General features: G+C 53.2%; 351 protein-coding genes, 1 tRNA gene, 8 pseudogenes, 1 riboswitch and 1 other annotated feature (1 of these 362 only partly in view). Of the genes and pseudogenes, 147 read left to right on the forward strand and 213 right to left on the reverse strand.

Going from position 1 to position 398,237, the window contains the following annotated elements; genetic code table 11:
* Together QHL1GM_RS10570 and QHL1GM_RS10575 are read left to right on the forward strand one after the other, a co-directional pair.
* A protein-coding gene (locus tag QHL1GM_RS10570) for an isovaleryl-CoA dehydrogenase (protein WP_071694445.1) crosses the window boundary here: on the forward strand, nucleotides 1-273 show its final stretch. It extends 1,401 nt beyond the left edge of the window; 273 of the gene's 1,674 nt are visible here — the last part of the coding sequence; its start codon lies off the left edge, out of view; the stop codon is at nucleotides 271-273.
* A gap of 88 nt (nucleotides 274-361) precedes the next feature.
* Nucleotides 362-463, forward strand: a riboswitch (glycine riboswitch).
* A gap of 166 nt (nucleotides 464-629) precedes the next feature.
* Nucleotides 630-1,904 (forward strand): D-amino acid dehydrogenase, encoded by a 1,275-nt coding sequence (locus tag QHL1GM_RS10575; protein WP_071694446.1) that lies wholly within the window; start codon nucleotides 630-632, stop codon nucleotides 1,902-1,904.
* On the opposite strand, the gene QHL1GM_RS10580 is transcribed toward QHL1GM_RS10575, so the two are convergent.
* From QHL1GM_RS10580 to QHL1GM_RS10605, 6 genes are all read right to left on the reverse strand, one after another.
* A complete protein-coding gene (locus tag QHL1GM_RS10580; RefSeq protein ID WP_071694447.1) occupies nucleotides 1,870-2,145 on the reverse strand; it encodes a type II toxin-antitoxin system RelE/ParE family toxin in 276 nt (91 codons plus the stop codon). The genes QHL1GM_RS10575 and QHL1GM_RS10580 overlap by 35 nt on opposite strands.
* Nucleotides 2,132-2,317 carry an antitoxin gene (locus tag QHL1GM_RS10585; RefSeq protein ID WP_071694448.1) on the reverse strand — a complete coding sequence of 62 codons (186 nt, stop codon included), beginning with the start codon at nucleotides 2,315-2,317 and terminating at the stop codon, nucleotides 2,132-2,134. The genes QHL1GM_RS10580 and QHL1GM_RS10585 overlap by 14 nt, the downstream gene beginning before the upstream one ends.
* A gap of 155 nt (nucleotides 2,318-2,472) precedes the next feature.
* Nucleotides 2,473-3,240, reverse strand: coding sequence for an amino acid ABC transporter ATP-binding protein (locus tag QHL1GM_RS10590; protein WP_071694449.1), 768 nt, complete (start codon nucleotides 3,238-3,240; stop codon nucleotides 2,473-2,475).
* A complete protein-coding gene (locus tag QHL1GM_RS10595) occupies nucleotides 3,233-3,898 on the reverse strand; it encodes an amino acid ABC transporter permease (protein ID WP_071694450.1) in 666 nt (221 codons plus the stop codon). Before QHL1GM_RS10595 ends, QHL1GM_RS10590 begins: the two co-directional genes overlap by 8 nt.
* Before the next feature lie 21 nt (nucleotides 3,899-3,919).
* Nucleotides 3,920-4,561 (reverse strand): amino acid ABC transporter permease, encoded by a 642-nt coding sequence (locus QHL1GM_RS10600; RefSeq protein ID WP_071694451.1) that lies wholly within the window; start codon nucleotides 4,559-4,561, stop codon nucleotides 3,920-3,922.
* A 65-nt stretch (nucleotides 4,562-4,626) separates the two neighbouring features.
* Entirely contained in the window at nucleotides 4,627-5,484 is an 858-nt protein-coding gene (locus QHL1GM_RS10605) for a transporter substrate-binding domain-containing protein (RefSeq protein ID WP_071694452.1), read from the reverse strand.
* A gap of 196 nt (nucleotides 5,485-5,680) precedes the next feature.
* Here QHL1GM_RS10605 and QHL1GM_RS10610 point away from each other — a divergent pair, with 196 nt between their 5' ends.
* A complete protein-coding gene (locus QHL1GM_RS10610) occupies nucleotides 5,681-7,168 on the forward strand; it encodes a PLP-dependent aminotransferase family protein (RefSeq protein WP_071694453.1) in 1,488 nt (495 codons plus the stop codon).
* 8 nt (nucleotides 7,169-7,176) lie between these two features.
* On the opposite strand, the gene QHL1GM_RS10615 is transcribed toward QHL1GM_RS10610, so the two are convergent.
* Entirely contained in the window at nucleotides 7,177-8,523 is a 1,347-nt protein-coding gene (locus QHL1GM_RS10615; protein WP_083571003.1) for an aspartate aminotransferase family protein, read from the reverse strand.
* Between the two features lie 247 nt (nucleotides 8,524-8,770).
* Between QHL1GM_RS10615 and QHL1GM_RS10620 the strand changes: the two genes are divergently transcribed.
* Nucleotides 8,771-9,532, forward strand: coding sequence for an SDR family NAD(P)-dependent oxidoreductase (locus QHL1GM_RS10620; protein ID WP_071694454.1), 762 nt, complete (start codon nucleotides 8,771-8,773; stop codon nucleotides 9,530-9,532).
* On the opposite strand, the gene QHL1GM_RS10625 is transcribed toward QHL1GM_RS10620, so the two are convergent.
* The 3 genes from QHL1GM_RS10625 to QHL1GM_RS10635 all read right to left on the reverse strand — a co-directional run bounded on the left by QHL1GM_RS10625 (nucleotide 9,529) and on the right by QHL1GM_RS10635 (nucleotide 14,887).
* Nucleotides 9,529-10,458, reverse strand: coding sequence for a sensor domain-containing diguanylate cyclase (locus QHL1GM_RS10625; RefSeq protein ID WP_071694455.1), 930 nt, complete (start codon nucleotides 10,456-10,458; stop codon nucleotides 9,529-9,531). The genes QHL1GM_RS10620 and QHL1GM_RS10625 overlap by 4 nt on opposite strands.
* Before the next feature lie 207 nt (nucleotides 10,459-10,665).
* The gene (locus QHL1GM_RS10630) at nucleotides 10,666-13,740 is read right to left on the reverse strand and encodes an efflux RND transporter permease subunit (RefSeq protein ID WP_071694456.1); all 3,075 of its coding nucleotides are present in this window, start codon (nucleotides 13,738-13,740) and stop codon (nucleotides 10,666-10,668) included.
* Complete coding sequence (locus QHL1GM_RS10635; protein ID WP_071694457.1) at nucleotides 13,727-14,887, reverse strand: efflux RND transporter periplasmic adaptor subunit; 1,161 nt, start codon at nucleotides 14,885-14,887, stop codon at nucleotides 13,727-13,729. Before QHL1GM_RS10635 ends, QHL1GM_RS10630 begins: the two co-directional genes overlap by 14 nt.
* Nucleotides 14,888-14,988: 101 nt before the next feature.
* Here QHL1GM_RS10635 and QHL1GM_RS10640 point away from each other — a divergent pair, with 101 nt between their 5' ends.
* Complete coding sequence (locus tag QHL1GM_RS10640) at nucleotides 14,989-15,660, forward strand: TetR/AcrR family transcriptional regulator (RefSeq protein ID WP_071694458.1); 672 nt, start codon at nucleotides 14,989-14,991, stop codon at nucleotides 15,658-15,660.
* A gap of 72 nt (nucleotides 15,661-15,732) precedes the next feature.
* Here QHL1GM_RS10640 and QHL1GM_RS10645 read toward each other — a convergent pair whose 3' ends face one another.
* A complete protein-coding gene (locus QHL1GM_RS10645; RefSeq protein ID WP_071694459.1) occupies nucleotides 15,733-16,626 on the reverse strand; it encodes a LysR substrate-binding domain-containing protein in 894 nt (297 codons plus the stop codon).
* A gap of 185 nt (nucleotides 16,627-16,811) precedes the next feature.
* Between QHL1GM_RS10645 and QHL1GM_RS10650 the strand changes: the two genes are divergently transcribed.
* Nucleotides 16,812-17,147, forward strand: coding sequence for a hypothetical protein (locus QHL1GM_RS10650; RefSeq protein WP_071694460.1), 336 nt, complete (start codon nucleotides 16,812-16,814; stop codon nucleotides 17,145-17,147).
* Nucleotides 17,148-17,216: 69 nt separating this feature from the next.
* Here the strand turns inward: QHL1GM_RS10650 and QHL1GM_RS10655 are convergent, their stop codons facing one another.
* Nucleotides 17,217-19,352, reverse strand: coding sequence for a PhoX family phosphatase (locus QHL1GM_RS10655; protein ID WP_071694461.1), 2,136 nt, complete (start codon nucleotides 19,350-19,352; stop codon nucleotides 17,217-17,219).
* Between the two features lie 270 nt (nucleotides 19,353-19,622).
* Here QHL1GM_RS10655 and QHL1GM_RS10660 point away from each other — a divergent pair, with 270 nt between their 5' ends.
* The 7 genes from QHL1GM_RS10660 (at nucleotide 19,623) to QHL1GM_RS10695 (ending at nucleotide 26,406) form a co-directional block, all read left to right on the forward strand.
* On the forward strand, nucleotides 19,623-19,997 hold the full coding sequence (locus QHL1GM_RS10660; RefSeq protein ID WP_071694462.1) for a YbaN family protein: 375 nt from the start codon (nucleotides 19,623-19,625) through the stop codon (nucleotides 19,995-19,997).
* A gap of 277 nt (nucleotides 19,998-20,274) precedes the next feature.
* Entirely contained in the window at nucleotides 20,275-21,114 is an 840-nt protein-coding gene (locus tag QHL1GM_RS10665; protein ID WP_139245606.1) for an SH3 domain-containing protein, read from the forward strand.
* A 28-nt stretch (nucleotides 21,115-21,142) separates the two neighbouring features.
* A complete protein-coding gene (locus QHL1GM_RS10670; RefSeq protein ID WP_139245607.1) occupies nucleotides 21,143-21,811 on the forward strand; it encodes a hypothetical protein in 669 nt (222 codons plus the stop codon).
* Nucleotides 21,808-22,527, forward strand: a complete 720-nt coding sequence (locus QHL1GM_RS10675) for a hypothetical protein (protein WP_071694465.1) — start codon at nucleotides 21,808-21,810, stop codon at nucleotides 22,525-22,527. The genes QHL1GM_RS10670 and QHL1GM_RS10675 overlap by 4 nt, the downstream gene beginning before the upstream one ends.
* A 179-nt stretch (nucleotides 22,528-22,706) precedes the next feature.
* Entirely contained in the window at nucleotides 22,707-23,666 is a 960-nt protein-coding gene (locus QHL1GM_RS10680) for a hypothetical protein (RefSeq protein ID WP_139245608.1), read from the forward strand.
* 511 nt (nucleotides 23,667-24,177) lie between these two features.
* A complete protein-coding gene (gene mgtE, locus QHL1GM_RS10690) occupies nucleotides 24,178-25,533 on the forward strand; it encodes a magnesium transporter (RefSeq protein WP_071694467.1) in 1,356 nt (451 codons plus the stop codon).
* Nucleotides 25,534-25,617: 84 nt separating this feature from the next.
* On the forward strand, nucleotides 25,618-26,406 hold the full coding sequence (locus QHL1GM_RS10695) for a sulfite exporter TauE/SafE family protein (protein ID WP_254795288.1): 789 nt from the start codon (nucleotides 25,618-25,620) through the stop codon (nucleotides 26,404-26,406).
* Here the strand turns inward: QHL1GM_RS10695 and QHL1GM_RS10700 are convergent.
* The 5 genes from QHL1GM_RS10700 to QHL1GM_RS10720 form a co-directional block, all read right to left on the reverse strand.
* The gene (locus tag QHL1GM_RS10700; RefSeq protein WP_071694468.1) at nucleotides 26,399-27,115 is read right to left on the reverse strand and encodes an HAD family phosphatase; all 717 of its coding nucleotides are present in this window, start codon (nucleotides 27,113-27,115) and stop codon (nucleotides 26,399-26,401) included. The genes QHL1GM_RS10695 and QHL1GM_RS10700 overlap by 8 nt on opposite strands.
* 80 nt (nucleotides 27,116-27,195) lie before the next feature.
* Nucleotides 27,196-29,871: a GGDEF domain-containing phosphodiesterase gene (locus tag QHL1GM_RS10705; RefSeq protein WP_071694469.1), complete on the reverse strand. Its 2,676-nt coding sequence runs from the start codon at nucleotides 29,869-29,871 to the stop codon at nucleotides 27,196-27,198.
* Nucleotides 29,872-30,128: 257 nt separating this feature from the next.
* Nucleotides 30,129-31,433: a TRAP transporter large permease gene (locus QHL1GM_RS10710; protein ID WP_071694470.1), complete on the reverse strand. Its 1,305-nt coding sequence runs from the start codon at nucleotides 31,431-31,433 to the stop codon at nucleotides 30,129-30,131.
* A 122-nt stretch (nucleotides 31,434-31,555) separates the two neighbouring features.
* On the reverse strand, nucleotides 31,556-32,119 hold the full coding sequence (locus tag QHL1GM_RS10715) for a TRAP transporter small permease (RefSeq protein WP_071695975.1): 564 nt from the start codon (nucleotides 32,117-32,119) through the stop codon (nucleotides 31,556-31,558).
* Nucleotides 32,120-32,226: 107 nt separating this feature from the next.
* Nucleotides 32,227-33,210, reverse strand: a complete 984-nt coding sequence (locus tag QHL1GM_RS10720; protein WP_071694471.1) for a TRAP transporter substrate-binding protein — start codon at nucleotides 33,208-33,210, stop codon at nucleotides 32,227-32,229.
* A gap of 358 nt (nucleotides 33,211-33,568) precedes the next feature.
* On the opposite strand from QHL1GM_RS10720, the gene QHL1GM_RS10725 reads away from it, so the two are divergent.
* From QHL1GM_RS10725 to QHL1GM_RS10735, 3 genes are read left to right on the forward strand one after another with little or no spacing between them, the layout of a single operon-like run.
* Nucleotides 33,569-34,321 (forward strand): 5-oxoprolinase subunit PxpA, encoded by a 753-nt coding sequence (locus QHL1GM_RS10725; RefSeq protein ID WP_071694472.1) that lies wholly within the window; start codon nucleotides 33,569-33,571, stop codon nucleotides 34,319-34,321.
* Complete coding sequence (gene pxpB, locus QHL1GM_RS10730; protein ID WP_071694473.1) at nucleotides 34,318-35,046, forward strand: 5-oxoprolinase subunit PxpB; 729 nt, start codon at nucleotides 34,318-34,320, stop codon at nucleotides 35,044-35,046. The genes QHL1GM_RS10725 and pxpB overlap by 4 nt, the downstream gene beginning before the upstream one ends.
* The gene (locus QHL1GM_RS10735) at nucleotides 35,043-35,993 is read left to right on the forward strand and encodes a biotin-dependent carboxyltransferase family protein (protein WP_071694474.1); all 951 of its coding nucleotides are present in this window, start codon (nucleotides 35,043-35,045) and stop codon (nucleotides 35,991-35,993) included. The genes pxpB and QHL1GM_RS10735 overlap by 4 nt, the downstream gene beginning before the upstream one ends.
* Nucleotides 35,994-36,068: 75 nt before the next feature.
* On the opposite strand, the gene QHL1GM_RS10740 is transcribed toward QHL1GM_RS10735, so the two are convergent.
* The 8 genes from QHL1GM_RS10740 to QHL1GM_RS10775 form a co-directional block, all read right to left on the reverse strand.
* Nucleotides 36,069-37,553, reverse strand: coding sequence for a sodium:solute symporter family protein (locus tag QHL1GM_RS10740; RefSeq protein WP_071694475.1), 1,485 nt, complete (start codon nucleotides 37,551-37,553; stop codon nucleotides 36,069-36,071).
* Complete coding sequence (locus QHL1GM_RS10745; RefSeq protein ID WP_071694476.1) at nucleotides 37,546-37,734, reverse strand: hypothetical protein; 189 nt, start codon at nucleotides 37,732-37,734, stop codon at nucleotides 37,546-37,548. Before QHL1GM_RS10745 ends, QHL1GM_RS10740 begins: the two co-directional genes overlap by 8 nt.
* Nucleotides 37,735-37,874: 140 nt before the next feature.
* A complete protein-coding gene (katG, locus tag QHL1GM_RS10750; protein ID WP_071694477.1) occupies nucleotides 37,875-40,028 on the reverse strand; it encodes a catalase/peroxidase HPI in 2,154 nt (717 codons plus the stop codon).
* A gap of 235 nt (nucleotides 40,029-40,263) precedes the next feature.
* Nucleotides 40,264-41,268, reverse strand: a complete 1,005-nt coding sequence (locus tag QHL1GM_RS10755) for an aldo/keto reductase (protein ID WP_071694478.1) — start codon at nucleotides 41,266-41,268, stop codon at nucleotides 40,264-40,266.
* 27 nt (nucleotides 41,269-41,295) lie between these two features.
* Nucleotides 41,296-43,062 (reverse strand): ABC transporter transmembrane domain-containing protein, encoded by a 1,767-nt coding sequence (locus QHL1GM_RS10760; protein ID WP_071694479.1) that lies wholly within the window; start codon nucleotides 43,060-43,062, stop codon nucleotides 41,296-41,298.
* 163 nt (nucleotides 43,063-43,225) lie between these two features.
* Complete coding sequence (locus QHL1GM_RS10765; protein ID WP_071694480.1) at nucleotides 43,226-44,668, reverse strand: NAD(P)(+) transhydrogenase (Re/Si-specific) subunit beta; 1,443 nt, start codon at nucleotides 44,666-44,668, stop codon at nucleotides 43,226-43,228.
* A 16-nt stretch (nucleotides 44,669-44,684) separates the two neighbouring features.
* Nucleotides 44,685-46,256 carry a Re/Si-specific NAD(P)(+) transhydrogenase subunit alpha gene (locus QHL1GM_RS10770; RefSeq protein ID WP_071694481.1) on the reverse strand — a complete coding sequence of 524 codons (1,572 nt, stop codon included), beginning with the start codon at nucleotides 46,254-46,256 and terminating at the stop codon, nucleotides 44,685-44,687.
* 188 nt (nucleotides 46,257-46,444) lie between these two features.
* Nucleotides 46,445-47,368 (reverse strand): LysR family transcriptional regulator, encoded by a 924-nt coding sequence (locus QHL1GM_RS10775; protein WP_071694482.1) that lies wholly within the window; start codon nucleotides 47,366-47,368, stop codon nucleotides 46,445-46,447.
* A 141-nt stretch (nucleotides 47,369-47,509) separates the two neighbouring features.
* Between QHL1GM_RS10775 and speB the strand changes: the two genes are divergently transcribed.
* Complete coding sequence (speB, locus tag QHL1GM_RS10780) at nucleotides 47,510-48,436, forward strand: agmatinase (protein WP_254795289.1); 927 nt, start codon at nucleotides 47,510-47,512, stop codon at nucleotides 48,434-48,436.
* 59 nt (nucleotides 48,437-48,495) lie between these two features.
* Here the strand turns inward: speB and QHL1GM_RS10785 are convergent, their stop codons facing one another.
* Together QHL1GM_RS10785 and QHL1GM_RS10790 are read right to left on the reverse strand one after the other, a co-directional pair.
* Nucleotides 48,496-49,770 carry an O-acetylhomoserine aminocarboxypropyltransferase/cysteine synthase family protein gene (locus QHL1GM_RS10785; RefSeq protein WP_071694484.1) on the reverse strand — a complete coding sequence of 425 codons (1,275 nt, stop codon included), beginning with the start codon at nucleotides 49,768-49,770 and terminating at the stop codon, nucleotides 48,496-48,498.
* Between the two features lie 316 nt (nucleotides 49,771-50,086).
* The gene (locus QHL1GM_RS10790; protein ID WP_071694485.1) at nucleotides 50,087-50,731 is read right to left on the reverse strand and encodes a hypothetical protein; all 645 of its coding nucleotides are present in this window, start codon (nucleotides 50,729-50,731) and stop codon (nucleotides 50,087-50,089) included.
* A 678-nt stretch (nucleotides 50,732-51,409) separates the two neighbouring features.
* Here QHL1GM_RS10790 and QHL1GM_RS19180 point away from each other — a divergent pair.
* From QHL1GM_RS19180 to QHL1GM_RS10845, 12 genes are read left to right on the forward strand one after another with little or no spacing between them, the layout of a single operon-like run.
* Entirely contained in the window at nucleotides 51,410-51,664 is a 255-nt protein-coding gene (locus tag QHL1GM_RS19180) for a hypothetical protein (protein WP_139245609.1), read from the forward strand.
* Between the two features lie 32 nt (nucleotides 51,665-51,696).
* Entirely contained in the window at nucleotides 51,697-52,842 is a 1,146-nt protein-coding gene (locus tag QHL1GM_RS19685; protein WP_302847895.1) for an SrfA family protein, read from the forward strand.
* A gap of 15 nt (nucleotides 52,843-52,857) precedes the next feature.
* Nucleotides 52,858-55,911: a virulence factor SrfB gene (locus QHL1GM_RS10800; RefSeq protein ID WP_071694486.1), complete on the forward strand. Its 3,054-nt coding sequence runs from the start codon at nucleotides 52,858-52,860 to the stop codon at nucleotides 55,909-55,911.
* On the forward strand, nucleotides 55,908-58,646 hold the full coding sequence (locus QHL1GM_RS10805) for a putative virulence factor (RefSeq protein ID WP_071694487.1): 2,739 nt from the start codon (nucleotides 55,908-55,910) through the stop codon (nucleotides 58,644-58,646). The genes QHL1GM_RS10800 and QHL1GM_RS10805 overlap by 4 nt, the downstream gene beginning before the upstream one ends.
* Complete coding sequence (locus QHL1GM_RS19340; RefSeq protein ID WP_071694488.1) at nucleotides 58,639-59,760, forward strand: hypothetical protein; 1,122 nt, start codon at nucleotides 58,639-58,641, stop codon at nucleotides 59,758-59,760. The genes QHL1GM_RS10805 and QHL1GM_RS19340 overlap by 8 nt, the downstream gene beginning before the upstream one ends.
* Complete coding sequence (locus tag QHL1GM_RS10815; protein ID WP_071694489.1) at nucleotides 59,760-61,724, forward strand: vWA domain-containing protein; 1,965 nt, start codon at nucleotides 59,760-59,762, stop codon at nucleotides 61,722-61,724. The genes QHL1GM_RS19340 and QHL1GM_RS10815 overlap by 1 nt, the downstream gene beginning before the upstream one ends.
* 8 nt (nucleotides 61,725-61,732) lie before the next feature.
* The gene (locus QHL1GM_RS10820) at nucleotides 61,733-62,431 is read left to right on the forward strand and encodes an ABC transporter ATP-binding protein (RefSeq protein ID WP_071694490.1); all 699 of its coding nucleotides are present in this window, start codon (nucleotides 61,733-61,735) and stop codon (nucleotides 62,429-62,431) included.
* Between the two features lie 28 nt (nucleotides 62,432-62,459).
* Nucleotides 62,460-63,638, forward strand: a complete 1,179-nt coding sequence (locus QHL1GM_RS10825) for an ABC transporter permease (protein ID WP_254795290.1) — start codon at nucleotides 62,460-62,462, stop codon at nucleotides 63,636-63,638.
* On the forward strand, nucleotides 63,628-65,175 hold the full coding sequence (locus tag QHL1GM_RS10830) for an SUMF1/EgtB/PvdO family nonheme iron enzyme (protein ID WP_254795291.1): 1,548 nt from the start codon (nucleotides 63,628-63,630) through the stop codon (nucleotides 65,173-65,175). Before QHL1GM_RS10825 ends, QHL1GM_RS10830 begins: the two co-directional genes overlap by 11 nt.
* A 30-nt stretch (nucleotides 65,176-65,205) precedes the next feature.
* Nucleotides 65,206-65,949: a hypothetical protein gene (locus QHL1GM_RS10835; protein WP_071694493.1), complete on the forward strand. Its 744-nt coding sequence runs from the start codon at nucleotides 65,206-65,208 to the stop codon at nucleotides 65,947-65,949.
* 9 nt (nucleotides 65,950-65,958) lie between these two features.
* The gene (locus QHL1GM_RS10840) at nucleotides 65,959-66,456 is read left to right on the forward strand and encodes a hypothetical protein (RefSeq protein WP_071694494.1); all 498 of its coding nucleotides are present in this window, start codon (nucleotides 65,959-65,961) and stop codon (nucleotides 66,454-66,456) included.
* Nucleotides 66,457-66,492: 36 nt separating this feature from the next.
* Nucleotides 66,493-67,782, forward strand: a complete 1,290-nt coding sequence (locus QHL1GM_RS10845) for a VWA domain-containing protein (RefSeq protein WP_071694495.1) — start codon at nucleotides 66,493-66,495, stop codon at nucleotides 67,780-67,782.
* Between the two features lie 146 nt (nucleotides 67,783-67,928).
* On the opposite strand, the gene QHL1GM_RS10850 is transcribed toward QHL1GM_RS10845, so the two are convergent.
* Nucleotides 67,929-69,677 (reverse strand): bifunctional diguanylate cyclase/phosphodiesterase, encoded by a 1,749-nt coding sequence (locus QHL1GM_RS10850; RefSeq protein ID WP_071694496.1) that lies wholly within the window; start codon nucleotides 69,675-69,677, stop codon nucleotides 67,929-67,931.
* Between the two features lie 313 nt (nucleotides 69,678-69,990).
* Here QHL1GM_RS10850 and QHL1GM_RS10855 point away from each other — a divergent pair, with 313 nt between their 5' ends.
* The 3 genes from QHL1GM_RS10855 (at nucleotide 69,991) to rnk (QHL1GM_RS10865) (ending at nucleotide 72,672) form a co-directional block, all read left to right on the forward strand.
* Nucleotides 69,991-70,467, forward strand: a complete 477-nt coding sequence (locus QHL1GM_RS10855) for an NYN domain-containing protein (protein ID WP_071694497.1) — start codon at nucleotides 69,991-69,993, stop codon at nucleotides 70,465-70,467.
* A gap of 328 nt (nucleotides 70,468-70,795) precedes the next feature.
* Nucleotides 70,796-72,148 carry an NADP-specific glutamate dehydrogenase gene (gene gdhA, locus QHL1GM_RS10860; RefSeq protein WP_071694498.1) on the forward strand — a complete coding sequence of 451 codons (1,353 nt, stop codon included), beginning with the start codon at nucleotides 70,796-70,798 and terminating at the stop codon, nucleotides 72,146-72,148.
* Nucleotides 72,149-72,258: 110 nt separating this feature from the next.
* Nucleotides 72,259-72,672 carry a nucleoside diphosphate kinase regulator gene (gene rnk, locus QHL1GM_RS10865; protein ID WP_071694499.1) on the forward strand — a complete coding sequence of 138 codons (414 nt, stop codon included), beginning with the start codon at nucleotides 72,259-72,261 and terminating at the stop codon, nucleotides 72,670-72,672.
* Nucleotides 72,673-72,881: 209 nt separating this feature from the next.
* On the opposite strand, the gene QHL1GM_RS10870 is transcribed toward rnk (QHL1GM_RS10865), so the two are convergent.
* Together QHL1GM_RS10870 and QHL1GM_RS10875 are read right to left on the reverse strand one after the other, a co-directional pair.
* Nucleotides 72,882-73,775 (reverse strand): homocysteine S-methyltransferase family protein, encoded by an 894-nt coding sequence (locus tag QHL1GM_RS10870; protein ID WP_071694500.1) that lies wholly within the window; start codon nucleotides 73,773-73,775, stop codon nucleotides 72,882-72,884.
* Between the two features lie 150 nt (nucleotides 73,776-73,925).
* Nucleotides 73,926-75,212: an MFS transporter gene (locus QHL1GM_RS10875; RefSeq protein WP_071694501.1), complete on the reverse strand. Its 1,287-nt coding sequence runs from the start codon at nucleotides 75,210-75,212 to the stop codon at nucleotides 73,926-73,928.
* Between the two features lie 474 nt (nucleotides 75,213-75,686).
* Between QHL1GM_RS10875 and QHL1GM_RS10880 the strand changes: the two genes are divergently transcribed.
* Nucleotides 75,687-76,442 (forward strand): phasin family protein, encoded by a 756-nt coding sequence (locus QHL1GM_RS10880; RefSeq protein ID WP_071694502.1) that lies wholly within the window; start codon nucleotides 75,687-75,689, stop codon nucleotides 76,440-76,442.
* Between the two features lie 224 nt (nucleotides 76,443-76,666).
* On the opposite strand, the gene QHL1GM_RS10885 is transcribed toward QHL1GM_RS10880, so the two are convergent.
* Entirely contained in the window at nucleotides 76,667-79,162 is a 2,496-nt protein-coding gene (locus QHL1GM_RS10885; RefSeq protein ID WP_071694503.1) for an EAL domain-containing protein, read from the reverse strand.
* 250 nt (nucleotides 79,163-79,412) lie between these two features.
* On the opposite strand from QHL1GM_RS10885, the gene QHL1GM_RS10890 reads away from it, so the two are divergent.
* Entirely contained in the window at nucleotides 79,413-79,679 is a 267-nt protein-coding gene (locus tag QHL1GM_RS10890; protein WP_071694504.1) for a hypothetical protein, read from the forward strand.
* 1,184 nt (nucleotides 79,680-80,863) lie between these two features.
* Here QHL1GM_RS10890 and QHL1GM_RS10895 read toward each other — a convergent pair.
* From QHL1GM_RS10895 to QHL1GM_RS10950, 12 genes are all read right to left on the reverse strand, one after another.
* Nucleotides 80,864-81,301 (reverse strand): hypothetical protein, encoded by a 438-nt coding sequence (locus tag QHL1GM_RS10895; RefSeq protein ID WP_071694505.1) that lies wholly within the window; start codon nucleotides 81,299-81,301, stop codon nucleotides 80,864-80,866.
* A 114-nt stretch (nucleotides 81,302-81,415) separates the two neighbouring features.
* Complete coding sequence (locus QHL1GM_RS10900; RefSeq protein ID WP_071694506.1) at nucleotides 81,416-82,714, reverse strand: VWA domain-containing protein; 1,299 nt, start codon at nucleotides 82,712-82,714, stop codon at nucleotides 81,416-81,418.
* 15 nt (nucleotides 82,715-82,729) lie between these two features.
* Nucleotides 82,730-83,224 carry a hypothetical protein gene (locus QHL1GM_RS10905; protein ID WP_254795292.1) on the reverse strand — a complete coding sequence of 165 codons (495 nt, stop codon included), beginning with the start codon at nucleotides 83,222-83,224 and terminating at the stop codon, nucleotides 82,730-82,732.
* Nucleotides 83,225-83,255: 31 nt separating this feature from the next.
* Nucleotides 83,256-83,996, reverse strand: coding sequence for a hypothetical protein (locus QHL1GM_RS10910; protein WP_071695977.1), 741 nt, complete (start codon nucleotides 83,994-83,996; stop codon nucleotides 83,256-83,258).
* Nucleotides 83,997-84,040: 44 nt separating this feature from the next.
* On the reverse strand, nucleotides 84,041-85,492 hold the full coding sequence (locus QHL1GM_RS10915) for an SUMF1/EgtB/PvdO family nonheme iron enzyme (RefSeq protein WP_083571007.1): 1,452 nt from the start codon (nucleotides 85,490-85,492) through the stop codon (nucleotides 84,041-84,043).
* A gap of 109 nt (nucleotides 85,493-85,601) precedes the next feature.
* Nucleotides 85,602-86,831, reverse strand: a complete 1,230-nt coding sequence (locus tag QHL1GM_RS10920; protein WP_071694508.1) for an ABC transporter permease — start codon at nucleotides 86,829-86,831, stop codon at nucleotides 85,602-85,604.
* Complete coding sequence (locus tag QHL1GM_RS10925; protein ID WP_071694509.1) at nucleotides 86,815-87,513, reverse strand: ABC transporter ATP-binding protein; 699 nt, start codon at nucleotides 87,511-87,513, stop codon at nucleotides 86,815-86,817. Before QHL1GM_RS10925 ends, QHL1GM_RS10920 begins: the two co-directional genes overlap by 17 nt.
* A 35-nt stretch (nucleotides 87,514-87,548) precedes the next feature.
* Nucleotides 87,549-89,555: a vWA domain-containing protein gene (locus QHL1GM_RS10930; protein ID WP_071694510.1), complete on the reverse strand. Its 2,007-nt coding sequence runs from the start codon at nucleotides 89,553-89,555 to the stop codon at nucleotides 87,549-87,551.
* Nucleotides 89,552-90,691 carry a hypothetical protein gene (locus tag QHL1GM_RS10935; RefSeq protein WP_071694511.1) on the reverse strand — a complete coding sequence of 380 codons (1,140 nt, stop codon included), beginning with the start codon at nucleotides 90,689-90,691 and terminating at the stop codon, nucleotides 89,552-89,554. The genes QHL1GM_RS10930 and QHL1GM_RS10935 overlap by 4 nt, the downstream gene beginning before the upstream one ends.
* The gene (locus QHL1GM_RS10940) at nucleotides 90,681-93,419 is read right to left on the reverse strand and encodes a putative virulence factor (RefSeq protein ID WP_071694512.1); all 2,739 of its coding nucleotides are present in this window, start codon (nucleotides 93,417-93,419) and stop codon (nucleotides 90,681-90,683) included. Before QHL1GM_RS10940 ends, QHL1GM_RS10935 begins: the two co-directional genes overlap by 11 nt.
* Nucleotides 93,416-96,496: a virulence factor SrfB gene (locus QHL1GM_RS10945; protein ID WP_071694513.1), complete on the reverse strand. Its 3,081-nt coding sequence runs from the start codon at nucleotides 96,494-96,496 to the stop codon at nucleotides 93,416-93,418. The genes QHL1GM_RS10940 and QHL1GM_RS10945 overlap by 4 nt, the downstream gene beginning before the upstream one ends.
* Nucleotides 96,497-96,526: 30 nt before the next feature.
* Nucleotides 96,527-98,029 carry an SrfA family protein gene (locus tag QHL1GM_RS10950; RefSeq protein ID WP_071694514.1) on the reverse strand — a complete coding sequence of 501 codons (1,503 nt, stop codon included), beginning with the start codon at nucleotides 98,027-98,029 and terminating at the stop codon, nucleotides 96,527-96,529.
* 1,323 nt (nucleotides 98,030-99,352) lie between these two features.
* On the opposite strand from QHL1GM_RS10950, the pseudogene gdhA (QHL1GM_RS10965) reads away from it, so the two are divergent.
* Nucleotides 99,353-100,694 (forward strand): annotated as a pseudogene (gene gdhA / locus QHL1GM_RS10965) (NADP-specific glutamate dehydrogenase).
* 110 nt (nucleotides 100,695-100,804) lie between these two features.
* Nucleotides 100,805-101,218, forward strand: coding sequence for a nucleoside diphosphate kinase regulator (rnk, locus tag QHL1GM_RS10970; protein WP_007112484.1), 414 nt, complete (start codon nucleotides 100,805-100,807; stop codon nucleotides 101,216-101,218).
* 61 nt (nucleotides 101,219-101,279) lie between these two features.
* Here the strand turns inward: rnk (QHL1GM_RS10970) and QHL1GM_RS10975 are convergent, their stop codons facing one another.
* Nucleotides 101,280-101,609, reverse strand: a complete 330-nt coding sequence (locus QHL1GM_RS10975; RefSeq protein ID WP_071694517.1) for a universal stress protein — start codon at nucleotides 101,607-101,609, stop codon at nucleotides 101,280-101,282.
* A gap of 9 nt (nucleotides 101,610-101,618) precedes the next feature.
* Here QHL1GM_RS10975 and QHL1GM_RS10980 point away from each other — a divergent pair, with 9 nt between their 5' ends.
* On the forward strand, nucleotides 101,619-102,896 hold the full coding sequence (locus QHL1GM_RS10980; protein WP_071694518.1) for an ISL3 family transposase: 1,278 nt from the start codon (nucleotides 101,619-101,621) through the stop codon (nucleotides 102,894-102,896).
* 112 nt (nucleotides 102,897-103,008) lie between these two features.
* Here QHL1GM_RS10980 and QHL1GM_RS10985 read toward each other — a convergent pair whose 3' ends face one another.
* The 3 genes from QHL1GM_RS10985 to QHL1GM_RS10995 are packed head-to-tail and all read right to left on the reverse strand — an operon-like array spanning nucleotide 103,009 to nucleotide 108,792.
* Nucleotides 103,009-104,370, reverse strand: coding sequence for a VOC family protein (locus tag QHL1GM_RS10985; RefSeq protein ID WP_071694519.1), 1,362 nt, complete (start codon nucleotides 104,368-104,370; stop codon nucleotides 103,009-103,011).
* Nucleotides 104,339-107,542, reverse strand: coding sequence for an FAD-binding and (Fe-S)-binding domain-containing protein (locus tag QHL1GM_RS10990; protein WP_254795293.1), 3,204 nt, complete (start codon nucleotides 107,540-107,542; stop codon nucleotides 104,339-104,341). Before QHL1GM_RS10990 ends, QHL1GM_RS10985 begins: the two co-directional genes overlap by 32 nt.
* Nucleotides 107,539-108,792, reverse strand: a complete 1,254-nt coding sequence (locus tag QHL1GM_RS10995; protein ID WP_071694520.1) for an aspartate aminotransferase family protein — start codon at nucleotides 108,790-108,792, stop codon at nucleotides 107,539-107,541. The genes QHL1GM_RS10990 and QHL1GM_RS10995 overlap by 4 nt, the downstream gene beginning before the upstream one ends.
* Nucleotides 108,793-109,243: 451 nt before the next feature.
* Here QHL1GM_RS10995 and QHL1GM_RS11000 point away from each other — a divergent pair, with 451 nt between their 5' ends.
* The 3 genes from QHL1GM_RS11000 to QHL1GM_RS11010 all read left to right on the forward strand — a co-directional run bounded on the left by QHL1GM_RS11000 (nucleotide 109,244) and on the right by QHL1GM_RS11010 (nucleotide 113,214).
* On the forward strand, nucleotides 109,244-110,239 hold the full coding sequence (locus tag QHL1GM_RS11000) for a TAXI family TRAP transporter solute-binding subunit (protein WP_071694521.1): 996 nt from the start codon (nucleotides 109,244-109,246) through the stop codon (nucleotides 110,237-110,239).
* A gap of 156 nt (nucleotides 110,240-110,395) precedes the next feature.
* The gene (locus tag QHL1GM_RS11005; protein ID WP_083571009.1) at nucleotides 110,396-112,249 is read left to right on the forward strand and encodes a TRAP transporter permease; all 1,854 of its coding nucleotides are present in this window, start codon (nucleotides 110,396-110,398) and stop codon (nucleotides 112,247-112,249) included.
* Between the two features lie 77 nt (nucleotides 112,250-112,326).
* On the forward strand, nucleotides 112,327-113,214 hold the full coding sequence (locus QHL1GM_RS11010) for a LysR substrate-binding domain-containing protein (protein ID WP_071694523.1): 888 nt from the start codon (nucleotides 112,327-112,329) through the stop codon (nucleotides 113,212-113,214).
* A gap of 67 nt (nucleotides 113,215-113,281) precedes the next feature.
* On the opposite strand, the gene QHL1GM_RS11015 is transcribed toward QHL1GM_RS11010, so the two are convergent.
* The 3 genes from QHL1GM_RS11015 to QHL1GM_RS11025 are packed head-to-tail and all read right to left on the reverse strand — an operon-like array spanning nucleotide 113,282 to nucleotide 116,829.
* Nucleotides 113,282-114,688 (reverse strand): Na+/H+ antiporter NhaC family protein, encoded by a 1,407-nt coding sequence (locus QHL1GM_RS11015; protein ID WP_071694524.1) that lies wholly within the window; start codon nucleotides 114,686-114,688, stop codon nucleotides 113,282-113,284.
* Between the two features lie 35 nt (nucleotides 114,689-114,723).
* Nucleotides 114,724-116,013, reverse strand: coding sequence for an FAD-binding oxidoreductase (locus tag QHL1GM_RS11020; protein WP_071694525.1), 1,290 nt, complete (start codon nucleotides 116,011-116,013; stop codon nucleotides 114,724-114,726).
* A gap of 6 nt (nucleotides 116,014-116,019) precedes the next feature.
* Nucleotides 116,020-116,829: an IclR family transcriptional regulator gene (locus QHL1GM_RS11025; protein WP_139245611.1), complete on the reverse strand. Its 810-nt coding sequence runs from the start codon at nucleotides 116,827-116,829 to the stop codon at nucleotides 116,020-116,022.
* 304 nt (nucleotides 116,830-117,133) lie between these two features.
* Here QHL1GM_RS11025 and QHL1GM_RS11030 point away from each other — a divergent pair, with 304 nt between their 5' ends.
* Nucleotides 117,134-118,408 (forward strand): O-acetylhomoserine aminocarboxypropyltransferase/cysteine synthase family protein, encoded by a 1,275-nt coding sequence (locus QHL1GM_RS11030; RefSeq protein WP_071694527.1) that lies wholly within the window; start codon nucleotides 117,134-117,136, stop codon nucleotides 118,406-118,408.
* Nucleotides 118,409-118,512: 104 nt separating this feature from the next.
* On the opposite strand, the gene QHL1GM_RS11035 is transcribed toward QHL1GM_RS11030, so the two are convergent.
* Nucleotides 118,513-119,577: a GlxA family transcriptional regulator gene (locus QHL1GM_RS11035; protein ID WP_083571010.1), complete on the reverse strand. Its 1,065-nt coding sequence runs from the start codon at nucleotides 119,575-119,577 to the stop codon at nucleotides 118,513-118,515.
* A 39-nt stretch (nucleotides 119,578-119,616) separates the two neighbouring features.
* Here QHL1GM_RS11035 and QHL1GM_RS11040 point away from each other — a divergent pair, with 39 nt between their 5' ends.
* The 12 genes from QHL1GM_RS11040 (at nucleotide 119,617) to QHL1GM_RS11095 (ending at nucleotide 132,285) form a co-directional block, all read left to right on the forward strand.
* Nucleotides 119,617-120,735 (forward strand): TauD/TfdA family dioxygenase, encoded by a 1,119-nt coding sequence (locus QHL1GM_RS11040; RefSeq protein ID WP_071694528.1) that lies wholly within the window; start codon nucleotides 119,617-119,619, stop codon nucleotides 120,733-120,735.
* Nucleotides 120,732-121,319 carry an HD domain-containing protein gene (locus tag QHL1GM_RS11045; RefSeq protein ID WP_008957169.1) on the forward strand — a complete coding sequence of 196 codons (588 nt, stop codon included), beginning with the start codon at nucleotides 120,732-120,734 and terminating at the stop codon, nucleotides 121,317-121,319. The genes QHL1GM_RS11040 and QHL1GM_RS11045 overlap by 4 nt, the downstream gene beginning before the upstream one ends.
* Complete coding sequence (locus QHL1GM_RS11050; RefSeq protein WP_071694529.1) at nucleotides 121,316-122,920, forward strand: 5-guanidino-2-oxopentanoate decarboxylase; 1,605 nt, start codon at nucleotides 121,316-121,318, stop codon at nucleotides 122,918-122,920. The genes QHL1GM_RS11045 and QHL1GM_RS11050 overlap by 4 nt, the downstream gene beginning before the upstream one ends.
* 42 nt (nucleotides 122,921-122,962) lie before the next feature.
* Nucleotides 122,963-123,904 (forward strand): glycine betaine ABC transporter substrate-binding protein, encoded by a 942-nt coding sequence (locus QHL1GM_RS11055; protein ID WP_071694530.1) that lies wholly within the window; start codon nucleotides 122,963-122,965, stop codon nucleotides 123,902-123,904.
* Nucleotides 123,905-123,964: 60 nt separating this feature from the next.
* Nucleotides 123,965-125,176: a pyridoxal phosphate-dependent aminotransferase gene (locus QHL1GM_RS11060; RefSeq protein WP_071694531.1), complete on the forward strand. Its 1,212-nt coding sequence runs from the start codon at nucleotides 123,965-123,967 to the stop codon at nucleotides 125,174-125,176.
* The gene (locus QHL1GM_RS11065; protein WP_071694532.1) at nucleotides 125,173-125,970 is read left to right on the forward strand and encodes an ABC transporter ATP-binding protein; all 798 of its coding nucleotides are present in this window, start codon (nucleotides 125,173-125,175) and stop codon (nucleotides 125,968-125,970) included. The genes QHL1GM_RS11060 and QHL1GM_RS11065 overlap by 4 nt, the downstream gene beginning before the upstream one ends.
* 33 nt (nucleotides 125,971-126,003) lie before the next feature.
* Nucleotides 126,004-126,777 carry a transporter substrate-binding domain-containing protein gene (locus QHL1GM_RS11070; RefSeq protein WP_071694533.1) on the forward strand — a complete coding sequence of 258 codons (774 nt, stop codon included), beginning with the start codon at nucleotides 126,004-126,006 and terminating at the stop codon, nucleotides 126,775-126,777.
* A gap of 78 nt (nucleotides 126,778-126,855) precedes the next feature.
* Complete coding sequence (locus QHL1GM_RS11075; RefSeq protein WP_071694534.1) at nucleotides 126,856-127,563, forward strand: ABC transporter permease; 708 nt, start codon at nucleotides 126,856-126,858, stop codon at nucleotides 127,561-127,563.
* 1 nt (nucleotide 127,564) lies between these two features.
* Nucleotides 127,565-128,290, forward strand: a complete 726-nt coding sequence (locus QHL1GM_RS11080; RefSeq protein ID WP_071694535.1) for an ABC transporter permease — start codon at nucleotides 127,565-127,567, stop codon at nucleotides 128,288-128,290.
* A 15-nt stretch (nucleotides 128,291-128,305) separates the two neighbouring features.
* Nucleotides 128,306-129,763, forward strand: a complete 1,458-nt coding sequence (locus QHL1GM_RS11085; RefSeq protein WP_071694536.1) for an aldehyde dehydrogenase family protein — start codon at nucleotides 128,306-128,308, stop codon at nucleotides 129,761-129,763.
* Nucleotides 129,764-130,004: 241 nt separating this feature from the next.
* Complete coding sequence (locus tag QHL1GM_RS11090) at nucleotides 130,005-130,973, forward strand: GlxA family transcriptional regulator (protein ID WP_071694537.1); 969 nt, start codon at nucleotides 130,005-130,007, stop codon at nucleotides 130,971-130,973.
* Nucleotides 130,974-131,052: 79 nt separating this feature from the next.
* On the forward strand, nucleotides 131,053-132,285 hold the full coding sequence (locus tag QHL1GM_RS11095) for a TauD/TfdA family dioxygenase (protein ID WP_071694538.1): 1,233 nt from the start codon (nucleotides 131,053-131,055) through the stop codon (nucleotides 132,283-132,285).
* A gap of 175 nt (nucleotides 132,286-132,460) precedes the next feature.
* On the opposite strand, the pseudogene QHL1GM_RS19690 reads toward QHL1GM_RS11095, so the two are convergent.
* Nucleotides 132,461-132,607, reverse strand: a pseudogene (locus QHL1GM_RS19690) (IS30 family transposase); the annotation flags it as partial.
* Between the two features lie 385 nt (nucleotides 132,608-132,992).
* Between QHL1GM_RS19690 and QHL1GM_RS11100 the strand changes: the two are divergent.
* Together QHL1GM_RS11100 and QHL1GM_RS11105 are read left to right on the forward strand one after the other, a co-directional pair.
* Nucleotides 132,993-133,253 (forward strand): type II toxin-antitoxin system HicA family toxin, encoded by a 261-nt coding sequence (locus QHL1GM_RS11100; RefSeq protein WP_254795294.1) that lies wholly within the window; start codon nucleotides 132,993-132,995, stop codon nucleotides 133,251-133,253.
* Nucleotides 133,250-133,585: a type II toxin-antitoxin system HicB family antitoxin gene (locus QHL1GM_RS11105; RefSeq protein ID WP_071694539.1), complete on the forward strand. Its 336-nt coding sequence runs from the start codon at nucleotides 133,250-133,252 to the stop codon at nucleotides 133,583-133,585. Before QHL1GM_RS11100 ends, QHL1GM_RS11105 begins: the two co-directional genes overlap by 4 nt.
* A gap of 248 nt (nucleotides 133,586-133,833) precedes the next feature.
* Here QHL1GM_RS11105 and QHL1GM_RS11110 read toward each other — a convergent pair whose 3' ends face one another.
* On the reverse strand, nucleotides 133,834-134,028 hold the full coding sequence (locus QHL1GM_RS11110) for a hypothetical protein (protein WP_071694540.1): 195 nt from the start codon (nucleotides 134,026-134,028) through the stop codon (nucleotides 133,834-133,836).
* A gap of 592 nt (nucleotides 134,029-134,620) precedes the next feature.
* Between QHL1GM_RS11110 and QHL1GM_RS19200 the strand changes: the two genes are divergently transcribed.
* The 3 genes and pseudogenes from QHL1GM_RS19200 to QHL1GM_RS19695 all read left to right on the forward strand — a co-directional run.
* Nucleotides 134,621-134,851, forward strand: coding sequence for a transposase (locus QHL1GM_RS19200; protein ID WP_139245612.1), 231 nt, complete (start codon nucleotides 134,621-134,623; stop codon nucleotides 134,849-134,851).
* 44 nt (nucleotides 134,852-134,895) lie between these two features.
* Nucleotides 134,896-135,012 (forward strand) — a sequence feature (AL1L pseudoknot).
* A gap of 86 nt (nucleotides 135,013-135,098) precedes the next feature.
* Nucleotides 135,099-135,197, forward strand: a pseudogene (locus QHL1GM_RS19915) (IS3 family transposase); the annotation flags it as partial.
* Nucleotides 135,198-135,237: 40 nt separating this feature from the next.
* Nucleotides 135,238-135,333: pseudogene (locus QHL1GM_RS19695) on the forward strand (IS30 family transposase); the annotation flags it as partial.
* A 49-nt stretch (nucleotides 135,334-135,382) separates the two neighbouring features.
* On the opposite strand, the gene aldA reads toward QHL1GM_RS19695, so the two are convergent.
* The 6 genes from aldA to rhmD form a co-directional block, all read right to left on the reverse strand.
* Nucleotides 135,383-136,819 (reverse strand): aldehyde dehydrogenase, encoded by a 1,437-nt coding sequence (gene aldA / locus QHL1GM_RS11125; protein ID WP_071694541.1) that lies wholly within the window; start codon nucleotides 136,817-136,819, stop codon nucleotides 135,383-135,385.
* A 36-nt stretch (nucleotides 136,820-136,855) separates the two neighbouring features.
* Nucleotides 136,856-137,656, reverse strand: a complete 801-nt coding sequence (locus tag QHL1GM_RS11130) for an HpcH/HpaI aldolase/citrate lyase family protein (RefSeq protein ID WP_071694542.1) — start codon at nucleotides 137,654-137,656, stop codon at nucleotides 136,856-136,858.
* A gap of 24 nt (nucleotides 137,657-137,680) precedes the next feature.
* Entirely contained in the window at nucleotides 137,681-138,964 is a 1,284-nt protein-coding gene (locus QHL1GM_RS11135; protein ID WP_083571013.1) for a TRAP transporter large permease, read from the reverse strand.
* Complete coding sequence (locus tag QHL1GM_RS11140) at nucleotides 138,961-139,440, reverse strand: TRAP transporter small permease (protein ID WP_071694543.1); 480 nt, start codon at nucleotides 139,438-139,440, stop codon at nucleotides 138,961-138,963. The genes QHL1GM_RS11135 and QHL1GM_RS11140 overlap by 4 nt, the downstream gene beginning before the upstream one ends.
* 19 nt (nucleotides 139,441-139,459) lie before the next feature.
* On the reverse strand, nucleotides 139,460-140,464 hold the full coding sequence (locus tag QHL1GM_RS11145; protein WP_071694544.1) for a TRAP transporter substrate-binding protein: 1,005 nt from the start codon (nucleotides 140,462-140,464) through the stop codon (nucleotides 139,460-139,462).
* A gap of 67 nt (nucleotides 140,465-140,531) precedes the next feature.
* Complete coding sequence (gene rhmD / locus QHL1GM_RS11150; RefSeq protein ID WP_071694545.1) at nucleotides 140,532-141,716, reverse strand: L-rhamnonate dehydratase; 1,185 nt, start codon at nucleotides 141,714-141,716, stop codon at nucleotides 140,532-140,534.
* A 182-nt stretch (nucleotides 141,717-141,898) separates the two neighbouring features.
* Here rhmD and QHL1GM_RS11155 point away from each other — a divergent pair, with 182 nt between their 5' ends.
* The gene (locus QHL1GM_RS11155; protein ID WP_254795295.1) at nucleotides 141,899-142,897 is read left to right on the forward strand and encodes a LysR family transcriptional regulator; all 999 of its coding nucleotides are present in this window, start codon (nucleotides 141,899-141,901) and stop codon (nucleotides 142,895-142,897) included.
* An 87-nt stretch (nucleotides 142,898-142,984) separates the two neighbouring features.
* On the opposite strand, the gene QHL1GM_RS11160 is transcribed toward QHL1GM_RS11155, so the two are convergent.
* The 7 genes from QHL1GM_RS11160 to QHL1GM_RS11190 form a co-directional block, all read right to left on the reverse strand.
* The gene (locus QHL1GM_RS11160; RefSeq protein ID WP_071694546.1) at nucleotides 142,985-144,559 is read right to left on the reverse strand and encodes an aldehyde dehydrogenase (NADP(+)); all 1,575 of its coding nucleotides are present in this window, start codon (nucleotides 144,557-144,559) and stop codon (nucleotides 142,985-142,987) included.
* Nucleotides 144,560-144,587: 28 nt separating this feature from the next.
* Nucleotides 144,588-145,574: an AraD1 family protein gene (gene araD1 / locus QHL1GM_RS11165; RefSeq protein WP_071694547.1), complete on the reverse strand. Its 987-nt coding sequence runs from the start codon at nucleotides 145,572-145,574 to the stop codon at nucleotides 144,588-144,590.
* A gap of 8 nt (nucleotides 145,575-145,582) precedes the next feature.
* Entirely contained in the window at nucleotides 145,583-146,755 is a 1,173-nt protein-coding gene (locus tag QHL1GM_RS11170; protein ID WP_071694548.1) for an L-rhamnonate dehydratase, read from the reverse strand.
* A 32-nt stretch (nucleotides 146,756-146,787) separates the two neighbouring features.
* Nucleotides 146,788-147,819, reverse strand: coding sequence for a 4-hydroxythreonine-4-phosphate dehydrogenase PdxA (locus QHL1GM_RS11175; protein ID WP_071694549.1), 1,032 nt, complete (start codon nucleotides 147,817-147,819; stop codon nucleotides 146,788-146,790).
* 13 nt (nucleotides 147,820-147,832) lie between these two features.
* Complete coding sequence (locus QHL1GM_RS11180; RefSeq protein ID WP_071694550.1) at nucleotides 147,833-149,113, reverse strand: TRAP transporter large permease; 1,281 nt, start codon at nucleotides 149,111-149,113, stop codon at nucleotides 147,833-147,835.
* Nucleotides 149,110-149,664 carry a TRAP transporter small permease gene (locus tag QHL1GM_RS11185; protein ID WP_071694551.1) on the reverse strand — a complete coding sequence of 185 codons (555 nt, stop codon included), beginning with the start codon at nucleotides 149,662-149,664 and terminating at the stop codon, nucleotides 149,110-149,112. Before QHL1GM_RS11185 ends, QHL1GM_RS11180 begins: the two co-directional genes overlap by 4 nt.
* A gap of 69 nt (nucleotides 149,665-149,733) precedes the next feature.
* A complete protein-coding gene (locus QHL1GM_RS11190; protein WP_071694552.1) occupies nucleotides 149,734-150,708 on the reverse strand; it encodes a TRAP transporter substrate-binding protein in 975 nt (324 codons plus the stop codon).
* A gap of 207 nt (nucleotides 150,709-150,915) precedes the next feature.
* Between QHL1GM_RS11190 and QHL1GM_RS19830 the strand changes: the two genes are divergently transcribed.
* Nucleotides 150,916-151,653: a FadR/GntR family transcriptional regulator gene (locus QHL1GM_RS19830; protein WP_071694553.1), complete on the forward strand. Its 738-nt coding sequence runs from the start codon at nucleotides 150,916-150,918 to the stop codon at nucleotides 151,651-151,653.
* A 372-nt stretch (nucleotides 151,654-152,025) separates the two neighbouring features.
* On the opposite strand, the gene QHL1GM_RS11200 is transcribed toward QHL1GM_RS19830, so the two are convergent.
* A complete protein-coding gene (locus tag QHL1GM_RS11200; RefSeq protein WP_071694554.1) occupies nucleotides 152,026-152,409 on the reverse strand; it encodes a histone-like nucleoid-structuring protein, MvaT/MvaU family in 384 nt (127 codons plus the stop codon).
* A 128-nt stretch (nucleotides 152,410-152,537) separates the two neighbouring features.
* Nucleotides 152,538-153,055, reverse strand: a pseudogene (locus tag QHL1GM_RS11205) (IS30 family transposase); the annotation flags it as partial.
* Nucleotides 153,056-153,645: 590 nt separating this feature from the next.
* Between QHL1GM_RS11205 and QHL1GM_RS19555 the strand changes: the two are divergent.
* From QHL1GM_RS19555 to QHL1GM_RS19350, 5 genes are all read left to right on the forward strand, one after another.
* Nucleotides 153,646-153,969 (forward strand): hypothetical protein, encoded by a 324-nt coding sequence (locus tag QHL1GM_RS19555; protein WP_217648539.1) that lies wholly within the window; start codon nucleotides 153,646-153,648, stop codon nucleotides 153,967-153,969.
* 805 nt (nucleotides 153,970-154,774) lie between these two features.
* Nucleotides 154,775-155,164, forward strand: a complete 390-nt coding sequence (locus tag QHL1GM_RS19210) for a hypothetical protein (RefSeq protein ID WP_139245613.1) — start codon at nucleotides 154,775-154,777, stop codon at nucleotides 155,162-155,164.
* Nucleotides 155,165-155,177: 13 nt separating this feature from the next.
* Nucleotides 155,178-157,562 (forward strand): hypothetical protein, encoded by a 2,385-nt coding sequence (locus QHL1GM_RS11215; RefSeq protein ID WP_071694555.1) that lies wholly within the window; start codon nucleotides 155,178-155,180, stop codon nucleotides 157,560-157,562.
* Complete coding sequence (locus QHL1GM_RS19345) at nucleotides 157,559-158,680, forward strand: hypothetical protein (RefSeq protein WP_071694556.1); 1,122 nt, start codon at nucleotides 157,559-157,561, stop codon at nucleotides 158,678-158,680. The genes QHL1GM_RS11215 and QHL1GM_RS19345 overlap by 4 nt, the downstream gene beginning before the upstream one ends.
* A gap of 116 nt (nucleotides 158,681-158,796) precedes the next feature.
* Nucleotides 158,797-160,953 carry a site-specific integrase gene (locus tag QHL1GM_RS19350; protein WP_071694557.1) on the forward strand — a complete coding sequence of 719 codons (2,157 nt, stop codon included), beginning with the start codon at nucleotides 158,797-158,799 and terminating at the stop codon, nucleotides 160,951-160,953.
* A gap of 67 nt (nucleotides 160,954-161,020) precedes the next feature.
* Here QHL1GM_RS19350 and QHL1GM_RS11230 read toward each other — a convergent pair whose 3' ends face one another.
* Genes QHL1GM_RS11230 through QHL1GM_RS11245 form a run of 4 tightly spaced genes read right to left on the reverse strand, consistent with a single transcriptional unit; the run spans nucleotide 161,021 to nucleotide 163,018 of the window.
* A complete protein-coding gene (locus QHL1GM_RS11230; protein WP_071694558.1) occupies nucleotides 161,021-161,305 on the reverse strand; it encodes a hypothetical protein in 285 nt (94 codons plus the stop codon).
* Entirely contained in the window at nucleotides 161,296-161,616 is a 321-nt protein-coding gene (locus tag QHL1GM_RS11235; protein WP_083571014.1) for a hypothetical protein, read from the reverse strand. Before QHL1GM_RS11235 ends, QHL1GM_RS11230 begins: the two co-directional genes overlap by 10 nt.
* Nucleotides 161,617-161,625: 9 nt before the next feature.
* Nucleotides 161,626-162,789, reverse strand: a complete 1,164-nt coding sequence (locus tag QHL1GM_RS11240) for a site-specific integrase (protein WP_071694559.1) — start codon at nucleotides 162,787-162,789, stop codon at nucleotides 161,626-161,628.
* Nucleotides 162,782-163,018, reverse strand: a complete 237-nt coding sequence (locus QHL1GM_RS11245) for a hypothetical protein (protein ID WP_071694560.1) — start codon at nucleotides 163,016-163,018, stop codon at nucleotides 162,782-162,784. Before QHL1GM_RS11245 ends, QHL1GM_RS11240 begins: the two co-directional genes overlap by 8 nt.
* Before the next feature lie 148 nt (nucleotides 163,019-163,166).
* On the opposite strand from QHL1GM_RS11245, the gene QHL1GM_RS11250 reads away from it, so the two are divergent.
* Both QHL1GM_RS11250 and QHL1GM_RS11255 read left to right on the forward strand, forming a co-directional pair.
* Nucleotides 163,167-163,379, forward strand: a complete 213-nt coding sequence (locus QHL1GM_RS11250; RefSeq protein WP_071694561.1) for a helix-turn-helix transcriptional regulator — start codon at nucleotides 163,167-163,169, stop codon at nucleotides 163,377-163,379.
* 158 nt (nucleotides 163,380-163,537) lie between these two features.
* Complete coding sequence (locus QHL1GM_RS11255) at nucleotides 163,538-163,867, forward strand: hypothetical protein (RefSeq protein ID WP_071694562.1); 330 nt, start codon at nucleotides 163,538-163,540, stop codon at nucleotides 163,865-163,867.
* Between the two features lie 262 nt (nucleotides 163,868-164,129).
* Here QHL1GM_RS11255 and QHL1GM_RS11260 read toward each other — a convergent pair whose 3' ends face one another.
* The 10 genes from QHL1GM_RS11260 to QHL1GM_RS11320 form a co-directional block, all read right to left on the reverse strand.
* The gene (locus tag QHL1GM_RS11260; protein WP_071694563.1) at nucleotides 164,130-164,747 is read right to left on the reverse strand and encodes a biliverdin-producing heme oxygenase; all 618 of its coding nucleotides are present in this window, start codon (nucleotides 164,745-164,747) and stop codon (nucleotides 164,130-164,132) included.
* Nucleotides 164,748-164,914: 167 nt separating this feature from the next.
* A complete protein-coding gene (locus tag QHL1GM_RS11265; RefSeq protein ID WP_071694564.1) occupies nucleotides 164,915-167,005 on the reverse strand; it encodes a sensor domain-containing diguanylate cyclase in 2,091 nt (696 codons plus the stop codon).
* A gap of 298 nt (nucleotides 167,006-167,303) precedes the next feature.
* Nucleotides 167,304-169,037, reverse strand: a complete 1,734-nt coding sequence (locus QHL1GM_RS11270) for a PilZ domain-containing protein (RefSeq protein WP_071694565.1) — start codon at nucleotides 169,035-169,037, stop codon at nucleotides 167,304-167,306.
* A 177-nt stretch (nucleotides 169,038-169,214) separates the two neighbouring features.
* Entirely contained in the window at nucleotides 169,215-171,023 is a 1,809-nt protein-coding gene (locus QHL1GM_RS11275) for a GGDEF domain-containing protein (protein ID WP_254795296.1), read from the reverse strand.
* A gap of 146 nt (nucleotides 171,024-171,169) precedes the next feature.
* Nucleotides 171,170-172,323 (reverse strand): IS3 family transposase gene (locus QHL1GM_RS11280; RefSeq protein WP_139245614.1). Its coding sequence is split into 2 segments (ribosomal slippage): nucleotides 171,170-172,080 and nucleotides 172,080-172,323, totalling 1,155 coding nucleotides; the frame shifts between segments, so codons are not numbered across the junction.
* 977 nt (nucleotides 172,324-173,300) lie between these two features.
* The gene (locus QHL1GM_RS11295; protein ID WP_083571017.1) at nucleotides 173,301-176,087 is read right to left on the reverse strand and encodes a bifunctional diguanylate cyclase/phosphodiesterase; all 2,787 of its coding nucleotides are present in this window, start codon (nucleotides 176,085-176,087) and stop codon (nucleotides 173,301-173,303) included.
* Between the two features lie 790 nt (nucleotides 176,088-176,877).
* Nucleotides 176,878-177,168 carry a hypothetical protein gene (locus tag QHL1GM_RS19355; RefSeq protein WP_175540375.1) on the reverse strand — a complete coding sequence of 97 codons (291 nt, stop codon included), beginning with the start codon at nucleotides 177,166-177,168 and terminating at the stop codon, nucleotides 176,878-176,880.
* A 183-nt stretch (nucleotides 177,169-177,351) separates the two neighbouring features.
* Nucleotides 177,352-178,626, reverse strand: a complete 1,275-nt coding sequence (locus tag QHL1GM_RS11310; RefSeq protein WP_071694571.1) for a Y-family DNA polymerase — start codon at nucleotides 178,624-178,626, stop codon at nucleotides 177,352-177,354.
* The gene (locus tag QHL1GM_RS11315; protein WP_071694572.1) at nucleotides 178,623-179,072 is read right to left on the reverse strand and encodes a LexA family transcriptional regulator; all 450 of its coding nucleotides are present in this window, start codon (nucleotides 179,070-179,072) and stop codon (nucleotides 178,623-178,625) included. Before QHL1GM_RS11315 ends, QHL1GM_RS11310 begins: the two co-directional genes overlap by 4 nt.
* Entirely contained in the window at nucleotides 179,069-179,302 is a 234-nt protein-coding gene (locus tag QHL1GM_RS11320; protein ID WP_071694573.1) for a DUF1654 domain-containing protein, read from the reverse strand. The genes QHL1GM_RS11315 and QHL1GM_RS11320 overlap by 4 nt, the downstream gene beginning before the upstream one ends.
* 129 nt (nucleotides 179,303-179,431) lie before the next feature.
* Here QHL1GM_RS11320 and QHL1GM_RS11325 point away from each other — a divergent pair, with 129 nt between their 5' ends.
* Nucleotides 179,432-180,088 (forward strand): SOS response-associated peptidase, encoded by a 657-nt coding sequence (locus QHL1GM_RS11325; protein ID WP_071694574.1) that lies wholly within the window; start codon nucleotides 179,432-179,434, stop codon nucleotides 180,086-180,088.
* A 10-nt stretch (nucleotides 180,089-180,098) separates the two neighbouring features.
* Here QHL1GM_RS11325 and QHL1GM_RS19710 read toward each other — a convergent pair whose 3' ends face one another.
* Together QHL1GM_RS19710 and QHL1GM_RS19715 are read right to left on the reverse strand one after the other, a co-directional pair.
* Nucleotides 180,099-180,653, reverse strand: a complete 555-nt coding sequence (locus QHL1GM_RS19710; protein WP_071694575.1) for an endonuclease — start codon at nucleotides 180,651-180,653, stop codon at nucleotides 180,099-180,101.
* A gap of 28 nt (nucleotides 180,654-180,681) precedes the next feature.
* Nucleotides 180,682-180,978, reverse strand: a complete 297-nt coding sequence (locus QHL1GM_RS19715) for a hypothetical protein (protein ID WP_071694576.1) — start codon at nucleotides 180,976-180,978, stop codon at nucleotides 180,682-180,684.
* A gap of 202 nt (nucleotides 180,979-181,180) precedes the next feature.
* Here QHL1GM_RS19715 and QHL1GM_RS19920 point away from each other — a divergent pair, with 202 nt between their 5' ends.
* Nucleotides 181,181-181,312 carry a YHYH domain-containing protein gene (locus tag QHL1GM_RS19920; RefSeq protein ID WP_139245649.1) on the forward strand — a complete coding sequence of 44 codons (132 nt, stop codon included), beginning with the start codon at nucleotides 181,181-181,183 and terminating at the stop codon, nucleotides 181,310-181,312.
* Nucleotides 181,313-181,701: 389 nt separating this feature from the next.
* On the opposite strand, the gene QHL1GM_RS19925 is transcribed toward QHL1GM_RS19920, so the two are convergent.
* Nucleotides 181,702-181,947 (reverse strand): PepSY domain-containing protein, encoded by a 246-nt coding sequence (locus tag QHL1GM_RS19925; RefSeq protein ID WP_071694577.1) that lies wholly within the window; start codon nucleotides 181,945-181,947, stop codon nucleotides 181,702-181,704.
* A gap of 488 nt (nucleotides 181,948-182,435) precedes the next feature.
* On the opposite strand from QHL1GM_RS19925, the gene QHL1GM_RS11345 reads away from it, so the two are divergent.
* Nucleotides 182,436-183,827: a rhodanese-like domain-containing protein gene (locus tag QHL1GM_RS11345; RefSeq protein WP_071695985.1), complete on the forward strand. Its 1,392-nt coding sequence runs from the start codon at nucleotides 182,436-182,438 to the stop codon at nucleotides 183,825-183,827.
* A 109-nt stretch (nucleotides 183,828-183,936) separates the two neighbouring features.
* A complete protein-coding gene (locus tag QHL1GM_RS11350) occupies nucleotides 183,937-184,392 on the forward strand; it encodes a DUF305 domain-containing protein (protein WP_071694578.1) in 456 nt (151 codons plus the stop codon).
* 72 nt (nucleotides 184,393-184,464) lie between these two features.
* Here the strand turns inward: QHL1GM_RS11350 and QHL1GM_RS19720 are convergent, their stop codons facing one another.
* Together QHL1GM_RS19720 and QHL1GM_RS19725 are read right to left on the reverse strand one after the other, a co-directional pair.
* Complete coding sequence (locus QHL1GM_RS19720; RefSeq protein ID WP_302847859.1) at nucleotides 184,465-184,683, reverse strand: tyrosine-type recombinase/integrase; 219 nt, start codon at nucleotides 184,681-184,683, stop codon at nucleotides 184,465-184,467.
* A gap of 33 nt (nucleotides 184,684-184,716) precedes the next feature.
* A complete protein-coding gene (locus tag QHL1GM_RS19725; protein ID WP_254795299.1) occupies nucleotides 184,717-185,103 on the reverse strand; it encodes a hypothetical protein in 387 nt (128 codons plus the stop codon).
* Nucleotides 185,104-185,314: 211 nt separating this feature from the next.
* Here QHL1GM_RS19725 and QHL1GM_RS11360 point away from each other — a divergent pair, with 211 nt between their 5' ends.
* The 5 genes from QHL1GM_RS11360 (at nucleotide 185,315) to QHL1GM_RS11385 (ending at nucleotide 189,910) form a co-directional block, all read left to right on the forward strand.
* Nucleotides 185,315-186,691, forward strand: coding sequence for an NAD-dependent succinate-semialdehyde dehydrogenase (locus QHL1GM_RS11360; protein WP_071694579.1), 1,377 nt, complete (start codon nucleotides 185,315-185,317; stop codon nucleotides 186,689-186,691).
* A 63-nt stretch (nucleotides 186,692-186,754) separates the two neighbouring features.
* Nucleotides 186,755-187,033 carry an NAD(P)H-binding protein gene (locus QHL1GM_RS19565; RefSeq protein ID WP_217648541.1) on the forward strand — a complete coding sequence of 93 codons (279 nt, stop codon included), beginning with the start codon at nucleotides 186,755-186,757 and terminating at the stop codon, nucleotides 187,031-187,033.
* Nucleotides 187,006-187,356 (forward strand): NAD(P)H-binding protein, encoded by a 351-nt coding sequence (locus tag QHL1GM_RS19570; protein WP_217648542.1) that lies wholly within the window; start codon nucleotides 187,006-187,008, stop codon nucleotides 187,354-187,356. Before QHL1GM_RS19565 ends, QHL1GM_RS19570 begins: the two co-directional genes overlap by 28 nt.
* A gap of 82 nt (nucleotides 187,357-187,438) precedes the next feature.
* Nucleotides 187,439-188,176 (forward strand): SDR family oxidoreductase, encoded by a 738-nt coding sequence (locus tag QHL1GM_RS11370; RefSeq protein WP_083571018.1) that lies wholly within the window; start codon nucleotides 187,439-187,441, stop codon nucleotides 188,174-188,176.
* A gap of 912 nt (nucleotides 188,177-189,088) precedes the next feature.
* Nucleotides 189,089-189,910, forward strand: a complete 822-nt coding sequence (locus QHL1GM_RS11385) for a bifunctional 2-polyprenyl-6-hydroxyphenol methylase/3-demethylubiquinol 3-O-methyltransferase UbiG (protein ID WP_254795300.1) — start codon at nucleotides 189,089-189,091, stop codon at nucleotides 189,908-189,910.
* A 114-nt stretch (nucleotides 189,911-190,024) separates the two neighbouring features.
* Here the strand turns inward: QHL1GM_RS11385 and QHL1GM_RS11390 are convergent, their stop codons facing one another.
* Nucleotides 190,025-191,326, reverse strand: a complete 1,302-nt coding sequence (locus QHL1GM_RS11390) for an IS1380 family transposase (protein ID WP_071694582.1) — start codon at nucleotides 191,324-191,326, stop codon at nucleotides 190,025-190,027.
* 283 nt (nucleotides 191,327-191,609) lie between these two features.
* On the opposite strand from QHL1GM_RS11390, the gene QHL1GM_RS11395 reads away from it, so the two are divergent.
* On the forward strand, nucleotides 191,610-192,362 hold the full coding sequence (locus tag QHL1GM_RS11395; RefSeq protein ID WP_254795301.1) for an HNH endonuclease domain-containing protein: 753 nt from the start codon (nucleotides 191,610-191,612) through the stop codon (nucleotides 192,360-192,362).
* Nucleotides 192,363-192,516: 154 nt separating this feature from the next.
* Here QHL1GM_RS11395 and QHL1GM_RS11400 read toward each other — a convergent pair.
* Nucleotides 192,517-192,593: transfer RNA gene (locus QHL1GM_RS11400), tRNA-Arg, on the reverse strand.
* A 145-nt stretch (nucleotides 192,594-192,738) separates the two neighbouring features.
* Between QHL1GM_RS11400 and QHL1GM_RS11405 the strand changes: the two genes are divergently transcribed.
* Genes QHL1GM_RS11405 through QHL1GM_RS11415 form a run of 3 tightly spaced genes read left to right on the forward strand, consistent with a single transcriptional unit; the run spans nucleotide 192,739 to nucleotide 195,518 of the window.
* Nucleotides 192,739-193,734 carry a TRAP transporter substrate-binding protein gene (locus tag QHL1GM_RS11405; RefSeq protein WP_071694583.1) on the forward strand — a complete coding sequence of 332 codons (996 nt, stop codon included), beginning with the start codon at nucleotides 192,739-192,741 and terminating at the stop codon, nucleotides 193,732-193,734.
* Nucleotides 193,735-194,259 carry a TRAP transporter small permease gene (locus tag QHL1GM_RS11410; protein WP_071694584.1) on the forward strand — a complete coding sequence of 175 codons (525 nt, stop codon included), beginning with the start codon at nucleotides 193,735-193,737 and terminating at the stop codon, nucleotides 194,257-194,259. It abuts the gene before it with no gap.
* A complete protein-coding gene (locus QHL1GM_RS11415) occupies nucleotides 194,256-195,518 on the forward strand; it encodes a TRAP transporter large permease (protein WP_071694585.1) in 1,263 nt (420 codons plus the stop codon). The genes QHL1GM_RS11410 and QHL1GM_RS11415 overlap by 4 nt, the downstream gene beginning before the upstream one ends.
* A gap of 120 nt (nucleotides 195,519-195,638) precedes the next feature.
* Here QHL1GM_RS11415 and QHL1GM_RS11420 read toward each other — a convergent pair whose 3' ends face one another.
* Nucleotides 195,639-197,414: a methyl-accepting chemotaxis protein gene (locus QHL1GM_RS11420; protein ID WP_071694586.1), complete on the reverse strand. Its 1,776-nt coding sequence runs from the start codon at nucleotides 197,412-197,414 to the stop codon at nucleotides 195,639-195,641.
* 433 nt (nucleotides 197,415-197,847) lie between these two features.
* Between QHL1GM_RS11420 and QHL1GM_RS11425 the strand changes: the two genes are divergently transcribed.
* Nucleotides 197,848-198,774, forward strand: coding sequence for a YihY/virulence factor BrkB family protein (locus QHL1GM_RS11425; RefSeq protein ID WP_071694587.1), 927 nt, complete (start codon nucleotides 197,848-197,850; stop codon nucleotides 198,772-198,774).
* Between the two features lie 56 nt (nucleotides 198,775-198,830).
* Here QHL1GM_RS11425 and QHL1GM_RS11430 read toward each other — a convergent pair whose 3' ends face one another.
* Nucleotides 198,831-199,538: a GntR family transcriptional regulator gene (locus QHL1GM_RS11430; protein ID WP_175540376.1), complete on the reverse strand. Its 708-nt coding sequence runs from the start codon at nucleotides 199,536-199,538 to the stop codon at nucleotides 198,831-198,833.
* Between the two features lie 325 nt (nucleotides 199,539-199,863).
* On the opposite strand from QHL1GM_RS11430, the gene QHL1GM_RS11435 reads away from it, so the two are divergent.
* The 3 genes from QHL1GM_RS11435 to QHL1GM_RS11445 all read left to right on the forward strand — a co-directional run bounded on the left by QHL1GM_RS11435 (nucleotide 199,864) and on the right by QHL1GM_RS11445 (nucleotide 203,651).
* Nucleotides 199,864-200,628, forward strand: coding sequence for an SDR family oxidoreductase (locus QHL1GM_RS11435; RefSeq protein ID WP_071694588.1), 765 nt, complete (start codon nucleotides 199,864-199,866; stop codon nucleotides 200,626-200,628).
* An 83-nt stretch (nucleotides 200,629-200,711) separates the two neighbouring features.
* Complete coding sequence (locus tag QHL1GM_RS11440; RefSeq protein ID WP_071694589.1) at nucleotides 200,712-201,704, forward strand: TRAP transporter substrate-binding protein; 993 nt, start codon at nucleotides 200,712-200,714, stop codon at nucleotides 201,702-201,704.
* Nucleotides 201,705-201,785: 81 nt separating this feature from the next.
* Nucleotides 201,786-203,651 carry a TRAP transporter large permease subunit gene (locus QHL1GM_RS11445; protein WP_071694590.1) on the forward strand — a complete coding sequence of 622 codons (1,866 nt, stop codon included), beginning with the start codon at nucleotides 201,786-201,788 and terminating at the stop codon, nucleotides 203,649-203,651.
* Between the two features lie 60 nt (nucleotides 203,652-203,711).
* Here the strand turns inward: QHL1GM_RS11445 and ureG are convergent, their stop codons facing one another.
* The 7 genes from ureG to QHL1GM_RS11480 form a co-directional block, all read right to left on the reverse strand.
* The gene (ureG, locus tag QHL1GM_RS11450) at nucleotides 203,712-204,368 is read right to left on the reverse strand and encodes an urease accessory protein UreG (RefSeq protein ID WP_071694591.1); all 657 of its coding nucleotides are present in this window, start codon (nucleotides 204,366-204,368) and stop codon (nucleotides 203,712-203,714) included.
* Between the two features lie 57 nt (nucleotides 204,369-204,425).
* A complete protein-coding gene (locus QHL1GM_RS11455; protein ID WP_254795302.1) occupies nucleotides 204,426-205,181 on the reverse strand; it encodes an urease accessory protein UreF in 756 nt (251 codons plus the stop codon).
* Entirely contained in the window at nucleotides 205,159-205,728 is a 570-nt protein-coding gene (locus tag QHL1GM_RS11460; RefSeq protein ID WP_071694593.1) for an urease accessory protein UreE, read from the reverse strand. The genes QHL1GM_RS11455 and QHL1GM_RS11460 overlap by 23 nt, the downstream gene beginning before the upstream one ends.
* Nucleotides 205,729-205,876: 148 nt before the next feature.
* Entirely contained in the window at nucleotides 205,877-207,592 is a 1,716-nt protein-coding gene (gene ureC, locus QHL1GM_RS11465; protein ID WP_071694594.1) for an urease subunit alpha, read from the reverse strand.
* The gene (locus QHL1GM_RS11470; RefSeq protein WP_071694595.1) at nucleotides 207,589-207,909 is read right to left on the reverse strand and encodes an urease subunit beta; all 321 of its coding nucleotides are present in this window, start codon (nucleotides 207,907-207,909) and stop codon (nucleotides 207,589-207,591) included. Before QHL1GM_RS11470 ends, ureC begins: the two co-directional genes overlap by 4 nt.
* 24 nt (nucleotides 207,910-207,933) lie before the next feature.
* On the reverse strand, nucleotides 207,934-208,236 hold the full coding sequence (locus tag QHL1GM_RS11475) for an urease subunit gamma (protein ID WP_071694596.1): 303 nt from the start codon (nucleotides 208,234-208,236) through the stop codon (nucleotides 207,934-207,936).
* A 37-nt stretch (nucleotides 208,237-208,273) separates the two neighbouring features.
* Nucleotides 208,274-209,158: an urease accessory protein UreD gene (locus QHL1GM_RS11480; RefSeq protein WP_071694597.1), complete on the reverse strand. Its 885-nt coding sequence runs from the start codon at nucleotides 209,156-209,158 to the stop codon at nucleotides 208,274-208,276.
* A 313-nt stretch (nucleotides 209,159-209,471) separates the two neighbouring features.
* Between QHL1GM_RS11480 and QHL1GM_RS11485 the strand changes: the two genes are divergently transcribed.
* Nucleotides 209,472-209,921 (forward strand): antitoxin Xre/MbcA/ParS toxin-binding domain-containing protein, encoded by a 450-nt coding sequence (locus tag QHL1GM_RS11485; RefSeq protein WP_071694598.1) that lies wholly within the window; start codon nucleotides 209,472-209,474, stop codon nucleotides 209,919-209,921.
* On the forward strand, nucleotides 209,918-210,382 hold the full coding sequence (locus tag QHL1GM_RS11490) for an RES family NAD+ phosphorylase (RefSeq protein ID WP_071694599.1): 465 nt from the start codon (nucleotides 209,918-209,920) through the stop codon (nucleotides 210,380-210,382). Before QHL1GM_RS11485 ends, QHL1GM_RS11490 begins: the two co-directional genes overlap by 4 nt.
* Nucleotides 210,383-210,398: 16 nt before the next feature.
* Here QHL1GM_RS11490 and urtE read toward each other — a convergent pair whose 3' ends face one another.
* From urtE to QHL1GM_RS11540, 10 genes are all read right to left on the reverse strand, one after another.
* Complete coding sequence (gene urtE / locus QHL1GM_RS11495) at nucleotides 210,399-211,106, reverse strand: urea ABC transporter ATP-binding subunit UrtE (RefSeq protein ID WP_071694600.1); 708 nt, start codon at nucleotides 211,104-211,106, stop codon at nucleotides 210,399-210,401.
* Complete coding sequence (gene urtD, locus QHL1GM_RS11500) at nucleotides 211,106-211,942, reverse strand: urea ABC transporter ATP-binding protein UrtD (RefSeq protein WP_071694601.1); 837 nt, start codon at nucleotides 211,940-211,942, stop codon at nucleotides 211,106-211,108. Before urtD ends, urtE begins: the two co-directional genes overlap by 1 nt.
* Nucleotides 211,939-213,108: an urea ABC transporter permease subunit UrtC gene (gene urtC / locus QHL1GM_RS11505; protein WP_071694602.1), complete on the reverse strand. Its 1,170-nt coding sequence runs from the start codon at nucleotides 213,106-213,108 to the stop codon at nucleotides 211,939-211,941. Before urtC ends, urtD begins: the two co-directional genes overlap by 4 nt.
* Nucleotides 213,109-213,111: 3 nt before the next feature.
* Nucleotides 213,112-214,728: an urea ABC transporter permease subunit UrtB gene (gene urtB / locus QHL1GM_RS11510; protein WP_071694603.1), complete on the reverse strand. Its 1,617-nt coding sequence runs from the start codon at nucleotides 214,726-214,728 to the stop codon at nucleotides 213,112-213,114.
* Nucleotides 214,729-214,836: 108 nt separating this feature from the next.
* Complete coding sequence (gene urtA, locus QHL1GM_RS11515; protein ID WP_071694604.1) at nucleotides 214,837-216,198, reverse strand: urea ABC transporter substrate-binding protein; 1,362 nt, start codon at nucleotides 216,196-216,198, stop codon at nucleotides 214,837-214,839.
* A 430-nt stretch (nucleotides 216,199-216,628) separates the two neighbouring features.
* Nucleotides 216,629-218,131, reverse strand: coding sequence for a tripartite tricarboxylate transporter permease (locus tag QHL1GM_RS11520; RefSeq protein WP_071694605.1), 1,503 nt, complete (start codon nucleotides 218,129-218,131; stop codon nucleotides 216,629-216,631).
* 54 nt (nucleotides 218,132-218,185) lie between these two features.
* Entirely contained in the window at nucleotides 218,186-218,668 is a 483-nt protein-coding gene (locus QHL1GM_RS11525) for a tripartite tricarboxylate transporter TctB family protein (protein ID WP_071694606.1), read from the reverse strand.
* Nucleotides 218,669-218,816: 148 nt separating this feature from the next.
* Nucleotides 218,817-219,815 carry a tripartite tricarboxylate transporter substrate binding protein gene (locus QHL1GM_RS11530; protein WP_071694607.1) on the reverse strand — a complete coding sequence of 333 codons (999 nt, stop codon included), beginning with the start codon at nucleotides 219,813-219,815 and terminating at the stop codon, nucleotides 218,817-218,819.
* 176 nt (nucleotides 219,816-219,991) lie between these two features.
* Entirely contained in the window at nucleotides 219,992-220,723 is a 732-nt protein-coding gene (locus QHL1GM_RS11535; RefSeq protein WP_071694608.1) for a response regulator, read from the reverse strand.
* Between the two features lie 10 nt (nucleotides 220,724-220,733).
* Nucleotides 220,734-222,482, reverse strand: a complete 1,749-nt coding sequence (locus QHL1GM_RS11540; protein WP_254795303.1) for a sensor histidine kinase — start codon at nucleotides 222,480-222,482, stop codon at nucleotides 220,734-220,736.
* Nucleotides 222,483-222,646: 164 nt separating this feature from the next.
* Here QHL1GM_RS11540 and QHL1GM_RS11545 point away from each other — a divergent pair, with 164 nt between their 5' ends.
* Nucleotides 222,647-223,366 carry a YdiY family protein gene (locus QHL1GM_RS11545; RefSeq protein WP_071694609.1) on the forward strand — a complete coding sequence of 240 codons (720 nt, stop codon included), beginning with the start codon at nucleotides 222,647-222,649 and terminating at the stop codon, nucleotides 223,364-223,366.
* Nucleotides 223,367-223,637: 271 nt separating this feature from the next.
* A complete protein-coding gene (locus QHL1GM_RS11550) occupies nucleotides 223,638-225,191 on the forward strand; it encodes a BCCT family transporter (protein ID WP_071695987.1) in 1,554 nt (517 codons plus the stop codon).
* Between the two features lie 22 nt (nucleotides 225,192-225,213).
* Here QHL1GM_RS11550 and QHL1GM_RS11555 read toward each other — a convergent pair whose 3' ends face one another.
* Both QHL1GM_RS11555 and folK read right to left on the reverse strand, forming a co-directional pair.
* The gene (locus tag QHL1GM_RS11555) at nucleotides 225,214-226,035 is read right to left on the reverse strand and encodes a flagellin (RefSeq protein ID WP_083571021.1); all 822 of its coding nucleotides are present in this window, start codon (nucleotides 226,033-226,035) and stop codon (nucleotides 225,214-225,216) included.
* Between the two features lie 77 nt (nucleotides 226,036-226,112).
* Nucleotides 226,113-226,556 carry a 2-amino-4-hydroxy-6-hydroxymethyldihydropteridine diphosphokinase gene (gene folK / locus QHL1GM_RS11560; RefSeq protein ID WP_071694610.1) on the reverse strand — a complete coding sequence of 148 codons (444 nt, stop codon included), beginning with the start codon at nucleotides 226,554-226,556 and terminating at the stop codon, nucleotides 226,113-226,115.
* Between the two features lie 167 nt (nucleotides 226,557-226,723).
* On the opposite strand from folK, the gene QHL1GM_RS11565 reads away from it, so the two are divergent.
* Nucleotides 226,724-227,470 carry an SDR family NAD(P)-dependent oxidoreductase gene (locus QHL1GM_RS11565; protein ID WP_071694611.1) on the forward strand — a complete coding sequence of 249 codons (747 nt, stop codon included), beginning with the start codon at nucleotides 226,724-226,726 and terminating at the stop codon, nucleotides 227,468-227,470.
* An 84-nt stretch (nucleotides 227,471-227,554) separates the two neighbouring features.
* On the opposite strand, the gene ybiO is transcribed toward QHL1GM_RS11565, so the two are convergent.
* From ybiO to QHL1GM_RS11590, 5 genes are all read right to left on the reverse strand, one after another.
* Nucleotides 227,555-229,942, reverse strand: coding sequence for a mechanosensitive channel protein (gene ybiO, locus QHL1GM_RS11570; RefSeq protein ID WP_071694612.1), 2,388 nt, complete (start codon nucleotides 229,940-229,942; stop codon nucleotides 227,555-227,557).
* 158 nt (nucleotides 229,943-230,100) lie between these two features.
* Nucleotides 230,101-230,532 carry a YqaA family protein gene (locus QHL1GM_RS11575; protein WP_071694613.1) on the reverse strand — a complete coding sequence of 144 codons (432 nt, stop codon included), beginning with the start codon at nucleotides 230,530-230,532 and terminating at the stop codon, nucleotides 230,101-230,103.
* A 17-nt stretch (nucleotides 230,533-230,549) separates the two neighbouring features.
* Entirely contained in the window at nucleotides 230,550-231,371 is an 822-nt protein-coding gene (locus tag QHL1GM_RS11580) for an IclR family transcriptional regulator (RefSeq protein WP_071694614.1), read from the reverse strand.
* A 178-nt stretch (nucleotides 231,372-231,549) separates the two neighbouring features.
* Entirely contained in the window at nucleotides 231,550-232,356 is an 807-nt protein-coding gene (locus QHL1GM_RS11585; protein WP_071694615.1) for an enoyl-CoA hydratase, read from the reverse strand.
* A gap of 59 nt (nucleotides 232,357-232,415) precedes the next feature.
* The gene (locus QHL1GM_RS11590; protein ID WP_071694616.1) at nucleotides 232,416-233,381 is read right to left on the reverse strand and encodes a rhodanese-related sulfurtransferase; all 966 of its coding nucleotides are present in this window, start codon (nucleotides 233,379-233,381) and stop codon (nucleotides 232,416-232,418) included.
* 210 nt (nucleotides 233,382-233,591) lie between these two features.
* On the opposite strand from QHL1GM_RS11590, the gene QHL1GM_RS11595 reads away from it, so the two are divergent.
* On the forward strand, nucleotides 233,592-234,281 hold the full coding sequence (locus QHL1GM_RS11595; RefSeq protein WP_071694617.1) for a pirin family protein: 690 nt from the start codon (nucleotides 233,592-233,594) through the stop codon (nucleotides 234,279-234,281).
* Nucleotides 234,282-234,367: 86 nt separating this feature from the next.
* On the opposite strand, the gene serA is transcribed toward QHL1GM_RS11595, so the two are convergent.
* Entirely contained in the window at nucleotides 234,368-235,612 is a 1,245-nt protein-coding gene (gene serA / locus QHL1GM_RS11600) for a phosphoglycerate dehydrogenase (RefSeq protein ID WP_071694618.1), read from the reverse strand.
* Nucleotides 235,613-235,861: 249 nt separating this feature from the next.
* On the opposite strand from serA, the gene QHL1GM_RS11605 reads away from it, so the two are divergent.
* The 5 genes from QHL1GM_RS11605 (at nucleotide 235,862) to QHL1GM_RS11625 (ending at nucleotide 240,470) form a co-directional block, all read left to right on the forward strand.
* Nucleotides 235,862-236,152 (forward strand): exodeoxyribonuclease VII small subunit, encoded by a 291-nt coding sequence (locus tag QHL1GM_RS11605; RefSeq protein WP_071694619.1) that lies wholly within the window; start codon nucleotides 235,862-235,864, stop codon nucleotides 236,150-236,152.
* Nucleotides 236,146-237,039 carry a (2E,6E)-farnesyl diphosphate synthase gene (gene ispA, locus QHL1GM_RS11610; protein ID WP_071694620.1) on the forward strand — a complete coding sequence of 298 codons (894 nt, stop codon included), beginning with the start codon at nucleotides 236,146-236,148 and terminating at the stop codon, nucleotides 237,037-237,039. Before QHL1GM_RS11605 ends, ispA begins: the two co-directional genes overlap by 7 nt.
* A gap of 2 nt (nucleotides 237,040-237,041) precedes the next feature.
* Entirely contained in the window at nucleotides 237,042-238,967 is a 1,926-nt protein-coding gene (dxs, locus tag QHL1GM_RS11615; RefSeq protein ID WP_071694621.1) for a 1-deoxy-D-xylulose-5-phosphate synthase, read from the forward strand.
* A gap of 32 nt (nucleotides 238,968-238,999) precedes the next feature.
* Nucleotides 239,000-239,764, forward strand: coding sequence for a co-chaperone DjlA (gene djlA / locus QHL1GM_RS11620; protein ID WP_071694622.1), 765 nt, complete (start codon nucleotides 239,000-239,002; stop codon nucleotides 239,762-239,764).
* 82 nt (nucleotides 239,765-239,846) lie between these two features.
* Nucleotides 239,847-240,470 carry a glutathione S-transferase family protein gene (locus QHL1GM_RS11625; RefSeq protein ID WP_071694623.1) on the forward strand — a complete coding sequence of 208 codons (624 nt, stop codon included), beginning with the start codon at nucleotides 239,847-239,849 and terminating at the stop codon, nucleotides 240,468-240,470.
* A gap of 38 nt (nucleotides 240,471-240,508) precedes the next feature.
* Here QHL1GM_RS11625 and cheZ read toward each other — a convergent pair whose 3' ends face one another.
* The 6 genes and pseudogenes from cheZ to ribA form a co-directional block, all read right to left on the reverse strand.
* A complete protein-coding gene (gene cheZ, locus QHL1GM_RS11630; protein WP_071694624.1) occupies nucleotides 240,509-241,195 on the reverse strand; it encodes a protein phosphatase CheZ in 687 nt (228 codons plus the stop codon).
* Between the two features lie 224 nt (nucleotides 241,196-241,419).
* Entirely contained in the window at nucleotides 241,420-242,100 is a 681-nt protein-coding gene (locus QHL1GM_RS11635; protein WP_071694625.1) for a hemolysin III family protein, read from the reverse strand.
* Nucleotides 242,101-242,295: 195 nt separating this feature from the next.
* Entirely contained in the window at nucleotides 242,296-242,820 is a 525-nt protein-coding gene (locus tag QHL1GM_RS11640; RefSeq protein WP_071694626.1) for a hypothetical protein, read from the reverse strand.
* A gap of 23 nt (nucleotides 242,821-242,843) precedes the next feature.
* A complete protein-coding gene (locus QHL1GM_RS19730; RefSeq protein WP_368087070.1) occupies nucleotides 242,844-243,524 on the reverse strand; it encodes a zinc-binding dehydrogenase in 681 nt (226 codons plus the stop codon).
* Between the two features lie 57 nt (nucleotides 243,525-243,581).
* A pseudogene (locus QHL1GM_RS19735) lies at nucleotides 243,582-244,013 on the reverse strand (alcohol dehydrogenase catalytic domain-containing protein); the annotation flags it as partial.
* Nucleotides 244,014-244,142: 129 nt separating this feature from the next.
* Nucleotides 244,143-244,778 carry a GTP cyclohydrolase II gene (gene ribA / locus QHL1GM_RS11650; protein WP_071694627.1) on the reverse strand — a complete coding sequence of 212 codons (636 nt, stop codon included), beginning with the start codon at nucleotides 244,776-244,778 and terminating at the stop codon, nucleotides 244,143-244,145.
* A 274-nt stretch (nucleotides 244,779-245,052) separates the two neighbouring features.
* On the opposite strand from ribA, the gene hemE reads away from it, so the two are divergent.
* From hemE to QHL1GM_RS11685, 7 genes are all read left to right on the forward strand, one after another.
* The gene (hemE, locus tag QHL1GM_RS11655; RefSeq protein WP_071694628.1) at nucleotides 245,053-246,165 is read left to right on the forward strand and encodes a uroporphyrinogen decarboxylase; all 1,113 of its coding nucleotides are present in this window, start codon (nucleotides 245,053-245,055) and stop codon (nucleotides 246,163-246,165) included.
* On the forward strand, nucleotides 246,165-247,031 hold the full coding sequence (gene speE, locus QHL1GM_RS11660) for a polyamine aminopropyltransferase (protein WP_071694629.1): 867 nt from the start codon (nucleotides 246,165-246,167) through the stop codon (nucleotides 247,029-247,031). The genes hemE and speE overlap by 1 nt, the downstream gene beginning before the upstream one ends.
* 243 nt (nucleotides 247,032-247,274) lie before the next feature.
* Complete coding sequence (locus QHL1GM_RS11665; RefSeq protein ID WP_071694630.1) at nucleotides 247,275-248,300, forward strand: amino acid ABC transporter substrate-binding protein; 1,026 nt, start codon at nucleotides 247,275-247,277, stop codon at nucleotides 248,298-248,300.
* An 87-nt stretch (nucleotides 248,301-248,387) separates the two neighbouring features.
* Complete coding sequence (locus QHL1GM_RS11670) at nucleotides 248,388-249,578, forward strand: amino acid ABC transporter permease (protein ID WP_071694631.1); 1,191 nt, start codon at nucleotides 248,388-248,390, stop codon at nucleotides 249,576-249,578.
* A 15-nt stretch (nucleotides 249,579-249,593) separates the two neighbouring features.
* On the forward strand, nucleotides 249,594-250,694 hold the full coding sequence (locus QHL1GM_RS11675) for an amino acid ABC transporter permease (protein WP_071694632.1): 1,101 nt from the start codon (nucleotides 249,594-249,596) through the stop codon (nucleotides 250,692-250,694).
* Between the two features lie 48 nt (nucleotides 250,695-250,742).
* Complete coding sequence (locus tag QHL1GM_RS11680) at nucleotides 250,743-251,519, forward strand: amino acid ABC transporter ATP-binding protein (RefSeq protein WP_302847861.1); 777 nt, start codon at nucleotides 250,743-250,745, stop codon at nucleotides 251,517-251,519.
* 204 nt (nucleotides 251,520-251,723) lie between these two features.
* Nucleotides 251,724-252,116 (forward strand): RidA family protein, encoded by a 393-nt coding sequence (locus tag QHL1GM_RS11685; RefSeq protein ID WP_022521312.1) that lies wholly within the window; start codon nucleotides 251,724-251,726, stop codon nucleotides 252,114-252,116.
* Between the two features lie 19 nt (nucleotides 252,117-252,135).
* Here QHL1GM_RS11685 and QHL1GM_RS11690 read toward each other — a convergent pair whose 3' ends face one another.
* Together QHL1GM_RS11690 and QHL1GM_RS11695 are read right to left on the reverse strand one after the other, a co-directional pair.
* Nucleotides 252,136-253,599, reverse strand: coding sequence for a sensor domain-containing diguanylate cyclase (locus QHL1GM_RS11690; protein ID WP_071694633.1), 1,464 nt, complete (start codon nucleotides 253,597-253,599; stop codon nucleotides 252,136-252,138).
* A 50-nt stretch (nucleotides 253,600-253,649) separates the two neighbouring features.
* Complete coding sequence (locus QHL1GM_RS11695) at nucleotides 253,650-254,249, reverse strand: histidine phosphatase family protein (RefSeq protein ID WP_071694634.1); 600 nt, start codon at nucleotides 254,247-254,249, stop codon at nucleotides 253,650-253,652.
* Between the two features lie 173 nt (nucleotides 254,250-254,422).
* On the opposite strand from QHL1GM_RS11695, the gene phnD reads away from it, so the two are divergent.
* The 6 genes from phnD (at nucleotide 254,423) to QHL1GM_RS11725 (ending at nucleotide 260,375) form a co-directional block, all read left to right on the forward strand.
* Nucleotides 254,423-255,415, forward strand: a complete 993-nt coding sequence (gene phnD / locus QHL1GM_RS11700; protein ID WP_071694635.1) for a phosphate/phosphite/phosphonate ABC transporter substrate-binding protein — start codon at nucleotides 254,423-254,425, stop codon at nucleotides 255,413-255,415.
* A 56-nt stretch (nucleotides 255,416-255,471) separates the two neighbouring features.
* Complete coding sequence (phnC, locus tag QHL1GM_RS11705) at nucleotides 255,472-256,269, forward strand: phosphonate ABC transporter ATP-binding protein (RefSeq protein WP_071694636.1); 798 nt, start codon at nucleotides 255,472-255,474, stop codon at nucleotides 256,267-256,269.
* On the forward strand, nucleotides 256,256-257,068 hold the full coding sequence (gene phnE / locus QHL1GM_RS11710; RefSeq protein WP_071694637.1) for a phosphonate ABC transporter, permease protein PhnE: 813 nt from the start codon (nucleotides 256,256-256,258) through the stop codon (nucleotides 257,066-257,068). Before phnC ends, phnE (QHL1GM_RS11710) begins: the two co-directional genes overlap by 14 nt.
* A complete protein-coding gene (gene phnE / locus QHL1GM_RS11715; RefSeq protein WP_071694638.1) occupies nucleotides 257,062-257,871 on the forward strand; it encodes a phosphonate ABC transporter, permease protein PhnE in 810 nt (269 codons plus the stop codon). The genes phnE (QHL1GM_RS11710) and phnE (QHL1GM_RS11715) overlap by 7 nt, the downstream gene beginning before the upstream one ends.
* A gap of 92 nt (nucleotides 257,872-257,963) precedes the next feature.
* Nucleotides 257,964-258,392, forward strand: a complete 429-nt coding sequence (locus tag QHL1GM_RS11720) for a host attachment protein (protein ID WP_071694639.1) — start codon at nucleotides 257,964-257,966, stop codon at nucleotides 258,390-258,392.
* Between the two features lie 123 nt (nucleotides 258,393-258,515).
* Entirely contained in the window at nucleotides 258,516-260,375 is a 1,860-nt protein-coding gene (locus QHL1GM_RS11725; RefSeq protein WP_071694640.1) for a methyl-accepting chemotaxis protein, read from the forward strand.
* 4 nt (nucleotides 260,376-260,379) lie between these two features.
* On the opposite strand, the gene QHL1GM_RS11730 is transcribed toward QHL1GM_RS11725, so the two are convergent.
* A complete protein-coding gene (locus QHL1GM_RS11730) occupies nucleotides 260,380-261,306 on the reverse strand; it encodes a LysR family transcriptional regulator (protein WP_071694641.1) in 927 nt (308 codons plus the stop codon).
* 180 nt (nucleotides 261,307-261,486) lie between these two features.
* Between QHL1GM_RS11730 and QHL1GM_RS11735 the strand changes: the two genes are divergently transcribed.
* Nucleotides 261,487-262,263, forward strand: a complete 777-nt coding sequence (locus QHL1GM_RS11735; RefSeq protein WP_071694642.1) for a ferredoxin--NADP reductase — start codon at nucleotides 261,487-261,489, stop codon at nucleotides 262,261-262,263.
* 90 nt (nucleotides 262,264-262,353) lie between these two features.
* Here QHL1GM_RS11735 and glnK read toward each other — a convergent pair whose 3' ends face one another.
* The 3 genes from glnK to QHL1GM_RS11750 all read right to left on the reverse strand — a co-directional run bounded on the left by glnK (nucleotide 262,354) and on the right by QHL1GM_RS11750 (nucleotide 264,577).
* Complete coding sequence (gene glnK / locus QHL1GM_RS11740) at nucleotides 262,354-262,692, reverse strand: P-II family nitrogen regulator (protein WP_071695990.1); 339 nt, start codon at nucleotides 262,690-262,692, stop codon at nucleotides 262,354-262,356.
* 191 nt (nucleotides 262,693-262,883) lie between these two features.
* Nucleotides 262,884-264,131, reverse strand: coding sequence for an ammonium transporter (locus QHL1GM_RS11745; protein WP_071694643.1), 1,248 nt, complete (start codon nucleotides 264,129-264,131; stop codon nucleotides 262,884-262,886).
* A gap of 107 nt (nucleotides 264,132-264,238) precedes the next feature.
* On the reverse strand, nucleotides 264,239-264,577 hold the full coding sequence (locus QHL1GM_RS11750) for a P-II family nitrogen regulator (RefSeq protein ID WP_007112359.1): 339 nt from the start codon (nucleotides 264,575-264,577) through the stop codon (nucleotides 264,239-264,241).
* Nucleotides 264,578-264,934: 357 nt separating this feature from the next.
* Here QHL1GM_RS11750 and QHL1GM_RS11755 point away from each other — a divergent pair, with 357 nt between their 5' ends.
* From QHL1GM_RS11755 to QHL1GM_RS11780, 6 genes and pseudogenes are all read left to right on the forward strand, one after another.
* Nucleotides 264,935-265,276: an accessory factor UbiK family protein gene (locus QHL1GM_RS11755; protein WP_071694644.1), complete on the forward strand. Its 342-nt coding sequence runs from the start codon at nucleotides 264,935-264,937 to the stop codon at nucleotides 265,274-265,276.
* Nucleotides 265,277-265,658: 382 nt separating this feature from the next.
* On the forward strand, nucleotides 265,659-266,630 hold the full coding sequence (locus QHL1GM_RS11760) for a helix-turn-helix transcriptional regulator (RefSeq protein ID WP_071694645.1): 972 nt from the start codon (nucleotides 265,659-265,661) through the stop codon (nucleotides 266,628-266,630).
* A gap of 158 nt (nucleotides 266,631-266,788) precedes the next feature.
* A complete protein-coding gene (locus tag QHL1GM_RS11765; protein ID WP_071694646.1) occupies nucleotides 266,789-268,912 on the forward strand; it encodes a TonB-dependent siderophore receptor in 2,124 nt (707 codons plus the stop codon).
* Between the two features lie 143 nt (nucleotides 268,913-269,055).
* Nucleotides 269,056-269,943, forward strand: coding sequence for an ABC transporter substrate-binding protein (locus tag QHL1GM_RS11770; protein ID WP_071694647.1), 888 nt, complete (start codon nucleotides 269,056-269,058; stop codon nucleotides 269,941-269,943).
* 125 nt (nucleotides 269,944-270,068) lie between these two features.
* Nucleotides 270,069-271,028: pseudogene (locus QHL1GM_RS11775) on the forward strand (YifB family Mg chelatase-like AAA ATPase); the annotation flags it as partial.
* Nucleotides 271,029-271,084: 56 nt separating this feature from the next.
* A complete protein-coding gene (locus tag QHL1GM_RS11780) occupies nucleotides 271,085-272,788 on the forward strand; it encodes a recombinase family protein (protein WP_071694648.1) in 1,704 nt (567 codons plus the stop codon).
* Between the two features lie 32 nt (nucleotides 272,789-272,820).
* Here the strand turns inward: QHL1GM_RS11780 and QHL1GM_RS11785 are convergent, their stop codons facing one another.
* The gene (locus QHL1GM_RS11785; RefSeq protein ID WP_071694649.1) at nucleotides 272,821-273,399 is read right to left on the reverse strand and encodes a DNA-binding protein; all 579 of its coding nucleotides are present in this window, start codon (nucleotides 273,397-273,399) and stop codon (nucleotides 272,821-272,823) included.
* A gap of 389 nt (nucleotides 273,400-273,788) precedes the next feature.
* Here QHL1GM_RS11785 and mobC point away from each other — a divergent pair, with 389 nt between their 5' ends.
* The 3 genes from mobC to QHL1GM_RS11800 all read left to right on the forward strand — a co-directional run bounded on the left by mobC (nucleotide 273,789) and on the right by QHL1GM_RS11800 (nucleotide 276,214).
* A complete protein-coding gene (gene mobC, locus QHL1GM_RS11790; protein WP_071694650.1) occupies nucleotides 273,789-274,148 on the forward strand; it encodes a plasmid mobilization relaxosome protein MobC in 360 nt (119 codons plus the stop codon).
* A complete protein-coding gene (locus QHL1GM_RS11795) occupies nucleotides 274,129-275,538 on the forward strand; it encodes a relaxase/mobilization nuclease domain-containing protein (RefSeq protein WP_071694651.1) in 1,410 nt (469 codons plus the stop codon). The genes mobC and QHL1GM_RS11795 overlap by 20 nt, the downstream gene beginning before the upstream one ends.
* Nucleotides 275,539-275,662: 124 nt before the next feature.
* Nucleotides 275,663-276,214, forward strand: coding sequence for a hypothetical protein (locus QHL1GM_RS11800; protein ID WP_071694652.1), 552 nt, complete (start codon nucleotides 275,663-275,665; stop codon nucleotides 276,212-276,214).
* A gap of 68 nt (nucleotides 276,215-276,282) precedes the next feature.
* Here QHL1GM_RS11800 and QHL1GM_RS11805 read toward each other — a convergent pair whose 3' ends face one another.
* Nucleotides 276,283-276,849 (reverse strand): replication/maintenance protein RepL, encoded by a 567-nt coding sequence (locus QHL1GM_RS11805; protein WP_071694653.1) that lies wholly within the window; start codon nucleotides 276,847-276,849, stop codon nucleotides 276,283-276,285.
* A 723-nt stretch (nucleotides 276,850-277,572) separates the two neighbouring features.
* On the opposite strand from QHL1GM_RS11805, the pseudogene QHL1GM_RS11810 reads away from it, so the two are divergent.
* Nucleotides 277,573-278,124: pseudogene (locus tag QHL1GM_RS11810) on the forward strand (ATP-binding protein); the annotation flags it as partial.
* A 4-nt stretch (nucleotides 278,125-278,128) separates the two neighbouring features.
* Here QHL1GM_RS11810 and QHL1GM_RS11815 read toward each other — a convergent pair.
* From QHL1GM_RS11815 to QHL1GM_RS11825, 3 genes are read right to left on the reverse strand one after another with little or no spacing between them, the layout of a single operon-like run.
* Entirely contained in the window at nucleotides 278,129-279,442 is a 1,314-nt protein-coding gene (locus QHL1GM_RS11815) for an O-antigen ligase (RefSeq protein ID WP_083571024.1), read from the reverse strand.
* Nucleotides 279,443-281,263, reverse strand: coding sequence for an ABC transporter ATP-binding protein (locus QHL1GM_RS11820; RefSeq protein ID WP_071694654.1), 1,821 nt, complete (start codon nucleotides 281,261-281,263; stop codon nucleotides 279,443-279,445).
* A gap of 18 nt (nucleotides 281,264-281,281) precedes the next feature.
* Nucleotides 281,282-282,478 carry a nucleotidyltransferase family protein gene (locus QHL1GM_RS11825; RefSeq protein WP_071694655.1) on the reverse strand — a complete coding sequence of 399 codons (1,197 nt, stop codon included), beginning with the start codon at nucleotides 282,476-282,478 and terminating at the stop codon, nucleotides 281,282-281,284.
* Nucleotides 282,479-282,910: 432 nt separating this feature from the next.
* Here QHL1GM_RS11825 and QHL1GM_RS11830 point away from each other — a divergent pair, with 432 nt between their 5' ends.
* The 6 genes from QHL1GM_RS11830 (at nucleotide 282,911) to QHL1GM_RS19930 (ending at nucleotide 289,088) form a co-directional block, all read left to right on the forward strand.
* Nucleotides 282,911-283,846, forward strand: a complete 936-nt coding sequence (locus QHL1GM_RS11830) for a MoxR family ATPase (protein ID WP_071694656.1) — start codon at nucleotides 282,911-282,913, stop codon at nucleotides 283,844-283,846.
* 9 nt (nucleotides 283,847-283,855) lie between these two features.
* Nucleotides 283,856-285,520 carry a hypothetical protein gene (locus QHL1GM_RS11835; RefSeq protein ID WP_071694657.1) on the forward strand — a complete coding sequence of 555 codons (1,665 nt, stop codon included), beginning with the start codon at nucleotides 283,856-283,858 and terminating at the stop codon, nucleotides 285,518-285,520.
* Nucleotides 285,517-287,460, forward strand: a complete 1,944-nt coding sequence (locus QHL1GM_RS11840) for an asparagine synthetase B (RefSeq protein ID WP_071694658.1) — start codon at nucleotides 285,517-285,519, stop codon at nucleotides 287,458-287,460. The genes QHL1GM_RS11835 and QHL1GM_RS11840 overlap by 4 nt, the downstream gene beginning before the upstream one ends.
* 98 nt (nucleotides 287,461-287,558) lie before the next feature.
* Nucleotides 287,559-287,702: a hypothetical protein gene (locus tag QHL1GM_RS19365; RefSeq protein WP_175540377.1), complete on the forward strand. Its 144-nt coding sequence runs from the start codon at nucleotides 287,559-287,561 to the stop codon at nucleotides 287,700-287,702.
* 590 nt (nucleotides 287,703-288,292) lie between these two features.
* Nucleotides 288,293-288,607: a PqqD family peptide modification chaperone gene (locus QHL1GM_RS11845; protein ID WP_083571026.1), complete on the forward strand. Its 315-nt coding sequence runs from the start codon at nucleotides 288,293-288,295 to the stop codon at nucleotides 288,605-288,607.
* 7 nt (nucleotides 288,608-288,614) lie between these two features.
* Entirely contained in the window at nucleotides 288,615-289,088 is a 474-nt protein-coding gene (locus tag QHL1GM_RS19930) for a lasso peptide biosynthesis B2 protein (protein WP_071694660.1), read from the forward strand.
* A 111-nt stretch (nucleotides 289,089-289,199) separates the two neighbouring features.
* On the opposite strand, the gene QHL1GM_RS11855 is transcribed toward QHL1GM_RS19930, so the two are convergent.
* The 22 genes from QHL1GM_RS11855 to QHL1GM_RS11960 form a co-directional block, all read right to left on the reverse strand.
* Nucleotides 289,200-290,288, reverse strand: a complete 1,089-nt coding sequence (locus QHL1GM_RS11855; RefSeq protein WP_139245615.1) for a hypothetical protein — start codon at nucleotides 290,286-290,288, stop codon at nucleotides 289,200-289,202.
* 138 nt (nucleotides 290,289-290,426) lie between these two features.
* Complete coding sequence (tviB, locus tag QHL1GM_RS11860) at nucleotides 290,427-291,704, reverse strand: Vi polysaccharide biosynthesis UDP-N-acetylglucosamine C-6 dehydrogenase TviB (protein WP_071694662.1); 1,278 nt, start codon at nucleotides 291,702-291,704, stop codon at nucleotides 290,427-290,429.
* A gap of 47 nt (nucleotides 291,705-291,751) precedes the next feature.
* Nucleotides 291,752-292,792: a UDP-glucose 4-epimerase GalE gene (gene galE, locus QHL1GM_RS11865; RefSeq protein ID WP_071694663.1), complete on the reverse strand. Its 1,041-nt coding sequence runs from the start codon at nucleotides 292,790-292,792 to the stop codon at nucleotides 291,752-291,754.
* On the reverse strand, nucleotides 292,779-293,762 hold the full coding sequence (locus QHL1GM_RS11870; RefSeq protein ID WP_217648544.1) for a D-2-hydroxyacid dehydrogenase: 984 nt from the start codon (nucleotides 293,760-293,762) through the stop codon (nucleotides 292,779-292,781). Before QHL1GM_RS11870 ends, galE begins: the two co-directional genes overlap by 14 nt.
* The gene (locus QHL1GM_RS11875; RefSeq protein ID WP_083571027.1) at nucleotides 293,746-294,597 is read right to left on the reverse strand and encodes an aldolase/citrate lyase family protein; all 852 of its coding nucleotides are present in this window, start codon (nucleotides 294,595-294,597) and stop codon (nucleotides 293,746-293,748) included. Before QHL1GM_RS11875 ends, QHL1GM_RS11870 begins: the two co-directional genes overlap by 17 nt.
* The gene (locus tag QHL1GM_RS11880; RefSeq protein WP_071694664.1) at nucleotides 294,594-295,262 is read right to left on the reverse strand and encodes a sugar transferase; all 669 of its coding nucleotides are present in this window, start codon (nucleotides 295,260-295,262) and stop codon (nucleotides 294,594-294,596) included. The genes QHL1GM_RS11875 and QHL1GM_RS11880 overlap by 4 nt, the downstream gene beginning before the upstream one ends.
* A complete protein-coding gene (locus QHL1GM_RS11885; protein ID WP_071694665.1) occupies nucleotides 295,259-296,371 on the reverse strand; it encodes a glycosyltransferase family 4 protein in 1,113 nt (370 codons plus the stop codon). Before QHL1GM_RS11885 ends, QHL1GM_RS11880 begins: the two co-directional genes overlap by 4 nt.
* A 3-nt stretch (nucleotides 296,372-296,374) precedes the next feature.
* Nucleotides 296,375-297,487 carry a glycosyltransferase family 39 protein gene (locus QHL1GM_RS11890; protein WP_175540378.1) on the reverse strand — a complete coding sequence of 371 codons (1,113 nt, stop codon included), beginning with the start codon at nucleotides 297,485-297,487 and terminating at the stop codon, nucleotides 296,375-296,377.
* Nucleotides 297,488-297,638: 151 nt separating this feature from the next.
* Complete coding sequence (locus QHL1GM_RS11895; protein WP_071694667.1) at nucleotides 297,639-298,721, reverse strand: glycosyltransferase; 1,083 nt, start codon at nucleotides 298,719-298,721, stop codon at nucleotides 297,639-297,641.
* A 3-nt stretch (nucleotides 298,722-298,724) separates the two neighbouring features.
* Complete coding sequence (locus tag QHL1GM_RS11900; protein ID WP_071694668.1) at nucleotides 298,725-299,369, reverse strand: sulfotransferase family 2 domain-containing protein; 645 nt, start codon at nucleotides 299,367-299,369, stop codon at nucleotides 298,725-298,727.
* Nucleotides 299,359-300,504 (reverse strand): glycosyltransferase, encoded by a 1,146-nt coding sequence (locus QHL1GM_RS11905; RefSeq protein WP_071694669.1) that lies wholly within the window; start codon nucleotides 300,502-300,504, stop codon nucleotides 299,359-299,361. The genes QHL1GM_RS11900 and QHL1GM_RS11905 overlap by 11 nt, the downstream gene beginning before the upstream one ends.
* Nucleotides 300,501-301,421 carry a glycosyltransferase family A protein gene (locus QHL1GM_RS11910; protein WP_071694670.1) on the reverse strand — a complete coding sequence of 307 codons (921 nt, stop codon included), beginning with the start codon at nucleotides 301,419-301,421 and terminating at the stop codon, nucleotides 300,501-300,503. Before QHL1GM_RS11910 ends, QHL1GM_RS11905 begins: the two co-directional genes overlap by 4 nt.
* Nucleotides 301,422-301,596: 175 nt before the next feature.
* Entirely contained in the window at nucleotides 301,597-302,793 is a 1,197-nt protein-coding gene (locus tag QHL1GM_RS11915; RefSeq protein ID WP_175540379.1) for a glycosyltransferase, read from the reverse strand.
* 199 nt (nucleotides 302,794-302,992) lie between these two features.
* A complete protein-coding gene (locus QHL1GM_RS11920) occupies nucleotides 302,993-304,972 on the reverse strand; it encodes a glycosyltransferase (RefSeq protein ID WP_071694672.1) in 1,980 nt (659 codons plus the stop codon).
* 298 nt (nucleotides 304,973-305,270) lie between these two features.
* Nucleotides 305,271-307,067, reverse strand: coding sequence for an ABC transporter ATP-binding protein (locus tag QHL1GM_RS11925; RefSeq protein ID WP_071694673.1), 1,797 nt, complete (start codon nucleotides 307,065-307,067; stop codon nucleotides 305,271-305,273).
* A gap of 98 nt (nucleotides 307,068-307,165) precedes the next feature.
* Nucleotides 307,166-308,503: a UDP-glucose/GDP-mannose dehydrogenase family protein gene (locus QHL1GM_RS11930; protein ID WP_071694674.1), complete on the reverse strand. Its 1,338-nt coding sequence runs from the start codon at nucleotides 308,501-308,503 to the stop codon at nucleotides 307,166-307,168.
* A 62-nt stretch (nucleotides 308,504-308,565) separates the two neighbouring features.
* Complete coding sequence (locus QHL1GM_RS11935) at nucleotides 308,566-309,588, reverse strand: NAD-dependent epimerase (RefSeq protein ID WP_071694675.1); 1,023 nt, start codon at nucleotides 309,586-309,588, stop codon at nucleotides 308,566-308,568.
* A 29-nt stretch (nucleotides 309,589-309,617) separates the two neighbouring features.
* Nucleotides 309,618-311,819: a polysaccharide biosynthesis tyrosine autokinase gene (locus QHL1GM_RS11940; RefSeq protein ID WP_071694676.1), complete on the reverse strand. Its 2,202-nt coding sequence runs from the start codon at nucleotides 311,817-311,819 to the stop codon at nucleotides 309,618-309,620.
* A gap of 78 nt (nucleotides 311,820-311,897) precedes the next feature.
* A complete protein-coding gene (locus QHL1GM_RS11945) occupies nucleotides 311,898-312,365 on the reverse strand; it encodes a low molecular weight protein-tyrosine-phosphatase (protein WP_071694677.1) in 468 nt (155 codons plus the stop codon).
* 1 nt (nucleotide 312,366) lies between these two features.
* Nucleotides 312,367-313,485, reverse strand: a complete 1,119-nt coding sequence (locus QHL1GM_RS11950) for a polysaccharide export protein (protein ID WP_071694678.1) — start codon at nucleotides 313,483-313,485, stop codon at nucleotides 312,367-312,369.
* A 351-nt stretch (nucleotides 313,486-313,836) separates the two neighbouring features.
* Complete coding sequence (locus QHL1GM_RS11955) at nucleotides 313,837-315,891, reverse strand: nucleoside-diphosphate sugar epimerase/dehydratase (protein WP_071694679.1); 2,055 nt, start codon at nucleotides 315,889-315,891, stop codon at nucleotides 313,837-313,839.
* A gap of 657 nt (nucleotides 315,892-316,548) precedes the next feature.
* Nucleotides 316,549-317,535 (reverse strand): alpha/beta hydrolase, encoded by a 987-nt coding sequence (locus QHL1GM_RS11960; RefSeq protein WP_071694680.1) that lies wholly within the window; start codon nucleotides 317,533-317,535, stop codon nucleotides 316,549-316,551.
* Between the two features lie 216 nt (nucleotides 317,536-317,751).
* Between QHL1GM_RS11960 and QHL1GM_RS11965 the strand changes: the two genes are divergently transcribed.
* The 3 genes from QHL1GM_RS11965 (at nucleotide 317,752) to QHL1GM_RS11975 (ending at nucleotide 322,193) form a co-directional block, all read left to right on the forward strand.
* The gene (locus QHL1GM_RS11965; RefSeq protein ID WP_071694681.1) at nucleotides 317,752-319,926 is read left to right on the forward strand and encodes a malate synthase G; all 2,175 of its coding nucleotides are present in this window, start codon (nucleotides 317,752-317,754) and stop codon (nucleotides 319,924-319,926) included.
* A gap of 67 nt (nucleotides 319,927-319,993) precedes the next feature.
* A complete protein-coding gene (locus QHL1GM_RS11970; protein ID WP_071694682.1) occupies nucleotides 319,994-320,410 on the forward strand; it encodes a PaaI family thioesterase in 417 nt (138 codons plus the stop codon).
* Nucleotides 320,411-320,690: 280 nt separating this feature from the next.
* On the forward strand, nucleotides 320,691-322,193 hold the full coding sequence (locus QHL1GM_RS11975; RefSeq protein WP_071694683.1) for a methyl-accepting chemotaxis protein: 1,503 nt from the start codon (nucleotides 320,691-320,693) through the stop codon (nucleotides 322,191-322,193).
* A gap of 84 nt (nucleotides 322,194-322,277) precedes the next feature.
* Here the strand turns inward: QHL1GM_RS11975 and paoC are convergent, their stop codons facing one another.
* From paoC to paoA, 3 genes are read right to left on the reverse strand one after another with little or no spacing between them, the layout of a single operon-like run.
* A complete protein-coding gene (gene paoC, locus QHL1GM_RS11980) occupies nucleotides 322,278-324,473 on the reverse strand; it encodes an aldehyde oxidoreductase molybdenum-binding subunit PaoC (protein WP_071694684.1) in 2,196 nt (731 codons plus the stop codon).
* Between the two features lie 3 nt (nucleotides 324,474-324,476).
* On the reverse strand, nucleotides 324,477-325,427 hold the full coding sequence (locus QHL1GM_RS11985; protein ID WP_071694685.1) for a xanthine dehydrogenase family protein subunit M: 951 nt from the start codon (nucleotides 325,425-325,427) through the stop codon (nucleotides 324,477-324,479).
* Complete coding sequence (gene paoA / locus QHL1GM_RS11990) at nucleotides 325,424-325,990, reverse strand: aldehyde dehydrogenase iron-sulfur subunit PaoA (RefSeq protein ID WP_071694686.1); 567 nt, start codon at nucleotides 325,988-325,990, stop codon at nucleotides 325,424-325,426. The genes QHL1GM_RS11985 and paoA overlap by 4 nt, the downstream gene beginning before the upstream one ends.
* Nucleotides 325,991-326,209: 219 nt before the next feature.
* Here paoA and QHL1GM_RS11995 point away from each other — a divergent pair, with 219 nt between their 5' ends.
* Together QHL1GM_RS11995 and QHL1GM_RS12000 are read left to right on the forward strand one after the other, a co-directional pair.
* On the forward strand, nucleotides 326,210-327,226 hold the full coding sequence (locus QHL1GM_RS11995) for an XdhC family protein (RefSeq protein WP_071694687.1): 1,017 nt from the start codon (nucleotides 326,210-326,212) through the stop codon (nucleotides 327,224-327,226).
* 22 nt (nucleotides 327,227-327,248) lie between these two features.
* Nucleotides 327,249-327,854: a nucleotidyltransferase family protein gene (locus QHL1GM_RS12000; RefSeq protein WP_071694688.1), complete on the forward strand. Its 606-nt coding sequence runs from the start codon at nucleotides 327,249-327,251 to the stop codon at nucleotides 327,852-327,854.
* On the opposite strand, the gene QHL1GM_RS12005 is transcribed toward QHL1GM_RS12000, so the two are convergent.
* Nucleotides 327,835-328,281 (reverse strand): DUF411 domain-containing protein, encoded by a 447-nt coding sequence (locus tag QHL1GM_RS12005; protein WP_071694689.1) that lies wholly within the window; start codon nucleotides 328,279-328,281, stop codon nucleotides 327,835-327,837. The two genes, QHL1GM_RS12000 and QHL1GM_RS12005, sit on opposite strands and share 20 nt — an antisense overlap.
* A gap of 517 nt (nucleotides 328,282-328,798) precedes the next feature.
* Here QHL1GM_RS12005 and QHL1GM_RS12010 point away from each other — a divergent pair.
* The 4 genes from QHL1GM_RS12010 (at nucleotide 328,799) to QHL1GM_RS12025 (ending at nucleotide 333,756) form a co-directional block, all read left to right on the forward strand.
* On the forward strand, nucleotides 328,799-329,554 hold the full coding sequence (locus QHL1GM_RS12010) for a glutaredoxin (RefSeq protein ID WP_217648545.1): 756 nt from the start codon (nucleotides 328,799-328,801) through the stop codon (nucleotides 329,552-329,554).
* Between the two features lie 73 nt (nucleotides 329,555-329,627).
* Nucleotides 329,628-330,965: an APC family permease gene (locus tag QHL1GM_RS12015; protein ID WP_071694691.1), complete on the forward strand. Its 1,338-nt coding sequence runs from the start codon at nucleotides 329,628-329,630 to the stop codon at nucleotides 330,963-330,965.
* A 27-nt stretch (nucleotides 330,966-330,992) separates the two neighbouring features.
* A complete protein-coding gene (locus QHL1GM_RS12020) occupies nucleotides 330,993-331,451 on the forward strand; it encodes an ATPase (RefSeq protein ID WP_071694692.1) in 459 nt (152 codons plus the stop codon).
* Entirely contained in the window at nucleotides 331,444-333,756 is a 2,313-nt protein-coding gene (locus QHL1GM_RS12025) for a heavy metal translocating P-type ATPase (protein WP_071694693.1), read from the forward strand. The genes QHL1GM_RS12020 and QHL1GM_RS12025 overlap by 8 nt, the downstream gene beginning before the upstream one ends.
* On the opposite strand, the gene QHL1GM_RS12030 is transcribed toward QHL1GM_RS12025, so the two are convergent.
* The gene (locus QHL1GM_RS12030; RefSeq protein ID WP_071694694.1) at nucleotides 333,733-334,122 is read right to left on the reverse strand and encodes a DUF423 domain-containing protein; all 390 of its coding nucleotides are present in this window, start codon (nucleotides 334,120-334,122) and stop codon (nucleotides 333,733-333,735) included. The two genes, QHL1GM_RS12025 and QHL1GM_RS12030, sit on opposite strands and share 24 nt — an antisense overlap.
* Nucleotides 334,123-334,259: 137 nt before the next feature.
* On the opposite strand from QHL1GM_RS12030, the gene thiS reads away from it, so the two are divergent.
* Genes thiS through trmB form a run of 3 tightly spaced genes read left to right on the forward strand, consistent with a single transcriptional unit; the run spans nucleotide 334,260 to nucleotide 336,072 of the window.
* Nucleotides 334,260-334,466, forward strand: a complete 207-nt coding sequence (thiS, locus tag QHL1GM_RS12035) for a sulfur carrier protein ThiS (RefSeq protein WP_022521266.1) — start codon at nucleotides 334,260-334,262, stop codon at nucleotides 334,464-334,466.
* A 10-nt stretch (nucleotides 334,467-334,476) separates the two neighbouring features.
* Nucleotides 334,477-335,286 carry a thiazole synthase gene (locus tag QHL1GM_RS12040; protein ID WP_071694695.1) on the forward strand — a complete coding sequence of 270 codons (810 nt, stop codon included), beginning with the start codon at nucleotides 334,477-334,479 and terminating at the stop codon, nucleotides 335,284-335,286.
* Nucleotides 335,287-335,301: 15 nt separating this feature from the next.
* Nucleotides 335,302-336,072 carry a tRNA (guanosine(46)-N7)-methyltransferase TrmB gene (trmB, locus tag QHL1GM_RS12045; RefSeq protein ID WP_071694696.1) on the forward strand — a complete coding sequence of 257 codons (771 nt, stop codon included), beginning with the start codon at nucleotides 335,302-335,304 and terminating at the stop codon, nucleotides 336,070-336,072.
* Nucleotides 336,073-336,136: 64 nt separating this feature from the next.
* On the opposite strand, the gene QHL1GM_RS12050 is transcribed toward trmB, so the two are convergent.
* The 3 genes from QHL1GM_RS12050 to QHL1GM_RS12060 all read right to left on the reverse strand — a co-directional run bounded on the left by QHL1GM_RS12050 (nucleotide 336,137) and on the right by QHL1GM_RS12060 (nucleotide 339,025).
* Nucleotides 336,137-336,739 (reverse strand): glutathione S-transferase N-terminal domain-containing protein, encoded by a 603-nt coding sequence (locus QHL1GM_RS12050; protein ID WP_071694697.1) that lies wholly within the window; start codon nucleotides 336,737-336,739, stop codon nucleotides 336,137-336,139.
* A 54-nt stretch (nucleotides 336,740-336,793) separates the two neighbouring features.
* Nucleotides 336,794-337,789, reverse strand: a complete 996-nt coding sequence (locus QHL1GM_RS12055) for a 2-hydroxyacid dehydrogenase (protein WP_071694698.1) — start codon at nucleotides 337,787-337,789, stop codon at nucleotides 336,794-336,796.
* 321 nt (nucleotides 337,790-338,110) lie between these two features.
* Nucleotides 338,111-339,025, reverse strand: a complete 915-nt coding sequence (locus QHL1GM_RS12060; protein ID WP_071694699.1) for an AEC family transporter — start codon at nucleotides 339,023-339,025, stop codon at nucleotides 338,111-338,113.
* A gap of 106 nt (nucleotides 339,026-339,131) precedes the next feature.
* Here QHL1GM_RS12060 and QHL1GM_RS12065 point away from each other — a divergent pair, with 106 nt between their 5' ends.
* Both QHL1GM_RS12065 and QHL1GM_RS12070 read left to right on the forward strand, forming a co-directional pair.
* Nucleotides 339,132-339,635 carry a hypothetical protein gene (locus tag QHL1GM_RS12065; RefSeq protein WP_071694700.1) on the forward strand — a complete coding sequence of 168 codons (504 nt, stop codon included), beginning with the start codon at nucleotides 339,132-339,134 and terminating at the stop codon, nucleotides 339,633-339,635.
* Between the two features lie 5 nt (nucleotides 339,636-339,640).
* Nucleotides 339,641-340,234: an SCO family protein gene (locus tag QHL1GM_RS12070; protein ID WP_071694701.1), complete on the forward strand. Its 594-nt coding sequence runs from the start codon at nucleotides 339,641-339,643 to the stop codon at nucleotides 340,232-340,234.
* Between the two features lie 13 nt (nucleotides 340,235-340,247).
* On the opposite strand, the gene QHL1GM_RS12075 is transcribed toward QHL1GM_RS12070, so the two are convergent.
* The 7 genes from QHL1GM_RS12075 to QHL1GM_RS12105 all read right to left on the reverse strand — a co-directional run bounded on the left by QHL1GM_RS12075 (nucleotide 340,248) and on the right by QHL1GM_RS12105 (nucleotide 346,645).
* Nucleotides 340,248-341,342, reverse strand: a complete 1,095-nt coding sequence (locus QHL1GM_RS12075; protein WP_071694702.1) for a PHB depolymerase family esterase — start codon at nucleotides 341,340-341,342, stop codon at nucleotides 340,248-340,250.
* A gap of 3 nt (nucleotides 341,343-341,345) precedes the next feature.
* Nucleotides 341,346-342,026, reverse strand: coding sequence for an FKBP-type peptidyl-prolyl cis-trans isomerase (locus QHL1GM_RS12080; RefSeq protein WP_071694703.1), 681 nt, complete (start codon nucleotides 342,024-342,026; stop codon nucleotides 341,346-341,348).
* Nucleotides 342,027-342,158: 132 nt separating this feature from the next.
* Nucleotides 342,159-342,602 (reverse strand): universal stress protein, encoded by a 444-nt coding sequence (locus QHL1GM_RS12085; protein WP_022521256.1) that lies wholly within the window; start codon nucleotides 342,600-342,602, stop codon nucleotides 342,159-342,161.
* Nucleotides 342,603-342,623: 21 nt separating this feature from the next.
* Complete coding sequence (locus QHL1GM_RS12090) at nucleotides 342,624-343,907, reverse strand: TRAP transporter large permease (protein ID WP_071694704.1); 1,284 nt, start codon at nucleotides 343,905-343,907, stop codon at nucleotides 342,624-342,626.
* A gap of 30 nt (nucleotides 343,908-343,937) precedes the next feature.
* A complete protein-coding gene (locus QHL1GM_RS12095) occupies nucleotides 343,938-344,516 on the reverse strand; it encodes a TRAP transporter small permease (protein ID WP_071694705.1) in 579 nt (192 codons plus the stop codon).
* Nucleotides 344,517-344,825: 309 nt separating this feature from the next.
* Nucleotides 344,826-345,872 carry a TRAP transporter substrate-binding protein DctP gene (gene dctP / locus QHL1GM_RS12100; protein ID WP_071694706.1) on the reverse strand — a complete coding sequence of 349 codons (1,047 nt, stop codon included), beginning with the start codon at nucleotides 345,870-345,872 and terminating at the stop codon, nucleotides 344,826-344,828.
* Nucleotides 345,873-346,057: 185 nt separating this feature from the next.
* The gene (locus QHL1GM_RS12105; protein ID WP_071694707.1) at nucleotides 346,058-346,645 is read right to left on the reverse strand and encodes a TIGR02444 family protein; all 588 of its coding nucleotides are present in this window, start codon (nucleotides 346,643-346,645) and stop codon (nucleotides 346,058-346,060) included.
* A 29-nt stretch (nucleotides 346,646-346,674) separates the two neighbouring features.
* Here QHL1GM_RS12105 and QHL1GM_RS12110 point away from each other — a divergent pair, with 29 nt between their 5' ends.
* Nucleotides 346,675-348,651 (forward strand): ATP-binding cassette domain-containing protein, encoded by a 1,977-nt coding sequence (locus QHL1GM_RS12110; RefSeq protein ID WP_071694708.1) that lies wholly within the window; start codon nucleotides 346,675-346,677, stop codon nucleotides 348,649-348,651.
* 25 nt (nucleotides 348,652-348,676) lie between these two features.
* Here the strand turns inward: QHL1GM_RS12110 and dtd are convergent, their stop codons facing one another.
* The 10 genes from dtd to QHL1GM_RS12160 all read right to left on the reverse strand — a co-directional run bounded on the left by dtd (nucleotide 348,677) and on the right by QHL1GM_RS12160 (nucleotide 357,413).
* A complete protein-coding gene (gene dtd, locus QHL1GM_RS12115) occupies nucleotides 348,677-349,114 on the reverse strand; it encodes a D-aminoacyl-tRNA deacylase (protein ID WP_071694709.1) in 438 nt (145 codons plus the stop codon).
* 44 nt (nucleotides 349,115-349,158) lie between these two features.
* The gene (locus QHL1GM_RS12120) at nucleotides 349,159-349,743 is read right to left on the reverse strand and encodes a chalcone isomerase family protein (RefSeq protein ID WP_071694710.1); all 585 of its coding nucleotides are present in this window, start codon (nucleotides 349,741-349,743) and stop codon (nucleotides 349,159-349,161) included.
* Nucleotides 349,744-349,869: 126 nt separating this feature from the next.
* Nucleotides 349,870-350,715, reverse strand: coding sequence for a universal stress protein (locus QHL1GM_RS12125; protein WP_071694711.1), 846 nt, complete (start codon nucleotides 350,713-350,715; stop codon nucleotides 349,870-349,872).
* 128 nt (nucleotides 350,716-350,843) lie between these two features.
* On the reverse strand, nucleotides 350,844-351,674 hold the full coding sequence (thiD, locus tag QHL1GM_RS12130; RefSeq protein ID WP_071694712.1) for a bifunctional hydroxymethylpyrimidine kinase/phosphomethylpyrimidine kinase: 831 nt from the start codon (nucleotides 351,672-351,674) through the stop codon (nucleotides 350,844-350,846).
* Between the two features lie 136 nt (nucleotides 351,675-351,810).
* Nucleotides 351,811-352,923, reverse strand: coding sequence for a TRAP transporter substrate-binding protein (locus tag QHL1GM_RS12135; protein WP_071694713.1), 1,113 nt, complete (start codon nucleotides 352,921-352,923; stop codon nucleotides 351,811-351,813).
* Between the two features lie 168 nt (nucleotides 352,924-353,091).
* Nucleotides 353,092-354,498 (reverse strand): TRAP transporter large permease subunit, encoded by a 1,407-nt coding sequence (locus QHL1GM_RS12140; protein ID WP_071694714.1) that lies wholly within the window; start codon nucleotides 354,496-354,498, stop codon nucleotides 353,092-353,094.
* Nucleotides 354,498-355,058 carry a TRAP transporter small permease subunit gene (locus QHL1GM_RS12145; protein ID WP_071694715.1) on the reverse strand — a complete coding sequence of 187 codons (561 nt, stop codon included), beginning with the start codon at nucleotides 355,056-355,058 and terminating at the stop codon, nucleotides 354,498-354,500. Before QHL1GM_RS12145 ends, QHL1GM_RS12140 begins: the two co-directional genes overlap by 1 nt.
* Nucleotides 355,059-355,160: 102 nt before the next feature.
* Nucleotides 355,161-355,997, reverse strand: a complete 837-nt coding sequence (locus QHL1GM_RS12150; RefSeq protein ID WP_071694716.1) for an endonuclease/exonuclease/phosphatase family protein — start codon at nucleotides 355,995-355,997, stop codon at nucleotides 355,161-355,163.
* Nucleotides 355,998-355,999: 2 nt separating this feature from the next.
* On the reverse strand, nucleotides 356,000-356,632 hold the full coding sequence (locus QHL1GM_RS12155; protein ID WP_071694717.1) for a thiol:disulfide interchange protein DsbA/DsbL: 633 nt from the start codon (nucleotides 356,630-356,632) through the stop codon (nucleotides 356,000-356,002).
* Between the two features lie 151 nt (nucleotides 356,633-356,783).
* Nucleotides 356,784-357,413 carry a cytochrome c gene (locus QHL1GM_RS12160; protein WP_071694718.1) on the reverse strand — a complete coding sequence of 210 codons (630 nt, stop codon included), beginning with the start codon at nucleotides 357,411-357,413 and terminating at the stop codon, nucleotides 356,784-356,786.
* Nucleotides 357,414-357,770: 357 nt separating this feature from the next.
* On the opposite strand from QHL1GM_RS12160, the gene yihA reads away from it, so the two are divergent.
* Nucleotides 357,771-358,409: a ribosome biogenesis GTP-binding protein YihA/YsxC gene (gene yihA, locus QHL1GM_RS12165; protein WP_035582043.1), complete on the forward strand. Its 639-nt coding sequence runs from the start codon at nucleotides 357,771-357,773 to the stop codon at nucleotides 358,407-358,409.
* Here the strand turns inward: yihA and QHL1GM_RS12170 are convergent.
* The 8 genes from QHL1GM_RS12170 to QHL1GM_RS12205 form a co-directional block, all read right to left on the reverse strand.
* The gene (locus tag QHL1GM_RS12170; protein WP_071694719.1) at nucleotides 358,382-359,140 is read right to left on the reverse strand and encodes an HAD-IA family hydrolase; all 759 of its coding nucleotides are present in this window, start codon (nucleotides 359,138-359,140) and stop codon (nucleotides 358,382-358,384) included. The genes yihA and QHL1GM_RS12170 overlap by 28 nt on opposite strands.
* Nucleotides 359,137-360,081 (reverse strand): tyrosine recombinase XerC, encoded by a 945-nt coding sequence (locus QHL1GM_RS12175; protein ID WP_071694720.1) that lies wholly within the window; start codon nucleotides 360,079-360,081, stop codon nucleotides 359,137-359,139. The genes QHL1GM_RS12170 and QHL1GM_RS12175 overlap by 4 nt, the downstream gene beginning before the upstream one ends.
* Nucleotides 360,074-360,784, reverse strand: coding sequence for a DUF484 family protein (locus QHL1GM_RS12180; protein WP_071694721.1), 711 nt, complete (start codon nucleotides 360,782-360,784; stop codon nucleotides 360,074-360,076). The genes QHL1GM_RS12175 and QHL1GM_RS12180 overlap by 8 nt, the downstream gene beginning before the upstream one ends.
* 16 nt (nucleotides 360,785-360,800) lie before the next feature.
* Nucleotides 360,801-361,634: a diaminopimelate epimerase gene (gene dapF / locus QHL1GM_RS12185; RefSeq protein ID WP_071694722.1), complete on the reverse strand. Its 834-nt coding sequence runs from the start codon at nucleotides 361,632-361,634 to the stop codon at nucleotides 360,801-360,803.
* Complete coding sequence (lysA, locus tag QHL1GM_RS12190; RefSeq protein WP_071694723.1) at nucleotides 361,634-362,905, reverse strand: diaminopimelate decarboxylase; 1,272 nt, start codon at nucleotides 362,903-362,905, stop codon at nucleotides 361,634-361,636. The genes dapF and lysA overlap by 1 nt, the downstream gene beginning before the upstream one ends.
* A 46-nt stretch (nucleotides 362,906-362,951) precedes the next feature.
* Nucleotides 362,952-363,083 (reverse strand): lipoprotein, encoded by a 132-nt coding sequence (locus QHL1GM_RS12195; RefSeq protein ID WP_071694724.1) that lies wholly within the window; start codon nucleotides 363,081-363,083, stop codon nucleotides 362,952-362,954.
* Entirely contained in the window at nucleotides 363,080-364,483 is a 1,404-nt protein-coding gene (gene argH, locus QHL1GM_RS12200) for an argininosuccinate lyase (RefSeq protein ID WP_071694725.1), read from the reverse strand. The genes QHL1GM_RS12195 and argH overlap by 4 nt, the downstream gene beginning before the upstream one ends.
* 98 nt (nucleotides 364,484-364,581) lie before the next feature.
* Nucleotides 364,582-367,371 (reverse strand): EAL domain-containing protein, encoded by a 2,790-nt coding sequence (locus QHL1GM_RS12205; RefSeq protein WP_071694726.1) that lies wholly within the window; start codon nucleotides 367,369-367,371, stop codon nucleotides 364,582-364,584.
* A 135-nt stretch (nucleotides 367,372-367,506) separates the two neighbouring features.
* On the opposite strand from QHL1GM_RS12205, the gene hemC reads away from it, so the two are divergent.
* Complete coding sequence (gene hemC / locus QHL1GM_RS12210) at nucleotides 367,507-368,451, forward strand: hydroxymethylbilane synthase (RefSeq protein WP_071694727.1); 945 nt, start codon at nucleotides 367,507-367,509, stop codon at nucleotides 368,449-368,451.
* Complete coding sequence (locus tag QHL1GM_RS12215; RefSeq protein WP_071694728.1) at nucleotides 368,448-369,227, forward strand: uroporphyrinogen-III synthase; 780 nt, start codon at nucleotides 368,448-368,450, stop codon at nucleotides 369,225-369,227. Before hemC ends, QHL1GM_RS12215 begins: the two co-directional genes overlap by 4 nt.
* A 165-nt stretch (nucleotides 369,228-369,392) precedes the next feature.
* Here the strand turns inward: QHL1GM_RS12215 and QHL1GM_RS19370 are convergent, their stop codons facing one another.
* A complete protein-coding gene (locus tag QHL1GM_RS19370; protein ID WP_175540380.1) occupies nucleotides 369,393-369,554 on the reverse strand; it encodes a hypothetical protein in 162 nt (53 codons plus the stop codon).
* Between the two features lie 24 nt (nucleotides 369,555-369,578).
* The gene (locus tag QHL1GM_RS19375) at nucleotides 369,579-369,740 is read right to left on the reverse strand and encodes a hypothetical protein (RefSeq protein ID WP_175540381.1); all 162 of its coding nucleotides are present in this window, start codon (nucleotides 369,738-369,740) and stop codon (nucleotides 369,579-369,581) included.
* Nucleotides 369,741-369,765: 25 nt separating this feature from the next.
* Here QHL1GM_RS19375 and QHL1GM_RS12220 point away from each other — a divergent pair, with 25 nt between their 5' ends.
* A complete protein-coding gene (locus QHL1GM_RS12220; RefSeq protein WP_175540382.1) occupies nucleotides 369,766-370,770 on the forward strand; it encodes a uroporphyrinogen-III C-methyltransferase in 1,005 nt (334 codons plus the stop codon).
* A complete protein-coding gene (locus tag QHL1GM_RS12225; RefSeq protein ID WP_071694730.1) occupies nucleotides 370,767-372,044 on the forward strand; it encodes a heme biosynthesis HemY N-terminal domain-containing protein in 1,278 nt (425 codons plus the stop codon). Before QHL1GM_RS12220 ends, QHL1GM_RS12225 begins: the two co-directional genes overlap by 4 nt.
* Nucleotides 372,045-372,104: 60 nt before the next feature.
* Here QHL1GM_RS12225 and mscL read toward each other — a convergent pair whose 3' ends face one another.
* Together mscL and QHL1GM_RS12235 are read right to left on the reverse strand one after the other, a co-directional pair.
* Entirely contained in the window at nucleotides 372,105-372,632 is a 528-nt protein-coding gene (gene mscL / locus QHL1GM_RS12230; protein WP_071694731.1) for a large-conductance mechanosensitive channel protein MscL, read from the reverse strand.
* 149 nt (nucleotides 372,633-372,781) lie between these two features.
* Nucleotides 372,782-373,225: a universal stress protein gene (locus QHL1GM_RS12235; RefSeq protein ID WP_071694732.1), complete on the reverse strand. Its 444-nt coding sequence runs from the start codon at nucleotides 373,223-373,225 to the stop codon at nucleotides 372,782-372,784.
* A gap of 209 nt (nucleotides 373,226-373,434) precedes the next feature.
* Here QHL1GM_RS12235 and QHL1GM_RS12240 point away from each other — a divergent pair, with 209 nt between their 5' ends.
* The gene (locus tag QHL1GM_RS12240) at nucleotides 373,435-374,337 is read left to right on the forward strand and encodes a LysR family transcriptional regulator (RefSeq protein ID WP_071694733.1); all 903 of its coding nucleotides are present in this window, start codon (nucleotides 373,435-373,437) and stop codon (nucleotides 374,335-374,337) included.
* An 11-nt stretch (nucleotides 374,338-374,348) separates the two neighbouring features.
* Here the strand turns inward: QHL1GM_RS12240 and QHL1GM_RS12245 are convergent, their stop codons facing one another.
* The 17 genes from QHL1GM_RS12245 to mdlC form a co-directional block, all read right to left on the reverse strand.
* The gene (locus tag QHL1GM_RS12245; RefSeq protein WP_071694734.1) at nucleotides 374,349-375,152 is read right to left on the reverse strand and encodes a universal stress protein; all 804 of its coding nucleotides are present in this window, start codon (nucleotides 375,150-375,152) and stop codon (nucleotides 374,349-374,351) included.
* A gap of 40 nt (nucleotides 375,153-375,192) precedes the next feature.
* Nucleotides 375,193-376,389: a benzoate/H(+) symporter BenE family transporter gene (locus QHL1GM_RS12250; protein WP_368087064.1), complete on the reverse strand. Its 1,197-nt coding sequence runs from the start codon at nucleotides 376,387-376,389 to the stop codon at nucleotides 375,193-375,195.
* A gap of 80 nt (nucleotides 376,390-376,469) precedes the next feature.
* Nucleotides 376,470-377,201: an ABC transporter ATP-binding protein gene (locus QHL1GM_RS12255; protein WP_071694736.1), complete on the reverse strand. Its 732-nt coding sequence runs from the start codon at nucleotides 377,199-377,201 to the stop codon at nucleotides 376,470-376,472.
* A complete protein-coding gene (locus tag QHL1GM_RS12260; protein ID WP_071694737.1) occupies nucleotides 377,198-377,965 on the reverse strand; it encodes an ABC transporter ATP-binding protein in 768 nt (255 codons plus the stop codon). Before QHL1GM_RS12260 ends, QHL1GM_RS12255 begins: the two co-directional genes overlap by 4 nt.
* Before the next feature lie 3 nt (nucleotides 377,966-377,968).
* Nucleotides 377,969-379,036: a branched-chain amino acid ABC transporter permease gene (locus QHL1GM_RS12265; protein WP_071694738.1), complete on the reverse strand. Its 1,068-nt coding sequence runs from the start codon at nucleotides 379,034-379,036 to the stop codon at nucleotides 377,969-377,971.
* Between the two features lie 12 nt (nucleotides 379,037-379,048).
* Nucleotides 379,049-379,909, reverse strand: coding sequence for a branched-chain amino acid ABC transporter permease (locus tag QHL1GM_RS12270; RefSeq protein ID WP_071694739.1), 861 nt, complete (start codon nucleotides 379,907-379,909; stop codon nucleotides 379,049-379,051).
* A gap of 65 nt (nucleotides 379,910-379,974) precedes the next feature.
* Complete coding sequence (locus QHL1GM_RS12275) at nucleotides 379,975-381,147, reverse strand: ABC transporter substrate-binding protein (protein WP_071694740.1); 1,173 nt, start codon at nucleotides 381,145-381,147, stop codon at nucleotides 379,975-379,977.
* An 88-nt stretch (nucleotides 381,148-381,235) separates the two neighbouring features.
* On the reverse strand, nucleotides 381,236-381,724 hold the full coding sequence (gene benB, locus QHL1GM_RS12280) for a benzoate 1,2-dioxygenase small subunit (protein WP_071694741.1): 489 nt from the start codon (nucleotides 381,722-381,724) through the stop codon (nucleotides 381,236-381,238).
* A 33-nt stretch (nucleotides 381,725-381,757) separates the two neighbouring features.
* Nucleotides 381,758-383,125 carry a Rieske 2Fe-2S domain-containing protein gene (locus QHL1GM_RS12285; protein ID WP_071694742.1) on the reverse strand — a complete coding sequence of 456 codons (1,368 nt, stop codon included), beginning with the start codon at nucleotides 383,123-383,125 and terminating at the stop codon, nucleotides 381,758-381,760.
* A gap of 99 nt (nucleotides 383,126-383,224) precedes the next feature.
* Nucleotides 383,225-384,199, reverse strand: coding sequence for a catechol 1,2-dioxygenase (gene catA, locus QHL1GM_RS12290; protein ID WP_071694743.1), 975 nt, complete (start codon nucleotides 384,197-384,199; stop codon nucleotides 383,225-383,227).
* Between the two features lie 817 nt (nucleotides 384,200-385,016).
* Nucleotides 385,017-386,543 carry a benzaldehyde dehydrogenase gene (locus tag QHL1GM_RS12295; protein WP_254795304.1) on the reverse strand — a complete coding sequence of 509 codons (1,527 nt, stop codon included), beginning with the start codon at nucleotides 386,541-386,543 and terminating at the stop codon, nucleotides 385,017-385,019.
* Entirely contained in the window at nucleotides 386,515-387,993 is a 1,479-nt protein-coding gene (locus tag QHL1GM_RS12300; protein ID WP_071694745.1) for a tripartite tricarboxylate transporter permease, read from the reverse strand. Before QHL1GM_RS12300 ends, QHL1GM_RS12295 begins: the two co-directional genes overlap by 29 nt.
* Nucleotides 387,994-388,016: 23 nt before the next feature.
* Nucleotides 388,017-388,490, reverse strand: coding sequence for a tripartite tricarboxylate transporter TctB family protein (locus QHL1GM_RS19935; protein ID WP_071694746.1), 474 nt, complete (start codon nucleotides 388,488-388,490; stop codon nucleotides 388,017-388,019).
* A gap of 72 nt (nucleotides 388,491-388,562) precedes the next feature.
* Nucleotides 388,563-389,522 (reverse strand): tripartite tricarboxylate transporter substrate binding protein, encoded by a 960-nt coding sequence (locus QHL1GM_RS12310; protein WP_071694747.1) that lies wholly within the window; start codon nucleotides 389,520-389,522, stop codon nucleotides 388,563-388,565.
* Nucleotides 389,523-389,578: 56 nt separating this feature from the next.
* Complete coding sequence (locus tag QHL1GM_RS12315) at nucleotides 389,579-390,730, reverse strand: mandelate racemase/muconate lactonizing enzyme family protein (protein WP_071694748.1); 1,152 nt, start codon at nucleotides 390,728-390,730, stop codon at nucleotides 389,579-389,581.
* A gap of 3 nt (nucleotides 390,731-390,733) precedes the next feature.
* Nucleotides 390,734-391,894, reverse strand: a complete 1,161-nt coding sequence (locus QHL1GM_RS12320; RefSeq protein ID WP_071694749.1) for an alpha-hydroxy-acid oxidizing protein — start codon at nucleotides 391,892-391,894, stop codon at nucleotides 390,734-390,736.
* A gap of 2 nt (nucleotides 391,895-391,896) precedes the next feature.
* Entirely contained in the window at nucleotides 391,897-393,492 is a 1,596-nt protein-coding gene (gene mdlC / locus QHL1GM_RS12325; RefSeq protein WP_217648546.1) for a benzoylformate decarboxylase, read from the reverse strand.
* 116 nt (nucleotides 393,493-393,608) lie between these two features.
* Between mdlC and QHL1GM_RS12330 the strand changes: the two genes are divergently transcribed.
* On the forward strand, nucleotides 393,609-394,508 hold the full coding sequence (locus QHL1GM_RS12330) for a LysR family transcriptional regulator (RefSeq protein ID WP_071694751.1): 900 nt from the start codon (nucleotides 393,609-393,611) through the stop codon (nucleotides 394,506-394,508).
* A gap of 193 nt (nucleotides 394,509-394,701) precedes the next feature.
* Here QHL1GM_RS12330 and QHL1GM_RS12335 read toward each other — a convergent pair whose 3' ends face one another.
* The 4 genes from QHL1GM_RS12335 to QHL1GM_RS12350 all read right to left on the reverse strand — a co-directional run.
* Complete coding sequence (locus QHL1GM_RS12335; protein ID WP_071694752.1) at nucleotides 394,702-395,946, reverse strand: benzoate/H(+) symporter BenE family transporter; 1,245 nt, start codon at nucleotides 395,944-395,946, stop codon at nucleotides 394,702-394,704.
* 74 nt (nucleotides 395,947-396,020) lie between these two features.
* Nucleotides 396,021-396,821, reverse strand: a complete 801-nt coding sequence (gene benD, locus QHL1GM_RS12340; protein ID WP_071694753.1) for a benzoate diol dehydrogenase BenD — start codon at nucleotides 396,819-396,821, stop codon at nucleotides 396,021-396,023.
* Nucleotides 396,818-397,843 carry a benzoate 1,2-dioxygenase electron transfer component BenC gene (gene benC / locus QHL1GM_RS12345; RefSeq protein WP_071694754.1) on the reverse strand — a complete coding sequence of 342 codons (1,026 nt, stop codon included), beginning with the start codon at nucleotides 397,841-397,843 and terminating at the stop codon, nucleotides 396,818-396,820. Before benC ends, benD begins: the two co-directional genes overlap by 4 nt.
* Nucleotides 397,844-397,869: 26 nt before the next feature.
* Nucleotides 397,870-398,237: aromatic-ring-hydroxylating dioxygenase subunit beta (locus QHL1GM_RS12350; RefSeq protein WP_071695994.1), on the reverse strand; the 368-nt coding region annotated here is incomplete at its 5' end.

Raw genomic sequence — 398,237 nt, forward strand, 5'->3', positions numbered from 1 at the left:
GCGCAAGGCGCTGATACGTATCTTGACCGTTTTATTCAGCAATTACAGCGGCAGATGCAGGATACCCAAGCGCTCCAATACCGCGCTCGCCAGTTGGCGGACGGCATGGCCCTGGCGTTACAGGGCGCCCTGCTGGTCCAACACGCACCCGCCTATGTGGCCGACGCATTCTGCGCTGGTCGGCTTACCGACCGCAGTGGCCTCAATACAGGCACGTTGCCCACCGGGCTGGATTGCGCGGCAATTATCGAGCGTGCTCAGCCCTTGGAATGAGCCCCGTGGAATAAGCGTTCACGACCATGGTCGACTTCCATGCTAAAACTGATCGCGTTAGAACTAATGCTGTAAAACAATAAGCAGCAACGTGATAGCGGGAGAGCTTGGCGCATCAACACACAATGACGCCAGCGCCGAAGGAGCAACAGCCCCGGAAACTCTCAGGCAACCGGACCGCTATTACCATCACTTTCCGAAGAGCGGCTGATGACTGCGTCACTCAGCCCACCGAAGGAGCAAGCGCACCCAACGGATGCGTGAATCTCTCAGGTTCCATGACGGAAGGGGTACGCCCAGCAGCAGCTACGCCGTTAGGCGGGATTCCCCGACGCTCATACAATCTGGAGAGAGTTATGCAACGCATTGCCGTTATCGGTGGTGGTATCACCGGCATTACCAGCGCCTACGCCCTAGCTAAACGTGGTTATGATGTCACCGTGTTTGAAAAGCATCGCTATGCGGCGATGGAGACGTCGTTTGCCAACGGCGGCCAGCTCTCTGCGTCAAATGCGGAAGTGTGGAACCACTGGCCGACCGTGATCAAAGGCCTGCGCTGGATGCTTAGAAACGATGCCCCACTGCTGGTCAATCCCCGTCCAAGCTGGCACAAGCTCAGTTGGTTTGGCGAATTTATCGCCTCAATCCCCCGCTACTCTGCCAACACCACTGAAACAGCGCGACTAGCCATTGCGGCGCGCGAGCACCTGTTTCAGTGGGCAAAAGACGAGCAGATCGACTTTGACCTCAAGCAGAAAGGCATTCTGCATATTTACCGCGACAAAGCGGGCTATGACCATGCTGCCAAGGTGTCTCAACTGCTCAGCAAAGGCGGCCTGGAGCGCCGGGCGGTCACTCCCGACGAGATGCGCACCATCGAACCCACCCTGGCGGGCAACTACTACGGCGGTTTCTTTACCGAAAGCGATGCCACCGGCGATATTCATAAGTTTACCCATGGCCTGGCACAAGCCGCCGAGCGCCGCGGCGTAACGCTTAAATATGGCCACAGCGTGCAGGATATCGGCGCCGATCAACAGCACGCCTGGATCACCGCCACGCTTGAAGGCGAGGCTAACGCTGAACCGGTGCGCGAAACCTTTGATAGCGTGGTGGTATGCGCAGGCGTAGGCAGCCGCGCTCTGGCCGCCAAGCTAGGCGACCGAGTCAATATCTACCCGGTCAAAGGCTATTCGATTACCGTGCAGCTCGATGACGCCGCCTCCCAACAAGCTGCCCCTACCGTCAGCCTGCTCGATGATGAAACCAAACTGGTGACCAGCCGCCTGGGCGATGACCGCTTCCGGATCGCTGGCACCGCCGAGTTTAACGGCTTTAACCGTGATATCCGCGACAACCGCATCCGCCCGCTAATTCGCTGGGTCGAAGAGTGCTTCCCAGGTGTTAGCACCCGCCGCGTGGTGCCCTGGGCGGGCCTGCGCCCGATGCTGCCTAACATGCTACCCAAAGTCGGCCGCGGTAAACTGCCCACGGTTTTCTATAATACCGGCCACGGCCACCTGGGCTGGACGCTCTCTGCGATTACCGCTGATATGCTGGCGGATGCGGTTCAAGCGTCTACTAAAGAGGAACGAGCTAGGGATATTCCTGGCGTGCGTGCAGGACGTTAACGATTTCAATACAGCCCGATGCTAAACGGTAAACCACGATATAGTTGGGGTGGACCACGGCTTCACGCGTACCGACAACGCGACCTGGGCGGTACAAATAGGGATGCTGTGGTAGCGCCTCGGTCGCTTCTTCAATGGCTTGATAAAGTGCTTCGGCGGCGTAGGGGTTACGTTTGCTGAGATAGTCGAGGATCGCCCACAGCGATTCGCGGGCTTGGGGGCGCCACTCAACTAGGAGCATCGCGACGTTTAGCGATCAGTTCACGCATTTCACCCATCACGTCATCGTGGGGAATTGAAGGCCTGGGATCATCCAGGCTGGCTTGTACGCGCTCGCGGAACCAGCGTTGATAGCTGTCAGACTGCTCCTGCGTCTCAAATTCGCTGATGATCGGATCCAGTGGGGTGCTCATAAAGCGCCTCCTGTGTGTGTTTGAGTTAGTCTAGTGCAACGCAGCCCTCGCTGTCAGCCTAGATACCCAGTTAGCGATGTAAAACAGGCATCGAAACCAGGCCCTGATTTAAGTGATATCTAAGTAGACTCAACTGGGAACAATACTTTACTTACTCACACAGCTGGCACTTCAAGTTCCAGGAAGCGCCGTACCCGGTCGGTTTTAGGGTTCTCGAAGAACTCACTGGGGTGAGATTTTTCAATAATGATGCCTTTATCCAGGAAGACCACTTGATCGGAGACCGCCCGAGCAAACTCCATTTCGTGGGTCACCAGCACCATGGTGTAGCCCTCTTTGGAGAGGTCTTTGATCACCCCAAGCACTTCCCCCACCAACTCGGGGTCGAGGGCTGAAGTGGGCTCATCGAACAGCATCACCTTGGGCTGCATGGCGAGAGCCCGCGCAATCGCCACCCGCTGCTTTTGCCCGCCGGAAAGCGTGTAGGGGTACTGTTCGCGTTTGTCGGCCATACCGACTTTTTCGAGCAGCGCCATGGCCCGCTCATCGGCCTCGGTTTTGCTTAGCCCCTGAACATGAATAGGCGCCTCGGTGACATTGCGCAGCACGCTTAAATGAGGCCATAGGTTAAAGCCCTGGAACACCATGCCCAAGCGCGCGCGCATGCCTGCCAGCTCACGACGCGACATTGGTTTTCCTGTATCACTCACGCCGATACGGTCTCCGTCGATACGGATGTCGCCCCGGTCGGGTTGCTCAAGCCAGTTAATGCAGCGTAGCAGGGTAGATTTACCCGAACCCGATGAGCCCAAAATACTCACCACTTCGCCGGACTGCACTTCTAGCGACACATCCCGCAGCACTTCGGTGCCATCGAAGCTTTTGGAAAGATTACGAATACTAACAGCGGCGGTCTCAGGCATTTTCGAATCCTCGCTTGGCGCCAAAACGGCCAATCATTTTGATAAACAGTTCTAAACCAATACTGATCAGCCAGTAGAAGCCGATCACCACGATGAACGCTTCCATGGGAATGAAGTAGGTGCTCGACAGGCTGCTCGCCGCCGCTGTGAGTTCGCGCACGGTGATAATCACCAGAAAGGCAGTGTCTTTGAGCAGGATAATCAGTTGATTGCCCAGCAAGCCGCGGGTTTTCAAAATCAGCTGCGGCAAGATAATGCGCATAAACATTTGGGGCTGCGAAAATCCTTGGGCGATGGCTGCCTCTACCTGCCCTTGGGCGAAGGTAGCCCGGCAGCCGCGCAGAATTTCCGCGAAGTATGCACCGTGGTACATCACCAGGGCGATAATCCCGGCCGTCCAGGCACTCATGCGGATGCCTGCACTGGGCAGGCCGTAATACAGCAGGTAGGCCAGGATCAAAAATGGCAGCATGCGCATGCCATCGATAAAAATCCGCAGCGGAATCTTTAACCGTGGGCGAGAACCCTCCAATAAAAACACCATGGCGCTACCCATTAGAAAAGCCAGCACAGCGGATAAACCAAATAGCTTTAAGGTGTTATAAAAACCGCTTAAAAATACGTCATAAGACGACCAAAGAATGTCCCAATTACTCATAAAGGCTCCCTAATGGCCGGGTTAGACGGCCAATCGACTGGCTTTGCGCTCAGCCAGGCGTTGAAGCCAGACCAGCAGGCTGATGATCAGCATATACAGCACCGCGGCCGCTAAAATCGGCGGCAGAGGGTCGTAGGTCACCGCTGAAATGCGGTTGGTCACGCGGGTCAGGTCGACAACACCGATGACCGCAATGGCGGGGCTGCCTTTGATTAGAAACGACATCTCATTGACTAAGCCCGGCAGGCTGGTAATGGTGATTTGCGGCAGCATAATGCGGCGAAAATAGACCCACGGCGTCATGCCAATGGCCAGGGCCGCCTCACGCTGCTCTTTGGAGAAGTTGTTAAAGGCAGAGCGCCAAATTTCGGCGTTAAAGGCGGTGGTATTGAGGGTTAGCGCAATAATACCGGCCACATTGCGGTTGAGATTAATGCCCATGGTCGGTGCGGTTAGGAAGATAAACAGCACCAGCGTTACCAGCGGCGTGGCCCTTGCTAAGCTAATATAAACGCCTAGCAGCTGATGCAGAACGGGGATTTTGGCCACTCTTAACAAGGCAATCAGCAACCCCATTACCACACCGATGGCAATGGATATGCCGGATATCCAAAGCGTTGTCCAGGCGCCCTGGATGAGAAGCCCCCATGCGCTACTGTCCATGCTCACCCCCTAATTCGCGATAAGAAAACCGCCGCCCAGGCTGGGCGGCAGGCGAATGTGATGGCTTACATTTCGGCCATTTCGTGGAACTCTTCCACTGAGGTGATAGGTGTTACCGGCAGGTCATCAAATGACTCGCCAAACCACTTTTCCTGCAGCTCGGCTAGACGGCCAGAATCACGCAGGTGGCTCATAAAGTCGGTGATATAGGTCAGCAGCTCGGGGCTGTCTTTAGGCATTGGCCAGGCCACGAAGCCTGGGCCGGAAACGGCTTGGCCCGCCTCAAAGACGTCAGAGCGCTCACGGATCAGGTCGTTAACCGGCACGATTGAGTTAATCACGTAATCGACACGGCCGTTGGCGAGATCCGCATAGATTTCTGGATAGGCCTCATACTCCATTACGTCGCCCAGCTCGCCACCGCTCTCTTCCAGCATGACCTCGAGTTCTGGCAGGCGCGATAGCAGTGCACTGCCCGCCTGAACGCCCAACGTCATGCCGCTTAAATCTTCAATGCTGTTGATACGATCATCGCCCGCCCGTTTGATGTAGAAGTGCTGGGCAGAGGCGAACGGCGGTGCGTAGTTAAAGACACGCAGGCGTTCATCGGTCACCGAGGCGCCGGTAAGTGCCATATCGTACTGGCCCGATGAAACCGACGCCAAGAGCCCTGTCCACGGCAGAATATCCTGGCGGACTTCAAAGTCAGCGTAGTCTTCCAGCTCAATCAATATATCTTTGATAAAGCCATCAGGGTCGCTACCACTCATAAAGTTGAACGGCGCGTAGTTATCTTCGGTGGCCACGCTCATGTAGCCACGGCTCTCTATTTCTTCTAAGTCCGCAGCAGACACGGCTAATGACACGCCTAAAGCAAGGACACCAACGCTTAGCGCGGAGGTTAAAACAGCTACTTTTTTCATCGCCTTATACCCCTAGAGTGGACAATCATCGCTAACAAAACGGTTACAAGTTGAAAGTGACTTCACCCTAGTTTTTTATCCTCCTCTCGATTAGAGCCAGTTGGCGTAAAGTGAAAGGACAGTTGGTTATCACAAAGCTGGCACGAAAGATGCTTAGGTTTAAGAAAGAGAGGGTTTGTTTGAGAGGGAGGAGTGCATGACAACGCTGTGCCTTGAGGTCGATCCTAATGCTTCCACCTGCCTGCAAGAACAGCTGCGCGAAACGCTGTTAGAAGCGATTCGTATGGGGAGTTTACCCAGCGAGGACGCGCTGCCCTCATGCCGCAAGCTGTCGCAACAGCTGGGGATTTCGCGTAATACGGTGGCGATTGTTTACGAAAAGCTGGTCGAGGATGGCTATTTAATAAGTCGTCCCCGTAGCGGCTACTATTTGCACCCTGATTATAACGAGCCTCACTCAACGCTTAATTCATCACTAACAGCGTTAACCGAGCACAATAAAGACGCCATAAGCGCACCAAACTGGCACAAACGGATTACTCAACGCCCTACTAACTACCAAGGAATTCTCAAACCCGGTAATTGGTCGGAATATGCCTATCCGTTTATTTATGGCCAGTTAGATACGCGACTTTTTCCGTTAGCCCAGTGGCGCGATGTTTCTCGGCGCTTATTGAGTTCGCAACGCGATAAACCCTGGCTGCGGGATCGTGTTGACCAGGACGACCCGCTCCTGATTGAGCAATTGCGCAAACGTATTTTGCCGCGCCGGGGAATTTTTGCTCGCTCAGAAGAGATTCTGATCACCATGGGAACGCAAAATGCGCTCTATCTGATCGCGCAACTGCTCTGCCATCGGGGCACCCGCGTAGCCCTGGAATCCCCCGGTTACCGCGAGGCAATGAATGTGTTTGCTCAGCGCGGCGCCAGCCTGCAGTACCAAACCGTGGATACGCAAGGAATGTGTCTTGAGGGGTCTCAGCAGTGTGACTATCTGTATGTCATGCCCAGTCATCAGGTGCCCACCGGGGTGACCATGAGCCGCGAGCGGCGCGAGGCTTTGCTGGCCCAGCTACCCCATCGCGACCAAATCGTGATTGAGGATGACTACGACGCCGAGATTCATGGCGACCAGTTCGCGCTGCCAGCGCTCAAAGCCAGCGCGCAGAGCGCCCGAATCATCTACATGGGCAGCTTATCCAAAGCGCTCTCGCCGGGGCTGCGCATGGGTTATGTAGTAGCCGATGCCGAAGTGATCGACGAGCTGCGAGCGCTGCGACGCATGATGTACCGGCACCCTCCCGCGGCGTTGCAACACCAGCTGGCCCAGTTTATTTCTCAAGGCTATTACGAGCGCTACCTCAAACTTCACGTAGAGGAAATCGACCGGCGGCGGGACGCGATGCGCATTGCCATTGATCAGGCCTTGCCCGGCTGCCTCAGCCATAGCAGCAATCGCTCCAGCGCCTTCTGGATGGAAGCGGATGCTAGCATCGATACTCAGCGGCTAGCCTGGCATGCCGCACAGCGGGGTGTGCTGATTGAATCCGGCTTCCAGCACTTCTTCGATGCCGCCCCGCCACGGCGCTTTTTCCGCTTAGGGTTTGGCGCCATCGAGAGTGAGCGTATCGACCCAGGCATACAGCGCCTGGGCCTCGCCTACGATAACGCCCTGAGTACTTAACCTATCATCTAGCGTGATGCCGTATAGTTTTTCAACACGCGATCCAGGATGGCTAAACCTTCCTCTACTTCAGCGGCCGTCACGATACACGGCGGTACCACATGGATGCGGTTCTCAACGGTAAAGACCAGCAGGCCGTTTTCCATCAATTGCTGCTTGAGTTTCAACACCTCCGCCCCTGGCAGTGGCGTTTTGTAAACCGGATCGCTGACGAGTTCCAAAGCATGAAACACACCAACACCCCGCCAATCACCGATGATGGCATAGCGCTCGGCAAGCTGTTGCAACCCTGCGGCCAACGGCCCATTACCCATCGCGTCAGCGTTTTCAACCACGCCCTCAGCTTCCATCGCATCCAGGGTCGCAACTATCGCCGCCATTGCCAGCGGGTGACCGGAATACGTTAGGCCGCCGACAAAAAAGTGGTCATCGAAATAGCGTGAGATGGGTTCAGAAATAATCACGCCCCCGGCAGGCACATAGCCCGAGTTCACCCCTTTGGCGAAGACGATTAAGTCCGGTGCCATGTCGTAATGCTCAAAGGCGAACCAGCGCCCAGTGCGACCGAAGCCAGCCATTACTTCATCGAGAATCAGCACAATGCCGAACTCATCGGCGAGTTTTCTAACGCCCTGAAGATACGCTTTCGGAGGTAACAGCACGCCAGCAGTACCGGGAATGGTCTCCAGCAGGATGGCCGCCACCGCGTTCGCACCTTCGCACTCAATCACCCGGCGCAGGTGTTGCAGCGCCCGCTCACACTCCTCCTCTTCATTGCGCGCCCAAAACTCGCTGCGATAGAGGTAAGGGTTGAAGAAGTGCACGTGGCCACTGGCATACTCGTTGGGCACCCGCCGCCAGTCACCGGTGGCGGCAATCGCTGAACCGGTATTGCCGTGATAAGAGCGGTAGGCGGATAGTATTTTGCTTCGCCCGGTATAAAGGCGCGCCATACGGATGGCGTTCTCGTTGGCATCGGCCCCCGCATTGGTGAAAAACACCTTACTAAAGCCAGCGGGCGCTTTGGCGATAATACGCTTGGCCGCCTCACCCCGGGCTAAGTTGGCATGGGCTGGGGCGATGGTACACAGGCTCGCGGCCTGGGCTTGAATCGCGCTTACCACCTTGGGATGCTGATGGCCGATATTGGTATTGACTAACTGGCTACTAAAATCCAGATACGAGCGCCCCACATAGTCCCACACGCGACACCCTTCAGCCCCTGCAATCACCATGGGGTCTAAACTGCCTTGCTGCGCCCAGGAGTGGAACACATACTGGCGGTCTAAGGTGTGTACATAAGTATTATCCACACCGCTTTCGGGTGGATGTGAAGCGGCAATATTGGTATTCATAGCAAGTACCCTAATTAATCCGTTAACAAAAAGCGTGCTTGCCAGCCTAGTGAGTCCGCCGGTTAGGCTGTAGGGCCAGTCGTTACGAGCCAACGGGACAGGCGTAGTGGAAAACAGCGATGTCACAATGGCAGCCGCTAACTGGCTCTAAAGGCTTGAACCAGCGTTGCTTACAGTGATGTAAGAACGCGCCCATCGCCTTTAATTATTTGCCTTTAAATAGCTTGAATAACGTGGAGATACTGCAATGCCTAGCGTACTTATTACCGGAGCGACGTCAGGGTTTGGCAAAGCGGCTGCCCAGCGCTTTGCCAAAGCGGGCTGGTCGCTGATATTAACCGGACGACGCGTAGAGCGCCTAAAAGCACTCGAGGAGGAGCTTTCCAAGCAGGTGCCAGTGCTAACACTGGCGCTGGATGTCCGCGACAATGACGCGGTAACAGCGGCGATTAGTGGCCTGCCAGAGGAGTTTCTGCCACTCACCTGTTTAATCAACAATGCGGGCTTGGCACTAGCACCGCAACCGGCGCAAAAGGTGGCGCTGGAGGATTGGCACACCATGATCGACACCAATATCACCGGGTTGGTCAATGTGACACACGCGGCGCTGCCGCTGCTGCTGAAAACCGGTAAAGGCGCGAGTATTCTCAATCTCGGCTCGGTGGCGGGTCAGTGGCCGTATCCAGGCGGGCATGTGTATGGCGCGTCGAAAGCCTTTGTTCAACAGTTCAGCTATAACCTGCGCTGCGATCTGTTAGGTACTGGCGTGCGGGTCACTGATCTAGCGCCCGGCATGGCGGAAACTGAGTTTACGCTGGTCAGAACTAAAGGCGACCAGGCCGCTTCGGATGCACTTTACCGGGGTACGACGCCACTCCAAGCGGAAGATATTGCCGAGCAGCTTTACTACTTGGCCACACTGCCCGCCCATATCAACATCAACCGTTTGGAAATTATGACCGTTCGTCAGGCATGGTCAGCGTTTGCGATTGATCGCGACCCGGCTTAAGCCTGCTTCGCCGGTTTTAATAAGCCACCCGTTGAAACGCGATCGCGCCCTTTCTCTTTGGCTAGATAAAGGGCGTTATCCACTCGTTTCATTACGCTTTTGACCGGCTCTTGCGAATGAACTTCGACGACACCAAAACTTGCCGTGACGCTGCCTTGAATAGGAAAGTCGGTGTGCTTGATCGCGCCTCGAATTTTCTCAGCAAGCCGCACAGCCTGTTCAAGAGAGGTTTCAGGGGCTAATAGCATAAACTCTTCACCACCCCACCGTACGCAACAATCCGCTTTACGTAGATTGCACTTAAGCAAATCGGCAAGCGCTACCAACACCTGGTCACCCACATCGTGGCCGTAGCTATCATTGATCTGTTTAAAATAATCGAGATCCAGCATGATCAAAGAGAGGGGTCGAGCGTAGCGGTGTTGACGGTTGACTTCGCTTTTCAGTACCGCATCAAACTGCGATCTATTAACCAGTCCGGTTAACATATCCGTCGTGGCAAGCCGCTTAAGCTGGGCCTCTTTTTCCATCTGCTCGGTCACATCGCGCTGAGTTAACACCAGCGTCGTGGCGCTGTTATAGCGCGGCCCCATCGCGGTAATTCGCCACTCGATATGCCGCCGTGAGCCATCATGACGGCGGGAAACTTCACGACCGCTGATGCCTTCAAAGCCACCATTAGCATTGGCATTTATCTCATCGCCCAGTTGGGCAACAATCTGTTGATTGGCCGCCTCTTGCTCAACCACAATGGGGGCTGCGCCCAACCAATCTTCACGGCTGCCGCCCCACAAGCGCTGATAGTCAGTGTTGACGTCCACGATGTGAATGCCAGGTACACTTGCCTGCATACTGAGAATCGCCACCGCGTGTCCTGGCCGCTCCTCATCAGGTTCCGACCCTGGCTGTCCATAGTGTTGATACATGCTATTTACTCATCCTTGTAAAATAGTCGTGCGGTCTTGGTGCTAAATGTCAGTGGGCATATTGAAAGGCCCACCTTTGCCACCACGAGATAATACGCCACAACCCTCTCATAAATTACTAAAATAGTAATATTAATTACAGATCGTTAACATAACGCGGACTATCCCGCTTAAAATATTTTGGCGAAGTATCTTGTGCTGCACTTTTCATGAGCCAACAGGCTTCGATACCCATAGCCGATAAAGCGCAGGGGTAAAGAAAAACGACACCAGCGTCGCTAAGAGTAGTCCAAAACCCACGGTTTGCGCGAACGGTGGCCATAGCCCGCCGGTGGCCAACATCAACGGAATTAAGCCTGCAAAGGTAGTGATCGTGGTCGAAACGATATGCCGGCTGGTGGGGCCACTGATCACCGCCAGCATGGCGTCGATATCGCCTTGGCGGGCGGCTGCGTCGTCATCAAAGGCGGCGATAATAATAATGGTGGCATTAATCGCTACCCCCACCAGCCCCATAATACCGACGATAATTACAAAACCGAACGCATGTCCGCTTAGCAGCAGCGCCACAATGCCCATGCCCATTGCCTGGGCCCCGGCAATAAACACGATGGCGGCCCGCCGGAAAGAGTTAAACGCCAATACCACGGTGGCCACCATGGCTATAACCAGCAGCACCACCGAGGCAAGTAGCTGGCCCACGGCTTCATCGCGCTCGGCGGCTTCACCACCGGTTTCGATCCGGTAACCAGGGGGCAATTGAAACGCCCCCGACGCCAACGCTGCCTGAAGCTTGGCATCCAGCTGGGCCATAGAGACAGCCGGAAGAGCGTCGGCCACCAGATACCCTTGCACCAACTGCACCCGTTCCGCGTTACGGCGGGTAATCACGCTCCAGGCAGGCATGAGTGATACCTCTGCCACCGCCGCCAGTGGCAGGCCCTCTGCCACTTGATCGCTGGCCAAGCGCAGCGACGCCAGTTGTTCTGTGTTAGTGCGCCACTCATCGGCGTAGCGTACCCGCACAGGCAGTTGCTGGGTGTCCTCCAGCAGCATGCCTGCTAATTGCCCCGAGAGCGCGGCCCCCGCTTGTTCCGCTAGACGCTGCGGCGTTAGCCCCACATCACTCAGTGCAGTGTGATCGATATCCAGGGTTAACCTGGGCAAGTCACGCTGCATGCCAGCGCGCACATGGGTAACCTGAGGCAGTTGATGCATTAGGCCCGCTAGTTCAAGTCCCAGCGATGACAGCACCGCTAGATCATCACCATAGACACGTAGCTCAATCGGGGCTTTAAACGGCGGACCCTGTTCATACTTGCGCACCACGCTTTGGGCCTGGGGGAAGCGCCGATCGAGCGCCTGCTGTAAGGCGGGCACCCGTTCGTTAGTGATTTTTAAAGACGCCGTGTCTACCACTAAGTGCAAAAATGCCGGGTTGTTATCCTCATTGGTGAGCACGTTGTAGTACATCATTGGCGCGCTTTCCCCCACAAACGCCGAGACGCGGGTAATGCCCGGCAGCTCACGAATCATGGCCTCGACCTCCTGGGCCAGTGCTTCGGTGTTGGCCATACTGCTGGCGGGGGGCAAGCGCACCTCAATGTGAAACTGGTCGCGGTCTGCGGGTGGGAAAAACGCCACATCCAGCGTGGGCATCAACGCCATACCGCCCACCGGCACGCACAGGGTGATAATCATGGCGGCCCACGGGTGACGCAGCGCGCTGCGTACAGTACGGCGAAAGCCGCGCTTGACCATACCGCTGACGCCGTTATCTCGAGGCGGTGGAGGGTGATCGGCAACCTTGGCTAACAGCATGGGCGACAACGCCGGCACCAGCAGCAACGAGACCAGATAAGAACTTACCAGCGCGACCATCACCGCCATGGCCAGGGGCCCCACGAACTCCCCCGCAGGGCCTGGCATCAACACAATCGGCATAAACGCCAATATGGTGGTTAAGGTGCTGGCCAGCAGCGGCACCGCTAAGTGGCGCAGCGTGTCCCGGGTAGCGGCAAGCGCTGAATCGCCTTTCAAAAAGCGCTCGCGCAGGGCGTTGGTCATCACAATGGCATTGTCGACCATCAGCCCCAGCGCCACGATAATGCCAGTAATGCTCATCTGGTGGATATCGATACCCAGCGGCTTAAAAAGAGCCAGAGTCAGCAGAGCCGTGGCGGGAATCGCCAACCCCACTGTCACCGCCGAGCGCCAGCCCATGGTGAGGAACAGGATCGCCACTACCAGCACTAGCCCCATCAGTAGGCTGCCTGCCACATCACTTAAGCGCTGGTGGGTGTAACTGGCCTGCTCAAAAACCTCCTCAACTTCTATACCGACAGGCAACTCATCGGCGAATGCCGCTAACTGCTGCTGTGCTTTTTCCACCCAGCTATCAATTCGCTGGCCGGGTGCCATGCGTGCGCCAACATATACCGCTCGTTCGCCGTTAAGCAGCGCCACCGCGGCTGGCGGGTCTTGCACGCCGCGGCGTAGCTCAGCTAACTCGCCAAGTCTTACGGTTTGCCCCTGCCGAGTCGCGACTTCTATCTCACCTAGCCTATCGAGCGCATCGAACTCACCGCTTAACCCCACCGTCAGGCGGTGGCCGTCGGTGACCACTTCACCTGCGGCACGTCGTCCATCGCTTGCCTTAATCGTGGCCGCTAACTGCCCGACGGAAAGCCCCAGGGCGTTCAGTTCAAGCGGGTTAACGATCACCTCTACCTGCTCCCCCGCCACGCCGAAGCGGTGGGTATACTCCGTGCCAGCGACGTTTCTAAACGCTGCTTCCAAGCGCTCGGCGTAGCGCTCCATCAGTTGGACATTGGGTGGCGAATCCAGCGTCCAGCGCAGTGCGGCCACCATGCTAAACGCGTAGCCCCGATCATCCAGCAGCTCCGGCGTTTGAACGCCGTCAGGCAGCGTAGGGGCAACATCGGCCAGCTTGTCTCGCACGCGACTCCACACCGGCGTTACGTTGGTCACAGCGTCCTCAAGCTCAAGGCTAATCACCGCAATGCCCTGGCGTGAGGTGGATTCCAGCACGCTAATCTCAGCGATGGTGCGTAGTTCATCCTCAATGGGACGCGCCACTAAAGCTTCAACCTGCTCAGGAGTGGCGCCCGGAAAAGGCGCTAATACGGTGGCCATGCGCGCCACCAAGTGAGGGTCTTCCGCGCGTGGCAGCGTTTGAATGGCCGACAGCCCAGCGACGACAAGAAGACCCAGGGCGAGCGCTAACAATCGCCGGTTAAATAACCACTCAAGACGCTTCATGGGCCACTTCCTCGCTTAGCGTGACCCGCTGTCCCGGCGTGATCCGATGAGTGCCGCTGGTAATCAGCCGCATGCCCGGCGCTAGCGTGCCGCGCACAAAGGCTTGGTCGCCTTCGCTATGCAGTAGCTCCACGCTGGCCTGGGCCGCACGGTAGTGATCATTCTCTAACGGCTCGGCCACCAATACGTTCCACAGGCCACGGTCAGCGGCTTGCAGGGAATCCAACGGCACCCAGTATCCGCTTGCGGGCTCTGTGATCGTGTAGCGCAGCTCTGCCAGATCGCCGGGCACGGCGTGGTCTGAAGCTTCCAGCGATACCACCAGCGTCTGGGTGCGGCTATCACTATCAACCTGAGGGAGCCGGGCACGTAACTCTCCGTGGACTTCCTCGCCATTCACCGTCAGCTCAACGGCTTCATTTGGAGCAAACGTCGCGGCCAGCGCGGCGGGTAAGCCAAGATGCGCTTCTAACTGCTCGACATCGATAAGATCGAAAGCAGTAGTGCCGCTACTCACCAAGCTGCCGACACTAATATGGCGCTCGATCACTCGTCCCGCAAAGGGCGCTTTTAACGTGCTGTCATCTAGATCGGCGGTAAGGCTATCGCGCTCGGCTGCCAGCGCCGCAAGACGAGCCTGAAGGGTCAATCGATCTGTCCGGGCCTGATCCAGCGCGGTGCGGCTGGCAAAATTATTCTGGTTTAGCTGCGCTTCACGCTCCTCCTGGCGCTGAGCCAGGGCGAGGCTGGCGCGGGCTTCTTCGCTGCGCGCGGCGACCTCCGCTAAGCGGCTTTCCAATCGGCGGGTATCCAGTGTGGCAAGCACATCCCCCTGTTCAACCGCATCGCCTCTGTCTGCTGACACAGCACTGACCCGCCCCGCAGGTTCGAACGCCAGCGATACCGACTGGCGCGCCACCACACGTCCGGTTAAGCGCACATCACGCTGCAGCTGTTCGGCTTGTTCCAGGGCCTTGGTCGCCACCTGTAGCAGGGCGTTATCAACGCCTTGCTGGCGGGCCTGCTGAGCACTGCTGTGCTGGCTAGAAAGGAAAAACACCGCCGCCAGTGTGGCACCTACCATCAGCAGCGCCGCCAGCGTGCCGCGAATCCGGTGGTTCCAGGAAGTTTTTAGAGGAGTGCCCATGTTGGCCCCGAAATGGTTTATTCTTGAACGATACCGTTCACTATAATATTTGTACGCGTACGTTCAATATTTATTTACACGATGGGCACGGATTGCACCGCATGACAGATTCTCAACATACATCGCATGAACCAAAACGCCGCGCTGGCCGACCAAAGGATATGGCTAAACGGGATGCCATGATGGATGCAGCAGCGTGTCTTTTTTTTCGCCACGGCTTAGAGGGCGTAACGATGGAAGCCGTTGCCCGAGAAGCAGGCGTTTCCAAAGTCACAGTGTATGGTCACTTTGTGACTAAAGAGGCGCTGTTTGGCAGTGTGATCCGTCGTGAAACCGCCACCATCCGCCGTGGGTTAGATAACCTGCCCGACACCCACGAGGCGGTGCGCCAATCGCTGATCGAGGTCGGCTTGAGCCTTGTGCGTTTTTTATTAGAACCCCATGTACTGGCCGTTGAGCGCGTGATGAATACTCAGGGAGAGCAGTATCCTGAGCTACTACAGGCTTTTTTCGAGGCAGGTCCTTGGGCCACTAAGCAGTGGTTGCAGGAGAAACTGGAGGGGTTAGCCCAAACCGGTCATTTAACGCTTGGCGCGACCACGCTCGCCGCCAACCAGCTGTGCAGTATGTGGCAAGGTATGCTGGTCACAGAAGTCCGCATGGGCGTTCGTCACCCTCCCAGCGTTGAAGAGCTGCATCATCAGATCAGTAGCGCTGTGGATGTGTTTTTGGCGGCGTATGGGAAGCCCAATCAAGGTAGCGTCCTTAGATAATCTGTCCACGGGAGGGCAGGACGATACGTTACTGACCGATAGCAAAGTCAATGGCTGGCTTTCCTTATGAATTCACCCCTCTCGAAATGCCTCTACCACCCGCTCTGCCAATACCTCGCTGGCATCACCACTACCTGCACGCTTCACCAGCGCCACTTGATAATCCCCTAGTGGCGGAAGTGATTCGTTGTTGAGCCGTTTGAGCGGCGGTCGAACCAAGCTTTTCGGAAAAGCCGTCACGGCTAGGTCGGCCAGCATGGCGGCTTCCTGTCCTGCGCAGTGGTCGCAGGAGTAAGCGATCCGGTAATTAATTCCGGCATGATTAAGGGCGTTGAGCGCGATCCTACGCCACGCACACCCCTGCTGGGCCAAGGTCACCGGTAATGGCGTTCGCTGAACGGCAACACCATCCTCACGGCCCGCCCATACTAATGGTTCGCTATGGACGACGTCGCCGCGCGCCGCCTGACCAGGCTCCAAGCTCATCACCAGTGCCAGATCCAGCTCCCCCTCATCCAACTGGGCGAGCAAATCTTTGCTGCGCCCAACCACGACATCGACCTGCACCGCTGGATGCGAGCGGGCGAATTGAGCTAACACCGTGGGCAGAATACGCCCTACCACGTCGTCCGTTACCCCCAGCCCCACGCGCCCTTCTATGGTGGGGGCTAAGAATTGGGTAACGGCTTCCGCATTGAGTTTAAGCAGTCGCCGTCCATAGCCCAGGAGGACTTCACCTTCGGTAGTCAAGCGTACGTAACGTGCCTCGCGCACAAACAGCGTTTGCCCGAGCGTTTCTTCCAGACGTTTGATCTGCATGCTCAGCGCAGAAGGGGTGCGAAATAGCTGCTGGGCAGCGCGGGTGAAACTGCCACTCTCCGCAATCGTCACAAAGGTGCGCAGCACCTCGCTATCCAGTAGCGGTAAGGCAGCCCGGTTGGGAGCCATGGTCGATAGTTGATTCATCACGCCCACCTTTCAGAAAATCTTAACACTCAGTGTAGATCTTTTCGTTTGATTGATCCAAAGCTAAGCGCCAAGCTGATAATCAGAGGTCGCGACCCTCCCACTTATTAATCACAGAACACAGCTGCCCAGTTGGTGTCCTGGCGCCGTTGACTGCACAGCTGCTGTGAAAATGGAGGTGCGCAATGAAGTATGAAGCTCCAACCCAACATGCCCATCACGCCTGGGAAAAAGCTAGCCGTTTGGCGCCGCCACCCAAGCCACCACAACTGCATTTTTGCATGCCTGCTATGCCGTCTATGAGGCTAATTCGTGCGCTCGATATGGGCTGGTGGCATTTCCAGCGGCGTAGGCTTTTCCGCCGCCACATACTGCCGCTACTGGACTGCGACGACCAATTACTGCGGGATATGGGTCATAGCCGCGAAGATATTCTCTGGGCTAGCCAGCTGCCATTAAGGGTCGATGCCATTCAGGCGCTAGAAGCCCGGCAGAAAAAGCGTCAGGCTCAGCCAGCCTAGAATAAAAAAGCTTCGAACCCGAGAGAGGTTCGAAGCTTTTAATGAAGCCTTTAATAACGCTTGGTTTTTTTAAACCCCAATCGGGCCACCGTCACGTTTCTGAATCACCACGGTCGATGCCCGAGGACGTACTTGGCCATTGGCTGCAACGGTGGCGTCTTGCACCAGCTCGCTACCATCGGCGGGCCAGTTACCGGGGTGCTGAATGTTGATAAACAGCGCGGTTTTATCCGGCGTGGCAAAAATACCGGTGACTTCGCAGCCGTTCGGCCCTACCGCAAAGCGCTTTAGTTGCTGCTGGTTGCTACTGTTAATCACCGGGCCGGTTCCCTGGATGTCGTCTAGCCCATTAGGTACCACGGCAAGCAACTGATCGTTGGTGTACTCGGTTATCCCATCATAACCGTTATCGGTCTGGATCCAGAGGATACCCTGACCGTCCTCTCGCTCGTCGAACCAGAGCCCGTCGGGGCTGGCGAACTGATTCATTTCTGTCAGGCCCGAGTGATTATCGGCATCGTCAGCGGCGGCGCCAAACACAAACACTTCCCAAGTAAAGGCGTTGGGCAACCGGCTTTCGCGCCAGCGAATAATATGCCCCGCTTCGTTATTGGCGCGAGGGTTGGCAGCATTGGTGGGCGCTAAATCGTAACCAACACCCACCTGTTCCAGACGCTCACCGTCATTAGTGTAGGTTGGGGATGTATCTTCAGCGGTACGCTGCGTGTTATTGGTGAGGGTGAGATACACCTCACCGGATGCCGGATCGACGGAAGCCCACTCAGGACGATCCATTGGCGTGGCGCCCAACAAATCCGCTGCATCGCAGGTGTTGATGATGATACCTGCCGCATCGTCGTCGGCTAGCCCCAACGCCGCCGCCAGTGTGCGACCATCGCGCGTTTGGATGCTAGGCGTTAGCGGCAGCCATTCGCCGCTGCCGTCAGCATGGAAACGGGCCACATAGAGGGTGCCGTTATCCAAATATTTGTTGCCAATGGCAAGACGATCGTACTCTTCACCTGGGCGGTTGGCATCGGCGGGATCCCAGGCAGCGTTGGAGACGTATTTGTATACATACTCGTTGCGGGCATCGTGCCCCGAGTAGTAAACCACTGGCTGACCGGCTTCCAGCTTGCCTAACCAACACCCTTCATGGCGGAAACGCCCAAGTGCCGTACGCTTAACCGCCAATGCATCACTATAGGGATCCACTTCCACCTGGTAGCCGAACGTGCGTGCTTCGTTGCGGTAGTCATCTTCAGCACGCTCGCCGCGCGGGGCAATATCGAAGCGAGCAAATTCGTCATTCTGTTCAGAGGCATCACCTGCCGAAGTATCCCAACCATAGCGGCTTTTATCGGTGGGAATACCAATCCGGGCATCGTCCTGAAACCGTTCGCCGCGGTTCACAAAGATATCGGGCCAGTTCTCTTCACAGGCAATATAGGTGCCCCAGGGCGTTACCCCGTTACCACAGTTATTGTTGGTACCACGGGTTTGAGTGCCCTCAGGCGAAAAGCGTGTTTTGACGTAGTCACTGCCCGCGACTGGTCCAGAAAGCTCCATCACCGTCGCACTGGTGAGGCGGCGGTTATAGCGCGAGCCCGGCACGTGCGCCCATTGGCCGCTGGCGTCCTTTTCGACCTCGACAAGGGTGACACCGTGAGCGTTGATTTCGGTGCGCGACTCCTCTGCTGGGCGCTGGCCCTTATCGGCATTAGTGGGGCCACCTTGGGGCGCCCATAGCGCGTCTTGGTCGATATACTCATTGTTGAGCGCCAGCACAAAACGGCGTGAGGCGTTGTCGGTATCCAGAGCAAAACCGGCCATGCCATCATGGTGCATGCCCACACTCTCTGCTTGACGTTCAGCGGTCATCGGCTGTTCGGGCTGCCAGGTAACACTTTGCTTCAGCGGTGCCCCCCACGGCACCAAGACTTGGGCAACGTAGCCTTCCGGCACCACCACGGCATCGGTGCGGGACCCTTGAACCGCCTCAAACGCCAGCGTCAGGGGTGTTTTTTGCGTCCTGTTTGAGGCAAGCGCTTGAGCAGCACCACCAAAACTGAGCATCGAGGCAGCCGCCATGCTCAAACCACCACGCATTACATCACGCCGAGATACATGGCGCGCCAATACTGCCGCGAAAGGTTGGTTGCCACTGCGGTTAAACAGGCGATGATCTTCGATCTCTTTACTCATTTTGGTCTCCCCCTGATCGTTTGTAGGTCAACGATTGAACGTTAGGAGACACTAAAGAAGCTAAATGACAGCACGATGACGGCCTGCCTGCATTTAGATGAAGAACGTTCAGAGTGCTAAGCACTTACTCCCCTAAACCCAATTGAGGAATCCCTAGGACTTTGCCAACGAGTCCTATCCCGGTGAGTGGCAAAGCCATAATATAAGTCCATACTTATCCATACGTAACGGACAATGTATGCGTCACCGCGTGCCAATTTGGGAGCAAGAATGAGACTGATCAGCCTCATGTGGGTAGTGCTGGCAGGGGTGAGTTTTAGCATCGGTGTACTAGGGGTTTTTCTGCCCCTGCTGCCTACCACCGTGTTTATGCTAATGGCTGTTTACTGTGCCTCCAAAGGCTCACCGCGATTTGAAGCCTGGATCCGCTCCCGTCACTATGTCGGCCCGCTACTGGTAACCTGGGAACACGAACGCGCCATACCCCGACGTGCTAAGTTAGCGGCCGTTAGCATGATAGCGTTGAGCGCACTGATCACTGCTTGGTCACTCGGCCCCGGCTGGATACGCTGGGGGGTGATCGCCCTACTGATGCTGATTGCCGTTTGGCTGGCCACCCGGCCAGAGCCCTCCTCTTCGCCTTAAGTTTACGGCTGGCTGACTCAACAAGTTCAACTTGTGCACGTGGTGAATTGGGCTTTCTGCCGAAATTCACCGGCACTGGCCGGTGCATCCAATATTTGGCGCTTTCACTTACTACTACTCATCCAGACATTGATGAACCCACGCTTCGATGCTAAATTGAAATAAAAGTTAACATAAAATTACATCCTCGCACACAGTGTCAAATTACTAATATTAAGAAAAATTCACACTGCGCGGCCGAGCTAAGGTTATAAAGGCTCAGTAGGGAGAAATGGTAGTGGCTCGAATGCGTGCGATGGTGGAATGGCTTGTGGCCGGTTATCTATTGTTAGCAACTGGGCTAGTAGCTTCTGCAGCCCCAGTTTTGGTTCAAGGTGAAGAGATAGGACAAGGCGTACTCCGTGTGCGTAGTGGAGAATGCTTTGCCATCGTACCCGAGCATGTCATCGGTTTTGGCCTGGGGCTCAAAGTGATGTCGGCAGGCCGCGTCTGGGCACCGGCGTCGATTGAAACCACCTTCGGCGACGACATCTCAGTAATACGAGTAGCATCGCAAGGCAAAATCACTTGCGGCATGGGCTGGCCGGTAATCAATAACCTTGATGAAATCCTGACCGAAGCCGTATCACGTAGCCTACAGGGGTCAATATTACGAGTCCGAGAGACAGGCGGTGTCGTTGTTTACCCAGTGCACTTCATGGGAATGGATGACCGCTATGTGGAGGTAAGAACGGTCGATCAAGTGGACGAGGCCTTCAAAGGTGTCAGTGGGTCGCAATTGCTATTGGATGGCCAACCGGTCGGCATGGTGCTGTCCACCGAGAACGGCCTGGTCAAGGCTTATCGTCATGATGCCCTCAGCCATATTGTGGCGCGCTTCTTCCACACACCTGGCCCGGGGCAACTTCCGCCATCTCATTTGCCTGTTGAATCGCACAGCAGCGTAGCCATTGTTACAACTCGCACTGCGATTCGCGAGGACCCCAGCCCGTGGTCACCTGTGGTGCGCTGGCTGAGTGTAGGTCAGAGCGTTGAGGTGATTGGCAAGGTAACAGGGCTGCCATGGTGGCAAACCCGAGATGGCTACGTGCGCGTTCGCAACACCACCGAGCGCTGACAATAACAAACCTGCGGGAGAGGTTCTGATGAAATATGTTCGCGTTTGTTGGATATGCTTAGTGCTAGCCCTAAGCAGTACTCCGCTGATGGCACTGGATCTCGCTAGCCTTGAGGCCGCCCAGGAACGGGCCGGGATCATTGATCGGGTACGCAACCTACTTGCCGACGATAGTGCCGCGGTACGCTTGGCAGTATTTGAAGAAGTGATGAAAGGTGAGGATCCGCTACTAAACAGCATGGCCATAGAGACAGCACTAAGTAGCGATGACGTGCGACTAAAAACAGCAGGCCTGCGTCATTTGATTAACAGTCGAGACTTTATAGTGGTGGAAGTGGTGGAGCCAAATCAAGCCAACCAAGCCCAAGCCTATACGTACAGTTTATGGCGCGAACTGACGCTCGATGAGTTAAAAATCAACCCTGCTAACGACCAGATTACCGGGAGCTTTCGAGCAGCTGCCATTCGCGATAGTGACTTCGTGGGCCAACTAGACCGCGGTGGTTTACGACTTGAGCTAAAAGCTTATAGAGATAGTTACGGCAGATATGGGTACACCTGCGCTTTAGCATTGAGTGAACTGTCAGGTGCTGAACTCGCTGGTGTGCTGGATTGTTACATAGGTGCTCCGCATAGAGGTGAGGACAATGCTAACGACAACAGTGCCAGCCTGCCGGCCAGAGTCCGTTTATCATGACGGCATGGTGGGGCCTTGGGTTAGGCTTACTGCTTAGCAGCCTAGCCAGCGCCCAGGCGCTCCCCGAGCGGGAGGTCGCTGCCTGGGTGATGGATGAGGGATTTTCTTCCACTGTGCCGATTTCGGGAAGGCCCCTCGCTGGTGCAATGTTTGAGCATCCCGGCAAACCCAGCGGCAAAGAACTCTTTATAATGGTGCCACCAGACCTGGATATCCAGGAAGCAGAAATATGCCTATCACTGTTGGCAAGAGATGGGCGCTATACTGGGCTGTTGCGAGCGCCTTTGGAAGCGGGTGAAACTCCATTTCTACTGCGGGTGACGTTCGAGAGCCGCGAACCTACTTTCTATGCAGAAGATCGCTCGAACGTGCTAACGGCTCTGGCCGAAGTAAAACGCAGCTGCGATCCCGGGCAACCAACTCAGCATATCTTGCTCGTTTCCTGGGAGCGCCCCAAGGAAGCTCAGCGATTGGCCGTAATGATCAACAGCAGCCGTATGCAGGCCTTTCTAGTCGTTCCTTACGAGAGCAAACCGCCGCAAGCGGTTGAATGTGAAATTATTCCTGATCCTCAGCGTATCGCCTTTGACCGTCAGTGCATGATCGATCTTGCTGAACTTAGTGGTCAAGGTGTACCGCTATTCGGTCAGACCGTGCTGGTTCGCCTTCAGGGCCCGAACCGTGCCCCCCCGATACCCTTCCCATTAGCACCATGAAATGGTTTCTGTGGTTCCTTTGCGCGCATTTTTGGATTGCAAAGGGGAAGGAGAAAAAGAGTTCCGAAGAACTATTTCGGTGGCGCCCTTTGGAGCGCTGCTCGATTGATAGGGAGAAGGAGAAAAAAATTTCAGTAAAGCGGATTAGGTGGCGCCCAGCCGCTGGATTGGTTCTTTCTTTGGTGTTGCTTCCTTTTGTGGTCTATTTGCTGTTTGAGATACTACGCAAACCCAGCACCTTCCATATCGTCGCAGATACCGAAGTTCTGGATATGGTCACGACAGGGGTAAGTGCGACCCGTTGGTACGCTCAACAGGTGGATGCAATGTTGGGGGATGCAGACCCCCTAGATGAGATCCCCGTGGATTCTTTTTCATTCAGCGGTCTGCTAGAGATTGGTCCCCGCACGAATGTGCGTATGGTGCGCTACGGGAACGGGGCGCTGCAAATAACACTCCAGGCGCATGAATCGGGTGAGCCCACATCCTATGGGGCATTATTCGACGCGCAGAATGAAGCACAGCAGGAGGAAGAAGCGCCAGGAGAGAATAAAGAGTCGTCTCGTGCCATTCCTGTGGTAACCCTGGAAAATTTGGTAAACGAAGATATTACTTGGCACTGGGCAGATTCTGCTTCACTTCAGGTGCACATAGGAGAATTTCCCTTTAATGGCAGCCTACTGGCGGTCGGTGCCATTGGTAGCGAGACCTACGCGGCTTCCATAGGAGAGCCTCCCCCAGTACTGCGAGCTGGCCATGTGGTAGTGATGGAGAAACGCTTGTTCTCGGATCTGCGTTATCCCGTAATGGAGCTAGATCTACAGCTTGGCGATGAGGTCTGGGTAACAGATGCCACTGGCAGTCCGGCGGATACGGCCTGCGTATTCTCCGCAGCTGGACAAGAGGTGGCGGGCATTACAGTGGCTTGCCATGCCACCGGCAAAACGTTAAAGGTCAGCCGCTTTGGTGGCCATCTCCTAGAAATGGAGCCGGGACCGTGGGATATGTTTTTTGCGGAGCCTACGCTTCAAATAGTGGTACCAGTGCTGCTCTCGATGATTTATTTGCTGCTTCAATGGATTCTGAGGTTTATTTTTCCTCGGCGTAATGTCCACCTGCCTACATCGTCACAACAGTAGCGGGAGGCAATCACGACTCAGAAACACCTATTAAATCGACACCTAATGGGTCGAGACCACCTGACGCAGTCCCATAAACGGATTTTTACTAATGGGGATACGTCATGCCTTCCACACTTCCCCCTCTCCTCATCGTTGACGATCTTGCTCCATGATCCGTATCGCTGCCCGACGCAGAGGTACCCGGGCTTGATACATTGCTCGCCTGCATCATGGTAACGCCTTCAGCTTGCTCACCGACCAGCATGGCGAAACGCAACGCTTTACCGGCACCCAGTGGATTATCCGCGCCCTAGCGCCGCAGGGTTTCATATAAGTTACGCTTACCCGGCCGACACTGCCGATGAAATGATTGGCACAGGTGCTCTGCCTGTTTCAGCCCAGCAGCGTATAGCCTATGGTAATCACGTGGCTTTTAACTAAGCCTGTCTATAAAATCAACAAAGCGAGCCGGCCAAGAGTTTGCAGTTTTATTGCCTTCAACACCTAGTTTCCAAAAAGGACGGACGCTATGCGCGATGATGAAAAATATACCAATAACGAAGAGCTGCTACTCTATCTGCAAAAGCTTTTAGACACCCCAGACACAGCGGCCCTACAAGAGTTTTTCTCTGAACTCGATATTTTAGACATCGCGCGAACACTTGAATCCTTCCCGGCCAAAACACGAGATTTCCTTTGGGAATATGTGCCCGACGATTTAGTCGGCGAGGTTCTTGCAGAAGTTGACGAAGACATCCGTGCCGATTACATCGAGGACTTATCGGCCAGCGACGTAGAACAAATTGTTAAAGGCCTGGATGCTCAAGAAGTTGCGGAAGTACTGGATGTGGCTGACGAGGCCATAAAAACCAGCGTTTACGCCAGCTTAGACCAAGATATTCGCGCCCAGGTAGAGAATCTTCATGCCTATGAGGACGACGTGGTGGGTCGTTACATGGACCCCGAAACGGTTAATGTAAAACAAGGCGTGTCGTTGGAGGCCGTGCAGCGCTATATCCGCATCCATCACCTGCTCGACGATGAGTCGCAGCAAATCATGATTACGGATAAGGATAAACGCCTACTCGGCACCTTGACCCTGATTGATTTAATCAAACAACCACAAGACGCCGTGGTTGATGATTATATGGATGATTTTTTTACCCTAAATGATCAAATGAAAGTCAGTGATGCCGCAGCTTTGCTGCGTTCTAAAGAGCTTCACTTTGTGCCCGTCTGCGACAGCGATGGGTTATTGGTAGGACAGCTAAACTCTGCCGACGTCTTAGAAATCACTCAAGAAGACGCTGATATGACGTTAAAACATATGTCAGGCGTCAGTAATGAAGAGGAAGTATTTACCCCAATTACCCGCAGCGCAAAAAGTCGCGGCATTTGGCTGGGCATTAATCTGTTAACGGCTTTTTTAGCGGCCTTCGTTATTGGCCAATTCGAAGCGGCATTGGATCAAATTGTGGCGCTGGCCATTTTGATGCCGGTGGTGGCAAGCATGGGCGGTATTGCAGGCAGTCAAACCCTCACCGTCGTCATACGCGGTTTGGCACTGGGCCAGCTCGCGGGTAACAATATAAAATGGCTTTATAACAAAGAGATGTGGGTAGGGATGAGCAACGGCTTGGTGTGGGCATTAGTGGTCGGCTTAATTTCCCATATCTGGTTTGGCGACGCCATGATCACGCTGGTGATCACCCTGGCCATCTTTATCAATATGAGTCTCGCCAACTTATCCGGCGTACTGATTCCCATGGTGTTGAAAAAGCTGCAGATTGACCCCGCGCTATCCGGTGCAGTTATTTTGACGACCGTTACTGATGTGGTTGGCTTTTTGTCATTCTTAGGGCTCGCGACGCTGATTATTTTGTGATCAAGGCCACTCAATGATGCACGCGACTCGCCACTCTATTCGCCCGCTAACGTTTATCTAATGCTATGCTAACGAGCCCCGCTAATGCGGGGCTTTTTTGTGGTTCATTTTTTTGCATATCCAGAGGCCTCAATGCTCCCCGACTACTCCGTCATCGCCTGGTTGTTAATTGCGTTTTCCGTTTACCTGACCGGCGTTTCAAAAGGCGGGTTCGCGGGCGGTTTCGGCACGCTGTCGGTACCGCTAATGGCGCTAGCGATCAGCCCCGCCCAGGCAGCGGGCTTGTTGCTGCCGCTATTGCTAGTGATGGATGTATTTGCGGTGAAGGCGTGGTGGGGTAAGCAGGCCGCCGCCGAGGTCTGGCGCTTTGTACCAGGGCTGTTTATCGGCGTGGCGGTGGGTACACTGCTATTTGACAGTTTGAGCGAACAGGGCTTGCGCCTGGTGCTGGGCGTTATCACGCTGCTGTTCGCGGCCTACATGCTGCTGAAGCCCGTTGCCAAGAAGCCCATCTCCACTCGCTGGGCGCTGCCCGCGGCTAGCGTGTGCGGCTTTACCAGCTTTATGGCCCATGCGGGCGCGCCGCCGCTAAACGTCTACCTGCTGCCGCGCAAACTGTCTAAAGAGACCTTTATTGCCACCTGCGCAGTGTCTTTTGCGGTGGTCAACGTGATTAAGCTAGCGCCATATATGTGGCTTGGCGAAATCAACGTCACCAGCGCCTGGGCCTCACTGCTGCTGGTGCCCATCGCCTGGATCGGTGTGCGCAACGGGCTCTGGCTGCAAAGCCGCGTCAACGAAATGCTGTTCTACCGACTGGTGATTTTAGCGATGTTTTTAGTCGGTTTTAATCTGATTTATCAGGCTATTTAGTGAATGCCTGAGAGAGACGACTTGGTTGCTGGTTTTTCGCACGCCAATCTAAACGTCGCCAACCTTCAACGCTAGCCACCTCAGAGAGTACTGGGTCGGGATTAACCGCTACAGGGCAATCGACGTACTGCAGCAGCGGGAGGTCGTTGCGGGAGTCTGAGTAGAAGGTAGTGTGGCTAGGGGTGATCTGCTGTTCGGTCAGCCACTGTTTTAAGCGCAGCACCTTGCCGCCGCGATACGAAAAAATACCCTCGTTGCCGCCTGTATAGCGCGCGTCTTCATTGAGGCCGTGCTCCACGCTTAGTTCTACCGCCAGCACGTGTTCAATGCCCAGGGTGGTCGCTATCGGCTCGACCAGATGACGTGACGAGGCGGAAATCAGTAGCAGTGTATCGCCAGCCTTACGATGCGCTTCCAGGCAGGCCCAGGCTTGTTCAAAAATACGCGGTTGCAGGTGTGTGGCGACAAAGCGCTCGACCTCTTTTTGCACATCTAGCACACGACGCCCCCGCAGTGGCGCGAGCGTCATGGCTAAATACTCTTCAAGCTTTAACTTCCCCGCGTGATAGGCCTGGTGCATTTGCTCCGCCCGCGCCATAAAGGCTTCGGCATCGCTGATCCAACCTTGCTCTATCATCCATAAATTCCAGCGGTCGCTGCAGTCTCCATCCAGGAGGGTATCGTCAAGATCAAACAGGGCCAGGCGCATGGGGGCACTCCTTTCATCGCGGGTTGGCGGCGCGTAGGGTATGCCACAGGTGATGACAGGACGATGACGCTAAGAGAAGGCTAAGTATTAAGCCACTGCGCCGCAAACTTATCCGCCGGTAGCGGGCGGCCAAACCAATACCCCTGGGCTTCATTACAGCCCATTTCGGCAAGCAAACTCGCTTGATCGCGGGTTTCAACGCCTTCGGCCACGGTTTTCATTTCTAGCGCTTTTGCCATGGCGATGATGGTCTGCACGATGGTGCGGTCATGGTGGTTATCGAGCATTTCACGCACAAAGGAGATATCAATTTTCAGTGCGTCGGCGGCGAAGCGCCGTAAGTAGGAAAGCGATGAGTAGCCGGTGCCAAAATCGTCGATAGAGAGTGCATAGCCCGCTTGGCGCATGGTGTGGGTGATCTCAACGGCCTGATCCGGGTCGCGCATAAAATCACTTTCGGTGAGCTCCAGGGAGATAGCGCTCGGCGAAACACCGGCGGTGAGTTGCGCAATGTGGCGGGTAAGCTCTGGGTCGGCAAACTGTTGGGCGGAAATATTGATCGATAGCCTCCCTGGCAACCCTCCCCCATATTGGTTACGCCATACCAGTAACTGCCTAGCAGACTCCTTTATTACCCAGTCCCCCAGGACGCGGATCAAACCGCGCTCTTCGGCCAGGGGAATAAACTCACTGGGGCTTACCCAGCCCCACTCGGCGTCGTACCAGCGGCACAGGGCTTCTGCACCGGTCAACCGACCACTGGTAAGGCTCACCTGGGGCTGAAAGTAGAGTTCTAACTGATGTTCAGTGATTGCCGCGCTGAGTCGCTCGGTCATCCGCTGGCGTCGCTGCAGTGCGTGACGCATCGTTTGGGTGTAGGAACAGATACTTTTTTCGCGCCGCTTGGCATGGTGGAGGGCGATACTGGCGGCGTTAAATAGCTCGCCCGATTCGCTCACATCCTGCGGGTAATGAGCAAAACCGATGCTGACATCAAGGTGAAAAACACGCCGCTCAAGATGAAGCGGCGGCTTTACTGCTAGGCGTAACTGCTCGACAAGGTTGCCTATGTCACTGTAGGCGGTATCGGGCACCAGCAGGGCAAACTCATCCCCAGCTAAACGCGCCAGCGAACCATATGAGCGGCTAATCTGCGCTAAACGATCGGCCACTGTCACCAGCAGTTGATCGCCTACCTGGTGGCCGTGCAGGTCATTGACCTCTTTAAAACGGCGGATATCCAATAACAGCAGCGAAAGCCCGCGTTCGCCTTGCTGGGCCACTTGCCACATCTGCGCTAGCAACTCCATAAAACGGACGCGGTTCGGTAAACCGGTGGTACTGTCGGTATAGGCCAGTTGGTGCATATGACGATGGTCGCGACGACGCTCAAGCTCTGCCGCAGCACCGGTCGAGAGGATTTGCAGCACAGAAGTGGCGAACGCATTGGTGGTCAGCGGCTGGCGGTAAAACACCATCATCACGCCGATGGCCTCGCCGTTGGCATTATCCAAACGCCGCCCAATCCATGCTCTTGTAGGTAGCAGTGTGCCTGGTAACAACAGCGGCGGGCCGTCATGCATGACCGCTTCACGCGCCAGCACCACCTGCTCGCTGGGCGAGCCTCGCAGCGCAAAGGTGTGCTGTTCACGCTGCGCCCCTTCAACCACCATGCTGACAGTCGTTGCCTGCCCATAGACGTTTTCATCGCCCTGGGGCGAGGTATGCAGCAGTGCAATAAAACCGGCGTCGGCTTCCAGCACCTTAACCAAGGTAGCAATCAACTGTTGAAAATAACCGTCCCCAACCTGGGTAGTGACCGTAGAAGCCACTTGAACCACGGCGTTTTGCACCCGCTGCGACTCTTGCTGGTCGGTCACATCAGAGATAAAGCCTTCAAGACAGACGATGCCACCCGCCTCATCCATGACGGCTTGACCCTGCTCCCACATCCAGCGGTAGCCACCGTCGCGATGGCGCAGTTGGTAGGTCACACGGTAAGGCCGCTTGTTGTCTATTGCAGACTGCACTTCGCGAAAGATCTTGTCATGATAGTCAGGATGCATCAGGGCAGCGAAGCTGGTTAGCCGATTATCTTGCAACTCGTCGGGCCGATACCCAGTTAACGTTTCGGCCCCCTGACTCACCAGTTGCATAGTCCAATTGCGGTCATTCAGACAGCGATAAGCCATTCCCGGCAGGTGGTTGAGTAGCGTATCCAAGCGGCGCTCGCTTTCCCGCGCGATCTCCTCGCTCTCTCTTAATGCCTGTTCCACCTTTTGTCGGCCTAGCTCCGCCCCCGCCTGGGCGGCAGCGATTTGCAGTATTTCATTGGCTAATTCCCCCAACTGCATGGGGGAGTTTTTGAGCACCGCTAACAGGCCAATTAGCGCGCCATCAGGCGCATAGAGCGCCCGCCCTAAATAGCTCTCGGCACCTAGTTCATAAAGCAGTTTATCGTCAGGAAAGTGTGCCTGAACATCACACGTATAAATGCAGCTCTCGCGGCCCAACATGGTCTCGCAAGGGGTGCCAGTCAGCGAATACGTTATATTGCCGAGTAACCCCCCATTTGACCAGACGGCCAACGTTTCAGCTTGGTGCAGTTGAGTAATATCGGCTACTAGCACATGATCAACGCCGAGTATCGACGCTAAGCGCTCCACCAGCGTTGCATAAAAGCGAGGGCTCCCAATGTGCCCTACACCCTCTGCCAACTGGCGAAATATATCGGCCGCGTCGCTCTTTGTGTGCATTGTTGCACTCACTTTTCTAATTCTGGGGCAGTGGGGTATTCGTCACTGATCTGTATAAAGCACTTCGACTTACACAGTACTCACAGCTAGCGTAAACACTTAAACGTTCCATCTATGACAATGCCTACACTAACTAGGTATTTAGTAAAGTCCATAACTTCCGTCATGATGGCTGGTCAGAACATGCATGCCATCAAGCGCTCCGGACAGCGCGTTTTCTCTAGTTCATGCTTAACACTTCTCCTTTTAAGAGCGCCTCACCGAGTCATTGCTTCAGGTAGATAGAGAGCAATACCCGGAAAGATATGCATTAAAGCAATCGCTACCAGCATTAGTAGAAAGAACGGCAACGTGGCTTTGGTAATGGTCAGAATATCTTTACCGGTTAGCCCCTGAATCACAAACAGGTTGAAGCCCACCGGCGGGGTAATCTGCGACATTTCGACCACAACGACCAGATAAATACCGAACCAGATCAGATCGAACCCGGCGGCACTCACCAACGGCATAATGATCGCGGTGACTAGCAGGATCAGCGAAATGCCATCAAGAAAACAGCCCATCACCAGCAGCAGTAAGGTAAGCGCAATCAGCAGCATGGTGGGTGAAAGCCCCATTTCACCAATCGCCTGTGCCAGCTTCATCGGCACCTGGGTAAAGCCCATGGCCGAGGTCAAAAACGACGCACCGGCAATAATAAAAGCGATCATGCAGGCGGTACGCACGGCGGCAAACAGCGAGCTTTTAAAAATGTCGCGATCAAAGTGACCATTAAAGCGTGCAATCACAATCGACAGCACCACACCGACCGCTGCGGCCTCGGTGGGCGACGCTAACCCACCATAGATTGAAAAGATAATACCGCCGATCAACAGCAGAATAGGCACCAGTGACCAGGTATTGCGCAGTTTTTCAACAAAGCTCATGCCGGATTCATCCCCGCCGGTAAGTCCTTCGCGGTTGCCCTTGAGCAATGCCCACAAAATGAGGTAGCTCATAAACATCGCCAGAATCATCAGTCCCGGGCCAATACCGGCCATAAACAGCCTGGAGATCGACTGTTCGGTGACCACGCCGTAGACGATCAGTACGATTGAAGGCGGAATCAAAAGCCCCAGAGTAGAGGCGCTGGCCAAGGTGCCAATCGCCATATTGCTGTCGTAGCCCCGCCGCTCAAGTTCCGGCAGGGTCATTTTACCCACCGTGGCACAGGTGGCGGCAGAAGAACCGCATACCGCTGCAAACATGCCGCTGCCAATAATATTGGTATGCAGTAAACGCCCCGGCAGGCGGTTTAGCCAGGGTGACAGGCCACGAAACATATTGTCCGCAAGCCCGGAGCGAAACAGAATTTCCCCCATCCAGATAAACATGGGTAGCGCGGTAAGATCCCAACCGTAGCTGGCACCCCAAAAATCTGAGGCCAAAATAGAGCCTGGCGAGAATGAGCTAAAGAACTCTAGCGCTATCCAGGCAGTGCCGATCAGGGCAAAGGCGATCCACACCCCGCTACCTAGCAGAATCACTAGGGTGAATATGGTGGCGAGACTTAGTAGCAGCACGAGGATCTCTCCAGTTTAAAAGGTAGAGGCAGTGTTAACAGTGGCCCCGTTAATAATGCATTAGCTAACCGGGGCGTACTCAACCAAGACGACGTACTCAACAACATAGCTAACGTCGCCATTTAGGGGCCCTCGCTTTCATCTGGGGCCGTTGCTTCACGAAAGCTCGCCGGATCGCGAATGGCAATCCGCAGCGCCATAAACAGAGCTTCTGCCAGCGCCAAACACAACAGCCCTACGCTGGTCGCGAGCACAAGCTGGGGGATCCAGAGCGGGATCGATACGAATCCTGAAGATACATCGTTGTATTGCAGGCTCTCTCTCGCCAGCCCAATTAGGCCGTAACTGAGCATTAGGCTGATCGCCAGGGCAATGACGAGGCAAAACACTTCAAACCACACACGGATAGCCGACGGCAGTCGGGTTATCAACAGCGTCACGCGAATGTGGGCGTGATGCACAAAGGTGTAGGCCAGCCCCAGAAAGGTCGCCCCCACCAATAGATAAGAAGCAATTTCCGAAACGCCGGTAATACTCAGACCCAGGCGGCTCAGCCCGACCAGCACCAGCAGCGCATCTAGCAAGCGGAAGGTCACCTGAAGCGCGATCAGTGCGCAAATGGCGACCATGCAGGTCGCCGCACCCCAAGCACCCAGCCGATAGAGCTTGTCGAATTTAAACCTCATGGTCGCAGCCTCACGAAGTACGCGGGAAAAAGCACTTAGGAAAAAGCACGCGGGAAAAGGCAGCGGAGGCGTTGCCACCCCCGCTGCAAGAGACATTAAAACAGCACTTAACTGTCGCGCTGCTCGCGGTAGGATTCCAGCGCCTGTTTGGCTTCGTCGTCAGCACGCGACTGCCAGTCTTCAAAAAGTTGGTCGCCAGCTGCTTGGAGCGCCTCTGAAACGGCTTCGTTTGGCTCGGAAACCGAGATACCGTTCTCTTGCAAAACGGTCAAGCTGGCTTCGTTATCTTCGCGGCTCATCTCCCAACCACGCTCTTCAGCACGCTCGGCGGCTTCCATTAGAGCCTCTTGCGTCGCTTCATCTAGGCCATCGAAACTACGTTGGCTAATGAAGACAATATTTTTTGGCAGCCACAGGTTAGCGTCGGTGTAATCGGTGACGTAGTCCCACGCCGCCATAGAGTTACCCGTAGAGCTTGAGGTGATCATGGCATCCACACGCCCGGTACTAAATGCAGTGGGAATATCAGACTCTTCGGTTTCGGTGGGGCTGCCGCCCAGGTTATCGACAAAACGCTGGGTATTGATGTTGGGTGCACGGACGCGTAAGCCTTCAAACTGCTCGGGGTCAGTAAGGGGTTCAGAGGTATAGATACCTTGTGCAGGCCAAGCGACCGCGTAGAGCGGAATCAGCCCTTCATCGGCAAAAAGTTCAGTGATCATCGGCTTGGTGGCTTCCCACAGTGCGTAGGCTTCATCGTAGCTGCCCGCTACCCCCGGCAGAGTATCCACTTCAAAAATAGGGTCATCATTGGAAAGAACGGAGAGGAATACCTCACCCGCATCAATGGTGCCACGGCGAACCGACGGTTTAATTTCCCCGTGTGCTACTAGCGCGCCGCTGCTATGCACGGTAATGGTTAACTCGCCGTCGGTAGCTTCAGCAACATCTTCGGCAAACTGTTTGGTGTTTTGGGTATGAAAGCTGGCATCCCCATAGGGCGTGGCCATGGTCCATTCCGCGGCGTGTGCCGTCGCCGTTAAACCGCAGGCCGTGGCCAGTAACAGTGTGGACGTTAATGTTTTGCGCATCGTGAGTACCCTCTTGTTCATTTTAGTAGTGTGTTACTTCGGCGGTATGGGGATAGGTTTGGCAGCGACTTTACGACCACAAACCTGGAACTCGTACCAATCCAGTGAACCATGGCATAGATCGAATCACATACCATCATGCGACATTGAGACCCTCCCCAGCAGTGCCCCTTAACCAACGCTGTTATCACGCCGACGAGTAAAGTGATAAGTGCGTCGTTTACAGGTGTCAACAGACCCTAGTGATTATTTCCCCAAACGGTTGGCACTGGGCAAGCCATGTTTATATATTGGGGGTGGATTACAATTCAACACCAGCCAAGTAAACGCACCCTCTGCATCAACGACAGGAGTCGCTATGGCCATCCCCTTGCTTAATTGCGATATGGGCGAAAGTTTCGGCAACTGGACTATCGGCTTAGATGCCGATGCGATGCCTTTCGTCGACTGTGCCAACATCGCCTGTGGCTTCCATGCCTCCGACCCCCATGTGATGCGCCGCACCGTCAAGCTAGCGGTACAAAATGGCGTTCAAATTGGCGCACATCCTGGTTACCCGGATTTGATGGGCTTTGGGCGACGCTCCATGGCCTGCTCGCCGGAAGAAGCGGAGGATATGGTGCTTTATCAAGTGGGTGCGTTAGCGGGCATATGCCAAGCGGAAGGCACCCGGCTGAGCTATATCAAGCCCCACGGTGCGCTGTACAACGACATGGCCGCCAATCCCGCGCTGCTCGAAGGCGTCATGCGCGCGGTACGTGCTTACGATTCCAGCCTGCCACTGATGATTATGTCCACCGCCGACCCCGAGCCGCACCGTGAGTTAGCCGCCAAACTGGGCGTTACCCTGTGGTTCGAGACCTTTGCCGATCGCGCTTATGACGCTAACGGCCACTTGGCCTCACGTCGACTGCCCAACGCCGTGCACCACGACCAGAACACCATCGTCAATCAAGCAGTGATGTTAGCCAAAGGCGAGCCTCTCACCGCGCTTGATGGCACGTCGCTACAGTTAGCATGCGACACGCTGTGTGTTCACGGCGATAACCCAGAATCAGTGGCTGCCGTGCGCGCCATTCGTGAGGCCTTTCAGGCGCTGGAGCAGGCGTGAATCCCATTACTGAAAGAAGAGCTGAAAGACGTATTGAAACCGCCGCCATGGACGCCCTGATGGTGCGCCTGTTCGACGCCATCGACGAAGCCAATATGGCCTGGGTGATTGCCGCCGACCAAGCGTTGCGCAGCGCCTTTGGTCCAGCGTTAATTGATCTGGTGCCCTCTTACACCACGCTACTGCTGCACTACGACTGCCAGCAAATGAATCACTCCGAGGCTTTCACGCTGATCAACCAGGCGCTTTCCGGCCTCAAACCCGTCGACACGCAGGCGGGGGAGCTGCACGACATCCCCGTGTGGTACGACGAAAGCGTGGGCCCTGAGCTGCCTCTGGTCGCCAAACGCGCGGGTCTGAGCGTCAATGAGCTTATCGAGCAGCACTGCAACCACGATTACTGCGTATTCGCGCTGGGTTTTGCTCCTGGCTATGGATTTATGGGTTTGGTAGATGAGGCGCTGGCAACACCGCGTCTGAAAACCCCGCGCCGCAAAGTCGCTGCGGGCAGTGTAGGCATTGCCGACCGACAAACCGCGATTTATCCGCTGCTCTCGCCGGGTGGCTGGAATATTCTGGGTCGCACCAATGTGCCGCTCTTCGAGCACGCCAAACGCGGCGAGCCACTGTTTCGCCCCGGCGACAAGGTGCGCTTTAGAGCGATCTCCCGGGCAGAATTTGCAGCAGACGGCGGCGATACCACGCCCATGGAGGAGCGCTCATGAGCCAAGTTGCTACGCATCAAAGGCAAAAAGGGCTGGTGGTTAAACAGGCGGGGCCACTGGCGCTGATTCAAGATGCCGGGCGATTTGGCGTCGGCCATCTAGGCGTGACCCAGGGCGGCGCTGCCGACTGGATTTCCTTTCGATGGGCCAACTGGCTGCTGGGCAACGCCTTAAAAAGCGCCGCGCTGGAAATTGTCATGGGCGGTGGCTTAAGCTTTGAAACCGAAAGCGAGGTGCGCCTAGCGCTGACCGGCGCTGACCTTGATGCCCAACTGGATGGCAAGCCGCTCGCTCCCAACACCAGCTTTAAGCTACTACCCGGCCAGCGCCTGGTGTTTCGCCAGCCGCGCCAAGGCCTGCGCGCCTATCTCGCTTTTCCCGGTGGGCTAAACGCGCCCGAGGTGCTGGGCAGCCGCGCCTGTACTGCCCGCGAGCAACTGGGGGGCCTGCATGAAGACGGCAAGCCGCTGAAAGCGGGCGACCGGCTAACCTGGAAAGGCGCTGCCCCGGCGATGCGCCGTCTCCCCGAGGGCCAAGGCCCGCATATGCCAGCGTCAGGCTGCCGCTTACCCATCGTTCTCGGCTCGCAAATCGCCTCGTTTAACGGTCGCGCGCTTTTCCAAGCGTTCAACCAACCCTGGAAAGTAGACAACCGCGCCGACCGGATGGGCGTGCGGCTCACCGGTCCTGCGCTACACGGCTCACTCACGGGCATTATTTCCGAAGGCATCCCGCTGGGGGCAGTCCAAGTCCCGCCGGACGGCCAGCCTATCGTGCTAATGAATGACCGCCAGACAATTGGCGGCTACCCGCGCCTAGGGGCTCTCACCCCTATCGCCTGCACGACTCTCTCCCAGTGCCTGCCCGGCACCGAGGTGTGGTTAACCCCTGCCAGCGCCAGCCAAGCGCAGGATGATTACCGAAAGCAGCTGACGGTTTGGGATTGAGGCGCCTTGCCTTTTAAGACATAGCTCTTTAGGACATACCCTTTTAGGAACCTAGCCTTTTAAGAACATAGCCCTTTAGGAAATGGGCTTAGGGCGCTTTTTAGCCAGCTCTTCAGCGATGGCGGTAAAGAAGGCATCCCTGGATGCCTGATGAGGTTTCGTCACCAGACTAGCGCCGATAAACAGCAAACTTGCTACCACAATGCCCCATACGCCAGCAGGTAAACCCAGCAACGAGTTGCCGGTGGCGTACATCAGCAGCACAAAAGCACTGGTGCCCACCACACTGCTCAGCGCACCGGTAGCGGTGCCATGTTTCCAGTAAAAAGCGCCAATAATGGCGGGCACCATAGCCACCAACCCGGAAGATGCCGCCACCGAAAGCACCGCGATCAGATCCAACTGCAGCTCGGCAAACCCCAGTGCCATCAGTGCAATCACCGGCACAACACATTTACCCATCAGCAGTTGGTGCTTTTCACTGGCATTCGTTTTTAAATTGGCATAAACGTCCCGAGACAGCATGGAAGCCAACGTCAGCATAATGGAATCAATGGTGGAAATTGCCGCCGCCATAATGCCGATCATCACGATAACACCCAGCACTGGCGGTACATGCGTTGAGGCCAGCAGCGTGGGAGTGGCCAAATCCGCGCTTTCAAGACTTGGAAAGGCGACCAGGGCAGAGAAGCCCCACAGCACGGAGACCAGGGTGTAAATAAAGCCAAACACTAAAAAACCAATCAGCATGTGGCGCATTGAGCGAAGCGAAGAGGGCATAAACAGGCGCTGGCTGACTTGCGGATTAGACAGGCTAAAGAAGAACCATGGAATGGTGAGCCCCAGGAAAGTGACAAAGCTGAACAGCCCCGAACCAGGCACCGTGAGCGACTGGGGGTGCTCTGTTGCCAGCGTATCGAACAGCGCGCCGAAACCACCCAAACCCTGAATGACCAAGAGAGCCACCAGGGTTGAGGCGACAATCATCATGATGGCCTGAAGCGAATCGGTCCACATGACCGAACGAATTCCCGCAATATAGGAGAAAAAGATAGCGATCACCGTGGCCATCACCACCCCGGCGGTAAAGGGAATCGCTCCCTCTGTAATCCCTTGTAGCAGGTAACCCACTCCAGCGAGCTGAACGGCCGAGTAGGGAATCAGGAAGATGCAGCTGGAAATTGAGACAGCCATGGCAACATGCTTGCTGTTGTAGCGATGGCCCAACATTTCACTTGGGGTCACAAAGCCAAACTTCTTGCCCACTGCCCAAAACTTGGGTCCAAAGATAGCCACTAGCGAAACACCGGCAAAATAGATAATTTCAAAGCCTAGCGCGCCAACGCCTCCCGCGTAGGTAAGGCCTGCCAAACCCACCATCATAAAAGCACTGTAGGTAGTGGCACTGTAACTCAGCGCAGAGACAAAGCCGTTCATTTGTCGGTTACCCAAAAAGTAACCCGACATGCTTTCAGCAGGGCCTTGGCGCGACAGAATGGCAATGCCTATAGCAACCAATAAGTAGATAGCAATGGACCACCAAATTAGTGATTCAGTCATCGCTGTGTTCCTTGAAATCTTTGGTGATAAACACGTTCAGAGCAATGATGACTAACCCGGCACATGCCCAAAACAGAAAGCTGCCGTACCATTGCGATACATGGCCCAACAAGGTGTAAGGCACTACATAGCAAAGCAAGACGACTGCCCATACTAGCCATATCCATTTACTGCGTTTCATAAAGCGTCTCGTGTTGTTACGGCAAAATAACCAGGGAGCCTCTGATTAACGTTCATTCCTGCGTTGAGCATATAAACACGCAATAAAAAAACCCGCATCCTGGGATGCGGGTTATTTGTTAGCACTAACGTGTTTAGTGCTTACGCGACGTCAAAGCGATCCGCGTTCATCACTTTCGTCCAGGCAGCGACGAAGTCTTTAACAAACTTCTCGTCGTTGTCGTCCTGGGCGTAGACTTCCGCGTAGGAGCGCAGCAGCGAGTTAGAGCCAAACACCAGGTCAACGCGGGAAGCGGTCCACTTAACGGCGTCCGTTTGACGATCACGGATCTCGTAGGTGTTTTTACTCACCGGCTTCCAGGTGTTGCCCATATCGGTCAGGTTGACGAAGAAGTCGTTGGTCAACTGGCCTTCACGGTCAGTGAAGACGCCATGCTTGGTACCGCCATAGTTGGTGCCCAGCACACGCATGCCGCCGAGTAACACGACCATTTCCGGCCCTGTCAGCCCCATCAACTGCGCGCGATCCAGCAGCAGCTCTTCCGGCTTCACGACGTAATCTTTCTTCTGCCAGTTGCGGAAACCGTCAGCCAGCGGCTCTAGTGGCTCGAAGGATTCACCGTCGGTCATCTCGGCAGAAGCGTCGCCACGGCCTTTCAGGAAAGGTACGCGAACGTCATAGTCTGCGGCTTTAGCGGCTTTTTCGATCGCTACGCTGCCGGCCAGAACGATTACGTCGGCAAGGCTAGCGCCGGTGTCGGCAGAAATCTTCTCGTACACGGCTAATACGCTGGCGAGACGCGCAGGCTCGTTGCCTTCCCAATCTTTCTGCGGCGCCAAGCGAATGCGTGCACCGTTGGCACCGCCGCGCATGTCAGAGCCGCGGTAAGTGCGAGCGCTGTCCCACGCGGTGCTGACCATGTCGCTGATGCTCAGGCCGGCTTCAGCGATTTTCTGCTTAACGACTTCTTCGCTGTAGTCGGTGCTGCCAGCCGGAATAGGATCCTGCCAGATCAAGTCTTCAGCGGGCACTTCCGGGCCGATGTAGCGCGCTTTCGGGCCGAGGTCACGGTGGGTCAGTTTGAACCACGCCTTGGCGAACGTTTGCTTGAAGTACTCAGGATCCGCCATGAATTTTTCACAAATGGCGCGGTAGGTCGGATCCATCTTCATGGCCATATCCGCATCGGTCATGATCGGATTGTGGCGAATAGAGGGGTCGCTGGCGTCAACCGGCTTATCCTCTTCCTTGATGTTCACCGGCTCCCACTGGTGAGCGCCTGCGGGGCTCTTACGCAGCTCCCACTCGTGCCCGAACAGCAGGTCGAAATAGCCCATGTCGAACTTGGTGGGGTGAGTGGTCCAGGCGCCTTCGATGCCAGATGTGACCGCATTGCTCGCCTTGCCACCCATGGTCGGGTTGCCCCAGCCAAAGCCCTGGTTCTCAACGTCAGAAGCTTCTGGCTCAGCCGCCAGCGCTGCCGCGTCGCCGTTACCGTGGCACTTACCTACGGTGTGGCCACCGGCAGTAAGGGCAGCGGTCTCTTCGTCGTTCATCGCCATGCGGGCGAAGGTTTCGCGAATCTGCTGACCGGTCTTCAGCGGGTCGGGCACGCCGTTAACGCCTTCAGGGTTAACGTAGATAAGCCCCATCTGAACCGCAGCGAGCGGGTTTTCCATGGTTTCTGGCTTTTCAACGTCGCCATAGCGCTCGTCGGAAGGCGCCAGCCACTCTTTCTCATCGCCCCAGTAGATGTCTTTTTCGGGTTCCCAGATATCCTCACGGCCAAATGAGAATCCGTAGGCAGGAAGCCCCATAGATTCATAGGCAACGGTGCCGGCCAGAATCATCAAGTCCGCCCAGCTAATTTTGTTGCCGTACTTCTTCTTGATCGGCCAAAGTAGACGACGCGCCTTATCAAGGCTGACGTTATCCGGCCAGGAGTTGAGTGGTGCAAAACGCTGGCTACCAGTACCGCCGCCGCCACGACCGTCAGCAAGACGATAGGTACCCGCAGAGTGCCACGCCATGCGGATCATTAGGCCGCCGTAATGACCCCAATCAGCTGGCCACCAGGACTGGCTGTCCGTCATCAGCGCGTGTACATCTTGCTTAAGCGCGTCAAAATCGAGCTTTCTGACCTCTTCCCGATAGTCAAAATCTGCACCCATCGGGTTTGATTTGCGGTCTTGCTGGTGCAAGATATCCAGGTTAATCCCTTCCGGCCACCAGTCTTTATTAGACGTGCCTGTGGAGGTATTACCACCATGCATTACAGGACATTTACCACTCATAGCTCTCTCCCCTTATTGCTTTTGTCTTGGTTGCATTTATCTTAGCAGCTACCAAGTCAACTGACGGTCAGCGCCCTTAACATGGTGCTATTGCTCTGCCTGCTATGCAGGAAAAGGACGCTTCACTCACTTGGTACTGTTTTAAAGCAGATCCGTCATAGGCACAATTTGCTTTTTGTGACCGCTCTAATAGTTTTTACCCATCACCCCTGTTAATACCCACTGCTTATCGCTGCTAACGGGTGAACTCCTCTGTGTCGATATCCGCCTGCTGCGTCTCACTGTAGCGCGCCCCCGCGACCTGCTCTGGCGTCATCATGGCATCTAACTGCTGCATTGTGGTGACATCAAGGCGCAGCGTTTCCGTGGCTAAATTTTCGCGCATGTGGTCAACGGAGCGAGTGCCGGGAATAGGGATAATATCGTCGCCTTTGGCCTTCAGCCATGCCAGTGCCAGCTGCCCCGGCGTCACGCTTAAGGCCCGCGCCAGCGTCGCAAGGCGTTCAAATAGTTTTATATTATGCGGGTAGTTTTCGGCGCTGAAGCGCGGCATGTTACGGCGCATATCGCCCTCTTCAAGACGCGCGGGATCTTGAATGGCACCGGTTAAGAAGCCTCGCCCCAGAGGGCTAAACGCGACCATGGCCGCGCCCACCTCTCGGCACGCATCAATCAGGGCGATTTCAGGGTTGCGCGTCCACAGCGAGTATTCCGACTGCACCGCTGCGATAGGATATTCAGTTGCCGCACGCCGCAACGTTAGCGCAGATATTTCCGACAACCCCACGCCACCAATTTTGCCCTCTTCCATCAAACGCCCTAGCGCGCCGACGCTCTCTTCGATGGGGACTTGGCGATCCAAGCGGTGCAGGTAGTAGAGATCCAAATGGTCGGTACGCAGGCGAGCAAGACTCTCTTCACACTGCTTGCGCAGGGTTGCCGGACGGCCATCAATCACCCGCTTGCCTGACTCTGGGTCCATCGCCATACCACATTTGCTGGCTAGAAAAAGCTGGTGCCGCTTGCCCTCCAGGGCGCGCCCGACCACTTTCTCATTGGCCGTGGCACCGTACAGGGTGGCGGTATCAAAGTGGCGATAGCCCATATCAAAGGCCTCATCCAGCGCCCGTAACGCCGCGCTTTCAGGCACTATGCTGCCGTAACCGTGGGAGAGGTTCATACAACCCAGACCAATCGAAGGGGCATTAACAGCGTTCAGGCGTTGGAAAAAATTCGACATAGAAACTCCCGTCTTTAAAGATCCGTTTTATAACGTTTCACCGCCAAACTGCAACGCGGCTAAATGACGATAAAGTTCGCTGGTGTTGATCAATTCAGCGTGGGTACCCGCTGCAATTAGCTTTCCACCATCAAGCACTAGCAAACGGTCAGCGGCGATGACGGTGGCGAGCCGGTGGGCAATCACGATGCTGGTACGCCCGACCATCAACCGATCCAGCGCCTGCTGAACCAGCCGCTCGCTCTCCGCATCCAGCGCGCTGGTCGCTTCGTCCAATAACAACACTGTGGGATTTTTAAGCAGCGCACGGGCAATAGCGAGCCGCTGGCGCTGGCCACCAGAGAGCTGCACCCCACCGGGGCCAAGGGGCGTATCAAAGCCCTGGGGGAGCGCTTCTATGAAGTCGAGGGCGCTGGCGTCCTGGGCGGCACGGCGCAGCCTATCTATATCAGCCGCGGGGGCTCCGTAGCGCAGGTTCTCGGCCACCGAGCCGCTAAACAGCACTGGCTCCTGCGACACCAACCCCATGGCACCGCGCAATGCCGTAAGGTCTAAGGTGCGTACATCACTACCATCAAGGGTGATACGCCCCTGACTAGGATCATAAAAGCGCAGCAGCAGCGCCAAGAGGGTGCTTTTACCCGCCCCCGAAGGCCCGACGATAGCGACCCGCTCCCCTGGCTGAATATGCAGATCAAACCCTTCAAGCGCTGGGGTTTCCCGGCCGGGGTAGGTGAAAGTGACGTTATCTAGCACAATTTCACCCTGCGAAGGTATCGGTAGGTGATGGGGATTCGCGGGCGATTGGATAACGGGCTGAGTATCGAGCAGCTCCAATAAGCGCTCCGCCGCGCCTGCGGCGCGCTGCACATCCCCCGCCACTTCAGCCAGTGTCGCAATAGCCCCCGCTGCCAGCACGGCATAGAAAATAAACGCTGATAGCTCACCCGCACTCATGGTGCCGTCTAGCACCGCCTGACCGCCCTGCCAGAGCATTAAGCCCACGGCGGTAAACACCACCAGCATGGCAATACCGGTTAACCAGGCGCGCTGCTGGGTGCGCTCCACGGCGCTGCCGAACGCCTGCTCCACGCGCTGACCATAGTGGGTTTTATCCACCGCCTCGTGGGTAAATGCCTGGAGCGTTTTAATACCGCTCAGCGCCTCCTCTGCATAGCGACCTAGCTCCGCGACGCGATCCTGACTGGTGCGCGAAAGCCGCCGCACCCGGCGGCCATACCACACGATGGGCAGAAGAGTGGCAGGGATACCTATCAACACCATTGCCGAGAGCCACGGCTGGGTGACCAGCATGAGCACCACGGCGCCTACCAGCATGACTAGGTTGCGCAGCGCCAGCGAGACCGAAGAGCCAAACAGGCTCTGTAGCACGCTGGTGTCCGCGGTCAGCCGAGAGGCGATCTCCCCCGCAGCACGGCCGTCGCTGGCGCTCTCGAAAAAACTCGGTTCTAAAGTAAGCAAATGATCAAACACACGCTGGCGCAAGTCCGCAGCTAGGCGCTCGCCAATCCAGGTCACTTGGTAGTATCGCAGTGCAGAAGCAAGCGCCAGCACCGTCACCACCGCTAGCATTAAGCCCAGCGTTTGGGCCAGCGCCTGCTGATCCGCGGCGAGAAAACCGCGGTCAATAACTAAGCGCAACCCATTCCCCAGCAACAGCACACTGCCCGACGCCAGCAGCAACGCTAAGCCCGCCAAGGCTAAACGCATGCGGTAGGGGCGCAGTAGACCCAACAAACGCAGCAATACTCGGGGGTTGGGGCGTTGATTCATAGTAGCGAATGCTCAATAGACAAGGCGGTGTCCGACCATAGCAGGAGTGTTGGCGGCATGCACAGAAACAAAAAAGCCCGCGATCTCTCGCGGGCTCAATACTTAATGGCACTTAATCACTTAGCTTTTAGCTACGTTGCCTAGGCAGCTACGTTGCATAGAACTAGTCAAGCAAAGGCAGCAGCGTATTCAAGCTATCCCGGGCATCGCCGTAGAACATGCGCGTGTTGTCTTTGAAGAACAGCGGGTTTTCGATACCCGAGTAGCCGGTACCCTGGCCGCGCTTACTGACAAACACCTGCTTGGCCTCCCACACCTTCAACACCGGCATACCGGCGATGGGGCTATTGGGGTCTTCCTCGGCCGCGGGGTTCACGATGTCGTTGGAACCAATCACGATCACCACATCGGTGGTGGCGAAATCGTCGTTGATTTCGTCCATTTCCAGCACGATGTCGTAAGGCACCTTGGCCTCGGCCAGCAGTACGTTCATATGCCCTGGCAAGCGACCCGCGACCGGGTGAATACCAAAGCGTACGGTTTTACCCGCTGCGCGCAGCTTGCGCACCAAGTCGCTCACCGCGCTTTGCGCCTGGGCCACCGCCATGCCGTAGCCCGGCACGATGATCACGCTATCAGCATCGTTCAGAGCGCTCGCTACGCCACCGGCGTCGATGGCCACCTGCTCGCCTTCAATCTCTGCCGCAGGCCCTTGGCTGCCGCCAAAGCCGCCTAGAATCACATTGACGAAGTTACGGTTCATCGCCTTACACATGATGTAAGAGAGAATTGCGCCGGACGAGCCCACCAGCGCGCCGGTGACAATCAGCAGATCGTTGGAGAGCGTGAAGCCGATAGCGGCCGCTGCCCAGCCGGAGTAGCTGTTGAGCATTGAGACCACCACGGGCATATCGGCACCGCCGATGCCCATAATCAGGTGGTAACCGATAAAGAACGACAGGGCTGCGAGCACAATCAGCGTCCAGAAACCTGCGCCGTTAAGGTACAAAATCGCTAACAGCAGCGACAGCACCGCCGCCCCGGCGTTAAGCATATGCCCACCGGGCAGCTGGCGAGGTTTGCCATCCACTTTGCCGGCCAACTTACCAAACGCCACCACCGAACCAGTGAAGGTCACTGCACCGATAAAGATAGCGAACACTACCTCTATCTGCAGAAAGGTGAGCTCGTCAGGCGCCTTGGAGGCTACCAGCGCGGCAAAGGCGGAAAACTCCTGCATAACGCCATCGACCGTTTGTGCCGCCAGCACACGGCGACGCTCTAAATCGGCACTCCAGGCGACAAACACCGCTGCCAAGCCGACAAAACTGTGCAGCGCTGCCACGAGTTGCGGCATTTCGGTCATTTCGACCTTTCCCGCCACGTAGACCCCGATGCCAGCACCAATCACCATCATCGGAATTAACCACCAGTAGCCGCCAATACCCGGCCCTAAGGAGGTAAAAAATACTGCCAGCGCCATACCCACGATGCCGTACCACACGGCCCGCTTGGCTTTTTCCTGGTTACTCAAGCCGCCTAGCGACAGAATAAACAGTACGCTTGCCGCGATCGCCGCGGCAGATACGAATCCTTGACCTAACATATCGTCTCTCCGCCGCTTAGGATTTTTGGAACATGGCCAGCATCCGGCGTGTCACCAGGAAGCCACCCACGATATTGATTGATGCGATAAGCACCGAGATCGCCGCCAGTACGCCTACCACGGCGCTGCCGGAGCCAATCTGCAAAATCGCCCCCAAAATAATGATGCCCGAGATCGCGTTGGTCACCGCCATAAGCGGTGTATGCAGCGAGTGGCTTACGTTCCAGATCACCTGGAAGCCGATAAAGCAGGCCAACACGAAGACAATAAAGTGCTGCATAAACGACACCGGTGCCACTTGCCCCAACAGCAGCATCAACGCGCCACCGACGGCCAATAACCCCACTTGGCGTTTGGTTTGCGCTTTGAAGGTGGCCAGCTCAGTGGCTTTCTTCTCCTCTGGCGTGGGCGCCTTCTCTTTCTTCTTCGGCTTAGCGGCAGCAATCGCTTTGACTTTGGGCGGCGGTGGCGGGAAGGTTATTTCGCCTGCGTGAGTCACCGTGGCGCCACGAATCACGTCGTCTTCCATATTGTGATTGATCACGCCCTCTTTCTCGGGGGTGAGATCGGTCAGCATATGGCGAATATTGGTGGCGTAAAGCAGCGACGCCTGGGTGGCCATGCGCGAAGGGAAGTCGGTGTAGCCGATGACCACTACGCCGTTATCCGATACTACTCGCTCGTCAGGCTTGGTCAGGTCGCAGTTGCCGCCCTTCTCGGCGGCTAAGTCGATAACCACCGAACCCGGCTTCATGGTCGCGACCATATCTTCCAGCCACAGCTTGGGCGCAGGCTTGCCAGGAATCAGCGCAGTGGTAATCACGATATCCACATCGGCTGCCTGCTCGCGGAAGCACTCCAGCTGTTTCTCGCGGAACTCCGGGCTTGAGGGCGAGGCATAGCCACCGCTTTCGGAACCGTCCTGGCTATCTTCAAAATCGAGGAACAGGAACTCAGCGCCCATGGACTCGATCTGTTCAGAGACCTCGGGCCGTACGTCAAAGGCGCGTACCACGGCGCCCAGGCTGGTGGCGGTACCGATCGCGGCTAATCCTGCCACGCCAGCGCCAATCACCAGTACCTTGGCAGGGGGCACTTTACCTGCTGCCGTTACCTGGCCGGTAAAGAAGCGGCCAAAATTGTTGCCCGCCTCAATCACCGCACGATAGCCGGCAATATTGGCCATGGAGGAGAGCGCGTCCATCTTCTGTGCCCGGGAAATACGCGGCACCATATCCATGGCAATAACGGTAGCGCCCTGGGCCTTACACTTCTCCAGCAGCGCTTCGTTTTGCGCAGGCCAGAAGAAAGCGATCAATGTTTGCCCTTTGCGCAGCCGCTCGGCCTCTTCATCCGAGGGCTCGCGGACTTTAATGACAACATCAGCGTCGTTCCAGAGCGCGTCGGCTCCTTCCACCACGGTAACGCCCGCATCACGATAAGTGTCGTCATTAAAGCCCGCCGCAAGGCCAGCGCCGCTTTCTACTAAGCACTCGTGGCCTAACTTCTGAATTTGCTTGGCGCTCTCGGGGGTTAGCGCGACACGCGCTTCCCCCCGGGCACTCTCTTTCGGGGCACCTATTTTCACTCGCGTTCTCCCTTAATTAATCAGTCTGCCTCGCCGGTGCCAAATTGTGGACACGGCACATTTTACGACGCCACTCATAACGCCTTTTAGCAGTCTAGGATCTAACGGGGTGGCTGCCAGATACTATTCAACCTTTGATACAACAGAGTTGTTTTATTACAACATAGGTAGTGTGCATGATGGCTAACCTAACGTCTAAACTCGTTAGCAAACTCAGTAAGCACCTGATAGAGCCACACGTTGGCAGGATCGTTGACATACAGCCCATGCTGAATCAACGTCATTTTTAGTGCGGAGAGCTCCTTGGGTGGCTCCACCAAGCGTACAGGTAGCATCGCAACGAATCGCTCAGCCATTTGGCGTGGGAGCGTCATGATCGCTTCCGTTAGCGACACTACCCGCGCTGCGGCGATGTAGTTGAGATTTTTGGAGATTACCCGGCGGGTTAAGCCATGCTGCACCAGGCAGCTATCAATATTGCTGGGCCGTAGGCCGCTGATGTCAGCCAGCTCCACATGGATCTCTTGAGCGAACTGCGCAATATCAATCGCATCGCCCACGCGGTCATTGTGGGTAGCGGCTAAGCAGACCAACTCTTCATCCATCCACGGGGTCTGAATCACGCCGCTGGGCAGCGTGCTTTGGCTATCCAACCCCACCACCATATCGATTTGGCGCTGTTCCAGTCCCTCAGTCAGCACATCCGGGGTAATCAGCTCAATTGAGAAGCTAATGCCCGGTGCATAGGCCAACAGCTGGCTTAAAAAGAGCGGGTACATGACCTCTTCAAAGTAGTCGGTGGTCGCTAACGTAAAGCGGCGCGTGCTAGTAGCAGGCGAAAACATCGCCGGTGGAGCGAGCCCCTCTCGTAACTGGGCCAGCGCTTGCTGTACCACGGGCAGTAGCGCCAGCGCACGGGGCGTCGGCTGCATACCGTTTTCGGTGCGCACTAGCAGTGGATCATCCAGCGATTCCCGCAGCCGTTTTAAGGCGTGGCTCAAAGCAGGTTGACTTAAATGCAGCGTTTCTGCCGCGCGAGTGACATGGCGCTCGCGCATCAGCGCCTCAAATACCAGCAGCAAGTTCAGGTCGAAATGGCGTAGCGAGCGCATAGATTCTCTATCATTAATAATACGAATGATTAAATTCTAAACATTCATTTAATTTATCACCAGTAATTGCTTATTGTCTGCCGCTCATTCGCCCACTAGCGACTATCAGCGATAAGCCAGTACGCAAGGAGAAGCACACCGGTGACCCACCCACTAACTCAAACCATGCCCAGCCTTTATGGCGATATGATTTCTACCTTTATGGGCGTAGCAAAAGCAACGGATCCCAAGGCAACCGACGCCGACGTTGTGGTGAGTGGCGCCCCCTTCGACTTAGCTTGTTCTGGCCGTGCAGGCACCCGCATGGGGCCTAATGCTATTCGTCAAAGTACCGCTAACTTGATCTGGGAAGGCAAGCGCTGGCCCTGGGACTTCGCCTTGGAAGATCGCCTCAAAGTTTGCGATGCGGGCAACGTTGATTATGCCTATGGCGAGCCCGAAAGCCTGGTCGATAACCTGGAAACCCACGCCAACCGTTGGTTAAGCGCGGGTAAAAAGATGCTTACCCTGGGCGGCGACCACTACATTAGCCTGCCGCTGCTGCGTGCTCACGCCCGAGAGCACGGCCCACTGGCACTGATCCATTTTGACGCCCACACCGACACTTATGAGCAAGGCACCCGCTTTGACCACGGCACCATTTTTCACCATGCTTTAAAAGAAGGCTTAGTGGTGCCAGAGCATTCGCTGCAAATTGGCATTCGCACCAGCTACGACCGCCACAACCACCCTTACGAGGTGTTGGATGCGGACTGGGTCAACGACCACGGTGCAGCTGCTGTATTGGAGCGTATTCGTGCCAAAGTGGGTCATCATCCCGCTTACGTCAGCCTGGACATCGATGGCCTCGACCCCGCCTACGCCCCAGGCACCGGCACACCGGTCTGCGGCGGCATGTCTACCGATCTGATGCTAAAAATCATTCGCGGCATGGTGGGCATGGAGTTAGTTGGCATGGACGTGGTGGAAGTAAACCCCGCCTATGACCACGGCGACATTACCTCGCTTGCCGCCGCAACGCTGGGGCTTGAGTTTTTGTATACGCTGGCAGCGTCCAAAGGCGTTTGATAGTTAGCCCCCGCCGTCTCTTGGCTTTTACGGCATTGAGATGGCGGAGGCAAAACAGGCTACCCTTGAGAAGCAGCCAGCGCTTGATCAATATCCGCCAACAGATCGTCGATATGCTCAATGCCGATCGACAGGCGCACCATATCCGGCGTGACGCCAGCGGCTTTTAGCTCCTGCTCGTTGAGTTGCCGGTGCGTGGTAGAGGCGGGAATGGAAGAGCAGCTTTTGGCATCGCCGATATTCACCAGGCGGAGAATCAGCGCCAGCGCATCGTAGAAGCGCTCACCAGCGGCCTGCCCACCTTCAATGCCAAAACTAAGAATTCCCGAGGCATAGCCGTTCATATAACGCTGGGCCAGCGCATGATCAGGGTGGTTTTCCAAGCCAGCATAATGCACCCAGGTGACCAACGGATGGCTTTCCAGATGCTTGGCAACCGCTAAAGCATTGGCACAGATACGCTCGATCCGTAGTGACAGCGTTTCCAATCCCTGGAGCAGGTTCCAGGCCGCTTGAGCAGAAAGCGCCGCGCCCATATTACGTAGCGGCACCACCCGGGCGCGGGCAATAAAGGCCGCATCGCCCACATCACGGGTATAGCTCACACCGTGATAGGAGACATCAGGCTCGTTGAGTAGCGGAAAGCGGCTGGCATTCTCGGCCCAGGGAAAGGTGCCCGAATCAACGATCACACCGCCCACCGTGGTGCCGTGGCCGCCGATATATTTGGTCGCTGAGTGGACAACGATATCCGCCCCGTGCTCAATCGGCCGACATAAAAACGGCGTCGCCGTGGTGTTATCGACAATCACCGGCACTCCATGACGATGCGCCGCTTCGGCCAGCTTTGTTAGGTCGACCACCCCACCTGAGGGGTTACCAATGCTTTCGCAGAAAACCGCTTTGGTACGCTCATCGATCAGCGCTTCGATGCCCTCAATATCATCTTTATCGGCAAAACGCACCTGAATGCCTTGGCGCGGCAAGGTGTGGGCAAACAGATTGTAGGTACCGCCATACAGCTCGCTGATCGAGACAATGTTATCGCCCGCTTCGGCAATGGTCTGGATCGCATAGGTAATCGCCGCCATTCCCGACGCCACCGCTAGCCCCGCGATACCGCCTTCCAACGCGGCTACCCGCTGCTCCAACACGGCGCAGGTTGGGTTCATAATGCGCGAGTAAATGTTTCCTTCGACTTTAAGATCAAACAGATCCGCCGCGTGCTGCGCATTATCGAATGAAAACGACGTGGTTTGATGAATTGGCACCGCCACGGCGTTTTGTGAATCCGGCGAATAGCCATGGTGGAGGGCAATGGTTTCTGGCTTCATGAGACGGCTCGCTATTTTGTTATTAAGGTTCGCTATTGATCCTAAACAAGCGCTGCGAGGAAGGCCAACAATCGTTCGCTTCGCTATTTACCTGAATGGAAGGACGGGGCTGGAGGCGCTGGCGCAACAAGCGCCAGCTTTGGGTCACGATCGTCGCCAGGGTGCACAGCGGCTAGCGTGACAATCGTCGGCTTATATCGGCGTCATGGATCCCTTGGGCGTGGGTCTAACGCTGGATGCTGGCCTTTACGATGCGCTACTGGAACAGCTGGCTGATGAGATTGCGCGTTGCACCGATGCCTAAACAGCGTCTTTCTTAAACAGCTTTTTTATTAAATAGCTTTCCAAGTTGATAAAGGTCGTGCATATACCTATCAAACTTTGAAACAAGCAGTGACATGAAGATAAAGGCATAAATAACCAGCATGACGATCAAGGGTTCGTTTAGCCAGGCCAGCAAAGGCGTCGATATCGGATAGCTAATCGTGTAGATAGTCATGGCCGCTAATAGCTGAACCAGGAAACAATTAACAATCACCAGGGCAATCAACGCTGCGCGTATATTCACATTCGGCAGCGTTGTTTTCCAAAACGGCAAATGACGGACTGTTATGCGGCTTCTCTTCGCCCCCTCTGTATCACCGTTAAAACTCAATCTCCTTTTACGCCGCAGTAAAGGAATTGCATAGCTGCCTGCTTCCTCTTCAGCAAACGCCACCAACGCGATATCCCGATTGAAGTCAGGGCCCAAGGCAGTGGTCGCCATTTGATCGAAATCTGCCCATGCATGGTTTTGTTGGGCGGTTTTAGCTTGGTCAGAAAGCGTTTTTAAGCGGCCTTTATCGGCCTTCGACAGCTTCTTATCATTGCCGACGTTGATATTGTAATGAATTTCATACACCTGATACAAAGCAACGGTCACACCCACAAAAATCATCAAAAAAACAATATATATCAACATATTAACAGTCATCTCCTGAACGGTACTTATTCAGCCAACCAAAATTAATTTTATTAGCCTTCAAACTAATATAACACAGGGCCCTAAAAAGCGTATTTCACTGATGTTCGTTATGGAAGGATCATCTAATGCTATTAAGCGGCAGCTCACGGTCGATACAGTCGCCGGTTAGAGTTGCCTCAGCGCCCTTTTGAGGATGGCGGCGCGGCTCACCCCTCGCGCCAGTTAAAGCCTTTGATGACGACGGGCAATCTAGTGGATATACCTACCCACTATTTAGTTAAAGGCAGTGGCTGTCATCGGAGGCGCCCTACCATCTACAGGGCTGATCACGCCACCCTTCAGCCCGTGGCGGTATCGGGTCAATAAGCCTTGTCAGGGGGCAGATTTTTGCTGACACGTTGGGCGTTCTTGCTAGCTGCCTGATGGCACGAAATGTTCCCCCTTAAAAAATCACTTCGATTTAAAACCCTAACTAATCTTTTTTTACTAAATCAACCTTGCTAAGATGCTTAGAAAACTAATCATACCAATTAAAATTTGCTAGGGAACGCTAGACTTGAACACATTCCAACTCGCGTGCAACGCACGTCCTGCCCTTGCTTTGTCGAAATTGCTGTATTGACACTGGCTCACATGAGCCAGTTAAAAATGGTTCTATCGAAGTAAGGTTCAGATATGTCATCCCTTTTGTTGCACAGCGGGAAGACTGAACAGTATCGCGCACTAGGCGAAACTGGTCAGCCCGTCTATTACTCTGCTCTACAGCTACGTAAGGCAATTGCTCGACGACTGAAAGGTCGAGAGCGACATCTCGCCATTCCACAGCGTGATCAACAAGGCGAGGGCGTGGACTGGTATAGCGGTATAGAGGGCGATGTAGTGCCTTGGAGAAGCGCTACTGAAGGCGAACGTGAAGATGCACCCAGCTAGCGGCCTTCCAAAAAGAGATCCTAGCCGTCGAAATACCTGATGAAGGAAACGGCGGGGATCATGAAGTCTTTGCTCGTTTGCTCAAGTGGGTGTGCCATTTTCCAGATGAAAACTTTGTTTATCTGGTTGATGGCACGCCTGTTCTGACCTTCTGGGGGTTTACGCACCCAGAAACCGACCGACACGCCAATCCTCTTCAGTGCCTTTACCCTGAGGCCGAACCTGAATTATCCCCCACTGCCCCACCTATAACTACTACTCCGGCGTCACTAGCTGCTGCAGCGCCTCTCGCTGAACCGACTATTGCTGAAGAGCCAACGCGCTCGTGGTGGCGTCGCCTTTGGTGGCTACTGCCTCTAGCGCTGCTTCTAATACTGCTTTTGCTTTTAGGGCTAAGAAGTTGCTCCACACCAAGTATCGGACCCGATACCGGAATAAATGTGCCATCGATCGAGTTCTCTTCTCCTCAGCCGCTTTGGAAGGGATGGGACGTATGGCCGTTCAAGGCAGAGACCAGGGATATTGCTTTGCCAAGCGGAACAGCGGGACTAAATGGTGACATTGCTCTGCCTACTTTCGGAAACAGGGCGGGAGCGCTCGACTGGGCTCTCCCCACTACCGGGCTTTCCAATGTGGGGTTGCCTGACACTACTACTTCTTTGGCACCAGCTGAGACGACACTACCAGCGGGTGAGTTATCCGCCGAGCCCGTACCACCGCAAGGCGCAGCGTCATCCGAACTAGCAGAAGTGAGCGCAGGCCTTCCTGATGCTATTACGCCACCCGAGCTTGGCGCAGTGCCAGAGCCACTGAGCCTGCCCGCCAATACTCCAGATGGTACCGCAGCATTTCTCAACGGTAATTGGCGCGGCGCTGGGGTAATGGATAGCCAAAGCGGCCGTCCGCTTCAGGTGAGGTATGCATTTGATCAGGGTGAAGGCGAGATGCAGATACGCCGCGGTGGCGCTGATGGCATGACCTGCACTGGGCCTGTGGCCGCCATCATGCAAGACGGTGAACTGCAGGTTGAGGCTCAAGAACACGCTCGCTGTGAGGACGGTAGCAACTACGAAATGCCACGCGTGGAATGCCGTCAAGCCGATGGCGAAATAGCGGACTGTGCAGCCAGCTACGATGACGAGCCTTTCCCCATGCAGCTGCAGAAAGCCAGCGAATAGGACGGTAAATTTACTATGTTGCCTGAGATAATTAATTTCGAAGAAGTGGCCACACTAGTCAGCCACTCCGGTGTTCAGTTCATGGACTTTGGCTTAACGCTGGAGCCACGTAAGCATCCGGCTGGGGAGTTTATGTACCTGTCCACCGCTGACAAGATGCTGACTCGCCTACTCGTTAATGAGGAGGACGGTTCCCTTTTTCACGAAATAGAACCTGGCAAGTTTGAGACCGTCAAACGACCACAATTCGACATGGCCATGGCTACCAGCCTTGAGCAGCTGAACGCTGCCTGGCTTCCGCTGCCATTTTTCCGTTTTCGGCCACCGCGCAAATTTGATGAAGGGCCAGCTAACTGGGCACGTATGCGCCTTACCGAACTCGATGAGGCGGATATCGACGGCCATACCCACCGCCTGACGTTGGCTTTTGATACACAAACACTACCGCGTCGCGACAACACGGCTTACCTGTGCCCTACTAATGACGATGTAAACTCTGGCGCTAACTTTCGCTTAGCTACCAGCACATCACACATGCGCTGGTTTCTTGACCAGACCTGGGTTAGGGAGTGGCTTGAGGAGCTTTTCCGCGAAGCCAACCCCAAGCTTGATAGCCAGGAAATGCGTGAAGGCCTAGAGGAGTGCCAACACCTAGCGCACTACCTTAACGTGCTCAGCTTGCTGCGACGACCGATTGAAGAAGAGCATAGCAAGCAGGACCCTTATGTTGAGATCCCTGATATTAAAGTGATTTCTCAGCAGGAAGGGGTGATTCCCGTTGACTTGGTACTCGACGTCGGAAATTCGCGTACATGCGGCATCCTAATTGAAGATCACGGCCAATCAGGCATGGGCCTGAAGCACAACTATGTGCTGGAGTTGCGCGACCTTGTTGATCCTGAGCGAGTCTATCGCGAGCCCTTTGAAAGCCGTATTGAGTTTTCACAAACCTTTTTTGGCAAAGATCACCTGTCTGTCAAAAGTGGTCGCCACGATGCATTCCTATGGCCAACCATTGCACGAGTTGGTGTTGAGGCAGGTCGTTTAGCGGGACGCAGGCGAGGCACCGAAGGTTCCACGGGGCTCTCAAGCCCCAAACGCTACCTGTGGGACGATGATACCTACCGCCATGGCTGGCGTTTCAACAGCGCCTATGTGCGTACGGATACCGAACCTCACGCTACAGCAGCGCCATTTTCACACTTAATTAATGAGCTAGGGGACGCCCTTTATACGCTAGACGAAGAAGATCAATTACCGGTCTTCAAGCCGCACTATTCACGCAGCTCATTGATGACGTTTATGTTGGCAGAGGTGCTGGCTCAAGCGCTGATGCAAATGAATAGCCCTGCTCAGCGTGTTCGTCAAGGACACACTAACCGCCCTCGACACCTACGCTCGATTACGCTCACGGTACCGCCAGCCTTGCCTCAAGCAGAGCGCAGCCTATTTGTATCGCGCCTTGAGCAAGCGGTAGCACTGATCTGGAAAAGCCTGGGCTGGCATGACGGTGAAGAAGAGAGCAATCCCTTTGAGGCTAGCGATGACGGTACCCTGCGCGTGCCAATGCCACGTTTACGCGTGGAGTGGGATGAAGCCTCCTGCGGGCAGTTGGTATACCTCTACACCGAGATAAAAGAGAACTTTGCTGGTCACCCAGAAGAGTTTTTCGCGACGCTGGCACGCCCCGACAAGGCAGATCGCGAGCGTATCAGCCTAGCGACTATCGATATTGGCGGCGGCACCACCGATTTAGTAATTACCGACTACCATCTCGATCGTAATGGCTCTGCTAGCGGAGGCAGCAATGTCTTCGTGGTACCAGAGCAGCGATTTCGCGACGGCTTCCGTGTAGCCGGTGATGACATTCTACTGGATGTTATTCAGCTGTTTATACTTCCAAGTCTAGAGGCGGCACTCAAGGAAGCAGGGGTGGCTTCACCTGATGCCATGATGTCACGGCTATGTGGCCAGGAAGGAGCAAATGCTCAGGATCAAGTGCTTCGCCAACAGCTCAATTTGCAGGTTTTCACTCCTCTCGGCCTAGCACTGCTTGAATCCTATGAAGCGTTCGACCCTGAACAGCCTACGGGGCCAGAGACCCTCACCTACGGCGAACGCCTAGGCGAACAAGCGGTGAGTGATTCGGTGCACCGCTACGTGGAAAATGCGCTACGCCGTGAGCTAGGTCTTGATTGCAACTTTAGCTTGATGAGCATTCCTCTCACCTTCAATTTGCTGGAAGTTCACCGCGCCTTCCTTAAAGATCGTTTCAATATCTGTAAAACACTGGCGTCGCTATGCGAAGTAATCTTCCAATATCAGTGCGACAATCTTTTGCTCACCGGACGCCCATCGCGCCTACCTGGTGTCCAGGCTTACCTGCGCAAGATGTTGCCACTACCGCCAGGACGTATTTTACCAATGCAGGGTTATCGCACTGGCAGTTGGTACCCTTTTCATCGTAATGGGCGCATAGACGACCCTAAGAGTACCGCTTCCGTAGGCGCCATGCTGTGCCTGCTATGCGCGCAGCGCAGTCTCTCCAACTTCTTTTTCAATGCTGCAGCTTTACGGCCTTACTCAACTATTCGTCATATCGGTCTGATCGATAACAACAACACGATTCCAGACGCTGATGTGACTTACCGCGACATAACCACTACCGAAAATGGCACCACTATTCAGTTGGATAATGAGGGTATGGATGAGCCCCCTGTTATCGAAATGCGAGGACCGTTAAGGATTGGTTTCCGTCAGCTAAGTGCACAGCGCTGGGCTGCCTCGCCCCTCTACACACTGGATTTTACCCCCTCCGGCGCCGAGAAGCTGGCTAAAGCCGAAGCCAATGGTGGCCAAGCTCCTGTGTTGAAAGTGCGGCTAGGTGTAGATGAACGCGCTGGCAAGGGAAGCTTAATAAGCGACCGCCTAAAAGTCGTCAGCGTTGAGACCGACGGTGAAAGCAGCTTTAGCACACGGGATCTGAAGCTACAGCTCAATACCCTTAATGATGCCGGACTAGGTGATACCAACTACTGGCTGGATAGCGGGAGCGTGAAGCGCATATGAACCAGTTGAAACCAGAACAGTTGACGCCAGAACAACAGCGACTCAGTGAAGGCTGGCAGGCTTTCCACGCGGGAGCGGGCGCAGCCCTTGAGTGGATTGAAGAGGTGCGTGATAGCGCACCAAGCCTTGACAGTGAAGCCGATAATCTTGGGCTGGCTTTCTATCGCTCTCGCAACCTTGCAAAAAGCTTGTCACACGCGGCGACCACGCCGATGACAGTGGGCTTTTTTGGCCTCTCCCAGGCGGGCAAGTCCTATCTCATTTCAGCGTTAGCGGCGGGCGAAAACGGTAAGCTAGAAACCTGCTATGGCACGGCGCGCCTGGATTTTATTGAGCATGTTAACCCCGTCGGTGGGGGCAAAGAGGCAACGGGACTGGTCACGCGCTTTAGTCGTGCATCCAATTCAATATCCGGCGAGTTCCCGGTTGAGCTCAAGCTATTCAATGAAATAGAAGTGGCGAAAGTACTGGCGAATGCTTGGTTCAACGACTTCGATCACGAGCGGGAAGACGTTTATGAAATTGATGAAGGTAAGGTAGCCAACATATTGGCACCCCATGAGGGAGAGCTGGGTAAGGAACTTCAACCCGGCGTAACGCCGGAAAACGTAGTAGAGCTTTGGGACTACCTGCAAGCGAGTTTTCCCAAATCAGTCAGCAAACTCAATGCCCGTTACTGGCCCCTGGTGGTGAGACTCGCACCGCGTCTTAGCAGCCAAAAACGGGCAGAGCTGTTCTCAATTTTATGGGGTGAACAGCCCGAACTTACTAATCTCTACCGCCAGTTAGCCCAGACACTTGGCTCCCTTGGGCATGCAACTCGGGTTTATGCGCCTCTCCGCTGCCTCGTTGTCCGTGATGGCGATGGTTATAGCCAGCGCGACAGCATTATGAATGTCGACATCCTTGAGCGTCTAGGAACAGCACAGGACCAACCGCTTGACGTGTGTCCAGCTACAGGCGATTCGCTCGGCGCGCCGGTCAACTTGCCCGTAGCTCAGCTTGCAGCGCTAACGGCGGAGCTAACGTTTCCTCTGGTTGAACCCACCCGAGATCCGCGAGTGGAAAAGGTTGATCTACTTGACTTCCCCGGTTATCGAGGTCGACTTAGCCTGCGTAAGATCGGTGAGGCGGGAAGCCAGGAGGGGCTCTCCCAACTACTCCTGCGCGGCAAAGTCGCCTATCTATTTGAGCGTTACACCGACAGCCAAGAAATGAACGGCCTGGTCGTGTGCACTAGCTCGGATAAGCAGAGCGATGTGACGAGTGTCGGGCCGGTTCTAACCCGCTGGATAGAAAAAACCCAAGGCAGCACCGCAGCAGAGCGTGGTCAGCGTGATCCAGGGCTAATCTGGACTCTCACCATGTTTGATAAGCGCATCTCAGGCGCCTTACAACAAACCGAAAGCCAGCTACGTGAAGGGTGGGAAGGCCTGGTCAAAATGACCATGCTGGAACGCTTCGGAAGCTTTGAATGGATGCAGGAGTGGGCTCCCGGCCAGGCCTTTGACAATACGTTTTTGGTTCGCAAGCCGCGCCTTCCCGTTCCCTTTTTAGTCAGTGAAGAGGGTCGTGAGGTTGCCATCAATGAAAGCGCGCGCGATGCATTAACGAGCATGCAAAGCACCTTCATTGCTAGCCAAACGGTGCAGCAGCACGTTAACCAACCGTCCGCCGCATGGGAGGCCATGCTCGCTTTAGATGATGGCGGTATGGCTCGCATTGGCGACTACCTAGGCCGTATCGCAGGCCTTGAGTACAAGTTGGGCCGCATTGAAAGTCAGCTTAAAGAAAACTATCGCGCCCTGATAACAGACCGCTTAGCCCGATGGTATTTTGATGACACCGGTGGAGAAGTGGCAGAGAAACGCGACATTGCGAGCCGTTTCTGGAAGGAACTTCAGGCGCGTTTGCCATCGCTGGGGGAACTGCAACATAACCTTGAGCTTCCAGATGAGGTAGTGCGAGACCTCTACCTAAGCGACAGCGAAGACAGTTTGTCACTCGAGTCAAACGAAGAAACCGACATAACTGCCGATGATGGCGGGTTATATGGCAGCAGTGGCTTTGGGCTAGAAAGCGGTTTTGGTGAGCTGCCCTTCGGCGATAGCCAAAGCGTGACATCAGAAGCGCCTAGCGGTCCTTCACAAACGCATGTTCTGCAAAGCGCCGATCACCGTTTTGCCCGAGCCATCTATAACGCTTGGGTTGGTCACGTGCGTGAACTGCCCCAACGCCAGGGATTGCTGCGCATGCTCGGCCTCGACCGCGAGCTGGTTAAGCTGCTGGCTGACGAACTGATCACAGGCGCCAGCCGACTAAAAGTCCAAGAGAAACTGCAAGAAGCGTTATTACAACGTGGCCAAAGTGGTGCACGCCGAGATCGTCTGGTGGCACGACAAGCGCTGGCTGCGCAGCTGGTCCTCCGCGACTTTATTGCCTGGCTTGGTTTCCACTACATTCCTGTAGAACAGCGCCCGCCCAGCTTCGTTGGCGCCAAAACGCATCTCTTTGGTTACGAGCACAACCCAATCCCAAAGGGCTCACTTCCCCTGCTACCTGAACAACCGATCAACCAAGCCATGGTGTACCTCGGCGACTGGTTATCTGGACTTTGTCTCATGACTCAAGAGAATGCTGGCCACAGCGGCGGGCGTGAAATCACTATCGAACAGAACGAGCGTCTCGGTGAGGTGTTGGAGCTGTTCTCTGCTAAGGAGAAGGCCCATGCGTAAAATCGAGCTCCGCCCACTTTCCGATCCCAAACCAGGTTACGGACAGCTAGTCATTATTGGTGGAAATGTGACCGGCGAAGGGATGTCGGTAGACATCCAGCGCAACCAGGATGAGCATTTTTTACAAGATAATGGCCAGTGGGGAAGTCACCCCTTCACGTTCCAGCTGCCGGAGTTACAAACCGACAGCGAAGGCAACCAAACGGCTATCGTGGACAGGCAGATAGTCGACCCGCTGCTGGAAAACCCACATGCCACTAATATGGCCAGGTTTTATGGCCCGGATGGCGCTGAACTGGGCAGAGCGCGCATTAAGCTCGCTCGCGACCTGATCTCATTTGGTGCGAGGGGTAGTACGCCATCACTGGCGGCCAGTGCTGCCGTAAAATCTCCTGAACCTCCACCGGCTCCCATTCCTCCTGAGCCAGTACCAGAGCCTACCCCGGTCGAACCTGAACCCGAACCTGAAATAATACCAGCGGTGGAAACAGAACCGCCTCAGCAAACGGAAAAGGGTAGCCGACGTTGGCTTTGGGTAGCGTTGGTTACTTTACTGCTGCTAATAATTTTAGCCGCTGCCGCATGGTTCGGTTTGTCAATGCGTGACGACGAGCCTGTGGATAGCGAAACAGCACAAGAAGAGATCCAGCAAGAGGAAGAGGCTTCCGAACCAGAACCAGAAGAGGAAGCCGAAAATGAGACCTCTATTGAGAACAATAGCCCCCAGCCTGCTGAGCCCAACGCTGGTGAAAACACGGCAGCCTTAGCCGCTGCACCATGCTCATTGCAACGCATGGATGAGCAAGGCGAGCTGGAGTTCATCCAAGGCTGCACCGCTGCCGAAAGCGAGACATCATCGATGATAGACGTGATCGATGAAGCCCTCACCAACGAGCACTGTGGTATTGCACGGCGCCTCTATGCTCACGAGGCACTCAACGGTGATATCGAAGCAGCCCTTGGCTATGCCCGTCAATTTGATCCCGAGCAGCACTCACCGAGTGCCTGCTTCCCCGAACCGGATGCCGAAACAGCTATTTTTTGGTACGAGACGGCACAGGGTATCGATGCTGATAACGCTGAAGCCAGCCAGCGGCTGGAGGTGCTTCAGTAATGATATTACGCGCGGCATTATTAACCCTGACGGTAAGCCTGCCTCTGGTTGCAGCAGCACCCGCTCTCGCTGACCCACGCCCTTTAATACAAGAGGGAAAAGAAACCCTCTATCAGCGGGTACTGACCACACCTGGCTGTCAGCTTACCCAAGAAGCTGGTGCCAATGGGGGGGATATCCAACCCGCCTTTAGCCGTTTTTATGTCTACCAACGTAGCCAGGAAAACGGTGATGACTGGTTAGAAGTAGGGCCCGATAGCTACGGCAGCGCCATCGGCTGGCTACCCGAGACCTGTACCGTCGATTGGAAAATGCAGCTTACGCTGTCATTCACCAATCCAGCTAACCGTGAGCGCCTCATGTTCTTCAAAGAACGCGATGGTTTGATGAAGATCTTTGATGACTTCGAGCCTTCCGGTCAAGTGGCGCCCATGCGCGCCCAACTACGCAAAGATGGAGAGGCCCCCGGTATTGTGGCGCAGGAGCCAGAATACTTTGTTGACCTTCACGAGCAGTTTTACTTGCTGCCAATTCTCGAAGGCGAAGAGATCATGACAGAGGCCGGCTTCATGACTCGCTTGCTGCGTGTCGCATCGGTTAGCGAGGCCACTGAAGAAGAAGAGCAGGAAGCGCAGCAGGATCTTTCAGCCCAACTACGCGAGTTTAATGCGGGCGTTGTCTTTGTGATTGATTCAACTTCCTCAATGGGCCCCTACATCGAGAGAACGCGAGAAGCCGTTGAACGTATTTACCAACGGATTGAAGAGCAGCAGCTAACCGACCAGGTGAAGTTCGGCCTGGTTTCATACCGCGATAGCGTAGAAGCAGCACCGGGGGTCGAGTATGTCACTCGTATGTTTGCTGATCCTACTAACATCGAGAATGGCAGCGACTTTATGGCCCGCGTCGCCGACCTCCGTGAAGCACAGACGTCTACTATTGGCTGGGAAGAAGATGCGTATGCTGGCGTCATGCAAGCGGTAGAAGAGATAGAGTGGAGCAACTTTGGAGCGCGCTATATCGTATTGATCACCGATGCCAGTGCAATCGAAGGTGACGGAGAGCGTTCTTCTACGGGCTTTAATGCTGACCAAGTTCGACTAGAGGCCGCCCGCCACGGCATCGCTGTCTATACATTACATTTAAAGACACCCGCCGGTGAGAATAATGGTGACCATGCTAAAGCCGAAGCTCAGTACAGCAACCTCTCTACTTTCGCGGGAACCGGTACCTCTCTGTACTATCCGGTGAATACCGGTGATGTGGCACTGTTCGGTCAGCGCGTTGATGCGTTGGCCACGGCGATTACCGACCAGGTTCAAGCGGCCTATTTGGGTGATGAGGCTATCGGCAGTGCTTTAAATGCAGATGAGCCGGATGATCCAGGTGAGCAACGCTTAGTTAACGATCTAGAAGTGATTGGTCATGCCATGCGTCTGGCCTATCTTGGCCAGGTAACCGGTAGCCAAGCCCCTCCGGTGTTTGAAGCCTGGATCAGCGACCGCGATCTTATTGCCCAGAATATACCAACCACCGAAGTACGTGTGCTGCTAACAAAAGGGGAGCTCAGTGATCTTAGCGACGTGGTTAGTGAGATTCTTAATTCCGCAAACGCAGGGCTTATTTCCCCCACCGATATGTTCGAGCGGCTACGCTCTGTTGCCGCCGCTATGGGGGCTGACCCCAGCCAAGTGCAGCAAAGTGAAGGACAACACCTAGGCGAACTGGGGCTGATGGGTGAATACCTCGAAGACTTGCCCTATCAAAGCGAGGTACTCAATCTCGACGAGGAGACTTGGCTGAGCTGGGACGGTTTACAGCAGGAGCGCTTTATAAGGCGCTTGGCAACCAAGCTACGCCACTATCAGCGTTATAACGAAGACGTAGACCGCTGGGTCTCGTTGGCTGAAGGCGCTGACCCACGCGATGATGTCTACCCTATTCCTCTTGAAATGATGCCTTGAGCCCCGCCATGCTGAGTTTAAATGAGTTACGCGTGGCGCGGGGAGAGGGTCATGAACGGCATGAGGTTCATCTGCCAGAGCTGACGCTTGCTGCAGGTCAAGTGGCGGCGATTGTCGGCCCGAGTGGCTGTGGGAAAAGCACGCTGCTTGAAGTAATTGGGCTTTTGCTGGCCCCAAGTACGCTCAACAGTTTTAGGCTTGGACCATCACAAACAGACGTAGCCGCATTGCTGCGTGTAGGCGATGAACATGCTCTCGCTGAAATCCGTTCTACGGATATTGGTTTTCTGCTACAAAGCGGCGGCCTCCTACCGTTCTTGAGCGTACGCGACAATATTGCTCTCCCCCGGCTTTTGCTGGGACTTCCACAGCACAGTGAACGCGTTCTGCATGCCTGTGCAACGCTCGGTTTAGAACCACTGCTCGATAAGCGTCCGGGGGCACTTTCCATTGGGGAGCGTCAGCGTACTGCTTTCGTCCGCGCGATGGCACATGAGCCGCGCCTACTCCTCGCCGATGAGCCAACGGCAGCGCTTGATCCGAACTCCGGCGAGCGATTATTCGGCCTTATTGTTTCGCTCGTGAAGGAGCTCGATATGGCGGCGCTGGTGGTATCTCATGATTCTACGTTGGTGGCTCAGTTCAAACTGCCACGGTTGGCTGCCTCCCTGACGCCGGGAGGTTGTCGTTTTGCCTTCGCACAGTAAACGCTTCGTTTTAATAGCCCGCTTAGGTTTGCAAGACCTCTGGCACGATCGCCAAGTTTCATTATGTATTGCCGCCGCTTTGGTAGCCGTTATTGCCCCATTACTGCTGCTTTTTGGGCTCAAGCACGGCGTTATCACTCAACTTCAGCGGGAGTTGCTGGACGACCCACGCAATCTCGAAGTACGCATGCTCACTAGCGGCAGCTATGACAATGCCTGGCTAAACGATCTTAGTGAACGCCAAGAGATAGGTTTCGTCATTGGGCAAACGCGCTCACTTAATACCCAAGCCGATCTACTCAATGATTCACAGCGCTTCGTAGAGGGCGCTGAATTGATTCCCTCAGCACCTGGCGACCCGTTATTAGCTAGCCTGGATCGCTACCCCGAAGGTACCAGTGTGATTCTTAGTGAACCGGCCGCTAGACGTCTTGAGGTGGCAGAAGGCGACCTCTTAACGTTAGCCGTCAGCCGTCGGCTTGACGGCCAGCTAGAACGAGGCCGCCTGGAAGTGGAAGTAGCTGGTGTGCTAAAAGCTGCCCGTTTTCCACGTCCGGCGGCATTTATAGATCTCCCTCTATTAATCGAGTTAGAGCGTTTCCGCGATGGTCACGCGAGCCCACAGCTTGGAGTAGAGAACGGCTTAGCGCGAGGAGATTACCCATTGCGCTTCGCTCGCGCACGCATCTATGCCAAGGATGGAGACGCAGTACAAGGCTTGGTGAAATGGCTGGAAGAGCAGCGCATCGACACCTCCAGTCGCCTTGCTGAAATCGAGAACGTACGCGCTATCAACAAAGTACTAGAGCTCGTTTTCGGTGTCATTGCAGCGACCGCACTGGCGGGTTGTATGGCCTCAATGAGTGGTGCCTTCTTAGCCAATATTGACCGCAAACGACGTGAATATGCCGTTCTACGCTTACTCGGTTTCCAACGGTCGGCTATAGCAACCTTTTTAGCCGTTCAGGTTGGTGTATTAACACTGCTTGCCTTTGTCGTGGGGCTTGGCCTATTTGCGCTAGGTTCTGCCGTCTTTAATCGAGCTTTGGCCACTAGCTATATGGCAGCAGGGGTCGTCAGCCACATAACCTTCATCCATGCAGTAATCGCTCTGATGCTTACGCTAAGCGTCGGTTTACTGGTGGTTGTAGTGGGCGTTGCCCGTGCCTATGGAATTCAGCCATCGGAGAGTCTACGTGAAGCTTGAACGCCGTCTTATTGCTCTTATTGCAGGTGTAGGAGTTTCGTTTACTGCTCACGCCCAGCCCGAGTGGGATGAGCGACTCTATAACCCGGCTCCCTTAAATGATGATGTCGTACTGCCCATGCCATGCGGTGGTGCAATGACGTTTCGTCAAGTGCATGTACCGGTAAACAAACCGCTGGATGATTTCCCGGTCCAGATAGGACAAGACGGCACGGGATGGGGGTACGTCGAACAGAGTCGCCCTGCTTTTATTTCCGGCAGCTTTGCGGATGAAGAAGCGGCTTCCTCACGCCACTATCTGTTGGCTAAGTACGAGTTAACTGAGCTGCAGTATGAAGCGTTAATGGAAGAAACTTGCCCGGAACCCTCCAACCGTAAGCGCTTCCCAAAAATAGAGCTGAGCTGGTTTGATGCACTGCAATTCAGTGATGCTTATAACCTGTGGTTACGCGATAACTCGCCAGAATCACTGCCTCAAGAGGACGGTGCACTGGGTTTCATGCGGCTACCCACTGAAATTGAGTGGGAGTTTGCCGTACGCGGAGGTCTTGAAGTCAGTACCGCGGAGTATCGTGATTCACGTTATCCCATGCCGGAGGGGATTAACGCTTATGAGTGGTTTTCTGGCGCCCAGTCTTCAAACGGACGTCTACAATTGGCAGGGCTGCTAGCGCCAAATCCACTTGGCTTTCACGACATGCTGGGTAACGCCAGCGAAATGATGTTTGAGCCCTTCCGTCTTAACAAGCTCGACCGCCAGCACGGTCAAGCGGGTGGCTTCATCGTGCGTGGCGGCAACTATTTGAGCCCGCTTGAAGATATTCGCACAGCACTGCGCGGGGAAGAGCCTTATTACGGCAACCAAGAGCAAACGCGTGGCCGAGCTAATGGAATGCGTCTAGCGCTGGTGGCACCGACACTCACTTCTCGCGAACGCGTTTCTGCCATAGAAGCTCAGTGGGAAGCGTTAGGATTAGGAGAAGATGAGGAAGATGGCTCCCCAGGTGCCGCGGTACAACTGGCTGCGTTAGCCTCTGAGATAGAAGATAACACCTTACAAGAGGAGCTTCAGTCACTGGAGCGCCAATTACGCGCCAGCAACCAACGTCAGGAAGAAGCACGTAACCAAGCGATTCGCGCCAGCCTTAATCTTGGTGCCTTCTTATGTACCAAGTTAGAGGATGATGGCGTCTTTTTTGACTTCCTCGCCGATAACTATCGTGTCAATTGTGAAGGTGACAGCCCCGACGCCAGCTGCGAGATGCGCCAGTCGCGCCTGTCGGAGCAAGAGCAGCGTATTCAAGGACTTAGCCGCTATTATGCCAGCAGCTTAGTTGAATCAGCGACCCTTTACGGCTCTGCTCCTATTGAGGAGCAGGTGCAAGTCTTTAGCGAGATACTTTCTCGCAATCCCCAGTTGAGCGGATTAGAACCCTATCTTCAAACTTATTGGCAGCAACAGCGCCAGTATTTAGATGATCAGCGCATCAACACCGAAGCATGGCTCGAAAGCTGCAAAGCCATGGCAGAAAAATAACGACCACTAACTAACACAAGGGAATATTTCATGACGATTCGTGCACCTTCTTTTAAGCAACTTCTCCTTAGCACTGCTGTAGCAAGTGCTCTGTTTATATCTGGCTGTGCTAGCACGGGGAGCAGCTTACTTAATGGCAATAATAGCGGCAGCCAAACCGCAGACCCACGTTTAACCCAAGGTAATGATGCCGAATTTTTCAATAAATCGGGCTTACAAGCATGTGCAGCTGGTGCGGCTGTTGGCGTAATGAGCTGCATGCTCAGTGGCACTAGTAATCGCACTCAATGCGCCATTATTGCAGGCGTTAGCGCTTGTGGTGTAGCGATGGGTGCCAACTACTACCTGGATCAGCGTCGTAGCGAATATGCTTCTAGCGCTGAACGCCTCGCAGTAATGAGCCAAGATATTCAAGAAGATACTCAAAAGGTCATTGCGCGCACGGAAACTGCTCGCCAAGTGATGTCCGAAGACCGTCAGCGGATTGAACGTATCGAACAGGAAATTGCCGAGCAACGTGTCGACCAAGAGACGGCACAGCGCGAATTAGCGGGTATTGACAGTAATATTGATATCCTGCGCCGCGATCTTAGCAACATGCAGAAATCTGTCACTGAATATGAGGAAGTTGCCCAGCTTGAGCGTCAGGAAGCCACCCCGGCTGAAGTGCAGCAAGTAGAGCAAGAAATTGAAGTGATGAACCAGCAAGTACTCGCCCTTCAGCAAGAAGTAGACGATCTCTACAGCATGCGTTCTGCGATTACTCTTGGTTAAGGGAACACTATGAAGCTTCAACTTATTCTCGCTGCCAGTGCCCTGGCGATACTCAGCGGTTGCGCAACGACACCCAAAACCTGTGATCCTAGTCAGGAGGCAAGCCTAATCGCCAAGCTCTCTTGTGATGCTGGAGGTGGCTACCGGGCACGTCTTGATGCAGGTGAAGACCAGGTTCACCTTGACCAAGAAGAGAACGCACTATTTCGTGACATTCAACGCCAGATAATGGAACAGCAGCGAGCCACACGAAATGAGTTGCGGGTCACTAACCAACAGCAATACGAACTTGAACGCTCGATTGAACAGCTCGTTGCCCAACTGCAGAGCCGCACTCAGGATCAACTGGGGTTGCAGCACCAGTTGAATGAGGTAGAGCAACAGATGCAAGCAGGCACTTCTTCGCAGAGTGCTGAAGCTGAAACCTTCGCAGAGCGGCAAGCGCGGCTAAATGTTCTACAAGAGCAAGTGGACCGGCTTCAGCAAAGCCTGGGATACACGCCTTGATGCCCCTACTACCAACCAATTTCATGGAGGGCCGTCATGCAGCGTGTCCTGCGTGAGGAGGGCTTGTCGCTAGCAGAGCCTCAGCAGCCAGAGCGGTTGCAGAGGCTCGTCTATCGTTTTTGTCCACCGAGTATTGGCAATTTATTCGCTCTACCCCGAGTAGGAAATTCAGGTGCTTTGGAGTGGTGGACGGAGCTATCTGGCCAACCTCGCCACTTAAACGAGCTACCAGTTGATGAACAGGAGGCGCTACTTCAGCGCCTCAATCAGCGTTTATCCGCGTTAGGCAACTTGATCGCTGAACTTGAAAAGCGTGGTGAGCCCGCTGCTTCTGATTTGCGGAAACTCCCCAATAGTCCAGATACCAATAACCTCTACTCGGTAAATGGTGAGCCGCTTTTGATACGCTGGGTGCCCATGCTGTCAACATCGGCTCCTTCCAACGCAATATCTCCAAATGCTACGCTTGGCCCTCAGTCTGCTTCAGTAAGCTCAGCTTCTTCAGCGCCTGCTAAACCCCAACGACGTTGGGTAATCCCATTGCTATTGCCACTATTAGCAGGGTTGGCACTGCTGGGTTTATGGCTGGCTTTCACACACTGGGACCGCTTTTCGCTTCCTTGGCCACGCAGCGAAAGCGAAACGCTACCTATTGCCTGCCGTAACGACGATACACCAACACCGGAATTCGTCACTATCTTTGATACCTCTGGCTCAATGAACCTTAACATTCAGACATCTATGGAAGATGAACAGTGGTTCTTCAACATGCCAGACTTTTTACGAGAGTTAAGAGTCAACGATCCACGCATGCAACGGCTTATGAGCGGTCCATCACGCCTCACTATCGCCCAACATGCATTTAGTGACCTAGTCCAGGCTATCGACCCTAGCGTCGATATTGGGTTAGTGACCTATCAAGGTTGTGAATCAACGGTCGTGCATGGCATTTTCTCTGCAGAGCAACGCCCAGAGCTCTTAGAGGGAGTGCATAGGCTTGCCGCCGACGATGGTACACCGTTAGCAGCAAGTCTAATTCGAGCAGCGGGCATGGTTGATGGTAAAGAGCGCGATGCCGTGATTCTCGCCTTTGTTGACGGTGCTGATGGCTGCGCCCAGAACCAGTGCGCGATTGCTCAAGATATTGCCCGTCGACAACCCAGGCTTCGGGTTAACGTCGTTGATATTTCCAATAGCGGTCTTTCTAACTGTATTGCCGAACAAACCGGTGGACGTGTATTTGGATCTCAAGATGCCGAGCTTATTAGCACAATGCTGATAGACGCCGGAAGGGATGCGCTTAGTGAAGATTACTGTAATGACTAAGGCTTCATATTGAATAACGCCTTTTCATCCAGCGTTAGCTTGTGCGATTAGGTTAATTATTCGTTTGGTTCAGGGTTAGAAAGCACTTTCAAAACATCAAGCCCTCAATCTTAAGAGTAAAGCTGTCCCCCAGCTAAACCATCAGGCTACTCTGGATGCAGCCACTTCTCGAACGCCGCTGGCGATAGCGGCTTGGCGATGAGGTACCCCTGGGCTTCGTCACAACCCAACTGAACAAGTCGGCGGTAGACGGTATCGCTCTCTACCCCTTCAGCCACCACGCGGTAGGCCAGGTTATGAGCCATTGAAATCATTGAGTCGACCAGCGTCGCGGCGCGCTCATCATGGTCTAGGTGGGTGATGAAGCGGCGATCAATTTTCACGGTATGGGCGGGAATCTCATGCAGGTAGGAGAGGCTGCTGTAACCGGTTCCGAAATCATCGATGGCGACCCGCAGCCCAGCCGCTATCAGCGCCTTGAGCTGTTCAATCGCCACCTCTCCCTGGCCAACTAGCGCGCTTTCAGTCAGTTCCACCTCCAGGTTGGCTTTCGGTAGTGCCATATGCGCCATCTCACCCAGTAGCCGCAGGGCAAAATGCTCTTCCTCAAGATTGATTGCCGACACATTAACCGAAATCCTCAGTGTTTCGCCTTGTCGATGCCACGCCGCCGCCTGATGAATGGTATGACGCAACACCCATTGCGTGAGTGGTTTAGCCATCGGCGTATGTTCAATCAATGGGATAAACTCGTCAGGCGATAACTCACCCAAGATTGGGTGGTGCCAGCGCAACAACGCTTCCGCTCCCGAACATACGCCGCTATCAAGGCTGAGACGCGGTTGAAAGACCAGGTAAAGCTCATCCTCGCTTTCCAGCGCGCGACCAATGTCGTTCAGCAGCATATAACGTCGTTGGTAATGGGCATCTAGTTCCGAGGAGAAGAGCCCCGCCCCCTTTCTCGCCTGGCGAGCATCCAGGCAAGCGGCGTAGGCGCTTCGCAAAATATCTGCAGCCGCGACCTCGCCCAGACAGAATGGTGCGATACCTACGGTGGGGCTAACCAATACCGGCACTGCGCGAGCAGATTCAAGCGCGAGCAGCGCCTGACGAAGCCGCAGTGCCTCATTCACCAGATATGCATCGCACGCGTGGTTCACAAGATGTACGAATTGGCACCCATCCAAATGATAAAGCTTCGTTCCCAAGCCGATGGTCTCTTGCAAGCAACGGGCAGCAACCTTCACTAGTTCGTCAAAGTAAGCGGGGCCCAAGGTTCGATGAAGCGCGCTTATCCCGCTGACATCGACCACCTCGGTCAACAGCGCTACTCTCCGTTCACTTGGCGAATCTCGCTGCATATTCTGCAAGTCTTCAGCAAACTGGTTACGGTTAGGAAGGCCTGTTAACGGGTCAACCCTGCCAAAAGCATGCTGCAGTTCAATCTGTGCCATGACAATGGCAGCTAGATCGCGGAGCATTGCCTGCTCCTGCTCTGAGAGCTCACGTGGCTGGGTGTCCAACACGCACATCGCCCCAAGGGTATGGCCTTCTCGCGTTATCAGCGGTGCGCCCGCATAAAAACGGATACCTATCTTTGCCAGGTAGCTATTTCGATAGCAGTCAGAGGCGATAAGGTCGGGTATGACCAGGATTTGCGAGGCGTCGCAGACCTCCCTGCAGGGAGCCGTTTCTCGGGGGATCTCCCGACGATCGAACCCCACTCTGGATTTGAACCACTGGCGGTTTTCGTCAGTGAATGAAACGGCGGCAATCGGCAAACCAAATAGCTGGCTAGCCATTCGCGTTATTCGATCAAAACCTTCACTTGGGGAGGTATCCAGCAAATTTAGCTGGCGGAGCGCGAACAGACGATCCTGTTCCTGGGTATTCATGAATATAACCCTGCACTGATAAGAACCCGGATCTTTACTAATATATATCAGCTTCATAAAAAAATGGCATCGGATATACTCTTTTTTCTAGTGCTAATTTTTGTTTAATCATAATCAGGGTGCTACCGGCATTGATACTCTGATGAAGTATTTGTAGAAATTGTGATAGGAAAAAAAACCAAAAACTCATCAAAAGCTACCATTTATTGCAACACTTGGAACAGCAGTAATGTGGTGTTTTACAACGAAGCGAGGTACGTTTACCCACTCAAACCATTTAACCTAATAACTAATGCAAAAGGTTGCTTAATCAATGACAAAAGTTGCCATATTTGTTGATATCCAAAATGTTTATTACACCGTGCGTGAAGCCTATGGTCGCAATTTTGATTACAACAAGTTTTGGGCCCAAGCAACCGCCAACAGAGAGGTCGTGAAAGCTGTTTGCTATGCCATAGACAGAGGTGACCAAAAGCAGCGAGAGTTTCAAAATATACTCAGAGCGATCGGTTTTGATGTAAAGCTAAAGCCTTTTATTCAGCGTTCAGATGGCTCAGCAAAAGGTGATTGGGATGTTGGCATCGCGCTTGACGCTATAGAGTACGCTGAACAGGCCGATGTTATCGTTCTGGTGTCGGGCGATGGAGATTTCGATCTGCTAGTCGAAAAAATCCGTGTTAAACATGGCAAAAAAGTCGAAGTTTATGGTGTTCGCCAACTGACGGCAGCGTCGCTGATAAATGCGGCCAGTGAGTTTATAGCGATAGATAAAGCGCTTCTGTTAAGTTAATTAACATTCAAAATTATCTACGCTGTTGTTGATCGATATTGAGATAGCAGGCTGCCGCGGAGAAATTGGGATGGATGAGGATTTTGGCTGGTAGCGCATCTAGGCGCTGTAAAAATCTTACCTGACGCACAATCGTTTATTCATCGTTTACTTGGTTATGGAAAAGAAGCGAACCAAACTTCCCTGCTGCATACTTTAGTCTAAATTCACCGGCATATTTACCCATACCGAACCTGCATAGGCTATGCACAGAAGCATGCTGCCAGTTAAATATTCTAACGCTCTGGCCAGCCCATACTCTGTTGAATAACTATGATGATATGCCCCGATGCCCTACGTTCACGATACGCTGACACGACTTAATAAAAGCAGCCCTGCACAGTCAGAATTTTATCAAGCCACCGAAGAAGTGCTCGAATGCCTGCGTCCGCTAATCGAGCAGAGTGATTACTATCACCAACACAGCATTATTGAGCGAATAGTCGAGCCCGAACGGCAAATTATGTTCCGGATAAGCTGGGTAGATGATACGGGGAAAGTACGGGTCAACAAAGGCTATCGCGTACAGTTCAACTCGGCCCTTGGCCCTTACAAGGGCGGCTTACGTTTCCACCCCAGCGTTACCTCGGGCACTATAAAATTTCTCGGCTTTGAACAGATTTTTAAAAATGCGTTAACCGGTTTGCCAATCGGCGGCGGGAAAGGCGGCTCCGATTTTGACCCCAAGGGAAAATCAGATAACGAGATCATGCGCTTTTGTCAGGCGTTCATGAGCGAGCTATACCGTCATATTGGCCCCCACTGCGATGTACCAGCTGGTGATATCGGGGTCGGTACGCGTGAAATTGGCTATCTCTTTGGTCAGTACAAACGGCTCACCGGCCACTATGAAGGCGTGCTAACCGGCAAAGGTCTTAACTGGGGAGGCTCGCTAGGCCGTAAAGAGGCCACCGGCTACGGTGCGGTGTACTTTGCACAAAACATGCTGGCTGCCCGCGGAGAAGAGCTGCGCGACAAGACTTGCCTCGTTTCCGGCGCTGGCAATGTAGCCATCTATACCATTGAGAAGCTATACGAACTGGGCGCTAAACCGATCACTTGCAGCGATTCGCGGGGCACCGTTCACGATAAAAACGGCATTGATTTAGGCTTACTCAAACAGCTCAAAGAAGTGCAGCGCACCTCGTTAGAAGCCTACTTACATGAGCACCCCGAGGCGCACTACATTTCTGCACGTGACTACCCCCAAGGTGGGAATGCCGTATGGCGTATTCATGCCGATGCGGCCTTCCCCTGCGCGACGCAGAATGAGCTGACCGCAAGCGATGCGGAAATCCTACTCGCTAATGGCATAACGTGTATTAGTGAAGGGGCCAACATGCCTTCTACCAAAGAGGCCGTCGACCTGTTTCTAGACGCTAAAATTGCCTATGGGCCCGGCAAGGCGGCCAATGCAGGTGGCGTTGCTACCAGTCAGTTAGAAATGGCGCAAAATAGCAGCATGGAGCAGTGGTCGATGGAAAAAGTCGACCAGAAATTAAAACAGATTATGGCTAATATTCACCGCCAGTGTGCCGACACCGCCGAAGAGTTTGGGGATAAAACCAATTTGGTACTAGGCGCTAACATTGCAGGCTTCAGAAAGGTGGCTGACGCTATGATTGAACAAGGTGTCACCTGATCGTCTTTATTTTATAAATCGCTTATACTTTAAAAGCACGCAGTCCTTCCTTTATTGGGAAGGGCTGTTTTTTATTGGTTTAAACTAATTACTTTCTAGGGAGCATCATCATGGGACAACGTCCTGCCATTATTATTAATCGTCTCGATGCGGAGCGTCTCCAGCGCTTGATTGACAATGCATCCGCTAAAGACATGGCCGTGGCTCAGTTACTTGAGGAAGAGCTATCAAGAGGCGAAGTCTGCGACCCTGAGGATATTCCGGATGACGTGGTCAGTATGAATAGCCAGGTTCGCTTCACCGACCTCACCCGCGGACTTAAGATGATTCGAACCTTGGTCTATCCGCACTCCCTGGAAAGCGTAGCGGATGGCATTTCGGTCATGGCGCCCATTGGCGCGGCACTGATCGGCCTCAAAGTGGGCGACATCATTGAATGGCCGCTACCTAACAATACCAAAACACGGCTGCGTATCGACGCTATTTATTGGCAGCCCGAGCGCGAAAAGCAGTTTCACCGTTAAGCTGCGTAAGGGAGTGAGCGGACATCGGATAAAGAAGACTTCATGCTTTGAATCAAAAATTATAAAGTATGGAAAATGGAAGTTTGTGGCATCACTACTACGTGATGCCAATGGGTTTATAGAAAAAGATAGAACATCTTTACTTGGTTAAATCAAAATCAATAAACTTAAATAAACATACTAAAACGTTGATTAGCGGCTGCTAGTCGTTACCCTCTTTCGCTCAAGCGCTTGGCCAAAGCGGCAATATGGGCGGGCCCCACTTCGCAGCAGCCGCCAATAGCCGTTGCCCCCTGCTCAACCCATTTTATTGCATGCTCGGCGTAGGCAGCAGGATCAAGATCCGTGCGCGACGCTAGCTTATCGACGGTGCCACCGGGTTGGAGCGGCGCCACGGAGATAAAGCCGTTCGCGTAGCCGCCGAACGGCACGTTGAGCGTAGCAAGTTCACCCATGGCAGTCGTCACCGCTTCGGGCACTGAACAATTGACCATTATTCGCTCGGCGCCAAGGACCGCGACCTCGCGTGCCGCATCGGCTAACGATTCCCCCGAGCGCAAGCGCGCACCATCGCTGTCATCCACAGCGAAAGCCACCCATACCGGGCGCTGGCTCTCCATCGCTGCGATGGTCGCGGCACGTGCCTCACGGATAAGCGACATCGTTTCGCACACAAAAAGATCGACCCCATCTACCTGGCGCTCCACGATACGTCGGTAATCACGCAGGCAGGTGGCGTCGTCCGGCACGCTATCTGCGTGATAACTCGCGACCAATGGCGGCAGGCAGCCCGCAATGCGCACCGCCCGATCGCTTTCCTCACGCGCCTGATGGGCAGCGCCAAGCGCCGCAGCATACAACGGCTCGAACATGCTGGGGTCGCCGTCACGGGCCAAGCGGATCGGTGTGGCACTGTAAGTGTTGAGCTTAATCACCTGCGCACACGCCTCGATGAAATCACGGTGGGCAGCGGTGACCAAGTGGGGCTCGTCGAGCATGACCTGAGCAGACCACAGCGGTGAAACGGGTCGGCTGCTGCGTTTTCTAAGCTCCTGTCCCATTCCCCCATCGAGCAGTACTACGTTTTCTCTATCAGACATCATCAAGTCACTATCCTTCTCTGGGTTGCCGCCAGTATGACGTACACAGACAACACGCTGACGCCACGTTATGGGTGCATCTTTATCCGATGGCAATACCACTCGCTACTTTTTGTCATACGGCCCCTTGTAATACAGCCCTAATCACAACGATTAGGCCGTACCGGTTTCTTCTGAAACGGGCTCAATGGGTTCGCCATCTTCGTCCAGCAGCTGATGGTCGTAGGCTGCCTGAAGGCCGGTATCTTCAGCCGGTAGCGGCTGTGGCTCTTCTTCCTCTGCCCAATAGTCTATATGGCCTGGATAGATGGGCGATAAAACCGCGACCAGGATGCCGATCACGGAGAAGATCGCAAAGGCATCCGCATACCCAAATCCATCGACCAGCACACCGACCACCGGAGAGCCCACGGCCTGACCCAGCGCACAGGCCATAAAAGGTAGCACCGGCCCCATGGATAGCCGCCCCGGCAGTAGCCGAATGCCGGTCATCAAGTACAGCCCCGTTAGGCTCATATAGGCAAGCCCAAAGACCATCGCAGAAAACATCGCCAGCACTAGCTGGCTTGGGCTAGCGGCCAGCAATACCAGGCTTGAAGAGAGCATCATCAACATCAATGCCTGGGTAATAGGAGGGTTATTGCGGTCGGCTAAATCACTCGCCACGGCACCGCCAAGCCCCGCGATACCGACCGCGAACCATAGCCAGCCGGTTTGGCCAGGGGGAAGCCCCCCAAGGGTAACCACTAGGTCGGGAGCGAAAAGCCAGTAAGGGGAAGAAACAAACCCCATGGCGAAGGCGAACAGCGCAAGACGAATGAGCCGCGACCACTGCAACCGAGTAATCGGCGGCGGCGGTGCCGCATTGGCTGGAATGACTCGAGATACCGAAGGAATGAAGTACCATGCCGCTATGACTCCCATAGCGGTCAGAACGGCAAAGATCGTATAGGTCAGGCGCCATGCATCAGAGAGAAACACAACCGTCGGCACCGCCACAATAATACCGACGCTGGTACCTGCGTTCATGATGGAGCTGACTCGCCCGTGCATCGTCCGGCTCACCAGCGCCTGCATAGCAGCGGTTAGCGCGGGCATCATCAACCCGGTGCAGATCCCGCAGATAAACACCCCCACCCCGAGCGATAGTGGGTCCGAGGCCTGACTGATCAGCCCCAAGCCAGCAACGCCGAACCCACCCGAGAGCACCGCCAGGTTACGCGCCCCGAGACGATGCGCAGCTAGCGGCGCTACCAGTGTAGCCAGCACGAAACTGATAAACGGAAGTGCCCCGATGACCCCGATAAGATAGGGCGTGAGTGCCAGCTCGGCGCTGATGGAAGGTACAAACAGACCAAATGCAAAACGCGCCAGCCCGTAACTAATGGCAACCAGCGCGGCACCGAAGATGGCAAACCCCATGTTCGACAAGGTCTTCATACTGACACCTCCACAGCCGCTTGCTGCATGAATAGAAGTCCGCTTAGCTAATTGTCGTAGCAACCTTCGTGATGAGCAATGCAGATGGGCGGTCATTTACCGAAGTATTTTTCGAGATAATGGCTTACGCTACCTCAGCGGTTAAATAGGTATCTTTATGTGATGATGAATCAACTAGCGAAATCAGTAGCCTGTAATCAATTTCATCAGATTGAGGCGCGCCTCGCCCTAGCGATTCGCGCTACGGATAATAGTCTCTGCTTTTAAATAGGTGTGCTGCCGCACGGAACTATTTGCCGTTTTGGCCTAATCTTGAATTGATCATTTGAAAGTGACGTAACGAAAGGGAAGCTCTCTGAATTTTAGGGTAACGGAGCTTTCTCCTGATCTTGCTGATGAAGACAAAACTATGTTTTAGCAGGGCAATGTTCATCAGTAAGCGAATATTTCTGTTTCATAACACGGAGGTGTCAGATGAGCTCTGAAAAGTCTAGGAATAGCAGTGATCATTCTGCTAAACAATCAACTAATAGCGCCAAGGAACAGGTTGATAGCTCACCCGATAAGCCGTTACGTGCCTATGGGTCACTAACGACTGATTATTATGAACAACTGTTCTCGACTCAGTTCGATGCTGTTCGTGATTTTGCTGAAAAAAGCTTGGCTCAGTCCCGCTCTTGGCTTGAAGTTAGGGACTCCGACAGCTTTCAAAAGGTGGTAGAAGAGCAACAAAATGCCATTCGCGAAATGAGTGAGCGTTTGATGGAAGACACCAAAAAAATTAACGCTCTGAGTCAGGAATATCTAAAAGAAAGCCAGCAACTGGCGATGGAGAGCATGCAGGTAGGCCGCATGCAGCTCGAAGAAAACATGCAGCAGGGTAAGGAGCAGGTTGAAGCTAACATGCAGCAGGGCAAGGAGCGGTTTAAGGACAACATGCAGCAGGGTAAGGAGCAAGTTGAGGCTAACATACAGCAGGGCAAGGAGCAGTTTAAGGACAACATGCAGCAGGGCAAGGAGCAGTTTAAGGACAACACGCAGCAGGGCAAAGAGCAGGTTAAGGACAACACGCAGCAAGGCAAAGAGCAGGTTAAGGACAACACGCAGCAAGGCAAAGAGCAGGTTAAGGGCAGCACGCAGCAAGGCAAAGAGCAGGTTAAGGGCAACATGCATAAAGGTCAGCACCAAGCTGACAATAGCAATAAATCGACCAGTAAACCCAATAATTAAAGCTACTATTATTACTGTAAGCGGTATCTATAGGGGTCTTTTCCCAAAGAGAATAGGCCCCTTTTTATATGTGAGATAGCTTTTATGTATCAACTTCTAGGGGGCCTCTACACCAGGCATGTGCACCGCAGCGGACACTGTTATTTACATCCTCAATTTTACGTAAAGGCCATGCGAGTATTTTCGCCCTTATGCTTCTGCGCAAAAGACGCTTGAGCAACACACTAATCCAATGAGCGGGTTAGCTGTCGCGACAAACTGCCTGTAAATGCATTCACAGGCATGGGGCGGCCAAATAGAAAACCTTGATAAATACCGCACCCCAAATTGGCGAGTACTAAACGCTGATCTTCTGTTTCTACTCCTTCGGCAATCACGCCCAACCCTAGGCTTTCTGCAAGGGCAATGATCGTCCCGGCAATTGGCCGCGCCTGCATATCGAGCGTTAAATCCCTGACAAAGGCGATATCGATTTTTAGAGTATCCAGCGGCAATAGTTTCAGATATGAGAGCGACGAGTAACCCGTACCGAAGTCATCTAATGCAAAGCTGACGCCCAGATGCTGTAGCTGCTGCATTTTTTTGATAGTTCCCTCCGGATCGCTTAGCAGTAGCGACTCAGTTAGCTCCAGCGTCAATCGATCTGGCGGCGCATCGTATTGTTTGATCACAGACAACACCTGATCGGTAAAGTCGGGCTGCTGAAATTGGCGCACGCTGACATTAAGAGAAAGCTTCAAATGCTTGAGCTGCGCATCTTTTTGCCATTCACCTAACAAACGACAGCCCTCCTTCAACACCCACTCACCCAGCGGTAAAATAAGCCCGGTTTCCTCGGCCAAAGTGATAAAATGACCGGGTGATACCATGCCCCGCTTCGGGTGTTGCCAGCGCACCAGGGCTTCGGCCCCAATGACTTGCCGTTTATCATTCACCTGGGGCTGTAGATAAAGGCATAACTCATCGTGGTCAATGGCGATACGTAGCTCACGCTCCATCAGAAGGCGCTCTTCAAGCTCACGCTCCTGCTCCTCCCGAAAGAACTGTGGCTGACCATCACGAAGGCGCTTGGCTACCAGCAGTGCCAAATCCGCTCGCTTAAACAGTGGTGCGCTACCTTCACGCTTAGAGGGGTTAAAAATCAGCACGCCCACATTAAGCTTGCAAGGATAGGTATGGCCCTGAAGCTCGTAGGCGGCAGTCAGTGAAGCCCGGATCCTATCAATTAGAGAGAAGACTTCGTCCTGGGCACTGGAATTTTCTATGGATGAAAACTCGCCCACCAAGGCGAATTCATTGCCATCTAGCCTTGCGGCGTATAGTCCGGCCTCTACCCAATGCTGAAGTCGCCCGCTCAATTGGCGCAGCAACTCATCGCCAATATCTTGGCCTAAGCTATCGTTCAGCAGTTTGAAGCGGTCAATATCGAGCAGGGCCAAAAAGGCGCACTTATGAACCGACTTTTCAGCGTTACTAACGTCTGCTAAGCGCTCCTGTAAGGCTCGCCGATTGGGGAGCTCTGTTAGCATGTCGTGGTAGGCAAGATAGCGAATACGCTGCTGGGCCTGCTGCTCTTCTGAACGATCACTGAGTAGCGCGACATAGTCACGTTCGTCACTATCAGCGTAGTTAACGCGACTCACGCTTAACCATGCGGGGAACGCCTTACCATTAGCGCGTAAGGCGCTAATCATGCCACTCCACTCTCCGCGTTCATCAAGCGCTTGGCGAATATGCCTATTAAGCGTTTGGTTATCTTCAGCATAGGCAAGGTGCGAAATTGACTTACCTAACAAGTGTTCATTATCGCTCCCCACCAATCGCTTGAATGCCGCATTACAGAGGCGGATTCTTGCCCGGTTATCGAGCAAGACCACACTATCTTGAAGGGCAGATATGACCTCTAACAGCCGCGTTTGGGTCATATTTTCATGGCGCTGGCTGGCATGCAGGCGCCTCTGAACCCCCGTTGCCACTAGGGTGATCAGTGCGGTTAATACAGCAGCGATACCGATAAGATAGATGAGCCACCGAGAGCGCGAAGACACTAGTGGCATCAAACCGCTGGCATCTGGTGAAAACCAGGCGGCTTGCATGGCCACATAATGCATTCCACTCACCGCGATGGAGACACACAGCGCTGCGATGAACGCGCAGCGCTTTGAACGCTGTAAGCCCCACTCCTGTTGGCAGAGCCTATATACATAGACGCTCGCCACACCCAAAACCACCGCAACAAGTAGCGATATGAGAAAGAGACTCTGAGAGTGGTACAGCTCGGCAGGCATACGCATCGCTGCCATCCCACTGTAATGCATAGCGCCAATACCAGCCCCCAGACCAACCCCCGCCAACAGTAAAGCGTGATGAGAAGGGCTATTGCGAGAGAGAACCACCATAGCACTCAGGCTGCCCAGGATAGCGGGCACGATGGATAGAAGAGTAGCAACCGGTGCATGAGTAACTGGAAAATCAAGCTGATAGGCATGCATACCTATAAAGTGCATGCTCCAAACCCCAAGCCCCATGGCGCTGGCTCCAGCAAGAAGCCATAAGGCTCGCCATAGTGAATTGGACACCTTGCGTACTAATTTGATGATATCCAAACCCGCATAAGACGCCGCCAGCGCAACCAGCCACGAGATAAAGACGAGTGGAATATCATGTTTGCCCTGAACGGCATCTAGCGCTTGAGGGTCAGACAAAAAATTAAGTTGCATGAATAAGCTAGTAACCCGTTTATTTTAATAACAATAGAAAATATCAACGCGGCTAACCCTATTCATCCCTAATAAGCGGCGTGAACGCTGATCGCTATAAAATTTAGCCCTCTTTAATGCCCCCTATCACTAGAAATAGGGAGAAATGACACTACCATGAATTAGGCTCCAACGAAGCGTACAAAAATGCATCGTCGGCCAGACCCGGTAGCCAGGTTTTTATAAACCCTCCACTCTTATCGAGAATACTATGGCCAGCCAAGGCGATTCGAAACCGACCAAAACCAGCGGCACGTCATTGTCGGCTCCACCATGCGAAGGCTCGGGAAAGGTTTGCTCGCACAACCGCCCCGCCGAAGAGACCCATAACACTTCTAAAGAGGCTCATAAGCATTTTCTGAATCATAGAGAGGCACAGGCTGGTGGCCCCGCAGACAGCGCCGCTTGCGGTGAGGAAGACCCAGGAGCGGCTTTGGAAATGCTGGTGGAAAACACCGACGAGAAAAATAGGCAATAAGTGTTTAGTTAGAAATTATTGTGTACTAACTTTATCAGGATTTCTGACACGAATGGCCCCACGGTTAGGCGGTCAGCCTTTCTCAGGGTAAATGAAAAGCCCCCTTCTTGGCCGATTGCAGCTAAAAAAGGGGCCTGCGATTTCTCGCAGGCCCCTTTTTTTGCAATTTGGCGCGCCCGGCAGGATTTGAACCTGCGACCCTCGGCTTCGGAGGCTAATTTTAAACCTTTATGATGTGTTTAGCTCACTGAACATCTTATCAAAAAATATTAAATTAATTATTTAAAATCAATTAGTTATTAAAAAACAAGACACTAATAGCTCTTCCCACTTTATCCCGATTCACACCGACCATTGCCCATCATCACCATCAAGGTGGACACATAGCGTGATTTTAAAGTGTCCGTTTTTCGGACCATTCTGACCTTTGGCGGCAGTGCCTTACCTGTGCTTCACATCCTATTATGATTACCTTTGGCGATTGCACTCGCTTCCCCAGTTTAGCATCACGATAAAATCCCAAAATGCCCGTACAGGCTAATCATCGGAGGATATGTCATCCACTTATCACCGTGAACTCTCAATTGAGATTCAGACTTTCTGACACCCGTGAAGGCGATTACTAAGACAAAAAGTTGCCCAATAGTGAGTGCCTTATCAACCAAGGTAAGTGCAACTTTCTTTCGTACCCAAGGCGTATTTGTAAGTACTTGATGCTGGATATTCTGCTCTGCCTGTTCGAAGGCCGCCAAGAGTTGAGTCGTGGGAATATATATCCACGATAAGTGGATTAGCAGAAAATATACCCCATTATCCGATTAAGCTATGGAATGGTGTGATACAAAGTCGAGAAGCGAAAGATATTCGTATTAGTGAACAGCTGCATATCGAGCGTGAGCGCCTCGTTTTTTTCATTAGACTAGCGGATCAATATCCCTGGAGAATTTTAGATATTGTTTTCGGAAGCCACCGACTCTTTTAGCCAACGCGCTGTTATCCCGATCGATGAATGCGACAAGACTATGCTAGTCGGTGGATGCATTCTAAGTGCAACACTACTTAATGGTTGGCGGCTGGACTTTCTTAATGCTTTGCCATTAAGAAAGTCCAGCACTTCAATTAGGCACCTGAAGTGCTCCCCGCCCAATGTGTAACATTGGGCGGGATAAGTGCCAGAAGCACTATTAACTTTTATTGACCAAACGCTCCATGTTTAGCGCAATTGATAACACCAAAATCAAACCTTCTTTTAACAACGACATACCTATTACGGCGAAGTAAAAATACACCAGTACGGTAACCCCTGCAGCAATACCTTGCATAAGACCTCCAAACCCCATGCTGCCGCCAATCAGTGCCACAACGCTGACTAGGATGCCAATAAACCACGAAAGAAAAATAGCCCCGTCCCAAGCGGCTCTGAACCAATCAAACACAGGAAATTCAGATTTGCTAGAAGCTACCTTTTCTTCATCACTACTTTGACGCATCGCCGCCAGGCGTAAGGCAGCCCCTTTCCAGATTGACCAGGGAATCGTAAAAAAGCGGACAACACATACAATAAGCGCCTGGATAACCGCGGGCACAATGGCATTGCCCACTTGTTTTTTTAGATCATTCATTTATCTTTCCCTTTGATTTAATTTTTCTTTATGGCAGAGGCATAAACGCCTCTTTCGAAATCTGCCTGTTGAGCACAAGCAGAAAAACCAACCCTCAGGGTTGGTTAATAACGCTTACTCACAATGGCTAGCATTCAGTATCTGTGAGCTGGCCTGCTCTAGCATGCTGGTTATCTCAACAGCATCCTGTGAGCTAAACACTTGGCCACCCGTGTGTTTTGCCAAGCAGTTAGAGCGTCCGCCTGTCGTAACGTCAACGACATTGATCGTAAGCCGTGGCTGGTTTTGGGCTATCTCTGCAGCTATCTGGCATTGGTCTTGTTCACAACCATCTGCCCCATCGACAAAGGCAATAATGATTGCATCGCGTTCCCGACCATCAACCAATTCGGCTGCAGCCACCAAACTTTCAGCCAGCGGCGTTCCATCATTGGCATTTAATGCCTGAATGCCGTCGACCAATTGCTCCCGCTGCGACGCATTGAATACGCCTTGTGTGACTGGAGAGCCACACCCGGCGTAGGTAACAAGCCCGGCATCAATATCAGGATGAAGCTGATTGATGATACGAGACACAGAATCCTTGGCCACTTCCAACCGAGACGTTCCTGTCTCCAATGCCAGAAGGCGTTCATTACCCATGTTACGTAGCATCATCAGGCGAAACTCGTTCATGCCGAAATACCACTCTTCGTCTTCTTGAGTGGCCGCAATATTGATATTCATCGACCCAGAGGTATCAAAGATCAGCACAAACTCGGGTGGCAAACGCTTCTCTTCTTCCAGGCAGGCGTAAGGCACTTCGTCACCAGACACGTTTTTAAACCAGTTGAACCAATAACGATCCAGAGGCCAAAGCAGGTACAGCAACACCCCCAAAGTAAGGAACAGCAAGAGCAGCAGTGGCAATAACCACGTAAGCGTTCTGAGCTTGCTACGCGAGGAAGACGCCACAACAGGTGCTGCGGATGGCGCCATTGGCGTAGGCTGAGGTGTAACGCTGGGAGCCGTGGCGTCTACCATGTCGCCTCCCCAACGAATCACCACGGGCTCACCATTCAAGCTATAGAGATGTTGTGTTTCAGCGGGGCCAATCAAGGTTTTTAAGCTTTCCCCGCCTTCACTGTCCCCACGCCTTACAAGCTCATCGGCCAAGCGCTCAAGGCTCTGCTGGCGTTGCTGATAACGCTCTAGTAAAGCCGCCTGCTGCTCTCCCGCCAAGGCATCAAAACGTGTCGGCTGACCTGGCAGTTCCGTCCACCATTCCAAAGTATCTGCACGCCCATTACGCGGCGTCGCAAACATAGTGCCGATACTAGGCGGAAAGTGGCGATGAATGAGCGCGACCTTGGCCTGATAGCTCTCGAAGGTACCGCCCAGCATCGCCTGGGTATCGCGCAGAATCCGTTGCATGGTCAGCCTTCCGCCTTATTCATAGCCTAGACTTTGGTGAAGACGGCTTACCTGTTGCTCAAGCTCAGCTAGCTGGGCCTTCTGCGCGGCCATATCGGCTTCGTTTTGGGCGGGCTCTTGGTTGGCTTGCAGCTGCTGTTCAAGATCATTGAGGCGATGCTGCAGGCCTAGCTCCTCTCCGGTACGTGCCTTTAAGCGCGTCAGCAGGGTTTGCAGAGATTCGTTCAGTGCCTGCTGTTTTTCTTGCTGAGTGTGCAGGTCTGCGCGGGTTGCCAGCTGCTGAGCCTTAATATCCGCATACACCTGGTGAAACAGAGCGTTCTCTTCTTGATCCAAGCGTAACTGCTGCTCATGCTGCACGACTTGGGTGCGGTAGGCCCCCGACGTGTCGCAGGAGAATTTGGCCAACAGGCTCGCGTCTCGATTATGGGGGTCGCACTGTTCCGGTGTCGTAGCACAACCGGCCAGCAGAACCACGCTGATGCCCATCAGTATGATTTTATTCATCATGGCGTATTTCATAGCTATATCGGCCTGTTTCTTAGCCCAAAGTAATGGCGGAGCGCATGTTGTAGAGATCGTCTACCTCTTGCTGCAACGCCAGCACCTGCTGGTTCATCACGTCGATATCCTGCTCAATACGCGCCATTTCCTCTGGGCTTGCTTCCCCCTGTTCTGCAACGGCAACGGCCTGGTACTCGTCTGATTTCTTGTTCATATTGACTAAATCGCGACGCAAAATTTCAATATTGCTATCGATCGCAGCCAATTCGCTCTTAGCGGCCTCTTCGTCTAATTGCTGCGTTTCCATCTCATTCTGGATACGCTGAAGACGCGACTTGTCTTCCTGCATTACTTCCTGCGCGGTTTCAGTTCGCGCGATGACTTTGCGGGTATCTTCCTGAATATCCGCACTCATCGCTGCCAGCCGTTCAGTGGTATTGGCATATTCACTGCGACGTTGATCCAAATAGAAATTGGCGCCCATGGCAACGCCACAGGCACCAAGACCTGCCACGATCATGCACTGTGTCTTGTTATCTGGATTGGTGAGGGCGCAACCTATCAAGCCTGTCGCGGCGCCTGCGGCGCAGGCTTGATAACCTGAACGACTGAAGAACTTAGCTTCACTGCCTTGCGTTAAGCGCGGATCAGCAGCGGTTCCATCGCTGTTACCGGATAGGAACGAACTGCCGGTGGCGGCACAGCCGCTAAGCGCTATCAAGCTGCCAGCCACGGCAACCATCATCTGTACTTTTTTCCAGCTCAACGTGCTTGTCATGAATGAAATATGTTTGCTTTGCATAGTAAGTTCCCTTGCGTTTTTTAATTGGCCATGGCTTTACAATTTTCCAGCCAGGCAGTGGTGGAAATGTGTTGCTGTTGCAGGTAATCACGCTGGTTTTCCCAGTGTGTGTGGAGATAGGGTTTGAGTTGGGTCAGTTGACGATTACGGGTGATAATTTCCTCAAACACTTCCACTTGCTCTTCGAGCAAATCTTCACCGTACAAAGTGGCGGACTCGACCAAACTACTGGCGTAATAGCGACTCAATCCCTCTAACCTGGCATCTTGCTCTTCCATGCGTTGTTGGCGCATGTCACAACTCGTGTCGGTACTGTCAGCCCCGCAGTTAATGGCATAGTTATCGTGGAGAAAATCGAGAAAAACGCCGTCATCCTCAAGCTTGGTACAGAGAAAACTGCCTAGATTGAGACTGGCACGCACGGCTAAATTGCGTGCTTCTTGTTGACGCTGATTGCTCGCCCTTAGCTGGTTTTCCATATCACGTAGCTGTTCTTGCAACGCGCTGTCTTCGAGTTCCGCCGCCAGACTGCTCAGCTGCTCAACGGTTCCAGGCGCCTCTTGAGGGGACTCTTGCGTTTCTAAATCTGCACCCAGCGCTTGCCAGCTTGCTTCGATAGCCGCCACCCGCTCTCGCGATGTCAACGTGGTGGCGACCAGTGACAAACGAAAGCCTACTTGGCCGCTTTCGGCCTGCCCGTTTTCCCGGTAATACGGCTCTTCACCGCGTAGCGCCGTGCGGATATCACTTTGGGGTGTTAAGTAACTGCCCCCACGCACCACAAAACCGCCTGCTTGGCCATGCTGGCGATCCAGCTTATTGAGGCGAAATGGCTCAAACATCATCTCGGCCACGTTGCCCAGAAGATCATGCAGCCCCAATGGATTGGGTTTAAGTAACCCTGCCAGCTGCAATTGACCGTTAGCGGACTGCGGTCCGGCGAACCATTCATGACCGTTCAAGCCTTCTGGCATGGGGTAGCGGCCGTCGCGGAACTCGGCAGTGCCAGCCTGCAGGCCACCACGCGCGGCGTATTCCCACTCAATTTCGGTTGGTAGGCGTACAAATCCCAGCGACCCATCTTCCTGAGGCAAGGACTGCTCGGCGTTTTGACGCAACCACAAGTTATAACGATCAGCCGCCGCCGTTGCATCGAACCAACTCACCGATACCACCGGTAAACGCAAGCGCGTCGAGGGTGACGGGCATTCGTCAGCCATCAAAGCCGCATATTGCAACTGGGTCGTTTCATACTTGGCCAGCAGGTAGTAGCGCGAGACACCCTCGCTCTCACTGAAGTTGCCGGAAACATAGGAGGGGCGACGCTGTTCTACATAGCCCCAGCCGGTGCCATCCTGGCCAATATTAATGGGATAATCGTCGAGCGGCCCGGCCGCGGGAATATGAACCTTACGAAACGCCATGGCTCCATCGCAAGGCATCGGCAGAATGACATCGTCATCCTGTGGCATGGGATTATAAAGCCGTTCATCCCACTCGGCCGAGGCAGTTCCCACCTGCAAAAGTAAAACAGCAGCCCACCCGGCAAGACACCAGTGACGGGGGAAACATCGAAAAGATTTACAATTCACGCAGACTCTCCGCAGGTTCGATACTAAAGGCGCGCAGCACACCGATCACCGCCACCATGAGCGCAACCAGCAAAGCCAATAAAAGTGCAATCACGCCGTGCATGAAGGTGAGGCGACAGACAACACTTCCAGTTGTCGCGCTAGATGCTAACGCCTGGTTGAATACCTGGCTTCCCAATCCATAAAGGCCAAGTCCTACTACATAGGCGGCCAGCGTCAAGGTACCTGCCTGTAACACGATATACCCCGCTATTGCCGGACGATCGAACCCCAGCAAACGCAGCACCGCCAGATCCTTGCGCTTGCGATCAATATTAGCTAGAAAAGCCCCCAACATTGAGGCCAGACAGCCCACCAGCGCGGTACTCGCAATCACGCCAAACACTAACCCCAGAACATGGTTGATCGCCTTGACGTTCTCGATCTCGGCCAGGCGGCTGGTCGTGTCGATATGCTGGGCATTGAGCCACTGCTCCAGCTCCGCCACCCGATCAATATCGGCGGCATACAGGCGGGCACGGGCAAAGTGCGTTTCCATTTCGCCTCGCACTTCGCCAGTGCTCACGCCAAGCGAATCGATGCGGTAGCCATCACGAAAATCTTCAAGCTCGATCAGCAGCGGCAACGCGACAAAGGCGGCCGGACGAGGAAAGACCTCAGGTGGCAAAATGCCTGCCACGGTAATAGATTGCCGGCCACGTTCGGCACGGCCATCGAGACGACGGCTGACGAACAGGCTTAGCTGATCATTGACGACGGCATTCAAGCGCCGCGCAGCCGACTCACTTAGCACCACGGTTGAACCGTTAAGCGGTTTGGTAAGCGACAGTGACGCCAGTAATGGATCCCCTTCTGCCGTGGGGATGACTTCAGTGTTATCCACAAAGTGCCGATGGTCGGCGACCAAATCTGCCTGGGTATTGAGTGAACGTGTCATGCCAATGGCAAAACCGACATCACGTCGGCTACGCAAGCGTTCGATCCAGGCAGCGTCATACCGGCCACTGGATACCATGCGAATTTCGACGTTCCGTGGATCCTCTAGAAGCTCGGACTGTAATTGGCTGACGACCCCATACTTGAGGCCAAACAGCAGTAACAAGGGCGCAATCACGGCAATCAGGGCCGCGGCAATACACATTGATACCTTACGGTCGTGCCAGAGATCCTGCAGCGCTAACGATACCAGTAGGCGCAAACGCTTAAGGGCGAGGTTCAAAGACGGTCTCCCCTTTTACCGTGACGGCATCGAAACGCGGCACTCCAAATGTTTCGACGAGAGCCCAATCGTGGGAAACCACCAACGCGGCGAGCTGTAGCTCTTCGACTACTTCCATAAACAGCGCAAAAAGCCCATGCGCACTGTGGGGGTCAAGGGCGGCCGTGGGCTCATCGGCCAGCAGCAATTTTGGTTCATGGGCCAGGGCGCGTACGAAGGCGACCCGCTGGCGCTCCCCGATAGAAAGCATTGCCGGTCTCTTTTCCATCAGCGGCATCAACCCCAAGCGATTGACCGCTTGCCTGACACGGTCACTCTTTATGGGCAGGCCCTGTAGGCGACGCGGCAAGGCGATATTATCGGCCACACTCAAGAAGGGCAGGAGCCCCCCGCTTTGCAGCACGAACCCCAAATCGCGCGCGCGTAGACTGGCCAGCTCGCTTTGGTGCTGGGTACGCCACATGGTTGCTACATCCTGTTGCGGGTTTCCCAGCATGAACCCTTCAAGCTCGCTTGGTGCTAACAGCAGCCCGACCGTCTCTAGCAACGTGCTCTTGCCACACCCGCTAGGGCCGGTAATCGCCAAGCATTGGCCCGGCGCCAGTGATAGTTCGGGTAGTCGAATCCGGTGTGCGCGGGCACCCTGACCACGCTGAACCATCATGCCCTGTATCGCTAACATCCCTGCTTTCCTCTATTGTTTGAGACGTCGGTGTTTCACGGCATCATTTCAAGAGGAACCGGATAGACGTCGTCCCTTGGGTCACTGCCTTCGGCAAGTGAGACCCAGCGATCGACATCCTCGTTATAGCGCTGATAGTGGCGCAGCTTAATGCTCAGATTACGAATGAACCGCTCCTGAGAAAGACCATCCCAGCTCTTCCAGGTGGCTTCATCCAAATTGAGCACTTCACTCTGATAAGGCAGATCTTCCAGATACTCCCCCATCAGCCCCAGTTCGGCTAACTGAGTGGTTTCATTTTGCTGTAGCTGGTTGGGGTCGGTGCCCATGGCCGCAGCCACCGAACGCAAACGATCAAACATATCGGTGGGCGAGATCAGGCCTTGATTGGCGGCATCCAGAATCTGTGCCACCACGTCATTCAGGTCACTCAACTGAGATTTGGTCAGCAGCACCCGAACGTCCGTACTGGGGCGGTTCTGCTGCACCAAATCGCGGTCGCTGATCCAGGCTTGAAATACCGGCGGTGCTTTGCTGCCAGCTTGCTGCCCCAGGTAGGCCAGCTGCATGGCGTGGCCGATAAGATCCGCATCTTCCAGCAGCTGTTGTTGGTTTGGATCAACCTCATCAGGGTCAGGCTGTTGCGCATTCAAGGCACTGCCGATAGCCCCGTCGCCGATATAAGCAGCACGCACCTGAGAAGTGATCGCCTCGGCCAGGGCATCCACCTTGGCGCCGAATGCCTCCACATCCCCGGCTTCCACCGGGTAATACAGCGACGTATTGGTGCCGGCATAAGTGGAAAGGTTGGCGTATTGCGCCGCTGCCTTAGCATGGTCGTTGAAGCGCTCTCCACTCTCGGTTTCGAGATGTAGGGTATAAATCGCCACGCCCGGGTTGGCCGCTTCCAGGCGCACCTGATCGGCACTCAAGCCTGTCGAGGAGCGTTCATTATCGCCATCGATGGCGCTGGCATCGGTAATTAGTACGATATAGCGGGCACCATATTGGCTCCATTCCACTTCATCGATTGCCTGCATCACCCCGGCGTAAGCATCTTCTTCGAACCCTGGCGTGGATACCGGGGCTTCATGGAGTTCGTCCATGCGCGCCATCAAGTCTTGCCTGCCTTGCACTTCCATCGGGTTGGCGTACATGCGACTGATGTATTCGAGCTCAGGTACTTTTTCCACGCTGTCGCGATAAGAGACCAGGCCGAACTTGACCTGCTCCTCCAGGTTTTCCGCCTCGATTCGATCAAGTATCTTGCTCACCGCCTCGCGGGTACGCTCGATATACGGGCCCATGGAAATCGTCGAGTCGATCACGAAGACAACACCGGCATTGAACTCACGCAATTGACTGGCTGGTGTGTCATCTTCAGTTTCAGGATCTGTTTCAGTGCCAGCAGGGTCAGGTTCGCCGGCCTTGCTTACTGACGCCACGTTCAGCAGCCGTGCGCGAAAGCCGGCTTCGGTGAATACCTCTTCGCCTTCGAGTATCGGTAACAAATAGAACTGTTCTTGAAGATCGACAAAGTATTCAGGTTCCCGTGCCAGCACATTGGGCACCTCTTCCTCACGATCCAGGGCGGCGTGCAAAGGAACAACGCGACTGGAAGGCTCGAATTCATCGAGAATATCTTGAAGCGCGTCTCGTTCACGGAAGAACAACAGACGCTGGCGGTTAGCCGGATTAGTGAATGCCAACGTAAGTTGCATCTTCCACGCCACGCTACAATCCGCCGGCAGCCAGCCGCTGGTGGTGCCGTAGCTATCCGGCCCGACTTTCAACCATTCGCGCCCGTCCACCTCGCTGCGCTCATACACATAGAAACGAGTGAACGCAGGCTGCAATTCACCACTGCTTCCCACTGTCTCCGTTAGCTCGCACCCAGGCGTGGTCAGGACACGTTGATGTAAGGTTTGCTTGCCTTCCTGCAGTAAGGGGCGAGGCTCAGCCAGCGCTGCAGTGGCGCCCAGTCCCATAAAGGATAAAGCCACAGACGAGACTACCCAGGTCGCGAGCGTGTTGCGCATCATTCGCCCAGCTCCTCAAAACGTGCTTGTGCTTCGCTATTGTCAGGGTCGGTGTCCAATACGATCTGGTACCAATAGCTGGCGGTTTCGGCATCGGCTGCGGTAAAGCAGGTACTCGCCTGGTGATAAGCGGGATCGTATTCGCGGGCATAGGCCAGCGCGATAGTGGCATCGCCTGCGATAGCACGGTTGGCATAAAGCCGTCGCGCTATCCCACAGTGCTCTGCATCACGCGCAGCTTCGATCACCGACAGCAGCGCTTCGGGGGCAACATCAGCCTTGGAACATCCTTGCACGAACGCCAGTTCCTCCTGCTCTTCAAGGGCTGCAATCGAACAGACCGGGGCCGGACCAGCAGAAGAGGCGGCCACCTCTTCTTCTGAGGCTTCCTCGGTGCGGAGGTCAGCGTCTTCCTCTACTGGGCTTCCCTCCGCTTCGTTACTATCTTCTTCACTCTCTTCTTCCTCGACGTTTTCTTGTTCAACCGGATCGGCGCCCGCATTACCAGTGTTATTGCTGAACCAGTACCAAGCGCCGAAAGCCACGGCTGCCAGCAGCAAAAGCCCTAGCAATAGAAATAGCCATGGGCCGCGCTTACTCGCCTTACTGGCAGGCGCGGGCGGCACTTCCACTTCCGGCACCTGCGCAGGTTCGGGTCCAACTTCGGGTTCGGCTTCTGGCTCAGGCTCCACTTTTAGTTCCGGTTCAGGCGTCGGTTCGGGCGCTTTTTCCGCAACCGGTGGTGAATGCAGGGCACTGCTACCCCCTGCAGAAGGTGCCGAGCCCGCCGCACTGGAGGGCATCAAATCGCGTGAAAGCCGTATTACACCTTTGGCTTGCGTGCCTTGGGTATCCTGCAATGCCAGCAAATATTGGGTAGAGCCGGGAAGCTCCAACAGGGGATCAATAATAGTGCTGTCGAGTACTACCTGGAGACGCTGGTCATCGGTCTCCTCCAGGCTAGCCAATTCAAACGAGTGGGCCTTGGTACTCCACGTTTTTTCCGGATGCAGAAACTGTTGATCCTGGCTCTCTTGAATCGACAGTTGCAACGATGTGGTTTCCCCTTTCCACCCCTTGAGCAGTAAGCGGCCTTCACCCGGTGTTCCGGACTCCAGCGGACGCAGTTCAACCCGCATGGGTCACCTCCCGCTGGCGAAAGGATGTCAGTACTGCGCCCAGGCGCTCATTCTGTTCCATGGTAATTTCCCGTCCGGCGGTGTGCCCTGCATTTTCCTGCGTCACGATACAAACCCCTGAAAGCCAATCGGCAAGATAAAGAACAGCTTGATTGACGGGTTGAGGCGCAAGACTGGGGAGCTCACCCGATAAAATCGGAGTGCTCGGCAAAAACAGCTTGTCCTTCTTGCCCGCCAGGCTGTTCGGCCGCTCGTCAATCGGCATTTCTTGATAGCCAAGCCAGGCAATAAAATCGCGCAGCACTAACTGGGCGGCCAATACTTGACGCTCCACCAGCTGGTCACGTTTGGCGCTACTTTGGGCGCGGCCCAGAAGTGCTTGATCTAGGCGTTGTTGCAGTGCCATGCGATTGGCTGCCGTGATCAATTCATCTGTCAAGGACTCAACGACTGCCTTTTCCAGCCCCAGCAGTTGAAGCAAAGATTGGCGTCCGGGTATTTCACGTAAATGGGCGACCCATGCCTGAAAGACCTTGCGAGCAAAACGATGATCCGCTCCTTGTAACACCGGCTCGGTTTTAGCGGCCGGTGCGGTGGCGGTTTCATCGCCAAAGGGCATGCTACTCGCGAAAGGATCATCGCTCAGGTTAAAACCGCTGTTGCAATAAAGACTATCGGCGCCCGCCGGTTCGTTATCTGCATCGCCTTCAGTCGCTGTTGCCTCGTCTTCTTCGCTGTCGCTCAAGTAAAGATCGCGTACCGTCTGCTGGGGAAGTTCCAGTTGGTGCTGCAGTTCACCCAGGGTTGCCAGGCGTTGTTGCAGGCTTTGCCACAACAGCTTGGCGGCCTCACGCTTTTTAGCCACTTCACCGCTGCCATCTGTGTGGTGAAGGGGCGCTAGGCGCTTTTCTACCAATGAGCTGAGTGTGTCCTTCAGCTGCTTTTCGATACTGGCCAGCTTGAATTCCAGGGTAGCGATACGGCCAAGATACTGACTGATACGCTTGATGCCGCCATCGTTAAGTGCCAGCATCGCCTCCCAGGCCTCGGCGGGCGCCTGCACATGCTTTTGCACACTGGCATGCTCGGCAAAGGTGGCTGCCATACGTTCAAGCGGCGCTTCGTAGTCGTCATTGATACCGAGTTCTTCGTTATCACGGCTATTCAGAAACGAAACGGGCAGGCGTGGCTTGCGTACCAGGAAGGTATTATTAAATGGCTGCCCTGGGGCCCATTGGCTCATCCAGTCGTACTGACCGAAACGCTCCAACAAGGTCATTTTGATCAACCCTTCCCAGCCTTCGCGCAGCTGGCTTTCCGTCAAGTTAAGCGCACCGTTGATGCGCTTATCGAACATGGTAAGCGTCCAGATCAACCCTGGCGCCTTGCCCACACGGTCTTGACTGGTCGGCCCTTGCGTCTTTTCAATCCAGCGTGTCAGTACCGGACCAACAGAGGTCACGTCACTCTGCTTATCCGAACTTGTACACACCACCAAGGCGTTCATCTCCTGGCTGTCGGTATACCGTTCGAACAGGTACGCCACCTTGCCGCGCAATATCAATTGCGAAACGGGGTTGCCCCCTTGGCTACTCGCTTGACTGGCAGCTTCACTGACACTTTTAAGGCTTAGACGTCCGCGATAACCGGGGAAATCCAGCAGATCCACTTTTTCAACTTGAGGATCCTGTGTCGGCTCGATCAGCGGGAACGTGAGCTCGGCCGTCAACGCAGCCAGCTGAGCCACTGATACAGTAATGGCATTGCCGGGCGTGTCTTGCTCTACAGGTCGCACGTCCAGGCTGTGATCATCGACGCTGCCAAGGCGCTCGAGAATGTCCACATTCATGATGCTGTCGCGCTGGCTGTACCCGTCGCCTTCGGGCGTGACAAGACAAGTCAGCGGCGCATAAACGGTGGGGGCATTGCCAAGGCGGCGTAGGGTGGACGCCAGTTGCACATAAAGGCGAGTGAGCTCTTCTTGCTCGCCCCACAACAGAGAAAACAGTTCAGCGCGCTGTTCGCATGAGAGACGCGGCGCCAGCTTGAGAACCCGCGGCCAGTAGCGCGCTTCCAGCTTACTGATTGATTTCTTGAAGCTGCCAGTGAGGTAGTCCCATAAAGAGACCACGTCATCACCGCTTAGTCCTGGCTGTGTCTCTGCCGTAATGGCAACGCCTTCAAACGGTTTGAGAATACGCTCAATGCGGACTTCATCTAACTCATAGTGTAACTGTTCATGGTCGAAGTCGTTGAACCAGGCGTTGGCCAGTATCTTGGCAATCTCAACTTCACTGAACAGGCGTAGTTCAACAGGGGTATCCGCTGGCCCGCTGTTGGCCGTGCGGCTGAAGCGCGTCACCAACCCGGTGGCTTCTTTGCCCCCACCAACGGGGTTTACGTGCTCGATGAAATCAAGGCGCTTGCCACCGTAATTGGTTTCCAGCTTACCGTTTTGGCCTGCGGCCAGCGCCGAAATCAAGTAGGATTTCCCCGCTTGAGACAACCCGAAAAAGCCGATTGTCATCGGGGTACCCGCGGCACGCCCCAAGCTCGACGCCAGATTGCGCGCTTTGTGTAATTCCAGGATCAAATTGTCCGCTTCACTATCCAGGCGCGGGGCATTGTTGCGAACGTCTTCGATCCACTCGATAGCCTGGCCGGCACCAGCGTGCACAGCGCCCCAGCCTTGGCCCAGTTGGTGTTGTTTATCCGTGAGGTTGCTCATTTGCGCTTCACGCTCCCACTGTCCAGCCAGTAATTGGAATCGCCCAGTCCCGCATCGATCATGGTATTGAGCTGAAGATTGACGTCTGCTTTGCCAAATGACTTGTTGGTGTTGTCACTGACGCGACTGACTTTCAGTTCATCACTGATCAAGCCGCCCTTGGTGTTGTTTTCGACCACCTTGAGTTCCACCTCGACCACCGGCTGGCTGCCGTTTCCATCGCTTACTACCGCCTGCTTGTATTTCGTCTTGCCCGACTCGGTCAGTTCCAGGGTATAGAGTGGCGAGGCCACCCAACGCTCGGCATCCAACTGACGATACCCGATGCGCACAATGCCCCCGCGTACCTGCACCTTGGGCTCATCTTCTTCCGGCAGCTCAATCCCCGTGCCATTGTCATTGGCCTTGATGTCGCGATAGACCACGTCATCGCTTTTCATGACGTTGTTGTTGTCAATCGAGCCCAGATGACGAATCAACGAGTAAGGCTTCAGTGCTTGGGTACGGAAATAGAAGCTGGGCAAATCCAACTGATCGCATAGCAGACATAACATGGCACCGACTGCCGCGGTGCTTTTGGGATCGTCGATCTCGCCATTGCTATGGAAGGGGTACCAATTACCGGTGCGGTAATTCTGCATCGGTAAAATGCGCCCTGGAGGCAACGGCAACATCTTGCGCAAAAAGGCCTGAATCCCCGGCAACCGTGAGGGACGGCCGGTCAGCAGCAACATATCGCAGCCGTACTGATGGATCACCTCGCATAGGGCGCCTAGTGTCTTGCCGATGTTGATACCATCGCCCAAGAAGGCCCGATGTACCTGAGGCAGGTTGAAGGTGATCGGGATATCCATCAGTTCAAACGACGTGGTGCCATTAGTTTTCACTTCACGCCGCACGGCACCGTGCACATATTCTCTAACCGCGTCGCTGGCTGCGTGATCCCCCAGCAGCTCGCGATACGTGGCGGTAATAATGTGAGGGTTCTCCTCGCTTTCCTTTTCCTGAGGATCAAACCCCTCGTAGTAACTAAGAAGCTTCAACCCTAAAGGAGTGAAAACTTGTAAATTGAGCTGCTGGCGCAATACCTGATCCTGTGCGCTCAGGCTCTCTCCACCCAACAGGCGTGACATCATGGCATCCGGGGAGGACACGCCAGCTTGCTGCAGGGATTCTTCAAAACTTTTCAGCACGAAGGTCTGAATGACATCAAGCAGGATGTCATCCCCGGCAATACGAAAGCCATCACGGAAGCGCTGCTCGGGGACGATATGCACATTGCTGCTGTTACCGCCGCCTTCTCCACTTTCAACGCGGTAGTCGGTAATGACCAGGTCAGTCGTGCCCCCGCCGATATCGATACTGGCAAGCGTGATACGGTCACGCTGTTGCTTTTCTGGGCGCGCCAATGTGTCAAAAAACTCTTCAGGATGGCCGGCAAAATTCTCATTGATCTCGGTGTACAGATACACCAATTGGCCGCAAGTGGCTTCGTCCCACTCGACACGGATCTCTGGTAAAGGGGGTGACGGCGCGTCGGCGTCTTCCGGATCATAGGGGTCATCCTCGCCTTGATACCAGCCCATCCCCTGCCAGATCAGCCCCGCCGCCTCGCGCATGCGCTGATCCAGAATACTGCGCTCTGCCAGCGGCATGGCCGGGGGCACTGTCAGAATGATCGAGCGTAGGCGACGCGGTATATCCATATTGCCCTGACGGGAACGCTGGGCCGGGCTATTGATCTGCATCAATGCCTGAGCCAATACTTCCGAGAGCATGAAGGTCATCAAAGAACTACGTGAATAGTGCGGTTTGAAGACGGGAAGATCATCGTCTTCATCATCACGCATGACGGCGTAGATCGCCTTGCCACGCTCATTGATCAGATTGGAGAAAGGCGCGGCCGTGGCAAAAGGTTCTTTGTCTGCCTTGACGTAGGCGCTATTGAAACGCCAACCATGCGTGTAGCGGCTTACGTCCCACAGATAGCGCTTGGGACTAGAGAGACCGGTAGACCCTTCGGTGCCCCGACGACGACTTGCAAGACGGTTGGCTTCCCCACCTACACGAGCAATCGTGGGCCATCGAAAAGCATCATGTCGACCGCTCTTGACCGAGAGATGATCTTTACCAAAGAACGTCTGAGAAAACTCGACGCGGCTCTCAAAGGGCTCGGCATAGACGCATTCTGGGTCGACCAGGTCACGTAATTCCAGCACATAATTCTGTTTGAGACCTGAGCCTGATTGCGCATGGTGTTCAATCAAAATACCGCAGGTACGTGAGTTGCCCACATCGAGGACAAGATCGACAGAAATCGGGGTTTTTTGACTAGCATCCTTACCCGCCAGACGAACCTCGGGTACTCGTACCTTGGGCTTTCGCTGCGTACGCTCAGCGGGAATCGGTTTCCACAACAGGCTGAGCAGGTTCAAATAATGTGCCTGTGGATGTAACGCCTTGATGTCGTCATCCAGCTCATTTTGATCCATTTCCGGATGACCTTCCCGGTATAGATCATTGAGCCATTCTTTTACCCATGCCAAGTCCATGAACCAGCCCATTTCATGGGGGGTCAAGGCAAGCTTGAACGTCTCTCCTGAGCGTACATCTTCTTCGTTAGGCGCCAGGTAAGCCGTGCCCTCGCGCTTGGGCATGCTACGGGTATCAAACGCCAGTGTCAGTCGATGGGTGTGACCATCAATATCCGGTGTATCCAGTTCCACCAGGCGCATGCGCGACCAGTTGCTGGGGCCTTCATCGAAACGATGCGGCGGCATGTGCCGGAAAAACGGTATCGGCACCCATTGACGATCCAGCAGCGCTAGGCTCGATTGCATATCCATATCGAGATACGGCTTACTCACCCGCTCGACCTTGTTGGGTTCGGGCTCATAAAAAGTGGTGCCATCTTCTTCATTGGTGAGCAGGCGTACTAGGAGATCATCTGCTAACTTGGCAAACTCACCGCCGGTTTCCTTACGCGGGTCGAGCGTCAAGGCAAAATCTAGAAACTGGACACCGGTGTCGTTGACCAACGGGACAACGTCTTGGAACTGAGTGACTTCAGGCAACATTTCGCAACTCTTCTCTCAACTATTCCGCAGTTATTCGTTGTCTTTCCACATTTGCATGGGAAAGGTCTCGTTGGCGTAGCTGACAGCGCAGTCGGCCATATCGGTAGCGCCCTGCTCACACAGCACTTCGGGCATATCGTAAAGGCTGCCATCTTCACAACTGGCCTGCCCTTGGCTTTGTATCGAAAGCGAGCCGTCTTGCATTGCCGCCTCTATCGGGCCGGTGCAGGTAACGCCACCCTGGTCACCAGCATGGCGCAGCTGTACTTGCCCCTTGCCCTGCTCAAATGCGTAGGAAACGCGCAACGGCCGCCCCGTCTCGCTATCCATGACGCCTGCCGCACGCCAGTTACCGTTCATGAAAGTGGCTGGACCATCCTCAGTCTGGGGGGGAATATTAAGTGGCTCGAATGTTGTTGAAGGTGATGCCTCGGCATTCGCTGGCAACGTCTCTTGCCCCAGTTCGGGCGGTGCCACCGGCGCCTCAGCCAGGTTTCCCTCGATCGGTAGTTCGGAAGGAGCTATATCCGCTGGCAATTCACTTGCCGGATCACCGATTTCAGGCAACGCAGGTATTCCTTCAGGCAAGCCCGTCTTCGGCATGCCAAGATCTGGCGCTCCGCCATCAAGTGCCATCCCACTGCTTGCAGCGCCGCCCCACCAATGCGGATTGGAAAGATCCGGTAAGGAGGTAGCAGGGAAATTCAGAGTCGGTAACGTAGGCATGCGCAGGTTGTTCAGGCTTACCTCAGGCACCTGGAAATCAGGAGCTTGAAAATTGCCAGACCCAACCACAGGCAGGTTGGCTTGTGGCGCGCAACTGCGCAGACCAAAAAAGGCCAACAAGAGCAGCAACAATAACAACAGGAGGGCTAGTGGCCACCAGCGTCGCCACCAGGGGCGGCGTTCCTCCAATACGGATTCCGGTTCGATGACGGGTCCAACCGGGGTGGCTTCTGCAAGCGGCATTGCCGACTTCGGGACTGGCGCTGGCACTGGTTCGGCAGCTGGATCTTGCGGATAAAGGAAATGTAAGGGGTCGGTAGTACGCTTGGCATCGGGATGCTCAAACCCCCAAAAGGTAAGCACTGGCGTGCCATTGACGAGATAAACATAATCCTGGTCGGGAATTCGAATGACTTGCTTAAGTAATTTGGCCAGTACGCCCCGGTCATTATGAGCCCCCTCTGCTTTGGCCAACGAAGAATCGCTGAAGCTATCAAGAAAGGTTTCAAAGTGACGCAACTCCTGCCGAGCGGGCGCTCGTTCTTCTTCACTAGCGGCACTCCAGGGAATGACATCGCCTTCCATTCCGCTATACCAGTCCAGTAGCTCGCCCTGCTGATCGCTCTGGGGAATCGCTAGATGCCGCTCCATACGCGGGAAGTCAGGTTCTTGCGTCTGGCGCCGCTTACGCGCTTCACGACGAATGGATTCACGAAGCTGAAGAGCCGAACGAAAAACTGGCTGCCCGGTCTCCCCCAATGCTGAAAACTGCTCACTCTTACCGCTGCGTAGCAATGCGCCCTGCATGCCTGTTCCCTAGATTTTTTATCATTCAGCACTTTTTGGCACTGATGATTAGAATAGGATATGTATCTTTCAGAAATAGATTGGCTAAGCGATGCCTTTTTAAGACACTCTTTTCAAATAGCCCAACAGATTTTTATAATTTTCACCCTTTACAAACTCTATATTTTTAACCTTCAAGACGTAATTTATTGGAACGCTGCAATATTTGTCAGAACAGCTCTCTACTGCCTAAGACTTTTTTATGAATCGCCAATATATTACCTAATCCTATTTAGTAAATAAACAGTCTTTTTTAGAAGTTTTCTAATCCAACAAAATAGGGGGAAGCAAAGTACCCACCGAAGGGGCCTATGGGGTCACATGCGTACATCTAGAGCGTCTTCATCATCGATCAAGAGCATTATGATTGTTTCACACATATCTAATTCGAAACTGTGGGCATCGAAGGAGCTAGCTTGGGCTAGCAATACGCCAAGCAATAAAAAACATTCAAATATACACAAAAAAACAAAATACTTACATGAAAACACAAACATTTTATCGAAACAGCCTACCTTTTATGCGTCAATTTATTTATGTTCATCTATAAATATTATATTATTTACTTTATAAATTTAAGAATACCTAGGAAAAATTCAGAGAATTAAATGCCGCTACTCGCTTAACTCACCATCGCTTGCTGCGATCGATTATCATTTCATGCACTACTGCCGTTCTTAAAGACTGTGTTACGTTGCCCGGTTTTGGCGACTCAATAGGAAATCAGAAAACGCTATGAGCTCGTAATCAATCATCTTTCCACCACATGTTTATTGCAAATGGACATGTGGTGGAAAGATGAATCGCCACCGCATTTCTATGTAGCAGTTAATACGCACTGCTTCAGAAGACTCTACGTTACTAAATAGCTCTTAGCTGGAAAAATCGCTTTTAATGGCTGAAGTTTTTAGCCTATTTGTTAAAATTATCTTCTAGCTTATTCTTCCTAATAATTTCATACTATCTTTCTTGAATGTGATCAAAATATTCATTAATTTTACTAAACAATAATTACATTAGAAATTAAACAGTTTTACATTTAAATAAATTACCTAACGATTAATATTGAAACCACCAACTAATAGCTACCGTTTATTAACCGTTTACTTCTTTTCTAAAAATTCAAAATAAAAGTAGGCAGGAGTAATGCTTTAGTCTAAATTTTCCATCATATTTATCCATACCGAACCTGCATAGGCTATGCACAGAAGCATGCTGCCAGTTAAATATTCCAACGCTCTGGCCAGCCAATACTCTGTTGAATAACTATGATGATATGCTCCGATGCCCTACGTTCACGATACCCTGACACGACTTAATAAAAGCAGCCCTGCACAGTCAGAATTTTATCAAGCCACCGAAGAAGTGCTCGAATGCCTGCGCCCGCTAATCGAGCAGAGTGATTACTATCACCAACACAGCATTATTGAGCGAATAGTCGAGCCCGAACGGCAAATTATGTTCCGGATAAGCTGGGTAGATGATACTGGGAAAGTACGGGTCAACAAAGGTTATCGCGTACAGTTCAACTCGGCCCTTGGCCCTTACAAGGGCGGCTTACGTTTCCACCCCAGCGTTACCTCGGGCACTATAAAATTTCTCGGCTTTGAACAGATTTTTAAAAATGCGTTAACCGGTTTGCCAATCGGGGGCGGGAAAGGCGGCTCCGATTTTGACCCCAAGGGAAAATCAGATAACGAGATCATGCGCTTTTGTCAGGCGTTCATGAGCGAGCTATACCGTCATATTGGCCCCCACTGCGATGTACCAGCTGGTGATATCGGGGTCGGTACGCGTGCTCTTTGGTCAGTACAAACGGCTTACCGGCCACTATGAAGGCGTGCTAACCGGCAAAGGTCTTAACTGGGGAGGCTCGCTAGGCCGTAAAGAGGCCACCGGCTACGGTGCGGTGTACTTTGCACAAAACATGCTGGCTGCCCGCGGAGAAGAGCTGCGCGACAAGACTTGCCTCGTTTCCGGCGCTGGCAATGTAGCCATCTATACCATTGAGAAGCTATACGAACTGGGCGCTAAACCGATCACTTGCAGCGATTCGCGGGGCACCGTTCACGATAAAAACGGCATTGATTTAGGCTTACTCAAACAGCTCAAAGAAGTGCAGCGCACCTCGTTAGAAGCCTACTTACATGAGCACCCCGAGGCGCACTACATTTCTGCACGTGACTACCCCCAAGCTGGGCATGCCGTATGGCGTATTCATGCCGATGCGGCCTTCCCCTGCGCGACGCAGAATGAGCTGACCGCAAGCGATGCGGAAATCCTACTCGCTAATGGCATAACGTGTATTAGTGAAGGGGCCAACATGCCTTCTACCAAAGAGGCCGTCGACCTGTTTCTAGACGCTAAAATTGCCTATGGGCCCGGCAAGGCGGCCAATGCAGGTGGCGTTGCTACCAGTCAGTTAGAAATGGCGCAAAATAGCAGCATGGAGCAGTGGTCGATGGAAAAAGTCGACCAGAAATTAAAACAGATTATGGCTAATATTCACCGCCAGTGTGCCGACACCGCCGAAGAGTTTGGGGATAAAACCAATTTGGTACTAGGCGCTAACATTGCAGGCTTCAGAAAGGTGGCTGACGCTATGATTGAACAAGGTGTCACCTGATCGTCTTTATTTTATAAATCGCTTATACTTTAAAAGCACGCAGTCCTTCCTTTATTGGAAAGGGCTGTTTTTTATTGGTTTAAACTAATTACTTACTAGGGAGCATCATTATGGGACAACGTCCTGCCATTATTATTAATCGTCTCGATGCCGAGCGTCTCCAGCGCTTGATTGACAATGCATCCGCTAAAGACATGGCCGTGGCTCAGTTACTTGAGGAAGAGCTATCAAGAGGCGAAGTTTGCGACCCCGAGGATATTCCGGATGACGTGGTCAGTATGAATAGCCAGGTTCGCTTCACCGACCTCACCCGCGGACTTAAGATGATTCGAACCTTGGTCTATCCGCACTCCCTGGAAAGCGTAGCGGATGGCATTTCGGTCATGGCGCCCATTGGCGCGGCACTGATCGGCCTCAAAGTGGGCGACATCATCGAATGGCCGCTGCCGAATAATACCGAAACACGGCTGCGTATCGACGCTATTTATTGGCAGCCCGAGCGCGAAAAGCAGTTTCACCGATAGGTTGCGGTAGAGAGAGCTGGCTCCGCTAGCTCATGATGAACAGCAAATACTGCTTGGGTTACTAACTCACCGTAATGACGCGGCACTTCGCTGAATAGCTCACCTTGTGCGAGACGCTACCAATCACAACACCAGCCAAGTCACTTAAACCTCGACTTCCCATCACAATAGTATCAACGTTATAGGTATTAGCGGTGTCTAAAATGACACGAACCGGATCACCTTGAGTAAGCAGCTTTTCAGTATGCTGAACGCCTTCTTCTTGCGCTGAACTAAACGCCTGTACCAGCAATTGCTCGCCCGATTTCTCTCGCTCAGCGAGGTTAGCGCTGGCATCAATAGCACCAATGCCCCATACCAGCGTGGTCGTATAGGCAAGCGTTTCTGGCACATGTAAAAGATGGCTCTTCGACGTTGGGTGTGGAATGGCACCCAGATTCTAACGCTCGGCCTGGGCTTGGAAGCGCCCTGGATCCTCAAGGACCAGCACCTGGATACCGCCGTGTCGCCCCACCGCCTGGATCTCTATGTCGAGGCGGAGCGCGGCAGTCTCTATCCCTGCCCGGAATGTGGTAAGGCCTGCCAAGCTCATGACTTTGCCGACAAAACCTGGCGGCATCTGAACTTCTTTCAGCATCACTGTTATCTGCATGCTCGCGTGCCGCGCACGAAGTGTCCTGAACATGGCATCAAACGCATAGAGGTGCCCTGGGCGCGGCCGCGCAGCGACTTCACGCTGCTGTTCGAGCAAGCGGCCATGTCACTGGTCAAGGAGATGCCGGTGCTGGCCGTCTCCCGGCTGCTGGAGATTTCCGACAAACGACTATGGCGCATCGTGCATCACTACGTGGGCCGCATGCTGGGGGAACTGGACGTGTCCAATGTGGCGACTGTCGGCGTGGATGAAACCGCGTCCCGGCGCGGTCATCGCTACGTCACGGTGTTCCTCGATATGCAGCGCAAGCGGGAACCGGTTATCTTTGCCGTGCCAGGCTGCGGCAAGGACGCCATCAAGGCTTTCAGCGCCTTCCTGGCGGCCCATGGCGGCGATACGGACAATGTGGTCGAGGTCGTCTGTGACATGTCGCCAGCCTTCCTCAGCGGCGTGACCGAGTACCTTCCCAAGGCCGAGGTAACGGTCGACTGGTTCCATATCGTGCAGACCTTCACCAAGCGGCTGGACGAGGCACGCAAGAAAGAGCGCCGCGAGCAGGGACACCCCAAGTCGCTACGCTGGGCACTGATGAAGAACCTGGACAACGAGAACCTGACACCCAAACAGCTGGTGGCGCTCCAGGAGCTGGTGGCCGATCAGAGCGCCACTGCCGATGCCTGGGTAATAAAGGAGAAGCTACGCTGGATCCAGAAAGCACCGACGCCCAGAGCGGCTCGATGGCGCATCACGAATTACCTCAAGGTCATGCAGGCGGCGGTTTCTGAAAAGCCACTACTGAAGCCGATGGGGAAGGCCCTGGCAACGCTTGAGCGGCACGCCGACGCAGTGATCAGACGCTGGCACTCGGAACTGACGAACGCAAGACTGGAAGGGATGAACGGCCTGTTTCAGGCGGCACGGTCACGCGCACGTGGCTATCGGAACGAGGCTAACTTCATCGCCATGATCTACCTGATTGGCAGCCCGGTGGGCCGCCTGTTCGATCAGGCCAAATCCACATGAAGTGACGAAGAACCTTTTTTTATGATTCAATTCATCGTCGGAACTCAATCATCTGAATTTAAATACAATATGCAACACAAGAATGTGCTGCATATTGATTATAAATGAAGGATTAGCCGTTTAAACTTATTAACACCTTCGCTTTAGAGGCGTTTTCTCGTTCTGCATAGAGCGATAGTTCATCTGTTACTTGAGCACCCAGCGCTTCTTCAAAGGCATCGCGATTAGCATTCCCGGCATAAGTTTCGCTCTCCGAGCCACCCAGGTTCGACTGGAAAATACCCGCCGCACTGACTGGTAAAAAGTCTTCATAAGTAATCGGCTGTGCTTCCACCAGGCCCTGTGCGATTAACGCATTAATATCGGCACTACCATCACCTTTAGCGACCTGCCCTTTCTCAGTCAGATGATAGTGAAAATACGCTAACGCCTCACAGCGCATTGCCTCGTCGTTATCCGGGAACTTGGCAAATACGTTTTTCATAACCGTTTGGTGGGCGTCGTTATCCAGTCCTGCAGTTTGCTTGCGACCTTCATTAAGCAACTGGTCGTAAAGCGCACGACCTTTCGGCGTTAGCGCTACACCACGCTGCTCAATTTCACCAAAACGAGCGGTGTGGGTGCCTTGCGCATCACCGGCAAAGCGAATTGATTCTTCTAATGCTTTAAAGCTGGTTTGGCGGAGCAAAATGGGGCACTCACGGCGCGGCGGCCCTTCAATGACGGCTTTAGGGTTCATGCCCATATCCGGCATGCGGCGCTGTACTTCATCAATATCCAGGGTGCGCGGTGTCAAGTGATTAATATGCGGCCCACGGAAGCAGACCACATCAGCAATCAAACGGTGCTCATCATGAAGCGCATGATAAGTATTCAAATCGACCGTCGCATCCTGGTGCCAACGGAAGGTTTCCAGGGCTTCTTTTACGAACTGGTCGGCCTCTTCGCTGGTTAATCCACCCTGAGTTTCATGACGCTCGATAAGCTCGCGCGCCCCTGGGGTAAAAATATCGCGCTTCGACAGAATTTCTTCTGAACGCTGGCGCAGTGCATCGCTTTCAATGAGTTCTAAACGCAGTAGCGAGGTAAAAACTCGAAAAGGGTTCATCGCCAGCGCGTCATCTTCGATGGGCCGAAAGGCGGTTGAGTGAACCGGCACTCCCGCTTCAGAAAGATCGTAATAACCGACCGGGTACATACCCATGACGGCAAACAGGCGGCGCAACATGGAAAGCTCTGCAGCGGTTCCCACGCGTATGGCCCCGTGGCGCTCTACACTCAAACGAGCCAATTCACCCTGCGCTTCCAGGCGGCGATGCAGTTCAGGCTGCCGGCTAAGCATTTCTTGGTTAACGCGCTCGACAAGTTCAAGCAGCGTGCCGTACTGCGGCACTTCGGCTTGATACATGGCCGACATAGCTTTAGAGAAACGGTCGCGAACATCATTGGTTGAAAGCTGGTTCGGTTGGGTCATTTCGTTGCCCTCTCTTACATATATTGTTGGGATAAGGATGAGATACCGACTTCAATAGCGCCAATAGCGCTTGAATAGGATGGGCCAGAGCTTCCGCTGAGTAGCGCTTTACCTGGCTGCGGCAGGAATAGCCCGTGGCTAGCAACTTGCCTGCGTTCTCCTCTGCCTCCACCTGGGGCTGCCACGACTGGGCGTAGATAGTTTTGGACGTGGCGGCGTTGCGGGTTTCGTGGCCATAGGTACCTGACATACCACAGCAGCCGGTGGCCATCAGCTCAAGCTCTAACCCAAACGCCGCAAACACCTGCTGCCATGCTTTAGGGCTACCTGGTGCGTTGGTTTTCTCGGTGCAATGGGAGAGCAGCTTAAAGCCTGGGTCGGTAAGCTTAAGCTGGTTGGGCGCTAGCGTGTTAATACGGGTCGCCAGCCACTCCTGCAGCATCAGCACCTCCGGCACCGCCTCATTGCCTAACGCTTTGATGTACTCCTGGCGATAGGTGAGCGTCATCGCCGGGTCGATGCCCACCATGGGGATATCAAAACGGGCCAGCGTGCGAAGACGCTCGGCCTGCTTGGCGGCGGTGCGTTCAAAGGCGCCTAAGAAGCCCTGCACCTGGAGGGGTTTGCCGTTCGCCGAATAGGGCATCACGAATACGCGTAGATTGAGACGCGAGAGTAGCTCTACCACGTCCATCACCAGCTTGGCTTCAAAGTGGGTGGTGAAGGCGTCCTGCACAATAATCACGCTGTTAGCGCGCTGCTGTTCGGTTAACAGGGCCAGCGAGAGCGGCGTTGCCTCGGCGACGCCCCAGGCGTTGAGCTGTTTTTTGACGCTGGCTCGTGAAAGCGCCGGTGAATCGCTCATGCCCAAGGTTCGGCGCATCAGTTGCTCTACCCAGCGCTGGCCAATCACTGCGTTATACAGCGGCGCAGCCTTGGCCAGGGCGGGCAGCATAAATTCAGTGCCGCCAATCACGTAATCGCGAATCGGGCGCAGGTAGCGGCCATGGTAGACCTCCAAGAACTGCGAACGAAACTGGGGGACGTTGACCTTAACCGGGCACTGCCCCGCGCAGGACTTACACGCCAAACAGCCCGCCATGGCGTCATACACTTCGTGGGAGTAGTCGTGGTACTGCTGGCGACTTAGGGTGTTCGCCACCCGTAGCGGAAAGCTTTTAATAAAGCCCCAGCCGCCTTCGGCTTTCTTCTTACGAGACTCCTCAACGACGTCGATCCCCGCCTGGGTCTGCAGCCGCAGCCACTCACGGATCAAGCTGGCGCGGCCTTTGGGCGAGTGGCGTCGATCCCGCGTCGCCTTCCAGGAAGGGCACATGGGGTCATCAAGGTCGTAGTTGTAGCAGGCGCCGTTACCGTTGCAGTACACCGCGGCGTCGTAGGCCTGCCAGGCACGCTCGTCGATGGCGCGGTCAAACTGGCCGCGCATGGGCACGCCATCAACCTTCAACAGATCGGGGTCGCTATCTTTGGCGATTAGCTCGCCGCTTTCGGCGGGCGAAGCGATCTTGCCAGGGTTGAGCTGGTTATAGGGGTCGAAAGCGGCTTTTACCCGCTGTAGGCTGGGATAGAGTTCGCCAAAGAACTTAGGCGAATATTCGGAGCGTACGCCCTTGCCGTGTTCGCCCCACAGCAGGCCGCCATATTTCTGGGTCAGCACCGCCACTTCATCGGACACCGCGCGAATCAGTTTTTCCTGCTCGGGATCCTTCATATCGATGGCGGGGCGCACGTGCAGTACGCCAGCGTCGACATGGCCAAACATGCCGTAGGAGAGCCCTCGGGCATCCAGGTCGGCGCGGAACTCGGCGATAAAGTCCGCCAAGTGCTCCGGCGGCACGGCGGTGTCTTCCACAAACGGGATCGGCCGTTTCTCGCCCTGCACATTGCCGAGCAAACCCACCGAGCGTTTGCGCATACCGTAGACTTTCTGGATCTGACTGCGCCCCTCTGCCAGGGTGTAACCCAGCCGCTCTACGGTGGTGTCTTGGCTTAGGTGTTCGGTAAAGGCGCGCACTCGTTCGGCGAGGGCGCTCTCATCGTCGTCATTAAATTCGATCAGGTTAATGCCGCGAATCGCCGTGTTAGCGGTCGCCGGGAAGAACTCCGCCACGCTGTCCCAGACGAAGTCCTCCATGGCCAGCTGTAGCACGGTGTCGTCGATGGTTTCAATAGAAGTGGGGCGCAGCGCCTGCGGCTGGGGTTGTAGCGCCTGCGGCTGGTTTTGTGAAGAGCTAGCGGCCATCAGCGCTTTGGCATCCCGCAACGCATCCATAAAGCTGGTATAGCGCACATTGACCAGGGTGGAGTGCTTGGGAATTGGCAGCACGTTCAGCACCGCTTCGTTCAAAAAGCCCAGCGAACCTTCCGAGCCGCACAGCAGGCTGTTGAGGTTGAGCTGCCCCTCGCAATCGCGCAGGTGGGCCAAGTCGTAGCCGGTCAAGCAGCGGTTGAGCGGCGGGAACTTGACTGCAATCAAGTCGCGCTGCTGGTCGATAATGTCGGCGGCGGTGGTATGCACGCGGCCCAGAATACCTTCCTGTTGGCACTCAGCCTGCTCTTCATCCTGCGTTAACGCACGGCTATGCAGGTGCTTTCCGCCGATCAGAATGGTATCGAGCTCCAGCACATGATCACGGGTTTTGCCGTATTCGCAGCTGCCCTGGCCGCTGGCATCGGTAGAGATCATGCCGCCAATAGTGGCGCGGTTGGAGGTCGAAAGCTCCGGAGCGAAAAACAGCCCATGAGGCTTGAGCGCAGCGTTAAGTTGATCCTTGATTACTCCGGCTTGAACGCGCACCCGTCGTGCTTCCACATCGATCTCAATGATCTGGTTCATATGGCGGGAGACATCCACCACGATGCCGTCGGTGAGCGACTGACCGTTGGTGCCGGTACCGCCGCCTCTAGGGGTTAACACAATACCCCGATGGGTAGCCTGCGCAGCAAGCCGGGTGAGGCGCTCTATATCTTCGGCATGCTTGGGATAGACCGCCGCCTGGGGCAGGCGCTGGTAGATCGAGTTATCCGTCGCCAGCACTGTGCGGTTAGCGTAATCTGGGGCGATTTCACCTTCAAAATCGCGGCCGCGCAAGGCTTCGAGAAACGCCACATACCCTCTTCGCAGTGCCACCTCACTGACCATTGCGATCATGCCTTGAGCGTCTCCAGCGCCTGCTCGATGAGCCCTAGCCCCTCTGTCATGATTTCTGGTTCGGTAGTCAACGGTGGTAATAAGCGTAAGACATTACGCTTGCGACCGCTGGGCATTAATAAAACTCCGGCATCACGACCGGCTACCAACAAGTTAGCTAAGTGCTCCGCACCCGTTGCGTTTTCAGTGTCTTCAAAGACGATGCCGCGCATCGCGCCTATACCTGTCATAGCCCCCACCATGGGGAAGCGCTCGCTTGCCTTCCAGCGCTGGCAAGCACTAACAATCGCCGCTTCTTGGGCCTTACCCCAAGTGCTTAGCGCCTCGTCTTGCATGATATCCATCACCGCCAATGCGGCTGCGCAGGCCACCGCATTACCCGAATAAGTGCCTCCCAACGCGCCTTTGGGTAATGCATCCATTAACTCTTTACGACCTACTAAGGCGGCGAGTGGAAGACCTGAGGCAATACTTTTTCCTAGTAGAAGTAGGTCGGGTTCGATGCCTAAGTGACTGAAACCAAAGCGCATACCGGTTCGTCCGAAACCTGATTGGATTTCGTCACAAATCAATATAATGCCGTACTGATCACAGATTGCCCGCAGCGCTTTGGCAAACTGGGGACAAAGTAAGCGAAATCCGCCTTCTCCCTGAATAGGCTCAACGATGAAACAGGCCACTTCGCTGGGGGCAATCTCTACGTCAAAAACACGCTCTAACGCAGCCAGCGACTGCTCGGCGGATACCCCACTATCTTGGCTAGGAAACGGTACGTGATAAACGGGGCCTGGAAGCGCTCCTAATCCTGCTTTATAGGGTTTAACTTTGCCGTTCAAATTGAGTGCTGCCAACGTGCGACCGTGGAAAGCATCGTCAAAGGCAATAACGCCTTGGCGACCAGTGACACCACGGGCGACTTTCAGTGCATTTTCTGTCGCTTCCGCGCCACTATTCGTCAACATGCATCCAAGCGGGTAAGAAACTGGCACAAACTGATCAAGGCGCTCTACGACAGAAAGGTAGCCACGGTGAGGCAATGCATTAAACGCTGAATGCATGAGGGTATCGACCTGCGCCTTGACGGCCTCGACCACCGCTGGGTGGCCATGCCCCAGGTTAAGCACACCAATACCACCGATAAAGTCGATATAACGCTGCCCCGCCTCATCCCATACCTCTGCATTACGCCCTTTAGTAATACAAACCGGATGAAGGATGCCTAATGCACTGCTGACGTAGGGAAGGTCCATCGTCGTAAACGCTCCTGAAATTGCCGTATATTCACTTATCAAACAGGTTCATACAGCAGATCACAAACGAAAAAAAACACCAAATACATGCCAAGCAGGAATGTATGGGAAATAGACACTTGATTTAGAAACAGGAACAACAGCAACTCAGCATAGCCACTTACTGCAGCCATCTATTACGCCATACAGACTAAAAAAAGAAAAAACGGTGTCGGACGCGCTGATATAAAACACAGATTATTAATTACATAAGGGATTCCTTAAAAGCACCTTTCATGACAAAATGGAATGCGTACGCAACTTAATTTCTTTTGTCTGTCGAGCTAGATACGTGAACAATAGCCAGCTACCTTTTTCGCGGCCTTTTTCACTGATTGATCCCCAGACGGTCGGATTGCGAAAATTGCTAAGCATAATTTAATTAAAAATAACTTAATTAGCAGGAGTCAATATGAAAAACATTCCCTCTAAAGTGCTATGTGGCGTTGGCGCTACTCTTCTGTTGGCGGGCTGTGGTGGCGAGAGCAAACCAAATATCGCCATTGGCCCCCCGGCCAGTACCACTCAAAGCGTTTCCCAACTACTTTTTGATGCCTACGGTATTGATAGCGATAAGTACAATACCTACCAGGAAGGTTTTGGTGCTGCACTCGATGGCGTACAAGATGGCAACATCGATATTTCCATCGGTATTCTTGGCTTACCTTCTGGTAGCATTGAGAACCTACAAGCTACTAGTGGCGATGCACGCCTGATTAGTTTAAGCGATGACGCTATTGATTATATTGAAGAGAATAGTGCCTATCAGCGCTTTACTATTCCTGCTAATAGCTATGCTTTTCAAAATGAGGACGTAAGTACTATTACTGCTTACGCCATTTTAGTTGGCAATACAAATACCATTGATGAAGACCTAGGTTATGAACTAGCGCGTTTAATGCATGAACATGCTGAAGAAAACACGCACTCTCAATCTTCGTTTATTACCCTTGAAAATGCACTGAATGGTTCAGAAGGTTTGCCCATTCACCCTGGTGCTAAAAAGTATTATGAAGAGCAAGGCCTCACCGTAGACAACCCTGTTGCTGAGCTTGGCGATACCGAAGCCAAAGAAGAATTTATTTTAGGCACCGGCAGCCAAGGTGGCACTTACTACCCGCTGGGCGGCGAGATGGCCACTATCTGGAACCGCTACCTAGAAAATCAAAATTTTACGAATATTGAAACTGGCGCCTCAATCGAAAACTTAGTGAGCATCCGTGATAACAATATGGATCTCGGGATGACCGTGCACGCACCGGCGCAAGATGCCATTGCGGGAAGCGGAGAGTTCGACAGCGGTGCTATTGATAACGTCGCATTTATCGGACACATCTACCCTGAAGTCATTCAGATTATCACTCGTGAACGCTCCAACATTGACAGCCTAAGTGATCTAACCGATTGATATTCCGTTTTCGCCGCTGGCTAAGCCAGCGGCGTTATAAGTATGAGGTTTTATCGTGGATAAAAAAAAACTCCTGACGAAGCGACGCTTTTAAAAAAGTATGATCGTGAGTCACAAATACGTTCGGCACTACAACTAGGTAAGTGGGGATGGCTGATCACCCTACTGGGCGTATCCCTGACATGCTTTCATCTCTATACCGCTTATTTTGGTACGCTACCGTCGCAGCAGCAAGGCGCTGTTCACTTAGGCATTGCTTTGGGGATGATCTTTATTCTATTCCCTGCAACGCGCGGCGCGGGCAGGCGTAATGGAGTGCCGTGGTATGACGTACTACTCGCATTCGCCGCAACCTTTGCCGCCTACTATAAGATACTATTTTACGAAGAAGTACTTCGTGCAAGAATCACGGGCTATTCAGCCTTTGATCTAACGCTTGCGGCACTCGGCGTGCTGTTTGTACTAGAAGCGACTCGCCGTACTGTAGGTATGCCAATCGTTGTCATGGCCACGTTGGCAATACTCTATGCGCTGTTTGGCAATTTAATCCCAAGCCCTTTGCTTTCTCATCCAGGCTTCTCTCTTGAGCAGGTGTCTCCCTACTTATGGTTCAGAGAAAGCGGCGTTTTTGGTACGCCTCTGCAAATATCAGCGCGCTTTATCTTCTTGTTTTTGTTTTTCGGCGTTGTCCTGATGCATACCGGAGTAGGTCGATTCTTTAATGACTTAGCTTTTGCGTTAACCGGGCGCTTTACCGGCGGCGCCGGCAAAGCAGCCGTTATAGCAAGCTCTTTGCAGGGAATGATTTCGGGGAGCTCTATTGGCAACACCGTAGCGTCTGGCTCTTTCACCATACCCATGATGAAAAATGCCCGTTTTAAACCCGAGGTAGCGGGAGCAGTCGAAGCTTCAGCCTCTACGGGGGGGCAAATCATGCCACCCTTAATGGGCGCGGCGGCGTTCATAATGGTGGAGTATGTAGGCGTTTCTTACCGTGAAATCATGTTTTCGGCTCTGATTCCCGCCATCCTCTATTTCGCTAGTATTTTTATCGGAGTTCATTTCGAAGCCAAGCGCCATCGCATTCTAGGCCTGCCTAAAGATCAACTGCCCAGCAAACGTAAGCTCATACTGTCAAAAGGCTACATGCTGTTGCCTTTGCTCGTCATTATTACGACGATTAGCGTTGGTTTTACAGCACAACGAGCAGCGCTACTGGGGATAGCATGTGCTTTTGCTGTCAGTTTGGCGCGCAAAGAAACACGCCCCTCATTAAAAGATATATTAGTTATCTTCGAAAAAGGTGCGCGTGTGGCACTGCCAGTGATCGCAGCTGTGGCTTGCGCAGGCATTATCGCTGGCGTGGTAGGCATGACAGGTATGGGATCAAAATTTGCCGCCGGGATTATTAGCTTGGCTGATGGCGTTTTGATACTTGCGCTCTTATTCACGATGATTGCCTGTATTGTTCTAGGCATGGGATTACCCACAACGGCAAACTATGTGGTCACCGCTACGATTGCTGCACCGGCGCTTATTAATGAGTTTGGCCTTCCGCCAATGGCGGTGCATTTGTTTGTCTTTTATTTCGGCATTATTGCCGATATTACGCCCCCTGTTTGTTTAGCAGCGTTTGCCGGCGCAGGCATTGCGCAAGCCAACCCGATGAAGACCGGTTTCACTGCAGTTAAATTGGCGATTGGTGCGTTCATTATTCCTTACGCCTTCATTTATAATCCCATGCTGGTAATGGTTGAACCTACGCCGCTAGGGCTTTTAAGCGCATTGTTCTTTTCACTTGCAGGGATTATGGGAGTAAGCAGCGCGCTACTGGGTTACTTTGTACGCGATTCACTCTTTTGGGAGCGTCTGGTACTGTTCGGAGCTGGGCTTGCTATGGTGGTTCCTGAGTTGCTAACCAGCGGCTTGGGCTTATTAGCCATGGGATTGGTTGGCTGGCTCCAATCACGCCGACCTGACAAATTTCAGGAAGCAGCGTCGCTCGCCTAATGAACCATTTTAAAAGCCTAGCTTCCCCCCGGCGCTTAGTCTCCGGGGCGGCTTTTAGGTTATCAGGAGCGCCTGGTTTGGCATCACGCAACCTTCCATCTACCGCGGCTATGCAGTGCTTTGAAGCGGCAGCACGTCATATGAGTTTTACTCGGGCCGCGGACGAGCTAAACCTCACGCAAAGTGCTGTCAGCAAACAAGTCGCTCACCTCGAAACTACCTTGCAACATAAGCTATTTCGTCGCGTGCGACGTAGCCTGCTGCTTACCCCAGAAGGCGCCATCTTTTTAAGTGACGTGCGTAAAGTACTCACTCAAATTGAAATGTCGACTCAAGCGATAATGACCTACAGCGGAAATAGCGAGGTCCTTAAAATCGCAACGTTACCGAGCTTCGGTAGCCGTTGGCTGGCTAATAAATTGCCTGCGTTTCTAGCGGACAATCCAGGCATTAGCTTGGAGTTTCATGACCGGGTAAAGGATTTTGATCTTGAACAACAAGATATAGATATCGCACTGTTTTATGGGCATGGAAGTTGGCCAAGCCTTGCGTGTCATAAGCTCATTGACGAGGATATGGTCGCGGTTGCATCTCCAGAATTACTGGCTCAACACCCCATTAATTCGGTGGCTGATTTAACTCAATTACCTCTACTCCATCTTTCGACCCGACCTGACGCTTGGCACCACTGGTTTGCAAACCAAGAGATCATCACTGACCGTAGCTATCATGGCACTCGCTTCGAGACTTTTCCTATGCTAGTGCGAACGGCAATGGCAGGCGGTGGCGTCGCGTTGGTCCCTCACTTTACCGTCGATGAAGAGCTGGAAGGTGGCCGACTAACGCTGGCTTGGCCATATAGGTTGCTCAGCGAGAGTGCTTATTATCTCGTTTATCCAGAGCACTTAGGGGAGCTCGCCAAGGTGCGACGCTTTGTAGAGCATATTACTCAATTTAGTGATTAATAAACATGCCCTTCCCAATTTAAGCCCTGCAATAACGACTTCTGTCGGTTGTCACAGGGCTTATCGCTTACAGCATGAAGCCAAGTAACAAATAAGCGGCCAAGGAAACCATAGCAACGGCGAGCGCAAAGGGAATTTGCGTTTTGATATGGTCGATATGGTCAGAGGCGGCGCCTGTCGAGGCAAGTACAGATGTATCCGACAGTGGAGAGCAGTGGTCACCAAATACACCCCCACCAGCCACTGCCGCGACAGAAGCGTAAACCAGTGGAGTAATCATATCGCCGCTAAAGTTGAAGGCGAGCGGCACCGCCAGTGGCATCATAATCGCGAAGGTGCCCCATGATGTGCCGGTGGAAAAGGCGATAACAGCTGCAATAAGAAACGTCATGGCCGGAAGCAAAGCAGGTGTTAGCCAACCTGCGGTGGCTTCGACGATATAGTTGGCCGTGCCCATGTCTTTGGAAAGCTGGTTCAGCGAGTAGGCTAAAGCCAGGATGATGATGGCGGGCATTACCCCCTTCATCCCGGCAAGCGAAGTTTTCATGATGTCGTTGAAGGGAATGCCCTGCAAGCGCATCACGATACCTAGAAACACGGAAGCAGCCAGAAAAGCCTCCATGGTCTTGGCCGAGTCCATGACAATGAAGGTGCCCACGGCGACACCGATCACCACCAGTACAGGTGCAAAAAAATTCCAAAAAAGGTTGGTACGAGCGCCTTCATAGGGAGGAATTTCAGTCAGCTCTTCCCCCACCAACGGCTCCGCCCCGTCACGCAATACCTTGCCCTCTTCCTGCGCCCGGCGCTCTGCTTCACGCATAGGACCAAAAAGCGGAATGACCCCAACAATCACTAACCCCACTACCAGCACAGAGAGCCAAGCATAGAGATTAAATGGTATCGCATTAAGAAAGACGCCCATTGCCTGTGCAGCATTCTCGATAGGGCCCATACCAATCAACAGGCCAGAAATGAAGACCGCCCAGCCGGTAATTGGAACCATGACGCTCACTGGGGCCGAGGTAGAGTCGGCGATGTAAGCGAGTTTCTCGCGTGAAACTCGGTATCGATCTGTCAGCCCACGCATCGTACTACCAACAAATAGAGGACTAAAGTAATCACTAAAGAAAACAAACATGCCCATGACCCAGGCGATCAGCTGTACCCGCACTCGCGATAAGGCGCGTCGTTCCACCCAGGCGGTAAAGTTCTGAATCGCCCCAGTGCGCTGGAAAAAAGCGATCACCGTACCGATGAACAGTTCCAGCAGCAGTATCCAAGAGAAACTGGTGGTGCCCAGGGTTTCCTTTAATAGTGTTGGAAAGCCCATCAATCCATTGCCTAGGGTAATGACCCCCACAAAGCAGGCAACGGCCAGCGAGAAGACGGTATTGCGAGTAACAAATGCCAGCACTATAGCTAATGCCGCCGGCATGATGGACAACAACCCAATATGATCTTGAGGATCCATTGTAATCTCTCTTTTTTATAATGAAGGTTGGAGAATCAGGTTTCGTGTTTTGCCTTACGGCGCTCCACTTCGCTGGTCAGGTAGAAACCAAATCGGCGAATGGGATCAGGTGGCATCCAGCTCGCTTTGCCAAACAACGATGCAATATCTTCAACCGGCTGCCCCAGCGCGTGTCGCGCCAATGCATCACCTAGGAAGGTACCTTTAACGATACCGCCGCCATTACAGCCCGCAGACACATACAATCCGGGCTGGATCTCACCCCAGAGGGGAGCACCGTTATAGGTCAGCCCGGTGGTCCCCCCCCATACCTTATCGAAGCGCACGGGGGTGAGTTCGGGATAGCGCGCCTCAAGGCTCGCTTTCAATTGGTTTTCGATACGGGCGTTATCGGCTTCGCGTTCATAGCTGTAACGTGAGCGAATCATCAAACGCCCATCGGCCGTAGTACGCAGCGTACAGCCCAACCGATGGGCGGGTAGCAGCCCCCAAGTTGCCGCGGCGATGCGTTGACGCTCCGGCTCCGCCAATGGTTCGGTAATTGCGGCATAGGTGTAGATCGCAGTTAACCGTGATGGGTCTGCACCAAAGGCTCGGGAAAAGGCGTTATTGGCAAGAATTACTCGCCCTGTCACCACCTCCCCTTCAGGTGTGATAACACGCCACCTCCTACCATCAGGAACGATCTGGATTGCTGGCGAGTTCTCATGCAGTTCTATCCCCGCGTCCATTGAATCAGCCAAACCTACGATTAACGCTGCTGGCTGGACTAGATAACAGTCCGGCGAATAAATGCCTTGCGCGTAGTAGTTCGTACCGATTCGCTCAGCGAGTTGGTCGCCATTCAAGGTTTGATAGGACAGACCTGCAGCCTCAAGAAAGCTTTCGTACTGTTTCAAAGCACGCTGACCCACTGCGCTCTTGGCAGCCCTGTAAGTGCCGCTATGCTTCAGTTGGCAGTCGATACCTAAACGTTCAACACGCTCGCGCAGGAGCGCCATGGTCCGGCGGCTCACTGCATTCAGCTTGCCCATGCGCTCCAGCTCTTGGGGTCGGGCATCGTTAGCTAAGGCAATCTCCAGCATGAAACCGGAGTTACGTCCTGGGCTACCTTCGCCGACCCGGTCGGCTTCGAGAATTTTGATGCGGTCCTCGGGGCGTGCCTGCCGCCAGGCGGTGGCTGCCGCAAAGCCGGTATAACCCGCCCCGATGATGACGACATCTACCTCTGATCGACCACTTAAAGCTGGCCGTACCTTGCGCTCGGGTAGCCAAGCATTCCAGCCGCAAGAGCGCTGATGGGAAGGATGCGTAGTTTGTGTCATGGTGATTTAATCCAAATACAACAGGCCATGGGCTTTATTGACCATGGTGGCAACTTCTTCCTGCATGCCTTGGAGCACATCCAATTTATGATCCGTCGTCATTCGAGACTTGAGCATTGAACAACTCATGGCTCCCAGGGGGTGGCCACTATGATCGAGGATGGGAATAGCCAAGCCGCAGTATTCGGGCAGCAAGGAGCCCTCCACACCGCGGGAATAGCCATGCTTCAGTTGGTGAGAAATTTCGTCTTCGATATCGGCTATGGCAATTGCGTATTCGTCCATTAACCGCTCAGCGTTATGGTTGAGTATTTCGTCTCGTTCATCACCGCCTAGGTAGGCAAGTAAGGCAACAGAGGCTTGCCCGACGCCTAGTGGCAAACGCCCACCTGTGGCCCTTACGAAACTGCCCACAGGATAAGCGCCATTCTGTACTTCAAGGCAAACAGCATTGACGCCATCGCGAGCAAATAGATAAAAGCTGTCTCCCCAGCGTTGTGCCAAAGCCAGCAATCTTGGCCGGGCTAAATCACGCAAACCAGCGCCATTTCCCGCTTGTGCACCAAGCACCAACAATTCATAACCAAGCAAATAACGTCCGCGAATGGGTGAAGAACGCAAAAACCCTTGCTGTTTAAGCCCTTTTAGCAATCGATATAGCGTTGGACGGCTGAAATCTAGCTCGTCTAGGTAGTTGTCGATGCTGGCCCCACGGTGCCCGCCACTCGCCGTGATCTGCAATATCTGCATGGCATGAACTAATGTCGTTGGGGACTGATGAGTATTGCTACCGTTTACAGGCATATCGCGTGTCATTTTTTGTTTATGTAAGACAGAACATAACAAGACAATTTTAGTAGTTCATCTCATTAAATGAGACACATCATTTAATGACTGATCTACAACCACAGCCGTAGGTCTACTCATAATTCCAATTGAAAAGCAATGGCAGGAATATGCGGATTTTTTTTGTTTTTTTAAATATGGAAGGAGATGCTAAATGCTTAATGATTGCAAAATTAGTATTAATTACGAGGAGTGAGTCCGACTAAACGACGTTGGCCCACGCACCTAGACTTCTCTAAGATCAGAGTTACTTTTTTCTTTAAGAGCCGCCCTTATGAAACCTGAAACTATCGCCCTTCACCATGGCTACGTGCCGGATTCACAAAATGCCGTTGCGGTGCCGATTCATCAGACCACCTCGTTCTCATTTGACAGTGCGCAGCACGCAGCGGACCTGTTTGATTTGAAAGTGGAGGGAAATATCTATTCCCGCATTATGAACCCTACCTGTGCCGTTCTGGAGCAGCGAGTGGCTGCACTGGAAGGCGGCATTGCGGGCCTAGCGGTAGCATCGGGGATGGCCGCCATCACCTATGCTATTCAAACCATCGCCGAAGCGGGCGATAACATCGTGTCGATTAGCGAGCTGTATGGCGGTACCTACAACCTGTTTGCTCACACGTTGCCGCGTCAGGGTATTCAGGTGCGGTTTGCCGATAAAGATGATATTGCGGGCATCGAAGCGCTGATTGATGCACGCACTAAAGCAGTGTTTTGCGAAAGTATCGGCAACCCCTCAGGTGGCGTCGTCGATTTACGTGCGCTTGCCGATGCAGCCCATCGTCACGGAGTGCCGGTGATAGTGGATAACACCACCGCCACGCCATTTTTATGTCGACCAATTGAGCATGGAGCGGATATTGTCGTCCATTCGGCGACCAAGTATATCGGCGGCCACGGCACCACGGTGGGTGGAGTCATTGTGGATTCTGGAAAATTCCCCTGGGCTGAACATGCCAGCCGGTTCTCGCTGCTGAACGAGCCGGATGTCTCCTATCATGGCGTTAGCTATACCCGCGATGTGGGCGATGCAGCATTTATTACCCGAGCCCGGGTAGTACCGTTACGCAATATGGGGGCGGCATTATCTGCTCAGGCGGCCTGGAATCTTCTGCAGGGGCTGGAAACGTTGTCACTGAGGATAGAGCGTATTTGCGCTAATGCTCTGACGGTGGCGAAGCACCTAGAAAGCCATCCCCAGGTGGCGTGGGTGCACTATGCAGGATTGGAGAGCCACCCAGACCACGCACTCGCGCACCGCTATATGCACGGTCATGCCTCGGGCATTCTTAGCTTTGGTATTGTGGGCGGCCAAGCCGCTGGCGAACGCTTTTATGATGCGCTGTCGCTCATTCTGCGGCTGGTGAATATCGGCGATGCCAAGAGTTGTTCCTCTATTCCGGCATCTACCACGCACCGCCAGCTAAATGACCAAGAGCTAAAAACAGCGGGCGTTACCCCAGATATGGTGCGCCTGTCGATTGGCATCGAGCATATTGACGATCTGCTGGCGGATATCGATCAGGCGCTAACCTCTTCACAAGACTAGCGGCGCGTTTTAGGTGCCTGACTATGACTAAGCCACCATAGCAGCTCACCCTTCCGCATGCCTCAGGGATCGAGCGTCTCTAGTTACAGTTTTCGTCCAGCACCTTAGCGCTTATTGGCAGTGGCGCTGGGCGCTTCACCGAAGCGTTTCCGGTAGGCGCGGGTAAAATGTGCTGGCTGGCTAAAGCCAGTGGCCAAAGCTGCTTCGGTCACAAGGCTGCGGCTATCGGTAAGTAGTTGACGCGCTCGATCCAGTCTCATTCCTAGGTAACACTGCTGAGGGGTTTCGTCAAAATGGCGCTGGAATAACCGTGTCAGCTGCCGCTGAGACTGTCCCACCAGGCGACACACCTCTGGGATCGGTAGCGCCTGTACCAGATTGGCTTCCATCACCGCCAATGTCTGCGTCACGCTGCGCGGAAGTTCTCCGAAGTGTTGGCGTGGGGTATCGCCGCCGTCATCGCGAGGCCTTGGGTGAATCAATTGCCGTCCCACGGCATCAGCCAGGGCGGGTCCATAGGCATGCTCTATCCACGCCAGCATCATGTCGATGCTCCCCGACCCACCGGAGCCAGTCAGACGCATAGCGTCGAACTCGTAGTGGGTTGGGCTAATTTCTAACATCGGAAACTCACGACGAAAGGCTGGCACGCTCTCCCAATGCAGGGCCACACGATGGCCGGCCAACACCCCCGCACGCGCCAATATGAAGGGCGCCGTATCCGGCCCACCCAGCCAGCCACCGTGAGCGGCAATGCGTCTCAGCACGGCGCGATCCTGAGGACTCACCGTCGCCTCCGCTTCGTAAGAAGAAACCACCATCAGGCGTGACGCATCCTCCAGCGACGCCAAAGTTCCGTCCACGTCGATGCGCACCCCGTTACTGGCCACCACAGCATCGCCATGCGCGGAGAGCAACCGCCAAGCAAAGAGGTGACGGCCGAAGCGATTGGCCACACGCAGCGGCTCAAGTAGACAGAAAAGGGTCAGCATGGAGAAGCGCGGCACCAGCCACACGTTGAGGGTGTGTTCTGCCTGTTCCGGTGTCAGAAGGGGCGGCGAATCTGGGCGCGGATACGGCCATGGGGCGTTGGTGGTGTCATTCATGGCTAATATAATCAAGCATGCGGCCAATACTATCAAGTCAGGGCCAATTGAGGCGGTTACCATAGAATCAGTTTCCCTAACACAACCTATGGAGGCGCCGCTATGACACAGGTCATTACTCAGGCCAATTGCCAACGCCTAGTCCTCGATCACCAGGGCCAGAGATACGAATACACCGCCCTATGGCTACGCGAACGCAGTCCCGATGACAAAACCAGAGACCCCTATACCGGTCAACGCCTAATCGAGGCCGCTGAGCTACCACTCGATCTAGCCATCGAGACTGCCGGGGTCGCTGACGGACAACTGAATTTGAGTTTCAGTGACGGACATCACACTACTTTCGAGCTTGTGGCATTGTTCGACGAACAGTCCAGCGATTTGCCCCGTCAACTCTGGGATGCCACGGGGGCGCCACACCCAAAAGCGGACTTCGCCACTGCTCTTGAAGACGACTCAGCGTTATTAGAGATGTTGGAAGCGCTGCATCGCAACGGTTTCGTGATCGTCTCCGGAGTACCCGCCGAAGCGGATGGTATGCAACCGCTTATTGACCGCGTTGGGCCGCTACGGCGCACCAACTGGGGCGGCATCGCCGACGTCAAATCGGTGGCTAACGCCTATGACCTGACCATGACCCAGCGTGGTCTGGAGCCTCATACGGACAACCCCTACCGGGACCCTATTCCAGGCTACATTTGGCTACACTGCCTGGCCAACGCCGCCGAGGGCGGCGACAGCACGTTAGCCGATGGCTTTATGGCGGCCCACCTGCTTCGCCAGCGCGACCCAAGCGCCTACGAATGCCTCACTAGGGTGACGCCTAGCTTTCGCTATTGCGACGCCGATACTTATCTGGAAAGCGAGGGGCCGCTGATCGAGCTGGACAGCCGAGGCGACCCCGTTCGGGTGCGTTATTCCAACCGTACCGAAGGCATACCTGCGCTGCCCGTAGAAGAACTGGAAGCTTACTATGCCGCCCGCAAAGCCTTCTATCAGCTGATCACTGGCGAAGAACTGACCCTGAACCTCAAACTCGACCAGGGCCAGATGCTGATCATAGATAACTATCGACTGTTGCACGGACGCAGTGCCTTCCAGCTTGCTGGCGGCGTGCGCCATATGCGCCAAGGCTACGTTGATCGCGATAGTACCACCAGCCGCCGCCGCGTATTGCGTCACCCCTTCTCCAATCCCCAGGCCCAAGGAGAACCTGCATGAATCAAGCTCGATTTCGCTACTTCGGCGAGGCCCAGCGGGACGACTGGGTGCTGATTGATGCCCGCTTCCGCGACTATGTCGCCGATACCCCGCGCCGGGTACTCGCCCACTTACACAATTTGGCCGGCGACCACCACGGCTATCCGGTGGATCGCTATGAACACAGCCTACAGACCGCCACCCGGGCGCTGCGTGATGGTGCCGATGAGGAGATGGTGGTCTGCGCGCTGCTCCATGATATCGGCGACGACCTGACCCCAGCTAACCACGCAGAGATTGCCGCGGCCATCCTTGAGCCCTTCGTCGATCCACTCAATGTCTGGATGATTCGTAACCATGAACTTTTTCAGGGCTATCACTACCAGCATTTCTTCGGACAAGATCCACACGCTCGTGAGCAGTATCGCGACCACCCGGCCTATGAGCGCACCGTGCGTTTCTGCGACCACTGGGATCAGGCCAGCTTTGACCCGGATTATGACACCCTGCCCCTGGAGTACTTCGTCCCCATGGTAGAGAGAGTTCTGGGACGAACGCCTCGCGGCGGCCTCCCCACGCCGCTGCCCGAGGAGTCGCTACGATGAGTCAGACCTGCGCCCAGTTACTGCTGCGACTCTTGGATGCCTACGACGTAGATACCGTCTTCGGTATCCCCGGAGTACATACGATTGAGCTCTACCGCGCCTTGGGCGAGAGCCCAATCCGCCACGTCACCCCACGCCACGAACAGGGCGCAGGCTTTATGGCCGACGGCTATGCCCGAGCCAGCGGCCGTCCTGCAGCCTGCTTTATCATCACCGGTCCCGGTATGACCAACATCGCCACAGCCATGGGCCAGGCCCTAGCTGACTCGGTGCCGATGCTGGTGATCTCCAGCGTCAACCGTCGCGAGACCCTGGGGCGCGGCCAGGGGCGTCTTCACGAGCTGCCCAACCAGCAGCAAACCTTGGCCGGTGTCAGCGTCTTTAGCCACACCCTGCACGATCCAGCAGCACTGCCAGAACTCTTGGCACGCGCCTTTGCAATTTTTCGCGGCGCTCGGCCAGGACCAGTCCACATCGAGATTCCCATCGATCTGTTCGTCGCCCCGGTTGCTGAGCAATTGCCGCGTCCGACCAAGGTGTTTCCCCCAGCTCCGGCACCCGCCGCCATTGCCCGCGCCGCCGAGTGGTTAAGCCAAGCGAAGCGCCCACTGTTGCTGCTAGGCGGCGGTTGCGTGGCTGCCCCCGAGGCCGCCCGCGCCTTGGTGGAGCGGCTGCAGGCCCCTGCCCTTACAACCATCAACGCTAAGGGCGTACTGGGACTCGACCATCCGCTCGACCTAGGTGCGACCATGAGCCTGCCCGCCGCACGCCGCCTAGCGGCCGACGCAGACGTCATCTTGGCGCTGGGCACCGAGCTGGGCGAGACCGACTACGATCTAGTCTTCGACGAGGGCTTTCAACTTGAGGGACGGTTAATCCGGGTGGATATCGACCCCCAGCAGTTGGGCCGCAACCAGGGGGCTGATTTAGCCATGGTGGCCGACGCTGGCGAGACGATGAACGCGCTGTTGCAGTCGCTACCAAACAGCCATGGCCCTAACGGCCGCGCCGCCGAGGTGCGCCAAGCGCTCGCGCTCAATGAAGATCCCGAGTTAGCACCCTATATACCGCTCTATGCCACCTTAAGAGCCACGCTGCCCGAGGCAATTGTGGTAGGCGACTCCACCGGGCCAGTTTATGCCGGTAACTTCCTGGCTTCTTTGCCCGAGCCCCGTCGCTGGTTTAACTCTGCCACTGGCTACGGCACCTTGGGTTATGGTCTGCCCGCCGCCCTCGGGGCTGCCCTAGCCTGCCCTGAACGCCCAGTGGTTGCCTTGGTGGGCGACGGTGGTCTGCAATTTGTACTCGGCGAGTTGGGCACTGCTCGCGATCTCCCTTATCCGGTAGCGGTGGTGATCTGGAACAACCAGGGCTACGACGAAATTCGCCGCTATATGGCCATGCACGAGGTACCCCAGTTGGGCGTCGATTTGACAGCACCGGACTTCGCTGGGCTGGCTAGTGCTTACACCTGCCGCTACCGGGCAGTGGGCAACCCCATGTCCCTCGGTGAGGCACTCGCGCAACTGGGCGACGATGACTCACCGCTATTGATCGAGGTAGACGCCGCGGCATGGATGAGCGCAATGAGCGCTTTGTAATAGCAATAATAGATCGATTAATCGACAAAAAAGGACCCTGACATGCGTAGTACCACCCTACTGACCACTTTGGCTCTCACCGGTTTACTACCGCTCACCACCCAGGCAGCACAGGATGCCAGCGACGAGCTGCGCCTAGTGGCTCCCCCCTGGCCGGGGGTAACCGTCAAAAGTGAGATCCTCGCCCAGTTAGCGGAGCCCTTGGGCTATCGGGTTGAAGCTCTGGAGGTCAGTTCTACGGTGGGCTACCAGACGCTGCAAAGTGGCGACAGCGATGCCTTCCTGGCAGGTTGGCTACCCTCCCAACAGCAGAGCTTCGACGCAGCCATGGAAGCGGGAAGCATCGTTGACCTTGGCAACAACGTCACCGGTGCACGCATGGGCTTCGCGGTCCCCGGCTATGTCTATGAGGCGGGCGTGACCAACGCCGAACAGCTGGCCGATCCCGAGATTCGCGAACGCTTCGGGGCGGAGATCTACTCTATCGAAAGCGGATCTACCGTCAGTGACCACCTTCATGAAGCCGTTGAAGCAAATACCTACGGGCTCAACCAGTGGAATCTTCGCGAGTCTTCAACGCCAGGCATGCTGGCTGAGGTAGACGCGGCCAAGCGCGACCAGCGCTGGATCCTTTTTTACGGCTGGACGCCGCATTGGATGGCACCTGCGTATGACATGGAGATCCTGGATGATCCGGCTAGCGTGTTCGGCGAGAACAATGGACAAAGCGATGTACGCACTATTGTTGCTCGTGCCTACCACGCAGCCAACCCCAACATGATTCGACTGTTGGACCAGTACGAGCTGTCCGCCGCCGAGCAGAGTGAGTTCATCCGCGACTTCGGCCTTGAAGAGGGCGAACTGGAGACCGTCGCCCGTGATTGGCTCTTGGCCAACCCTGAGCGGATAGAGTCCTTCTTAGAGGGTGTCACCACCCGCGAAGGCAAGCCTGGCATAGCGGCAGTTCGCGCTAGCCTGGAATGAGGAGGCATTCCAGGCCGCGTCGTTAAGTCGGCCCCTGTATTACTGAAAGCGAGGCATTCTATGCACTATTCACGACTAACCAGCCGCATTGCAGGCGAGGGGGCTGCGGCCTGGGATATCCATTATCGCGCCCTAGCCCGTCAAGCCGCTGGGGAGGAAGTCACCGTACTCTCGGTGGGTGACCCGGATTTCGACACCCCAACGCCGATTATCGAGAGCGCTGTGGCCAGCCTGCGTGGTGGCGCTACCCACTACCCCGATGTACAGGGCAAGCTGGCACTGCGTCAGGCCATCGCCAACAACTACCATCGCCAAGGCCTTGATGTAGGACCAGATAACATAATTGTCATGGCTGGCGCCCAGTGCGGACTCTATGCCGCCGCCCAGTGTTTGCTAGATCCCGGCGACGAAGTGCTGGTGCCCGAGCCGAGCTATGTCACCTACGAGGCAGTGCTGTGTGCTACCGGTGCCGAGCTCGTACAGGTGCCACTGCAGGCCGAAGAGGACTTTCGCCTCGACCCAGCGGCTCTGGCGACCGCCATCACACCGCGCACTAGGGCGATATTGCTTAACAGTCCCCATAACCCCACGGGACAGTTGATTGATGGCGATACTTGGGAAGCCATTGCCGCGCTGTGCAGACGCCACGACCTGTGGTTGATCTCAGATGAAGTCTACGCCGAGTTGATTTTTGAGGGCGAGCACCACTGCCCTGCTACGCTGCCTGACATGGCCAAGCGCAGCGTGGTTATCAGCAGCCTCTCCAAATCCCACGCCATGACCGGCTGGCGCCTGGGCTGGGTACTAGGACCTGAAGCACTGATTCAGCACCTCACCCATCTGGCGCTATGCATGCTCTACGGCTGCCCAGATTTTATTCAAGACGCCGCCTGCGATGCGTTACAGACACCACCCACCGAGTTGAGCGCGATGCGCGAAGCCTATCGGGCACGCCGTGATGCCGTATGCGAGGTGCTCGCCGACAGTACTGCGGTGACCGCTATCCGTCCGCCAGCGGGGATGTTCCTTATGGTAGATATCCGCGCCACGGGACTCACTTCTCAAGCTTTTGCTGATCGCCTACTCGACGAGGAGGGTATCTCGGTTCTCTCTGGTGAAGCCTTCGGGCCTTCAGCGGCAGGCTTTGTTCGTCTCAGTCTAACGATTGAGGCCGCACGCCTCGCCGCGGCCAGCCTACGCCTGGTGGCATGCGCCGAACGCGTTCGAGCCGAACTATCACCAACCCCGGCTAGGGAGGCCGATTGCCTATGACATCATCATTCCCGCTCGCACCTCGCCCCGTCTCCGCCTCCGCTCCAGCGGTGGTGGCCAACCAACTCATCAAACATTTTGGCGACCTTGAAGTACTCAATGGCGTCTCTCTAGAGGTAACCGAAGGCAGTGTCACCTCCATCATCGGCGCTAGCGGTTCCGGAAAGAGCACTTTGCTGCGCTGCATGAATCTGTTGGAAAGACCCGACCAGGGCGAACTGGCGATTGCGGATGAGGCGATTCGCTTCACCCGCAATCCCCAGGGCGGCATAACCGGTCTGGATCGGCGCCAGCTGCAACGGTTGCGCGCCAAGGTTGCGATGGTCTTCCAACAGTTCAATCTTTGGCCCCACTTGACCGTGTTGGGCAATGTTATTGAAGCCCCTATTCGGGTCAAGGGGATCACCCGTAAGCAGGCCACTGCCCTGGGCGAGCACTATCTTGAGCGGGTCGGCATGGCCGACCGACGCGACGCCTATCCTGCTTTTCTCTCCGGTGGGCAACAACAGCGGGTGGCAATTGCCCGAGCTTTGGCCATGGAGCCGCGTTTACTGCTCTTCGACGAACCCACCTCGGCGCTGGATCCTGAGCGGGTCAACGAGGTATTGGGAGTGATTCGAGGTCTCGCCGAAGAGGGCCGCACCATGCTGTTGGTCACCCACGAGATGCACTTCGCCCGCGAGGTCTCCGACCAGTTGGTCTTTCTTGACCAGGGACGCATCGCCGCTGAGGGCACGCCGGAAGACGTATTTGATGACCCCCGCTGCTGCCAGTTTATGGCGCCCGCAGCTTAAACACTCCACACACTATAATGATAGGAGAACCCCATGAAACTCCCGATGATGTTTGTCACCGCTGTGACCGCACTTGGCCTTAGCCATACCGCCCTGGCCGACGCGCCCCTCAATGTTGGCATCTCCGGGGAGCCTTACCCGCCTTTCACCTATAAGGCCGCCAGCGGTGATTGGACCGGCTTCGAAGTGGAGCTCGCCCATGCCATCTGCGCGGACATGGAGCGCGAGTGCAAGATCGTACCCACCGGGTGGAGCGGCATCATTCCCTCACTCGACGCCGGGCGAATTGACATGATCATGAACTCCATGTCGATCACAGAGAAGCGCCAGCGGGTCATCGACTTTACTCGCCCTTACTATTTCACGCCGGGCGCCTATGTCGCCGCCAGCGACCTGGAAATCAATATCCCCGAGGACCTGGACGGATTGGTAATGGGCGTGCAGAGCGCCACCACCAATGCCACTTATGCGCGCCGTGAACTCCGCGATAGCGGCGTGGAGATACGCCTCTACGATCAAGCGGAACAGGTCAATAATGATCTGCTTTCAGGCCGCCTGGATGTAATCCTAGCTGACGAGATTGCCATGGTGCAGTTCCTAGAGCGCGACGAGGCAGACGACTTTGAGGTCAAGGCCACCGCTCCCCGCCATGAGGCTTATGGGGAGGGTATCGGCATCGGTCTGCGCCAGGAGGACGATGCCCTGCAGACGTCCCTCAACGAGGCCATCAGCGCGGTGATCGAAGACGGCACCTGTGCCAGCCTTTCCGAGCAGTACCTGACTACTGACGTCTGTGTCTACGATTAAGCGACCACTGCTCGTCATCGCCCCCCCGGCGCTACCAGCAATGGGGGCTTCGCTTTTTGACCGAAGAAAGAGTCGAACATGACAGCCATGTCACCTGAGGGGCTCGGCGACTGGGCCGGCCCCATATTTAGCGGGGCGCTGACCACGGTGCAGATCGCCATGCTGGCCTATGCCATCGGCCTGCTGCTGGGGTTGCTGGGTGCCGGCGCCAAGCTCAGCCCCTGGGCGCCTTTGCGCGGTCTAGCCACCGCCTACTCCACATTGATTCGGGCGGTGCCCGAACTGCTGCTGATCCTCTTGCTCTACTATGCTGGTGCCCAGGCGCTGGATGCCTTACTGGCTCATCTAGGCATGGCCGGCGCGGTTCAGATCACTGGTTTCGCCACTGCAGTGGGCGTGTTGGCCTTCGTCCAGGGGGCCTATATGACCGAAGTGTTCCGCGGCGCCATCCTGGCGATACCTCGCGGCCAGTTGGAAGCCGCCGACGCCTTTGGCTTCTCGCGTTGGGCTCGTTTCCATCGCATCGTATTACCAGGGATGCTGCCAAACGCCCTACCGGGCATGTCCAACCTGTGGCTGATCCTAATCAAGGACACCGCCCTAATCAGCGTGATCGGCTTCAACGAATTGTTTTTTACCATTCAGCAGGCGGCCGCTAGCAGCCGCGCCTACTTCCTCTTCTATGCCGCCGCTGGCGTCATCTACCTGTTGATGACCCTGAGTTCCACGGCGCTGTTCGCGCGCCTTGAGCGTCATGTGCGACGCGGCCAACCCACGGAGGCCTGACATGGACTTTTCCTGGCTGAGCGATCCCTTCTACCTAGGCTACCTATGGGAAGGTTTCGTTAATACGCTGTGGCTGCTGCTGGTCTCTGCAGTGGGCGGACTGCTCCTTGCCGTGTTAGTGGCGCTAGCCAGACTGCGCGGCCCACGACCACTCGCCTGGCTGGTCTGGGCCTTCACCACCGTGATGCGTGGCACCCCGCTGCTTGTGCAGCTGTTTTTCTTCTACTACGGCGTGGGGCACCTGATGGAAGGCGTACCAGGCATCCGCGAAACTATCGTTTGGCCACTTCTGCGCGACCCTTTCTTCTTCGCCGCCCTGACCTTCATCCTCAGCGTGGGGGCCTACTCCGGCGAAGTGATCCGTGGCGCCATGCAGAGCGTGCCGCAGGGCGAGCTTGAAGCTGGACGTGCCTTCGGCCTCTCCGGTTTCCAGGTACTTACCAGGCTGTGGCTGCCCAGGGCCATCCAGCTCTGCTTGCCGACCCTCACCGGGGAGATGATCCTGCTGCTCAAGTCGATCCCGCTGGTCTCCACCATCGCCCTGATGGATCTGCTGCAGGCAGCCAATATCATTCGCGACGAGACTTTCCTGGTCTACGAACCACTGCTGCTGATCGCCGGCATCTATATAGCCACCACGGTGGTGCTAACCCTGGCGCTACACCTTGTGGAGCTCAACTTCCCCGGTATGCGGCCAACTCGAAACCGCTGGCTGCCTATTCGCTGAACAGGATAAGACGACATGCACACTTCAGCACACATACTGAATGAACAGTTCATCGACAACGCCTGGGTCCCGAGCCTTAGCAAAACGCGGCGCCCGGTATATGACCCCTATCGCGAAACACGCATCGCTGAGCTGACTTGCGGCGACCCGGCGGATGTCGATGCCGCCGTGGCCGCGGCCCGACGCGCCATGCCCGGTTGGCGAGCCACCCCAGAGACCTGCCGTGGCGAATATCTGGAGGCCATTGCGAGCGGGCTTGAGATCCGCCGCCGGATCCTAGCCGAGCTCTCCAGTCATAACAACGGCAAACCCCTGGCTGAAGCCTACCAAGACCTGGACGACGCTATCGCCTGTTACCGCTACTATGCCGAGGCCGCCGTGATACTGGGGCAGCGCCAGGGAACGGTTGAAGACGCCGACCAGCCCAACATGGAGGCGCGCCGGTACTGGGACTCCATCGGCGTGGTGGGGCTGATAACCCCCTGGAACTTCCCGCTGGTCAGCAGCGCCTGGAAACTGGCGCCAGCGCTAGCCGCTGGCTGCACTGTGGTGTTCAAGCCCTCCGAGGTCACGCCGCTGCCCGAGCAAGTACTGGCAGAAATCGTGATGGAGGCAGGCCTGCCACCGGGGGTATTCAACCTACTGCAAGGTGACGGCGAGGGTATTGGGGCCCCGATGAGTCACCATCCTGGCATCGACAAGCTCTCCTTCACCGGCAGCAATGCGGTGGGTGAAGCAGTGATGCGCGCCGCGGCCCAAGGGGTAAGACCGGTCTCACTGGAGCTGGGCGGCAAATCGCCGATTCTGATCACTGAGGATGCCGATATCGAGCTTGCCCGCGACTTGGTCATGGCCGGTATCTGCTATAACGCTGGCCAGATGTGTTCAGCCACCAGTCGGCTACTGGTGCATGAGCGCCTGGCGGACAAGCTATATGCGGCCATCGACGCCGCCATGTCAGAACTGCGCCTGGGCGACCCCCTAGCGACGGAGACCGACATGGGCCCACTGGTCAGCGCCCTCCAGCAGAGCCGGGTACAGCACTACTTAGCCCTGGCCAAAGAGGAGGGGCTACACAGCGAAACGCCCACTCTCGCTCTGCCCGAGCATGGTTTCTTTGTGGCGCCGCTCCTATACCGCGAGGTGCCTACTACCAGCCGCCTGTGGCAGGAAGAGATTTTTGGTCCGGTGCTTTGTGCACGCCGCGTCGCCAACGACGCGGAAGCCATTGCCCTGGCCAACGACAGCAACTTTGGCCTCGCCGCCACGGTGGTGGCCGGCAATCCGGACCGCGCAGAGTCCATCGGCCGGCACCTGGAGGTGGGCAATGTCTGGTGCAACAGCGAACAAGTAGCGCCGCCCCAGGGGAGTTGGGGCGGTATGAAGCGTAGCGGCATAGGCCGCGAACTGGGCGATTCGGGCCTGGACGCTTACCTTGAACTCAAGCGCATTACACGCCCCTTAAAGGCTTAATAATTGGGCCCAGCCACGGCATTGAGCGTCTCATCATGCGCGCCGTACCATGGGTGTGGAGCTAACGCACAGGCTGCATCGTCACCAACACCAAGTGCCTTTGCCATCCATGGCCTCCCCAATCATTCATAGGAGCATCACGCTGATCGCGCAGCGAATTCATCGTGATGCCTAAACGAACCGACGTGTTTGGACTCAATGCTTTAATAGCACGTCAGCTGCATGTATTCTCTTCCCAACTATGAGACTCCAACCCCCTGACACTCTCCCCGAGCGCATTGGATTTCTTCTCCTGCCGCGCTTTGCCATGGTGGCTTTCTTCTCTGCTATTGAGCCGCTACGTATTGCCAATCGCATCGACGGACGTCCCCTATTTGAGTGGGATTTGATTAGCCGCGACGGCGAACCGGTTGTGGCCTCAAACGGCATGACATTGATTGCTAGCGGCTCTCTTCACACAACCTCTCAAGTCCCTAGTCTGGCGGTCTGTGCAAGTTTTGATCCCGAGCGTGCCATTGATGACGAACTGATTGATTGGTTACGCGCGCGCAATTACGAAGGTTGTGTGCTGGGCGGCATAGATACCGGCTGCTACGCACTCGCCGCCGCTGGCCTTCTCGATGATAAAACGGTGACCCTGCACTGGGAGTGCCTATCTGACTTCTGTACACGCTTTCCTCGAGTTGATGCCGTTGAGTCTATTTACGAGGTTACCGACGAGGGATTTTCCTGTGCTGGTGGCAGTGCCGCCATCGATATGAGTCTTGACCTGATCCGGCGCCGACATGGTGACGCGCTCGCCAAACAAGTGCGCGATCAGCTCATCCACGAGCAGGGGCGTCGTCCAGCCAGCCGGCAGCGCGATTCAGCGATTCCCCAAGATCCAATGCTTCAACGGGCCATCACCTTGATGGATGACAACCTGGAGTCACCGTTAAGCATCCGTTCACTTGCCAACGAACTAGGTATTACCTGGAGACGTCTCGACCGTCTCTTCGCCCGTCATTTAGCGATTTCGCCTCAGCAGACTTACCTGTCTCGGCGCCTAGATCATGCTTACTGGCTGCTGAGTGAAACGCCACATAGCATCATGAACATCAGTCTGGCCTGTGGCTTTGCTTCCCCTTCGAGCTTCAGTCGCGCCTTTCGCCTCCACTACGGCTCAACACCCAGCCAATTGCGTCAGCAAGCAGTGTCGAATCGTGCATAGTTAGTGTCGAATCCTGCCGCGAATTACATCTCCCTGACAGGCATCCTAAGTGACATAACCAATCGCCTAGGAGACCAAAATGTCCCAAGCACTTCCTCTTACACCTGACTACGATGTTTGGCCCATTGAGGCCAATCTCAAACAGGTATTCTTCAAGCCGCGCGTATTGACGGTATCCTGGAGCGACGGACGTGAGAGTCGCTACCACAGCATCTGGTTGCGTGAAAACGCCGCTGATGAGACGACTGTTAATCCAGCGACTCGTGAAAGCATACTCGATCTTTCTACCTTACCCAGTTGGCCTGAGATTGCCGGTGCCGAAATCGATGAAACCGGTGCACTGTGCGTAGACTTTGCTCCTGAAGGACGGCGCTTGCGCTTCCACCCCGGCTGGCTTCGAGCCCACGACTACGACAATACTGGCGATCCAGAAGTACCGTTAGTCCCGGTAAAGACGTGGAAGAGAGACACAGAAGACGGTCCAGACAGCTTGGACGCCACAGGGCTCCTCGACACCGAAGCGGGTAGTGAGGCAGAGGAGTCAATTCTCGCTCCTGCTCTTTCAAGCATCCTGGGCAAGGGGTTAGTACGCCTGCGCAACCTACCCACCGAGCCCGACTCACTCGAAGTGATAGCCCGGCGCATCGGTCCAGTAAGGCCCACCAACTTTGGCATGCTATTCAACGTCAAAGCCAAACCGAACCCAGACTCCAACGCTTACACGTCCATCGCCCTGCCCCCCCACGTCGACCTGCCGACCCGAGAGTACCAGCCGGGTATGCAAATGCTGCATTGCTTAGAAAACAGCGTAGAAGGTGGCGAGGCCGTAATGCTCGACGGCTTCGCTGTGGCCGAGGCACTCCGCGAGCGTCACCCTCAGGTCTTTACCACCCTGACCCGAGTGCGCTGGTGCTTTGCTAATACCGCCAAGACCACCGATTACGTTTGGTACTCGCCGATAATTCGCATTGATGAGCGCGGTGAGCTGTGTGAGGTACGCATAGCTGACTTTTTGCGTGGACCGTTGCAAACCGACTTCGAGGACGTAGAACCTGCCTACGAAGCGCTAATGGTTCTACAGAAAATGCTGCACGATCCCAAATTCGCCATCCGTTTCACCTACAAGCCGGGCGACCTAGTAATATTTGACAACCGACGGCTGCTCCATGCCCGCGACGCTTTTGAAGGCACAAGCGGCCATCGCTGGCTGCAGGGCTGCTACATGGAGCGTGACGAGATCCGCTCCCGCTACCGTATGATTAAGCGTGCCTACCAACAGCGTAAAGTAACCGCCGAGGCATCATTAGCTTGAATGAAATTAATGGCATCATTAGACGCTTTGAAGCCGTGCAGGCAATATGGAAGATGTAAGCTGACCCGAAGCACATACATATACACAACATTATGCCCTTAAAAAGCCGGTAGTCATTAAAAAATGGTTAGCTTAAATGTGAGAACAGGGCATGGCGAGCACCCTTTGGGAACACGCCAAAAGGCATGCATTGGCGAAAAAGCTCATTGTTATTTTCATTGGATCCGCGCTGCCAGGGACTATGGGGAACAGCGGGGTAAATGGCAGTACCAATTCGCTAAGTAATCTCGGCGTGTTTAAACATCCCTCACCCATTATCGTAGGCCTTGTATAGCCGCTGCATCCTCTGGATCTCGTTTAGCCTTTCGCTAAATCCCACTGCCGCCACAATGACCGTCGTACCACCCTGCTTTATTACCATTTTTAATCGCTCTGCGGTCGGCTAGTGTGCCGACGGCAGAGCGATTATTGGAGGGTACCGGCGCTGGCCCTCCTTCCTCTACTGTGTGATCCAAAGCGCTGCGGTTATTCAAGGAACCCAGGGTATAAGGCCTGGAGGTGTCTACGAAACCTGGGGCGATTCAATCCAGATGGCAGCAAATTCTACGCCATCTTTGCAGCTCAACCCAGTGCGTAGAACTTGATGCAATGCTGAGTGACGACTAAGATTCTTCCAATAAGCTCATAGTACCAAAAAGCAGTACTAAATGAAGTTGAAACGCAAGCACGCGAAAACACTGGCCGCCATCTTTAGTCGTCCTGTTTCAGACACCATCGCATGGAGTGACATAGAATCTCTGTTCGTGGCGCTTGGTGCTGGGGTTAATGAGCGCGAAGGCTCGCGCATCGCAGTTGTGCTGTTCGGCGAAGTGCGCGTATTTCACCGTCCGCACCCATCGCCAGATACAGACAAGGGTGCCGTTGCCAGTATCCGTAAGTGGTTAGAAGAGAATGGAGAAGCCCCATGAACAACATCATGGCTATCGACGGCTATCGCGCCGTGATTCAATACGATCCAGAGGTTGAAATGTTTCGCGGAGAGTTCGTCGGACTTAACGGCGGCGCCGATTTCTACGCCGACAGTGTCTCCGATCTTCGCAAGGAAGGCCGGGTATCCCTCCGCATTTTTCTTGAAGAGTGCGAGCGCCTCGGTATTCAGCCATCCAAGTCCTATTCGGGCAAGTTCCAGGTTCGCCTGCCTGCTGAAATTCACGAGCATGCAGTAGATGCTGCTACTGCTAGGGGGCAGAGTCTAAACCAGTTTGTGGCAACCGCCATCGAACATGAAATTTATACCTAATACCAACCCCGGTTTTGCCTACTAGCACCAGAAAGCTGGACGGATCAGAAGAGCTTTGCCGCCATTGAGTCATAAGAGACAAGCGACAAGAAGAAACATAAAAAGGTCTCAATAACAGATTATCGTCTGACCAAGCCGTAATCTTACAGCCAGTTCGGCAGCGCTGGGCAATAGAGAATTGTCTCGTGATCTCCTCAGATTCGATGACATACCTAGGTGCCGTTGCCCCCGGTACGGGGCTTTCTAAATTAAGCTGCTTTTTCGGCAGTGCTGTCTAACACTCGCTGCGCATTTTCACTGCCTAATGTGGCTTCAGAAAGTGCTTCCTCAATTAATGCGCTGGTCACGGGATTTATTTTGCCGCCTTCATATCGACGAATATTTTCAAGTAACGCCAAAATTCGCTCAAAATGACCCTGTTGCTGTTCAAAGTGGTTAATCATTGCTACCCCCTCCTCTACTTAATTTTTAATTTTTGCGTCATGGCTTCACAAATCACTGCGTTTATACATATTGCTTATTATTGAAGTGGCTTCGGGTTTGCTTGCCCGATTTATTCCCGTCAATCTCTATGCCAGCCGCTCTGAGGCTACCTTTTACGCTACCACTTAGTAACCAAGTGAAACAAAAAGTATATGAAGAGTAATTTAAAAAGGCTAATAAAAACTCAAGCTAATCTCATCAGTTATACAAGAGTTACCTCGCACTTGAATTACGGGGTAACTCGCGCATAACTAATGGAGTATGCTCGTAAGCGCCCTTACATTGACACATTTGACCTAACCGTATTACGCCACTTTTTTGTGATGGCCTCAAAAGCCACGCGCCTGGGCAGTTGAAAAAGACCTTACCGTTCCTATCCAATAACTGACTAGGTGTAGTTATTTGATAAATTACGCCGATCTTAGGGGCAATTTCGCCGATGACTGCCTACTGGAAGAGGTAGCCTGCAAGTACCGATAAAGTCTCCTTCACCGCCACGAAGTGAACCGCCCCGGCTTTACCGGAGACTCCATATCTTGAGAGGGTGGAGTTATGAACTCACCAAAACGATATTCCCCAGAAGTCGGGGAGCGAGCTGTTCGATTAGTCATTGAACAGCAAAGCGAATACCCGTCCAAGTGGGCGGCGATCTGTTCCATTGCCAACAAGTTCGGCTGTACACCGGAGACTTTGAGCGCTTGGTGCAAACGCACAAAAGTCTCTCAGGAAGACAGCTCGATTAACCTTTCTGAACGTGAGCGACTCAAGCAGCTAGAGCGTTAAAACTCCGAATTGAAGAGCGCCAATGAAATTCTCAGTAAGGCGGCTGCTTTTTTCGCCCAGGCGGAGCTCGACCGCAAACCCAATTGATGGTGTCATTTATCGACGAGCATCGTGCTCAGTTTAGGGTCGAGTCGATTTGTAGCCAGCTGCCAATCGTCCCATCGACGTATTACCACCACAAGGCACTTGAAGCCGATCCTGAACGACGGTCAGGTCGATATAGGCAGATGCGTTTTTTACGTCTGAGATTCAGCGGGTTTGGGAGGAAAACTTCTGCGTCTACGGTGCTCGTAAGGTTTGGCGGCAACTCCGCCGTGAGGGCGTTGAAGTTGCTCATTGCACCGTAGAACGGCTCATGCTGCCAAGGCCGTCTCGGCAACGACCTTTTTTGCGACCCGTACCGATCATGACAGCTTGGCACCAATGTAAACACCACCGGACTGATTCGCCTATACTCCCCGAAAGGTACGGACTTCCGAAAGGTTTGACTGCGGCCCGAAATAAACCGCTTTTTTAACTTCTCTTTAGTATTTAAGTCTCTAGATACACCACGTGACTATGGGTGTATTCGTAGAGCCCGTGCTTGCCATCGGCTCCACCGATACCCGACTTGCGTACACCAGCATGGAAGCCCTGCATGGCCTCGAAGTTTTCACGGTTGACGTAGGTTTCGCCGAAATCTAGCCCACGGCACGCCTTCATGGTGTGTTTAAGACTGCTGGTATAGACGGATGAGGTGAGACCGTATTCGCAGTCGTTGGCCAGGCCAATAGCCTCGTCTAGGTCATCAACGATCTGAATTGGCAATACCGGACCGAAGATTTCCTGGCGCATAATGGCCATCTCCTGGCGGCAACCAGCCAACACCGTAGGTTGATAGTGGTAGCCAGCGCCAAGGTCTGCGATTTTTCCGCCAGTGATAAGCTCGGCCCCTTCTCCCTGGGCGGCTTCAACCATCTGGGCCACCTTGTCGAGGCCAGCTCGATTGATCAGCGGCCCCATGTCCAGATCGTTCTGGGCAAGCGGATCCCCGTAGCGAGTTGCATCCATGGCCTTGGCCATCTTCTCAATGAAAGCATCGGCAACACCTCGCTGGACGTAGACTCGCTCGGCGCAGTTACACACCTGGCCACTATTGATGATGCGGGAACCATGAATGGCCTTCACGGCCAGGTCGATATCGGCGTCATCGAGCACGATCGCCGGGGCCTTGCCGCCCAGCTCTAGATTGAGCTTAGTGATGTTGTCAGCGGCACTTGCCATGATCCGCGACCCGGTAGCAACGCTGCCAGTGAAACTGATCATGTCGACCAACGGACTGGAGGTAAGGGCATTACCCGTCGTGGCCCCGCTGCCGCTGACCACATTGAAGACCCCTGGCGGCAGTCCCAGCGAATCGACAATCTTAGCGAACTCAAAGCAGTTGTTGGGGGTCTCTTCACTGGGCTTGATGACGATGGAATTGCCCGTCACCAGTGCTGGCGCCATCTTGCGGGCGATAAGGAAGAACGGGAAGTTCCAGGGCAAGATTCCCGCGACGACGCCCAGCGGCTTTCGGAACAGAAATATATTCTCATTGGGACGATCGCTTTCGATGATCTCACCTTCGATCCGGCGCCCCCATTCGGCCATGTAATCCAGATAGTCGGCTGTAAAGTTGACCTCGACCTCCGCCAAGGCGCTGACCTTGCCCTGCTCTTCGGTAATGACGCGGGCCAAGTGGGGGACGTTTTCACGCAACTTGCTTGCCAAGCGATGTAAAAAGGCTGCACGTTCCACTGCGGGTCGCGCACCCCATCCTTTCTGAGCCTCACGGGCAGAGACAAGAGCGCGTTCCACGTCAGCGCGGCCGGTTTCCGGAACCCGAGACAGTAACGCCTGGTTCGCCGGGTTAAAAACCTCAAGATGGTCGCTCGCCGACTCAAAGGCACCATTAATGTAGTTCTGGTAGGTGATGGGATGGCTCATGATAAGACTCCTATTATAGTTATGGGTGAAGGTGGTTTAGTAGGTCGTCGAGACCGATGCAGCGGAGGCTGTGTCCTTGTAGAGCGCGATGGTTGCCATGGCCGCCTGACGTAGCAGGCTGATATCAATGCCCACGGCAATGAATTGGCACCCCATCGATTGATACCGGCGGGCATCGGCTTCCACGGGAGCCAAGATGCCTACCGGTTTGCCAGCTGCCTGGACAGCCTTGATGGCATGTGCGATGGAGGCCTGGACATTCGGGTGCCCAGGATTTCCGGGGTGCCCCATCCCTACCGAGAGATCCGCTGGACCGACAAAAACGGCATCCACTCCCGGCGTGGCAGCAATCGCTTCCACATTTTCGATTCCTCGAGGTGACTCCACCTGCACAATTAGGCAGAGCTCCTCATGTGCATGTGCCAGGTAGTCCTCAACTCCATCCCAACGAGTCGCGCGGACCAGCCCTCCCCCCACACCACGCATGCCATGCGGGGGATAGCGCATAGCGCGCACCAGAGAAGCGGCCTGATCGGCGCTCTCGACCATCGGCACCATCAAAGTTTGAGCGCCGATATCCAGTAACTGCTTGATCAGTGATGGATCGTGATTAACTGTTCGCACTACAGGCGATGAATCATAGGCCGCCACGGCCTGCAACTGAGCGAGAATCGCTGGCACCGTGTTGGGCGCATGCTCACCATCGATCAAGAGCCAATCGAATCCGGTGGTTGCTGCGATCTCTGCAGCATAGCCGGTGGCAAAGCCGGCCCACAGACCATATTGGACGTTTTCACTGAGTAGTCCTGCCATGAATTCGTTCTTGGGCATTTTCATGATTTAATCCCTATTAAAGAAAACCTAGTCAAAAGCCCCAAGTAATTCAGGCAAGCCAAGGGTGATCAATGGTACATACATGATGCATAACAGCCCTATCACTAGAACCGTGAAGAAGGGTAGGAGGGGTCGCATCGTCTTCATATAGTCAACTTGAGCAATTTTGCACCCCATCAAGATGATTAACGCGACTGGTGGTGTCAGTGACCCAAGCAGTAGTGCCACTATCACCACGATTGAGAAGTGAATCATATCGAATCCGAACATCTGAGCGATGGGGGTTAAGATGGGCACGACAAGGATTAAAGCTGATATGGTTTCTACAAACATACCTATCAGTATCAATGCTAAAACAATGAGCATTAAGACGATAGCTGGCTCGTTAGTAACACTAGATAGCCAAGCGGCCATAGCGGCTGGCACGCCCTGACGGGCAATTATCCAGCTAAATAAGGCTGCACTACCGAGAATAATTAAAATACTGGCGGATGTGATTGCAGACTGATAGGCAAAGCGATAAGTCTTCTTAAAGTTGAGACGATGGGTAAATAAACCAAAGCAAAGACCATATACGACCGCCACAATCCCAGCTTCAGTAGGCGTAAATAAGCCACTTTGGATGCCACCGACGATAATCACTGGCATAACCAGTGCTGGAGCTGCCTTTAAAAACACTCTGACTGTTTCTTTGAAGCTAGCTCGAGTATGACGAGGGGCGCCTATTTCATCAGCCTTCCAGTAAACTACTATCATCATGATAAAAGCTAGGAACAAGCCGGGTATTATTCCGGCCAGAAATAGAGTGCCAATGGATAATCCTGTCATGGCACCATAAATCACCATAAGTAAACTAGGAGGAATAATGGGACCTAGGATTGCTGACGCTGCGGTAATGACTACTGCCCACTCAGGACGATATCCCTCCTTTTTCATGGCTGGTATCATCATCCCGCCAACGGCAGCAACATCGGCCGATGCAGAACCCGATATTCCAGAAAAAAGAACACTTGTCATGATATTGACTTGGCCAAGCCCACCACGTATATGGCCAACTAAGGAACGTGAGAAACCAACAATGGCTGACGTGATGCCACCATAGTTCATCAAGTTTCCAGCGAATATATACAATGGGATGGCAAGCAGAGGAAAGCTATCTAGCGAACTGAAGAAACGCTGAGGGAGCACTAGTAACGGAACCCCCCCATCAATAATGAGTACAGCGACTGCACTCAGTCCCATTGCAAAAGCAATCGGTATACCCAGCGCGAGAAGAGCTGTAAACAAACAGAACATCAAAGCAACAATCATATTGTTTTCCCTGGGTCTGACGGCTCTTGAATTTCTTTTCCCCGAACGAGGAAAGCAACAATCGTAAGAATGCTACCCAAGGGTATTGGGGCGTATAGCCATGCCCGGGATATACCCAGTGAAGGCTGCAAGGTTCCAAGAGACCGCTCCATAAATAAGTATCCCCAATACGCCAAGGTTGCACAGAATATGATGGATAAAATGGATACGGTGATTTGCCTAAAGGTTTCAAGACCAGGGTTTTTAAAGTGAAATAGTTCCACTTTAATTTCTTGATACTTGTAGACCACCACAGGAGTTCCCATCAGTACCAACCAAACGAGGAGCATTCTCACCACTTCTTCTGTCCAAAAAAGTGGTAACCCCAAAAGAAAACGGTTGATCACCTGAATGAAAATCAGAACCATGATCGCCGCAAAGATGGCGACGACCATGGCTCCCAAGGTGGCAAATGCATGATCCAGGTAACGACGCATTTGCACGCTCCTCCCTATCTCATTCTTGCCCAATGGAATTTAGAAGTTCAGTGGCATTGATGTCAGCTGCAAACTCTTCACGAAAGCTAGCTGAAGCCTCTTGGAAAGGCTCTTGTTTAACCTCATTAATGGCAATTCCTTCTTCTGCCAGTTTTTCGAACCAATTTTCCTCACGCTCTGGCCACTCGCTGCGCTGCATCTCTGCCGCTTCGATCGCGGCACGGGTCACTGCCTCACGATCGCTATCAGAAAGGTTGTTGTAGAAATTTTCGTTAATAGCAAAACTACCATCGAAGAGAATATGTCGGGTTTTTGAGAGAGAGTCGGCGACTTCAAAGATCCGGAAGGTATAACCAACTTCTGGGGTTCCTTCCATCGCATCTACAAGACCCGTCTGCATGGCCGTATAAACCTCGGGCATTGGAACGGGAGTTGGCTGAGCATCAAGTGAAGAAAAAGTGCCGACGAAAACAGGTGACTCAGGCACACGTATTTTCAAGTCTTCAAAGTCTTCGGGTGTTTCAATAACATCTTCTGCCAAGTAGGTATCGCGATAGCCTGCCAAAATCCAATTAAGCGGTCTGACGCCGGAGGTATCCACCAACTGCTCAATTAGTTTATCGCCAATTTCACCTTGGACAACATTATTCCAATGTTCAACGTCACGATAAAGGAAGGGAAGTGTCAATAGTCCGAACTCAGGTACATAATTCGCGTAAAGTCCAGATTCTCCATATCCCATTTCTAATGTGCCTAGTTCAACAGACTCAATTATTTCTCTCTGCCCTCCCATTTGCCCAGCTGGGAGAATTTCAACTTTGACGTTTCCATCGCTATATTCACTAGCTAAATCGCGAAAACGCTCGGCAGCGAGATGCTGCTCTGATTCAGTAGGAAGGTGGTGTGCAAAACTTATTGTTGTTTCTGCCATGGCAGCCCCAAACGGAGCAGCAAGTAATACACTTGCTATACCAAGGTTCAATTGAAAGCGTACTTTTGCACTGGCGTGGTAATTTGTTTTCATTGTGTACTCCTAGGTTTTAGTTACTACATCCCACTGCGATGGGTCTTTCTACGATTTAAGAAGTAATTTAGTGTTCGTATGGCCTGGAAAGTTGACATTCTGGATTTAACCTAACCCCAAACCCAGGCTTGTCGAGCGCAGAAGCTGGCATGCGTCCGTTCTCTGGCACCGGTTCGTCGAGAAGCAGCGGGTTGAACATCGGCACTACCTTGTCAGCCTGAGGTGCCATCATAAGGAATTCTGCGAAGGGGCTGTTATGACGCGTGATCACGAAGTGATAGCTATAGACCGACGAGCCATGTGGCACTACCAGCTTGTTATGTGCGTCCGCCAGGGCTGAAATCTTGATCAATTCGGTGATTCCCCCGCACCAGCCTACATCCGGCTGGATGATGTCGCAGCAATCCATTTCAAGTAGCAGACGAAAGCCCCAACGCGTCGCCTCATGCTCGCCAGTATTGACCAGCATACCCTTGGGCACATCGCGCTTGAGCTGGGCATAGCCCCAGTAGTCATCGGGCGGGAGGGCCTCCTCAATCCACTTAAGGCCGAATTCTTGTGCTCCCTGGGCAAGCCTCGTGGCATAGTTAATGTCAAGACTCATCCAGCAATCATACATCAGCCAGAAGTCATCACCCACGGCACTACGCATGTCCGCCAAGTGTGCTAGATTACGGGTCAGTCCTTCCTCGCCCTCGGCTGGCCCATGGATCAGCGGCATCTTGCCGCCGATGAATCCCAACTGCTTGGCAAGGTCAGGCCGGGCCCCTGTAGCATAAAAGGTAAGCTCGTCACGCACAGGGCCCCCGAGCAATTGATGTACCGGCTCGCCGCGAACCTTGCCAAGCAGATCCCACAGCGCGAGGTCGACACAGGAGATGGTGTTGATTACTACGCCTTTACGACCATAGTACAGGGTGGCATTAAACATCTGATCCCAGATTTTTTCGATCTCGGTGACGCACTTACCTTCAATAAAGCGAGCCAGATGCTTCTCGACGATCCAAGCACCGATCTCACCGCCAGTAGTCACCGCGAAACCGACCGTACCATCACTTGCTTCCAGCTCCACCACTAAGGTCCCCAGCACATTCAAACCGAAACTGCGTCGGGTCATGCGGTATTCGGGGTACTTACTCATTGGCGTGGCGATCTGAGAATCTATCCAGTGGCCCTCGGCCTGGTCGTGATAGTCGGCACCTCCCCCGCGAACGGTGTAGGCACGCACCTGCTTGATAGTCACTTCGCTCATGAACTTACCTTGTGGAATGGAATTGATTGATACCTAAAACCGTACCCATAGAGAGCAGAGGGAACCAATGCTATTCCTATCGCTTGCGATACCTTTTCGTTATCAGTAGTCTTAAAGCCTCATATTACCGTGCTTTTTTACATATTAGTCATAATTAATATTCATTTTTATTAGACTAATGTATGTGTCTTAATATCTTTGGTGGTCACATACTTTATAAGTATCAATTTATCAGGATGGTGAAGATGGAGGGATTTAAAGCACTGCTCAATCGCTTGCGCTACAAACATTTATTGATGATTACAACGCTTGGCAAGCACCGAAACCTCCATCAGTCAGCCGAAGCCATGAATATGTCCCAACCTGCAGCCACACGGATGCTGGGCGAGATAGAAAGAGGATTCGGCTGCCTCTTATTCGAACGAACCACTCGAGGAATGCACCCAACTCCAGTTGGAGAAATGCTGATCGTTTTTGCCGATAATGCCTTGGCCCGCCTCGATCGTTGTGCTGAAGAGGTGTACCGTTATCAGCTTGGGGAGCGGGGGCAACTGACTGTCGGCGCTATCGTGGGCGCCGCACCGGATCTAGTCGCTAGCGCCATCATAGAAATGAAGCGCCTACGCCCACTACTTCAGGTTCGCCTAATGGGAGAGACCAGTGATCAATTGATGGAGCTACTTGAGCAAGGTAAGGTTGATCTGGCTATCGCCCGTTATGCTAATGCTATTCAGCATAACCAGTTCGACTTCGAGCCTCTTGGCAACGAAACCTTGATTACAGTTGTGCGTAGTGGTCACCCGCTCTGCTCGGGAAATCTTCCCCCACTGGAAGCGCTACTTGATAAATGGCCATGGATTCTACAGCCGATGAAAACACCGGCGCGTCAGGCGTTAGAAAAAGAATTCGAAATTGAAGGCTTGGTATCCCCAAGAGACATAATCGAATGCAGCTCTATTTTTGCCGCCTTGCAACTGGTACAGAAGAGCGATGCATTAATGGTCATGGCAGAGACTGTTCTACGCGATCATTTGAGTGCAGGACTGATAGAAAGGTTACCTTTATCATTAGGTCGTGCCCTTTCTCCTTTTGGTATTCTAGTACGCAAAGATACGCTGTATGCGGAACCCATTACTCAGTTTCGAGAACTACTGAGGAATGCATCTCGGGAATTTAGTTGAAATCCCAATCCTCTATACATAAAAATACCGGTATCAGTGCAATAGCAATTGATACCGGAATATCACAATTTCAGCGAAACTTGTCATTTATTCGCGCTTGCCATTCACCAGCTGAGAAACGCCTAGGGGGTTGCTGTCCTTAAGCGCTTCAGGCAGCAGCGCTTCTGGTAGAGCCTGGTAGCACACTGGGCGCAGGAAGCGGTGAATCGCCGAACTGCCCACCGAGGTGGTGCGGCTGTCGGAGGTTGCTGGGTAGGGGCCGCCGTGAACCATGGCATGACACACTTCCACACCGGTCGGCCAGCCGTTGGCGAGAATGCGCCCTGCCTTGCGCTCCAACGTAGGCATTAGCTGCTGAGCGGCTTGCACGTCGCCGTTGTCCACCTGCAGGGTGATGGTCAGCTGACCTTCGAGCTGGGCAGCTACACGCTTCATTTCTTCCTGGTCGGCACACTCAATGACCAGTGCAGTGGAGCCGAACACTTCTTCTTGCAGTTCGGGATCGCCCAGGAAGTCGGTCGCTGAGGTGATGAACAGCCCGGCCTGGCACTGGTTGGGCGTTTCGCCCACTTTCCCGCGAAACGCTTCGCGTACCTTCCCGCTATTGGAAAGCCGCTTCACCCCTTGTTCGTAAGCATCAAAGATGCCTGGGGTCAGCATGGTCTGACTTCCACTCGCCTTAACGCCCTCTGCAGCGGACTCAATGAAGGCATCCAGCTCAGGACCCTTGGCCGCAACTACCAGGCCGGGATTGGTGCAGAACTGGCCCGCACCCATGTTGAGCGAAGCGACGAAGCCTTCGGCGATCTGCTTGCCGCGTGCCTTGAGCGCCTCGGGCATCAGAAACACCGGGTTGATCGAGCTCATCTCGGCATACACCGGGATCGGCTGCGAGCGTGATTGCGCCGTCTTCATCAACGCTGTACCGCCTCCCCGCGAACCGGTGAAACCCACCGCCTGGATGCGCGGGTCGGCGACCAGTGCTTGGCCGATCTCGCTGCCCGAGCCGAACAGCAGCGAGAAGGTGCCTTCCGGCTGCCCACAAGTCTTCACCGCACGCTGCAAGGCACGACCGACCAGCTCGGAGGTGCCGGGGTGGGCGGAGTGCCCCTTGACGATCACCGGGCAACCGGCGGCCAGCGCTGAGGCGGTATCGCCCCCGGCCACCGAGAAGGCCAGCGGGAAGTTGCTGGCGCCGAACACGGCAACCGGACCAAGGCCGATATGGCGCTGACGCAGGTCGGCGCGCGGCATCGGTTGGCGATCCGGCATGGCCGGGTCGATACGCACGTCGAGCCACTCGCCGGCCCGCACCACGGAGGCGAACAGGCGTAGCTGGCCGCAGGTACGGCCGCGCTCGCCTTCAAGGCGGGCCTTGGGCAGGCCTGACTCGGCCATGGCGCGTTCGATAAGTTCATCGCCGATGCCTTCAATCTCGCTGGCGATGGTCTCGAGGAATGTGGCGCGCTCCTCAAGGGAAGTCTCGCTATACGTGGCGAAGGCCGTCTCGGCGAGTTCGCAGGCACGCTCGGCCTCGGCGATGGTGCCACCCACATAGGTGGGCTCGAGGGTTTCGTTGGTAGCCGGGTTGATGGCGTTGATGGGCTTGGAACTGCCGCTGACGGCGTCCTGGCCGATGAGTAACTTGCCTTCCAGGGTCATAATTAAACTCCTTGTGCCCCCTACACTGTTAGAGTGCTTTCACATCAATGGGGGCGCTATCCGCCTCAAAGCGTAGTGTATTGCGCAAAGGGTGGCCGAAATCGACGAGGCTAATCTCGAAACGATCCCCCTCGCGGGTACGAATGTCATCTGCAAAGCTCAGCGTGGCGGTACCGAAGAAATGCACATGCACGTCGCCGGGCCGGCGGAAACCGACATATTTGAAGTGATGGTGCTCGAGGTTGGCCAGGCTGTGCGCCATGTTGGCCTCACCGGTGAGGAAGGGTTTCTCCCACACCGTCTCGTTGCCACGCACGATACGGCTGACCCCCTCCAGGTGAGCAGGTAGTTCCCCTACCAACAGTTCCGGGCCGAAGCTGCAGGCACGCAGTTTGGAGTGGGCCAGCCACAGGTAGTTGAAGCGCTCGGTGACATGGTCGGAAAACTCATTGCCGATGGCGTAACCCACCCGCCACGGGTGGCCGTCATCGCCGATCACATAGAGCCCGGCCAGTTCTGGCTCCTCGCCGGCATCTTCGGCGAAGTGCGGCACTGGGATCTCGGCCTCGGGCGGTACCACGCAGGCGCCGTCGCCCTTGTAGAACCACTCCGGCTGGGCGCCGGGGGTGCCGTCCTGGGGCTTGCCGCCCTCGACCCCCAACTTGAACATGCGCATCGAATCGGTCAGTTCTGTCTCGGCGACCTGTGTCTTGGCATGCATGGCCGAGCGCGTATCCGCGCTGCCCAAGTGGGTGAGGCCAGTGCCGGTGACTAGGCAGTGAGCCGGATCTGGATGAGTAAGGGGGGGCAGCAGGCGTTTCTCGTCGAGAAGTTGAGTATATTCGAGCCGGGTCTCAGTCGCAGCGGCTTCGATGGCTTCAGTCAACGAGTGCCCCGCAGCGATGGCACGGCGGGCCAGGGTATAGGTGTCGGTATCAAGCAAGCGAACCTGTTCGGCGTTCTCGACTAGGGCGGCGTATGGGGTGCCATCATGAATGCACTGGATCAATCTCATGCTTGGCCTCATTCGGTGATATTGAACTGATCAAAATGATCGTGGTTGAGTGTCAGACCAAGACCTGGCACGTCGTCGTCGAGATCAATGAAGCCATTCACCGGCTCGGGATCGCCTTTGAAGAGGTAGTAGAAGAGCTCGTTGCCGATCTCAACGTCATGAACTGGGAAGAACTCGGACATTGGCGAGGCCAGCGTCGACATAGTCAAATGGTAGTTGTGCATCTGTCCTGCATGCGGGATTACAGGAACACTGAACGATTCGGCAAGGGCGTTGATCTTGCGTGCAGCAGTGATGCCGCCAACACGGTTGGTATCGTACTGAATCACCGAAATGGCGCGCCTCTCCAACAACTGTCGAAAGCCATAATGAGTGAATTCGTGCTCTCCCCCAGAGATCGGTATGCTGGTGAGCTGATTCAGTTCAGCATAGCCATCGATATCGTCAGCCAGCACGGGCTCCTCGAGCCACCGAGGCTCAAAGCGTTCCAGCTTTGGTAATATGCGCTTAGCGTATTCCAGGTTCCAGCCCATATAGCATTCGAGCATTAGGTCAATATCGTCGCCAATAACTTCTCGAACCGCTGCGACACTATTAAGGTTTTCGCGCATGCCAGCCGGGCCGTCTTTGGGGCCGTACCCAAAGCGCATTTTCATCGCGGAAAAGCCTTGGTCGAGATAAGACTGTGCTTCGTCTTGCATACTTTTAAGATCAGTGCGGTAGAGTTTCGATGCGTAGCAGGGAATTTTCTCCTTGGTACGTCCGCCGAGCAGTTTAAAGACCGGTTTATTTACCGCCTTACCCATAATGTCCCAGATGGCGATATCGACGCCCGAGATTGCCGCCATGCCAATCCCTTTACGCCCCCAGGCGTGGGTGGCGCGGTACATGCGTTGCCATAGGTATTCGTAATCGAAAGGATCTTGACCGATCACAAGTGGCGCAAGGTACTGGTCGATGATTGCCTTAGCGATGGAAGGGGCAAGCGCCACGTTGCCTAGGCCGACCAAGCCAGTATCGGTTTCAATTTCTACGGCGGTCCAGCCGTGGAAGCGGAAAGTGCCCATTGAATCGCTCTTGTCCCACAGCTCATCCATAGCGTTAGAGCAGAAGTGGGCTTGGGCTGGAACGGTGTGCCCTTTCCACTCGAAGACACGTGCTCTGACCTTGGTAATTTTCATTGGTAGGGTTTCCTTTGTATTTATGAGGATATTTAGGTGCTGGTGGTGGTCTTGAGACGATTTTGTCTCAGTTTCCCGCCCATCCGGCACGCGATGAGGAAAGCGTTACGTGTTGGGTTCACGTCGGCTTTGCCCTGTCCAGCAATATCGAAAGCGGTGCCATGAGCAGGGGTTGTAATCGGGATCGGCAGACCGCCCTGGACAGTGACGCCCTGCTTGAAGCCAAGCAGTTTGATGGCGATTTGTCCCTGGTCGTGATACATCGTGACGATGGCGTCGTATTCGCCCTCTTTGGCTTTGATAAAGATGGTATCGGCGGGGAAAGGGCCATCGACGGGATAGCCCTGAGCTTTACATTCTTCAACTGCGGGCTCGATTACTTCAATCTCCTCGCGTCCACAAGTGCCGCCTTCTCCGGCATGGGGGTTAAAAGCCGCCACGGCTACACGTGGTGAATCGTTACCAGCCAGCTTCAGTGAGTCATAAATCAGACGACTGGCGTCGACAATACGCTCTTGGGTTACATAGCCGGCCGCATCCTTTAGGGGAATATGAGAGGAAATGCGCGAGGTCCATAGATCGCCGAGCGTATTGAACTCACAGACATAGCCCTTTACCCCTAGTTTCTTCGCAAAGAAGTGCAGCTCGTCTTCATGTTCTAATCCACCCTTCTTCATTGAGAACTTATTAAGTGGGGCGAAACAAATGGCATCCACTACGCCATCCTGGGCGGCATCTAGGCAGTGCGTTAGGATTGACAGTACGGAGGCACCGCTTGCTGCGGTCTCTTCGGCATAGCCGACCGTGCCTTTGGACACACTGTCGATCGGCAAAAAGACCGGTTCATCGTACTTTCGAGCTTCAGTAAAGCTTTGAACTTCTGGAAGGTCATGAGACTGACCAGCTATCCGTTGGCCCTCCTCCCAGAGCCAGCGGTCACCGACCAGCACGGTATGGATATTGGCAAAAAGCGATGTTTCAGAGAACAGCTTGGCGATCAACTCGGGGCCGATACCGGCCGGATCACCAAGAGTGACAGCGATGAGTGGCTGTGAATCTTTCATCTTGGACTCCAACTTAATAGAAGTAGTTGACGAGGGTCATAGGAATAGCAGGAACATAGGTAACTAGCATTAGCACAACGAACAGCACCAGAATCATCGGCAGGTTGACCTTTGTAGTTTCCCACATGTCAGTTTTTGCGATAGAGCAGGACGTCGCCAATACCGAGGCAACCGGTGGTGTCTGCTGGCCGATAGCTAGGTTGAGAGTAAGGATCAGACCGAAGTGGATTGGGTCAATACCTATCTGATACACCAAAGGCATTACGATAGGGACTACCAAAATGATGGCAGCAGCTCCATGCAAGAACATGCCTAGCAGTAGTAACAAAATGTTCAGCAGTGCGAGTACCAGAATAGGGTTCTCGGTAATGGCTGTGATTTCGCTAGCCAACTGCTGAGGTAGTTGCATCTCGGTCAAGAAGAGGCCGAGCACTGCAGAAGTGGCAACCAGAAGCATGACGACAGCAGTCTGAATGACACCTTCAATCACAGCGCGATAAAGTATCTTGATGTTCAATTCGCGGTAGACAAGCCCTCCGATCAATAGAGCGGCCAGCACGGCGATCCCTGCACCTTCAGTTGCGGTGACAAAACCACCGAAGATCCCACCTAAGATTATTACCGGCAGCAGGAGTGCCCAAAATGCTTCTTTGAATGCTTTTCTTAGAGTGCTGAGTGAGAAAGAGTCTTCTCGTGGAAGGTCATACTTCACCGCATAGTAGTAGCAGGCCCCAGCCAGACCGGCAGCGCCGAGTAGCCCCGGTACAATGCCTGCGACAAAGAGTTTAACGATGGAGGTGTCAGCAATGGCTCCATACAGGATCATCGACAGCGAAGGTGGAATGATTATCGCCAGCGAAGCTGAGGAGGAAGTGATAGCAGCTGAGAAATTGGCGTTGTAATTGCGTCGCTTCATCTCTGGAATGAGTACCGAGCCCGTTGCTGCTACGTCGGCAACTGCTGAGCCTGAGATTTCGGCGAAGAACAGTGAGACCCCTACGTTGACCATCGCCAGCCCACCTCGCACGAAACCAACGATGGCGGTAACTAGGTTGATCAGACGTATGGAGATACCTGAAGTATTCATCAGGGCCCCGGCGAATATAAACAGGGGAATGGCAATTAAAGGAAACTTGGTGGCACCGTTATACAACGTTAGTGGCACATTAACCAAAGCTTCGGCACCCATGTTCAGGTAGACACCAACGACCCCAACCACGCCAATGGCAACAGCGATAGGAACATTGATTAATACCAGGGCGAAGAGTGCGATTATGATGATCAGAAGAGTCATGCGCGGTGCTCCTTGAGATCTTCTTCGGCTTGTCTTATGGCTGCTTCGATTTCTTCCGACTCGCTGTTCAGGCCACTGTGCATTTTTCTCCAAGCCATAGGCATGCTAAGCAGTTCGCAAAGAATAAACAGCACTGCACTAATCGGGATAACTGACTGGGTAATATTCAGGCCGATAGTAGGTAATGTAACAAGGCTGTCCCAGGCGAGAATCTCGAGAACCTGATAGCCGTAGTAGGCAATAATCATAAAAAAGCTGATCACGGTGACTTCCGATACGATAAATAACGTCGCTCGTATGGAGGTGGGAGCTCGACTGACCAGACCCGGAAATCCCATATGTGAGCGTTTCAACGCTGCAAGATTGGCGCCATAGAAGCTCAGCCATGCAAGCCCAATAGAAGCGACTTCGTCGTACCATGAAAACGAGTTGCCCATCATGCGAAAGCCCACTGCAGCGATAACGATGGTCGTCAACGCCAGAAGCAAGAACACAGTCAGCACCTCCAACAATCTTTCCAGCAAAAGATTTACACGAGCCAGCGTACTCATGACGTGGATCCCCTATAATTTTTCGAAGAAGGGCGCCTTGATGGCGCCCAAAAAAATGGCATGCTAGGTTTATTCCTCGGCCAGTGCCATGGCACGGTCGACGAGTTCTTGACCACCTTCTACTTGCTCGGCAAATTGCTCATAGACTGGGTTGCTGGCTTCGACGAATGCATTTCTATCGACGCGATTGACTTCTATACCTTCGCCGCGCATAACTTCGAGCAGAGAGCCGTCAAGCTCTTCTCCTTTTGCCAATGCCCAGCCCTGGGTTTCGGCGGCAACTTCTGATATAGCGTTACGCACGTCTTCAGGCAGCTTCTGCCAGCCATCCTTACCCGCGGTTAGCCAGATCGGTGAGTAAACGTGATTGGAAAGAGAGAGATAGTCCTGGACTTCCTGAAATTTTGCTCCATTGATATTACTGAGCGGGTTTTCCTGTCCATCGACAACACCGGTCTGTAGTCCAACAAATACTTCGGAAAATGCCATCGGGGTTGGGTTGGCACCCCAAGTGTCAAACATAACCGTGCGCCACTCGCTCTGCGGGGTGCGGATCTTCAGACCTTCGAGGTCAGACGGTACATTGATGGGACGTTCATTATTAGTGATATGGCGAAAGCCGTTCTCCCAAGTGGATATTACGTTCAGTCCTCTAGTATCAGCACTCTCAGCCAGATCCTGCATAATGATTTCTTTATCTATACGCTGAAGATGCTCACGATCCTTGACCAAAAACGGCATATCGAAAAGGGCGAATTCGGGGGATACGGAAGACATGATTGAGGAGATAGCAGCCAAGTCAACGGTGCCCAGTCGCAATTTCTGAATGAGCTGTCGCTCATCACCTAGTTGACCACTATGGTAGTACTCCACCTGATGAGTGTCGCCAAGACTTTCCTGCAGGCGTTTGCTGAATTCTTGAGCTGTTTGCCCCTGCAGGCTATTTGGTGACCCACCGATAGCAAAGACAATCTTGTCGGCCTGTGCATGAGTGCTAGTAATAGCCAGCGCGAGGGCAGAAAGCCCCAGTAGTTTCTTAAGCATGATGTGCTCCTTATTGTAATTGATAGTAGCTCTCTGGACTGCTGGTAGGTCAAGCAGACCAGTAATGACAAAACCTAAACCCGCTATGGCATTTCGTCAAGCCATTAATAAAGAATTGATACCTTTGTCGAAAGTAGTTAAGGAAGCATATGGTATTTGTCGAAATCTTGGTCTAGCATATAGACCAGTTGTAATAGGAGTGTGGCCATGAACAACTCGGCATTCGCCTTCGAGAAAACGCTTAAGAACCGAACCAAGAAAGAAATCTTGGCTGACAAGCTGACCGACATGATTCTTACTGGCCTGTTACGGGATGGAGACGAACTGCCCAGCGAGCGTGAGCTGGCTCAGCTATTTGGTGTTAGCAGAGAGACCGTACGCGGGGGGCTCTCCCAGCTCACCGCCCACGGCCTAATCAGCGTCTCTCATGGTAGCAAGACGCGCATCTGCGCTGACGATAAAGCTATGGCGCTATTCAGCTCTGCCCATTCTGACGCCGCTATGCCTGAGATGAATCACTTCGATGTGGACAGTGTTTTCGAGGGTCGTATAGTGGTAGAGGCCGCCATTGCTAGGCGTGCCGCCATCAATATTGATGCTAAAGGTATCGACGGACTGAAGCGACTGCTTGAAGCGCAGGGAAAACTATTCGACGCCCCCGTCCATTTTCAGCTCTCCGACCAAAACTTCCATAAACTTATATCAGAGTACGCCAACAATGAGATCCTACTGCGCTATGCCGAAGAGCTTTACGCCTTTGGACTCAACATCCGCCGCCAGGTGATGCTGGAGCCAGGCGCTATAGAGCGTAGCTACCAAGAGCACCAGCACATCGTTGATGCCCTCATGCGCGGTGACCCTGATGCCTCAGAGCGCGCCATGCTGTCCCACTTAGATAGCGTTTATCGAACTACAAAGACTAAATTGAACCCCAGCCGTAGCTAATGTTGGTTCAATTAGCGATCTGAGGACCACTCATACAGGTCTAGTTAGCGAGATCCACTATATCGGCTAGCACGGTGTCTAGACTTTCACGGTTTTTTGTACCTGAGAATGCTCAGGCGTCCTTTGACGAAAAGCCTACACTATGGCTCAATATCGAGGCTAAATTGCACACTCAACCATAAAGAGCTAAATTATCGCCCTTAGCTGGTAAAGAAACATAAGCGTAACAATGTGTCTGTTGACCTAAGGAATAACATTGCAAACCTGCCTTACAATTCTTACATAATTAGTCGCTCACTGAGTAAACTCAGAGAGGAACATAAGTGGCGTATTATTGTGCTAACCGTATTATCATAAAAAACCAGACGTCTATTATACAGTTTCTTCTACGACCCAACCAACAACCTCTTCATTACCAAATTTAGCCTTCCACTCTTGAATGACTTTATGGTTGCCACCGCGAGTTTCAACCACCTGACCAGTATTTGGATTTTTATAAACCTTTAAAGGACGTTTTTTACGGCCGTCTGCAATGCTAGCCTTAGCGCCCTTAACTGAAGTGAAGCGATATGATGGGTCTAGCATTTCGCATACGTCACGGGCTAGCTTGCCGTGCTCTGTCATGAGTACTTGTAGCTTTTCTTTAAATTCAAGTTCCTTCTTCAACTCACTAGTATTTCCAAGCGCATTCAGTTCTTCCTGAAGCTGCTTTAACATCTTTTCTTTCTTGATGTAATCACTTAACACTGATTCCATGTCTTTATCTACATGATTCTGATTCAATTAAAGCAGTTAACTTCTTATAATATACGCTGCCTAATTAGAAGTGAACCTGTATTTATCAGCAGAGGCTATATCGGCGATCTCAAGCTCCAAGCGCAAAGCTATTCAAGAGTGCTCGGACCAGCGACGGATTTCTTGAGCACCTCGACGTATACTTCCAGCGGCGTGCGCCAGCCCAGCATCTTGCGTTGACGTATATTGAGTGAATCGGCGATTTCGACGAGCTCTTCCTGGCTGAAGACCGACAGGTTCGTGCCCTTCGGCAGGTACTGTCTCAACAGCCCGTTGGTGTTATCATTGCAACCCCGCTGCCATGGGCTATGCGGGTCGGCAAAGAGATCGCTTTACCCATCTTCTGGGTGGTTTCGGCATGCTTCATCATCTCTTTGCCCTGGTCATAGGTCATGGACATGCGCAGGGAGCGCGGCACTTCACTGAGTTTGTCGCAGAAGCCAACAGCCGCTGCTATGGCTTTGGTGCCATCCACTTTCGCCTGGATCGCCAGACGCGTGGTTCGCTTTACCAACGTACCGACAGCAGAACGGTTGTTGGCACTAATGATGAGGCCTCCCTCCCGGTGATTTTAAACCCAATGGCCAGGCATCAGGCGGTCTTTGATCCTGGATTCATCGAATGAGCGTAAATATTACTCCTCAGGCTTCAGGGTCGTCGTATTTGCTGCATCAGTTATAGAAGATGCCGTTGTAAATGCCCAGCGTGGGCACAGGACGTTCACCTTCGCACCTGCCTTATGCTCCTTAATAGCGCCAATGCTCTGCGGTATAGCGTGTTTTGTTCAAAGTGAGATCTCCGTTAACCAATGTGAGTTGAAAATCTTACTTAGTTCTTGGTGTTAGCTTTGGGGGAAAGGACAATAGCTATATCCTTGCCAGCACTAGGCTAGCAGTTTCCTGCTTAAATTCAGGCGAAAAAGCACGTCGTTTCTTGGTGCCAGACACCTCGCTTAGGGTGACAATATCACCACCTACGTAGGTGTCCGGTTTTATTGAACCACCACAGTCAGCCCCACCTGAGGCTATTCGATGGGCAGATATGATACGCTCATAGCATTCGGTAATGGCGAAGAAACACGTCTAGCGCTAGCTTAGAGAACATCACCTGAGACCTATCGGTCTTAATGGGAGCCACCAGGTTTCGTGCCTCGTCTAATCATAAGGCTCGCCCTAAACATCGAAGAGGAGTCTATGCATGCCATCCCTATCACCTGATGCCTTGGCTACTCTCCTCCCTCTCGGCATTCTTTTTGCCGCTCTTCTTATGTTTGGGGGCGGCATTGTTTGGGCCAGATACCGCGATCGACAAAATGAAAGGCATGATCGAGAAATGTTGATTCAAGCTATATTGACCCAAATCGAGCCTTGGGCAGGCTCCCGGGCAGCCGCCTGGGCGTGGTATCAAACATACCCCATTGCTGCCCTCGGTGGACTAACAGCCGAGCAACTGATAGCTCGGGGAAAAGCTGACGAGGTTACGGCTTATATCGCTCACATTCGTCAAGGCGGATATGCCTAACCAGGCTATCGCTCATTGTTGCAGCCATATGCTGTTTTTTAAGCGTCAGAAGACAACCACTCTTCCGCATTGAGTGCTGTGACAACTGATTTAAAAGCACTAATGCATCCGCCATTACCAGCAATGTGTACAAACGCTTCTACTCCCGCTCAAGAGTTTTACTGATAAGCTGCATGCGACGTTGTGGCTCGTATGGGTGATTACCCAGGCTGTCAGTTTGTTCCTCCGATACCTTTCCTTTTTTCCTGCTGCCACTCTTGACCTGTAACTACATGCATTATCAATGTAGCTAAATAGGCGGTGTCCCAGGGCTTCAGTCATCCAGCTATGCTCGTGAGCTCATCGCTCGAAGCATGTTGGATTCCGCCATTGGAAATGCTGATAACTTGAAGCAGTAGCCCCTAGCCATTCTACCGATCTTGTTGAGTAGAAGCGGTTTATATAAAAATAATTCAAATTGGCAACATTTTTATTTAAATAACGCTAATAAATATCATTCAAATTTCTACATATTTAACATGATCACTAAAGCGGCCCTTCTCACTTTAAAGCTTTCCATGATTTCTTAGTCCAGGGGTTACGGTTATAAGAAAACGTGATAAAAGGGTGGATTAAATACACTTCATAGTCAGTCGGCTATCTTGCAGGCAAGGCTTACCCCAAATATCAAACAGGTGTTTTAATGCTAAATGATCGAGGATCAAGAAGGGTTTCACTATCTCGTATTAAAATCAGCCATCATTTATCTGCCCCTGTGCTTCGCGTATTTCTAGCTCGTTCATCGCTCTTACGGGATGTGCAATGCATGTCTCAAGAGGCCATAAAAATCTATATACTTCAGCACCCTCCGGTCGTTTATGAGAATAAAATGGGTAAGGACGGCACTCCTCTCGTATGCATTGCCAACCTGTTCCCTTTATATCTTGCCCAACGCTGCCTCTCTGGAAGTGAAAAAATTCGAGTCACTTTAGTTGAAGCACCGCTCAGTAAGAATACAGAGGCCTTAGCACTTTCTTTAGCACTTTCCGCAGAAACGTGCCATGCGCTTTCTCCAAAAGATCTCTCTCCCTACATCATGTCGTTATGGGAATGCTTAGCCTCTTCTGACCCCCAAGCGTTAATAAGCCTGTCTGAAAATTTTAACAGTAAGACTTCTTTCTGTGAGGCCCTTAACATCAATCGACGGGTCGTTTAAGGACTTTAAATTTATGGAAGGTAATGCACAACTCACCGCTCTTCTTGAGGATGTCCTTCAACCCCGCGATGGCTACTTTGCTATCGAGACGATTCAGCCTGTACTGGTACACACCATTGAAAAATTGGCCAGCATTGAAGACGACGCATGGGAATCACCGGCACTTTCTGGACTAGCAGAAGCCATAACGAGTGAACAGTTAGTACTGAAGTCATTGCCGAACCAGAAAGAGAAAGGCATCCACGGCACTCACCCCATCCATGGCGCTTTATATAAACTGGCTAAAACGCAAAGCGATATAGCAGGGCTTAATGATCGTCTGCATTTACTGGCGCACATCATCAATGCGGCACTTCACTGGCGCAACGACATACAAGACCTTGAAGCCAACCAAGGTTTTACTGAGCAGCGTAAAAAACGCCTCACGCAGACGACTTACCTCAAAAACCTAGAGGCTGCTTGCAAAGTCGCAAGGCGTATTGATGCTGAGTGGCTGGAATTACTGACCCCTTTCGATCGGCCGACAGAGCAACTGCTTAAATGGTGTGATAGGTACCAAGCAGACGGAGAAAAAAAACAGCAAGAAAGCTATATCAAGGAGTTAGGACGTTTCCTTGCCTATGCGCTTAATAGCCGTCAACCACGCCAAGGCTATCAGGAAACAGGCTCTGATGAATCGACACAACGCAAGCGTCGCTTCGATGATGATCCTGATGAAAGCTGGAACGAGACAGCCATTTCAGCTATCACCCTACCACCCGATATAGACGAAAAAACGAAAGACACACTGCGTACCTCCGGGTTATCTATCGTGGAAGAAAGTCCGGCCGCTGAGCTGACCCAGAATGACGCCCCTATCAAAGCGGCGGAGGGTGATAGCTCTTTACAGGCCGTATTTCGCGCACGCAGCCAGCAAATATTTCAAGATAAAGCCGCTCAACTGCTACCAGGGCGCTGGGAGCAGTTAAGTGCATTTGACCTTCATCAGTTAATGCAGCAATTGGAGCAAAGGACCCCCCCTCTACGTCAATGGCTTAAGTGTGTGGTCGGGCTGCTATTAATGACAGGTCGTAGCCTAGACAGTGTACTGGACACGCAGGTAATCAAACACTTTGAGTGGATCCCAAAGGTCATTACAGACCAGGCAATTTATGTTCTACCCAGTGAGGTAGCGTATTGGGTATCAGGGATTTATCGACCAGAAAATAGTCGCCAGTTGACAGGAGATTGGCCCGCTCACATGCGCATCACACAAAATCGTCTAGCGCTGCCCGCCCCGCCAATGTGTTGGCGACTCATGAAACTAAAAATACACCACATTGCTTCAACAGTTAATAAACGCTCTGTGCCACTGTTTCCAAAAAACTATCGGGAAGAGCTGAAAAATGAGTTGAAAGCACTGCTCTCTGACACTAATCGTAAAACTGGGTCGCGGTTAACCGCCCATCGCTTGGGTACCCACCTTTTTAATACGCTCAACCGGGGTGATGCAGATTTAACGGCGGCGTGCTTCATAACAGCGCGAGTGCCCTCATTCGGTCAGCAAGCATCTCTTTATTACTATGCACCGCGCATACAGCGCCTGGAACAGCAATACACCCGAGCCATGGCGACCATTGCGCGGCAATGTTCTACCAGCTCTCAGCCATCTGAAGCTGAGCCCTCTCATGCTATCGCATGCGCTACCCTCCACTCTGATGCAGCCAACTATGTGGGGTCTAACCTAGTACCCAGAACAGCATACGTAAACGACCTCGTCACTAATATGCGACAGCAGATTAAGGCAGCTAAAAAGGAGGCGAGGCCGGCCGCACTGTTCCGCATGCACAATGCTTATGTGGCATATACCGTGGCCATGCTGATGTTTTCGACCGGTTATCGAAGCGTTCGTGACCCACTGCCGAGCTGGAACAATATTTCGCTATCGCGGCGCATGATCGTCATTGCGGACAAAACCGATGATCAACAAAGTCATGCGCGTTTTTTGCCGCTGACGCGCCTTATGGTTGAGCAACTACAGCACTATCAACGCCATCGCCAAGGTCTACTTGGGCGCTTAACGTTTTTTCTAGAACACCAGTGGGAAACGCCGTTCATGTTCTTGGATTACTACGGCAATCCAAAAGAAGTCACCCCGACTCGGCTACATGACCAGTTGCGGTGGATCGACTCCCCGCCTTTAAATATCAACCGGCATTATTTGCATACGCGGTTAAAAGAGAGTGACTTATCGTCGGAGGTTGTCGATGCCTTTATGGGTCATTGGGACTCAGGACAAGAGCCTTGGGCCAGCTACTCGACGTTTTGCCCACGTGAATATCAGCACCTTATCGCTTCAGTTATACAGCCCTTGATGGTGCAACAAGGCTGGAAGGCATTGAAAGGAGCGGCGCTGTGAGCGACAAAACTCTCTGGTCAGGATGGCGACTGCTTCGACCCCAAAAAAAGGCAACCGACGGCCAAGAAAAACGCCGCTATCAGCGCGATCGTGAGCGGTATCAATTTCTGATGGGCATTCTCGAAACATTGGAACAAAAGGTGCCGGGTGTCATTGAAGGCAAACCGAACCTTTCTTTTTCAGACACAGATACCACGGCGGTGTTTGAAGCCCTGCACCAGAACACGCCGCCCAAGGCACTGCGCAAAACGCACAATTTTTTAGTGAGAGGCTTGGAAAATGGCCATGAAAAACTGAAATGGCGTGTGACGATTCCGAGTCCATTGGTCACTGACGTCCGTAAGCCTCCAACGGTCACTACCTCTTCGTTCTCAGACCTGCATCGTTGGGATGCCCTCGTAGAAAAACATGACGCAATGTCTAGTGTGGAAAATCTTAGCGGCAATGCGCTGAGTAAATGGATGGTGGGACGATGGTTGTTTCAGTTGATCCGTGAAGGTGCTCTGCTGAATAAGCGCCACCTGGAACAGATGCCTCAAGCGTTTGAGCAAGGCTTTTCCTTTGCTCCCGGCACAGGGTTTATCACATTAGCGGACTGTATTCAGTCGCCTAATTCAGCCGAGGAAGAAAAGGAAGAAGGCGAAGCATCTGATGATAACCCGCCTCCGGAACCACCCTCTGAGACTCCAATTGAGAAAGAGCTGCGATCTCATTACCGGCGATTATGTTTGAGTCCGATGAGCCAGTTGCTACTCCTAAACACCTACCAGAATATAGGCAACGCATGGCCAAGAACCGCTTCCAAAAGTATAGTGCCTGTCGAGCAGTGCCTGATGTTTTATATCAAACACATCGCTGTCGAAACACCGCCAGTAAATATGTCAGCTCTGCTGACGATGGCAAAAACAGCGTCGGCTCTCGATATGCCACCGTTACTGACTCATTACGCAAGCAAAGCCGACGCTTCGCTCTCGTTACGCCCGTCCTCATGGCAGCGCCTGCTTAACCACAATGTGTTAATAGCCCCCCCCCCCCTCCAATCGACACCAACGACGAAGACGTCTACCTCGACTTCCAAACCACTCACCAGGCCAGCACTACCCCTTCCGACCAGCTAAAGCAGCTTCGTCAGTTGCAGAAATGCTTTTCAGCTTCGCTGGTAGGACAAACGGGCAGGCGTGAAGCAATCGACAATATCAACTCATTTCTTGCTGTTTCAAATAGTAACGGTGTCATGGTGACGATGCTCGCCAACTGGTGTAAAAAACTGATGCAAAAAGGTGGCCGGGTTAAATCCAAACTTGTCGCAAGCACTGCAGAAAGATATTTATCGACCATTGCACGCCCGCTAGTAGCGCACAGCCAAGTCTTTGGTGATGTTCAAGCGGCCAGTGCTGATGAGTGGGAAGCGCTGTATGAAAACGTGCTAAACAGTGCCAAAACCCCCGCCTCCAGAGCAAAAATGCGAAATCGTCTTCATGATTTTCATCATTTCCTCGTTGATACCCTCGCAATTCCCCATATCGATCTGGAGAGTGCCACTGCTGAAAAACAGCGTGTCGACGTTAACATCGTCACGCCAGCTGAATTTCGACGTGCTTTGGCACTGATTGACGCCTCACAGCAGCCCGAACGCTTTCGCACCATGCAAAAACTTGCGCTTATTCTTGGTTACCGTCTCGGAATCCGCCGTAGCGAATGCGCCGGGCTGCAGATAAAGGATATCGCCTACCTATTTGATGACGATGCTTTCGAGGGTGAGGTCATCATTCGATCCAATGAGTACCGAAAAGGCAAAAGCTACTCGGCGACACGACGTTTGCCACTGTGGTTATTGATGCCAGAAGAGCGAAAAGAGCTCATCCACTGGGTTAAACGTCGCCAAGGGGAAATCACCACCCAACAGGTAACTAAACAACTGCTATTCTGTCGCAGCGGCAATGGTCGACTGCTGCTGGAAGATAAGGCACTTTTTAAACCGATACAAACTGCTTTAAAAACGGTCAGTGGCGACAATACCCTGCGCTACCATCACTTGCGGCATAGTTTCGTGACGTTCACTTTATTGCGTCTATTGGAGCAAGTTAATGGAGAACTCCTACCACGCGCATGGGTACTGGATGATCATCGCAATATAGCGATACCGAACACCGATGCCGATATTTCGGCCTTAGCCGGTCTTGCGCCTCAAGACATGCCCTCTCGGAAACGGCTTTGGCAACTCGCACTTTGGGCGGGCCATGCAAGCCCCGATGAGACGCTTAGCTCGTACACCCACTCTCTCGACTGGATACTTGGGCAAGCCTTGCGTGAACGTTTTAACCCCACCCTCAATATCGATCAACAATTCGCACTACTTAATTTTCCGACTAAAACAGCGTTGAGCAGTTGGCGTAACCGTCGCGGGCTCAAAGGACAGACGCAAGCCGGCGTGCTATTGCAATATATGCAGGATGAGTGGCAGCCATATCTGGCAGATGACCCTCTGGAGCAAGAATGGCAACCCTATCAACCGCCCACCGAGAATCCGCTCGATAACCCCTTGGAAGCCTCATTCGACTGGCCCGAAGCCACGACGATTTATCAAAGCCTGCGGCTTGTCGAACAACAAGAGATGCACGGCATACCGTTTGGCGACGCTATCCACCGGACAGCCAGCCGATTCGTACTCGACCCAGGTCAGCTTTCTCTTTGGTTGGAGCATGGCGAAGCATTAATGCAACGTAAAACGCGAAGAACCAATCAACTGTTTAGTCGCGAAGACAACCGCAATGACCGTTCTCGGCACGTGGCATCGCAACGTATCTATATGCCAGAACTTCAACGCTGCATGGCACCACCTATTAAGCCGCCGGTATTGAGAGAGACCGGACAGTTTTTTCACCGCCTGCTCGACTGGCATCAGTCACAGCCCGATATCGCGGAAGAAAGCCTAATGACGTTACGCAATCATATGCAGCGTAGCACCGGGCAGATCGAGCTTCCCAATGCTGATGCCATTAATAGTGTCCGCGAACTATTGCGACCGCTGCGTTGTTTTAAGCATGTTTACCTCGTGGTCGAAGCCGAGGTGGCGGCCAAAGAAAAGAGTATCAAACGCTACTGGTCCAATGCGACCGACATTCCCCACAATCGCATTGAGTTGATTCCAACGCCCTCTCCTTCTGGCCGGACACGTCACTGGCATGGGAATGCCAATCTCAAAATCACACGAGGGCATTACCAAGACCGTCATCAACCCTTATGGGAAGCCGTACGCTTCGCTACCTTTATGACGATGCTGGTATTGGGTTTAGGAGACGACGAGCAACAGTCAGTGACATCATCATTAACCAACGGCGGTAAGGAAACCGTCGGGAATCAAAGTGCCCTGCCTAGCGATGACGCTTAAAAACTTATCCCCACCGCTTAGATTAGATGGGGTGGGGATAAGTAGGCTATTAAGCAACGATATTAGCCTAGCCGTTCAGCACCTCGTACGCGTTAATAAAACAAAGCTTCTGGCTAACAAATTGCGCCCACTTGGTCGTCACCTGAACATGTTGGCCCATTTTAGGCACGCCCTGCCCCGTTAAGTGGCGGTCGGTGAGATAGAAGCGATAGTTACCATTGGGGCCAATCAAGTAGAGCAACCAGACCCGATGCTGCATTAACCACTCGGGGCCTTCAACACCGGCCACATATAGCGCGCCCTCAAACTCACGCCCAGCTTTATTCGACAACACTGACTGTGTTACTGCCATGCTTGATCCTCCCAGGCCCAAAGCTTGCGCTCTAATTCCGCGAGAAGACGCGGGATCGCTTGGCGATTAGCGTCAAGGCCAAGTTGTTGAAGGGTGCGCCCTACCCAGGTCGTTAGCGCATCAAGGTTGCTGTTCTCTTGTCCATCACCAAGCCACATCACGAGCGCGCAGCCAGAAGCTAAGCTGGTAGCGGCGGCCAAGGACTCCGCCAAACGCCGTTCTAGTCGTCGCTGAGATTGGCGAGCTGCCGTAACGCGCAGGGAGTGTTCGATATCGTCGCGGTTCAATTTTAGAGTATTGAGCTGTTTCATCGTCTTCTCCTAAGCGCGTTTCTGGTTAAGCATGCGCTCAAACGCAGAGCCGTCTTGGCGCGTTAGGTTGGGCACAAAGCGTGAGTAAACACGGAAAAGCATTTCCGTTGTGGTATGGCCCATCTGGCGTGCAATCCACTCGGGGCTCTCGCCTGCCGCCAACCACAATGTCGCCGCGGTATGACGTGTCTGATAAGGCCGACGTTTATTCAAACTAAGCTCTTCCAACAACGGGTACCAAACGCGCTTAGTGACGTTATGATGCGATAGCGCGGTGCCTTTACGCGTAGTGAAGACCAGACCTGTCTTCCCAGTGACTTCAAACTGAGCTTTCAAGGCATCGAAGACCGGCTGCGACATATCAATCGCACGAAAGGACCCATCGTTTTTAGTGGGCACAACCTTGCCGTTCACCACCGCTTGATGCACTAGAATCTGACGTCGTGAGAAATCCACATGCTCCCAGGTTAAACCGTCAATCTCGCCAGTCCGCATGCCGGTGAAGAAGCGCACGGTGTAGTACTGACGAAAGTCGTCGCGAACATTACTGATGATCCGCTGTACCTCATCAAGGGAAAACGGTTCCACATCGGTGCGTGGCACATTGAGCGATTTAATCCCGCGGTACGGTGAGCTAAACTCATAGCGGTCGGCAGCTTCATTCAACATCATGCGCAATGGCGTCATGATGTGGTTAATGCGACTGGCAGAGAGTTTCTTGCCGCTCCGGGTATTAACTTTGGCGAGTGAGGCCCGGAACTCAAGAATTTCTGCACGAGTGATGCTGCCGACTTCCTTATGCCCTAACGCTGGCAAAATATGTCGATCCAGACATCCCTGCACGGTGACGATCTGTGACTCGCGCCATTCGATTTCCTTTTCTGCAAACCACGTTTCAGCAAACTGATGCAGTAATGGCGTTGCTTGATAACCCCCTACGGCAGTCAGCGCCCGTTTGCTTAAGGTCTGTGCTCGCGGGCTATCTGGAAAGTAGCGGCCATAATCAAACGAGCCCAGCGTAATCTCCGCTTCAATTTTCTCCAGGATTCGCTCTAACTTCTTACGGTTAGCCGCCGTGTTATCTAGGGACGTTTGTTCGCGGCACCGTTTACCTAGATACCGAAAATCAAAAAAGAGCTTATTAGTTTTCTCTCGAACTCGAATCTTACCCATAGCAAAGACCTCCTCCTGCCATAGGCACGCCAACACTCTCCTCTTTAGAGTGCAGTTGCATATCCCGCTCGATCGGCTCCCACAAATAAAGGATCTTGCGCCCGCCAAACGGTCGGATGTAATGAATCCCCTCTAGCAACACGTTGTCCTTAAGGCGTTCACGAATAGTGCGTGCGTCGTACTTGATGCGGTCAGCAAGTTCAGATGTTGTTAGATAGCAATAAGACATTTTTCCTCTCCTCGTGATAAGGTCTCAGAAGCTCATTAAGACTTTCCAAGGCACTTAATGATCTTCTGGAGATCATATTAAACCAAAAGAGGTCTTTTGCAAGCCTTTTAGATCTACAGCAGATCAAATAAATTTACAGAGAGACATTATGATCAAATGCCATCTATCTAAAATCATGGGGGAGAGAAAACTGAAAATCGTTGATGTGGCCCGTGATACCGGTATTAATCGGGGCACCATCACACGGCTCTATCACGAAACAGCAAGCCGGATAGAGCTCGAAGCTGTGGAAGCGTTATGCCGGTATTTTGATTGCCAGGTAGGAGATTTATTTGAGTACCAACCCAACGGTGATGACTGATCCTTCCAAAAGCTAGGTTGCAACGTCTAGCCCAGCCTTTTGCACCTCATGTCATTGCTGGCGAGCTATTCCCCTAGTTTCTGACCAGTTTCCATGCAGCACCGTTTGACGCATTGTTCAAGGCATGCGGAAGCTATTAGCAGACAAGAGAGAACAAGATGAAAGTGACTGAAAAAGTAGAAGTCGATACAGTTACCGACGTACGTTGTGATGTATGCCTAACCTCTACGCAAGTAGCAGACGGAGGGCTCGAATTCGCAACACTTCAAGCACATTGGGGCTACGGGTCTCAACATGATGGCGAACGATATGAGCTGCACCTGTGCGAAAGCTGTTTCTTCAGCACCGTGGCCTATTTTAAACAGGAACGTCGCGTGCAAAGCTTATTCTGCGAAGATGGTTGTGCTGATGCCCTGAAAACGGATGCAACCTTGGGTCTTGTGGCCACCGATGACTACTTCCGAGATACAGGTGGCAATAAAGCGTAATAGGTACTCGCTTCATAACCTTCGTGGTGGCCAGTGCGTACGACAACAGACGACCCTGAGCAGCCTTTTAGAGGTTCGTCATATAGGCTCAAAGCTTTCCACTGTTTGTTGGGGTTAAGGTGGCCAATGAATCTACTGCACATCGATAAATGCTCAGCAGTGATTCTTTGATATAAGACAAGCATCACTTTCGATATCTAAATATTTTGCGAATGCAGCAATAGTGTTAAAAATGATACAGCGCACATAGCTTGGGTGGTATTTAACTAAAAACACGGGGTGGGAAGTGCCACTGGTCAAGGTGGGTATGTAAAGCCGAAAAAGTCATATTAGCGCCTTCAATAACGCTTTTGATGTCATTCTGGTAAGGGCGCTCCAGATCCCTGTTCAACCAACAACGAAAAGCCTTCCAGGAGCTGTTCATTTGGTGAATATTGAAAAAGCTAGCGCCAGAATTCTCATCCACACCCAAAGTGTCAGCCAGGTGTCTGGCAATAAACCGGCCGCCCTGGGTTGACCCCTCAATCACATAGAGTATCCCCAAAAGATAAGCTCCACTGCCGTTCAGCCGGAGTTCTATTGGAGTATGAATAAAGCCTGAATAATCACAGCCCAGCGCCCGGCAATCTCTGGCCAGTAAGGGAGCGCGAGGTAGATACCGATAATGCGGATCAGGATGTCGCCCGAGAAGGGCCGCTGTGGCGGTAACCAGTTCCGTCTCCAGGGATTGGTAAAACGCCAACATGGCTTGCAGCAGCTGGCTGTAATCTGTCTCTGTCAGCTGAGTGGACAACAGCCGTTGCAGTAATGGCTGAGATTCCAGGGCCAGATGCGCTGGCCGGGTTTGCTCTCGCAGTTGTTCCAATATTGTTGAACCCATAGCGCCTCCAGGCGTGATCATAAAAACAAGCAACTGCAGCAGAGCGAATATGGCGCTTTCGATGTAACTTAATGGTCAAAATGAAATGGGCCCATCAGTTGGATAATTTGAAAATACTGATAAGTTTGGGGCCGTCGATGGCTGTATGGGATTTGTCATATCCTGAATCAGGTGGGAGTCGAAATGATGCTCGCCATTTCTGCTTCCACCTGGTTGCGGCCCCTTTTCTTGGCTTGGTACATCGCCTGGTCAGCCCGGATGACCAGGCTCTTGCGGCTGTCGCCGCGTCGCCAACCGGCCACGCCAATGCTGATGGTTACGCCACCCAGTTTGCCCAGATCCAGTGCCTCGGCGCTCTGCCTGAGACGTTCGGCGAGACGCAAGCCCCCTTCCAGGTTGCAGTCCCTGGCCAGCACCAGGAACTCCTCGCCGCCCCAGCGGCCCAGTTTGTCGGTGCAACGTAGGATACTCTGTAAGACACTGCATAGCGTCACCAGTACCTGATCGCCGGCATCGTGACCGAAGGTATCGTTGAAGCGCTTGAAGTGGTCAATGTCGAACAATAGTACGGCGAAGGGCCTGTAGTGACGTTCGGCGGCGTTGAGCTCGGCGTCGAACGCCTGTTCCATGTGGCGACGGTTCCAAGTGTCGGTTAGGCCATCATGGTAGGCCAGACGCTTGAGCTGGCGGTTGGCCTGATGAAGCTTTTCATTTAGCTGGGAGATTTCGTGGCTGGAGGTCAGGACGGCTAGGTTCTTGGCGAGATCCCCGATGGCCCGGCATTCGATCGTTCGCCAGGCGCGGCTGCGCCCCCTGACTTCATCCCGCCACTGGGTAAAGGAGCGGCGCGGCGTCATGACCAGCTGCCCGTTCCGAATCATGGGGGTGTCCTCGGGCTTACCTGCCCAGCACCTGCTGTGTCGCTGCTCGCGGCGAAACAGCATCAACCAGTGGGTTGTCTCCGTGGGCAAGGCCACGGCGAGTAGGCCGCAGAGATCGCCCTCCTGCCAGGGCGCCAGGGGTGTCTTGGCCAGTGCCTGGGTGTGCCAGGACGATTTGTGATGCTGGTGGCGACTCAGCCAGTCGGCCATGGCGACCAGGTTCTCCTCGGACGGTAGGGTTCCCTGACCACTGCTCTCATTCCCAGTAACCAGGGCGATGCCACTGGCATCCAGCAGCTCTAGCCATTGCGTGCCGTGCGCCTGGATCAGGCCTTCTGGTCCGAGAAGGCGGCCCCTCTCATCGGATAGAATCTTGTTGCTGTCGTGGATGCCATGAAGGAGGCGGGTGTCGGCTCGCGTGCGTAATACCATCATCCGCTGCATGGCGATCTGAACCAGAGCGCACAGCGCATCACGCAGGTCGGCCTCCAGAGGCCTGGGTTCCAGGCCGTGACAGGCCAGCAGGCCCCAGAGTTTACCCTCCTCGTGCATGGCTATCGACAGCGAGGCGCCGACACCCATGTTGGTGAGATATTCCTGATGAATGGGCGCGACGGCGCGCAACACCCCTCGGGACATGTCCAGTGGCGACGCCTTTTCAGGGCCACAGGTCGGCACCAAGGGAACCGCTGGTGCCAAGGCATCTGGGATACTGCGCACCCTGTTAATATCGTAGAGTCGGCGCACCTGACTTGGAATGTCACTAGCCGGAAAGTAGTGATCGAGGAAGCTTTCCGCCACGGGTAGGCAGGTCTCTGCGACCACGCGACCGTTCCAATCCTCGTCGAAACGGTAGACCATCACCCGCTCGTGCCCGGTCCACTCCTGTACCCGCCGCGTTAGGGTATCGAGAAGGGTATCGATGTCGTCTAACTGTCCCACTTCGACCAGCCAGTCGTTCATTTTATCCAGCAGATGATGCCCATCTAGGCACATCTGGTATTCCAGCTCCATGACGAAAGCGTCACCACTGGGATAGGCCACTACATGGTAGCGGCGTTGTTTGCCCTGCACGTCGCCCTGGGCGGTGACGGTGAGAACGGAGGCAGAGTTGTCCTTCTTCACCCGTTCAGTGTCCAGGAGATCCATCAACTCGTCGCCCAATACATCCCGGGCCTCGCTGGCCAGGGCATCTGCCACGCTGATACCCAGGAAATCCTCGATATTCGCACTGACCTGACGAATCCGTCCCATGTCAGCATCCAGGCTCACCAGACAACCCATTGGCTGGATGGCACCGGGGATATGCACCGGCTCACGCGCACAAGCCTCAAGAGCGTCGGCGATTTCGGCATCACTGTAATGAGTGTTGGACATGCGCGAGTTCCAGTCAGTGAGTTTAGGGGTTGGCCAGGGAGGCGACCGGTCGCGAGGCATCGTATGTTTACCATAGATTGTCTCCTCTTGACCTGTTTCGGTTAGCCAAGCTTTAACAAGTGAACCACTACAACCGAGTCCTGCTATTTTGTGAGAGGCGTCGTAGCAACCCCACAGACAACTTTGACCTTGCCTCAGAGAATCTTGACCAGGTTCAGTTCTGCTAAATAATTATGAGATGCTCAGCCATTTGGCTTGTGGGGCAATCGCATTTGGGGGCAGACTTCTCAACCTAATTCTATATTTTATCAACCTTCACTCCATAATCTGCGGGATTAACAATTTCGTGTAGCTTACCGATCTGTGACAAATCTCCTTGGCCAATGAAGCTGCTGATATTGGTATCAGGAAAGCGCAGGTTCTTAATAATATGCACCTGGTTAGGCATTCCCTTACTGTCGATGTCCATGACCCAAGCAAGGAAGCCTCCCGAGTATTTAGCCAGACTCCCGATCGGGTAAAGGCCATACACTTGGATGTACTCCACCAGTAACGTTTTGTCATAGGCCGCGCCTGCCCCATGAATCCTGCGGTAGGCGTCAATAGGTGAGCGTGGTGGTTCCCCATTACGCGCATGCAGCAGCTTGTTAATTGCCTTGATGACCGTAACCAGTCGAATGAGTGCTGACAGCTGCTCACCACGCTTGCCAGCGGGGTAGCCTGAACCGTCCAATCGTTCGTTGGCTTGCTCAATGACATCACGGCACGTAGGGCTGGGTGCCCAGTCTAACTCACCCAACTTGCTACTTAGTTCTTTCACATGGCCGCTCAGGATGGCTTTCTGCGCCAGGTTCATATTGACCTTGAGCGATGGCAGTTCTGCACTGATCAGCAGTGGCTTGCCCATGGTGTGTAACAAGGCACCCAGCACGGCCTCACGTACCTGGGGGTCATGCGGGTCACGGGTCAGCAGCATGTCGGCCAACTGGCCGGCGACCTGAACGGCATGCCTAACCCAGTCTGGCTCTTCACGTAGAAACGCCAGGGCATAAAGAAAGGCTTTGCGATCCTGCCCCACAAGATAACGCAATGTGTCGACGCAATCGTAGAAGGTCTCGATTGGGAATACGGAGCGAGTTCTCATGTACATCAGCCCCACTTGGAGCTGATGAGCCACGTCGACCACACCGCGTTCCATGGGCGACTGGCGAGCGCGTTTATCACGCTCTTGTGCTTCGCGTTGCAGAAGCTTTTGCTCTTTGGCTCCCGCAATGAACAGGGGGGAATGATAGGAGAGCTGATCGTTAGATCCGGTTCGGAAAGCGGCTTCTCTTTCAGCCTGATTAACGTACTGAAACAAGGCTTCTGTCTGAGTCATCGTTAGGTTTATGAACTGAATCCCAACCGCCGCATAGCCATGGTTACCGAAGGGGCGTATATGTCGAACTTTGCCTTCGGCAAAAAAACTCTCTCCGTTGGGGAATTCCAGTGTTACACCAGGAATTTCCTGGCCTACGCCGATCGCAATACTCTCCGCCAAATCGATGTCCACCATGCAGCCACCGACCGACAAGTTACGAAGCCTTCCCAGCACGTTGAGGTCATGCAGATAAACTTCGAGATTGACGCGGGCCTGCATACCTAGGATGAAAGGGATACGAACCGCGCCTCGGTTCTCGTGGACGAAAACCGATTCCGGGAGCTGGCACTCCAGACGATATAGCTTACTGTCCGTCTTGATTAGTTTGGCGTCGACGTTACTTAGGCTGTAGGTCTCACGCTCCATGGCGTGTAGCCCTTTTAGCGCTTCCAGGTCGAAGCTCACGCCGCCATTGACCAGGTAGCGCTCGATATCTGAGCCTGCATACTCGACTTCCAACACCAATCGCCCGGAACTCAAATTCAGCTCTGCAACTTCCGCCTTTAAGGCATAGGGCATGTCCTTGGCATAGATAGACAGCTCATTGGTATGCTGGAGCAGCGAACGTATGACGTTTGCTGAAGGGTTTTCGTAGAGCGCAGGGATAGACATCTAAAATACCTGTGGGTGCAGTATCGTTTTTTTATCTACCTATCAAGGGGGAGGCCACTTTTTAACTTGAAAGGCTATGCTAAATTTTAGTTAGTATATTAATCTATGTTATATATTTTTGGGTAGCCTCAAAATGTACAAGGGAATGTTCGTCTATCTGCACCGACGAGTCATTCTTCACACCGCCCGCCAGTAGACTTGATTGCGTCCCGCCTCCTTGGCGGCATAAAGTCCCTGGTCGGCCCGTTTGATGGCGGGTTTTAGAGAGGTTTCTTTAGCACTGACGAGAGTCACACCCAGCGAGGCGGTATACGTCAGACTTTCCGCCTTCATGACCTCCGGGTCGACCTCAACGCGCGATACCTCTACCGACTGACGAAGGCGTCCCGCTACCTGCATGGCTTGCTCACGGCTCGTGTCAGGCAGCAATACGGCAAACTCCTCGCCACCTATTCGGCACAGTACATCGCCGTCGCGCAGCTGAGCGCGTGCAGTGTTAGCGAAGGCCTGTAGTACCTTATCGCCTACATCGTGGCCGTAGGTGTCATTGATGTGCTTAAAGTGATCCAGATCTATGGCGATCAGGCTGAGCGGCGCGCCACTTCGCTGTGCTCGGGCCATTTCCATTGCCGCTTGATCCTCAAAAAAACGACGATTGCCCAGTCCGGTAAGCGGGTCGGTCAATGCCTGCTGCGCCAGACGCGCCTCCAATTGCTTACGCTCGCTCAAATCAAACACGGTGGCGCGGGTATACTGGAAACCGTCTTGGGTTACATGAGCCGTCGCCTGAACCGCCACGGGTAACGTGGTGCCATCAAGCCGTAGTAGCTCACATTCGGCCGAACCTTCCTGCCCTGTCAGTACTTGCTGAAAAAAGTCATCAAAGGCTCCGCGGGTTTCTGGTGTGATGAAATCACGGTAACAACGTTGGTCGGTGATCTCGTCGGCGCGATAGCCCAGCCAGTCGAGTTCAGTACGGTTAATGTTAACAATACGTCCCTGGCTATCCAGTGAGTGGTAGCCACAGGGCGCGTTCTCGTAGAGATCTTGAACCTCGCCTGCATACTGCCGTGCTTCGCGAGAAAATTGCAGGGCACGTTGCCTGAGATGTCGCAAACGATAGTCGCTGAGCACCCAAAAGATGCCAAAAGCGACGGAGAGAAGGTAAACCAGTACGATGGCGATGAGCTGCCCGCGGCTTTCCACCAGTAATCCCGTCAGACTTGGCTTAGACATGACAATTCCAAGCCGCCAAGGCTGTGTATCAGGCTGACTCATGATCATGCCAGCCTGACTACGGTAGTGGTTTGTACGAACGTCATGGGAGCGAAACCATAAGAGATGCTTGTCGAATATCATTTCACCCTGGTTGCGTAAGGCCATCCCTTGCCACACCCCTGGCCAATGGTCAGCCAGAGAGTGATTGAACGGTATGAACCCCTGACCAGCGTCGGATAACAGTCCGGTACCCTGCGCATCCACCAACAGCGCCAGAGCGTGATCGTCCTGCCTTTCTTGGAGGAGAAATGCCGTGACGCGGGACCAGTCCAACGTGAAAAGCAGCACTCCAAGGCGATCTCCACTGTTATCGAACACCGGCGTGGCGATATCGATAACGGTAGTCACCGCTTCACCATTTTTCCCGTTTGCCCCTAAATGGGGGGGAGAGACATACAGATCGCGACGCTGTAATTCCATCGCTTCCTGAAAGACCTTCATTGTGGAGTGATCAACAACCGGAGCGGTGGGGAGCAACGGCATCGTGGTGACAACAAGTTGCTCTCGACCGCTTGCATCGATTAACGCCAGACGCGTGTAGCGGCCGAAGTGCGTCAGGAGTGTGTTGAATAGCTCACCTAGTTGCTCCAAGTCGCGAAGTGGCTCGCTCTCTTTTAGATAAGGTAGCGGGTTTTCGCGATTTTTCAGATACCGCCCTAGAAGCGGGAACTCTGCGGTTGCCAGTACCTGGTTAAAGCTTTCATTCATGTTCTGAAGAAGTATTTCGTATTTGGCCTCCAATAAGGCCTCAGAGGAAGCGTGTGTTCTTTCTAACCGTTTCTCTAAATGGGCGGTGAAGATAGGATAGAGCGTCGCTGTCACGAGAATGATAGGGATGAATCGCCCCGGATATTCTAGACACCCGTTAGGCTCTTAAAGTAACGCCTTTCATACTCAACCGGTGACAAGTTATCACTTGTGCCGTGTCGGCGCTTTGGGTTGTAGAACATTTCAATGTAATTGAACACGTCGCGTCTAGCCGCTTCCCGTGTCGAATAAATCTGTCGCTTGATCCGCTCTCGCTTGAGGAGTTGAAAGAAGCTTTCAGCAACGGCGTTGTCATGACAGTTACCACGTCGGCTCATGCTGCCCACCAGGTGATTAGCTTTCAAAAAGCTTTGCCAGTCTCCACTGCTAAACTGGCTTCCTTGATCCGAATGCACCATCACAGTTCCTTGTGGCTTGCGTCGCCAAACTGCCGACAATAAAGCATCCAGCACTAACTCCGTGGTCATACGTGACTTCATCGACCAGCCAACCACTTGACGAGAAAACAGGTCGATAACCACCGCTAAGTAAAGCCAGCCTTCGTACGTTCGGATGTACGTAATATCCGTCACCCAAGCCATATTTGGCGCTGTTACTTCAAACTGACGGTCTAAATGGTTGGGTGATACGATGGCCGGCTTTCCACCGCCATAGCAGCCAGGGCGTCGTCGATAGCCGGTCTGAGAGCGTAAACCTTCTCTACGCATCAGGCGGGCCACTCGGTGCTTACCGCAGGCTTCGCCAGCCTCACGCAAATCCTGGTAGACCTTGCGATATCCATAAACACCGCCGCTTTCAAGCCACGCATGCTTGATCAATCCCAAGAGGCGCTGATCAACCCGGTCTCGATTAGACAGTGCTTTTTTGCACCATGCGTAGTAGCCGCTAGGGTGCACGGCCATCATGCGGCACAAGCGACGTACCGGATATTGGCCCGCATGCTTTTGAATAAACGCGTACCTCAGTCGGACTCCCTGGCGAAGTACGCGGTGGCCTTTTTTAATATATCTCGCTCTTCTGACACACGTTTTAGTTCAGCCTTCAAACGACGGTTTTCAGCTTGGAGATCATCATCTTCTTGCCGTTGTTCTACCGGCTTATCGTAGCGTTTGATCCAGTGGTACAAGCTGTGGCCTGACACGCCTAAACGCTCAGCGACCTCGGCAACTCGATGGCCACGCTCTACCACCTGTTTAACGGCTTCGATTTTGAATTCTTCAGTGTAACGGGGACGGCTCATGGATCCTCCTAGATACCTTTAGTATAAGGCCTAGAGGTGTCTACGAAACCTGGGGCGATTCAGGACGAGAGTGGCCAAAACTAGGCGGGCCCAGAGCGTTTTGAGCATCAACGGTGGAATCTCATACTAAGTGAGGTACAGACAATATTCCCAACAGCTCGTAATTTGCTGCGATTGAGTTGACGGCAGCTGCCCCCTGATAAGGATCAAGACGCCAGCCGTGAGGGAGTATCGGCTAGAACCTTCCTAACTTCATCATAAAAAAATTAAAGAAATTAATGGGTCGCTGTTGGATAGCTAGTTGGCCGTCGAAAGACACACCTTTTCACCATGAGTTTTTATTATCTGAAAACCTCCAGTGTGGATTCAGCGAACTTTATTGCATCGGCCACAGTTGAACGCCTGTGGGCGCTAAAAACGCCGCCTAGTATTGCTGTGTGCGATCTATTCGCTCATTTTTTGCTATCCCGCGCCAGTGAAGCCCACAGCGCCTTACAGCATCGTTATTTCATCGCGCGAGAATAGGTGTACTCCACGTCGTGACATTAAGAGCAGAGACAGCTTGCCGGACTTAAGTTGCCTAGCGCTTAAAGGGCTGCACAGGAAATCATGCTGCACGCGCTTGGCCGCAACTATGCGGCAACTGTGGCGACTACCAGCGCCTTGTCTTAATGGCTTGCCGAGGGCAGGCCCTAACAAAGGAGGTCAAGTTGGGCATAATTTTGGTTATTTCATGATAAAAAGCCTGCCAAGCGCGCAGCGTAATTCGGTATCCGTCGGCCCTAACGACCAGTTCGTGCCTTATGTACTCAGAATTATCACAGCGAAACATTGCAGGCTTCTCTGGTTCCCGGCACCGCAGTGTTGGCCTTAATTACCAAACTGTATGCCATGGGAGGTGGGGCTAGCGGGCTAGACCCACCCGAGCGGATTCACTTACGTAAGCTGGCAGCCCGACGACTAAGCGTCTGCGACCTCTACGCTATCGTGACCGGTACTTGCAACGGAAACTGAAGGGCCCAAATACCTTTAGGGTCAAGCGGTTTTGCAAAAAGATAGCCCTGACCCGCCAAACAGCCCATTTGTAGTAGATCTTGGTGCTGGGCAGGCGTTTCTATCCCCTCTGCCAAGACCTGAAAGCCTAACTTGCTACCGAGCGTCATGACGGTCTCGACCAGCGCTCGGGCTTTCTTATCTTCTGGGAGCCCGTCCACGAAGCTGCGGTCGATTTTCAACCGGTCCACGGGTAAATCCTTGAGATAGCCCAGCGAGCTGTAGCCCGTGCCGAAATCATCGATCGCTATGTGAATGCCCCTAAGACGCAGGGCGTCCAAGGTCTTAGAGACCGATATATTGGGATCAACCAGGGAGGATTCGGTTAACTCCAATTCCAACCGGGTGGGTGGGAGCCCGGTTTTATTAAGCACTTTATCCACCTGAGCAATCAAACGGTTGCTATTGAGTTGCTGGGAAGAGATGTTGACCGCCATACGACCGAAATCCCAACCATCGGCTAACCACAACTGGGCTTGTAGGCACGCCGCCTCCAGAACCCACTCCCCAAGTTTATGGATTAATCCACACTGTTCGGCCACCGGGATGAAACGAGCGGGTGAGATCCATCCCTCATCCGGGTGGTGCCACCGGGCCAGAGCCTCCAGGCCGAGGCACTGGCCGGTTTGAAGGTCCACCTGGGGCTGGTAATGTAACGTCATCTGACCCCGTTCTAGCGCTCGGGCAAGTTCCGTCCCAAGGTGTATTCGCTCCCGCGCGGCTTCACCCACCTCTTTGGCGAAGAAGGCGAAACGCTGTCCCGCGTCCTTAGCAGAGTACATCGCCCCATCAGCCTGCATGATCAGCGCAGAGGTCGTATGATTCGTTACCCCTCCGATGGCGATACCGATGCTGGCGGTCAGTCGGAACTCCTGCCTCCCGATGACCAAGGGAGCTTCAAGTGCGTCCAGGATTCGCTCGACCAGCGGAGAGATGGCGGAAGGATCGACCAGATCCCGGACAAGCAGAAGCAATTCGTCCCCGCCCCATCGGGCCAGCGTATCATCTTCTTTCAGGAGTCCTTTGATGCGGGAACCCAGCGCCTTCAGGGCTTGATCACCAATGTCGTGCCCGAAACCGTCGTTGAGGGCCTTGAAGTCGTTCAAATCTAACAGGAGCACCGCAAAGGTTTCGCCCGAACGTCGCCCCTGGGACACGGCTTGTTCCAAGCGGTCCTTGAACAGACGACGATTGGGCAAGCCGGTGAGGGGGTCGTGGTTGGCCAGGTATTCCCACTGTTGTTCGGCGTGCTTGATCCGGGAGAGATCGGTTAGAATAGAAACGTAATGGGTAATATTGCCGACTTTATCGGTGATCGTATTGATGGTCTGCCAAGTAGGGAATACCTCCCCGTCCTTGCGCCGACTCCAGATTTCTCCTTGCCAGCGATCTTGCTTCTTTAACTGGGCCCAAAATGGCTCATGCGTATTGCCGCCGGGGGAGTCGAATTGCAGAATGCTGGGTGTACACCCCCGAACCTCGTCCTCTGAATATCCTGTGATCGCGGTAAAGGCCGGGTTCACCGCCGTGATACGCTCCTCAGCATCGGTGATGATCACACCTTCCCCGACCGCCTCGAATGCGGCTCCCCATTCGGCCAGCCGAGTCTCTAGCTCCTTGCGCTCGGAGATGTCCTGAAAGGTGCCGAGCAAGCGAACGGTCTTGCCATTCTGGGTCTCTGGTTGGGCCTGAATGCGAACCCATATGGTCCGGCCCTTTCCGGTTTGGAGCTGAGTGTCAAAATCAGCCGTTACGCCATGATCTATGGCGTGCTGTAGGTTTGTGCGTATCTGCTCGTAGTTCTCGCCTTTATAGAATCTGGGCAGAGCCTCATCTAGAGGTGGCACGGGCTCGGTGGGATCAACTTCGAGAATTTCTCGGGTCACGGAGGTCCATCTTAGCTCCCCAGTGGACATGACAGTTTCCCAGCCCCCCACACGGGCTACTCGGTTGGTGCGCACCAACAGGTCCTTGTTCTCCTTCAAGGCTCGCTCGGCCGCCACCAGACCCGTAATGTCATGGAGATGGACCAGCCAGGCGGGATCGCTCTCCCACTCGCTCTGCACGGCAAAGATCTCCAGAGTCCGGGGCTCCTCGCCGGCGGGTTTGACTTCGATAATATGACCGGTCGAGGAAGGAAGGGGAATGCTCAGGTTCTGGCCAATTAGTTGTTCCTGCGAATCCCCCAGTAACTCGCACGCACGGGGGTTAGCGTAGCGAACGATCCCCTGTCCCTGGATAACTACCAAGCCCTCCCGGGTGTGAGCGAGGACGCATTCAAGTTGCTGTTCGCGCGCCTTGGCTGTTTCGTCCGTCAAGCGCCTATGGCTGATGTCGTGGTGGATCACCAATACGTAAATTCGGTCTTGGTCCTGGAAACGGGTGGCGGTGAGCCGGAACCATCGACGTTCTAAGGGAGAGTGGCAGGAGTACTCCCATTCCAGGGAATGGGAGGCCCCCTTCAGGACGTTTTCCAACTGGTGGGATAGATCGCCAATCTCATCGACGAGGGCACTCTGACATACACCGAGGTAGTTCTCTCCGAGATAAGCATGAGAGGCACCCCCTTTCGCCAGTGCGAACGCTCGCCAAAGAGTGTTAACAGCAAGGATGGTGCCGCTCTCATTGAGGAGGACGGCAGACTCAGGAAGCGCTTCCAGCCAAGGGGGAGCACGCTCAGCGCCAAACGTTGCTGAAGGGGAGGTAGTCATGGGGTCGTCTCATCTACGGGTACGAGTATCGTCGAATTATACTTATCAAAGCGTTATGTCACTATGCTACCCGTTCAAAATCTTAAAGATAATAGCATCTGGTAGCTCCTAACGAATAACGGACTGGCCATCCATCGGTCGGCTGGACATCTTGGGGCAATAATAAGAGGGCTAATCTATTCGGTGCCTGCGCATCTTGGATGATTCCAAAGGTGCTAAGTAGCAGCGTATGCGCACAACTGTGACGCTCGCAAAGAGAGGTGCTGTCGAAGCCTATGTATATGTCCTTCGATGCTGAAGAACCTTGTCATTGCTTGGTAGGATGAAAAGAAAGACAAAGTATCCTTGATGTCGTGACTCACTAAAAGTTGCTTGGATGGCAACCTGCCAGGCTAGGTCGCGAGTGCCGTTGTGCGGGATACCGGATATATCAATTTTCCCTGAAAGGCTGCTATTGGCCGAAACAGGAATGCTCGTGCATAGGTGCTCTCGACCCAAAGTGGTCTTCGCTGAGGCTGGACTAAAAAGATTCTCTTGGTTTCGGTTGGAAGAAAGATTGATGAGGTTACAGCGGATAATAACTACACGCCCCAATGAAATGGGGCGTTTTTTGTTGCTGTTGTAAGAAGTCTCTTACAGCAAAGTCAGCGATCTCTTACATATTGGGTGCAGAAACGCTGCTACTGTGAAGGTGTGACGCCAGGGACGCCGCTTTTTAGCATGACGAATGCGTCACGCCAAGGAAGGTTAAGGGTAAATATGGATACAGGACGGCCATGAACGGCACTCACTATCCATTTGTACCAGAGTCTATCGGTTGCAAGCTGAGTAGCCACTCTATGTCCTCATCATTCACTGCGTAGTAGGATTCTTCAGTCATTGGGTTTTCGAAGCGCTCTGCCGACACATGGTTAAGCACTTGTCCAGTAGAAAGATAAAAGCTAACAGTGCTGGCTAGGTCAGCTTCTTTTTCAGACAGATGCCGGTGGTGCACTGGTCTGATTTCGGCAACTACATAATCATCGACACCATCGGCATTCCGTACGGGTATTGATCTTGACATCACCGTTCCCTCAAACATATTGGGGTTATTAATCTTACTTTATATCCAAGAGCATAGCGCTTGGAAGCACTGGCCGCATCGTACTTTTTCGTGCCAGCGCGCTGTATTGCTTCTGCAAAATATTTAGTTGACTGACCCAGCTTTCAAGTAAGTTGTTAGCTAAACTAAAAGAAGGGAGTTAGACCCGCCAGGGATGGCTCTCTACGCTTTAGCAACCGCCAGTTCTTCCCACTTAGTTGTGTATCTAGGCGTTCGATGTTCGCAACGCAATTCCCATGCGTTGACCTTCCTTGGCATCCCCAGCCGCACCGTATTTTTTCCGTGCTCTCGGTTCAGCTTATCCATCGTCGCCATTAATTTCTCGTTCCTTTCCCGCTTCTCATCACTCAATGGCTCTGCCAGCAGGCCCAACTGTTCATTGTCGTGGTCGCACAGATCCATGAGCATAACGCCGCATTTTTGATACATGATGCCCGGTTTGAATATGCTCTCAAGCCCAGCCATCGCGGCACGGACCAGCTCACGACTGTCATCCGTCGGGTGGGACAGTGGTATCACTAACGATTTGCTATAACTGGGTAGATCCTGGCGGAATCTGTTAGTGCGCACGAACACCATGATAGCCTGGGCAAGGCCCTGCTGCTTACGTAGCTTCTCACCGGCACGTGAAGTGTGCACACGGATCGCTTCGTGAAGGTCGGCTTTATTGTTAGTGAGGCGCCCAAAGCTGCGGCTAACCATGATCTGTTTTTTGGGCTGTGCCATGTCGTCTAGTGATATGCAGTCCTGCCCCCGGAGCTCATAAACGATGCGCTCCATCACAACTGAAAAGTGTTTCCTCAAGTGCTTAGGCGCGGCGTTGCGTAGCTGCCAGGCTGTTTCTATACCGAGGGTTTGCAGTCTCACCGCACTACGGCCAGCGACACCCCATATTTCCGTCACCGGTAGCTGCTCAAGGAAAGCGCGCGTGTCATCGCTGTCTGGCTCCATAATGGCCACGCCGTTAAAGTGCGGCTCCTTTTTAGCGCGGTGGTTGGCGATCTTTGCCAGCGTTTTAGATGTGCTGAGCCCGACGCTAACGGGTATGCCGGTGTCACGACGCACCTGGTGCCGCATGGTCTGGCATCTTTCAGTCAGCGTTTCAGGATCGAAACCTTCAAAACTCAGAAACGATTCATCAATCGAGTAAACGTCGACGTGTGGCGTGTGCTGGCTGAGAACGTCAGTGACCCTTCGAGACATGTCGCCGTACAGCGCGTAGTTGGAGCTCAGCAAGATGCACTGATGGCGTACGTGCGGGTCGATCTGATGCGCTGGCATGCCCATCGCTACGCCAAGCTGCTTTATTTCAGCGGACCTGGCGACAACGCAGCCATCATTATTCGACATCACTCCAACGGGCTTGCCTTCCAGCTTCGGGTTGAACACGCGCTCGCAGCTGACGTAGAAATTATTGCAGTCGACTAGAGCAATCATATCGAGAAGCCAGGTGCCAGCGAGTGGATGTTGTGTGTGACGACGCCCCACACTTGGCACTCTTTACCCTCAAGAGGGATCGGTCGGAACTCTGGGTTCGAGGCGATCAAGTAGGGTCGGTTGCCTATCGTGCCTAACTTTTTACAGGTGAGCTCACCGTCAACGCTCATGATAACGATGTGACCGGTCTTAGGCTCAAGCGAGCGATCGACTATTAATAGGTCGCCGTCATAGATACCGGCGCCTGTCATTGATGCGCCTTTTGCGCGTAAGTAATACGTCGCACTGGGGTGCTGCACCAAATGAGCAACAAGGTCCAGTTCGGCTTCCAGATAGTCATCAGCCGGCGAAGGAAACCCGGTGCGGACTTCACCAGCGGCTAGGGGAAGTTTTAGTGGTGGGGCGGTGGTATCGACACGCCCGAGAACGGTGAGGTGGATGCTCATGCCATCGACTCCTCAGGGTTCCATGTAATCTGCACATGCTCGGCATTGTCATCCATGGTAGTGAGCGTGACGTTCTCGACAGTACCCAGGTCGGAAAGCATGCGCGTCCAATCATCCGCTTCATCTTCAGGCTGGCGTTTTATCTCTACGCAGTGCTTTGACTGTGCACCCGGGCTATTGATTGCCCGCTGCACGCGCTGAACCAACTGCTGATACTTTTTCTCTGACATAAGCGCCTCCTTAAATGCTGGTGATATATACAGTATTTAAGGCAGACGATAAGCGATGACCAGCGTTGACTGCAAGCGCTCATGTGTCAGGGTAGCTGCGAGCCGTAAAATATCGTCTATCATTCAAGGATGTGTGGACGATTTGCGTTATTCCCCCCCCTTGATCGGCTGGCCAAAATGGTTGGCGCTACTGTGCCAGAGCAAATCGTAAAGCCTCGCTACAACGTTGCGCCCGGCACGTGGATAGCTGCTGTGCACCAGATGTCAGAAAACGAGGCACCGATCATTGGCGAGATGTGGTGGGGGTTCAGACCGAGGTGGGCACAAAGCACAGGTAATCAGCCGGTCAACGCGCGAGTTGAGACGCTGGCCACTAATGCCTATTTCAAATCGGCCTTTTCAAAGCATCGGTGTTTGATACCGGCTAACGGCTGGTATGAATGGATTAAAGACTCAAAACCCAAGCAACCGCATTACCTTTGCCGCCAAGATCGTGAGCCAATGTTTTTCGCAGGCATATTCGCTGCGCGTGATGATGGAAGCCTAGGCTGTGCCATTGTCACTGAGCCCGGACGCGGTAGTGCTGCTGAGGTGCATGATCGGATGTCACTGATATTGGATGACGATAGCCTTGAGCATTGGCTAGCGCCTGACATTACTGATCGGGAGACGATCAAGCAGATGGTGCGCCATATCGATGCCAGTCTGATAGAGCACTGGCCTGTGAGCACCAAGGTTAACAAGCCTAGCGAAGGGCAGAGCGAAGAGCTGATTAATCCGGCTTGATGTTAGCTAATCATCGGCAGATCGACTCGCACGGCACACCATCACTATCACCATCTAAGCGACCGTTCCCGCATTGATTCAAGTGGAACATTGCCTCTTCGCATGACGCCATGGCGCCGCAAGTCTTACGAACTGAACAGCTAACGCCGGAGTTGCTTTCCGATCGCAAAGAAAGAGCGGATGTTGTTGGCAGTCGTGCTGGTGTTTGTTGGATGGCTACCTCACCAACATAGGTGTTGGCCGTTCCTTGCGCAGCGGCAATCCTTCGATTGCGCTCCAGCTCCCACTCATCGACCGGATCTTGATGTGCCCATGCTGTAAATAATTGCTGCTGCTGTCGACTGATCTCGATGCCGTAGGTATCTCGCATATACCAATAGGTGCGCGCTATGTCACCGCGGCGGTGGGGCGGTGGCTGGAAGGTCCGTTCTTCAAACGATACCGAGACCTTGCAAGCACCGTATTCATGAACGGGCGTATTGACCATGCCAAATCGCATATTGGACCTATCGCCGTTTACTTCACCAATCGTGGGCACCAAATTATGCAGGTCTGCCTCAGCCATTCGAAACACTGCGTCGTTTCGGCGGCAATTATCGCGGCCAGCATTGGCGCTGCCTGCCGAAATCGTACGCAGGCATCACATGCTCCCACTCAATGCGGCTAGCCCTTTGTGGTTGCTTTCTGATGTCATAGCCACATGCTTCTAAATTGGGTCCAGCCTCAAAGTCGAACTGGCAGCCACAGTAGAAGGAAGTGTCCTGGTCGTAATAAATTTGATCTTCTGCAATTCGCTTTGCCGCGTTAAAGGAAGAGGGCACAGCAGCAATGGAATGGCTAGACACCAGCAGAGCGGCAGCAAATGCGATGAGGTAAGAAATTTTCTTCATATTAGTGGTCCCTTCATGAGAGGAGGGAGACTAATAAAATTTCATCCCGGGTGCGAGTTGATTGGTACTATTAAGTAGGCTTTTGACTAAAGTACGCTTCGCTTCAGCATGATAGATGCTAGTCTCGTAGTGCTGGTAGTAGGCCAGCTATAACAATGAGACGATCTTGAATAAGGTATTGTTAGCTCTAATGCTGGCTGGTATGTTCTTCGGAGCAGGTAACATCTCAGCGTCCACAAATGTTTATAGCGGTGATGTGGTCTCGCACAGCGGTGGTACCGATAAGAATGGTTGCCATCGCGATACCAAGGCCGGTACGCGTCACTGCCACTAGGCAAGATTTTGCAACGCCATAAACGTCGCCTTAGGCATGCCGCACGCGTTGCACTTAACTTTCGTATCGGGTTACTTAGGGTACTGTTATCTTAGGGATGTGCGAAATCCCGATTGTCCTTTAACGACCCAAAGCTGTCTTTTAGAATTCTTGCATATAGGTAAGCCTCTTGCTGATGGTTGGTACTAAGCTAAACGATCACCGATAGTAAATCTGGGGCGGTCTCTGGTTTGGGGTGGACTATGTTTTTTCATGGGTCGCTATGCACGGTTCACCATGAGTGCGTTTTTCTACTGAGAGAATAAATATAAGTATTTCCTAGTATTGAGAATTGATGATGGTGAAAGTACCTTTTGACCACATCTTGAGAAGGCCACTATGACGCTTACTCAATTTTTCACTACACTTGGCCAACCTGCTGTTAGCCATTTCACCACACTCAGGCAGCTAGTTTTAGGCGATACGTGGCTAATTGTTAATAGCCGTATTGCGCTCTGATTTACTCTAGACTTTCCATAGAAATAGATTTCTCCCCGTCGTTTCTGCTCATTCCAGCCGTATATCTCGTAGCAGTTGCTTTCGGTGAACTCAAACTCTTTGATCTCGTGCCCCATTTCTTGGATACGCTCCTCCATTTAAACTTAGCTAATCCACTCTTTACTAAGCGCATAAGTACACTGGGTTCAGACAGCGCAACCTTGCTGCCAGTTAGAAATAGTGCAGTTGTTAAGATTTTGACGATGCGTGCTTGCACGGGAATATCTATTTGATGATAGGTTTTCGTGCCAGACAGGTTTGTCGATGGGGGCATGCATCATCTTCAAAGAAGTAACTTAAGGCAGGTTTAACGAACGGTCTCCAACAAAAACTCTTTCAGGTGCAAAAAGTAAAGCATCGAGGCTTCCTCAATATCTCAGTCCCCACCAAGTATTCAGGTGCCGTTCAGTGGCCCACCGAACAGACTGACGTTTTTTGTGGGATTAAAGTCGATTAACTTCCACTGTGGTTGCAGTGGTCAAACCTATTTCTCCTACATGCTAGCAGGCAACGAGATACACGCATGTTGTCCGTGAAAAAATTGGGCGAATGGGCACTAATGCCCCGACTTTTAACGGAGGTAGCGATGCTTATTTTTGAGCCTGTATTTACAAGTGGTCTAGCGCAGATTTCTTATCTGATCGGTGACAGTAAGGCGGCAGTGGCGGCGGTAATCGACCCTCGTCGAGATATTGAGATCTACCTTCAGATGGCAAAAGAGCAAGGCTTGCGAATTGCCTATGCCATCGAAACGCACATTCATGCGGATTTCGTATCCGGTGCCCAAGCACTGGCGAGCCGCACTGGCGCGCAGATTATTGGTGGCCGCTCAGATGACTACCAGTTTGACCTTCGCCAGGTCAGCGATGGCGAGACATTGGAACTCGGTCAGGTAAGGCTACAGATCATGCATTCGCCGGGCCATACGCCTGAACACATTTCTCTTCAGCTGTTCGATACGCAGCAAGGCAGTGACCCCATCGCATTATTCACTGGCGACACGCTGTTTAACCTGGACGTTGGGCGCCCTGATTTGCTTGGAGAGGGCAGTGAACGAAAGCTGGCTGGTGAGCTATTTCACACGCTCTTTGATCGTTATCTGCCGCTGGGCGACCGGATAGAAATATATCCCTGTCATGGCGCCGGTTCGGCGTGCGGTAAGTCGATTGGTGACAGGCGTCAATCTACGCTTGGCAACGAACGGCTTTTTAATCCTGTTCTGCAGGAACAGGGTAGCGAAGAGGCGTTCATCGACTCGCTGCTTGACGATATGCCAGAACCGCCGCGTCACTATGCGCGCCTGAAGAAGCTGAACGTCGGTCCCATCGCACATTGGGAAAGCCTATCGCTGGCCCTGCCGCTGTCGCCTGAGGACTTTCAAGCACTTGCTGGCAACGTCAACATGCAGGTCGTGGACATCCGCTCGATACTGGCATTTGGGGGTGGCCATGTGCCAGGGGCTATCAACATCGCGTTACGTAACGAGTTTGTCAGTTGGGCGGGATGGATGCTCTATGACTCCCGCCCAATTTTGCTGGTGGGCGAGTCGACAGAAGATGTCCATCAAGCCATTACCCAGCTCTTTCGCATCGGCCTGGATGACATTCGTGGCTACCTGCGCAATGGTATGACGGATTGGCAGAACGGGGCACTACCCCTGAGCAGGTTGCAGGAGTGGACCGTTCACGAGCTCAATGCTCGGCGCGAAGATCCCAATGTTCAGGTGCTTGATGTGCGTAGTTCCAATGAGGTTGCCAGTGGTCGAGTGCCCGGTGCAACGCATCTTTACGTCGCCCATCTTGCCGATCATTTTGACGAATTAGATCCTAACAAGATCATCGTCACCTACTGCGGCTCAGGCTATCGAGCCTCGATTGCCGCCAGCCTTCTGAAGCGAGCCGGTTTTTCTAACGTGGCGAACACGCCAGGGTCTTGGGCGGCCTGGAATACAGCAGGTCTGCCTGTTGAAACGAGCTGAGCAGAACCGGTGCACCGGTACCCCAATGACGCTCAAAATCGCAAAATACGAGTACGTAGGCATCAATACGATAATTTCAATAGACTATTGAATTTAAAGGATAAATATTATGAACAAGTCTTACTGGCGTTTCGTCGCAATGGTCGCTACATCGACAATCATTATGTATGGGGTGATGTATCTGAACACGTACGCTTTTGACCATGTTTTCTGGAGCGAAACAAGAGCATGGATGGCTCTTGTCATGGGGGCTGTGATGGCGGTAGTAATGTTGAGCTTTATGCTCAATATGTATCAGAAAAAAAAGATAAACATCGCCATCTATGCAGGCAGTGCTGTGCTGTTCATTGCTGCGTTATGGATCGTCCGTAGCCAGGTTACCGTAGATGATACCGATTACATGAAAGCAATGATTCCCCACCATTCGATCGCGATCCTGACCAGTGAGCGAGCGAAAATTTCAGATCCGCGTGTCCGTGAGCTGGCAGATGAAATCATTGCTGCACAGCGTCGCGAAATTGAGGAAATGAAATATCTCATAAACGACTTGGAAAAAGCGGACTGATGTTTATTTTTTTATAAAACCGTTCACGTCAAATTTTTATCTTTTCGGTTATCACATTAGCCACTGTTTACCTCACCGGTTGTGGCGATCCAGCTTCGCGTGACCCAGGAGGAATTGTACTGCTCTCAAGTTTTTCGTGCGTCGGTATATCAGCGAAGCTTTAGTGCGGCGCATCGTGTGCGTGTCATAGATTAGCGCATCTATGCCTATTTCGGTGACCCAGGCTTTTACAGTTCGGGCATACTGGTGCGTTGACAAATGCTTTGCGCTATTGATTCGGCTGGGAAACAAGAAGTCTTCGCTCAGGAGCCGAGCAAGCTGTATTCAGTCGATAATAGCGATGCGTGTTTGCTCGGTAATTTCGAACTGGACATGTCGATGTGTCTTTTGCTGCGACACGATCGATCGTGGAAATATGCACGCACCATTGGCTATATCCCGTACTCGTAAATTGACGAGCTCACAGCCCCGTAATTGGCTATCGATGGCTAAATTGAAGAGGGCAAGATCTCTCGTCTTTTTTGCAAGTTCCAGTCGGACACGAATGGCCCAGATGTCTTTAAGTTTCAGTGGTGCTTTCTGTCCAACCAGCTTGCCTTTACTCCAAGGTGTAAAGAAGATTTCAGTCGAAACGTTCATGGCATCTGGATTCAACGCTATGAGCCGCTTTATCACTCCTTTGTTGGTAGCCCGACGAAACAGGTTGCCCATTTGGTTGATGAAGTGGTTCTGACAGTTCAACGGCTCTAAGGAGAATTTAACCAGAAAACCTTAGCCCGTAGTTGGGGCTACTGCCACCGGCCACGGCCTATACCTCCTGCGGTTATGTTAGTTATCGAACAGACAGATCCCTCCAGCGGCCTGAGAATCCACCAAGGTTAGCGCCAACCGCGTTTCCCTATCAGACTCGGAAGGAGCGACTATGTCGACAATCACCACCATTAATCCTGCGACCGAAAAAGAAATTCAGACCTACGACATCATGACTGAAAAGGAAGCAACGGACCGGCTTGAGGCCTGCCATGCAGCGTTTCTGGAATGGCGCAAACTGGGCCATCAGGAACGGGCCCCCTATCTCAAAAAGATCGGCCAAAAATTGCGCGACAATGCCGATGAATTGGCCGACTTGATGACCAGCGAAACCGGCAAGCTTCTGAAAGACGGGCACGTTGAAGTCGAACTCTGTGCGGCGATTTTTGATTACACCACTGAAAACGGACCTGACGTGCTGGCCGATGAGGAGCGTGAGCAGGGGCTCAACGGCAAGCGCGGCGTCGTCAGCTATCAGCCCATTGGTGTCATCTATTCGATTCAGCCCTGGAACTTCCCCATCTATCAGCCGGCGCGCGTACTGGCCGCCAACCTAATGGCAGGCAACGGTTGTGTTTTGAAACACGCCAGCATCTGTACGGGATCTGGCCTGCGACTGCGCGAATTATGCATTGAAGCGGGCCTGCCCGAAGATCTGTTTCAGGTCATCGTGATCGACCACGACACCAGCGATAATCTGATTGCTCACCCTAAAGTCCGTGGTGTCACGCTGACCGGCAGCGACGGGGCCGGGCGACACGTTGGGGCCGTGGCCGCCAAAGCGCTGAAGAAAACCGTGCTCGAACTGGGATCGAACGACGCCTACCTGGTGCTGGAAGATGCCGACATCGAAACGGCGGTGAAATTTTCGGTCATGGGGCGGCTGTACAACAACGGGGAGACCTGTGTTTCCGCAAAGCGCTTCATCGTGACCAACAAGGTCTATGACGCCTTTTTCGATGCTTTTGTGGCTCAAATGAAAGACATCGTCATGGGCGACCCCATGGATGAGAACAGCCAGCTTGGGCCGCTTTCCAGCCAGGATCAGTTTGACACGGTCAAAGGGCAGGTGGATGCCAGCGTTGCCAAGGGTGCAAAAATCCTCTGCGGCGGAGAAGTGCCTGACTGCACCGGTGCCTATTATCCTGCCACGGTGCTAGCAGACCTCACGCCCGGAATGCCCTCCTACGACGATGAAATCTTCGGGCCTGTCGCGTCGATCATCCGCGCCAGGGATGACGAGGACGCCATGCGACTGGCGAATGAAAGCCGCTATGGTCTGGGCGGAGGAATCTTTTCAAAGGACGAGGAACGTGCCGTGAAGCTGGCCCGCGATCACTTTGACACGGGGATGATCCGCATCAACTCGTTCGGGGCCGCTGATCCGAATATGCCCTTCGGCGGGGTCAAGAATTCCGGGTACGGACGTGAACACGGCGGCTTTGGCATGAAGGAATTCGTCAACGTTAAGTCGATTTTCCTGCCGTGATCACAGGCCCGATACTCGACAACCCGCCCATTTCATTCAATATTCAGCATTAAGGATCCCTCTATGAGCATGAACATCCTTGTCGCCGGTGCCACCGGCAAAACGGGCCTGCATCTGGTCCAGTGCCTGATAGATCAGGGCCATAAACCGACTGCGCTTGTTCGCGAAAGCTCTGACACCAGCGCGCTCCCCCAGGGCGTAGACCTGCGCTGTGGTGACCTGGCCGACCTGCAAGCCGGCGTGTGCGACGACATGGACGCGGTGATCTTTGCGGCAGGATCCGGTGGATCCACGGGCCCTGAAATGACCAAAAAGTGGATCGGGACGGCGCCAAACGCCTGATCGATCTGGCGCTTGAATCAGGCGTGAAACGCTTCGTGATGCTCAGCTCGATCGGGGCAGACAAGTCTAACCCCACCGGCGACATAGCCCCTTACCTGAATGCCAAACATGAAGCGGACGAATACCTCAAGGCCTCTGGCATGACCTACTCGATCCTGCGCCCCGTGGCACTGACCAACGACGGGTGTGGCAAGGAGGTGATCCTGGGTGAGGACGTCGACAAATCCGCAAAGGCCTCCCGCGCGGACGTGGCCTATGTGCTGGCGGAGGCCGCCACGACAGGCCGTTACGATGGTCTGGCGCAGAATATGCAGTCCCCCTGACCGTCGTGCAGTCGGCGTAACACCCGGCCCGCAACCTTTAACTCGCAACATTCAATAACTCATGTTTACAGGAGAAGAACCCATGTCAGAAATCAATGGCAAGGTCGTCATCATTACCGGCGCCAGCAGTGGTCTCGGTAAAGCCACCGCCCACCGTCTGGCAAAGGGTGGCGCAAAGCTGGTACTTGCTGCCCGCCGCGAGGATCGCCTTGTTGAGTTGCGCGATGCTATTAAGAAGCAGGGCGGTGATGCCATCTACCAGGTGACCGACGTCACTGACCGCGCTCAGGTCGAGTCGCTTGCTCAGGCGGCGAAGGATGCCTATGGGCGCATCGACGTGTTGGTCAACAACGCAGGTCTGATGCCGCTGTCGCCCCTGGATGAGTTAAAGGTCGACGAGTGGGACAAGATGATCGACGTCAACATCAGGGGTGTGCTCTATGGTATTGCCGCAGTGCTGCCAACCATGCGTGAACAGCATGTCGGCCACATCATCAATCTCTCGTCGGTCGCCGGGCATAAGGTGTTTCCCGCGTCCGCCGTCTACTCCGCAACCAAGTATGCTGTGAAGGCCATTTCAGAAGGCCTTCGCCAGGAAGGCGACGGAGAAATCCGATCCACCAATATCTCGCCGGGGGCCGTGGCGACCGAACTGACCAGTGCCATCAGCGACCCCGATACCGCCAAGGGTGTGGATGAGATGTACGAGATGGCCATTGACGCCGATGCGATTGCGCGGGCAATCACCTACGCCATCGAGCAGCCGGCGGATGTCGATGTCAACGAGATTATTATCCGGCCGACTAAGCAGCCACTCTAATTAGCACCGGCCGGTTGGTGACGTCCAGCTCCCCTTTTTGGCCGTGGCATTCCAGTCGCACGTCATTCATTTTAGAACGCGGGAAGATTATGAACGACTGTCAACCGCCACGCGTCTGGCGGTGGGAAAGCGATCTTCGCTGCTGTCGAGGCCCACGATCTCGAAGTCCCCTCTTGAGCAAGAGTCCGGCATGACTGGTGAGGGTGCTACCACTGGCGCAGGATTGGATATTGGGAATGGTACTCTATGGGTGAAGGGCTGGTTTCACTACATTACCTTTCAGGTCAGTGGGTTAGCTGTATTTTTGGGTACTAGGTTCACTGATTTGGGTCTGAGGCTAATAGGCCATACCAAAACCTGTGTAGGTTAGGTGGTGTCATTCTCGTTAAAATTCTGTTTGCTCGGCCATTTCCAGCGCGTCATCGAATTCAATCCTGAGACGCCTAACCTTGCTTTCATGCTTCGTGTGACCAAGGAGCAGCCGTATAATGCGAAGATTTTTTGTACGACGGGAAATGAGCGTTACTTTGGTTCGTAGTAGCGTGTGCGTAACAATCGCGCACCTTACCGGCAAGTTGCAGCCTCACGCGAATTGCCCGAACGTCTCTGAGTCGAAGTAGCCTTTTTAACCCTTAGCTTACCTTTGTTCCAAGGCTCGTCGTGAGTGATGATGATGGTATCCATGAATGGCCCTCCCCATGTGGAACAATTAGGATGGCTAAAAATGAAGAGTTTTCTCTGAAAACGATAGTATCAATGAGGGTTTGTAGAAGGGCTTGGGCGTATATTCGCAGGTTCTGAAAGACCGCTTTTGGCCGAAAGCTGAAGTGCCCAGCATCTCACTCACCACCTGAGGTGCACAAAACTGTTAAGGTTAAATGCTATTCCGTGACTGCTTACCAAGGATTTGGCATGGCAAATTCCCAACCATCCATTGCGTCAATTCGTTTCTACGAAGATCACGCTCAAGGATTGTTTGTGCAATACCAGTCATTAAATTTTGAACGTGTCCATGGCGAATGGCTGCACCAACTACCAGAACAACCCGGCCTAGCACTCGACGTTGGTGCAGGCAGCGGTCGTGATGCTGAAGCACTTGCCAAGCGTGGCTGGCAAGTGATGGCAGTAGAGCCAGCGGATAAACTAAGATCGTTAGGCCAAGCGCATACCAGTCCTCATGATGTAACCTGGATCGATGACGCACTTCCCGCGCTGGGCCGCGTGCGCCAATTGTCACAGCGCTTTCAACTAATTCTGGTATCAGCGGTTTGGATGCATTTACCCCCTATTGAACAGCAACGTGCCTTGCGGGTGCTTAGCTCACTGCTAGCGCCGGGCGGGCTTTTGGTGATTACCTGTCGTGAAGGTCCGAACGAAGATGAGCGAGAGTTTCAGTCGGTTAAGGTGGCCGAATTAGACAGCTGGGCACAAGACTTGGCATTAGTACCAGTACAAGCAAGCTTTAATGACGATCAACTTGGGCGTAAAGCTGTTGCCTGGCATTTACGTGTTTTTAAATTGCCTGATGATGGCACCGGTGCCCTGCCCACACTTCGCCATATTATCGTCAACGACAGTAAAGCATCTTCTTATAAACTTGGATTACTTCGCACGTTGACACGCTTAGCTGACAGCGCACCAGGAATCGTGATCTCTCGCACAGAAGAGTGGGTTACAGTGCCACTAGCCTGGATTTCTCATAGTACCTCAGCCAGTACCGCACTCAGGCTGTAACACCGCTAAACACCTGCTGGCTCGACTTACATCGGCTATTTTTTAACCACTTTCCGTCTTTCAGACACACTTCCCCCTTTCCCCCATTGCGTCGGGCCGGGGGCGCCCGAGCAGTCAGTTAGGAACCAACCGCCTGACGAGATCGGATAGCGCCGTTTTATAGGGGTAGCTGTCACTCATGAGTACTCGGATTCGACGCGTATTGCGGATGATGACCGCGCCTACTTTGATGAGCTTGAGCCTCAGGTTGCTCGGACTCATGCGCGCGAAGGGCGTGTGCTTCAGGTAAGTCCGTAACCGCTCGAACAGCGTATAAGCGAAGCCCGACAAGATCAGCCGCCATTGATTGGCCCACCAGTGCGTGCTGGAGGTACGGTCAGCGAACAGGCTCAGTTGTTGATCCTTGATCCGGTTCTCCATGTCACCCCGGGCACAGTACTGCTCGTAGTAAAGCTTGAAGCCGTCATCGTAACGGGAACTGATTATAAACCGGGGATTAGAGCCCAACTCGCCTTCTTCTAGACGGGCCACCACCCAGCGTGGGTATTTCCAGGAGTGGGCTTGATACGGGAATCGGAACGTCTCCGCCACTTTTCCTCCTACCTGCCATTGGGTCTTGCGTACCAGCATCATGGGCACATCCACTTCCTTGAGCAGCCGGCTGTTCTTGGCGATTCCCACGATGTAGTCGAAGTGATGCCGATCGCACCAGTTCAGCATCCGGGGACGACAAAAGTGGCTATCACCTCGTAACACGATGCGAGTATCGGGCCAGTATTGACGGATAAAGCGTACCAGTAATGCGAGGATCGCCCAGCTATGGCGGCTGTCGCTGCGGTCACTGGTACGCAGATAGCTCACCAGTAAGTGGCGCCCACAGAAGACATACAGCGGAAAGTAGCAGTGGTGATCGTAATAACGGTTAAAGAACTTGCCGGGTTGCTCGCCATGCACGGGGATGTCGGTGCCATCAAAGTCCAGCACGATCTCCTTTGGTGGTTCGTCATGCTGTTCAATGAAGTGATGCCACAGCAACTCATGGGCCTTCACTATTGCTTGCCAATCGGCGTTCTGCTCCACCCGGCACAGCGTCGACTTGCCTGCCAGCGTATCCTCTTCACCGAGCGCTGTCTGAAGGGCCTGATCATAGCGCAGGGCCTCATGGTCGTTGAAATCTTCATAGCCAGCGGCGACACCGAACACCCGCTGACGAACCAGAGTGTCGAGCTTATGACGAACCTGTTCCGGTGCGCGGGGATCATGAAGCACGGCGGCCAAGCGGCGTGTCAGGCGATGCTGTTTATCGACTTCACGAAGCAGGAGTAATCCGGCGTCCGACGTAATGTGGCCCCCGGAGAAGTCGGCTTCAATTTGGCGGCGTGAGAGTGGCGAGAAGGTCAGCTTTTCAGGTACCATTTTGGAAGCGGCTGTTGGTGTTGGTTTTTGGTGTAAGGCCCTGAAACTTTAACACTTTCAGCCGCTTTCTTTTATACCCTGTGAGAAATCCGGGCTAGGGGCGGTAGGCCTTTTTTGGCTTAAGCTTTACCGCCCCTTGTTAATAGAACATCAATTACGACAAACCCACCGCAATAAAGGTTACGGGTTTGCTAAAGACGACTTTTACCGCCTTAAGCAGGTCTCACCCCACGATTTACGTATTGGATCATCTTTCTACGAACCTCACGCTGCTGCCACGGTCATGCGCGCGATTCGTGATGCTTGCCAGACGATTCTCAAGATGCCTACACACTTCACTACGTGGCCAGGTAGCCAGCGCCCTATATTTGATGGCGATAGCCACAGCCTTCGTATCCGTGAGGAAGCAATTCGCCTTGATAGCGAAACGCTGTCCACTTTTGGGACATGCAGCATTCCAACTCCACTATGGGATTCTATGAGTCGATATGCCTGTTGGCTAGAACCGGCGATAGTGCATGAATGGGTGCAGCTAATTCAGCGATATGAACCCTCCTACGATATCGGCAAACTACATCAAGCCTTACAGTGGCAGGAAAGCCGCCGTGATACACAACAGGTTCGCCAACTGGTGAGTCAGCGCCTGAAAGACCCCACGCCGCTCCCCTGTGTTTGGTCACAAAAAGATTTACACCGTTGGTCTTATGCAGTGGATCATTGCTTTCCTTGGTCGCGTTGGAACAATAACGACCTGTGGAACCTCCTACCTGCGACCAAAAAAGCCAATCAAGCAAAGTCTGATCGCTTACCGTCCGCTGTGGTTATGCAGAATGCCAAGCAAGATATCTTGCACTGGTGGCACTTTTTAGACGATGACAAACTAGTTCGTCAGCAATTTCGTGACGAGGCGACCGTTGCGCTTCCTCTTGCCACCTCATCAGCTACTCTAGAGATGCTGTTTGATAGTGCTCTGCTGCAACGCCAACGATTAAAGGCAAACCAGCAATTAGCGGAGTGGATGGGCATCGCCAAATAATGCTGTGCCCAGCATTGTGCCCTGAAATAGCCGACAGTCATTGAGAAAAAATATGCCTAAGCGTGAGAACTGAGCATGGCGGGCACAAGATGGGCACCATTTGGGCACAAGCAAAAAATAAGGGCCTACGCATTAACGTAAGCCCTTGAAATTATGGCGCGCCCGGCAGGATTTGAACCTGCGACCCTCGGCTTCGGAGGCCGATACTCTATCCAACTGAGCTACGGGCGCTTGTGGGTGCGTATCGTAACCGTGCGGGGCGGCTGTGTCCAGCCGCGAAGCGGTTTTGCGGGCTTGTTCAATTGACCGTTTTCCCTTCTCTAGTGCATGCTTTGGAAGCACTTCTGCACATTAGAAAAATCGGGAACACAATAATATGAAAACATTTGCACGTAGCACGCTGGCACTGGGTATCTCACTGGCGCTGGTAAGCACCGCGAACGCCGCTGACTTTGCTGATATGGACCCCGTTACCCTGCGCCTGGCCCACGTAGTCAACGAGCAGGATGGCTTCCACATTGCCGCCACCAAATTTGAAGAGCTGGTGGAAGAGCGCACCGAAGGCAAGGTGAATATCGAGATTTACCCCAACGCCTCACTAGGTGACGAGCGCACGCTGCTGGAAGGCATGCAGATCGGCACCGTCGATATGGGCGTGATCACCAATGGGCCGGTGGCCAACTTTGTGGAAGAGATGGCGGTCTTTGAACTGCCGTTCCTGTTCCCTTCCCCGGAAGCCGCTTACGAAGTGCTCGATGGCCCGATTGGCCAAGAGCTGCTCGATAAGCTTTCTGAAGTGAACCTGAAAGGCATGGCTTACGCCGAGCGCGGTTTCCGTAACCTGACCAACAGCGAACGGGCGATTAATACCCCGGAAGATTTGGATGGCCTGCGCATCCGCGTGATGGAAAACCCGGTTTACACCGATACCTTCCGCGAGCTGGGTGCCAACGCGATTCCTATGGCGTGGACCGAAGCGCTTACCGCCATGCAGCAAGGCACCATCGACGGTCAGGAAAACCCAGTGAACGTGATCCACTCGTTCAACCTGGATGAAACCCAGAACTACATGACCCTTTCGCGCCATACCTACGCCCCGGCGATTTTTGTGATGGGTATGCCTGTCTGGAACCAACTGCCGGAAAACGCCCAAGAGGTACTGCTAACGGCAGCACAGGAAGCAGCGGAGCATGAGCGCCAGGTGACCGCGGAGATGGAAAGCGAACAACTGCAGGCCCTGCGTGATGCAGGCATGGAGATCAACGATAATCCAGATATGGAAGCCTTCCAAGCCGCCGTCGCGCCAGTCTATGAGAAGTACGGCGAACAGTTCGGTGATTACCTGCCGCGCATCCAGGAGGCGCTCAAGTAAGTGACCACCACGACTCAACCGCTGTTAAAGCTGCTGCGTCGAATCGAGCGCGGGCTGGATGCCATCATCCAGCCCGTGGTCTTTGCGGGCATGGCGGCGCTGATTGGCGTGATTACCCTGCAGATAGTCTCGCGGGTGCTGTTCACTGCGGTAGGCTGGACCGAGGAGGTCGCCCGCTTTCTGCTGGTGTGGATCACTTTTTTGGCTGGCACGCTGGCTTTTCAGCGCGGGCGGCATATTGCCGTGACCTTTGTGGTGGATGCCCTGCCCGGCCGCCTGCGCCAAATCGCACGCATTGCTGCCCTGCTGATTGTGCTGGCGTTTATGATCACGCTTATCGTGATCGGCTACCGCTACATGCAGGTGCAGAGCTTTCAGAAATCCGCTTCGCTGCGGCTGTCGATGACCTATGTCTACGCGGTGATGCCGATCTGCGCGGCTATTATGGCGTGGTATGCGCTGATCGATATCATTGAGCTGCTGATTAACGGCGAAACCATCCATACCCAGGAGGAGCCGCTATGACGCTGCTGCTGTTTGGGCTGTTCTTCCTGTTTATGCTGTTGGGCGTGCCGATTGCCTTTGCAATTGGCGCCAGCACGCTGTTTGCACTGCACCAATCCGGCGTGCCGCTGATGGTGGTGACCCAGCAGATGTTCCAGGGCATCAACTCCTTTGCCTTGGTCGCGATCCCGATGTTTATCCTGGCCGGGGATTTAATGGCCCAGGGCAAGGTGAGCGAAAAGCTGGTCAGCTTTGCCGATTCGTTAGTGGGCTTTATGCGCGGCGGGCTGTCGGTGGTCTCGGTGATGGCGGGCATGTTCTTTGCGGCAATTTCCGGCTCTGGTGCGGCAACGACCGCAGCGGTGGGCTCAAGCCTGGTGCCGGAGCTTAAGCGCAAAGGGTATGACCCGGCATCGGCGGCCAGCTTGATCGCCGCCAGCGGCACCATCGGAGTGGTGATCCCGCCCTCGGTGCCGATGATCATCTACGCGGTTATCGCCCAGCAATCCGTCTCCAAGCTTTTCCTGAACGGCTTTTTGCCGGGGCTGGCGATGGGGCTGGGGTTGATGTCCATTGCGATAGCCCAGGCCTACAAGCGCCAATACCCCAAGGGCACACCGCTCTCGCTAACCACCATCTGGAACACCTTAAAAGATGCCAGCTGGGGGTTGATGACGCCGGTGATTATCCTCGGCGGTATCTTCTCGGGGATATTCACGCCTTCAGAAGCGGCAGTAGTGGCGGTGAACTACGCCATGTTGGTGTCGCTGTTCGTGTACCGTGACCTAACCCTGCCGCAGGTTTATAAGCTACTGATCCGCTCGGCAATGACCACCGCGGTGATTATGCTGGTGATTGCCATGTCGGCGGTGCTGAGCTGGACGCTCTCAAGCTGGCAGGTGCCGGGGGCGATTGCTCAAGCCGTGCTGTCGCTCTCTACCAACCCCTACGTAATTATGCTGCTGATCGTGGGGATTATTCTGCTCACCGGGGTGTTTATCGAAACCGCCAGTGCGCTGATTATTCTCACGCCGGTGCTGCTGCCGCTGGTACTTCAGTTGGGGATTGATCCGATCCACTTTGGTTTGATTATCGTGGTGGGGCTTTCCATCGGCATGATTACCCCGCCGGTGGCGATTAATCTTTACGTAGCGTCCTCGATCACGCAGCTGCCGCTAGAGCGCATTACGCGCGCGATCATTCCTTATCTGCTGGGGCTGATCGGGGTGCTGCTGCTAGTGGTTTACGTGCCGATTATGCTGGGCTGGTCGGGTAATTAACTACGCTCATCTGTACCGGCGTTAACGCATCGGGGCTTGCCATTTGGCAAGCCCCGTTTTTATACCCGTCTACTATCTGCAGTAATTATCCGCAGTGCTTATCCAAAGCAGGAGTGAGAGCTAGAACTCCTCCCACTCATCTGCAGCGTGCTTGGCCGGCGAGGGCTTTGATGAGGAGTGCGATGAAAGCGCAGGACGCTTCAGACCGCTATCACCGCCACGTTGTTGAGGGGCCGGAGACGCTAGCGCCTGGTGCTGCGGTGTGGGCTCATCGTCGCCGAGCACGAAGGAGTTGATTAGCTGATTCAGGTGCTCCGCATGGCGGCGCATATTTGCGGCGGCGGTGGTCGACTCTTGCACCATAGCGGCGTTTTGCTGGGTCATGGTGTCCATTTCAGCCACGGCGGTGTTGATCTGGCCGATACCGCTGCTCTGCTCTTTAGCACCGGCGGTAATCTCGCCAATCACATCGGTGACTTTCGCTACACTTGAAACAATCTCGCGCATGGTATCACCTGCGCTGCGCACTAGTTTTGCTCCTGAATTGGTGTGCTGGACCGAAGCATCGATAAGTGCACGAATCTCTTTGGAAGCATCGCTGGAACGGCTGGCCAGAACCCTAACTTCTTGTGCCACCACGGCAAAGCCGCGGCCATGCTCACCAGCCCTTGCGGCTTCAACCGAGGCGTTAAGCGCCAGAATGTTGGTCTGAAAAGCAATTGAATCGATCATGCTAATGATGTCACTAATGCGCGATGCGGAGTCGTTTATATCGCGCATGGTGCTCTCAACCTGCCCCATAGAAGCCTCGCCTTCGCGGGCTACGTCGGCGGTAGACAGCACTAGCGTATTGGCCTGCTGGGCATTGTCGGCACTGTGGCTGACCGTGGAAGTAATTTCCTCCATGGAAGCAGAGGTTTCCTGCAGATTCGCCGCCGCCTGCTCGGTGCGGGTGGCGAGCTCTTCAGAGCTTTGTGAGATCTCCCCCGCCGCCTGGTGCACACTAAGCGTACTGCTGCGTACATCACGCAGAGTGTCCTGCATACGCGCCACAAAGGCGTTGAACTGAACACTAAGGTCGCCAATTTCATCACCGCTTTCAACTGCTAAGCGACGGGTTAAATCACCGCGCCCCTGAGCGATATCCTGCATGGCAGCGGTAGTGCGCTTGATCGGACCCAGGGTACGTCGCACAAGGCCAAACGCCACCAGAGCAATCACGGCGAAAAGACCCAGCCCCAATAGGGAGGCAAATATAATGCCCTGGCGCAAATCAGCGGCAGCCGCGGCTTCAAGTTCGGTAACGGCGTCTTCAACATCGGTAACGTAAACACCTGCCCCAATTAGCCAGTCCCATTTTTCAAGGCGATCAACGAAGGAGTGTTTGGGTTCAATTCTGTCGGTACCCGGGTAATCCCACATATAGCTATAGAAGCCCCCACCACTTTGGGCTACCTTAATGATCTCGCGGATCAGATAGGTGCCATCAGGGGTTTGCGCATCGATCATATTGGTGCCTTCACGTTCCGGCGCAGGTGCCGTTACGATATTGTTACCCTCATAGTCGTAGATAAAAATGTAGTTGTTGTCTTCAAAGCGCATGGAGCGTACCAACTCAGCTACTCGCTGTTTGGCGGCCTCATCATTAGCACCGGCTTGTTCATAAATTGGCGCGATGGCGGTGGTCGCCATTTGGACGATTTCACGCACCGCATTGCGGCGCTCTTCAATCAACATTTCACGCTGTTCTGCCAGCACGTCGCGGGTGTCTTGGGCGTTGCTGTAGGCTTTAAAGCCGACTAGCACAACCGTCACTAACAGAAGGGGGAGCAGTACAAGCAGCAGCACCTTGGTTTGTAAACCAAGAGCTCGTTTGGGAGCAGAAGAAGTGGCCATATGTGAGCAAGTTCCAGAGTCAGTCTTGAATGAAGAGTTTTTAATAGTTATAAGGCCCTTATCGACTTAAAATGAACAAACTTTAACCAATATTGGTATTTTTTTGCTTAATACCCAGCTAATTAGCAAATAATTATTAGCTTCATAACCTAAGTTAAGGTTATTGATAGGTCAGACGTCCATTGTGGGGTTGTGGTGGCCAAGGATGGCCCGTTTTAAGCAAGTCGCTTAACCACAATCTTCGGTTGCCCTGACCCTTCTACCGCCTGGTCAGGGCGACCTTTTTGTTTATAGGGCGGTTGATCAGTTCCTGTTCCTTACTGTCGTCCTCGGACCCAGACCAGACAATTCCTGCCTTCCTTGTTATTTGCTCTTGTTAATTGCTAGCGCCATAGGCGTATCATGCTCCAAGTGTTCAAGGAGAATGGCAAGCATGGCTCAAAACCACTCATTTTTTAGCGCTGTCTTGCTCCTGCTTCCTCGGTTGGCTCACTTCGCTTGGCGCGTATTACGCAACTTCCTGAAAAATCACGGCGTCCTGCTCGCAGGCGGTGTAGGCTACAATATTCTGCTCTCAATCGTGCCGCTTTTTGCGTTGCTCGTTGTGCTGTTAACCCAAGTGGTAGATCAGCAGCATCTACTCAATGTACTGACCGTACAGGCACGTCACATGGCGCCTGCCCACGCCGAAGTGTTGCTGGAGGCGGTTCGCAGCCTGCTGGATTCGCGGGATGTGATCGGCATTCTGAGCTTTCCCATTCTGCTCCTATTCAGCTCATTCGCCTTTCGTATGCTCGAAGACGCCCTGGCGATTATTTTCCATGCGCCGGATAGCCCGCATATCAAGCGCAGCGTCTGGGTTTCGGTGATGCTGCCCTACGCCTTCATGGTGGTTCTGGGGGCAGCGCTAATGGTTCTTACGCTGGTGGTTACCCTGGCCAGTTCACTCAATACGCTGGTAATGCTGTTATTTGAACGGGAACTGCCGTTGGCGGGTTTTTCAGAGCCGGTGCTTAACCTGGCCAGTTTTATCGGGGTGTTTCTACTGTTTAGTGCTATCTACAAAGTGCTGCCGGTGGTGCGCATCGCTTTACGCCGGGCGGTAGTCGGGGGCTTCGTAGCGGCGCTGCTGTGGGAGGGAGTACGGCTGTTACTGGTCTACTATTTCGCCAATCTCTCGTTCGTCAATGCCGTCTACGGTTCGCTGGCGACGCTCGTGATTGTGCTGATTAGCCTGGAAGTGGGCGCCGTCATTTTACTGTTGGGCGCCCAGGTGATTGCCGAGTTAGAACGCAACACCCGCCTTGGCTTGCCATGGCATATCGACCCAAACCGCCAGCCGATTACGCATGTCGATTGAGTATCCAGGGTGTGGCACGTTCAGGGCACACACATGTCCTGGACAAAAGCCTTAAATTAAAAGGGCTTGATACTAACATCGAGATAGGTCGGGGCTAGATCCCGTTCAAGCGGCACAAACATTTCTTCCATAAAGTCCATTAGCAAGTGAGTCGCTTTTAGCGCTTTAGCGGTATCGCGCTCAATGATCGCGTCAAGCATATCCACGTGCATCTGTACATTCTCATGCACGGTGTGCTCACTACCGAGATGGCTCTGATAAAGATACCCCAGCCGACGAAAAGTCGTATGTAGCGGCCGTAATGTCCGTTCCACAAAGGGTTCGTCAGCTGCCTCTAACAGCAGTTGATCCATTCGCTTGTCAAGCTCATTGAAAGGACGAATATCACTTCCCGACTTTAATTCCCGAAGCATGCGAGCTAGTTGGTGCAGCTGGCTTCTTACCAAGCCGCTTGCGTTGTCTATCGCCAGCTCGACAACAAAGCATTCAATATCTCGCCGGATTCTTAACAAACGCCTTTCACGGTGTAAGTCAATGGGCGTAATTCGGACCCCACGGCCAGCACGAACTTCTAAAAGTGTGTCATCTGAAAGTTTGCGTATTGCTTCAAGCACTGGCGTGCGTCCCAGCGATACCCGCTCCTGCAGGTCGGCCATCGTCATCGTCTCACCGGGCTTGAGTTCCATGTGGGCGATTAATGACTCAATTCTCTCGTAAGCTTGCTCTCCCTGTGACATCCCATAAGCCGATGTTTTAGTGACCATTATTTTTTTATCCCAAGAATTTAGAGCCTCATTAGACATAAGTATCATAGTATATCAAGATATATACCAATATATTTCTAATCAGAGCACATGCACATCACACGTTAATAGCGCTTAAGTAGGCCATCACTTTTTAATGAGTTATTTTTTTAAAATAATTTTTAGCCTAAACATAGAAATCAGATCATCTAAATAACTCACATCAATCGCTACTCAATTTGTATTTCACGTGATTTAAATTATTCACCAACAATGGCTTAGCGCACTTAATAAAAGTGTTCACTCGAAGTTCATATCAAAAACAATGATATAAGAGGTGAGAAAGATGTCCTTGTTCGATCTTACAGGCCGAACGGCCCTTATTACTGGTTCATCTGGCGGGCTGGGGCTGGCTATGGCTCGCGGACTGGCTCAGTCAGGCGCTCGAATCATTATTCATGGTCGTAATCGCGACAAACTTGAAGCAGCGCGAGATGCCCTTTCCGAAGAAGGTCATAGCGTGTTGACCACATCGTTCGATATTACCGACGAAGCTGCCATTGAGCAGGCACTGGCAGCGCTTGATGCCGATGGCGTTACTATCGACATCCTGGTCAATAACGCTGGCATGCAGCTTCGCCGCCCGTTGGTTGAGCTCGAACGCGACCAGTGGGACACCGTTATCAACACAAACCTGACCAGCGCCTTCCTGCTGGGTCGCAATGTTGCCCGCAAAATGATTGCGCGCGGTAAGGGCGGCAAAATCATCAATATTGGCTCCCTGATGAGCTCGGTCGCGCGACCAACAGTGGGCGCTTATACGGCTTCCAAGGGCGGCGTGCGTTTATTGACCCAATCCATGGCAGCGGAGTGGGCTGAACATAACATCCAGACCAACGCCATCGGTCCAGGCTACATGATCACGGAAATGACCCAACCACTGGTCGACGATCCGAAATTCAATGACTGGATCGTTGGCCGCACCCCTTCCAAACGCTGGGGCGTTCCCGAAGATCTTGTTGGGACGGTGGTTTACCTCGCATCCCCGGCGTCGAGCTACGTAAATGGCCAAATCATTTACGTCGACGGCGGCATGCTGGCCGTTCTTTAACGGCAATTTAAAACCCGAGAAAGATAACAACACCGGTATGACCGGATGAACGACCTATATAACAACATACAAGGACTAGGCTCATGCAAATCAAACACGCTTTAACCAAAACGCCCGTTTTGCTGACGGCATTGGCGCTCGCCATCAGCAGCACGTCTGCTCTAGCAGCAGATTTCAATGCCAAGCTCTCGTTGGACGTGCCCGAGGGCAATACCAAATATGTAGCGGCGCAGCAGTTTGCCGATCTAGTGCGTGAACGCACAGACAATAATGTTGATATCCAGCTTTTCGCTAACAGCGTTCTGGGTGGAGAAAGCGAATCTGCCGAAGGCATCCGCCTGGGCTCGGTTCAGATGGGCATCATCACTAGCTCGGTACTGACCTCTTGGGTTCCCGAGGTTCAAGTACTCGATTTGCCTTATTTAATCGACGGCGAGGAGCAGGCAACAGCACTCAGCGAACCACTGACCGAAGAGCTTTCGGCAAATTTTGAAGAGCAGGGATTTCATCTACTCGGCTTCTCCGTCAATGGTATACGTCAGTTGATGAGTAGCTTCCCGATTCATTCGATCGACGACATCCAGGGCAAGAAGATGCGCGTCATCCAAAGCCCGTTGCACGTCGACGCTTGGCAAGCAGCGGGTGCCAACCCCACACCGGTTCCCGCTCCTGAAATCTACAACTCCATGCAGACCGGCGTGATCGATTTCTTTGACAACACAGCCACTAACTACCTGACCAACCGCTTCTATGAAGTGGCTCCCTACTATGTAAAAACCGACCACATCTTCGCCATGGGTACTTGGGTTGTTTCACAGAACTGGTGGGAGCGCCTGCCTGACGATTACCAAGATGCGATCACAGAAGCGGCGTTAGAGGTTCAGGCGGAGCTGCCAGCAATGCGCAAAAGTGACGATCAGGCAGCACTGGATGAGACCGTTGCCGATGGGGCTACGATCATCGAAATCGAAGATAAAGGGCCTTGGCAAGAAGCTATGAAGCCGATCCGCGACGAGTATGTTGAAAAAATCCCGAATGGCGAAGCTCTTGTTTCGCTAATCGAAAACGCGGAATAACGACCCTGTCGGCCCCACCGTAATGGTGGGGCCGAGTGTTTGTTGCGCCTTAATTGGCACCGCCCTTCTGGAGCGTATCGGATGTCTGCCTACCGTTTTTCCCTTGCAACCTCCCCACTGGGCATCGGCCGCGCCGTCACTGGGCTAGAGAGCCTGGTCCGTTTCCTTGTCTTCGGCATTCTGTTAGCCATGACCTTGGCTGTATTAGCTGGTGTCATCTCCCGCTATGTCTTCAATGACTCCTTCTCGTGGACCGAAGAGTTTGCGATCTGGTGCTTTACCTGGTTGATTTTTCTCGGCGCGGCGCTAGGCGTACGCCAACAGCGCCATGTCGCTGGCGACTTTCTGCCTAATAACCTGCCAGCCTGGCTTGCAGGTGTATTGGGCTTCACCCAAAACCTGATCCTTTCGCTGACACTGATTATGATGCTGTTCGGCGGCTACCAGCTAGCCGATATGGTGGGTGGTACTAGCGCCAGCTTACAGTGGCCCACGGCTATAAAGTACGCCGTCATTCCCATTTCCGGCGTCATCGCGCTGGTCTTCCTGCTTGCTCGCAACGCTGACAATACATGCATCCTGATCCGTAATTTGGGGGCAATCGTCATCGCTGGCTTGATCTATATGGGGTTGGATCAAGGCCTATTGGGCCCCCTACAGGGCATCTCACCGAGCCTGATCATGCTAGTGGTTTTCTTTCTGGCACTTGGGGTGGGTGTGCCGGTATCGTTTTCGTTGATGTTCGGGGTATTTCTGGCCAGTTCGGCGTCGTTTATTCTGCCGGCTCCAGCGGTGGTTCAGAACATGGTCACCGGCTCGACTAAGTTCATCTTGCTAGCAATCCCTTTCTTTCTATCTACCGGTTATCTACTTAACCTCGGTGGGCTTTCGACTCGCTTGATTGATTTCGCCACAAGCCTGGTCGGTCATCTGCGCGGCGGCCTAGCCCACGTCAACATTCTCAACAGCCTTATGGTCGGCGGTATATCCGGTTCATCAAGTGCCGATGCCGCCAGCAGCACCAAAATTTTGGTGCCTGAGATGGTCAAACGCGGCTACTCGCCCGCGTTCTCCTGCGCGGTCACCGCCTCATCGGCTATTCTGCCCAACGTGGTACCTCCTGCCATCGCTATGTTGGTCTATGCCTCGGTCGCCAACGTTTCCATTGCCCGTTTGTTTATGGCCGGTATCGTGCCAGCGATCATGGCGGCCGGTGCGTTGATGTTGGTCGCTTATTGGATCTCCGTGCGACGTCAGTACCAGACCGCCACGGCGCGTGCGCCAATGTCGACGATCTGGCATACCTTCGTACGGGCGCTACCGGTACTGGTTATCACCGTCGGTGTTCTTGGCGGGATCCGCTTTGGGGTGATTACCGCCACCGAGGCAGGTGTTGTGGCGCTGCTTTGGACGTTCGTGCTTGGCAAGCTGGTATTCAACGCGTACGACTGGAAGCAGTTTTACCGCTCCTTCGTTGAGTGCGGTACGGACGCTGCGCTGGTTGGTTTTTTGATCGCGGCCTCGGTACCGTTCGCATGGATCTTGATTGCCGAGCAGGTACCCCAGGAGATAGTAGGCTGGGCGGGTACGGCGGCTGACAGTCAGTTCGGGTTGTTCATCATCCTTTTAGTAGTGCTTGCCGTTGCCGGCATGTTTCTCGACCTGACGCCTGCGATGCTGATCATCGCTCCTTTGTTTTTACCGATGATGACCAATGCTGGCGTCGACCCGGTGCAACTGGGGATCGTGATGATTATTACCTTGCAACTAGGGGGGATATCCCCACCCGTGGGGCTATTGGTATTTATTACATCGCAGATCGCCAAGGTATCGCCTTCCGCCGTGTTCCGTGCGGCGGTACCTTTTATCGCTGCGACCATGGTGATCGTCCTGCTACTGTGTATGTTCCCCGCACTAACCATTGGTTTGTGGAATCTGTTGGAATAATAAGTCGCTGAACAACAAAGGCCGCCAAATGTTTGGCGGCCTTTGTGCATCGCGAACTTACTAGATTGCCCCTGTACTCACGGAAGCCGCTGTATCAGCCTGCGGGCGCCGCTCATCCAGCATCCCTTTATCGAGAATAAAACGGATGATCTCCTCAAGCCCTACTCCGTCATAGAGATTGGTAAACACAAAGGGCCGCTCGCCGCGCATTTTCTTGGAGTCGCGCTCCATCACGTCTAAAGAAGCGTGAACATACTCGGCGATATCGATCTTATTAATGATCAGCAGGTCTGATTTGGTGATGCCAGGCCCGCCTTTGCGGGGGATTTTGTCGCCTGCCGAGACGTCGATGACATAGAGCGTTAGGTCGGAGAGCTCAGGGCTAAAGGTGGCCGATAGGTTGTCCCCGCCCGATTCCACCATCACCAGCTCCAGCTTGGGATGGCGCGCCTGTAGCTCGTCGATGGCCGCCAGATTCATCGAGGCGTCTTCGCGAATCGCGGTATGCGGGCAGCCGCCAGTTTCTACCCCCAGAATACGGTCTGCAGGCAAGGCGTCGTGCTTGAGCAGGAAGTCGGCGTCTTCGCGGGTGTAGATATCGTTGGTGACCACGGCGATGTCGTAGTAATCCCGCAGCGCTAAACAAAGCTGCTTGAGCAGCGCGGTTTTGCCGGAGCCAACCGGGCCACCCACGCCCACGCGTAAACAGTGAGTCATAAATCTCTCCTCAATCGATAAGTTGATTAACTTCTAAGCTAGTTAACGTCTAAACCTTTAACTTCTAAACAGGCGCGAATATTGGGTTTCGTGCAAGGCGCTGGCCAGGGCCAAGCCGGGTAGCACCGGGCCTAGTTCATCGTCCTCGAGCGCCAGCGCCTGATTAACGGCATTCACTAGCGCTGGGCGCAGTTGCTCAATCACGCGCTGAGCAGCGGTATGGCCAAGCGGCAAGGCCTTGCAGGCCACCGCTAGTTGGTTCTCCAGCCACGCCCAGGCAAAGCCCAGCAGCGTTTGACGCACGGACACGCCACGGAAATGTGCCGTGTAGGCAAACAGCGTGACATAGCCTGCCTGGGGCGGAAGCAAGGGCGGTAGTAAGTCTTCACTTGGCAGCAGTTCATCTTTTGGTAATAGATCCAGGCTGCCTAGTAGGCGTTTTAGCGAAGCGCCCAGCCTGCTGTCTTCGGCGGCGAGTTCAGCGGTTTCCCGGGTGGCGGCCAGCCACTCATCCCACGCGGCAATTGAGTTACTACCTTTTGCAATGTCCGCCTGACCAAACGCATCGTGCAACCGCGCCAGCACTGGCAGTTCGCAGCGGGTTAAGCCATCTTCCAATACGCCGCTTAACCATTCGGCAAGACTGGCTTCATCGCGCACCCAGTCCAACTCAAAGGCGCTTTCCAGCCCTTGGGAAAAGGCAAAGGCGCCAATCGGTAGCGCGGGGCTCACCAACTGCATCAGCCCTAGCAGCGCTAGCTCGTCACTTTGGCTTTCTAGCGCGGCGAGTTCAGTGGGCATGGTGATGCTCATGCGAGTGGTCGTGGTCGTGGTCGTGTGAATGTTCATGCTTGTGAGCATGGTCGTGTGAGTGACCATGCCCGTGGGAGTGCCCGTGCGAATGGGAGTGCCCGCCACCCACTTGGTTATACGCGCCCGGCTCCGGGTCGAAGGTGGCGTTGTGGTGCTCTAGTTCTGCGCCCAACAGCTCGGCGAGTTCTTCCAGCACATGATCCGGTGGGAAGCGCACCCAGGCACCCTTGTCATCTTCACCCAGCGCCAGCTGCACGTGGCGATTGCCCAGATGGTAGGCCAGCCGCGCCAGCGGTAAGCCAGTACTCACTCGCGCGGTAACCACCGGTTCTACGGCGGCGCAGACGCGTACCACTTCGCCGCTTTCGGCTTTAAGGCCTTCACCGCTGCGCAGCACCGGGCCGCGATCAAGAAACAACCCCAGCTCACGACCGCTATCGCTTTGCGCTTTTAAGCGCCCACGAATGCGAAGCTCGAAGGGCAGCGTGAGTGTGTCGCTCGCCGCGCTTTCCTCTATCAGCCCTAATCTTTCTATCAGTTTTAGCATGACTAGCGTCCTTTCTCGCTCGGTGCGGCTGTGCCGGGGGTAGGCCGTAGAGAGGGTCTTTTGCCATGGATGGCAAAAGTAGCGTACACGGACGTATTCACAGCGCCCTCTCGTAGACCTACCCCCGGCACCCCGGATAATAGCTCAATCAAAACAAGTGATACCGCTGAGCCAGCGGCAGTTCGGTGGCGGGCTCGCAGGTTAAAATTTCGCCATCGCAGCGCACTTCGTAGGTTTGCGGGTCGACGGTTAGTTCTGGGCAGGCATCGTTTAGCTTCATATCCTGCTTGCGCACCTGGCGAACGTTTTTACACGCCGCCAGTTCGCTATTTAGCCCGAGGGTCTCTTTAATGCCTGCATCCAGCGCGGCCTGGCTGACAAAACTGAGCCGGGTTTGGCTGGCCGCACGGCCGAAAGCGCCAAACATATAGCGGTAATGCACCGGCTGCGGGGTGGGAATCGAAGCGTTGGGGTCGCCCATGGGCGCTGCCGCAATCATGCCGCCTTTGATCATCATCGCTGGCTTAACACCAAAGAAGGCCGGCTTCCATAGCACCAGATCCGCCAGCTTACCCACTTCGATGGAGCCGACTTCGTGGGCGATACCGTGGGTGATCGCCGGGTTAATGGTGTACTTGGCGATATAGCGCTTGGCGCGGAAGTTATCAGCACCCAGGGCTTCATCTTCCGGCAGCAGGCCGCGCTGCACCTTCATTTTATGCGCGGTTTGCCAGGTGCGGCAGACCACTTCACCGACCCGCCCCATTGCTTGGGAATCCGAGGCGATCATTGAGATCACGCCCAGATCATGAAGGATATCTTCAGCGGCGATGGTTTCCCGGCGAATGCGTGAGTCGGCGAAGGCCACGTCTTCGGGGATATTGGGGTCGAGGTGGTGGCACACCATCAACATATCGAGGTGTTCGTCGATGGTGTTGACCGTGTAGGGCCGCGTTGGGTTGGTAGAAGACGGCAGTACGTAGGCTTTCGAGCAGGCAGTGAGAATATCCGGGGCGTGGCCGCCGCCCGCACCTTCGGTGTGGTAGGTGTGAATGCAGCGCTCTTTAAAGGCGGCCAGGGTGTCTTCCACAAAGCCCGATTCGTTCAGGGTGTCAGTGTGGATTGCCACTTGCACATCGTACTCGTCCGCCACGTTGAGGCAGTTGTTGATTGAGGCGGGCGTAGTGCCCCAATCTTCGTGCAACTTGAGGCCCATGGCACCCGCTTGGAGCTGTAGCTCTAGGGATTCAGGCAGGCTGGCGTTACCTTTGCCCAGAAAGCCAATATTCATGGGCAAATCATCGACTGCTTGCAGCATTTTGCCGATATGCCAAGCGCCTGGCGTGCAGGTAGTGGCGTTGGTGCCAGTCGCCGGGCCGGTGCCGCCGCCGAGCATGGTGGTCACCCCGCTCATCAGGGCTTCTTCGACCTGCTGAGGGCAGATAAAGTGGATATGGGAGTCGATACCGCCTGCGGTCAGGATCTTACCTTCGCCGGAGATAATTTCGGTACCGGGGCCAATGACGATCTCAACATCAGGCTGTACGTCAGGATTGCCTGCCTTACCAATCGCGGCGATGCGGCCGTTTTGAATGCCCACATCAGCTTTGACGATGCCCCACCAGTCTAAAATCAGTGCGTTGGTAATCACCGTATCCATCACCGTGTCGTCAGAGCGCTGGCTTTGACCCATGCCGTCGCGGATGACCTTGCCGCCGCCGAATTTCACTTCATCGCCGTAGTGGGTGGCGTCTTTCTCGACTTCGATCCACAGCTCGGTATCGCCCAGGCGCACGCGGTCGCCCACCGTGGGGCCGTACATATCGGCATAGGCTTGCCGACTGATCTTGTTAACCGGTTTCATTGTTTATCTCCATCGAGCGCACCCATGACATCGCCGCGAAAGCCGTAAATTTCGCGCTTACCAACATAGGGAATCAACGTGACTTCGCGGGTCTGGCCGGGCTCAAAGCGAATCGCCGTGCCTGCGGCCACATCCAAGCGAAAGCCCCTGGTTTTGTCGCGATCAAACACCAGCGCTGGGTTGGCTTCGGCGAAGTGGTAGTGGGAGCCAATCTGGATCGGCCGGTCGCCGGTATTAGCCACCTCGACGCTAATCCGCTCACGCCCTACGCACAGCTCGATATCACCTTCTTTTAACTTGTACTCACCGGGAATCATTTGGTTGCTCCTTTCAATCGCCCCTCAAACAATAGGCGTATGGACAGTGACCAGCTTGGTGCCGTCGGGGAAGGTGGCTTCCACCTGCACTTCATCGACCATCTCGGCGACGCCGTCCATCACATCCTCACGGCTAAGGATCTCGCGGCCAAAGCTCATCAAGTCCGCCACGCTGCGGCCATCCCGGGCGCCTTCCATAATTTCAAAGCTGATCAGCGCCACCGCTTCCGGGTAGTTAAGCTTTAAACCACGCGCCTTGCGGCGCTCCGCCAGTTGGGCGGCTGAGAACAGCAGCAGCTTGTCTTTGTCTCTCGGGGTTAATTCCATGGGGCATGTCTCCAGCAGTGCATCGCAGTGATGCCAATTAGGTTAGCCAAATTCGCGGTGTATGAGCTTCACGTTCGATCCAAAGGGGGCGCAAGACTCGCCACGCATGTTCGCAAAGCGCCCAAGCCTCATTGCGCGAGTTGCCTAAATAGCGCAGTAGCAGAACACCGTGGCGGACGGTGACTGCCCAGCGTGGGTTATCCGGCAGCGCTTCACGCAAGGCTTCAATGGCCGCAGGCGCGTCGGCGATCCCCACCGCCCAGAGAGTGGCCTGCACCGTGGCACCGCCCTGACCCCAGCGCCCGGCAAAGCGTGGGTGCAGTGGGTCTAGCGGTTGGCGCTCTAGCCACAGCGGCTTGCCATCCAGAGTTAAGCGGAAGTGCTGCTCAATGCGTCCGGAAACATAGGGTAAATCGCTGGCTGGACGACCCAGCGCCATCACTTCCCAGCCCAGGCAGCGGGCGCTGCCGTGAAGATCAATCTGGGTGCGCTGCTCGCCCTTGGAACCATCAAAAGCGATGGTCTCCTGGGGTAGCCACTCCAAAGTTGCGTTATCTTCCACACTTAGCCGGGTGTGCTGCGTCCATGCAACGCCCTGGCTATCGGCTTTATAGAGCTTGTTGGCCGCCGGGGTCGTCAGCAGCGTATGGGCACCGCTCTCTACATGAGCACTAATGGTAAGCACATCGCCGCTGACTAACCCGCCCGGCGGGTGAAGCACATAAACATGACAAGCCTCACTACGCCCTTCGGGATAGAAAGGGCGCTGCACTCGCAGTGGCCCCTGATGGCGCGCCTGCACCATGCGAGTGGCGCCATCGCGCTGGGCAAAGGTGAGCGCTAACGAAGCCGCCCAGTGGCGGCCTGCATCGAAGCGGTGGCCAGAGGCAACGTGTGGTTTGGCGAGTTCGCACAGGATCATGGGTTGCTATCGCTTCCTTTTCACTAAGCCTTTAACTTATAGAAGCAATTAATGCGCCAAAATGGTGAAAAGCAACGGGAAGCGTTATTTCTGGGGCTACATACCGTTTCCATACGATGCACAAACAGGCAAATGCACCAAAAGAGAATGCGGCAATCTTATAAAGCACCAAAAAAGCGCAATCACATGACTATCAGTTGGATATTGAAGAGCTTTCTGAGCTCACCTTTGGCCATGCATATCACTTGACGGGGGTAACAGCCTCATGTATATCACTTGATATGCTTTTGATATATCAAATGAGGATAGCTTCATGGATGCCCATTTCACTCAATACCAGCCACCCAAAGCCTTGGCGTCCGGTTTCTGGCAACAAATTGGCTTGCCAGCCAGAGGCCGTAAACTGCATGAGCTGTTGCATCAAGGCGTTGAGTATCGGGTTTACCCCAGGCTGGCTAAGGTGTCAGGTATCGAGCAGAAGGCGCTGGCAGGCTACGTGGATATTCCCTCTGCTACGCTGAGCCGACGCGCCAAATCGGGCCGCTTCAAAATGGCGGAAAGTGACCGGCTGTATCGCTTTGCTGAACTCTTCAAAGCGGCACTAGACCTTTTCGAAGGCGACGGTGAGGGGGCCCGCGCCTGGCTGCTCAAACCCAATGCCGGGCTAGGCGGGCGTCGCCCCGTCGAAATGAGCGCCACCTCAGCGGAGTATCAAACGGTATTGAACCTGATTGGGCGGCTGGAGCACGGGGTCGCTACGTGACCGAGATAACGGCCTATCGACTGATTAAGCGTAAGTATCAGGACAACGCCTTCGATGGCGAAGGCGCACGTGTTTATGGCGGGCGTTGGAACAGCCCGGGAAATGCCTGTGTGTATGTGGCAAGCTCCGAGTCGTTGGCACTATTGGAAATTATGGTGCATCTGGAAAGCTATCGGCTGCTCAACGCCTATGCACTGTTGCGCGTGACGCTGCCAGCCGAGAGTATTATGGGCGTTGGCGCAGAAGACCTACCGGAAAACTGGCAGGAAGCGCCAGCGCCAGCAGAGACCGCTGAACTTGGCGATGGCTGGCTGGCTTCCGGCCAAAGTCTAGCACTGGCCCTGCCGAGCGTAGTCGTGCCGAGAGAGCTCAACTACATGCTCAACCCGGCACACCCCTTATTCGATCAAATCATCGCGACGGCCGAGGCATTGCCATTTCAACCCGATCCAAGACTTTGAACCGGGTGTGGATAACTTAAACCGTCAGATGCTGCTTGATCAGCTCATTGGAGAGTTCACTGATCTCGCCTTTGGCCACCGGACGGCCGCGATCCATAATCACAAAGCGGTCTGCGTATTTACGGGCAAATGGCAGCTTCTGCTCCACCAGTAGCACCGTTAGGCCATCTTCGTTGATCAACTGACGAATCACCTGTCCGATCTGAGCGACGATATTAGGCTGAATGCCTTCCCCCGGTTCGTCCAGAATCAGCAGTTTGGGTTCGATGACCAGCGCACGGCCAATCGCCAGCTGCTGCTGTTGCCCGCCCGAGAGGTCGCCGCCACGGCGGTTTTTCATCTCTTTAAGCACTGGGAATAGCTCATAGACCCGCTCGGGAATCTTCTTCAGCCCGTCGCTGCGGGCGGCAAGGCCGGTGCGCAGGTTCTCTTCTACGGTGAGAAGCGGGAATATCTGTCGCCCCTGGGGCACGTAGCCAATACCCAGCCGCGAGCGTGCTTCAACGGCTTTTTTAGTCAGCTCGATTTCGCCTGTCTCGGCGGTGTAGCGCAGCTCACCGCTTTTGATGGCCACCTCGCCCATCACGGCTTTCAGCAGCGTGGTTTTGCCCACTCCGTTGCGGCCCATCACGCAGGTGCACTGCCCGGCGGGAACTTCAAGATCCAAATCCCAGAGGGTGTGACTTTCGCCGTAAAACTGGTTGAGCTTTTCAATGGCTAGCATCAGGCGGCCTCCTCGTCATCGGTACCCAGGTAGACCTCGATTACTTTGGGGTCGCTGGAGACTTGATCCATGGTGCCTTCCGCCAGCACGCTGCCCTGGTGCAGTACGGTTACCTGGCGGGCAATGGAGCGTACAAAGCCCATATCATGCTCCACCACCACCACGGACTGCTTGCCAGCCAGCCCGGTGAGCAACTCCGCAGTGCGCTCCATCTCCTGCTCGGTCATGCCCGCTACCGGTTCATCCACCAGCAGTAGACGCGGGCGCTGCATCAGCAGCATGCCGATCTCCAGCCACTGCTTTTGGCCATGGGAAAGAATACCCGCGGGCTGATGACGCAAATCCGTCAGGCCGATGGTTTCCAGCACTTCGTTAATACGGTCTTTGATCTCGCCGGTCATGCGGGCGGTCAGGGTAGGAAAAATCCGCTTGTCCGCCGCCATGGCCAGCTCCAGGTTTTCAAATACCGACAACGCTTCGAATACCGTGGGCTTTTGAAACTTGCGGCCAATGCCTAGGCTGGCGATATCGGGTTCGTTCATATGCAGCAGGTTATGGCGACTACCGAACCACACGCTGCCGCTATTGGGTCGGGTTTTTCCGGTAATGATATCCATCATGGTGGTCTTGCCCGCCCCGTTGGGGCCGATAATGCAGCGCAGCTCACCGTCGTTGATGGTCAGGTTGAGATTATTGATGGCTTTAAAACCATCGAAGCTCACGGTGACATCTTCCATATAGAGAATCGGGCCGTGGCGAACATCCACTGGTGAGGCCTGGGGCGCCATGAAATCGAACACCCGGTCACGCTGGGACAGCGATTGCAGCAAACTCATGCGGAGGCCTCCTCGGGCGTGCGTTGATGGTCATGATTAGCCGAATCGTCGCGCTTACGGTGTTTGAGGTAGCGAAACAGCCCAGCCACACCCTTGGGCAGAAACACCGTGACCAGTACAAACATCGCCCCTAACGCAAACAGCCAAGCGTCGGGCATTACGCCGGTGAAGATGGTTTTGGCGTAGTTGACCAGAATGGCGCCAATCACTGCGCCATACAGCGTGGCGCGTCCGCCCAGGGCGACCCACAGCACAATCTCAATGGAGAAAATCGGCGAGAATTCGCTGGGGTTAATAATCCCCACCTGGGGAACATAAAGCGCCCCCGCCAAACCTGCCAGCATGGCCGAGACCACAAAGACGAAAAGCTGGAAGCGCTCGACCCGATAACCGAGAAAGCGCGTACGCGCTTCGGCGTCTCGAGTGGCCACGCTCACCCGGCCCAGCTTGCTGGTCACAATCGCGCGGCAGAGGATGAAGCCCAGCGCTAGCGCCACCCCGGTGGCCAGAAAAAGCCCTAACCGCGTGGCATCGCTGCGTAGATCGAAGCCGAGAATTTCACGGAAGTCGGTGAGGCCGTTATTGCCGCCAAAGCCCATCTCATTACGGAAGAACGCTAGCATCAAGGCAAAGGTGAGCGCCTGGGTAATGATCGACAGATACACCCCGGTGACCCGTGAGCGGAACGCCAAAAAGCCAAACACCAGTGCCAATAGCCCCGGGGCCAGCAGCACCATGGCAAAGGCAAACCAGGCCATATCAAAGCCCTGCCAGAACCACGGCAGACTATCCCAGTTTAAGAACACCATAAAGTCGGGCAGTACCGGGTGGCCGTAGGTACCGCGATCGCCAATCTGGCGCATCAGGTACATGCCCATGGCGTAACCGCCGATAGCAAAAAAGGCACCGTGGCCGAGGCTTAAAATGCCCAGATAGCCCCACACCAGATCGACCGCCACGGCCAGTAACGCGTAGCTTAGGTACTTACCGAACAGATTGACCGTATAGGCCCCGATATGCAGCGGGTTTTCCGGCGGCACTGCCACGTGCAGCAGCGTGACCAGCGCCAGCGCGGCGACCAGCACGCCCACAAAGATCTGCGTGGAGCGCTCGCTGAATGGGCGTGTTAGCCAAAAATTTGTCGATGATTGCGTCGTTAATGACATCGCTTAGCCCTCCGCAGCCCGGCCCTTCTGCGGGAAGAGTCCACGCGGGCGTTTCTGAATGAATAGGATGATAAACACCAGCACGATGATTTTGGCCAGCACCGCGCCGGCCCAGGGTTCCAGCACCTGGTTGATAACCCCCAGCGATAGGCCAGCAACCAGCGTGCCCCATAGGTTGCCCACGCCGCCGAATACCACCACCATGAAGGAGTCGATGATGTAGTTCTGCCCCAGGTTAGGGCCGACGTTGGTGAGCTGGGAGAGCGCAACACCGGCAAGACCGGCCACACCCGAACCTAGCGCAAAGGTCATGATATCCACGCGAGTGGCGCGAATGCCCATGGAGCGTGCCATGGCACGGTTCTGGGTGACAGCACGCACCTCAAGCCCCAGCCGCGTGCGACGCATAATCAACATCAGACCAGCAAACACCACCAGCGCAAAGCCGAGCACGTACATCCGGTTAAGCGTTAACGACAGCGCATCGTTAACCACCAGCGAACCGCTCATCCACTCCGGGGTAATCACGGTACGATTGAGCGGTGAAATCACTGTACGCACCAGCTGCTGCAGAATCAGGCTGATACCAAAGGTCGCCAGCAGGGTTTCCAGCGGGCGGCCTTTGAGGAACTGAATCACGCCGCGCTCGATCGCCACACCTGCTAAGGCGGCGACCATAAAGCCTGCGGGAATCGATAGAATCAACGCCAACCCCGGCTGGCCGGGCAGCAGTTGCTGCATCGCCCAGGTGGTGTAGGCACCCAACATCATCAGCTCGCCGTGGGCCATATTGATCACGCCCATGACCCCGAAGGTGATCGCTAGGCCAATGGCGGCAAGCACGAGCACCGAACCGAGGCTTAAGCCGAAATACAGCGTTTCCAGGCCGCGGTTGATTTTGAGCTGCTGCTCAATGCCCGCCAGAGAAGCCACTGCAGCATTGGCTACCACCGGGTCATCGCTGTTGGCCGCCCGGCTTAACGCCACGCGAGAGCGCGGGTGTAGGCTGCCATCCAGGGCTTCAACGCCGGCCATTTCACCCGCTTCGGTACGATAAATCGCCACGGCCTGGGTCAGCCGATAGCGCACCTGCTCATCCTCTTCTTGCTCAATCAAATCGTTGAGGGTGGGCACCAGCTCACCGTCTACTTCACCCAACAGGCGCTCGGCCGAGGTGCGGCGGCGCTCAACGTTAGGCGAGTAAAGGTCCACGACGGCAATGGCGCTACGCAGCTGATTACGCAGGTTGTTGTTAATGCCGATACGCTCCAGATCACGACGAGACATCTCGCCCAGCGCTTCGCCGGTTAGGACATCGGCCACCGGCCAGTCGCGGCCGCGGTTTTCGAGTACCAGCACGAACCGGCCGTCTTCGGTGCGCTGTAAGCGGCCATCCAGCAAGGCCTGCAGCCAGTCTCGTGCGCGCTCATCATCGCTTTGCAAAATGGCGGTAATGGCTTCGCCTTTGGCGGTGTATGACTCAACGTCCAGCGCCTCTAACAGTTCGAGTGCGGCGGTGTCATCGGCATTGCCGGTAGTTGAGCTCGTTTGTGCTTGGGCGGTCACTGTGATGCTCAACAACAGTAGGCACAGCAGCCCTAAGGAAAGGAAACGCCTCATAGGGGTTCTTCCTTTGGTTATCTAAAGAGGGGGGGAGTTAGCGTGCTCCCTCGCCAATTGGGCTTCAACCAAGAGACGAGGGATCAGTATTACTCACTACAGGAGCTTTTACTCAGCGAGCGCCGCTTCGGCTTCTTCTGCTGCGGTGCTGCCACCGCACGAGCCGTTCACGACGTTGAAGTTGCCGCACTCCATCGGCTTGCGCCAATCGGCAATCAGGTCACGGGAGCCAGGCAAGTAGTCAGACCAGGCGTCACCCGCCACGGTAGACGGCGTCTGCCAAACGATATCGAACTGGCCGTTGTCCTGAATCTCACCGATCAGCACCGGTTTGGTAATGTGGTGGTTGGGCATCATGGCCGCATAGCCGCCGGAGAGGTTAGGCACGGTTACACCGATAATGGCGTCTTTAACCGTATCGACATCCGTGGTGCCCGCTTTGCGAACCGCTTCGGCCCACATATTGAAGCCAATGTAGTGCGCTTCCATCGGGTCGTTGGTTACGGCTTCTTCGTCGCCGGTGTACTCAATCCAGGCATCGATAAAGTCGTAGTTGTCGTCGTTATCGACGCTCATGAAGTAGTTCCAGGCGGCCAAGTGACCTACCAGTGGGCCCGTATCAATACCGGTAAGTTCCTGCTCGCCCACAGAGAAGGCGATGACCGGAATATCGGCAGCGTCGATTCCCTGGTTAGAAAGCTCGGTATAGAACGGCACGTTCGCGTCACCGTTAACCGTCGAGATTACGGCGGTGGGTTTACCCTCTTCACCGAAGCGACGAATTTCTGCCACGATGTTCTGCCAATCGGAGTGACCGAATGGCGTGTAGTTAACCATGATGTCCTCTTCCGCGATGCCGTGTTCGTCCTTGAGGAAGGCTTCAAGAATACGGTTGGTTGTACGCGGATAGACGTAGTCGGTACCCACCAGCGCAAAGCGCTCGATACCCACTTCGTTGATAAGGTATTCAACCGCAGGAATCGCCTGCTGGTTAGGCGCGGCGCCGGTGTAGAAGACGTTTTCAGAGGACTCTTCGCCTTCATACTGTACCGGGTAGAACAGCAGCCCGTTGAGTTCCTCTACGACGGGTAGTACGGATTTACGCGAAACTGACGTCCAGTTGCCGAAAATCACGTCCACTTCTTCCTGGTCTAGCAGCTCCCGGGCGCGTTCAGCAAACAGCGGCCAGTTAGACGCCGGGTCAACCACCACGGCCTCTAATTGACGGCCCAGCAAACCACCGGCTTCGTTCTGCTGTTCGATAAGCATCTCAACGGTGTCTTTGAGGACGGTTTCACTGATCGCCATGGTGCCGGAGAGGGAGTGCAGGATACCGACTTTGATCGGGTCATCGTCTTGGGCAATCGCCTGGGTGCTGGCACCCATAATGGCGGCGGTGAGTAAAGCGGTCGCGAAACGGCCACTTGAAAGGAAGGGGCGCGGGTGTGTCGAGCGTTTGAGAGTGTTCATTGTTAATCTCCTTGCACCCCTTATGGCTGGGGTTTGTTATGACCGGGGCTTGATGATTGGCTTCGCACTTGGGGTGGTTGTGTTAGCTCCCCCAATACGTCCACTAGCCATTAACACCTGCAAGGGGTGCGCCAGATTGGCACAAAGTTGCCTTATAGCTATCTAATCAGATACTTAATAATCATCAGAAAATCTCAATATTCACCAAATGCACCAAAATAAAGCGCAACAAAGCAGCTAAAGCACCCTCTCAATGCACCAATAAGATTCAGTGCACCAACGAAGTACTTGAGCTTTTAAAATACACACCAGCAACCCAGCGCTTACTTATCAGTTACAAAGCTACTCCTTGTTACTCGTCAAAACGGAAATAAAAAAGGAGCCTTGGTATCACCAAGGCTCCTCGCTATTCACCCTTCAAGTAGTGGCGTTAAACAGCCACGTCGGGTGGAACTTTCTTACGGCGTTTTTTGAGTAACGGCAGACCAAGCGACAGCAAGGCGACAACCAGTAGGCCAAGCGAGATAGGCTTGTCTATAAAGGTCATCCAGTCGCCACCGGAGATCTGCAGCGCGCGGCGCATGGACTCTTCCATTATGTTGCCCAGAATCAGCGCTAGAATCAGCGGTGCCGCCGGGAAGCCAAACAGGCGCATGCCCAGACCGACCAGGCCAAAGCCAAGCAGCAGCAACAGGTCAAATATGCTGAAGCTCATACCGTAGACGCCGATCATGCAGAAGATCAGTATCAGCGATAGCAGCAGTGGGCGGGGCATATCGAGAATTTTGGCGATATAGGGAATCAGCGGCAGGTTAAGTGCCAGCAGGAAGATATTGCCGATATACATACTGGCAACCACGCCCCAAAACACGTCCGGACGCTCTGCAAGCATCATCGGGCCGGGGTTCACGCCCATGACCAGCAACGCGCCAAGCAGAACGGCGGTGGTGCCCGAGCCCGGCACACCCAGCGTCAGCAGTGGCACAAAGGAGCCGGTACAGGCAGCGTTGTTGGCAGCCTCTGGCGCAGCAACGCCTTTGATGTTGCCCTGCCCAAAGGTGTGGCCATCTTTGGCAATGCGCTTTTCCATGCTATAGCCCAGGAACGAGCCGATGGTCGCGCCCGCGCCTGGCAGTACGCCGGTGAAGAAACCCAGTATAGAACTACGCCCAATAGGCCCAGCGATTTCTTTCACTTCGCTACGGGTTAATTTCAGCGACCCAATCTCATTGCGGGGCATTTCTTTGCCACCGCCGCCACGCAGCAGCATATAGAACACCTCGGCAAGGGCGAAAATACCCAGGGCCACCACCAGAAAGTCGATGCCATCAAGCAGCTGCACTGAACCGAAGGTAAAGCGCTCGGTACCGGTCTGCATATCGATACCGATAATCGAAATAATCACCCCCACCACGGCGGCAATTAGTCCTTTGACCAGTGACTTATCCGAAAGCGAGACCACCGCGGTCAAGCCCAACACCATCAGCGCAAAGTACTCGGAAGGTCCAAAGCTTACGGCCACTTTGGAGAGCAGCGGCGCTATTAGCATCAGGAAAATTACCGATACCGTGCCGCCCACAAATGACGAGTAGGCGGCAATCGCCAACGCTTTACCCGCCAGGCCTTTTTTGGCCATCGGGTAGCCGTCAAAGGAGGTAGCCACGGTACCCGCCACGCCGGGGGCGTTGAGCAGAATCGAGGACGTGGAGCCACCGAAGATGGCGCCGTAGTAAACCCCTGCCATTAGGATCAAGCCAGACGAGGGCTCCATGGCAAAGGTGATAGGAATCATCAAGGCAAGTGCGCTGATAGGCCCTAGGCCCGGCAGCATGCCGATAATGGTGCCAGCAAATACGCCGGCAAATACGTAGGCAATATTGATTGGCTCGAGCGCGATGCCAAAGCCGTACATCAAATTATTGAAGGCATCCATGGGAATTACTCTCTTAAGAACTGTTAGCGGAAAGAGCTGCTAACACGGCTTTGTTTAGAAAGGCAGCAGGCCAGTGGGCAGGTAAACATCCATCACCTGCGTCATGGTCAGGTAGAGCGCCAGCACCACCCCCAGCGACGTAGCGAGGTTGACCCCATGGCGGCGATAACCGTAGTAGGCTGTTAAGCCAACGCTGAGTAGCGTAGAAGCCAGCACAAAACCCAGCGGCACCAGCAAAAACGCATAGGCTGCAATCGCTAGCGAGGTAACGATGACCCGCGCCCATGGCGTAAACAGCATTGGGCCTTGGGTGGCTTCTTGATCTATCTCATCGGCACCGGCTATCGGCGTAGGTTTCTCAAAAAACAGAAACACCGAGAGGATCAGTAGAGCGAAGCCTAATACTTTAGGAAAGAGGTCAGAGTCGACCGGGCGCGGCAGAGGAAAGGTGGGGATTTGCCACGCCATTGCGATATAGCCAGCGGCCAATATCGCAAATACCAGTGCTAACCACTGATTGGTATTTAAACGAGTCATAGGAGTCTCTCCGAAGGAGCCAATGCGCCTCCAGCGGTTAACAAACTTGTTCTTAACAACCAGTTTTAACGACTAGTAGCTAACAACCAGCGGTTAACGACAGGAAGCCCCAGCCGTACTTGGGCGGCTGGGTTATACAGGAGTAGGGTTACTGGCGCAGTAGGCCAAGCTCGCTCAGCACGTCGCTGAATTGCTCTTGCTGCTGAACCAGGAAAGCGCCAAATTCTTCGCTGTTTTGATAGGCGTCGATCCAGCCCAGTTGGTCGCTTGCTTCACGCCATGCATCGGTTTCGAGCATTTCGGCAAACAGGTCTTCGTAGTAGGCCACGGCCTCTTCAGGCATATCGGGAGCGCCCATCACGCCGCGCCAGATGTCGAAGGTGTAGTCAAAGCCCTGCTCTTGGTAGGTAGGTACTTCGCTCAAGCCGGCGCCCAAACGCTCTTCAGAAGAGACGCCCAGCGCACGCAACTGGCTGCCTTCACCCAGTTGGCCAACCGCTTCACCCGCACCACCGACAACGGCTTCGATGTGACCGCCCATCAGGTTGGTCATGGCGTCGCCACCACCGGAGAACGGGATGTAGTTGACTGCTGACGCTTCCATACCCGCTGCCGAGGCTAAACCTGCGATAGCGATATGATCCATGGAGCCCGGCGCACTGCCGCCGCCAACGCTTAAGCTGGAGTCTTCTTTCAGCGCATTGAGCAGATCTTCAAGGGTCTGATACTCGGAGTCCGCCGCCACTAGAATGATTGAGTAGTCTGTGTTGATCCGCGCGACCGGGGTAAAATCGGTGTGGTCGTAGCGCGAGGCACCCGCCAGCGGCACTAGGATCATCGGCGGGCTGGTAGCGAACAGTTTATGCGGGTTACCACTATCGCGGGCAACTTGGGCCCAGGCCACGGCACCGCCGCCGCCAGGAACGTTGATCGCGGCAAAGCTTTCATCGGCTAGCTCTTCCTGCTGGATGACCCGCGACATGGTGCGAACGAGCGTATCCCAACCGCCGCCGGGGTTAGCCGGTGCAACGAACTCAATAGAGCGTTCAGGCGTCCACTCTTGTGCCTGTGCGGCGGAGTTGAGTCCAGCAACAGCGGCCAGGGGCAGAGCAAATAGCGATAAACGCTTGAGGGTAAGCGACATCATGATGGCGTTCTCCACGTATCAGTGTTGTTGTGTGGGGCTGTCTTATTAAGAGACTGCACGTCGCGAACGTTAGAAGACCATGCCCTTGACCGACAAGCTTGTGCGCATAAAAGGCAAAAAGTTCTTTATGGGCATTTTGTTCATTTTGTTCACGCCGGTTTACTGACAGTATGCATTTATAGAGCGTCAAGCCACTCGTGTGCCGCCTCCAACAACCGATAGCGACGCTCGGGGCGTCCTACATCACCATAGCCCAGCTCGGCACTCACCGCCTGCTCGGCGACTAAAAACTCTAAATAACGGCGAGCGGTTGAGCGGCTGGCCCCCATAGTGCGTGCCATCTGCATGGCGGTAAGGGAGTCGGGAGCCTCGGCCAGGGCATCAATCACCCGGCGCAGCGTCAGCCGATCAATTCCTTTGGGCAGAGTTTGGGGCTTAGCACGCGACGTCTCGCCAGGCTTCAAGCGTGCCAGCACGGAATCTAGTTCGTCTTGGTTCATCTCGGCCCGGTTGGCCAACGCCTCACGCTCGCGACGAAAGCGGGCCAGCATTTGCGCCATCCGAGCGGCTTCGATCGGCTTGATAAGGTAGTCGAATACCCCGCCACGCAGCGCTTCGCTGATGGTTTCCACTTCCCTTGCGGCGGTGACCATGACGATATCCACATGCACGTAGTCGCGGCGAATCGCCCATAGCAACTCCAAGCCTTCAACATCGGGAAGGTAAGCGTCGAGCAAAATCAGTTGGATGCTCGCAGCCTGCTCCGCCATGATCGCCTTGGCTTCACTGCCGTTGCGGGCCATACCTACCACATAAAAACCGTCGCTCTGTTCAATAAAGGCTCTGTGAATATCAGCAATGCGAAAATCGTCTTCAACGACCAAAATGCCGTACTGCCCATCTGACATTGCGCTCCCCCTAGTCGTTGCGGTTGTTGAGATTATTGTAGGTATTGATATGGCGACTGTTATTAAGCGCATTCTTGGACTGTTTTTGGTTTGGCTGCGCGCACAGCGAGCGGTCAAGCACCGCAATAAAGCATGCGCCGCCCAGCTCGCTCTCTTCCAGGGTCACGGCGCCGCCGTGCTGACGGCAGAGCCTGGCAACCAACGCCAGGCCAATGCCCTGGTGCTTACCGGTTTTGGTCGAAAAGCCTTCCTGGAAAATCGACTCTGCGAACTGGGCAGGTACCCCAGGGCCGTTGTCTTCCACTTCGATCAACAGCTGCTCCCCCAAATCGGTGAAAAACAGGCGTACTTGGGGCTCCTTACTCGGCCCATTCAGCGCTGCGTGGCAGGCGTTGTCCAGTAAGTTACCCACCACGCTCATCATCACCTCTTGGCCTGTCGGCGTTAGCGGGCAAGAAAGCGAGCTTTGCTCGTCAATTTCCAGCGCCACGCCGAGCTCCTGCGCACGGGTAAGTTTACCCAGTAGCGTACCGCTAAGCACGGCATCGGCCACGTTGCGCATTAAAAAGCTCATCTGCGCCTGAGCGCGTTCGGTTTCCTGGTGGATAAGTGCCAAGGCTTCCTCAATACGCTCCAACTGCAGTAACCCGGAGATGGTGTAAAGCTTATTGGAGAACTCGTGGGCCTGGGCACGCAGCATATCCACGTCGCGGCTGGCTTGGGTTAGCGCATGGGAGAGATCAACAATCTCACGACGACTGCGGAAAGTGGCCACCGCGCCCTCGATCTCGCCCTCGTGCAGAATCGGCACTCGGTTGACCACCACCGGGTGATCGCCCAGCCACATTTCCTGGTCGAACTCTTGCTCGCCGCGCCGGAGCACCTCCAGCAGCCGCGAATTAGGCACCACATCATGTATAGGCTGGCCAAGCAGCACATGATCATCAGTTAAATTGAGAAAGCGCCGCGCCTGCTGGTTGACCAAGGTAATATGGCCTTCGCGGTTAACCGCCAGAATGCCCTCGTGGATCGACTGCAAAATGGCCTCTTTCTCCATGGCCAATCGGGCAATTTCGTAGGGTTCTAGGCCTAAAATGACCTTTTTGAGGTGCTGCGACAGCCAGTAAGCACCGGCAAAGCCGAGACAAATCATCAACGCCACTAGCGCCCAGCCAAAGTTGTTGTAGCGGGCTACGTCCATGGCCACGCGATCCATCATAAAGCCGACAGAGACCAAGCCAATGATATTGCCCTCTTCGTCCCAAATGGGCGCTTTGCCACGAATGGCGGTGCCCAATGATCCGGTCGCCTCCGACACATAAAACTGACCATGAATCAGCGCCTGATCATTATCGCCCCCCACCATCGGCTGCCCAAGCCGTTCCGGCAGAGGGTGGGAGTAGCGGATACTTTGAGCGTTGCCCACGACGACATAGCGCGCCCCAGTCTCATGGCGAACTCGCTCCGCGAGGGGTTGAATAATGAAAGAGGGATCAGGAATTGCAAAGGCGTTGATAATTTGCGGCATCGACGCCACCGTTTTGGCCACTGCCAACGCACGCTCGCCCATCTGCTGGCTAATAATTTCCGCCTTGCGGTGATTGAGATAGGTGCCCTGTGCCAGTAGCATGCCTGCCAGCAATAGCCCGACTAACAGCATCACCTGAAGGCGAAAACTGCGTTTATACCAGCTGCGCCTTGCGCGGGTGCGGCGCCAGCGCTGCAGGTCGGCTAACGTTCGGGGGCGGGAAGCGCTCATAGATAGACTCGAAATGCGTGACCGCGCCATTATGGCACGCACCCGCCACGACGTTAATCGCCGTCACCCCAGAGTCATCGTTCGCTGATATTGTTCACTGATATACTGGCCCAGTGCCGAAACCAAGGAGGGATGTAGTGGCGATTGTTCGATGGATACTCTTAATGGCCTGTTGGCCCCTATGGTTAACCGTGGCTTATGCCAACCCGTTCTATGCTCCACCGCCTCCCCAGGAAGATGCCCCCGTGTTCAGTGGCGATGCTGAGCTGGGCTTTACCCGCCTCTCAGGCAATACCAACAGCCAGACGCTGATTGGCAAAACGCTGCTGACATGGCTATCCGGTAAATTCACCTATTCGCTGCGTGGTGAAGTGCGTAGCGTAAGCAAAGACGACGAAACCAGCGCCGAGCAGTACTTAGTCGCAGGACGCGAACGCTATGAACTGGATGGACCGCACTATCTGTTTGGGTTTGCCCGCTGGGAGAAGGATCGCTTTGCCGGTTACGACCAGCAGTTGACGGCAATTGGCGGCTATGGAAGACAGGTTTTAGACAACGACATGCATATTTTGTCGCTAGAGGCAGGGCCAGGCTATCGTCACGACCGACTGCGTGAGCACGGTGATTACCAATTAGCGGTGGCTTATACCGCACTGGATTATCAGTGGTTTTTTTCTGACTACGCCGATATTCAGCAGGAAATGTCGTTTGAGTATACCGACCAAAACACCACTTCACGGTCGCTTACAGCGCTTACTGCACGGCTCAATTCAAAGCTGTCGCTGCGCTTATCCCACGAGATCAAGCACAACTCCCAGCCGCCTGACGACACCAGTGAACGCACCGACCACACCACCAGCGCGTCACTGCTTTACCGCTGGTGAGCTTAGCAATTCACACCTTCGCGCCAATAGTGTGCATATACACTCATAAAATGCACCAAGATAAAACATATTAGACGTTGGTCTATATTGGAGGTATACTATTTCCAGTTTCCTGTCTTGCGCCATTCACTGAATGGCGCTTTTTTTTACCTGCAATTCCACTTGCTTCAATCACCAATTTTTTAACTTCCATTCGGCGTTAAACCGCTTAATGGCGCGCTTTGATAGGCTGTTATTTCAGCTCTCCCCCGCTCCCCATAAGGTATTTACCATGACCCAACCCAGCCCCAACGCAGAGGGCTCCCAGCGGTTTTCGCTCGGCGATCCTATTGTACTGATCTTAAGTATCGGCTTTATCGTCGCCTTTCTCGCGTTGTCGCTTTACGACGTAACTCTGGTAGCTGACAGCATCAGCGCTGGCTTCGCTTGGACCGCTTTAGTGTTAGGAAGTTACTTTCAACTGCTGCTACTACTGACGTTCTTTATTGCTATCGGCTTAGCGATGACCCCAGCCGCTAAAGCCAAAATCGGCAATTTAGATGCACCAGAAATGAGCACGTTTAAGTGGCTCTCCATCATTCTGTGTACGCTGCTAGCTGGCGGCGGGGTATTCTTTGCCGCCGGTGAGCCGGTATACCACTTTGTGGTAACGCCTCCCGCTTTTGATAGCGAAGCAGGTACCGCTGACGCCGTTTCCGGCGCCTTGGGGCAATCCTTTATGCACTGGGGCTTTATGGCTTGGGCAGTACTGGGATCGTTGACGGCAGTGGTTCTCGCCCATGCGCACTACGTGAAAGGCCAGCCGCTTCAGCCCCGCACCCTGCTCTACCCCGTACTGGGTGAGCGACTAATGCGCGGCCCGCTGGGCGGCATTGTCGACGCCTGCTGCGTGATTGCCCTGGTTGCGGGCACCGTGGGCCCGATTGGCTTTCTGGCCACTCAGGTCAGCTTCGGCCTGCATGAGCTGTTTGGCTTACCGGAAGGTTACCCCGGCCAGTTGATCATTCTTGCCGTACTCGGCAGCATCTACGTGCTCTCTTCCATGAGCGGTGTACACAAAGGCATTCAACTGCTTAGCCGCTTTAACGTGCTGTTGGCGTTGGCCATTGGCGCGGTCATTATGGTCTTTGGCCCGACGCTGTTTTTGGTCAATAGTTATGTTTCAGGCATGGGCGCGTATATCAGCGAATTCTTCACCATGGCGACCATGACCGCGGAAACCGCTCCGGCGTGGTGGATGCAGTGGTGGACAGTGTTCTTCTTTGCCTGGTTTATTGGCTATGCGCCGCTGATGGCAATTTTTGTGGCACGTATTTCCCGCGGTCGCAGCATCCGCGAAATGATCGTCGCGGTAGCGATTCTGGCGCCGATTGCCACCACCGTATGGTTTACCCTGCTCGGCGGCTCGGGCATTTATTATCAGCTCACCGGCGTTATTGATTTAGCCGAGGCGCTGAATAACTTTCAGTTTGATGTAGCCACCTTAACCGTTGCCCAGGCACTGCCCGGCGGGACCTGGATGGCTCTGGCGATCCTTCTTTTGACCACTATTTTCGTTGCCACCACCGGCGACTCAATGAGCTATGCCATTGCGGTAGTGGGTGCGGGGCACGATAATCCGAGCCCGGTCATGCGAGCGTTTTGGGGGATTGCCATGGCGCTGATGGCGGCGGTACTGCTGTATATGGGTGCAGGTCAGATTGGCGCGCTGCAGCAGTTCATTGTTATCACCGCGATTCCGGTGTCGTTGATTCTACTGCCGTCACTCTGGAATGGCCCGCAGGCGGCTTTCGCCATGGCCCGCGAACAGGGCATTATTGACTAAGCGCGCGGCTATATAGACTTTTCTACAGACCCTCCAGCAGGCGCAGAATCATCTGCGGCTGCTGGTTGGCCTGGGCCAGCATAGCGATGCCTGCTTGCTGAAGAATCTGTGCGCGAATAAGGTTGGAGACTTCCTTAGCATAATCGGCATCCTGAATGCGCGACCGGGCGGCGGAAGTATTAACGATGCTATTATTGAGGCCATCAATGACGCTCTCAAAGCGATTCTGCACAGCACCCATATAGCTGCGCTGGCGATCCAACCGCTTGATCGCCTCATCCACTCTATCAATCGGTTTATCCGCCCCACCGACATCCTTGGTCACGTTCAAACCATCAAGACCCAACCCCTGTAGATTCATGGCTTCAAAACGTACCGCGATGCTATCGCCAGCGTTAGCGCCCACCTGAATATTCAGAGACTTGGTGTCGTTAAGCAGCCCGATACCGTTGAAGTTACTCTGCACTGCCACACGGTCGATCTCATCCAAGCGTTGATCAATCTCTGCTTGGATAGAGGCAAGGTCTTCGGAAGAGTTGGTGCCGTTAGCCGCTTGTACGCTCAGCTCACGAATGCGCTGCAGGTTGTCGTTAATTTGATTGAGCGAGCCTTCCGCCGTCTGCACCATGGAGATGCCATCATTGGTGTTGCGGATCGCCTGGGTCATACCTTTGATTTGCGCCGTCATACGATTGGCAATCGCCTGTCCGGCGGGGTCATCCTTGGCACTATTGATGCGTAGCCCAGAAGAGAGGCGCTGCATCGCAGTCTGCATAGCCTGCTGACTGCCGCGCAGATTATTCTGCACGGTAAGCGACATCAAATTGGTGTTTAGGCTGAGCACCGCGCGCCTCCGGGGAAGGTTAGCCCACCCACATTATGGCGGCTATAGCGTAACTATCGGCCTAAACGCAAAAATCATTAGCGCTTTTGAGGTTCAAGAGAGCGGCCACTCCTCGCCAGCACTTCATCAACGGGCTTTTTCACATAGTTATGCTGGAAGTAGCCGTCATCAACGACCTCCCCATCCCACGCCACAATGTCTAGATCCATAGTACGTGGACCCGATTTAATCGCCCCCCGAACACGGCCCAAACGATCCTCGACGCTTTTTAGGTAAGCGCGAAACGCCTCATGTTCAAGCGGGGTACTCACCAACAGCGCGGCGTTTAAGAAATCGGGCTGCTGCTGGTAGCCCACCGGCGCTGTACGAATCGCGTTTGAACGTGCCAATAGCACGCACTCTCTGCTGATAATCTCAAGTGCTTGAGCGAAATAGTGGTCGGGGTCGATATTCGATCCCAATGAGATAAAACACTCATGGAGCTGGGCGGTATGCGTGGAAGGTAAAGACATGGGTGGCATAGCGACATCCTATTCAAAGTGACGTCTTGTAGAACTACCCTGAAGTAGGGCATCTCCTTTAACACCTCCAAATCTAGCGCCTCGTGCAATCTTTGTATAAGTTATTGACAAACGCTGCACTCACGCAGAAAGTCTTCCTATACCAATAAAATAATAGGGAACACTATATGCACCAACATGCTGCTCTAGTAACCGGTGGGGCCACCCGCTTGGGGCGCTACTTTTGCGAAGCCCTGGCCGATGCGGGTTACGACATTGCGCTTCATGTTAATCGCTCCCGCGAAGAGGCCGAAGAAGTCGCCAGCGGTATCCGCGCTAAGAGGCGGGAGTGCGAGATTCTTTCTTGCGATTTCTTAAGCGATGAGCCAGACGATTTAATTCAGGCGGCAAAGCGGCGTTTTCCCGGGCTTAATCTACTCCTGAACAGTGCCTCTGCCTATGCGCCAGCGGTGATTGCCGAGACCGAACTGGCAATGCTGGAAACCCAGTTCCGGGTCAATATGTTTACCCCGCTGTTACTCACTCGCCACTTTGCCGAGGCGGTTGAAGAGGGCCAGGTTATCAATATCATCGATAACAAGGTGGCCTATCACCAGTATCCCTATGCAGCCTATTTGCTGTCGAAAAAGAGCCTGGCGGAGATGACCCGGATGGCGGCACTTGAGTTCGCCCCGCGCATTCGCATTAACGGCATCGCCCCCGGCGTGGTGCTACCTGCTTCCCAGCGCACTAGCGACTATATTGAGTGGCGTATTGAAGGTATTCCACTGAAACGCCAGGGCGACCCCGAGCATCTTGTACAAGCTTTGCACTACTTATTGAACAACCCTTTTGTGGCGGGACAAATTCTGTTTGTGGATGGCGGAGAATCAATCAACCTAGAGGGGCGCCACTCGGAAAACTATTCAGCTTAAGACTACCTCTGCTTAAAACGCAGCGGGGCCGCCCTAAGGCGACCCCGCTGCAACTTTGGAACAACACGTCATGATACTGACAAGTTAGGTTTCATCGACGTCATCGTGGTCGGGCTTAAGATGGTCAGACTCTGCAGTTTGCTGAACCCCTTGTTTAGTATCACTGTTAGCAACAGGTGACTCCTCCACCTTCTTCTCTTTAGCGGTCGACTCCAATACCCGCACATGGGCAGGCGGTGGATTACCGTTTTTGTTATCGCCAAAGTAAAGCGTGGTGTGTGGGAAGGGTATCTCGATCCCAGCCTCATCAAAGCGCATTTTAACCAGACGATTGTAGGCGCGACCCACGGCCCACTGGTCACCCGGCGTGGTTTTAATCACTACACGGATGTTCACGGAGCTGTCCGCCAATGCAGTAACACCGGCCACGGTTAGATCAGCCAATAGCTTAAAGCCATGCTCTTCGCTTGCCTTGAGATCCTCAAAGGCCAGCTTGAGCTGCTCGATGGCTTCATCGATGCTTTCGCTGTAGCCAATGCCGTACTCACCCACATGGTTACCGTACTCGCGCATGTAGTTAGACACTGTGTCCACGCTTGAGAACGGAATCAGGTGAAAAGTGCCGGAGAGATCGCGGATCCCCACCGAGCGAATGCTCAACTTCTCGGCGGTACCGGTAATGCCACCCACCGTAACCACGTCGCCGGTATTCATGGCGTTTTCCACCTGAATAAAGATCCCGGTGATGACATCCTGTACCAACTTCTGGGCACCGAAACCAATCGCCAAACCGAGCACACCGGCACCAGCGATCAGCGGGCCAATGTTGATACCGATTTCCGACAGCACGATCATACCGGTGATGGTCACCATGGCGATTGCCAGCGCATTGCGGAATAAACTGAGCAGGGTTTTCGCCCGCGCCGACGGCTCGCCATAGCCGGTTTCCGGGTTCAGCTTGTGCTCAATAAGGCTCGCCAGGCCCAGCCAAACGGCTAGTGCCACAATCAAAATTACCGCGACGCCAGTCAGGTTGCCGACCAAGTTGGCACCACGCTCTGAGGCGTACCAGGCAGCTAGATCAAAGGCGCCCCAGGCATTCAGCACCACCATTATCACCACGATCAGAATAATCGTACGTAGCACGCGTAGCGCATTGGGCACGTAGCTGTTCAAGCGCTTTTCAAGCAGAGGCAGTTTGCGTCGCAGATCGTCCGACAGCGTAATACGGCGGCCAATGGTCTGAGTAAGAAAAGACGACACCAATAGACCCACAACAATTGTGGCCAACGTCTTCAGGGTGGCGAACATTACAAACGGCAGCGCATCCCCGGGGCGCGTTAGCGTCAATACAAACACGATCAAGAAATACAGCAGCGCGAACAGGTGCCAGGTGCGGGCAAAGAGCTGCAGCGAGACGCGGCTGGCAGTTAAGGTTGTTTTTGCCGCCATCTCGTTGAGGTTATCACGCAGGCGGGTGCGGTTTCTCAGCACCACGACCACCGCGTAGATAAAAGCCAGCAGCATAATCAGCGTACCGACCGCTTGACCCAGTGAGGCCGCCACGTAGAAGTTAACCAGCGGCACTACCACCATCAGGCCGTAGCCGACCATGCCGATCAAACGGGCTAACCAGCGGTTCCAATAGGACGCCTCCCGGGCAGAGATTGGCAGTAGCCGCAGCCCTTCGTAGCGGGACGAGAACAGCATCCGCACACCGGCTTTGAGCAGCTCAATAATCAAGAACGCATTTAAAAACAGTGAGGCACGGGTGGAGAGCTCCCCTGCCTCCCCAACAGCAAACGTCGCCAACAAATTACCGCCCACATAGGCCAAGCCGACAAGCAGTACATCAATGACCGCCGCAATCGCCACGCAGACAATCAAGCGCAGAACGGGGGTTAAATTATTACCATTTAGCGACCAGCCACTGATTTTGGTAAACAGCGGTTTAGCTAGTCGCCGAGCAATCATAAATAGCGCAAACGTGGCGACAATGACGATACCCAGATTGATCGCCGCACTGGTGAACGCGGTCATATCAAAGACACTGTCTGTCTCTTGACCCGAGAACAACCCCCCTACAATGCCAACCACTTGCTCAAACTGGCCGCCTACATCGCTTACCACTCGACTAGTGAGTTCAGCTAATTGGCGCGGCAGCGAGACATCTTCAGGGGCTATCTCACTGCCCTGAGCGGCGGTTTCTGGCGAAAGTTCAGCGGCAACGCCATCAGGCAAGGATGAGGCTTGATTGCGCAACATCTCAATCAACTCTTGCCGCGACTGCTCATCTTCCAACAGACTGGCCAACGCTTCGTAGGATGTAGGCGCCGCCTCTTCAGACGATGCTGCACCATCGGCGTCGGCCGACTCACTTGACGCGCTCTGCGCCATTGCTGGCGTGGCTACTAAGGCAATCATTGCCAAAAGCCAGACACCTAGCCAGGGTAATAAACGAAGTGGCTTCACACCTAAACCTCCTTTTGGGTGAGTGCTGTGTTCAATCTAACGGCTGCCCGATTTTACGCAAGCTAACGTTAGGCAACTGATGACGCTTACACTCTACACTGCATGCACAGCTTGTTAAAAAGTTGTACAGGGTAACATGACTTGATTAATAAGGTGTTTCACTGGCACAGCGGCACTAGCCACTGCTGTGCCAGCAGTAAAACCACGCCGTAACGCCCCCCTTTAGCGACCACAATCCACGCTAGCGCCCGCCACCAGGGCAGCCTGAACACACCGGCTAGCACGGTGAGGGGGTCACCAATAATCGGCGCCCAGGAAATCAGCAGGCTTAGTTCGCCAAAGCGATGATACCACCCCTCAGCGCGCGCCAAACTGCGCGGCGAGGCGGGAAACCAGCGGCGATCCTGAAACCGACGCGCATAGCGCCCCATCGCTACGTTGATCATGCTACCCAGGGTATTGCCCGCCGTGGCCACCAACCATAGCCCCAGCGGCGGTTCGCCGAGACACCACAGCCGCGCTAGCCACACTTCCGACCCCCCGGGAAGCAGCGTGGCGCTGACCAGGGCGACAAAAAACAGGCTCAGCATAGACTTAGCGGCCCACGTTAACGAGGCACCTGCCCACCCAACTGCTGGGTTATCTCATCGGCCGTTTGGCGAACCAGCGCACCCAGAGTTAGTAAGCGAGCTTCCGGGATTCGCGCCACCGGGCCTGAAACCGAGATCGCCGCCATCGGGGCACCGTGCTCATCAAACACACAGGCAGCCACGCAGTGCAGGCCAACGGCATGCTCTTCACGGTCGCAGGCAAAGCCCTGGGCGCGAATCTGCTCGGTTTCCACCTGCAGGGTGTCGGGTTGATAGAGCGTATTGGCGGTCACTCTTGCCAGCTCGCAGCCATCCAGCAGTTGGGCACGCTCATCATTGGGCATCCACGCCAGCAGCGCTTTACCTACGCCAGAAGCATGCAGCGGCGCGCGGGAGCCTAGGCGGGTGATCATGCGCATCATCTGGGGTGATTCGTGCTGGGCTAGAAATACCGCCGTGGCCCCATCGCGAATGCCCAAATTAGCAGTCTCGCCGGTTTCCGCGGTTAAACGGCGCAGAAAGGGGCGACTTGTGGCCACTACATCGCGGGCTTCAAGAAAGCTATTGCCGATACGGAAGGTTTTAACATCGATTCGCCATAGGCCCTGCTCGTTCTCCTGGGTCACAAACCCCTGGCTCTGCAAGGCTTGTAGTAAGCGGTGGGTGGTAGAGGGCGCTAATTCGGCCATCTCCGCCACTTCTGAAAGGGCCAATCCAAGCGGGCTGGCCGCAAGGTACTCCAGCAGCGTTAAGCCACGTACCAGCGACTGGCTATGCCCTCCGCTGGCTTTGGCGGTACTCGCCGGACGACCGACCGTCCTGCGTTTGGCTTCACTCACCTGGCTTTCTCCAAAAAGGCGCTCCTAAAATAAGCTCCCAAAAGCGCTTCTACTACGTACTAAAAGCGCCTTTGCTGGCGGCGCCTTCCCTGAAAACATAAAGGGCGTCAGGATAACGTGCCAACACAGCCGTTGTCGCGTTTACGGAAACGAATTCCATTCATTCAATGACGTCATCTTAGCGGTGTCGCCATTGCGGTGGCCGTTTAGCAATAAACGCATCAATCCCTTCACCCACATCCTCGGCCAACATATTGCAGGCCATGGTTTCTCCGGCGAAGGCGTAGGCTTCATCGAGCGGCATAGCAAGCTGGCGGGCAAACATGGCTTTCCCCGTGCGCACTGCAACGGCACTTTTAGCGCAGATACCGTCCGTTAACTCTTTAGTTGCCTCATCCAGCGCATCGTCCTCTGCTACACGATTTATCAAGCCCCACTCAGCCGCCTGCTCGGCGCTGATAAACTCCCCGGTCATCAGCATCTCCATGGCGTGCTTACGGGCAACGTTACGCGACAGCGCTACCGCCGGGGTGGAGCAAAACAGACCAACGTTGATACCGGAAACGGCAAAGCGGGCGCTGCGCGCGGCCACCGCCAGATCACAGCTCGCCACTAGTTGGCAGCCTGCCGCAGTGGCAATGCCATGCACTTTGGCAATCACCGGCACCGGCAAGTGCACAATGGCCTGCATCACCTCGCCACAGCGGGCAAATAGCGTTTGGTAGTAGGCTTTATCGGGATTAGCGCGCATCTGCTTCAGATCATGCCCGGCGCAGAAGGCTTTACCTTCGGCGGCAATGACCACACAGCGCACGCTGCTATCGTCGGCAATCTCGGTTAGCGCATCGTGAAGGGCTTGTAGCATGGCTTCCGAGAGCGCATTAAAGCGCTCCGGTGTGCTCATTGTCAGCGTTGTTACGCCTTGTTGATCAAGGCGCTGCAAGGGAGGGGCCGTGGAAGAGGGGCCGTCAGAGATGATGGACATGGTGAACTCCTGAATTTGAGTAACACATTGCCCATCAGTCTAGCGCACACTCTTTTTTATCAGGCTTTTTTCATTAACCGGGTATCGCGGCCTAAGGGGTGCGGCTCGCCGCGCTGTTTGGCTAGATCAATCTGGCGCTGGCGCTCGCGGGCGGCGGCGCGGGTCTTTTCCGGCAGCGTATCGATGCAGTGAGGGCAGCTAATCCCCGGCTCATAAGCGGAAGACTGCATATCCTCGGCGGAGATCGGCATACGGCAAGCGTGGCACTGTTCGAACTCGCCCTTGCTTAAGTCGTGGCGCACCGTCACGCGGTTATCGAACACAAAACACTCACCTTTCCATAGCGACTGCTCTTCCGGGACTTTTTCCAGGTAGTTCAGCACGCCGCCTTTCAGGTGATAGACCTCTTCAAAGCCCTCTTTAAGCATAAAGCTGGAGGCTTTTTCACAGCGGATGCCGCCGGTGCAGAACATCGCCACTTTTTTGTGCTTTTCCGGATCGTAGTGCTCGCGCACGTACTCGGGAAACTCGCGGAAAGTGGTGGTTTTAGGGTCTATCGCCCGTTCGAAGCTGCCAATCGCCACTTCGTAATCGTTGCGGGTATCGATCACCAGCACTTCAGGATCGGCAATGATGTCATTCCAGTTTTCCGGCTCAACGTAGGTGCCTACAGTGTCGTTGGGGTCAATATCGGGCACGCCGAGGGTGACGATCTCTTTTTTGAGTTTGACCTTGGTGCGGTAGAACGGCGTTTCGTCGCAATAAGACTCTTTGTGATCAATATCGGCCAAGCGTGGGTCGGCGGTCAGCCAGGCCAGCAATCCATCAATGCCCTCGCGGCTGCCCGCCACCGTGCCGTTAATGCCCTCTTTAGCAAGCAGCAAAGTGCCCTTTACGTCGTTATCGAGCATGGTTTGGCGCAGCGGCTCGCGCAGCGCTTCAAAGTCGTTCAGGGTGACAAATTTGTACAGCGCTGCGACCACAATGGGCGGCACTGGGTTAGGCATAGCAATGGGTACTGACATGTAAAGCTCCAGGTAGTCACCCTCGCAAAGGGCGGACCGGGTTAGAAGAGGCCAGGATTTTACTCGAAAGCTAACCAAAAGTTTAGCGCTGGCAATCACATTTAATACATCGATTTATTCGACAGGAACGTGCTGAAAGCTTCACCCCACGCGGCGTCAACAAGGCGTATATTGTCATTATTCAATCTCACGCAACCTGCGGAGCACACCATGATTATTCGTCGTTCAAACGAGCGCGGCTACGCCGACCACGGCTGGCTACGCTCTTTCCATACCTTTTCATTTGCCAACTACGTTGACCGTAACCATATGGGCTTTCGCGCCTTGCGCGTGATCAATGAAGACCGCGTCACGGGCGGCCATGGCTTTGGCGCTCACCCTCACCGGGATATGGAAATCATCTCCTACGTACTGGAAGGTGAGATGGAGCACAAAGACAACATGGGCAACGGCGAAGTGATGCGCCCGGGCGATGTTCAGCGCATGTCGGCAGGCACTGGCGTGCTGCATAGCGAGTTTAATCACTCCAAGGAGAACGGGCTGCACTTTCTGCAGATTTGGATTGAACCCAAGCAGCTCGGCATTAAACCCAGCTACGAGCAGAAGGCTTTTCCTGCCGCTGAACGTCAAGGGCAATGGCGTTTAGTGGCGTCGGAAGAAGGCCGCGATGGGTCGGTGAGCATTAACCAGGATGTGAACCTTTACGCAGGCCTGTTTAGCGCTGGCGAACAGGCAACAGCACCGCCTTCGCGCTACACTTGGCTGCATGTAGTCAACGGCGAAATGGAAGTGAACGGTGAGACGCTGAGCGCAGGCGACGCCGCGGCGTTTCAACCGGATGAGGCGATTAACCTTACCGGCAAGGAAGCGGGCGAAGTGCTGCTATTTGATCTCGCTTAGACCCGAGCCTGCTAAACGGCACTAACCAAAACGGCGCCTCGCAAGAGGCGCCGTTTTTTTACAGCCAACTTACTTGGCTAAATGCATTAGCTGTTTTGTGACGAGTAGAGCGCACGAATTTTCAGCGTGTGATCTACCTCACGCAACGCTTCCAGCGCCTGGGGGCCGTAGGCTTTATCTACATCGATGACCACATAGCCGACTTTCTCGTTGGTCTGCAGATACTGACCCGAGATGTTGATGCCATTTTCAGACAGCACGCGGTTGATCTGCGACAGCACTCCCGGCACGTTATCGTGAATGTGCAGCAAACGGTGCTTATCCGGGTGAGCGGGCAGCGCCACTTCGGGGAAGTTGACCGAGGTCACGGTGGTGCCGTTATCGGAGTAAGTGATCAGCTTTTCTGACACTTCGATACCGATGTTCTCCTGGGCTTCCAGGGTAGAGCCACCGATATGCGGGGTCAGAATCACGTTTTCCAGACCGCGTAGCGGGCTCTCAAACTCTTCTTCATTGCCTTTCGGCTCTACCGGGAAGACGTCAATCGCCGCACCGTTGAGATTGCCCGCTTTAAGCGCTTCTGCAAGCGGCTCGATTTCAACGACGCTACCGCGGGAGGCGTTAATAAAGATCGCGCCCGGCTTCATGGCAGCGATCTCTTTCGCGCCGATCATCCAGCGAGTAGAGGCAAGGTCAGGCACGTGCAGGCTGATCACATCAGAGCGGCCCAGCAGCTCTTCAAGGCTTGCCACCTGGCTTGCATTACCCATCCCCAGCTTGGTGATGACATCATAGTAAATGACGTTAAAGCCCAGCGATTCGGCCAGCACCGAAAGCTGCGCACCGATGCTGCCATAGCCAACGATACCCAGCGTTTTACCGCGCGCTTCGTGGGAGTTCTTCGCTGACTTGAGCCAGCCACCCTGGTGAGCGCGGGCGTTTTTCTCGGGGATACCGCGCAGTAGCATAATCGCTTCTGCCAGCACCAGCTCGGCCACCGAACGGGTATTGGAGTACGGCGCGTTAAATACCGCGATACCGCGGGTAAGGGCAGCGGTTAAATCGACCTGATTGGTGCCGATACAGAAACAGCCAACGCCGACCAGCTTCTCCGCCGCCTCGAACACGCGCTCAGTCAGCTGGGTGCGGGAACGAATACCGATGAAGTGAACATCGCGGATCTTTTCGATCAGCGCATCCTCATCAAGGGACGTCGGCAGGTGCTCAATATTGGCGTACCCTGACGTGTGAAAATTGTCCACCGCACTCTGGTGGACGCCCTCGAGTAGCAGGATCTTGATCTTGCTCTTGTCCAGGGACGTTTTGGCCATGGCTGAATCAACCTCTATGGTCGGCGGCATGCGCCGTGTATCGGTTCACGGGAGGCGCATATCGTAGCACAGCACGCATCGTTCAGGCCGGGTGTGAATGATGAAAAGTCTGCGTGCTGACGATGAATGGATCGCAAGTCGCGCAACAAGCTGTACTGAAGAGGGCAGACGCCGCCCCCCAGCCTCGGTGTATACTGTGGGCTTATTTAAGCTTATTTAAAAAACATACCGGTTTGCAGGCACCCCCCAATGAGCGACACGACATCACCCCCGCAGGACTTTGCCGCGACGGTTGAGCAACTCGAAACCATCGTTGAACGTCTCGAGTCAGGCGAGCTCTCATTGGAAGATGCACTGACCGCGTTTGAGCAAGGCGTGCGGCTTACCCGCGATGCCCAGCAGCGCCTGGATAGCGCCGAACTCAAGGTGCGGGCGCTGAGTGAAGACAGCGAAGGGCGTTTAAACGTAACGCCCTTCGCTGGCCCCGACGACCCCAAGGATGCGGCCGAGGATGACAGCAAGGAGACGCCCCCATGGTAGCCATGCAGCCTAACCAGCTTGCCACCCTGCGCCAGACCAGCAATGCCCGCGTGGACGCCACGCTAGCGGCGCTGTTTGAAAGCCGCCCTGCGGTAGCGCCTCGGCTTGAGGCCGCTATGCGCCATGGCCTGCTGGCTGGTGGCAAACGCCTGCGCCCGCTGCTGGTGTATATGGCTGGCCACGCGCTAGGGGCAGAAGACGATGCCCTGGACGCACCCGCCGCAGCGATTGAGTTAATCCACGCTTACTCATTGATCCATGATGATCTACCGGCCATGGATGACGACGACCTGCGCCGCGGTCAGCCCACGGTGCATAAAGCCTTTGATGAAGCGAGTGCGATTCTGGCCGGCGACGCCCTGCAGGCGCTGGCGTTTGAGGTGCTGGCCAGCAGTGCTCACCCCCGGCTGGGCCATTTGGTGCACACCCTGGCCTCCGCCGCTGGCCGTGATGGCATGGTGGCGGGGCAGGCGCTGGATTTAGACGCCGTCGGCGGCCACCCAGATGTCGATGCCCTGGCCCATATGCACGCCCATAAAACCGGCGCCCTCATTGTCGCCGCCGTGCGCCTGGGCGGTCTGGTGGCAGTCGACGACAATGACCCGCGCTTAGATGCACTTACTCGCTACGCCCGCACCATTGGTCTAGCCTTTCAGATTCACGACGATATCCTGGATGTGACCGGCGACACCGTTACCCTAGGCAAAACGTCAGGCGCCGATGCCGCACGAGCCAAGCCCACCTACCCCACTCTGCTGGGGTTAGAGGGCGCTCAACGCAAAGCGCACAGCCTGATCGACGAGGCCATTGCCGCGCTCGCCCCACTGGGCGAACGTGCTGCACCGCTGGCCGACTTAGCCCACTATATGATCGAGCGCGACCACTAAAGATGCCCATGAAGCTGTTCGACGAAATCCCCCGCGAGCGCCCCACGACGCCGCTGCTCGACTCCTTTGACCACCCCGCCGCGCTGCGGGCCATGAACGCCTCCCAGCTCGCCCAACTGGCCGACGAGCTACGCGCCTACCTGCTCTATAGCGTGGGTGTTTCCGGCGGCCACTTTGGCGCCGGGCTCGGTGTGGTCGAGTTGAGCGTTGCCCTGCACCACGCCTTTAATACGCCCCACGACCGCTTAGTGTGGGACGTTGGCCACCAGGCTTATCCGCATAAGATTCTCACCGGCCGCCGCGAGACAATGCTCAGTATTCGCCAGCATGGCGGCTTGGCGGCGTTTCCTCGCCGCGCCGAGTCCGAGTACGACACTTTCGGTGTGGGCCACTCCAGCACATCGATTTCAGCGGCATTGGGCATGGCGCTGGCAGCCAAAGCCCAGGGCGATAAGCGACACGTCTGTGCGATTATCGGCGACGGCGCGCTTACCGCGGGCATGGCCTTTGAAGCTCTAGCCCACGCGGGCCACGTGGATGCCAACCTACTGGTGGTGCTCAACGACAATGAGATGTCGATCTCCGAAAATGTCGGCGGCATGGCGACCTACCTAGCCCGGGTGCTCTCCAGCAAGCCATACCTGAAAATACGCGAAGAGAGTAAAAAAGTGCTTTCGCACCTGCCCGGCGCACTGGAACTTGCCCGGCGCACTGAAGAGCATATGAAAGGCATGGTCAGCCCCGCCACGCTGTTTGAAGAGATGGGCTTTAACTACGTTGGCCCCATTGATGGTCATGACCTCGACGCGCTAACCCATACGCTCGAAAACCTGCGCGACCTCGACGGCCCGCAGTTTCTGCACATCAAAACGGTAAAAGGGAAAGGCTTCCTGCCCGCCGAGGCGGATCAGATTGGCTACCACGCCATTACCAAGCTGGAAAAACCCAGCGCTGCGGCCCAGGCCGAGGCAACCAAAAAGCCCATCATTAAAGAGACGGCAGCGAAGAAAAAATACTGCAATGTGTTCGGCGACTGGCTGTGCGATATGGCGGCAAGCGATCCGCGGCTGATGGGCATTACCCCCGCCATGCGCGAAGGCTCCGACCTGATTCGCTTCTCAAAAGAGTATCCAAAGCGCTATTTCGATGTGGCAATTGCTGAGCAGCACGCGGTAACGCTCGCCGCGGGCATGGCCTGCGAAGGCATGAAGCCGGTGGTGGCGATTTATTCCACCTTTCTGCAGCGCGGCTACGATCAGTTAATTCATGACGTCGCGGTACAAAACCTGGACGTCACTTTTGCGATTGACCGCGCGGGCTTGGTGGGCGAAGACGGCCCCACTCACCACGGCAGCATGGATCTCTCCTTCCTGCGCTGCGTGCCCGGCATGGTGATTCTGGCCCCGGCGGATGAGGCTGAGTGCCGCGCCATGCTGAGTGCGGCCTACCATCATCCTGGCCCTGCCGCGGTGCGTTACCCCCGTGGCACTGGCCCTGGCGTAGCAATTCCTACACACCTTGAGTCACTCGACATAGGAAAAGCCGAGGTACGCCGCCAGGCCGCCAACGACGGTGTGCGCATTGCGCTGCTCGCGTTTGGCAGTCTCAACAGCGCCGCAGCGGAAGTCGCCAAACGGCTCAATGCGACTCACATCAATATGCGCTCCATCAAACCGCTGGATCGAGATGCGGTACTGGACGCTGCCGACGAGCACGAGCTACTGGTAACCCTGGAAGAGAACGTGATTGCCGGTGGCGCGGGTAGTGCCGTGAATGAGCTGCTCCACGCCGAAGGCGTCCAGGTGGAAGTGCTCAACCTCGGCCTGCCGGACGCTTTTGTGGAGCATGGCACGCCTGCGCAGCTGCTTGCCGACTGCCAACTGGATAGCGATGGCATCGAGCGGGCTATTCGCGCTCGACTGCCATAAGCGATTATTTTTAAATTACTTTTGAGACCCATATGCTATTTCTAATTATTATCTTCGCCTTGATAGGCCTTGCGTTTGGTGGCCCGGTGGGTCTCCTGATTGGCGGTGGCCTGGGCTGGTGGTTAGGCAAGCGCCTTAGCCGTCGTCTGAATATCGCCCGCATGCGCATCCAGGAAGGCTTTCTGGAGTCGATTTTCTCCGTGATGGGCTGCCTGTGCCAAGCCGACGGTAAAGTCACCGACGGCGAGCTGGACGTTGCCGAGAAACTGTTTGACCAGATGCACTTGCAGGGCGAGCAGCGCGCCAAAGCACGCGCCGCCTTCGAGCGTGGCCGAGCTGATGATTTCAATCTGGACGCCGAACTGGCCAACGTTAATCGCCTCACCCAGCGCCAGCCGGTGCTGCGTCAGGTATTTATCCAGGTTCAGCTCTCAGCTATCGCCGCCGATGGCGTGCTTCACCCCGCCGAACACGAGATGATTCTACGTGTCGCCCGGGGCGTAGGCTGCAGCGACGCCGAAGTTCAGCAGATCGAAGCGATGCTGCACGGCGCTGCTGCCAACTCTCAAGGCGCCAGCGAAGAGGCCCTCAAAGACGCTTACCGCGTGCTAGGGGTTTCTGATGACGCCAGCGATGCCGAAATCAAAAAGGCCTACCGCCGTCTGATGAGCCAAAACCACCCGGACAAACTGGCCGGCAAAGGCCTGCCCGAAAGCATGCGCGACATCGCCCAAGCACGCACCAGCGAAATCGGCAACGCCTACGAGCGGATTCGTGAGGCGAGAGGTAGCGCTTAGAGATAGCCTTTCAATAAGAGAATCTTAGGCGTGGCTAACGCCCGCTAGATTGAAGAGTCGTTTTTGTCGCCAGGAGCACGCCATGATAACGCTATACAGTTTTCCCAAGTCTCGCTCGCTACGTGTAGCGTGGACGCTTGAGGAGCTCGGTCTTGAGTATCAGTGCCAGCACGTGGCGCTGGATAAAGGCGAGGGGCAAACAGCCGAGCATTTGGCGCGGCACCCGGACGGCAAGGTGCCGGTTATTGAGGATGGGGAAGTATCGCTATTTGAGTCGGCGCCGATTTGTCGCTACCTAGCGAAGCAATATGGCGATGGCACACTGCTGCCCAGCGACCCCAACGCCCGCGCCCAGGTCGACCAGTGGCTCAGCTTTATTGTCACCGAGATTGAGCAGCCGTTATGGAATCAGGCCAAGCATAAATTTGCCCTGCCCGCAGATAGGCGGGTTCCCGCTATTTTGCCGGTCTGCGCCTGGGAGTTTCAGCGTGCGCTAAGCGCCCTGGAGCGCCGCTACAACGGGCAAGAAAACTTGGTGGAAAGCACCTTTACCCTCGCGGATCTGTTTTTAACCCATACCTTATCGTGGGCGATCAGCATGAAGCACCGCCTGCCCGAGCCGCTGATAACCTATCGCGAACGCCATATTCAGCGCGCCGCGATGGCTAAGGCAATTGAAAAAGAGCAGACAGCAGCACAGAGTTAATCAACGTCTAAACGGTTTCTTAGCTAGTTTGGCTTTGCTTAAAAACCAAGATCATCAAGCAGATCGTCTACTTGGTCCTGCCCTGCCACGACGTCGGTCTTGTTTTGGTTAACCTGCGGCCCGTTGCGCAGCTTGGCATGTTCATCGCGGTCATCGTCAAGCTTGACGCCATCGGTGACATTAGGAACATTATCCACCAGCACCTGAATAAGCTGCTCTTCGATCAACTTGATGACTTCCATCATTTTCTTAATCACCTGGCCGGTGAGGTCCTGGAAGTCTTGGGCCATCATAATTTCAAGCAGCTCTTTTTGTGTAGCCCCGGTTGCAGTGGGAAGCTTACTACTCAAAAAGTCCTGCGTATCCTCGACGAGCTTAGGATCACCTTCTACCGCCGCGAGCTTAGCTGCTGCTGCCTCCCAGCGCTTATTAAGCGCAGCGCCTTCTTCATCAAGACTGTCTTGCACGGGTTGCGCGCGCTCAACGGCATTTAATGCCCGTTCTGCGGCCTGCTCCGTCATTGAGGCCACATAGTTTAGCCGGTCATTGGCATCCGGTATCGCTTGGGCCGCTTGGCTAATCTGTTGATCTAAGCCCAGTTCTTTCATGCTGTCTCGCAGCAGGCGCGTTAAGTGGCCTATGCGATGCACCATCTCATCAGTACTGTCTTTTTTGCCCAGTACCGACGGCATGGTCGTGTCGTGGGCGTTGTTAACAGTGCTCATGACAATCCTCTTGTTGGAAAAGCTTATTGAATGTCGCTTTTATTACTTTTTCAGTCGTCATCTATACGTATACGAACGTATAAGACCAACATTATGCATACTTATTTGAAGGTCGATTACCCATTAAGGCAAGCTATTAACCACCAATTCATTTTACTCACTCGATTTTGTAAGAGATTTCTTACGTTTACGTCATCGATGGTGCACTCAAGCGGTCTTAGCCACTAAACAGGCGAGACATGGGGCAGAACGGCGCTATAAACGGCAAAATAGTGACAGACGCTTCCAGCTATCACAAACAGATGCCAGATCGCGTGGTTATAGGGGATAGCGCGCACGGCGTAGAAAATCACCCCTAGCGTATAGGTAATCCCTCCCGCGGCCAGTAGGACGATGCCGGTCGTCGATAAACTCGCCGCCATCTCGCCTGACGCCAGCACGATCATCCAGCCCATGAGCAGATAAATCGCCACGCGTAATATCGAAAAGCGCTGGGGCCATAGCAGTATGCAGGCAATGCCCACTAGCGCCAGCGACCACACGGCGGCAAACAAGATCCAGCCCGTAGTGCCACGCATGTTGACGAGTAAAAAAGGCGTGTAAGTTCCCGCGATGAGTAGATAAATCGCACAGTGATCAAGCAGTTGAAAGCGCTGCTTCCAGCGCCGATGAGGGATACCATGATAAAGGGTTGAAGCGGTATAAAGCAGGACTAGCGTGGTGCCGTACAGGCTAAGGCTGACAATTTTCCAAGGGTCAACATGGGCAGCGTAGCTCGCGGCCACCAGCAGCACCACCATTCCCACCAAACTGAACACAGCACCAATGCCGTGGGTAATGCTGTGTAGGCGCTCTTCGAGGCTGCTGAATTCGCCTTGCGAATCGTCAATATGGGTATCATTCATTTAAGGCTCCTCAAAGCGCCCTACTTATCCTATCGCTCAAACGCACATAAATATGGCGATTAGCTTTATATAAAGAGAGTGCTAACGGTAGTTAATTCCCTAGCCCCTATGATACAACCGAACCCAGGCATTAATGCCGGGTTCGATTCTTTAAAGAGAAAATAGTCTGCCCAACGAACGCTATCGGTGGATGGCTTATAGCATTGGAGAGGGTAAGGCGGCCTTCATATCGGCGGGTACCTCAAAATCTAGTGCGGCCCCACGCGCACCTTCTAGCCCTTGAGGAAAACCGCTTCGGTGACTGTAATCGGGGGTTACCCCGCCTTGGTAGGCGTGGCGTTGGCTCAAGGCCTTGGCGCAGGCGCAATCGATTGCGGCGAGAATGGCCACAGCGGTTAACGCCAAGTAGACGTTCTCTTTCTTGGCATTACGCTCATCATTTAAGGCATACGTGAGCACGGCAAGATCGATAACATCGCCTCCTAAGCGACTCCATATTGCGGGGGTGGGGTTATCTGAAAGCGCGCCGATACCACTCATTATCCCTCTTGCCCCACAGGCCCGCATGCCGTTTTCGCTGCCTTGCATACCTAGCTGCCGGGTAAGCTGACCCGGAGCTAATAGCTGATAGAGGCCAAGCCCTATACTTAACCAACCAAGCCCCCGGGCGAGTTTGTCTGAAGCGCTTTGTGAATGGGTCATATCTGTTTGCTTATGCATACTTACCTCCATGTCTGGTTCGTTCAAGGTTTGAGAATCACCTTGACGCAACCATCCTGTTTATCGCGGAAGGTCTTATACATTTCCGGGCCTTGGTCTAACCCGACGGTGTGCGTGATGACAAATGAAGGGTCGATCTGACCTTCTTCAATACGCCGCAGCAGATCATCGGTCCAGCGATTAACGTGGGTCTGGCCGGTACGCACTGTCAGCCCTTTATTCATTAACGCCCCCACGGGGATCTTATCCACCAAGCCCCCATAGACGCCGGGAATCGAGAGCACTCCCGCAGGGCGACAGACATAAATCATTTCGCGTAGTACGTGGGCTCGATCGGATTCCAACATCATAGCTTGTTTAACGCGATCGTACATTGAGTCCAGTGAACGGGTGGCGTGTGCCTCCAGGCCCACCGCATCAATACACTTTTCTGGCCCCTTACCATTGGTCAGGTCTTTTAAACGACTCAGCACGCTCTCATTATCAAAATTAATGGCGATAGCGCCGCCCGCCTCTGCCATGGAGAGCCGCTCGGGAACATTATCGATCACCACCACTTGCTTTGCTCCCAGCAGTACAGCACTACGAACACAAAACTGGCCTACTGGCCCAGCGCCCCAGACAACCACCGTATCGGTAGGTTGGATGTCACATTGCACTGCCGCCTGCCAGCCGGTTGGAAAAATGTCACCCAGGAAGAGCACTTGCTCGTCGGTTAGGGTGCTGGGTACTTTAATATGCGTCGTGTCGGCAAATGGTACCCGGACGAATTCAGCCTGCCCCCCTGCGTAGCCGCCAGTGAGATGGGAATAGCCAAATAACCCTGCGCCGCCATGCCCAAACGCTTTATCGGCCAAGGCTCTATTGCGATTAGAGCGTTCGCAAACCGAATAATTACCGCGTTGGCACTGCTCGCATTCGCCACAGAAAATGGTGAATGGAACCACAACACGATCACCGACCTTTAAACTCTTTACCTCACTGCCAACCTACATAACCTCGCCCATAAACTCATGACCAAGCACATCGCCTGACTCCATAGCCGGTATGAAGTGATCGTAAAGATGGAGATCAGAGCCGCAAATAGCACAACTACTTACGTTAACAATAGCGTCGCGAGGGTGCTCAAGTTCTGGATCCGGTACCGTGTCATAACGAACGTCATTTTTACCGTGCCAGCAAAGTGCTTTCATGGTCGCTTCTCCTTAAACATTTTATCCGTCATTAGCATCCCGCTATGTATCAACATAGCTTAATAACCGGGCAAAAAAGATTAAAAAAAAGCAAATTTCCGAGTCTAATAAAGCATCAAATATTGGAAATCACTCTTTGCGCTCAATATCCACGTCGCTAGCTTGGGTAAAGTCATCCAGAGCCATCATATGGCCGAGCTTACCCGCTTTGGTGGCAAGGTACTGTTCGTTATGGGGATTCAAGCCGGTGGTGATCGGCAGGCGTTCGACGACATTCACGCCGTCGCGGGTGAGGGCATCCACCTTGCGCGGGTTGTTGGTCATTAGTCTCAACGATGTAATGCCTAAATGGTTAAGCATCGGCACGCAAAGGTCGTAGCGGCGCATGTCAGCGCCAAAGCCAAGCTGCTCGTTGGCCTCAACCGTATCAGCACCTTGATCCTGCAGGTGATAGGCGCGAATTTTGTTCAATAGGCCAATCCCACGCCCTTCTTGGCGTAGATAAAATAGAACGCCGCGGCCCTCTTCAGCGATGCGTTTAAGCGCTTCCTGCAGCTGAAAGCCGCAGTCACAGCGCATGGAAAAAAGCGCATCGCCGGTCAAACATTCGGAGTGCACCCGTCCCAATACCGGCTCGTCGCCAGTCACATCACCCAACGTTAAGGCGATATGATCCTTGCCGGTGGCCTCATCTTCGAAGCCATGCATCGTAAATGTCGCCCAGGGCGTGGGCAGTTGGGAAGCGGCAATAAAGCGAATGGTCACAGGTTACCTCGCTGATTGACCAAACCAGTTAACCACACCAGTGTTGGCAAAGTGGGCCAGCATTCTAACAGGAAGCGGCGCCCGCCTCACGCTGGCGAAGAAGCTAAAATTGGCTAATTAGGCGAGAAAAATTGGCCGGGTGCGACGATTTTTGCCATCGAGTACGCCGCCCTAACGGCTATCTTCAAGTACAATTGCCCTCATCCGAACCCCGATACGGTTTTAAGTACGATTTCAAATACAGTGCGGGCAAATTTCTTAAGAGCAAGTGTCTATGACCACTACACCTTTACAAAATGATCGATTCCTTCGCGCACTAGCGCGCCAGCCTGTCGACCGCACCCCAGTGTGGATGATGCGCCAAGCAGGCCGTTATCTGCCGGAATACCGCGCCAGCCGTGCCGATGCAGGCAGCTTTATGGATCTGTGCCGCAACCATGACCTGGCCTGCGAAGTCACTATGCAGCCTTTAGAACGCTATCCGCTGGATGCGGCCATTCTGTTTTCGGATATTTTAACCATTCCGGATGCGATGGGCCTGGGGCTCTATTTTGAAACCGGCGAAGGTCCTAAATTCCGTAAAACCGTGCGCACGCAGGAAGAAGTCGCGGCACTGAGCGTGCCCGATGCCGAGCGTGACTTGGATTACGTGATGCGTGCGGTATCCACCATTCGTCGCGAGCTGAACGGTCGCATGCCGCTGATCGGCTTCTCCGGCAGCCCCTGGACACTGGCGACCTACATGGTGGAGGGCGGCTCCAGCAAGGACTTCCGCCACCTAAAAACCATGCTTTACGATACGCCAGATACCATGCACCAGCTGCTGGATACGCTGGCTCACGCGGTAACTGACTACCTGAATGCCCAGATTCGCGCGGGCGCCCAGGCGGTCCAGATTTTTGATACCTGGGGCGGCGCGCTTTCTACCCCTGCGTACCTGGAGTTCTCGCTGCGCTACATGGAGCAGATCGTTTCCGGGCTGATCCGCGAGCACGACGGTCGCCGCGTACCGGTGATTTTGTTCACCAAAAACGGCGGCCAGTGGCTTGAGCATATCGCCTGCGCCGGTGCCGATGCACTGGGTATCGACTGGTCTACCGAACTTTCCGATGCCCGCACCCGGGTTGGTCACAAAGTGGCACTACAAGGCAATCTTGACCCCAACGTACTGTTTGCCCGCCCCTCGGCTATCCGTGCTGAAGTAGCTCGGGTACTAGAGAGCTACGGCCATGGCCCTGGCCACGTATTTAACCTGGGCCACGGCATCAGCCAATTTACCAACCCCGATAACGTCACCGCCTTTATGGAGGCGCTGCACGAGCTAAGCCCGCAGTATCACCGCGATATTCCGACTCATACCAATGCACAGTATTCAGGAGCCAATTGATGAGCGATTTACGCGACGACCAGTGGTTTACCGAAGTTTTTGATAGCCACGGCAGCGCTTTCTCACTGAAGATCTCTGAAAAACTCTTGGATGTGCAGAGCCAATACCAGCACCTGGAGGTCTACGCTACCGAGACCTACGGCAACCTCATGGTGCTGGATGGCTGTGTGATGTTGACCGATCGCGATAACTTTCTCTACCACGAGATGATTGCGCATCCGGCGCTGTTTACCCATCAAGATCCCAAGCGGGTGGTGATTATCGGCGGTGGCGACTGCGGCACCTTAAAAGAGGTGCTGCGCCACCCAGGTGTAGAGAAAGTTACTCAAATCGATATCGACGAAGAGGTCACAAAAGCCTCGGAGCGTTTCTTCCCGTCGTTAGTAGAATCGAATAACGACCCTCGCGCCGAGCTGCTGTTCGCTGATGGCGTGAAGTGGGTGGATGATGCACCGGATGAGAGCATCGATGTACTAATAATCGACTCTACCGACCCGGTCGGCCCTGCTGAAGGGCTGTTTAAAACCGATTTTCTCAAGCGCTGCCACCGTATCTTGAAAAGCGGCGGCGTGATGGTGCAACAGAGCGAATCACCGCTTTACCACAGCGGCTCAATCATCCGTGAGCTGCGCAACGACATGTTGAAAGCCGGTTTTGAAAGCGTTGCCACGCTACCCTTCCCGCAGCCGGTATATCCATCAGGCTGGTGGAGCGTGACATTGGCGGGTAAAGGCCTAGACGTTAATGCGTTCCGCGAGCAGGCAGCCGCAAGCCACGACCTGCCACTTGAGTACTACAGCGTTGAAGCCCATCGTGGCGCTCTCGCCCTACCGCCGTTTATGCGCAAGGCATTTGCGGCCGAATAATCGCCCACCGATTACTCGCCTTTATGTTACCACCCACCACCGATTGCCCTATAAAGGTGCAATACGAGGTGAGTGGTAACCATTTTGCACCTAGACCTTCGTCTCGAATTCGTTGAGTAGCGTTGAAAAGCGCTGAATTAACGCATGTACCCTTGTTGGCATCTTCCTTGCTAGGTTTAGTTACATGCTACGGCATGCACAACTATTTCAATTATTGTTTTCAATGACTTCGAGGGAAACTAAATGTTCAATAAAAAACACCTAGCGCTTCTGGCGTCCGCTGGTTCACTTAGCCTGGCGGGAATGGCGACTGCTCAAGCCGACACCTTAGAAGATACCATTGAGCGTGGCGCCGTTCAGTGTGGTGTGAGCGATGGCTTGCCGGGCTTCTCAGCACCGGATGACGACGGTAACTGGCAAGGGCTAGACGTTGATGTTTGCCGTGCAGTAGCGGCAGCGGTACTCGGCGACTCAGAAGCCGTCAACTATATTTCACTTAACGCCGTTGAGCGCTTCACCGCCCTACAGTCAGGTGAAGTAGACGTACTGTCTCGTAACACCACCTGGACTACTACCCGCGATACCACGCTGGGCCTGAACTTCACCGGCGTTAACTTCTACGACGGCCAAGGCTTCATGGTTTCTCGCGACCTGGGCATTAGCAGTGCTGACGAACTCGACGGTGCCTCTATCTGTATTCAGTCGGGCACCACTACCGAACTGAACCTGGCTGACTACTTCCGTGCTAACGACATGGAATTCAACCCAATCGTATTTGATACTTCTGAGCAAACCGTGGGTGGCTATCAAGCAGGCCGCTGTGACGTTCTCACTTCTGATACCTCTCAGCTAGCTGCGCTACGCATCCAGCTCGACGACCCTGAAGCCTCAATGATCCTGTCTGACGTTATCTCAAAAGAGCCGCTGGGCCCTGTGGTTCGTCAGGGTGACGATCTTTGGTTCAACATCGTGAAATGGTCTCTGTTCGCCATGATTAACGCCGAAGAGTACGGCGTTACTAGCGAAAATGCTGAAGAGATGCGTGATTCTGACAACCCCGATGTTGCTCGCCTGCTGGGCCAAGACGGCAACTACGGCGAAGGCATGAACCTTGAAGCAGAGTGGGCTTACAACATTATTAGCCAAGTTGGTAACTACGCTGAAAGCTTCGAACGTAACGTGGGCATGGACTCTCCGCTTGAAATTGAGCGCGGTGTAAACGCCCTGTGGAACGACGGTGGCTTCCAGTACGCTCCCCCGATTCGCTAAGCGTCTCGCTTGACCCCGGCCCGCCACCCTGTTTTCAGGGCATGGCGGGCCATCTGATTGACCTTCCGTGTAGCGGAGACGCCATCCATGTCTGTAAGACCCAATATTCGCCCCGCCGGCCACAAGCCGCCGTTTTGGCGAGACCGCGCTAAACGCGCACTTATTTTTCAGCTCATTTTAGTCGCCGTTGTGGCGGCTTTCCTGATCTATATTATCGGCAATACCCAAGCCAACCTGAACGCCCGCGGCATCACTACAGGCTTCGGCTTCCTGGGCAACACAGCCGGCTTTGGTATTGGTCAAAGCTTAATCGAGTACTCCTCCCAAAGTACCTACGGCCGCACCTTTGTGATTGGCTTGCTCAATACGCTGCTCGTCGGTGGGTTGGGGGTGTTAGCTGCCTCGATTATTGGTTTTATCGTCGGTATCGCGCGGCTATCGCCTAATTGGCTTATTGCTCGGCTAGCCAACGCCTATATCGAAACCTTTCGTAATATCCCGCTGCTGCTGCAAATTTTCTTCTGGTATTTCGCGGTACTGCGGACGTTACCCAGCGCAAGAGAGAGCATGGCGTTTGGCGAAGCCATTTTCCTGAACGTGCGAGGGCTGTACCTGCCTCAACCGCTGTTTGAATCAGGATTTGGCCTTATCCCAGCCACCTTCCTGGTGGCCATTATTGCTAGCATCGCCCTGGTCATGTGGAACAAGCGCCGCCACGAAGCCACTGGTAAGCGCCTGCCAGTTTTCTGGATATCCCTGGTGATTATCTTCGGCCTGCCATTGCTGGTATTGGTCGCCACCGGCGTACCGGTGACTTGGGAAATGCCGGTACTACGCGGCTTTAACTTTGGTGGTGGTATTACCATCATTCCGGAATTTTTGGCTTTGTGGCTGGCACTTTCCATTTATACCGCATCGTTTATTGCCGAAATTGTGCGCTCGGGCATCCAGGCCATTCCCCATGGCCAAACGGAAGCTGCCCAGGCATTGAGCTTGCCGCGCAAGCTAGTGCTACGCCTGGTAGTCATCCCCCAGGCAATGCGCGTCATTATTCCGCCGCTCACTAGCCAATATCTCAATCTGATTAAAAACTCGTCACTGGCCACCGCCATCGGCTACCCCGACTTAGTCTCGGTTTTCGCCGGTACCACGCTCAACCAGACCGGTCAGGCAATCGAAGTCATTGCCATGACCATGGCGGTTTATCTGATCATCAGCTTGCTGGTGTCCATGTTCATGAACTGGTTCAACGCTCGCGTTGCGCTGGTCGAACGCTAGGCCGGAGGCGACCCCATGATTCACAACAAAGAAACTATACCTCAGCGCCCGGCCCCTAAAGGCACCATTGGCCCGGTTGCTTGGCTACGTGGCAACCTGTTCAACGGCCCCATCAATAGCCTTTTTACGCTGTTGGGCCTCTACGTGCTGTATCTACTCGTAGTGCCAACGGTTCAGTGGGCATTTATTGATGCCGACTGGGTGGGCGATAGCCGTGAAGATTGCTCACGGGTGGGCGCCTGCTGGGTATTCGTTAATGCACGCTTTTCCCAGTTCATGTATGGCCTCTACCCGAGTGAGGAGTATTGGCGCGCCAACATCGTGTTTGCCATGTTCGCCGCCATTATTGCTTGGATGGTTATCCCCCGCCTGCCATTTAAACGCTGGATGGCCCTGTTTGCGCTGCTGATCTTCCCGATAATCGCCTACGTGTTGCTCCACGGCGGCTACTTTGACCTACCGCGTGTCTCCACCCACCGCTGGGGCGGCTTGATGCTAACCCTGCTACTGGCCACAGTAGGCATGGTAGGGGCGCTACCGATTGGTATTGTGCTGGCGCTCGGGCGGCGTTCTAACATGCCCATCGTCAAAACCTTCTGCGTGATTTTTATTGAGTTCTGGCGTGGTGTTCCGCTTATCACCATTCTGTTTATGGCCTCGGTAATGCTACCGCTGTTCCTGCCGTCGGAGCTCAGCGTGGATCGCCTTGTGCGGGCGCTGATCGGCCTAACGCTTTTCCAAAGTGCTTATATGGCGGAAGTGATTCGTGGTGGTTTGCAGGCCATACCCAAAGGTCAGGATGAGGCCGCCGCGGCGCTGGGGATGACGTATTGGAAGCGCATGGGGCTAATTGTGATGCCTCAAGCTCTGAAAATGATGATTCCGGGTATCGTCAATACGTTTATCTCACTGTTTAAAGACACCACCCTGGTCATGATTATCGGGCTGTTTGACCTGTTGGGCATTGTGCAAGCGGCGCTTTCCGACTCGCGCTGGCTGGGCTTCTCAATCGAGGGGTATGTATTTGCCGCGTTCGTGTTTTGGATCTTCTGTTTCAGCATGTCGCGCTACAGCCAGTACCTGGAACGCAAGCTAAACACCGGCCATAAGCGCTAGTTCAAGTACTAATGCCGAATCTCTTTACGTTTTGAGTAGGACTTCAACATGACAGAAACAGCCACTAACACCTCTGACACCAGTACTTCTGACCTGATGGTCGAGATGCGCAACGTCAATAAGTGGTACGGCGATTTTCACGTACTGCGTGATATCTACCTTGAGGTAAAACGCGGCGAACGTATCGTGGTTTGCGGCCCCTCGGGCTCGGGAAAATCAACGCTGATTCGCTGCATAAACCACCTTGAAGAGCACCAAAAAGGTGAAATTGTGGTGGGCGGCGTACCGCTGACCCAAGACGTTAAGCGTATTGAGCAGATTCGTCGCAGCGTCGGCATGGTGTTTCAGCACTTCAATCTGTTCCCGCATTTATCAGTGCTGGAAAACTGCTGTATCGCACCCATGTGGGTTCAAAAGAAGCCCCGAAAGGAAGCCGAAGCGCTGGCCATGGAGTACCTAGAGCGGGTGCGCATTGCTGAGCAGGCGACTAAGTACCCTGGGCAGCTCTCGGGCGGACAGCAGCAGCGTGTCGCAATTGCCCGCTCGCTGTGCATGCACCCCGACGTGATGCTGTTTGACGAGCCCACCTCCGCTCTCGACCCTGAGATGATCAAAGAGGTCCTCGACGTTATGGTGGAGCTAGCGAAAGAAGGCATGACCATGATCTGTGTGACCCACGAAATGGGCTTCGCCAAAACCGTCGCCGACCGGGTGATCTTTATGGATCAGGGGCAAATCATTGAAGAGAACGCGCCAGAGCCCTTCTTCAACAACCCGCAGTCTGAACGTACTCAGCTGTTCTTAAGCCAGATTCTGGGGCATTAATACACAGCCCCAGCGACAAAGCAGCTGTGGATAAGTATGTCATTATGGGTCTCACTTGAGGCCCATAATGGTTAACAGACTTTAAAAAAACATCATGTCATCGCGAGCGTCGCGCGGCGATCTTGAGGTGATCCTGCTACTACAAACAAGATTGCTTCGTCGCTCCGCTCCTCGCAACGACATCATTCAAAAAAGGATAAAAGCATGATTGAAAAGCTGTTTATCGACCGCGCGCCACAGCCTATCGCACCGTTTTCTCATGCCTGCCGCGTAGGTGACCTGGTGTTTATCACGGGGCAAATGCCGACGGTGCCAGAGACGAACGAAATGCTGTTGGGTACCTTTACCGAACAGACCCACCGGGTAATGCAGAACCTGGCGATTGTGCTGGAAGAAGTCGGTAGTGCCTTCGAGTATGTGGTGCAGTCCCGGGTATTTATTACCAATATGGGTCATTTTGACGAAGTGAATAAGGTTTACGCGAGCTACTTTCCGCAGCCTCTACCTACCCGCACCTGCATTGGAGTGACAGGCTTAGCCGGTGGTGCCGATGTGGAAGTCGATATGATCGCCTGGATTCCACCGTCGCAGCAATAAACCTTATCAGTAGCCGCTTTCACGGTTGCCAGTGCGCCACAACGCGATTTCGCCCCGCCTCTTTGGCGGCATAGAGCGCTTGGTCGGCCTGGGCAACGGCTACTGCCTGACAGTGGTCTAAATCACTGGTGAGCGCCAGAGGGGCAATTCCCACGCTGACGGTGAGTGTCACCATCAGCGGCGTTTGCGAATCACCCACCGTCAGATAAAACGGCTTCTGGGCTATTCGTTGGCGAATACGCTCACCCAACTGGACTACCTGTTGGTGCGATAAATCACCCGCCGTAACGGCAAACTCTTCACCACCGAGCCTTGCCAGACAATCCTCGGGCCGCAGGGCATCATGGACGCGCTTTGCCATCTCCACCAGCAGCGCATCACCCGCGGGATGACCGTAGCGATCATTGATATGTTTGAAGTAATCAATATCAATCATCAGCAAATAATAGACTGTTGCTACAGGCCGTTCATTGAGCTGCGCTAAGTGATTAGCCAAGCCACGCCGATTGCGCGTGCCGGTCAAGGCATCAAACTCCGCCGCTGCCCAGGCCTGCTCTTCGCTCTTTTTGCGTTGGCTAATATCGATGACTAGACCGCCAATACGCGCCAAGTAGCCATCGTCGGAGTAGTAGCTTTCCATCACCAGCTCGTGCCAGCGCCACTGCCCTGATGCGACCTGGAGCTGCACATCAATACGGCATTGGGTTTGCAACCGCTGATGACATTCACGAATCACACCAAACACCCGTAAGCGGTCAGCGGGCATGGCATGGGCCAGTAAGCGACGCAGCGGGAGCCTAGCGTAATCGCCAGGATAACCCAGCGAAATCAGCAACGCCGAAGAGCACCAGGTGGCGCCGCTGCGCGTGTTGATCTCCCAGGTGCCACAGGCGGCAACCTGCTGCAGCAGATCAACCTGACGCTGTCTGCGGGTAAGCTGCTGACGATAAATAGCCGAGGCGATTAGTTCGGCGCCGATCACTAGCGCCTGTAACCCCGCCCCCTCCCAGTCAACTTCGCGCTCACAGTCATCAAAGCCCAAAGTGCCCCACCACTGACCATCCACCATAATCGGAACGGTCACCATCGACTGAATCGATTGGCTTTCCAAATTGTCGCGCAGCGTTCCCAGATCCACCTTCGAGGTAATACAAGTGTGGGAGTCACCGCGCTCCCGACGATTGACCATTTCCTCATACTGGGGATCGTCGATCAGCGTGGTAAAAAAGCGAAAGCGTTTTTGCGTTCGCTCACGGTAGTGCGATGCAGATGCCCACTCAAAAACAAAATCCTGCAGGACACCGTCTGGGTTACGCTCTATGGTTTGAAATATCCACACCCGATTGACACCCGACGCTTCCCCTAGCGCCGCTAATAGCTGATCAACACCCTCACTCCAAAAGTGCGCGTCGATTAGTGCACGGCTGCCTACGGCAAGGGCATTTAGCAGGCTCGGTGCATCCGGCGAGAAAGGAGCAAGCATAACAAGTTCTCTTTACTTTTCTTAGAGACTAGCACACAGCTTTTAGCGGATTACACGCCATGCCCATAAAGAGTGATGCTAGCGGGTGCTAACGGAGTTTGCTCACGGTGGGTCGTCAACGGTTTCCCGGCCAGTGCAGTCAGCAGGATTTGCAGCGGATCACCGTGACTGACAAGCAGGATGGTTTCGCCGCTTACCTGTTGTTCCCAATCAGCTATTACTGCTTGCATACGTTGTGCCACCGCGCTCAAGGTTTCCACCTGATGGTGGCGATGCTCGGCATCTTCGGCATCTAACGCCCACACGCTGGGATAGTGCTCGTCTCCCAGGCCTTCTAAGTCACCAAAATTCCGCTCTCGCAAGCGCATATCCACGCTGGGTACTAACCCGAACTTAACGGCTACTCGGGCAGCAGTTTGCGTGGTACGCAAAAAGTCTGAATGCACCATTCGAGTCGGCACAGCCCACTGCCAATCAGCAACGAGCTGGGCAAGTTGTTGCTCGCCATATTCAGAAAGACCGAAGTTTTCTATTCCTCGCTCAGGCGAGCTGACAATCACGCCCTGCTGATTGGCCTGACTATGACCGTGGCGCATTAATAAATAGCGGTTGCGCCAATGGTCGGAGAGTGGATGTAAAGTATTTGACATAAGTTTGTCACAAACCCTAGATTGAATGTGTCTGCTTTCGAAAATAACCATCCTTGGCGCGGAATGTCCACTTACGAAACATTTTTCGTTTTCACTAGTGGCAAAACGCAGCAAAGGAAACACAGTTCGATCCATAGCAAGAACACAACAATAACGCACAAACGAGGCTTACCATGGCAACTTCGCTTTTCCGCAAGCGCCCGCTTGCGATGCTTACCGCAGCATCACTCTTACCGCTCGCCCTACTCACTACGCCCGCTTTCGCTGAATGTGAACGCGGTGATTTAGATACTATTTACTGCGATGAAAATGGCGATATGGTCGCTGACCGCCCTGCCGATGAGTCTGAGTGGGCTAATCCAGACACGCTGATTTTTGCATACACCCCCGTAGAAGACCCGGCTATTTATTCGGACATCTGGCAGCCGTTTATCGATCACTTGGCTGAGGTTACCGAGCGCGATGTGCGCTTCTTTGCGGTTCAGTCCAACGCTGCTCAAGTTGAAGCTATGCGCAGCGGGCGGCTACATATCGCCGGTTTCTCCACTGGCCCTACGCCGTTTGCGGTGAACTTGGCCGGGGCCGTGCCGTTTGCGTTAATGGGCTCTGATGACGGCCAATTTGGCTACACCCTGCAACTCTTTACCCATGTCGACTCTGATATCCATGAGGTCGAGGATCTCAAAGGCAAGCGTGTCGCCCACACCTCTCCAACGTCCAACTCGGGTAACCTAGCCCCTCGCGCACTGCTGCCTGAACTAGGTATCACTCCCGATGAGGATTACGAAGTGGTCTACTCGGGCAGTCACGACCAATCCATGCTTGGCGTTGTGGCCCAAGACTACGATGCGGCTCCGGTCGCTTCCGAAGTAGTCGAACGCATGGCCGCACGCGGTCTTTACGATGAAGAGGACGTGCGTCTGATCTACGAATCCGACCGTTTCCCCACCACCTCGTACAACTATGCGCACAACCTGCACCCCGATTTGGTCGAGAAAATCGAAGAAGCCTTCTTCAGCTTTGATTTTATCGGTACCGAGCTAGGCGAAGAGTTTGAGGGCGTCGAGAAATTCATACCCATCAACTACCAAGACAACTGGCAGGTGATTCGTACCATCCAAGCGGCCAATAACGTGAGCTATACGCCAGAAAACTTGGAAGAGTAAACGTAGCGCACCGCCGCTGGCGGTGCGGTTATTGTCTCGACGATGGAAGCGGACACATGCTGGAAATTACCAATCTGGTCAAACGTTATGGCCACGATGAAGCCGTGCTGAAAGGGCTTGACCTCAAGGTAGAGGGAAACAGCGTTGTTTCTATCGTAGGCGCCTCGGGTGCAGGTAAAAGCACCATGCTGAGATGTATTAATCGCTTGGTTGAGCCAACTTCGGGCTCCATCAAACTCAACGGCAACGAGCTAGTGAACCTTAAAGGCGCCGAGCTGCGCCGCGCGCGCCGTAAAATCGGCATGGTGTTCCAGGGCTTTAACCTGCTGGATCGCTTAACCGTGATGGAGAACGTGCTGGCCGGACGGCTGGGTTACGTCAATCTCTATCAAGCGATATCGCGCCGCTACCCCCAGACAGATATTGAGCGTGCGTTTGTACTGATGGAGCGGGTGGGCATTGCTCATTACGCCAACAAGCGTGCTGATGAGCTTTCAGGCGGCGAGCGCCAGCGGGTAGGCGTGGTGCGCGCTCTAATGCAGGAACCTGAAGTGCTGCTCGCCGATGAGCCCACCGCCTCACTAGACCCGCGCACTTCTGAGCAGATTATGGTTCTGCTGCAAAGCTTGGCCAGCGAGCTGTCGCTGCCGGTGCTTATCAACATCCATAACGTTGCTCAGGCCAAAACCTACACCGAGCGCATCGTGGGTCTACGCCACGGCAAGATGATATTTGATGGCTTACCTGCCGACTTCAATAAAGACGCGTTAGACGCCATTTACGGCGGCATTGAAGCGCCGGACGACGCGATCACCGATACGCCAGCGGAGGAGCACACCCATGACTCCGCCTGACGCCCCTTCTACAGCGCCGCGCACCTGGAAAAAGCCGCCGTTTATTGCCAACCCTGTGCTGCGCTATGGGCTGATCATCGTCGCGGTCATCTACTTGGTCTGGGCCTTCGGCTCGCTGCCATTCAACTGGGCGCGTATCTCTGAAGGGTTGCCCCGCGCAGCACGTATTTTTAGCGGCGGCTTCCCGCCCAATTTAGAGCGCTACGAGCTACTGATTACTGGCTTTAAAGAGAGCTTCCAAATCGCCATTTTGGCGACTTTGATGGGGGTTTTGCTCTCTATTCCGTTTGCCGTGATGGCGGCGCGTAATATCGCCCCAATGCCTATCTATGTTATTGGCCGCGCAGTGATTATTGTATCGCGCAGCTTTCATCCCGTAATCGTGGCAATTCTATTTGTGGCCGCGGTTGGGTTTGGGCCGCTAGCAGGGATTTTGACCCTAACCCTCTACTCCGTCGGCTTCGTAGGCAAACTGCTGGCCGAAGAGATAGAGGAGATTAACTGGGGCCAGGTAGAAGCCATGAAAGCCGCCGGGGCGGGCTATGTGGCGATTCTGTTCTATGCCGTTTTTCCGCAGATACTGCCACGCCAAGTGGGGCTTTCCATGTACCAACTGGACAGCAACTTGCGCGCATCAGCAGTGGTTGGAATCGTGGGGGCAGGCGGCATTGGCGGTACGCTAATGAATGCCTTTGGACGCTACGACTACGATTTCGCCTTTGCGATTCTGCTCATTATCATCGCGGTCATTTTGCTCAGTGAAGGTGTCAGCGGCTGGGTAAGGAAAAAAATATGGTAGATCACGCACAGCAGCTTGCCGACCGGGTTTGGCAACGCTACGACCGCAAACAGCGCCTTATACGTTACGCCGTTCTGCTAGCAACCTTGATGTTAGTGGTTTGGGCGGTGCGCGATATTGATATTTTCTGGCCCTGGGTATGGGACGCGCCCAATCAAATCTCCGCGCTGGGCGCGCGCATGTGGCCGCCCAGCCCAGCTGGGCTAAATGGCATTATCGCCGCGCTGATTGAAACCGTGCATATCGCTACGCTGGCTACTTTCTTAACCATCTTCTTGGCGCTACCGGTGGCCTACATTGCCGCCCAGAACACCACGCCTAACCGCGCCTGCCTGTGGCTGGGGCGCTTTATCCTGGTCTCCAGCCGTTCGGTGAATACCATTATCTGGGCACTGCTGTTTGTAGCGATTTTTGGCCCCGGTGTCTTAGCGGGCATTCTCGCCATTGTGTTTCGCTCCATTGGTTTTATCGGCAAGCTAATGGGTGAAGCAATAGAGGAGATTGACCGGCGCCCGGTAGAGGCGATGGAAGCCACCGGGGCCTCCAAGGCCAAAGTGGTCGCCTACGCGATTGTGCCCCAGGTCATGCCCGCGTTTTTTGCCATCGTCATCCTGCGTTGGGATATCAATATTCGTGAATCGACGGTGCTTGGTTTAGTGGGTGCGGGCGGTATTGGGGTCATCCTGCAAGGTGCCATTGATACCTTCGCCTGGCCCACCGTAGCGACCATTTTGATTGCCATTATTGTGCTGGTGCTGATTGGTGAAGCGGTCACCAGTCTGCTGCGTAGCAAGGTGCTGTAACCCACGTTGCTTAAGCCGAGGCAAGCGTTTGACCTAACGCCAAACGCTTGCCATGGTTAGATGACCACCAACGACATGGAGTATGCACAGCGATGACAACCTATATCGTGGTAGCCGATGCCGCCCGCGCACGTATCTTTACTCGTGATGCCTTGACGCTGGCGGAACAGGAGAGCTTGGTTCACGCAGAAGGACGGCTGCATGAAGGTGATTTGATCACCGACCGTCGCGGTGATGTGCACGAGTCGATGTCTAGCACGGCACGCTCTTCCGGCGAAGAGGGAGCGGCCTCCAAACATGAAAACGAGCTGTTCGCTAAAGAGGTCGCCAACCGCCTGTATAGCGCCCGGGTGGATAACAGCTTAGAGAAGCTGATTATGGTCGCACCGCCCAAATTTTTAGGCCTCTTACGGGATAAGCTCGATGGTCCCACGCAGAAGCTGGTGATTCACTCCCTATCAAAAGATCTAAGTAAAGCGTCACTGGCCGATATCCAACATGCGGTTAGCGATTTACGCTAGCAATATCTGAAACTTAAAGCCAATTCAAGGTTAAAGAAAGGGTCGCTCTCGCCGATAGCCTAGAAGACATTATAAACGGTACCTCCCCAAGTACTGACATGCACTTCGACGTCGAGAGCGACCATGTTATCTACCCTCCGAGCACGTATTTTATTAGCCGCTTTAGTGGCGATCACCCTCGCTCTGGTAATTAACGGCATTGCCAGTTACACCACGGTAAAACACCATAATGATCAACAAATAACCCGTAACCTTAACGCCGTGGTTAGCGGCAATAGCAGCGCACTCCACGAATGGATGGAGTCGCGTAGTACCATGCTAACAGGTATGAAAGAAGCTGCCGCTAGTAGCAACCCTCGTGCTGCGCTGCGCCAGTTAACGACCTCTGGCGATTTCATGGCCACTTATATAGGTTATGCCGAAAGCGGTGAAACAATTTTCTTCGACGGGTGGGAGCCACCTGCAGATTTTGATCCTCGCTTGCGTCCTTGGTATCAAGCAGCTGAAAACGCCGAAGACACCATTGTTACTGCCCCCTATGTTGATGCCCAAAGCGGCGACCTTGTCGTTACCTTTGCCCGGCCGTTTTACCAAAACAAACAGCTACAGGCGGTAATAGGCGCCGACGTAAACATCAGCAATATGGTGGCCATAGTTGATGGTATATCTCCTACTCCTTCCAGCTTCGGTTTCCTGGTAACAGGTGATGGCACACTAGTTGCCCATCCCAATAGTGAGCTTACGCTCGAGCCATCTACCACCTTGAGTAATGAATTAAACGCCGCTTATTTACAACAGCTTGCATCCGCTACTAACCCCCAACAAATAACTCTTGAGGAGAGCAGCAAGCTACTACTTAGCCGACCTGTGGGCGGCAATAGCGATTGGCAATTGGTGGTCGCGCTGGATGAAGCCGAGGCAACCGCTGGCCTGCGCGCGATAGCTACGACGTCGATAATCACGCTACTAATTGTGGCAGCGATCACTGCGGTAGTATTTGGCTTACTGCTTTCATTGCTGCTGCGCCGTTTGTTGGTTGCGCGTGACGCGATGGATAACATAGCTTCAGGGGATGGCGACTTAACCCAGCGCCTTCCCGAACAGGGCAATGATGAGGTGGCTCAAATTGCCAGCGCCTTCAACCGTTTTGTAGGCAAAATGGAAGCCGTACTCACGGATGTACGCACCAGCAGCGAATCCGTTCACCACGCGGCCAACGAGATCGCCATGGGCGGCCAGGATTTATCCCGTCGTACCGATAACGCTGCCTCTAGCCTGCAGCAAACATCCGCCTCGATTGAACAAATCACCAGTACCGTGCAGCACACCGCCGCCTCAGCTCAGGAAGCCAACAAGCTCTCTCAGACTGCTTCTGAAGTGGCCAACGAAGGCGGGAAAGTCGTGGCGGATGTGGTGACAACCATGGAAGACATCACTCGCGCCTCCGATAAAATCGGTGAAATCGTCACGCTAATGAACAGCATTTCCTTCCAGACCAACCTGCTGGCGCTTAACGCTTCAGTGGAAGCCGCCCGTGCTGGCGAGCATGGCCGAGGTTTTGCCGTGGTGGCCGATGAGGTACGCAAGCTGGCCGGTCGCAGCAGCGATGCCGCCAACGATATCCAAAAGCTGATCGAAGATTCACAAAGCAAGGTGAATAACGGCACCAACTTGGTGCGAAATGCCGGAACCACTATGCAGGATATCGTCGCGCACATTACCCGCGTGACCGATGTATTGGAGGAGATCAATGCGGCCACCAGCGAACAGAGCGATGGCATCAATCAGGTCAACATTGCGGTTGCCGAACTGGATCGCATGACCCAGGAGAACGCGGCCATGGTGGAAGAGTCCACGACCGCCGCCGAACAACTAAAAGAACAGGCCGATCACCTGTCAGGCACGATTAGCAGTTTCAAGCTGTCACAACACCCGCCTGCGCCCTTAACATCAAACTCGGCCAAGGCTTTGGCAGCATTTTGAGTGATTAAGGAATTGGCGGCAGCGCAATATCGTCGCTACGCTTGGCTCCGGCCGTCATTTCACGGCACAGGCGCAGGAATTCGCGCACGCCGGTGGTGAGGTACTTATGCCGGTGCCAAATAAACGTGAATTGACGCTTTAGATCCAGCTCCGGCGTGGGCAGCGGCACCAAGCTGCCGCGCCGGAAGGCATCACGCAGCGCCAGGCGCGAAACACAGCCAATCCCCAGCCCCGACTCCACGGCACGTTTAATACCTTCCGTATGCTCTAACTCCAGCAAGGTGTTAAACCGACTGCGGCGGTGGCGGGCGGCGTGCTCCAGGGTCATGCGGGTGCCGGAGCCCTCTTCGCGCATAATCCAGTCCTCTCGCAGCAGCTGCTCAAGTTCAAGATGCTCGCGACCTGCCAGCGGGTGGCGCGGCGAGCAAAACACACACAGCTCATCTTCCACCCAAGGCTGGCTAATGATCATGTCATCGTCGCACTGCCCCTCAATCAAGCCTAAATCCAGCGAGTGCTGGCGCACGCCTTCGATAATATGGCGCGTATTGCGTACCGCCAAGCGCACCCGGCTGCCGGGGTGGCGCTGCATAAAGTCGCTGATGAGCAGCGTGGCGAGGTAGTTACCAATGGTCAGCGTGGCCCCTACGTCCAGCGAACCAACCCCTTTCTGGCCACGTAGCATCTCTTCAATCTCTTCACCGCGATCAAGCAGCGCCACCGCTTTGGGCAACAGCTGAAAACCCAGTGCATTGAGTTTTAATCGTTTTCCGATCCGATCCAGCAGTTGGCAGTCGAACTGCCGCTCAAGCTCCGCAAGCGCCGTGCTGGTCGCCGACTGAGACATAGCCAGCGCCCGCGCCGCATGGGAGACGCTCTCATGTTGGGCAACCGCCACAAAGACTTCCAACTGCCGCAAGGTGTAATGCATAGAGTCTGACCTGTATTTGATCTATATCTATTTTTCAGATAACTGTTATCAATATAATTCGCTTAACAGATATACCACTCTTTGCTTAGACTTGCTGGCAACATATTTAATCTTTTTTATTCTTTTTAAGAATATGACCGATGCGGTCTAGCGCCAGCATCGACTAATGGAGAAAACGGCATGAGTAAGTTTGCTCTGGAAGAAGTGCTTAGCGTTCATCACTGGAACGACACCCTGTTCAGCTTCCGCACCACCCGTGAGCGTAGCCTGCGCTTCAAAACCGGTCAGTTTGTGATGATTGGCTTGGAAGTGAATGGCAAACCACTGATGCGCGCTTACTCGATTGCCAGCCCTAACTACGAAGACCACCTTGAGTTCTTCAGCATTAAAGTGCCCGACGGCCCGCTCACTTCACGCCTCCAGCACCTGAAAGTGGGCGACCAGATTATGGTCAGCCGCAAGCCCACCGGCACACTGGTCACCGACGACCTGCTTCCCGGCCGCAACCTGTATATGCTTTCCACCGGTACCGGTTTGGCGCCGTTTATGAGCTTGATTCAGGACCCTGAAGTATATGAACGTTATGAGAAGGTAGTACTGGTGCACGGGGTGCGCGAAGTCTCGGAACTGGCCTACGCCGACTTCATCACCAAAGAGCTGCCAGCCCATGAATACCTGGGTGAAGACATTGCTGAAAAGCTGGTCTACTACCCAACCGTTACTCGGGAAGAATTCCACACCATGGGACGCCTGACCGACCATATTCGTTCGGGCAAGCTGTTTGAAGATACCGGCCTCCCGCCCATCGATCCGCGCCAGGATCGCGCGATGATCTGCGGCAGCCCCGCCATGCTGGACGATACCAGCGCACTGCTAGACGAGCTGGGCTTGAATATTTCGCCGCGCATGGGCGAGCCGGGCGACTACGTCATTGAGCGTGCGTTTGTCGAGAAATAAGCGCTCGACTAACCAGTAGCTAATCAAAAACCCCCGCTGATCGGTTTGAAGATATAAACCGACCAGCGGGGGTTCTGCATTCTGGCGCGTTTAAACCGCGTCTTTACCCGTTTCGCCAGTACGGATACGAATCACCTGCTCCAGCGGCATCACAAAGATTTTGCCGTCGCCGATTTTACCCGTGTTCGCCACCTGGGTGATGGCATCGATCACCTGTTCGGCCATCTCGTCGTCCACGGCGACTTCTAGCTTCACCTTGGGCAGGAAGTCCACCACATACTCAGCGCCGCGATACAGTTCGGTATGCCCTTTCTGGCGCCCAAAGCCCTTCACTTCCGTCACCGTAATACCCTGCACGCCGATGTCGGAGAGCGACTCGCGCACATCGTCGAGCTTAAACGGCTTGATAATAGCTGTGATCAATTTCATTACCATTTCCTCTAACTGGGTGGCCGTAATGGGGTCGGGTTGAACAGCTGCGAGTGCCGCAACCGATAACCGCTGACCACCAGCATACACCGCTATCGGCAGAGAATAAAAAAGCCTCCCACTTTAGGGGAGGCTATAAGGAGCACACCAGCTCACTAAGTCAGCATTAAATTATTTCTTAATACCGCTGTTTATTTCTTAATACCAAACTCTGGGTAGGCTTCGAGACCGCACTCTGCGATATCAACGCCTTCATACTCTTCTTCTTCGCTAACCCGGATGCCCATGATGGCTTTCAAGATTAGCCATACCACCAGGCTTGCCAGGAAGACCCAACCAAAGATACCTGCAATACCGATGATCTGAGCACCAAATGATGCGCCGTCATTGGTCAAAGGCACCGCCAGTACGCCCCAGATACCGACAACACCGTGTACAGAGATCGCACCGACCGGATCATCTAGCTTCAGCTTATCGAGGGTAACGATCGCAGCCACCACGATGATGCCACCTACTGCACCGATAATAGTGGCACCCAGTGCAGTCGGGGAGAGCGGATCAGCGGTAATGGCGACCAAACCCGCCAGTGCACCGTTCAACGCCATGGTCAGATCCGCTTTACGGAACCACAGTTTGGCCAGAATCAGCGCGGCAATCACACCACCCGCCGCCGCCGCGTTAGTATTAACAAATACTTGCGCCACATTGTTAGCAGAATCGACAGCCGCCAGCTTGAGTTCAGAGCCGCCGTTAAAACCGAACCAGCCCATCCACAGGATGAAAGTACCCAAGGTAGCCAGCGGCATGTTGGCACCCGGAATCGCGTGGATAGAGCCGTCTTTGCCGTATTTGCCTTTACGTGGGCCTAGCACGATCACACCCGCTAGCGCTGCAGCTGCACCGGCAAGGTGCACAATGCCTGAACCCGCATAGTCAGAGTAGCCTACTTCAGACAACCAGCCGCCGCCCCAGGTCCAGTAGCCAGACACCGGGTAGATAAACGCGGTCATGACAACGGCAAAGGCTAGGAATGCCCACAGTTTCATGCGCTCAGCCACGGCACCCGACACAATCGACATGGCCGTCGCAACGAATACCACCTGGAAGAAGAAGTCAGAACGCATAGAATAGTAAGGCGCGTCATCGCCGCCAGCAGTAACCGCATCCACACTGTTTTCAGCGCCAATCAGGAAGCCCAGATTGGGTAGGAAGCCGCCAGCGCTGCTGGAATACATAATGTAGTAACCCACCAGCAGATACATGGTGCAGGCAATCGCAAACAGCGCAATGTTCTTGGTGAGGATCTCTGCGGTGTTCTTGGAGCGTACCAAGCCCGCTTCTAACATGGAGAAGCCTGCCGCCATCCACATGACGAGCACGCCGCAAATTAGAAAGTAGAACGTATCGAGCGCGTAGCTCAAATCAGCTAACTCATTCATAAGGTGTTCCCCGTTATATTATGAGAAGTTACACGTGCTAGTTGTAAGTACTAAAGTTGTAAGTACCAAAGGTAGCTAGACGTGGAAGACAACCTGGCCAGCCGTCATTAAACGGCGTCGGCGCCGCGCTCACCGGTACGGATACGGATCACGTCTTCCAGTGGCGTAACAAACACCTTGCCGTCGCCGATCTTGCCGCTGTTAGCCGCGCTACAGATCGCATCCAATACACTCTCTAAACGGGCGTCGTCCACGGCCACTTCAACTTTTACCTTGGGTAGAAAGTCGACGACATACTCCGCGCCGCGATACAACTCGGTATGCCCTTTTTGACGGCCAAAACCTTTAACTTCGGTGACCGTAATACCCTGAACGCCGTTGTCGGCTAATGCCTCACGAACGTCGTCGAGCTTAAATGGCTTGATGATAGCGGTGATGAGTTTCATCCCGGATCTCCCCTGCTGGATAAGTCTTGCTAGATTGGTAGCGGCGCAGCCGCCAGAATAAGCACCTGAACCGATAATGCGCATACTGTGCCAGCTGACTTTTTTTTCTTATAAGTCAGCTAATTAGTCGACAAGCAAAGCGCTCTACAGCGCTAAGACTGGGCAAGTCCATTCGCACACCCCAGCTATTGCACCAAAAAAGGGCGTAAGCAAAAGTTGCTTGCTTCATTTCGATGCAAACCACGCGTTCAGCAGTAAAAGCACGTGATACATGCGAATTCGCCAACTGTTGCGTATCCTTACCGGTAAGCAATTTTATATATGTTCATTTATTGAGTTATTAAGGAGAGAGCAGCTATGGCGCCTCAAGACCGCATTAGCCGATTGGCCCAGCAGATTGGTGACCGTTTACAAAACGCCTCCCAGGCGCCGGAAGATATTCAAAAGGGCGTGCAACAAGTCGTGCGTGGCGCCTTTGACCGCCTGGAGCTTGTCTCGCGGGAGGATTTCGACATTTTGATGGATGTACTGCAGCGCACCCGTTCGCGGGTAGAGGCGTTAGAGCGCCAAGTCGCCAACCTTGAAGCAGCCGTTGAAGCCTCCACGGAATCCGCTGACACGCCAATGGAAGCAGAAGTACCGCCCACGCCCACTCCAGAGCCTTCTAGCCACCCGGATGAAGATGATAAACCCGCCTAAACGTTAGAGCTCATATCGGCAATAGCCTGCTTTCCTCTATTGCCGATACCCCCACGGCTAGCACTGCTACCTCTAGATGATTTCTCGCGGATAATTTCTAGTGACCTCACTCAACCGATAAACACGAATCAATATCATTGACATTTTGCCTGCCAATGGTACCTTCCTCGTATCACAGCCCTCTTCAAGCCCACTGCTAGCTTGTGAACGACGGCTTCAATAAGCCATGTCGACAAAGATAGCGTGTAAGCACCAAGACAGGGCAAGCCTGCGTTGACTCAGCAACTCGATGGTAGTTGCCAGCACAGAACCTTTCTTACTGACGAATCACCTTAAGCACCGATGCGCCAATTTGATGCACATCCATAAAGGCGCGAGCCCCATGACCTCCATCGCCGCTCATCCAATTTCGGGCCCAAAGCCGCAACTCCTTACCTCCCAAACGTTGCAGCAGTTAGGGTTGCGCTTCGGTATCGATTACCGAATCGATGGCATATCTGCTGGGTTGGCGCCCGTCGCTCAAGGCAGTGTTCACGATGTTAGCCTTCCCGATTCACTACACCTAACGCTCTCCGACCTGCAGGTAGAGCGCACCTACTGGTCAGCCTCTCGCCAATCGGTGCCCTGGTTTATTAGCGTGGTGCTGGAGGGCCATATTACTGCCTCCTTAGATAGCCAGTGCTTTGCATTAACAGCAGGCGATGGGTTGTGCGCCCACTTCAATTACCAGCACTCGCTCACCGTATGCCAGCCCGCGCAGTCACGCCTACGTACGGTAAACCTCGCCGTCCTCGCCACACAGCCCCATGGTCTCCCCTTACCACCCGCTAAGCCGCTGCTGCACCACTGGCGGCTGCCTGAATCGCTCATCAATGCTCTACGCGCCACCATTGATCACCCTGCCAGCGCCTGCCGACAACCGCTGGTATGGCAAGGGCTAGCGCTGCAACTACTCGGCCACGGTTTGCCGTTGGGCCCACAGCCGACGTTGGCGGCATACTCTGCATCTCAGCGCCCCAAAACTCGCTTAACCCCGCGTGACCGCCAGTGCCTTGAGCAGCTGCATCAGCGCATCGCCGACCAGCCAACGCTTACCTATTGTTTGAATGACTTGGCTCACGATGCGGCAATGAGCCCCAGCAGCCTGCGCCAGAAGTTTCGCGCCTGTTACGGCTATTCTGTGTTTGATCACCTTCGCCAGTGCCGCTTGGTGCTGGCGTATCGCGACCTGCAGCGCGGCTATAGCGTGCAGCAAACCGCTCACGCCTGTGGCTACCGCCACGCCACCAATTTTGCCACCGCCTTTAAGCGGGCTTTTGGCATTGCTCCCCATGAAGTACTTAACCGTCACTAAGACCGCTGCGTTATTTTTGGAGCGATAAGCTCCTCTGTTGGACGGTTTTTGGCACTACGCATACCCCTTTTGCCATTTCGCATACCTTTCATCCGCGATTAAGCGCAATAATTCTCATTAACACATCGGTTAATTGATTCTTATTGCAGGTACTTCCCATGTCCTTTACCCCTCACCGCTTTTTAAACGCCCCGTTCTTACTGCGTTCTCCACTCAGTGCCGCCGTTATCGCCGCACTGGCGGTATCTCCGCTGTACGCTCAAGAAAGCACAGAGCTGGGAACTGTCACGGTCACTGCCCAACAAGCCGCCACAAAAGTGGAAACGCCCACCATCGAAATACCCCAGAGCGTGTCAACAATCACCCGCGAGCAGATGGATAACCGCGGAGTGAGTACCGTGCAACGCGCCACCGACTACACACCCGGCGTCTACAGCAACCAAATTGGCGCCTCCAACCGCTTTGATTACCTTGTACTGCGCGGGTTTTCTGACGGCAGCTTGAGCAACACCTTTTTGGATGGCCTCAAGGTCATGGGCGACGCTAACTCTCATAGCAGTATGCGCATCGACCCATGGTTTTTAGAAAGCATTGAAGTAGTGCGTGGGCCCGCCTCGGTGCTCTATGGACGCGCCTCCCCTGGCGGTGTGGTCGCCCTAAACAGCAAGCGTCCAGAGTTCGAACAGAGCGGTGAGCTGCGTTTTCGGGTGGGCAATAATAACCAGCGTAGTGCCGCTTTTGACCTCACCAGGCCTATTGGCGAAGAGCAGCGGGTGGCCTTTCGCCTAACCGGCATAGCCAGCGCCGCGGATACCCAGTTCGGCCCGGCAGAAGAGCAGCGCTACGCCTTTGCGCCGCGGCTAACCTGGGACATCACCGAAGACACCAGCCTAACCCTAGAAGCCTACCTGCAGAATGAGCCAGAAGGCGGCTACCACTCCGGCGTACCCTATGAGGGGGCCGTGGTTGCCCATAATGACCGCAAGATCAGCAACAACTTCTTTGATGGTGAAGAGGATTACGACGCCTACGAGCGCACCCAACGCATGGTCGGCTACGCCCTTGAGCACCGCTTCAACGACCAGGTGACCGGCCGCCAGTTGATGCGCTACCTCAATGCCGACGTGGTGCTCAATCAGGTCTACGGCTTTGGCTGGACTTCACCGACCTCTGATGAGCTCACTCGCTACTACTCCGGCAGCGATGAATCGCTGGAAGCCTGGACGCTCGAAAACCAGTTAGAAGCCAACATTAGCAGCGGCTTTATGGATCACACGCTGCTGTTCGGAGTGGATTACCAGCAGCGGGAAAACGAGGTGTCATGGCCTTCGGGCGTCTTTCCTGCCATTGACGCCTTTAACCCTGTGTATGGCGCAGACCCTAGCGCCCCGCTTTATCAGCCATTGGGCGAACGCCATGAGATCGACCAGACCGGGGTTTACCTACAAGACCAGATAGCCCTCGATAACTGGCGCTTTACCTTGGGCGGCCGATACGACTGGGTTAATATCGACAATACCAACCGCGATAGCGGGGATACCAGCTCCCTCAACGATACCCAGTTCAGTGGCCGTGCCGGAATGGTCTACCTATTCGATAACGGCATCGCGCCCTACCTGAGCTACTCCACCGCCTTTACCCCCACCAGTTTCGTGGATGAGAATGGCGATCTGCTTCAACCGATGGAAGGCGAACAGTTGGAAACCGGCGTCAAATTCCAACCAAACGGCGGCGCCAGCCAGTACAGCGCCGCGCTGTTCCTCATCAGCCAGGAGAATGTGGCCACCAAAGAGCAGCCCACCGACCCTTACCGCGCCGTGGGTGAAATCGAATCCCAAGGACTGGAGCTGGAAGCGCAAACCCAGCTAACGGATACTCTCTCGCTCCAGGCAGGCTACAGCTTCACCGATATCACCTACGCCAAAAGCGATGACGGCAACCAGGGCAATAACGCCATTTACTCCCCTCGGCACCAAGTACAGCTCTGGGGCCACTACAAGGCCAACGACGGCTGGCTAAACGGCGTGGATATGGGTGTCGGCGTACGCCACTACGCGGATATCGCCGCTGACCGAGCTAATACCGAAACCGTGCCCGACTACACCCTGGTGGATGCCACCATTGGCTACGACCTAAGCCAACTCGGCGTTGAAGGCGTCGAAACACGCTTAAACGTGAACAACCTGCTGGATAAAGAGTACGTGGCCTCCTGCAATTCTCTGGAGTACTGCTACTTCGGCGCCGAGCGTGGTGTAACCGGCAGCGTGCACTATCGTTTCTAACTATTCTCTCTAGGCATTATTAAGTGCTTGAACCCGCCCAGGCCACCGCGCCTGGGTAGGTTTTTCTTTGAGCGCATGTTTGCAAACAATAAATATTATCGTTTAAATACATCTCTTATTTTTCTGGATGGCCTCTCACCACCATGCGCCACACCAACCTGCTCTCTTTGCTCGCGCGCTGCGGGCTGTTCGTCGTTTGTATGCTGACCGTTGCTACCGCCCACGCCCAGTGGGCAACGGTGGACTGGACCATCGCCGAAACCCTGTTAGCGATCAATGCGCCTGTCAGCAGCGTTGCTCAGCAGAGCGATTATCACCAGTGGGTGGGCGAGCCGCACATACCCGACAACGTCACCGATATGGGGCTACGCACCCAGCCTAATTTAGAACTTTTGGCCCAAGTCCCCCCCAAACAAACGCTAATCTCACCCATGTTCGCTGGTTTGAAGCCACGCTTGGAGAGAATCGCCCCGGTTACCTCGTTCGCGCTCTACTCTCCCGGCACCAATACCTGGCAAGAGATGCAAACCCTGACCCGACAGCTAGGCGAATTAACCGAGCGGCAGCCCCAAGCAGAAGAACTAATTGAAGAAACCCAAGCTTTGATGACCAGGCTGCGCGAATCCCGGCCCCTCTCACAGTCAAAAATCGCGCCGCTCTTGATGGTGCAGTTTATGGATGCCCGTCACGTGCGGGTGTTTGGGGAGAACAGCTTATATAACGCGGTGCTTGAACAACTGGCGCTGCCCAATGCCTGGGATCAGCCCACCAATGCCTGGGGGTTTGCGCTGGTGGGGATTGAAGCGCTGGCGCGCTACCCCGAAGCAACGCTGGTGATCATCGACCCGCTGCCCGCCGGGGTCGAAGAGCAGCTTGCAAAAAGCGGCTTGTGGCAGCAACTCCCCAGCGTTAAACACGACAATCTGGTTCACTTGCCGCCCGCCTGGAGCTTCGGTGCACTCCCCTCCGCCCAGCGTTTTGCCCAGGAACTGATTACTGCGCTAGAAGCAGATCCTGCGGTTAGTAACTAAGTCGGCAAGTAAAAACCGTGACGCTACCAAAGCGTTCTTAATTACGATAGGTTAAGCACTTAAGATTAAATAGCTTCTGCTTACATTGGGTTAAAGCTTTTAGCAAACAACAGCGAGGGAGTGCAATGACGCTAGCCATTGTAGCCACGCGGGCAGGCGTAGGTTTAGATGCACCGACGGTGCATGTTGAGGTGCATCTGGCCAACGGCTTGCCGGGCCTGACGCTAGTGGGCTTGCCAGAAACGGCGGTAAAAGAGAGCCGCGAACGGGTGCGCAGTGCGCTAGTCAATGCGGGTTTCGATTTTCCCAATACCCGCCGTATTACCTTAAACCTCGCCCCCGCTGATCTGCCTAAAGAGGGTGGCCGTTTTGATCTGCCCATTGCACTAGGTATTTTGGCCGCCTCCGGGCAAATTCCGGTGGAAGCGTTAGAAGGCATGGAGTGTGCTGGCGAGTTAGCCCTGGATGGCAAACTGCGCGCCGTGCCTGGAATACTCCCTTTTGCCCTGGCCACACGGCGGGCAAAGAAAGCGTTGATTGTTCCCCGCGACTGCGCCGATGAAGCAGCTCTGGCAGGCGATTTGCCGGTGTTGCCTGCGGACACTCTCTGGCAAGTCGTGGCGCACTTACTTGATCAAGAGAAGATTCCTCCGCACAAGCTCAGCGCCTCGGTAAAAACCACCGCCCCAGTGGATGACCTCGCCGATGTGCGCGGCCAGCAGCAGGCGCGCCGTGCGCTGGAAGTCGCTGCCGCCGGTGGCCATAACCTGCTATTCGCAGGCCCGCCGGGTACCGGCAAAACCATGCTGGCCAGCCGCCTGCCGGGTATTCTGCCGCCGCTTTCCGAAGAGGATGCCCTGGAAGTCGCTGCCGTGCGTTCGGTTTGCGGGCTACCGCTGGAAGCCGACTGGGGTAAGCGGCCATTTAGGCAGCCACACCACAGCGCCAGCGGCGCCGCCCTGGTTGGTGGCGGTTCAAAACCCAAACCCGGCGAGATATCCCTTGCTCACCACGGCGTGCTGTTCTTGGACGAACTGCCGGAGTTTTCCCGTCACGTGCTAGAGGTGCTCCGCCAGCCGCTGGAGAATGGGTGATATGATTACCAAACTTTTTCTAGCTCATTGGCTTAGGAACCCAGCCCATGCCTACAGCTTATGCTTACGTTCGGTACTCATCCGCCATTCAAGCCGATGGAGACAGCATTGAACGACAGACAACACCGCTAGCCCTGTTCTCAAAGCGTTTCGGTGTTGAAATCGCCCAGACCTTCATAGACGAAGGGGTCTCCAGCTTCAAAGGCGACAACATTAAACGTGGTCGATTCCGCGACATACTCGAAATGATCGAGAGTGGAGAAATAAGGTCAGGCAGTTTTCTGGTGATCGAGAGCATTGACCGGATCTCGCGCCAGCAGATGGACGAGACAGCGACACAGCTTTACGAAATTCTCAAGAAGGGAATCAACATATATACCACCGCAGATGAGCGGTTATATTCGATTAAGGATAAGAAAAAAGACTTAGAAAATTACATGATGATTGGCTTGATTGCGAAACGAGCCAACGAAGAAAGCGAGATGAAAAGCCGTCGTCGCAAATCGGCTTGGCGCCGGGCAAAACGGGCGGTCAAGGAAGACAATAAGATTTTCAACACATCGAATAACACCCCCTATGGTTTGCGGGTTGTAGACGGTAAGTTTGAAATCGTGGAGGAAGAAGCGAAGGAAATCCGCGACATATTCGACCGCCTGAAATACCAAGGGGTATTAACCACAATCCGCGAAGTTAATAAGTATTCTAAGCGAAAATGGGCCAATCGAACCGTCCATATGATGCTAGAAAGCAAATATGTCATCGGGGTTTATCGCTCCCAGCGCCGTGAAAACGGAAAGAAGGTTTTCGAGGAAAATATCGAAGGGTATTACCCCGAAATCATTAGTGCTAAGGACTACTACGAAGCCGTAGGAGCCATGAAAAAGCGGGCTAGTAAAACCCATTATGGGAACGAAAGCACTGGAAGCCTGAACATATTCAAGCACTGCATAAAATGCGAAAAATGCGGTCAATCAATGAGGTTTTATCGCGGTAAAAACTCACAAGGCAAGCAGTTTGCCTATGTTGCTTGTGAAACAAAAAAAGAGTTTGGAAGCCAAAAATGCAAAGAACAGGTGTTCCGTTTTGATTATGCCGTTGGCACATTGCTGAAATACCTACGTGGAATGTATTACCAACATCTTGAAGGTTTGGATTATGCGCCGAGCCTTGGCAATACCGACCATTTACCCTCTGATGAAAACACGAGGATACTGGAACAGAATCTACCCACCCAGGCACCCCCTGAAAGCTTACAGAAGGCCGATGGGCTGTTTCTTGATATGATGAGAAGGGTAGAGACTGGAAACGTCTCAGAAGTGGAAAATAAACAGCGTGAGCTAGCACAGGCTAAATCAAAGCTTGCTAATCTTATCGAGTCGGTTGAAGCCTTCGGTGGAAAAATCCCCACACATATTATGAAGTCGCTGGGCGAGACTGAGGAAAATGTTGAAGCTCTTGAAAAAGAGCTAAACACAATGGAGGCAACCAAGGCTGAAAGCTTGGATATTATCCATTTTGATGAGTTTCTTGAATTACTTCACAGCGAACGAGGCAGGCAACGAATTAACCGCTTTTTTAAAGATGGTGACTATAAGTTTTATTTTAAATATGACAAAGGCTTTAGAACCGTTTACATGGCAATTAAGCGAAATAATGAAATTGTTGGCAGGAACGGCGAAAGCTTCACACTGCATCACCCGCTTTTGAGAGACTTTGGGATCAAGAATTATAATGATTTAGGGGTTAAATAATGAAAACGCCAGCTTAATCGCTGGCGTATTTTTCAGTTGGCAACTTTTTGTTTTCCATTTTGAAGAATGCTTCTCATTTCTGATTCTCTTTCTTCAGACTTAGCTAACTGATGAGTAAGATTTTTTTCAGAAGCCTCCAAAACAGCTATTCTTTGACTTAGCTGATTTATTTTATTCGATAAAATTTTATTTTCTTCATTTGATTTACCAACTTCACTTTCTAAAGTCGTTATTTCTGCTAGATTCTGCTCTGCTTCTTTTTCCAATATTTCAACGGCTTCCCTAGATTCCGAAGCTTCTTCCTCTAACCTCTCCCTAGTCTCTTGAAGGACTTTTCTATCTTCATTCAGCTTGTCGTTGGCTAGATGAGTGGCCTCTTTCCAAACTGATGAAATTAAAATTTTAACTTTTTCATCTAGTGAATCAGGTATTTCAACTTCAATAAAACTATTATCGGTTTCCTGTGCTTCCCGCCAGATTTTCATAGCTTGGCCTATTGTGGAGAAGCTCCCGCTTCCTAACTCATTGCGAACAGCATTTAAAGTTGGCTTTATACCTTTATCAGATAACTGGTTAGCTATTTCGTGTATACGTTCGTTTGTTATATTCATATTTATTACCTCTTGTATTATTTGTATTGTTGTAGTATTTGTATGGTACAACATACAAATAATACAAACAATAAGACTTGTCATTTTTTTAACATTATTAACATTACTCGCGCAAAAAATTAAAACTTAAAAACATTAAACACCAGTAAATAAATCAGACTCCAGCACTCAATAACTAAACAAAACCGGATTAAACATATAAGTATGTTATAATGTTTAAAGTTTGGTTTTAACTACTAAGCGAGCATACACAGGGGGCACTCGCTCCGCTCATTTCCCTGTGATTCTCGCAAAGGGGCTCCGCCCCCTTGACCCCCAAAAACCAAACCCAAAAAAACACCCCAAAACCGGCGGAAAATGGAGAATAAATTTTATTTCAGGAGGATTAAATGAAGTCAGCAAAAAGAACAAAAATCGTAAAATCTCGTTTCAACGAAACTGAAATCGAGTTATTGAGAGCTAATGCAAACGGCGAACCGTTAGGTGCATTTTTGAGAAATGTTGGACTCGGCAACACCATCAAAGAAGTTTACAAAATAAAAAAAATGTATATGCCGGTAGACCCAGGTTTAATTTATGAGCTTCACAAATTGGGGCAAAACTTAAATCAGGTTGCACGAAAAATAAACCAAGATTCAAAATCGGGAAAGTCGCCTGAACTATTCCAGATTTTATCAGGAATATCAAGAATAGAAAAAACACTAAACGAGATTAAGGAGGCTCACACTTATGATCGTAAAGTTTTTTAAATACGGAAAAAATACAAACAATCCAGTAAAAGCCACAAAGCAAGCGGTTGGGTATCTTTTCAGCGAGATGGACGCAAGCAAAACTCCGCGTTCTGTGAAGCCTGTAACCGTCAGAGGAAATCCAGAGAGCTTTTCCGATGTTGTAGCCTATGGAAACCATGCAGGGCGCTACACAAGCGGAGTATTGAGTTTTGCAGAAAGCGACCTTGATGCAGAAGCACAGGAGAAAATAATTGATGACTTTGAAAAGACATTATTACCTGGGCTTGAACCAGACCAGTATTCCAGCTTATGGGTAAGGCACAGAGACAAAGAAAGGCTAGAACTTCACTTTATGTTTTCAGGGGAAGAACTGCATACAAACAAGCGTTTAAATGCTTACTATCACAGAGCAGACATTACCAGAATTGATGCTTGGAAAGATGCTATCAATGTCGAATACGGTTTACATGACCCAAATTCTCCAAACAATAGAAACCCCGTCATATACCCCGGCAACCTACCTAAAAGCCGTAAAGAGCTTGTAGAAAAATTAACCGAGCATATGACCCATGTTATGGGGCAAGGCCACATAGAACCCACTAGAGAAGGCATTTTACACGAATTAAAATCATTAAACCTGGAGGTATCTCGTGAAACAAACAAATCAATCTCAATCAAAGACCCAGACGGAGGCCAAAACATCAGACTCAAAGGCTCACTTTGGGAGCGAGATTTCGAGGCAGTTAGACATACGAGAGAAGCTGTTGAAGGAAGAAACAAGGAATATGATGAACAGGCTCAGGAAAGAGCTAGAATCGCTAGAAACCGAGTTAACGAACTATGTGAAAGGCGTGAAAGGCTTAACAGGAAGAAATATGCGAAGCCTGAACCTGTGGCGCGTATACGCCCCGATAACAGCCCTGCTAGTCGTATTGACGTTAGGAATAGTCTTGGGCGCCGGGGCGATGCACTATCTCGGAAACAAAGCAATCGTAACGACACACCCCGACTACCGGAACCTAGTCCAGTGCCAGCAGTTTCACGAAATAAAAAACCAAAAGTTTTGCCAACTATAAAAAAGGAGAAAGAAAGCGATGCAGACACAAATAGAGAAAGAAATAATGAGATTTATGGAGAGTTTCTCGAAAGAATACGAAGAAAAAGAAGAAGCCTTAAACGTATCCTTGGAGGAATTTTTCGAACTGCTAGATCGAGTATTAGAAAATCAAAAGAATATGGAGAAAAACTACAGCACGATAACCGAGTCTTACGAGATAATCTTGAAAAACTTCGAGAGTTTGGACGAGAGAGTGAAAATCATCGAACAGACTCACAAAGAATTGCTAACAAGCTAAAACGCGCCAATTCAAAAGATTACCAAAGAATGGATTATCCCCCGAAATGGTAGGTATAACGCCAGCGATTAAGCTGGCTTTCTCGTTTGTATTTCTTTGGGAAAATAAACAAAATCACTTGACAAGCTTTTCTTAGTATATTTAGTATGTATCTCAAACACAAACAAGGGAATCACGATGTCTTTAAAAAATCTTATCAAGGTATCGGCAAGTATTGCAATGCTATCATTTCTTGCTGGTTGTGCAGTAACAGGAGAGCCAAGAGATGAAAATGTTGCATTCAACGATGATGGATATACTATTGCAAACGAACAGTTTAGAAATGCTATAACTGTTGATGAAGTAACTAACTTCCCTGGAACAAGCAGTTTTTCTTTTAGTGGTCGAGTGGCTCCTAATTTTAGCGATGAGAGCTTCAAAGAAGTTTTGGAGTTAAGTCTTAAAAATGCAGATTTTTATGGCGAAGGATATCTATTAAACGCTAATTTAATAGATAGTGGAGACTGGTCTGACTGGGGTGTGTCTCTAGGAAACAAAAGTCGTCGCATAGAAATTGAATATACACTTACCCAAAATGGTGAAACTGTATTCAACGAAACTTTTGTTAGTGATATATCTCAAACTAACTATAATCCACTAGCACCTTTCTATCTAACACAAAGAAAGACAGCAGAAATAAATTATGCTGAAAATATTAAAATGTTAATTGAAAAGCTTAATATGATGTAATTCATGTCATATATAGGCCAGTTATTTGCTGGCCTCTTTTGAAGCTATTAAAATCACATTTTTTCTAATTATGCTGCTTTAAGCTTTACTTCAAATGGTTTTTTTGTAAACTCTGCTTTTAATTCTTGCATTAAATCATAATGATCTTGCGCTTTCCCTCTCCAAATTATAAATGGCGATACCAGCACTTTCTCTAATGCATGACCCGATTTTGTGAAGCTTATTATATTAAGCTCTTTAAGTTTTTTAAAAGCTCTTGAAACTTCTGCATTATCTAAGCATAACTCGTTGGCTATAGCTGTTTGAGTTTTTCTAACTTTATCCATATCAACTTTGTTTTTGTAGTCAACATGTTCAATAAAGTAATATAAAACAGCATTATCAGTGTTATTTAATAGCTTGGCTTTTAGCTGTTTAATCTCTTGCTCCATTGCTTTCAATGTAGCTTCATTGGAAACAAGCTTTTTATCTTCTCTAAGCTGTTTAATTTTCCTTCTTATGTTTGTTTCGTATTTTCTTAACCTCATGACATACCCCTCCTTATCGAAACTTAAAAATGCGAATTTATTAAATCCGGTTTTTGTTTTGAAATCTGCATTTTGATCTTTATTTGTTATTATGTTATTATTACCCATGTCTTAGTCTCCCTGATTAAGAATAAATCTTATAATTATTATTTAAGGCACTTGCCCGAGTGCCTGTAAAGTTTCCTTAAATCTATCATAGTTTGGATATTATCTCAAGTAGTTTGGATAATATCCAAACTCTATTTTCCACATTTCCAGCTCTTTTGCTTAATAAATAACTTTTATTTTTTTTTGCTTCTATATTATATGTTTAGTGGGAGTTGATGTTTTGTCAAAATGTCAGTTTTTTTGTATTGAAAACAACCCTTAAAGCTCGCTTCGCTCCCTTGTTTTATTGTTTTTAATTACTCCCGCCCTTCGGTTGGGGCTATTGAGAAAGGAGGTATTAGTTTCTTTTGCGTAAGCCTTCTGGCTTTTACGAATTAAAACGGGTGCGCATATTTTTAAAGAACGATTCTCATTTCCTTTACCTGCATCAGTGGTTTCATAAGTCCGCCAATATGAGAAATTGCTAAATCTGAGCAAAACGGCGACAAAAACCATTCTATATAGTTCTTGTCAAGCATTTATTTCAAAAATATCAGTTTACTTTCAGTAAGCCTTTCTAAGGCTTTTTGAATGCCTATGGCTACGTTGGCCTAGGGTACTGGGGGTAAACGTCCAGAAATGCGGTTTTTTTAGCTTCTAGCTGGTATGTCGTAGGTACTCATACACCTTGTCATAGTGTATTGTCGCTTTTCTTATTTTGTTTGGTAAACAGACCATCCCTTCGAAACTGGAGAAATTCATTTAGCTCGCGCTAGCCATGAACGCCGATACCCAGCTCAGTTTCAATTGGTAGCCGCTATGAACCCATGCCCCTGTGGCCACTTGGGCGATCCGCGCCAACGCTGCCAGTGTACCGCCAGCCAAATCCAGCGTTATCAAGCGCGGCTTTCCGGGCCGCTGCTAGACCGCATTGATCTGCAAGTGGAAGTGCCTGCGCTACCCCCAGAACAGCTTACCGCACAAACCCAAGGCGAATCGTCAGAAGCCGTACGTGAGCGGGTTATGGCCGCCCGAGAACGCCAAATGGCCCGCGGCGCGCTGAACAGCCAGTTAAGCGGCAAAGCCTTGGAAGCCGCCTGCGCACTTAACGATGAAGAGCGCGCCTGGCTGGCGGGCGTACTTGAAAAGCTCAAGCTCTCTGCCCGCGCCTACCACCGCGTACTGCGTGTGGCGTTAACGCTTGCCGATTTACAGGGAGCGCCCAAGCCCACCCAGCCGCACCTTATTGAAGCGATTGGCTACCGACAGTTGGATCGGATGTTGAGAGGGGCTTAGCGATTCATATTGGCTGGGATGATGGTTGTGCTTGAGCCTTATGACCCAAACAGCCCCATATCGCAATGCTGAATCCTAAGAAGCCACTAAAAGCTCTCAGGTCTCTGAACATTGCCTGCGAGAGACCAAAATTGAAAAAAGCAATGATGACCATCATGCCACTAATCGCTAAAAGGCGAATGCGTATATTATCGCTCGCCTGTAATCCTTTTTTGGCAAACACCGAGGCAAATACCCCATACAATAACAATAGGCTTATAACGCCTAACAATCCACGGCGGGCGAGCGTATCGATAATATCGCTATGTAATTGTGGAAAAACATCTTTGCCCTCATACGCTATCTCTCTTGCGACTAAAGATGGCAACCTCTCCTGCACCGCACCCTCACCGATACCCATAATAGGGTTTTCAATAAACATGATCCATCCAGCACGCCAAAGCTCAAAGCGTGTGCCCAATGAGGTATTGGGTTCATCATTTACAAAGTAAAGATAAATATCATCAAATATAGCCACTAAACGTACCCATACTCCCGAAGGGGGGTATACGATGAGGGCTATAACGAATAAAGTTAAAATGAATATAATTATATTACGCGCTTTAGGTGTTATTAAATTTTTTGTTGCTAGCAGCAGTAATGCGGCTAAAAAAGGAATAGCCACCCAGCCACCACGTGTGCCGGAAAACAAAGATGCTAAAAACCCTATAAGGGCAGCGCTAAAAGCTAAAAGCGCCAGACAATAATACGTTGGGCGACGCTGCTGAATATAATAAATGCCTGCAACTAGAGAAATAACGCCCATAAGAAGCGACAAGTTGCCAAAGGGAATAGCATTAATACCATTATCAGCCCTAGCTGCCCCGATAATGACTTTTTCATATATAGCAATTAGGCCTGCTCCTAGCGCTCCACAGCAAACGCCTAGCCAGATCCAATTTGGCGAGGGTGTAAAAATACGTAGCACGAGTAAAAATAGCGCCGCTATAAAAGGCCAAAGATAGAGGTGCCTGAACCCGGCTGCTGATATTAGAGGCACCCTACCGTCGACGAATACACTCCAACTCCATACGCCCCCAAAAAGCACAAGAACACCCGCAAGCTTGAAGTCATCCCTAGTTAATTCCAGCGGATTTTTTCTATAAGCAAGAACAACACTACTCGCTAAAAATGAAGCAATAAGCGCGGCTACCCCAAACCACCAATGTGCCTGAGGGATTAAAACAAGCGTTGTAGCAAAGCCAAAGATAATAAGCCCATTAAGTGTTGAAATGGCTTTACCCGCTCTGACTTCCTGTATGGATGGCATATTTTTCATTTAAGCAAGATCATGTTGATAGTATTTAGCTTGACGACTAAATAAGTCGTGATAGATACCCTCATGTTCAAATAAGGATTCATGTGTACCCGACTCTTTAATTTCACCATTATCCATTACATAGATGTAGTCAGCTAAACGAATAGTGGAAAGGCGATGGCTAATAACTAATGCAGAGCGGTGATTAATACGTTCGCGAAAATTTTCAAATAACTCAGATTCCGCTACAGGGTCCATAGCGCTGGTGGGCTCATCTAAAATAACGATGTTCGACTTCAACATAAAAGCACGAGCAAGTGCAATTTTTTGCCACTGTCCTACACTGAGCTCTTTACCATTATCGAAAAGACGTGTTAACAAGGTATCGTATTTATCATCCAACTCTTCAATAAACGCGGCAGCGCCTGCGTTTTCAGCAGCGCGCGGCACTGTATGTACCGCATCTTTACCGTTTATATGGCCAAAGCGAATATTTTCGTGCACAGATTCCGCATAATGCGAGTAGTCTTGAAATATTACACTGAAAAGCTGACGATACTCGTCAACGTCACAGTCCTTGGCATCAATACCATTAATCTGAACACTTCCTTCAGTGGGGTCATAAAGTCGAGTCATTAATTTTATAAGCGATGTTTTACCTGAACCATTAGCACCAACTAACGCAACAATCTGCCCAGGCTTAATCTCCATATTAACGTTTTTAATCACATTCTTATGAGTACCAGGGTAGGCAAAACTAACATTTTCAAGCTTTAAATCAGTCTGTTCGGACTGTAAGATTTTTACTGGCTCAGACGACCGCGGAACGGTATACCGCATATCCATAAATTCAAACAGCATACCCATGTACAAATGGTCTTCATAAAGCTTGGAAAGCTGCTGAACAAGCTCTTGCCCCATTGTCTGAGCACGTTGGAAAATAAGCAGGAATAGCACTAAATCGCCTACGCTATTTTCACCCTGCGCGGTGTTCCATGCCAAGTAGCCCAGAGATGTAAAAAATATTGCAGAGGCTACCACTGCCACTATCGATTCTACTGTTGTACGCTTGCGGCTTATAGCGAGTTTTTCGCCCCGAATATCGTCGCGAATATTTTTATATTTATGTCTTAAATATTTTCCCAATTGATTTAAACGCAGCTCTTTTGCATGAATATCTGACGTCATTAGCCAGTCTAAATAACCTGCTCGACGCTCCATCTGGGTCCGCCTACGCTGCCATTCATAGAGAATACGTGTGAAGTAAATCCTAGCGATGAGTGCTGGCACAATAGCAAATAAAATAATAGGTAATAAAAACCAATTAATAGTGGCTATTAGTACCACTATCGCCGCCAGCATTAAGGCATTCTTGCTCAATAACATCAAATTGCTTGCAACTTGAGCAGGTCGCTGGCTACCCGACTGGCGAGCGCGCTCCAGGGTATCGTAATAAAGCGGGCTTTCATAAAAAGCGAGATCAACACTGATCGCTGTTTCTTGTACAAGATTGTCTACGTAGTCTGCGACCATCATTCCCTGTGTTTCACGGGAAAAGCCGGCGAGTGCTCTTGAAACCACATAGACCAAAGTTGCTAAGCCCGTCAACACCACATAGTATAAAACCGAGTCTACATTTTCTGCTGCCTCAGGTTCCGCTAACACAATAGTTACCACATCTACCATTTTCTTTAGAAGATAAAGCACACCTAGCCCAGAGATAATTTCAAGGGCTATAAAAAAGGTACTTAAAAGTGTCCACTTGTGGCTACTTTTCCAAGAAATTGAGAGAATACGCATCAATGAGGCAAAGGACATAACAAACTTATTGACAATAGCCATATGACCTTACCCCTTTAATTAATTGTTTTTCCTATTAGAAAACCGAGTATAAACTTCATGAAAAGGACGTATAAAACGATATGTCCATTGCCAGTTATGAGTAAGGGGCCAGGCTACATAATTATCGTAGGTAGGGCGAAATATTCTTTTCCACCCCAGTAATCGCCATCGCCATATATGCATATGGTTCGTTTGCCAGGCAAATGAAAAGTCCGGTGTCGGCTTTTTGCGGCTAAGTAAATGCTCAAATTCAACATCACCATGCATTGCTAATATAGAAGTTCTTACAAGCTCGCGGGTATTGGGAGTTAATTCTTCTATATCTCTTATTGTAGGAGCGCCGAAATAGTCAATCATTTCCAGGCATGAGGAAACTGTGCTACCTAATGAGTAACGCTCAGCACATGCTATTACTTCTTCAAGATTGAAATCTTTATGATTTTGCATCGCCGTAATATCGACTAGCCAATGCAGTCGAGACCAGTAATGCTTAGTATGATGCCAGCATAAATAAACAAAAAGCTCGCTGACCGGCATTACCCAGGTATTAATATTACTTATAGTAATTGGTTGGCGTTTCTCAATCATTTGCGATGCATTAAACACGCTTCCGGTATTATCGATCTTGGTATGAAATTCTACAGCAACCTTACGTGGGGAGAGCAGTGTGACTACTTTTTGATGATTAGATGCAAATGTAACGCTTTCATCACTGGCTGTCAGTGCTTTTGGATCATGGGGTTGATAGCCGTTATTGAGCGCATATTGTAAAATTTTCGGTAAATCTTTTTGTGTTACCAAGATATCCACGTCCCGACACAGACGTTGCGCAGGCTCTGGATAGTATTGGAACGCTAAGGTAGGGCCTTTAAAGCAGAGATGTGGAACCTCCAAGGGTAATAGCACGTCTCTAATAATACTTTTTAACTCTGCTGAAATATTCAAATTGTGTTGTAACGCACGTAATGTATAGAGCTTCATTATGTCAAGGTAGGGATTCGGAATTTGATGTTTCCACCCTCTACTTAAGTGACTATGTGCGATAGGTAGTACGAAGCGATCAGATGCCTGACGAGTGAAATCATCCCAATCCTGTACTTGAGTAATTAGTTCACTAACCACCTGTACCTGTTCTGGGCTTAATTCCAACCGCGATAACAACAATAGTAACTGAAAGCTGGGGTCGGCCATATGTTGCTCAGGACAGGCAAGCATTATCCGCTCATTCATATTCTTAAATTATTCCAGCCTTGTTAAAAGGATTAGGTCTTCACCCTTTCTACATCGTGCGATAACGCTTGCAATCACATTATTTGTAAACTATACGGCTAACGTATAATGACTGGATGTTGCGAAAACAGATGAATATGGCAGAAGTCGCATATCTACGACATCAAGCCTGCCAACCAAAATAATGCGCTAACGTTGCATAGTAGCCGAAATTTGATGGTATGCATGCGCTGAACCTCATCAAATTTGGCTATTATCTATACACCGATTGTTACCATATGTACACAGGATTCATGTTTTAACGATGCAGTGCTCTTTCGTCGTGAGGAGTGATGAATGCGCTCAAAAAGTAGTTTAGCGCATTGACTAGCTAGCCTTGGGGTGATGAGACTACATAAAGGACGACGAACCGATACTATGACTCCTTATACGCTTCAACCCGATGCACACTGCAACCCAGTAGAAGTTTTTCAAGTACCCATGCCCTGGGAAATCCCTGCCTTTTCAAGGCCAGAAGAGCATGTCCCGGAAAAAGATCAGCACTTCCTTTTTGTTGAGAGCACTACCCGGGCAATTTTGATGGGGTTCGCTAAAAATCGCCGCGTCTATTTATATGGTCCCCACGGAAGCGGTAAGTCGTCGCATATTGAGCAAGTCGCCGCCCGACTGAATTGGCCTTGTATTCGGATTAACTTGGATGGTCATATTACTCGTGCCGACCTAATCGGTCGCGATATGGTGGTCATTCGTGATGGCAAACAGGTAACGGAGTTTGTGCCTGGCATGTTGGTATGGGCCATGCAGCGACCCATCGCACTGATTCTTGATGAGTATGATGCCGGGCGGCCCGATGTCATGTTTGTTATTCAGCGCGTGCTAGAAACCCAAGGAAAGTTCACCTTACTTGATCAAAATCAAGTGATTACCCCTCACCCCAGTTTCCGTCTTTTTGCGACTGCTAATACGGCTGGCCAGGGCGATGCCTCTGGCCTTTATGTAGGTACGCAGGCGCTTAACCAGGCTCAGCTTGACCGCTGGCACGTGACGACCGAGCTTGGCTATATGTCCGCAGAAGCGGAAACGCAGTTGCTGCAACGGAAAATGAAAGCATTACCTCCAGAACAAGTTCAGCGTATGGTCATGTGTGCAGGGCTTCTTCGCCAAGCCTTTGCCCAAGGCGATCTGACCACCCTTATATCGCTGCGAACGCTGATTGCATGGGGAGAAAATAGCCTACTGCTAAACGACCCCCATGAAGCCATGCGGCTGAGCTTTTTTAACCGCTGTGATGAACTAGAGCGCTCTTTAGTTGCCGAAATTTATCAACGCTGTTTCGATGTGGATCTGATATGAGGCTATGTGATGCCATCGCCCACTCGTCCAGAGCAAGCGCTTGTAGAGGCCTGGACACGCACCTACTCTTCCGGGCGCACGCCCCCCTCGCTGACGATAAGCACGCAGCCAGTTGCACTGACAGACCGTGGGGCGGCGGATGCGCTGGCCGCCTGGCGTCGCTGGCATGAACCGCAGCAGCAAGCCCGGTTTACCGAAAGTGAACAGGGGTGGTATAGCCTGCTAGAGCGCGCCCGGGTGGAAACACTTGCTCGTCAGGAATTACCCGGTATAGCACATAACCTTGCGAACCCTGCTACGACTGCGCCAGCCAATAAAGAAATGGCAGCGCTTTATCAGGCTGCCCGTCTCGTCTTTCAAGGCTTGCCCCTTCACGATAAAATTTTGTCTTCTTCACAATCAAAGCATGCCCCGAAAAGCTTATTAAAGTGGGCATTCACGCAGCTACTGATCCAGAAAAAGCCGCCTTATCAGCCTACACCTTTTATTAGCGACGAACAGATAAAAGCTCAACTGCACTTAGCGGCACGCCATCTAAATGAAAGTGGCTCTTTCGCCACAAGCGTTGCCTCCCTAGTGGAGCAGCTTGCGCGTTTTTATGAATTCAGCCATACACCACATCCGCGAACAGATATCAGCCTCGACCTAGAAGATGCCAAAGAGACAGAGGAAAACGAGTCTGCCGCTGAAGAGCTAACAGCACCTGCCTTGGCAGAAGAGCTTGCTGAGCGTGACGACCAAAAACAGCAGTATGCAGTATTCTCTCGTCGTTGGGACGAAACTCAACCAGCCAGTTATTGGCTACAACCCTCTGATACAGAAGCACTTAAACAGCTTCACCAAATTGATCAGCGCCGCGTAAAGCAGCTAGCTCATCGTTTGCAGAGGCGTCTGTTAGCTGCCAGTCAGCGTCGCTGGCTTTTCGATCAAGAAGACGGCAAATTAGACAATCGCCGCCTGGCTAGACTGCTCGACGATAGGCCTACCCAACGCGTTTTTCGTATTGAGCAAGAAGCCCTCATGCCTGAAGCCTGTGTAACGCTGTTAGTAGATCAATCAGGCTCTATGGATTTGAAGCGTCGGTTAATGGCCGCCATGGCCATCGATCTTGCTGTACACACATTAGAGACCTGCAAAATCCGTTGTGAAGTTCTAGGGTTTACCACCCGTTATGCCGCCGACAACCCTATATTTAGGCAATGGCAACAGCATGGCAAAGTTGAGCATCCGGGACGTCTTAATGCAGTACGGCATATTATTTATAAAACACCAGAACAGCCATGGCGACGAACCAAGCATCATCTAAGCCTGCTGCTTCGAAGTATGCCCGGACATGAGAATATCGATGGCGAGGCTCTATATTGGACGGCTAAACGACTCAGCCGCCAGCCACAGCCACGCAAAATAATGATCGTTATATCGGATGGCACCCCCTACGACACAGCAACCGCGCAAGCCAACGGGCGCGATTTTCTAGAGCGTCACCTGCGACATATTATTAGCGATATCGAGAAAAGCCCTATTAGGTTAGCCGCTATTGGTACAGGCCAGGATGTAGCACGCTTCTATAAAAATGCTTTAACCGTTCGTAGCCCTGAAGCAGTAGCAGAAATGTTATTTGAACAGCTCGGCGACCTCCTAGTACCAGCGCAAACTAATGAGGGTTCACTATGAGCGCTATTGCAGGGCTTATTCATCTTGATGCAAGCGCCGTTGACCGCGACACCCTGCAACGCATGCAAACACTGTTAACGCCTTATGGTCGTGATACTCAACATAGTTGGCACCTGAGCAATGCAGGGCTTGCGCGTATGTTGCTACGCATTACCCCGGAAGATAACCTCGACCAGCAGCCCCTTTGGCGTGGGGCAGAAAAAATAGCCATGGTATTTGACGGACGACTCGACAATCGCGACGAGCTTTGCGAAAAGCTTAGAATCAACCAAGCGCAAGCTTCACTAATGGCGGATAGCGAACTGGTCTATCAAGCTTGTCTGCGCTGGGACACAGATACCCCAAAACATTTACTTGGAGACTTCGCGCTCGCTTGCTGGCAGCCTCAACGCCAGCGCTTATGGCTAGCCCGCGACCCCCTAGGAATGCGCCCTCTTTACTGGTACCAACGAGAGGACCTACTGGCATTTGCTACGATGCCAAAAGCGCTTTTCGCGATACCCGGACTTACCAAAAACATTAGTGAAGAGCAGCTACACGACTATATGTGCCTGATACCGATGTCGGGCCCACAAACTCTTTATAAAGATGTTTATCGCATCGAAGCGGGGCAAGTGATTGCTTTTGAAAATGGTGAAGAAATGAAAGCCCATTTTTATCATCGCTTTGACCCTGAACGTGAGCTTATTCTCGATAGTGACGAGGCGTATGTGGACGCTTTTCGTGAACAGCTCGAACGGGCGGTCAGTCGTCGCCTTCGATCTAACGGGCCAATCGGCACAGAATTAAGCTCTGGTTTAGACAGCTCCACCGTCACAGCAACTGCCGCAAACCTCTTGGCCAAGCGTAAACAACCTTTAACCGCCTACACAGCGGTGCCACGTGAAGGTTTTGATGGTCCAGTCCTTCAAGGTCGGCACGCCGATGAGTCAATAGGTGCCACCGCCTTAGCTAAACGCTTTGAGAATATTGACCATATTTTAATTCGCACAGGAGACACAACACCGCTTGATCAGCTGCAGGAAGTTGTTGAGATGCTTGATCAAGCACCTCTCAATACCTGCAATATGGGCTGGTGGATTGCTATTCGTAAGGATGCTGTCCAGCGCGGTATCAAAGTACTGTTAACAGGAACGATGGGGAACTTCAGTATTTCCTATGACGGTTACCCATATTTAGCATGGCTCGTCCGTAAGGGGCACTGGATAACGCTTTATAAAGTATTTAAAGAGCTTAAGCAGCATCAACACAATATTAGATGGCGCAATATGCTCAGGCCATGCCTGGCACCACTGCTGCCTAATTTTATTTGGCGACTGCGAGAAAAGGCTCGCGGCAGAGCTATGGGGTTAAAAAAATACTCGGCTATTAACCCGGCTTGGTCTAAAAAGATGGCTACACAACAACGCGCTAAGCAAGCGGGTTTTGACACCAGCTTCCAACCCACTTGGCAAGGTCGTCAGCAGCGAATTCAATCGCTAAATATGATGGAAAATGGCGACTACAACGCTTTGGCGAACACCTACGGCCTTGAAATGCGCGATCCCACAGCAGACGTGCGTTTAATTGAATTTTGCTTGGCTGTACCTGAGTCTCAGTACGTAGGGGATGGTCAATTTAAGTGGCTACTTAGACGCTTGATGAAAGACTCACTCCCGCCGGAAATTCTTGCGGTCAAAACTCGCGGCTTACAAACCGCCGACTGGTTCGAGCAAATGGAGCGCGACATACCGCAAATGCGTGAGGAGCTTGAAAAGCTCAAAGTACACGGTAGCGCGGGTGGATACTTGGACATAGAAAGCCTAGAACAAGCATTGGACGATTGGCCGCGGCAGGAAGTTTTGAATAGCCAGGAAGTTGAACTTCGTTATCGAACCCGAATGTTACGTGGTTTATCGGCAGGGCGTTTCGTACGTTATGCTGACGAACAAAATGAGTAATTTAAAGCAACTCTTTGGCCTGGATGTGTAACAGACGCCTTACTATAATAATTAGTGATGCTACATTTCAGTCGACAGTTCAATCATGGGAGATGAATATGTTACACACAGAACGCAAAGCCTATGAAACCCCTACTCTGCAAGAACTGGGTGAGATGAAAGACATTACCGAAAATGGTAATCAAATTTCAAGTGACGCCTTACAAGGTAAAGATGGCACTGCATTTGCGGTAGGCTCATGATTGTAGAGCGCTTATTCTTTATGTAGTACGCCACATGTCATGCTATGTGTCGTGTGGTTTTTAATTTATATGTGAATTAATCACAAGCGTTGATCCTAGCCTAAGTGAATGTCACAAAGCCACTTCACTGCCTTTACTTCATAAGCGAGCGGTTTGACGGAGTTAGGAGCTCATACTATATAATGAGCTAAAAAACAGTAATAAAACATAGCAAATAAGTTGGACGCATAACAAGCATCTTACTATAGTGGAATTGTTGCCTTGCACAGCAGAGGCAATTGTTCAACCAAAGGGGATTAACATGATACAAATGGATCGCAAATCGTATCAAGCTCCTATACTTCAAGAGCTAGGTGATATGAAAGACATTACCGAGAATGGTAATGTGTCAAATGCCGATACATTTCAGGGGCGGGACGGCACTGCATTCCTACCTGGCTCCTGATCTAGGGTGCTTACTGTAATATGCAACATACCGCATGCCACTCTATGTGGTATGCGGCTTTATTGCATATAAAAACTCAGTTTGCTAATTCACGCGATGTTGATATTTATAGTGAGTAATATATAACTGCTCCAATAACTTTTAAATGAACAATGAAGCAACTACAATGATCTCGACGACTCTCTCTTCAACTACCCTCTTACAACGCAACCCGGACATGGTCGCAGCCAACCTCGATGGCGATTTGGTCATGATGAATGAGAAATTAGGCCGTTATTACGGCATTTCCGGTGTGGGCGCCCGTGCTTGGGAGTTGCTTGAGGCACCTGTAAGTGTTGATAACTTGGTGCACTACATTTGCCAGGAATACGATATTGATAGCGATACTTGTCGTCTAGACATTATGCTTTTTGTTCAAGATCTTATGAAGGCAAATCTAATTGAGCCAGTCAATAAGTAAGGAAAAAGTGTCCCGTTTCTCAAAATCATCTGGTCGCAAAGCAGCGCGTTTTTTTCATAAACCAGCCTTTACTAAATACTGGTTTATACCGGTTTGGCTAATGCTTGGATTTAGCCGACTGCTTATTGTTATGATCTCGTTCCGTCGCCTGGCTCCCTATCTAGGACGCGCTGTAGGCCTGAGCGCTTACTCTCATCTTTTAACAGGTGATCAAGAGGCTCAAGCATTACGCATAGCGCAAGTAATACGTTTAACCGCGCACTACTGCCCTTGGGTAGCCAACTGCTTTCCTCAAGCCATTACAGCACGTCTTCTATTGGGCCTTTATCATATACCCTACTCGCTCTATTTCGGCTTATGTCGAGATCCCGAGACTAGCGAATTTAAAGCACATGCCTGGGTAACTGCGGGCCGCATCCCTGTCTCTGGTGGGCAAAGCTTTCACCTATACACCGTTGTAGGTTGTTACATTAAATCTTGATGAACCTATGCATTATCATTGTCCAAAGTAAAAAAGTGGTATGAAAGAGGCAGGTATGATCGACATATTTGTCTTTTCATTTTAGAGATTATACCAGCACTAATTAATAATTTAGTCTAGTTGCGACTTACTCGCTTGAGTATTAATTTCATTAAGCAATGGCGTTAAGCTTTTATCCATATCATCTAATGACCATGGACGCCGAAAACGAAAAACACGGATCTGTTGAGCCAAACGAACGCTTTCATTCATGAGCTGTTTGTCGGTGTTAAACGCGCTGCCTAATTCAGGGCGGTAAATAGCGCCCATTACGATTTTAAAGGCCTCTATCCCCGTTAACTTCACCAAGCTCGCCGTTTCTCCCTCTTCAGCACGCTCTAATTGCACTAATGCGCTCAAGCGGTGGGAGTCATTACGCGCACCTTTGTTCATTATTATGTGGAATTTGTCAGCGCGCATTAGATCCTTCACGAGACCTTCTGTTTCAATACCCAAAGCCGTTAGCGCGTCACGCCAAAGCTTTGCTCTGGCCGGACCAGGATGAAGTAATGGCTCAGCCTCATCAGGCTTGATAACCGCCACATCATCGGTAATTAACGGCCACTGCTGGGCATAGTGCAACCATGCCGCTATGGTAGATTTACCAGCACCTGAATGGCCGGTAAACGCCCATGCGCCTGCAGGCGTTTTCAACGCACTAACATGAAGGGGAAGCCAATGACGCTGATGTAACAAAGCGCCCAGAGCACTACCTAGCAAAAAGAGGCGTACATCACCTGGGTCAACGACAGGATTTACGCCACGCGACATACGCCTATCCAAGAAAATACGCTGTCCCTCTTCGACACGATAGCGGGCAATGCCTTCCACCGTAATCTGACAGCGGTCGTCACTAATTTCTAACCAATTGTTGAGAGGGATGCTATCTTCCAGTTCGCCCACCACGTCTAGTGTCGTCACCACGGCATCGGGATGTTCGCATGGGTCAATTTCGGGAAGCTCAGGAAGCTCAAGCGTGGAACATATTTTGAGTCCATAGGTAAGGTAGTAGTAACGCTGAGTAATGGCGGGTAAATTGCCTCGTCTTTCTCTCTTACCTGACAAAGCGTCGTTCGCTGAAGTATTAGCACATCTCTCTGCCATCATGATTCCCTTGATATATCGTGGCAAGCACAGTGTAATTGGCAATTTTAAGCTCATCGAACATGGATCAGCATTTTGCTAATGATCATACTTAAAGCTGACGTCGCAGTTCTCGATGGTCACACTGCTAGGCGAAAGAGTACGGCTATCACTCAGCAAATACCTCTTTGAGTGATTGACTAAAGGCTAATGCATTTAAAGACGCAGATCGGATTGATCTTTGGGTAACAAGTATTTTAAGTCGTAGAGCACATGTAGCGGCTTACCCCAACTGCGAATAGAGGCTGCAGAAAGCGCTTTAAACTCGTCATGTGCGACCGCTAATACAATGGCGTCGTAGGCGAAAGCTTCTGGTGCAACAATAGGTGAAATACCATAAGCCTGCTCAGCTTCCTGTTGGTTCGCATGAGGATCATAAACATCGGCCTGCACATCGTACTCAGCCAACTCAGCAAAAATATCAACTACACGCGTATTACGCAGGTCAGGGCAGTTTTCTTTAAACGTTAGCCCCATCACCAGAACTCGCGCTTTTTCTAAATGAATGTGTTTTTTAATCATTTGCTTAATTAGCTGACTAGCAACATAAGCACCAATGCCATCGTTAATACGGCGACCAGACAGAATGACTTCAGGGTGATAGCCAACCTGCTGCGCCTTATAGGTAAGATAATAAGGATCGACACCGATACAATGCCCCCCTACTAGACCGGGACGAAAGGGTAGAAAATTCCATTTAGTACCCGCCGCCGCTAGGACTTCTTCGGTATCAATATCCAACCGATTAAAGATAACTGCCAACTCATTAATCAGGGCAATATTTACGTCGCGCTGAGTATTTTCAATGACCTTGGCCGCTTCAGCAACGCGAATGCTGCTGGCAAGATGCGTACCCGCAGTGATAACACGACGATAGAGTGCATCGACAAACTCAGCGGCTTCTTTGGTTGAGCCCGAGGTTACTTTTTTAATGGTGGTGACACGATGTTCTTTGTCGCCTGGATTGATTCTCTCTGGGCTATAACCTGCAAAGAAATCCTGGTTGTAAACCAAACCCGAAATACGCTCAATGACAGGAATACAGTCCTCTTCTGTCGCGCCTGGGTAAACCGTCGACTCGTAAATCACCACATCGCCTTTAGCTACTACTTGCCCTAGGGTTTCACTGGCTTTGATTAGTGGGGTTAAATCAGGACGACGACTATCATCAATAGGCGTGGGCACCGTGACAATGTAAACTGTACAGTCACGAAGCGCCTCCAGGTCACTGGCAAAACTAAGCTGAGTAGATTCAGCCAGCAATGAAGGCTCGACTTCCAAGGTACGGTCAATACCGTTGTTCAGCTCTGCAATACGCTTGGCGTTGATATCAAAACCAACGGTTGGCATCACCTTGCCAAACTCCACGGCCAGCGGAAGACCAACATATCCCATCCCAATAATACCTAGACGCACATGATTCAGGTCTTGCATTTTTTATCCTTCCCTAACCGAAGTTTAAATTTTAATAAGCTTCGATGTTACTCAGCGCTGTAACCATGAGGGTTTGCTGCCTGCCAACGCCAAGTATCCCGTACCATATCGTCTAGGTTACGTTGCGCCTGCCAGCCCAACTCATCGAATGCCAAGGTGGGATCTGCCCAAAAAGCAGCCAAGTCGCCCTGACGTCTTTGCGACACGTCGTAAGGTATTTCTTTTCCGGAGACTTCTTGAAAGGTATTTACCATTGCTAATACTGAAACCGCTTGCCCGGTACCTAAGTTATAAGCGTAAGATCCACTACTACCTAGATGCTCTAAAGCTTTAACATGGCCTTCTGCCAGATCCATCACATGCACGTAATCCCGCTCACAAGTACCGTCCCGGGTAGGGTAATCACTGCCAAATATCCCTAAACGACCCCGCCGGCCAACCGCTACCTGGGCGATAAATGGCAACAGGTTATTAGGAATTCCACGCGGATCCTCCCCCATTAAACCGCTTTCATGAGCACCGATGGGATTAAAATAGCGCAGCAATGCCACGGACCAGCGCGAGTCAGCAGCGCAAAGATCCTCAAGCACTCGCTCAACCATCGCTTTCGATGCGCCGTAAGGGCTAGCCGGCCAACCCCGGGGCATTTGCTCACGGTACGGTACGGGTGCGTCGGGGCCATATACAGTTGCAGAAGAGCTGAACACAAGACGAAAAATAGCCGCCGCTTGCATGGCTTGGCACAGCGTTAACGAGCCGTTCACATTGGTGTCGTAATAAGCTAGCGGCTCGGCAACACTTTCAGCGACAGCTTTCAGTCCCGCAAAATGAATCACCGCATGGATATCGTGCTTACTGAAAAGCCTATCCAGGCAGTTGCGGTCGCGAACATCGCCTTCGATAAAGGTCAAGGATCGGCCAACCAAGAGCTCAACACGGCGCAATGCCTCTTGTGAAGCATTGACGAGGCTATCCAACACCACAACCTCATAACCCGCTTCGAGAAGCGCCAACGAGGTGTGCGAACCAATATATCCCGCCCCCCCCGTCACTAAAATCTTGCGTTGCTGTAAGTCAGTATCCGGCATTTATGTTCACCACCGACGTAAAGGGTTTGCCCTGCTGAAAAGCTTGCAGATTATCGACGAACACTGCCAACGCCCGCTCTAGATAGTGCGGTGTGGTTCCAGAGACATGCGGCGTAATCAACACATCCTCGCGCTTCCACAAAAGAGATTCCGGCGGTAGCGGTTGCTGTTCAAATACATCCAGAGCGGCGCCCTTGAGTAGCCCAGTATCCAGCGCCCTCAGCACCGCATCCCCTTTCACTACACCGCCGCGGGAAATATCGATCAGCACTGCGCCTGGCTTTAGGTGACTTAAGAATTCGTCGTCGACCAGGGCGCGGGTATCCTTTGTGAGCGGTAGGCAGCACACTAAAAAATCCGTGCCGCTCAGCTCATTACCAATCCCCTTCAGTGACAACACACGGTCTACCTGCCCCACCTGCCGCATATTCCTTAGCGTGCCGACCACCGTCATTTCGAATGCCTTGGCGCGCTGAGCTAGACTTTGGCCGATGTGACCTAAACCTAGCACTGTCAATTGTTTGCCAGTCAGTTCATCAAGCCAGCTGCGTTGCCACAGTGCTTGCTTAGACTGGTTATGAAAGCGACCAAACTGTTTGGTGAAGTAAAGCATGGCACCGATGGCGTATTCGCTCATGGGAGCGCCGTGCACGCCACTGCTCTTGGTCATCAGCGCCTGTGTCTTGTCGAAGTCCATCTCCCAAATCTTCTCTACGCCGGCGGAAAGAAAGTGAATCCAGCGGTAGCCATCAAGTCGTGCTAGCGCTTCGGGCAGCCATGGCAACGTTGGGGCGATGACGACATCGATCTGCGCATGCATCGGGACTGCTTCGACTCTGTCGGCAAAAAGGAGCTCCACGTCCTGCAGTGCTAATTGTAAGGTTCGGGTGACCAGCGCTTGCTGCTGAGCAAGCACTTCGGTTTTCTGAAGATAGAGCACCCGACGGATAGGCTCAGGAGATAGCGACACTATGCTTCTTCCATGGGCTGCCCAATCGATAAGCACAGTCAGCAAGTTGCCGCTGGTTGGTCAGTAATGTTGTCTCGTCAGCGCTACACCAATGCGATTCGGCTTGGCGCAATTTGGCGATCTCGGACGGGAAGTCGAGTATCTTAAGCAAGTCAGCCGATGTTGCGGCACCAGAGTGAAAAGCCCGCGACAGAATGACCCACTGCGATCCTAAGCGAACATGCTCGCCAAGCACCGTTTCAGCGGGCAGTTCGCCCTGCCCTATACGCGCAACACCGCCAACGCCCCATGTCACGCCTGCCTGATTGAGCACTGCTGCAGCAGGATCTAATAATCGAGCTGCCATGATTTCAAATAAGAAGTTAAGACCCATGCTTAAGGAGAGATCGTTAAGGCCTATGTGTACTTCGTCACGCCCAGGCGTCAGTAAGCCTAGCCAATCGGGTAGCCGTACCAGTGCGGCTGCCGTTTCAGCAAGGAACGTCACCGGGACACGACCATTAACCATATCCATGAACTCCCCCACCTCGGCTCTCGATGAAAACATCGGGAGCATCAGTCGTTGAGCACTATGAGCGATAGCTGCATCGATTTCCTGACGGGTCGAGGTATGGAGGGGGTTGAGCCGCACCATTAATTCGGCTTGCTTGAGTACGTTGGCAACAGCGGCGATCTCCTCTAGTGAGTGCGCCGCCTTGTGAGTATCCAGATGTCCCTGACGCTCGGCCTTGCCGATTACCTCCTGGTCCATGAAGATTCGTGTCACACCGTGCTGCTCAATGAATGATGCTACATCCGGGCTTGCAGTGATCATCATAAAGTTAAGCTTGCTCATCGCATCGCCTCCTCAACATCACTGTCACGTGGAGGCTTGCCATTCAGGCGATCACGGTACGTACGCCAGTTCAGCCCTGCTTCACCGTAAATTCCGCTACCTGTCAGCACTATCTTCACCGTCAGCAGTAGAATTCTGAGATCAAACGCCAGATTCTGTTTATCAACATATTCAGCGTCGTGGGCCAGTTGCTGCAGCCAGCCAAGGCTACGTCGTCCTCTTACTTGGGCAAGCCCGGTTAAGCCTGGCCGAACGCTAAAGCGCTTTTTGTAGCCTGGCGGTACCACCTCAATCTGCTCCATAAGCACTGGGCGTGGGCCAACCACACTCATATCGCCTTTAAATACATTGATCAACTGGGGTAATTCATCAAGGCTAGTAGCACGTATGAAGCGCCCGGCATCAGTAATACGCGGATCGTGACCAGCACTTACCACCGGCTCTTGATGCTGGTCGATGGCTTCAGGCTCACGATGCTGCATGGTACGAAACTTAAAGATTTTGAAGGGCCGCTCCTGCCACCCGGCACGCTGCTGCATGAAAAACACCGGGCCCTTGCTATCTAGCTTGATCCAGACCGCTACCAATAGCAGCAGCGGCGACAACACGATTAAACCTACGCCGCTGGCAACGAAATCGAAAGTTCGCTTGATACCTTGCATCATGCCAACTCCATCGCCTCGAGAATCACTTTATTCACTTTGCGAACGTCGTAATGACGCTCAACCAAAGCCCTCGATGCCTCAGCCATTTTTGGCACCAGTGTCGGTTGCTCGATAAAGCGGCGCATCGCGTCAAGTAGAGGCTCACTGGCGCGTGGCTCCACTAAAAAACCATTCACGCCATCTTCCACTGTTTCCCGACATCCCGGCGCATCGCTGGTAATAATCGGTCTTTGCATACTCATTGCTTCAAGCACAGAGCGTGGCGTCCCCTCACGATAAGACGGCAGCACAAACACCGAACACTGCGCTATCCATGGACGAACATCCGTGACACCGCCAATAAATTCCACGCTCCCTTCCTGCTTCCAACGCAGCAAATCATCGACAGAACAAGAGTGAGGTAAACTAGGATCGTGCGGACCTACTGCAATAAAACGCGCTGTGGGGTGCTCAGCACGCAGTTGTCCTGCGGCTTCGCAAAACTCTGAGACTCCTTTTTCGGTCAACAGCCGCCCTATAAAAAGGAATGTCAGACCATCCTCAGGTAGCGGTGCGGCAGCAAAGCGTTGCACATCTACTCCTGACCCAAAGGTGCGCACAGCCTTGCTAGCGTTGCGCAGAATCCCGCACTCGGTGAACTCCAGAAGATCATCGGGATTCTGAAAGAAGACTCTATGATTACAGGCAAGGCCGACACGGTAGAGCAGCGATACGACCTTTTGCAGCCGACGATTTTTGGGGCTATCCGTAGTGAACACATGACCCAGCCCGGTAATCATCGAGTAGATACGTGGTACACCGGCGGCCTTAGCGGCAAGGCTGCCATACACTACGGGCTTGATGGTATAACCAAATGTGGCTTTAGGTTTTAGCCGCCGAATCAAACGGTAAAGTGACCACAACGTCTTGAGATCGTGTAACGGGTTGATACCGGTACGCCCCATCTCGATTGGGAATATCTCAATGCCAAGCTCCTCAACCTCTGGGAGATAGTCTGCGGTTGGCACTGCCGCCGCCACAACCAGGCCTCGCGCCTGCATATCCTTTATCAGATCCCCACGATTGGCTATCAGGGAGCGCGCATTCCCTGCGATGATTAATAGATCCATGAATCAATGCCTTTTCAATCGGACTGACAATTGATTGAAAGATGAAGCGGCAAGCAGCGTACAGATTGCCAAGAATTTCGTCCGGTGCCGAATGGCTGTACCGAAATTAGTTACGCCAATAGCAAAAACAAATATTAAAGCGCCTGCCATGAACATCAGCGCTAGGCATTCTTCCTTGCGTTTGACATTGTGCCAGCCCTTATAAAGTCGCCAAGCAAGAAACAGATACATGGCAGATGCTGATACTCCTAGCAATTGACGCGGGCTGCGCAAATCCCAGGGAAATGGTGAGAAGGTGAAGTAGGCGACTCGCATCGGAATCAGCCAGGGTTGTGTATATGGATTGCCCTGTGCAACAAATCCAGGATAAGCCGATCCACCTCTACCTTCCCTCTGAAAGCGAGATTCAATCAGATCTGTTACCCCTTCTTCACTATCACCACCAATAGTAATTCCCTTTGCGAGACTTATACCGCCACTACCGGCCACAATGAGAATTGCCACAGTAAAAAGCGCAATAGCTGATAAAAACTTACTCGCCACTTGTCGCGTCGTTGCGCCACCCTTGATTGAAGCAACAAGCGTTTTGGTAGAGAAATAGCCTAAATATAAGGCAATACCGACCATCGCACCTATCCAACCCGGATGAATCATAAGTGCTGTAGCAAACATGGGAAACGCAACTAAAATCCAGATAGTACCTTTACCTGACACCCACTTTAAAAAGAAATAAACGCCAAGCAAAAAAACCACAATCGAAAGTTCTTCGCGCAACGCTATTACTGAGTTGAATGCGGCAAACGGAAAAAGGGCCATTATATAAGAACTGATTATGGCTGGTTTCCTTCCCCATAAGCGGTACGCCATAATACCAGTGAGAAAAATTATTATAAGACCTGCTAAAAAATTCAATACCAGCAATACGAAGTGATTATAGCCAAATATTTTTAAAAAAACGGCGCCAATGGTGCTATATACATAAGAAGCTTTGTAATTAAAAGTATCAAACAATCTATTCCATTCAAACAGTGACCATTCATAAGCAGTTCTTGTAAACACAATGGCATCACCCGTAGCACCTGGCGGGGCGAATATTCCGTAGTAGTCAAGAAACATCAACAGTGACCGAAAAGCAAACCCAAAAAAGAGCGGCCATAACAGCCATCGATGCTTTAATGATACTATCAAGCAAAAAACGATCGACAGTGTAAACATTACAATAACAAAAAGCGCCGATATCATATAAATCTCATTTAATGAGTATTAATTAGGGCGTCAAAACTTCTGTGTATAAAGCAATGTGCTTATCGGTAGCAGTTTGTATCAAATAGTCACTTGAGTAGATAAGTGCATTTTGGGAAAACAAATTAAGCAGGCTATCGTTTGTTAGCATTTTGTTTAGTGCTTGGGCATAAGACTCTTCATCCAGCAAGTCGACAACAATTCCATTACATGCTTTATGCACTATTTCAGCGCAACCACCGACATTGGTCACGATCACCGGAAGTCCACTCAAGGTAGCCTCTATCTGCGCAATAGGAAGGCCCTCCCAGGCAGACGACATGACAAAAACATCGGCGTCAAAAAGTAATTCATCTACATTACTGACGTTACCCAAGAACTTAATATTGGTTGATACCCCTTTCTCTAGTGCTAGCTGTTCCAGGCTCTTGCGCAATGCACCCTCACCAGCAATCTTCAACTGATAACGGTGGCTATCCAACAGAGCTAGCGATGATATAAGAAGTGCTAGGTTCTTTTGATCAGATAATCGCCCAATACTTATTAATTTTATGACGTTTCCCCGCGCATGGTCGCTCTCCCTTAATCTTTTCTTTATACGCGTTGGCGTAACGCCATTATCAATTCTTACCACTTTTCTGCGAGACACCCCTTCGAGGAGTTTTTTACAAGCCAGACAAATACCTATGTATCTAGAAACCTTTAAATCCAACAATTTATATAATAGTGAATGGGCACCGAGGCGAATATTGTGGTGTGTATAAACGATTTTGGCATTTTTTACGAAAAGGGAAAAAATAGCAGCATAATACAAGTGGCAATGTACAATGTCTGGTGAAAATGTTGATGCTACTTCTTTCATCTTACCAATACCCAGCCACGGTTTTTTACGTGCTTCAGCACCTATAAAATCATATTTAATGCCCTGCGCTTTAATTTCCTTCAAAAACTGCGTTTCAAAATCGCCGTCTCTCCCTGCCTCAGACGCTCTATCTAAAAAAAGAATGAACACTTCATGTCCAGATTTAATCATCTCTACTGAAAGATCTCTGACATATATTTCAGCGCCACCGGCTGCTGCTGAAGAAATAACGTGAAGAATTTTCATAAATCAATATTTATCAAAACAGTAGTCGAACCGTTTTACATCATCACAATAAAGAGACCTTACCAGTTCAACCATATCGTCGTTAACATAATCATTACGAAAATCGGATCGATTTGAGGTTATGTTTTCATGGCCTACGTTAATCACTTTATCTAACTTATATTCAACATATTTTATATCGACAGATAAATCTTCCACCTTCCCCAGATAATCGGTTAAAAGGCAGCCTTGGTTATCAACAACAAACTTACTTTGTGGTTGAAAGATAAAATCTATCTTATCCATATTCTGCTTAGCAAGCCATTCAAAAAGAAACCGCTCAAAACTATCAAACTGTGGAATTTGATATTGTTCGGGTCGATACATACCCATACTATTGGTCTTACCGACTTTAGCAAAACGGTAAGCCGATAAAACACGATCCCATGGGTTTCTAACAAAAGAGAATACAAACGCTTTTACAAACAGTTTTGGAAAGAGTGACTGTATCTCACTAGCAGTATAATGACCTAATGTTCGACCATAAATGGCCTTATTTAAACTAGTACCCGCAGCTTTAGGTATATGTATATATATACAATTATTGCTTTTCCAGTACGGATAACGTCTGAACAAGTTCAACTTATGCTTGACGTTTTTACTGTTCATTGATCTTCCTTGAAACCAGTTGAGCATACTGTGACGTCACAAATGGAATAGTAAATTTCTCAAGATGATTCTTGAGTTCGTCACTCATTACCCTGACACTGGCGTGATTGGATAAAACGTATCTACCCTCGGGGTAAAGGTGCGCAATGGCTTCAGCCATTTGTTGATAACTTCCGATATCAACGAGACTACCAAAGCGACCATCATCGAGTATTTCTCTGGGCCCACTAGGGCAATTTGTCGAAATCACATCCACTCCGCTCCCTAGCGCTTCGATCAATGCATTAGGAAGCCCTTCCCAACGAGATGCAAAAAGAAACAAATGATAATATTTTATTTTCTTTTCTATATCCGGGTCGAAGGATTTAAGATGAATACGATCAGTAAGGTCTCGACGGACTATTTCTTTTTGTAGCTCATCGTACAGATCGCCTTCACCGTATATATCAAGCTCAATATCGATTTCTAGATCATTAACTGCATGATCAATAGCCCGTATTAGCATGTGTTGATCTTTAGCTTTGGTTAATCTTCCTATATTGATCGCTTTAATTCGATTTTCCTCCACACTACCTGTGCTTTTTACGCATGGAAAAGTGTGGGGAAGCTCTTCAAAGACGGGGTTATATATACAGTGAACTTTATCTTCACTGAAATGATAGTAATTGCACAGCGAGGCGCCAGAATCTTTTGAATTTACTAGTATCAGAGGAGCAGTCCTGCACGATAATCCATGCAGATAGGAAAGTAGCCTTATCAATGGGGTTTTTCTCAAATTACGATATTTTTCCGAAACGTCTATTCTGACATTGGGTACGCGCAAGCATTTATAAGGCCAAGCTAGCGCATAAGCTACATAAGTAATTATATTAGGGATATCAGTAAAAGAAAGAATAACATCAGGGCGTTCTTTTTTAATAAACTGTTTTAAAGACCATATCCTCAATAATGAATTACCGGCAGCGAGTCTATTAAGCTTAACATTGGCATCAAACTTATACTCTCGTCCCTGTTTTACATGCCAATAAATATAACTAACATCATAACCTGTGCTGGCGAAAGCATTTGATAGTTTTACAGCCACTTTTTCGGCTCCGCCACCACCAAATGATGAACAAATAAATGCTACCTTCATAAGGATTTTTTCCTTAAAAAAGCACTAAATTTCGCAAAATTTTGTGGAGTAATAAGTTTTATTAACTGCTTAATTCCAGTTCTATCAAGACATCCAAAATAAATTACTTTCAACTCTGAGAGGGAGAAGATACCAGTCCTCTTCCTTGCTGCTAACCAAGAAATATTTTTCCTATTTGAAAGTTTTTTTAAAGAAACATTCACACTTGCTTTTGGGTGACTAGCTATGTATCGCATAGATGTTTGATGCACAGGGTGCTGAGTTTCTACGCTAGCCTTACCATAAATAACTCCACTGTTATCCAATACATAACATGACGTCACAATAGGAGATACCACTATTGAATTACAGTTGAGTAACAGCCTAAGCCAAAGGTCGCTATCACCCCCTCGCTTACACTCCCCAGCTGGAAACCCACCGGCAGAAATAAAAAGTTCTCTTTCGATGACTACCGCGTTTGTGTGAAATATATCTTTTTGAGAAAATCTTTCCAACGCTATATCATATTCAATTTTCTCTTCCTGTGGATGAAAAAATCCACTCTTTTTGCTTTTGAAAATTTTCTCTCTAGATAAGCTATAAAAACTCACGCGATGATACTTATTAATCAATTCGTATGCTGTCTGAAGATGGTTTGGATACCAAACATCATCCGCGTCGAGAAATGTAATCCATTGATGCTTAGCTTTATCGACTCCCAGGTTTCTAGCTGCATAGCCTCCAGGCCCAGGAGTTCCTCTACTAAGTATTGTCACCTTTTCTGACTCATAGGGTTTAATTAACTCAGTGCTTCCGTCACTGGAACAATCATCGATCAGAATTAATTCGAACTCACTAAATGTTTGAGCCAGCACTGAGTCAATAGCTGCTACCACGTATTCTTTTTTATTATGCACTGGCATTATTACTGAAAACATAGTTTTCCCCCGCTAAATTTTACACTTAACGAAAGCTTATACTTTAATTTTAATATTTTTAAAAATTAAGACCTTCTACATGTTGCCAGAGATAAAGTAAGGCTAGGCCAATCTATCAACTTATGACAAAAAAATAAATTTACAGTACATAGGGATATCCTAAAATTATACAATTTCAATCAATAATATTATGGTACATGCCAATAAGAAGATTGTTTTGATGTTCTTTATTATAATCCTGCTCAACCTTGGCTCTCCCTGCTTGCCCTAGTTTAGACCAAGATTCCGGTCGCTCAGCGAGATAAGCGATTTTTTGGGCTAATGCGCTAACATCCCGCTCAGGGACAAGATATCCTGAGACACCATCATCCACTAATTCAGGAATACCGCTATGCAATGTCGACAAAACAGGCATTCCTGAAGCCATAGCCTCCATAAGCGAGACAGGAATTCCTTCTTGATCACCATTACTGGCTTTAATACTAGGCAATATAAAAACATCTGCATCAGCGAGTAGTTTTTGTACTTCACCATGAGGCAGTGCACCATGGAGTTTTACACAGTCAGAAATTTCAAGTGAGGTGACTAAGCACCCAATTTCTTCAGATAAAGGACCTTCACCAATTATATCATAATCAAACTTAATATTAGGGTGCTCTTTTTTCACCTGCGCCACAGCCTGAATCGCGTAGGAAAGTCCTTTTTTTTCTACAAATCTTGCAGTTGTAATTATTTTCAAAGGTCTGGAACTCGCAACACGTTCTCGATAACTGAACTGACTAACATCAATACCAACTCGATGCACAAAAACTCGAGATTCAGGTGCCCCTATATCTAATAATTTTTTTTTCCAAAACTCACTTACTGGTAGAATCAAATCAGCTTCTTCAAAAACAGGCCTATAAATATTTTTAGAGGTAGTATTCTGTAAAGCGGCAGATACATCATGACCATGAAAAGTTACTACTAGTTTTTTTGCAAACCCGAGCCTTTTTAAATAAGCGCCAAACACTCCATTATGTCCAAAGTGGCAGTGTAGGATATCAACGGGTTGAATAGTCAGAGCTGTATTATAAATGTAAGGCAGGTTCAGATTTACTGAACTTTTCCCAAAACGCATTATGTTCATACTTTTCAGATAATTTAAATTACCACTAGCCAGATGGTGAATAGTTTGACTTAAAATTCCTTTGATGCGGTTTATTTTATTTAAGGGTGCCTGATAGTACCATACTCGCGATTTTAACGGCTCCTGGTAGTATCCAAGACTTTCCCATGCAGCTTCCATTCCCCTATGTGCAAGAACATTTACATCGTAATCATTATCCAGTAGTCCAGTTACATGCTGCATGACAAAAGTTTGAGAAGTCATTGGAAACATACTAGACATTACGCATACACGCATTTTTATCACTTTTTATTTGGGTAGTTGATGTCAATTGTTATGTTAAACATGTTTTTCTGGTTAATCGCAGATGATGATAAAACAATAAAGTATTGACATAAGAAACTATAAACCCATATCAGTTTTATTAACGATTAAACCATTATCGATAGATATCAAAAAAGAGCTATATATTGCTGCTTTTATTTTTCACTCTATCAACACCGTAAAGGAATTTTCTTATTTTATTAACTAATTGACGGGGTAAAAAGGCCGCTACCAATGCCACTATAGTATTTCGAGAGGTGGGGGCATGGAAGAAAGCTTTTAACGCGAGACGCCGTGCAGTTTTTATATCATTCCAATGAGATGTCATGTGACGGTTTGCACTTTGGGTAAGGAACAAGTGAGCTACGCCTTCTCTTCTCATCTGTACTTGATGCTTCAAATAAAACTGATCTCGTGCTTCAAGGTTAGCCTGAATATTTAGTGATCGTCTAGCATCAGTATCAGTCGAAACAGTCCTAATATCGTGATATCTGACAAGAGGTTCCTCAATAAAATCGAAACTATAGAACCTGGATATTCGCAACCAATAATCGTAGTCTTCAACTGCAGGTAGTGTTTCATCAAAAAACCCAACACTCCTTATAATATTTTTTCTTATCATAGCGCTGCTTGCTCCAGCATGTAAAAGGTTTTTAACCAGCATATGTGGATAAATATTTCCTCGATAACTAGCTAAAAACAAATCCTTTATTTCACCGTCACATATGGTTTCAACACCCGTGTATACAACACCAATGTCTGAGGATGATTTTTGAAACAACGCAACTTGCTTAGCGATCTTTTCTGGATACCATTCGTCATCATCATCAAGAAAAGCTACAAATGACGCCTGTGCTTCTCTAAGACCTCGGTTACGCGCCTCAGCGACACCCCGGTTTTCCTTTTGCCTAATATATTTAATTCGAAAATCATTATATTCTTTAATGACTGAGTAAGGGTCATCGCGTGAACAATCATCTATGACGAGAATCTCAATATCTTTGAAAGTTTGTGCAACAACACTATCTAAAGCACGATGTAGCAAATGCGCTCTGTTATAAACAGGGATAATGACACTTACCGTGGGTAGTTTAACTTTTAGGACAGAAGCCAAAGCAGATGAGCCCGCTTGTTCTTTAGTCACGGACTCATTGAGCCAATCGACTCTTTCTGAAAAATTATCAGGTGTAGGCTTTGTTCCCCTTATGCCTTTTGAATAACGTGTCCACCACCTAGTGCTTTTTAAAAAAAAAGATTTTAAATAAAATAATTGGTATGCCCTTTGTTTCGAATTGGCATCACTATGAATTTTTTTATCAACTTTATTAGCATCATTGGCAACAACTCGGTACGCTCGACTCAACGAATCTTGATACTTTTTCTGTATATCAAACTCGTCTAGCATACGGGCAATCTTATCTAAAACGTATATACGCCCTTTTAACCCTTCCAAGGTTTTGCCTTTTCCACTCAAAGACTCTTGACCGGATGGAAGTTTTCGATAATACGCAGTACCTTTATTAGTTTCAATAAAACGAATACCCTGTGCTAATGCACGCATTATTATATCGCCGTCTTGATTTATGGTGGCTTCTTCGTCCCATCCTCCTATCTTAGTGAAAGCTTCTCTGGACCATAGAATAGAACTAGGGGGGTAATACCATCCGGTTAGCCAAGCACTAAGCGCATCTTGGCCTGGCCAACGCAAAGCACACGATGGGGGTTTTGCTAACCAACTTGCATCAATTTTTTCGAGTCGAAGCCAGGGGCAAGCAGCGACACCATTTTGTTCTAACATCAGTGCATCTGATAAAGCTTCTAGTGTATCTGGCCCGATAACATCATCTGCATCCATGAACATCAGTGCATCACCTATACTAACTGACGCTCCTAAATTACGTGATTTAGGGGCACTCCTAAATACCTCTGAATACACTCTAATTTTGTCAGAATTTTCGCCTGATAACTGACGAGCAATTGTTATACTTTCATCATCTGAATCATCATCAATAATAATAATTTCTACAGGAGGCAAGCTTTGTTTTAGTAGAGAGGTTACAGCTTCGGCTAGGTATTTTTCAGCGTTATGGCATGGTATTATTACCGAAATGGAAGGCATGTCATGCTCCAGAAACTTAATTATCACTAGCGATATGGCGCATTAACTTCTTCGCATTTTACTTAGTTAGTATTTTAGATTATGGAATTTTTATAAGTGAGATGTAAGAAGTCAGCTGCATTGCAATCCTGAGGTACCGATAATCCAATAAAATAAAGTATATGGAAGCCATCTATACCATGGCCCTTATCATCATAGCAGCTCTAACATGGCTCATGTGCAGAGCAAGTATTTCATACATAGCCCATAACGATGAGCCAGTAATTCTATCCTTTGTAATAGTTAATCTATCCTCGCTTCATGCATGCTCTGCCATTCGCCTGAAAATTTCGTTGCGTGCAGCCAACTCGTCATGGCTGCCCTGGTCTATAACTTTGCCATCGGCTAACAAGTAAATACTGTCGCATTGTTTTACAGTAGCCAGGCGATGCGCAATCATGATGATGGTCTTCTTTCCGGCGAAATTATGAATAGCATCCATCACTAGTTTTTCGGTAATGCCGTCCAATGAGCTTGTTGCTTCATCGAACACCAGCACGTCAGCATCATCGTAAAGCGCACGGGCAATGCCGATGCGCTGACGCTGCCCCCCGGAGAGCTGAATGCCGCGCTCTCCCACACCCGTTTCCAACCCATTCGGTAACCTCTCCAGAAATTCATCCAAGAGGGCCATCTTGGCTGCGTGTTTTACGCGTTCATCATCGATTTCTTCTGGCGGTAAGCCAAAAGCGATGTTTTCCCGAATGCTAGCATCCGACAGAAAAATGCTCTGTGGCACAAAGCCTACATTATTCTGCCAAGCGCGCAGCTCCTTACCACTTAGCGGCTCGCCGTCTACCTTCAACGAGCCAGATTGCGGTGTAATTAGGCCTAATAGGATGTCGATGGCAGTAGACTTTCCTGATCCGGTGGACCCTACCAATCCGATCACGTGATTTACTGGTACCTCTAGCGTCATGCCACTCAGCGCTTTCTCCGCTGTACCGGGGTAGCTAAAATGGATGTTATCCAGGGTGATGACTTGCTTGGGCGAGAGCTTACCTGCTTTGTCGGCATGTTGGGCTTGTGTAACGTGCTGACTAGCCACCAAGTCCTCCTCTAATATATCAAAGGAAGCGATGTTGCCTTTTATAGTCGCCAGACTGGCGTAGATCTGCTGGAAGGCTGGCAGCAATTTGAAACCCGCCAGAGCGTACATAGAGAGAATCGGCAGAATGTTACCCAAGTTACCCTCGTAGGCGGTTAGCAGGTAGAGTACCAATAAAATCACCGCACCAAAGGCCAACAGTTCCATGCCGTATCGTGGCACCTGGGAAAGAGCGCTTGTAACGCCTTTCGCCCTAGCAAACTTTCGGTTGGTTATTTCAAAACGCCGATTGAAATCTGCCTGACGGCCGAGCAATAGCGTATCTTTGATGCCACCAAAACCTTCATTCATTAGTTTGAAGCGAACTCTGCTAGTGGCGGAAATAGTTTTGCCATTGCGTACCAGTCGCTTACGCACCGTATGGAAAAGCACCCAATACGCCGTGCCGAAAAGCATCACACCGGCCATCGCCACTAATGGATTGAATATAAAGATCGCTGTCGTCATTACCAACGCAAGCGTCCCCTTGGCATTCATCTTCATTAACGGTTGGATGACACTACCGGTAACGCGCAAAGCTTCCTGGGAAATTTTGTTGATCAGTTGGCTGCTGCTACCACTGGCATGGAAAAGCCATGGCTGCTGCATATAATGCTGGAAAAGGCGGATAGATAGCTCCGCGCCGACTTGCTCAGCATAGAGCGCCAGCCGCCAGGTAACGTAAATAGAGATCGCAGCGGCACTTGCCAGGGCTATAATTACCGTGACCCCCAGCCAAAAAATAAACTGCCGAGGGCTTTCCACTCCACTGGCCTGATAGAGCTGCGCAAGTGTGCCGTCACCCTCCAGGCGGCCAATATCGCCTACCACCGCCATGAAGGGGCCAATCGCTGCAACGCCCGCCACTTCGGCAAAGGCCATTAGCACCACGAGCACTTGCATGCCGAGAAGCTTCTTACGCTGCTCTCTAGCAAGCAATTTCCAAAGCCGCCTTACACGTTTAAACATACAAACCTATCGTCAACTTTTTAGTAAAAAGAAAAGGTGCGCAACCTGCATTTCACAAGCTAGTAATTATGCGGTTCTGATAACCGTGATACTGGTGATTACACCGACTTGATATCGCGCCCCACAGAGTAGTAGGTAAAGCCTTGCTTACGCATGCGTGCTGGCTGGAACATATTGCGCCCGTCAAAGAGTGTAGGCTGGCTGAGATGAGACTTGATGAGGTCAAAGTCAGGGGCGCGGAAGCTCTGCCATTCAGTCAGGATGGCTAGTGCATCGGCCCCCTTCAATGCGGCTTCTTTTGTGCCACAAAGTGTTAGGTCGTCACGCGTACCATAGATACGCTGCGCTTCTTCCATCGCTTCAGGATCGTATGCCTGCACGTTAGCACCCGCTTGCCATAGCGCTTCCATCAACACGCGGCTAGGCGCTTCACGCATGTCATCGGTGTTGGGTTTAAATGACAGCCCCCACAGAGCAAAAGTTTTGCCTGCAAGCTGCCCGTCGAAGTGTCGATTCATCTTCGTGAATAGTGTGGTCTTCTGTTCCTGGTTCCGAGCTTCAACAGCCTTGAGCACCTTGGCGTCAAAATCGATGTCGCTAGCTGTGCGGATCAGCGCCTGAACATCTTTAGGAAAACACGATCCGCCATAGCCCACCCCAGGGTAGATGAAATGATAACCAACACGTGGGTCGGAGCCGATGCCTTGACGGACCATCTCGATATCGGCGCCAAGCAGCTCGGCGAGATTTGCCATTTCGTTCATGAAGCTGATCTTGGTCGCCAGCATACAGTTGGCCGCATATTTGGTGAGCTCTGCACTTCTCACGTCCATGACGATTACCTTGTCGTGGTTACGATTGAAGGGCGCGTACAGCTCTCGCATCACCTCTATTGTGGCCTCATTCTCCGTACCGATGATAATCCGATCAGGTTTCTGACAGTCGGCAACCGCACTACCCTCCTTAAGGAACTCCGGGTTAGAGACCACATTAAAGTACAGGTCTTTGCAATTGCGCTTTTCCAATACTTCGGTCACCTTGGCACTGACTTTGTCGGCAGTGCCTACTGGGACAGTGGACTTGTTGATGATGATCTGGTCACGCTCCATGTGCTCCGCAATCGTCCCTGCCACTGCCAAGACGTACTGCAGGTCAGCAGAACCATCCTCGTCCGGCGGCGTTCCGACAGCAATCAACTGAACTTGACCATGCTTTACGCCTGCTCTCGCATCAGTGGTGAACTCTAACCGACCTGCTGCGTAGTTCTCTCGTACCAGTGATTCAAGACCAGGCTCATAAATAGGGATGTTCCCCTGGTTTAACCGCTCGACTCTCTCAGCGTCCACATCCACGCATATGACGTGATGCCCCACATCAGCCAAGATGGCACCTTGTACCAAGCCTACGTACCCTGTTCCAAACACAGTAACGTTCATGCCATGCCTTTCCTATTCCTTGTCATACCACCGAGCGGATACAGTGCTCGGTCGCAATGCGATCACACCTGATAATAATCGCGGTACCAAGCAACAAAGTTTGCAACACCCTCTTCCACCGGCGTGGCGGGTTGGTAATCGACTGCCTTTTTCAGCTCCTTGCTATCGGCATAGGTGTCTGGAACATCACCTGGCTGCAATGGTAGTAAATCTTGCTTGGCCGTTTTACCTAATGCTTTCTCAAGCGCTTCTATATAAGCGCTTAGCTTCACCGGATTATTATTACCAATGTTGTAAAGACGGTAGGGCGCATTACTGGTGGCAGGATCAGGATCATCACTGCTCCACTCTGCATTAGCTTCTGCTACTTGATCGCTGGCGCGAATCAAACCTTCGACGATATCGTCGACATACGTAAAATCACGGGTATGGCTGCCGTGGTTGAATACCTGGATCGGCTCATCCGTTAAGATATTTTTTGTGAATTTAAACAGCGCCATATCCGGACGTCCCCAAGGACCATATACCGTAAAGAAACGAAGCCCGGTTGTAGGTAGATTAAATAGATGGCTATAACTATGTGCCATCATTTCATTGGCTTTTTTAGTAGCGGCATAAAACTGAAGAGGGTGATTAGCACCATCATGTTCAGAGAATGGCATGTGTGTATTGGCACCATAAACAGAGCTGGTGCTCGCATACGTTAAATGGGGTGTTTTAGCGTAGCGGCAGGCTTCCAGCACGTTGGTGAATGCAATAATGTTGCTTTCCACATAGCTATGCGGATTTTCGATAGAGTAGCGAACTCCCGCTTGCGCCGCCAAGTGAATAACACGGTCAAACGTATGCTTTTCAAAGCACTCTTTTACTGCCGCTTGATCCGCTAAGTTGTTACGAATGAAATGAAAAGGTGTGCCTGTTTTTTGCGAGAGGCTACGTAGTTGCTCAAGCCGACATTCCTTGATGTTTATATCGTAATAATCATTAACATTATCAAAACCGACGACCTCGTCGCCTCTTTCTAATAAACGAGTGACCGTGTGAAAGCCAATAAAGCCTGCCGCGCCAGTTGTAAGAATCTTCATGCTTAACGTCCTTTAAACGTCTGGCTAGTCTACTGATATTTGTAGGTACCGTATCCGTAATAACCTGACGCGCCTCTTGAGGATATCTTAACGCCGTTCAAAATCGCACCCTGTATCTCTATGCCGCTGCCTTCTAACCGTTTCTTGGCCATTTGTATTTCACGAACTGAGTTCTGATCGAATCTAGTTACTAGCAGTGTAGTGCCACAATGCTTACCTGCTACACAGGCATCGGTTACAGCGAGTACCGGCGGAGTATCAACAATGACCATGTCGTACATAGTGCTTAAATCTTCTAACACTAGTTCAAAACCTGTCCGCATTAGAAGTTCAGAAGGGTTATTAGCGGCGACACCGCGAGTAATGACATCATATTGAGGTATACCCGTTGACTTAATAATATCTTCAAGTGTTAGTTCGTCACTAAGCAACTCAACCAGCCCGCCGGTGCTAGTTTGGCCAAAAGCATGATGCAAATTACCTTTGCGAAGATCGGCATCAATAATCAGCACTTTTTTACCTGCCATGGCCGAAATGGCACCTAAATTGATACTAATAAAACTTTTACCTACACCAGGACTGGGTCCAGTTAGCATAATGCGATTATTGCGCCCATCCATCATTGTAAAATGTAAACTAGTACGTAAACCACGTAATGACTCAAGGGATAGATCCATGGGATCTTTCTGTGCAAGTACACCGCTCACCACACTTTTTGAAGATTTTTGGCCTCGCCGTTTCAGCTCTCGGTTGAGTTTGCGCTGTGCTGAAGACTGCGGCACCGTGGCATAGACGGTTAGGCCCGCGCTTTCAATTTGTTCTGGTGACTCAATGCCCCGCTTCAGCAACTCCTTCAGTACGATATAACCGATAATCAGAAGTATGCCTAAAATGGTGTAGAGTAAAAAAATTCGCACTACATTAGGAGCAACTTGTCCATTAAGCACAGCACTATCAATGATTCGAATATTGCCGATAGTACCTGCACGGGCCACTTCTAGCTCTTGCACTTTGTTTAAAATATTAACGTATATCGCTTGAGTCACCTCTACATCCCGGGTGCGCCTCAGTACTTCTTGCTGGGCGGCAGGCAGTTCGTTAACCCTGGCATTGAGTTCTTGTAAGTCCCTTTCAATCTGACGCCGCTGACGTAGTAGCGCCTGATAATTGGGGTGGCTAGATGTGAAACGCTGGGCTAGCTCAGCTTCCTGGAACTCTAACTCGTCAAGGCGCGTATCCAGCTCTATATAACGCTGGATAGCTGCCTGAGCCTCGCTGCTGAGGTCTACACTGTCCAAATTGGCACGGTAATCGTTAAGATTTTGCTCCGCTAAATCGAGCTGCTCCCGCAGTTCAGGGGCCTGTCTTTGCAGAAATTGTAAGCTTTGCTGTGCCTGCTCAGACTGGCGTTCGATATTCTGGGTTAAGAAAGTCTGCGCTACGGCGTCCAGGCTTCGGGTAATTTCATTAGGATCGTCGCCAAACATCATTAAGCGGATCATACCGGTTGTCGTACCCGCTCCGCCCACTTCAGCTACTTGCAGACGGCTTGCAATGCCACCAATTGCCGACGTCCTGTGCTGTCGTGTCAACACGTACTGCGCGCCTTCAGTTGCATCAAAGCTTTCAATGGTGAGCTCAAGCTCACCATCTAAGAAAACCTCAGGTTGACCAATGGTGCCCGTTTCTCCACGGCTATCACCCTGCATTATGTAGTAGGTGTCGCTAGGCCCACGCTCTACCACAAAGCTCCGACCCCTGCTGCTGTCCTGGGTGTTAAAACGAGCTACGTTAATGCTTTCGTTACCCCATATATGCGGATAACCATTCATAAAGTCAGGGCGAGGTATGCCTTGACGTAATACAAAATTACCAATCAAAGGTAATTCAACGGGTGAAATGATGAGATCACTGCCCACTCGATCGACTACTTGGCCAAGCACCATTCGAGACTGCAGGATCTGTAGCTCTGCCGACGTATTGAACTCTTCTGATCCTACCCCTGTGACATTATCAACGTTGCCAAACGGGCTTACAGTACTGCGTCGTTCAACTTGCACCAGTGCATCAGCACGATAAATAGGCGTTGCCAGCATGCCATGCACAATACCTATAAAAGCGAACAAGGCGGTGACGCCAATAATTAGCCACTTTTTGCGAAAAAGCGCGCCAAACAATCGGCTGAGATCTATCGTTTCTTCAGGAGGGCTATTCTGTGCTGCATCTGGCATTGGCTCTATCGCTACACGCTTGGGTACACACCTTATGGGGTGTATGAAAATGGATAAATAAAAAAAGCTCTAAATTACTTACCACACGCTTGTACTACCGGTGTTTTTAAGCTTTTCTCGCCAGGTGATACTTGCAGATTTTATTGCCTCATAAACAAACTGGCAGACCTCATCACTCCGTTGATAAGGGTCTGGAATATCTCGTTCATTGATTGGCTTATCAGTTCGCCACATACCAAACAATAACGTTTTCCCCAACATCTCTGGCCACGAGCGGGCTATCAGCTGTCTTTGCTTGGCACTCATTACCAGCACAAGATCAGCTTCAGCAAGTAATTGACGATCCACTTGTCGCGCCTGGTGCTGGCTAAGGTCGTAACCATCTGCTTTAGCAAGCGCCGCCATTCGCTGTTCTGCGCCCCCTTTCCCCGCACCTAGGCCTGCCGACACTACTTCGATGTCGCCCCCCCCCTGCTGCAACATGGCTGCAGCAACCGGGCTTCTACAAATATTGCCGGTACACACCACAAGGATACGTTTTGTCATATTAAAGAAGGTCGTTTAAACCATCACTGCTATTACCCAAATCACCTGGCAAGTTAATTGAAGGTAAAAGAAGACTCACTACACGGTTCCAGCGGGCTATCGGAGCGGTGGTTACATAGACCACATCTTTCGGCTCTAACTGAAAATTGCTTGCCATTGCAAAGGCAATTGCATTGCTAATATCTAGCTGATAGACAGTCGCAAGTTTTGCAGCGCCAGGCTCATTACGACGTAGCACAAAGATACCGGAAGGCTCAGCGGTTTGTTCATTGATACCCCCCGCACGCGATAAGGCATCGGTTAGTGATAGGCGCTCACGATTCATACGTAAATTACCGGGCGAACGCACTTGGCCCAACATAGCCACACCTTGATTGTCGGCACTAGGCACATGCAAAAGATCGCCATCACGTAACAAACGATTTTGACGTTGATCCCCTTCGCTTAGCAGGGAAAAGAGAGACAGACGCTCCTCTGTGCCATCGCGGAACAAAAGCATTTCATGCCAAAAAGCGTTCTCTGTCGGCCCGCCTACTTCATTCACAGCATCGAGTATCGTAAGTGGCACATTTGTTACTGGCACCGATCCAGGCGAAGCAACTGCCCCAGTGACATGGAAGCGCTTAGAATTAAATGCAGCTATAAATACGTCTATCTGCGGTTCCGTTAAGAAGCTTGAAAGACCCCGTGTGAGTTGAAGGCGAATCTCTTCTGTGGTTTTCCCCGCGACATTCACCCGTCCTATGAAGGGATAAAAAATAGTGCCATCTGAACGCACTATGTTGCCAGCCTCGACAGCGCTACGCTCGCCACCTGTGGGAATGGTCAGCTCTGGGTGGTCGTAAACCACAATACTGAGTACATCGCCTGCTCCCACTGTATATTCATAATCTGCAAGCTCGGCACGCAGCTCTTCAGTAACCGGATGAACCCGCCTCTCCTGGGATTCCTGCGCCCATACTAATTCTGGCGTGATAGGCAGAATATCAACTATCTGGGTTAGATCTGGCGGTTCTGGAGCCTCGTAATTAATATGGCCGCCCGGCGATAAAGAACAGCCAGCTATTAGCAAGGCAATCGAAGCCACAACTAGAAAACGAACAATAATTAGCTTTCTCATGACAACGATTACCTAAGCGGATTTGAATAAAAAACGCTGCCTGATCTTAGTCCTAGGCTCAGCACTCGGCCTGTTTTATCTTGTATTGCTAACTTTAGCTATGTCCTGAAATTTTTAGACACGCTACCGCCCCGAGATACTAAGGGCGCATCTCGAAGCCGGATAATCTAATATCTATTTTTCAGTGTAAGTTAATCCACGCTAAAAAATAGCCGCAGCAAGCTTCAAATAAGGCAAAGCTTTTACAAAATTACTTATTCAGGACTACATTTTTCATCAACTAAGCACTAATGCAATCTGTTATTGTTAATAGTTATGGCTGAACACTACTCGTTAGTATCATCTTATTCATTAACGTTGACTTGTCCCCACCACAGTCTGGCTAACACTGCTTGTTACACTGTAGTCAGCGGTGCTTTCAGAACGGAAAGGAGTAGGCGATTTTGTTACGACATGAGGGATGCCACCAGCGGCCAACCATAAATGATCCACAATCCCTGACTGCGGTTGGTAAGCTGCAGGTGCATCAATGAGGATTTCACGTATTTTAATAGCATTCTGACTCTTGCAAGCAGCTTCTAAATGAGTCAGTAAAGGCTCAAGCTCGATCCAAGGCAAACAGTCTTCTGAAGCCGTCATTATTCTAGGATGCCGCGTTTTCTTTGCACTGCCCGTTGCTAGCAATTCTTCATATAACTTTTCGCCTGGGCGCAACCCAGTAAAGCAAATAGTAATTTCACCTTTTTTATCAACTGGTTCTTCTATTTTCCCATCGCCAGCTTTTTTTCCATCACCAGAAGCGGAAACAAAGCGATAGCTCAATCCCGACAGTTTCACCATGCTCGTTGCAAGCTCTACAATCTTAACGGGCTTGCCCATATCCAGAACAAATACATCGCCTCCAGTCGCCATACCACTAGCTTGAATCACAAGCTGGGCAGCTTCAGGAATGGTCATGAAGTAACGGGTAATATCTGGGTGTGTAACGGTGATCGGGCCGCCTTTCTCAATTTGTTTTAGAAAAAGAGGAACGACTGAACCTGATGAACCCAACACGTTGCCAAAACGTACCATTGAAAAACGTGTAATAGTTTGTTCAGCAGCATATGCCTGGCAAACTAACTCTGCTATGCGCTTACTAGCACCCATTACATTCGTTGGCCGTACTGCTTTATCTGTAGAGACCAACACAAACGATTCCACGCCTTCTTTAACCGCTGCCTTAGCAACTTCCATAGTACCAAAGACGTTATTTAAAACCCCCTCGGCGGGATTAAACTCAACCAACGGGACATGCTTGTACGCTGCAGCATGATAAATAGTATCGATTTCAAACGTACGAATTAGACGGGAAATAACATCGCCATTACGCACAGAGGCAAGCGCTGGCTTAATATCAACATCAAGATTTTCGCACTCAATTAAACGCGCAAGGTCTTGATCGATCCGATACAACGAGTATTCAGATGAATCGACGATAATTAACCGCTTTGGGAGCAAGCGAATAATTTGACGACATAGTTCGCTACCAATTGAACCTCCAGCGCCAGTCACCATGACCGATTTATGCGTAATGTTAGCACCCATTAATGTCGGATCCGGGGGCACAGGGTCACGACCTAATAGATCCTCAATACGAACATCGTGCAGCTCATTAAATTTTGCTTTACCCGAAACAATGTCATCCATATCAGGAATTGTTTGTACCGGTATCGATAAAGGCCCAATAGACTTAATAATCTCTTGACGCCTTGCCCTCGTCGCTTCTGGAATAGCCAACAAAAACTTTTCCACCCCGAAATATTCGATTAATTTTGGGGTCGATGCTGGGCTGTAAACTCTTAAACCCTGCACAAAAGTACCTTGAAGCAGAGGGTCATAATCGACAAAGCCGATAGGTTCGTAATCGCGTCCATTGCGAAGAGAAACTACCAGCTGATGCCCAGCCGCACCGGCGCCATAAATGAGCACACGGGTTTTTTGTAGCTGCTGCCCACGCTGATACATTAGCCGCAATGCCAAACGTACGCCGCCAATGGTAATAAATGCCAACATTGTATAAATGAAAGGGACAGACCTTGGCACTGGCAGGTTCAGTACCATGCTGACAATGTATAGCGTTAATGCCGAACACAAGACACCTGCTGACAGCGCTTGCAGAGCTGTAACGCCCATATAGCGCACGATGGAGCGATAAAAACCTAAGCGCATAAAAATAAACAAGCTGACAGGAATCATGACGGGTAGAGCAAGCCATACCGAATCATCAGACAAAAAAGTTAACGAACCTAACCTCAAGAGCATTGCCAGCAAAAAGCTAACAACGATCAAAAAGGTATCGACGAAGAGCTGGATCACCTGCTTTCTACGTCTTGTCAGCCCAAAAAGCTTTTTAATGGCAAACATTTAGCTGCTTCCCTGTATTGGCCACCTATAACTTGCCAACACCTAAAAGACTAAAATTGAAAAACCCGTCTGACTCTTCTACCAACCCCCAGTTGCAGCTGGCCCAAAGCTATATCCGTAAAGCTTAAATTGCCTCAACTTATTGAGAACAAAACTAATAATTTCTACTGCATGTTTAACGCCAACGATTCCTTTCATTCCACCTTTGCGGTTTCGACATTTTTTGTTGCTTGTTCAAGTCAACTAGAACACTACTTCACAGTTCCTTACATTAATAACCCTGTAAAGCGTGAACATACTTAAGGTAAATAATCGTGGAGTATCAAAAAATCCAACCCTTTCCTGGAAAAACTGTATTTTGAGCATATTTAATGAAGTTAATCATGCGTCAGATTAATTTAAACAACCTAAAAGCATAATTAAATTTCTACACCCCTAAGCTACACTTCGTAACATTTAGGGCGATATTTCTATAACAACAAGGTAGGCTGCTTGCTTAAGCGAAGTAAAAGTCGACATTTCTTTTGCGCGGCCTCTTAATGCATTGCGATCAATGCATTGCAATATAAGGGCCGTGAGATCGAGGCACGCGCATAGGTGATGGGAAGGGAACCGGGAAAGAAACAGACGCTACAATTTAAGCTAACGCCTACCCCGCTACATCACTCTTGGTGGTTTGCCGATTTGATCGACAAATCCATCCAAGGCATGAAATAAAACGTGGCGAATGGGTGCCGCTTCATTGACTAAGTGGTGGCGTGCCTCGGGATGACGATGAATTTCAGCGTTGGGGAATTTATCAGTCAAAATCGCTAAATTCCATTCCCAGTCGACGGTTACGTCCTGTTCGCCCTGTAAAATCAGCGTAGGTAATTGACTGGGGTCCTGCGCCAGTAGTCGCGGCATCCAGCGGCGCATAGCGCTCACCCAGGCAACGCTCAAGCGCTCAGGCTGTAGCGGGTCACCCTCACGTAGAAACTCGGTGAACTGCTCGTCGGTAGAGTTGGGGCGATATTTACGCGGCAGCTCTTTTACAAACGGGCTGGCAATTAAATGTAGCCAGCTCGTTTGGTTCCAGCCCCAAGGGCGCACCAAGGGAGCCAACAGCACTAGGCCGGACCAACCGGCAGCCTCACGGCGGGTGAGCGCATCGGTGGCCAGAATCGCCCCACCGGTGCTCTGGCCCACGCCCAGCCACGGCGCAGGTGCCATGCCTTGGCTCTTTAGGGTGTTCTGCAAATGGGTCAGGCAGTGCTGATAATCAGCGAAATCTTCTATTTCCGCCCGCGCTCCGCTGGAGAGGCCGTGGCCGGGAAGATCCCACAGCACCACTCGCCAACCTTTAGCCAGCAGTCGTTCAAGCAAATGGCGATATAAACCCATATGATCGAAATAGCCGTGTACCACAAAAGCGGTGCCCACCGGCCGCGGCGGGCTCCACACCTGGCACCAAAGCGCAAAGCGACCCGTATCGATAAAGCCTGCATGCACTTCACTGGTATCTAACAGCAGTGCTTCTAAGCCATAGTGGTGGAAATAGCCTTGCATAGCATCGGCCAATATTTCCCCGGGCATCAGACGGCTAAGGGCGGTATCGCCCGAGGTGTGGCGAAACAAGCCTTCCAGATGTTGGAAATCACGCATCGTTGTTTCTCCATAACGCCATTTTCCGTGGCCTAGGCGCGACAGAAGGGTCACGCTCCCAAACCCTAATCCCTAGTCATTTGGTCGAGCATTTTACCGCATTAAGGTCTACGCTGTTTACATGCCCGGGCAGGTGTGGAATTATTTTCCATAAATACATTCTACTCTGACCGTGGCAAACACATTACCCACGGGCATCCTCACAGGAGAAACCCCATGAGCGAGCGTATCACGCGCCACCGTTTACAAGTGGCAGCCGATTTAGATCGTTTTATAAATGAGCAGGCGCTACCGGGAACAGGTGTTGATGAAAACGCCTTTTGGGCCGGTGTGGATGCCCTGTTTCACGATTTGACACCTAAAAACCGTCAATTGCTGGAAGAGCGCGACACGCTGCAAGAGAAACTTGATGCGTGGCACCGTGAAAACCCCGGCCCAGTTACCGATATGCCGGGATACCGCCGCTTCTTGAAAGAGGTCGGCTACTTGGCTGAAGCTCCGGCTAACGTCAAAGCAACCACTGCCAACGTTGACCGTGAAGTAGCCGTTCAGGCAGGCCCGCAGCTGGTTGTACCGGTGAGCAACGCACGCTATGCGCTGAATGCGGCTAACGCGCGCTGGGGCAGCCTTTACGACGCCCTGTACGGCACCGATGCGATTTCCGAAGAGGATGGCGCAGAAAAAGGCACCAGCTTCAACCCGAAACGTGGTGCCAAAGTGATCGCCTACGCCCGCGGCGTGCTTGACCGCGCAGCCCCACTGGCGACTGGCTCGCACCGTGATGCGGTGAAATACGCCATTCGTGATGAGCACTTGGTGGTGTCGCTGGAAGGTGGACGTGAGACGGGTCTTAAGGATTCCGGCAAGCTGATTGGTTTTACCGGTGAAGCGGCCAAACCCGACGCGATTCTGTTGGGTAACAACGGCCTGCACCTGGAAATCCAGATCGATCCCAACGACTCTATCGGCAAAACCGATCCGGCTGGCGTAAAAGACGTCGTGGTGGAAGCAGCCCTGACCGCCATCATGGATTGCGAAGACTCCGTTGCCGCCGTGGATTCAGAAGACAAGATCGGTGTTTACAGCAACTGGCTGGGCCTGATGAAGGGCGATCTAGAAGAGAAGATCGAAAAAGGCGGCAAGACGTTTACCCGTAAACTTAACGCCGACCGCACCTGGCAGACCACCGATGGCGGTAGCGTGACGCTGCCCGGTCGTTCGCTGATGTTCGTGCGGAATGTGGGTCACTTAATGACCACACCGGCGATTTTGGATGAGAAAGGCAACGAGCTACCGGAAGGTATTCTTGATGCGGTGGTCACTTCACTGCTCGCGCTGCACGATCTGAAGAAAGACGCCGACCAGCCGCGCAACTCGCGCACCGGTTCGGTTTACATCGTTAAGCCGAAGATGCACGGCCCTAAAGAAGTCGCCTTCGCCAACGAGCTGTTTGGTCGTGTCGAAGACATTCTGGGCATGAGCCGCGACACTCTGAAAATGGGTATCATGGACGAAGAACGCCGTACCACCGTTAACCTCAAGGCGTGTATCGCTGAAGCGGCTTCGCGGGTGGCGTTTATCAACACCGGCTTCCTCGACCGTACCGGCGACGAAATGCACACCGCTATGGAAGCGGGCCCCATGGTGCGCAAGGGCGATATGAAAGGCGCCGCTTGGATTCAGGCCTACGAGAAGAGCAACGTGCAAGTGGGTCTTGCTTGCGGTCTGCGCGGTCGTGCCCAGATCGGTAAAGGCATGTGGGCCATGCCTGACCTGATGCACAACATGCTGGAGCAGAAAATCGGCCATCCGAAAGCCGGTGCCAACACCGCTTGGGTTCCTTCGCCCACGGCTGCTGCGCTGCACGCACTGCACTACCATCAGGTGAATGTCACCGACGTTCAACGCGAGCTGGAAGAGCTGGGCGAGCCCGATTACCTGGATGACCTACTCACCGTGCCGGTGGCGGAAAACGCCAACTGGTCGGATGAAGAGAAGCAGCAGGAGCTGGATAACAACTGCCAGGGTATTCTCGGCTACGTAGTACGTTGGGTAGAACACGGCGTAGGTTGCTCGAAAGTGCCGGATATTCACAACGTGGGCCTGATGGAAGATCGTGCCACGCTGCGTATATCCAGCCAGCACATTGCCAACTGGCTACACCACGGCATTGTTGACGCACCGCGGGTGGAAGAGACCCTCAAGCGCATGGCCAAGGTAGTCGACGAGCAGAACGCCGGCGACCCCACCTACACCGCCATGAGCGCTGATTTTGAAGGTTCCACGGCTTTCAAGGCCGCCTCTGATCTGATCTTCAAAGGCCGCGTACAACCTTCCGGCTACACCGAGCCGCTACTGCACGAGTGGCGTCAGGTGCATAAAGCGAAGTAAGATCGTTTTACGGTGTAATCAGCCTCGAGGCTCATACCTCGGGGCTTTTTTATAAAGGAAAATAATAATGACCGTAATGACCGCCGAACAAATCGAGCACTTTCTGGATGAAGTTTTCCCCCAGCGGATGGGCAAGATAGAGAGCGTGGGCGACATGACGGCTACCATGCGCTTGAAGATCGGCAACGAGCATCTGCGCCCTGGCCCGCGGATTTCCGGGCCCACCATGATGGGTTTTGCGGATGTGGCTATGTATGTGGCGATCTTGGCACAGATCGGCCCCGAACCCATGGCGGTGACAAGCGATTTAAACTGCCACTTCCTGCGTGCCGCCTCCGGAGATCACGATATTATCGCCCACGCCAAATTGATCAAGCTTGGTCGACGTTTAGCGGTCGGAGAAGTGCAGATTTTCTCGGTCAGTGATGAAGTACACCCAGTCGTCCATGTCACCACTAGCTATGCGCTACCAAAGAATGCCTAAGCCTTGATGGCATCTACCTCTTCCAAATATGAATAGCCTGCTAAGCGAGGATGATTTATTAGTTATCCTTATATCAAAATATAAGCAACAACAAATAGTGAAGAATTGTTAACTAACTGCTCAAAGAATAAAAATTCCATTAATCTTACGACGACAGTGCTAACTATAGAAAAAAACTGCTTATATTTAGTAAAACTCCATAAAGTTATTTTAAAAAATGTCGATAGGGTATTGCCCTCTCAGCAAATCCTTTCCGCTGCAAAGCAAGGAAAATATAATAATGCCAGACGCCTCTTTTTCGAACCATATTGCGCGTACCGACAGACTCATGTGGTGGCCACTAGGGTTTGTCGTTTTATTATGCTTGGTGATTAGCTTTTTTACCCAAACGCTGATGTTAGTAGCGGTGGTAAGTGCTGCCACTCTATCGCTTACCTATATTCTCCAGCATAAATTACCAGGCCACATTGCTAACGGATTCGTCAAAGCCGCTGTAATGATGGTCTGGTCGGCCGTATTGATCGAACAAAGCGGTGGCATAATCGAAGCCCACTTTGGCATCTTTATCTTGCTCTCTGTTTTAATCCTTTATAGCGACTGGAGGGTTATTGCTTTTGGCGGTTTGGTAATCGCCTTTCACCATGCACTGTTTACTTGGCTTCAGTATCAGGGGATCGTTCAGCTTTACGTGAGCATGGGTGACATGCATGTCATGGAAGAGGGGACGATAACCCACAGCCCTGTCGATTTACTTTATTGCTTACTTATGCACGGCGGCGCCGTGGTTGTCCAAGTCGTTATTCTTGGCTATTTGGCAAAAGTGCTGGAAAGCATGGTGCAAGAAGGGCTTCACGTCACTCGCTTTGCCGTTGCCGCCGGTAGCGGAAACTTGGACGTTGCCTTCAGCAGAAAAGAACAGCAATTGCCCGGAGTCTCGGCAATCGTACAAATGCGCGACCAGGTAGCGGATAGCCTGCGAAAAACACAAACCGCAGCAAGCCACGTTATGGACTACAGTAAGCAGCTTTTTGTTGCTCAAGAGCAACTACGCACTCAAACGTCCCGTAACAGCAGTCAAACCGAGCGCATATCCACTAGCACGACGGAACTCGCAGCCACGACTCGGGAAACCGCCAAAGAATCTCAACATATACGTCAACTGGCCAACGATGCTGAGAAAATTGCTCGACAAAACGGCAAGCAAGTCGAGGAAATGGGCGAAATGATGCGGCTACTTGATAAGCACTCCAAAGCTATCCAAGAAATGCTTGGCGAAATTGATAACATCACATTTCAAACCAACCTTCTCGCATTAAACGCGTCCGTTGAAGCGGCAAGAGCTGGTGAACACGGCCGTGGCTTCGCCGTGGTTGCTAACGAAGTGCGTAACTTGTCGAAAAATACCCAAACAACTGCTACTCAGATCCGCCATACCATTGCGGCCACCACCGACCAAGTGTTACTGGGGGTTAAACAAACCTCCACCATTGCGGAGACGACTCGGACACTTATTCAAAGCTTTGAGCAGGTCGCCATGCGTTTAAACAATTCTGAAAGCGCAATTAGCCAGCAGCGTCAAGGCGTTGAAGAGCTCGAGCAAAGCGTTAACGAAATTTACAATGCCCTGGAGCTCTCCCGTGCGGCGGTTGAAAACTCCCACAGCATGGCAGAACAGCTATCGGTCACCGCTGACAAGATGATGAACACCGTCAGTGGGTTCACACTCCCGCTCTCTTCGTCTACCACCGAGAAGCCAATGCTGATTGCCTCACCCACGGTTTGACGCCTTAATCAGCATTATAAAATCGCGTAGCGACCAGCTTCACAACTAATGCTTCAATAAAGCGTTGGAGTTGTATCCCTGGCTTCAATCAGTAGACATGGCCTCCGGGAGCTGGTCAATTAACCGATCAAGCGTCAGCGGGTACTCACGCACCCGAACGCCGGTGGCGTTATAGACCGCGTTGGCGATAGCTGCCGCCACGCCGCAGATACCAAGCTCACCGACCCCTTTGGCTTTTAGGGGCGATGAAGCCGCATCCGTAGTATCCAGAAAAATAACCTCCTGATCGGGAATATCGGCGTGAACCGCCACCTCGTAACTGGCAAGGTCGTGATTAACAAAGAAACCGCGCTCAAGGTCAACGGTTAACCCCTCCGACAAAGCAGCACCCACGCCCATCGTCATACCGCCGAGCACTTGGCTACGCGCGGTGATCGGATTTAGGATGCGACCTGCATCACACACCGCGAGCATACGCCGAACACGCGTTTCGCCGGTATAGGCATGCACGCCGACCTCAATGAAATGCGCACCAAAGGTGCCAATCTGCATGTCGTCTTTAAAGTCGCCAAAGTGGATCGTATCTTCGGCGACGAGCTCTTCACCATCTGCCACATCGGCAAGCGCCAAGTCAGTATCGTCAGCTAGCACGCGGCTGTTTTCAAAGCGCGGCTTTTCAACACCTAAGCGCTTGGCGATCTGTTCTTGGAGCGCCACACAGGCCGCATAAACACCCGCGGTTGAGCTAGTAGCGCCAAACTGCCCACCCGACCCGGAAGAAGTGGGATAGGCACTGTTACCCAGCCGAACCTCAACGGCGTCCAGCTCAATCCCCATCGTTTCAGCGGCTGTCTGAGCGAGAATAGTGTAGGAGCCGGTGCCGATATCGGTCATATCGGTCTCAACGATCAGCCGCCCGCCCTGCAAACGTACGCGTGCCCCGGAATCCAGCGTGGGCGCTCCGCGATAGGCGCCCGCCATACCGTGACCGATCAACCACTCTCCTTCGCGTTTTTCCCCTGGCGTGCGGTTGCGCGCATCCCAGCCAAAGGCTGCTGCGCCTTGGCGTAAACACTCAACATAATGACGATCGCTAAAGGGCTTCGAGGGAGCTTCCGGGTCGACTTGGGTGTCGTTGAGTATCCTGAAATCGACTGGATCCATGCCCAGCTTCTGCGCCATTTCATCCATGGCAATTTCCAGCACGGCAAGCCCTGAGGCTTCGCCTGGAGCGCGCATATCCGCCGATTCGGGTAGATCCATCTCAACAGGCTGATGAGCGACGCGACGACTCTCCCCAGCATAAAAAGTGCGGGTTTGATTGACCGGGTTCTCGCCGCTACCGCCGGGCAGCGTATGCGAAACTGCCGAATGGTCGAAGGCGGTTATTTTGCCCTGGGCATCGGCAGCAATGCGAAGGCGCTGAATGGTGCCAGAGCGATGGGTGGCATTGTTGAACACCAGCGGGCGCGGTAAGGCCAGCTTGACCGGCCGCCCTGAGGCGCGTGAGCCGAGAGCGGCGAGTACTGCGTCAGCGCGCAGCCACAGTTTCCCGCCAAAGCCACCACCGACGTAGGGGCTTTCGACGCGAATTGTGTTGGGGTCGATATTGAAGGAGGTCGCCAGCGCCTGTTTATTCATTTCGATCATCTGGTTCGACGTCCACACCGTCATCTGGCCGCCATCAGACCAGTCGACGATCGACGCGTGGGGTTCCATCATGGCGTGGCTTTGGGAAGCGGTGCGGTAGACTTCATCTAGCGTGAAATCCGCCGCTTGAAACGCGCCTTCAACGTCACCCACGTCTGACAGCGGTTCGCCGGTGCTATCCAGCTTTTCCCAGGTAGCCTCAAGATCAAAGATGCCCTTCTCTTGTTGATAGCTGACATCTATCAGCGCCGCGGCGCTACGCGCCTGCTCCAAGGTATCCGCTACCACTACCGCGATCGCCTGATGGTAGTGGGCAATCTTATCGCCACCGAACAGCCGGGCAACGTTGTTTTCCGAGCGATCAAGTGGCTCAATCTCTAGCGTCGTTACCACTGACACAACGCCCGGTGCCGCACGGGCAGCCGATGCATCCATATGGGTGATTCGACCCTTGGCAATAGTCGCGCACAGGGGATAGCCCACCAGTTGGTTTGCCACAACGTCGTGACGCTCATAAGCGTAGGGCGCACGGCCCATTACCTTGAGAGTGCCGTCGATTCGCGCATGGGGTTTGCCGATAATCCGGGCGCGATCGAACAGGTTATCTTCCGCTGATTGATTAAAGTCCATGGGTCACTCCTGAGCCAGCAGCGCGGCAAGCGTTCGCTCTGCCAGGGTAAGCTTATAAGCGTTGTCTTGGGTCGGGCGGGCGCCGTCCAGTAATCGGCTCATGACCACTGAAGCTCCCTGAGGCAACGCCGCATCGGCGTCGTCACGGCGCCAAGGCTTGGGGGCCACGCCGCCAAGCGCGACACGGCCGCTGCCATCCGGCGTTTGGATAAGCGCAACAGAGACCAGCGCGAAGGCGTAAGAGGCCCGGTCACGCACCTTAAAATAGGCGTGGCGGCCTCCAACCGGCGCGGGCAGCTCAACGGCGGTAATCATTTCGCCCGCCTCCAGGGTGTTTTCTACCTCGGGAGTGTCACCGGGCAGTTGGTAAAACGCATCAAGCGGTTTGCGCCACGTCTCTCCACTAGGCGTGACGGTTTCCACTTCGGCATCTAATACCCTGAGCGCAACGGCCATGTCCGAGGGATGAGTGGCAATACACGCCTCTGAGGTGCCGATAACACCCAGCCCACGCGAGCTGGCGCCTTCGCCGAGTGCCGCACAGCCGGCCCCAGGCGAGCGCTTATTGCAGGGCATGCCGGTGTCGTAAAAATAGGGGCAGCGCGTGCGCTGGAGCAGATTACCGCCGGTAGTGGCTTTATTGCGAAGCTGGCCCGATGCGCCCGAGACAAGGGCTCGGCTGAGCACCGCATAGTCGCGACGAATTCGGTGGTCGGCGGCCAGCGCGCTATTGCTGACCAACGCCCCGACACGCAAACCGCCGCTGGGGGTGAGCGTAATGGCGTTGAGCCCAGTACCCGTTACATCAATCAAATGCAGAGGGGTTTCAATCTCGTACTTCATCAAATCAAGCAGGTTGGTGCCACCGGCAATAAATTTGGCGCCAGGCACTTCGGCGGCACGGGCGGCCGCCTGGGCGGGATCTGATACGCGTTCATAGGAGAAGGCTCTCATGCGTGCTCCTCCGCCACCTGGTTAATGGCTTTTAAAATATTGGCGTAAGCGCCGCAGCGGCAAAGATTGCCCGACATCCGCTCGCGAATCTCGGCGTCGGTCACCTCAATAGGTGCGGTGAGATCCTTCGTTACATGGCTGGGAAGATCCGCTCGCATCTCCTCGAGTACTGCCTTTGCTGAACAGATCTGGCCCGGCGTGCAGTAGCCGCACTGGAAGGCGTCATGATCGAGGAAAGCTTGCTGCATGGGATCAAGATGGTCGGGCTCTCCCAACCCTTCGATGGTCGCAACGTCATCGCCTTCATGCATGACTGCTAGCGTCAGGCAGGCGTTAATCCGCTCGCCATTCACCGACACCGTGCAAGCGCCGCACTGTCCGTGGTCGCAGCCCTTCTTGGTGCCAGTGAGTTTTAAGTGTTCACGTAAAGCATCCAGCAGCGTCGTTCGGTTATCCAGTTCAAGCTGGTGCTTTGCTCCATTGACTACTAAAGAGACGTTCGAGCGCTCCGCGCCATTCTTCGCGGTTTCGCGACGCCCTTCAGCGCTATTAGGTGGGTTCATAATGTGCCTTCCCTGCTCATTGCTGTCGCTTTATGAATGTCGTAACGCCTTCAGCATAGTCATGATTGAGGTGAGCAACCCGGCTTTCGGGCATAAAGGTTCTGAAAAAAAGATCTATTACATCCGCTGTACACGCTGTTGCTACGCTAGGCTATAAGTCTTATGCCCACGCCAAAACAGGCAATGGATGCCGTTTGCTAACTATTGGAAGCGTTATAAATGCAGCATTTGGATCGGCAAGTGATCGAGCAAGCGCTTAAGTGGTCTCAGCAAGGGAAAACGATTTGGCTGTGTACCGTGCTCGCCACATTTGGCTCTTCGCCGCGCGCGCCGGGCTCTTGGATGGTCGTCAGCCAAGAGGGCAAGCGCATCGGTTCGCTTTCGGGTGGCTGTGTAGAGGATGACTTTATAAAGCGTCTCGGTGAGGGAGAATACGATCGCCCAATAACAGTGACACGCTATGGTGATCCCGACGATACCCAAGGCGCGCATATTGCGCTTCCCTGTGGCGGTGTTTTAGAAGTGTTAATCGAACGCCTGCGCTCGACAGCTGACACCCAGGAGCACTTGGCCACCCTGCTAGCGACCCTTCATGGCAATCACCGTTTGATGCGTAACGTGAATTTATCCACAGGAGAGCACTTCTTCAGTGAGGATGTCACGCTCGGCCCTCGCGTGGTTCGTCTGGATGGTCAACCCTACGATGAGCAAGAACATGATCGGCAAGATGTTGTTCAAATGCGGATTGCTCCGGCCAGACGGCTCATTATTGCCGGCATTTCGCCCATTTCCGCCCCTTGTGCCGCCTTTGCCACCACTCTGGGGTTTGAAGTGATCGTCTGCGATCCAGACGAGGCGGCCTGCTCAGATTTTTCAGTGCCAGGGGTGACCGTCAAAGCGTTACTGCCCTCGCTGTACATCGCCTCCGGCGCTTGCCATAGCGCAACGGCGGTTGTGGCGCTCACTCACGACCCGCGTATTGATGATTTAGCCATGATGGAAGCCGTCCGCACGTCCGCTTTCTATATCGGCGTGATGGGTTCAAGGCGCACATCGACTGCCCGAGCTGAGCGGTTGATTCGCTCTGGGGGGTTAACCGAAGAGGAAGTCGGCCGCCTGCATATGCCGATTGGCCTAGCACTGGGAAGCAAGACCCCGGCTGAGATCGCCCTCGCTGTTATGGCGGATATCGTGCGGGTGCAGCACGGAAAAACTATCAATGAGTTATCTCAATGAGCTATCTCAATGAGCGGTCTCGATGAGCTCTAGCAACGTTGTCGCATTGGTCATGGCCGCCGGTTACTCGCGCCGGTTTGGCGAGCGCGACAAGCGCTGCGCGTGCCTGGTTGATGGACGAACACTGTTAGCTGCCAGCGTCACCAACGCCGAGCAAGCCTTTCCACTGCTGCGCGTGGCGATCCGCGAAGAGGACGACGCGGGCCTTTTAGGGCTTGCCGAAGGCACGCCGCTTATTCGCATTTGTCAGGCGCGCCGTGGCCTGGGTTCAAGTCTGGCCGAGGCGGTAACGGAGCTTGGCAATGATCCTCGCCTCAATAGCGTGGAAGCAGTCGCGATTTTATTGGGCGATATGCCCTACCTTCAGCGAGACACGCTATCCGCGCTACCGCAGCTAGCCACTCACGACACCATTGTGAGGCCCTGCTTCAAAGGCCAACCAGGCCATCCGGTTATATTCGGACGTTCACTATGGCCAGCCCTTCAATCGTTAAGCGGCGATGCCGGTGCCAAAGACATTATTCGTCGCCACGCGGCGCGCTACCGAGAGTATGCCGTGCAGGACAACGGCACGCTTATCGATATCGACACGCCGGAGGAGCACAGCATTACGGCGCCAGCGTCATAAACGGCTCATCTTGCTGATCGGTAAAGCTATAAACCTCGTAGGGTTCTTCCTGCGGCCCAGGCATGCCCGGCGTACCAATGGGCATACCCGCCAAGCCAATTCCGTCAATATCAGGCTGTTGCTCAAACAGCGCCTGCAGGGCTTCCATCGGAACATGGCCTTCAATCCAATACTCGCCCATCTCGATGGTATGGCACGACCCCAGGCCATAGGGCACACCCGCTTGATGCTTGATATCACCCAGCTCTACGTCATCAATAATCGTTACGTCTACGCCGAGTTCTTCAAGATGGCGCGCATAAGCGTCACAGCAGCCGCACTGAGGATTTTTATACAGTGTGGCCACGTCAGGCAGTGCCGCATGGGCCGAGGTCGCCCCCAGAACCAGTGCGCCAGATAAAAATAGTGATGTCGTTAAACGGCTCATGCATGGCCTCCTTGATGAGAACGACTAAAAAGGTATTTCGTAAGCGACGCGATCCCAAGCCCCGTCAGCAATAAAAATGTCAGAGGCATTAACCAGCCTACCCAGCCCAAAGAGCTCATAAAGGCAAAACAGTCTGCGTTCATCATGGCGAAACTCCTAAGAGCATTTTAGCAAAATATAAACATGCTTATTACACAGCTAAAGCTTACAACCTGTGTGTGACACGGAGGTCAAGTTCGCCATTATGTTTAACGATGCTTTGTTGACGCAGGTCATTAGAAGACTCTCGGTACAGGCTCATTTCAGGTTGACGCGAATAGTCCCGCAGACACCGGTGTGGTTGCGGACGTCCGGTTAATGTTCTAAATCATTAAGCACTTTATAACTCGCGCCACCGAAAGCTTGGGATGCTGATGATAAACGTCTTTAGCGCCACATATTTGACCTAAAGGTGGCACATAGGTTCTAGGTTATTAGGTAAGCAATATGGTGTTAGTAAATAACCAAGAGGCTAATGATGGTATCAACCACACACTCCACCGCTCGCGTTTATCGGATGAAAACTTCAGAGCATATGTGTCCGTTTGGCTTGAAAACTGTCGACCTGCTCGAGCGCAAGGGCTTTAAGGTAGACGATAACCTGTTGACTTCGCGAGAAGAGATCGACGCATTTAAAGAACAGGAAAACGTCGACACGACTCCGCAGGTATACCTGGGCGATGTACGTATTGGCGGCTATGAAGAGCTCCGTAAGCACCTGGGAATGAGCGTTCCTGATCCGAAGGCCACTACCTATCGCCCGGTATTAGCAATTTTCGCCACCGCACTGCTCATCGGCTTTGCCATCAGTTGGGCGGCGCAGGGCACGCTATTCACTGCGCGTATGCCGGAGTACGCCGTTGCCACGGCGATGGTGCTCCTGGGTCTGCAAAAGCTACAGGACGTAGAAAGCTTTAGCACTATGTTTCTTAACTATGACCTGCTCGCCCAGCGCCACGTCCCCTACAGTTACGTTTACCCCTACGCCGAGACGCTGGCGGGGCTGTTGATGCTGGCGGGCACGCTTATCTGGCTGGCCGCGCCACTGGCGCTATTCGTCGGCACCGTGGGGGCCGTTTCTGTTTTTAAAGCGGTATACATCGAAAAACGTGAACTTAAGTGCGCCTGTGTCGGCGGCAACAGCAACGTGCCATTAGGCTTTGTATCGCTTACCGAAAACCTTGTGATGATGGGAATGGGACTGTGGATGCCGCTGCGGATGCTGATTGGATAATTATTGCCTGCTTTTTCCGAAGCACTTGAGCAGGTTGCGTTCAAACAAGTCATCCATGCTAGGAGTAATTTATATGGCTGAGCAGGATAGAACGCCACAATATCAAGAAAACAGTCTTTCGTTGGTCGGTGCCGTTGCATTAGGCACCGGCGTAATGATTGGGGCCGGTATATTTGCGCTAACCGGCCAAATGGCCGAAATGACTGGTCGGCTATTTCCTCTGGCTTTTCTAGCTGCTGCCGTCGTTGTCTCTTTCAGCGCTTACTCTTACGTTAAAATGTCCAATACCTTCCCTTCGGCAGGTGGGATTGGCATGTATTTACAGAAAGCGTATGGCCCAACGCTTCCCACCGCTTTTCACGCGCTCCTGATGTATTTTTCCATGGTGATCGCACAGAGTTTTCTGGCGAGAACGTTTGGCTCTTATACGCTTGAATTGTTTGACCTGGGGAACCGTTCACTATTTGTGCCCCTACTCGGGGTCGGCTTACTGTTAACAGCCTTCTTGATCAATTTATCCGCCAACCGCTTGATCGAAGGCGTCGCCTCGGTGCTCGGATTTATCAAAATAGGCGGCATTATAGTATTTGGTATTGTCGGCGTGTTTATCGCTGACTCTATCGAGATGGGCTCTGGCAACGATGCACCAACACCTACGATAACGGGCTTTTTAGGTGCCACGGCGCTCGGCATACTGGCATTTAAAGGCTTCACGACGATTACCAATAGTGGTTCGGAACTTAAAGACCCTAAGCGGAATCTTGGCAAAGCTATCACAATTTCGATTGCCCTATGCGTGGTGATCTATGCCCTTGTCGGCTTTGCCGTTGCCAGCAACCTATCTTTGCCTGAAATTATCGAAACACAGGACTACTCCCTGGCCGCCGCTGCCCGACCCGCACTGGGTGAAGCGGCAGTTGCGTTTACCGTCATTCTCGCCATGCTGGCAACGGCGGGCGGGATCATTGCCAGCGTCTTCGCCGTTTCACGCATGCTCGCCATGCTGACAGAAATGAAATTGGTTCCTCACCGCCATTTTCATATGCCGGGAAGTGTGCAAAAGCACACGCTGGTGTACACCATCGTGTTTGGTTTAGTGCTCACCGCTTTTTTTGACCTGAGCCGTATCGCAGCATTAGGCATCATTTTCTACCTGATCATGGATATAGCCATTCACTGGGGTGTGTTGCGTCACCTCAAGGACAGTGTGGGAGCGAATCCTGTCATTCCTAGCATTGCCATACTACTGGATGCCGTCGTGTTAATCGGCTTTGTGTGGGTAAAAGCCATCTCTGATCCGTTAGTGCTCATCGTTGCCAGCGTAGTAATGGCTACTCTTTTACTCGGCGAGTGGCTTTTCCTATCCAAACGCGACACTTCAAACGATGGCGAGCACTCTCACACTCATTAACGTTAATAGCGTTATAGGAGGTACCCAATGGACGTCAGAACCTTTGGTGAATTGATCGATTGGACCCGCCAGTTACACGAGCATCTTGCAGCTTGCCTCGCTCATTGCGCCGACATACACGAAGAAGAACGCGCTCGCATGTTGCTCAATTACTTAGCTGCACAGGAAGCGGAAATGCAGCGCGTTGTGGCGCGCTTTGAACAGACTGCTGACGCGAAAGCATTAAAAACCTACGTTTATGACTATTTGGAGCATAAACCCATCCGTACACATCGTACCTGCGATGCTCCCTACTCTACGCTGAGTGTTGACGACATTTGCCGAGAGGTTTTTGATTTCCATGAACAAACAATAAATCTTTATCGAACCCTCGTCGGCAAAGCGGAAATTCCTGAAGCCAAAGAGCTCTTAGATGCTCTTTTGGATCTTGAAGAGCACGAAGCCATGCGCCTTGTTCGCCAAACAGGGAGAATGAACGATGTCTGAAGACCATGCCGAGACAAAGGTGAAAGACCCTGTTTGTGGCATGGACGTTGATCCCCATGCTTCCCGCCATCGTGCCAACCACGCGGGTAAGACCTGGTACTTCTGCTCAGAAAAGTGTCAGGATAAGTTTGTTGCCAAGCCTGACGCGTATCTTGAGCCAAGCAAACAGTCACAAGCGTCAGCACCCTCGGGATCTATTTATACTTGCCCGATGCACCCAGAAGTTCGACGAGAAGGCCCAGGCGACTGCCCTATCTGCGGTATGGCGTTGGAACCTGAGACCGTCACTGCTGACACCGGCCCTTCAGACGAACTCAAGGACATGACCAGGCGCTTCTGGATCGGCCTAGTACTGACCCTCCCCGTGTTTGCCCTAGAAATGGGTGGTCATGTGTTTGGCCTTATGCATTTTATTTCCCAGCAAACCTCTAACTGGATTCAACTGCTGCTGGCAACGCCGGTAGTCGTCTGGGCAGGTTGGCCGTTCTTTGTACGCGGATGGCGCTCACTAGTGCGCCGCAGCCTTAATATGTTCACGCTAATCGCGATAGGTACCGGCACCGCGTTGATCTACAGTTTGCTGGCCACCCTCACACCGGGCATCTTTCCCGACGCCTTCCGTCAAGCCGATGGCTCGGTGGCCGTTTATTTCGAAGCGGCAGCAGTGATTGTCGTTTTAGTTTTACTGGGACAAGTATTAGAGCTCCGCGCTCGTGAAAAAACCTCTGGCGCTATTCGCGCGCTACTCGACCTAGCGCCCGCTACCGCTCGACGCCTTGATAATCAGGGCAATGAGGAAGATATCTCCCTTGACCAGGTTCAGGTAGGGGATCGTCTCCGGGTGCGCCCTGGCGATAAGGTGCCATTAGATGGCGAAGTGATGGAAGGTCGTTCCAACGTTGACGAATCCATGGTTACCGGCGAACCACTAGCGGTGAAAAAAGAAGTTGGCGATGGCGTCATTGGCGGCAGTATCAATGGCCAAGGATCATTTGTCATGCGCGCTGACAAGGTCGGCCAGGACACCATGCTGTCGCAGATTGTGCAAATGGTCGCCAGCGCCCAGCGTAGCCGCGCACCCATTCAAGGGCTTGCCGACAAAGTCGCCAGCATTTTTGTACCCGTCGTTATTCTCATTGCCGTTGTGGCTTTCATCGCCTGGTCAGTATGGGGCCCTACCCCGCCAATGGCATTTGGCCTGATTGCGGCGGTTAGTGTTCTGATCATTGCCTGCCCGTGCGCGCTAGGCCTCGCTACCCCCATGTCGATTATGGTGGGTGTAGGGCGCGGTGCCCAGTTAGGCGTATTGATTCGCGATGCCGAAGCACTTGAACGTCTAGAGAAGGTCGACACCGTCGTCGTCGACAAAACCGGCACGCTTACCGAAGGCAAACCACGAGTGACCGAGTTGATTCTCACTGAGGGCATTGCTGAATCAGAGCTTTTGCGCTTGGCCGCTAGTCTTGAGCGAGGCAGCGAGCACCCCTTGGCCCATGCGATAGTCGAAAAGGCTAAAGAGGCAGAGTTAAAATTAACAGAAGCGTTGGACTTCGAGGCTCCCAACGGCATGGGCGTTATAGGCCAGATAGATGGCAAGCGTATTGCCCTGGGCAACCGGCTATTGATGGAAAGCGAGGGCGTTAACACCCAGTCTCAAGACACACATGCCGATCAATTGCGCCGTGACGGTGCTACGGTCATCTTTGCAAGCATCGACGGGAATTTGGCTGGGCTTCTCGCCATTGCCGATCCGGTCAAGGAAACTACCGAAGAAGCCATCCGTTCACTCCAGGCTGACGGCATTCGAGTGGTGATGCTGACAGGCGATAATCGTACCTCCGCCGATGCGGTGGCGCGACGGCTAGGCATCGATGAGGTCGAAGCTGAAGTGCTTCCAGAAGACAAGGGCCGTGTAATCCAGCGGCTCCGCGATGAAGGGCGCATTGTTGTCATGGCCGGGGACGGCGTGAACGATGCACCTGCGCTAGCAACAGCGGATGTGGGCATTGCCATGGGAACCGGCACCGATGTGGCAATAGAAAGCGCTGGGGTCACCCTACTGCGAGGAGATCTTACCGGTATTGCCATGGCGCATAAGCTCTCTAAAGCCACCATGCGCAATATCCGCCAAAATCTCTTTTTTGCCTTTGCTTACAACGCGGCAGGCATCCCCATTGCCGCAGGGATTTTGTACCCCTTCACAGGTATGCTGTTATCACCGATTATCGCTGCGGCGGCGATGTCACTCTCGTCAGTGAGCGTGATTGGCAACGCCTTACGGTTACGTATGACGGCGCTGCGCTAGCAGGGCTACCGCTCCAAGCGCCAACCAACCCGCCATCAACAGTAGCCCGCCAATAGGTGTGACAATGCCAAGGTTCAGCCCTGCCAGCGCCATCAGGTAAAGCGAGCCTGAAAAGCACGCCATACCTAGCGCCCATAGCGACAGCACCCAGCGTTGTCCGGCATGCGGCTGCACTTGGCGCCATACCAGCACGATCATGATGGCAAGCGTGTGCCAGGCCTGATAGCGCACGCCGGTTTCAACCGCACTCACCATCGCTTCTGTGGTGCGCGACGCCAAGCCATGGGCGGCATAGGCGCCTAGCATTACCATCATCGCGCCCGATAGCGCCGCGATACACCACCACACTTTATCTATTCGTTGCACGCTGCTCTCCTACTCCTATTGGGGTTGGCATCTATCGCGCTGATTGCACCTACGGCTTACCTTGCGCGGTGCGAAACCGCTACAATAGAGAATGCCTTAACGAACGAACTACCACGACGAATGAGACGCGCCTATCTATGTCTATCCAGATACGTCTAAACGGTGAACCCCATACGCTGTCGACAGGCCTAACCGCCGCTGACTTAGTTGAACAGCTGGGCCTTAGCGGTCGTCGTATCGCCGTCGAAATTAACGAAGAGATTGTCCCCCGCAGCCAGCACGCCGACACCCGCCTGGTCGATGGCGACCACGTAGAAGTTGTCCACGCGATTGGCGGCGGTTAGAGGAAACACTATGACCCAACAAACGCATGTACCGCTAGCTGATACTCCGCTAACCATCGCCGGACGCGATTTTCACTCGCGCCTGCTGGTGGGCACAGGCAAGTACAAAGACTTTACCGAAACCGGCGCCGCCATTGCCCAAAGCGGCGCTGAAATTGTGACCTTTGCGGTACGCCGGACTAATTTAGGCCAGGACGCCGATGCGCCCAACCTATTAGACGTTATTTCCCCAGAGCGCTACACCCTGCTACCCAATACCGCCGGTTGCTACAACGCGAAAGATGCCGTTCGCACCTGCCGCCTGGCCCGTGAGCTGCTTGATGGTCACAATCTGGTCAAGCTGGAAGTGCTCGGCGACGATCACACGCTTTACCCCAACGTGGTCGAGACGCTAAAAGCCGCTGAAACGCTGCTCGCCGATGGCTTTGACGTCATGGTGTACACCAGCGACGATCCTATTGTGGCACGCGAACTAGAAGCCATGGGCTGCTGCGCCATCATGCCGCTGGGCTCGCTAATTGGCTCGGGGCACGGCATTCAGAACCCACACAACGTGCGCCTGATTGTTGAACAGAGCAAGGTACCGGTACTAGTGGATGCGGGCATTGGCACCGCATCGGATGCTGCCATGGCGATGGAGCTAGGCTGTGACGGCGTACTGCTCAATACGGCCATTGCCCACGCTCGCGAGCCGCTACGCATGGCCAACGCCATGAAGCTGGCCGTGGAAGCCGGCCGCGATGCGTTTTTAGCTGGCCGTATGCCGCGCCGCCAATCCGCCGATCCTTCTTCACCTTTCGCTGGCCGTATTAACGGTTAATTGATTCGAGACCCCATGACTGAACCCAACGATACCGTACCAGAAAGTCACACCGCGCCCGAAAACAACGCCACCACAGGCCCGGAAGGTACGGATGCACCGCTGCACCGCCGCGGCATTAAAAGCTACGTGATCCGCGCGGGGCGTATGACCCAGGCCCAGAACCGTGGCTTAGAAGATATCTGGCCGCGTTTTGGCCTGACCATCGCCGACGGTCGTCAAGACTTGGACGCCCTGTTTGGCCGCAAAGCCCCCCGGGTAGTAGAAATCGGCTTTGGCATGGGCAACTCGCTGATAGAACAGGCCGAGACTCATCCAGACACCGACTTTATCGGCATTGAAGTCCACGCCCCTGGTGTGGGTAAATTACTCGATGAAGTTGATAAGCGCGGCCTCACCAACCTGCGCGTTTACCGCGAGGATGCCCTGGCAGTGCTCGAACAGTGCCTTCCCGAAGGCTCGCTGACCACGCTGCAGCTGTTCTTCCCCGACCCTTGGCCGAAGAAGAAGCACCACAAACGGCGCATCGTTCAGCCTGCCTTTGTTGAGCTGATCCGCACTCGCCTCATGCCCGGCGGCACCTTCCATATGGCCACCGACTGGGAAGCCTACGCGGAGTGGATGGCCGAGGTAATGAAAGCGGCCCCCGGTTATACCAATAACGCCAGCGCGGAAACCGCCCCGTACGTGCCACGCCCGGCGTTCCGCCCGCTAACCAAGTTTGAAGCCCGGGGCGAAAAACTTGGCCACGGAGTTTGGGATTTGATCTATCGCCGAGAGGGGTGAATCTACGGGCTGTCCCCACCTCGCGATGGCCTAGTCTCTATGCGCCATCTGAAATAGTGGGATCCTACTCAAATTCAGTTAGCGCAAAGCTCTCGCCCTCCACCACCTTCGCCTGCCAGGCGTGTAGCGTCGGGTAGCGGTTTTGCCAATCAAAGGCCGGTAGGCGGAAGCTGATATACGCCAGTGCAACGGCAACGGTAATCGCACCCAGGGTGCGCTGGGCGCTGCCCGCCAGCACGCTGGGGTGGGCATTAAGTGTTATCAACGTGCGTTCGATCGCTTTTAAACGGCGCTGCCCCAACAGCGTCGTATCCACTTCATTGCCACCATGCTTACGGCCGATCACCACGTTAAAGGCCGCGTCCATCAAGCCTTGCCCCAACCCTGCCAACGCCAGGGTTTCCGCTAATGTCTTACTGGGTATCAGAGACGGCCCCTCACCCACTGCATCCAGGTAGTGAGCAATCAACAGCGACTCGGTGATGACCTCTCCCTCATCGGTTACCAGCGTTGGAATACGGCTAAGCGGCGTAATCTGCAACAGCTCGCTATCTGCCGCCCAAGGGTCGCACCAGCAAAGCTCGGTGCGCTCAATCAGCTGCTTTTCGTAGAGGCACACGCGCACAACGCGTGCATAGGGAGAAGAAGTATTTAAATAGAGCTGCATGGGGCGGTCTCCTGATTATTTTAAATTGTATGCACTAGCAGCTTAACGTTATCTCTACTTGGCGCTAACCACCCGATGTATGGTGCCGTTGCCACTTTCAAAAGCGTCGATATTCGCCAGGGTGGTTTCGGCGATATTGGTCAGCGCCTCGGCAGTGAAGAACGCCTGATGGCCGGTGATTAGCACATTATGGAAGGTCGTTAGGCGCATAAACTGATCATCGTCAATCACGCCCTGGGAGAGGTCCTCGAAGAACAGCTGCTCCTCCTCTTCGTAGACATCCAACCCTAAGCGGCCGATTTTGCAGCTTTTCAAACCCGCGATTACTGCCTGGGTATCGACCACTCTTCCACGGCCCGTGTTGATGATCATCACGCCGTCTTTCATTTTTGCGATGGCCTCGGCATCAATCAAATGGTGCGTCTCTGGCTTTAACGGGCAGTGCAGCGAAATAATATCCGCCTGGGCATAGAGTGTCTCCAACGGCACATACTCCACCAACGGCTTCGCCTGAGGGTTGGGGAAAGGATCGCTGGCCACTATCCGGCAGCCAAAGCCGTGCATAATATCGGCAAAAATGAGCCCGATATGCCCCGTGCCGATAACGCCCACAGTTTTGCCATGCAAGTCGAACCCTAGCAGGCCATCCAGGGCAAAATTGCCATCCCGCACTCGGTTGTAGGCGCGATAAGTCATGCGATTAAGGCTTAGCACTAAGGCCACTGCATGTTCTGCCACTGCGTGGGGCGAATAAGCTGGCACCCTTACCACCGTGATGCCTAACCGCTCTGCGGCAGCCAAATCAACGTGGTTGAAGCCCGCTGAACGCAGCGCCACTAACCTTGTGCCACCGCTATGCAGTTGCTCTAACACGGCGGCATCAAGACAGTCATTAACAAAGGCGCAGACCGCATCAAAGCCGTTGGCCAATGGAGCAGTATCGACCGTTAGGCGCGCCTCTAAAAAGCTCAACGCGTGGCGTTCCCCCGAGTTAGCGCGAGTAATAAAAGTGCGATCGTAGGGTTTAGCGCTGAATACAGCGATGCGCATGTCTTTGTTCTCCCAAATCAACCTAAAGGTGGACTACAGAGACAGCATAGGCGACGGAAGTGACACGAGCAGCACCTTTTCACCCGAGGTACTGGCAGTGGGACGATGAATGTTAGAGGGGTAGAAAAAAGAAAGCCGCTCCAAGGGAGCGGCAAAAAGACCGTGACTAGCAATGAGAGGGAGAAACCATGACAGTAAACTGGCGGTTTCTGTCTTGGCTGCCAACGTCTCATCAAACGCTGACAATTACACTGTAATAGTTCTCATTTACCTCGTCAACACAAATACGAATATTTTTTATTTAGCTTTTCAGCTTCGCCGTCAGCTAACCAGCTGCAGCCAAAACGGGAGGGTGAGCATGGCTAATAGGGTCTGCCCAGTGATAATGGCCGCCATCAGCTCGGCATCGCCACCCAACTGGCGCGCTAGGATATAAGCAGAGGTGGCGGTGGGCAGTGCTGCAAACAGCAGCGCTACGTCGCGGCTTACGGGATCCAGCTGCAGGATCCAGGTCAATGCCAATACCAACGCGGGCATGAGCAGCAGTTTAACGCTATTGGTGGCCAGCACGCCGCGGTCAATACGTAGCAATGCCGCTGGGCGCAGCGCCACACCCACGGCCACCAGCCCCAATGGCAGTGCCGCACGCCCGAGTAGCTCTACCGTATCTCGACTCCAGCCCGGCAAACCAACGCCTGTAAGGTTCAGGCCAATGCCCGCCAAGCAGGCAAGAATCAGCGGGTTTTTAATCAGCGCCATGGCACTTTTACCTACGCTAGCACCGCCGAGTGTGCCAGCGGCAACGAAGCTTGCCACGCACATAACGTTAACTACCGGCACCATTAGTGCCACGGCGACAGCGGCGGTGGTCGCTCCTAAGCTGCCGTGTAGCGCGGCGGCGCCAGCAACGCCTACATAGGTATTAAAGCGTACTGCACCTTGAAATACCGACGTAAACGCCGCGGGCGTTAGCTGGAGCCAGCCGCGTAAGCGCCAGAGCAGCAAGCCAAACAGCGCCATCGCGCCAAGCAGCACCAGCGCCAAACGGCCGACCGGCACTTGGCTTACATCTGCGGTGGCCAAGGTGCCTACCAGCATGGCAGGAAACAGCACAAAGTAGATCAGCCGCTCCATCTGCGGCCAAAAGTTGTCGCTGGGCCAACGCCAATAGCCCAGCACGGCGCCCAGCAAGATCAACAAAAATAGTGGGCCTAAAGCGCCAGTGATACTCTCCATTTACGTCCCTTTTACCTGCGACATCCCAGCACAGCGATATCGGCGCGATTGCTGTTACCATGGCAATGACTTCCCGCCCCACGGCTTGCGTAGCGATTATTCTGCCATGAAGATGACTTCAAAACCTGCACACCCGTCGGGCTTCCCCGCCTTAAGGGTACTGATACTGGTCACTGGCTTGGCGCTAGCGGCCTGCGCGTGGTATGCCTTTTCACATTGGCTACACCGTGACAGTGATGTGACATGGTTTCCGCCCACTTCAAGCTGCAATCTGCATGCCGCGCCCTGCACCGCCACTTTGGGTGACTTGGGCCGCATCACGCTCCACGTTCAATCCAGTGGACGGATTGACGCCTTGGAAATATTACCACTGGAAGTGGACGTCGATGGTGTTACCGCCTCCCAGGTCGAGGTAGATTTTGTTGGTCGAGATATGGATTTGGGGCTACACCGTTTTGCCCTTAGCGCAAGTGCGCCCGGCCATTTTCAAGGCCAAGGCCAAGTGGGGATTTGCACTCAAAGCGTTATGCCCTGGCGAGCTCGTGTCATACTGGAAACCACAGAAGGCAAGGTAGGCAGCTGGTTCGATTTTGACGTAATTCGGAGTTAACGCATATGGCAAGGAAACCCCTATGGCTAGGCGCGGGATTGGTCGCGGTCTTACTCGTGGTCAGCGGCATTGGCCTCTATCAGTATGCTTTCGCCCCCAATGAAGGGGAGCCCGAGGGAGGCCCGGTTGAACTGCCCTCTACCCAAGGTGATTTTTCGTTGACCCAGTTAGACGACGATCAAGTCGCGATACTCTCCTTCGGCTACACGTATTGCCCCGATATTTGCCCGATGACCCAGTCGGTTAAGCGCCAAGCCCTGGCCCAGCTCTCTGAGCAGCAGCGCGAGCGAGTGGTGCCGGTGATGATCACCGTTGACCCCGAACGCGATACCATTTCACGCATGCAGGAGTACATGGGCTTTTTCGGTGAGGAGTTTGTTGGCGCGGTGGGCAGTCAGGAACAGCTTGAGGATGTCGCCTCACGCTATGGGGTGATATGGCGGAAAGTCGAAGCGCCGGATTCAGCAATGGACTACACCATTGATCACAGCGCCTCGCTCTTTTTAGTCAACCGTGAGGGGGATATTCTTCAGCGAGTGCTCTACTCACCGACCCCGCATGGTTTAGTTTCCGCATTAGAGAGCGAACTAGACGGTTAAGCCAAGTTTCTTCTTAATCGGCTTGTTCAGGCGCTGCCTGTAGACGATTCAGCATAGCCAGTAGCGCGCCAATTTGGGTACCGTTACGGGTATCGTGCTGCGGGCTTAACTGCCAGGTGCTTTCGGCAAACCCCCACCAGTCCCAGCAGCCCTGTGGGTTCGCCATACTGCTTTCTGCCTGAGGATAGAGCACGATTTGCTGATGCGCTGCCGCCCAGGCATTTAGCCCGGTGTAGCGTATGAACGTATCGCCAATCGCTTCTTCATTCATTTGGCAGCCGTGCAGTGCCAACGTTACAGGGCACTCGCCCGCTTCGCAGCCTTCGGGTATAAACACATAGCCGGTGTCGGCTAAGCCTTTTACCGCAAATTCTGACTGATCAAACGCGACTAGTTCGCCACCCTGCTCGCCCTCTGGCTCGCCAGCGTCAGAGACGTCTCGTTCGGGGTAGAGCCAATCCAGCATTTCTCCGGCAATATCTTCATCGCAGGATAATAAGAAACTACCGCCCCCCTGACGACAATCTCCCCACTCATGGGGCCCAGGGGCGGCTTCACTGGGTAACCGTATTGGCCAGCCATGCCCCGCATTTTCACTGCGCGCAACGCGTAACTGGTCAGGCGATGCAAGCCATTGCTGCCACTGCTCAGCAAGCAGGTCTCCGAGCAGTGGCTCAACCACTTCGTCTTCTTCGCCGTGCCACAAATAGGCCCTGAGCTGGCTAAGCGCCTCGGCGCTACCTACCTGTTCAAGCCCGAGATAGCGCTGGTGGCGAGACTCCAGCTCATCTAATGAAGGCGCGCCGCGACGGGTCATCATGCACTGGTTAAGAGCCAAACTCAGCGAGCCCTGCGCGCAGCTCCAGGGCCCTGCCGCCAGCACGCCCAGGCCACTAAACCGCTCGGGCCAAGCAACCGCCAGCTGGGTCGCCATATAACCGCCCGACGACACCCCCACCACGCTAGCCTGCTCACTCGCAGCACTCAAGGCGGGCAAATCTTCAGGCTCACTGGCCGTCTCGGCTTGTGCTAGTAGCGGTGTGCATAGACCTACGCACGCCACTGCCCGAGCAAAAGAATACAGGCTGGAAGAGGGGGTTGAAGTCATCGCTTATTCGACGCCTAACAGTTCAACGCGGAAAGTTAGCACTTCATTAGGCCCGATAGGCCCTTGGCCATTCTCGCCGTAAGCAATATCCGCAGGGATGTAAAGCAGCCAGCTATCGCCGACGCTCATCATTTGCAGCGCTTCCTGCCAACCTTCGATCACTTGGTTGGTTTGAAAGCTAACGGATTCACCGCGCTCAAAAGAGCTATCGAAAACGGTGCCGTCCAGCAGCATGCCTTCATAGTTCACTTCGACGGTATCTTCAGGGCCAGGCGTGGCGCCATCGCCAGATTCAAGCACTTCATACTGAAGGCCAGAGTCGGTCACGGTCACTTCATCGCGCTCAGCGTTTTCGGCCAGAAAGGCTTCGCCTTCTTCGAGATTCATTTGCGCTATCTCTTCAGCTTCTGCTTCACGCGCTTGCATTGACTGCTCTTGAAACGCCATTAACGCTTCGGTCATCTCTTCTTCACTGAGCGCCAAGTCATTATCTTCAAAAACGTCGCTCATGCCGTCGTGAAACGCATCCAAGTCGAGGTCTTCGATGTCCGCTTGCATGCTTTCACCCAGGGTGACACCCAGGCTGTAAGCCAGACGCTGTTCATCGGTTTCAGGCGCTGCCGCTGCAAAGGGGGCGACTAGAAGCAAACCTGTCAGAGCCGTAGTAGAGAGCAGTTGTTTCATGAAAGATCCTTTTTATAGCGGCGCCATACGCCAATCAGTGTCATACAAAGACTAACACCCACCGCTCCGAGCTGCATCTTCGGGGTGGTGGGTGTCAATAAGACCACAAAATGAGAGAGAGGTTTAGCGGCGTTAGACGACCAGCGTGGGGCAGTGTGCTGCACCCGCCACCCGCTGAGAAACGCTGCCCAGCAGCGGGTTCTTCTCGCCATTGGTGCCCTGGGCTCCAATCACGATCAGATCGCACTCTCGCTTACGGGCAAAGCGCACAATAATGCGCGAAGGCCGCCCGCCCTTCACAAAAGCGCGCACACGAGCACTGTCAGCGCCCAGCTCAATCGCATGGGATTTTGCATGCACGGCGATCTCGGTGGCGTACTCTTTTAACGCATCGTCAGGAATATCCAGCTGGTTGGGCCGCACCATAGAGAGTGAGGCTTCCAACAGGCTGTGGTGTTTAAACACGCACAGCAGATAAAGCTCAGCGCCGGTTAGCATATGCAGGCCCACCGCTTTTTCCAGCGCCCTTAAGGCGCCTTTTGAACCATCCACTGGGACTAAAATGCGATTAAACATTCGCGTACTCCTTGTGGCTGTTTAGCGGAAGGCGACATCGCGCAGGAACAGCGCAATTTGCGGGAACATGATCAGCAGAGCGGCCGCTAAAATGAGCATGAAAATAAACGGCGGCGTGCCTTTGATCACATCCCAATAGGGGCGCTTGAAAATCGCAATAGCGGTGAAAATATCGCACCCAAAGGGCGGGGTTGCCGAACCTATCGCCACCTGCAGGGTAATCAAAATACCTACTAGTACGGGATCTAAGCCGGTAGCCGCAATTGCCGGTGCGAAAATGGGCGTTAGCACCAGGATGACCACAATTGGGTCGACAAACATACAGGCTACAAAGAAGGAGATACAGATGGCAATCAATACCCCGGTCGGGCCCGCATCATTGACCCCCACCGCTTCCAGGATCATTTGCGGAATCTGAGCAAACGAGATAATCCATGAGAAGCCATTACCCACCGCCACCAGAATAAACACCACGGCGGTAATCAAGCCGGTTGATTTAGCGATGGCGTAGATGTCGTTCATCTTCAATGAGCGGAAGACCACAAACTCCAGTAAAACGGCATACAGTACGCAGGCGGCAGCGGCCTCTGTCGGGCTAAAAATACCACCATAAATACCGCCCACGATAATGACCGGGAAACCTAATGGCCACAGCGCTTGTTGAACCGCTACAGCACGCTCTTTCCAGCTCGACTTTGGCTCGGTAGGTACGTCTTTTACGATGGCATAAATAACGCTGTAGGCCGAAAACATCAAAAGGATCATTATCCCTGGCCCAATCCCGGCAATAAACAGCTCGCCGATAGAGGTGCCCGAGATCACCCCGTAAATAATCATGCCGATACTGGGCGGAATCAGAAAAGCAATGTCGCTGGCATTAATGATAAGCGCCAATGTAAAGGAGTCAGAATAGCCCGCTTTAAGCATCTTTGGGCGCAACGGTGAACCGACGGCCACTACGGTCGCCTGGGTAGAGCCTGATACGGCACCAAATAAGGTGCAAGAGGTCGCCGTGCTCACCGCTAGGCCCCCTTTAATATGACCAATAAACGACATGACCATATCGATCAGACGGTTCGCGGACTGGCCGCGGGTCATGATATCCGCGGCCAGGATAAACATGGGCACAGCAATGAGGGAGGCAGGGCGTATACCCGCCATCATCTGCTGGATCAGCGTATCCATCTGGCCAAAGCCATTAAACATCATATAGAAGCCGATTACCGCAGCGGTAATCAGCGGAATCATCATAGGAAAGCCCAGCAGCAGCAGGGCAATCATGGTGGTGACCATTATTGTCGTCATAGCTGTTCCCCTAGGGTGCATTGCCCCGCGTTAGACTTCACTTTCTGTGTCTTTATATCCATCCACCACGCCCGTCGAGAGATAGACATCGTGGGACGTGAAGTTTTTAACCGCGGTCAGCAAGTATTGAATACCGGTGATTAAAAAGCCCATCGGCACCCAAAGGTAGATAATCCAGATCGGTAAGCCCATGGAAGGCAATACCCGGCCTTTGCTATACAGATCTAGGATATAAACAATCGAATAGTAGAGCAGGAAAAACATCACTAGCGATGTGAACAGCGCGATGCAGATCATTAGCACTCTGCGCCCACCTACCGGCAGCGCATCATAGATAGCCGACATGCGAATATGACGACCATGACGGGCGGCATAGCCAATACCCGCAAAGGTAATCATGATGATCAAAATGCGGTTTAGCTCACCGGAAAACATGATGCTATTGCCAAATACAAAACGGGCAACCACATTGGTGACCGTATTCAGCGCCATTAGCAAAACACCCATCGCGAGAATCACGGCTTCTATTTTGCTAATTGCAGTGTCGATCACGCCTAGTACCCCCGGCAAGCCGGAGTGGTAACTCTTTTCCATCTCTTCATCGGTCATGGCCGGACTCCTTTTGAACGGCTCTAACGGCAACAGTTACGTGCCGTAGGCACAATAAACACAGCGTTATTCCATCCTATGTAATCCGAACCTATCTGGTCCGAACTCACCTCGTGCCAAGGCGAGGAGTTAACTCTAGCGTAACGGCATGCCGCTGCCGATGGTTCAACGCTAGATGTACGTAACCCGACGGTAACGTGGTTAAAACCTAACCCGAGTAGCCTCTGCCTTATCGCCACAAAATAAAAAAGGGCAGCCTTTGCTGCCCCTTGATTAATCAACCGTTCGCCAATGCGGCTTTAAGGATGATTACTCGTTGGTTACGGCTTCAAGGTCAGCTTTAAACTGCTCAAGTAGCTCTTCACCACCTTCACCGGTCATTTCCAGGAAGGCCTCTTCAACCTGCGGAGCACGATCACGGAAAGCTTGAATTTGCTCTTCGTCGAGACGTGTCACCGTCACTTCATCAGACGCTTCCTGAATCTTCTCTAGCGACTCTTCAGCCAAGCCTTTGATATGTTCAATAGTGTGGTCATACGCCGCTTGCGAGGCTTCCTGCACTAGCTCTTGATCTTCTTCAGATAAACCTTCGTAGAAGTCCTGGTTAGCCATCATCGCTGTAGTGAACCACCCGTGACCGGTAAACGTCAGGTGCGGAGACACTTCGTACAAACCACCAGACTCGATCCAGAAAATCGGGTTCTCTTGACCATCAATGATGCCGGTCTGCAGACCACCGTAGACTTCCCCCCACGGCAATGGCGTCGGCGTTGCACCAAAGGCGTCGTAGGTCTCCGACAGCAGCGGGTTGGTCATGGTACGGATTTTCTTATTATTCATATCTTCCGGCGAGCTAATCGGCTCGTCGGTCGTTACGACCATTTCGCCTTCCGGATACATCTTCAGTAGCTCTAGGCCTTGCTCGGCATAAAGCTCAGGGAACATCTCGTTGATAGCCTTACTTTCGTCAAAGAACGTCAGTACGGTCTCTTCGTCGGTCGGCAGCAGGTAAGGAATAAAGAAGATTTGCGCTTCCGGAATGAGCGCACCGGTGAAGCCAGGCGACTGGTTCACGAACTGCAGAATACCGTTCTGAGTCTGCTCCATGATGTCATCAGACTCGCCCAGCTCACCAAAGCGATAAACCTGTACGGTGTGGTCTGAGTTCTCTTCGATATGCTCTTTAAAAGCATAGGCAAAGACATCCTGTACGTCGCCTTCATACTCTTCATGAGCGTAACGCCAGTTATCCGCTTGCGCGACAGCCGTCATGCCCATCAAAAGTGCACCCACGCTTGCCGTAGTTATTAATTTGGTGGTTACAGAACGATTAGATACGGGTTTGCTTGCCTTCATACGGTGTTCCCCTTGCAGTGGTAAGCGCGCTTTACGAGTGCGCAAGAACCTGAATAAGCCTCGCGTATCTCAACACGACACTGTTGTTCGCTAACCGGTGTTCGCAAACCGGTAATGGTGCTGCTCTATACTGCGTGCTAGCGAGCGAATAACGCTAGGTATTTCAAAAACAGCTTAATTTCAGGCTAGCGCGCTCCTTGATGAGGGTCAAGCTGGCAAGTAAGCGTTTGTAGCGAATAAAGCCACTCATTTTTCTCCTTTGTCCCACTCTCAGCTTGATGGCCACTTTGACCTGAAAGCAGCTGATTTAGCAGCCAATTAGCTGCATCTAACGACTTTTCGACAACGTTGCCCACACGTTGCTCATCGCTGGACGATGCCCAAGCCCACGCTTGCCAACGTTGAAGATTCTCACGCTCAGCCATCAACTCGGCCTGTTTGATGGTCTCACGCAACGCTTTCACGGACTCGCTTGCCGCCGCTGAGGCTTTTAAGTCTTGGCGCAAGCCACGCAATACCTCCGTCACATGGCTCTGCCAAAGGCGTCGCTGCTCACGCTGGCAAGCCAGCGCTTTGGGCTCAGCTTCCAGACCGCAAGAGTAGAGCCAGCAATGAAACAGCACCTCGCACACATCCAGACCGGCCTCCTCTTGAAGCTTAAGGCAGGCCGCCTCAACGCCGGGGCTAGCGTATAGCGTCAGTGCAAAATCCCACAACGGTGTCTGCTGTAGGCGCTGCAATCGGGTAGAATCAAGCGTATTAGAATCTCGCATCAAATGACCCACTTTCTTCGGGAGAAGGCATGATCGCACTGCGCCAAGTCGCCCTGCAACGCGGCACGCAAACGCTACTCGACAACGCGGACGTTACCCTTAATAACGGGGTAAAGGCCGGGATTATCGGGGCAAACGGCGCCGGTAAATCGAGCCTATTCAAACTGCTGCTCGGCGAGCTTGCGCCCGACCAGGGCGATGTAGAGATGAGCGGCGGCCAGCGCATTGCGCATATGGCCCAGGAAGTTGATGCCCTTGACCGCCCGATTATCGAGTATGTACTCGACGGCGACTTGGCGCTACGCCAAGCAGAAGCTGACTTACTGGCCGCCCGGGAAGCCGGGGAAGCCCACCGCGAAGCCGAACTGCACGGCTTGATTGAAACCCTGGATGGCTACCGTGCCGAGTCGCGAGCGGCGCAGCTGCTGGTGGGACTAGGCTTCGTCCAGACTGACCTGGCCCGCCCGCTCTCGGCGTTTTCCGGCGGCTGGCGGATGCGGGTCAATCTCGCCCGTACGCTGTTTATGCCTTCCGATCTACTGCTGCTAGATGAGCCCACCAACCACCTGGATCTGGACGCTCTGCTGTGGCTGGAGCAGTGGCTGACCCGCTACCCGGGCACACTGCTGCTGATTTCCCACGACCGCGACTTTTTGGATGCCGTATGCGACCACATCGTGCATATGCACCACCAAACCCTGGAGCTTTACCGCGGCAATTACTCCCAGTTTGAGCGCACTCGTGCTGAAAAGCTTGCCCTGCAGCAAGCGGAAGCCGCCAAACAGCAGGCACGGCGGGAGGAGATCGAGCGCTTTATCGCCCGCTTTAAAGCACAGGCGACCAAGGCCAAACAGGCGCAAAGCCGGGTGAAAATGCTCGAGCGCATGGAAGATATCGCCGTTGCCCATGTGGACTCCCCCTTCCACTTTACGCTGCCCGCCGCCGATAAAACCTCGCACCCACTGCTGGTGCTCGACCAGGCCACGCTTGGCTATCGCGGTAAAAAGGGCGACGGAAGTGACGACAATATCCAATTGGACAAGGTCAACGTCACCCTGCTGCCCGGCAGTCGCATTGGCCTGTTAGGTCCCAACGGTGCAGGTAAATCAACGCTGATTAAGTCGCTAACCGGAGAGCTCGAGCTGCTTAACGGCAAGCGCGTGCCCGGCGAGCATCTGGCGATTGGGTATTTTGCTCAGCATCAGCTTGAGAGCCTGGATGTTTCATCGACGCCCTTTGTGCATGTCCAGCGCCTCTCGCCCACTGCCAGCGATCAGGATATCCGTAATTTCCTGGGCGGCTTTGGATTTAAGGGCGATGACGCCTTCGGCAAAGTCGCCAACTACTCAGGTGGTGAGAAAGCCCGCCTGGCGCTGGCGCTGGTCGCCTGGCAAAAACCCAACCTGCTACTGCTCGATGAGCCGACCAACCACCTGGACTTAGAGATGCGCGAGGCGCTGACCCAAGCGCTGGCAAGCTTCGAAGGCACGGTTATTCTGGTCTCCCACGATCGTCACCTGCTGCGCGCCACGGTCGATGAGTTCTGGCGGGTGGCGGATAACCGCGTCGAGCCCTTCGATGGCGACTTGGAAGATTACCGGGTTTGGCTTAAAGCGCGCTTAGAAGAGAGCCGCCGGGATTCCCGCGGTGAAAAAGCCGAGCGCCAGAACCAGCAACCCAGCGGCGACAGCCGTGAAGCGCGCAAAGCGTCCCGTAAAGCGGCCGCCGAGCTGCGTGAGAAGCTGCGCCCACTAAAAAAGCAGCGTGACCAGGCGGAAAATGCGATGGAAAAGGCCCAGCAGGAACTCGATAAGGTAGAGCAAGTGTTGGCAGATCCAGAGCTATACACCGACAGCGGCCGCAAAGCCGAACTGACCAATACACTTGCTCAGCAAGCGGAGATTAAAGCGCGCCTGGATGAGTCAGAAAGGCAGTGGTTGAGCGCCGAAGAGGCGCTGGAGACAATGGAAGCGGAGCTACTCGCCAGCGAAGAGACGGCTAGCTAGCAAAAGCGCATACTCAAAAACCGGGCTAGCTTTCCAACAAAAACGTCACTGGGCCATCGTTGATTAGCGCCACCTGCATATCGGCGCCAAACTCACCGGTGGCCACGTACGGCCAGGCAGCGCGGGTCTGTCTAATCAGCAAATTGAACAGCGCTTCCCCTTGGGCTGGCGGAGCAGCGCTGGAGAAGCTGGGCCGTAGTCCTTTATGGGTATTCGCCGCCAGGGTGAACTGGGAGACAAGCAGCAAACCACCGTTCACCTGCTGCAGGTTGTGATTCATCTTGCCGTCCGCATCGCTGAATACCCTGTAGTGGAGGAGCTTGTGCAGCAGCTTTTCAACGCTGGCCGCGTCATCGTGTTTCTCAACGCCTACCAGCGCCAGCAGCCCGTGGTCGATACTCCCGACGATATTGCCTTCCACTTCCACGCTGGCGCGCTTAACGCGCTGAATGAGTGCCTTCACAAAGCTTCTCCGAACTGACAAACGGCCATTGTAACGACCGCCTGTTAATTTTTCCCTAGCAGCGTATCGCGGAAGTCGTCATTCAGAGGGCGCTCGCCCAGCCAGATACCAAACATGGCGCTGGCCAGCTCTGCGTTACCGCCCTCAAATAGCGTTTCGCCATTGAGCGCCAGGCGCAAAGCATCACCGTCCCAACTCAACACATAGCGATCTTGAGGCTCGACGTCCTGATAGCTTCGGTTAAAGGCGTTAATATCTGCTTCTAGCTGCGAATACTCATAGGCAGTGAGGCTTTTCTTAAGGCTTTCTGTGGTGGCCTCGGCGAAGTCCGGGGCGTCAATGGCGTGAAAATAGGCAAGTTCCAGGCGCCTTGGTACGTCATCCAACGGCTGCGGCTCGGTTTCATCTGCCGCTTGGTAATAGGCGCCCGCGTAGGCCGTCCAAATCATGTAACGAAACACACCGCTACCGATAAGATTATAGCGTTGGCCGTGCTCCTCTAGCGTGCGCTCAAACGCTTCGCCTTTCTCAGTCACACTGCTGGCCATTGCCCAAGGCATTAGCAATAGGCCAGCTAACAGCAACGATAAGTGTACGGCGCGCCTAGCGCCTAATAAGCATGTGGGCATAGAACCTCCTCCTGGCGGCATAACTATACATACCGTTGCGCCAAATAAAGGTTCCGTACAATATTTATTACTGCCCGCACACTCTTGATTATTAACAGTGCCCGTTTGATTATTAATAGCGCCCGCTTACCAAGCCCGGCAGAGCATTAGATCGCAGTGCGGTTCCCCCAGCAACATCTCGGTTAGCTGACTAGTGTGATGAGGCTGCCCACGGCTGCCGATCATCACGAGATCGGGCGTGTGGCGCTTCATATACGCCTGCAGCACATCGCAGGGTGTGCCTTGCTCTAGCACCAACTCAACATCGGGCACCCCGTCTAACTCACGCATCAGGCTATCGACTTCGTTACTCAACTGCTCACGCAGTCGCTGCACTTCATGTTCACGCCAGTGGGCGTAATAGGCCTGCGAGCCCAGCTCACGTTCGCCGGGCAGTGTCCAGGCGTGCAGAAGGGTGAGCGCCGCTTCAGGAAACCGGATTAGCGCCTCTTTCAAGGTATGTCGCGCCGTCAACGAAAAATCGATAGGCACCAGGATATGCTGCCATGGCTGGGTCGGCTGGTGAGAAGAGACCACCACAGGGCATGGTGCACTACGCAGCACGCGCATGGTGGTGGTACCCGCCAGCAGGTCTTTTTGCCCGCGCTTGCGATGCATACCCAGCACAATCAGCTCGGCGTTACGTTCATGGGCTTCGCGGACGATTTCAACGTGAGGCGAGCCGGTCACGGTTTGGATCAACGTTTTCGGCGCCTCTAGGGCGTAGTCTTCGCGTAGATCCGTCAACATGGTGGTGATGTCTTCCACTACCGCGCTTTCGACATCCAGTAGCACACGCCTGGGCAGGTAAGGGTCCAACACGTGCAGCACGTCGAGCTGAACACCTTGGGCATAGGCCAACCGAAGCGCCCGAGCAAAAGCGGCGCGATTATCAGCGGAAAGATCGGTGGCAAACAGAATAGTGCGAGGCATGGCGAAACGCTCCTCGGCTGAGCAGCTCAGCCTTACAAGCCGTTAAGCAGACACTCTTTAGCATGGTGCGCAATATCCATTCTCGCAAGCTACCTGTTACCCAAATGCTTCAAAGCAGTACACCCGAATCACCACCAAGCGTGAAAATGGTGCACCGGGCCGCGTCCTTTACCCACGTTTAAGCGCACGCTCGCCTCCAGAGCCGCATGCAGCCAGTGTTTGGCATCGCTGATGGCAGTTCCCGGGGCATCCGCTTCGGCATCCACGGGGAGTTTCGCCAGACAGGCGGCAATCGCCGAGGAGAGCGCGCAGCCGGTACCGTGCAAATTATCGGTATCGATGCGCGAGGCGGGTAACCACGCATGGCCGCTGGGGGTTGCCAGCAGATCCGGACAGGTCGCTCCACGCAGATGGCCGCCTTTCAGCACCACGTAGGGTGCCCCCAGCTGCGTCAACCCCGGCAACATCGCCTCCATGGCGTCTAAACTGGTGGGTGATGACGTATCGAGCAGTACCGCGGCTTCCGGCAGGTTGGGGGTAATCACATCGGCCAAGGGCACGAGAATATCGCGTACTGCGCGAATACCAGCGTCATCGACCAGAATATCGCCGCTCTTGGCGACCATCACCGGGTCGAGCACGATCCAACGTGGGCGCCGCTGACGCAGCACATCGGCTATCACCTCGGCGACCTCGCGGCTGGCTACCATGCCAATTTTGACCGCATCTATCGCCACATCATCCAGCAGGTGTTCCAACTGCTCGCGAATCGCCTGGGGCGAGACGGGGTGCACCGAGGCCACCCCGCAGGTGTTCTGGGCAATTACCGCGGTAATCACGTTGGTGCCGTAAACGCCGAGAGCTGAAAAGGTTTTTAGATCACCTTGCAGCCCGGCGCCCCCCGAAGGATCGGAGCCAGCGATGGTAAGCACATTGCGAAGACGGGAATGGGTAGACATGGGGCTCCTTCACGGCAAAAACGTCACTGTGCTCCTAGGATACCCAAGCTGCGCGCCTTATGCTGCCGAAACGTACATGCCAAACACACAAAAGCCGCCCGAAGGCGGCTCGTTAGTGTGCGTCAAGCACGGCAAACTATTGCGCGGTGTCACCTTCTGGGTTGCGGGCGTTGTAGTAAGCCTGCTCGGAGATGGCGTGGTAATCCTCGACCTTCTCTTGGAACGCTTGATAGGAGTCATAGATACGTGTAGCTAATTCGCTCGATTCCGCCAACTCGGCAACCACATCTTGCGAGTGCTCACGCGCCTGGGCCAGTACGTCGTCGGGAATGCGGCGCAGCTCAACATCGTGCTCGTTCACAAGGGTTTCCAGCGCATCGTTGTTACGTGCGGTGTACTCATCCAGTACGTTAGCATTGACGTCACGCACAGCCGTTTTCAGGATTGCCTGCAGATCCGCGGGCAACTCAGCCATGGCCTCTTCGTTGACGATGGCTTCGAACATGACCGTCGGCTCGTGCCAGCCTGGATAATAGTAGTAATCCGCCGCTTGGTGCAGGCCGAAAGCTAGGTCGTTGTAGGGGCCAATCCATTCGGTAGCGTCAATGGCGCCGGACTGCAGCGAGGTGAAGATCTCCCCGCCCGGCATATTCACAATCGCCACACCCATACGGCTCATGACTTCGCCACCCAGTCCGGGCATGCGCATTTTCAAACCGTCGAGATCGGCAACCGAGTTGATTTCTTTGTTGTACCAGCCGCCCATCTGTACGCCGGACGCACCTGCTACCAGTACGTCGACGCCAAAGTCATCGTAGAGCTCGTTCCACAGCTCCATGCCGCCACCAAAGTGCAACCAGGCGTTCATTTCCTGGGCATTCATGCCAAACGGCACGGCGGCAAAGAATTGCGCCGCGGGGGCTTTGCCTTTCCAGTAATAGGAAGCGGAGTGGCCCAATTCGGCGGTGCCGTCGGAAACGGCGTCGAATACCTCAAACCCCGGCACCAATTGGCCCGCACCGAAGACTTCGATGGTCAGGCGACCATTCGACATTTCATCAACCAGTTCCGCAAGGCGCTCAGGGCCTTGCCCCACGCCTGGGAAATTCTTCGGCCAGGAGGTGACCATTTTCCAACGAAACTCGTCCTCTTGCGCCTGGGCGTGATTATCGAAACTAGAGACCACCAGCAAACTGGCGGAAAGTGCGGTCGACATGGCGATCGCGACGGGGAGTGTTTTGGCTTTCATACAATAACCCTCTTGCTTTCTATTATTACTATTATGAGTAGGGAATATTCCGCCTAGCGTAGAACACTAGGCGGTTTGCTACAGGCCATTAATGGCTATTTACTGCTTTTAATTAGGTTGCCACTTCTTAACGTTGATAGCAGCGATGCTTTTCAACTTACCCCATTGTTAGCCAAATTGAGCGGGCAGCCATGTTGCCAGCTGCGGGAAGAAGCTCAACATGAGCAACATACCCAGCTGCATCAGGATAAACGGGATGACGCCACGGTAAATAGCCGAGGTAGATACAGACGGCGGCGCTACGCCACGCAGATAGAACAGCGCGAAGCCGAACGGCGGCGTTAAGAACGACGTTTGCAGGTTAATCGCGATCATAATACCCAGCCAAATCGGGTCAAGCCCCATGGCGAGCAGAATCGGCCCAACGATCGGCACCACCACAAAGGTGATTTCGATAAAGTCGAGAATAAAGCCAAGCAGGAAGATCACCAGCATAACGATAATCGTCGCACCGACTACGCCGCCAGGCATCGCCTCGAACAGTTCGGTCACCATGTGTTCGCCGCCGTAGGCACGAAAGACTAGCGAAAACAGCGCGGCGCCGATCAGGATCAGAAACACCATGGTGGTGACGTGAGTGGTCGAACGCAGCACATCTTTCAGGGTGGCCCAATCGAGCTGACGATAAGCCAGCGCCAGCACCAGCGCGCCGAAGGCGCCTACCGCAGAGGCCTCTGTCGGCGTGGCAAAACCGCTTAGAATCGAGCCTAGCACCGCCACAATCAGCACCACGGGAGGCACCAGACCTTTGAGCAGCAGCATGCCAATGCCTGAGGTATGGCCAAGCTCGGCCATTAACTCTTCACGGTCGGCAGCAGGCGCCATGTGCGGGCGCAACCACGCCACCAGGGCCACATAGATCATATACATCACGACCAGCAGTAACCCAGGCACTAGCGCGCCCATAAATAGGTCGCCCACGGAGACCGTTTTAGGGCTGAAGATCCCCATATCCAGCTGCGCTTGCTGATACGCCGATGACAGCACGTCACCGAGCAGTACCAAAGCAATGGAGGGCGGAATAATCTGCCCTAGCGTGCCGGTGGCACAAATGGTGCCGGTCGCAAGCGACGTGCTGTAACCACGCTTTAGCATGGTGGGTAGCGACATCAACCCCATGGTGACTACCGTGGCTCCCACAATACCGGTAGAGGCGGCCATTAGCATGCCCACCAGGGTCACCGAAATACCCAAACCACCGCGCATAGCGCCAAACAGCAGGGCCATGGCATCCAGCAGCGTCTCAGCCACTTTGGATTTTTCCAGCAACACGCCCATCAACACAAACAGTGGCACCGCCAACAGTGTTTGGTTGGTCATAATCCCGTAGAGCCGATTGGGTAAAGCAGCGAGATAGCCACTATCGAAGTTGGCGTCGATCCCCATCGCTTCCAAACCCAGCCCCATACCGGCAAACAGCAGCGCCGTGCCCGCCAGCGTGAGCGCTACGGGAAAGCCGAACATCAACACAATACAGATGACGGCAAATAAAATAACCGGCATAAATTCCAGCATCAAACTCGCTCCTCAAGATGATTGCCACCAGCAGCGGACGGTACAATCCGCCCGGCCATCACGTAGCCGTTGCGCACAATCTCAATCACGCCTTGCACGATCATCAGCACGGCAAACAGTGGTATTAAGGTTTTCAGTGCGTAGACTGCCGGAATACCACCGTAGTCGGAGGAGGTTTCCATAATGCGCCAGGAGTTGAAAACATAGCCCAGGCTGGAAGCGATGATAAAGACCATGACGGGGATCAATAGCGTAATAATGCCTACGACATTAATTAACGCTTGGCGGCGTGGCGTCATCCCTCGATAGAAGATATCCACCCGCACATGGCCGTCGTGGCGAAACGTATAGGCAGCGGCGAGCATGAAGACACTCGCGTGCATATACATGACTAGCTCTTGCATGAAGATGCTGTTCACACTGAAAGCATAACGAAGCAGTACAATCGCGAACTGAATCAACATCATAATGATGATCAGCCACGCAAGGGTACGCCCGAACCACTCTGAAGCGCGGTCCAGCGCACCAATAAACGCAGGTAGTTGTGTTGTGTCCGACATGGGAGTGTCTCGCATAAAACGGCTAAGGGGGTCAGCGCCCCAGACAATAGCGCATATATGCGGACAATGCAGCGCCCACGCGCTGCACAGCGAGCTTAATTATTAAACGCTTGGGCGAATTGCCGCTAAGCAGGCTTCGGGCAAGGGTAGATCGACAGCAATTGGCAGGTGATCAGAGAACAAGTGATCTAATACCCGCACTTCGGCGGCCTCTAACGACTGCGACAACAGGATATGATCCAGCGCATGGCGCGGCTGCCAGGAGGGGTAGCTAAGCAGGGGTTTCACTGGGTGCAGCGGCAGCGAAGTACTGAAACGCTCATGAGCATGCAACTGGTCAGGAGTACAGTTGAGGTCGCCCATCACCACCACGTGGTGTAATGGCTTAATAATCTCGCTTAAATAGTTGAGCTGACGCACCCTTCCACGATGGCTAAGTGCCAAGTGGGCAACAAATATATGCAGCGCATCAGGGCCTTCGCCAAAGCGCGCGTGGATTGCACCGCGACCAGGCATTGCCCCCGGCAAACGGTGCTCTTCTATTTGGCTGGGCACCAAACGCGAGAGTAAACCGTTACTGTGCTGGGCGATACGTCCCAGATTCCGATTAAGCTGCTGAACGTGATGGGGGAACCCCGCTTTGGCAGCGAGATACTCCACTTGGTTGACGCGGCTTGAGCGAAAACTACCGCCGTCGACCTCTTGAAGCCCCACCACGTCGAACTTGCTCAGCACTTCACCCATCACATCCAGCCGCTTCTGTCGGCGCGGATGCGGCAACAGGTGCTGCCAGCTGCGGGTGAGGTAGTGATGATATGCCGTTGTCTGGATACCCACCTGCAGGTTAAACGTCAGCAAACGCAGATGGCCATCTTCCAGCAGCGTCGAGCGCGGGCTGCTTACCTGTGTTTCATTACGCTCTCTCGCTTCACGTAACACGGTTACTCTGCGCGCTCTTCACGCACCTGCTCAACCAACGCTTCAGCGACTTTCGGCATATTTTCCAGGCTGCCAGCTGAACTTGGCGTTACCAGAAAACGACCATCAATCACCAGTGCAGGCACACCCATTAACTTCATTTCACGCATGCGGTTGTTGGCTTCGTTCACTTCGCTGCGAACACTAAAGTCGGTCAGCGCTTGCTTGGCCTCTTCTTCACTAACTCCATAGTTGGCGAAAAACGCAGCAATCTCATCGGGCTCTGTGAGCGACTGATTTTCCTGATGGATGGCGTTAAAGAAGTCGGCGTGTAACTCATCTTCGATGCCCAGCGATTCAGCTGCATAGAACGCTGTGGCGTGGGTGTTCCAATCACCGCCCATCGTGGCCGGCATATGCTCTACGCTAACGTCGTCTTCCAGAGTCTCGTACCATTCGCTGACCGGTGTTTGTAGCCGGTAGCAGTGAGGGCAACCAAACCAAAATACTTCGGTAACGGCAATTTTCCCTTCGTCCGCATGCGTCTCTACCGCCGCTTCAAGCACCTCGTAATCTTGGCCTTCAACCACTTCTTGGGCACTCACTGCAGCAGAAAGACCCAGACCAGCCAGTGCGACCATTAACGTTTTAAACATCGTATAAATTCTCCATGGGTAAGCGAAAGATGAGACCGTGGATACATTAGCGGGTTCCCTCAACTAGCAAACGTTGCCAAGAACGTTGCCTAGTGAGAACCCGCAAACGGCATAAGGAAGTGTTTAGGCTGTCAATTTCAAGTTTGAAACGTTAGTTCAAACCCAACAAATAGTTAGCCACTGCTTCCATATCGCTGTCGCTCATTTTTGAAGCGATGTCGCCCATGATGTTATTGGGGCTATTGTTACGATCACCTGCCGCGAAATCCTGAAGCGTTGAAACCGTATACTCGGCGTGCTGACCAGACAGACCAGGATAAACGGCACTGCCAATACCGACACCCGTTGGCGTGTGACAGGCTGAACAGGCGGGAATGCCTTTCGACATATCGCCAGCGCGGTAAAGCTCTTCACCGCGAGCCAGTAACTCAGCGTCTTCATCGCTGGTTTGGCCTAGGTTGGCGTCTTGGCGCGCAAAGTGCGCCGCTACATCCCAAGCGTCTTGGTCAGAGTAGTCATCTACCAGACCGGCCATCTGGGGTACCATGCGATCGCCGTCGCGGATATCCATGATCTGTTTCGCCAGATAGGACATCTGCTGACCCGCTATGTTAGGGAAAGCGCCCGATGGGCTAATGCCCTGCTGCCCATGGCAGGCGGCGCAAGTTTGGGCCATTTCCTGACCAGCGGATGCGTCAGCATCAGCTTGGTAGTCCGTTTGAGCGTGGGCGATGCCAACGGCGCCCATGGTAATTGCTAGGCTTGCCAGTAACTTTCTCATTGCTATTCCACTATGCCGTTTTATGTTTGACTGGTACGCACCCTGGGCGCTTCCCAGGCTTCACAAGTTACCAGGGTTAGCTCCGCCAATACCAACCTTCGCTAATACCAACAACGTATCGCGATGGTACACTAGCGCTCCAGGTCGCAGATATAATCCGCTTGCATTATAACGAATCACCCCAGCGGCGGGAATGCAAGTGCTGGATTGCTTTAGGGGTAATTCGTCGCGGTACTGTTCTCAATTCTCTATCATGAGTCGCTATCATGCGTTCTACCTTATCTTATGGTGAAGCGATAGAGAGTTGATAGTGCGCAGAGTAGGCCGCTTTTATGTTCGTTTCTCAGGATCAACCCAATGACTACCCCCCATGATAGCCCAGTCCCTCGGCTGAACTACCCGACGGCAAGTTTTCTTATCAGCGCCCCCACCCTGGCCCTGTGCCCGGATGATACCGGCGCCGAGGTGGCCTTTGCCGGGCGTTCAAACGCAGGCAAATCAAGTGCTATCAATGCATTAACGCAACAAAATGCGTTAGCGCGCACCTCACGCACGCCGGGACGCACCCAGCTGATCAACTTTTTCAGCGTTATGAACGACGAGGCGCGGCGTTTGGTCGACTTGCCGGGCTACGGCTACGCCAAGGTACCGGAGGCGGTCAAGCTAGAGTGGCAAAAGCACCTCGCCGAGTACCTGCGCAACCGTTTCAGCCTACGCGGCTTAGTACTGCTAATGGACGTGCGCCACCCGCTCACCGAGTTCGACCAAATGATGCTCGATTATGCCGACCAGCGCGGAATGCCGGTGCATATTTTGCTCACCAAAGCCGACAAGCTGAAAAAAGGGCCTGCCAGCGCCGCCTTGCAAACAGTGCGTTCGCGCTTAAAGGAGTGGGAAGACCTCGTCTCTGTTCAGCTGTTCTCTTCACTCAAGCGCGACGGCGTCGATACGCTGTCCCAGAAACTCAATCAGTGGCTGTATACACCGCCTGAATGATGCCTCTCTAGTTTCTCCAGCACGCTGGGTAACTCTTTAATATGGGCAATGCGATGCACACGCGGGGGAAGCGGTTGATCCTCCGCTTCAGAAATCCATACCACGTGCATTCCCAGCTGCTGGGCAGGCAGCACGTCTTCCTGCCAAGAATCACCCACGTGCATGGCGCTCTCGGGAGCGACGTTTAAGCGCGAAAGCGCGGTGAGGAACGGCGTCGGGTCGGGCTTGGGCGCCAGTAACTCGCCCGCGGCAATGGCGACCGGAAAGTAGCCAGCCAGCGGCTGACGTTTAAGATGTATATTGCCGTTGGTGATCGCCGCCAGCTGATAGCGTTCCGCCAAGGCAGCCAGCAAACCGGCCGCTTCTGGGTGGGGCGTGACCTGCACGCGCAGGCGGTGAAACTCATTCATCGCCGCTGATGCCCACATCAACGCAGCACTGCGGTGCAGACCTGCGTCTTCTAACTGGGCCTCTAGGGCGCGCAAACGCAGCCAAGTGAAGTCACCGCGCCGTTCAGGCACTTCTTTAGCCAACTGTTGACGACGCTGCAAATAATCCAGCCCGCCGCCTTCATGGGATAACGCCAGCGCCTTTTCCTGGCGTACTCCTCGCCATGTCTCAAGTGCCTCCAGCAGCCAGCGGTAGTGGCCCTCTTCGGTGCGCGCCATCACCCCGTGGTTGTCCCATAAGGTATCGTCCAAATCGAAAGTAATGGCCTGCAGCATCGTCATGGTTTGCTCCTGGGGCTGTTCTTGCGGTCGTTGGGGCCTCGTTTAGCGCGGGGATGGGCGGCATCGTAGCTGGTCGCCAGATGCTGCCAATCAAGTCGGGTGTAGATTTGTGTGGTCGACAGATTGGCGTGCCCTAACAGCTCCTGCACGGCGCGCAGATCCTGGCTCGACTCCAACAGGTGACTGGCAAAGGAGTGGCGCAAACGGTGCGGGTGCAGGTGTTCGGGCAAGCCGCGGGCAATCGACAGCTGCGCTAAGCGCTTTTGAATGGCGCGATGGCCCAAGCGCTGCCCGCGTTGGCCCACAAACAGCGCCTGCTCGTTAACGGGTGCGAGCGCCGAGCGGCAACCCAGCCACTCGGCCAGCGCCTGCTGAGCGCGGCGCCCTACCGGCACCTGACGCGGTTTGCCGCCTTTGCCGATTACCCTTACCCGGCTATCTTGCAAATCGCCCAAATCAAGCGCCGCCAGCTCCGCTAAGCGCAAACCGCTGGAGTAAAACAGCTCAAGAATAGCCTGATCCCGCACGCCCAACGGCGAGCCGTCGTGGGGAGTATCAAGAAAACGTGCCAGGGCGTCGACATCAACCGGGCGTGGCAAGTGGCTGGGCTGTTTGGGCGTGCGCAATAGCCCGACCGGGTTATCGTTCAACACACCCTGCTTGACCAGGTAATCCGCGAACCTGGAAAGCGCCGCCCGGCGTCGGGCAAGGCTTCTAGGCGCCAAACCGCGGCTACGCTCTGAGCCTAGAAAAGCGCGCAGCAGCGCCGTGTCTAGCGCCGCGGGGTCGGTAACATCGCGCCGTTCGGTGAAGGCACATAGCGCGGTGAGATCGTGCCGATAAGCCGCCACCGTGGCAGGGCTAGCATGGGACGCAAGCGCGGCTAGAAAGGCCTCAACGCGCTCGGCGATCATGGTTTCGACCAGCGTCGTCTCAACCATGATCGCCGAGACGCACCAATAGACGCGCGACTATATCACCCAAATACTCGGTGAACAGCGTATCCATGCTGGCGCGATAGGCGTCAGGGCTGGGGCTGGCTAGCAGTAAATAGCCCAAGGGGTCGCCCGCGGAGAGGCGTGAAATAGCGCAGGAACCCGCTTTACGGGGTGCTTTCACGTGAGGTAGCAGGCACTTCCAGTCGCTGACGCTGAGCTTCACACAGCGGCTGGTGCGGCCATCCAGCAGCGCCGACAGCCGCGTGCTGGCATGTTGATCAAGCACATGGCGCGGCGGCTGAGGCGGCGTTGGCTCACTATCGCTTAACGAGGCCGGACACCACAGCGCCATGGCCGGGGTTTCAAAGCGCTCGCTAAGCTGGGTGGCCAACGCTTGCGCCAATGCATCGCGATCCGGCGCTTCCACCAGCGCGATGAGCGTTTCCCGCAGCCGACGGTACTGGGACTCGTTATGGCGTGCGGTTTCCAGCAGATGTTCCAGGCGGCCCTCGGCGGTTTCCGCACGCTTACGCAGGTCTAACACCAGGCGCTCTAGCAGTGACACCGCCCCGTCGATATGCGGGTGGGGGACTTGCAGTTGCTGGAGCAGCCCTTCGCGGCCGACGAAAAAATCGGGATGACGCGCCAGCCAGAACGCCACTTGATCAGGATCGAGCGTTTTGCGGGGTTCGGGGGCTTGAGACATCGCCGTTCTCCTCGAATTAATTGAGTGCTACGCGGCCATCGAAGACGCGTGTAGCCGGTCCCACCATCGTCAGCGCCCCTTCAGGGTCAGGCCACTCAATGCTGAGCTCTCCACCGGGTAAATGGACTTTTACGGGGCTTTTTAACAGCCCCTGGCGAATACCGCTGGCCACTGCCGCACAGGCACCCGTGCCGCAAGCGAGCGTTTCGCCGCTGCCGCGCTCGTAAACGCGCAGGCGTATTTCGCTGGGTGAGAGTACCTGCATAAAGCCCACGTTAACACGCTTGGGAAAACGGGGATGCGCCTCTACCAACGGTCCGAGGCGTTCGACCGGGGCATCGTCCACACTGTCGACCTGAATTACCGCATGGGGGTTACCCATGGAGACCACGCCGATGCGCAGCGTTTCATCACCCACTTCGAGCTGATGTAGGGGTTGATCCCCTGGGGCATCGAACGGTAGCGCCATGGGGCTAAACCGAGGGCGGCCCATATCCACTCGCACCATGCCGTCGTGCTGTACGGTCAGCACCAACGGCCCCCCGGCGGTTTCCACATGGATTTCATGCTTGTGAGTCAGCCGCTGATCGCGCACGAAGCGGGCAAAGCAGCGCGCCCCGTTGCCGCAGTTTTCCACTTCACTGCCGTCGGCGTTATAAATGCGGTAGCGAAAATCCATCTCGGGATCGCGGGGTGGCTCGACGACCAACAGCTGGTCAAAGCCAATGCCGAAACGCCGGTCTGCTAGCGCGCGGATTTGGGCTTCGTCCAGCCGGGCGCGCTGAGTGACGAGATCCACCATGACAAAGTCATTGCCCAGGCCATGCATTTTGGTGAAGTGTAAAAGCATCAGTGCCCCCCTTCGGGCAGCAGCGCTTCACCCGCCCAAAGACTGGCAACGGTTTCCCGGGCGCGCACCACATGGCAGCTGTCACCATCGACCATTAACTCGGCGGCGCGAGGGCGGCTGTTGTAGTTCGACGCCATGACAAAACCGTAGGCCCCCGCCGAGCGCACCGCCAGCAGATCACCTTCGTCAATTGCCAGCTCGCGCTCCTTGCCCAGAAAATCACCCGTTTCACACACCGGGCCCACTACGTCGTAAAGGGCGCTTTCGCGCGTTTGGCGTGTATCCACCGGTACAATCGCTTGCCAGGCTTGGTAAAGCGCCGGGCGAATCAGATCGTTCATGGCCGCATCGACAATGGCGAAGTTCTTGGTCTCACCGGGCTTGAGAAACTCTACCCGAGTGAGCATGACGCCAGCATTAGCGGCGATGGAACGGCCGGGCTCAAACAGCAGCGTAAGCCCTTCACCACCTTCCCAGCGCGATAACCGCGCCAACAGCTGGCTGGCGTAATCGAACGGCTGGGGCGGTTTTTCATCGCGGTAAGGCACGCCTAAACCGCCGCCTAAATCGAGATGTTCGATTTCGATGCCGCGCTCGCGCAGGCGCTCCATGAGCATCAGCAAGCGATCAAGGGCGTCCAAAAAGGGCGCCGTTTCGGTGAGCTGTGAACCAATGTGGCAATCGAGACCCTTCACCTTCAGATTGGGCAGGCTTGCGGCTAGCTCGTAAACCGCCAAGGCTTCATCCACCGGGATGCCGAACTTGTTATCCTTCAAACCGGTGGATATATACGGGTGGGTCCCCGCGTCCACATCCGGATTTACCCGCAACGAGACCGGGGCAATTTTACCCAACTCGCCCGCAACGCGATTCAAGCGCTCAAGCTCCGGGCGTGACTCAACGTTAAAGCACTTAATGCCCACTTCCAGCGCACGAGCCATTTCGTGGGGCTGCTTGGCAACGCCCGAAAACACTACCTTCGCCGGATCGCCACCAGCCTTGAGCACCCGCTCAAGCTCGCCGATGGAGACAATATCGAACCCTGCACCCAGCCTGGCCAACAGGCCCAGCACCGCCAGGTTAGAGTTGGCCTTCACCGCGTAACAAATCAGATGCGGGTGGCCGCCCAGCGCCTCGGTATAGGCTCGAAAGTGACGCTCAAAAGTGGCTTTTGAATAGACATAGCAGGGCGTGCCATGTTCGTCGGCAATTCGCGACAGCGGCACGTCTTCGGCGTACAGCACGCCATCGCGGTAATTAAAATAGTCCATGGTGTTCTCCCCTTATTATGAACCTGCGTCCTGGGCCTGCAGCTATCTATTCAGTCGGCTGGGCAGGTTGCTCGTCAGCGGGTGCATCTTCCGGCAGATAAAGCGGCCCTTTTTGCCCACAGCCAGTCACCGCGGTTAACAGCAGCGCCGAAAGCGCCATGATAGCCAGCGTTTTCATGCGCCCGCCTTGAGCGCATTCAGCGCCTCGCGCGCTCGCTGGGCAGCCGCCCGCACTTGATTTGGCGCCGTGCCGCCAATGTGATTACGGGCGGCTACCGAGCCTTCCAGGGTTAACACCTCGAACACGTCCTGCTCGATGGTATCGGAGAACTGTTTGAGCTCATCCAGGCTCATCTCAGACAGGTCTTTTTCGCTTTTAAGGCCATAGGCCACCGACTGACCGACGATTTCGTGGGCGTCGCGGAAGGCCACGCCTTTGCGTACCAAGTAGTCGGCCAAGTCCGTCGCGGTGGAGAAACCACGTCGCGCGGCTTCATACATGCTGGCTTTTTTGGGCTCGATCGCGGGCACCATATCGGCGAAGGCTTTTAAGCAGTCGCGCACGGTATCGACTGCATCGAACAGCGGCTCTTTATCTTCCTGATTGTCTTTGTTGTAAGCCAGCGGCTGCGATTTCATCAGCGTTAGCAGCGACATCAGGTGGCCGTACACGCGGCCGGTTTTGCCGCGCACCAGCTCAGGCACGTCAGGGTTTTTCTTCTGCGGCATAATTGAAGAGCCGGTGCAGAAGCGGTCGGGCAGGTCGATAAAGTTGAACTGGGCGCTGGTCCACAGCACCAGCTCTTCGCTCATACGCGACAGGTGCATCAGTAGAATGCTGGCGAAGCTGGTGAATTCGATGGCGAAGTCGCGATCCGAAACCGCGTCCAGTGAGTTCTCCGTTGGGCGGTCAAAGCCTAACAGTTCCGCCGTCACGTGGCGGTCAATCGGGTAGGTCGTGCCCGCCAGCGCAGCGGCACCCAGCGGCATGACGTTGACGCGCTTGCGACAGTCCAGCAGGCGCTCGTGATCCCGGGCCAGCATCTCTTGCCAAGCCAGAATATGGTGGCCAAAGGTGACCGGTTGGGCGGTTTGCAGGTGGGTGAAGCCGGGCATAATGGTCTCGGCTTCACGGTCAGCCAGTTCGATCATGCCTTCGCGCAGGCGCTTGAGTTCTACTTCGATAACATCGATCTCATCGCGCATGAACAGGCGGATGTCGGTGGCGACCTGGTCGTTGCGAGAACGCCCGGTGTGGAGCTTTTTGCCGGTAATGCCAATTTTTTCGGTCAGCCGCGCCTCAATATTCATGTGCACGTCTTCCAGCGGCACCGACCAGTTGAATTCGCCGCGTTCGATCTCGCCCTGAATCTCGTTCAGGCCGTTCATAATCGCATCGCGCTCGTCATCGGTCAGAACCCCCACCCGCGCCAGCATAGTGGCGTGGGCGATGGAGCCCTGGATGTCCTGGGGTGCCAGGCGCTGGTCGAAATTAACAGACGCGGTGAAGCGTGCGACAAAGGCATCGGTGGGCTCGCTAAAGCGACCGCCCCAAGACTGATTCGTGGCTTGGCTCATCGAAGATATATCCTGCTGACAAAACAATGGAGTCGTTAGCAGAAAGTGTACCAGAGTCGCCCCGGTCAGCGGCACGCCGTTTTTATTTATGCAGTGGGCTAAGGGCTTGACGTTATGACCGCAGGTGGTTTGTGCAAAAATTCGTGCAGGGCACTGAAGGGCATGGGGCGAGCAAAGTAGTAGCCCTGATAGTAGTCACAGTGCCGCTGTTGAAGATAGCCAAACTGCTCTGCCGTCTCTACGCCTTCGACCAATACCTCCAACCCCATTTTCCCCGCCATGGCGACCACGCCGTCGATAATGGCGGCATCGTAGCGGTCGGAAATCACATCGCGCACAAAGGAGCGGTCAATCTTGATACGATTAATCGGCAGGCGCTTTAAGTAGCTTAGGCTAGAGAAGCCGGTCCCAAAGTCGTCTAAAGCAATCTGAACTCCCAGCGCTCGCAAGTTCTTTAGCGCCTGGATCGCTTGTTCGGCGCTATCCATCAGAACCCCCTCAGTAAGCTCCAGCTCTAACAGCGCTGGCGTTAGGCCGCTGCTCGCCAGCACCTGCTCAATGGAGGCGAGGAACCCGGGGCGTTGAAACTGCATAGGCGAAATATTGACCGCCATAGTAATTTCGCCCAGCCCAAGGCCATTGAGCTGCTGGGCATCGCGACAGGCGGTGGCCAATACCCACTCGCTGATGGGGATGATCTGGCCCGTGTCCTCGGCAAGACTAATAAATTCAGACGGCGGTATATTGCCGCGCTCTGGGTGCTGCCAGCGGATTAACGCTTCAACTCCCACCACGCGACCGCTCGGCGCGTGAATTTGCGGCTGGTAATGAAGCTCAAACTGCTGCTGCTCAATGGCTTGCTGGAGCGCGCTGCGTAAGCTGACCCGTTCACTCACTTTGCGATTCAAGTCTTCGGTATACCAGTGGTAAGTATTGCGCCCGCGGCGTTTGGCTTTATACATGGCCAAGTCCGCCTGCTGGATAAGCTGACGAGGTTTTTTCATGCTGCCATCATTGATGGCAATCCCGATACTGGCGGTAATACGTAGCTCGCTGCCGCGATACCAGTAGGGCGGCGAAAGCCCCCGCAGAACGCGCTCTACTACTTGGATCACATCATCTTGGTGAGCTAGATCCGGCAGCAGCACAACGAATTCATCGCTACCGAAGCGCGCGACGGTGTCCCTGGGGCGCAGTTCATTTTCCAGCCGCTTGGCAACCTCAACCAGAATAAAGTCGCCCACCTCATGGCCCAAGGTATCGTTGATCGGCTTGAAATCGTCCAGGTCAATAAACAGCACGGCTATGTAGCGCTGGTAGCGACGTGCCAACACACACCCTTGCTCTAAGCGCTGACCAAGCAGCAAACGGTTGGGCAACCCCGTCAGGGCGTCATGGTGGGCGTTATGGGCTAGCTGGGCCTGATATTCGCGCTGTTCAGAGATATCGTTCTGTACGCCGATAAAGTGGGTCACTTCAGCGTTCTCATCAAGAACGGGCGAAATGTACAGGTCGTTCCAAAAAACCGTACCGTCACGCCGATAGTTACGGATGACCACGTGCACTTCACGCTGTTCGGTAACCCCTACCTTTAACTGCTTGATAGTAGCGGGATCGGTCTCGTCACCCTGGAGGAAACGGCAGTTGCGCCCCAGCGCCTGGTTACGCGTATATCCGGTAATGCGCTCAAAGGCGGCGTTAACATAGACCATAGGCAGATCGCTGCGCTGGGCATCTACAATCACTACCCCGTTGGTACTTGACTCAACGCTACGCTCAAGCAGTTTTAGCTGATGCTCGGTCGCTTTACGCTCGTTAATATCGCGGAAATAGACCGCAAGCCCTTCAGAGGACGGGTATACGTGCACCTCAACCCATAGCTCTAGTCGCGGATTATAGGCTTCAAAATGTACCGCTTGTTGCTGGCTAGCAGCGCGCCGATACTCCTGTTCAAAGCGGCTGCCTAAGGCGTCGGGAAAGCTCTGCCAAATATGTCGGCCTAGCAATTCGCCTTCGCGGCGCTTCAAGATGCGCTCCGCCTCTGGGTTAACGTAGGTAAAATGCCAGCGGGTATCTAGGGTAAAAAAGCCATCGGTGATGCTATCAAGGGTCATGGTGAGCCGGTGCGCAAGCTGGGTAAGGTTTTCGCGTAGCTGCTTTGGCTCGGTAATATCCTGCGATGCCCCCTGCACCTGAATGATGTGGCCTTCTTCATCGCGCACCGCTTTACCAATCGCCCGCACCCACAGATGCCTACCTTGGCGGGTAATCACCTCAAACTCGTCATCAAAACTAACGCCGTGCTCACAGCAGGCTTTGAATGCCGCCATCAGCCGCTCCTGCGACTCAGGCGCATAGAAGGAAAACGCCTCTTCAACGCTGGGCTGAAATCCTGCAGGCATACCGTGGATGTGGCTGAGCTCATCCGACCAGATAGGCTTGCCGTCCGCCATGTCGACATACCAGCCGCCAATCAGGGCAGTTTCACCGGCAATTTTGAATAGCCGTTGGTTGCGCAGCAGCTGCTCATCTGATGCCTTACGGCGCGTTATTACCCGGGCGATCACATAAATCACGCCCTCCCCGAATGAAGCAGCAACCTCTATCCAGTGCTGCTTTCCAGCTGCAGAAACGGCGCGCACCTCAAAGGGGATGACCTTTTCGCCTTGATGCATACGCTGTAACGCCCGCTCTATCACCGGGTGGTCAAGGGGATTAACGACGACGCCACAGGCGCGACCGATTAATTGTTCAGACGAATACCCCAGCAGTGTCTCGAAGGCTGGATTGACTTGCAGCAGCGTGCCTGCAAAGTCGATACAGCAGAACAGATCCCGTGAGAGTAGGAAAAATTGGTCAAGCTGGCCGCGGGGCAACACTAAGGACATAGGATTTCCTAAGGAACAGATAAAACACGTTATGAGAGCATAATTAGTTCCGTTATTTTTACTGTGGCGTTCGGTGCTTTATGATGACACTTATCATAGCTTGACTCGCCGTGTCTGCGGTAAAGGGAGAATAACGTGCTATCAATCACAAAACTGCGCATTGCCACGCGTAAAAGCCAATTGGCCATGTGGCAGGCTGAGTACGTTCGCGACCGCTTAATGGCGGCCCACGACGGCCTCGAGGTCGAGCTTGTGGCACTGTCTACCAAGGGCGACAAAATTCTCGATACGCCGCTTTCAAAAATTGGCGGTAAAGGGCTGTTCGTCAAAGAGTTGGAAGACGCCATGCTGGATGGCCGTGCCGATATTGCCGTCCACTCGATGAAAGATGTACCCATGCACTTCCCCGAAGGGCTGGGTCTGTCGGTCATCCTAGAGGGTGCCGACCCTACCGATGCGTTTGTATCCAACCACTACTCTAGCATTGATGAGCTTCCCGAAGGGGCGCGTATTGGCACCGCCAGCCTACGCCGCGGCCTGCAGATGCGTGAAGCCCGCCCCGACCTGCAAATTCTTAACCTGCGCGGCAACGTGCAAACGCGACTAGGCAAATTAGACGCGGGCGAATTTGACGCCATCATTCTGGCGACCTCAGGCCTTAAGCGGCTGGGCTTGAATGAGCGGATTGCCCAGGCGCTGCCGCCGGAAGTGTGCCTGCCCGCCTGCGGCCAAGGCGCCCTAGGCATTGAGTGCCGCCTGCATGATCCCGAGCTGATTGCCTTGCTAGCCCCGCTTGATGACGCGGATACCGCGACGCGCGTGCGCGCAGAACGGGCCATGAACACGCGCTTAGAGGGCGGCTGCCAAGTACCCATTGCTGGCCACGCAGTGCTGGATATTGAAAATGAAACCCTGTGGCTACGCGGCTTAGTCGGCAACCCAGAGGGCACCGAAGTGCTGCGCGCCGAAGGCCGCGGTTCGATGCATGAGCCCGAAGCACTGGGCATTCGTATTGCCGAAGAGCTGCTCGACCAGGGCGCTGGCGATATTCTGGCCGAGGTTTACGGCCGCGCCATATGAGCCAACCAGTACTGATCTGTCGCCCCGGCGAGCGCGGTGAAGCACTGGCCGCTGCTCTACGCGAACGGGGCGAGAGCGTTGAATCACTCAATGTGATGCAACTTGAAGCCTTGCCCGAAAACCCGGAAATGCGACGTATCTGGCTGGATATTGATCAGTACCATAAGATAATAGTCATTAGCCCCTTTGCGGCCACTTGCTTAAGCGAAGCGCTGGATCGCTTCTGGCCACAGCTGCCCGTTGGCATTGACTACTACAGCGTTGGCAGCGCCACCGCGGCGACGCTTTATAATCAGTTGGGTGTCCGCGTGCATGTGCCTTCGCCGAGTGCGGGCGAAGATACCAGCGAAGCACTGCTTGGGCTTGCCTCGCTCCAGCAGTTAGCGCACCAGCGAATTCTACTGGTGGCGGGCGAAGGTGGCCGCCCGCTGCTCGCTGAAACGCTTGTAGAGCGGGGGGCACAGGTGACTCGCGTGGCGGTGTATCGACGCACGTTTCAACCCCTAGCACCTGATCTGCAAACGCGCCTTTTTTCAGGTAATTACCGGGCGTTGATCGTCACCAGCAGCGAACTGCTGGAACATCTGGCAAAATGGTGCAATCAAGCGGCCTTCAACCAACCGCTAATCGTTTCCAGCCGCCGTTTGGCTACACTGGCTGGCATACTGGGGTTTTGTGACCTCAAGGTGGCGTCCGGAGCTACGCCAGCTGCGTTGATAGCGGCGTTGGAGACCTGCGACCCACAGGGTGCCGATGTCGATCAAGGAACTTACTAAGGGCTAGCGACACATGAGCAAACAAGTAAACGATCAGGACGATGTACAACCGACGTCCGCCGATGCCTCTCAAGGCGTCCCTAAAACGTCCGACAAAGCAGCTTCCACGACCAACGCGACTGAGCCCAGTGCGCCGACCACACCACCGAGCTCAACATCACCTGCTCAAAGTGGTGCTAAAAATAGTCGGTCGCGGCGGCGTGAAAAAGGCTCGTCAGCAGCGAGTTCAACCGCTGCTAGCAGCACTACCAGCACGGCTAAACCGGCAGATACCACGTCCAGTAGCACGAGCGCCCCTAGCACGCCTAAAGAGAGCGCCAGCAGCACGACATCACCTTCACCGAGTGCAGCTCAACCAAGCCCCTCTTCCTCAAGTGGGTCAACCTCTAGTTCGCCATCTTCAAGCGCCACCTCGTCAAAGTCGACCAGCGACAAGTCATCGGCGGGGACCACACCGCCCACTGGCCACAAAGGCGGCAGCCCGAGCGGTGGTGGCAAAAGCGGAGGCGGCAAAAGTGGCGGTCTCGCGATTGCCCTGGTGATTATCCTGGCGATTGCCTTGGCGTTCGTCGCTTGGCAAGGTTGGCAACGCTTGGATAGTCAGCAGCAGCGCCTCGACGAACTAGCGCAACAGGCTGAAGGTAGCGCCTCGCAACAGGCGGTTAGCGACCTTGAATCACGCCTAGATAGCGGTGAAGCCGAGCGCGATGAAGCGCTGCAGAGCACACTGGGTGATCTACGCGACGAATTTGACAGCTACCGCAGCGACGTCGATGAGACCCTAGGCCAAGTGCTGGACCAGCTCTCTCAAGAGCAGGACACCGACGAGCGCGAGTGGCTGCATGCCGAAGCCGCCTACCTGCTACGCCTGGCCAATCAGCGCTTACAGCTGGAAGGCGACGTTGACGGCGCGGCAGCGCTGCTGCGCACCGCCGATGCCCGTCTGGTTGATGCTGACAACCCGGCGTTGACGACCGTACGCGAAGCGATTGCTAATGAGCTAGCCTCCCTGGACGCCGTGCCCCAGGTTGACCGCACCGGCCTCTACTTAGCACTCAATGCCCAGCAAGAGCGCATCTCCACTCTGCGCCTCTCTCAAGAAATTGAGGAGCAAGCGGTGACCTCCAGCATCGAACAGCCGCCTACCGGCACTTTCCAGCGCCAGCTGGCGCGCTTCGGTGAAGAGCTTAAAGACCTAGTGGTGGTTCGCCATCACGATGAAGCCCTGGAAGCCCTGATTACTCCGGAGCAAGAGTCTTACCTGCGCCAGAGCCTGCGCTTAGTGCTGGAGCAGACGCAGTTGGCCCTGCTCAACGAAGAGAAAGAGCTTTATGACGCGAGTATCGACAAAGCGCTACAGCTGCTGAACGACTACTACGACACCACTCGCGAAGAGACCCAAAGCGTTATTACGCGCCTTCAAGAGCTCAAGGAAGCCGAAGTAAAACCCGAGCTGCCCGATATCAGCGCTTCACAGCAGGAACTCGCACGCTTTATCGACAATCGCTATGAGACGCGTGGCCAAAGCGGAGGTGATTCATGAGAAAGCTTGTTCTCCTCATTGTCGCAGGCCTCGCCGTCGGGGCCCTGTTTGGGCACCTGATGATGTCGGTGCCCGGCTACTGGCTGATCCGCGTGGGCGACTCTTCCATCCAGACATCGTTTTGGTTTGGTCTGGTGCTGCTGTTTGCCGCCTTTATCGTCCTACACTTTGTACTGCGTTTGCTCAGTGGCATTATTCGCCCCATGGGGCGTTTTCGCAGCTGGAACAGCCGCGCCCGTAACCGTCGCGCCATGCAGCGCACCGTGCGTGGCCTGGTAGCGCTGACCGAAGGGCGCTGGAAAAAAGCCGAAAAAACCCTGGTTAACGCCGCCGATGACTCCAGCACACCGCTAGTCAATTACCTATCCGCAGCGCTGGCAGCCCATTACCAGGGCCACCACGTAAAATCCCAGGAGCACCTGAATCAGGCGCAGCTAACTACCGACGGCGCCGATACGGCCGTTGGCCTGATGCAAGCGCAAATGATGATTGAGCGTCAGCAGCCGGAAGAGGCGCTGGCGATTCTAAATCGTCTGGATAAGAAGCTCTCTAACCACCCACAGGTGCTCAAGCTACTCAAGCAGGTGCACTTAAGCGTCAACGATTGGGAAGGCTTACGGCGTTTAATTCCACGCTTGGCTGCGCAGAAGCTGATCACTCAGCAAGAGCGTGAGCAGTTGGAGTTTAAAGCCTACCGCGAGCTGATCGTATTTGAAGCGCAAAACCCCACCAACATTGAGCGAGTACGTGGCCTTTGGGCTGATATGCCTGACTATTTGCGTGGCAATACCGAGCTGATCCTGCTTTACACCGAGGCACTGATTCAAGCCAACGAAGAACCGATTGCCGAACGCTTACTCAACCACTCGCTGGATCACCACTGGGATGCGCGCTTGGTAAAACGCTACGGCTTGCTGAACGTGGACGCCGGTCGCCAGCTTGTCAAAGCCGAGAAGTGGCTACAAGAGCGCCCCAACGACCCAGAGCTACTGCTTGCTTGTGGTCGTCTCTCGCTGCGCACCGGCCAGTGGCAAAAGGCAATCGAGTACTTTGAAGCCAGCCAGCGTCAGCGCCCCAATGGCGAAGTATGTGCTGAGCTTGCCCGTCTTTATGCCAGCCTTGGCGAGCATAATAAGAGCCAGCTCTACTACCGCCACAGCGTTGAAATGTTGGCCAAGTCGCTACCTTCGCTGCCCCAACCCAGCGATGCTAACGACAGCAAAAAACCTGACAGTAAGCAAAAAGACAGTAAAACCATTAAGAAAAGCGCCTAGGGTTGCTGCTGGTCTAACGTAAAAGGGCGCCACTTAATCAGTGGCGCCCTTTTTAGTGACTCAAGGTTTAGCAGGTGGCATTTCCGGTGGTGCAGATGTAGCTTCAACCGACGTTTTAGCCTCCGCTGGCTTATCCAACATTGCTGTACAGTGGCCACATCGCGTCGCTTTGATCGGCACCACCATCAAGCAGTAAGGGCAAGGCTGCTCGGTAGGACTTGCAGGCGCCACTGCCTCTTCGCGCTTTAACCGGTTGATGGTGCGTACCAATAAGAAGACCACAAAGGCGACAATCGTAAAGCTCACCACTGCATTGATAAACAGTCCCACATTTAGCGTTACCGCCCCCGCTGCCTGGGCATCTGCCAGCGTCGCATAAGTGCCACCCACACTCCCTGGCCGCAACACCACAAACAGATTGGAAAAGTCGACCCCACCCACCAGCAAACCAATCAGCGGATTCATCACATCCGCCACTAGGCTCTGCACTATCAGTGTGAACGCCCCACCGATAATGATCCCCACGGCCATATCGACAACGTTGCCTTTTACCGCAAACTCACGGAACTCCTGAAAGAATTTTGCCATTTTCGAACGCCCTACCGTTTCGTTTTAGCCAATACCCAAAGCCACTTCATTCAATGAAGAGCATGGGTGACCGCGCGTTAGGCGACAAGTAAATTTCTTTGGATTGAAGGCTATGCTTGGCAGGCAAAGGGGCGCATTGTAATCAATGCTTATTGACTTACCGTAATGACACGACACTTGGCAGAGTGGCCCACTTTATGTGAAATGCTACCAATCACAACGCCTGCCAAATCGCTTAACCCTCGACTACCCATCACAATGGTATCTACATCATAAGCGTTTGCAGTGTCTAAAATAACGCGTGTCGGGTCACCTTGGGTAAGCAACTCTTCGATTTGCTGAGCACCCTCTTCTCGTGCGGAATTAACCGCTTGCGCCAGCAACTGCTCGCCCGCTTTCTCACGCTCAGCAAGAGTAGCGTCGGCATCAATAGCCCCAATGCCCCATACCAGCGTAGTCGCATAGGCAAGCGTTTCAGGTACGTGTAACAAATAGAGTGTTGAGTCTTCTTTATCCAACAGCTTACAAGCCACTTTCAAAGCTTGCTTAGCGCTCTCAGAGCCGTCGATAGGAACTAAAATACGCTCATTCATGGCTGGTTTTGCCCCTTTTATGGTGTCTTCCATTACTAAAGTCGTAGCCAAAATTTCGCTTTCAAAAGCTTAAATACTGGTAGCGTTATAACGCTTAGTTAAGCTGGTTTAAAAGTTTCTTTGAATACTTGAAGAACATCGTCAGCTTGGTAGCAACCTAACGACAAAGCCAATATTGTTTAAGTAGCCGCTCATACCTTGGAGGTATCATGGAACTACGCCACCTGAGGTACTTTTGCGTCGTAGCCGAGGAATTAAATTTCACCTGTGCTGCTGAACGGTTACATATGTCGCAGCCGCCTCTTTCTCGCCAAATTAAACAGCTAGAACAAGAAGTTGGTGCTGAGTTATTTGAGCGCAGCTCAAGAGGCCTACGCCTAACTCCTTCAGGTGTTTTCTTTCAGCAACACGCCCTACAAATTTTAGAGAAAGTAGAGGTCACCATTGATGCAACACGGCACATGGCAAGGAGCAAGCGCGCGCTATTTGGCATTGGCTTTGTGCCTTCCGTGTTTTATGGGCAGCTTCCTATGCTGGTGCGTGACTTACGCAAAAAAGATAATGTTGAACTCACTTTGGCAGAACTTACGACGGTGCAGCAAATTCAGGCACTCAAAGCAGGCCGCATCGACATGGGTTTTGGACGTTTACGTATTGATGACCCTGACGTTGAGCAGGAGATTCTCTTCGATGAGCCGTTGATTGTAGCCCTACCAAGCGGTCACCCTTTAGTCGGCACTACGCCTAGCTGTGAAGAGCTTGCTGGCTATCCGCTCATACTCTTCCCTGCAAAGCCACGTCCTAGCCTGGCAGATATGGTACTGGGGATTTTCCGCCGCCAAGGATTAAAGGTGGAAGTGGTACAGGAGGCAAATGAGGTTCAGACGGCGCTTAGCCTGGTCGCTTCAGGTATCGGCATTACACTGGTTCCGGAACAGGTAAAACGCGTTCAACGGGATGGCATTGCCTACGTCGCATTGGCTGACAAGTCTATAACCTCCCCCGTTATCTGCAGCCGCCGGCGCGGCGAAAAACCCTCGCCTCTGATGCAGGAAGCCAACGCTATTTTAGAGGTGCTCGTGGAAAATCGCCGCTCCGGCCGTTACCCGTGAATCCCCCTTTTTTAGGGACGCAGCACGGCCACTGGGCAAGACGTTTCGTGCAGCACTTCATGACTAACGCTGCCGGCCACTACTTGTGAAAGACCACTACGCCCATGGGTTGTCATGGCAAGCATCGTATTATGGTTACTCGCTAAGTAGCTGACAATAGAGTCCGCAGGGTCACCATGCAGTACCTCCCAATCAACCTCTAACGCTTGCTCGCTTTCGACACGGCGGGCCAGAGAAGTCAGATAAGCTGAATCCATGACATCGGTATGGCCCAGCGTCGTTGGCTTTCTATCGCCGGTGGCATCCATCACCTGCAGTAGCTGCAACCGAGCGCCCAACCGATTCACCAAGGCTGAGGCATAGGGCAAGATTTGCTCAGATAGCTTAGAGCCATCGACGCAAACGGCTAACACATCGACCCGCTGGTGAGCACGACTGTCATAGCGCGGCCCGCATAAGTAAACCGGGCGATGGGCTCGACGCACAACACCCGCAGTTACGCTGCCTATCAACATCTCCGGCACGGGGCGACGGCCATGAGCCATCATGCAAAGGCCGGTATCCTCGCGACTAGCAAGCTCACCGAGATACGCCTTGGCGCTATCATGAGCAACCACTTCGAGCGTTACCGCTTCAAGATGATTGGCCGACAAGCGTGATTGTAACTTAGAGCGCCGCGTGGCTATCTCATCCTGCTCCGGTACCACTGAGATGGCGCTTAAATCTACCCCAAGCTGCGCAGCAAACTTTTGGCCAAATGCCAGTGCACGCAAAGATTCTTCACTATCGTCGATCGCCACAAAGATCTTTTCCATGATTACACTCCGACTACCGCTACAGTAGTTACTATTGTTATTAGGTTTTATGTTCAATTGCGCGAAAACGTCTATGTAGCAAGTTGTAAGCAATCGCTCCAATGACTACTCCCCAAAAGGCAGAACCAAGCCCTAAAAAACTCATGCCCGACGCTGTGGCAATGAAAGTAATCACTGATGCTTCAAGATGTTTTTTTTCGGCAGCAAAAGCACTGATATTACTGGTAATGGCGCCTACGAGAGCCAGTCCTGCGAGTACTGCAACAAATTCCCCTGGCAATGAGGTAAATAGCGCCACAATAGTGCCAGCAAAGATGCCGCCAATTAGATAGAAAACGCCATTCGCCACCCCAGCAACATAGCGCTTATCAGGGTCTTCGTGGGCTTCTTTGCTGGTGCAAATGGCTGCCGTAATAGCAGCGATCACCGTCGTAATACCGCCGAAAAAAGCGGTAAAGAATGAAGTTAAACTGGCCACAATAACGATTGGCTTGGCCGGGGTGGAGTAACCTGAGGTGCGCAAAATTGCCATACCGGGCAAAAATTGCCCCGTCAGACTGACCAGTACCAACGGGATGGCCAGACTTAAGGTCGCTTCCCACGTCCACTCGGGGCGGATAAACTGCGGATTCGCAAACTGAACAGAAACACCTTCCAGACTTGCGCCTTCTAACAAGACCGCCAAAGTAATACCGGCGATTAAAAGCAGCACCAAGCTGTAGCGCGGGGTAAGTCGCTTAAATACGAGGTAAGCGATAATCATACCAATCGCTAGCGCCGGTACACTCTCCAGAGAAACGAAAACCCCCACACCGAATTGAAAGAGAATCCCAGCCATCATCGCGCTGGCGATGCCAGGTGGGATCATTCGGATAATTCGGTCAAATGAGCCGGTAACACCGATCAAAAAAATAATGACCGCCGCCGTCAGGTAAGCACCTATTGCTTCATTAAGTGACAGCCCCGGAAAAAGTGTCACTAATAACGCAGTGCCAGGCGCCGACCATGCGGTAACCACCGGCACTTTCAACCACAGACTTAGAAAGATACCCGAGACAGCTGCGCCGATAGAGATTGCCCAAACCCAAGACGTCATCATGGCGCTGGATATTTCGGCGCTCTGGGCTGCCTGAAAAAAGATCGCCAAGGGGCCAGAGTAAGAGACCAGCACTGCCACAAAGCCAGCAGCGATTGCCGGAATCGACAGGTCCTTTAGCAATTGCTTGTGAAATTGCATGCAACACATTTCTCCGTATTGATGAATTTAATATGTTAGCCAACATCAATTCCGGCAAGCACTCGCTTGCCGGAGCCGTGTCAGGCGACGCCGAGATGGGTTTCAAGAATTGAAGGATTGTCTTTTAGTCCCTGGGAATCACCGCTATAGACCACTTCCCCCTTGACCAGCAGAAGGTGTTTTTCAGCTATATCAAGTAAGTTATCGATATTTTTATCGACAATAATGGTAGATATGCCGGTTGCTTTGATCTCACGTATGATCTTCCAAATTTCGTCACGAATCAGCGGAGCAAGCCCTTCGGTCGCCTCATCAAGAATCATTAGGTCAGGGTTGGTCGTGAGCGCTCGGCCAATGGAAAGCATCTGTTGCTCGCCGCCTGAGAGGAAAGAGCCATCGTAGTTGATGCGCTGTCCCAATCGCGGGAACGTATCCAAAACACGCTCTAATGACCAAGGAGACTCCCCCCTCTCATTGGGGCGTGCGGCCATAATAAGGTGCTCTCGCACGCTAATACCGGGAAAAATCCCGCGCCCTTCTGGCACGTACCCAATTCCTTGACGAATCAGTTGCCAAGGACGTCGTTTCGTTGCAGAAACACCTTTGATAAAGACCTCGCCACGCCGCGGTGGCACAAAGCCCAGTATCGACTTCAACGTAGTGGTCTTGCCCATGCCGTTGCGGCCCAGAAGGCTCAACGTCTCGCCAGGCATCAGGGTCAAGTCCACCCCATGCAAAATATGGCTTTCACCGTAGTAAGTGTGCAACCCACGAGCGTCAACCAAGGGGGTGATGTTGTTATCTGCGATCATGCTGTTACCCCTTTATCATGACGCCCCAAGTAGACATCGCGTACCTGTTCGCTGGTGCGTATCTGTTCAGTGGGGCCGCTCTCCAAGACGCAGCCATCGACCATCACGGTAATGCGATCAGCCAAGCGGAATACCGAGTCCATATCGTGCTCAATTAGCACTAGGGTGTATCGATCCGTAAGGCTTGCCAGTAATTCGGTTACCTGTACTGTTTCCTCACGCCCCATACCTGCCATAGGCTCATCCAACAGCATTAGCGACGGTGCCGTCGCCAGCACCATCGCGATCTGCAGTTGCCGCTGTTCGCCATAGCTCATATCTGAAGCTGTTGTGTAAGCGCGGTGGGTTAATTGGCAGGTCTCTAGCACTTCCTGAGCACGCTCGCTCACCTCGCGTGCTTTTTGTCGCGAACGCCAGCTACCAAAGACACCGCCCATATGAATACGCGCGGCCAGCTCGCAGTTTTGCAGGCAATTAAGGCGTGGGAATATGTTGGTCTTTTGGTGGCTACGACCAATCCCCATACGAGCGATCTGGCGCGCGCTTTTATCCTGAATCGGTTGTTGGCGGTAAAGCACTTGCCCTTCAGAGGGCGGGATCTCGCCAGAAAGCAAATTAATCAACGTGCTTTTACCCGCTCCATTAGGACCCAAGATGGCGTGTATCTCATTGGCCTTAACGTCGAAATCAACATCGTTAACCGCTACTAAACCACCAAAACGCCGGGTCAAACCATGTGTGGCCAAGATAATCTCGTCGCGCATGGCTTAGTTCTCCTTACGCTGTGTAACAGGTGGAATGGGGGCAGTTACCGGCACATTCTCTTTCTCGGACACGTTTTCAGAGACTGTTTGACGCTTGCGACGCCAGGGCGGCGCGATAATCAAGCCGGCAATGCCTCGTGGCAGCACGAGTACGGCGGCGATAATGGTCAGCCCCATAAGGATTGGCCAGTGAGTAGTGGCATGCTCATAGAGGTAGAGCAGAATCTCGTAGGCGAAGGCGCCTAAAATGGGCCCAAAAACGGTACCCATGCCGCCTAAAATTAGCATCATCAGTACTTCGCCAGAGGTGTGCCAGCCAAGCTGAGCCGGATTAGCGAAGCCGTACTGCATCGCCGCCAACATGCCAGCAATCGCCGCCATTACCCCAGCGATAACAAATGCCACCAGCTTGTAGCCACTTGTGGCATAGCCTAAAGCCTGCATGCGATGCTCGTTGTCATGAATACCATCGAGCACTTGGCCGAAATAGGAGCGAGTCAGCCAGCGTAAAAAGAAGTAACCAATCAACAGCATACCCAAGCAGAAGTAAAAGAAGCTGTAAGGGTTATCAAGATCCACCAGCGTACGCTCCCCTATCGCCAAGCTCGGTCGGAACATAATAAAAACGCCGTCTGTGCCTCCCGCGAACTGGGATGTGCTAATGAAGTAGTAAAGCATCTGACCAAACGCCAGGGTTGTCATGATGAAGAAGATGCCTTTAGTGCGGATCACTAAGATGCCTATCACTAGTCCGACACAGGCAGAGACGCCCATAACAAGAGGCAGCATCCACCACATTGATGCCGGGCTAAAGTCAGGGCTAGCTAACGCCAGGATGTAAGCTCCTAAACCGAAAAAGAGCGCATGGCCCAGGCTAACCAAGCCCACGATGCCAACCAATAAATCCAGGCTCATGGCAAACAGTGCCAGGATTAACATCAGTGTTAGTTTCTCTAACATGAAGTTAGCCTGGTTACCGAATACGGCTTCTCCCCAAAGAGGAAAAGCAGCCACCAACGCTGTTAATACCAACATGATGAACGCGACGCGCTTGGGATATCTATGCAACATTTTTTATACTCCTCACGCGAAAAGGCCGCGCGGTTTTACCAGCAATACCGCCGCCATGATCAAGTAGATCACCATGCTGGCGAGGCTCGGGATGAGCACCGCACCAAAGGTGGTGGCCATGCCAATAATAATGGCTCCCCAGAAGGCACCTTTTATAGAACCAATACCGCCGATGACGACAACCACAAAGCAGGTGATAAGGATGCTATCGCCCATGCCAGGCGCGATGGATGTGAGGGGTGCGGCGATCATGCCAGCGAAAGCGGTGAGCGCAACCCCTACGCTAAAGATAAGCGTAAAGAGGGTACGTACATTGATTCCCAGTCCTTCAACCATGTCGCGATTAACTGCGCCGGCACGAATGATGATGCCTAGCCGCGTATGACGAATAACCCAATAAATCACCCCGGCTAATGCCAAGCACACGCCCATCACAAAGACGCGGTAGACCGAGTACTGCAGGTTGTCAGTCAGTTGGATACTGGCATCAAATGGCGCGGGCACCGCAACACGGTGCACATCGCCTCCCCAAATAATCCGCTGCGCTTCGTTGAGCACTAAAATCAGCCCAAACGTCAGCAGCACTTGATAGAGGTGATCGCGCTTATAAAGCGTATCGAGAAATAGGCGTTCAATGATAAGACCCAGGACAATAGCAATGGGGATGGCCGCCAGCATGGCCAGCCAGAAATTGCCTAAGCGCAGGGTAAGGTCGTAAACCAAATAGGCTCCGATCATATACATGGCGCCGTGGGCCAGATTGATGATTCCCATAATGCCGAATATCAACGTCAAACCGCTGGCAATCAAAAAGAGCAGTAGACCGTACTGCAGACCGTTAAGGAGCTGTACGCTGAAAAATGCGAGATCCATGAGATCCCTCCGAGAATCAGAGTGAGGGACGGGTCATGCCCGCCCCAGAGTGCATACAGATGCCGTTACATCTGGCAGGCTTCGTCGGGTACTTCTAGATTCTCATGAGCGATACTGATGACTTCATGCTTGCCGTCGCGAATCTCGCGTAGATAAACATTTTGAATGGGGTGGTGGGAGTCGGAGAAGCTCAATGGCCCACGCGGACTTGCCAGTTGAACGTTGGCCAAAACATCGATCAAGCGCTCCTGATCAGAGGTATCCCCACCTAGAACAGAAAGTGCCTGAACCAGCATCATGCCCGTATCGTAGCCTTGTACCGCGTATGTATCAGGCAGTTCACCGTAGGCATTTTCGTAAGCTGAAACGAAGGATTGGTTCGCGTCATTTTCGAGGGTTTCGGCGTAGTGCAGCGTAGTCATTACCCCCTCACCAGCATCGCCTAAAGCGGATAAATTACCCTCGGTAAGGAAGCCTGAGCCTAGCAACGGTATGCTCTCTTTCAGACCTGCTGAGGCATAATCCCGAACAAAGCTGACACCGCCACCGCCCGCAAAGAAGGTGTAGACCGCATCCGGCTCGATACTGGCAATCTGAGTCAGGTAACTCTGAAACTCTGTACTGGGAAAAGGAACTAAAATCTGCTCGACAATCTCACCGCCCTCAGCGGTAAAAGCCTCTTCAAAACCTGCCAGATCCTCTTTACCACCGGCGTAATCCCAGGTAATTGTCACAATTTTGCGATGCCCTTGATCGTAGGCCACTTTGCCCATGGGATAGCTGTCTTGCCACATACTGAACGAGGTTCGGAAAACGTTAGGCATGCACAGCTCATTCGTGGCGGCTCCCAGCCCCGCGTTGGGAATGATTGTTATCGCGCCCGTCTGTTTAGCCACACGCAGCATGCCCATGGCTACGCCTGAGTGGACGGGACCAATAACAAAGTCCACCTCGTCCCCATTGACGAGACGGCTCATGTTCTGAGGAGCTTTGGAGGGGTCAGCTTCTGAATCAAGCTCTATATACTCAACATCACGGCCACCCAGCTGGCCGCCCTCTTGTTCAATGGCTAGTTTCAGGCCATTAGTGATGGCCTCCCCAAGTGCGGTGTATGTACCTGAATAGGGAAGCATCAAACCGAGTTTTACTGGGTCTTCATTAGCGGCCACACTACCTGCTGAAAGCATGGCTGTGGCGCTTAACAGAGTGGCTAGGGAGGTCTTTTTAAATGTTTTCATTATATTTTTACCAGGGTTGAGTTGTTATTAGGCTGTTGTTTGCTCGTTAATACCGTTGTAAGTGACGTCCCTGTCCCATCTCTATCGATTACACGTGGTAAACGTCGATAACCTGATGGATATAGTCGTTATTCAACTGCACGACTTTTCTTGTGATTAACGGGGTCTCACCGGACACGTCCAGGGTGTAGAAGCAGGTGCCGAAGAAGCTGTCGGTCTTCTTGTAGCGGTGGCTCAGCGTATGCCAGTTAAACCGTAGCTCCATTGTGTCGCCGTCTTGGGACAAGATCTCCAGGTTGGTCACCTGGTGGGTGGTGCGAGGCTCCGGCGTACTCGCCCCGCTGCGTTCGGTCTTGATGCGGTACACCCGATCTTCTAACCCGTCGCGGTTGGGGTAGTAGATCAGCGAGATCTCGCTGTGCGGATCACGGGTCAACTGGTCGTCGTCGTCCCAGGCAGGCATCCAGAACTCGGCATCCTTACGGTACAACGCGAGCCACTCGTCCCATTCCCGGTCATCCAGCAGACGCGCTTCGCGGTACAAAAAAGCTTGGATGTCGTGGTAGCTAATGCTCATGGCACTTCTCTCCTCTCTTCTGGCGCTGGGCGCTTAGGCGGACGCGGTGGCGATAAACTGGCTGCGCTCTTTGTCGATGGCACGCAACATTTCGTCGACCCAGTGTTTGTGGTGCAGCACGTAGAGCCCTTCGTCTTCCGGGGAAGCACCGCTGAGCAGGGGCTTCATGTCGATTGCTTGGGCCGTTTCATCGGCGCCTTCGATCCACTGTTGGGCCCCGCGGGAGAGGTCGTTCCATTCGGCCAATGCACCGTTATAGCCTTCTTGGCAGGCGCGGAACTCTTCCAGATCGTCGGGGGTGCCCATGCCGGAGACGTTGAAGAAGTCTTCGTACTGGCGGATGCGGACACGACGGTCTTCAGCGGCTTCGCCTTTGGGTGCGAAGCAGTAGATGGTGACTTCGGTTTTGTCCACGGCGATCGGACGAATCACGCGTATCTGGGTGGAGAACTGGTCCATCAGATAGACGTTGGGATAAAGGCAGAGGTTGCGCGTTTGGTTGACGATGGAGTCAGCGCGGGCGTCACCCAGCTGTTCTTGGATCCAGTCCTTATGCTGATATACCGGACGCACTTCCGGGTTAAGCAGCCGGGTCCACAGCATCATGTGGCCGTTTTCATAGGAGTAGAAGCCGCCTTTGCTCTTCGACCAACCGTCGGCGTCCACTGCCTTGGTGCCGCCGGAATCGTAATTACGGCGTTCCATGGTGGAGGCGTAGTTCCAGTGCACGGAGCTGACGTGGTAACCGTCGGCGCCGTTTTCGGCCTGCAGCTTCCAGTTGCCGGTGTAGGTGTACGACGAGGTGCCGCGCAGGATTTCCAGGCCTTCGGGGGCTTGGTCGACGATGTTGTCGATGACCTTGGTGGTTTCGCCCAGGTGCTGTTCAAGCGGTTGAACATCATCGCTTAGGCTGCCGAACAGGAAGCCTTTGTAGTTTTCAAAACGCGGTAGGCGCTTGAGGTTGTGGGAGCCATCCTGTTTGAACTGGTCAGGGTAGGCGCCGTTCTTCTCGTTTTTAGCTTTGAGCAATTGGCCGTCGTTTTTGAACGTCCAGCCGTGGAACGGGCAGGTGAAGGTGCCCTTGTTGCCGCGCTTACGGCGGCACAACGTGGCGCCGCGGTGGGCACAGGCGTTAATCAGGCCGTGCAGTTCACCCTGCTTATCACGGGTGATAATCACCGGCTGGCGACCCATGGTGACGGTCATGTAGTCACCCGGCTCACTGATCTGGCTTTCGTGGGCCAGGAACAGCCAGTTGCCTTCGAAGATGTGCTTGAGCTCAAGCTCAAAGAAGGCGGGGTCGGTAAACATGCTGCGGTGGCAGCGGAAAATGCCCTGGGCGGGGTCGTCTTGTACAGCACCGCGCACGCGGGCTTCGAGCTGATCAAGCTGGGTGGTCATGATCTCTCTCCTCAAATACTTAGGCATAACCTGGGGTGTAAGGCGCTAACACATCGGACGGTGGACGTCAGCCAATCGTTAGCGCGAGGTTATGGGGCTTTAAACCTTGGCGGTACCGGCGAGCTGGCTGGCCAGATCCTGCTCGTCCTCTTTGGCCCGCGGGCGGGCGTGACGTACCTGCAGCTCGGGCGCCTCGGTGGGGGCCAGCTCCACATCGAACACCACGTGGGAGAACGGGCCATCCAGCTCGCGCTGGGCGATCTCGGCCGGGTCTTCAATCCGCTCGGCGGGCACCACCAACTCTTCGCGGGTAGCAAAGGCAAAGTCGTCAAAGGTGTAGGGATCGCCCGCCAAGTTGATCTGGGTGGTCAGGTGCTGGTGGCCCGGGGCGGAGACGAAGTAGTGAATATGCGCCGGGCGTTCGCCGTGGCGTCCCAGGGACTTGAGCACCACATCGGTGGGCGCGCCTTCAGGCACCCCGTAGCCAGAGGGGATGATGCTGCGCGCGGTGTAGCGGCCCTCATTGTCCGCATAGATCGTGCGCCGCAGGTTGTACTCGGACTGCGAGGGGTCGAAGAAGGAGTAGCCGCCCTTAGAATTGGCGTGCCAGATTTCGACCTTGGCACCGGCAATCGGCGTGCCATCCACATCGCGGACTTGGCCAGTCAGCCACATGGTCTCGCCCTCTTGATCCTGGCCGTCGTCCAGGCGCGCAAAGCCGTCGGCTTCCGGGGCACCGGCTACGTACAGTGGGCCTTCAATAGTGCGCGGGGTACCGCCCACACGCTTGGCTTCCGCATCGATAGCGTCTTGGCGCATATCGAGGTAATGGTCAAAGCCGAGACCGGGGGAGAGCAGGCCGAACTGGGTCTGACTGCCCAGGGCATTGAGCAGGTTGACACCGGCCCAGTACTCTTCTTCGGTGACGTCAAAGTCGTCGATCAGCTTAAACAGATCGCCGACCAGGCGATGCACAATTTGCTTGGCACGGTCATTGCCACCGGTTTTATCAAAGCCGGCCACGGTTTTAATGAAGTCTTGCACGTCGGGGGTATCGAATATCTTCACGGTCATGGTGAAACCCTATCGTTGGTTTTTTTGCGTTGTCTTGGTTGCCCGGCGATAGCGTCAGTGTGTTCAGGGAAAGTTTGGAATACGCCTATCAAGGGCCTAAAGACGACGGTTGTTGTTGTACTCGCCATTAATATCGGCCAGATCGCGGTTACCCGACCAATATCGTTTGAGTTCCTTTCCATACTTCATAGGTATCTCGACTGACGTTATATTTTTATTTTCACTGCTCTGGCAGGTATCGCTAAAAAGTGATTAAGCCTTTATTTTAAATGAGTATTTTTAAAATCTTCACGATGTGTGCGCCAACATTCCTTTCATATACTTACCGTATTCTTGTCCTTTTGATCGATATAGCGGTTTGCGAAGGCCAGAACGTGAATTCCGGCTACCCCAAGATGGTGTCAGTTGATTTCAACTTGCGACAAAAGGATAAAGGGCGAAGTGAAATAGAAGCGCATAAAAAATACCCGCGCTGCGAAAGCAGACACGGACTAAGGAAGATAACCATTATCAAATTGCAGGAGTTGCGTAAAATCAGCCGCTCTTCTTGGCTACCTCAAGGGAAAAAACCGGGGAACAGACCGTAGCCTGGATATCGGACGGATAAACCCCAGCTATAAAGTACAAATCTCCGCTAAATCGTAAGCTTGAAAAGCCAACAAACTCGTTGAAATTAAAAAACAAGAATTATTATCATGATCATTAAGGCGATATGATAAACAACTATATTTCCAATAAGATTTACACCATATTTAAAAAATGAGGCCACAAAACTTCTTACCTAAAGTTTGTGGCCATTTTAAAGAAAAGTGTAGCCCTAGAAAGGATAGGTAACGGGTGTATCCATTACGCTAACCCACTGGGACTGAGTAAACTCCTCAAGATTAGAAGGCCCGCCGAATCGTCCTGAGTTCCCTGAATCTCCGAAGCCGCCGAAAGGAACATGGAACTCATTATTAACAGTTTGGTCATTGATGTGGATCATACCTGCAGGCACTCTGTCCGCAAGCTTCATGGCTCGGCCTATGGAACGAGAGTGAATGGCCGCAGCCAGGCCGTAAGGTGAAGCCGTTATCATCTCAACCAGTTCATCTTCACTAGAGAAAGTGATCACCGGTGCCACTGGGCCGAATAACTCCTGCTGGCACGCTGGCATGTCTAAACGAATATTACTTAACACTGTAGGCCGATAAAACTGATCATGGCTATGACCACCGGTGATCAGCTTAGCGCCTGCCTCTACGGACTCAGCGATAATCTTATTAATTTTTTCAACCTGGTTAGTGTTAATTAACGGCCCAATATCTGAAGCTCCAAGATATGGATCTGCTACCCTAAGACGTTCGGCACGCTCAGCTAAGCGGCTGATATATTCCTCTGCAACGCTCTCGTGAACAAAGTGCCTACCAGCCTGCATACATATTTGCCCCTGATGAAGGTAGGCACCCCAGGCGCCATGGGATGATGCAGCCTCGATATCAGCATCATCCAGCACGATAAATGCATTATTTCCGCCCAGTTCCAAGGCGGACTTTTTGAGTAACTCTCCACACGTCCTGCCTATCTTTTTTCCTACGTTTGTCGAACCAGTGAAGGAAATCATGGCAGTCATTGGATGCTCTACTAAGGCTTCCCCCGCCTCAGCGCCACCAGGAAGTACTTGCAGAACGCCAGCAGGCAGTCCGGCCTCTTCGAAAAGCCTAGCAATCAGCAGACCTCCTGTTATTGCACTCTGAGGGTCCGGTTTTAAGACAACGCTGTTGCCCACTGCTAGCGCAGGTGCCACTGAACGCATGGCCAGCAGCAACGGGAAATTCCATGGCGTGATAACACCTACAACACCTAATGGGACACGTCGACAGGTATTGCGTCGCCCAGGGATAGTTGAGGGTAAGGTGATACCATCAGGCTGCATCGTCATGGCAGCCGCCATGTTCAATTGCTCGTGGGCACCATAAAGCTCAGCTTCGGCTTTTGGTGCGATTGAGCCACACTCACGAATATTCCACTCGATAAATGTATCTTTGTGCTGGAGAATCAGCTCGGCTGCCCGACGTAAAACCTTACCTCGCTGATCAAACGGTAGGTTAGCCCAATGGGATTGCTGCTTCTTTGCTTCCGTAACGGCTGAACGAATGTCATCACCACTTGCTAGCGCAATCTTAGCTAAAACGTTACCTGTTGCTGGTTCAACAACGTCGCTGGTACATCCTGTGGATTCACGCCAATCATTCAGGTAGATCTTGTTACTGAACGTTTCCGTACAAAAGAACTTACTCATTGTAGTTTCTCCATCTAACGTTTTGAGCAATAAATTAGAGTTTTGCTTTTCGAGTTTGTCCAATTTCAGACCAAACTGCCCATACCGCTGTGATAATAGAAATAACGATAAAAAACAGTGGAATTGGCCGCGTCAGAAGAGGTAAATAGCTATTGCCATAGACCACTAATCCGCTACGCAGATTCTCTTCTGCCATTGGAGTCAAAATAAAGGCGATGATAAATGGGCCAAGTGGAACTTTTGCACGCACCAAGATGTACCCTAAACAGGCAAAGCCGCTCATCGCTATCACGTCAAATAACCGACCGGATACTGAATAGGCGCCGATAAAGCAGAAGATAATGATGGGTGGTAACAACCAAGCTTTGTCAACATACATCATCCGAGAAATCAATGGCGTGGCAAACCACATAACCACCAACATGATGATATTGGCTGATAGCACGCCTGCAATGATGGTATATGCGACTCCCGGGTTTTGAACAAACAAGAGAGGACCAGGATTCAAGTTATGCATTACCATCGCACCTAAAAGAATAGCGGTCACAACTGAACCAGGTATTCCTAGCGTAATCAGTGGCACCAGAGACCCTACGGTCCCGGCATTATTAGCGCTCTCAGCGGCGACGATACCTTCACTGCAACCACTGCCAAACTTTGAGGAATTCTTTGAAAATCCTTTAGCTACGGAATAGGAAGCAATTGAGGCCGTCGTACCCCCAATGCCCGGAAGAATACCAATCCAGGTGCCAATAATGGAAGATCTTGCAAAATTCCAAAGATTTTCTTTAAAGTCTTTGGCGCTAAAGGTAACTTTCTTAGAGCTGCTGGCCTTCTGAATAGTACTTTCACTTTTCTTACCACTATCTATCATCACTTGACCCAGTACTAAAAGGCCCAACATAACGGGTAATAAATTAAAGCCATTGTCTAACTCTGCGATGTTAAATGTTAGCCTTAGCGATCCTGAAATAGGATCAATACCGGGTAACGCAAACAAAGCACCAAGCGCCGCTGCAAGAAGTCCATTCATGAAACTTCCTTTAGAAATAGCAGCTATAAGTGTAAGGGCCACCACGGTCATGGAAAAAATCTCATAGGGTCCGAATCGAACCGCTAGGGTCGAAAGTAGTGGCGATAACGTCGTTAACACCAGCCATGCGAACATACCGCCTATAAAAGAAGAGATAACGCCAAGTCCCAGAGCACGTGCTGGCTCTCCTCGTTGCGCCATAGGAAAGCCATCTAACGTCGTCATGATGGCCGACTCAGTGCCTGGCATTCGCATCAAGGTGGCACTAATTAAGCCCCCTGTTGTAGAGCCAATGTACATAGCAACCAGCAGTATAAGAGCATCTGTTGCTTGCATGTAATAAGTCATAGGCAGTGCCAACGCGATCACCATCGCACCGGACAAACCTGGTATTGAGCCGATTAATATTCCCACCACCGTGCCGATAAGCACCCACATCATTCCCGATAGAGAAAAGACTTCAAGATATGCGCCAATCATAATTATCGCCTATTAAAATAACGTCAAAAATTGAAATACAAGATATCGGTTACGACGTAATCCAACACGAGTGAGAAAAATATTAAAAACACACACTGAACAGCAAAATTCCTAAAGCTATTAGGCCTTTTAAGAAAAGCCATTGCCAACAGCATGAACAAAAACGCACAGATCCAAAAACTAATATTAAAAAGACAAACCAAGGCTACAAATACGATAAAAATAAGCAGCATGCAAAAAGATTTTAATAAGCTTAGCTGGCTTTCCTCATCGTCTTCAAAGCTTAATAGGTTTTTCTTTTCAACGAAAATCCGGAATACTTTTAAGACAACTAAAAAAACAGTAATGGAGGCTATACCGCTTGGGAAGGCGGCGGCTCCCATAGGCTCGTACGTGGGTTCCGGAAGCCCTCTCGCACTGATTAAAATTAATACACCTATCGTCAAAGATAAGACTAAAAAACTAATTTCATATCTGAGCCTGAATATAGTTATCATTGGGCTCTCCAGGGAGGTGTGTCATAAAGAGGAAGCAGGTGCATACCTACCCCCTCTTTTCACTTATCAATGTTAATTAGACAAACTACCTTTTACAGTTTCTGCTACTTCAACAAATGAAGCATACTCCTTATCGACAAGGTCACTTAATTCTTCTCCCTTGACGATCTTCAATACTTCACCGGACTCTGCTAAATATTTCTGCACTTCTTCGCTGTTGGCTGCTGCTTCAATGGTATCCGCCAGTACGTCAATATATTCTTGTGGGGTTCCAGCAGGTGCCCAGTAACGTCGATTTAAACAAGCCGTTACGTCATAGCCCTGTTCTTTGGCCGTTGGCAAATCCGGAGCAAAGTCATAACGCTCATTGCCTAATACCGCGAGGGGCCTTATTTTCCCCGCTGCCCGCTCTAACCATAGGGGAGAGAGCAACGCCATCTGTGTAAAGCCACCTTGCAATGAGGTAAACCTAGCTGACGTTGCGCCGACTGGAACAATCGGCCACTGAACGCCTGCCGCATTCATCAGCTGTACGGAAGGAAAGTGGGTAGCTCCTCCAATATCATCCGCTTGGCGGAAATCAGCGGGATTTTCGTCAATATCACTGATCATCTCATCTAGGCTGGTATAGGGAGAATCTTCTTTAACAGCAACAAACATACAGGCTTCGCTAACTTGTATTATGGGTTCAAAATCTTTTGGCGTGTAATCGACACGTTCAATGGCAGACGCAGCGAACATTTCTTGGTGTATCTGCAAAATGGTATAGCCGTCAGGATCCGAGGCGAGTAACTGTCGCGTCCCTACAGCGCCACCCGCCCCTGGGGCGTTGGCCACCACAATGGGCTCTGGGAGTAGATTGTTGTTATTAATAGATAGCTGAATAGCACGGGCCAAACCATCGGTTCCACCACCCGCACCAAAAGGGACAATTAGTCTGATAGGTTGGGTTGGATAACTCTCCGTTGCGAGACCTGAAGAGGCGGTTGTCATTGCCACCGTTGTTAAGAGAGCGGTCATAAGAGTCTTCATAATGATTTTCCTGTTGTTATTAAGTAGTTATGCAGTATGGAGCTAGCGCTTAATAATTACTTACCCATTCCTTTTGAAGTTGGCATCTTGGCAAGTTCTTTCAATGCATCTTGGTTTAATGTAAAGCCCAGACCTGGCTCACTGGGGGCGTGCAGGAAGCCGTTCTCCGGTTTTGGTAAACCAATGAAAATTTGCTCAAGGCATTTGACGGCGAAGATGTGGTACTCGACCATGCCACCGTTTCTTACACCTGCATGTAGATGAAGGTTATGAAAGGGCCACGCGCCCCCGTTGTCTATACCGGTGTTAAAGGCTTCTGCCATACCTGCAATTTTGGCGCACTGTGTATAGCCCCCACTAATGGCCACATTGGGCTGCAAAATATCCAGGGAGTCGTTGAGCAACAGTTGCTTAAATTTTGATGACTGTCCTTCATTCTGGCCACCGGCTAATGGAATACGAGTTCGAGAACGCAGCTGGTTTAGTTGCTGAGGATCATTACCGATTAAAGGTTCTTCAAAGAAAGAGATATTGTATTCTTCAACCCGTTCAGCTAGCCAAGCGGCATGATAAGGATCAAGGTTACAGTTGGCATCAATGAAAATTTCAGCCTCTTCGCCTATTGCTTCCCGGAGGGTTTGGACTCGGCTGATATCGTTACGAACGGCTTCTAATACCGGCCTGGGCTCGTCGCGGCGTTTAAGCGCATTGTGGCCCACAACCATTTTAAACTTGTTAAACCCCTCTGCCTGCCAGGTTTTTGCGACCTCCGCCAACTGATCGTTGTCAAAGAAGTCGAAACCGATGGTCGCGTAGGTGATGACTTTGTCGCGGGCGCCTCCTAGAAGCTTCCAGATTGGTTGGCCTAGCGCTTGTCCCTTAATATCCCAGAGAGCGATGTCCACAGCCGCTATCGCGTGGCAGGCATAGCCTGATTGGCCGCGTGGCGTCAGCAACCAATATAATTTATTCCAGACTCTATCTGTGCAAAGGGGATCGTCATCCATTATTGCCGGTGCAATAATATTGTTGATGGTAAACGCGACGACTTCTTCTTCCGTAATAGCTGTCATACCCACGCCTACCAGACCGTCATCCGTGGTTATCTCCACCACACAAATACCCAGCGTGGCTTTTTTAGTTTTCCCACAGGAGGAAAATTCTGCCGGTACATTAACGGCGGTTGCTTTGACATCTACAATTTTCATGTATCAAATACTCCTACTGTTTTCTTGTTGAGAGGCGTGTTCAACTAAATCACTGGTTAACTGATCCACTGTGGGGCAACCCAGTTGCTTCATGCATCCTTCAAACTCCTCCTTGAGAATAGTCAGCGCTTTAAAAGCCCCTTCCTCGCCTGCCGCAGCGAGTCCGTAAAGAGCAGCACGTCCAATCAATACTGAGGACGCCCCCAACGCTTTAGCTTTGACAATATCTCGCCCACGGCGAATCCCCCCATCCACTAAAATACGTCCTTCAAGGGATTCTGAGCTTATTTTTGCAAGTGCATCCACAGGACTCATCGTTGTATCTAGCTGTCGTCCACCATGATTTGAAAGAACGATGCCATCAATTCCGTATTGTTGACATTTATCAACATCTTCCTGGTGCAATATGCCCTTTAAAATGATTTGGCCGGGCCACAAATCGCGGATCATCGCTAAATCATTCCAGGTAAAGCTGGCATCCATAGATCGACGAAGTAAAGCGGCCCGTGCCTCGGGAGAAAGTTCCTCATTGGCTAAGTTGCCAAGTTTAGGAGTACCATGCTTTAAGTAGTCCATCGTCCAAGCAGGATGGGTAACACCATCAAAAATCGTTTTTAGGCTGTAGCGCATGGGTAAGCCAAAGCCATTCTTTAAGTCCCTTTCGCGCTTACCGTTAAACACGACGTCTGCGGTAATAACCAGCTTGCTGTAACCCAAACTTTTCGCTCGCTTAACCAAGCTGGTTGCTAACGTCTTCTCGATTACATAAAGCTGAAACCAGTGCTCTCCGTCAGCTTGCGCGGCGACAGTTTCAAGCGAGTCATTTGAAGCAGTCGACAGTACAAAGGGAATACCCGCGCGAGCGGCAGCACGAGCCAACGCTATATCACCGTTTGGCCAAAATAATGAATTCAGGCCTGTCGGGGCGACTACGCCAGGGAACGACGCTGGACTACCGAGAATTTCCGTTGTTGGATCGACTGTAGAAAGGTCGACTAAGCGGCGTGGCTTGAATTTCCACCGATCATAACTGATATTATTTTCTGTTAGATCGCATTCATCTTCTGCACCACCCTCAAGATAGTCAAAGACGATCCTAGGAAGTCTAGTCCTAGCCGCCTCGCGCATGCCTTTTATATTGTAAATTTTATTTAAGCGCGTCATTCTTAAACTCTCTCAATCGTAGCTTCGATGAGTACAGGCACATCACCTATAATAGCGTTATCGAAAACTTGGGAAAATTCTGCGCGAGTAGAAACCCTATGCGCCGCAATACCATATCCTTCCGATAGCTGAATAAAATCGACGCCATCTATTTCGATACCAGGTACATTTTGAATCTTGAATTGTTGGCTAAACCATTTTAGCGCTCCGTAGCCACTGTTATTGATAATGATAAAAACGACGGGAATTTGATAACGTGCCGCTGTCCATAATGACGATATGCTGTAGTGGGCTGAACCATCACCTATAAAAGCAACGACGGGTCTCTTCGGGTCAGCCAGCTTGACACCGAGTGCAGCCGGCATAGCAAATCCAAGCCCGCCAGCTGCGGCGAAGTAGTAACTGCCCGGCTCCTCCATGCCTACTCTTTCCCATAACGTAGCAATCGTAGAGGTGGCTTCATTCAAATAGACCGTATTGCGCGGCGCGATGGCATCGACGATGTCGAATATAGCACTGGACTCAAGCTGGCTGTGATCAACCTCAACGCGCTGGATAGCCTTGCGAAAAGTAGGACAATCGCCAGCCCGCTCCGTCATATGCTCTATCAAACAAGAGAGAACGGCATCCACATTAGCAACGACGGCATCACCTACGGGTGATCTAGCAGCCTCTTGGGCATCCCCTGTCACCAAGAACAGTTGCGAATTTTCCGGTAAAAGGGCACCCGGATCATTCTGGTGATAACGGAATACCGGCCCGCCAAGTACTAAAATGAGGTCATGCCCATGCAGTTTTTGTGCAAGGCTTGCCTCACCAGCAGGGAGAATACCTGCGAAGCAGTGATGATTGGTCGGGAATGGGCATCGGGGTGCAGATGGCGCTATCCATACAGGTGCATGCAGTTTATCGGCGAGTAGCGCAGCTTTGCTATTGCAGCGCAACGCATCAACTTCGGGGCCCAACACTAGTACTGGGTTGGAAGCTTTTGCAAGTGCCGCTAGTAATGGCTGGAGTTCGTCCAGAGAGGGAGCACCAAAATGGACAACCTTGCGTGTTGCTAAGTGCAGCGCATCATGAGCAATCGGCTGATCCCAGTCGTCGTAGGGAATAGAAACATAGACAGGGCCCTTAGCAGGGGACATAGCTAAGTGAAGTGCACGACTAATTGCATGTGGCACCTCCTGTGCACTAAGTGGCTCGTAACTATCCTTTACCAATGGCATTGGTAACATGACTGCACTTGAATTTTTGAGCAACGGGTCCGAATACACCATCGTCCGCGCCTGCTGGCCAGCGGTCACCACTAGCGGGGCATGTGAATTCACAGAGTTCGTTAAAGCACCCATAGCATTTCCAGTACCTGCCGCGGCATGCAGGTTAACGAAGCCTGGCAACCCAGTAGCCTGAGCGTACCCTTCAGCCATCCCTATTGCGACGCCCTCATGCAGGCACAGAATGTAATCAAAGTCTTCTGGAAAATCCTTGAGAAAATTGAGCTCATTGGAGCCAGGGTTACCGAATACCTTGTTAACACCATGCCCTCTAAGTATCTGATAAACTGATTCTTTTACAGTCGGATATGTAGTTTTTTCCACTAGAATTAATCTCATTTATTTTATTTAATCTCAACATATCACCGGCTATTAATTTGAACAAATAAATACTTTTTGCTACTTTATATAGATACTGTCTATATTACAGGAAAGCCATGATGAGCCCAAAAGTTGACTTAAACCTTATTAAGGTTTTTTTGGCAATATATGAAACTGGGAGTGTAAGTGGAGCTGCAAAAAGAGTTCATCTAACACAGCCATCAATTAGCTATTCATTATCCCGGCTTCGCTCTCTTTTGCACGACCCCTTGTTTCATCGAACACGAGATGGAATGCAGCCGACCTTTGCGGCAGATAAACTTTACGAAACATTTCGCACTTCATTAATGAATATTGAATTGGCAATCGCATCGACCAGAGAATTCAATCCCTCGATATCTCAACGAACATTTAGGATTGCATTATCAGACTTAGGTGAAGTATTCCTTCTACCTATACTAATGAAGAAATTTCGTACTTTAGCACCTAACATTTCCATTGAAGTTGTCCCTATGGAAGTGAATCAAGTTGAGGATTGGCTATTAAAAGGACGTATCGATGCAGCCGTTGGAAACTTAACCTTTCTTAAAGGAAAGGTGAATTCTTTACCTATTTTTGAAGAATACTATACCTGTCTTGTCTGCGCGAATCATCCAAGAATCGGCAAGCAACTTACACTAGATCAGTTCCTCAATGAACACCATGTAAGAGTATCACGAACAACAGGGCATTCACTTGTTGAAGATATATTAAAAAAATTAAAAATTTCTCGTCATGTTTCACTTACGATTCCACACTTTTCTGTATTACCTAGTATTATACCCGACAGTGAAGTGATTGTTTGCCTACCTAGCAGGGTCGCTGGAATGTTCGCCAAAAATGGAAACACGCGGGCTATGGATATTCCTATCAAACTCCCAACTTTTGAAGTTGGCGTTTATTGGGAAAACCAGCTTGAAGATACAGTGGCACAACAGTGGCTTACACAGACTATTCACAGAGAACTATCAACCATATAGAAGACCAAAAAGATAATAAATCTTATTAATTTAAAATTATCTCTATCTTTATTTTGACAATAGCTTCAAAGTCCCAACTAACCTATTATTTCTGCATTTTCATCATATGCTATCCGTTAATAATACCCGTACTGCAAAAGCAGATACGGGCTAAGGAAGATAACCATTATCAAATTGCAGGTGTTGCGTAAGATCAGTCGCTCTTTTTGGCAACCTTGCGGGTAAAGATGAACTCGAAGTCCTTAGTTTCGAAGATGGCCGAGACAATAACGCCCAACACCAATGCCCAAAATGTAGAACCTATGCCGAGAATCTGGATGCCAGAAGCAGCAATTAGAAAAGCGAACAGCGCACCTATTTCATGCTTTTTACCAGCAAAGGCGATAGCCATTGATGAGGTAATCACGCGCATCAATGCCAACCCGGCGATAATGGCGATAAAGTAGCGCGGCGTGGCCTCAAGCAGGCTTACCACATAACCGTAGAAAGGCGCAGCGACGACAAAGATAGCTCCGGCAATCACCGCCGCTACCCAACGTTTGTCATGAGCTCCAGCTTCCGGTGAGGCGCAGACACCGGTCATAGGCGCGGCAATACAGGTACTGTGAAGATTGAAAAACGCTGACACCATGGTGCCTACACCACCCACCGCAGTGATCGCATTAGCGGGTACTTCTTTGTAACCCATTCCCTTCACCAGGCCGACGCCCGCTGGCGTTTCCATGCCCACCAAGATGATCGCAAGCGGTAAACCGTAGGTTAGGAAAGCGCCTAAAGTGAATTGCGGGACAATGAACTCGGGGAATCGAATCGTTGCCTCGATACCTGACAGATCGACGCCGGTTGCTGCCAGGTAAAGAATGCCCGCCAGCATCGCCACAATCAGAGGCGGAATTTTACGAAAGAGACGTGCGGAGATGAAAAATGCCAGGATCATGATGGAAGTAGGCACAATAGCACTCTCCAATGGCTCCACCATATTAAGGCCAAAACTAAGCAACATACCGCCCACCATGCCCATCACTATCGGCATCGGTATCAATCGCATAACGATGCCCATCACGCCAGTCACCCCAGCGATCAACGTAATCACCCCCGCAATCAGGCTAGCGCCTAATGCAGCTTCCAGCCCCACCACCGGGATGACGGCCGCAAACATCAGTGCACCTGGAATGGAGTTGGCCATAGGCAGTGGTAATCGGTAATAGGCCGGCATGAATAGGCCAAACAAGCCATTGATCATCAAGTAGCTGATAACCCAAATCATGATGAAGGAGGAGTCGAGGCCCGCAGACGTGCCAGCACTGATGTGCACGACCCCTACGCTGAGCCCTAAGATTCCCGCCACTAGCCCGGTACTGGCGTTGTCGGCATTGAGGTCACGCAGGAAATCGCGAGGCGCATACCTTAGGCTGATGCCTTTCTCAATATGTTTCACGGTTTGCTCCAGGGGATTATTGTGCTTAGAGTTATAATTAATGCTTATTTAGAATTATTTGTTTTTATTGACTGTTAGCCGAGGTCGCCGCCCGCTACGGGCAGTACACTACCGGTGATATAACTGGCCTCATCAGAAGCAAGGAATAAGATAGGCGCGACCATTTCATCTAGTGTGCCGTAGCGGCTCATCAAGCAGCTCTGCTTAGTCTGATCGATATGCGCCTGAAACCACGCCTTCTCCGTCTCGTTACTTGGCGTCGGCGTTCCTCGCGAAATTCTCCGAGGTGGAGCTTCGGTACCCCCTGGCGCCGTTGCGACGACACGGATACCATGCTCGGCATATTCAAACGCCAGTGACGCGGTTAGCGCATTGATACCGCCCTTCGCTGCCGAGTAGGGGATCCGGTGAATACCCCGCGTTGCCGCTGAAGATACATTGACGATGACGCCGTTACCCTGCTCGACCATTGTTGGGAGCGCCGCACGGCAGCACCAAAGCGTAGGCATTAGAGAACGATTGATCTCTGCCGCAATTTGCGTCTCGGTAAACTCAGTAAATGGCTTGAAGTTAATCGCGCCGCCTACGTTGTTAACCAAGATATCGATACGGCCAAATTGTTTGAGCGTCGCCTGCATGACTTGCTTGGCGCCTTCCCAGGTCTCCAGATCCGCTTGAACCGCGACCACTTCACATCCCTGCTTGCTTAGCCCAGCGACAATCTCATGAATATCGTTAGCCCGATCTACTAGCACTAAACGTGCACCTTCCGCGGCGGCGCGCTCGGCAACCCGCTGCCCAATTCCTTGAGCAGCACCCGTGACCACCATTACTCGATCTTGAAAACGTGGGCCGCCAAAACGTTGATTGCTCATGCGCTCTCTCCCACTTGATTAGGTGTGAACTTCTCATAGTGGAAGCTCTGGGGCTCGATTCCTTCAGCGTCGAAGTACTTCAGCACAGCATCTACCATCGGGGGCGGGCCACACAGGTAAACGTCCACATCGCCGTCATGCATTACCTCGGCGTCCATGTGGTGCGTCACGTAACCTTTACGCGCATGCTCGCTAGCCTCGTCGACCACCACGGTGGCGTAGGTAAAGCTAGGGATTTTTTCTACAAAAGCATCTAACGAATCCGTTTTGACTAGGTGGTCATCTTTATTGACGCCGTAAATCATATGAATCGGTGCATCACAGCCCTTCTCAACCAATTGCGCCAACATGGAGAGGAATGGCGCAAGCCCCGTGCCGCCAGCCAGCATTAGCACCGGGCGCTTCACTTCTCGCAGGTAGAAGCTGCCTAGCGGACCAGTCAGCGTAAGCTTTTCGCCCACCGCCGCGCGCTCGGTTAAATAGCCGCTCATTACCCCGTTGGGAATGTTGCGAATTAAGAAGGTGGCACGCTTATCCCCCGGCAAGGAGCTGAAAGAGTAAGAGCGGTGCACCTCAGTACCGGGCACATCAATATGAATGTACTGCCCTGGCAAAAAGGCGAGACCCTCGGCATCATCCAAATCAACGGCTAATTCAATACTATCTTCGGAAAGCTGCTCAACTGCGGCTACCGTGCCCTCAACCTTGCCCACCTGTGTTTTACACAGCGTGGATGCCACTGGCACTTGAATAACGCAGTCCGAAGAAGGCACCATCTGGCACGTTAGTACCTGGCCTTCAGCTGCTTCCTCATCGGAAAGCGCATCTTCCAGATACTCGTCACCCATGTCGAATTCGCCCTGTTCGCAGTGGCCTTTGCAGGTACCACATACGCCGTCAGAGCAGTCCATCGGCAGGTTAACTTTTTGCCGGTAAGCGGCGTCGAGAACGGTTTCCCCCTCTTTACAGCCGATGAACCGGGTCACGCCGTCCTCAAAGTTGAGGGCAATGGTATAACTCATGGTTAACTCTCCTCTCTCTCCTCAAGTCACACGTGGTATACGTCGATGACCTGATGGATATAGTCGTTATTCAGCTGCACGACTTTTCTTGTGATTAACGGGGTCTCACCGGACACGTCCAGGGTGTAGAAGCAGGTGCCGAAGAAGCTGTCGGTCTTCTTGTAGCGGTGGCTCAGCGTATGCCAGTTAAACCGTAGCTCCATTGTGTCGCCGTCTTGGGACAAGATCTCCAGGTTGGTCACCTGGTGGGTGGTGCGAGGCTCCGGCGTACTCGCCCCGCTGCGTTCGGTCTTGATGCGGTACACCCGATCTTCTAACCCGTCGCGGTTGGGGTAGTAGATCAGCGAGATCTCGCTGTGCGGATCACGGGTCAACTGGTCGTCGTCGTCCCAGG

Origin of the sequence: Halomonas sp. QHL1 (assembly GCF_001882345.1) — a bacterium.
In the GTDB taxonomy this organism is placed as follows: domain Bacteria; phylum Pseudomonadota; class Gammaproteobacteria; order Pseudomonadales; family Halomonadaceae; genus Vreelandella.

What these genes read in the sequence shown, in the direction of transcription:
- QHL1GM_RS10575 (WP_071694446.1), top strand. Translation starts at nt 630, where the DNA reads ATGCAACGCATTGCCGTTATCGGTGGTGGTATCACCGGCATTACCAGC.
- QHL1GM_RS10580 (WP_071694447.1), bottom strand. Translation starts at nt 2,145, where the DNA reads ATGCTCCTAGTTGAGTGGCGCCCCCAAGCCCGCGAATCGCTGTGGGCG.
- QHL1GM_RS10585 (WP_071694448.1), bottom strand. Translation starts at nt 2,317, where the DNA reads ATGAGCACCCCACTGGATCCGATCATCAGCGAATTTGAGACGCAGGAG.
- QHL1GM_RS10590 (WP_071694449.1), bottom strand. Translation starts at nt 3,240, where the DNA reads ATGCCTGAGACCGCCGCTGTTAGTATTCGTAATCTTTCCAAAAGCTTC.
- QHL1GM_RS10595 (WP_071694450.1), bottom strand. Translation starts at nt 3,898, where the DNA reads ATGAGTAATTGGGACATTCTTTGGTCGTCTTATGACGTATTTTTAAGC.
- QHL1GM_RS10600 (WP_071694451.1), bottom strand. Translation starts at nt 4,561, where the DNA reads ATGGACAGTAGCGCATGGGGGCTTCTCATCCAGGGCGCCTGGACAACG.
- QHL1GM_RS10605 (WP_071694452.1), bottom strand. Translation starts at nt 5,484, where the DNA reads ATGAAAAAAGTAGCTGTTTTAACCTCCGCGCTAAGCGTTGGTGTCCTT.
- QHL1GM_RS10610 (WP_071694453.1), top strand. Translation starts at nt 5,681, where the DNA reads ATGACAACGCTGTGCCTTGAGGTCGATCCTAATGCTTCCACCTGCCTG.
- QHL1GM_RS10615 (WP_083571003.1), bottom strand. Translation starts at nt 8,523, where the DNA reads ATGAATACCAATATTGCCGCTTCACATCCACCCGAAAGCGGTGTGGAT.
- QHL1GM_RS10620 (WP_071694454.1), top strand. Translation starts at nt 8,771, where the DNA reads ATGCCTAGCGTACTTATTACCGGAGCGACGTCAGGGTTTGGCAAAGCG.
- QHL1GM_RS10625 (WP_071694455.1), bottom strand. Translation starts at nt 10,458, where the DNA reads ATGTATCAACACTATGGACAGCCAGGGTCGGAACCTGATGAGGAGCGG.
- QHL1GM_RS10630 (WP_071694456.1), bottom strand. Translation starts at nt 13,740, where the DNA reads ATGAAGCGTCTTGAGTGGTTATTTAACCGGCGATTGTTAGCGCTCGCC.
- QHL1GM_RS10635 (WP_071694457.1), bottom strand. Translation starts at nt 14,887, where the DNA reads ATGGGCACTCCTCTAAAAACTTCCTGGAACCACCGGATTCGCGGCACG.
- QHL1GM_RS10640 (WP_071694458.1), top strand. Translation starts at nt 14,989, where the DNA reads ATGACAGATTCTCAACATACATCGCATGAACCAAAACGCCGCGCTGGC.
- QHL1GM_RS10645 (WP_071694459.1), bottom strand. Translation starts at nt 16,626, where the DNA reads ATGAATCAACTATCGACCATGGCTCCCAACCGGGCTGCCTTACCGCTA.
- QHL1GM_RS10650 (WP_071694460.1), top strand. Translation starts at nt 16,812, where the DNA reads ATGAAGTATGAAGCTCCAACCCAACATGCCCATCACGCCTGGGAAAAA.
- QHL1GM_RS10655 (WP_071694461.1), bottom strand. Translation starts at nt 19,352, where the DNA reads ATGAGTAAAGAGATCGAAGATCATCGCCTGTTTAACCGCAGTGGCAAC.
- QHL1GM_RS10660 (WP_071694462.1), top strand. Translation starts at nt 19,623, where the DNA reads ATGAGACTGATCAGCCTCATGTGGGTAGTGCTGGCAGGGGTGAGTTTT.
- QHL1GM_RS10670 (WP_139245607.1), top strand. Translation starts at nt 21,143, where the DNA reads ATGAAATATGTTCGCGTTTGTTGGATATGCTTAGTGCTAGCCCTAAGC.
- QHL1GM_RS10675 (WP_071694465.1), top strand. Translation starts at nt 21,808, where the DNA reads ATGACGGCATGGTGGGGCCTTGGGTTAGGCTTACTGCTTAGCAGCCTA.
- mgtE (WP_071694467.1), top strand. Translation starts at nt 24,178, where the DNA reads ATGCGCGATGATGAAAAATATACCAATAACGAAGAGCTGCTACTCTAT.
- QHL1GM_RS10695 (WP_254795288.1), top strand. Translation starts at nt 25,618, where the DNA reads ATGCGGGGCTTTTTTGTGGTTCATTTTTTTGCATATCCAGAGGCCTCA.
- QHL1GM_RS10700 (WP_071694468.1), bottom strand. Translation starts at nt 27,115, where the DNA reads ATGCGCCTGGCCCTGTTTGATCTTGACGATACCCTCCTGGATGGAGAC.
- QHL1GM_RS10705 (WP_071694469.1), bottom strand. Translation starts at nt 29,871, where the DNA reads ATGCACACAAAGAGCGACGCGGCCGATATATTTCGCCAGTTGGCAGAG.
- QHL1GM_RS10715 (WP_071695975.1), bottom strand. Translation starts at nt 32,119, where the DNA reads ATGAGGTTTAAATTCGACAAGCTCTATCGGCTGGGTGCTTGGGGTGCG.
- QHL1GM_RS10720 (WP_071694471.1), bottom strand. Translation starts at nt 33,210, where the DNA reads ATGCGCAAAACATTAACGTCCACACTGTTACTGGCCACGGCCTGCGGT.
- QHL1GM_RS10725 (WP_071694472.1), top strand. Translation starts at nt 33,569, where the DNA reads ATGGCCATCCCCTTGCTTAATTGCGATATGGGCGAAAGTTTCGGCAAC.
- QHL1GM_RS10735 (WP_071694474.1), top strand. Translation starts at nt 35,043, where the DNA reads ATGAGCCAAGTTGCTACGCATCAAAGGCAAAAAGGGCTGGTGGTTAAA.
- QHL1GM_RS10740 (WP_071694475.1), bottom strand. Translation starts at nt 37,553, where the DNA reads ATGACTGAATCACTAATTTGGTGGTCCATTGCTATCTACTTATTGGTT.
- QHL1GM_RS10745 (WP_071694476.1), bottom strand. Translation starts at nt 37,734, where the DNA reads ATGAAACGCAGTAAATGGATATGGCTAGTATGGGCAGTCGTCTTGCTT.
- katG (WP_071694477.1), bottom strand. Translation starts at nt 40,028, where the DNA reads ATGAGTGGTAAATGTCCTGTAATGCATGGTGGTAATACCTCCACAGGC.
- QHL1GM_RS10755 (WP_071694478.1), bottom strand. Translation starts at nt 41,268, where the DNA reads ATGTCGAATTTTTTCCAACGCCTGAACGCTGTTAATGCCCCTTCGATT.
- QHL1GM_RS10760 (WP_071694479.1), bottom strand. Translation starts at nt 43,062, where the DNA reads ATGAATCAACGCCCCAACCCCCGAGTATTGCTGCGTTTGTTGGGTCTA.
- QHL1GM_RS10765 (WP_071694480.1), bottom strand. Translation starts at nt 44,668, where the DNA reads ATGTTAGGTCAAGGATTCGTATCTGCCGCGGCGATCGCGGCAAGCGTA.
- QHL1GM_RS10775 (WP_071694482.1), bottom strand. Translation starts at nt 47,368, where the DNA reads ATGCGCTCGCTACGCCATTTCGACCTGAACTTGCTGCTGGTATTTGAG.
- QHL1GM_RS10785 (WP_071694484.1), bottom strand. Translation starts at nt 49,770, where the DNA reads ATGAAGCCAGAAACCATTGCCCTCCACCATGGCTATTCGCCGGATTCA.
- QHL1GM_RS10790 (WP_071694485.1), bottom strand. Translation starts at nt 50,731, where the DNA reads ATGTTGATATATATTGTTTTTTTGATGATTTTTGTGGGTGTGACCGTT.
- QHL1GM_RS19180 (WP_139245609.1), top strand. Translation starts at nt 51,410, where the DNA reads ATGTCATCCCTTTTGTTGCACAGCGGGAAGACTGAACAGTATCGCGCA.
- QHL1GM_RS10800 (WP_071694486.1), top strand. Translation starts at nt 52,858, where the DNA reads ATGTTGCCTGAGATAATTAATTTCGAAGAAGTGGCCACACTAGTCAGC.
- QHL1GM_RS10805 (WP_071694487.1), top strand. Translation starts at nt 55,908, where the DNA reads ATGAACCAGTTGAAACCAGAACAGTTGACGCCAGAACAACAGCGACTC.
- QHL1GM_RS19340 (WP_071694488.1), top strand. Translation starts at nt 58,639, where the DNA reads ATGCGTAAAATCGAGCTCCGCCCACTTTCCGATCCCAAACCAGGTTAC.
- QHL1GM_RS10815 (WP_071694489.1), top strand. Translation starts at nt 59,760, where the DNA reads ATGATATTACGCGCGGCATTATTAACCCTGACGGTAAGCCTGCCTCTG.
- QHL1GM_RS10820 (WP_071694490.1), top strand. Translation starts at nt 61,733, where the DNA reads ATGCTGAGTTTAAATGAGTTACGCGTGGCGCGGGGAGAGGGTCATGAA.
- QHL1GM_RS10835 (WP_071694493.1), top strand. Translation starts at nt 65,206, where the DNA reads ATGACGATTCGTGCACCTTCTTTTAAGCAACTTCTCCTTAGCACTGCT.
- QHL1GM_RS10840 (WP_071694494.1), top strand. Translation starts at nt 65,959, where the DNA reads ATGAAGCTTCAACTTATTCTCGCTGCCAGTGCCCTGGCGATACTCAGC.
- QHL1GM_RS10845 (WP_071694495.1), top strand. Translation starts at nt 66,493, where the DNA reads ATGCAGCGTGTCCTGCGTGAGGAGGGCTTGTCGCTAGCAGAGCCTCAG.
- QHL1GM_RS10850 (WP_071694496.1), bottom strand. Translation starts at nt 69,677, where the DNA reads ATGAATACCCAGGAACAGGATCGTCTGTTCGCGCTCCGCCAGCTAAAT.
- QHL1GM_RS10855 (WP_071694497.1), top strand. Translation starts at nt 69,991, where the DNA reads ATGACAAAAGTTGCCATATTTGTTGATATCCAAAATGTTTATTACACC.
- gdhA (WP_071694498.1), top strand. Translation starts at nt 70,796, where the DNA reads ATGCCCTACGTTCACGATACGCTGACACGACTTAATAAAAGCAGCCCT.
- rnk (WP_071694499.1), top strand. Translation starts at nt 72,259, where the DNA reads ATGGGACAACGTCCTGCCATTATTATTAATCGTCTCGATGCGGAGCGT.
- QHL1GM_RS10870 (WP_071694500.1), bottom strand. Translation starts at nt 73,775, where the DNA reads ATGATGTCTGATAGAGAAAACGTAGTACTGCTCGATGGGGGAATGGGA.
- QHL1GM_RS10875 (WP_071694501.1), bottom strand. Translation starts at nt 75,212, where the DNA reads ATGAAGACCTTGTCGAACATGGGGTTTGCCATCTTCGGTGCCGCGCTG.
- QHL1GM_RS10880 (WP_071694502.1), top strand. Translation starts at nt 75,687, where the DNA reads ATGAGCTCTGAAAAGTCTAGGAATAGCAGTGATCATTCTGCTAAACAA.
- QHL1GM_RS10885 (WP_071694503.1), bottom strand. Translation starts at nt 79,162, where the DNA reads ATGCAACTTAATTTTTTGTCTGACCCTCAAGCGCTAGATGCCGTTCAG.
- QHL1GM_RS10890 (WP_071694504.1), top strand. Translation starts at nt 79,413, where the DNA reads ATGGCCAGCCAAGGCGATTCGAAACCGACCAAAACCAGCGGCACGTCA.
- QHL1GM_RS10895 (WP_071694505.1), bottom strand. Translation starts at nt 81,301, where the DNA reads ATGAATGATCTAAAAAAACAAGTGGGCAATGCCATTGTGCCCGCGGTT.
- QHL1GM_RS10900 (WP_071694506.1), bottom strand. Translation starts at nt 82,714, where the DNA reads ATGCAACGGATTCTGCGCGATACCCAGGCGATGCTGGGCGGTACCTTC.
- QHL1GM_RS10905 (WP_254795292.1), bottom strand. Translation starts at nt 83,224, where the DNA reads ATGATGAATAAAATCATACTGATGGGCATCAGCGTGGTTCTGCTGGCC.
- QHL1GM_RS10910 (WP_071695977.1), bottom strand. Translation starts at nt 83,996, where the DNA reads ATGACAAGCACGTTGAGCTGGAAAAAAGTACAGATGATGGTTGCCGTG.
- QHL1GM_RS10915 (WP_083571007.1), bottom strand. Translation starts at nt 85,492, where the DNA reads ATGCCACAGGATGACGATGTCATTCTGCCGATGCCTTGCGATGGAGCC.
- QHL1GM_RS10925 (WP_071694509.1), bottom strand. Translation starts at nt 87,513, where the DNA reads ATGTTAGCGATACAGGGCATGATGGTTCAGCGTGGTCAGGGTGCCCGC.
- QHL1GM_RS10930 (WP_071694510.1), bottom strand. Translation starts at nt 89,555, where the DNA reads ATGATGCGCAACACGCTCGCGACCTGGGTAGTCTCGTCTGTGGCTTTA.
- QHL1GM_RS10935 (WP_071694511.1), bottom strand. Translation starts at nt 90,691, where the DNA reads ATGCGGGTTGAACTGCGTCCGCTGGAGTCCGGAACACCGGGTGAAGGC.
- QHL1GM_RS10940 (WP_071694512.1), bottom strand. Translation starts at nt 93,419, where the DNA reads ATGAGCAACCTCACGGATAAACAACACCAACTGGGCCAAGGCTGGGGC.
- QHL1GM_RS10945 (WP_071694513.1), bottom strand. Translation starts at nt 96,496, where the DNA reads ATGTTGCCTGAAGTCACTCAGTTCCAAGACGTTGTCCCGTTGGTCAAC.
- QHL1GM_RS10950 (WP_071694514.1), bottom strand. Translation starts at nt 98,029, where the DNA reads ATGCAGGGCGCATTGCTACGCAGCGGTAAGAGTGAGCAGTTTTCAGCA.
- rnk (WP_007112484.1), top strand. Translation starts at nt 100,805, where the DNA reads ATGGGACAACGTCCTGCCATTATTATTAATCGTCTCGATGCCGAGCGT.
- QHL1GM_RS10980 (WP_071694518.1), top strand. Translation starts at nt 101,619, where the DNA reads ATGGCTCTTCGACGTTGGGTGTGGAATGGCACCCAGATTCTAACGCTC.
- QHL1GM_RS10985 (WP_071694519.1), bottom strand. Translation starts at nt 104,370, where the DNA reads ATGACCCAACCGAACCAGCTTTCAACCAATGATGTTCGCGACCGTTTC.
- QHL1GM_RS10990 (WP_254795293.1), bottom strand. Translation starts at nt 107,542, where the DNA reads ATGATCGCAATGGTCAGTGAGGTGGCACTGCGAAGAGGGTATGTGGCG.
- QHL1GM_RS10995 (WP_071694520.1), bottom strand. Translation starts at nt 108,792, where the DNA reads ATGGACCTTCCCTACGTCAGCAGTGCATTAGGCATCCTTCATCCGGTT.
- QHL1GM_RS11000 (WP_071694521.1), top strand. Translation starts at nt 109,244, where the DNA reads ATGAAAAACATTCCCTCTAAAGTGCTATGTGGCGTTGGCGCTACTCTT.
- QHL1GM_RS11015 (WP_071694524.1), bottom strand. Translation starts at nt 114,688, where the DNA reads ATGGATCCTCAAGATCATATTGGGTTGTTGTCCATCATGCCGGCGGCA.
- QHL1GM_RS11020 (WP_071694525.1), bottom strand. Translation starts at nt 116,013, where the DNA reads ATGACACAAACTACGCATCCTTCCCATCAGCGCTCTTGCGGCTGGAAT.
- QHL1GM_RS11025 (WP_139245611.1), bottom strand. Translation starts at nt 116,829, where the DNA reads ATGACACGCGATATGCCTGTAAACGGTAGCAATACTCATCAGTCCCCA.
- QHL1GM_RS11030 (WP_071694527.1), top strand. Translation starts at nt 117,134, where the DNA reads ATGAAACCTGAAACTATCGCCCTTCACCATGGCTACGTGCCGGATTCA.
- QHL1GM_RS11035 (WP_083571010.1), bottom strand. Translation starts at nt 119,577, where the DNA reads ATGGTAACCGCCTCAATTGGCCCTGACTTGATAGTATTGGCCGCATGC.
- QHL1GM_RS11040 (WP_071694528.1), top strand. Translation starts at nt 119,617, where the DNA reads ATGACACAGGTCATTACTCAGGCCAATTGCCAACGCCTAGTCCTCGAT.
- QHL1GM_RS11045 (WP_008957169.1), top strand. Translation starts at nt 120,732, where the DNA reads ATGAATCAAGCTCGATTTCGCTACTTCGGCGAGGCCCAGCGGGACGAC.
- QHL1GM_RS11050 (WP_071694529.1), top strand. Translation starts at nt 121,316, where the DNA reads ATGAGTCAGACCTGCGCCCAGTTACTGCTGCGACTCTTGGATGCCTAC.
- QHL1GM_RS11055 (WP_071694530.1), top strand. Translation starts at nt 122,963, where the DNA reads ATGCGTAGTACCACCCTACTGACCACTTTGGCTCTCACCGGTTTACTA.
- QHL1GM_RS11060 (WP_071694531.1), top strand. Translation starts at nt 123,965, where the DNA reads ATGCACTATTCACGACTAACCAGCCGCATTGCAGGCGAGGGGGCTGCG.
- QHL1GM_RS11065 (WP_071694532.1), top strand. Translation starts at nt 125,173, where the DNA reads ATGACATCATCATTCCCGCTCGCACCTCGCCCCGTCTCCGCCTCCGCT.
- QHL1GM_RS11070 (WP_071694533.1), top strand. Translation starts at nt 126,004, where the DNA reads ATGAAACTCCCGATGATGTTTGTCACCGCTGTGACCGCACTTGGCCTT.
- QHL1GM_RS11075 (WP_071694534.1), top strand. Translation starts at nt 126,856, where the DNA reads ATGACAGCCATGTCACCTGAGGGGCTCGGCGACTGGGCCGGCCCCATA.
- QHL1GM_RS11080 (WP_071694535.1), top strand. Translation starts at nt 127,565, where the DNA reads ATGGACTTTTCCTGGCTGAGCGATCCCTTCTACCTAGGCTACCTATGG.
- QHL1GM_RS11085 (WP_071694536.1), top strand. Translation starts at nt 128,306, where the DNA reads ATGCACACTTCAGCACACATACTGAATGAACAGTTCATCGACAACGCC.
- QHL1GM_RS11090 (WP_071694537.1), top strand. Translation starts at nt 130,005, where the DNA reads ATGAGACTCCAACCCCCTGACACTCTCCCCGAGCGCATTGGATTTCTT.
- QHL1GM_RS11095 (WP_071694538.1), top strand. Translation starts at nt 131,053, where the DNA reads ATGTCCCAAGCACTTCCTCTTACACCTGACTACGATGTTTGGCCCATT.
- QHL1GM_RS11100 (WP_254795294.1), top strand. Translation starts at nt 132,993, where the DNA reads ATGAAGTTGAAACGCAAGCACGCGAAAACACTGGCCGCCATCTTTAGT.
- QHL1GM_RS11105 (WP_071694539.1), top strand. Translation starts at nt 133,250, where the DNA reads ATGAACAACATCATGGCTATCGACGGCTATCGCGCCGTGATTCAATAC.
- QHL1GM_RS11110 (WP_071694540.1), bottom strand. Translation starts at nt 134,028, where the DNA reads ATGATTAACCACTTTGAACAGCAACAGGGTCATTTTGAGCGAATTTTG.
- QHL1GM_RS19200 (WP_139245612.1), top strand. Translation starts at nt 134,621, where the DNA reads ATGAACTCACCAAAACGATATTCCCCAGAAGTCGGGGAGCGAGCTGTT.
- aldA (WP_071694541.1), bottom strand. Translation starts at nt 136,819, where the DNA reads ATGAGCCATCCCATCACCTACCAGAACTACATTAATGGTGCCTTTGAG.
- QHL1GM_RS11130 (WP_071694542.1), bottom strand. Translation starts at nt 137,656, where the DNA reads ATGAAAATGCCCAAGAACGAATTCATGGCAGGACTACTCAGTGAAAAC.
- QHL1GM_RS11135 (WP_083571013.1), bottom strand. Translation starts at nt 138,964, where the DNA reads ATGATTGTTGCTTTGATGTTCTGTTTGTTTACAGCTCTTCTCGCGCTG.
- QHL1GM_RS11140 (WP_071694543.1), bottom strand. Translation starts at nt 139,440, where the DNA reads ATGCGTCGTTACCTGGATCATGCATTTGCCACCTTGGGAGCCATGGTC.
- QHL1GM_RS11145 (WP_071694544.1), bottom strand. Translation starts at nt 140,464, where the DNA reads ATGAAAACAAATTACCACGCCAGTGCAAAAGTACGCTTTCAATTGAAC.
- rhmD (WP_071694545.1), bottom strand. Translation starts at nt 141,716, where the DNA reads ATGAGCGAAGTGACTATCAAGCAGGTGCGTGCCTACACCGTTCGCGGG.
- QHL1GM_RS11155 (WP_254795295.1), top strand. Translation starts at nt 141,899, where the DNA reads ATGTGTCTTAATATCTTTGGTGGTCACATACTTTATAAGTATCAATTT.
- QHL1GM_RS11160 (WP_071694546.1), bottom strand. Translation starts at nt 144,559, where the DNA reads ATGACCCTGGAAGGCAAGTTACTCATCGGCCAGGACGCCGTCAGCGGC.
- araD1 (WP_071694547.1), bottom strand. Translation starts at nt 145,574, where the DNA reads ATGAGATTGATCCAGTGCATTCATGATGGCACCCCATACGCCGCCCTA.
- QHL1GM_RS11170 (WP_071694548.1), bottom strand. Translation starts at nt 146,755, where the DNA reads ATGAAAATTACCAAGGTCAGAGCACGTGTCTTCGAGTGGAAAGGGCAC.
- QHL1GM_RS11175 (WP_071694549.1), bottom strand. Translation starts at nt 147,819, where the DNA reads ATGAAAGATTCACAGCCACTCATCGCTGTCACTCTTGGTGATCCGGCC.
- QHL1GM_RS11180 (WP_071694550.1), bottom strand. Translation starts at nt 149,113, where the DNA reads ATGACTCTTCTGATCATCATAATCGCACTCTTCGCCCTGGTATTAATC.
- QHL1GM_RS11185 (WP_071694551.1), bottom strand. Translation starts at nt 149,664, where the DNA reads ATGAGTACGCTGGCTCGTGTAAATCTTTTGCTGGAAAGATTGTTGGAG.
- QHL1GM_RS11190 (WP_071694552.1), bottom strand. Translation starts at nt 150,708, where the DNA reads ATGCTTAAGAAACTACTGGGGCTTTCTGCCCTCGCGCTGGCTATTACT.
- QHL1GM_RS19830 (WP_071694553.1), top strand. Translation starts at nt 150,916, where the DNA reads ATGAACAACTCGGCATTCGCCTTCGAGAAAACGCTTAAGAACCGAACC.
- QHL1GM_RS11200 (WP_071694554.1), bottom strand. Translation starts at nt 152,409, where the DNA reads ATGGAATCAGTGTTAAGTGATTACATCAAGAAAGAAAAGATGTTAAAG.
- QHL1GM_RS19555 (WP_217648539.1), top strand. Translation starts at nt 153,646, where the DNA reads ATGCCATCCCTATCACCTGATGCCTTGGCTACTCTCCTCCCTCTCGGC.
- QHL1GM_RS19210 (WP_139245613.1), top strand. Translation starts at nt 154,775, where the DNA reads ATGTCTCAAGAGGCCATAAAAATCTATATACTTCAGCACCCTCCGGTC.
- QHL1GM_RS11215 (WP_071694555.1), top strand. Translation starts at nt 155,178, where the DNA reads ATGGAAGGTAATGCACAACTCACCGCTCTTCTTGAGGATGTCCTTCAA.
- QHL1GM_RS19350 (WP_071694557.1), top strand. Translation starts at nt 158,797, where the DNA reads ATGGTGACGATGCTCGCCAACTGGTGTAAAAAACTGATGCAAAAAGGT.
- QHL1GM_RS11230 (WP_071694558.1), bottom strand. Translation starts at nt 161,305, where the DNA reads ATGGCAGTAACACAGTCAGTGTTGTCGAATAAAGCTGGGCGTGAGTTT.
- QHL1GM_RS11235 (WP_083571014.1), bottom strand. Translation starts at nt 161,616, where the DNA reads ATGAAACAGCTCAATACTCTAAAATTGAACCGCGACGATATCGAACAC.
- QHL1GM_RS11240 (WP_071694559.1), bottom strand. Translation starts at nt 162,789, where the DNA reads ATGGGTAAGATTCGAGTTCGAGAGAAAACTAATAAGCTCTTTTTTGAT.
- QHL1GM_RS11245 (WP_071694560.1), bottom strand. Translation starts at nt 163,018, where the DNA reads ATGTCTTATTGCTATCTAACAACATCTGAACTTGCTGACCGCATCAAG.
- QHL1GM_RS11250 (WP_071694561.1), top strand. Translation starts at nt 163,167, where the DNA reads ATGATCAAATGCCATCTATCTAAAATCATGGGGGAGAGAAAACTGAAA.
- QHL1GM_RS11255 (WP_071694562.1), top strand. Translation starts at nt 163,538, where the DNA reads ATGAAAGTGACTGAAAAAGTAGAAGTCGATACAGTTACCGACGTACGT.
- QHL1GM_RS11260 (WP_071694563.1), bottom strand. Translation starts at nt 164,747, where the DNA reads ATGGGTTCAACAATATTGGAACAACTGCGAGAGCAAACCCGGCCAGCG.
- QHL1GM_RS11265 (WP_071694564.1), bottom strand. Translation starts at nt 167,005, where the DNA reads ATGTCCAACACTCATTACAGTGATGCCGAAATCGCCGACGCTCTTGAG.
- QHL1GM_RS11270 (WP_071694565.1), bottom strand. Translation starts at nt 169,037, where the DNA reads ATGTCTATCCCTGCGCTCTACGAAAACCCTTCAGCAAACGTCATACGT.
- QHL1GM_RS11275 (WP_254795296.1), bottom strand. Translation starts at nt 171,023, where the DNA reads ATGAATGAAAGCTTTAACCAGGTACTGGCAACCGCAGAGTTCCCGCTT.
- QHL1GM_RS11295 (WP_083571017.1), bottom strand. Translation starts at nt 176,087, where the DNA reads ATGACTACCTCCCCTTCAGCAACGTTTGGCGCTGAGCGTGCTCCCCCT.
- QHL1GM_RS19355 (WP_175540375.1), bottom strand. Translation starts at nt 177,168, where the DNA reads ATGTTTGAGGGAACGGTGATGTCAAGATCAATACCCGTACGGAATGCC.
- QHL1GM_RS11310 (WP_071694571.1), bottom strand. Translation starts at nt 178,626, where the DNA reads ATGATTGCTCTAGTCGACTGCAATAATTTCTACGTCAGCTGCGAGCGC.
- QHL1GM_RS11315 (WP_071694572.1), bottom strand. Translation starts at nt 179,072, where the DNA reads ATGAGCATCCACCTCACCGTTCTCGGGCGTGTCGATACCACCGCCCCA.
- QHL1GM_RS11320 (WP_071694573.1), bottom strand. Translation starts at nt 179,302, where the DNA reads ATGTCAGAGAAAAAGTATCAGCAGTTGGTTCAGCGCGTGCAGCGGGCA.
- QHL1GM_RS11325 (WP_071694574.1), top strand. Translation starts at nt 179,432, where the DNA reads ATGTGTGGACGATTTGCGTTATTCCCCCCCCTTGATCGGCTGGCCAAA.
- QHL1GM_RS19710 (WP_071694575.1), bottom strand. Translation starts at nt 180,653, where the DNA reads ATGGCTGAGGCAGACCTGCATAATTTGGTGCCCACGATTGGTGAAGTA.
- QHL1GM_RS19715 (WP_071694576.1), bottom strand. Translation starts at nt 180,978, where the DNA reads ATGAAGAAAATTTCTTACCTCATCGCATTTGCTGCCGCTCTGCTGGTG.
- QHL1GM_RS19920 (WP_139245649.1), top strand. Translation starts at nt 181,181, where the DNA reads ATGTTCTTCGGAGCAGGTAACATCTCAGCGTCCACAAATGTTTATAGC.
- QHL1GM_RS19925 (WP_071694577.1), bottom strand. Translation starts at nt 181,947, where the DNA reads ATGGAGGAGCGTATCCAAGAAATGGGGCACGAGATCAAAGAGTTTGAG.
- QHL1GM_RS11345 (WP_071695985.1), top strand. Translation starts at nt 182,436, where the DNA reads ATGCTTATTTTTGAGCCTGTATTTACAAGTGGTCTAGCGCAGATTTCT.
- QHL1GM_RS11350 (WP_071694578.1), top strand. Translation starts at nt 183,937, where the DNA reads ATGAACAAGTCTTACTGGCGTTTCGTCGCAATGGTCGCTACATCGACA.
- QHL1GM_RS19725 (WP_254795299.1), bottom strand. Translation starts at nt 185,103, where the DNA reads ATGGGCAACCTGTTTCGTCGGGCTACCAACAAAGGAGTGATAAAGCGG.
- QHL1GM_RS11360 (WP_071694579.1), top strand. Translation starts at nt 185,315, where the DNA reads ATGTCGACAATCACCACCATTAATCCTGCGACCGAAAAAGAAATTCAG.
- QHL1GM_RS19565 (WP_217648541.1), top strand. Translation starts at nt 186,755, where the DNA reads ATGAGCATGAACATCCTTGTCGCCGGTGCCACCGGCAAAACGGGCCTG.
- QHL1GM_RS11370 (WP_083571018.1), top strand. Translation starts at nt 187,439, where the DNA reads ATGTCAGAAATCAATGGCAAGGTCGTCATCATTACCGGCGCCAGCAGT.
- QHL1GM_RS11385 (WP_254795300.1), top strand. Translation starts at nt 189,089, where the DNA reads ATGGCAAATTCCCAACCATCCATTGCGTCAATTCGTTTCTACGAAGAT.
- QHL1GM_RS11390 (WP_071694582.1), bottom strand. Translation starts at nt 191,326, where the DNA reads ATGGTACCTGAAAAGCTGACCTTCTCGCCACTCTCACGCCGCCAAATT.
- QHL1GM_RS11395 (WP_254795301.1), top strand. Translation starts at nt 191,610, where the DNA reads ATGCGCGCGATTCGTGATGCTTGCCAGACGATTCTCAAGATGCCTACA.
- QHL1GM_RS11405 (WP_071694583.1), top strand. Translation starts at nt 192,739, where the DNA reads ATGAAAACATTTGCACGTAGCACGCTGGCACTGGGTATCTCACTGGCG.
- QHL1GM_RS11415 (WP_071694585.1), top strand. Translation starts at nt 194,256, where the DNA reads ATGACGCTGCTGCTGTTTGGGCTGTTCTTCCTGTTTATGCTGTTGGGC.
- QHL1GM_RS11420 (WP_071694586.1), bottom strand. Translation starts at nt 197,414, where the DNA reads ATGGCCACTTCTTCTGCTCCCAAACGAGCTCTTGGTTTACAAACCAAG.
- QHL1GM_RS11425 (WP_071694587.1), top strand. Translation starts at nt 197,848, where the DNA reads ATGGCTCAAAACCACTCATTTTTTAGCGCTGTCTTGCTCCTGCTTCCT.
- QHL1GM_RS11430 (WP_175540376.1), bottom strand. Translation starts at nt 199,538, where the DNA reads ATGGTCACTAAAACATCGGCTTATGGGATGTCACAGGGAGAGCAAGCT.
- QHL1GM_RS11435 (WP_071694588.1), top strand. Translation starts at nt 199,864, where the DNA reads ATGTCCTTGTTCGATCTTACAGGCCGAACGGCCCTTATTACTGGTTCA.
- QHL1GM_RS11440 (WP_071694589.1), top strand. Translation starts at nt 200,712, where the DNA reads ATGCAAATCAAACACGCTTTAACCAAAACGCCCGTTTTGCTGACGGCA.
- QHL1GM_RS11445 (WP_071694590.1), top strand. Translation starts at nt 201,786, where the DNA reads ATGTCTGCCTACCGTTTTTCCCTTGCAACCTCCCCACTGGGCATCGGC.
- ureG (WP_071694591.1), bottom strand. Translation starts at nt 204,368, where the DNA reads ATGACTCACTGTTTACGCGTGGGCGTGGGTGGCCCGGTTGGCTCCGGC.
- QHL1GM_RS11455 (WP_254795302.1), bottom strand. Translation starts at nt 205,181, where the DNA reads ATGAGCATCACCATGCCCACTGAACTCGCCGCGCTAGAAAGCCAAAGT.
- QHL1GM_RS11460 (WP_071694593.1), bottom strand. Translation starts at nt 205,728, where the DNA reads ATGCTAAAACTGATAGAAAGATTAGGGCTGATAGAGGAAAGCGCGGCG.
- ureC (WP_071694594.1), bottom strand. Translation starts at nt 207,592, where the DNA reads ATGAAACCGGTTAACAAGATCAGTCGGCAAGCCTATGCCGATATGTAC.
- QHL1GM_RS11470 (WP_071694595.1), bottom strand. Translation starts at nt 207,909, where the DNA reads ATGATTCCCGGTGAGTACAAGTTAAAAGAAGGTGATATCGAGCTGTGC.
- QHL1GM_RS11475 (WP_071694596.1), bottom strand. Translation starts at nt 208,236, where the DNA reads ATGGAATTAACCCCGAGAGACAAAGACAAGCTGCTGCTGTTCTCAGCC.
- QHL1GM_RS11480 (WP_071694597.1), bottom strand. Translation starts at nt 209,158, where the DNA reads ATGATCCTGTGCGAACTCGCCAAACCACACGTTGCCTCTGGCCACCGC.
- QHL1GM_RS11485 (WP_071694598.1), top strand. Translation starts at nt 209,472, where the DNA reads ATGGATGCCCATTTCACTCAATACCAGCCACCCAAAGCCTTGGCGTCC.
- urtE (WP_071694600.1), bottom strand. Translation starts at nt 211,106, where the DNA reads ATGCTAGCCATTGAAAAGCTCAACCAGTTTTACGGCGAAAGTCACACC.
- urtD (WP_071694601.1), bottom strand. Translation starts at nt 211,942, where the DNA reads ATGAGTTTGCTGCAATCGCTGTCCCAGCGTGACCGGGTGTTCGATTTC.
- urtC (WP_071694602.1), bottom strand. Translation starts at nt 213,108, where the DNA reads ATGTCATTAACGACGCAATCATCGACAAATTTTTGGCTAACACGCCCA.
- urtB (WP_071694603.1), bottom strand. Translation starts at nt 214,728, where the DNA reads ATGAGGCGTTTCCTTTCCTTAGGGCTGCTGTGCCTACTGTTGTTGAGC.
- urtA (WP_071694604.1), bottom strand. Translation starts at nt 216,198, where the DNA reads ATGAACACTCTCAAACGCTCGACACACCCGCGCCCCTTCCTTTCAAGT.
- QHL1GM_RS11520 (WP_071694605.1), bottom strand. Translation starts at nt 218,131, where the DNA reads ATGGATGCCTTCAATAATTTGATGTACGGCTTTGGCATCGCGCTCGAG.
- QHL1GM_RS11525 (WP_071694606.1), bottom strand. Translation starts at nt 218,668, where the DNA reads ATGACTCGTTTAAATACCAATCAGTGGTTAGCACTGGTATTTGCGATA.
- QHL1GM_RS11530 (WP_071694607.1), bottom strand. Translation starts at nt 219,815, where the DNA reads ATGATGTCGCTTACCCTCAAGCGTTTATCGCTATTTGCTCTGCCCCTG.
- QHL1GM_RS11535 (WP_071694608.1), bottom strand. Translation starts at nt 220,723, where the DNA reads ATGTCAGATGGGCAGTACGGCATTTTGGTCGTTGAAGACGATTTTCGC.
- QHL1GM_RS11540 (WP_254795303.1), bottom strand. Translation starts at nt 222,482, where the DNA reads ATGAGCGCTTCCCGCCCCCGAACGTTAGCCGACCTGCAGCGCTGGCGC.
- QHL1GM_RS11545 (WP_071694609.1), top strand. Translation starts at nt 222,647, where the DNA reads ATGGCCTGTTGGCCCCTATGGTTAACCGTGGCTTATGCCAACCCGTTC.
- QHL1GM_RS11550 (WP_071695987.1), top strand. Translation starts at nt 223,638, where the DNA reads ATGACCCAACCCAGCCCCAACGCAGAGGGCTCCCAGCGGTTTTCGCTC.
- folK (WP_071694610.1), bottom strand. Translation starts at nt 226,556, where the DNA reads ATGCCACCCATGTCTTTACCTTCCACGCATACCGCCCAGCTCCATGAG.
- QHL1GM_RS11565 (WP_071694611.1), top strand. Translation starts at nt 226,724, where the DNA reads ATGCACCAACATGCTGCTCTAGTAACCGGTGGGGCCACCCGCTTGGGG.
- QHL1GM_RS11575 (WP_071694613.1), bottom strand. Translation starts at nt 230,532, where the DNA reads ATGCTGAGCCTGTTTTTTGTCGCCCTGGTCAGCGCCACGCTGCTTCCC.
- QHL1GM_RS11585 (WP_071694615.1), bottom strand. Translation starts at nt 232,356, where the DNA reads ATGTCCATCATCTCTGACGGCCCCTCTTCCACGGCCCCTCCCTTGCAG.
- QHL1GM_RS11590 (WP_071694616.1), bottom strand. Translation starts at nt 233,381, where the DNA reads ATGTCAGTACCCATTGCTATGCCTAACCCAGTGCCGCCCATTGTGGTC.
- QHL1GM_RS11595 (WP_071694617.1), top strand. Translation starts at nt 233,592, where the DNA reads ATGATTATTCGTCGTTCAAACGAGCGCGGCTACGCCGACCACGGCTGG.
- serA (WP_071694618.1), bottom strand. Translation starts at nt 235,612, where the DNA reads ATGGCCAAAACGTCCCTGGACAAGAGCAAGATCAAGATCCTGCTACTC.
- QHL1GM_RS11605 (WP_071694619.1), top strand. Translation starts at nt 235,862, where the DNA reads ATGAGCGACACGACATCACCCCCGCAGGACTTTGCCGCGACGGTTGAG.
- ispA (WP_071694620.1), top strand. Translation starts at nt 236,146, where the DNA reads ATGGTAGCCATGCAGCCTAACCAGCTTGCCACCCTGCGCCAGACCAGC.
- dxs (WP_071694621.1), top strand. Translation starts at nt 237,042, where the DNA reads ATGCCCATGAAGCTGTTCGACGAAATCCCCCGCGAGCGCCCCACGACG.
- djlA (WP_071694622.1), top strand. Translation starts at nt 239,000, where the DNA reads ATGCTATTTCTAATTATTATCTTCGCCTTGATAGGCCTTGCGTTTGGT.
- QHL1GM_RS11625 (WP_071694623.1), top strand. Translation starts at nt 239,847, where the DNA reads ATGATAACGCTATACAGTTTTCCCAAGTCTCGCTCGCTACGTGTAGCG.
- cheZ (WP_071694624.1), bottom strand. Translation starts at nt 241,195, where the DNA reads ATGAGCACTGTTAACAACGCCCACGACACGACCATGCCGTCGGTACTG.
- QHL1GM_RS11635 (WP_071694625.1), bottom strand. Translation starts at nt 242,100, where the DNA reads ATGAATGATACCCATATTGACGATTCGCAAGGCGAATTCAGCAGCCTC.
- QHL1GM_RS11640 (WP_071694626.1), bottom strand. Translation starts at nt 242,820, where the DNA reads ATGCATAAGCAAACAGATATGACCCATTCACAAAGCGCTTCAGACAAA.
- hemE (WP_071694628.1), top strand. Translation starts at nt 245,053, where the DNA reads ATGACCACTACACCTTTACAAAATGATCGATTCCTTCGCGCACTAGCG.
- speE (WP_071694629.1), top strand. Translation starts at nt 246,165, where the DNA reads ATGAGCGATTTACGCGACGACCAGTGGTTTACCGAAGTTTTTGATAGC.
- QHL1GM_RS11665 (WP_071694630.1), top strand. Translation starts at nt 247,275, where the DNA reads ATGTTCAATAAAAAACACCTAGCGCTTCTGGCGTCCGCTGGTTCACTT.
- QHL1GM_RS11670 (WP_071694631.1), top strand. Translation starts at nt 248,388, where the DNA reads ATGTCTGTAAGACCCAATATTCGCCCCGCCGGCCACAAGCCGCCGTTT.
- QHL1GM_RS11675 (WP_071694632.1), top strand. Translation starts at nt 249,594, where the DNA reads ATGATTCACAACAAAGAAACTATACCTCAGCGCCCGGCCCCTAAAGGC.
- QHL1GM_RS11680 (WP_302847861.1), top strand. Translation starts at nt 250,743, where the DNA reads ATGACAGAAACAGCCACTAACACCTCTGACACCAGTACTTCTGACCTG.
- QHL1GM_RS11685 (WP_022521312.1), top strand. Translation starts at nt 251,724, where the DNA reads ATGATTGAAAAGCTGTTTATCGACCGCGCGCCACAGCCTATCGCACCG.
- QHL1GM_RS11690 (WP_071694633.1), bottom strand. Translation starts at nt 253,599, where the DNA reads ATGCTTGCTCCTTTCTCGCCGGATGCACCGAGCCTGCTAAATGCCCTT.
- QHL1GM_RS11695 (WP_071694634.1), bottom strand. Translation starts at nt 254,249, where the DNA reads ATGTCAAATACTTTACATCCACTCTCCGACCATTGGCGCAACCGCTAT.
- phnD (WP_071694635.1), top strand. Translation starts at nt 254,423, where the DNA reads ATGGCAACTTCGCTTTTCCGCAAGCGCCCGCTTGCGATGCTTACCGCA.
- phnC (WP_071694636.1), top strand. Translation starts at nt 255,472, where the DNA reads ATGCTGGAAATTACCAATCTGGTCAAACGTTATGGCCACGATGAAGCC.
- phnE (WP_071694637.1), top strand. Translation starts at nt 256,256, where the DNA reads ATGACTCCGCCTGACGCCCCTTCTACAGCGCCGCGCACCTGGAAAAAG.
- phnE (WP_071694638.1), top strand. Translation starts at nt 257,062, where the DNA reads ATGGTAGATCACGCACAGCAGCTTGCCGACCGGGTTTGGCAACGCTAC.
- QHL1GM_RS11720 (WP_071694639.1), top strand. Translation starts at nt 257,964, where the DNA reads ATGACAACCTATATCGTGGTAGCCGATGCCGCCCGCGCACGTATCTTT.
- QHL1GM_RS11725 (WP_071694640.1), top strand. Translation starts at nt 258,516, where the DNA reads ATGTTATCTACCCTCCGAGCACGTATTTTATTAGCCGCTTTAGTGGCG.
- QHL1GM_RS11730 (WP_071694641.1), bottom strand. Translation starts at nt 261,306, where the DNA reads ATGCATTACACCTTGCGGCAGTTGGAAGTCTTTGTGGCGGTTGCCCAA.
- QHL1GM_RS11735 (WP_071694642.1), top strand. Translation starts at nt 261,487, where the DNA reads ATGAGTAAGTTTGCTCTGGAAGAAGTGCTTAGCGTTCATCACTGGAAC.
- glnK (WP_071695990.1), bottom strand. Translation starts at nt 262,692, where the DNA reads ATGAAATTGATCACAGCTATTATCAAGCCGTTTAAGCTCGACGATGTG.
- QHL1GM_RS11745 (WP_071694643.1), bottom strand. Translation starts at nt 264,131, where the DNA reads ATGAATGAGTTAGCTGATTTGAGCTACGCGCTCGATACGTTCTACTTT.
- QHL1GM_RS11750 (WP_007112359.1), bottom strand. Translation starts at nt 264,577, where the DNA reads ATGAAACTCATCACCGCTATCATCAAGCCATTTAAGCTCGACGACGTT.
- QHL1GM_RS11755 (WP_071694644.1), top strand. Translation starts at nt 264,935, where the DNA reads ATGGCGCCTCAAGACCGCATTAGCCGATTGGCCCAGCAGATTGGTGAC.
- QHL1GM_RS11760 (WP_071694645.1), top strand. Translation starts at nt 265,659, where the DNA reads ATGACCTCCATCGCCGCTCATCCAATTTCGGGCCCAAAGCCGCAACTC.
- QHL1GM_RS11765 (WP_071694646.1), top strand. Translation starts at nt 266,789, where the DNA reads ATGTCCTTTACCCCTCACCGCTTTTTAAACGCCCCGTTCTTACTGCGT.
- QHL1GM_RS11770 (WP_071694647.1), top strand. Translation starts at nt 269,056, where the DNA reads ATGCGCCACACCAACCTGCTCTCTTTGCTCGCGCGCTGCGGGCTGTTC.
- QHL1GM_RS11780 (WP_071694648.1), top strand. Translation starts at nt 271,085, where the DNA reads ATGCCTACAGCTTATGCTTACGTTCGGTACTCATCCGCCATTCAAGCC.
- QHL1GM_RS11785 (WP_071694649.1), bottom strand. Translation starts at nt 273,399, where the DNA reads ATGAATATAACAAACGAACGTATACACGAAATAGCTAACCAGTTATCT.
- mobC (WP_071694650.1), top strand. Translation starts at nt 273,789, where the DNA reads ATGAAGTCAGCAAAAAGAACAAAAATCGTAAAATCTCGTTTCAACGAA.
- QHL1GM_RS11795 (WP_071694651.1), top strand. Translation starts at nt 274,129, where the DNA reads ATGATCGTAAAGTTTTTTAAATACGGAAAAAATACAAACAATCCAGTA.
- QHL1GM_RS11800 (WP_071694652.1), top strand. Translation starts at nt 275,663, where the DNA reads ATGTCTTTAAAAAATCTTATCAAGGTATCGGCAAGTATTGCAATGCTA.
- QHL1GM_RS11805 (WP_071694653.1), bottom strand. Translation starts at nt 276,849, where the DNA reads ATGGGTAATAATAACATAATAACAAATAAAGATCAAAATGCAGATTTC.
- QHL1GM_RS11815 (WP_083571024.1), bottom strand. Translation starts at nt 279,442, where the DNA reads ATGAAAAATATGCCATCCATACAGGAAGTCAGAGCGGGTAAAGCCATT.
- QHL1GM_RS11820 (WP_071694654.1), bottom strand. Translation starts at nt 281,263, where the DNA reads ATGGCTATTGTCAATAAGTTTGTTATGTCCTTTGCCTCATTGATGCGT.
- QHL1GM_RS11825 (WP_071694655.1), bottom strand. Translation starts at nt 282,478, where the DNA reads ATGCTTGCCTGTCCTGAGCAACATATGGCCGACCCCAGCTTTCAGTTA.
- QHL1GM_RS11830 (WP_071694656.1), top strand. Translation starts at nt 282,911, where the DNA reads ATGACTCCTTATACGCTTCAACCCGATGCACACTGCAACCCAGTAGAA.
- QHL1GM_RS11835 (WP_071694657.1), top strand. Translation starts at nt 283,856, where the DNA reads ATGCCATCGCCCACTCGTCCAGAGCAAGCGCTTGTAGAGGCCTGGACA.
- QHL1GM_RS11840 (WP_071694658.1), top strand. Translation starts at nt 285,517, where the DNA reads ATGAGCGCTATTGCAGGGCTTATTCATCTTGATGCAAGCGCCGTTGAC.
- QHL1GM_RS19365 (WP_175540377.1), top strand. Translation starts at nt 287,559, where the DNA reads ATGTTACACACAGAACGCAAAGCCTATGAAACCCCTACTCTGCAAGAA.
- QHL1GM_RS11845 (WP_083571026.1), top strand. Translation starts at nt 288,293, where the DNA reads ATGAACAATGAAGCAACTACAATGATCTCGACGACTCTCTCTTCAACT.
- QHL1GM_RS11855 (WP_139245615.1), bottom strand. Translation starts at nt 290,288, where the DNA reads ATGAGCTTAAAATTGCCAATTACACTGTGCTTGCCACGATATATCAAG.
- tviB (WP_071694662.1), bottom strand. Translation starts at nt 291,704, where the DNA reads ATGCAAGACCTGAATCATGTGCGTCTAGGTATTATTGGGATGGGATAT.
- galE (WP_071694663.1), bottom strand. Translation starts at nt 292,792, where the DNA reads ATGCCGGATACTGACTTACAGCAACGCAAGATTTTAGTGACGGGGGGG.
- QHL1GM_RS11875 (WP_083571027.1), bottom strand. Translation starts at nt 294,597, where the DNA reads ATGAGCAAGCTTAACTTTATGATGATCACTGCAAGCCCGGATGTAGCA.
- QHL1GM_RS11880 (WP_071694664.1), bottom strand. Translation starts at nt 295,262, where the DNA reads ATGATGCAAGGTATCAAGCGAACTTTCGATTTCGTTGCCAGCGGCGTA.
- QHL1GM_RS11885 (WP_071694665.1), bottom strand. Translation starts at nt 296,371, where the DNA reads ATGGATCTATTAATCATCGCAGGGAATGCGCGCTCCCTGATAGCCAAT.
- QHL1GM_RS11890 (WP_175540378.1), bottom strand. Translation starts at nt 297,487, where the DNA reads ATGTTTCTTGACTACTACGGAATATTCGCCCCGCCAGGTGCTACGGGT.
- QHL1GM_RS11895 (WP_071694667.1), bottom strand. Translation starts at nt 298,721, where the DNA reads ATGAAAATTCTTCACGTTATTTCTTCAGCAGCAGCCGGTGGCGCTGAA.
- QHL1GM_RS11900 (WP_071694668.1), bottom strand. Translation starts at nt 299,369, where the DNA reads ATGAACAGTAAAAACGTCAAGCATAAGTTGAACTTGTTCAGACGTTAT.
- QHL1GM_RS11905 (WP_071694669.1), bottom strand. Translation starts at nt 300,504, where the DNA reads ATGAAGGTAGCATTTATTTGTTCATCATTTGGTGGTGGCGGAGCCGAA.
- QHL1GM_RS11910 (WP_071694670.1), bottom strand. Translation starts at nt 301,421, where the DNA reads ATGTTTTCAGTAATAATGCCAGTGCATAATAAAAAAGAATACGTGGTA.
- QHL1GM_RS11915 (WP_175540379.1), bottom strand. Translation starts at nt 302,793, where the DNA reads ATGACTTCTCAAACTTTTGTCATGCAGCATGTAACTGGACTACTGGAT.
- QHL1GM_RS11920 (WP_071694672.1), bottom strand. Translation starts at nt 304,972, where the DNA reads ATGCCTTCCATTTCGGTAATAATACCATGCCATAACGCTGAAAAATAC.
- QHL1GM_RS11925 (WP_071694673.1), bottom strand. Translation starts at nt 307,067, where the DNA reads ATGTTTAAACGTGTAAGGCGGCTTTGGAAATTGCTTGCTAGAGAGCAG.
- QHL1GM_RS11930 (WP_071694674.1), bottom strand. Translation starts at nt 308,503, where the DNA reads ATGAACGTTACTGTGTTTGGAACAGGGTACGTAGGCTTGGTACAAGGT.
- QHL1GM_RS11935 (WP_071694675.1), bottom strand. Translation starts at nt 309,588, where the DNA reads ATGAAGATTCTTACAACTGGCGCGGCAGGCTTTATTGGCTTTCACACG.
- QHL1GM_RS11940 (WP_071694676.1), bottom strand. Translation starts at nt 311,819, where the DNA reads ATGCCAGATGCAGCACAGAATAGCCCTCCTGAAGAAACGATAGATCTC.
- QHL1GM_RS11945 (WP_071694677.1), bottom strand. Translation starts at nt 312,365, where the DNA reads ATGACAAAACGTATCCTTGTGGTGTGTACCGGCAATATTTGTAGAAGC.
- QHL1GM_RS11950 (WP_071694678.1), bottom strand. Translation starts at nt 313,485, where the DNA reads ATGAGAAAGCTAATTATTGTTCGTTTTCTAGTTGTGGCTTCGATTGCC.
- QHL1GM_RS11955 (WP_071694679.1), bottom strand. Translation starts at nt 315,891, where the DNA reads ATGTTTGCCATTAAAAAGCTTTTTGGGCTGACAAGACGTAGAAAGCAG.
- QHL1GM_RS11960 (WP_071694680.1), bottom strand. Translation starts at nt 317,535, where the DNA reads ATGCGTGATTTCCAACATCTGGAAGGCTTGTTTCGCCACACCTCGGGC.
- QHL1GM_RS11965 (WP_071694681.1), top strand. Translation starts at nt 317,752, where the DNA reads ATGAGCGAGCGTATCACGCGCCACCGTTTACAAGTGGCAGCCGATTTA.
- QHL1GM_RS11970 (WP_071694682.1), top strand. Translation starts at nt 319,994, where the DNA reads ATGACCGTAATGACCGCCGAACAAATCGAGCACTTTCTGGATGAAGTT.
- QHL1GM_RS11975 (WP_071694683.1), top strand. Translation starts at nt 320,691, where the DNA reads ATGCCAGACGCCTCTTTTTCGAACCATATTGCGCGTACCGACAGACTC.
- paoC (WP_071694684.1), bottom strand. Translation starts at nt 324,473, where the DNA reads ATGGACTTTAATCAATCAGCGGAAGATAACCTGTTCGATCGCGCCCGG.
- QHL1GM_RS11985 (WP_071694685.1), bottom strand. Translation starts at nt 325,427, where the DNA reads ATGAGAGCCTTCTCCTATGAACGCGTATCAGATCCCGCCCAGGCGGCC.
- paoA (WP_071694686.1), bottom strand. Translation starts at nt 325,990, where the DNA reads ATGAACCCACCTAATAGCGCTGAAGGGCGTCGCGAAACCGCGAAGAAT.
- QHL1GM_RS11995 (WP_071694687.1), top strand. Translation starts at nt 326,210, where the DNA reads ATGCAGCATTTGGATCGGCAAGTGATCGAGCAAGCGCTTAAGTGGTCT.
- QHL1GM_RS12000 (WP_071694688.1), top strand. Translation starts at nt 327,249, where the DNA reads ATGAGCTCTAGCAACGTTGTCGCATTGGTCATGGCCGCCGGTTACTCG.
- QHL1GM_RS12005 (WP_071694689.1), bottom strand. Translation starts at nt 328,281, where the DNA reads ATGAGCCGTTTAACGACATCACTATTTTTATCTGGCGCACTGGTTCTG.
- QHL1GM_RS12010 (WP_217648545.1), top strand. Translation starts at nt 328,799, where the DNA reads ATGGTATCAACCACACACTCCACCGCTCGCGTTTATCGGATGAAAACT.
- QHL1GM_RS12015 (WP_071694691.1), top strand. Translation starts at nt 329,628, where the DNA reads ATGGCTGAGCAGGATAGAACGCCACAATATCAAGAAAACAGTCTTTCG.
- QHL1GM_RS12020 (WP_071694692.1), top strand. Translation starts at nt 330,993, where the DNA reads ATGGACGTCAGAACCTTTGGTGAATTGATCGATTGGACCCGCCAGTTA.
- QHL1GM_RS12025 (WP_071694693.1), top strand. Translation starts at nt 331,444, where the DNA reads ATGTCTGAAGACCATGCCGAGACAAAGGTGAAAGACCCTGTTTGTGGC.
- thiS (WP_022521266.1), top strand. Translation starts at nt 334,260, where the DNA reads ATGTCTATCCAGATACGTCTAAACGGTGAACCCCATACGCTGTCGACA.
- QHL1GM_RS12040 (WP_071694695.1), top strand. Translation starts at nt 334,477, where the DNA reads ATGACCCAACAAACGCATGTACCGCTAGCTGATACTCCGCTAACCATC.
- trmB (WP_071694696.1), top strand. Translation starts at nt 335,302, where the DNA reads ATGACTGAACCCAACGATACCGTACCAGAAAGTCACACCGCGCCCGAA.
- QHL1GM_RS12050 (WP_071694697.1), bottom strand. Translation starts at nt 336,739, where the DNA reads ATGCAGCTCTATTTAAATACTTCTTCTCCCTATGCACGCGTTGTGCGC.
- QHL1GM_RS12055 (WP_071694698.1), bottom strand. Translation starts at nt 337,789, where the DNA reads ATGCGCATCGCTGTATTCAGCGCTAAACCCTACGATCGCACTTTTATT.
- QHL1GM_RS12060 (WP_071694699.1), bottom strand. Translation starts at nt 339,025, where the DNA reads ATGGAGAGTATCACTGGCGCTTTAGGCCCACTATTTTTGTTGATCTTG.
- QHL1GM_RS12065 (WP_071694700.1), top strand. Translation starts at nt 339,132, where the DNA reads ATGAAGATGACTTCAAAACCTGCACACCCGTCGGGCTTCCCCGCCTTA.
- QHL1GM_RS12070 (WP_071694701.1), top strand. Translation starts at nt 339,641, where the DNA reads ATGGCAAGGAAACCCCTATGGCTAGGCGCGGGATTGGTCGCGGTCTTA.
- QHL1GM_RS12075 (WP_071694702.1), bottom strand. Translation starts at nt 341,342, where the DNA reads ATGACTTCAACCCCCTCTTCCAGCCTGTATTCTTTTGCTCGGGCAGTG.
- QHL1GM_RS12080 (WP_071694703.1), bottom strand. Translation starts at nt 342,026, where the DNA reads ATGAAACAACTGCTCTCTACTACGGCTCTGACAGGTTTGCTTCTAGTC.
- QHL1GM_RS12085 (WP_022521256.1), bottom strand. Translation starts at nt 342,602, where the DNA reads ATGTTTAATCGCATTTTAGTCCCAGTGGATGGTTCAAAAGGCGCCTTA.
- QHL1GM_RS12090 (WP_071694704.1), bottom strand. Translation starts at nt 343,907, where the DNA reads ATGACGACAATAATGGTCACCACCATGATTGCCCTGCTGCTGCTGGGC.
- QHL1GM_RS12095 (WP_071694705.1), bottom strand. Translation starts at nt 344,516, where the DNA reads ATGACCGATGAAGAGATGGAAAAGAGTTACCACTCCGGCTTGCCGGGG.
- dctP (WP_071694706.1), bottom strand. Translation starts at nt 345,872, where the DNA reads ATGAAGGCAAGCAAACCCGTATCTAATCGTTCTGTAACCACCAAATTA.
- QHL1GM_RS12105 (WP_071694707.1), bottom strand. Translation starts at nt 346,645, where the DNA reads ATGCGAGATTCTAATACGCTTGATTCTACCCGATTGCAGCGCCTACAG.
- QHL1GM_RS12110 (WP_071694708.1), top strand. Translation starts at nt 346,675, where the DNA reads ATGATCGCACTGCGCCAAGTCGCCCTGCAACGCGGCACGCAAACGCTA.
- QHL1GM_RS12120 (WP_071694710.1), bottom strand. Translation starts at nt 349,743, where the DNA reads ATGCCCACATGCTTATTAGGCGCTAGGCGCGCCGTACACTTATCGTTG.
- QHL1GM_RS12125 (WP_071694711.1), bottom strand. Translation starts at nt 350,715, where the DNA reads ATGCCTCGCACTATTCTGTTTGCCACCGATCTTTCCGCTGATAATCGC.
- thiD (WP_071694712.1), bottom strand. Translation starts at nt 351,674, where the DNA reads ATGTCTACCCATTCCCGTCTTCGCAATGTGCTTACCATCGCTGGCTCC.
- QHL1GM_RS12135 (WP_071694713.1), bottom strand. Translation starts at nt 352,923, where the DNA reads ATGAAAGCCAAAACACTCCCCGTCGCGATCGCCATGTCGACCGCACTT.
- QHL1GM_RS12140 (WP_071694714.1), bottom strand. Translation starts at nt 354,498, where the DNA reads ATGCTGGAATTTATGCCGGTTATTTTATTTGCCGTCATCTGTATTGTG.
- QHL1GM_RS12145 (WP_071694715.1), bottom strand. Translation starts at nt 355,058, where the DNA reads ATGTCGGACACAACACAACTACCTGCGTTTATTGGTGCGCTGGACCGC.
- QHL1GM_RS12155 (WP_071694717.1), bottom strand. Translation starts at nt 356,632, where the DNA reads ATGTTTAAAACGTTAATGGTCGCACTGGCTGGTCTGGGTCTTTCTGCT.
- QHL1GM_RS12160 (WP_071694718.1), bottom strand. Translation starts at nt 357,413, where the DNA reads ATGAGAAAGTTACTGGCAAGCCTAGCAATTACCATGGGCGCCGTTGGC.
- yihA (WP_035582043.1), top strand. Translation starts at nt 357,771, where the DNA reads ATGACTACCCCCCATGATAGCCCAGTCCCTCGGCTGAACTACCCGACG.
- QHL1GM_RS12170 (WP_071694719.1), bottom strand. Translation starts at nt 359,140, where the DNA reads ATGACGATGCTGCAGGCCATTACTTTCGATTTGGACGATACCTTATGG.
- QHL1GM_RS12175 (WP_071694720.1), bottom strand. Translation starts at nt 360,081, where the DNA reads ATGGTTGAGACGACGCTGGTCGAAACCATGATCGCCGAGCGCGTTGAG.
- QHL1GM_RS12180 (WP_071694721.1), bottom strand. Translation starts at nt 360,784, where the DNA reads ATGTCTCAAGCCCCCGAACCCCGCAAAACGCTCGATCCTGATCAAGTG.
- dapF (WP_071694722.1), bottom strand. Translation starts at nt 361,634, where the DNA reads ATGCTTTTACACTTCACCAAAATGCATGGCCTGGGCAATGACTTTGTC.
- lysA (WP_071694723.1), bottom strand. Translation starts at nt 362,905, where the DNA reads ATGGACTATTTTAATTACCGCGATGGCGTGCTGTACGCCGAAGACGTG.
- QHL1GM_RS12195 (WP_071694724.1), bottom strand. Translation starts at nt 363,083, where the DNA reads ATGAAAACGCTGGCTATCATGGCGCTTTCGGCGCTGCTGTTAACCGCG.
- argH (WP_071694725.1), bottom strand. Translation starts at nt 364,483, where the DNA reads ATGAGCCAAGCCACGAATCAGTCTTGGGGCGGTCGCTTTAGCGAGCCC.
- QHL1GM_RS12205 (WP_071694726.1), bottom strand. Translation starts at nt 367,371, where the DNA reads ATGTCCTTAGTGTTGCCCCGCGGCCAGCTTGACCAATTTTTCCTACTC.
- QHL1GM_RS12215 (WP_071694728.1), top strand. Translation starts at nt 368,448, where the DNA reads ATGAGCCAACCAGTACTGATCTGTCGCCCCGGCGAGCGCGGTGAAGCA.
- QHL1GM_RS12225 (WP_071694730.1), top strand. Translation starts at nt 370,767, where the DNA reads ATGAGAAAGCTTGTTCTCCTCATTGTCGCAGGCCTCGCCGTCGGGGCC.
- mscL (WP_071694731.1), bottom strand. Translation starts at nt 372,632, where the DNA reads ATGGCAAAATTCTTTCAGGAGTTCCGTGAGTTTGCGGTAAAAGGCAAC.
- QHL1GM_RS12235 (WP_071694732.1), bottom strand. Translation starts at nt 373,225, where the DNA reads ATGAATGAGCGTATTTTAGTTCCTATCGACGGCTCTGAGAGCGCTAAG.
- QHL1GM_RS12240 (WP_071694733.1), top strand. Translation starts at nt 373,435, where the DNA reads ATGGAACTACGCCACCTGAGGTACTTTTGCGTCGTAGCCGAGGAATTA.
- QHL1GM_RS12245 (WP_071694734.1), bottom strand. Translation starts at nt 375,152, where the DNA reads ATGGAAAAGATCTTTGTGGCGATCGACGATAGTGAAGAATCTTTGCGT.
- QHL1GM_RS12250 (WP_368087064.1), bottom strand. Translation starts at nt 376,389, where the DNA reads ATGCAATTTCACAAGCAATTGCTAAAGGACCTGTCGATTCCGGCAATC.
- QHL1GM_RS12255 (WP_071694736.1), bottom strand. Translation starts at nt 377,201, where the DNA reads ATGATCGCAGATAACAACATCACCCCCTTGGTTGACGCTCGTGGGTTG.
- QHL1GM_RS12260 (WP_071694737.1), bottom strand. Translation starts at nt 377,965, where the DNA reads ATGCGCGACGAGATTATCTTGGCCACACATGGTTTGACCCGGCGTTTT.
- QHL1GM_RS12265 (WP_071694738.1), bottom strand. Translation starts at nt 379,036, where the DNA reads ATGTTGCATAGATATCCCAAGCGCGTCGCGTTCATCATGTTGGTATTA.
- QHL1GM_RS12270 (WP_071694739.1), bottom strand. Translation starts at nt 379,909, where the DNA reads ATGGATCTCGCATTTTTCAGCGTACAGCTCCTTAACGGTCTGCAGTAC.
- QHL1GM_RS12275 (WP_071694740.1), bottom strand. Translation starts at nt 381,147, where the DNA reads ATGAAAACATTTAAAAAGACCTCCCTAGCCACTCTGTTAAGCGCCACA.
- benB (WP_071694741.1), bottom strand. Translation starts at nt 381,724, where the DNA reads ATGAGCATTAGCTACCACGACATCCAAGCTTTTTTGTACCGCGAAGCG.
- QHL1GM_RS12285 (WP_071694742.1), bottom strand. Translation starts at nt 383,125, where the DNA reads ATGACCACCCAGCTTGATCAGCTCGAAGCCCGCGTGCGCGGTGCTGTA.
- catA (WP_071694743.1), bottom strand. Translation starts at nt 384,199, where the DNA reads ATGACCGTGAAGATATTCGATACCCCCGACGTGCAAGACTTCATTAAA.
- QHL1GM_RS12300 (WP_071694745.1), bottom strand. Translation starts at nt 387,993, where the DNA reads ATGATTGGCGCATATCTTGAAGTCTTTTCTCTATCGGGAATGATGTGG.
- QHL1GM_RS19935 (WP_071694746.1), bottom strand. Translation starts at nt 388,490, where the DNA reads ATGATAACTATATTCAGGCTCAGATATGAAATTAGTTTTTTAGTCTTA.
- QHL1GM_RS12310 (WP_071694747.1), bottom strand. Translation starts at nt 389,522, where the DNA reads ATGAAGACTCTTATGACCGCTCTCTTAACAACGGTGGCAATGACAACC.
- QHL1GM_RS12315 (WP_071694748.1), bottom strand. Translation starts at nt 390,730, where the DNA reads ATGAAAATTGTAGATGTCAAAGCAACCGCCGTTAATGTACCGGCAGAA.
- QHL1GM_RS12320 (WP_071694749.1), bottom strand. Translation starts at nt 391,894, where the DNA reads ATGACGCGCTTAAATAAAATTTACAATATAAAAGGCATGCGCGAGGCG.
- QHL1GM_RS12330 (WP_071694751.1), top strand. Translation starts at nt 393,609, where the DNA reads ATGAGCCCAAAAGTTGACTTAAACCTTATTAAGGTTTTTTTGGCAATA.
- benD (WP_071694753.1), bottom strand. Translation starts at nt 396,821, where the DNA reads ATGAGCAATCAACGTTTTGGCGGCCCACGTTTTCAAGATCGAGTAATG.
- benC (WP_071694754.1), bottom strand. Translation starts at nt 397,843, where the DNA reads ATGAGTTATACCATTGCCCTCAACTTTGAGGACGGCGTGACCCGGTTC.